Genomic DNA, 450,234 nt, shown 5'->3' with positions numbered 1-450,234 from the left:
CAACATCCAGCGCTTCCTGTGAAGTGTCTACGCTAACGACTTCGCGACAGCCGCCCATCAGTGCGGAGACGGCAAAGCCGCCAGTGTAAGAGAAGCAGTTAAGTACACGTTTGTCGGCTACATAGCGACGTGTCGCCAGGCGGCTGTCGCGTTGGTCAAGGTAATAACCTGTCTTGTGCCCGCCCTGAATATCAACAAACAGCTTCATGCCGTTCTCTTCGATTGGCAGCAGCGGAGGGGGAAGCTCGCCCAGCACCGGGCCTTGTGTTAACTCCAGCCCCTCTTTTTTTCGCACTGCGACATCACTGCGATCGTAAATAGCGCATTCCGGGTAGAGCGTTTGTAATGCCGAAAGGAGCGCGGGACGCTGATATTCCGCACCGGCGCTCAGCAGTTGCAGCACCAGAAAGTTGCCGAAACGGTCGATTGTTACGCCAGGTAAGCCGTCAGACTCGCCTGCAATCAGCCGGTAGCTGTCCAGACCATCGCGTCCGGCGAGCCAGTTACGCCACTGCTGCGCTTGCTGTAAGCGGCGGGTAAAGAAGTCGATATCAACGCTTTCGTCTTTATCAAAGGTCCAGACGCGTGCGCGGATTTGTGAAGCGGGAGAGAGCGCTCCGCGGGCCAGCCATTTACCCTGATGATCGACAATATCCACGGTTTCTCCGAGGCTGGCTTTGCCTTCCATTCGCGCCACGGCGCCGGAAAACACCCAGGGATGACGACGCAACAATGACTTCTCGCGTCCTTTGGCTAACACTAAACGTACACTCATATTTGGCTATTCTGTCGGCTGAAGAAAATGGGCGCTATTGTCACGGGTTCGCCGGGTAAATGCAACGCGCCCGCATTGATGGAGATAAGATATGGCTCAAGTTTGCACAATCGCCTGGGTATATGGCAGCGTACAGGGCGTTGGATTTCGCTACACCACGCAACACGAAGCGCAGCGTCTGGGATTGGTCGGATATGCGCGAAATCTGGATGACGGCAGTGTTGAGGTGGTTGCCTGCGGTGAGGCTGAGAATGTCAACAAACTGATCGAGTGGTTAAAAGCGGGTGGGCCGCGTAGCGCGGGTCGACAAGGTTTTGACCGAGCCTCATCAACCCGACAGAGAGTGGAGCGATTTTGGGATCCGCTACTAGATGCACTTAACCGGTTTAGGCAGGCCCGCAATTTTCGTGGCCTGTTTAGCTGGCCCTTTTGGAAAGAGACGATAGAGATAGCGACTGTTGCCTTTCTCTTCGCCATATTTATTGGCCATTGCCTTTACTAACATGCGAATCGCAGGCGAAGTATTGAACTCCAGATAAAAGTCGCGCACGAAACGCACCACTTCCCAATGCTCCGGGGAGAGAGAAATGCTCTCCTTCTCTGCGATCGCCTCTGCCAGAGCTTCGCTCCACAGCGATGTCTCTTTCAGATAACCTTCGCTATCTGTTTCAATTTCTTTACCTTCAAAGATCAACATAGTTTCCACAACGGCTGTTTATGACGGCGGGAGTGTAACAAAAAACAAGGCCCCGCATAAGCGGGGCCTGATTGAGAAGGGGTCGTCGTTAGTCTCTGCTGGCGAAACCCAGGATGCTAAGCAGGCTGACAAAAATGTTGTACAGCGATACATAGAGGCTCACGGTCGCACGAATATAGTTCGTTTCGCCACCATGAATAATGTTGCTGGTTTCATACAAAATCGCGCCAGTTGAGATCAGGATAAACACTGCGCTAATTGCCAGGTGCAGGGCAGGGAGCTGAAGGAAAATATTCGCAACCATACCGATCAGCACAACCACGATACCCGCCATCAGCATACCGCCAAGGAAGGACATATCCTTGCGGGTTGTCAGCACATAGGCTGAACAGCAGAAAAAGACCAGCGCGGTACCGCCGAGCGCCAGCGCAATGACGTCACCCATCCCGGCAGACAAATACGCGTTCAGCATTGGGCCGAGGATGTACCCAAGGAAGCCGGTAAAAGCAAATGCTGCCAGAATACCGCTTGGCTTATTCGCCAGTTTATAGGTTAAGAACATCAAACCATACATACCCACTAGCGTCAGAATAAGACCCGGTGAAGGGAGCATCAGAACGGTGCTTGCTGTTGCGGTAATCGCAGAAAAAGCCAGTGTCAGACTGAGCAGAAAATAGGTATTACGAAGAACTTTGTGCGTGCTCAGCAGGGATGTGCGGTCACGCGAAGAAGTAATTAGACGATCCATAAGCCACTCTCTTATGACAGATGTAATTAGAAGTGGAGTCTAGGAAAGTCTTGCGTGCTGTAAAAGACGTTTTACCCATCTTTACTCATCGCAGCGGCTGCTGACGCCTGTTTTATCGATAAAAAATGTGGTTAGAAGATTCTGGGAACAAATGTGATGCAGAGCCATATTTATCTCTTATATCGCTCGAAATGTTTTGCCGTCTAATCTTTAGCACGTTAAGAGTGTAATTGCGTCGGTATATAACAAATTTCAAAGGCGAATGGATATGAAACCACAAACACTAAACAACATTACTCACGTTTTATTTGCAGTCGGGATGATGTGCGCAACGACACAGGTTTACGCGGCAAGCGTACCCGCGGGGGTTGAACTGGCGGCAAAACAGGAATTAGTGCGCAACAACGGCAGCGAGCCGGCATCGCTGGATCCGCACAAAGTCGAGAGTGACATTGAGTTTAACATTATTCGCGATATGTTCGACGGGCTGCTGACAGTCAAAAAGGATGGCTCTATCGAGCCGCTTTTAGCCGAAAAATGGGAAAACAAAAATAACACTGTCTGGACATTTCATTTACGCCCGGGGATCACTTGGTCGGATGGTACGGCGATTACTGCAAAGGATGTGGTCTGGAGCTGGCAGCGTCTTGTTGACCCGAAAACGGCTTCTCCTTACGCCAGCTATCCGGGCAATATGCATATCCTCAATGCAGCTGATATCTCACAAGGTAAAAAGCCAGTTGATTCATTGGGTGTCAAAGCAGTGGATGACTCGACTCTCGAGGTTACTCTGACTCAACCGACTGCCTCTTTTTTACCTATGTTGGCGCATCCCTCACTGGTTCCAATCGATCAAGTGCTTGTTAACCGCTTCGGAGATAAGTGGACAAAACCAGAACATATCGTGACCAGCGGGGCTTATAAAGTTACCGACTGGGTAGTCAACGAACGCATTGTGGCGGAACGTAACACGCGCTACTGGAACAATAAGGCGACAGTGATTAATAAAGTTACCTACCTCCCCATTAGCGCGGAAACTGCGGATGTGAACCGCTTCAAGGCCGGGGAAATTGACATTACTTACACAATTCCTGTGAATCAGTTTGCCCAGCTACGTAAAACGTTTGGCGAGCAGGTCAGCGTTGAGCCTCAACTGGCAACCTACTATTACGAGTTCAATACCACTAAACCCCCCTTCAACGATCCACGCCTGCGTCGCGCGCTCAATATGGGGTTAGATAAAGATATTATTGCGGACAAAGTGATGGCGCAGGGCCAAAGGCCGGCATGGGTCATCAGCCAGCCAGAGATCGGCGGAGTGAAGTTATCTCCGCCAGATTATTCAACATGGCCTCGCGAAAAACGCCTCGCAGAGGCGACGAAATTGTTAAACGAGGCAGGCTTTAATGAAGCGCACCCTTTGAGTTTTAACCTTCTCTACAACACGATGGAGACGCATCAACGTATTGCCATTGCTGCCAGCTCAATGTGGAAAAAAAATCTTGGAGTAGAGGCAAAACTGCAGAATCAAGAATGGAAAACAATGCTGGATACGATGCATACCGGCAATTTTGACGCTGTGCGCTATGCATGGATCGCAGATTACGATGATGCAGCAACCTTCCTGAATAACTTCCGTACCGGAAGTAGTGAGAATACAAGCAAGTACAGCAATTCGGCCTATGATGAGGCGCTGGATAATGCAGCGAAGGCGAAAGATGTTGCTGAGCGAGGAAAATATTATCAGCAAGCAGAAGACATTCTGGCGCGTGATGTACCGGCAATACCGGTTTACCACTATGTACGCACACATTTGGTGAAACCATGGGTGGGTGGTTTCAATCCCGATCCGCTGGGTTACTACCTTACTCAGGATATGTACATCAAAAAGCACTAGATCTATATCGTAGCCGCTTCTTTATTGAGCACTATGTTGATGTTTAGAGCGATTAACGTGCGTTTGAACGTTTTTCGCGCAAACGAACATTATCACGCTTTACATGAAGGGCGAGGATGTTTATAGTGCGCCTCACACCGGAAGTGTGGCCGAGCGGTTGAAGGCACCGGTCTTGAAAACCGGCGACCCGAAAGGGTTCCAGAGTTCGAATCTCTGCGCTTCCGCCATATCTGATAAGGGGTTACCGAAAGGTAACCCCTTGTTTTTTTGCTTCGCAAGAAAGCCCCGCTATGCGCCACTTAAAAACTATTAAAGAGCCAGCTTACGGCTTTATCGCCAATCACCTGGTACAGACAAACAAAGGTCGTTTACCGACACTGAATAGAAAACTGCTACTTCCTTGCGGTTGAATTGCATAATTTACCCGCCTGTTAGGGTAGACATAAAAGGCCGGCAGGACAGTAGCGATAACATCTTCAGGTAAACTTTCAACGTTATCGACCTTATTAATATTGGTTGATAAAAGGTGAAAAGTGTTTTTGTTCTCAACCCACGTATAAGCAACATCCCTCCTTATCGTGTCCTCCATATAGTTGGGATGACGGTAACGCCCGCTGACAGAGACGATACCGCTGTGGGTTCGTCTGTTGTACATAAAGTCGAGTGTCAAATTAGCTTGCGCATCCTTGTTAAAAACAACAACAACCGCCGTGCAGGTTTCCGCAGCGCGGGAGTGCGTCGTTACCATGAGATACAGATAGCCGAATCCGAAACCTGCAAACAGAAAAATTATTAATAAGCTAACCCTCTTTTTAGTCATCTCGGTTTATTCCAGTAATATGGAGAGAGATACATCCTGGCGAAGATTCCGTTGTATATTTTTTTTTACAAGCTAGCGCGGTCAAAGTGGGTGAGGTTACGGAAAGGGGGAAATAGACCCAAGGATAGCTTTTGCAACTCAATCCCGTATTCAGAATTAAGGTTTTGTATTTTGAATAGGGATTATTGTTATCATGAATGTCATTCCTGGTGTGAAGATGACAGCCGCTGTCCGTTTCTGTAAGCGTATAAGTGTTAAAGAAGGCAGGTTCAGCATGCTTGTACCAAATGAAGCTCGTGACAATGAAACCAGTGACAAAAGAGATAAGAACAAGCAGGAGAGGTAAAAGTAATTTCTTAATTCTATTGTCATCTTCGCCAGGTAATGGTTGGGAAGCCGGAGGTAACCCAGGCTCGGGTGAAGCATCTACATCCTCTGAAACTACACTCCTTTCGGGCAGAGCAGGGCTCGGGACGTCAAGAGTGGGAAGTTCAATCTTGTTATCTGTCCTGACAATATCATCCTGTTTAATGATTCTGACGCCATCATCAATTTGAAAGCCTTTACGAGGGATGGTGGCGATGAGTTTTTGATCCGTATCGCCCACTGCACGCAGTCCGCGGCGGACAATAGAAATATTCTGATAGAGGGTATTGGCGGGAACCAACATACCTTCCTCTTCCCATACTTTCTTGAAAAAATCTTGCTGTAAGACAATTTCGGGAGAGGCTTCAAGTAATAACAGAAGACACCGACTTGCTGGTGTGGTTAAGATCACACTCACTTCAGGGTTTTTAAGGGAGGTTAATTTCTTTAAAACGGGCCTGAATTCAATATATTCGTTTATAATCCAGTGCATATGCCTATCAACGCAGCCAGAGCTGAGTTCCTTATCAACATTCCATATTTAAGACAGTCATTACTCCATCCGGTAATTTCAACATGATGGGAGAGCAATTTCCATATTTTTTTATGACTTAAATGAATATTGATTAGGTGGCTTTAAGATCTCAAATCATCAATTTTCTTATATGAAAGCTTAACGTGATGAATGCTGAAATGAATTTCTTGTTAAAGTCAGTATCTATTTGCTTATGCGTGGGTGGCTGAACGGATAATAAACATTAAAAATATAAAGTTCAGTGATGAGTTAGGAGCATTTATCATGTACTTTTATAAATGCCTCGTTATAAAGTATGAATATTTCACCTGCCTTTTTAACGTGACCACTGTTGAGTTTCTCTCCTGGCCGGAGATACCATGTTGTACTGGCATCCTCACTGGCTCCACATCCAGGTTTTAATAGTAACTTAAACCAGGTGTTTCCTTTATTAGCTACCTCTCCTTTAGAATGATCCAGAGACCATTTGAAATTTATCTTACGAGGTCTCACGACAAGAATTGTGTCCATTACTATCACCGGCACCATACTTATGATGCTGTCATTAGCGCTCTTTGATGTTCTGTTTTGAGGTGGGATCTCTTCGAATGCAACCCGGTAGTAACGTTCTTTATCATCTGCAGGACCATGATAATAAAACTTGAAGAAATCACTCTCCCCTGATTGCAGCATCATCTGTCGTGGTGCAAACAATAGCTCCCCATCAGCAGGTTGAGAATAAACTTCAGAAGTGCCTGGGCTGTCAATCGCCCTGATACTTATACGATAAAGGCGAGGGGATTTATTATTATTTACCACTAGTTTAGCAAACATAGTACTTTCGGCATCAATCGAAAAGGTTTGATTGCCGACATAAATGGCGTTTGCAAGAAATGGTGCTAGCAAGAAAATAAAGCAGAAATAGTTTATCGCTTTTTTAATTAACATTGCGCCAGGTCGCCTTAATTCTAATTTCTCCCGATGCGCTAACATCCCCGAACCATGTTGAATCATTTAATGTATATAGAGAGCGCTCATCGTTCATGGGAATGGAGAAGCGAACATTTGATTTATTCATCAACCCCATTGCCCCGTTTGAGCTAAACCATGGTGTTGATAACCAAAACGCATCAGTCATATCACGCCATAGCCCATCGCAACCGACATCGTATGTTTTATTAACCCCATTTCTGGTTTTATACGTTAACGATGCGGGAAAAGGAACCTGAGTCAGATTTTTGAATGATTTAAATATACACCAGGAACGCCCATGGATCTTTTGTGTTGGGCCTGTCACGCTAATTAGTACTTCATCAGCGGAAGTTTTACCGTTTGTCGTGACGATATAATCAAAATCAAGTGAAGGGCTGTTTCTACCAATTCTCCCGGAGCGGGAGGGGTGTTGGACATAATCAGTAGAAATTATGCTCACACTAAACTCTCTCGGCTTGATGATAAGCTGACTGGAAGTGGAAAACTCATACCAGCCTGATTCAGGTGCAAGAACGTTATGCATTCTGAAATTAAAAAGATCGTTAGTGTTACTGTCGCTGATACCCAATTTAATCATCTGCTTAAAAAAATTATGGGAAAAGAAAATATAAATATTTTTTTTTCCTTTCATTTCGTTAAATGTGAAGTAATGACTTGTTTTACTCACGGTCTTCCATGTGTTGCTGTCCAGACTAAATTGCATATCCGCGGTATTAATCGCAGATTCGAGTGCAGGTTTGTTTATTGATGGAAAGACTTTTATTGTGGAGTTGCTCATTCCATTGTCACGTAAGGAATAGGTGAGCATTTTGCAGGCCAGACCGGAAAGCTTTCCAATAACCAGGGGATAACAGCCAGAGTTGCCTTCGCCAAGTGTCGGAACACCATCGCTGTTAATGAAGACTTCTGAAATACCGTTAGTGTTCTCAAACTTCAGATGAGCGCCTTTCGTATAAGACACTTTGCGAACGTACCAGTTACCAGAGCCCATATAGCGGCAGCGTTGACCAGATTTAGCGCTATAACTTTCCACAGTAGTACAAGTGTTAATGGTCATGGTGAAGTTACTTCCCACGGAAGCATTATTCAGATAATGATAAAATTGATCGCTCATCATCCCATGCATCCATTTAGCTCCTCCTGATGGTACAGACACGCCATAAAATCCTGCCGCATCTGTAGCTTCTGGCAAAATCAAGCTCGTCGCCATATCGCAGCCTTTGTACCAGTTAATGCAGCGTAACCCAGTAATTAAATGGGATGTCGGCGCGTTTTCCAGCCACATATCGAAACGACGGTTGCTCAATAAAAGCGTATTATAGCCATTGTCAATATAACCAAGACTCTGCTGATAAATAGTTCCGGACCCATTGTATTTTAGCCCCGTCCAGCGGTTGGAGCCCGTCATTCGTGGATCCAGCACACCAGTAGGAGTAACAAAAAAATTATCGTTGTTATTATTTTCTACGAAAACATATTCACGAGTAGGCGCGTCGGAAAAGACTGTTTTGGTAATGGCTCCTGCAATATTAACTTTTAAGAAGACTAAAACAAAAGCTAAGGACCAATATGAATTAACCTTCATTAGTCTCTCCATCAACCATTGTACTGGCGAACGTTTTCAACCCCTGGCAAATAATATCGCCTACCCAAACTGCACCTCGAGCATTACCAATATCAAGATCTGCTTCGCAAAGTTTATTATCGTCGTAGTTGAAATCAACAGTAGGGAATTTCTTATCAATATCCATCACGAACTCGCCATTACTATCAGTGCGTGTTCTCCCTATGTGGTTATTAATGTGGGCATTAGCAAGCAGCGTTCCGTCCTCAGCGCGTATCCGGCCCGAAACGGTTACCATCTGTTTGATTTCTGGCACCATTGTTACAACATTGCCTGGGTAGAGTGTAAATTGACCTTTTCTTCCATTTGCAATGTTATAGCTATCGATAGATTTTTTACTATTAAGAATCTCAATTTCATAACGTGAGTAAGGATCTAAAGGAAGATAGTTACGTTGACCCAGCAATGGGAAAAGACGACCATTAACCCTTGCAGTGAGTTGGCCATCATGTTCAATGTCAGTACGTAATATCACACCAGCGTTACCCTCAGTGCTGCCGCTCATGCCTATCTCACTTCCTTGCCAGCCGATGCTACCATTAGCCGTAAAGTTTGTGCTTAAGTATCCATCAAGGCCGCTATTGACACTTAATGTACCTGTTGAAAAACGATTCTCATATTTCGTCCATGCAGTGGCACTTAAATTCTTATTATTACTATTTTTTCCAGAAATACCGCGGGAAATATCGGCACCAATAGCTTGTATAGCATCACCCTCGTCGAACTGCTTCTGAGCTGAAATGTTTGCCATAGCATAGCCATTCTGTTGTGTTATGCCGGCTCGAAAAGCGCTTCCCAGCGGGAGCAGAACATCAAAAGCAACATATTTTTGCATGCGGACTGCTTGCCGGCTATTGCTGTGCTGGTAGCGTTGCATGCCTGCACGCAGTCCTAATGAACCAAACTGTCCGTTGTAAAGGGTCTGCGTATAATCAGCAGTATAATAATGGCTATTATGTTGGCGATCTTTGTTATAACTTGCACTTAAGGAACCTAGCGGAGCCCAAAGCGCGCTGAGATTTAATGATGCGCCAATTGCGATATTAGTAGCATCGCTGCGCCGAAGGGTATTTCCTATTGATGTTTTTTCTTGGCTTAACCATATAGAACTAAATTTTCCGGGCATAGTTGCATTTAGACTACTAATGGAACTCCAGGACCCATCTGTAGCTAACATATTTTGCATGCTGATCTGTAAAGTTTCGGTAATGGGCCATGAGAGCTGAAGTTCTCCGACAGTCACTGAGTCATAGTTGTATGCTGAAGCCATCCAGGCTAACGCATTAAGCCCACCGGAAGTGGACAAGCCTAGCAGAAGACTATTTTTAGCTTTCTGGACATCCCTTTCGCCGGTCTCCCATCGCTCCATATGTATATTGCCTCCCCAAAATTGCCAGCGGAATGGCATTCCCGCAGATTTACCTCGCGCAAAAAGCTTGTTAACACGTTGAATAGTTTGGCTTATATGTTGACCGTTAACGATCACATCGACTTTGATATCGTAAATTCCATAGGGGAGGCCGCTGGTGTCAACTTCATGACTGCCCATACTGAAGTTCTGTACGCTGAGAAGTTTACCCTCCCGGGAAAGATGAACTTCGCCAGCAGAGGGCAAGAAAACAATGACGGGGATAACGGAGTGCGAATCATTGAAGACCGTTGACTGCGCATGATTGCCCCAGGAAAAACCATAGATTTTTCCAGAAGGAAGCGCAGTGACCGATCCAAGAGACTGTAAATTCCAGGAGTCTAACATGCCACCAGCAAGTCTATAGCCTGAAAAATCACGTTCGTACATGGCACGATAGAGTTGAGCCTGTTGGGAATTCGATCCCAGTCCGTATACAGTGCCATTCATCATTAAATGGTGCTCTTTCAACGCTGTAACAGAATCGAATGAAAGATAATTTGAAGTACTACTGTCTCCCCCCTTCATCTTATTGTTATAAATGCCAAAGTTATAAGTAAGTGTACTGCTCAGATTTGCTGCACTTGAATCACCGATATCCTCGAGTTTAGGGCGAAAAAGGGTTTTAAGTGCTTGCTGAGTGACAATCATTTGCAACGTAAGTTGCTGGAAGTTTAGATACAACCAGGCATTAGCGGTAAGGGGTATTTTAGACTCTTCATTAAATGGAATATCTTTGAGACTATTAATTTTTGACCGTGTGAGATCATTTAAAGACGCATTGCCATTCTGATCTTCAAGCTCGATTAAACGTACTTTTACCATATTATCATCGAGCCAAATGGAAGCAGTGCCGATACGCTGATCATCCTGCGTACCAGAAACCCCATTTAGATGGATGTATAATGGGATACTCATACCATCTTGTAATGCTTTTCTAAAGGCATCAGGAACCATGATGCCGGCGACATGTAAACTCTGAAGAGGAGAAGAATTAACTTCATTCATGCCAGCAAAGAAAATGACTGTATAAGTAACGCAAGCTTGAAGGGTTTTATTCTCGACAATGCGCACAGACAACATCTCCCAAAACTATTTGACTGAAACGAAATGATTCTCTTGCCAAAATGCTACGCGGCCACTTTTATCTGCAACATTTACTCGCGTGAATGTTCGCGATTTTCCGGGCATAAGATAGTAATTTTCTTTGCAAGACTCCCCATCAGTTGGTTTCAAGCATGGGCCATAGGCGATAATACGTAATGTCGCATTTCCTGGATTGGTGATTTTTCCTGCTGAATATTTATATTCGTACTTTGCTTTACGAGGCGCGACAACCAATATAGAACTAATAAGCGCTGACGCTGTCGCAACAGCATGACGCTTTGCGTTGCTTCTTTTACCTTCGCTCAACGATTGATCGGACCAAAGAATCCGGTAATAACGTTCTTTATCGTCAGCGGGTCCTTTATAGAAAAAACGGATAGTCTCATTGCTTTTAGCGGGAAGTAATAAACTTCCTGGTGTCAAAAGAAGTTCGTTTCTACTCTCCATAGGGATGATGCTACCTCCTTCTAGAGGGTTGGTTATTCTTTCAACTCTGATATTAATAAGGCGTCCTGTATCAGTGGAATTTTTTATCTCTTTACTGATAACAGAGCTGTCGCTATACATAAAAGAAGATATATCACCAATGTCTAACGCATAAGCTGGCATCATTACAGTTAAAGAAAGGTTACACGCAAAAAAAATTTTTTTCATAATTCACTCTCCTAAAAAAAAAGGAGCGGTCCCTCGCTCCTCAATTAATGGAATTAGCTAGTCCAGGTTGCATCAAACTGGACGCTAACATCGCCACTCCAGATACCTTCTGGCAATACGCTCAAATCGGTTGCAGGCGTTGTGCCGTCAGTAGTTGCATTTGCAATTGAGAATGTAAATGCATCCTGACCAGCAAAGCGACCTGCTTTATTATAATTAGAAGCAATATTGCTCAGACCACCACTTTTACCTGTAACGGTGTCAACAAGAACTGTATCAGACGTTTTATCGACCGCATTACCGAAGTAATTAACTCCAACATTCAGCGTTGACCCTGATCCATCAAGCTGCGTTAGCGTGTTACTTACTAATCGTGAGGTTAGTTTGAATGCCGTTGCGCTTGAATCTCCTTCAATTGCAACGTCAAAAAGACCTTTTTGAGTATTGAACCCTTTAACGCCCTCAGCGTATTGGAATGAAAGGCTTCCCAGAGGCGTTACAATTAATTTACTGGTAGTATCTTTCTTTGCTGTTGCGGACCATGTCGCCACAGCCTGTGCTGTAGTATCGGCTGCCTGAACTGCACCCATGCTAAAAGAAGACAACAATGCAAGCGCTAAAATTTTACGTTTCATAAATGCACCTTACTCTTAATGGTTTTAACCTTGAAGGTTCCTTGTATTAACAAGGCTTTTTTCTAGTCGGAATTCACTACTATGTAATCCGATTAAAAGAAGCTAAAGGATATAACTTGCATAAGTGTGCTAATAACAAGTCAATACTGTACTTTTACGCTCGATAGCGAACAAGTGAACACTCGAATCAATCGCAATCTCACGTAAAGCCACTGCTTCCGACGAAAATAATAACCTTGACGCAAAATGATTGGGTAGTAATAAATTGTTATCTAACCAATAAATAATATGTGTTAAATTATTGATCTCTTTTTACATGGGGGAATGCGGTTTCCTGCTGCGTTGATAACATTTTCGTAGCGTATAGATGTCACATTGATAAGATCTCTTATCCCTTTTTAAGAACAGCATAAGCATTATTTAAATGATGTATTTATTATTTAAGAAATATATCATGCCATTTCCTTTTAAGAACTCAAGCCCCGATGTTGATTGCACAAAATAATATAAATGTTAAGCATGTGGCTATGTGGAAGAGTTCTTATGCTAACAGTGCAATCTCTATGGGATTATATAGCCAGAGGAAAGCTAAGCACTCATTTTTGCTACTCATGTGAATTTTTTAATATAGGGTGTTTTTGCTAGTGAAAAATCCATGTTAATTATGTGAAAGGTTCTTAAATTCATGAGTGCTATGTTTGTTTTGCATAATGCTTTGAATTAAATGATAAAATAGAAATTCACCTTAAATTTCTCTAGTTAATGCCAGGCTTTTTTTTAAGGATAATTCACTTGTTTTAATGCGTTCTTTAGCAATAATTAAAAAAATCCTATTAGCTCTTCAGGATTTAGAAGGGTGTAAGATAAATACACGTCTGTCGTTACTTAAACTTAGTCAGGAACGTGTATTATTTTTTTGTATGGCTAGTTCAATTTTGCATGCTGAAATTAGCGTTAAGATAAATATCGGAGCTCCAGTGTCAGGATACTTTTAATCTGCATAACGAGTTTAGATGCCTGCATGAAGTACTTAAAAAGTCGATTTAGTAAGCGACTAAACTCATCTTAATAAGTTGCATAAATTATAGGTAGGAAATCAATGAAAGGTGAAAGAAAAACACGGGTTTTGATGAGATTCAATCCAGTAGCGGCTTCTATTCTACTCGCTCTACCGGTTTTTACTCAAGCAGCCGATCTTAATATCAAAAATGGTACTATAGCAAATTCAAATGGCGTACCCGTAATCAATATTGCCAATCCCAATGATAATGGCCTTTCTCATAACGTTTATGATGATTTCAATGTTGGTAAGAACGGCGTAATTTTCAATAATAGCTCTTCTGGTACAAATACTGTAATTGGGGGAGCCATCGCGGGTAATAGCAATCTTACCTCTGGTAGCGCCAAAGTCATCCTTAATGAAGTCACTTCTAATAAGACCAGTATGCTTGAAGGCCTGATGGAAGTTGCAGGAGACAAAGCTCATTTAGTTATTGCTAATCCTAATGGTATCTCCACAAGCATGGGAAGCGGCTTTATCAACACCAGTAAAGCCACTATCACAACCGGTAAACCGGATATTCAGAACGGCTTGTTGAGAGGTTATTCAGTTGGTGGCGGTATTATCACTCTCAAAGGACTAATGAGTTCTTCGCCCACAGAGATTCTTGCTCGCTCTGTTGCAGTTCAAGGGCAAATTGTCACCGATGAACTCACCGTCATCGCCGGTAATAATTATATTAATAAAGATGCAGAGGTCTTGGGACATGTAACGGCAAGCGGTGTCAGAAACACTTACGCCGTGGACGTGTCAGATCTGGGTGGCATGTACGCTAACCGCATCAATCTAATCAGTACTGAAAGCGGAGTAGGTGTAAGAAATACAGGTACTCTTGCAGGTGGTGCTGATAATATCCATATTGACGTAAATGGTAAGTTTATTAACACTGGCGGTGAGGTCCAATCGGTTGGCGGTACTAACATCAAAACTAATGGTGTGCTGGAAAACATCGGTGGGAATATATCGGGTAAAGGCCAGGTATTTATTAATACGACAAATAATTCCTTAAATAATACCAGTGCCGGTAGTATTTCCTCAGAGTCCGATATTTACATAGATAGTGGCGAGTTAGATAATAAAAACGGTAAAATTGCTTCTGGCGGTGTGTTAGGCATCAATACTAATGGCAAAACGTTAATCAACAGTGGTAAGGGCAGTTCTGCAGGTCTGGAAGCAACTGTTGTCGCGCTGAAAACAGGTAAGTTAGATAACCGGACTGGGCAGATCAGGGGGGGCGGCCTTGCATTCGAAACTTCTGAAATAACCAATGTTGGAGGCGAAATTCAATCTGCTGGTAAGATTGATATAATTAGTTCCGGAAATATTGATAACACTAAAGGTCTTATTAGGTCTCAAGCAGGTGGCATTCAGATTGAAACGGCTAAGTATTTTATCAATAAAGACAATATCACGGCTGATGCTACTAGCAACGATTCCTTGGGGTTAATTGCAGGTGACAACGGAATCAAATTAAAAGCAGGCACGATTAATAATTCGACTGGTGGAATAAGTTCATCAGGGGCAATCTCACTGGAAAGTAGTAGTACGATTAACAATCGTAATGGGAAAATAGCCGCTGATAAAGCCGTGTCGCTTTCTGCGATTGGAAATATCGACAACTCAAGTGGAAGGCTGCTATCGAAAGACACCGTCTCGATTATCGGTTCTACAATGGACAATAGTCTTTATGTCGGTCAAATTATGGGAGATAGTGGGGTTAAAATAGATTTGTCTGGGTATTTTAACAACCACATTGGTTTAGTAAGTTCACAATTCGGTAATGTTGACATTAAAGCTAAAAATGTCAAAAACGTTGGTGGGATGATTCTTGGTAAAGATATCTCAATCAAAACCGAAGCAGACGTTGATAACTATCATGGGTTAATGGTTGCAAATAATATTCTCAATATTGATGCTAAGACCAATGTTAATAACACCTATGGTGAAGATTTCGGATCGTGGTATGGTAATTACTTCGGAATACCGGGCCAAATTGGTGGGTTAATTGGCACTAATGGCGTAACAATCAACGCTCAGTCTATTAATAACACGCATAGCCGTATTATTGCTGAGCATGGTCCGTTAAACTTGAATGTCGTAGAAACAATTGATAATTATCGTGCCTTGATAGCCAGTGGCGGTGATGCAAAAATTAATGCAAAGCGCTTGATTAATAATTATGCCACTCTCCACAGTGCCGGCGATCTTAGTATCGATGTTGATTCTCTGTCCAACTACAGCTCTGGTACCATCGAAAACAATGATGCAACAGGGATAATATCATCCGATCGATATCTTTCATTAATTGTTGGGAGTAGTTTTAACAATTATGGATGGGTTAGCAGTAAGCAGAATGCTTTAGTTCGTGTTGCAGGGGCGTTGCATAATTACAATACAATTTCTTCTGATAATACATTGGAAGTTGATACAAGTGGCACCCTTACCAACGAAAAAAATATTGCAGCAGGAACCGTACTTTATGTTGAATCAGATGGCAGTATTGTCAATAGCAGCAAAGGCAATATGGTCGGTAGTTCCGCGTTTATCAAAGCCGCAGTTGATTTAACTAACTATGGTAATGTCGTTGCCTGGGATTATCTCGATGTCAATGCTGCTCGCACGATCTATAATTACAAAAATATTTTTACTGAAGGCAACGCAGTAATTACTTCGAAATTAATACACAACTCTGGATCTAATGCTGTTTTAGGTGGTGAAAGGGGACTTGTACTTACAACCTCACAGTTGACAGGTTCAGGCACTATCGTTGGTTTATGATGTAAAAATTATTAAAGCAGCAGCGCCGCTGCTGCTTTAAATTGAATGAGAGCGATCGTAATAGTGCAACTCTATAAAATTCATTTTCTAATTTTTTTCTTTTGTTTTCATGTGACCGCAGCAGACAATTTAGATAAGTTTGCGAGGGAGCAGCAGCGCAACGACTCCAACCTTTTGCGTGAAAATAAAATTGAGAAGAAAGATGTTTTCTCTGAAAAAAGAGAGTTGATCATTGATAATATCCAGATTCCTAAGGATAAAGTATGTTATCGCATAACCAAAATTACTCTTAATAATGATTTCATAAATGATCTGAATATTAAAGGTATTAAGAATAAATTTACTGGCGAATGTCTTGGTGTTAATGGGATTAGAAGTTTTGTTAATATTATTCAAGACTATTTTATTAATGCCGGCTTTGTCACCACGCGTGTTGACATTCCTAATCAAGATTTAACTACAGGTGCACTTGCCATAACGGTTACTCCTGGCCGGATAGAGCGTATTTTGATTGAAAGCGGTGACGTTAATGCTCATATTCTCCCTTTTAAACAGGGTGATATTCTTAATCTAAGGGGTATAGAGCAAGGCCTTGAAAACTTACAAAGGACGCCGGCAGTTGATGTTAAAATAAATGTCGCGCCCGGAAGTCGAAGCGGTTATAGCGATATCATTATAAATACTCACCGTATGAAGAGTTGGAGCGCCAAAGCGAACTATAGTAACTGGGGGGATAAAAATACAGGGCAAAATATATCTAGTGGCGTATTTTATCTCTTTAATCTTGCTGGTATAAGTGATGTGGGTTATCTTTCGGGAGCGAGTAGCATAACTGGAGGATACAAAAATATAACCGCCTGGTACTCCTTCCCATATGGATTTTGGGACTACGAATTTACCTATAGCGCAAGCGTCTCGGATCAAAATATACCCATTGCTGACTGGAATTATGATTATATTGGCAGGAATAAGTATTACAGCTTTAAAACCTCGCACTTGCTTTTTCGAGATATGTCAAAGAAGATTTCCGCAAGCTTAGAAGTTTTTAAAAGAAAAGCCGATTATAAGTTTGGCGGCATCAAACTGGCCATGCAGAAACGCGATATGAGCAACATTAAGCTGGCGTTCAATTATATTCAGGGGTTTGACGGTGCCTCATTAGACTCAACAATAAGTTGGCAGCGATTTGTCAAATGGCTGGATGGCAAAGAAACACCAGATATGTTATCTGGCGACGTGGACCGTGCCAGTCATATCTATAATTTAAATATGAACTATTTAAAAGCTTTGAAGTTGTCATCTCTGCCTGCCTGGTATGAGATGTCCATCGGTGCGCAATACAGTCCTGCGGCACTAACAATTCAGGATCAGTTTAATATTGGTAATCGCTGGAATGTCAGAGGGTTTGAAAACAGTTCTGGTGTTGATGCGATAAATGGCTTCTACATACAAAATACTCTTAACTTTACGACTGCCTTCAATGGATTAACTACTTTCTTCGGAGTTGATTATGGGCAAGTAGGTGGGAGCCAATCTACGCGGCAAATTTATGGGGGCGACAAACTCATGGGGGCTACTGGAGGAGTAAAAGGAAACGTTCAGTCTTTGGGATATGAGCTATCCCTGTCGCTTCCATTGCTCTCACCATCAAAAATGATTGTCGATGATTTTACGGCAAAATTTAACATCAGTTATCAGCTTTAATTACTATGGAAAAAAAAAGCTTTTACATTGGTACGGACATTGTTGAAGTAAGTAAGATTACGCGGGCAATAAACAATGGAGGGGATGCTTTTCTTCATCGTGTCTTTTCTCTTTCTGAAAGAAAAAAAATTATTTCAGAGGAGATGAATTATGAGAGAGTTTCAGGTTTTTGGGCTGCTAAAGAGTCTCTCGTTAAGGCTTTAGGTTTGGGGTTCCGAGAAGGGATAACCTTTCAGGATATGGAGGTCCAGCATGATCGCTTCGGATGCCCCTATTTTTCCCTTTCCGGCCGGATAGCACAGATAATCAAAGAGCGAGATATCGAACATATCTCTCTCAGTATATCCCACTGTCGAACACATGCTGTTGCAGTAACGATTATCTCCTGATGAAAGACAAAGGAATAAAATGTATACATATAAGGATTTGGATACTAAGAATGTGCTTGTCTCTGGCGCAAGCGGAGACATCGGATTAGCAATATGTGAGAAATATCTGGATCAGGGCTGTAACGTTTATGCCATATTTAAAAGCAGCGCTGATCCCCTTCGTATATTAAGTGAACGACATCAAAACGGCCACCGTTTAACTATTTTGCAGTGCTATCTTACTATTCCTGAGAGTGTAAGTGAGCTGTTTATCACTCTTAGTTCCGCTATCACGCAACTCGACGTTCTCGTTAACAATGCAGGTATCGTCAAAGATAATCTTTTTTCCTCAATGAGTTTTGACGATTTCAATACTGTCATTGAAACCAATATGTTAAGCGCCTTTCATCTTACAAAAGAGATGTTGAAACTCTTACGAAGCGCAGAAGGCGCAACGATTATTAATGTTGCGTCTATAGCTGGAATTATTCCCAGTGTCGGGCAAGCAAATTACAGCGCTTCTAAGGGGGCCTTACTCAGTTTTACCCGGTCACTTGCTGCTGAACTTGCCCCGCGCGGAATTCGTGTAAATGCCGTGGCACCGGGTATGATTGCTTCAAAGATGGTAAAAAAAGTCTCACGAACCGTCGTTCGAGATGTAACAAACTCTATACCACTCAAGCGGCTAGGAAACTGTAATGAAGTCGCTAATACCATTGTTTGGTTATCTTCTTCAGCATCCAGTTATATCGTGGGGCAAACCATCGTGATTGATGGCGGGCTGGTCATGCGGTGATTTATGTCAAAATATACTATTCCTCCAAAACTATTTCTTGAGATGGGTGCCTGGCGCCAGCCTCTTATGATGGTCGATCGTATAGAGGATTATAAATATGGTGATAATGGTTATATTCGGGTAATCAAGCATGTTACCTATAACGATCCTTATCTTGTTGGACATTTCCCAGAAAACCCTATTATGCCGGGTGTCATTGTTGCGGAAATATTCGGCCAGGCGAGTGAGTATTTCTCTTTTATGAGCGATGTTTGCGACATCTTTGCAGAACGTTTCGGTATGTCATTAACCAGTTTACGTGATATTTATAGCTTTATTCACAGGCCAGAATTAACCGAAATTATCCGCGAGCGTCGCGCTCAAGTCCATGGCGTTCTGGCATCTCAGAACTTAAAATTCAAAGATATTGCTTATCCAGGAGATACCATCGAAGTGATAAGCAAGCCCGCTTTCACTGATCCTGCCGGGTTCAAACACTACTCCGTTACGGCAAATGTTGGTAAGAAAAAGATTAGCGATGGCACCATTATCAATTTTCGAGAAACTAAATAACAGGGATGAAAAGCATGACAATAATGCAGAGTAAAATTGAAGAGCGTAAAGAGGTTCTCTTCACCATCAAAACAGAGATCATCCAGCGCTTAAATATTCCTCGTGAACCATCGCAAATTGACGATGATACACCCTTATTTGGCAATGGCCTGAAATTAGATTCGGTCGATGCGACCGAGATTATTGTAATGCTGGACAAGGTTTTTGATATTCAGGTGAGTGAAAGTGACAATCCGTCTTATATGCGCAGCATTAATAGCCTTGCTTCTTTTGTGATAACGAAACGTCAGGCTTAATTTCGGTTAACTATTTTAATAAGGACTACTATGAAATCGCTGCATGACTTACATCTGGCCGGCAAGGCTAAAATGGGCATTTTTAATAACCATCTGATTCCTGCTGCTTATCACGAACCTGCTATTGAGTATAAAGCGGTAAGAGAGAATGCCCTGCTGGTTGATTACTCTCACATGTCGATAGTAAGCGTGATGGGTGATGATGCATGGGCTTTAGTTAACCATCTGGCCTCGGCTGATGTCTCTATTATTCGCGATGAACAAGGCCTTTATTCCCTGGTACTTAATGAGGATGGCACTATCAAAGGTGATATCTATATTTTATGTACCCCTGATGGTTACTACATCTTGTCAGAAAATATTTCGGCCTCAGACATAATCAACTCTTTTAATAACCTCTTGCAACATGCTGAATATCTCGAGATCTCCGAAAGGCCTGCTATCAAGTCAATGACAGAAGAGGCGTGGGGGGCACTGATGGTTGAAGGCCCTTATTCCTGGGAGCTACTGGCTGAAGTTTATGGCTTCGATATTATCGGCTTACCCTACCATGAATATATCAATCAGGACGGCGAGCTAATCATTTTTCGCTGTGGCAAGCATGGTGAGTTTGGTTACCTGTTAATTGGCCCACAACCTACACTCGTTGATGCATGGTCAACGCTTGTTGATAGAGGTGAAAGGTATCATTTAAAAACCGGTGGTCTTGATTATCAGCGCACTGTACGCATTGAGAATATGTGTTGGGATGAAAATATCTATGGTGAGTTCAGCCGTCATCCGGTTGAGTTGCAAATGCAGTGGGCAGTGCAATACGACAAGGAGGGGTTTATCGGCAAAGAGGCTGCTGCCGAACATTCCCTGGAGCCTGCGAAACGTAAAATTGTTGGTATCTGTCCGCTGACTGAGAGCGCCGTGATCTCCTCCAACGACAAAGTGTTGGTCGATGAACAGCAGGTCGGCGTAATCGTTAAGTCTGTCTGTTCTCCCGTGCTGGGAACTTCAATTGCCCTTGCGCTGCTCGATCATGATTACGCCTGGTCAGATATTTCAGGTTTCACTATCGAAACCGCTGCAGCGAAGATCCCGGCGAAAACACAGAATCTTCCCTTTCTTTATAACTTAAGTTTGTTGGTCCGCCCGACAGAGCACAGCTATGTCGATGCCACGAAGGCACGACACGCTTAATCGTCCGCAACGTCAGCCATCAGTAAACGCGCGAGCTGGCGTTGTTACCCGCATCGAACCAGGCAGTCTGTTCTCACTGCCGCTGCAGGGAAGCATGATGAAGATTAATAGAAAAAGAGTCGTTATTACCGGGATGGGCATCCTCTCGTCTCTGGCAGAAAACCTTCAGGATTTTAAATGCGCACTTCTTAATAAGAAGTGCGGCGTGACGGATAGCCAACGTTTTGAAACCTGGTTCGAAAATGCCCGGGCAGCTGAAGTGTTGCACGACATCCAATGCCCTGAGCTGGCAGACGAAATTGTGCAGTCATTAGATAACGCTGCGCTCTGGGCCTATAAAGTGGGCAAGGATGCATTAAATCAGGCGGGCCTCATCGCAAACTCATGTGCTCTTGAAGAGACGGGGTTAATTGTTGGTGTCTCCTCTGCGGGCACGGAAGCCTTCCTGCCGCTATTTGAACAGCGCATTGAAGATTTTTCCCTGCGTAAGGCCGTTTATGCCGGCGGGTTCGCCTCATGCTGCTCAAGTGTATCAACGCTGCTTGGTCTAAAAGGCGGGGTGGAACTGGTGGCGACCGCCTGCACCGCCAGCCCTAATGCCATCGGTATAGCGTTCGATTATCTGCAAAACGGGAAGAGCAAAACCATGCTTGCCGTGGGAACGGAACCGATCTATTTGCCGACCTTCGCCGGTTTCTATGCCCTTAACGTTATGCATCCCGATGTCTGCACACCTTTCTCTGGCCAGCCGGGCATGTCAATCGGCGAAGGCGCAGGGGCGTTAGTGCTGGAAGAGTACGAACATGCCATAGCGCGCGGGGCTACTATCTATGGCGAAATCCTCTCTTATGCCACCTCCTGCGATGCCTACCATGAGACCGGACCTGACCCGCGAGCTAATGGGGCGGTGCAGGTTATGCTCAAAGCGATGGAGAACGCAGGCGTTACCCCTGATCAGATTGATTATGTCAATGCGCACGGTACCGGAACGGAAGCCAACGACCGGATCGAGACTATGGCGATGAACAAGGTCTTCGCTCATCGCAAGGATTTGCTTGTCAGCTCAACAAAATCCTACTTCGGACATAACATCGGCGCAGCCGGCATCGTTGAGTTAATCGCCTGTCTGGTCACGCTACCTGACAATATCGTTTTGCCTACGCTCAACTTCTCTCTCCCGCGTCCGAATTGCGATCTTGATTACGTTGCAAATGAGTTCAGAGAGAAACAGGTTAATCTTTTTTTGAAAAACAACTATGCGTTTGGCGGTAATAACTGCTGCATGGTTATCAGTACCCGACCGGGCACAGTCCCTGTAACTAACTATTCCCCCAAACGTGTTGCGATAACCGGCGCTGGCGCCATTACCGCTATTGGCCACACGGTAAGCGACATTCTGCATAACATCTGGCAGGGCAGCGCCACCGGAATACTGGGCGACGTGATATTCCCACAGGACACATTGGCAGAGGCGCGTGAGCTATTAGCGGTTCTGGAGAAAACCGACCAGTTGAGGAACCTCTTTGGCAGTGAGCACGCCGTGGGAGCGGGAAGGCTGCCGGAAGAGGAGGAACATTTTAAAACATTCCAGGTGAGCAATCTGGAACCCCGCAAATATCTGCGCCGCTTTGATTCTCGTAAAGCCACTCGTGGCGGAACCTTTGCGCTGGTAGCACTCTCTGAGGCGTTGAACAGCGGTAAACGCAAAATTAAGCGCGATGGCGAAAACCTCGGCATGGTGATGGGGATGTCACGCGGACCGCAGGAGACAACCTATAAATATTTGCAAAGCCTGAAACCCGATCCGCGCAAAGTTCGTACTTCGGAATTTCCCGGCTCGCTAATGAACGCAATTGCCACTTTTTGTGGCATCTCCGAAGGGATCAAAGGCTACACCACGACGCTGGCAACCGGTGAAAATGCCGCGCTTGGCGCACTGACCTATGGTTATGAACTCGTGCGGCAGAATCTGCAACCACAGGTCATTGTCGGCGGCGCGGATGAGTTTTTTCCCTCAATGGCGCTCTATATGGATGCCGTTACGCAGAAAATCGCCATGATCGCCGACGCGGCCGATTATCAAATTTATAGCGCGAAGGCAAAAGGGTATGTACCCGGCGAAGGTGCCTGCATGTTATTGCTTGAGGATCCGCAGGCTGCTCGCGAGCGCGGTGTTGAAGTACTGGCCGAAATCATTGGCTACGGCAAATCTTGTGATAACAGCTGGTTTGATCCTGCCCAATCAGGCGAAAAATCCGAAGCCATGGTGCTGGCTATTCAACGTGCCCTTGCCGATGCCGGGATAGGAGCCCACGAGATCGATCTGGTGTGTGGCAGCAGCCATGGCGGGCCTGCGTATTCGCAGGTTGAGATCGACGCCCTTTATGCCGTTTTCCATCAGTCGCACCCGCAGGTGCCGGTTGTTAACTACAACGCTTACTTCGGTTTTGTCGCGTCGTCGGCCGGTCTGTTGAACCTGCTGGTGCTTACCGAGTGCATCAAAACGCAAACCGTACCGGCGATTCCTGGCACCGAGTCCTTCTTCGATAATCGAATGAATTTTGTGCGCCAGCCGCTGACGCTTGCTGTTCGCCATGCGCTGTTGGTCGGCGCAACAGAGGGCGGCAACTACTACGCGATGGTTATAAAAGGATAGCGCCGTGGAAAATGCAGCTTTGATTTCCGGCTACAGCCTTTCATTACCTTATGCTCATCATCCTGCTCAGTTGATGAATAATCTGCGACAGGGCATCCGCGTTAACACCACGCCGTGGTTTGCCAGTGAAGAGGAGGCAATCAAATGCGGGTTTAAACGTAATGTCAGCGTGGCCAGGCTTGATGCAATGAAGGAGTCTGATCTTGACCTGATCTACCGCTTAATCGAAGAGGCACTGGCGCAGGCAGCCTTACCCCCTACCGCGTTGGCAGGGGATTCTGTCCGAGTCTATGTGACTGGCCTCGGGCCGCGAGTCGATGCGATGGATTACAAATCCTTTTACGACAAAAACGATACTGAAGACGTTGCGCTTTCCGCATCGATAAAAAATCTGCATGTCAGAAATATGTCCCAGGATTATCTGGCTTTCAAACTGGCAGAAAAATACCGCCTGCAAATCCTGCCCGCCGCGATGAACTGCACCAGTAATTCCGCGTTGACGGCCCTTCATTTGGGTTGTCATGCAATTGAGAGCGGTGGCCTTGATCTGGTTTGCGTTATTAATTGTTCAAAAATTAATACCCAGGATATCTGGTTTCTGGAAAACCAGTCGATGCTGGCAAGCAGAGTGGTGCAACCGTTTGGTAAAAACAGTCAGGCTGTCTTATTTGCAGAAGGTTTTTCGGTGATGTTACTGGAGCGCCATGGATACCGTGGCGGTCAGAAGCGAAAGAGCGCTGTCCGGTTAAAATCAAATTACATCCAGACCAGTGCCGGGCGTAGCCATGATGCTGGCTGGCTCAGTTCTAATCTATTAAAAGTGATGCGCAGTGTATTGAGTGAAGCAGCGGTGACGCCGGATCAACTCTGCGCCATTATTCCGCACGGCAATGGATCTTCGACCAGCGATAAATCGGAGGCGAAAGCGATTTCAATGCTGGTGGGCGAGCAGACGATACCGGTCCTGGCCTACAAAGGGATGCTGGGGTATACCGCTACTGGCTCCGGTCTTATCGATCTCATTATCGGTGCAGAGGCTTTACGAGAGGGAGAGTTAATTCCGGCAGTGGCGAATGATGAAGTAAGTGATGAAATATCTCATCAGCTATTAATTAATCAGTCCGTGCTGCCTCATCAAAAATCACATCTATTAAAAACCGGTCTCGGCGTGGATGGCTCCATTATCGGCGTTGTCCTCTCTCTCTTCGCGAAAGGGGAGGCAAGGCTATGAGCGATGCAATGTTTCTCAATGCCTTTACGATGACCGAGCCGGAAGATGATTTTTATATTTACTCTCCCGGGTGGTTGAACGTCTGGGAATCCCATCTCTACAACCAGTCTTTGAAAGCAACGGCTAAGCGTGGCTGGGGTTTTAAACGCTTCGGTACCAGCAAAGCGGTCTATGCACGAGAAATGGTGCGTAAACCGGACTATATCCACTATATCGAAGCGCTTGAGCAGGCAGCGGAAAGCGCATTACAGAGCCTGGGCGCAAAAGAGCGGATGCTGTTATTAAAATCACGTACCGCGTTTATCTACGTTGATGCGTGGGGCGAGAGTGCAATTTTTGAAAATATAAGCAGCGCATTGCACACCTCCACCATCGATACCCTGCCGAAAAATCTCCTGAAGAAATTCGCCATCAAAGATGTTAGTTGCAAAATGCGCGGCGAGAAATTATCGCTGATCGCCGCGATGCGCTGGGCGCAGGATTATCTTCGCTGGAATATGTTTGATTTTGTGGTGGTCTGCGCGGCCTGGCGTGCGATACCGCTGCTGGTCTTCTCCGCGGCAACATTAACGGGTGAGGGCGGAAATAAAAGGGCGCAGCAAAAAAGCGGCATTCACCTCTGCGTTGAGCGTGCCGGCTGCTTTATTTTTAGCCGTCGCGCAGGTGGCATCAAAATTCGCTGCGGAAATTACCATAGCTGGCAGGATGGCGCACAAACTCAGCGTGAACTCTACGAGAATGCGAGCGATATCGATCTGTTTGCGCAGGCCGGACCGATGACGAATCCCAGGGCGCCTGAACAGGGGGCAAACGTCATTGATCTCAGAGCGATTTTTGGTGCCAGCGGCTGTTTAACTCCCGCTCTGAGCTGGGAATTCCTGCAACAAAACGCGCCTCGCGGGACAAAAATACGCACTATCGTAAAGGACAGTTTCGGTGGTAGCGCCTGGTTCGACAGCTGGCTCGAAATGGAAAAGGAAGGCGCATGAAAAACAGCGTAAAAGCTCTACCTGCCATTGTTCTCAGCGATATCTCAAAACAATTTGGCACAGGTGAAAGCCAGGTTAGCGCATTAAAAAGCGTGAGCCTTGAGATTGCGAAAGGGGAATTTATCGCGCTGTGCGGCCCTTCCGGCAGTGGCAAAAGTACGCTGCTTAATATCCTCTCTGGGATTGATCAACCGAGCGCAGGACAGGTTATTTTTTTAAATCATCTGCTCAACGGCCTTCCTGAAAAGGAGATGGCCGCGATTCGTGGTCAACATCTCGGCTTTATCTTCCAGTTCTTCAATCTGATCCCGGTACTGAACGTGCTGGATAATATTTTTTATCCGCTGGTTCTCAACGGCTATTGCGATAGAAAAGAGGCGAAAGCGCGTGCACTACATGCGCTCGACAGCGTCGGCCTCGCGCAGCTTGCACGTCGAAAACCCGGTCAATTATCCGGTGGTCAGCAGCAACGTGTGGCGATTGCCCGCGCGCTTGCGCATCAGCCTGGCGTTGTTGTCGCCGATGAACCGACGGGCAATCTGGATTTAGCCACCGGCGAGGCGATCATGGATTTGCTGTTAAACATTAATCAGCAAACACAAACCACCTTTATTGTTTCCACGCATTCCACCCAGCTCAAGGATCGGGCAAAGCGGGTTATTGAAATCACGGATGGAGAATTAACTTATGATTCGGCCCGGTAAACGCGATGGACTTAACGGAGTAATAATCGGCTTATCGCTGGTGGTGAACGCGGCATTTGCCGCGCCAGCGTCTGAAGTTGAGAAGATAATAGCGCAGGGTTTTCCTGCACAGCAGCAGGCTTTGGCCGAAACCACCTCCGCATTATGGAATGAATATCGCCGCGAACACCATGTCGCCTCGCTGATCTTTTACGCCTACGGCGTACTACAACAGGCAAAACACTATGCTGCGATAAATGACTTTATCCACGCCGCAGAGTATGCAAAAACCGGTTTTTTCTTTCTCGATGAAGCGGTGGAGTCAAACGACGATAATCTGCGATTGCACTATTTACGTGCGCGTATCGATGCTTACTTACCTGCAAAAAACGGCCGATGCATCATCGCCCTGCATGACACCGAACGTCTGGGGAATGAAACAGACTTATTTGATGGGAATATGCTCATCCCCATTCGTTATATGCGCTATCGCGCGCTCATGGATTGCGGGCGAACGCACGATGCCGCGATTCTGTTAAACGATTTAAGGAAATTGGGAACGCGCGTGGAGAAATATACTCTCTTAGCGCCTGGCACCGCACCAGAGTGGGATCTGCAAGAGATGACGCAGATAGTTATACCGCTATTAAAAGAGAAGTAAGGGAATACACTATGTTATTCGTTAATCTGGCGATGAGCGCTATCCTGCTTTTTATTGTTTTTTGTTTACTCTTCCGCTTCAAAGATGCGCAGTTTGCTTTATTAAATATTTTTCGCCATCGGCGGCGCACCTTATCAACACTGGTCGCAATAATGCTTGGCGGTGTCGCCATTTTTCTTTATGGCGGTTTTATTCAGTACTCCTTCTGGATTTTGAAAGAGCAAACCATTCGTACCAATATTGGTCATGTGCAAATTTATAATCCAGCCTATTTTGAGAGTGCGAAGAGGAGCCAGAGCTTAATTGAGAATTATGCTGCGTTAAAGCAAACCATTCTTGCCCAGCCAGAGTTATCGGCTGATATTTCGACAATTTCAGGCCAGCTTGAGTTTACTGGCGTGGCCTCACAATATGAAAACGAAACCACCAGTTACTTCTCCGGTCTTGGCGTCGAACCTTTAGCCGCATTAAAGCTTGGCTCATTTGATAAGTTGATCAGCGGTAGCGATTTATCACGTGTAAAAACGGACGAAGTTACCGCTGGAAGCGGTCTGGCCAAAACCCTTAACGCCGCGTATGGCGACTGGCTGGATATTATGGTGGTGAATACCCAGGGAGGCCAGGGAGCTATCTCTTTAAAAGTACGAGGTATTTTTACCTCTGGCATTAAAGACTACGATGATACGGCAATAAAGATGCCGTTAACGACAGCGCAGCGCCTGATGGGAACTGAGGGCGTCAGTAAGGTTTTGATTCTGCTCAATACAGAAAACGTCTCAGGCTTTGCGGTTAAACTTCGGCATTTTATTGCCCAACATCATTTACCGTTGATCGTAAAAGAGTGGAATAGCGTCTCGCCATTTTATCAGCAGGTCGAAGATCTTCTCTCTGGCATTTACTTCTTTATTAAACTTCTTGTTGCAGTAGTCGTTATTTTTATGATCGGTAACTCGCTTACCATGAATATCGTTGAGCGTACCCGGGAAATTACCACCTTACGCGCTATCGGGCTAAAGCCATGGCATGTTACGCGGCTATTTATTCTTGAAGGGATATTTATTGGCATTATTGGCGCAGCAGGAAGTCTGGCGATAGGGTTTGCCCTTGCCTGGCTTATTAATGTGAAAGGTATTGCGATGCCGCCATCACCGGGACAGTCGCAGGGGTATACCGCATTTATTAAAACCACGGATGTGGATACGGTCTGGTTTACCTTTTTCTTACCGGTTATTACCGCGACTTTCGCCTCCCTGCGTCCTTCATTACGCGCAGCGAAACTGAACCTGGCCGATGCTTTTAAATTTTCATAAAACAGGACAGCTTATGAATATTTTCTCTTTATGTTTTATCGCGCTGGCGATAATCCCTGTGATCTGCAATGCGACGCCGGCGCAGGATATTATCCGCCGGGCTGACGAAATACGCTCACCAAATCAACCGTTTCGCTATACCGTCACGGTGCGTGAATATAAAGAAAAGGCCGCTGAGGCGGTCAATACACAGATTTTCGATGTGTCGATGCGCTTTATGAAGCCCAAAAATGGCCAGCCTGCGGATGCAAGATCCCTTGTGCGTTTTATCTATCCTGCCAGAGATAAAGGCAAAATTATGCTCTCGGATTGGTATGACTTATGGTTTTACTCCCCGGAGTTACGTCGTCCAATGCCTGTTTCGCCTGAGCAGCGCTTAGTCGGGCAGATCGCGAATAGCGATGTCATTGTTACCAATTTCGATTACGCCTATAACACTCAACTCACTGGCGAAACGGCTTGTGGAAAGCATCTCTGTTATCGACTCTCCCTTGAACGGAAAACCGCCGCGGCAACCTATCCCAAAATTATCTATCTGGTCGAGAAAGAGAGCTTCCGTCCTTATACCGCCTCCTTTTATTCACAGGATGAGAAGTTACTTAAGGAGGTGAGTTATCTGGATTACCAGACCGTGCTCGGAGAAGCGCGGCCAATGAAAATCATTGTGCATGATGCACGCCACCACAAGGGATTTACCGTTATGGAATATAGCGACGTCAGACTTGAGTCTTTGCCCGAATTTTACTTTACCAGGGAAGCTATCCAGCGGGGTGTCAGGTGAAAACGCTCATTAATACTCTGCTTATTCCTTTGTCATTACTTACCTCTTTCTCACAGGCGTCCTGTCTCTCAGGCGATGAGGTGGCCGTAAATAGCGAAACCGCGCTGATGCTGCAAACCTCTTATATAAAGCGAACCGCTTCGCCGTGGAGCACCGCCGGAGAAAGAGCTTATACACCGACAAATGCTTTTCAGGATGCCGGGATAAAATTCAGCAGCAAGTGTGCGGTCATTGAAAACCGTCTGGATATTGATTTTTCACTCTATGGCCTTGCTTATTATGCATGGCATCTGCCCGGCTCTTTTGAAGAGGATCAGCAGCGATCGCGTGTGCTGCTCAACAGGTTACAACTCAATTACACCCTCTCAGACCGGCTTCGCCTGGAAGCCGGAAAGTTAACGGCAACGCCGGGGCTCTTTTTTCTCAAATCGCCCGCCGCCCTGATGACCAACTATTACGCAGGCTTTAAAAGCACGCGTATTTACGATCCCGCTATGCGGTCGAACTATAGCGAATCGTCATGGGGGGCGCGGTTAGTTGATAACCAACGCGACTTCAGCCTGGCATTTACGGTTGCGCCGCAGTTGGCAACCATTAACCAGCGGTATGAAACATCCAGCCACTGGTCAGCAAACCGGCGCGGCAACGCTCAGGCGCGGTATCTCTTAAGTTATACCGACTATCGCCTGGCGAACCACACGCCTGCTATTAGCCTGTTGCTGGGCGACAAGCGCTCTCTCGCGCTCTCGGACAGCTTCAGTTACACACCAGCGCTCACTTTTAACGGCGAGGTGGCGTTGCACAACGCTCAGCAATGGCGCCATTTTTCGCCTGAACGTGCCGCAGAGGTCGTTGATTATCAATTTCCCTCTTCCCTTTATCGCGCAGAGCGCAAGGCGGGAGTTGAAGTGGCGTTAGGCGCGCAATACACCACCCGCGACTTCGCTGTGCTGGGGCTTGAATACTACTTCCAGAGTGAAGGCTATTCAGAGAATGAATGGCAACAGCAGGTGGAGTTTTCACGTTATCTGAACAGAGCATCGCAGTCGGCGTTATTAGATCAGATCTTTGATGCATACAAATATCTGATGGGAGCGGAAATAGGGAATGCCGCCAACAGAGGAGAGTTGCAGGGAAAACACTATTTGAGCGCTTATGGCAGTTTTCGCAGCGAGAAGGACGTAACGCTCCAGCCCTATATCACGATGAATATGCGTGATAACAGCTCTCTGCTTGGTATACACGTTTCGACGCCTGTAGCGGCCTTTGACGACAGTCTTAATCTCTATGCCGGCGGCTGGGTCGGGCTCGGTAAGCAGGATACGGAATTCGCTTTTTTTGGCAAAACCGTCGGATTTTATCTGGGGCTTAACTATCTCTTATAAGGACATGAAAGATGAGTGAATACAAAACAGACAAACCGCTCGTATTACTGTTCGCCGGGCAGGGAAATCCGGCAATCGGCATGGGGGCGGACTTATGGGATCTCACTTCGGCAACCAGACATATTTGGGATTGCGCCAGCGATGTATCGGGGATTGATATTCGTCGTCTGTGCCTGAAAGGCCCGATGAACCGTCTGATTCAGACTACAGTGCAGCAGCTGGCGGTGACGGCCATTAATGTCTCGCTTTATACCCTATGCCAGCCAAAAATGGATCCCTGTACGATAGTGGGTTCCTGCGGGCATAGCGTCGGTGAATATAGCGCCCTCTATGCCGCAGGTGCGCTCTCACTAGAGAGTCTGTTTGATGCGATCCACTTTCGCGCGAAGGTTATGCATGACATTAGCCGTCTGCATAAAGGCGAGATGGCGGCGGTGAAAGGTATTGATGTTCTGCGCCTGCGAGAACTGATCGACCATACCGGGCTAATTGTTGATATCAGCTGTGATAACAGCCCAAAGCAGCAGGTCATTGGTGGGGCTAGCGCGCCGCTACGTGATTTTTCTCGTCTGTTGCTGGAGAACGGATTCGAATCGGTCAAACTCGGCGTTAGCGGCGCGTGGCATACGCGTTTGATGACAGCGGGCGTTGCCTTGATGCGGGACTATCTCGCCGGGGTAGACGTTACGCCACCGCGCCATGCGGTGGTCATGAATGTTTCCGGCAAGGCAGAGTATGATCCTGAGCAGATCAAAGAAAATCTCGCGCTCCATTTGACTCACACTGTTAAATGGCGTGATGCAATCGATGGGTGGCTTATTCATAAGCCGGGCGTGCAGTTTGTTGAGATCAGCAATAAAGCGTACCTCGCACAGATGCTCACTGACTTTATCGGTTTTACGCCCGCGATGTCCCGGCACTGTAAAACGCTTTTATCAGCGTGAGGACGCCCTCGTGATACCTGATTACCTGACTTTTATTCGCCACCAGGACAAAAAAATCCTGCCGCTGCTCTGCATCATTATCTATCTGCTGCTGGGGCTATACTGGAAAAACGCGGCATTTAACCTGACATCACAGGATACGCTGATGATCAGTGCGATCCTTGGGCTGGTGATGTTTCATTTTATCTGGGAACTACAAGCCTACTGGACGTATAAATGCGTGATTAAAAATATCGATCTCTCCTTCTTCATTCGCAAAAAAGCGGGGCGACTGGAAAGGGCGCTGTCGCGACCGGCGATCGCCAGCCTGCTGAGCGGAGCGCTCTTTTGGCTTATCACGCAGGCGGCGCTTTTGTTTTTTACGCCAGAGCAGGTGCTGCCTCTGCTGGCTGCGCTATCGCCGCTCTTTCTCTATGTTGTGTTTCGTTTTATCCGCAGCACTTATATCAAGCTGATAGGACAAGAGGTGAATGAAACGCTGCGATTTAAGCATCTTCACCGTTATGTTGCCCGCTACCTGATGATTAGCCTGGGCGTAAGCCTGTTAACCATTGTGCCGCTTAAAAAGCAGCCTGAATTCTCCCTCGAACAGGGGCTGTTCTTTGCGCCGCTCATGGTCGCGATGCTGGTGCTCTGCGGGATTGTGCTGGCGATGAATCTGCTTTTTGTACGGCTATCAAGGCGCTACATCTTTCTCGGACGCCTCTTTATGCGCGAAATTGACTTCTATTTCGCCAGCCCGTTACCGCAGTTCATCAATACGGGTACGCCTTTCTGGCTGCGGATTCTGGGCTTACTGTTGATTGAAGTGCTCTGGATCGCCCTGACCAGCTTATTACTCGATTTCTCGGGCCTGGCTATCCTCTTCGAAGCCTATTTTCTGCTGTGTTTATTGCCGTGCCTCGCGTTTATCTTCCTGCATATTTACAGGCTGTGGCACAACGATTTTCTGATGGCGTGTGATATGTGTTTTCGCTGGGATGAGATCAACAAGCAGTCGCAGCTCTGGTAGTGCATGTCCGTCTGTAGTGGTTACACACTGCAGACGGACATTGCCAGTTTAAGGAGAGAGAGTAGGGGATGAAAGGTGGGCATGCTCCAGCAAATTATCTTTGATCAGCAGAAGATCGCTGATCTTTTTTCCGCCCATCTTTTTGCATGCTTTATTTCGGTAGGCATAGACCCGTTTTGGTGAAATAGAGAGCAGCTTGGCAATAAGGTGAATGTTTTTCCCCTTTAGCGATTCATTCAACACGATCCTTTCAATATCGCTGAGGACGTTTTCTTTATGCGTGGCCTCTTTCCTGAGTTTGGCGAGTTTTTTAATCGCGTGGCTAATCTCATTTAGCGAGTCCTGGGCTTTAAGCACAATATCGGCTTCATCGATTAAAATATTTCGCGTTGTGCCAGAAATAACGAGCAGCTTGCACACTTTATTGAGAGGGGAGATGGCTTTAGCATAAGCCATGTTCTTTTTATCGAGGTGGAGAATAACAACGTCGTCCAGAGTAAGTTCGGTGAGTAATTGCGGGTTGAATTGTTGCGCTTCGATTGTCCAGCCTCTTGCATTAGCCAATGAAATCATTCCGTTCTGAAAATATACATCGTCGCTTATTGTATAGATCTTCATATGATTAATTACCATATAGAATAATGCCTGGGAGAGTGTTTCTGATTGTAAATTGCTCCTGCGAGAAGCCGTAATTAAATAGTCTTAAATAAGATCTTAACGCTCAGCCCAGGTTATTATTCCAGGTTGTGATAGCAATTGAACGGGCTATACTCTATTTCGGTACGTTTCTACTATTGCCTTCTTACATGGTTAAAATGAAATCTAACACGCTGTTTTACCATGTAATTTCTAAATCGTGAGCGAGGACCGCCCGGACGCTAACAGAGGGAATATGTGGGCGGTGCCACGATAATTCTGGCCCTGTCGATCTGCGTCGATGGACGTTTGTTTGCAACATCCTGAACGTAAGATGTGTTAACTACCGTAAGGGTCTGAATGATGGAAACTTATCTTAAATCGATGAAGGGCGAATGGCTCACGCTATTAGAAAAGACCGATCAGCATATTCGCCGTCTCACCGCTGAGGTGGCTTACACCCACGCCCACGATCTCAGTGAAACCTTCTACCGCATCGTACTAACCGATCCCCATGCCCGTGAATTTCTCTCTAATGCCCAGGTTGAAATACATCTTAAATCCGCGCTGGAGCGCTGGATAAAAGAAGTGCTAGCCTGCACACCGGATGATATCGAGCGCCTGATTCAGCAGCAGCATACGGTTGCCGAAGTGCATGCGCGTATTGGAATCTCCGTTGAGCTGGTCGAGATGGGCTTTCGCGTGCTTAAGAAGCTCTTCTATCCGGTGATTATTGAAAGTGAGTTTACCGCAGAAGAGAAATTGCAGGTCTATCACCATGCGATTAACAGCATCGACCTGGCAATGGAAGTGATGTCTCGAGCCTTCTCTTTCAGCGAGCATAACTCAGCAAAAGAGGATGAAAATTACCGTATCTTCTCGCTGATGGAGAATGCAGAAGAGGAGAAAGAGCGGCAAACCGCGGCGCTACTCAGCTGGGAGATAGATCTGATTTATAAAATCATTATGGATGCTGATTTAGGCAATACGCTGTCCGTCAGCCAGTCCGATTTTGGTTTATGGTTTAACCACAAAGGACGCCACTATTTTAGTGGGATTGCGGAGGTTGGCCATATTTCCCGTCTTCTGCAAGAGCTTGATGAAATATTTCGCTCTACCCGGGCGACACCCCGCTCATTAAGTAACCGCGCGCTGCGCGTCAGCTTTCTTATTTCCGTAAGAAAAAATGTGGTGCAAATAATCACATTATTGCGCGAGCTCTTTGAAGAGGTTTCGCGTCACGAAGTAGGTATGGATGTCTTAACGAAGTTACTTAACCGTCGATTTATGCCAACCATTTTCAAGCGCGAAATTTCCCATGCGCAAAGAGCCTCTACACCGCTGTCAGTATTAATCATTGATGTCGATAAATTTAAACAAATAAATGATAGCTGGGGACATCCGATGGGGGATGAGATCCTGCGTAAAGTCTCCAGTGCGTTTTATGACAACGTGCGCAGCAGTGATTATGTTTTTCGTTATGGCGGCGATGAATTTGTGATCCTGTTAACTGAAGCGACCGAGTTTGATACCCATCGAATTGCCGAACGTATCCGTTCTCGTGTCGAAAAAACCATCGTTAAAACGCCTGAGGGTGAGCGGGTACCGATTTCCCTCTCCATAGGAGCTGCCATGTTCGATGGACACCCCGATTACGAGCGCTTTATTCAGCGGGCTGATGAAGCGCTCTATATTGCCAAAGAGCGCGGCCGCAACTGTGTCCATATCTGGCAAGGCGCAGAGTAAATTACACAGGAGGAAAGAGCGCGAAGGAGGCTCGCATTTCATTGGCCTCTTCCCGTGGGCTGCGGCCAAACAGGCGGCGAAACTCGCGGTTAAACTGGGAAGGGCTCTCATAACCGACGTGAAAAGCCGCACCCGCAGCGGTTGCGTTATCGCGAATCATCAACAAGCGCGCCTGGTTAAGCCGTACAGACTTGATGTACTGCAGCGGTGAGGTGCTGGTGACGGATTTAAAGTGTTTATGAAACGCAGGCACGCTAAGGCCTGCATCCTTTGCCAGCGTCGGAATATGCAGCGGCTCGGTAAAGTGTGTATGGATACGCTGCAAGACTTTAGCAATCGCTGCAAACTGCCCCTGATTAACCAGCGCCGCACGCAGCGCATCGCCACGTTCGCCCATCAGCACACGGTAATACAGCTCCCGCACCAGCTGCGGCCCCAGTACCTGCGCCTCCTGCTTTGACGAGAGCGCTTTCAGTAATCGCACTGCCGTATCGGCAAGATCCGCTTCGAGCGGCGTTGACATAATGCCTTCCGGTGCTGCTTCTGCGCGACCGGGCGGAAGATCCAGCGACAGCATCAATTCAGAGAGCACCGTCATATCAAGATCCACCGTCAGCGCCAGCAGCGGCTTCTCAGGGCTGGCGTCCGTTTCCGTCGAGAAGGGGAGCGGCACCGATAACACCAGGTAGTGCTGTTTATCGTAGTGATAAACGCGATTCGCCAGATAACCGCGCTTCTGCCCCTGGCAGACGATCACAATAGAGGGTTTATAAACCACCGGCGTGCGCGCCAGCGGGCGGTCTGAGCGCATAAAGCAGACGCTCTCCAGCGCCGAGCGTGTACAGCCTTCGTGCGGTGCAAGCGCCCGCAGCAGCGCCACCATCTCCTCCATCATTGTTCCTCACAAGTATTGATATTTAAGCAAGCATTCTGCCGATTCACGCGCAACAAGTGAACAACGTGAAGAGAAACAGGCAATCATGGGATAAGAATGCGCCTGTTTTGCGAGTCGCGCGCTGGTTAACCTGCTTGCGTCACTTAATACAGGAGAAGAGAGATGAGTAATCGCAAAATTATTCTGCTCACTGGCGCAAGCAGTGGGATCGGTGAAGCGACTGCACGTCGCCTGGTGCAGGCGGGTCATCAGCTGGTTATTGGCGCGCGCCGCATTGAGCGTTTGCAGGCTCTGCGTGATGAACTGGGTAGTATCGACTGTTTAGCCATTGACGTAACCCAGGCGGAAGATCTGGCGCAGATGGCGCAATTTGCGCTGCAACAATATGGCCGCATCGATGTGCTGATCAATAATGCTGGCGTAATGCCGCTCTCACCGCTGGCGGCGTTGAAAATGGAGGAGTGGCGTCAGACTATCGACGTTAACGTTCACGGGGTGCTGAACGGCATCGCGGCGGTGCTGCCGACCATGCAGCAGCAGCGGGCAGGGCAGATCATCAACGTGGCTTCTATTGGCGCGCATGCGGTCTTTCCGCTCTCTGCCGTTTATTGCGCCAGCAAGTTTGCCGTTCGCGCCATTTCCGACGGGCTGCGCCAGGAGAGCGACTGCATTCGCGTCACGGTAGTAAGCCCGGGTGTGGTCGCTTCTGAACTTGCCGATCATATTACCGATCCCAGCGCGAAAGAGTCGATGGAGGGCTTTCGCCGTATCGCGTTACCCGCAGAGGCGATTGCGGATGCCATTGCGTGGTCCATTGATCAGCCGGACAGCGTCGATGTCAGCGAGATCATTGTGCGCCATACCCAAAGCCCTTACTGAGATCTGCACCGTTGCAAGGAGCCGCTCGCGGCTCCTTTTTTTTGTGATCCAGGGCGGCTGATGTGATTAAAGCGGGGTTGCCTGCATCCACCCGCTGCGCGGTTGTGTCACACTTGCCTCATCGTGTTGAGATACAAGGACAAGGGATGAAACGTTTATTCTGGTCAGCCGCCATCGCCGCGGCCGTGGCATTACCCAGCGCGATGGCGCAACAAACGACACCGCAGGGCTACAGCCTGCAACAGGTGGTGATTGTCAGCCGCCACGGTATTCGCGCACCGCTGGCAAATAACGGCAGTGCGCTGGCGCAGGCCACCGCCAAACCGTGGCCAACCTGGAAAGTGGCGGGCGGGGAGTTAACGGATCGCGGTGCGCTGGTGGAGATCTTTTTTGCGCACCAGATGCGTAAGTGGATGACCCACGAAAAAGTGCTCTCTACCGAACAGTGCCCGACAAAGAAACAGTTTTTCGCCTGGGCAAACAGCCTGCCGCGCACCCACGACACCGCGCAATTCTTTGTCAGTAACGTCTTTATTGCCTGCGATGTGCCGATCTTCCATCAGCGCAAAATGGGTGAAATGGACCCGCTGTTTAACCCGGTTATCACTGAAGATAGCGACGATTTTCGCCAGAAAGCGGTTGAAGCAATGGAGGCTAGCCGCCAGGGTGTCGATCTGACTGAGAGCTATAAGCTGCTGGAGCAGATTGTCGATTATCCGGCTTCGCCAACTTGCAAAGCGCAAAGCGACAAACCCTGCACCCTCAGTGATGGAAAGGATACCTTCCGTGCCGATTACCGGCTGGAGCCCTCCGTTAGCGGGCCGCTAAAAACGGCAAATGCGCTGGTGGATGCATTTACCCTGCAATATTACGAAGGCTTCCCGCAGGATGAAGTTGCCTTTGGCGGAATTAAAAGCGACAAGCAGTGGCAACTGCTGGAGAAGCTGAAAAACAGCTATCAGTCCATTCTCTTTACCACGCCAGAGGTGGCGCGCAATGTGGCAAAACCGCTGCTCAATTACCTCGATCAACAGCTGGTGGAGAAGCCCGCCGCTGCGCCGAAAGTGACGTTGCTGGTTGGCCATGACTCCAATATCGCCTCGTTGCTGGCGGCGCTGGATGCCAAACCGTGGCAACTGCCCGGACAGTTTGAGCAGACGCCCATCAGCGGCAAAGTGGTGTTCCAGCGCTGGCATGATGGTAAGAGCAACCGCGATCTGATGAAGATTGAGTATCTCTACTTCACCGCCGAGCAGATGCGTAACGTAGCAAAAATGGGATTTGATTCGCCGGTGCAACGTTACACGCTGGAGTTAACGGGCTGCCCGACCGACAGTAACGGATTCTGTCCGATGGAAAAATTCAGTGAAGTGATGCGCAAAGTTGCACAGTAAAAGCAGGTACGCTCCCCCAAAAAATGGGGGAGCCGAAGCGCTAGACGTTCTGGCGCTCTATGGTCTGTTCACCCCAGAAGAGGGAGTCTTTATCGGTCTTTTCAAAGGCGCGCATCAACACTTCATCGCTGCCTTCTTCCCAAATCTTCTCGGCGAGAACCTCGTCGTAATCAGCCAGTTCGAAGATCGCTTCGGCGATTTCTGGCGATGTATTACGCAGACTGGCCCATTCACCCACGCGATGAGCTTTTGCTTCCTGAGTTGGCATAAGCGCCTCCTGTTAAAGTTAGCCGTTCAGTTTGACTGCCATGCCGGCAATCGTTGTCGCGCCATAAGGCGTGCTGCCGCAAGATGCGAAATATCAGACAGCTCTTTCGCGGCATTGCCGATGGGAACAATCATCATCCCATGATGAGCAAGCGTAGTTCAGGATTAGGAAATTGTATGTTCCTGACTGCGCCAGTGCCGCTATTGGCTGTTCCTCGTGAAACGTTCACTGCGCAGCGATAAGCTGCGTCCCCTATTAAGGGTATGACGTGATAGCGAGAGTGCAAACCGACACGCGTCATTGCTGATAATTAAGACTGTTTCCCCGCGCGATTTTATGGTTACGTTTTGACACATTTTTAACCCTGTTAATTTCCCTATACATAAGAATTATTTATTGGTTTCGCTTAAGTCACTTCTGCCGCTCGGCCCCGAAGCTGTTGCAAAATGTTAATGAGGATTCGCCGATGGGCCGCGTTCCACTAAGCTTATTCTCACGCGGCGCAGTTAAAGGGTTAGCTTTAACGTCGTGAGGTGAAAGAGTTCTCTTTTACTGAATGCAGAAAGATGTCTGATATTTCACTAACACCGACTGGAGGTGAAGAGATGGCAAATCATCGTGGTGGTTCAGGTAACTTCGCTGAAGACCGTGAAAGAGCATCAGCAGCAGGTCGCAAAGGCGGCCAGCAGAGCGGGGGGAACTTTAAAAACGATCCTCAGCGCGCCTCAGAAGCAGGTAAAAAAGGGGGCAAAAACAGTCACGGTAGCCGGAGCAATAACGGCAACAGCTAGCGCGACCTGTCGGTAACCCCGGAGGTTATCGGAAATGCCCGCCGCCGGGGAGACCCGGCGGTTTTTTTTCGCCTCCGATCGCCCACGCCATCTTCAATCTTCCACCGGATAAAGCTGCTCAGAGGGTCGAGCCAGACGGCGACCTTTGCTATGCTGCAGCCAGGTTAGGGTGATGGAGTAGGTATGGCAAAGGAAGTGGGTAAACGTACGCGGGCAGGCAGCGAAAAACGACAGGCTATTCTCAGCGCGGCGCTGGAAGTTTTTTCCCGTCTCGGCTTTCACGGCGCGCGCGTGGAGCAGGTGGCCGATCAGGCTGGTGTCTCGAAAACCAATCTTCTCTACTATTTCCCGTCAAAAGAGGCGCTCTACGTCGCCGTGCTGCGTCAACTGCTGGATGTCTGGCTGGCACCGCTCAGAGCATTTCGTTCAGACTTACAGCCGCTTGCGGCGATCAAAGAGTATATTCGCCTTAAGCTGGAGGTATCGCGCGATCATCCGCAGGCCTCCCGCCTTTTCTGCCATGAAATGTTGCAGGGCGCGCCGCTGCTGAAAGCGGAGCTGACTGGTGATTTGAAAACGCTGGTGGAGGAGAAGTCAGCGATCATTGCCGGCTGGATCGCCAGCGGCAAACTCACTGCCGTCGATCCGCACCATCTGATCTTTATGATCTGGGCGGCCACGCAGCACTACGCCGATTTCGCCACCCAGGTGGAAGCGGTCACCGGCGCGACCCTGCAGGATGAAGCCTTTTTTCAGCGCACCGTCGACAACGTGCAGCGCATGATTATTGAAGGCATCCGCGTGCGTTAATGAGCGGGCGGAAGCGGGCAGCTCATATCGCCCTCTTCGCACTGCAACAGCGAGGCGAGCCACGCTTCGCGTTCACTGGTTTTATCCGCCAGGCACTGGTTTTGCACCATCGGTTGAACGCTGCCGCCCTCTGAGCCGGAACTGACAAACGCGCAGTCGTTGTCGCGTACGGCTATCCAGCTTTTCTGTGCTTTTTTCAGTAACTCAGCCTGCTGCGGCGACGAGCGCTTCAGCGCCTCCTGATAAGTCTGGTTAAGCTTTTTGTCCGCGCTCTGATATTGCGCAGCGGTGCAACTATTGAGTTCCCCCTGCGTTGAGGCGTTATCACACTCATCAGCGTAGAGCGGCTGGCTGAGCAGCAAGGCGCTCAGCATCAACAAGCATCGTTTCATTGTCTTCCCTTCCTTATCAATTCATTCAGCAAATTTATTAACACAGCCTATAAAAAATGTCACTTTGCCATCGGTCATCCTGATGAATGGATTGCTCTATTCGTTTCAGCTCACAAAACTGATATTTTTCTGCTGGCGAGACACGCCAGAATCGGGCACATAAAAACCTCTTAAAAAGGTTTTAGTTAATTAAATGTTAATAAAAAGTTGTAATTTGTTCTTTATTTAACAAACCTCACGCGCAATCAGGGGCAGACATTTCTTCTTTTAACTTTAATTTAACCATAAATTATCTTTAATATAACAATTTTGGGCATGCATCACATTTATGGCATTTTCGCTGTTTTGCCTCTTCCCTTCGTTGTTAATCTCTCACCGCGACTTTCCCTTAAGAAAGGTACAACCATGAAATTCAAACTCGCCCTGATTAGCGCAGCGATGATTTCTGCCAGCATGCTTTCGGGGCAGGCTTTTGCCGCCCAGAAGTATGAGATTGCCGTTGTTGCGAAAGTGACCGGGATCCCGTGGTTTAACCGCATGGAGACCGGCGTCAACGAAGCGGCAAAAAAACTGGATGTTAATGCTTACCAGACCGGGCCTTCCACACCCGATCCGGCACAGCAGGTGAAAGTGATCGAAGATCTGATCGCGAAAAACGTTAACGCCATTATCGTGGTGCCAAATGACGCGAAGGTGCTGGAGCCGGTGCTGAAAAAAGCGCGCGACAAAGGCATTGTGGTACTGACCCACGAATCCCCGGACCAGCAGATCGGCCAGTGGGATATTGAAACCATCGATAGCGAAAAGTATGCGCAGGCTAACGTCGATGAGCTGGCAAAAGATATGGGCGGTAAGGGCGGTTACGCCATTTACGTCGGCTCGCTGACCGTGCCGCTGCACAACGCCTGGGCTGATTACGCCATCAAATACCAGAAAGAGAAGTACCCGGATATGTTTGAAGTCACCTCGCGTTTGCCGGTGGCAGAGAGCATTGATAAATCCTATGCCACCACCCTTGACCTGATGAAAACCTACCCGGATCTGAAAGGGGTAATTGGTTTCGGATCGCTTGGGCCTATTGGCGCAGGGCAGGCCGTTCAGAAGAAACGCGCGAAGGATAAACTGGCGGTTGTTGGCATCGCGATGCCGGCGCAGGCTGCACCTTATCTGATGCGCGGCGACATCAAAAAAGCACTGCTGTGGGACCCGCGTGATGCCGGTTACGCACTGGTGACCGTCGCCGACCAGCTGCTGCAAGGAAAAGAAGTGACGTCCGATCTCTCCATCGAGGGACTGGGCAAAGCCGATGTTGATATGAATAAGAAAGTGATCCGCTTTAATAAGATCCTCGAAGTGACAAAAGAAAACGCTAAAACACTCGGTTTCTGAGCCTCACAGGCCACACCAGGGAACCGGAACGCCGGCCTTTCAGGCCGGCTCTTCCGCCGCAGATTTCATCCTCGCGTCCTTCACGGGCGCTGGCAGAGGTATTGTCGATGACCGACCCCACCGCATTTATCACTCTTGAGAATATCAGCAAGCAATTCCCGGGCGTGCTGGCGCTGGATAAGGTGAATTTAACCCTCAAAAAAGGCGAAGTTCACTGCCTGGCAGGGCAAAACGGCTGCGGGAAAAGCACCATCATCAAAGTGATTTCCGGCGTCTATCACCCGGAAAAAGGCGGCAGCATTGAGCTCGATGGCAAGCTCTTTCATCAGCTGTCGCCGCAGCTCTCCGCCCATTACGGCATTCAGGTGATCTACCAGGATCTCTCCCTGTTTCCCAATTTCAGCGTGGCGGAAAATATCGCCCTGCATCGCTATCTGCCCGGCGGCGACGTCTGGGTACGTCGCGGTGCGATGCGCAAACAGGCGCTGGCCGCGATGGCGCGCATTGGCGTGCGCCTCGACCCGGATAAAAAGGTCGAAAAACTCTCTATCGCCGACCGCCAACTGGTGGCGATCTGCCGCGCGATTGCCGCCGAAGCCCGGCTGGTGATCATGGATGAACCAACCGCGTCTTTAACCCGTCAGGAAGTGAATGGGTTACTGCGCGTGGTCAATGAACTGAAAGCCGCCGGTATCTGCGTAGTGTTTGTTAGCCACCGCCTCGATGAGGTGATGGAAGTGGCGGATCGCATCAGCGTGATGCGCGACGGCAAGCTGGTCGGCACCTGGCCCGCCAGCGAACTCGACAGCCACGAACTGGCCTATCTGATGACCGGGCAGCGTTTCCACTACAGCCCGCTGCCGGAAAAACCGCCGGTTGACCAGCCGCCGATGCTGGAGCTGCGCCACTTAAGCCGCAAAGGGAAATACCGCGATATCAATCTGTCGCTGCGCAGCGGCGAGATCGTCTCGATTGTCGGGCTGCTGGGCTCCGGGCGCACCGAACTCTGCATGAGCCTGTTTGGCATGACGAAGCCTGAAGATGGCGAAATCCGCATTAATGATAAGCCGGTAAAAATGCGTAATAACCATGACGCCATTCGCCACGGTATCGGCTATGTCTCGGAAGATCGTTTAACTCAGGGGCTGATTATGGAGCAGTCGATCTATGACAACACCATTGTCACGGTCTTCGACAAGCTCCACACCCGCAGCGGCTTGCTCGATCACGCCAAAGCCGGACAGCTGGTAAAGGATCTTATCAGTAACCTGAATATCAAAGTCTCCGACCCGCAACTGCCGGTGAAAACCCTCTCCGGCGGCAATGCCCAGCGTATTGCTATCGCAAAATGGGTCGCCACGCAGCCGCGGATTTTGATCCTCGACTCGCCGACCGTAGGCGTCGATATCGCCAACAAAGAGGGCATCTATCAGATCGCCCGCCAGCTGGCAGAGCAGGGAATGGCAGTATTGATGATTTGTGATGAAATCCCGGAAGCCTATTACAACAGCCACCGCGTGCTGGTGATGCGCCGGGGTGAACTGGTGGCGGAGTTCAATCCGCACCGCTGTAGCGAAGAGGAGATCGCGGAGGTGGTCAATGCGTAACTCGCTCGCCCGCTTGATTGGGCAACATGAGTTCTGGCTTGGCGTGCTGGTGGTTGCGCTGGCGGTCGGTCTGACGATCCGCACCGATGAGTTTTTCACCCTCGGCAATTTAACGGATGTCGCCACCAGTTATGCCATCCTCGGCATTCTGGCCTGTGGGCTGTTTGTGGTGCTGATCTCTGGCGGTATCGACATCTCCTTCCCGGCGATGACGGCGATTGCGCAATATGCGATGGCCAGTTGGGTGATTGCCCACGGCGGCAACTTTGTGCTCGCGCTGGCGTTAGCGATGGCTGTGGGGCTACTGCTCGGCTTGATCAACGGCTTTCTGGTCTACTGGCTGCGCGTACCGGCAATCATCATCACCATTGCCACCCTGAACCTCTTTTACGGTCTGCTGGTCTACGCCACCAAAGGCACCTGGCTGTATGGCTTCCCGGACTGGTTTATGAACGGCATCAGCTGGTTCACCTTTACCGGCGCGGACGGCTATGACTATGGCCTGACCCTGCCGCTGATCTGCCTTGGCGCGACGATTATTTTTACCGCCGTGCTGATGAACTACACCCGTCTGGGGCGGCAAATCTATGCCATGGGCGGCAACCGCGATGCGGCGTCGCGTCTTGGGCTGAACCTGTTGAAGCTGCACTTTTATGTTTACGGCTATATGGGCATTCTGGCGGGCGTTGCGGCGGTGGTTCAGGCGCAGATCACCCAATCGGTGGCACCCAACTCGTTGTTTGGTTATGAGCTGACAGTGCTGGCGGCGGTGGTGCTGGGCGGAACCAGCATGTCCGGCGGGCGCGGCACCTTAATCGGTACGCTGCTCGGTGTGATCCTGCTCGCCTTCCTGCAAAACGGCTTAACGCTGCTTGGCGTCTCCTCTTACTGGCACACGGTCTTTAGCGGCGCGATCATTCTGGTCAGTATCAGCGCCACCGCGTGGCATGAAAAACGCAAACTCGCAAGGGAGCTATAAGATGAAATCCATCGTCCGAATCCTGCCCGGTGATGCCATCATCCGCTTGCAGTGCGTGATTATTGTCGTCGTCGCGCTGATCTTCTCTTTCCTGCTCGGCGGGCGCTTTTTCAGCGTCGCTAACTTCCAGTCCATCGGATCGCAGCTGCCGATCCTCGGCATGCTGGCGCTTGGCATGGGGATCACCATGCTGACTGGCGGCATCAACCTGTCGATCATTGCTGGCGCTAACGCCTGTTCGCTGGTGATGGCGGCGGTAATTGTGATGCACCCGGATAATCCACTCTTTCTGGCGTTAGCCCTGTTTGCCGGGCTGCTGACGGCGGTGGCGATTGGCGTGCTGAATGGCACCTTAGTCGCCTGGGTGGGCGTCTCGCCGATCCTCGCGACCCTCGGCACCATGACGCTGATCTCCGGGCTCAATATTCTGCTCTCTAACGGCACGGTGATCTCTGGCTTCCCGGCGGCGATCCAGTACCTCGGTAACGCCACGATTGTTGGTATTCCGGTGGCGCTGCTGCTCTTTTTAGTGGTGGCGTTATTGCTGTGGGTGCTGCTGGAGCACACCACGCTCGGGCGCAGCCTCTATCTGGTGGGCTCGAACGAACAGGCAACGCGCTATAGCGGTGTCAACACCGTGCGCGTGCAGATTGCGGTGTATGTCATTTCCGCGCTGCTCGGCTGGGTTGCCGCCATTTTGATGATGGCGAAATTTAACTCCGCGAAAGCGGGGTATGGCGAATCCTATCTTCTGGTAACCATTCTGGCCTCGGTGCTCGGCGGCATTAATCCGGACGGCGGCTTTGGCCGCGTGCTCGGGCTGGTGCTGGCGCTGGTGGTGCTGCAGATGCTGGAAAGTGGCTTTAATTTATTAGGTATCAGCAGCTATCTGACGATGGCGCTCTGGGGCGCGGTGCTGATCCTCTTTATCGCATTACAGAATCGTAAAGCCTGATTTCGGGAGAAAAAAAATGGCGAGCTACTTTATTGGTGTGGATGTAGGGACCGGCAGCGCCCGCGCGGGCATTTTTGACCTGACGGGCCGGATGGTCAGCCAGGCCAGCAGGAGCATTGAGATCTATCGCCCGCAGGCCGATTTCGTCGAGCAATCCTCCGACAACATCTGGCAGGCGGTGTGTAACGCCGTGCGCGATGCCATCAATCAGGCCGATATCAACCCGATTCAGGTCAAAGGGCTGGGCTTCGACGCCACCTGTTCGCTGGTGGTGCTGGATAAACAGGGCAACCCGCTGACCATCAGCCCCTCCGGGCGCAGCGAGCAGAACATTATCGTGTGGATGGATCACCGCGCCATTGCGCAGGCGGATCGCATCAACGCCACCCATCACCGGGTGCTGGATTATGTCGGCGGCATTATCTCGCCGGAGATGCAGACGCCAAAACTGCTGTGGCTGAAACAGCACATGCCGAATACCTGGGCGAACGCGGGCTTCTTCTTCGATCTGCCCGATTTTCTCACCTGGCGCGCCACTGGCGACGATACCCGTTCGCTCTGCTCGACGGTGTGTAAATGGACCTATATGGGCCATGAAGATAAGTGGGATACCAGCTACTTCCGCCAGATTGGCCTTGAAGATCTGCTTGAACACGACGCAGAGAAGATTGGCCGCTACGTGAAAACGATGGGCGAACCGCTTGGCCGCGGGCTGTCGCAGCGCGCGGCTACCGAGATGGGGCTGATGCCGGGCACGGCGGTCAGCGTATCGATTATCGATGCCCACGCCGGTACGCTGGGTACACTTGGTGCCAGCGGGCCGTCGGGTGAGATGGCGGATTTTGACCGTCGCGTCGCGCTGATTGGCGGCACCTCCACCGGGCATATGGCGATTTCGCCGCAGGCGCGCTTTATCGGCGGCGTCTGGGGGCCTTACTACTCGGCGGTGCTGCCGGGCTACTGGCTGAACGAGGGCGGACAGTCGGCAACCGGGGCGCTGATCGACCACGTCATTCAGTCTCACCCTTGTTACGAAATGCTGCTCGCGCAGGCTAAAACCCAGGGGCAGACCATTTATGAAGTGCTCAATGCGCTGCTGCGCAAAATGGCCGGCGAGCCGGAGAATATCGCCTTTCTGACCCGCGATATTCATATCCTGCCGTACTTCCACGGCAACCGCTCCCCGCGCGCCAACCCGACGCTGACCGGCGTGATTAGCGGGCTGAAACTGTCGCGCACGCCGGAAGATATGGCGCTGCACTACCTGGCGACCATTCAGGCTATCGCCCTCGGTACGCGCCACATTATCGAAACCATGAATCAAAGCGGTTACAGCATTGATACGGTAATGGCGAGCGGCGGCGGCACCAAAAACCCGATCTTTGTGCAGGAGCACGCTAATGCTACCGGCTGCGCGATGCTGCTGCCGGAGGAGAGCGAGGCGATGCTGCTTGGCGGGGCGATGATGGGCACCATTGCGGCCGGTGTGTTCGACAGCTTCCCGGAAGCGATGTCGGCGATGAGCCGCATTGGTAAAACCGTGACGCCGCAGACCAACCGCATCAAGCTCTATTACGACCGCAAATACACTGTCTTCCATGAGATGTACGCGGATCATATGAAGTACCGCGCGTTGATGCAGGAGGAGGCATGAGCGAAAGCTGGCAACAAGCGTGCAATGCCTGGCGCATCTACAGCGAAGAGCTGGCGGCACTGAGCCGCCATCTTGATCCCGCGACCTGGGCGGCGTTGATGGCGGAGCTGCGCGGCTGCAAGGGAAAGATTGTTGTTACCGGCGTGGGCACCTCCGGCATTGCGGCACGTAAAATCGCCCATATGCTGGCCTGCGTCGAGCGCCCGGCCATCTACCTGAACGCCACCGATGCCGCGCACGGCGATCTCGGTTTTGTCGGGCCAGACGATCTGGTGATTATGCTCTCGCGCGGCGGCAATTCTGACGAGTTAACGCGGTTGCTGCCTGGGTTAGCGATGAAAGATACGCCAGTCCTCTGTGTGACGGAAAACCCCTCCTCGGCGATTGCGCTGGCATCAAGACTGGTGATCTCCACCGGCGTGCAGCGCGAGATCGATCCGCTCAATATGCTGGCTACTACCTCCATCGTGCTGGTGCTGGCGATTTTTGATGCCGCCTGCGCCTGCCTGATGAGCGAAAGCGGGTACTCAAAAGAGACATTGCTCGCTGTGCACCCCGGCGGCGACGTCGGTTTAACACTACGAAAAAAAGCGCCGTAAGGCGCTTTTTTATTACAACGATTCTGTCACTCCCGACACGCTGCCGGATGGCGGCTGACGCCTTATCCGGCCTACAAATACGGTTCAAACTCCACACCGTAGGCCCGATAAGCGCAGCGCCATCGGGCATGTAATCAGAGGTCAGGAGAGCTTTGCCTGTTTTTCTATTCCACAGGGATATCTTTATCACCGATTTGAATAATCACACCGCCACTTCGGTTATTTTCAATGCGCATAACAAGATCTTTTTGCAGACATTTATCGCTGTCATTTCTAAAACAGATCATATCCTGTGTTTCTGAACTGAAAACCCGAATGTCACCTTCAGGTCTGTTTTGAAAACCCGAACCATAGTTCCAGATACTTATATACCAGTCGCCATTTTTTGCCGGAGCAGGGATATTGAACTCTTTATGCAATTTACCTTTGTTCTCTTGCCACCACGCTATTTTCCCGTTTTCAGTAAAAGGAATATTTTTCACCGCAACATCAGAGAAATTGAGATTCTGTTTGGTTGCCATGATCTCGGGTTGCCTGAAAAATGCGAAGTTTATGAGAATGCTGATTAACAAAACGGTCACTGAGATAAGCGCTATCAGCGTCTTGAGATGAAGCGGGTTGGTCGAATTTGCTTCTCTGATTCTGAGCATTTGCGTTCCGTCACAAATAAAAAGGCACCCTAAGGGTGCCTTTTTTTGTAGGGCAATAGCAAATTTCAATATGACCGAAGATTTAACCAATCGTCATCAGGCTGGCGTTACCACCGGCTGCTGCGGTGTTGACGCTGAGGGAGCGCTCCAGCCACAGGCGTTCGAGCAGAATATTGGTTTCACCCCGCGCAAAGCCCTGAACGGAGACGATCGCGCCATCGCGTGCTGCAACGCTTTCGCACAGATGCACCAGCTGATCGGAGTCACCGTGGAAGATCACCGCGTCGAACGGCTGCGCCATCAGGCTCTCCGCTTTGGCGAATTTAATCCGCTGGCTGACGGTTTCCGGTAACTGTTTCACCAGATCGCGATGCAGCGTGTCGTCCTGCCACAGCGCCTGGCTTCCCGATGCCAGCACGGCCGCCAGTTGTACCAGCGCATCCTGCTCGTTATCGGCCACGCACAATACGCGATCGCGCGGTGCCAGCGTCCAGCTGTTACGCTCTCCGGTTGGGCCAGGCAGCAGGCGCTGCGTACCCGCCTGCGCCAGCTCGCTGAACTGCTCGCAAACTTTATGTAATTCCGGGCGCTGCGTGGCGGCCCAGGCGGTCAGCGCCGCCAGCGGCTGGGTCAGCACGGTTTTCACCTGTGCATCGAGCGGGCGCTCGGCGTCGTGACGGTTAAGCGTTTTCAGCACCGCATTTTCCGGGCGGCTGCTCAGCAGGCGATAGAGGTAGAGCGGCCCACCGGCTTTTGGCCCGGTGCCCGACAACCCTTCGCCGCCAAATGGCTGCACGCCCACCACTGCGCCGACCATATTGCGGTTCACGTAGAGATTACCCACGTGAGCATTACCGGTGACCTGTGCGATGGTTTCATCAATACGCGTGTGGACACCCAGCGTCAGACCGTAGCCGGAGGCGTTAATCTGCTCCAGCAGTTGATCGAGCTGGTTACGTGAATAACGCACCACGTGCAGCACCGGGCCGAAGATCTCTTTTTTCAGCTCGTCAAAGCTTTCCAGTTCAATGAGCGTTGGCGGCACAAAGGTGCCGGTACGCCATTCGCGGGCATCTTCGCTATTTTCACGTACCGCCTGGTAGACGGTGCGGCCTTTCGCCTGCATCGCCTGGATATGTTTTTCGATATTGGCTTTGGCTTCGGCATCAATCACCGGCCCAATGTCGGTAGAGAGGCGTCCCGGATTGCCCATCCGGCACTCGGCCATCGCGCCGCGCAGCATGGTCAGCGTATGGTCGGCGATATCCTCCTGCAGACAGAGCACGCGCAGCGCCGAGCAGCGCTGGCCCGCGCTGTCAAACGCCGAAGCAACCACATCAATCACTACCTGTTCCGTCAGCGCCGAGGAGTCGACAATCATCGCATTCATACCGCCGGTTTCGGCGATAAGCGGCGTCGGACGACCCTGGGCATCGAGGCGGGTGGCGATGTTACGTTGCAAGAGCGTGGCGACATCGGTCGAGCCGGTAAACATCACGCCGCGTACGCGGGCATCGCCGGTCAACTGTGCGCCCACCGTTTCACCGCGGCCTGGCAGCAGTTGCAGCACGCCCGCCGGTACGCCCGCTTCAAGCAGGATCTTCACGCCCTGGGCGGCAATCAGCGGGGTTTGCTCCGCCGGTTTCGCCAGCACGCTATTACCGGCCGCCAGCGCGGCGGCAATCTGCCCGGTAAAGATCGCCAGCGGGAAATTCCACGGGCTGATACAGACCACCGGCCCGAGCGGGCGATGAGTCTCATTATCGAAATCGCTGCTGACCTGGCCGGCGTAGTAGTGCAGGAAATCGACCGCTTCACGTACTTCCGCAATCGCGTTGCTAAAGGTTTTGCCCGCTTCGCGCACCAGAATACCAATCAGCGTTTGCAGGTTGTCTTCCATCAGCACTGCGGCGCGTTGCAGGATGGCACCGCGCTCCTGCGGAGGCGTAGCAAACCAGATCGGCGCATGGTTAACCGCGTTCTCCAGCGCCTGGTTCACCTGCGCTTCACTCGCTTCCACCACATAGCCGACAACATCTTTCGGCTCTGCCGGGTTGATCACCGCAATCGCCTCGCCTTCCATTACTGCCTCTTCAAGCATCGGATGGGCATACCACTTCTGCGCCGCGCTATTAAGCAGGGCAGAGGAGAGGGAGGCCAGACGGTGTTCGTTCGCCAGATCGAGACCAGCCGAGTTGATACGGCCTTCGCCATAGAGTGCGCGCGGCAGGGCAATTTTCGGATGCGGCAGGCCTACCTGGCCCTCCTGGGCGGCGAGTTTTTCCACTTCCGTAACCGGATCGGCGACCAGCGCATCGAGCGGCAGGGTGTTATCCGCAATACGGTTAACGAACGAGGTGTTAGCGCCGTTTTCCAGCAGACGGCGCACCAGGTACGCCAGCAGAGTTTCATGGGTGCCGACCGGGGCGTAAATACGGCACGGACGGTTAAGTTTGCCATCGGCGACTTTGCCGACCACCTGCTCATAGAGCGGTTCACCCATGCCGTGCAGGCACTGGAACTCATACTGGCCCGGATAGTAGTTCTGCCCGGCCAACTGGTAGATCGCCGCCAACGTGTGGGCGTTATGGGTGGCGAACTGCGGATAGATCAGGTTCGGCACCGCCAGCAGTTTTTTCGCGCAGGCGAGATAAGAGACATCGGTGTAGACCTTGCGGGTATAGACCGGATAGCCCTCGAGGCCTTCCATCTGCGCACGCTTAATTTCGCTGTCCCAGTAGGCGCCTTTCACCAGGCGGATCATCAGGCGGCGACGGCTGCGGGTCGCCAGCTCAATCAGGTAATCAATGACAAACGGGCAGCGCTTCTGATAGGCCTGAATCACAAAGCCAATGCCGTTCCAGCCCGCCAGCTCTGGCTCGAAGCAGAGTTTTTCCAGCAGGTCGAGGGAGATCTCCAGCCGGTCGGCCTCTTCGGCATCAATGTTGATACCGATATCGTACTGACGCGCCAGCAGGGTTAAGGATTTCAGGCGCGGATAGAGTTCGTCCATCACACGGTCATACTGCGCGCGGCTGTAGCGCGGATGCAGAGCGGAGAGCTTGATGGAGATGCCCGGCCCTTCATAGATGCCGCGGCCGTTGGAGGCTTTACCGATGGCGTGGATCGCCTGCTGGTAAGAGACCATGTAGGCCTGCGCATCGGCGGCAGTCAGCGCCGCTTCGCCGAGCATATCGTAGGAGTAACGGAACCCTTTCTCTTCCAGCTTACGGGCGTTGGCCAGCGCTTCGGCGATGGTCTCGCCGGTGACAAACTGCTCGCCCATCAGCCGCATCGCCATATCGACCCCTTTACGGATCAGCGGCTCGCCGCTCTTGCCAATAATGCGGTTCAGCGAACTGGAGAGATTGGCTTCGTTATGGGTAGAGACCAGGCGGCCGGTAAACAGCAGACCCCAGGTGGCGGCGTTCACAAACAGCGAGGCGCTACGGCCAATATGGGATTGCCAGTTACCGTTACTGATTTTGTCGCGGATCAGCGCATCGCGCGTCGCTTTATCAGGAATACGCAGCAGCGCTTCGGCGAGGCACATCAGCGCTACGCCCTCCTGCGAGGAGAGGGAGAACTCTTGCAACAGGCTCTGCACCATGCCCGCGCGGCCGGTCGCGGTTTTTTGATTACGCAATTTTTCTGCCAGCTGGTACGCCAGCTTATGGGCACTCTCGGCCACCGGCTGCGGCAGGCGCGCCTGCTCAAGCAGCATCGGCACGGCATCTGTTTCCGCCCAGCGCCAGGCGCTGGTGATCGCCGCGCGGGAGACCGACTGCGGCAGGATCTGCTCGGCAAAGTCGAGGAACGGCTGCGGGCTTTCGTCAATCACCGCGCTGGCTTCATCTTCCTGCACGCTGTGCGCCTGGGCGCCCGCCAGTTCAGGTAATCCTTCGCTGCTCTCCAGTTTTTCGAGGAAATTAAAAATGGCTTGTTTAATTAACCAGTGCGGCGTGCGGTCAATGGTCGCTGCGGCAGCTTTAATCCTTTCGCGCGTGGCGTCGTCAAGCTTGACCCCCATGGTGGTGGTGCCCATGCGTTGCTCCTGTTTATATGGTGTTTTGCACAATAGGCTGAAATATCCACCATGTTGCAACTTTGTGCAACCTTGTTAATTGTGAGCTGGCTGGCAAGGTGAGAAATGAATGAATTGTTAATTAGCTAAACAGGTAACAGGAACGATGCAATCTGCTGGAAAGCCAGGATTTATGCGGTTGCTAACACTTTTCAAAGGTGCAACCTTTAAAAATGTGATGGAGTGCAACCTATAACAAAATCCTATTCCCCGAGGCATATCTTCGATGTAAATGGTGTGTTAAATCAATTGTGAATAACGGAGGGTTCCGGCAGGATACGGGCGCTTCTAATAATACATACGCACCGTCGCTACGTTCCGGCGATGGATAAAAGCGGCAAAGTGACTTTGTCGACGAAGATCCTGGAGACTATTTTGATGGCAATAAGCACACCGATGATGGTGACCTTTCTTATTTATATCTTTGGCATGATCCTGATCGGTTTTATTGCCTGGCGATCAACAAAAAACTTTGATGACTATATTCTCGGCGGTCGAAGCCTTGGGCCATTAGTGACGGCGTTATCGGCCGGTGCCTCTGATATGAGCGGCTGGCTGCTGATGGGGCTGCCGGGAGCGATCTTTATCTCCGGCATCTCTGAAAGCTGGATTGCGATTGGCCTGACCGTCGGAGCCTGGGTCAACTGGAAGCTGGTGGCGGGGCGTCTGCGCGTTCACACCGAAGCGAACAATAACGCCCTGACGCTGCCGGACTACTTTACCGGCCGCTTTGAAGATAACAGCCGTCTGCTGCGCATTATCTCGGCGGTGGTGATTCTGGTCTTCTTCACCATCTACTGTGCTTCAGGCATTGTGGCGGGTGCGCGTCTGTTCGAAAGCACCTTCGGCATGAGCTACGAAACGGCGCTGTGGGCCGGTGCGGCGGCAACGATTATTTATACCTTTATCGGCGGTTTCCTTGCGATTAGCTGGACCGACACCGTGCAGGCCAGCCTGATGATCTTTGCCCTGATCCTCACCCCGGTGATTGTGATTATCTCCGTCGGTGGTTTTGGTGATTCGCTGGAAGTGATCAAGCAGAAGAGCATCGAAAACGTCGATATGCTGAAAGGCCTCAACTTTGTCGCCATCGTCTCGCTGATGGGCTGGGGGCTGGGCTACTTTGGTCAGCCGCATATTCTGGCGCGCTTTATGGCGGCCGATTCCCACCACACCATTGTGCATGCGCGTCGTATCAGTATGACCTGGATGATCCTCTGCCTCGCGGGCGCGGTAGCGGTCGGTTTCTTCGGCATCGCCTACTTTGATACCAACCCGTCGCTGGCAGGCGCGGTAAACCAGAACGCCGAGCGCGTCTTTATTGAGCTGGCGCAGCTGCTGTTTAACCCGTGGATTGCCGGGATCCTGCTCTCTGCGATCCTCGCGGCGGTGATGTCGACTCTCAGCTGCCAGCTGCTGGTCTGCTCCAGCGCAATTACGGAAGATTTCTACAAAGCGTTCCTGCGTAAAGGGGCAAGCCAGAAAGAGCTGGTGTGGGTTGGACGTGCGATGGTGCTGGTGGTCGCGCTGGTGGCGATTGCGCTGGCGGCAAACCCGGAAAACCGCGTGCTTGGCCTGGTAAGCTACGCGTGGGCCGGTTTCGGTGCGGCGTTTGGCCCGGTGGTGCTGCTCTCGGTGATGTGGTCACGCATGACGCGTAATGGTGCGCTGGCGGGGATGATTATCGGCGCTGTCACCGTTATCGTCTGGAAACACTTCGGCTGGCTGGGCCTGTATGAAATCATCCCTGGTTTCATCTTCGGCAGCCTCGGGATTGTGGTCTTCAGCCTGATCGGTAAAGCGCCGTCTGCCGCTATGCAGCAGCGCTTCGCAGAAGCGGATGCCCATTACCACTCTGCGCCGCCGGTTCGCGCGCAGGCGAAGTAAGTACCCTTGTTAAAAAAACCCGCTGCGGCGGGTTTTTTTGTTGCTAAATCATGAGGATTACGCTGATATTTGCCGACAATTAACCGTGAGGGCAGGGGAATGAAAACAATAAAAGTGGCGATGGCATTGATGGTGGCAGGTCTGCTGGCGGGCTGTAATGCACCCGCGCAAAAGCCGCAACTACTGGCGCAGCAGTGCGCACCGGCAGATCGGATGGAGCAGACGACGCTCTATTTCGGCCTTAATCGCCCGGCAGGTAAAGCGATTACCGCCCAGGAGTGGCAGCAGTTTGTTGATGGCGATGTAACGCCGCGTTTTCGCGAAGGGTTAACGGTGTTTGATGCGCGCGGCCAGTGGCTTGGTAACGATGGCAAAGTGGCGCGGGAGCCGAGTAAAGCCCTGATGCTGATCCACGTTAAGGATGCGCAAAGCGATAAAAAAATTGATGAGCTGCGCGGAGTCTATAAATCGCGTTTCGCCCAGGAGTCAGTGATGCGCGTCGACCAGGCGGTCTGCGTACAGTTCTGACAGAGTCCCTCTCCCGCAACGGGAGAGGGAAATCTCACCTTAGAGCACCACGCCGGCAAACGCTGCGGAGAGCAGGCTCACCAGCGTCGCGCCATACACCAGCCGCAGTCCGAAACGTGAAACCGCATTACCCTGCTGCTCGTTCAGCCCCTTGATCGCACCCGCGACGATGCCGATGGAGGCAAAGTTAGCGAAGGAGACCAGGAAGACGGAAAGAATGCCCAGCCCGCGCGGGCTCATCTGCGCCGCAACCTTCTGCAGTTCAATCATCGCCACAAACTCATTCGCCACCAGCTTGGTTGCCATAATGCTGCCAGCCGGGAGCGCATCACTTAGCGGGATGCCAATCAGCCACGCCAGCGGATAGAAGACGTAGCCGAGCAATTGCTGGAAGCTGATGCCAAACAGCGCTGAGAAGAGGGCGTTAACGGCGCTGATCAGCGCAATAAAGCCAATCAGCATCGCCAGAATAATCATCGCCACTTTGAAACCGGCAAGAATGTATTCACCGAGCATCTCAAAGAAGCTTTGCGATTCATGCAGCTTCTCCAGCTTGATCTCCGCTTCTTCCTGCCCGCGCGACGGGTTAATCACCGACAGAATGATAAAAGTGCTGAACATATTAAGCAGCAGCGCCGCGACCACATATTTGGCGTCGAGCATCGTCATATAGGCACCGACAATCGACAGCGATACTGTCGACATCGCCGTCGCCGCCATGGTGAACATCCGGCGTGAAGAGAGATCCGCCAGAATGCCTTTATAAGCAATAAAGTTCTCCGACTGGCCGAGGATCAGCGAACTGACGGCGTTGAAGGACTCCAGCTTACCCATGCCGTTAAGCTTTGAGAGCAGTGTTCCAATCAGGCGAATAAAGATCGGCAGAATACGCCAGTGCTGCAAAATGCCAATCAGCGCGGAGATAAAGACGATAGGGCAGAGGACGCCGAGGAAGATAAACGCCAGCCCTTTTTCACTCATGCCGCCAAAGACAAAACCGGTCCCTTCGGCGGCGAATTTCAGCAGCACCTCAAAGAAGCCGGAGACATATTTAATCAGCGTTAACCCGCTCTGGGCATGCAAAAAGAACCAGGCCAGCGCCAGTTCGATCACAATCAGTTGCAGGATGAAACGAAACGGAATGCGCTTGCGGTCAAAACTCACCAGCCAGGCCAGTGCGAGGATCACCACCAGCGCCAGCAGAAAATGTAAAAAATTGAGCATAGTTTGGGCGTAGCCAGGTAAACGAAACGGGCGTTTATTTAGCCACAGGCGTGCGGGGCGGTAAACAGAAAGATAATGCTTCGTTAGCTAACTTTTTACTGCTTTTCAACGGCTTCTGCATAAAGCGGACGAGGGAATCATTAGCCTGCTAGCCGGTTACATCCGGTTATCATTCTCAACATATTTTTCGCTTGAGTTTCTTCTTGGCGTAATGATAATCACTATCAATGCAATTTACCTTTCTTTGCAACCATTGACGGTGCATAACACAAAGGCGGTTCTATGTTTGTCCCATTCCTTATTATGTTGCGTGAAGGCCTGGAAGCGGCGCTGATTGTAAGCCTGATTGCCAGTTATCTGAAACGCACCCAACGCGGACGCTGGATCAGCGTGATGTGGGTCGGCGTTTTTCTCGCCGCCGCGCTCTGTCTGGGGCTTGGCATCGCCATTAATGAAACCACCGGCGAGTTCCCGCAAAGAGAGCAGGAGCTATTTGAGGGAATTGTCGCGGCGATTGCGGTAGTGATCCTCACGTGGATGGTGTTCTGGATGCGCCGCGTGTCGCGCAACGTCAAAGTGCAGCTGGAGCAGGCCGTTGATACCGCGCTGGCACGCAGCAATAACCACGGCTGGGCGCTGATCCTGATGGTCTTTTTCGCCGTCGCCCGTGAAGGGCTGGAGTCGGTCTTCTTCCTGCTGGCGGCGTTTCAACAAGATGTCGGCATCTGGCCGCCGCTCGGCGCCGTGCTCGGCCTTGCCACCGCCGTAGTGCTCGGTTTTCTGCTCTACTGGGGCGGTGTACGTCTCAATCTCGGCGCGTTTTTCAAATGGACCAGCCTGTTTATTCTTTTTGTCGCCGCTGGTCTTGCCGCAGGTGCAATCCGCGCTTTCCACGAAGCGGGCTTGTGGAACCATTTCCAGGATGTGGCCTTTGATTTAAGTAACGTGCTGACCACCCATTCGCTGACCGGCACGCTGCTGGAGGGCATTTTTGGTTACCAGGAGACGCCAAGCGTCAGCGAAGTGGCGGTCTACTTCCTCTATTTAATCCCGGCGCTGGTGCTGTTTGTCATGCCGCCGCGTGCCGGTGCGCAGCCCTCCCGCGCTGCGCCGTAAGCCTTTATAACGATTCTTAGTTACAACACACTTATTAAAGGGAAGGGTCATGGCAATTCTTTTTCGACGTAGCGCAGTACAAATCGGGGTCGCCGCGCTGATGGCGTGCGCGTTTGGGGCCCAGGCAGCGGATGTGCCGCAGGTAAAAGTGACGGTGACGGATAAGCAGTGCGAACCGATGAACCTGACGGTTAACGCCGGCAAAACGCAGTTTGTGATCCTCAACCACAGCCAGAAAGCGCTGGAGTGGGAAATCCTCAAAGGCGTGATGGTGGTTGAAGAGCGTGAAAACATCGCGCCGGGCTTCAGCCAGAAGCTCACTGCCAACCTGCAACCGGGCGAGTATGAGATGACCTGCGGCCTGTTAACCAACCCGAAAGGCAAATTAGTGGTCAAAGGTGAAGCGACGGCTGACGCGGCAAAAGGGGATGCACTGCTGAGCCTTGGTGAGGCGATCACCGCCTATAAAGCCTATGTCGTTGGCGAAACCGCGCAACTGGTCTCCGGTACCAAAGCCTTTACCGATGCGGTGAAAGCGGGCGATATCGAAAAAGCGAAAGCGCTCTACGCCCCGACGCGCCAGCACTACGAGCGCATTGAGCCGATTGCTGAACTCTTCTCCGATCTTGATGGCAGCATCGATGCCCGTGAAGATGATTACGAGCAGAAAGCCGCCGACCCGAAATTCACCGGTTTCCACCGCCTTGAGAAGGCGCTGTTTGGCGACAACAGCGTCAAAGGCATGGCGAGCTATGCCGATAAGCTCAATCACGATGTGCTTGAACTGCAAACCCGCATCAACGAGCTGGCATTCCCGCCGTCAAAAGTGGTGGGCGGCGCAGCCGGGCTGATTGAAGAGGTGGCAGCGAGCAAAATCAGCGGGGAAGAGGATCGCTACAGCCATACCGATCTGTGGGATTTCCAGGCCAATATCGAAGGCGCGCAGAAGATTGTCGACCTGCTGCGTCCGCAGCTGCAAAAAGAGAACAGTGCTTTGCTTGCGAAAGTGGACGCCAACTTCAAGAAAGTGAATACCATTTTAGCGAAGTACCGCACCAAAACGGGCTTTGAGACCTATGACAAGCTGACCGATGCCGATCGTAATGCGCTGAAAGGGCCAATCACTACCCTGGCGGAAGATCTGGCGCAGCTGCGCGGCGTACTTGGACTGGATTAATAATGAAGCAGCATGATGAAAACGATGTCAGCGAACCTTCGCGGCGTCGGTTGTTAAAAGGGATGGGCGCGCTGGGTGGCGCGCTTGCTCTCGCCGGTGGTTGTCCGGTCGCGCATGCGGCAAAACCGCAAAGCGCGCCGGGAACGATCTCGCCCGACTCGCGCATGGAAAAGCAGCCGTTTTACGGCGATCACCAGGCGGGCATCTTAACGCCGCAGCAGGCCTCAATGATGCTGGTGGCATTTGATGTGCTGGCGGCGGATAAAGCGGATCTTATCCGCCTGTTTCGCCTGCTCACCGATCGCATTGCCTTCCTGACAACGGGCGGCCCGGCGCCACAGACGCCAAATCCGCGTCTGCCGCCGATGGATTCCGGTATTCTCGGGCCGTTTATCGCCCCGGATAACCTGACGATGACGGTCTCTGTCGGGTCTGCGCTGTTTGATGAGCGCTTTGGTCTCTCGGCGCAGAAACCGAAGAAGCTGCAGAAGATGATGCGTTTTCCTAACGACTCGCTCGATGCCGCGCTCTGTCATGGCGATCTGTTGCTGCAAATTTGCGCGAATACGCAGGACACGGTGATCCACGCGCTGCGCGATGTGATCAAGCACACGCCGGATCTGCTCAGCGTGCGCTGGAAGCGGGAAGGGTTTATCTCCGACCACGCCGCGCGTAGCCGCGGGAAAGAGACGCCGGTAAATCTGCTCGGCTTTAAAGATGGCACCGCTAACCCCGACAGCAGCAATGCGCCGCTGATGGATGAGATCGTCTGGGTAACCAATGATCAGGGCGAGCCGGCATGGGCAGTTGGCGGCAGCTATCAGGCGGTGCGCATTATCCAGTTCCACGTTGAGTTCTGGGATCGCACGCCGCTGAAAGAGCAGCAGACTATTTTCGGGCGCGATAAACAGAGCGGTGCGCCGCTCGGCATGCAGCATGAGCACGATGTGCCCGATTACGCCAGCGATCCCGAGGGCAAGGTTATCGCCCTCGACAGCCATATCCGCCTGGCGAACCCGCGAACGAAAGAGACGCAGGCTAACCTGATGATGCGCCGGGGCTACAGCTACTCCCTCGGCGTCACCAACTCCGGCCAGCTCGATATGGGCCTGCTGTTTGTCTGTTACCAGCACGATCTGGAGAAAGGCTTCCTGACCGTGCAAAAAAGGCTCAATGGCGAAGCGCTGGAGGAGTATATCCGGCCCATCGGCGGCGGTTTCTTCTTCGCCTTACCCGGCGTGAAGTCAACGCAGGGCTATCTTGCCCAGTCTCTTCTCGAAGCGTGAAGATCCTATCCTGCCCGTCCGGGCAGGATATTCTGTTATCTGTAGCAATTTGACATACTTTTTCTGCCATCCACGCATAATTTTAATGTATTAGAAAGTATCTGTTATATTTCTGTAATATTCATCGAAGAGACTCTGTGGAACGACGCAGGGTGTGTAGCTGTTAATGTTTGGTAAAAACATTGTTGCATTGATGCTACGCTTTAGATGAGCAGTTCATTCGGTTATCCCTGCGGTGATGAAGTCTTCTGGAGATCGCGGATGGTAAAGTGCTGTAGTGGACAGACAAAACGACCTCGCAAAACCCGGCCCGGGGAGCACACCTCCGGCAACGACTTTTTCACCCCTGATTTCTCCTCCTCCTGTTTTTTAACTCCTTCTGACGATGTGGCAGACGGTTTTGCTGTTCGTTGCGCCATGTCATTTTCAAAGGCAAGCCATGGCTTACAAGGAAGCCAACCCTCAGACGTTCGTGCGCATAATCGCGTCGATTTCGATGCGTGTGATGTAAACCAACAACTCAAGGTGCTATCCATGGGAAGACAGAAAGCAGTGATCAAAGCTCGTCGTGAAGCGAAACGCGTGCTGAGACGTGATTCACGTAGCCATAAACAGCGTGAAGAAGAGTCGGTCACCTCGCTTGTGCAGATGAGTGGTGTAGAAGCAATTGGCATGGCGCGGGATTGCCGTGATAACTCTCCGATTGCTGCCCGCAATGAGGCTCAGGCGCATTATTTACATGCGATTGAGACTAAGCAGTTGATTTTCGCCACTGGCGAAGCGGGTTGTGGGAAAACGTGGATTAGCGCGGCGAAAGCTGCAGAGGCTCTGATCCATAAGGATGTGGAGCGGATTATCGTGACCCGGCCGGTCCTGCAAGCTGATGAAGATCTCGGCTTCTTACCCGGCGATATCTCGGAGAAGTTCGCACCCTATTTCCGGCCCGTCTATGACGTGCTGCTGAAACGTCTTGGTGCGTCCTTTATGCAATACTGCCTGCGCCCGGAAATTGGCAAGGTGGAGATCGCGCCGTTCGCCTATATGCGCGGACGTACGTTTGAAAATGCGGTGGTCATTCTTGACGAGGCCCAGAACGTCACCGCTGCGCAAATGAAGATGTTTTTGACGCGCCTCGGGGAAAACGTGACCGTGATTGTCAACGGCGATATCACCCAGTGCGATCTGCCCTCCGGTGTTAAATCGGGGCTGAGCGATGCACTGGCACGTTTTGAAGAGGACGAGATGATTGGTGTGGTGCGCTTTAATAAAGACGACTGCGTACGCTCCGCCCTCTGCCAGCGCACGTTGAAAGCCTACGATTAAGCGGTGCGCAAGATACAGTTAGCGTTAAAACCCGGGAAACCGGGTTTTATTTTTTGTGGGGCAGGGGATTTGCGGCTCTGTCAGGCACGATTGCGTAGGCCTGATAAGGCGTAGCCGCCATCAGGCATTTGGAAGTGGCACGGTGTTGGCCCAGGCGCGTAGGCCTGATAAGGCGCAGCCGCCATCAGGCATTTAGACATGGCACGAAAGTTGGCATGGTGAAATGTTTGGTGATGCAAGAGGGATATATGCGCGTAGGCTTGATAAGGCGCAGCCGCCATCAGGCACTGGCTCCGTTGCCGACGCGTGCACCGGGGGGGATTGACTCGCTTTGCTCGCCCTTCGGGCAGCCCTCTCACTGCGTTCGTGGTCTGTCCAACCGGCTGTCGCCGGTTGTCGAACCCCGGTCGGGGATTCTCATCCCCCCTGGCGCGGAGGTACATGCGAAAAAAAAGCCCGCATTTTCATGCGAGCTCTTCTTCGAAGAATGGCGGTGAGGGGGGGATTCGAACCCCCGATACGTTGCCGTATACACACTTTCCAGGCGTGCTCCTTCAGCCACTCGGACACCTCACCACATTGTATTGCCACCCGCCATACAGGAGGGCAACGGGGCGCTACTATAGGGAGTTGCGCTGAAGCGGTCAAGCAGATTTTCAGCCGTGATGATTGTTCGCTTAAGGTGTGAGCAACGGGGTGGATTGATGGTGGAAATGCCGGGATTTGCAGGGATAAAAATGCCGGATGGCGCTCACGCTTATCCGGCCTACGGAGCGGGGCTGGTTTAATGGTTGGGAAGGCAGAATTACGTAGGCCTGATAAGGCGCAGCCGCCATCAGGCATTTGGAAGTGGCACGGTGTTGGCCCAGACGCGTAGGCCTGATAAGGCGAAGCCGCCATCAGGCAATTGGACATGGCACGATGTTGGCCCGGACGCGTAGGCCTGATAAGGCGCAGCCGCCATCAGGCACTGGCTCCGGTGTCAACGCGTGCACCGGGGGGATTGACTCGCTTTGCTCGCCCTGCGGGCAGCCCACTCACTGCGTTCGTGGTCTGTCCAACGTGCTGTCGCCCGTTGTCGAACCCCGGTCGGGGATTCTCATCCCCCCTGGCGCGGAGGTACATGCGAAAAAAAAGCCCGCATTTTCATGCGAGCTCTTCTTCGAATAATGGCGGTGAGGGGGGGATTGACTCGCTTTGCTCGCCCTTCGGGCAGCCCACTCGCTGCGCTCGTGGTCTGTCCAACGGGCTGTCGCCCGTTGTCGAACCCCGGTCGGGGATTCTCATCCCCCCCTGGCGCGGAGGTACATGCGAAAAAAAAGCCCGCATTTTCATGCGAGCTCTTCTTCGAATAATGGCGGTGAGGGGGGGATTGACTCGCTTTGCTCGCCCTTCGGGCAGCCCACTCACTGCGTTCGTGGTCTGTCCAACGGGCTGTCACCCGTTGTCAAACCCCGGTCGGGGATTCTCATCCCCCCCTGGCGCGGAGGTACATGCGAAAAAAAAGCCCGCATTTTCATGCGAGCTCTTCTTCGAAGAATGGCGGTGAGGGGGGGATTCGAACCCCCGATACGTTGCCGTATACACACTTTCCAGGCGTGCTCCTTCAGCCACTCGGACACCTCACCACATTGTTGTCCCGATGTCGTCGGGACGGGCGCTAATGTAGGGAAAACCCGTAACCGCGTCAATCTACTTTTGCAATAAATTAGTGCGTTTAGACAAACTTCAAACAACCTGCTTCTTAAACGTTCTGAAAACGCTTTTTTTCTCGCCTTACGACTTAACCCGCGCGCTGGAGAGGATATTTGTTATGCTTATCAGCCGCATAAAAATGTCCCACCAACCACAGAGACCGGAGTGCCGATGGAGATCCTCTTTTATCACCCCTCATTCGATAACGCCTTTTGGGTGAACGCCCTGCGAGAAGCACTGCCGGATGCCAACATCCGTGTCTGGACGCCGGGCGATAATGCCCCCGCTGATTACGCGCTGGTCTGGCATCCGCCCGTGGAGATGCTGGAAGGGCGGAAACTGAAGGCGGTGTTTGCCCTCGGCGCAGGCGTCGATGCGATCCTCGGGCAACTGAATGCGCATCCGCAGATGCTCGACGCCTCGGTGCCGCTGTTTCGGCTTGAAGACACCGGCATGGCGCAGCAGATGCAGGAGTATGCCGTAAGCCAGGTGCTGCACTGGTTCCGCCGTTTTGATGACTACCAGGCGCTAAAAGGTGAGGCGAAGTGGCAACCGCTCGCAGAGTATGCGCATGAGGAGTTCACCGTCGGCATTCTTGGCGCAGGCGTGCTGGGTGCAAAAGTCGCCGAAGCGCTCCGTCCGTGGGGATTCCCGCTGCGCTGCTGGAGCCGCAGCCGAAAAGATCTGCCGGGCGTCACCAGTTTTGCCGGTGCGCAAGAGTTGGGGGAGTTCCTGCATGGCACGCGAGTGTTAATCAACCTGCTGCCCAACACGCCGGAGACCGCAGGCATCATCAATCACTCTCTGCTCGCGCAGTTAGCAGAGGGGAGTTATCTGCTTAACCTCGCGCGCGGTGTGCATGTGGAAGAGGCCGATCTGTTGCAGGCGCTTGAGAGCGGCAAAGTGAAGGGGGCGATGCTGGATGTCTTCCGTGAAGAGCCACTGCCTGCTGATAACCCGCTGTGGGCGCACCCGCGCGTCGCCATTACGCCGCACATCGCCGCCGTGACCCGCCCGCAGGAAGCGATTGACTATATCTGCCACACTATTCGCCAGCTTGAGCGGGGTGAGGCGGTAAGCGGTCGCGTTGACCGGGCGCGCGGGTATTGAGGTAAGCCCGGCCGCGCCGGGTTTTCATTAAACTGCATAACAATAGCTGCTATTCTTGCGCAATTGACTACAGGAGTGAGCCATGTACCCCGTTGACCTGCATATGCACACCGTCGCCAGCACCCACGCTTACAGCACGCTGCATGACTATATTGCCGAGGCGAAACGCAAAGGCATTAAGCTCTTCGCTATTACCGATCATGGCCCGGACATGGCCGATGCCCCTCACCACTGGCACTTTATCAATATGCGCATCTGGCCGCGGCTGGTTGACGGCGTCGGCATTTTGCGCGGTATTGAAGCCAATATTAAAAACCGCGCGGGCGAAATCGACTGCACCGGGCCGATGCTCGACGCGCTCGATCTGATCGTGGCCGGTTTTCATGAGCCGGTCTTTCCGCCGCAGGATAAAACGAGCCATACCGAGGCGATGATCGCCACCATTGCCAGCGGTAATGTGCATATCATTAGCCATCCTGGTAACCCGAAATTTGAGATTGATATCCCGGCGGTGGCCGCCGCCGCGGCGAAATATGATGTGGCGCTGGAGATTAACAACTCCTCCTTTATCCACTCGCGCAAGGGCAGTGAAGCGAACTGCCGCGCTATTGCCGCTGCCGTGCGCGACGCGGGCGGCTGGGTGGCGCTCGGATCCGACTCGCACACCGCCTTTACGCTGGGCGACTTTGCGGAGTGCCGCAAAGTACTGGATGAGGTCGGCTTCCCGGAAGATCGCATCCTGAACGTATCACCGCGCCGCATGCTGAGCTTCCTTGAGTCACGCGGCATGGCGCCGATTGATGAATTTGCTGAACTTTAAATACTGACTGGAACTACTGAATGAACGAATTTTCTATCCTCTGCCGCGTGTTGGGCTCGCTCTTTTACCGCCAGCCGCAGGATCCGCTGCTGGTGCCGCTCTACACGATGATCCGCGAAGGAAAGCTGGCAGAGAGCTGGCCGCTTGAGCAGGATGCGCTGCTGGAGCGTCTGCAAAAAAGCTGCGATGCCCAGACGCTGGCCGCCGATTATAACGCGCTGTTTGTCGGCGATGAGTGTCGCGTCTCGCCGCTGCGCAGCGCGTGGGTTGAAGGGGCGAGCGAAGCGGAAGTTCGCGAGTTTTTGTCCAGCCGTGGCATGCCGCTGAGCGCCGCGCCGGCCGATCATATTGGTACGCTGCTGCTTGCCGCCTCCTGGCTGGAAGATCACTCCGCGGAAGATGAGAGTGAAGCGCTGGAAACCCTCTTCGCAGAATTCCTGCTGCCGTGGTGCGGTACCTTCTTTGGCAAAGTGGAAGCCCACGCCACCACGCAGTTCTGGCGCACGCTGGCCGAACTCTCCCGTGACGCAATTGCCGCCATGTGGGAGGAGTTGCAGGAAGAGTCAGAGAATGAAGAGTGATCGGAATCACAAATAATTTGCAACGATAAGTTCGTTGTTTAAATTTATGTGGTGAATGTCACTTTGCAGCGGCGCGCTTCTGCTATGATGCGCGCCATGAACAGACTCTTCGCACTCGCATTGACGACAGGTATCCTCTCCGGGCTCTGGGGCTGGGTTGCCGTCGCTTCAGGACTTTTAAGCTGGGCCGGTTTTCTCGGCTGTACGGCCTATTTCGCCTGTCCGCAGGGTGGGCTGAAGGGGCTTATGATCTCTGCCTGCACAGTGATGAGCGGCGTGGTCTGGGCGCTGGTGATTATGTACGGTAGCGCACTGGCTCCCCATCTTGAGATTGTGGGCTACATGATGACCGGCATCGTCGCTTTTCTGATGTGTCTGCAGGCCAAAAACCTGCTGCTCTCCTTTGTTCCCGGCACCTTTATTGGCGCCTGCGCCACCTTTGCCGGGCAGGGCGACTGGAGAGTGGTGATCCCTTCGCTGGCGGTGGGCCTGCTGTTTGGCTATGCCATGAAAAACAGCGGCCTGTGGCTCGCTTCCCGCGGGATAACACCCCGCGCGGCGGCAGCGAAAAAAGCGTAAATCGACATTCGCTTTCTCTCTCTTCCTGACAATATTTCCTGCCGGTTGGCTTGCGGCTCCACCATTTCCGTTGCGCCAGGATACACTTAGTGCATGTTCTCGGTATTGCACCGACAAGGGAGCCATAATGGAATCACGTATGCAGGTTATTCAGGGGGATATTACAACCCTTGAAGTGGATGTTATTGTCAACGCCGCCAACGCGTCTTTACTTGGCGGCGGTGGGGTTGATGGCGCGATCCATCGCGCAGCCGGTCCAGCGCTGCTTGAGGCGTGCAAACAGGTTCGCCAGCAGCAGGGCGAGTGCCCGCCGGGCCATGCGGTGATCACTGCCGCTGGTAACCTTAACGCTAAAGCGGTGATCCACGCGGTCGGGCCGGTCTGGCGCGGCGGGAGTGATAACGAAGCCCATCTGCTGGAAGATGCCTATCGCAACAGCCTGAAACTGGCGGATGCCAACGGCTACGCCTCTATTGCATTTCCTGCTATCAGCACCGGCGTCTATGGTTACCCGAAAGCGGCTGCGGCGGAGATCGCCATCAACACCGTTTCGGATTATCTAACCCGCTATTCTCTGTTACGGCAGATATACTTTGTCTGCTATGACGATGAAACTCTGCGACTCTATCAACGCCTTCTCACCCAACACGGTGCCGACCCTGCACGCTGATTCCCGGCTTGGGCGCGCCGTTGCACCCGTTTGTGAGGCGCACCCCGGCCTTTGCGGTTTGCACATTCTTGATGACAGTATGGACGCCTTTGTCGCCCGCTACCGTTTAGCGGAGCTGGCGGAGCGTACGCTCGATGTGCAGTACTACATCTGGGAAGATGACACCTCCGGCCGCTTGTTGATGCTGGCGCTGCTTGCCGCCGCCGATCGCGGCGTGCAGGTGCGTCTGCTGCTGGATGACAACAACACGCTGGGTATGGATGGCGTGTTGCGCCAGCTTGATAATCACCCCAATATCCAGGTGCGGCTGTTTAATCCCTTCTCCTTTCGCTCCCTGCGCGCGCTCGGCTATTTAACGGATTTCGCACGCCTTAACCGGCGGATGCACAATAAAAGTTTCACCGTTGATGGCGTGGTGACGCTGGTCGGCGGGCGCAATGTTGGCGATGCCTATTTTGGCATTGGCGAAGAGCCGCTGTTTACCGATCTCGATGTGATGGCGATCGGCCCGGTGGTGAAAGAGGTAGAGCGGGATTTTGTGCGCTACTGGAACTCGGCCTCAGTCTCATCGCTGAGCAGCGTGCTCTCGCTGTCGCCGGAAGAGATTGCCGAGCGCATTCGCCTGCCGGAGAGCTGGCGGGAAGATATCACCGCCGTGCGCTACCAGGAGAGACTTGCTTCTACGCATTTCGCCGCCCACCTTGAAAACGGCACGCTGCCGCTGATGTGGGCAAAAACGCGTCTGCTGAGCGACGACCCGCGTAAAGGGGAGGGCAAAGCGCGCGAGCACACGTTATTGCCGCAGCGTTTGCTGAATGTGATGGGCAAGCCGGACCGGCAGATTGATATCATCTCTGCCTATTTTGTGCCGGGGCGCGCGGGCGTTGCGCTGCTGCTACAGCTGGCGCGCAAAGGGGTGAAGATTGCCATTCTGACCAACTCCCTTGCCGCTAACGATGTCACGGTGGTGCACGCAGGCTATGCGCGCTGGCGCAAAAAGCTGCTGCGCCACGGCATTGAGCTTTATGAGCTGAAACCAACGCGCGGGGAAGCGCCCATCCATCCGGTGCATGACCGCGGTTTAACCGGTAACTCCGGCTCCAGCCTGCATGCGAAAACCTTCAGTATCGACGGTGAAAAGGTCTTTATCGGCTCGTTTAACTTCGACCCGCGATCCGCGGTGCTGAATACCGAGATGGGCTTTGTCATTGATAGTGAAACGCTGGCAAAGCAGATCCATCACCGTTTTCTGCGCAGCCAGAAAGATATCACCTGGCAACTACGCCTTGACCGCTTTGGGCGTATCAACTGGATTGAACAGCAGGATGGCGAGGAGATTGTGCTGAAAAAGGAGCCGCATACCCGTCTGTGGCAGCGCATTCTGGTGCGCATGGTCTACTGGCTGCCGGTGGAGTGGCTGCTCTGAGGTCAGAGCAGCCAGCCGTTTTACCCGGCCTGCACCGGTGATTTCGACGTCTTCTCCTGCGGCTTACCGGAGAAGAGGAAGCGCAGCAGTGGAATGCGCAGATGGATCTCATACAGCACGATGGCAATGCCGATCACAAACACCAACCCGGTGAAAAAGCCCACCACGTTTGACTGAATATGCGGCGTAATCCATGCGCCGAACAGCAGCGTCAGTGGGTGATGCACCAGGTAGATAAAGAGCGAGGCGTTAACAAAGTAGCTGACGCGCGCGGACTGGAAGTTGAGCAGCCGGTGGCCAAGTGAAAAGACCACATTCACCATCCAGAAGCCCATCAGCATGGTAATTACCGCTTCTGTTTCATACATCCACCCTTCACCGCTGCCGTAGCGCTGATTGAGCAGATAGGCGACAAACGCCAGCGCTGACCCCACCATGCACCAGGGCGATGGCGTGACAAAAAGGTTCTTCAGGCGCGGGCTGATAAAGGTCAGAGCACCGAGCAGGAAGAAGGGGATATAAAACAGCGTCTGCATAACGGTGAAATTAAACAGCGCGTCGCGCAATATTTCCGGATAGAAGAGGAACACACCGCGACGAAATGCCGCCCAGGCGATGCCCAATAGCAGAAACCAGACAGAAAGCTTGCCGAGAGAAATGTCGTTAAGCAGGCGATCGGCGTTGTTTTTGATGGCGCGGAATAACCACAAGCTGATCGTCGTTAATATAACGAGCACTAACAGGAACCATAAATGGGAGATCAATTCCCATGACAGCGTGTTGAATTTGTCATAAGTCGACAGGGTGTGCCAGTTAGCGGTGTTCTCCTTTACATGTTGCAACATAATAAATTGCGGCAACGTCAGCAGTGGAATAGCCGTCAACATGGGAATGCCTACGCGTTCAACGCGCACTTTCCACCAGCGTTTAAGCGGGTAGCGCAGGTAGAGCATATAGGAGAAGTAACCCGAAATGACGAAAAAGACCTGCATGCGAAAGGCGTGAATGAAGTCGTTAAACAGCGTCAGCCACCATGAAGGGTAGGTGCTGTTGACATGCCACATATGGCTCGAGTAAATGAGTGAAATGTGGAACGGGATCCCAAGCAGCATTAACCACGCGCGGATGGAATCAAGGAAATATTCACGTTGTGCGGGGGATTTAGACATATATCTCCGTGCATTCTCAGACTTTTCGTCTTATCCATAAGACAAATAATGATTACATTCCAAACCAACCCTACACTATGTCAGATAACCTGTCTCCAGGATAAGACTGCAAAAGGAAATGGGTGGCCGGATGCATTTGTTTAATCAATGAACGGTACCTGAGAACAAAGCAGGGATTCGGTTGTCGGATTGCCAGAGTTTCCATTAAAATGGATCGGATCGATTTAAGCACACAAAGGGGGAAGTGCTTAGTTATTATGAAACCTAAATTACGAATGATGAAAATGCATTGGGTAGGGGCAGCAGTACTGTTGTCACTTTATACGTCATCAGGCTGGGCCTTTTCTATCGACGATGTCGCAAAACAGGCGCAATCCCTGGCTGGCAAGAGCTATGAAGCACCCAAAAGCAATCTGCCCTCGCTGTTCCGCGACATGAAGTATGCGGACTATCAACAAATCCAGTTCAACCATGATAAAGCTTACTGGAACAAGACCAACACACCGTTCAAGCTTGAGTTCTATCATCAGGGGATGTACTTCGACACGCCGGTGACGATCAATGAAGTGACCGCGACCGCCGTGCACCAGATTAAGTACAGCCCGGACTACTTCAACTTCGGCAACATTCAGCACGATAAAGATACCGTTAAGGATCTCGGCTTTGCCGGTTTCAAAGTGCTTTACCCCATCAATAGCAAAGATAAAAACGACGAAATCGTCAGCATGCTGGGCGCGAGCTACTTCCGCGTGATTGGCGCGGGCCAGGTCTATGGTCTCTCCGCGCGCGGGCTGGCGATCGATACGGCGCTGCCTTCCGGCGAAGAGTTCCCGCGCTTTAAGGAGTTCTGGATCGAGCGTCCGAAGCCGACCGACAAGCGTCTGACCATCTACGCGCTGCTCGACTCCCCGCGTGCTACCGGCGCCTACCGTTTTGTCATCATTCCGGGCCGCGACAGCGTGGTTGATGTGCAGTCTAAAGTTTACCTGCGTGACAAAGTGGGCAAACTGGGCGTTGCGCCGCTGACCAGTATGTTCCTGTTCGGGCCGTCTCAGCCCTCTCCGGCAATCAACTACCGTCCTGAGCTGCATGACTCCAACGGTCTGTCGATGCTGGCCGGCAACGGCGAGTGGATCTGGCGTCCGCTGAACAACCCGAAACATCTGGCCGTCAGCAGCTACGCGATGGAAAACCCGCAGGGCTTCGGTCTGCTGCAGCGTGGCCGTGAGTTCTCCCGTTTCGAAGATATCGATGACCGCTACGACCAGCGCCCGAGCGCGTGGGTCACGCCGAAAGGCGAGTGGGGCAAAGGGAAAGTCGAGCTGGTCGAAATCCCGACCAATGACGAAACCAACGACAACATCGTTGCCTACTGGACACCGGATCAGCTGCCGGAGCCGGGCAAAGAGATGAACTTCAAGTACACCATCACCTTTAGCCGTGACGAAGATAAACTGCATGCGCCGGATAATGCCTGGGTTAAGCAGACTCGTCGTTCAACGGGTGATGTGAAGCAGTCCAACCTTATCCGCCAGCCGGACGGTACCATCGCGTTCGTGATCGACTTTACCGGCCAGGATATGAAAAAACTGCCGCAGGATACGCCGGTAACGGCGCAGGCGAGCATTGGCGATAACGGTGAGATCGTTGAAAACGCCGTTCGCTATAATCCAGTGACCCAAGGTTGGCGTTTGACGCTGCGCGTGAAGGTCAAAGATCCGAAGAAAACCACGGATATGCGCGCGGCGCTGGTCAACGCCGATCAGCCCCTGAGTGAAACCTGGAGCTATCAGCTACCTGCCAATGAATAAGATAACTGAGTATATCGACGCGCTGCCGCTCCCTGCGGAGCAGAAAGCAGCGCTGCCGACGGATTCAATTCGCGGCGTGCATGAAGCGCTGGACGCGGATCACACGGACTGGAAGCGTGAAGATGACACGCCGCTGGGATCGGTGACCGCGCGGCTGGAAAACAGCTGGCCGGATTCGCTGGCGCAAGGTCAACTGGCTAAGGACGACGAGGGACGCGCGCAGCTGCAGGCGATGCCGAAAGCAAAACGCTCCTCAATGTTCCCGGATCCCTGGCGCACCAACCCCCTTGGTCGCTTCTGGGATCGCCTGCGCGGTCGTGAGGTTCTGCCGCGCTACATGTCGCGTCTGACCAAAGAGGAGCAGGTTCGCGAGGAGAAGTGGCGTACCGTTGGCTCTATCCGTCGCTATATCCTGCTCGTGCTGACGATTGCGCAGACTGTCGTTGCGACCTGGTACATGAAAACCATCCTGCCTTATCAGGGCTGGGCGCTGATCAACCCGGCCGATATGGCAGGCCAGGATCTGTGGGTCTCCTTTATGCAACTGCTGCCTTATGTGTTGCAGACCGGGATCCTGATCCTCTTCGCCGTCCTTTTCTGCTGGGTCTCCGCCGGTTTCTGGACGGCGTTGATGGGCTTCCTGCAACTGCTGATTGGGCGCGATAAATACAGTATTTCCGCCTCAACGGTGGGCGATGAACCGCTGAACCCGGAACATCGCACGGCGCTGATCATGCCTATCTGTAACGAAGACGTCGATCGCGTCTTCGCCGGCCTGCGCGCCACCTGGGAGTCGGTGAAAGCCACCGGGCAGCAGAAGCACTTCGACGTCTATATCCTGAGCGATAGCTACAATCCGGATATCTGCGTCGCGGAGCAAAAAGCCTGGATGGAGCTGATTGCCGAAGTGCAGGGCGAAGGTCAGATCTTCTATCGTCGTCGTCGCCGTCGCGTGAAACGTAAAAGCGGCAACATCGATGACTTCTGCCGTCGCTGGGGCAGCCAGTACAGCTACATGGTGGTGCTGGATGCGGACTCGGTGATGACCGGTGACTGCCTGACCGGGCTGGTGCGCCTGATGGAAGCCAACCCGAACGCCGGTATTATCCAGTCTTCGCCGCGCGCGTCCGGTATGGACACGCTCTATGCGCGCTGCCAGCAGTTTGCTACCCGCGTCTACGGCCCGCTCTTTACCGCCGGTCTGCACTTCTGGCAGTTGGGGGAATCCCACTACTGGGGCCACAACGCGATTATCCGCGTGCAGCCGTTTATCGAGCACTGTGCGCTGGCACCGCTGCCGGGCGAAGGCTCGTTTGCCGGTTCCATTCTCTCCCATGACTTTGTGGAAGCTGCGCTGATGCGCCGCGCCGGTTGGGGTGTGTGGATTGCCTACGATCTGCCTGGCTCCTATGAAGAGCTGCCGCCGAACCTGCTTGATGAGCTGAAACGCGACCGCCGCTGGTGTCACGGGAACCTGATGAACTTCCGTCTTTTCCTGGTCAAAGGGATGCACCCGGTTCACCGCGCGGTGTTCCTCACCGGCGTGATGTCCTATCTCTCGGCACCGCTGTGGTTTATGTTCCTCGCGCTCTCAACGGCGCTGCAGGTGGTGCATGCGCTGACGGAACCGCAGTACTTCCTGCAGCCGCGCCAGCTCTTCCCGGTCTGGCCGCAGTGGCGACCGGAGCTGGCTATCGCGCTGTTTGCCTCGACCATGGTGCTGCTCTTCCTGCCGAAGCTGCTGAGTATCATCCTTGTCTGGTGCAAAGGGCCGAAAGAGTACGGTGGTTTCTTCCGCGTCACGCTGTCGCTGCTGCTGGAGGTGCTCTTCTCCGTGCTGCTGGCACCGGTACGTATGCTGTTCCACACGGTGTTCGTGGTCAGCGCGTTCCTCGGCTGGGAAGTGGTATGGAACTCGCCGCAGCGTGATGATGACTCCACGCCGTGGGGTGAAGCCTTTATGCGTCACGGCTCGCAGCTGCTGCTGGGCCTGGTGTGGGCAGTGGGAATGGCATGGCTGGATCTGCGCTTCCTCTTCTGGCTGGCACCGATTGTCTTCTCGCTGATCCTCTCGCCGTTTGTGTCGGTGATCTCGAGCCGCTCAACGGTCGGTCTGCGCACCAAACGCTGGAAGCTGTTCCTGATCCCGGAAGAGTACTCTCCGCCGCAGGTGCTGGTCGATACCGATCGCTATCTGGAGCTGAACCGCTCGCGCTCGCTGGAAGATGGGTTTATGCATGCCGTATTTAACCCCTCCTTCAACGCGCTGGCGACGGCAATGGCAACGGCTCGTCACCGTGCCAGTAACGTGCTGGAGATTGCCCGCGACCGTCACGTTGAGCAGGCGCTGAATGAAACGCCTGAGAAGCTCAACCGCGATCGTCGTCTGGTGCTGTTAAGCGACCCGGTCACGCTCTCACGCCTGCACTATCGCGTCTGGGAATCACCAGAGCGCTATTTGTCCTGGGTGAAGCACTACGAAACGTTGTCGCTTAATCCACTGGCGTTGAAGGCGAAATAAGCCATCATTAAGAAAATACCGGCATTAGCCGGTATTTTTTTATCTGCATAATCAGAAGGGGGACGCGGTGAGAGTGATGCTGGTGATGGTCATGGTGTGCGTATTAAGCGGCTGCGGCAGCATTGTCAGCCGGACGATCCCAGGCCAGGGCCACGGGAATCAGTACTACCCCGGCGTGCAGTGGGATGTACGTGACTCCTCATGGCGCTTCCTGACCGTGCTGGATCTGCCGCTGTCGCTAGTGTTTGACACACTGCTGCTGCCGATAGACGCCCAGCACGGCCCCTACGAGTAATTAACGCTCGTCCCACTCGTCTGCCGCAGTCTGACCCTCTTCGGTGTCCAGCGGCGGTTCGAGCTGGAATTCGCCCTCGTCCCACTCGTGCAGGGTGTTCTCCTCCAGCCACTCCTGACGGATCTCAATCTCGTCAAAGTCGCCATCAAAGACGCTTTGTGCTGCTTCGCCGCTATACATCGGCAGGCATTCGCCCGGCTGCTCTTCGTCGGCAAAGAATTCTGCCTGCCAGACGATATCGCCATCCTGCAGCACGTACTTCTGGACATTGAACTGTTGCACATTGAGGTCATCTTCATCGACGTCGGGGTTGTTAGCGATAAACGCTTCGCGCGCCGCGTCAATGGCTTCGGCCAGAGTTGTGTAATAGTTCAGTTCAGAATCAGCCATGTAAAACGCTCCTTGATAACGATAGTAGACATGCAGAAATCTATAGTCGCTGGTTATGCCAGCGTCAAACTTCCTCCCTACTTTTATCTTGCCCGAGGCTCGCTGCCACGGCGGCGTTGTACCGCTGCAAATGTTCTGGAGTCTGACAAGGCGGCTGCTTCATCACAAACGCCGTGCGGCGAGCAGAGAAGTGAAGATCGTCCGCGAAGAAGTTGCCACTCATCCTGCTAAGCTCCTCCCGGCGATACTCATCCAGAGGACGCCCGCGGGGCATTGCCTCCTGCGCGCGCGCTTTTGCCTTGAGTGAATCGGGCAGGGCGGCAGGCGCAATCATCGCGCAGGCATGGCTTACCACCGTCTCAAGAAACGCCTCGCGCGGGATATCAAGCACCGAGTCGACGAGGCCGAGTGCCGCCGCCTGCCTGGCACCAATTGGCAGGCAATTTTCACTCAGCGCCACCGCTGCTTCAGCATCCGCGCGCCACGGTAGCGTTAAGGTCCAGAACTCCGACCCGTGTAGCCCCATGGTTTTGTAATGCGGATTAATCACCACACCTGCGCGCATAAAGACGCGATCGGCGGCCAGCATCAGCATCGCGCCGCCTGCGCCGGCATTGGCATTGACCGCGCTTATCACCAGCTTGTCACGACAGGTGAGGATCGCCTCGGCAAAGTCATCGATGGCGTTGATCGACGCCCACCCCGCTTCAGCAGGGTTATCCGCCACATGAATGGAATTAAGCTCAATGCCGTTTGACCAGAAATCATCTCCCCCGGCAAGCACGATGGCATCCACGCTGCAATCTCCGGCTGCGCGCGTAAAGAGCGTGGTGAGGATCTGCGAATCATTAACGGTAAACGCGCCGTTGAGCAGCGGGAAATGGAGAATGGCGACACGCCCGCGCGTCTCAAGCCAGGGCTTGTTGGGGTGCTGGGCATCAAGTACCGGCAGCGAAGCGCGCGCCGCGAGTTCGTCCCGTAGCGCGACGGCGGCGGGAAGTTTGACCTGCGCACAAGCGTGTTTGTCACTGCGGCGCAGGTGACCGATCCACAGCGCGCCATCGAGGGTTGCCACACAGAGCGCATCGCCGTCGCGGGCAAAAATCTCCCCAACGTGGCCCCGTCGGCTGGCGACATTTGCCTTTGCCTGCCAGGCGTTAAACACCCGCACCGGCACGCCTGCTAATTGAGTCGGCGCACCGGGCAGGCTGTCGCTGGCGCGGATTTTACGCAGCAGCAGGTCGGTGGGATCGCACTGCCAGTCAAGAGTGCGCGCGCTTATCGGCAGTGCTGCTCTCTCACGTCCCCGCGTGGTGGCGCGGGCATAATCAAGGGGATCGCCATGCTGCTGGCCCTGCTGCAACTTCGCGATCAGCTCCCACAAACAGGCGACGGCAGCATCAGTAACCAGATGGCGGTAAATCCGGCTTTTTGCCAATGGCGGCAGGGGGAAAGTGCGGGTCGCCCAGATGTCGCCTGCATCCATCACTGCGTTGGCTTCCAGCAGGGTCACCCCCCATTCGTGCCACCCTTCGAGGATCGCCCAGTCAAGGGAACTGGGGCCGCGGTCGCCGACAATACCCGGGTGCAGAATAAAGCATCGGTAACGTTGCCAGACGCGGTCAGGAATGGCCCGTTTCAGAAACGGCGCGATAATAATGTCAGGCGGGTTCGCTGCAAGCCGCTGTTCAAGCGCCTCATCGCCGGTAAAGACCTCAACGGTGACCTGATGACCGGCATCGGTCAGTTCGACAAAAAAACGTTGTGACAGGCCATTAAAGGCGCTGCAAAGCAGAAGAATATGCATGACTTTCCATCCTGGAAGAGGGGTTCCGGTAGGGGGTTGCTCACCCACTATTTTTTTCAGGCCACGGGCTAAAAACAAGCAGAGCGGCGGTGATGTTGCCAGGCAACTTCTTGCCCCGACGTGAAAACTCTTAATCTGGTCTGTTGCATTTAGCTTCCCACGCGGAGCCTGCTCCGCGTGGGAAGAGAGGGGGGTTATGATTTTTTCTGCGCGCTATCGTAGACCTTCTCCCCGGCGAACCAGGTTTCGGCAATTTTCCAGTCACGAATATCCTGCGGCACCGGATCCTTGATTTTGCCGTCAACAATGGCGAAATCCGCCCACTTACCGACGGTAATCGAGCCAATCTCTTTATCCCAGCCGCTGATTTTGGCCGGCGCCATGGTGTAGGCATACAGCGCTTCGTCAAAGGTGAGGGCGTTTTCGCCATACCACACTTTGCCCTCTTTCAGGCGTAGCACGGCATCACCCAGCTGCGTCATCGGGCTCTCTTTTGCCGTCGGCCAGTCGCTACCGAACACCAGGTTTCCACCCGCGGTCAGCAGCGATTGCCAGGCGTAACCGCGCTTCAGGCGCTCATTCCCCAGACGCGTCTCGAGGAAGTTAGGCGCAATGGCATGATCGGGCTGCATCGACGGCACAATGCCGTTCTGGGCGAACTTCTCGATATTGGCGTACTTCGTCAGCTCAATATGTTCGATACGGTTGATTTTATCCTTGCCCTGCGGACTGTTGCGAAACGCTTCCAGCGCCATGGTCACGGCGTTATCACCAATGGCATGAACGGCAACCGGGAAGCCATACTGGTGAGAGCGCTGCACCATCTCGTTCATCTTCTCCTGGGTATAGAGCGGAGTGCCGAAGTAGTGATCGTGGCGATCGGAGTAGTGCTCATGCAGGGCGGCGGTGTGGTTCATCAGGGTGCCGTCCATAAAATATTTATGGTAGCCATAGCGGAACTGCGGCCCTTTACCGATCGCTTTCTCTTTGTCGGCGGCAAAAGCATTCATCTCTTTTTGCTTATCGGCTTGCGCTTTCCACGCCTCTTCACCGCTGTTTTTCTCGCTGGTATCCACCATATAGCCATACCAGATGCGCATCGGGAAGCCGCCTTTTTTCAGCATATCGGTGTAGATGTCACCCGAGTTGGTCCACATATCATGAGCACCGGTGACGCCGAGGCTGTTGAAGTGCGCCATCACTTTGCGCAGGCCCTCGCTTTTATCCCCTTGGGCAGCAATCACTTTTGGTGAGCGGTTGTAGAGATCAAGGGCGTTCTCCAGCAGGATCCCGGTCGCTTTGCCGTTTTTATCCCGCTGGATCGTCCCACCGACCGGATCGGGCGTCTTATCGGTGATCTCAAGCTCTGCCAGCGCTTTGCTGTTCAGCCACATGGTGTGGTAATCGACGTCCACCAGCGCGACCGGGTTATCAGGAGCCACTTTATCGAGCTCGGCTGCCGTGGGTAGCGTCTTCTCTGCGGTTAAGGTGGCGTCCCAGCGGCCGCCGAAGATCCAGCTGCCTTTCGGCTGCGCATCCACTTTTTCCTTGATCATCTTCAGCCACGTCCGTTTGCTGCTGACGCCAAACAGATCGACCCCGTTGATGAGATCGATCCCGGCAATCAGGTGCGTGTGGGCATCAATCAGCCCCGGGATCACCGTTTTACCCTTAGCGTCGATCATTTTCGTCTTATCGCTTTGCAGCAGCTTGATATAGTGCGGGCTGCCCACCGCGATAAATTTGCCATCTTTAATCGCCAGCGCCTGCGCGCGCGGTTTGGCGGCATCGGAAGTGCGGATATCGGCATTCATAATAATGATATCGGCAGGGGTCGGCCGGTCATTGGGATCGTTAGGCACATCCTTTGCCGCTGTAGCGTTAAGTGAGGTGCTAATTAATGCCGATAACAGACTCACTTTGATAATTTTCTGTAGCGTACCCGTAGGTTTAAATAAACCCATATTGCGTTCTCCATTTAAAAGGCGGGAATAATAACGTGCGCCGCGATAATAAGCACAAGCGAATAGCGATACAAATGGGCTACCAAAGAAATAACCGCAATAATGGGGTGCTGTGGCAATAATAAAACTTTCCCCCCGGAAAAAAGTTCTGTTTATGCAACAGATGACATTTATTTAAAGATAAATCACGCGTCCTTTCTTAAGGTGGTTTTTGTTTACTTATAAGTAAGAGCTTAAAAATGTGGTTTATTGACAATTAATAACGTCATTTGACGCTATTTAGTTCTTTGCTTTTCATTTTGTAATTATCTTTATTGGCATGTTAATAGCGCCTTATTAACCCTCTGCAAGAGCGGATTAAAAGTGACCCACATCAATGTGTTGCCATCAGAAAGTGCTTAAACCTGAACCTGTAGGATGAGCAGTGGACCCGCTGGCGTCAGGCTCATCACAATAATGAGAAGAGGTAAGGACGTAAAAGCATGAAAAAAACCGATCTGGTTATTGAGAATAAAGCGCTCTGCGCCTTTGTCGCCGCTGCGGAAACGGGAAGTTTTTTGCAGGCGGGGCAACGGATGAATCGCTCGAAATCAACAATTAGCCGCTGGATAAAAGAGCTGGAAGATATTCTCGGCTACACCTTATTTCACACCCGTGGGAATGGATCGGTGGTCAAAATTAACAGCAACGGCAAGCGACTGTTGCCAAAAGCACAATCAATGGTAAATAGCTGGCAGCGGCTGGAGGCCTTCTCCTTATCATTACAAACACGCCGCGAACCGGAGATAGTGAGGCTGGCCTTTAATGAACTGATCCCGGCAGACGTGGTGTCCGATATTTTGCTCGCCGTGAAGGCAGCCTATCCGCAGATGCTGCTGCACGTTATCCATACGGATTTATATGACACCGAGGCGAGCTTACGCGCTAAGCGCGTCGACTATGTGCTGGGGCTGCATTTACCGGTTATGCCCTGCGGGCTGCAGGGCTGCGTGGTGGGCGATCTGCAAACCATGCTTATTGCCCATCCGCAGCACTGGCTGGCGCAGCAGCGCCATATCGATGCCTTTCAACTGGATGGTGAGACGCTTATCTATCCCGCCTTTCCGGATGAAAATAATGACCATCGCTATCCACTGCACGCGTCGGCAGAGGCGATGCTGGTGACGGATTACACGTTGAGCGCAATGCTGGCAAAAAAGGGGCTTGGCATCGCCTGCGTGCCGGATCATATTGCGCGCCCGGAGCTGTTGGCGAAGCGAGTGGTCGCCCTTGATGTCAATAATGATGAATTTAATAACCTGCACTCGCTGATGTTATTCTGGCGCGAAAACGAGGATGACGCGGCGCTGCGATCGCTGATTGTTGGCAGCTTAAAAGAGTGGTTTGGTTATTGCTAAGTGCGCGGGGGCTATTCTGCCGTCAGGCAGACGATTCTGCGCTAATGTAATTTTGCTTTTGAGATTTGCCTGAAGGTTATGCAAAAAGACGGAAATGTAATGCCAACGTTATATTTTCTGGCGCAGCGGTTTATAATCACCGCTTGCAAAGCTTACCCATAATCTGAGTCGGGTGTGCCACACGCGTCGTTAGCGAATTATTTATCTAAGGGATGGAGACAAGGTGTCAGTGACGATGATTTCGCGCGCAGGAGCAGGGCTGTGAAAGGGATCGCAAAACGTCTGCGCGGGGCCGCGCTCATGCTCTGCTGCTTACTCTCCGGCTGCGGCTTGCCGCCCGCTATCCCGATTCTGGGCGCGTCATTTCCTGCCTGGTTCTTCTGTTTTCTCGCCGCCGCGCTGCTGCTTATCCCGTGTCATCTGCTGATTGTGCGTAAAGGCTGGCAGGCGCGTTTTTCGCCGCTGGTTATAAGCTATCTGGCTCTGCTGTTTCTCTTTGCCGCGCTTTTCTGGTTCTTACTTTTTTAGATATGAAGGCCTATGACTGATTCCAGCTCAACGCTGTTACGGAAAAAGTGGCCGCTGCTGCTCATCGTGATTGGCGCTATCGTGGCGCTGATAGCGGTGATCTGGCATCTGCAGACTTCTCCGCAAACCAACGATGCCTATGTCTACACCGATACGATCGATGTCGTGCCGGAAGTGACGGGGCGCATTGTCGAGATGCCTGTGCGCGACAACCAGCGCGTGAAAAAAGGCGATCTGCTGTTCCGCATCGATCCGCGACCTTACCAGGCGATGCTGGCGGATGCGAAATCGCGGCTGGCGGCGCTCGATGCGCAAATCACCCTGACCGGGCGCACCATCAAAGCGCAGGAGTATAACGCGCAGTCTGTTGCCGCCGCGGTGGCGCGCTCGCAGGCGCTGGTCGATCAGACCCGCTCAACGCGCAGCCGGCTGGAGCCGCTGGTGCCGCAAGGCTTCGCTTCACAGGAGGAGCTGGATCAGGCGCGCACGGCAGAGAAAGCCGCCCGCTCAGAGCTGGCCGCAATTCAGCTTCAGGCCAGCCAGGCAGCTTCAGCCGTGCTCGGCGTCGATGCGATGGTGGCACAGCGGGAAGGGGCGCTGGCGCAGATTGCGCTGGCAGAGCTGCATCTGGAGTTTACCGAGGTGCGCGCGCCCTTTAACGGTGTGGTAGTCGCACTGAAAACCACGGTCGGCCAGTACGCCTCGGCGTTAAAACCGGTCTTCACGCTGATGGATGACGACCGCTGGTATGTGGTGGCCAATTTCCGCGAGACCGATCTGCAAGGCATTCGCGCTGGCACACCGGCGGAGATCACCGTGATGACCGACCACAGCCAGCGCTTTAGCGGCCGCGTCGAGTCGGTCGGCTTTGGCGTGCTGCCGGAGGGCGGAACGGTGATTGGCGGCTTACCGATTGTGCCGAAGAGCATTAACTGGGTGCATGTCTCGCAGCGCTTCCCGGTGAAAATCGCCGTTGAGCACCCCGATCCGGCGCTGTTCCGCATGGGCGCTTCCGCAAGCGTTACCCTCAAACCGCAGTGAGTATCGGGATGGAGAGCGCCTGGGGTTATCTGCAAAAAGAGCTGCGCGCCACGCCGGGGCGGGGCAACTACACCCTGCGTATGACCCTCAGTTGCGGGATCCTCATTGCGCTGTTTATGAGCCTGCAGATCCCCTTTCTGGCGATAGCCCTGATCGTCGTTTTCTATGTCAGCCAGCCCAACGTAGTGATGATCTCGCTGGTCAGCGTCGCCTTTATGCTGGTGGTGACGCTGGTGCTGGGCGGTGTGCTGCTGATTATCAAGTGGACCTATGACTATCCACTGTTGCGCCTTGTCGCCTCGGTGCTGCTCTTCTCCCTTGCCGTCTATCTGATGCGCATTATGGGCAAGCTGGGGCTGGCCTTTTTTGTCGTGGCGCTGGCGGTGATCTATGCGCAAACTTTTCCCTCCATGACCGGGCAGAGCGAGATCCTCGTGCGCCTGCTGCTGTGGCTGTGGGTGGCGATCAACAGCGCCATTGTGGTAACGCTGCTGGTCAATGCCTGTTTTGCGCAGGCGTTTCCTGGCTGGCAGTTCAAAAGCGCGCTCGCCGCGATGCTGCGCCAGACGGCGACCTGCCTGACACAAACCGATGCCTCCTCCCTCGAAAACGCCCGACCCACCTTTAGCGCCATTGCCCGCCAGGTTGCGCAACTGCACACGCTCTACAAGCTGGCGCGGCTCTCCAGCACGGAAATTGCTGACAATCAGCAGAAGTGGCAGAGCGTGATGGCGTTTACCCTGCGCAGCTACCAATTGATTGCGCTGTTGCAACCCGGTGCGCCCGATGCGGCGCGACGGCCGCTTGCTGATGCACTGCTTGCGCTGGCGCAGCAGGTGGAAGAGGGCAAACTGCCGCCTGTGCAGGAGGTCTTCGTTTCCGTTGAAAGTGAGCATGATGTGATTGTGCGCGAGATTGCCGCGCTGCTGGCCTCGCTACAGCGCGGAGAAACCGTTGCCTTGCCGCCCGGCGAGGGAGAGAGAATCGCCTTAATGCCGCCGGATGCGTGGAGTAACCCGGCCTATCTGCACTTCACTTTGAAAACCGTGCTGGCCACGCTGCTCTGCTACGTCTTCTATACCGCAACGGACTGGCAGGGCATTCACACCATTATGCTGAGCTGCGTGATTGTGGCGCAGCCGGGGCTTGGCGCGACGATGCAGAAGATCGCGCTGCGCATTGGCGGCGCGCTGCTGGCAACCCTGCTGGCGCTGCTGCTGATAATCTTTATTCAACCCTGGACGGAGTCGCTGGTTGGCCTGCTGGGGATGGCGCTGCCGGTAATGGCGCTGGCCGCCTGGCTGGCGGGTGGTTCAGAGCGCATTGCCTACGCCGGGATCCAGCTGGGTTTTACCTTTGCGCTGGCCTTTTTAAGCTGGTTTGGCCCGCTCACCAACCTGACCGAGCTGCGCGACCGGGTGATCGGTATTCTGCTCGGCGTGCTGGTCTCGTCGCTTATCCACCTCTATTTATGGCCGGACAGCGAAGCGCCGCAGCTCAAAGCCAGCCTCGCGCGCCTCTACCGGCGTATTGCTGACCTGCTGCGGGCGAAAGATGGCGAGTCCACTACCCCGGCGCTGTTTGCCAGCCTGACCGAGAGCGATGCGCTGCTCAACCGCGTTGCCGCCGAGCCGCTCAACACCTGGGCGCATCCCCATGCAGAAGCGAAAGCCTGGCCGCGCGGCGAGACGTTTGCCAGTGCGCAGGAACTTGTGCGCCTGAGCGAAGGCTATCGGCTCTATGCCGCAGCGGACGATCCCTTTTTGGCCCGCTGCGCGGAGTATGTTGCGGCCTACGCTACGGCGATCGACCAGGCGCAGCCGAAGCCGGAGCTGAAGTCAGTTAGCGCCGATGCAGCAAACCCCTATGGTCCGCCGCTGATGCAGGTCCTCTCCAGCCTGCCGGCGTGGTCATCCCCCTTTTCACTCAGTTCGCGACAGGCAGAGTAAGGTATGCGCGCAAAAATGATCTCTTCGCGTTTTCGCTGCGGCACGCTGGCCGCATTTGGCCTGCTGCTGTTATCCGGCTGCGCGCTGGTGCAGGACGATCCGGGGCAGGTGACCATCGTCAACCCGCAGAAGGCGCAGCTGGCGCAGGCGATTCACCTGGCGAACAGTGGCTGGCCCGCGGCACGCTGGTGGGAAAACTATCACGATCGCCAGTTAACGATGCTGGTTAACCGCGCGTTGCAAAACTCACCCACCATGCAGGCGGCGCGGCTGCGCGTTGGGCAGTCGCAGTCAACGGTGGCGCTGGCGCAGTCGGCAATGGGCGTGCAGGCTGGGGCCGTTGCAGCGCAAAACTACATGCGCGTGTCGGACAGGGAAGCGAAAGCGACCTGGCCCTACGCCTACTCGCTGCCGGTTGATAAACAGGGGCCGTGGTACACGCTGAATACGGTCGGCGTTGGTGCGTCGCTCAATCTCGATCTCTGGGGTTCGGATCGCGCGCGCGTGGCGGCCGCGATTGGTGAGCAGAATGCGAGGCTTGCCGAGACTGCGGCGATAGAGCTTGATATCGCCAGCAGCGTCGCTCAGCTCTACTTTGCGATGCAGGCGACCTTTGCGCGCATTGCATTGCTCAATGAGCAGCAAGAGATTGCCCGCTTCTCCGAGCAGGCGCACCAGCAGCGCGCGGCGCGCGGGCTGGAAGATAGTGTTGATCTCGCCGGTGCGCAGGCTGAACGGCTGGCCGCGCAGCAGCAACTGGTGGAAGCGAACGGCGCGTTAACCCGCTACCGCGAGACCCTGCGGGCGCTGATTGGCGCGGACGCGCAGAGCATGCCTGACATTCATCCGGTGGCGCTGCCGCAACTTCAACAAACGCTGCCTGCAACACTCTCCTTTGAACTGCTGGCGCGCCGCCCCGATCTGCAGGCGCTGCGCGGATATGTCACTGCCACCATGAGCCAGGTGGACTCAGCGAAGGCGGCCTTTTACCCGCACTTCGATATCAAGGCTTTCTGGGGCTACAACGCCTTTGATGTCGGCGATCTCTTCCGCTACTCCTTCCAGCAGCTCAATATTCTGCCTGCGCTCACCTTGCCACTGTTTGACGGCGGGCGGTTAAATGCCCACCTGAAGTCGGTACGCACCGCCAGCAACATCTTAATCAAACAGTACAACCAGGCGGTGCTGGACGCGGTACGCGATGTGGCGATCACCTCCAGCCAGCTTAACGATCTCAACCAGATGGTGGCGATGCAGCAGGAGAAGGTGCGCGCGGCGATGACCGCAACCAACAGCGCGGCGGCTCATTACCAGCGCGGGCTGCTGAGCCGCTTCAGGGCACAGGAGGCGCGCCGCTTAGCGCTGGCGCAACAGCTTCTGCTGCTCGATATGCAGGCGCAGCAGCTCAGCACCGATATCACACTGATTAAAGCGCTGGGCGGCGGTTACCGTAACGAGAACGAAAAGGGTGAAGAGAAGCCGTAACAGAGGCGGCTCCGCCCGTGGTTTACAGGCGGAGCTGGGCGCTTAATAGCGGGAAGGTACGCCCTGCGGGCGGGTTTTGAAGCGGCGATGCAGCCACATATATTGCTCGGGCGCCATCATAATGCAGCGCTCCACCACTTTGTTCATCCACGCGGCGGTGGTTTCGGCGTCGTCCAGCGGCGGTGAGCACTCCGGCTCAAGCATAATCAGCTCATACCCTTTGCCACCGGGTTTGCGGCGTGGCACAAACGGCACCACGCAGGCTTGAGACATGCGCGCCAGCATCCAGGTTCCGGAAGTGGACGCGGCCTGCTCGACGGCGAAGAAGGGGACAAAGACGCTGGCGCGCGGGCCGTAGTCATGATCCGGTGCGTACCACACCACTTCACCCGCTTTCAGTGCGCGGATCATCCCTTTCAGATCTTTACGGTCAATCATGCTCTTATTGGAGCGCATGCGCCCCCAGGTTTGCAGCAGATCGATAACCGGGTTGTCGTTCGGGCGGTAGACGCCGATGCCCGGCTCATTCAGACCAAACATCCGCGCGCCAATCTCCAGCGTCAGGAAGTGGACGCCAATCAGCAGAATGCCGCGCCCCTGCGCCTGTACGTTACGCACATGTTCGAAATGGGAGACATCCATCCAGCGGCGCATGCGGCGATCGGACCAGAACCAGGCCATGCCGGTTTCAATTAGCCCCATGCCGACGGATTCAAAATTCTTCGCCACCATTTTCTGCCGCTCCTCCTCGCTCATCTGCGGGAAGCAGAGGGTCAGGTTGCGGTGCGCAATGTGCGCGCGGCGTTTCATCACGCGCTGTGCAAGGTGGCCGAGCGCGCAGCCTAAGCGGTAAAGGAGCGGGTAGGGAAGTTGAACCACCAACCACAGCACGCCGATCCCGAACCAGGTTGCCCAGTAGCGGGGGTGCAGCAGCGATGCCGAAAATTTGGGTAAATGCGTCATGACTGTCCTGTGTATAGCTACAATGGCCTGTATTCTCGCACTTTTTTTGTAATTCGCAAAAACCAGGGCGTGGAGCCGCGTTCCATAAGCGCAACGCGCATTACAGTGTGAAATGAATGGGTTGAAATGTAGCGCAAAATGTGGGGATGTAAATTAACACTATTTGCTTTATGATGCCGCCCGTTTTTCACTCTCCACTCTGCAGGATACGTACACCATGCCAGTGTTACACAACCGCATCTCCAATGATGAACTGAAAGCCCGCATGCTCGCCGAAACCGAGCCGCGCGTCACCGTCTCGTTTTACAAATACTTCACCATTGTTAACCCGCAGGCGACGCGCGATGCGCTCTACCAGACCCTGTCGCAGCTGAGCGTCTTTGGACGTATCTATCTTGCCCATGAAGGGATCAACGCGCAGATCAGCGTGCCGCAAAGCAAGTTCGAGGCGTTTCGCGAGGCGCTCTATACCTTCGATCCGGCGCTGGATGGGCTGCGTCTGAATATCGCCATTGATGATGACGGTAAATCCTTCTGGGTGCTGCGCATGAAGGTGCGTGACCGCATCGTGGCGGATGGCATTGAGGATGAGACTTTTGATGCCAGCAACGTTGGGGATTACCTGAAAGCGGCGGAAGTGAACGCCATGCTCGACGATCCTGACGCGGTGTTTATCGATATGCGCAACCACTACGAATATGAAGTGGGCCACTTCGACGGTGCGATGGAAATTCCGGCCGACACCTTTCGCGAGCAGCTGCCGAAAGCGGTTGAGATGATGCAGGATCATAAAGACAAAAAGATTGTCATGTACTGCACCGGCGGGATTCGCTGCGAAAAAGCGAGCGCCTGGATGAAGCATAACGGCTTCAACAAAGTGTGGCATATCGAAGGCGGTATTATCGAGTACGCCCGCCGCGCCCGCGAGCAGGGTCTGCCGGTGCGCTTTATCGGCAAAAACTTTGTCTTTGACGAGCGTATGGGCGAGCGCATCTCTGATGATGTGATTGCGCACTGCCATCAGTGCGGTACGCCGTGCGATGCCCATACCAACTGCCTGAATGATGGCTGTCACCTGCTGTTTATTCAGTGCCCGAGTTGTGCCGAGAAGTTCGACGGCTGCTGTAGCGAGTTGTGCAAAGAGGAGCGCGCGCTGCCGGAAGAGGAGCAGCGTAAACGCCGCGCCGGACGGGAGAATGGCAATAAAATCTTCAATAAATCGCGTGGCCGCCTGAACACCAAACTGGGCATTCCGGACCCGGAATAATGCAGAAGGAGAGGGGAACCCCTCTCCTTTTTTTACGCCTGCTTACTTCTGACGCACACCTTCTACCGAGATAATCAGCTCAACATCCTGCGATGCCGGACCGAGATCGGTGGTGATGTTAAAGTCTTTCAGCTTGATCTTGCCGGAGGCTTCAAAGCCTGCGCGCACGCCGCCCCACGGGTCATTGCCCTGGCCCAGCAGCTTCGCTTCCAGCTCAACCGGTTTGGTGACGCCGTTCAGGGTCAGGTTGCCGGTAATATCCAGCTCATCACCATCCTTTTTCACCGACGTTGAGGTGAAGGTCGCTTTCGGGAACTTCGCCACGTTGAGGAACTCTGCACTGCGCAGATGTTTATCACGCTCGGCGTGGTTGGTGTCGACACTGTTGGTATTGATGGTGACATTCACCTTGTCGGCCGCCGGGTTGGCCTCATCAAAGGTAAAGCTACCGTCGAAATCCTTAAACGTACCGTATAACCAGCTGTAACCGAGGTGCTGGATACGGAAGTTAACGAAGGCGTGCTGGCCCTCTTTATCGATCTTGTAGTCTGCCGCTACGGCAGAACCGGTGGTGAACAGCAGCGAGGCGAGAGCGAGTCCCGGCAGGATCTTCTTCATACTTATGCTCCAGAGTCAGGTGACGATTTTCCCAGCATCCGCTTGAGAGTGGCGTCTTTATCAATGAAATGGTGTTTAAAGGCAGCAAGGCCGTGCAGCACGGAGAGAACCACTACGCTCCAGGCCAGCCACAGGTGGATGGTTCCGGCGAGGTCCGCCTGCGAGCCGGCATCGGCAAGCGTGGCAGGGATCTCAAACAGGCCGAAAACGTTGATTGGTTTGCCATCGGCGGTGGAGATGAGATAGCCGCTAAAGACGATGCCAAACAGCAGCAGGTAGAGAACGATATGGGCAACAACCGCGGCGATGCGCGTGGCGGTGGAGTAGCTTTTCAACGGCGGTGGCGGTGGGGAGATAAAGCGCCACAGCAGGCGGATAACCAGGCCAAACATCAGCAGAATACCGATACTTTTATGGATCTCGGGAGCCTGGTGATACCAGCCATCGTAATAGCTGAGGGTGACCATCCATAACCCTAAGGCGAACATGCCATACACCACGATGGCGACCAGCCAGTGAAGCGTCACGGAAATAAAACCGTAGCGCGCCGGAGAGTTGCGTAATTGCATAACGGGTCATCACTGTTAAACAAAAGTTAATTTAAAATGGCGTCAGTGAGAAAATATTGCAACTCAAAAATAACGAATTGGATTGTTATTTTTTCTATAACATAATTTTTGAATAAGTTTGCCGGTTTACATTCAGGCTATTAGAAAGTTGAAACGTTTAAGGCAGGATTAGCAGTAGGTTAAGCCTGTTGTCATACTCCTGAAGTATTCAAAAATATTGTCTGTAAAAGACGAAAAAATCGCTAAGTGTCAGCTTTTGTAAGCATTTTAGCGCGGGTAACCACAAGCAGAATTAATAAAAATCCAACGGCTGAGAATATATGCCGCCACATTTTCACGCAGGTGATTACTTTATTCCGCACAAAGAGCAACGGCCCCGAAATAGGGCCGCCGTAAACTCAACGCGTAAAGCGGGCGAGGGAGAAGGGCTGTAAATCGAACTCCAGCGTTTTTTGCTGCGCGAAGGCGCTGGCAATTTCGCCGAGCACCGGGGCAAATTTGAAGCCGTGGCCGCTCAGGCCGGTTACTACCAGCGTATTCGGCGCGTCTGGCAGGGTATCAATAATAAAGTCTTCATCAGGCGAGTTGTCATAGGTGCAGGAAGCGCCATACAGACAGCCGCCAATGCCAGGCAGATGCTGGCGTAAAAAGGAGAAGCACTCCGAGCCGTCGCCGGCTTCTGCGCCAAACGGCGTGCGCTCGTCGGCCGCGTTAATCACCTGTCCGCCGTTATGACGGCCAATCTTTAACTCATTCTCAACCGCCGGGAAGCCGTAATAGTGCTCGCCGTTCGGCATCTCGCCGGTAAACGCCGGGAAGTTGTTTTTCACGCTGTAACGGCCATCCGCCTGGAACCAGGCAAACACTTTGCGTACCGGCTGGATCGGCAGGTTTGGAATCAGCGTCTTCGCCCAGGTGCCAGCGCTCACCAGCGCTTTCTTGCCGGAGAAGCTCCCTTCCGGGGTATCGATGGTGATGCCATCCTGATGATGGTGCAGGGCGGTGACCGGGCAGTTGAAGAGTTGCGCACAGCCTGCCTGTTCAGCCAGCTGGATCCAGCTTTTAATCGCCAGTTCGCTGTGCAGCACGCCGGAGTCAGCTTCATAAAGAGCGATGTAATCATCAGGAACGCGGATTTCCGGCCAGCGCGCCATCAGCGAGGCGGCATCCAGCTTTTCCAGTGCCAGCTTCCACTGCGCGGCGCTGTCGGCGACGTTGGCGAGGAAGGAAGAATCAGCCGGGCCAAAATTGACGACGCCAGTGCGCTCAAACACCGTTTCGCCGGTGAGCGTATTCAGCTCATCCCATAACTGCTGGGCGCGCAGCACCAGCGGAACATATTTCTCGCCTTCGCCGTAGGCGTGGCGGATCAGGCGCGTATTGCCGTGATGGCTGCCTTCATTGTGCGGCGGCATATGCGCATCGGTCATCAGCACCTTAAGCCCGGCGCGCGTGGCGTAGTAGCCCGCTGCTGCGCCAACGGATCCGCTGCCGATAATAATCAGGTCGTATGTCATGGTTCTCTCCAGGCAAATGCGTGTTCAGGAGGGTAAATAACCTGGGGGGCTTATACAAGGGCAGAAAAAAGAAAGGCACCGCGAGGGTGCCTGATGTTGAGTATGCGCAGATGGTGTTAATGTCTTTTATACTCGTCTTTTTCGTAATCGCCTGATTCAATCTTGGCAATGCCAGCTTCCAGAATCGAAATAAACTGGCGGGCAACATCGGTTGTTAACCATAACGTCTGACCGATTTCAGTCCCTTCCTGAGCGGCTCTGTTCGGGGTCTGGTAGTGCAACCGAAGCATCAGTGCGTCATAGCTATCTACGGTGCTGATGTCCCATCCGACCAGTGGATGGGTCTGGATGACTTCATTATTCTTTACCATCATAACCCCCTGTTTGGCGTGTTTTAATTAGACAACGACGTTCGAGGTTCAATGCGTGTTTTAATTTGAAGCCTTTTCAGTATATCAACAACCCGACCTGATGATCGGGAAAATAAACACTCTGCAACATCTTTTTTGTAGTCATAGATTTTTCTTAAGGGAGTGGCGAAAAGATAAGCGACTCATTTCACTAAGAAAATCAGATGTTACGGTTTTGCTTGAAAATGAAGCAAAAAAAGCCGGGGCGACCCGGCAATAACTTCAACTTCAGAGGGAAATTAATCGGTGATAAACCAATCGTCAGCGCTTTCCCAGGTCTCTTGCAGGATTTCGCTAACGCGGTCTTTATCTTCTTTCGCGCCGCCAAGGACGGAGAGATTATTTGCTGCCGCATAACGGACAGAAATTTTATTTTCGCGATCGGGATAGTGGTCATTCAGACGGCGGGATAACTCACCTGCCAGCGCATCGATAGCGCCCGCGGGTAAAGATGTGGTTCTGGCAATCGTCACTTCAATGCGCATAACAGCCCCCTGTGTAAGATACTGTATGTTTATACAGTTAATCGAAACGCATTACAACAGGGGGCATAAGAATATTTAGCGTTTTACCTGCCAGCGCACGGTTTCACCGGCGAGGAAGGGCACCAGCGTATCGTCCGCCAGCGCAATCGACTCCGGCACCACGCACTCTTCCCGCACCAGTTCAATAAACTCTTCATTCACCGGCAGGCCATAGAAGCGCGGCCCGTTGAGGGAGCAGAAGGCTTCGAAGTGCTGCAACGCGTTCATCTCTTCAAATACCGTGGCGTAGCTGGCCAGCGCCGTTGGCGCATTAAAACAGCCTGCACAGCCGCAGCTCGCCTCTTTGCGATGGCGGGCATGCGGGGCGGAGTCGGTGCCGAGGAAGACGCGATCGAACCCGCTGGCGACCAGCTCACGCAGCGCCTGCTGGTGGATATTACGCTTAAGGATCGGTAAGCAGTAGAGATGCGGACGCACGCCGCCCACCAGCATATGGTTGCGGTTAAACAGCAAATGTTGCGGGGTGATGGTGGCGGCCAGCCGCTCATTGCCGTCGCGCACATAGTCAGCGGCATCTTTGGTGGTGATGTGCTCGAATACCACTTTCAGCTCCGGCAGACGCTTGCGCAGTGGCTCCATCACCGTCTCAATAAAGCGCGCTTCACGATCGAAAATATCGATCTCGGCGTGGGTCACTTCGCCATGCACCAGCAGCGGCATGCCGAGCTTCTCCATACGCTCAAGCACCGGCATGATGGCATCAATACTGGTGACGCCGTGGCTGGAGTTAGTGGTGGCATTTGCCGGGTAGAGCTTAGCCGCCGTAAACACCTTTTCCGCAAAGCCGCGTTCGATCTCATCAGGATCCAGGCTGTCGGTCAGGTAGCAGGTCATCAGCGGTTCGAAGTGCTGACCGGCAGGCACTGCGTCAAGGATGCGCTGGCGATAGGCGATAGCGGCCTCAACGGTGGTCACAGGCGGAGCCAGGTTCGGCATCACAATGGCGCGGGCGTAGGTTTCGCTGGTCCACGGCACCACGGTTTTCAGCATATCGCCGTCGCGCAGATGGAGATGCCAGTCGTCAGGACGGCGGATTTTCAAAACCTGAGGTTGTGTCATTGGAGGGCTCCGGCTAAGTGAGAAAGGGCTGTTTTTGCCGGAGACCAAGCATAAGGGGAAACGTTTTCGTTTGCATCCTTTTCCTGAAAAAAAGGGCGCCAGGCGCCCAGTGATTCAGTCGGTAAGCGGGATGACAATCTCGCCCGGCTTCACCTCAATGCCTTTGGCATATTTCTTCGCCAGCGCTTCGCCTTTGGTGCTGTCTTCTTTCAGCACGTAGGCCGGGCGCTGGTTAAAGTAGTTGCGCAGAGACTGGTTCAGGTAGGGCATCAAGGTTTGCAGCACGCTCTGCATCTTTTCCGGTGTGACCGTCGCGTCCACCACTTCCATCTCATGCAGGTAGATTGCGCCCTGATCTTTATCAAATGTCGGCAGCGCTTTCAGCTTCAGCTTGATCACCGCTTTTTGATTGCCGAACAGCGAGGTCATATCCAGATTAGCATCGCCGGTTAAGGTGATTTTATTTGGCTCTTCGCGGCCAATCGCGCTGGCAAGATTGTTGAGAACAATATGCGCATCAGCCACGCCTGGCACGCCAATATCTTTGGCGAAGTTATTCCGTTTCTCCAGGGCCTGGTTAATCTCCTGCTCGCTGATTGTGTATTGGGTCAGTTGATTGCACCCCACCAGCACGCCGCTCAGCATGAGTGCTGCGGCCAAAATCATCTTCTTCATGAATTCCTCAACGTGGTCCTGATGCCTCGATCGAGGTGTAGCATGCGCGACGCCAGGCGCAAAGGCCAGCAGAAAATACTTAAAGAAGGGGCGGAAGCCGGACGCTTCCGCCATGAATGGCTTAGATAGCCATGGAAGAGAGGAGGTTAACCTGAGTCTGTTTCGCCATGTTGTCGCGGTAATCGGCGACGCGGGTCGGCCAGGTAATGCCGCTGACAATCGTCAGGTTACGCAGCAGCGGGAAGAGGTGAATATCATCTTCCGACAGCTCGCCGTTGACGGCATTCGGCTGCACGATGTGCTTCTCCAGCGCGCGCAGATCGTCGCTGATATTCTTCACCAGCCCGGCAGAGTGGGAGAGGTGATCGGCGAAATCGCCAATCGCCGCCTCTTTTTTGGCGGTGAAGTAGGCGCGCGCCTGCGGGGTGGAAAATTCGTCAAAGGGGGCCTGCGCGAAGCGGGGGATCAGCAGCTTATTGACGTAGCCATTCACCTTACGCAGCCACTCCTCGATCTTCGCATTGCGGGAGCCGGTCAGCAGCGGTTGACCGTCGAGCTTATCAACGTAGTGAACAATATCGAGGCTTTCGGGCAGGTAGCGGCTGTCATCTTTTTGCAGGATCGGCGCCATCTTCTGGCCAATCATGCGGGTCGGTGTCGCTTCGTCATCGCTTTGCAGGACATGGAGTTCAACCGGGAGATTCTTAAGGCCGAAAATCATGCGGGCTTTTACACAGAAAGGGCAGTGATCGTAAATGTAGAGTTTCACGTTTCTCCTCCATACTGGTTTATCCATCACTAATCAGTATGGAAGAGAGGCCGACGCGGCGCAAATCAGGCGCCGGGTTCGAGCATCGGCGGCTGCACGCGGCGGGGGGCAAACTGCCACAGCAGCGCAAGGGAGGTGATAAGCCCAATCACGCCGAGCATCATCCACGGTAACTCCGGCTGGCGAAAGGCTTTCCCGGCGTCAAACAGCCAGCCGCCGCCCGCGTAGCCAAGCGCGCCGCCAAAGGCCAGCCCTAAGCGGCTAAAGCCCATATAGCTACCGCGCGCCCGCGCATCGGCCAGCTGCGCGCTCAGGGTTTCCCGCGCCGGTTCGGCGATAATCGAGCCGATATAGAAGGTGCAGATAAGTGTAAAAAGCTGTTGCAGCGAGCCGACCATGCCCATCGGAAAGAGGCTGAATGACATCACCACCAGGCCGAACATCAGGCGCTGCTCAAGGCGAAAGCGTTTTTCACTCCAGCGAGCAATCGGGTAGAGCAGCGTCAGCGACAGGCAGGCCTCAATGGCGTACATCCATTTGACCGGCGTCGGCGATCCGGCAACGTCGTTGACCATAATCGGCAACATCAGCATCACCTGCACCGCCAGCATGTAGTAGCCGCTGAGCGTTAACACATAGGTGACGAATTTCTTATCACGCAGCACGCGCGCTAAGCCTTCGCGCACCGGTGTTTTTACCGTCGAGAGCTTCCACGCTGGCAGCAGCCAGGCGTTAAAGCCGGCGCAAAGGATAAACATTAGCGCCCCGGCGGCGCACACCAGACGGAAGTCATATTGCAGCAACCAGCTGCCGAGCAGCGCGCCGATAACCGCCCCGGCGCTATCCTGCATCATCAACAGCGAGAAGAAGCGACCGCGCTGGCGCGGGCGCACCAGTTTGACCACCAGCGCCGAACGCGGCGGGTCGAATAGCGTGCCGCCAAGACCGGAAAGAATACAGGAGAGCCACAGCACCCACGGTTCATGCGCCATTCCCATCGCCGCAAAGCCTGCTGCGCGCATCAGCATGCCGGTGACAATCAGCGGTTTTGCGCCAAAGCGGTCGGCGATCGCGCCGCCAAACATGCCTAGCCCCTGCTGAATAAACTGACGCAGGCCGAGCGCGATCCCGACCATCAGCGCGGCCCAGCCAAGTTGATCAACAAAACGAATGGAAATCAGGGGGAAGACAACAAAAAAACCGAGCACCACCAAAAAATTATCGACCAGCAGGAAATATTTACCCAGGCTCCTTGCCTGCGAGATGCGCGCCATTTCCCCTCCGGGAAATCAGAAAAAGGTGACGCCTCTATTCTGCGGCTTCGGCAACCGTTTTCACACATTCACCGCGACAATATTTTTTTATCAAGGCGGGCGTTTGATTGAGACTTTTCATCGAAAAGGGGGCGCGGCGCAGAAAATGCCATGTTGCTGTTTTCACAGAGTCGCAGAGCAAAGGTATAGTAAAGAGAAGGGGTAAAAAAAGCCGCGAAACGAAGGAGTGGTAAACATGTTTGGCTATCGCAGTAATGTGCCGAAAGTACGCTTGGTAACAGACAGATTAGTGGTGCGCCTGGTTCACGAGCGCGATGCGTGGCGGCTTGCGGATTATTACGCGGAAAATCGCCAGTTTTTAAAACCCTGGGAGCCCGTTCGCGATGAGAGCCACTGTTACCCTTCCGGCTGGCAGGCACGTCTGGGGATGATCAATGAGTTCCATAAACAGGGCTCTGCTTTTTACTTCGCCCTGCTCGATCCTGAAGAGAAAGAGATCGTCGGCGTCGCCAATTTCTCCAACGTGGTGCGCGGCTCGTTTCACGCCTGTTATCTTGGTTATTCCATCGGCCAGAAGTGGCAGGGGCAAGGGTTGATGTTTGAAGCCCTGACATCCGCCATTCGCTATATGCAGCGCACGCAACATATGCACCGCATAATGGCCAACTATATGCCGCACAATAAACGCAGCGGCGATTTACTGGCGAGGCTCGGGTTTGAAAAAGAGGGCTATGCCAAATCCTATTTATTGATCGATGGGCAGTGGCGCGACCACGTCCTTACCGCATTAACCGCCCAGGAGTGGACTCCGGGACGCTAAGGAGCAGAGATGAAGTATCAACTCACCGCCATCGAGGCGCGGGTTATCGGCTGCCTGCTGGAGAAGCAGGTCACTACGCCGGAGCAGTATCCGCTCTCCATCAACGGCGTAGTGACGGCCTGTAATCAGAAAACCAACCGCGAGCCGGTGATGAGCCTGAGCGAGCACGAGGTTCAGGATGTGCTTGATGAGCTGGTAAAGCGCCACTACCTGCGCACCGTCAGCGGTTTTGGCAACCGGGTGACCAAATATGAGCAGCGCTTCTGCAACTCTGAATTTGGCGATCTGAAGTTAAGCCCGGCAGAGGTGGCGCTTATCGCCACGCTATTGCTGCGCGGGCCGCAAACGCCGGGCGAACTGCGTGGGCGCGCGGAACGCATGCATCGTTTTGCCGATATGGCCGAGGTGGAAAACGCCCTTGAGCAGCTGGCAAACCGTGAAGATGGCCCTTATGTCGTGCGTCTGCCGCGCGAGCCGGGCAAGCGCGAAAGCCGCTATATGCACCTCTTCAGTGGCGATATGCAGACGCTGATCAATGTGGTCGAAGCCGTCGCACCAACTGAGCAGAGCCTCGAGGCGCGCGTTGAGGCGCTGGAGATCGAAGTCGCGGAACTGAAGCAGCGTCTCGATTCGCTGCTGGCACATTTAGGGGATTAAGCGTGACGACATTACGGATAGGTGTAGTAGGGCTGGGCGGTATCGCGCAGAAAGCGTGGTTGCCGGTGCTCGGCGCGGCAACGGATTGGACGCTGGCGGCGGCCTGGTCGCCGACACGGGACAAAGCCCTGCGGGTATGTGAAACCTGGCGTATCCCTTATGCGGATTCACTGGCGTCGCTGGCGGCGCAGTGCGATGCGGTCTTCGTTCACACCTCAACCGCCTCGCACTATGCGGTGGTGAGCGAGCTGCTCAACCTTGGCGTGCACGTCTGCGTCGATAAGCCGCTGGCGGAAAACCTGAAAGATTCCGAGCGCTTAGTCGAACTGGCGGCGCGCAAAAAACTGACGCTGATGGTCGGCTTTAACCGCCGCTTCTCGCCGCTCTACCGCGAGTTAAAACAGCAGATGCCGCAGGCAGCTTCGCTGCGCATGGATAAACACCGCGCCGACAGCGTCGGGCCGCACGACCTGCGCTTTACGCTGCTTGATGACTACCTGCATGTGGTCGACACCGCGCTATGGCTGGCGGGCGGACGCGTGCAGATCCAGAGCGGCACGCTGCAAACCACCGACGATGGTGCCATGCTCTATGCCGAGCACCACTTCAGCGCCGACACGCTGCAAATCACCACCAGTATGCACCGGCGGGCGGGCAGCCAGCGCGAGTGGGTGCAGGCGGTGACTGACGGCGGGCTGGTGGATATTACCGATATGCGCGAATGGCGCGAAGAGCGCGGGCAGGGGGTTATCGCGCGGCCAATTCCCGGCTGGCAGAGCGTGCTGGAGCAGCGCGGTTTTGCCGGCTGCGCGCGCCACTTTATCGAGTGTGTGCAAAATCAGACGGTTCCGGAAACGGCGGGCGAGCAGGCGATCCTTGCGCAGCGCGTGGTGGAGAAGCTCTGGCGCGAGGCGATGAGTGAATAAGGCGGGGCAACGCGGGCGATAGTAATTCGCTTTTTTCCCTGTAGACTAAGCGCTTCGCTGTATCCCAACGCCTGCATTGCAGGCGTTGTGTCTTATGGAAACCAGAATGAACCTACTCAAATCGCTGGCGGCAGTCAGCTCCATGACAATGTTTTCCCGCGTGCTGGGCTTTGCGCGCGATGCCATTGTGGCACGGGTATTTGGCGCAGGGATGGCGACGGACGCCTTCTTTGTTGCGTTTAAACTGCCCAATCTGTTACGGCGTATTTTTGCCGAGGGTGCGTTTTCCCAGGCCTTTGTGCCGATCCTCGCCGAGTACAAAAGCAAACAGGGTGAAGATGCCACCCGGGTGTTTGTTGCCTATGTTTCGGGCTTGCTGACGATTGCGCTGGCGATTGTCACCGTTGCCGGGATGCTCGCGGCCCCCTGGGTGATCCTCGTTACTGCGCCAGGGTTTGCCGATACGGCGGATAAATTTAACCTCACTTCGCAACTGCTGCGCATCACCTTTCCCTATATTCTGCTGATCTCGCTGGCGTCGCTGGCGGGGGCGATCCTCAACACCTGGAACCGCTTCTCGGTACCGGCGTTTGCGCCCACCTTTCTCAATGTCAGCATGATTGGATTTGCGCTGTTTGCCGCACCTTACTTCCATCCGCCGGTGCTGGCGCTGGCCTGGGCGGTTACCGTTGGCGGCGTGCTGCAACTGGTCTATCAACTGCCGCATCTGAAGAAGATTGGCATGCTGGTGCTGCCGCGCATCAACATGCGCGATGCGGGCGCGATGCGGGTGGTGAAGCAGATGGGGCCGGCGATCCTCGGGGTCTCTGTCAGCCAGATCTCACTTATCATCAACACCATTTTCGCCTCGTTCCTCGTCTCCGGCTCCGTGTCGTGGATGTATTACGCCGACCGTTTAATGGAGTTCCCCTCCGGCGTGCTGGGCGTGGCGCTCGGGACGATCCTGCTGCCGTCGCTGTCGAAAAGCTTCTCCAGCGGCAATCAGGAGGAGTATTGCCGCCTGATGGACTGGGGCCTGCGTCTCTGTTTCCTGCTGGCGCTGCCCAGTGCCGTAGCACTCGGCATTCTCGCCAAGCCGTTGACCGTTTCGCTCTTCCAGTACGGCAAATTCACCGCTTTTGATGCGGCTATGACTCAGCGGGCGCTGATCGCCTACTCGGTTGGATTGATGGGCTTGATCGTGGTGAAGGTGCTGGCGCCAGGTTTCTATTCACGCCAGGACATTAAAACGCCGGTCAAAATCGCCATTGTGACGCTGCTGATGACCCAGGTGATGAACCTGGCCTTTATCGGCCCGCTGAAGCATGCCGGGCTGTCGCTGTCGATTGGTCTGGCGGCCTGTCTCAATGCCAGCCTGCTTTACTGGCAGCTGCGCAAGCAGAAGATCTTTACCCCGCAACCGGGCTGGAGCCGTTTTCTGCTGCGTCTGGTGATCGCTGTAGTGGTGATGGCCGCCGCGCTGGTGGGGATGCTGTATGTGATGCCGGACTGGGCGACAGGAACGATGCCGTACCGCTTGCTGCGCCTGATGCTGGTGGTGGGGGCAGGTATTGTGGCTTACTTTGTTACCCTTGCGCTGCTCGGGTTTAAAGTGAAAGAGTTCGCCCGCCGCACGGTATAAAAAAAAGCAACGCAAAAAGCCAGGGGAGACCCTGGCCTGTTTACGACGGCGTGCTCAAACTGTCGTCGAACTAAATCGCGATCTTCTTGCCGCCGCGATGGGCGGATGAGGCATAGCCATTCGCACCGTAGAGGCTCGGTTCCTGATGCGGTTTCAGGACTTCCAGCGCCTGCTGGTTGCGCGCGATTTGCCCTTCCAGCAGCCAGCCGTTGTGCTGGTTGAGGTCGCGTAAATGCTGCGTTTTCTGCGTGATGATCTGCCAGCGATTAGCAACATCGCCACTGGCGTTTTGTTGCGTTTTCTGTTCGGCACGACGCTGCTGCTCAAGGTAGTCCAGCGTCGCGAGCAAGGAGCTTTTCTCCTCCGTGATGCGCTGTAGCGCGCTGCCATTGAGATGGCCAACGGAAAGCTGTTTTTGCTCAGTATCCATCACGTCTTTCAGAGCGCTCAAGATAACTGTCATTTGATCAAGAATATCTGACAGTCGATTCATACGGTTATTTACTCTGTAAGTAACTCTTCGCTTCGTTAATCAGGGCATCAGCAATTTTGCCGGTGTCCATTTTGAGTTCACCATTACGAATCGCGGTTTTCAGTTTCTCCACGCGTTCCATATTGATGTCGTTAGCGCCCGCCTGCATCAGCTTGGTTTGCGAACCGCTGAGCGTGACGTTGGTGCTGTTTGCCGTCGCGGCAGTTTCCTGGCGCGTTTTCTGCGTCTGGGTTTCGTTAGTCTCACGCTGTTGAACGGTGTTAACCGGCTTCAGGGAAGAGGTACGATCGATGCTCATAGTGTTTCCTCATTGAGGTTCGCGGCGTTTCGGGCCAGATTTCTTCAGTCTTACTAACTTATCGGCAGATAGCATTAGTTCTTTAAGTAATTTATAGGTTAATAAGAATATTCCCATCAGAATTAACCGTACCACTCACTATCTGCCCTGAAGCCATGCGAACCCGCGCATTTTGCGCCACTGCCGCATTGTTCATCGCCTGACCTTCGCTGTTCACACTAAAACCATCTCCGGACGCCACAACCTGGACGCGCTGGCCGGCTTTAATCCGCCATGCCTGACGCACCATTGAGAGCTGAATTGCCTGGCCTGGTGCCAGATCGCGCAGACTTACCGCGTCCTGCGCCATATTAATATCGAGCATGGTTCTTGGCGGCAGCTGATCGAGGCGGCCGCGCTGTAACGCCACGCTCCCGGCCTGCAATGTCGCACCGCGCGCAACAGGCTGCACCGCCACAACATAATTACCCGTCGCCTGGACTTCGACCTGCACAAAGCGTTTCGTGCCCGCGCAGTTCGCCATCACATTCATATTGCCCCACAGCTTCGCGCCGCCCACCACGCTTAGGGTCGGCTGGTCGCACGCCGGTAACTGGCTTTGCGGGGTGCGAATGTTTACCACCACCTCATCGCTAAAGCCAGCCAGACGCTGGGCGAAAAGCGACGTCAGTTGCGCCTGCAGATCCGCTGCCTGAGAAAAGGGGCTTAATAACAATAAGATTGCGGCTACACCGCCTTTCAACGTCTTCATCGCAAAACATGCCTGTTGAACCAGATGAGGAGATTTTAACCGCTTTGCAAATCTATCAACGCAAAAAATAGCGACGCATTTTGCCCTTATTCCAACGATAAGTTTGCAAGGGGCGATTTAAGCTGTTGGCTAAATAATTGTCATCAGTGAGGGAGCCATGCTCGATAAACTTGATGCCGCACTGCGCTTTCAACAGGAAGCGCTAAACCTGAGCGCCCAGCGCCAGGAGATTCTGGCAGCAAATATTGCTAACGCCGACACCCCAGGGTTTCAGGCGCGCGATATGGATTTTTCCAGTGAATTAAAAAAAGTGATGGAGCGCGGTCGGGCTGAAGGCAGCGGTGTCTCGCTGGCACTCACCTCTTCGCGCCACATTCCGGCGCAGGCGATGACCGGCCCGTCTACCGATCTGCTTTATCGCATTCCCGATCAACCATCGCTGGATGGCAACACCGTCGATATGGATCGTGAACGTACCCAGTTCGCCGACAACAGCGTCAAATACCAGACCGGGTTGACCGTGCTGGGCGGGCAGATCAAAAGCATGATGAGTGTTCTGCAACAGGGGAACTAATTAAATGGCATTACTGAATATCTTTGATGTCGCAGGCTCCGCGCTGACCGCACAGTCCAAACGTATGAACGTCGCCGCCAGTAACCTGGCGAACGCCGACAGCGTAACCGGACCCGATGGTCAGCCGTATCGCGCTAAACAGGTTGTCTTTCAGGTCGATGCAGCACCGGGCCAGGCAACGGGCGGCGTAAAAGTGGCGGATGTGATTGAAAGCCAGGCACCGGACAAGCTGGTGTATGAACCCGGTAACCCGCTGGCTGATGCAAGCGGCTACGTAAAAATGCCTAACGTCGATGTCGTGGGCGAAATGGTCAACAGCATGTCCGCGTCGCGCAGCTACCAGGCGAACGTTGAAGTGCTGAACACCGTGAAGAGCATGATGCTCAAAACGCTCACTCTCGGTCAGTAAAGGGGCCCCGTATGTCTATCAGCGTGAATATTAACGACCCGATTAACAACGGCGTCTCGACGACCAGTAAAACGTCCGGTACCACAGCTACCGGCACTAACAGCGCATCCGACCTTCAGGGCAGCTTTTTGACGCTGCTGGTTGCGCAGTTAAAGAACCAGGATCCGACCAACCCGCTGCAGAACAACGAGCTGACCACGCAGCTGGCGCAGATCAGCACCGTAAGCGGGATTGAGAAACTGAATACCACCCTCGGCTCTATCTCCGGACAGCTTGATAACAATCAGTCACTGCAGGCGAGCACCCTGATTGGTCACGGCGTAATGATCCCGGGACAGACCGTGCTGGTGGGCAAAGGAACATCCACGCCGTTTGGCGTAGAACTGACGCAGACTGCCGACAAAGTGACCGCCATCGTGAGCGATAAGAGCGGTACGCCGGTGCGGACTATTGAACTCGGCGGTCTGAAAGCTGGCGTCCACACCTTCAGTTGGGACGGCAAAATGACAGATGGCAGCGTGGCACCGGATAACTCATATACGGTGTCTATCGCGGCCAGCTCCGGCGCAACGCAGCTGGTGGCACAGCCGCTGCAGTTTGCGCTGGTACAGGGTGTGACCCGCGGCGACAAGGGAAGCACACTGGATTTAGGTACTTACGGAAGTACCACACTCGACGAAGTACGACAGATTATTTAAAGCCTTCATACTTATCAGGAGTAAGTCATGGCCTTTTCACAAGCGGTCAGCGGCCTGAATGCTGCGGCCACCAACCTCGATGTCATTGGTAACAACATTGCCAACTCCGCCACCTATGGCTTTAAATCCGGATCTGCGTCCTTCGCCGATATGTTTGCCGGTTCTAAAGTGGGTCTCGGTGTTAAAGTGGCTGGTATTACCCAGGACTTCGCTGACGGCACCACCACCAACACTGGTCGTGGCCTCGACGTCGCGCTGAGCGGCAACGGTTTCTTCCGTGTAGCCGACAACAACGGCTCTGTTTACTACAGCCGTAACGGTCAGTTCAAACTCGACGAAAACCGCAACCTGGTCAACATGCAGGGTATGAAGGTGACCGGTTTCCCGGTAGCCGGCACCCCGCCTGCGGTACAGAGCGGCGCGAACCCGTCTGCCATCACCATCCCGAACACCCTGATGGCGGCGAAAGCTACCACCACGGCGGCGATGCAGATGAACCTGAACTCAACGGACTCCACCCCGACGGTTACGCCGTTCGATCCGACGAACTCAGACTCTTATAACAAAAAAGGCACTGTCACCACCTATGACAGCCTGGGTAACTCCCACGCCGTTGACGTTTATTACGTCAAAAACAGCGCCAACAAATGGGATGTCTACACCCAGGACTCCAGCGTAGCGGGCTCTTCTTACCAGAAAGCCGCGCAGATGACCTTTACCAGCAACGGTACGCTCTCTGCGGTCAACAACTACGCCGAAGTGCTGCCTGCGACCAATCCGCGCACCTGGACCATGAACGCTACCGCGAACACCCAGCCGCAGATCGATATCAATCTGGCCAGCCTGAACGGTTCTGCGCCGGGCACTTTCAGCCTGAGCTTCCTGAACTCAATGCAGCAGAACACCGGCACCAGCGGTGTGGTGGCTATCAACCAGAACGGTTACGCGCCGGGTTCACTGGTGAGCTACGCCATTAACGATGACGGCACCGTGGTCGGTAGCTACTCCAACGAACAGTCGCAGCTGCTGGGTCAGATCGTGCTGGCGAACTTCGCCAACAACGAAGGCCTGCAGTCTCAGGGTGACAACGTCTGGTCTGCTACCAACTCCTCTGGTGTTGCGCTGCTCGGCACCGCCGGTACCGGTAACTTCGGCAAGCTGACTAACGGCGCGCTGGAAGCCTCAAACGTGGATCTGAGTAAAGAACTGGTCAACATGATCGTCGCGCAGCGTAACTATCAGTCGAACGCGCAGACCATCAAAACCCAGGATCAGATCCTTAACACGCTGGTTAACCTGCGTTAATCGACTGACGGGACGGCTTAATGGATCACGCAATATATACCGCGATGGGCGCAGCCAGCCAGACGCTGAATCAGCAGGCTGTCACCGCCAGCAACCTCGCGAATGCTTCCACACCGGGCTTTCGTGCCCAGCTGAACGCGCTGCGCGCGGTGCCGGTAGAAGGGCTTTCCCTGCCTACCCGCACGCTGGTGGTGGCCTCCACACCTGGCGCCGATATGACGCCGGGTCAACTGGACTACACCTCACGCCCGCTTGATGTGGCGTTGCAGCAGGATGGTTGGCTGGCAGTGCAAACGGCGGACGGCTCGGAAGGTTACACCCGTAACGGCAATATCCAGGTGAGCCCGACCGGTCAGTTGACGATTCAGGGCCATCCAGTGATTGGCGAAGGCGGTCCGATCGCTGTACCGGAAGGGGCGCAGGTCACTATCGCCGCTGACGGTACGATTTCAGCGCTCAACCCCGGCGACGCGGCGAATACCATCGCGCCTGTTGGCAAGCTGAAGCTGGTAAAAGCAGAGCCGCGTGAAGTGGTGCGCGGTGATGACGGTCTTTTCCGTCTGAGCCAGAGCGCACAGGCGACCCGTGGCGCAACGTTGCAGCCTGACCCCTCCATCCGCGTGCAGTCTGGCGTACTGGAAGGCAGTAACGTGAAACCAGTCGAGTCGATGACCGATATGATCGCCAGCGCGCGCCGTTTCGAAATGCAGATGAAGATCATCAGCAGCGTCGATGAAAACGAGCAGCGTGCCAACCAATTGCTGTCAATGAGCTAATAAACAGGACTACATATGATCAGTTCATTATGGATCGCGAAAACCGGCCTCGACGCCCAACAAACCAATATGGATGTCATCGCCAACAACCTGGCGAACGTCAGCACCAATGGTTTTAAGCGTCAGCGTGCGGTATTTGAAGATTTGATGTACCAGACGATCCGCCAGCCAGGCGCGCAATCTTCTGAACAGACGACGCTGCCTTCCGGTCTGCAGATCGGTACCGGTGTGCGTCCGGTCGCCACCGAGCGTCTGCACAGCCAGGGCAACCTGTCTCAGACCAACAACAGCAAAGATGTCGCCATTAAAGGCCAGGGCTTCTTCGAAGTTCTGCTGCCGGACGGCACCTCTGCTTACACCCGCGACGGCTCTTTCCAGGTGGATCAGAACGGCCAGCTGGTAACGGCAGGCGGCTTCCAGGTGCAACCGGCTATCACCATCCCGGCGAACAGCCTGGGCATCACCATCGGTCGCGATGGTGTGGTCAGCGTGACGCAGCAGGGCGCGGCAGCACCGGTGCAGGTTGGTCAGTTAAACCTCACCACCTTTATGAACGACACCGGGCTTGAGAGCATTGGTGAAAACCTCTACACCGAAACCCAGTCTTCCGGCGCGCCAAACGGCACCACGCCTGGCCTGAACGGTGCAGGTTTGCTCTACCAGGGATTTGTGGAAACTTCAAACGTAAACGTCGCAGAAGAGCTGGTGAATATGATCCAGGTTCAGCGCGCTTACGAAATTAACAGTAAAGCAGTATCGACCACCGATCAGATGCTGCAAAAACTGACGCAACTCTAAGGCGTTATCCGGTGCGGTAACCGCCGCACCGGAACCCTGATCTCGAAGATGAATGCAATGCAAAAATACGCCGTCCGCAGCTACCCGATAATGGCTTTAGTGGCATTAACCCTGACCGGGTGTGCCTGGGTTCCTTCTACACCGCTGGTGCAGGGGGCAACGACAGCTCAACCGATGCCCGGCCCCATTCCGGTCGTCAATGGCTCGATTTATCAGACCGCGCAGCCGATTAACTACGGCTATCAGCCGCTGTTTGAAGATCGTCGTCCGCGCAACATTGGCGATACGCTGACTATCGTACTGCAGGAAAACGTGAGCGCCAGTAAGAGCTCGTCGGCCAACGCCAGTCGTGATGGCAAAGCCAGTTTTGGCGTAGACACCACACCGCGTTATCTCGAAGGTCTGTTTGGCAATGCACGTGCCGATCTGGGTGCCTCAGGCAGCAACTCCTTCGGGGGTAAAGGCGGCGCCAACGCCAGTAACACCTTTAGCGGCACGTTGACCGTGACCGTCGATCAGGTGCTGATCAATGGCAATTTACATGTTGTGGGTGAAAAACAGATCGCCATCAACCAGGGCACTGAGTTCATCCGCTTCTCCGGTGTCGTGAACCCACGCACCATCAGCGGCAGCAACAGCGTTCCTTCCACCCAGGTGGCGGACGCGCGCATCGAGTACGTCGGCAACGGCTACATCAACGAAGCGCAGAATATGGGCTGGCTGCAGCGTTTCTTCCTTAACTTATCGCCGATGTAACCGGGGTGACCAATGTTTAAATATTTGACTGGTATGGTGTTAGTGCTGATGGCGACCTTCGCCCAGGCTGACCGTATCCGGGATCTCACCAGTGTACAGGGCGTACGTGAAAACTCCTTAATTGGCTACGGGCTGGTGGTTGGCCTGGATGGTACGGGCGACCAGACCACCCAGACGCCGTTTACCACCCAGACGCTGAACAACATGCTGTCGCAGATGGGCATTACCGTCCCGCAGGGCACCAACATGCAGCTGAAAAACGTGGCGGCAGTCATGGTCACGGCGCAGCTCCCGGCCTTTGGTCGCCAGGGGCAGACCATCGATGTGGTGGTCTCCTCAATGGGTAACGCCAAAAGTCTGCGCGGCGGTACGCTGCTGATGACTCCGCTGAAGGGCGTCGACAGCCAGGTTTATGCGCTGGCGCAGGGCAACATCCTTGTTGGCGGCGCGGGCGCATCAGCCGGCGGCAGCAGCGTGCAGGTTAACCAGCTTAACGGCGGGCGCATTACCGGCGGCGCGGTGATTGAGCGTGAGTTGCCGAACCAGTTCGGGGCCACTAACAGCATCAACCTGCAACTGAACCAGGAAGACTTCACCATGGCGCAGCAGATTGCTGACACCATCAACCGCGCACGCGGTTATGGCAGCGCCACCGCGCTGGATGGCCGTACCGTTCAGGTGCGCGTCTCCTCCGGCGGCAGCTCTCAGGTTCGAGCCCTGGCTGATATCCAGAATATGGAAGTCGGCACCACGCAGCAGGATGCGAAAGTGATTGTTAACTCGCGTACCGGCTCGGTGGTCATGAACCGCGAAGTATCGCTGGATAGCTGTGCCATTGCGCAGGGTAACCTTTCGGTCACCGTCAACCAGCAGAACAACGTTAGCCAACCGAATACGCCATTTGGCGGCGGCCAGACCGTGGTAACACCGCAAACGCAGATTGACCTGCGCCAGAGCGGCGGCTCGCTGCAAAGCGTACGCTCCAGCGCCAACCTCAATAGCGTCGTGCGTGCCCTTAACGCCCTTGGTGCCTCGCCAATGGAGCTGATGTCGATTCTGCAGGCAATGCAGAGCGCCGGTTGCCTGCGTGCGAAACTGGAGATCATCTAATGTTGACCGACAGCCGAATGTTGACCAGCGCGGCATGGGACGCGCAATCACTGAATGAACTGAAGTCAAAAGCCGGACAGGATCCGGCTGCCAACCTGCGCCCGGTGGCGCGCCAGGTAGAGGGGATGTTCGTGCAGATGATGCTGAAAAGCATGCGCGAAGCGTTACCGAAAGACGGGATTTTCAGCAGTGATTCAACGCGGCTGTATACCAGCATGTATGACCAGCAGATCGCCCAGCAGATGACCGCCGGTAAAGGTCTCGGTCTCGCCGATATGATGGTGAAACAGATGACCGGCGATCAGGCGCCGGTCGATCCGGCTGACCAGATGCAGCAGGTGCCGATGAAGTTCCCGCTGGAGACCGTCAACACCTATCAAAATCAGGCGCTGACACAGCTGGTGCGCAAAGCGATACCTAAAGTGCCCGATGCCTCTGAAGTGGCTGAGGCGGGTAACGATCAGCCGCTCTCCGGCGACAGCAAAGACTTCCTTGCCCAGCTTTCGCTCCCGGCGCGGCTGGCGAGCCAGCAGAGCGGCGTGCCGCACCACCTGATCCTCGCGCAGGCTGCGCTGGAATCGGGCTGGGGCCAGCGGCAGATCCCGCGTGAGAACGGCGAGCCGAGCTACAACATCTTCGGCGTGAAAGCGACCTCAAGCTGGAAAGGACCGACCACTGAAATCACCACCACCGAGTATGAAAACGGTGAGGCAGTGAAGGTGAAAGCCAAATTCCGTGTCTATAGCTCTTATCTTGAAGCGCTCTCCGACTATGTCGGCATGTTGACGCGCAACAAACGTTACGCGGCGGTAACCACCGCGGCAACGGCGGAGCAGGGTGCACAGGCGTTGCAGAGCGCCGGTTACGCCACCGATCCGCACTATGCCCGTAAGCTGACGTCAATGATCCAGCAGCTTAAATCGATGGGTGAAAAAGTGAGCAAGGCTTACAGCACAGATACACAAAATCTGTTCTAAAACGTCTCAAGTTTCACTCAGGGTTGCCGATAATCTTCAACAGGACTCATGTCTGAAAGTGTATAAGGAACCTCCATGTCCAGTTTGATTAACAGCGCAATGAGCGGGCTTAGCGCAGCCCAGGCCGCGCTCAATACCGCCAGTAATAACATTGCGAGTTATAACGTCGCGGGCTATACCCGTCAGACGACGGTGTTGACCAGTTCGAACAGCACGCTGACCGGTAGCGGCTACGTGGGCAATGGTGTCACCGTGACTGGCGTTCAGCGTGAGTATGACGCCTTTATTACCAACCAGCTGCGCGCGGCGCAAAACCAGAACAGCGGGTTGACCACGCGTTACGAGCAGATGTCAAAAATTGACGATGTGTTGTCGGATACCACTAACTCCCTGTCGAGCAGCCTGCAGAGCTTCTTCTCCAGCATGCAGACGCTGGTGAGTAACGCCTCCGATCCCTCGTCGCGTCAGGCGCTGCTCGGCAAAGCCGACGGTCTGGTAAACCAGTTTAAAGTGGCCGATCAGTATCTGCGTGACCAGGATAAACAGGTCAACTTATCTATCGCCACCAGCGTTGATCAGATCAACAACTACTCGAAGCAGATCGCCAACCTCAACCAGCAGATCTCTAAACTGACTGCGGTAGGCGCAGGCTCATCGCCGAACGACCTGCTCGATCAGCGCGATCAGCTGGTCAGCGAACTGAACAAAGTCGTGGGTGTGGAAGTCAGCACCCAGGATGGCAGCTATAACGTCAGCATGGGTAACGGCATTACTCTGGTGCAGGGTAAAGAGGCGCGTCAGCTTGCTGCGGTGCCTTCCAGCGCCGATCCGGCACGTACCACGCTGGCTTATGTGGATAAGATCGCTGGCAATGTCGAGATCCCGGAAAAGCAGGTGACCACCGGTTCACTTGGCGGTCTGCTCTCATTCCGCACGCAGGATCTGGACCAGGCGCGTAATACGCTGGGCCAGCTGGCGCTCTCTTTCGCCGACTCCTTTAACCAGCAGCATGTTAAAGGGTTTGACGCCGACGGCGATGCGGGCGAGAAGTTCTTCAATATCGGTGGGCCTTCTGCCACGTCGAACAGCAAAAACAGCGGCGACGCCACGCTGACCGCAGCGGTAAGCAACAGCTCTGCGGTACAGGCGACCGACTATAAAGTTGCTTTTGACGGCACCCAGTGGAACGTCACGCGTCTGTCCAATAACACCACCATCCCGGTAACGCCGGATGCGACAGACGGTACGCTCAATTTTGATGGCCTGAAAGTCTCCATCAATAACGGCTCTACCGGTGCGAAAAAAGATGACAGCTTCACCATCCGTCCGGTGAGCAACGCGATTGTGAATATGAGCGTGGCGGTGACCGATGAGTCGAAAATCGCCATGGCGGGCGCGGCCGGTAACGGTGCGAGCGACAACCGCAACGGGCAGGATTTGTTAAAGCTGCAGAGCGCGAAAGTGGTCGGCGGGAACAAAACCTTTAACGATTCGTATGCCACGCTGGTGAGCGATGTCGGGAACAAAACCTCGACGCTGAAAACCAGCAGCGCGACGCAGACTAACGTCGTAACCCAGTTGAGTAACCAGCAGCAGTCTATCTCCGGGGTAAACCTCGATGAAGAGTACGGCAACCTGCAGCGTTTTCAGCAATATTACCTGGCTAACGCCCAGGTGCTGAAGACCGCAAGCTCGTTGTTTGATGCCCTGCTGGCCATTCGTTAAGTAAGAGGTGAGTCATGCGTATTAGCACGCAAATGATGTACGAACAAAATCTGCGCGGCGTAACCAATGCTCAGGGCAAATGGTTAGGATACGGCGAGCAGATGACAACCGGTCAGCGCGTTAACCGCCCGTCTGATGATCCGATCGCCGCCTCGCAGGCGGTGGTGATCTCCCAGGCGCAGGCGCAAAACACGCAGTACGATACGGCGCGCACCTTCGCGAAGCAGAAAGTTTCCCTTGAAGAGAGCGTGTTGCAGCAGGTGACTACTGCCGTCATAGGCGCACAGAGCAGCATTGTGAAAGCGGGCAACGGCTCCTTGAGTGATGATGACCGCGCTTCAGTAGCCGCCGAGTTGCAGGGTTTTCGCGATCAGTTATTAAACCTCGCGAACAGCACCGACGGTAACGGCCGCTACATTTTTGGTGGCTACCGCACTGAAAACAAGCCGTACGATGCCACAGGCAACTACAGCGGCGGTACCGACGCCATTACCCAGCAGGTTGATGCGGCGCGTACGATGGTGATCGCCCATACCGGTGACCAGGTATTCAACACCGTCACCAGTAATGCGACTAAAGAGCCTGTCGATCCGGCTACGGGCGTTGCGCCTGCGCCGGAAACGGATCTGTTCAAAATGCTCGACACGGCAATTGCAGCGCTGAAGACACCGGTAGCAGGCGACGATACGGCGAAAGCCACGGCGCAGGCTGCGGTGGATAAAACCAGCCGTGGTCTGGGCAACTCCCTGAACAACGTGCTGAGCGTGCGTGCTGAACTCGGTACGCAGCTTAACGAACTGGATACCCTCGATGCGCTTGGCGACGATCGTGCACTGTCGTTAAAGCAGCAGAAGAGCGACCTGATCGATGCTGACTGGAGCTCGGTGATCTCCTCTTACACCATGCAGCAAGCGGCGTTGCAGGCTTCTTATAAAGCCTTCTCCGATATGCAGGGTATGTCACTGTTCCAGATGAATCGTTAATAACCTTTTTACTTTGGGCATATCCTGAAACTGGAGTATGTCTGCTATGCCCGCTCTGTCTCTCCAGAGCGGGCCTTTTTTTATCTATGCGTTTTGCTTCGCTTGCTCAAGCTTACGGGCATCGAAGAGACGAATCAGCAGTGCGATAAGCCCCGATACGCTCGCCAGGATCACCACGCCCTGCCATGAGGCGATGGCATAGAGCTTACTTCCCAGCGCGGAACCCAGCGCCATACCGATAAACACCCCCGTAAAGAGCAGCGCATTGAGACGTCCCCGCGCCTGCGGCTCAAGGCTATAAACCAGATTCTGATGCGCGACGAGGCTCGATTGCAGGCCAAGATCGAACCCGACCGCCGAGAGGGCAATCAGCGCCAGCTGACCATGGGGCGGTAGGGCAGGCAACAGGAACATCAGTGCGAAGGAGATTGTTACCAGCCCGGCACCGAGTTGGGTTACACGCTCTGCGCCCACCTTATCCGCAAGGCCTCCCGCCAGCGGTGCGGCTAACGCCCCTGCGGCACCGGCAATGCCGAACGTCCCGGCAACCGCGCTGCCCAGCTGATAGTGCTCAAGCAGCATCAGCGCCAGCGTCGACCAGAAGGCGCTAAAGGCGATGGATAAAAAGCCCTGCGCCATCGCCGCGCGGCGCAGCGTCGGGTAGCGCTGCCAGAGATGCGCCATTGAGCGCATCAGTGCCGGGTAGCTCAGCGTGGAGTGGGTAGCGAAGCGCGGCAATACGGACCACATTAAGAGGCCAATTAGTGCAATGCTGACCGCCGCAAGCTGATACATCACACGCCAGCCAAACGCCGCGCCGACAAAGCCGCTGACCGTACGCGAGAGCAAAATACCGAGCAGCAGACCGGTCATTACCGTGCCGACCATTTTCCCCTGTTTCCCCGCCGGAGCGAGGATCGCCGCAGCCGGTACAATATCCTGCGCCATGGTCGCCGCCATGCCGATTAACAGGCTGACAATAAGCAGTGAGGGCAGGTGGCTGGTCAGGCTGCAGGCCAGCAGTAAGACCGCCAGCGCTGCGCTTTTCACCACAATTAAGCGACGGCGATCGTGACGGTCGCCCAGCGGCAGCAAAAAGAGAATGCCGAGCGCGTAACCGGCCTGGGTGAGCGTCGGTACCAGCCCCATGCCATTGATGGTCAGATGCAGATCGCTGCCCATCAGCGGCAGCAGTGGCTGCGAGTAGTAGATGGCCGCGACGCTGAATCCTGCGCCAAGCGCCAGCGCAAAAAAGATGCCGTTTGCCATACGGGCTGAGAGCGATTGATGGTTCATATGGTGTCCCCGAAGAGATAAAGCTGTGAATGCGTAGTCAGGCTACGGTGTGAGCGCATTTTTACCCATGGCGCGGTAGCGCGGTAGCCAGCGCAGTGGTAAAACGGTTATACGTGAAACGTATAGGCATAAAGATTATGAGGCGACAAGAGCGTATAGATCGGGTGGACTTAATGCGGACCTTTATCCGCATTGTTGAAGCAGGCTCCCTGTCGGCAGCGGCCCGCCAGCTGGAGACAACGCAGGCAACCGTCAGCCGTCGTTTGCAATCGCTGGAGACATTGCTTGGCGTCAAACTGCTGCTGCGCACCACCCATGCCATGAAGCTCACCGATGACGGCGAGCGCTGCTATCAACATGCAAAACGGGTGGCGGATGCCTGGGTGGCGCTGGAGGACGATCTCAGCCAGTCCGACGATGAACCGGTCGGCATGCTGCGGGTGCGCGCCCCGCATGCTTTTGGTCAGCAGCAGCTGCTGGTGCCGCTAACACAATTTCTTGAGCGTCATCCACAGCTGACGGTGGAGTGGATGCTGAATGATAAAACCGTCGACTTTCTTAGCGCCAATATCGATTGCGCCATTCGCGTCGGGGCAGAGGTTGATCCGGCTACCGTATCGGTGCTGCTGGCAGAAGTGCCGCGCAGTCTGGTGGCGTCGCCCGCGTTGCTGGAACGCTTTCCGGCTATTGAGACGCCGCAGCAGCTGAGTAACTTACCGTGGGTAGCGCTGAGCACCTTCTATCAGCATCAAATCACGCTGTACGCGCAGGATGATGAGCAGGCGGTGCAGGTAGCCATCTCGCCACGCTTGTTTACCGACAGTCTTTACGCTGCGCGCAATACGGCACTTGCCGGGCTGGGGGTGACGTTAATCTCCAGTTGGGCGGTGGAAGAGGATATCCGCAGCGGCAAGCTGGTGACGCTTTTACCGCAATGGCAGGCCGCACCGTTGCCGGTCCATCTTGTCTATCCATGGGCGCGCTACTATCCGGCGCGGCTGCGTAAATTTTTGCAGCTGATGCGGGAAGTGATGCCGGGGCTGAGCGGGATGCGCCAGCCGGAAATGCGGACATAAAAAAAGCCGACCCGGAGGTCGGCTTTTTACAGCGTTTAACTTACTCGACTGCTGGCGGTTTGGTCGCCGGCGCGGTGGCGGTATGCGTGGCGCTGTGACCGCCCGCAGAACCTTTACCGTCGAAGTTGAACGCCGGGCGAACCCAGTCACTGTGGCGCGGTGCTTCCTGCACATATGCAGGGGCAGGCGCTTTGGTCATCGGCGCGGTTGCATGGCTGTGAACGACCACCGGTGCGTCGGCTTTCGCCGGCGCAGGGGCTTCAGCTTGCACTGGAGCCGGTGCTTCAACTTTAGCTGGAGTCGGTGCTTCAACTTGCGCCGGAGCAACTTCTTCAACAACCGGTGCAGGCGCAGCCTCTTCTTTCACTGGCTCTGCGTTTTCTGCAACCTGCTCTGCGACAGAGCGATCTTCCTCAGCAATCAGCTGCGGCTGCTCGTCTACCGGGGCAGAGATCGCTTCCGGATGGGTCGTTTCGATCTCGACCGGAGCTGGCTCTGCAACCGCTGCCTGCGGTTCAACCACTTCTGGCTGCTCGCTGACAGGTGCGGTTTCAACCGGTGCCTGCGGCTCAACAACATCAGCCGGCGCGGCGGTAACCTGCTGCGCTTCAGCTACGGCTGGGGCAACTTCATACTCTGGTGCATGCTGCTGCTCGGTTTCCAGCGCGCTGTTCTGCTGGATCTCCTGCTGCTCTTCCTGCGCACGCGGCACCGGATAGCGAACCCACACTTTACCGGAAGCCATCTCCGGCGAGGCGCAGGCGATAGTCAGCGGCATGGCGGACTGTACCGGGTAGCGCTCGTCACGGTAGCGACGGCGGCGCTGACCGCTGACACGCAGGTGACGCGGGGAGCGGCGTGAGCGGCGCGGCATGGTGTTTTCACGCGCTTCACCGTTCTCTTCCTGCTCCAGCACCGGGGCGTTTTCAACCACAGCCGGCAGATCGACTTTCGCAACCTGAGTGTGCTGCTCCTCTGGCGCGGTCTCTGCAACGGTTTCGTCAATAACGGTTTCAGCACGGTTGTCATCGATGCGCACTTTCTGGCTCAGCTGGCGCTGTTTGCGGCGCGGCATTACCTGAACACGCTCTTCCTGTTCCGTTTCCTGAGCCGGCAGCTCTTCGCGGATCGGCTCTTCACGGTTCAGCTCTTTGACTTCCTGCTGCGCCTGACGCTTGTCATCGCCACGGCGACGGTTGCGTTCACGGCGTGACGGCTGCTGCTCGTCGCGGGTTTTCGCTTTATCCGACTCGTCTGTGACGGTGTTCTGGCGCGGCTCGCGATTTTCCGCGTTCTGCTGCGGTTTTTCACGACGGTTGCGGCGGTTATCTTCGCGACCTTCGCGGCTCTCACGACCTTCGCGGTTGTCACGATTGTCGCGGTTGTCACGTCCTTCACGTCCCTCGTTGCCTTCGCTACGGGAATCACGTGAATCGCGGCGATCGTTACGGTCGCGACGGTTGCTTTGACGCGGTTTACGACGCTCCTGCGAACGCTCAGGTTTCGCCTCTTTCTTCTCTTCCTTCACTTCAACCGGTGCAGGCGCTTCTTCGCCAGCAAACAGATTTTTCAGGGCAGAGACGATACGGCCAAACAGACCCGGTGCCGCGGAAGTGGCAGCAGCAGGCTGTGCCTGCGCAGCGGGTGCTTGCTCCTGGGCTTGCGGCGCAGGCGGCACGTCCGGCATCACAAAGGTGGCGAGGGCAGGCTGCTCAGGCAGTTTACGCTCGGCATACTCCTCTTCAGACGGCAGCGCCATCTCCTCTTCATGCAGCTTCGGCAGCAGGTAGCTGAGGGTTGGCGTCTCTTCGCCTTTACGTACGCGCAGCACCGAGTAGTGCGGCGTTTCCATCTGATCGTTCGGCACGATGACGCAGCGCACGCCGCCCTGACGGGCTTCGATGGCGCTTACAGCGGCACGTTTTTCGTTCAGCAGGTAAGAGGCAACCGGCACTGGCACAATCGCATGCACTTCCTGGGTGTTCTCTTTCAGCGCTTCTTCTTCAATCAGACGCAGAATGGAGAGCGACAGGGATTCGTTGTCACGAATGGTACCTGTACCGCTACAGCGCGGGCAGACGTGGTGGCTCGACTCACCCAGCGATGGGCTCAGACGCTGGCGGGACATCTCCAGCAGGCCGAAGCGGGAGATATGGCTAATCTGGATACGCGCACGATCCTGGCGCACCGCTTCACGCAGACGGTTTTCAACCGCGCGCTGGTGGCGTACCGGGGTCATGTCGATAAAGTCGATAACGATCAGGCCGCCGAGGTCGCGCAGACGCAGCTGGCGGGCAATCTCATCTGCCGCTTCGAGGTTGGTGTTGAACGCCGTCTCTTCAATGTCGCCGCCGCGGGTTGCGCGAGCGGAGTTGATGTCGATGGCGGTCAGCGCTTCGGTACTGTCGATAACAATCGAGCCGCCGGAAGGCAGACGCACTTCACGCTGGAAGGCGGATTCGATTTGCGACTCAATCTGATAGTGGCTGAACAGCGGGATTTCACCGGTGTAGAGCTTAATTTTGCTGCTGAAATCCGGACGACCCAGCGCGGCGATATGCTGGCGAGCCAGCTCCAGCACTTTCGGGTTATCAATCAGGATTTCGCCAATGTCCTGGCGCAGATAGTCGCGGAAAGCGCGAACGATAACGTTGCTCTCCTGGTGAATCAGGAACGGAGCCGGGCGGCTCTCTGCAGCTTTCTGGATCGCTTCCCAGTGTTTCAGGCGGAAGCTGAGATCCCACTGCAGCGCTTCGGCAGATTTGCCAACGCCCGCGGTACGTACGATAAGACCCATGCCGTCCGGCAGTTCGAGGCTCGACAGCGCCTCTTTCAGCTCGGTACGGTCATCGCCTTCGATACGGCGAGAGATGCCGCCCGCACGCGGGTTGTTCGGCATCAGAACGAGGTAGCTACCGGCGAGGCTGATAAAGGTGGTCAGCGCCGCGCCTTTGTTGCCGCGCTCTTCTTTGTCGATCTGAACGATAACTTCCTGGCCTTCACGCAGGACATCTTTGATGTTCGGACGGCCATGCGCGTTGTAGTTGGCGGGGAAGTATTCGCGAGCGATCTCTTTGAGGGGGAGGAAACCGTGACGTTCAGCGCCGTAGTCAACGAAGGCAGCTTCAAGGCTCGGTTCAATGCGGGTGATTTTACCTTTGTAGATATTGGCTTTTTTCTGTTCATGCCCGGGGCTTTCGATATCCAGGTCGTACAGACGTTGCCCATCAACAAGTGCGACACGCAACTCTTCTTGCTGAGTTGCGTTGATTAACATTCTTTTCATCGTAACTTACTCATTATTCTTACATTGACGACTAAGCTGCGGGCAAGATTTTGCCTTTCCGGGGAGAACCGATGGCCTCGAGTCTATTACGCGTCGCCAACCTCACGGTTGTCGCTCGCTTAAGAGGCGCAGTGTGTCGGTTGCCTGCATTTCCTGTGGAAAATACAGCGCAATTATCAGGGGAACAGCCTGGGAAAAACTCTCCAGAGAAGATTCCATCTACCGGTAAGGACTGCAACCCGCAGCCCGCTAACTGCCTGAAAGATCAATACGTCTTACGCCATTGCTGCGTGTATGATCGGACAGGCAAAACTGGTCATTCCGCTCATTTACTTGTTTTAGCAAAATTCAACACGGAAAACGGCAACATTATTCCTTGCGAACCCTGTTATAGCAAGCTGACTTTTACCATTTATCACCCGGTTACTCACAGTTTCTTCACCTTTGCCCGGAGATTGGTTTAATAACCACCGAATCAACTGTATGAAACGCTGTTTACCGAATGTAATAGTCAATATAAGCATATAAAAATGAGTGGCGCTATTCAGCGTGGCTATTTAGAATCGCCTCCCATGAAAACTGAGACATTAGCCGTAAAATTTGTTGCTATCACCGCAGACGAAGCGGGGCAACGCATTGATAACTTTTTGCGTACGCAGTTGAAGGGCGTACCGAAGAGCATGATCTACCGTATTTTGCGTAAAGGCGAAGTACGTGTGAATAAAAAGCGCGTAAAACCAGAATATAAACTGGAAGATGGCGATGAAATTCGTATCCCGCCGGTACGCGTAGCCGAAAAAGAAGAAGAGGCGGTTTCGCCGCACCTGCAAAAGGTAGCCCAGCTTAATGACGTCATTCTCTACGAAGATGATCATATTCTGGTGCTGAATAAACCCTCCGGCACCGCGGTACACGGCGGCAGCGGCCTCAGTTTCGGCGTCATCGAAGGGCTGCGTGCGTTGCGCCCGGAAGCGCGCTTCCTCGAACTGGTTCATCGCCTCGATCGCGACACCTCCGGCGTGCTGCTGGTGGCGAAAAAACGCTCGGCGCTGCGTTCGCTCCATGAGCAGCTGCGCGGTAAAGAGATGCAGAAAGATTACCTGGCACTGGTGCGCGGGCAGTGGCAATCCCACGTGAAAACCGTACAGGCACCGCTGCTGAAAAATATTCTGCAGAGCGGCGAGCGCATTGTGCGTGTTAACAGCGAAGGCAAACCGTCGGAAACGCGCTTCAAGGTGGAAGAGCGCTACGCGTTCGCCACGCTGGTACGTTGCAGCCCGGTGACGGGGCGTACGCATCAGATCCGCGTCCATACCCAGCATGCCGGGCATCCGATTGCCTTTGACGATCGCTACGGCGACCGCGAGTTTGATAAGCAGCTTGCCTCAACGGGCTTATCACGCCTCTTCCTGCATGCGGCGGCGCTGAAGTTTACTCACCCGGCAACCGGCGAGACGCTGCGCATCGAAGCGCCCCTCGACAATGCCCTGAAGCACTGCCTGACGACGCTGCGTAACGCAAAATAAGCTCTCTCCCCTCCGTTGCGGAGGGGATCGCTTACGGCTTCAGCCACCTGTCCAGCCACGGAAAGACCTCATCCTGCTGCTGCTGATAAAAAACATGGCCCAGTTCGGGCCAGCTTTTGGTCACCAGTTTCTCATCGGCATGCTGCGACGCCCAGACGCGGTGCACTTTCTCAAAGGCCTCTTCGACCGCTTGCGGCGGGAAGAGCTTATCTTTGCCGCCGCTGAAGATCAGCATCGGCTTTGGTGCCGCGAGACTGGCGATATCGGGAATATCCATCAGCGCCGGCATACCGGGATGCAGCATATAAAAGGCTGACTGCCCGCGCAGCACATTATTCCCGGGCTGCATCAGGCCGTTGTAAGTGCCGAACCACGAAATCACCGCCGTTGCGGCCACCTTGTCACTAAGGGCAGCCAGTTGCCAGGCGCGGAACCCGCCCATGGAGAAGCCCAGCACGCCGACGCGTTTACTGTCGACGCCCGCATGCGCGGCGATAAAATCGACGGTGCGCATATCTTCATACGCCACTTCGCCCGCAAGTGAACGGCCCAGGTTGAAGTAGTTGCTGGCCAGCGCCTGCTGTTGTTCATAGACCATTGGCCCGCGATCGCCCCAGCCGGGGCTGTCGATAGCGATAACCGCATACCCGCGCTGTGCCAGCTCGTCGCCAATAAATTTTCCGCTAAAGAATTTATCCGCCCACGCCTGCGCACTGGCGAGCTTTTTGGCGTCATTCCACGGTCGGATTAATTTCTCTTTGCCAATATCAAACTTCGAACCGTGATCGTGCAGAAGCACCACCGCCGGATGCGGGCCGGGCGTTTTCGGCATCAGCAGCAGGGCTGAAATGCGGTTGTCGTCGGTAATGTTCAGCGCCAGTTTTTCGGCGGTGTAGCTGCCGCGATCCTCTTTGCTTATTGTCTCGGGCGCGAAGATTTTGCTGGCATCGGGGGTGAGCAGGGCGGCGCGAAAGCGTTGACGGCCCTCTGTTTGCCATTGATTAAAATCAGAGTAGTGGCCGGAGAGCCAGGAGTCGGGGTAGGGCATTTGCGCTTTCAGCGCGGGCCAGCTCGCCGGGAGATTGCCTTCGACGACGCCCTCGGTTTGCCACGTCTCTTGCGCGCTGGCCGTAGCGGAAATCAATAACGCGGCGGCCAGCGCCATTTTGCACGACATCTTCATCAGCATCCCTCAAATTAAAACGGTGTTTTAATATTGAGAGAGACTCTACAGGTCGTTTACTAAACAATCTGTGATCGCTTAAGCATTAGCTTAACAACGGGTTGCGCTCCTCACGGCGCAGCATCTGGCACAGCGCAATCAGCGGTAGCCCGACCAGCGTATTCGGATCGCGCCCCTCAAGCCGCTCGAACAGGGCGATGCCCAGCCCTTCGCTTTTAAAACTGCCGGCACAATTAAGCGGGCGCTCTTTGCGCACGTAGTCGTCAATCTCCTGCTCATTTAAATGACGGAAATGGACGTCGAAGGGTTCACACTCCGTTTGCAAATGTCCGGTTGCCGAATTAAACAGCGCAAGTCCCGTATAGAAGGTGAGAATATTTCCGCTCGCTTTCAGCAATTGCTGGCGTGCATTCTCTTCCGTATGCGGTTTGCCGTTAATTTCGCCATTTAATACGCACACCTGATCGGAGCCAATTATCAGGTGATGTGGATATTTTTCCGCCAGCGACTGCGCTTTTTGCTGAGCAAGGCGCAGCACGAGGTGGCGGGGCGTTTCACCGGGATGCGGTGTTTCGTCCGTTTGCGGCGCTGCACACTCAAAGGGGAGGCCGAGTTTTTCCAGCAGCGCGCGACGATAGGGTGAAGTTGAAGCAAGAATAAGAGGAGACATATTTTTTCCACCAAATATGGCTTAACGATGAGAGGCAAATTAAACTGTAGGCCGCAATGTGTGCGAATAATTGGCAAAAGGCAACCGCAGGCTGCCTTTTTCTTTGACTCTATGACGTTACAAAGTTAATATGCGCGCCCTATGCAAAAGGTAAAATTACCCCTGACTCTTGATCCGGTTCGTACCGCTCAAAAACGCCTTGATTATGAGGGTGTCTACACTCTCGATCAGGTCGAGCGCGTCGCCGATTCTGTTGTCAGCGTAGAAACTGATGTGGAGTGCTCCATGTCGTTTGCTATCGATAATCAGCGTCTGGCGGTGTTAACCGGCGATGCGAAGGTTACGGTAGCGCTCGAGTGCCAGCGCTGCGGGAAACCGTTCACCCATCACGTCTACACAACGTATTGTTTTAGTCCTGTGCGTTCAGACGAACAGGCTGAAGCACTGCCGGAAGCGTATGAGCCGATTGAGGTTAACGAATTCGGCGAAATCGATCTGCGGGCGTTGGTTGAGGATGAAATCATTCTCGCCTTGCCTGTAGTTCCGGTGCATGATTCTGAACACTGTGAAGTGTCCGAGGCGGACATGGTCTTTGGGGAATTGCCTGATGAAGCGCAAAAACCCAATCCATTTGCCGTATTAGCCAGCTTAAAGCGTAAGTAATTGAGGAGTAAGGTCCATGGCCGTACAACAGAATAAACCAACCCGTTCCAAACGTGGCATGCGTCGTTCCCATGACGCGCTGACCGCAGTCACCAGCCTGTCTGTAGACAAAACTTCTGGTGAAACCCACCTGCGTCACCACATGACCGCTGACGGTTTCTACCGCGGTCGCAAGGTTATCACTAAGTAATCACGCGCAAGCGTGATGAAGCTTAGTGAGGCTTTCCCCGCTCAGGCGGGGATAAACCGAACCAGGCTCTGACGATACCTTGACACGTCTAACCCTGGCGTTAGATGTCATGGGGGGCGATTTTGGCCCCTCCGTGACAGTGCCTGCAGCTTTGCAGGCACTGAATTCTAATTCGCAACTCACTCTCCTGTTAGTCGGCGATCCCGACGCAATCACGCCATTACTTGCCAAAGCTGATTTCGAGCAGCGCTCTCGCCTGCTTGTTGTTCCTGCACAGTCAGTTGTTGCCAGTGATGCGCGCGCGGCGCAGGCGATCCGTAATAGTCGTGGTACGTCAATGCGTATCGCGCTGGAGCTGGTGAAAGAGGGGCGCGCCCAGGCCTGCGTCAGCGCAGGTAATACCGGGGCGTTGATGGGGCTGGCGAAACTGCTGCTTAAACCCCTCGACGGTATTGAGCGTCCGGCGCTGGTGACGGTATTGCCGCATCAGCAAAAGGGCAGAACCGTGGTGCTCGATCTGGGTGCGAATGTCGATTGCGACAGCACGATGCTGGCACAATTCGCCGTAATGGGTGCCGTCATGGCGGAGGAGATCCTGGAGATCGCCAACCCGCGGGTCGCTCTGCTCAATATTGGTGAAGAGGAGAGCAAAGGCCATGACAATATCCGCGAAGCTGCCGCGTTGTTACGCGAAGCGCCATCCATCAACTACATTGGTTACCTGGAAGCGAACGAATTATTAACCGGCAAGACGGATGTGCTGGTGTGTGACGGTTTCACGGGAAACGTCACGCTAAAAACCATGGAAGGGGTTGTCAGAATGTTTCTTTCGCTGCTGAAATCGCAGGGCGAAGGGAAAAAAAGGGCGTGGTGGCTCATCTTACTCAAACGTTGGTTACAAAAAAGTCTGATAAGTCGATTCAGCCACCTCAACCCCGACCAGTATAATGGTGCCTGTCTGTTAGGATTGCGCGGCACAGTGATTAAAAGTCACGGCGCAGCCAATCAGCGCGCGTTTTGCGTCGCGATTGAGCAGGCAGTGCAGGCGGTGCAGCGGCAAGTCCCACAGCGGATTGCCGCTCGCCTGGAATCTGTGTACATCGCGTCGGCTTCGTCTGCACTGGGCGACGAAAGCAAGAACGTATGTATATTATCCAAGAGTGACTGAGCGCACATGTATACAAAGATTATTGGTACCGGCAGCTATCTGCCAGAACAGGTTCGAACAAACGCCGATTTAGAAAAAATGGTCGATACCTCCGACGAGTGGATTGTCACGCGTACGGGTATCCGTGAGCGTCGTATTGCTGCGGCAAACGAGACTGTATCGACTATGGGCTTTGAGGCCGCTAAACGCGCGCTCGAGATGGCCGGCATCGATAACGATCAGATTGGCTTAATCATTGTCGCAACCACTTCAGCGACCCACGCTTTCCCAAGCGCTGCCTGCCAGATTCAGAATATGCTGGGAATTAAAGGCTGCCCGGCGTTTGACGTTGCCGCCGCCTGCGCAGGTTTTACTTATGCCCTGAGCATTGCCGATCAGTACATTAAATCCGGTGCGGTAAAACATGCGCTGGTGATCGGCTCCGATGCGCTGGCGCGCACGCTCGATCCGGAAGATCGCGGTACGATTATCCTCTTCGGTGACGCTGCGGGCGCTGCCGTGCTGGGCGCTTCAGAAGAGCCGGGCATTATCTCCACGCATATGCACGCTGACGGAAGCTATGGCGAACTGCTGACGCTGCCGAATCTCGATCGCGTAAACCCGGAAAATCCGACCTATTTAACGATGGCGGGTAACGAAGTCTTTAAAGTTGCCGTCACCGAACTGGCGCATATTGTTGACGAAACGTTGGCTGCCAACAACCTTGAGCGCAGCGAGCTGGACTGGCTGGTGCCGCATCAGGCGAACCTGCGTATTATCAGCGCGACGGCGAAAAAACTCGGCATGTCGATGGATAATGTGGTGGTTACACTCGATCGTCATGGCAATACGTCTGCCGCCTCCGTGCCTTGCGCACTGGATGAAGCGGTGCGTGACGGGCGCATCAAAGCTGGCCAGCTGATCCTGCTTGAAGCCTTTGGCGGCGGGTTCACCTGGGGCTCTGCGCTGGTACGTTTCTGAGTATAAGGACAAAAAAATGACGCAATTCGCATTTGTGTTTCCGGGGCAGGGCTCCCAGACTGTCGGCATGCTGGCCGACATGGCTGCCACCTGGCCGGTTATCGAAGAGACTTTCCAGGAAGCTTCAGCGGTGCTGGGCTACGATCTCTGGGCGCTGGTTCAACAAGGCCCGGCGGAAGAGCTGAATAAAACCTGGCAGACGCAGCCTGCGCTGTTGACGGCCTCCGTCGCGCTGTGGCGCGTATGGCAGCAGCAGGGCGGCAAAGCACCTGCGCTGATGGCGGGTCACAGCCTTGGCGAATACTCTGCGCTGGTTTGCGCGGGCGTGATCGCCTTTGCTGACGCGGTTCGCCTGGTTGAACTGCGCGGTAAGTTTATGCAGGATGCCGTTCCGGCAGGTACCGGTGCGATGTCCGCAATTATCGGTCTTGATGACGCCGCAATTGCACAGGCGTGTGAAGCCGCTGCTGAAGGGCAGGTCGTCTCGCCGGTAAACTATAACTCACCGGGTCAGGTGGTGATTGCGGGTCATAAAGAAGCCGTTGAGCGCGCGGGGGCTGCCTGTAAAGCCGCTGGTGCAAAACGTGCGCTGCCGCTGCCGGTAAGCGTTCCTTCCCACTGCGCGTTGATGAAACCTGCGGCGGAGAAACTGGCTGCTGAGCTCAGCAATATTACTTTTAATGCGCCGCAGATCCCTGTCGTGAATAACGTCGACGTGGCGTGTGAAACGACACCGGAAGCGATTCGCGATGCGCTGGTGCGCCAGCTCTACAGCCCGGTTCAATGGACCAAAAGCGTTGAGTTTATGGCGTCGCAGGGCATTGAGCACCTGTATGAAGTGGGCCCGGGTAAAGTCCTCACCGGCCTGACTAAACGTATTGTTGACACCCTGACAGCCTCGGCGTTGAACGAGCCGGCGGCCATGTCAGAGGCTCTTGCGCAATAAAAGAGGAAGACCATGAGTTTTGAAGGAAAAATCGCGCTGGTTACCGGTGCAAGCCGCGGCATTGGCCGCGCAATCGCCGAAACCCTCGTCGCCCGCGGCGCGAAGGTGATTGGTACTGCGACCAGCGAAAGTGGCGCGCAGGCAATCAGCGATTATCTGGGTGCGAACGGTAAAGGTCTGCAGTTAAATGTGACCGACCCTGCATCTATCGAATCTGTGCTGGAAAACATTCGCGCTGAGTTTGGCGAGGTCGATATTCTGGTGAATAACGCCGGGATCACCCGTGACAATCTGCTGATGCGTATGAAAGATGATGAGTGGAACGATATTATCGAGACCAATCTTTCATCTGTTTTCCGTCTGTCAAAAGCGGTAATGCGAGCTATGATGAAAAAGCGTCATGGGCGTATTATCACTATCGGTTCTGTGGTTGGTACCATGGGAAATGCCGGTCAGGCCAACTACGCTGCGGCGAAAGCGGGTCTTATCGGTTTTAGTAAATCGCTGGCGCGTGAAGTTGCGTCCCGCGGTATTACAGTAAACGTTGTTGCTCCGGGTTTTATTGAAACGGACATGACGCGTGCGCTATCTGACGATCAGCGTGCGGGTATTCTGGCGCAAGTGCCTGCAGGCCGCCTCGGCGGTGCGCAGGAAATCGCCAGCGCGGTTGCATTTTTAGCCTCTGACGAGGCGGGTTACATCACTGGTGAAACCCTGCACGTCAACGGCGGAATGTATATGGTTTGACCACGATGAAATTTATTTGCGTTATTGGGGTGAAAGGCCTCAAAATAGCGTAAAATCGTGGTACGAACTGCCGGGATTTAGTTGCAAATTTTTCAACATTTTATACACTACGAAAACCATCGCGAAAGCGAGTTTTGATAGGAAATTTAAGAGTATGAGCACTATCGAAGAACGCGTTAAGAAAATTATCGGCGAGCAGCTGGGCGTTAAGCAGGAAGAAGTTACCAACAATGCTTCCTTCGTTGAGGACCTGGGCGCTGATTCTCTTGACACCGTTGAGCTGGTAATGGCTCTGGAAGAAGAGTTTGATACTGAGATTCCGGACGAAGAAGCTGAGAAGATCACTACCGTTCAGGCTGCCATTGATTACATCAACGGCCACCAGGCGTAAGTGAACATCTCCAGGCGGTCATTCGACCGCCTGAGTTTTATCTAAGCAATCTCACGAATCTCTTTTTTTATCCCTCCCTGGAGGACAAACGTGTCTAAGCGTCGTGTAGTTGTGACCGGACTTGGCATGTTGTCTCCTGTCGGCAATACCGTAGAGTCTACCTGGAAAGCTCTCCTTGCCGGTCAGAGTGGCATCAGCCTGATCGACCATTTCGATACTAGCGCCTATGCAACCAAATTTGCTGGCTTAGTAAAGGATTTTAACTGTGAAGATTACATTTCGCGCAAAGAACAGCGCAAAATGGACGACTTCATTCAATATGGAATTGTCGCTGGTATTCAGGCCATGCAGGATTCCGGCCTGGAAGTAACAGAAGAAAACGCCTCGCGTATTGGCGCGGCGATTGGTTCTGGCATTGGTGGTCTCGGACTGATCGAAGAAAACCACAGCTCCCTCGTTAAGGGTGGGCCGCGTAAAATCAGCCCGTTCTTCGTTCCATCGACCATTGTGAATATGGTGGCTGGCCATTTGACCATTATGTTTGGTCTGCAAGGCCCCAGCATTTCAATTGCGACTGCCTGTACATCAGGCGTGCATAACATTGGTCACGCCGCGCGTATCATTGCCTATGGCGATGCCGATGCGATGCTGGCAGGTGGTGCGGAAAAAGCAAGTACGCCGCTTGGCGTTGGTGGTTTTGGCGCAGCGCGCGCGCTCTCCACGCGTAACGATAATCCGCAGGCCGCAAGCCGCCCGTGGGATAAAGACCGTGATGGTTTTGTCCTCGGCGATGGCGCAGGCATCATCATGCTGGAAGAGTACGAACACGCGAAGAAGCGCGGTGCGAAAATTTATGCTGAAATCATCGGTTTTGGCATGAGCAGCGATGCTTACCACATGACTTCTCCGCCGGAAAACGGCGCGGGTGCGGCGAAAGCGATGATTCATGCGCTTCGCGATGCGGGCATTGAGCCGTCTCAGATTGGCTACGTAAACGCACACGGCACTTCAACACCTGCGGGCGATAAAGCCGAAGCGCAGGCAGTGAAGTCCGTATTCGGCGACGCAGCTTACAGCGTGATGGTCAGCTCGACCAAATCCATGACCGGCCACCTGCTCGGTGCGGCGGGTGCAGTAGAATCTATCTACTCCATCCTGGCACTGCGCGACCAGGCTGTACCGCCAACCATCAACCTCGATAACCCGGATGAGGGTTGCGACCTTGATTTCGTGCCGCATGAGGCGCGTCAGGTTAGCGGTCTGGAGTACACCCTGTGTAACTCCTTCGGCTTCGGTGGTACCAACGGCTCGCTGATCTTCAAAAAAGTGTGATCAACCTGCCGTATAAAGGCCCGCTTGCGGGCCTTTTCTATTCTGATTTATCCCCCTTGTCCTCGGCTTTTCATCCTGCCAAACTGTCTGCCTATGCATACAAGGAGTCGCTATGTTCTTGATTAATGGCACAGAGCAGGCCTCGCTTGCGGCCAATGACCGGGCGACGCAGTTTGGCGACGGCTGTTTTACTACCGCACGTATTATCGACGGGCAGATCCAGTTTGCCGCCGCTCACCAGCAGCGCCTGCGTCAGGGATGCGAGCGCTTAGCGATCCCTTTTGCTGAATGGTCTGCACTTGAGCAGGAGATGACCATGCTGGCGAAAGAGCACGATGAAGGCGTCATCAAAGCGGTGATCTCGCGCGGCGTGGGTGGGCGCGGCTACAGCCCGGCCAACTGTTCTGCGCCGACGCGCATTGTCTCCTTTGCACCGAGGCCCGTGCACTATGCGCGCTGGCAGCAGGAGGGGGTCTCCCTTGCGCTCAGTGAGATCCGTCTGGGGCGCAATCCTGCGCTTGCCGGTATCAAACACCTTAACCGGCTGGAGCAGGTGCTTATTCGCCTCGGGCTTGAACAAACCGATGCCGATGACGCACTGGTGCTCGACAGCGACGGCTGGATCACCGAGTGCAGTGCGGGAAATATCTTCTGGCGACAGGGTAAAACGGTGTTCACCCCCAGGCTCGATCAGGCGGGTGTGGATGGCATTATGCGGCAATACTGCCTGCGCCAGCTGGCATCTTCTACGTTTAACGTTGTCGAAGTGAACGCCGGGCTCGATGCGCTGGCACTGGCAGACGAAGCCATTATTTGTAACGCGCTGATGCCGGTTGTGCCGGTTCGCCAGTGGGCGGACAGGCAGTGGCAGGCGCGCGATCTGTACCATTTTTTAGCCCCTCTTTGTGAGCGCATAAATCCATTATGAAAAAACTCTTTGGCGTTGTACTCATTCTGCTCGCAGTACTGGTTATTGCCGCAGGCGCTGGTGCCTGGAAGGTGCGGCAGCTGGCCGACAGCAAAATATTGATCAAAGACGAAACCATCTTCACCCTGCCGGCTGGCACCGGGCGCACAACGCTGGGCGAGCTGCTCTATCGCGAAAAGGTGATTAATCGCCCGCGCGTGTTCCAGTGGTTACTGCGCCTGGAGCCCGATCTCTCACACTTCAAAGCCGGGACCTACCGCTTCACGCCCAATATGACCGTGCGTGAGATGATGCAGCTGTTGGAAAGCGGTAAAGAGGCGCAATTCCCGCTGCGTTTCGTTGAGGGGATGCGGTTAAGCGATTACCTGAAACAGCTGCGCGACGCGCCATACATCAAACACACGCTGAAAGATGATGACTACGCGACCGTGGCGCAGGCGATAAAAATGGCGCACCCGGAGTGGGTCGAAGGGTGGTTCTGGCCTGACACGTGGATGTACACCGCCAATACCACCGATGTTGCGCTGTTGAAACGTGCGCATCAAAAAATGGTGCAGGCCGTTGCCCGCGCCTGGGAAGGGCGCGCTGAAGGTCTGCCCTATAAAGATGAAAATCAGCTGGTTACCATGGCCTCGATTATTGAGAAAGAGACCGCCGTCGCCGGTGAGCGCGACCGGGTGGCCTCGGTGTTTATTAACCGGCTGCGCATCGGGATGCGTCTGCAGACCGATCCGACGGTAATCTACGGGATGGGGGCGCGATATAGTGGTAAGCTGTCGCGCGCCGATCTGGAGGCACCGACGGATTACAACACCTATGTGATCAACGGCCTGCCGCCGGGGCCAATTGCCACGCCGGGTGAGGCCTCTCTGAAAGCCGCGGCGCATCCGGCAAAAACGCCATATCTCTATTTTGTTGCCGACGGTAAAGGCGGACATACGTTTAACACCAATCTCGCCAGTCATAACCGATCGGTGCAGGAGTACCTGAAAGTACTTAAGGAAAAAAATGGGCAGTAAATACATCGTCATTGAAGGGCTGGAAGGCGCGGGTAAAACCACCGCGCGGGATGTCATTGTTGATACGCTGAAGACGCTCGGCGTTGGCGACATGGTGTTTACCCGCGAGCCGGGCGGCACGCTGCTGGCGGAAAAACTGCGCAGCCTGGTGCTGGATATCCGCTCCGTCGGGGATGAAGTGATCACCGATAAAGCCGAAGTGCTGATGTTTTACGCCGCCCGCGTTCAGCTGGTGGAGACGGTTATCAAACCCGCGCTGGCGCGCGGAAGCTGGGTCATTGGCGATCGCCACGATCTCTCCACCCAGGCCTACCAGGGCGGCGGGCGCGGTATTGATCAAACCCTGCTCACCACGCTGCGCGACGCGGTGCTCGGCGATTTCCGCCCTGATTTAACCCTTTATCTTGATGTAACGCCGGAAGTGGGCCTTAAACGCGCCCGTGCGCGCGGCGAGCTTGACCGCATTGAGCAGGAGTCACTCGATTTCTTCAACCGTACGCGCGCCCGCTATCTGGAACTGGCGGAACAGGATCCGAGTATTCGTACCATTGATGCCACCCAGTCGCTGGAAGAGGTTGTAGCCGATATTCGCCGCACCGTCACCACATGGGTGGAGGAGCAGGGCGCATGAAATGGTATCCGTGGCTACGGCCGGACTTTGAACAACTGGTCGCCAGTTATCAGAGCGGGCGCGGGCACCACGCGTTACTGATCCACGCCCTGGAAGGGATGGGCGACGATGCGCTGATCTACGCCATCAACCGCCTGCTGCTCTGCCAGACGCCGCAAGGAAATAAAAGCTGCGGTCACTGTCGCGGCTGCGAATTAATGCAGGCGGGTACCCACCCCGATTATTACGTGCTTGCGCCGGAGAAAGGGAAGTCGACGCTGGGTATTGATGCGGTGCGTGAAGTGAATGAAAAGTTGTACGAGCACGCCCGGCTCGGCGGCGCAAAAGTCGTCTGTCTGCCGGACGCCGCACAGCTCAGCGACGCCGCCGCCAACGCGTTACTGAAAACGCTGGAAGAGCCGCCGGCGCAGACATGGTTTTTCCTCGCCTGCCGCGAGCCCGTGCGGCTGCTGCCCACTCTGCGTAGCCGCTGTCGTATGCATCACTTAGCGCCGCCCGCAGAGAATTACGCCGCGACGTGGCTTTCGCGTGAAGTGACAATGTCACAAGATGCGATTCTCACCGCGCTGCGCCTCTCGGCCGGCTCGCCAGGCGCTGCCCAAATGTTGTTGCAGGATGATAAGTGGAAGCAGCGCCAGGCGCTGTGCGAGGCGGCAAACGCAGCGCTTACCGGCGGTGACTGGCTGGCAGTGCTGCCCGCGCTTAATCATGACAATGCCCCGGAGCGCCTGCAGTGGCTCGCTTCGCTGATCCTCGATGCGCTGAAGCTGCAGCAAGGCGCAACACTCGTCACCAATGTTGATGCTCCGGCGCTGGTGCAGGGTTTCGCCCACCAGTGGCGCAGCGACACGCTGCATGCGCTTTTACATGCGCTGTTTACCTGCCGCGAGCAGTTGCTGAGCGTTGTTGGCGTTAACCGCGAACTGCTGCTGACCGATTTACTGTTAAACGTGGAGCGTTACCTGCACTCCGGCGTGACGCTTCCTGTATCCCATCTATAAGAGAGACATTATGTTTTTAGTCGACTCGCACTGCCATCTCGATGGCCTTAACTATGAAACGCTGCATAAAAATGTGGACGATGTGCTGGCGAAAGCCGCCGCGCGCGATGTGAAGTTCTGCCTCGCGGTCGCCACGACGCTGCCCGGATACCGGTCAATGCGTGAATTAGTCGGCGAGCGTGAGAATGTGGTCTTCTCCTGCGGCGTACATCCGCTCAACCAGGATGAAGAGTACGAGATGGAAACCCTGCGCCAGCTGGCGGCAGAAGAGGGTGTGGTGGCAATGGGTGAAACCGGCCTCGACTACTTCTATACCCCGGAAACCAAGCCGCGCCAGCAGGACTCTTTCCGCAACCATATCCGCATTGGGCGTGAGCTGAATAAACCGGTGATTGTGCATACGCGTGACGCGCGCGCCGATACGCTGGCGATTTTACAAGAAGAGAAGGTGCAGGATTGCGGCGGCGTACTACACTGCTTTACCGAAGATCGTGAAACGGCCGGTAAGCTGCTGGATATGGGTTTTTATATCTCTTTTTCCGGCATCGTCACTTTCCGTAACGCCGAGCAGTTACGCGACGCCGCGCGCTATGTGCCGCTCGATCGCCTGCTGGTGGAGACCGATTCGCCTTATCTGGCACCGGTGCCGCACCGCGGGAAAGAGAACCAGCCTGCCATGACGCGCGATGTTGCAGAGTATATGGCGGTGCTGAAGGGCGTCTCCATTGAAGAGCTTGCCCAACAGACGACGCAAAACTTTGCCCGCCTGTTCCATATCGCCCCGTCGCGTCTGCATATAGCATGAAAAGCAGCTTATTTTAGTACTCGTAATTAATACCCGATAAGAGTAAAGTTCACCGCCATAAAATGGGCGGTGACGGTTACAATTTGACCTAAAAAGAGCGGCAAATGTAAGCCAATGTGACTTTTCTTATTAGCGCTGGCTGAAACGTGATAGCGGTCAAACAAACCTGAAACGATTTATTTTACTCTGTGTAATAAATAAAGGGCGCTTAGATGCCCTTCCCACGGCGCGGTTCTCCCCCCGTGCCAATGCGCGAAAGCGTAGAAAAAAGCACTAATACTCAGGAGCACTCTCAATTATGTTTAAGAATGCATTTGCTAACCTGCAGAAGGTCGGTAAATCGCTGATGCTGCCAGTATCCGTACTGCCTATCGCAGGTATCCTGCTGGGCGTCGGTTCTGCAAACTTCAGCTGGCTGCCAGAAGTGGTTTCCCATGTTATGGCCGAAGCGGGCGGTTCCGTTTTCGCCAACATGCCGCTGATCTTCGCGATCGGTGTGGCCCTTGGCTTCACCAATAACGACGGCGTTTCAGCGCTTGCCGCCGTTGTCGCCTACGGCATTATGGTTAAAACCATGGCGGTGGTTGCGCCGCTGGTTCTGCATTTACCTGCTGAAGAGATCGCGGCGAAACACCTGGCAGACACCGGTGTACTCGGCGGTATCATCTCTGGTGCGATCGCAGCGTATATGTTTAACCGCTTCTACCGTATCAAGCTGCCTGAGTATCTGGGCTTCTTCGCGGGTAAACGCTTTGTGCCGATCATCTCTGGTCTGGCAGCAATCTTCACCGGCGTGATCCTCTCCTTTATTTGGCCGCCGATCGGTACTGCTATCCAGACCTTTTCTCAGTGGGCTGCTTACCAGAACCCGGTTGTTGCGTTCGGTATTTATGGCTTCATCGAGCGCTGCCTGGTGCCGTTTGGTCTGCACCACATCTGGAACGTACCTTTCCAGATGCAGATTGGTGAATTCACCAACGCCGCAGGCCAGGTGTTCCACGGCGATATCCCGCGTTACATGGCAGGTGACCCGACCGCAGGTAAACTCTCCGGTGGCTTCCTGTTCAAAATGTACGGTCTGCCGGCTGCCGCGATTGCTATCTGGCACTCTGCGAAACCGGAAAACCGCGCGAAAGTGGGCGGTATCATGATCTCCGCCGCGCTGACCTCGTTCCTGACCGGTATCACCGAGCCGATCGAGTTCTCCTTTATGTTCGTGGCGCCGATTCTGTACGTTATCCATGCGATTCTGGCAGGCCTGGCCTTCCCGATCTGTATCCTGCTGGGTATGCGTGACGGTACGTCGTTCTCCCACGGTCTGATCGACTTTGTCGTGCTGAGCGGTAACAGCAGCAAACTGTGGCTGTTCCCGATCATCGGTATCTGCTACGCGGTGGTTTACTACACCGTCTTCCGTGTGCTGATTAAAGCGCTGGATCTGAAGACCCCGGGTCGTGAAGAGACTACCGAAGAGAGCAAAGCTGGCGTCACCAGCGAAATGGCTCCGGCTCTGGTTTCCGCGTTTGGCGGCAAAGAGAACATCACCAACCTCGATGCGTGTATCACGCGTCTGCGTGTCAGCGTGGCTGACGTAGCAAAAGTGGATCAGGCTGGCCTGAAGAAACTGGGCGCTGCGGGTGTGGTTGTTGCCGGTTCCGGCGTTCAGGCGATTTTCGGTACCAAATCCGATAACCTGAAAACCGAGATGGATGAGTACATCCGCAACAGCTAAGCCATAGTCTGGGGAGACTGAGGGAGCCTGATGGCTCCCTTTTTTATTGCCCTGCATTTGTAGGCCGGATAAGCGTTAGCGCCATCCGGCATTGCGGTTTTGCCGGATGGCGGCGTTGCCTTATCCGGCCTACAGGTAGCCAATAAAAAAGGAGCCCGCAGGCTCCTTTTGTTGACTAATGCGATATCAGAAGCGGTAATTGGCGCTCACTGAGAAGTTACGCGGCTCGCCATACACATAGGAGCGGCTGTCGACGTTGGTGTCATATTTCTTATCAAACAGGTTATCGATGTTCGCCTGCACCGAAAGCTGCTTAGTGACCTGGTAACGGGCGAAAAGGTCGACCAGCGCATAGCTGCCCTGTTCAGAGCGGAAGTTGCCGTTCGCAGTGCTGACATTCGCCCAGGTGCTGTTCTGCCAGTTTACGCCGCCGCCGACGGTTAACTCTTGCAGCATCGGCAGGCGATAGCTGGTGAAGGTTTTGATCGACGTACGCGGCAGGTTCGGGTTCACCGCATTGCCATCTTTATCATCGGCAACATAGCGTGTGGCGCCGAAAGTCATCTGCCAGTTGTCAGTCAGCGCGCCGTTAATTTCCAGCTCCACGCCTCTACTCACCGCGCCATCGACCGCTTCATACGCGCTTTCGCCGCTGGTGCCCGGCACCACGCCGCCGGTTGTCTGACCCAGGTTATCCTGCTCGATACGGAACACGGCGAGCGAAGCGGTTAAACGGCTGTTCATCCAGTCAGATTTCACGCCCAGCTCGTAGTTTTTCCCGGTGACCGGCGAGAGATATTTCCCCTGCGCGTCGCGGTACTCCTGCGGTTTAAAGATGGAGGTATAGCTGGCATAGGTCGACCAGGTATCGTTGATGTCGAAGATCAGGCCCGCATAGGGCGAGAGGTTATTCTTCTCCAGATCCTGCGTCAGCGTCTCAAGCTTGTATTTGGTATAACGCGCGCCCGCAATCAGATGCAGCGGATCGGCAAGTGAGATACGCGTTGCGAGGTAGGCTGACTGCTGACGAATAGTATCTTCCTGCGCCAGGCTCAGCGGCGCCCATTGTGTTTCCGGGTAGTTGCCGTTGAAGTTGCTGTAGTTGCCGAGCGAGGTATCGAGGATATTCTCCCACGAGCTAAAGTAGCGGTTATTTTGCTTGCTCAGATTGCCGCCGACCATCAGCTCATGCTGGCGGCCAAGCAGCTCATACGAGCCATTAGCAAAGGTATCCAGCGCATCGACTTTACGCATGCCGGTGTTATATCCGGTACCGCCAACATAGGGGTAAGAGGCACCATAAGGGCTGACCATCAGTCCGGTGGATTTATCGACCGTGCCGTCGACATAGAGCGCTTTACTGTCGAGCTGCGTCTCGGTATGGGTGCCGTTCACCGTCAGCAGCCAGTCACTGCCGAGACCCTGCTTCAGTGTCGCGAAGGTGCGTTTGGAGACTTTATTGTTATAGGCCCAATCCGGCGCGGTGCTGTCGCTGCGGCTCGGGTGGGTTTTTGTGCCGTCGGTATACCAGCGCGGCAAGCCGCCCCACGTTGGGCTATCAACGTCGGTCTCCTGGTAGTCATAGCCAACGGAGAAAGCGGTCGACGCAGTCAGATCGACATCCAGCACGCCGTAGAAGAACTTCTTCTCCTGGCTGTAGCGGTCAAGCCAGCTGTCATTATGCTGGTAACCGGCCACCGCACGGCCACGGATCCTGCCATCTTCCGTCAGCGGCGTGGAGACGTCCGCCACGTAACGCTGTTTATTCCAGCTGCCATATTCGGCCGAAACGTTTGAGGTAAATTCGCGGCTGTCGGCGTGCTTGCGCACCATATTTACCGAGGCGGAAGGGTTGCCCGCTCCGGTCATCAGCCCGGTTGCGCCGCGTACCACTTCAATACGCTCATACATAGCGGTATCGGAGAGCGCATCGCCCAGGTTCCAGCGGGTTTCAAAAATCGTCGGGATGCCATCGACCATATAGTTATCAATCAGGAATCCGCGCGAGTAGTAGGTGCTGCGATCGGAGTCTGCCGCGCTCTCGAACACACCCGTGGTATTTTTCAGCACGTCGCCGAGGGTTTCCAGCTGCTGATCCTTCATCCGCTGTTGGGTGGTAATGCTGATAGATTGAGGAATATCGCGCTGCACCAGCGTCATTTTGGTGCCTGCCGCAGTCGTCTGCGTATTGTAATCCTGTTCGGTCAGAGCACGGGTGTCGGCAGCACTGGTTCCTTCAACTACCACCGTCTCTTCACTGCCGGCGGCAAACGCGGTGGCCGGGGTGAGCGCAAAGGCAATGGCAACAGCCAGCAGGGAAGGGGCGGCCGTACAGGCGTGAGCGCCGAAGCGGCCATTCTGCGGGAAAGACATGATGAACCCTTAATGGTGTGTGAGCAGAACCCGCAGCCAATACGTTGCTGGCTGCGGGAAGTAAATGCGTCAGCGCGAAGCGCGCATGGAAATGCAAATGCGAAATATACGCATTCACTTAAGCGGTGTAAACAGATGTAATTATCGATTATGAAATGCGATTTCATGTGCGCCAGCCAGCGTCTGCGCCTGCCACAATCAGGCCAGGCGTAAAAGGGGAAAGAAAAACAGCGTTATAGTTGAAAGAACAAGAGAATCTCGATCATACTCTAGGGCACATAATTGACGACGACGGCGGGCCTGGCCCGCACTCAGAAAAGGAAAACGTCATGGCCGAAGAGACCATTTTCAGCAAAATCATTCGTCGCGAAATTCCAGCGGACATCGTTTATCAGGACGAACTGGTTACCGCCTTTCGCGATATCTCCCCGCAAGCGCCGACACATGTGCTGATCGTGCCGAACCTGCTTATCCCCACCGTCAACGATGTAACCCAGGCCCACGAGCAGGCGCTGGGGCGCATGATGACCGTTGCCGCGAAAATCGCCCGTGATGAAGGGATTGCCGAAGATGGCTATCGCCTGATCATGAACTGTAATCGTCACGGCGGGCAGGAGGTTTACCATATTCATATGCACCTGCTGGGCGGGCGCGTGCTGGGGCCGATGCTGGCTCATAAAGGTCTTTAAGATGAGCGTCGCGCGTGTTGCGTTACTGCTGACGGCGTTAGCGCTTGTCGGCTGCGGCTCCCGGCCCGCGATCCCGGTCGCCAGCGATCAAACGCTGGTGATGGAGTCCTCCATCCTCGCCGCAGGCATCATCGCGCAGCCGCCGACCATGAGCCGGGAGGCGCTTCAGCCTTCCGCCTCCTCAAAGATCTATAACGAACGCCAGCAGCCCGTCACGCTGCACTATCGCTTTTACTGGTATGACGCCAGAGGTCTGGAGATGCACCCGCTGGAAGCGCCGCGCAGCGTAACGGTTCCCGGTAATGCCACCATGACTCTCTACGGCAGCGCTAACTATCTCGGCGCGCACAGCGTCAGACTCTATCTCTATCTCTAAGAGGTGACACTTGATTAAGACCATTGGACGCTACGCGTTACTGACTACCCTTGCCATGCTGCTTGCAGGCTGTATCACCGACCAGCAACCGGCTCCGGTTGAGCAGGCAGGCGGTGGCGCGACGCAACCGGCGCAACCTCAGCAGCCGCAGCAGCCGATTCCTGGCGTGCCTTCCGTGCCAACGCTGCCACAGCAGCCGGGCCCGATTGAACATCCGGATCAGAACGGCCAGCCAACGCCGCGCGAGCGTCATTACGACTGGAACGGCGCGGTACAGCCGATGGTGGGCAAAATGTTGCAGGCCAGCGGCGCGAATGCCGGCAGCGTTCTGCTGGTAGACAGCGTGAACAACCGCACTAACGGCTCCATTAACACCGGTGAAGCAACAGAAGTGGTGCGCAACGCGCTGGCAAATAACGGTAAATTCACCCTGATCACCGCCCAGCAGCTGGCGGTTGCCAAGCAGCAGCTCGGCCTGTCGCCGCAGGACAGCCTTGGCTCGCGCAGCAAAGCGATGGGCATCGCGCGCAACGTCGGCGCGCAGTATGTGCTCTACTCCAACGCAACCGGCAATGCCAATGCGCCTTCGCTGCAAATGCAGTTAATGCTGGTGCAGACCGGCGAGATTATCTGGTCAGGTAAAGGTGCCGTTCAGCAGCAGTAATCTGACGCGTGACACCATCCTGTCACGCTACTTTCCGCACTACGCTCCCGTCGCCAGCCAGCAAGTTGGGCTGAGCGGCGGGAGCTGTCTGATAAGCGACGGGCAGCGGACGCTGGTGCTTCGCCAGCAGCATCAAGCCGCGCCTGCGTCCTTTCTGCGCCAGTATCGTCTGTTGCGCCATCTTCCTGCCACTGTTGCGCCGCAGCCGCTTTTTTTCGCGGCGGGCTGGATGGCAATCGACTATATTCCCGGCACCATTGACACCGTGCTGCCGCAGGCCGACGCGCTGGCGACATTGCTGTATCATTTGCACCGGCAAAAACGCTTCGGCTGGCGCATTACGCTGCTGCCGCTGCTGGAGCGCGACTGGCAGTGCTGCGCGCCCGCACGGTGCACGCCCTTCTGGCTGCGGCAGCTAAAACGGTTGCGGCGTCAACGGGAGCCATTGCCGCTGCGCCTTGCGCCGCTGCATATGGATGTTCACGCCGGGAATATTGTGCACGGCGAGAAGGGGCTACGGCTTATCGACTGGGAGTATGCCGGCGACGGCGATGTGGCGCTCGAGCTGGCGGGGATCTGGTGTGAAAACGAGGCGCAGCGCGCTGAAATTGCCGCGCACTATGCCAGTCAGGCGAATATCGATCCGCCTCTGCTCTGGCGGCAAGTTAAGCGCTGGCGGCCGTGGGTGTTAATGCTGATGGTCGGCTGGTATGAACGCCGCTGGCAGCAGACCGGCGATCAACAATTTATTATGCTGGCGAATGAAATATGGCGTCAGCTTCAGTCTGAAGGATAAGAGAGGTAAGTGTGGGTCCAGTGATGTTGGATGTTGAAGGGTACGAACTGGATGCAGAGGAGCGCGAGATTCTGGCGCATCCGCTGGTTGGCGGCTTGATCCTCTTTACCCGGAATTACCACGATCCCGAGCAGCTGCGCGAGCTGGTGCGCCAGATCCGTGCAGCTTCCCACCACCGGCTGGTGGTGGCGGTCGATCAGGAGGGCGGGCGCGTGCAGCGTTTTCGCGACGGTTTCACCCGCCTGCCGGCGGCGCAATCTTTCGCAGCGCTGCTTGGTATGGAAGAGGGCGGTCGGCTGGCGCAGGAGGCGGGCTGGCTGATGGCGAGCGAGATGATCGCCATGGATATTGATATCAGCTTCGCACCGGTGCTGGATGTCGGGCATATCAGCGCGGCGATCGGCGAGCGTTCATATCATGCGGATGTGCAGAAAGCGTTAACGCTCGCCACCCGCGTGATTGATGGCATGCACAGCGCAGGCATGAAAAGCACCGGCAAACACTTTCCGGGCCACGGCGCAGTGACCGCAGACTCGCACAAAGAGACGCCGTTCGATCCACGCCCGCTGGCGGAGATCCGCGCGAAAGATATGTCCATTTTTAAGTCGCTGATTGAGCAGAGCAAGCTGGATGCCATTATGCCCGCGCATGTGATCTACACCGATGCCGATCCGCGTCCGGCCAGCGGCTCACCCTGGTGGCTGAAAACCGTGCTGCGCGGTGAGCTGGGTTACGACGGCGTAATTTTTTCCGACGATCTCTCGATGGAGGGGGCAGCGATCATGGGCAGCTACGCTGAACGCGGGCAGGCGTCGCTGGATGCCGGTTGCGATATGATCCTGGTCTGTAATAATCGTAAAGGTGCCGTTGAGGTACTGGATAACCTGTCACCGATCAATGCAGAGCGTGTTACACATTTGTATCATAAAGGTTCATTTTCTCGTCCGGAGTTGATGAATTCGGCGCGCTGGAAAGCGGCTCACAACGAGCTGGAACAGCTGCACGAACGCTGGCAGGCGCATAAAGCTGCGCATTAACCCTACGGACAAACCGTCGAAGTGGTGAGGATACCATGATTATCTATTTACACGGTTTTGACTCGAACAGCCCCGGCAACCACGAAAAGGTGCTGCAACTGCAGTTTATCGATCCCGATGTCCGGCTGATTAGCTACAGCACGCGGCATCCGAAACATGATATGCAGCATCTGCTCAAAGAGGTGGATAAAATGCTGCAGCTCAACGTCGATGAACGCCCGCTGATCTGCGGTGTCGGTCTGGGCGGTTACTGGGCGGAGCGCATCGGTTTTCTTTGCGATATCCGCCAGGTGATCTTCAACCCTAATCTCTTTCCTTATGAAAATATGGAAGGAAAGATCGACCGGCCGGAAGAGTACCGGGATATTGCCACCAAGTGCGTCGCCAACTTTCGCGAAAAGAACCGCGACCGCTGCCTGGTGATCCTCTCCCGTCAGGATGAAGCGCTGGACAGCCAGCGCACTTCAAATGAGCTGCACCACTATTACGAGATTGTCTGGGACGAAGAGCAGTCCCATAAATTCAAAAATATCTCACCGCATCTGCAGCGCATTAAAGCTTTCAAAACCCTCGGTTAATCCCTCTCCTTGCGGCAGGTTTCCCCCTGCCGCAGCTTCCCTTTTTTCATGTCTTTAGCGCGTGATTTGCGCTGCTACGTCTACACTTGCTCATCTTTGCGGCAGCAAAACTTGATGTACATCAATTTTGGTATGACCATTGAACCGTTCGTGATATTCTCGTGGTCAATGCCTGGTTGCCAGCGCGTAAACCATTGTTAATTAAGGGCTATTTTTATAACTTTTAGTTAACAATTGGTTAATATTTTAGGGGGTCACTTTGACTACACCATTGAAAAAAATCGTGATTGTAGGCGGTGGTGCTGGCGGGCTTGAGCTGGCAACGCAGTTAGGCAAGAAGCTGGGGCGCGGTAAAAAAGCGAAAATCACCCTGGTGGATCGCAATCACAGCCATTTATGGAAGCCCCTGCTACATGAAGTGGCGACCGGCTCCCTCGATGAAGGCGTCGATGCCCTGAGCTATCTGGCGCACGCGCGTAATCACCATTTCCAGTTCCAGCTTGGTTCCGTTATCGATATTAACCGCGAAAGCAAAACGCTGACGCTGGCTGAACTGCGTGACGAGAAGGGCGATCTGCTGGTGCCGGAGCGCAAGCTGGCGTATGACACGCTGGTAATGGCGCTGGGCAGCACCTCTAACGACTTCAACACTCCGGGCGTGAAAGAGCACTGCATCTTCCTCGACAACCCGCACCAGGCGCGTCGTTTCCACCAGGAGATGCTCAACCTGTTCCTGAAATACTCTGCCAACCTTGGCGCAAACGGCAAAGTGAATATCGCTATTGTCGGCGGCGGGGCAACGGGCGTTGAGCTGTCGGCCGAACTGCATAACGCGGTTAAACAGCTGCACAGCTACGGCTATAAAGGGCTGACTAACGAGGCGCTGAACGTAACGCTGGTGGAAGCGGGCGAGCGTATTCTGCCTGCGCTGCCGCCGCGTATTTCGGGCGCTGCGCACAATGAGCTGACCAAAATGGGCGTGCGTGTCCTCACGCAGACAATGGTCACCAGCGCCGATGAGGGCGGTCTGCATACCAAAGAGGGTGAGTATATTCAGGCCGATCTGATGGTGTGGGCCGCAGGCATCAAAGCGCCGGACTTTATGAAAGAGATTGGCGGCCTGGAGACGAACCGCATCAATCAGCTGGTGGTGGAGCAGACGCTGCAAACCACGCGCGACCCGGATATCTACGCGATTGGCGACTGCGCCTCCTGCGCGCGTCCGGAAGGTGGTTTTGTGCCGCCGCGCGCCCAGGCTGCGCACCAGATGGCAAGCCTTGCGCTGCATAACATCCTCGCGCAGATGAAAGGCAAATCGCTGAAAGATTATGTCTATAAAGATCACGGCTCGCTGGTGTCGCTCTCCAACTTCTCCACGGTCGGTAGCCTGATGGGTAACCTGATGCGCGGCTCGATGATGGTAGAAGGGCGTATTGCGCGCTTCGTCTATATCTCGCTCTACCGTATGCACCAGGTGGCGCTGCATGGCTACTTTAAAACCGGGCTGATGATGGTGGTGGGCAGTATCAACCGCGTGATCCGCCCGCGCCTCAAGCTCCACTGATCCTTCTGCTGCTCTCCGCCATTTGGCGCGGGAGCAGCATATCCCTCTGCCTGATGTGCCTTTAGCGCTCGGACAACTCTGAATAACTCCGCTTTCACCTGCCGAACCCCTATTTTTGCGCGATTTCTGATTGGCTGCCCTCTTGCACCATTGCAAAATTGTTACCAATAGCCAACCAGGGAGAGAATCCTGTGAATAAATCAATGTTAGCGGGTATCGGTATTGGCGTGGCCGCTGCACTGGGCGTTGCCGCAGTCGCCAGCCTCAATGTTTTCGATCGCGGGCCGCAATATGCGCAGGTGGTTTCAGCCACGCCGATCAAAGAGACGGTGAAAACGCCGCGCGAGGCGTGTCGCAATGTTACGGTAACGCATCGTCGTCCGGTGCAGGATGAGAACCGTATTACCGGTTCCGTGCTGGGTGCGGTAGCGGGCGGTGTGCTCGGCCATCAGTTTGGCGGTGGACGCGGACGCGATGTGGCGACCGTAGTCGGCGCGTTAGGCGGCGGCTATGCCGGCAACCAGATTCAGGGCGGGATGCAGGAGAGAGACACCTACACGACCACTCAGCAGCGTTGCAGCACCGTCTATGACAAATCGGAAAAAATGCTCGGTTATGACGTGACCTATAAAATCGGCGACCAGCAGGGGAAAATCCGCATGGATAAAGATCCTGGCACGCAGATCCCGCTCGATAACAACGGTCAGCTGATCCTGAATAACAAAGCATAAAAAAGCAGTACTCTGCATATTGGCTCCTCATCGCTCAGGCTGAGGAGCCTTTTTTTGCCATAAAAAAGCCTCGCGCGATGCGAGGCTTTTTCTTTATTAAATAAAGTCTTGTTGGCGAACAACCAGCAATCCGGTAATGAGGACAGAGACAAATGCAAACAGTACGGAGCCACCCAGCAAGACCCACAGACCAAATAACAATGTAATTACTATTAACACTTTGATGAATGGTAATAGCAAAATCATTTCCATTTCCTTCTGCATGTGATTAGTCAGTAAAAGACCCTTTATCCTCATAAAAAACGATCGGTACTACGCGTAGAGTGAGAGCAAGGGAAATAGTCACGCCTGTAATAAGATACTTATTGTTTTATATTGCCGCCGACAATGATTAGCGACGCAATAATCACAATTAAGCATAGCAAAGGCAGGGAAATGGCTGATAGATTTTACCTATCGTTGAATTGTGTAATTACTATCACAGAGAGGAAATGAGACGGAAATCCGTCTCATTTTTTTATTACGCTTTGATCAAATCTGGCCACAGGCGCAGGGTGGTGCGGGTAATTTGCAGTAACTTTTCAAGGCTTGCGCCTTCGCGGGCGCTGATGGACATGCCCTGCAATATGCAGCCAAGAAACTGCGCAAGGGAGGCGATATCCACGCCTGCCCGGATCTCGCCTTTCGCCTGCCGCTGCGCGAGGAAGTGCTGCAATGTCTCCTCCTGGCGGGCATGACGCGTTTTAATCGTCTTCGCAATCTCCTGCGACGAGGCGGCAAGCGTCGCGGAAGTGTTAATCATAAAGCAGCCCGCGGGCGTATCGGTGCTGGTAAAACACCTGGCGATGGCAGAGAAATAGTCCAGCAACGCCTCTTCTACCGGCTTCTCCTGGCACTCCAGCAACGCTTCATGCTGCCTGGCAAAACGGGCGATATAGCGATCGAGGACCGCGCGAAACAGCCCCTCTTTATTGGTGAACTCTGCGTAGAGCGTCGGCGCTTTCGCCCCGGTCGCTTCTACCAGATCGGAGAGTGATGTGGCTTCATAGCCATGCTGCCAGAATAGCGTCATGGCTTTATCGAGCGCCGCTTCCCTGTCGAACACTTTCGGTCGGCCACGGCTTTTTTTCGTACAACTGCTGACTTCACTGGTCATATCGCCGCTTCTTTGTTGGTTTGTTGAATACCCATTATAAAAATAATCCTGGTGAATGACCAGCCGCAAAACCGCACATATTAATAAATCATATGCTTATGAAAACTAAGAACTATTTAAATTAATTAATGAGCGTTATAAAAAAATATTGACGGGTGATATAGATCACACTTATGATTTACCTATCGATCGTTAACTTAATGCTTAACGACCTCCGTTCACCTGCATCAGGAAAATCATTATGAAAACCATCAACACGCTGTTTACCGCCGCTGTTTTAAGTACTCTCTCATTCGCCAGCTTTGCCGCCGTTGAGGTGCAGTCTGCACCGGCCGGGCAGCAGGAGCTGACCGCCATTGGCGTGACCGGCAGCACCAACCTCGCATCCGTTGAGAAAAAAGTGGCCGACAAAGCCGAACAGATGGGCGCGTCCTCTTACCGTATTACTTCCGTGACCGGCTCCGATCGCCTGCACGGTACCGCAGTGCTCTACAAATAAGTTCGCCACCCTCGAGCTACGCCACTGCAATAAAAAAGGCCCTGCACACTGTGCAGGGCCTTTTTGTTTATGCGCGGGCGTTACATCGCTTGCATACTCTCTTGCGCATGTTGGGTCACATCCACCGGCATACCCGAACGCAGCTCAATGGCCTGCGCCATCACCGCCGCATCGCTTTCAGCCTGAAACGTCTTCATCGCCGCATTGAGCGGGATCGGCAGCGTTTTCGGATCGTCATCGATCGATTCGGAGAGCGGCTGATGCACCTCCACCAGCCGCGTGCCGTCTGGCTCGACGGAGGCTTTAATCGGCGTGTTGATGATATTGACCGGTGTACCAGGGCTGACCGCAGCAAACAGCGCGGCAATATCGCTATCCCGCAGGCGAATACACCCGGAACTGACGCGCATACCGATGCCAAAATCAGCATTGGTACCGTGCAGCAGGTAAACGCCGCCAAAAGCGGCGAGGCGAATCGCATGATGACCCATCGGGTTATCCGGTCCGGCTGGCATCACCGGCGGTAGATCAATCCCGCGGGCTTTGTAGCGGGCGCGGATATTGGCGGTCGGCGTCCATGTGGGGTTGGCCCGTTTATCAGAAACGGTAGTCACCATCGTTGGCGTCAGCGTATCGCCGCCCAGTTGACCAATGCCAATCGGGTAGATGGTGACCTCATTTTTTCCGGGGGGATAGTAGTAGAGACGTAGCTCGGCGAGGTTAATCACAATCCCTCTGCGCGGAACATCCGGCAGCAGCGTCTGCAATGGGATCGTCACAACGCTCCCCGCGCGCGGCACGAAGGGGTCGATACCCGGGTTGGCCTGTAACAGCGCGAGGAAGCCAACGTCATATTTTTTGGCGATCGCCTCCAGCGAACCGCCATCGTTCTCAACAATATGGAAACGGTTTTCGCCCACCAGCTTGCTGCCCGCAGGCGGCAGCGGCCAGGTATTAGCCCGGGCGGGAAGGGCAAAGATAAGCGTAGCGGCGACGGCGAACAGCGTCATCCAGTGAGCGAAGCGCGACATTTTGCACATGATCATAATCCATGTAAATCATAAGGTTATTTCAATAAGACTACTCAATAGGATTATGCTCATCGGGTTCGTCGGGAAACCCTGGTTATTGCAAAGCATTTGTAAATATTACAAAAAAACACGCGAATGAGGGGAAAAACATCGTGTTCGTAGGCCGGATAAGGCGGTACGCCGCCATCCGGCAAAAGCGGGCGGGGTGTCGAACGTTGGTCCGCGGAAACATGCCTGATGGCGCTACGCTTATCAGGCCTACAAAACCATACTTATAAGGCCTACAAAAGGGCACGAACCCGTAGGCCGGATAAGGCGGTACGCCGCCATCCGGCAAAACTCGGGCAGAATGTTCGACCCTTGCTCCCAAAAACATGCCTGATGGCGCTACGCTTATCAGGCCTACAAAAGGGCACGATCGCGTAGGCCGGATAAGGCAACGCCGCCATCCGGCACAAAGCGCGCAGAGCGCTAACCCGCCGTCAGGCGACGGCGTTCTCCGCCAGCTGCTGCATAAAGTTGCGCACCCACTCCATGCGGTTTTTCCGCTCGCTTAACTCCTGGAAAAACTTCAATCGCGTCGGACCATCGAGGCGGAAATGCTGCGGCTGCTTCTGCAACAAGCCAATCAACCACGCCGGGTTAACGTGGTTCTTCTCGTTAAACTCAATCAGGCCGCCTTTATCATTCCCCTCCAGCTTGCGGATCCCCAGTTTCTGCGCCTGCTGGCGCAACATGGCGATATCAAGCAGATTACGCGCCGCATCCGGCAGCAGGCCAAAGCGGTCAATCAGCTCCACCTTGATCTCCTCCAGCGCATTCTCATCTTTCGCGCTGGCAATGCGTTTATAGAACGACAGGCGCGTATTCACATCAGGAATAAAATCATCCGGCAGCAGGGCAGGCATGCGCAGCTCCACCTCCGTTTGCTGGCTGGTAAGATCCTCCAGCGACGGCTCGCGACCCTCTTTCAGCGCATCGACGGCATTCTCCAGCAGTTCCATATAGAGCGAGAAGCCGATGGTCTCCATCTGCCCGCTCTGATCCTCACCGAGCAGTTCGCCCGCGCCACGGATCTCCAGATCGTGAGTCGCCAGCGCAAAGCCTGCGCCCAGATCCTCCAGCGAGGCAATCGCTTCGAGCCGTTTTTGCGCATCGGTAGTCATCGCCTTCGGATGTGGCGTCAGCAGCCAGGCATAGGCCTGATGGTGCGAACGCCCGACGCGACCGCGCAGCTGGTGCAACTGTGCGAGGCCAAAGTGGTCGGCGCGCTCGATTATGATGGTATTGGCGGTCGGAATATCAATCCCGGTTTCGATAATGGTGGTGCAGACCAGCACGTTAAACCGTTGATGGTGGAAATCATTCATTACCCGCTCCAGCTCGCGCTCGCGCATCTGGCCGTGACCAATGGCGATACGCGCTTCCGGCACCAGCTCCGCCAGCCGGTCGGCCGCTTTCTGGATGTTCTCCACATCGTTATAGAGGTAGTAAACCTGGCCGCCGCGCAGCACTTCACGCAGGATCGCCTCGCGCACCACCAGGTTGTCATATTCGCGAACAAAGGTTTTCACCGCCAGACGGCGCGCGGGAGGCGTCGCAATGATCGACAGATCGCGCATGCCGCTCATCGCCATATTCAGCGTGCGCGGGATCGGCGTTGCGGTGAGCGTCAGGATATCAACGTCGGCGCGCATCGCTTTAATGCGCTCTTTATGCCGCACGCCGAAACGGTGCTCCTCATCGACGATCAGCAGCCCCAAATCCTTCATTTTCACATCGCTTTGCAGCAGTTTATGCGTGCCGATAAGAATATCGATCTTCCCTTCGGCGGCCTGCTCAAGGATCTGCGCCTGCTCTTTGGCGCTGCGAAAACGCGACAGCATCTCGATACGCACCGGCCAGTTGGCAAAGCGGTCGCGGAAATTATCGAAGTGCTGCTGGGCGAGCAGGGTGGTCGGCACAAGCACTGCTACTTGCTTATTGTTCTCGATGGCGAGGAAGGCAGCGCGCATCGCCACTTCGGTTTTACCGAAGCCAACATCGCCGCACACCAGCCGATCCATCGCTAATGGCTGGCACATATCGCTCAGCACGGCATTGATCGCCTGGGCCTGATCCGGGGTGGTTTCGAAGGGGAAACCATCGCAAAAGAGCTGGTATTGTTCGCGATCGTGTTTAAACGCGAAGCCCGACTTCGCCGCGCGCTGGGCGTAAATATCCAGCAGTTCCGCCGCCACGTCGCGCACCTTCTCCGCCGCTTTTTGCCGCGCGCGCGTCCAGGCATCGCTGCCCAGTTTGTGCAGCGGGGCATTATCCTCCGCGCCGCCGGCATAGCGGCTGATAAGGTGTAGCGACGAGACCGGAACGTAGAGTTTGGCGTCGTTGGCATAGGTCAGCATCAGGTACTCTGCGGTGATGCCGCCCGCTTCCAGCGTCGTCATCCCGGCATAGCGACCGACGCCGTGCTCAAAGTGCACCACCGGCTGGCCGTCATGCAGCTCCGCCAGGTTGCGGATCAGCGTATCCGGGTTGATGGTGCGGCGCGTATCCTGGCGGCGGCGCGCAACGCGCTCGCCCAGCAAATCGCCTTCGCAAATCAGCGCCCGGTTACGCAGCGTATCAATAAACCCGCGCTCGGCGGCACCGATCATCAGCCACGCGCCCGGCGCGCTGGCATCATCCAGACGCAGAGCGCGCTTTGGCGCAACTTTGATGCGCGCCAGCAGTTCGAGCAGCGCTTCACGCCTGCCCTCACTCTCTACGGAAAAGACCACCGGGCCGCTGAAGGACTCAAGGAATTTACGCAGATTATCCAAAGGCGATTTCTGCTGCGCCTGCACCGAGAGATCCGGCAGGCTCTGGTAACCAAGGTTAATCTGGCCCGCTTTATCGGCCACCTGCTCGCTTTTAAGCTGAATGCGCGGCCACTTTTTCAGTTCACTAAACAGCGCATCGACCCGCAGCCACAGCGCGTCGGGCGGTAACAGCGGGCGCATCGGGTCAACACCGCGGTTCTCATAGCGCGCCTGCGCATCCTGCTGGAAACGTTCGGCGCTGGCTTCCAGATCGCCGGTATTCACCAGCAGGGTGTTGGCCGGAAAGTAGCTGAACAGCGGCGGCAGCGGCTCGCTGAAAAAGAGTGGTTGCCAGTATTCGATCCCGGCGGGCAGGGTGCCTTTGCTCACCTGCTGATAGATATGCTCCGCGTCGCGCTTCACCTCGAACTTATCGCGCCACTGGCTGCGGAAAAGCTCGATGGCGGTCTTATCGGTCGGAAACTCATGAGCCGGAAGCAGGTTAATCGCCTCCACCTCTTCAAGCGTGCGCTGGGTATCGGCATCAAACAGGCGCAGGCTGTCGATCTCATCATCGAAAAAGTCGAGGCGGTAGGGCTGGCTGCTGCCCATCGGGAATAGATCGAGCAGCGCGCCACGGGTGGCGTATTCGCCGTGCTCCATCACCTGATCAACATGGCGGTAGCCGGCGCTATCAAGCTGCGTGCGCAGTTGATCCCGCGACAGACGCTGCCCCTTTTTCATCACCAGTGCGTGACCGTGCAGATAGCTGTGCGGGCAGACGCGCTGCATCAGCGTATTAACCGGGACGATCAGCACGCCGCGCTGCATTGCGGGCAACTGGTAAAGGGTGGAGAGACGGGAGGAGACAATCTCCTGGTGCGGCGAGAAGCTGTCGTAGGGCAGCGTTTCCCAGTCTGCGAGGTTCATCACCAGGTTGTCGGTAAACTGGCTGATCTCATCATGTAAACGCAGCGCGTTTTGCATATCCGGGGCGATAAGCACAACCGGACCGGCGTGTCGTTCAATAATTTCTGCCACTTCGGTGGCGCAGGCCGCGCCGGTAAGCTCGCCAAACTGGCGCTGGTCACCCGCTTTAGACGGCAGGGAATAACGGTATTGTTCAGGCATGGGGATATGAAGATCTCATTATGGATATACCCCCGTTATGGGGGCATATCCTTGATACGCAATACGAGGATTATGTGTGATTAGGTGAGTTTAGCCAAGAAATCGCCCTGTCAGCGTGCCGTAGCCGCTGAAAGGTGCTTCGTTGGCGGTGTAAAAAAGAGATCGCCAAACAGGGCGGAGGAGAGTTTGCGCACCATCAGCCCGACCAGCGTACAGATCAGCAGCACCGCCGCCGGATAGGCAATCAGCACCGCCAGTTCGACCGCAGGCGGCCAGACACCAGCGTTAAGCGGTTTGATCAGCGCCAGGCTGAACCCCTCGACCAGAATGCGGTGCGTGGTGTAGATCGCCAGCGTATTGGAGCCGACCACATTGAGCAGGCTCTTTTCGCTCGGCGGGAAGCGCTTCTCCATCTCCTGGAAGAGGCGCATGATGCCGACAATCGACAGCAGGCAGAGCGGCAGCGGCATATTAAACATCCACAGCCCAAACGCCACCACTACAGCGACGGCAAACAGCAGGGCGTAGCGGCGCAGGGAGACGGTTTTAACAAACTCCATCACCTGCATACCGTACCAGGCACCGAGGCTGTAGAAGATCATATTGCGCACGACGCTGTTCATCCCCCACCACGGCAGCGGCAGGTAGTTAATCGCCAGGCTCGCTACAATCATCAACGCCAGCATCGGCACTTTCCAGCGGCTAAGCAGTTTACACAGCGTGAAGTAGACCACTAACGCGTAGAGGTACCAGAGGCTGGTGGTGGCGGTCAGCATACCGAATAAAAAGCCGTGCCAGCTGTCGGCGTAAGCGGCGTTGGAGGAGTTGCTGAGATCGCGCTCCGGCGCCAGCCAGTCGTTAAGGTGGCTTAGGCCCACCCACTGCAACACGCCCCACAGCGCCAGCACATAGAAAATGCTCCAGATCCGTTTATCGACCGCGTCTTTCCACGGCACATCATCGATATAACGCCGGATCAAAAAGCCGGAAATGAAAAAGAACACCGGCATGCGGAACGGGGCGAGATAGAGGTTGAAGTAGATCCAGCACTTAGAAAGCGTTTCTGACCAGGGATGCTGGAAGACCGAGAGATGGGGGTAAAAGGTTATAACCGAGTGGTAAATCACCACCAGGCAAATGCAAAGTCCTTTTATCTGGTTTATCCATAATGTTTTCTGTTTCATTCGTTTTGTGCCTGTTATTGCCATAATCCCGGCAAAAGATCCTGGCCATACAAACGCTGAATGTAACGGGAAAGAGTCTGGATATATTCATTTTCGGAATAAGTGGAGGGTGAAAAAATGACAGACTGGTAATTTACCCGCCCATAACACGCGCTCTGGCAAAAGTAGCGATTTGATTTTTCGAAGCTTTTTGACATTAATCCGATGAATTCTTACGGTATCACGCATTTACGCTCTCACCTTTCGCTTATATACTCCTGACTCTGCTCACAGCAACCAGACGGATTTCATGTATCAGCCTGTCACTCTCTTCATAGGTCTACGCTACATGCGTGGACGCGCGGCGGACCGCTTTGGCCGCTTTGTCTCCTGGCTGTCAACCATTGGCATCACCCTGGGCGTTATGGCGCTGGTGACGGTCTTATCGGTGATGAACGGTTTCGAGCGCGAACTGCAAAACAACATCCTCGGGCTGATGCCCCAGGCCACACTGACCAGCCAGAAAGGCTCGCTCAACCCGCAACAGCTTCCGGCCAGCAGCGTCAAACTGCAGGGCGTATCGCGTATTGCGCCGCTGACCACCGGCGATGTGGTGCTGCAAAGCGCGCGCAGCGTTGCGGTTGGCGTGATGCTCGGTATCGATCCGGCGCAGAAAGATCCGCTGACGCCGTTTCTGGTTAACGTGCAGCAAAACCAGCTGCAGGCGGGCAAATACAACATCATTCTCGGCGAACAGTTGGCCAGCCAACTCGGCGTTAACCGCGGCGATCAAATCCGCGTGATGGTCCCCTCCGCCAGCCAGTTCACCCCGATGGGACGTCTGCCGAGCCAGCGCCTCTTCACGGTGGCGGGCACTTTCGCCGCTAACAGCGAAGTGGACGAATACCAGATGCTGGTCAATATCGACGACGCCTCGCGCCTGATGCGCTACCCGGCGGGCAATATCACCGGCTGGCGTTTATGGCTTAATGAGCCGCTGAAAGTGGATGTGCTCAGCCAGCAAACGCTGCCGGAAGGCACCCAGTGGCATGACTGGCGCGATCGCAAAGGCGAGCTCTTCCAGGCCGTGCGCATGGAGAAGAATATGATGGGGCTGCTGCTGAGTCTGATCGTCGCCGTCGCCGCCTTTAACATCATCACCTCGCTTGGTCTGATGGTGATGGAGAAGCAGGGCGAGGTCGCCATTCTGCAAACCCAGGGCTTAACGCCGCGCCAGATCATGGCGGTGTTTATGGTGCAGGGCGCCAGCGCCGGGATTATCGGCGCGCTGCTTGGTGCCGGGCTGGGCGCGCTTTTGGCCAGCCAGTTAAATAATTTGATGCCGATTATCGGCGCGCTGCTTGACGGCGCGGCGCTGCCGGTGGCGATCGATCCGCTACAGGTGGTTGGCATTGCGCTGGTGGCGATGGCCATTGCGCTACTTTCGACGCTTTACCCTTCCTGGCGCGCTGCCGCCACTCAACCCGCTGAGGCTTTACGTTATGAATAAGATCCTGTTGCAATGCGACAACCTGTGCAAACGCTATCAGGAAGGCAGCGTGCAGACCGATGTGCTGCACAATGTCAGCTTCAGCATGGCGGAAGGGGAGCTGATGGCGATTGTCGGCAGCTCCGGCTCCGGTAAAAGTACGCTCCTGCACCTGCTCGGCGGGCTCGATACGCCAACCTCCGGCGACGTCATCTTTGGCGACCGCCCGATGAGCAAACTCTCCTCCACGGCGAAGGCCGAGCTGCGTAACCGCGAGCTGGGCTTTATCTACCAGTTCCACCACCTGCTGCCGGACTTTACCGCGCTGGAAAACGTGGCGATGCCGCTGCTGATTGGCAAGAAAAAACCGGCTGAGATCGACACCCGCGCCCGCGAGATGCTGCGTGCCGTTGGCCTTGAACACCGCGCCAGCCACCGTCCGTCTGAACTCTCTGGCGGTGAGCGTCAGCGCGTCGCCATTGCCCGCGCGCTGGTTAACAATCCGCGTCTGGTGCTGGCCGATGAACCGACCGGCAACCTCGATGCCCGTAACGCCGACAGCATCTTTGAACTGCTCGGTGAGCTGAACCGCGCCCAGGGCACCGCCTTCCTGGTGGTAACCCACGATCTGCAACTGGCGAAGCGCATGAACCGCCAGCTGGAGATGCGCGACGGCCATCTGAAAACCGACCTGACCCTGATGGGGGCTGAGTAATGGCATCCCCGCTGTCATTATTAATCGGCCTGCGCTTTAGCCGCGGCCGTCGCCGTAGCGGCATGGTGTCGCTGATCTCGGTTATCTCCACCGTCGGCATTGCGCTCGGTGTAGCCGTGCTGATTGTTGGCCTGAGCGCAATGAACGGCTTTGAACGTGAGCTGAACAATCGCATTCTGGCGGTGGTGCCGCATGGCGAAATCGAGCCGGTGAATCAGCCGTGGAACGGCTGGGAAACGGTGCTCGGCAAAGTGCAAAAAGTGCCGGGCATCGCCGCTGCCGCGCCCTATATCAACTTTACCGGGCTGGTGGAGAGCGGGGCGAACCTGCGCGCCATTCAGGTCAAAGGCGTCGATCCGGCGCACGAGATGCAGCTCAGCGCGCTGCCGAAGTTTGTGCAGGGCGATGCGTGGAAAGGGTTTAGCGCCGGTTCCCAGCAGATCATCCTTGGTAAAGGGGTGGCAGACGCGCTGAAAGTGAAGCAGGGCGACTGGGTCTCAATCATGATCCCCAACTCTGACGATGCGCATAAATTGTTGCAGCCGAAACGCGTGCGCCTGCATGTCACCGGTATTCTGCAACTGAGCGGCCAGCTCGATCACAACTACGCGATGATCCCGCTGGCAGATGCGCAGCAATATCTTGATATGGGCAGCAGCGTCACCGGCATCGCCATTAAAGTGAACGACGTATTTAACGCTCAAAAGCTGGTGCGCGACGCGGGCGAAGTGACTAACAGCTATGTCTACATCAAAAGCTGGATCGGCAAATATGGCTACATGTACCGCGATATCCAGATGATCCGCGCGATTATGTATCTGGCGATGGTGCTGGTGATTGGCGTCGCCTGCTTCAACATCGTATCGACGCTGGTAATGGCGGTAAAAGATAAGAGCGGCGACATCGCCGTGCTGCGTACGCTGGGCGCGAAAGATGGCTTGATCCGGGCGATTTTCGTCTGGTACGGTCTGCTGGCGGGGCTGTTTGGCAGCCTCTGCGGTGCGGTGATTGGCGTCATTGTCTCGTTGCAACTGACGCCGATTATCAACGGTATTGAGAAGCTTATCGGCCATCAGTTCCTGTCGGGGGATATCTACTTTATCGACTTCCTGCCGTCGGAACTGCATCCGCTGGATGTGGTGTACGTGCTGGTAACGGCGTTGCTGTTGAGCCTGCTGGCGAGCTGGTATCCGGCGCGCCGGGCAAGCAACATCGATCCGGCAAGGGTGCTGAGCGGGCAGTAATCCCGCGGGTCACGGCGCCACAACGAAGGAGTGGCAATGCACTACGGGTTTGATATTGGCGGCAGTAAAATCGCACTCGGTCTCTTTGACGCCGGGCGGCGGTTACAGTGGGAAACGCGTATTGCCACGCCCCACGAAAGTTACGACGCCTTTCTGCAGGCTATCGCCGCGCTGGTGGCGGAAGCCGATCGCCGTAGCGGCGTGAAGGGCAGCGTCGGCATTGGCATTCCGGGGATGCCGGAAACTGCCGATGGCACGCTCTACGCCGCCAATCTGCCCGCCGCCAGCGGGCAGGCGCTGCGCCGCGATCTCAGCCATCTGCTCGATCGCGACGTGCGTATCGATAACGATGCCAACTGTTTTACCCTTTCAGAAGCCTGGGATGAGGAGTTTCGCCGCTATCCGCTGGTGATGGGGTTGATCCTCGGCACCGGCGTCGGCGGCGGGCTGGTATTTAACGGTAAAGCGATCCCCGGGCGGCGCTTTATCACCGGCGAATTTGGCCATATTCGTCTGCCCGTCGATGCACTCTCTCTGATGGGTTTTGACTTTCCCCTTTTGCGCTGCGGCTGCGGCAATATCGGCTGTATTGAGAACTATCTCTCCGGTCGCGGTTTTGCATGGCTCTACCAACACTTCTATCATCAGACTCTGACAGCGCCGGAAATTATCGCGCGCTGGGAGCAGGGCGAGGCAAACGCGCGGGCGCATGTTGAGCGCTACGTCGATTTGCTGGCGGTCTGCCTTGGCAATATTTTGACGATTATCGACCCGGATCTGATAGTGATTGGCGGCGGATTATCCAACTTCAGCGCGCTGACCCGGCTGCTGCCGGATCGCATCGCGCCACACCTGTTACCGGCCGGCGACGTTCCCCGTATCGAACGCGCGCGCCACGGCGACGCGGGCGGTATGCGCGGCGCGGCCTTCCTTCACCTTGCAGACCACTCCTGAGAGGATGCCCATGCAATCGCGACGTTCACATCGTCTCAGCCGTTTTCGCCGCAACAAGCGCCGCCTGCGCGAGCGCTTACGCCAGCGAATCTTTTTCCGCGACATAATGGTGCATGACGTAATGGAAAAACCGAGAGTTGTTGTCTTAACCGGGGCGGGGATCTCCGCTGAATCCGGTATTCGAACCTTCCGCGCTGCGGATGGCCTGTGGGAAGAGCATCATGTGGAGGATGTGGCGACGCCGGAAGGTTTCGCCCGTAATCCGCAGCTGGTGCAGCGCTTCTATAACGATCGCCGCCGCCAGTTACAGCTGCCGGAGATCGCACCGAACGCCGCGCATCTGGCGCTGGCGAAGCTGGAAGAGGCGCTGGGCGATCGCTTTTTGCTGATCACGCAGAATATCGACAACCTGCATGAGCGCGCCGGCAATCAGCACATTATCCATATGCATGGCGAGCTGCTGAAAGTGCGCTGTTCGCAGAGCGGGCAGGTGCTGGAGTGGACCGGCGATGTTTCCGAAGAGGATAAGTGCCACTGCTGCCAGTTCCCCGCGCCGCTGCGCCCGCACGTGGTGTGGTTTGGCGAAATGCCGCTCGGCATGGATGAGATCTACAGCGCGCTGGCGATGGCGGATCTCTTTATCGCGATTGGTACCTCCGGGCATGTCTATCCCGCCGCCGGGTTTGTCCATGAGGCGAAGCTGCACGGCGCGCATACGGTCGAACTCAATCTCGAACCGAGCCAGGTCGGCAGCGAGTTTGAAGAGAAGCAGTATGGGCTGGCAAGCGAGGTTGTTCCGGCATTCGTCGACAAGCTGCTGAAGGGGCTATAAGCGCCTCGCCCGGTCGCGCAAGGTTGACCGGGCGGCTATGTTGTAATAATGTAAAAATTCTTATGAATTCGCTCGTTACGGAGCAAATGTCCCAATCTACGCTACGCTTTGCCAATACGACACCGCAGAGATTAGCGCCCAGGCTGCGCGGAGTTTTTCACGTACTCCGACGAGCGCAGCAGGCTAACCGCTGCCCTCATGCTCTGACTTATTTACCCGGCCATCGCTTTAAGGATAACGAGGGACAGCCACGATGAATCTCAACCACGACGCCCAATTGCAGACCCTACGCGACGCGCTGCAACAACGCCTCGATCACCTGTTACCCGCCGGTGCGCAGCAGGATCAGATCTACAGCGCGATGCGCGAAGGGACCCTGGTGGCGGGCAAGCGTGTCCGCCCGCTGCTGCTGATGCTGGCCGCGCACGATCTTGGCTGCGATGTTGACCAGCGTGGGCTGCTCGATCTCGCCTGTGCCGTCGAAATGGTGCACGCCGCCTCGCTGATGCTGGACGATATCCCCTGCATGGATAACGCCGCGCTGCGCCGTGGACGCCCGACCATTCATCGCCAGTATGGTGAAAACGTCGCCATTCTGGCCGCCGTTGCGCTGCTGAGCCGCGCCTTTGGCGTGGTGGCAGAGGCACAGGGCTTATCGGCGGCCTGCAAAGCGGCATCCGTCGCGGAACTCTCCACCGCTGTGGGGCTTCAGGGCCTGGTGCAGGGTCAGTTTCTCGATCTGCATGAGGGCGACAAGGCGCGCAGCCCGGAAGCTATCCAGTTGACCAATGAGTTAAAAACCAGCCGCTTGTTTGATGCCACGCTGCAAATGGCGGCGATTGCCGCCGAGTCGACGCCGCAGGTGCGCGAGCGGCTGCGCTGTTTTGCCCTCGATCTCGGCCAGGCGTTCCAGCTGATGGACGATCTCACCGATGGGCTGAACGGCACCGGCAAAGATCTCAATAAAGATGATGGCAAATCGACGCTGGTGGCGATGCTGGGCGCGGAGGTTGTGCATCAGCGCCTGAGCGACCATCTGCGTAGCGCCGATGAACACCTTGCCAACGCCTGCCCGCGCGGCGTCTCCACCCGCCGCTTTATGCGCGCCTGGTTCGATAAACAGATGACGCTGTTTGGCGAAAGCCGGGCGACGACGCTGCCGGGGTGCTAGCACATGAAGGATCTGGCGAAACGTAAAAACGATCACCTCGATATCGTCCTTAACAGCCCACACAGCGCCATGAAACGCACCACCGGCTTTGAGCAGTGGCGTTTTGAACACTGCGCGATGCCGGAGCTGCATCTGGATGAGATCGATCTTGGCTGCAGGCTGTTTGGCAAATCCCTGCGCGCACCGCTGCTGATCAGTTCCATGACCGGCGGTGCCAGCCGCGCGGCGATGATCAACCGCCATCTGGCGCAGGCGGCGCAGCAGCTTGGTCTGGCGATGGGGGTTGGCTCACAGCGCGTGGCGCTGGAGAGCAAAGAGAACTCTGGCTTAACCCGTGAACTGCGCCAGCTGGCACCGGATATCGCGCTGCTCTCAAACCTCGGCGCGGCGCAGATTGCCGGGCCTGAGGGCGTCGATTACGCGCGGCGCGCGGTGGAGATGATTGAAGCCGACGCGTTGATTATTCACCTCAATCCACTCCAGGAAGCGCTGCAAAGCGGCGGCGATCGCGACTGGCGTGGCGTGCTGTCAGCGATTGAGAAAACCGTGGCGGCACTTCCCGTCCCGGTGGTAGTTAAAGAGGTGGGGGCCGGTTTATCCGTCAATGTCGCGCGCCAGTTGAGTGAGGCCGGTGTGGCGATGCTTGATGTCGCCGGGGCAGGCGGCACCAGCTGGGCGGCGGTGGAGGGCGAGCGCGCCGCGCAGGCTCATCATCGCGCTGTGGCAATGGCCTTTGCCAACTGGGGTATTCCGACCGCGCAGGCGCTGACCGAACTGCAACAGGCGATGCCGGAGATGCCGCTTATCGCCTCCGGCGGTATTGCTAACGGCATTGATGCGGCGAAAGCGCTGCGGCTGGGTGCGTCGCTGGTGGGCCAGGCTGCGGCCGTGCTCGGCAGCGCCACCGTCTCGTGTGAAACCGTCGCCGCCCACTTCCAGGTGGTGATCGATCAACTTCGTGTCGCCTGTTTCTGCACCGGCAGCGCTAACCTGGAGGCGCTACGCCAGGCGACGCTGGTGCGTGAAGCATGAGCCACTATGCTGTGATCTCACCGCCGCTCTATAGCCATATGCGCGCGCTGGAAGCGCTGGCACAGGCGCTTATCGCGCGCGGACATCGCATCACCTTTGTTAATCAGGCCGGGGCGCAGCAGTTATTGCAGGATCCGCGCATCGGCTTTTGCGCGGTCGGCGAAAAGAGCCATCCGCCCGCCCGCCTGCAACGCACTTTACGCCTGATGGCCCATCCCGCAGGGCCGGGCATCATTCGGCTGATCAAGGATCTGGCAAGCACCACCGATATGCTCTGCCACGCGCTGCCTGCGGTATTGGCGCAGCTTGGCGTCGACGGGGTGATTGTCGATCAGATGGAGCCTGCTGGTGGGCTGGTGGCAGAGGCGCTGGGGTTGCCGTTTGTCTCTGTCGCCTGCGCGCTGCCCGTTAACCGGGATGAAACCATCCCGCTGCCGGTGATGCCTTTTCGCTATGCGCCCGGCGAGCGGCGCAAGAAACTCTACCGTGCCAGCACCCAGGTCTATGACAAAGTGATGGCGCGCCAGAATGCGGTGATCGCCCGGCATGCGCGCCGCTTTGGCATCCCTGAGCGTAACGCGATGCATGAGTGCCTCTCGCCGCTGGCGCAGATCAGCCAGACGCTGGCCTGCTTCGATTTCCCGCGCCAGCTTCCCGCCTGGTTCCACGCGGTCGGGCCGCTGCGCCAGCCGCAGGAGATTACGTCGCATAATCACTCTGGCGCTGAACGCCCGTTGATTTTTGCCTCACTCGGCACCTTGCAGGGGCACCGCTACCGGCTGTTTCGCACCATTGCCCGCGCCTGTCGGCGCATGAATGTTCGCTTATTGATCGCCCACTGTGGTGGGCTGAACGCGCGCCAGGTGGAGAAGCTGATCGCTCGTGGGGCGGAAGTGACCGACTTTGCCGATCAGACGGCGGTGATGCGCGACGCCGATGTGGTGGTCACCCACGGCGGCATGAATACCGTGATGGACGCCATCAATAGCAGCACACCGATTCTGGTGATCCCGCTGGCCTTCGATCAGCCCGGCGTCGCGGCGCGGGTGGAGTACCACCAGATTGGTCGCCGGGTGTCACGCTTTGCCAGCAGTGCGCGGGTGGAGAAAAACCTGCGCGCGCTGCTGGCGGATAATCGTTACGCCATCAAGCTTGCCGAGATGCAGCAACCGCTGCAGGAGGCGGGCGGCGCACCGCGCGCCGCGCAAATCGTTGAACTTGCGCTGACCAGCAGGCAGCCGGTCATGGCGGGTGCGCTATGAGCCCGCGCTGGGATCTGATCCTCGTCGGCGGCGGGCTGGCGAATGGCCTTATCGCCTGGCGTCTGCACCATGCCCGGCCCGATCTGCGCCTGCTGATGGTTGAAGCGGGCGCGCAGCCGGGCGGCAATCACACCTGGTCTTTCCATCAGGCTGATCTGACACAGGCGCAGCACAGCTGGATCGCCCCGCTGGTCAGCCACCGCTGGCCGGGTTACGAAGTGCGTTTTCCGGCGCGCCAGCGCACGCTGGAGGGCGGCTATCTCAGCATCAGCTCAGAGCACTTCGCACAGAAAATTACTGACACTCTTGGCGCTGCGCTGTTAACCGATACGCCGGTGGCGAGCCTGACGCCGCAGAGCGTCACCCTTGAGAGCGGCGAAACGCTGCACGCCGGGGCGGTGATCGACGGGCGCGGCTATCTGCCGGATGCCCATCTGACCCCCGGCTTTCAATCTTTCCTCGGCCAGCACTGGCAGCTTGCCGAGCCGCACCAGCTTCAGCAGCCGATTTTGATGGATGCCACCGTCAGCCAGGCGGACGGGTACCGTTTTGTCTACACCTTGCCACTCTCGGCGCGCGAGGTGCTGATCGAAGATACCCACTATATTGACCGGCCCACTCTCAGCGGCGATGAGGCGCGTCAGCACATCGCGGATTACGCGCGCCAGCAGGGCTGGACGCTGACAACGCTGGTGCGCGAAGAGCAGGGCAACTTGCCGATCACGCTGGATGGTAATATCCGCGCCTTCTGGCAGTCGCGCGCGCCGCAACCCTGTAGCGGCCTGCGCGCCGGGCTGTTTCACGCCACTACCGGTTACTCCCTGCCGCACGCGGTGGCGCTGGCGGATCTTATTGCTGAGCAGCCGGTGCCTGAGGGCGACAAACTCTTTACCCTGATCAAGCACTATGCTGAGCGCGTCTGGCGTCAGCAGCGCTTCTACCGCATGCTCAACCGCATGCTGTTTCTGGCGGGTGACGCCAGCGCACGCTGGCAGGTGATGCAGCGTTTTTATGGCCTCAACCCGGCGCTCATCGCCCGCTTCTACGCCGACAGACTTACCTTTTTTGATAAAGCGCGGATCCTGACAGGAAAACCGCCGGTACCGGTGGGCGAAGCCATGCGCGCCGTACTTAAACACACACCTGGACTGCGAGCCTTCAATCATGAATAAAACCATCGTCATCGGGGCCGGATTCGGCGGGCTGGCATTAGCCATTCGCCTGCAGGCGGCGGGCGTGCCGACCGTGCTGCTGGAGCAGCGCGACAAGCCGGGCGGCCGCGCCTATGTCTATCAGGATCAGGGCTTTACCTTTGACGCCGGGCCAACGGTGATTACCGATCCCAGCGCCATAGAAGAACTCTTTACCCTTGCGGGTAAAAAGATGGCGGATTATGTCGACCTGCTGCCGGTGACGCCGTTCTATCGCCTCTGCTGGGAGCAGGGGAAGGTGTTTGATTACGATAACGATCAGGCTCGTCTGGAGGCGCAGATCCGCCGCTTTAACGAGCGCGACGTCGAGGGCTATCGCCGTTTTCTCGACTACTCAAAAGCGGTATTTAAAGAGGGCTACCTGAAGCTCGGCACCGTCCCGTTCTTATCCTTCCGCGATATGTTGCGCGCCGGCCCGCAGCTGATGCGCTTGCAGGCGTGGCGCAGCGTCTACAGCATGGTCTCCAAATTTATTGAAGATGAGCACCTGCGCCAGGCCTTCTCTTTCCACTCGCTGCTGGTGGGCGGTAACCCCTTTGCCACCTCGTCAATCTATACGCTGATCCACGCCCTTGAGCGGGAGTGGGGCGTCTGGTTTGCCCGCGGCGGCACCGGGGCGCTGGTGCAGGGAATGGTGAAGCTGTTTGAAGATCTCGGCGGCACGCTGGAACTGAATGCCGAAGTGAGCAAGCTGGAGGCGGACGGTAAACGCATCACCGGCGTCGAGTTAAAAGATGGCCGTCGTATTGCCGCCGCCGCGGTGGCGTCGAATGCCGATGTGGTGCACACCTACGAGAAGCTGCTCGGCCACCATCCGACCGGGGCGAAACGCGCCGCTTCGCTGAAGCGTAAGCGCATGAGTAACTCGCTGTTTGTGCTCTACTTTGGTCTCAATCATCACCACGATCAGCTGGCGCACCACACCGTCTGCTTCGGGCCGCGCTATAAAGAGCTGATTGAGGAGATCTTCCACGGCGAAGCGCTGGCGGAGGATTTCTCACTCTACCTGCACGCGCCTTGCGTCACCGACCCCTCGCTGGCACCGCCCGGCTGCGGCAGCTACTACGTCCTTGCGCCGGTGCCGCACCTTGGCACGGCGAAGATCGACTGGGCCGTCGAAGGGCCGCGCCTGCGCGATCGCATCTTTGCCTATCTGGAGCAGCACTATATGCCCGGCCTGCGCGAACAGCTGGTCACCGAGCGCATGTTTACCCCAATCGATTTCCGCGACCAGCTTAGCGCGCACCTGGGTTCCGCCTTCTCCGTGGAGCCGATCCTGCGCCAGAGCGCGTGGTTCCGCCCTCATAACCGCGATAGCGAGATCGACAACCTCTACCTGGTCGGCGCAGGGACTCACCCTGGCGCGGGTATTCCCGGCGTGATTGGTTCGGCGAAAGCGACGGCGGGGCTGATGGTCGAGGCGCTCAGCGGATGAATGATGCGTTGATGAGCCATGCGACGGAAACGATAACCGTCGGCTCGAAAAGTTTTGCCACCGCTTCAAAACTGTTTGATCCCGCCACGCGCCGCAGCGCACTGATGCTCTATGCCTGGTGCCGCTACTGCGATGATGTGATTGATGAGCAGGAGCTTGGCTTTCGCGCTGAAGTGCCGCAGCAGGAGAGCGCGCTGGCGCGCCTTGCGATGCTGCGGCGCGAAACTCAGCGTGCCTTTGACGGCGAAGCGATGAGCGAACCGGCGTTTGCCGCTTTCCAGGAGGTGGTCACGCAGCATGAGATGCCCGCTCACCTGGCTTTTGAGCACCTTGAGGGTTTCGCCATGGACGTACGCGAAACTCACTACCAGACTTTTGACGATACGCTGCGCTACTGTTATCACGTCGCGGGCGTGGTTGGCCTGATGATGGCGTGGATCATGGGCGTGCGCGATGATGCAGTGCTCGATCGCGCCTGCGATTTAGGGCTGGCGTTTCAGTTAACCAATATCGCCCGCGATATCGTTGAAGATGCGGAAAATGGGCGCTGTTATCTTCCTGCGCAGTGGCTGGCGGAGGAGGGGATGACGGCCAGTGAGATTGCCGACCCGGCGAAACGGCAACATATCGCGCGGCTGGCACGCAGGCTGGTGATGGCCGCTGAGCCCTATTACGCGTCGGCGAAAGCCGGATTGCGCGGTCTGCCGCTGCGCTCGGCATGGGCGATTGCCGCCGCGCACGGCGTTTACCGGCAGATTGGCATTAAAGTGATGGCCGCCGGAGCGGCAGCGTGGGAACAGCGGCAGGGCACCAGCAAGGCCGAGAAACTCGGCTTACTGGCGAAAGGGGCGGGGATGGCGCTTACTTCCCGTCTGTCGCGGTCTGCGCCGCGTCCTGCTCACCTGTGGCAGCGTCCTCGCGCGCGCTGACCTTCTCTGCATGTTCCGCCCGTTTACGCTGGCGCAGGGTCTGTTGCAGATCCTCAACCGGCGGGGCATAGAGAAAACCAAACGAGACACAGTCGGCTTTGCCGCGCACCGCGTGGTGCAGGCGGTGAGCCATATAGAGGCGTTTCAGGTAGCCGCGGCGCGGCACGTAGCGAAACGGCCAGCGCTGATGCACCAGCCCGTCGTGCACCATAAAGTAGAGCGCGCCATACAGCGTCATGCCTGCGCCAATCCACTGTAACGGCCAGAAACCGGCGGTACCGAGGGCGATCAGCACAATTGCCAGCAGGGCGAAAACCACGGCGTAGAGATCGTTAACTTCAAACGCGCCGGTTCGCGGTTCGTGGTGCGAGCGGTGCCAGCCCCATCCCCAGCCATGCATGACATATTTATGCGCAAGCGTAGCGATAATCTCCATCGCGGCGACGGTGGCAAGCGTGATCAGCGTGTTCCATAAGACGAGCATCGGTATCCCTTATTAACCGGACATCCATTGACTCTAGTGCAGTCGCGTGGATACACAACGACAGCGGCGGGTTTTTTATCGCCGTCCGCTGCGAAAAATGTCACACCGGACGGCAATAAGCGGGCTTAACGACCGGCTTTTAGCTTCTGATAATACTCTTCATACAGGGCGCTGGCGCTGCCAACGTCATTCTGCCACTCGCCCTTGCTGATGGTTTCCGCATCCGGGTAGAGGGATTTGTCGTTAGCCACCTCTGGCTTGAGCAACTTACGTGCGGCGAGGTTTGGCGTCGGGTAGCCGATGGTTTCCGCCACCTGTTTGGCGATCTCGGGGCGCAGCAGGAAGTTAATCAGCTTCAGCGCGCCGTCGACGTTTTTCGCATTCGCCGGAATAGCAAGGCTGTCCATCCAGAAGATACCGCCCTCTTTAGGCCACACCACCTCTAGCGGCGTGCCCGCTTCGCGCGCAACGAACGCCGAGCCATTCCACACCATCCCGAGATTCACTTCCCCCTCCATATAGGGGTTAGCCGGGTTATCGGAGTTAAAGGCGGCGACGTTCGGCATCAGTTTTTGCAGCTCTTTATAGGCCGCTTCAATCTCTTTCGGGTCGGTGGTGTTGCCAGAGTAACCGAGCTTGCGCAGCGCCATCTGGAACACTTCGCGCGCATCATCCGTCAGCAGCAGGCTGCTTTTATACTCCGGTTTCCACAGATCGGCCCAGCTGGTGACGCTTTTCGGATCGATCGCGTCGCTATTGATGCCAATCGCCGTTGCGCCCCAGATGTAGGGAATCGAGTAGTCATTGCTCGGGTCAAAGGGCTTGTTGAGCATCTGCGGATCGAGGTTGTGGAAGTTGGTCAGCTTCGACTTATCGATCTTCTGAATCATCCCCTCTTTGCGCATTTTGTCGACAAAGTAGGTGGAAGGCACCACCAGATCGTAGGCACCCTCTTTATAGGTTTTCAGCTTGGCGTACATCGTCTCATTCGACTCGTAGGTCGAGTAGATCACTTTGATGCCGGTCTCTTTGGTGAACTGCTCCAGCAGGCCTGGCGGCACATACTCGGTCCAGTTATAGAAGTAGATCGTTTTGTTATCATCCGCGTGGGCGGCGCTGATACCGAAGGCGAGCGCGCCTGCGGCGAGCAGGTGGCGTGACCATTTTTTCATTAAGATGTCCTCTTAGCTTTCGTCGTATCGCGAGCAATCAGCTGGCTGGCGATCACCAGCACCAGCGACAGCACTAACAGAATCGTGGCCAGCGCGTTCACTTCCGGCGAGACGCCCACTTTGACCATCGAATAAATTTTCAGCGGCAGGATCTCATACCCTGGTCCGGTAACAAACGAAGAGACCACGACGTCATCCATCGACAGGGTAAAGCTGAGCAGCCAGCCCGCCGCCACGGCAGGCATCGCCAGTGGCAGGATAATCTTGCGCAAAATGGTGAACTCGCTGGCACCGAGATCTTTCGCTGCCTCCAGCATCCGCACATCAAACCCTTTCAGGCGCGAAAAGACCGTTACCACCACAAAAGGCAGGCAGAAAGTGATATGCGAGAAGAGCAGCGACATAAAGCCGAGCTGCACGCCGAGCAGCATAAACAGCACCAGCAGGGAGATGGCCATCACGATATCCGGCGACATCATCACTACAAACAGCATGCCGCTGACAAACGGCTTGCCGCGAAAGCGATAGCGGTAAAGCGCCACCGCCGTCAGCGCGCCGATAAGCGTCGCGAAGGTGGCGGATAACACCGCCATGGTCAGCGAGTGCTGCGCCGCCTGCAACAGGCTGTCGTTATTCATCAGCAGGCCGTACCACTTGGTGGAGAAGCCCTGCCAGTTGATGCCAAAGCGCGAACTGTTAAACGAATTCACGATCAGAATGATGATCGGAATATAGAGGTAAGCGTAAATGGCGGCCATAAAACCGCCTCTGAAGAGACGACCGATCATTCCAGCTCCACCTTTTTGTTAAGCAGACGCGCGGCGCGCCAGTAAACCAGCAGCATCAGCCCCATCACCAGCGTCAGGGTGATACTGGTCGCGGAGCCGAACGGCCAGTCGCGAATATTGAGGAACTGGCTCTTAATGACGTTGCCGATCAGCAGGTTTTTCGCCCCGCCCATAAGATCCGAGACGTAGAACAGCCCCATTGCCGGCAGCATCACCAGCAGGCAACCGGCGATAATCCCCGGCATGGTCAGCGGAATAATAATGCGCAGAAAGGTTTGCAGCTTGCTGGCACCGAGATCTTTTGCCGCTTCCAGCAGCGGTTTGTCGAGCTTCTCAATGCTGGAGTAGAGCGGCATCACCATAAACGGCAGCAGGATATAGACCAGGCCAATAATCACCGCGCCCGGCGTAAACATGATGCGCACTGGCGTGTCGATCACCCCCAGCCAGAGCAGGAACTCGTTGAGGTAGCCTTTAGTGCTGAGGAAGATCTTCAGCCCGTAGATACGGATCAGCGAGTTAGTCCAGAAGGGGACGATCAGCAAAAAGAGCAGCAGCGGGCGTACGTTCGCCGGAAGCTTTGCCAGAAACCAGGCAAACGGGTAGCCGAGCAGCAGGCAGGCGAAGGTGGCAATCAGCGCCATATTCAGCGAGTGCAGCAGCACATCGAAGTAGAGCGGATCGAGCAGCCGTGCGTAGTTATCCAGCGTGAAGACCAGCTTGACGAAGTTGGCGTCGTCGCGGGTCAAAAAGCTGGTGGCGATGATCATCAGGTTCGGCAGGAAGACAAACAGCACCAGCCAGCCGACGATGGTGGCGATCACCGCTTTCTGGAATTTACTTGTGCTCTTCATCAGCCAGCACGACCTCCCAGCTTTCGACCCAGTTGATGGCCATCTTCTGATCCAGCGAGTGGTCAAAGTCGGGATCGTCTTCGTTGAAGAACTCGCTGACCATCACCATCTTGCCGTTTTCCAGCTCAACCATCGACTCCAGCGTCATGCCTTTATAGTTGCGCTCGCGCACGTAGCCAATCAGCCCTTCGACCTCGGCGATGTCGTTGATCTCTTCGACGCGCAGATCTTCCGGGCGCAGCAGCACATTGAGCTGCTGACCACTCTCTACCGGGAAGTTGACGTAAATATTGCACTCACGCCCTTCAATGTTGGCACGCACGCGGCTCTCGTCGAGACGCTCAATCACCGTGGCGTTGAAGATATTGATTTCGCCGATAAAGCTGGCAACAAAGAGGTTTTTCGGCTCTTCGTAGATCTCGCGCGGCGTGCCGTCCTGCTCGATGCGCCCGTTACGCATCACCACGATGCGATCGGACATCGTCAGCGCTTCTTCCTGATCGTGGGTCACAAAGACGAAGGTGATGCCGAGTTTACGTTGCAGGGCTTTCAGTTCGTTCTGCATCTGCTTGCGCAGCTTGTAATCGAGGGCGGAGAGGGACTCATCCAGCAGCAGTAAACGCGGTTTATTCACCACCGCGCGGGCGATGGCGACGCGCTGCTGCTGGCCGCCGGAGAGCTGGTGCGGTTTACGCTGGGCGAACTCGTCAAGCTGCACCATGCGCAGCGCTTCGGTGACGCGCGGGGTAATCTCGGCCGCTGGCGTCTTTTGCATCCGCAGGCCAAACGCCACGTTTTCAAATACGGTCATGTGCGGGAAGAGGGCGTAACTTTGAAAAACGGTGTTCACGTGGCGATGTTCCGCCGGAACGTCGGTAATATCCTGGTTATCTAACTGGATATGGCCGACATCGACGCTCTCAAGCCCGGCAATCAGGCGCAGAACCGTAGTTTTACCGCAGCCGGAAGGGCCGAGCAGCGTAAGAAATTCGCCGTTATTAATGGTGAGATTGAAATCGGAGATTACCGTTTTGCCATCAAAGCTTTTGCGCAGACCGGCCAGCTCAACCAGCGGCGAACGCGAACGCGATTGTGTATTCAATTTTTGACTCTGTCCCGTGTTTGCGCATCGAAGGGCGTATCAGATGCGGGGTTTGTGATTAACCACCTTCAGGGTTGTGCACGATTTAAGGCCAGGCATTCTACGGCAAAGCGGTTAAATCGCCAATCGTTGATGGCTTTTCGCCGCTCAATCAGTCACTTTCTCAACTACGTTTAATACGACGACCTTTAAAATATTCTCGTTTGCCGGGTAAAAGTGACCTGACGCAATATTTGTCTTTTCACGCTTACTGATAATGTTGTGACATTTTGTTAGGGGGCTTTATGGATAAGTTATTAGAGCGCTTTTTGCAGTACGTAACGCTGGATACGCAATCGAAGCCCGGCGTGCGGCAGGTGCCAAGCACGGATAGTCAATGGAAGCTCCTGCATCTACTGCAAGACCAGCTTAAAGAGATGGGGCTGGTGAACGTGACCTTAAGCGATAAGGGCACGCTGATGGCAAAACTGCCATCCAACGTCGACAAGCCGGTTCCGGCGATTGGTTTTATCTCCCACGTCGACACCTCGCCCGACTTCAGCGGCAAAAACGTTAACCCACAGATCCTCGAAAACTACCGTGGCGGCGATATTGCGCTGGGTGTCGGCGATGAGATCCTCTCACCGGTGATGTTCCCGGTGCTGCACCAGCTGCTTGGCCATACGCTGATCACCACCGACGGCAAAACCCTGCTCGGCGCGGATGATAAAGCGGGCGTGGCGGAGATCATGACCGCGCTGGCGGTGCTGAAGACAAAAAACATTCCCCATGGCGATATCTGCGTGGCGTTCACGCCCGATGAAGAGGTGGGCAAAGGGGCGAAATATTTCGATGTTGAGGCCTTTGGCGCGAAGTGGGCCTACACCATGGATGGCAGCGGCATTGGCGAGCTGGAGTTTGAGAACTTCAACGCCGCGTCGGTGACGGTGAAAATCGTCGGTAATAACGTCCACCCCGGCACCGCAAAAGGGGTGATGGTCAATGCCATGACGCTTGCCAGCAAAATTCATGCGCGCATACCGGAAGAGGAGAGCCCGGAGCAGACCGAAGGGTATGAGGGCTTTTATCATCTCACCAGCATTAAAGGCACGGTGGATCGCGCCGAGATGCACTATATCATCCGCGATTTTGAGCGCTCATCGTTTGAAGCGCGTAAACGTAAGATGATGGAGATCGCCAAAGAGGTGGGCAAAGGGCTGCACCCGGATTGCTATATCGAACTGGTGATTGAAGATAGTTATTACAATATGCGCGAGAAGGTGGCAGAGTTCCCGCACATTATCGACATTGCCCAGCAGGCGATGCGCGATTGTGATATCGAACCGCAGATGAAACCGATCCGCGGCGGCACCGACGGCGCACAGCTCTCCTTTATGGGGCTGCCCTGCCCGAATATCTTTACCGGCGGCTACAACTATCATGGCAAACACGAGTTCGCCACCCTGAACGGCATGGAAAAAGCGGTGCAGGTGATTGTGCGGATCGCGGAGTTAACTGCCGAAAGGCAGACCGCGCAGGGGTGATTCCCGGCGCGGTAGGCATTGCCGGATGGCGGCGTACAGGTTTGCATGTTTTTTGGATTTTGTAGGCCTGATAAGCGTAGCGCCATCAGGCAGTATGTCGGGCGCGGAGCTCATTGCCGGATGGCGGCGCAAGCGCCTTATCCGGCCTACGGGTTCGCATGTTTTTTTGGGTTTTGTAGGCCTGATAAGCGTAGCGCCATCAGGCAGTAAGTCGGGCGCGGAGCTCATTGCCGGATGGCGGCGCAAGCGCCTTATCCGGCCTACGGGTTCGTATGTTTTTTGGGTTTTGTAGGCCTGATAAGCGCAGCGCCATCAGGCAGTATGTCGGGCGCGGTGCGCATTGCCGGATGGCACGTTTTTTTGGTTTTGTAGGCCTGATAAGCGCAGCGCCATCAGGCAGTATGTGGGGCACGGTGCGCATTGCCGGATGGCATGTTTTTTTGAGTTTTGTAGGCCTGATAAGCGCAGCGCCATCAGGCAACAGGCGTTACGAATGGAAAAGGAGTTTCCAGATGTCTGACTATCGTCGTCATTATGTGCCTGGCGGCACGTGGTTTTTCACCGTCAACCTGCGCGACAGGCGCAGCGATCTTCTTACCCGCCATATTGATACTCTGCGTCATGCAACCCTCACGGTGAAACGCCGCCAGCCTTTTCATATCAATGCCTGGGTTATCCTGCCGGAGCATATGCACTGCATCTGGACGTTACCCGAAAACGATGATGATTTTTCCGGGCGCTGGCGCGAGCTTAAGAAAGCCTTTAGCAAGTCGCTCAGGCAGAAAGAGATCTGGCAGCCGCGCTTTTGGGAGCACACCATCCGCGATGAGCGGGATTACCGGCATCATATGGATTATGTGTATATCAACCCGGTTAAACATGGATTTGTGAAATGTACCGCGCAATGGCCCTTTTCCACCTTTCATCGCGATGTCCGCGCCGGAGTGTATCCGAAGGATTGGGCAGGGGAGATAGCCGATATGGAGGCCGGGGAAAGGCGGTAATGCATTGCCGGATGGCGGCGTACCGCCTTATCCGGCCTACGGTTTGGGATGGTTTTGTCGGTCATTGCCGGATGGCGGCGTGAACGCCTTATCCGGCCTACGGTTTGGAGGGGGGTTGTAGGCCTGATAAGCGCAGCGCCATCAGGCATGATGCCCGATGGCGCCACAGGATATTAATCCTCGAAGAACCAATACCCGCTGTTTACCAGGGCGGCAAGCATCGCGAGGAAGGAAGGATCGTCCAGCGCATCGCCAAACATCTCGCCGGATATAACGCTATGGCGAGCCAGCGCTTCGAGCGCCGGGCGGTGCGGGGAGTTGATCTTCTCGCCGTTGGCGTACACATCGTCGCCGATGCGCAGCACGCGCAGGCCGCCGAGACGGGCCAGCTTGTCGCCCTGTTTCAGCGCATCGTAGATCTCATCCGGCTGATAGGGCGGTTCCGGTGGAGCGACATCCAGCTCGTGACGCGACTGGGAGATAAACTCGCCGAGCCACTCGTTAAACTGCGCCTGCTGATTAATCAGCCCGAGCATCATCTCGCGCAGCTTATCCAGTTCCTGAGGCAGGATATCCGCCGGGTGATCGCGCTCCGGCACGTCCGGATCGCTGTAGCGCTGGCTGCCCAGTTCGCGTTGCAGCACGTAATCGGCAAAGCCGCTGATCAGCTCACGCCCGCTCGGTGCGCGGAAACCGACCGAGTAGTTGAGCGAATTCTCCAGCGAATAGCCCTCGTGCGGGAATCCTGGCGGAATATAGAGAATATCGCCCGGCTCCATCTCTTCATCGATGATCGCTTCGAAAGGATCGACCTGCAGCAGATCCGGGTGCGGGCAGTGCTGCTTCAGCGGCACTTTATCCCCGACGCGCCAGCGGCGACGGCCGGTACCCTGAATAATAAACACATCATACTGATCGAGGTGCGGGCCAACGCCGCCGCCCGGCACCGAGAAGGAGATCATCAGATCGTCGGTGCGCCAGTCCGGCAGTACGCGGAAGGGGCTCATCAGCGCCGCGGCAGGCTGATGCCAGTGGTTCACCGCCTGCACCAGCAGCGACCAGTTGTTTTCGCCCATGTGATCGTAACTCTCAAACGGGCCGTGGCTTACCTGCCATTTACCATCAAGATGGCTGACCAGGCGGCTGTCGACTTCATTCTCCATCGCCAGCCCCGCCAGTTCGTCCGGGCTAATCGGGTCGACGAAATCCTTGATTCCGCGTTTCAACACCACCGGACGTTTCTGCCAGTAGCGTTGAATAAAATCTGGCCAGTTTATCTCTACGTGATATTCCATATATATTTCCGGCAATTAATCATGGGCTGAATAATCGATTATAGCTGTGTTAAGGGGGTTCAGTCGCCCGTTATTCCCGTTTGCTGACGACCAAAAATCACTTCCATGCGCGCGCCGCCGAGCAGGCTGTCGCCGGTGAGGATCTGCCCGCCATACTGCTCGACGATCTCCCGCGCCACCGAAAGCCCGACGCCCTGGCCCGGACGCAGCGTGTCGGCGCGCTGACCGCGATCGAACACCAGCTCGCGTTTCGCCAGCGGAATGCCGGGGCCATCATCCTCGACAACAATGTGCAGCATGTCATCGCTCTGGTTAACAGAGACCTCAACAAACTCGAGGCAATATTTGCAGGCGTTATCCAGCACGTTGCCCATCACTTCCATAAAGTCGTTCTGCTCGCCGACAAAACCGACCTCCGGCGAGATATCGAGCGTGATATTAACCCCTTTGCGCTGATAGACCTTATTCAGCGCGGAAGTGAGGTTATCGAGCAGCGCGGCGACCGGATGCAGCTCGCGGCTGAGCATGCTGCTGCCGCGCATGGTGGCGCGGTGCAGGTAGTAGCCAATTTGCTGCGAGATGCGGCTGATCTGCTCAAGCATCACCGGTTCAGCCTCGCTGACGCTCATCTTGTCACTGCGCAGCGAGCGCAACGTGCTTTGCAGCACCGCCAGCGGGGTTTTCAGGCTGTGGGTGAGATCGGTCAAGGTGGTGCGATATTTGTCATAGCGCTCGCGCTCGCTTTTCAGCAAGCGGTTGAGGTTCTGCACCAGGCTGGTCAGCTCGCGGGTGGTTTCCGGGTTAAGCTGCTCGCGGTGGTGCTCCTCCAGCTCGCGCACTTCGCGCGCCAGATCCTCAATCGGCCGCAGGCTCCACCAGGCCGCCAGCCATAGCAGCGGGATCACCAGCAGCAGGTTGGCGGAGAGCACATAGATAAACCAGTTCCACACCATATAGGAGCGTTTAAGCTCGATCGGGATGGTATCGACTACTACGATGGTCAACTGCGGCATACGCGCGGTGGCAGGGTAGAGGTTCACCGCCACCGAGTGGGTCATTTCGGAGTCGCTGTCATCTTCGCGGATCGCTTTGAGTTGCTCCGACGCGGCGTGATCGTCGTTGATCAGCGTGCTGGTGGAGTCAATATCCGCTTCAATTTCGTGAAAACCATCGCTCTTCAGCCACTCCGGCTCAATACGCTTTTGCAACCACGGCACATTCCGCTGGGACCAGATCAGCTTGCCGTTTTTGTCGTAGATAAATGTCATGGTCGGGCTTTGCAGATCGAGGTTTTCCGGCAGGTCGATCTCCAGCTTGTTCTCTTTCCACTGCGCCAGCGTATAGAAGAGGTTGCTCTCGCCGCGCAGCAACCGGAAGGTGGTTTTATCGAAGCTGACGCTGTAGCCGACCAGCGCGACCACGCCATAGGCCAGCGACAGCACCATCACCACCGCGGCGGTGGCGAGTAAAAAGCGCACCCGCAGCGAGAGCGGGAAGAGGTGCCGCAGCAGGCGTTTCATTTTGGCAGTTCGAAAAGATAGCCCTGGCCGCGCACGGTGGTGATCACCTCATCGGGATACTGGGCCTGGATCTTTTTACGCAGGCGACCCATCAGCACGTCGATAGTATGGCTCTCGCGCAGTTCGGCATCGGGGTAGAGTTGCAGCATCAGCGAATCTTTGCTCACCACTTTGCCGCTGTTGCGGATCAGCGTCTCCATAATGGTGTATTCAAAGGCGGTGAGTTTGACCACTTCCTCGTTGACCGAGAGTTCGCGGCGTGAGAGGTCGACCTGGAACGGCGGCATTGAAATTAGCTGCGAGGCGAGGCCGCTGTTACGGCGCATCAGCGCCTGAATACGCGCCACCACTTCTTCAATATGGAACGGTTTGGTGACGTAATCATCGGCACCCGCGCTCAGCACTTCAACCTTATCTTGCCACCCTTCGCGCGCGGTAAGCACCAGCACCGGCAGCGAGACTTCATGGCTGCGCCAGCGGCGGATCAGCGACAGGCCATCTTCATCCGGCAGGCCAAGATCGACAATCGCGATATCCGGCAGGTGTTCGTTCAGAAAGTAATCCGCTTCCTTTGCATCTTCAGCGGCGTCGACCTGATGTCCCAGCTCCTGCAACTGCACTTTTAAGTGGTGGCGCAGCAGAGCATTATCTTCCACAACCAGTACGCGCATCGTCAGACCTCTCCCTTTATTTTTGGAGTGAATAGTTTAACGCTGATTTTGTTACAAGAGGGATAAACATTTACTCAACCGTAACAGGAAGATGCCCTCTTTCCGGCGAAAGAGGGCGGGCAGAGCGGGCGGGGATTATTTCAACTCATCAACCATGGTGATAGCGCGACCAATATAGTTGGCTGGCGTCATCGCTTTCAGGCGCACTTTTTCGTCCTCTGGCAGCGCCAGGCTGTCGATAAACTGCTTCATGCCTTCGGCATCAACGCGCTTACCGCGGGTCAGCTCTTTCAGTTTTTCGTACGGCTTCTCAATGCCGTAACGGCGCATCACCGTCTGAATCGGCTCGGCCAGCACTTCCCAGTTGTGATCCAGCTCATCCAGCAGGCGATCGCGGTTCACTTCCAGTTTGCTGACGCCTTTCAGAGTCGACTGGTAAGCGATCAGCGCATAGCCGACGCCAACGCCGAGGTTACGCAGCACCGTCGAGTCGGTCAGATCGCGCTGCCAGCGCGAGACCGGCAGTTTGCTCGCCAGATGTTGCAGCACGGCATTCGACAGGCCGAGGTTGCCTTCGGAGTTTTCAAAGTCAATCGGGTTCACTTTATGCGGCATGGTCGAGGAGCCGATCTCCCCGGCAATGGTCTTCTGCTTAAAGTGGTTGAGGGCGATATAACCCCAGACGTCGCGGTCGAAGTCGATGAGGATGGTGTTGAAGCGCGCCATGCAGTCAAACAGCTCGGCGATGTAGTCATGGGGCTCAATCTGCGTGGTGTAGGGGTTCCACTCAATGCCTAATGAGGTGACAAACTCTTCGCTGAACTGGTGCCAGTCCACTTCCGGATAGGCGGCGATATGGGCGTTATAGTTTCCAACCGCGCCGTTGATTTTGCCGAGAATTTCCACCTGGTTGAGCTGGCGGTACTGGCGCTCCATACGGTAGGCAACGTTCGCCATCTCTTTCCCGATGGTTGACGGGGTGGCCGGCTGACCGTGGGTGCGCGACAGCAGCGGAATATCACGGTACTCAACGGCCAGCGCTTTCACCGCATCAATCAGCTGACGCCAGTAAGGCAGGATCACCTCATCGCGGGCGCTTTTCAGCATCAGGGCGTGGGAGAGGTTGTTGATATCTTCGGAGGTGCAGGCGAAGTGGATAAACTCAGAGACCGCGTGCAGCTCCGGGACGTCGGCCACTTTCTCTTTCAGAAAGTACTCAACCGCTTTCACGTCGTGGTTGGTGGTGCGCTCAATGGTTTTGATGCGCTGCGCGTCTTCAACGGAGAAGTCCGCAACGATTTTATCGAGGAAACCGTTTGCGTGGTCGGCAAAAGCAGGAACTTCCTTGATCGCCGCGTGCGCCGCCAGTTTTTGCAGCCAGCGTACTTCAACCTGAACGCGAAACTTCAGCAAACCGAATTCGCTGAAGATCCCGCGCAGCGCGCTGACTTTATCGCCGTAGCGTCCATCGACAGGGGAAACGGCGGTCAGTGAGGATAATTCCATAAGTCACAACTCCGGGAGGTTAACAATGAGCGAGAATGTGTTTGGCCTGTGTCGACAGGCGATTACGGGAAAACATTAACTGTAGCCGACCGCCGCCCACCTGGTGCCACAGCACGGCGGCGCGGATGCCTGCCAGCAGGGTGGCGCGCACTTTGGCCTGCACCTGAGCGCTTTGCAAAATGGCAGGGGAGCCGGTGACCTGGATGCGCGGCCCGAGCGGGCTGATGACGTCGACATAGATCGCGGCCATCGCACTCAGCAGGGTGTCGGATTGCAGATCGAAGTGTTCAAGCTGGCGCTGCAGGCCGCCAATGCGGTTGCCGAGCGTCTCCATCGCCGCTTTTTTTGCCGCCAGCTTGCGCTCGAGCACCATCATGCTCAGGGTGTAGCGGGTCACTTCCCCGTTCAGCCCCTGGCGGTTGCTGCCGTTGAGCACGCCAAGCAGCGACTCGAGGCCAATGCGCAGGTTGGCTTCGCTGCCGCCAAACACACCGAGGGTGGAGTCCGGGTTCATATCGATAACGCTATTAAGGGAAACGTGCAGCGCGTCGGCGTCACAGTGGCCCTGGTGCGCAAGCTCCTGCACCAGACGTGCTGACTGACAGATGCCTGCCAGCGCCAGGGTAATGTCGTAATAGTTCTTCGCCACACTTACTCCTTTTTGTGCCCGCGTCTGAGTGCATCTGCGCGGGCGTTAGCCAGTCCGATATCGCTAAAACAGAGTTAAACCGGCAGCGGCAGGCGCTGCTCGATAATACCGCCGCCAAGGCAGACGTCATCCAGATAGAAGACGGCGGATTGACCCGGCGTGACGGCAGCTACCGGCTCGTCGAAACGCACTTCAATGCGATCGTCGTCCAGCGCCGTGACGGTGCAGGGGATATCCTGCTGGCGGTAGCGGGTTTTCACCGTACAGCGCAGCGTGCCGTTGACCGGCTCGCGATCGACCCAGTGCAGTTGCTGGGCAATCAGCCCGACCGACATCAGACGCGGGTGATCGTGGCCCTGGGCGACGATAAGGATATTGTTTTCGACATCTTTGTCGACCACATACCACGGATCTTCGCTGCCCTCTTTGGTGCCGCCGATGCCTAAGCCTTTGCGCTGGCCTAATGTGTGGTACATCAGGCCCTGATGTTCGCCGATCGCTTCGCCATCAACGGTGACGATTTTGCCCGGCTGTGCGGGCAGATAGCGGCCGAGGAACTCGCGGAATTTGCGCTCGCCGATAAAACAGATACCGGTCGAGTCTTTCTTCTTCGCGGTGGCAAGGCCCAGCTCTTCGGCGATTTTACGCACCTGCGGCTTTTCCAGCTCACCGACCGGGAAGAGGCTCTGGGCGATCTGTTCATGGCCCAGCGTATAGAGGAAGTAGCTCTGATCCTTATTGCCGTCGAGACCGCGCAGCAGGCGGCTTTTGCCGTCGACATCGGCGCGGCGCACATAGTGGCCGGTGGCAATATAATCCGCGCCAAGATCTTCGGCGGCGAACTCAAGGAAGGCTTTAAATTTGATCTCTTTGTTGCAGAGAATATCGGGGTTCGGCGTGCGCCCGGCTTTGTACTCCGCAAGGAAGTGCTCAAAGACGTTGTCCCAGTACTCTGCGGCAAAATTGACGGTGTGAAGCTCAATGCCGAGCTTGTCGCAGACGGCCTGCGCGTCGGCCAGATCCGCCGCCGCGGTGCAGTATTCCTCGCCGTCATCCTCTTCCCAGTTCTTCATGAACAGGCCTTCCACCTTATAACCTTGTTGCTGCAACAAGTAGGCGGAAACGGAAGAGTCGACACCGCCGGACATGCCGACGATCACTTTTTTTGGGCTATCAGACATAGAATACTCACAACGAAGAACTTCAGGGCGGCGTATTCTAGCACGCACTGCTCGCTCAGGCATCCCCTGTAAACGGCCAGTTAAATTCTGCGATTGTTGCCAGCGGCAGACGCTGCCCGCTCTGGTAGCAGCGAATACTCTCGGCAACCAGCGGCGAGCGCAGGTTTGACGCGGTGAGGATCTCCTCAGCCGTTACCCACAAACAGCGGTCGATGTCGCTGTCGTGCGGCTCAGTGGCGCACATTTCGTTAAGCTCAATAGCAAACAGGAAGCGCAAAAAGGGCGTGTTGTCGGGCGCAATCCACTGATGCATGCGGATAAAGTGCTGCGGCGCGGCATCGATACCTGTCTCTTCCCATAGCTCGCGCTTCGCGGCCTGCACTAATGTTTCGTCCGCTTCAAGATGACCGGCAGGCTGGTTCCACAATACCTTGTCGCGGATCGTCTCTTCGACAACGAGGAACTTTCCCTGCGCGTGAACCACACAGGCTACGGTGACATGGGGTTTAAACATCGATTTCTCCCTGGCAGTTAAGCGTCACGCCATTCGCCATTGGCGAGGTTTTCCAGCGTGTAGTTTCCCATAGCGTAGCGGATGAGGCGCAAAGTGGGAAAGCCAACGTGGGCGGTCATGCGTCGCACCTGGCGATTGCGGCCTTCATAAAGGGTGATTTTAAGCCAACTGGCCGGGATCGATTTGCGCTCGCGAATCGGCGGGTTACGCGGCCACAGCCAGGCGGGCTCCTCAACACGCTCAACCTCAGCGGGCAGGGTAGGACCATCGTTGAGCGTCACGCCAGTGCGTAACTGTGCAAGCGCCTCTTCAGTGGGTTCACCTTCGACCTGCACATAGTAGATTTTCCCGGTGCGTTTACCCGGCTGGGTCAACCGCGCTTGCAGCGCGCCGTCGTTTGTTAACACCAGTAAACCTTCGCTGTCGCGATCGAGACGGCCTGCGGCATAGACGCCGGGAACGTCGATATACTCTTTAAGGGTGCTGCGCCCGGCTTCGTCGGTGAACTGGGGTAAAACATCGTAGGGTTTATTAAACAAAATCACGCGCGTTGGCGCGCTTTTTTCAGCCGTTCGGGCGGGTTGTCGTGAGCTGAATCGCTCAAGCTTGTGATTTCTATAAGAAGTTTTCTTCATGGTATTTTCACAGGTTATCAATTGCCGCATTATAGCGGAATCATGATTGCCTTTCATGGCGTCGAACTATCGGTTAGTATTGACGGGCTCATTACAATTCATTAACAAAAAACGGTTTGCTCTGTGTGATTCACGTAACAGGTGAGCGGACGCAGTCTGAGCGCCCCGGCATGAAGTCAGCGAGCAAAACAACCAGAAGCGCTCGAAGGAGAGGTGAATGGAAAGCAAAGTAGTTGTTCCGGCGGAAGGTAGTAAGATCACCCTGCAAAATGGCAAGCTCAACGTTCCTGTTAACCCGATTATCCCGTTTATTGAAGGCGACGGTATCGGCGTTGACGTGACCCCGGCAATGCTGAAAGTGGTCGATGCCGCTGTGGAAAAAGCCTACAAAGGTGAGCGTAAAATTTCCTGGATGGAGATTTACACGGGCGAGAAATCGACCCAGGTTTATGGCCAGGATGTCTGGCTGCCGCCTGAAACACTGGATCTGATTCGTGATTACCGCGTAGCGATTAAAGGCCCTCTGACCACCCCGGTTGGCGGCGGTATCCGTTCTCTGAACGTTGCCCTGCGCCAGGAGCTGGATCTCTACGTCTGCCTGCGCCCGGTGCGCTACTACCAGGGCACCCCGAGCCCGGTGAAACAGCCTGAACTGACCGATATGGTCATCTTCCGTGAGAACTCCGAAGATATCTACGCTGGCATTGAGTGGAAAGCTGACTCTGCCGACGCGGAAAAAGTGATCAAATTCCTGCGCGAAGAGATGGGCGTGAAGAAAATTCGCTTCCCGGAACATTGCGGTATCGGCATCAAGCCGTGCTCCGAAGAGGGCACCAAACGCCTGGTTCGCGCAGCGATCGAATATGCCATCACCAACGACCGTGACTCTGTGACGCTGGTTCACAAAGGCAACATCATGAAGTTCACCGAAGGTGCGTTCAAAGATTGGGGTTACCAGCTGGCTCAGCAAGAGTTCGGCGGTGAGCTGATCGACGGCGGCCCGTGGCAGAAAATCAAGAACCCGAAAACCGGCAAAGAGATCATCATTAAAGATGTGATCGCCGATGCGTTCCTGCAGCAGATCCTGCTGCGTCCGGCAGAATATGACGTTATCGCCTGTATGAACCTGAACGGCGACTACATCTCTGACGCCCTGGCTGCACAGGTTGGCGGTATCGGTATCGCACCTGGCGCGAACATCGGCGACGAGTGCGCACTGTTCGAAGCCACCCACGGCACCGCGCCGAAATACGCAGGCCAGGATAAAGTGAACCCGGGCTCCATCATTCTGTCCGCAGAAATGATGCTGCGTCATATGGAATGGTTCGAAGCCGCAGACCTGATCGTGAAAGGTATGGAAGGCGCAATCGCTGCCAAAACCGTGACCTACGATTTCGAACGTCTGATGGATGGCGCTAAGCTGCTGAAATGTTCAGAGTTTGGCGACGCGATTATCGCGAACATGTAATCCGCGCTGCGGGTTGCATAAGAACGGGAACCTATTGGTTCCCGTTCTTATTATTAGTTTTCGAACGGTTATCAAACATTTATCAAAACAATTTATCAAAACCGTGCATATATCATTGTTTTTTTAATTCGTGCTAAATAGTATTGGTTCATGGAATTCTATCTTTGAGCAAGTGACGGATGAGAACTAATTACTTTAAGTATGATTTATACCCGCAAAATGGTAATGCTTTGCATTTACCTATGAATACCGCCTTCTTGGATTTAATTAACAATAACAATCAACTGGCGAATTTAAACGGAACATATTATTCCATTCACCATATTAATGGTGACGTATTTATGTTTTTAAAAGCTAATAACACTGACATAATAAAAACAATTGATAGAGCAAACCATAGATACCAAGATATATCTGCTATTCTCCAAGCCAATGAGGAAATTGCTTTCGCATCTTATGTGGTTATCAAGCCAAGATGCATTGGCTTCGGTAGTACCGTTTACGGCCCGAAGATTGGCGCTTTTTCTACCTATTACGATCATTATTTCTTAAACTTAAATAATAATAATAATCTCAGGTTTGAACCTATTTCCAAAACCGTTACTCCAGCTCAAGCCTTGCAGTTCGCCCATATGGGTAAGATAAATGTTCGGTTGGAGAATAATTCACTTTTTGCTGCACGTCAGTTAACAAATTTTCTGGGAGTCACACCACTACAATTTGATGACGTCGAGAGCTTCGAACTTGTCATCAAACCTAAGCGAAGTAAGAACATCCGTGATACAATTGTACCCACGCTGACGAATTTGCCGCAGGGAGTACGAGACCTGACAATTGCGGCAAAACAAGCTGCGGGTGACCAGGCAGTAGAACTTCATATTGCAGCTTCCGGCTGTATATATGACATGGTAAATGTGAGGGACAATGTTCCAATATATACACAGATGGATACTAACTTTAACAACAATGCGGATTTAAGAAACGCTGGGTACTAAAATGATTAAAGCATTTCCTACAATATTTTTCGTAGCACTCACTAACGGTGTAGGACTTGCTATATACAAATACAGATATAATTTACTTCCTGATGTTAATTTTGTAGAACATCTTGATGGTTTAGGTGCGGCTATGGCCTCATATGCGACAGCAATGATGGCTTTAGTTTTTGCACTAATAGTAATATTGTCTTCTCTAGATAATGATAATATCAGAAGGTTTAGGGCGTACGGTTATTTCAAAGCAACTTACGCCTTTTACTTTATTGTTTTTCTTGAGCTTGGTATTACCCTGTTGTTTTCATTATTGTGCTTATCAAATATAAAATTATATTTCATAGCATCTTTAGCGTTGGTTTTTGGAATAATAACATTCATCCAAATAATTCTTATTGTCTTTCAGATAGTGATGCTATCTATCCGAAATTGAAATATATTTATTTTTCATTAATTTTTATCCAATTTTTACCTCTGTCATCATTATACCTGTCTGTTTGTTTTTGGGATTTATGGCCTAACAATTTACGAGTGTCAATCCCTTGTTCGCTATACAATCTTTCAGATAACGATCTTTGTTCGTGGAAAGTCGCTGGTGTTCCTTCCCCCCAAACTATTTCCGATTTGTCTCGGGCTTTACTGAAATTCATTGTTAATGTGTTCGATTTTACCTTCGCCCCTCGTTCTGCCATTGAGGTAGAACGAAAGAAATGAACTAGGTACGGGCTTATCGCATAGTCGCGGCAGCGCGCAATTACATCCCTCAAACTCCAGTTAATCACGTTCAGTCTTAGGGATAGTGGGATGGCCAGCTTGCTTCCAGTTTTCTCTTGAACAACATGAAGATGGTCATCCCAAATATCGCTGAATTTCATGTTAGAGATATCCCCCAAACGCTGGCCAGTCACAAGGGCTAACAACATAGCGTTACCCATATACTTATGGTTTGCGTCGGCAATATCGAAAATTTTCTGCCACTCTTCCAGATTAAGGCGTTGCCGCGTTATACGTCGGCGCGGCTGTTTTGTTGCAAGGGCAGGGTTGTACCCAGGGGGAACCTCCCCATAATGTTGCGCTTCTTTAAATACATCGATTAAAACTGAGCGTATTACCTGCGCCATTCTCGGTTGACCATCTGAAACATAGATCTCCAGTATTTCAGCTATATCCCGCACATTTACCGACGAGATTAGCTTGGTACCTACACGCTCACGAAGCAAAGCTACTGGTTTTGCTTTTTGCTTAAAGGTATTCAGCTTGATATCGCCACTTTCCAGTCTTTCACTTTGGATCTTCCAGTAACGGTCAAGCCAAGTGTTTGCGGTTATAGCTTTACCTTTGCTTGTCGCGATTTTGTCGCTGATCGCCATGATCTGCCGAGAATGCTGTTCTGCGAGTCGAGTATTAGCCTCAGTAGCAATGGCTATAGCCTCTGCTTCATCGGTACCGAGTGCATGAAATTTACCCGTAATAGGGTGTTTATAACGCCAGTAAACTTTGTTGACCTTCCGGCTATACAGAGGATATAGATTCGGGACGCTTACATTATTTTTACGAGGTCTTGCAGCCATCGTTAAGGATCCTTAATAACTTTGGTGAATCAGAATTCTTGATAATGGGCGAAGCTAATTCCCCAACCAATTCCGCATCTTCACGTACACGCCACAATCTCCCTTGCTTCATCGCTGGTGGCGAAAAAAGGTTTTGTTTTGCATAACGACGAAGAGTGGAAACACTGGGTGGATTGCTGCGATATTTATCTGCTGCCCATTCCTCAAGCGTCAACATCTGAATCATGGTCGGTTCTCCGCTACCGGCTGCAACCGGTTATTTAAGTCTGTAGGCACATGACGAGCACCCATGACAGGTGCCGTCGTTACAGCTGATACAATTCTCCGTTCGCAGGCGGCCGGAGGCACTTGCTTGCTTATCCTGGCCGGTACCAGCAGCGGCATCGGTTCGCGCTAATCTAGCGAGCATGTTTCCCTCCTCGCATCTCGTTCAGCTGCTGACAATCCACGCAGGTCCTGCAACCGGGAATGGCAGTACGGCGCGCTTCAGGAATGTCCACACCACACGCTTCGCACTGCTCAGCGGATATAGCGTTATGGTCGATGCGAATGTGCTGTAAGGCATGCTCCATGGTGAGCTCTACAAGAGCGTTGGCCTGGTCGATGATTTCTGCTGCCATCACCCACGCCCTCCATTGTTGTCCGCCACAAACGAGCTCGAGCTGATGGCAGCTACCAGTCGCTGCCCTGCAGCTTTCTGAGCAGGAACGCTCGCAATGACAGTTGCTCTTTCTTTCTCGGTGCTGGCGCAGATACCTGACCAGTTAGAAATCAGGAAGAAGTTTTCCAGATCAGCCATAGAGGCTTTATCAACTAACTCATCGATCATCAGCACAACCGCATGCACCGGTTTACGTTTAAGCAGTTCCTGAATGGCATAGCCGAACGCGTTGATCATGACTGCATGGAACTGGATGTAATCGCGTTTATATTCCGCCGGCGACACGCCGTGCCTGATACCTTCCATCGCAGTCAGTTTTATCCAGGCTTCCCACAGGTCATAAACATCACCCTCTGAAACGGATGAGTCGCCCGCGCCTTTAAACTTCGCCGTTGCGTCACTCAGGGCTTTGAAACTGATCCACAGTTCGCTTTTAGCGGGCACAACGTTGTGTTCGAAGTCAGTCACCTCAGAAAATATGCTGTGCGTTCTGAGGAAAGTGATCATGCTCTGGGCAATTGTGTCCCTGCTGTTGTATGCCATGTTGATGGCAGCAGACGGCTTAGAGACGTTATTGTTGATATCGGAGAAGAACTGCTGGCGTGTCTTGAGTGGCAGTTGCAGCGTCATCATCAGAGGCACAAACAGTGTCTCGCCGTGCGTACGGCAAAACTGAGAAATGCCCGCCGCGCGATGCTGGCCATCAAACAGCTTGATGATCGCGTCCATGGGGAAACGTGCTATCCCCAGGTTGCTATTCCCAACCTCAGTGAATTCGATATCAGATTCGCAGTTGCCGACCAGGGGAGGAATGATGAACGGTTCTTTTTTCTCATGGGCTGATACCAGGTAGTCGTAAAACTTCTTCACCCGGCCTTTGTTAATTTCGCGCTGCGAGCGTTCCAGCGTGTGCCCGAAGTTGTCGGATGCAAGAATGCGGGTTAGCGTGCGGCCCGGAACGGTCATCAAAAGCACTCGTGTATCGCCCTGCATTCCATAGGACGCAGGGAACTCGAAGTAATATTCCATGCTGGATTTGCTCACGACGGCACCTCCGTTTTGCTACGAAGCTGGTGCGCGTAATATTGCGACAATGCTCCGGATGCAACTGAAACCAGTGTGTCGAAGTCGCAAACCACCGTATCGCCATCAATCTTCTCAGAGTTGGCTATCGTGAGTAATGCTTTGACTAGAGGGCCTTCCACTTCTGCGCGCAGGGCAGCGAGGAATGCATCAGTGGCTGGAGTTTCTTCGAGTGCATAGCAAACATCGTCATTGCTGCAGGGATCATCTTTTCCACAACCCACGCAGAAGTGGACCGATTCGCTGTGAGTCTTAATAGCCGACTTCATCAGAGCATTCTCTCCAGCCAGCTGCTTTGCCTCGTTCCGGGATTCGCACAGCGCCACGAACTGAACATCGAGGCGGTCTGCCATAGCGGTCATTAACTTTGCTGCTGCTGGTGGCAGAGTAGGGGTTGTCACTCTGGCTTCGGCGATCAGCTCTTTGGCATTCATTCGCATATAGGTATCTCCTTTGCACGCTGCAACGCGCGATTTTTGGTTGCACGAATCCCTCGCCGACTGGCGATTAATAAAAATGGGTTCGCTTTAATAAACGCCCGGAGAAGCGAAGGGCGCTTAATGAAGCGGGCGGCTGCAACCGCCCTGGTATCTCCACACAGATGTAAGCGCGCTCCGGAAGGAGTTTGCATTAACGACCAGACACTTGAGGGAGAGTGCCGGAGCGCGCTTACATCTGTGCGAAAAAAGTGCGGCACCCTCACGGGTAAGGATCCGGTGCCGCCAATGACTACACACTGCGTTTTGTTACTTTGTGGTGCCGGGTGCCTCCCGGTGATCGCATCCAGTTACTTGCGATCGGGTACCAAACCACCTGATAAAGACCTGGTTAACTGTCCCGCGCGCGCTGAGCCGCATTCACCACAACGGGGAGAGCACTGCGTAACCTGGCACCGATCTGGCCGCCGGTCGGTTTGTACTGGATTCTTCCCCAGCCACTGGCCCGGACAACGAAGCTTCTATGTGCGTTCCAACCAATGCTCTCTCCTGTTGTGCGATTACTTTATCAATTACGCAGTTGGTGATTGATGAGATGAATCTAAAATAACTTAGATTTAAGGTCAAGAAGAAAACCTAATTAGATTTAGATTTTCTATATAGACGAATGGGCAGAGACTTATTACTTAGAGCGTCGCATCATGCGACGATGCTCAACAACAACACCGATTACTCGAATTTTTTCTTTTTCTGAATTACGGATCGCATAATCTTCATTTAGGGGAACAAGCTCAAAAATTTCTTCACCGTTCTCGCCAATGCCTCTTGCGCGGTATTTTTTGAAGGTGGCTTCATCGCTACCGTTTTTTGCGACAACATAATCACCAGGACCCGGGTTCAGCTCCGGGTCGACGATAATGACATCACCTTCGATGAAGTCTGGCTCCATAGATTTTCCTTTGACCTTAAGAGCGAAGGTTGAATACGAATAGAATTCAGAGGTCAAAATATAATCTACTGTTCCTTCTAGATTTCTTGCGTCACATTCCGGCGACCATGCTCCGGCCTGAACATAGCTAATAATTGGGATTTGTTGCGCAGTCGGCGGTGCAATGCCTACATTTGACTCATCCTCCTGACCATACAAAAGGAAGCCTTCGCTAACACCGAGATACTTCGCTAGTTTAGTCAGCGATTTACCACCCGGCACGTTAAGATCTCTTTCCCAATAACCCACTGTCACATCAGAGACACCAAGGGCCTTTCCAAGCTGGCCCTGGGTTAGCTTTCTCTGCTTCCTTAACGTCCTTAAGCGCGTTCCTAATGTTCCCACATTTCAAACCTTCATCAATGAAACCTAAGTAATCTTAGTTTTTATTGATCTAAAAAAGATTAGGTAATAATATCTAAATATTCTTAGGAGGATGTTATGACTACGACTGATCTGGAACAGTACTTTGGCTCTCCAAATAAGGCTGCCGAGTTCTTCGGGGTCTCACCCGAGGCTTTTTATCAATGGCGTACTCGCCCTGGAAAACTCATCCCGAAAGGGCGAGCGGCGGAAGCAGCTGCTCGCACTAACGGGAAGCTCAAATTCAATGCCTTGCTATATCAAAAGACTAGCGGAACTCCCGCTTTGACTGAACCACAGCAGCAGGGGGCGAACCGTGGGTAATGAACACTGGAAAGTAGAAAAGCAGCCGGCATGGCTTGTGGCCGCCGTTCGCAAAACTATCGCTGCGCTACCTGGTGGGTATAGCGAGGCTGCCGAAATCATCGATGTCACTGAGGACGCTCTGTTTAATCGCCTGCGCGCTGGTGGTGATCAGATCTTCCCGATGGGCTGGGCTATGACTCTGCAAAAAGCGGCTGGTGTCAGCTATGTGGCTGATGCGTTTTCTCGTGAAACAGACAATGGGACCCATGTACCTGGCGCTGCTTACGAAGATGAGAACGAAGAAATTGGCCTGAAGTTGGCCGAACTGGTCGGGCAGTTAGGTAGTCTGGTAAGTGCTTACCGTGAATATATCGATGATGGGGTGGTTACTCGTGGTGAGTGGCAAAGCTTGAATGAAATCGCCTATCAATTCCGCGTCACGCTGATGACGTTCCTGAATCTTATTTCACGCGTCTACTGCCTTCCAGAAAAAGATGACGCCAGCGGGTTGCAGCCCCTGGCGTCGCGGCGTGTCGATCATAGTGGAGATACCAACGCATGAACATCTTAACGGCTAAAAGCCGCTTACCGCAACTGCGGATGAGGCCCGTTCCGGGTACTCCCTTGTTTCGGTATGAGCGCAGGGTACTAAATCGCTGGGTGTCATGTAACCACAGCCGCGCCAGTCGAATCGTGGGTGTTTTTAACCGGAAGGCGAAAAAATTATGCGGGATGTCGACAGGTGGTTCCGTGACAGAAGAGGCATCCCTGTCCGTGTCATTCGGTGGGAGCCAGAATCGCGGCGAGTTATCTATATGCGGGACGGCTACCCCCATGAATGCTTCAGCCCACTCCATATCTTTAAGCGCGATTAAAGAGAGTTTGAGGTAGATTCAGATGAGCATGGAATTAATGGTAAGAGCCATGAAAGCGAAGGTGGGCAATCCACTCCGCAAGCTCGTGCTGATAAAACTTGCCGATAATGCGAGTGACCAGGGCGAGTGCTGGCCCTCCGTTCCCTATATCGCAGATCAGTGCGAAATTTCAGAGCGTTCTGTTCAAAACCATATCAAAAAATTGGTTGAAGATGGTTTCGTGTCCGTCGAGGAGCGTAAATCCTCCAACGGCCTGAACCGTACGAACGTTTACACCCTTAATCTGCGCACTGGTGCAAATGCTGCACCCTCTGGTGCACCTGCTGCGCCAGGGGGTGCAGCAGGTGCACCAGGTGGTGTAAATGCTACACCGGTTAGTGGTGCAGGAGCTGCACCCGGAATCAGTAACTTATCTGAACCAGTCAAAGAATCAGTCACTAATAACTTATTCGAACAGGCCTGGGCGTTATATCCGAAGCGTGCAGGCGGTAATTCAAAAAGTGCGGCTCTGAAAGCGTGGGATGCGCGCGTGCGTGAGGGTGTCGCACCACATGACATGCTGGAAGGCCTAAAACGCTATGCGGCGTTTGTCAGCCAGACAGGGAAGACGGGTACCGAATTCGTTAAACAGGCGAGAACGTTCTTTGGTCCAGATCGTCATTTCGAAGATGCATGGCTAATCCCGGCAGCCAAAGGCTCCCGCCAAGACCCGTTATTCCCGGGTAGTTATGCCGACGCTGATTATTCTCAGCGCCCTGCAGGCTTTCGGGTGGTGAACTGATGCAATGTGAATCTGTAGATACTGGCATTGAAACCAAAAACGTTGCGTCAAACTTATCGCCGCGCGCATGGCAGCGTCCATTCCTGAAATGGGCTGGTGGAAAATATTCCTTGCTGCCTGAACTGGATCTCCTTATCCCGGCGGGTGCCCGGCTGATTGAGCCGTTTGTCGGGGGCGGGTCGGTTTTCCTCAACTCCGATAAGCATGAAAGTTTCCTGCTGGCTGATGCCAATCCGGATCTGATTAACCTCTATCAAATGCTTGCCGTATTGCCAGAGCAGGTAACGGTGCTGGCGCGCCAATTGTTTACAGAAATGGGTGACGAGCGGAGTTACTTCGCTGTTCGCCAGGCATTCAACTCGCAGCAGATGACGGGGCCGGCGCGGGCCGCCGCTTTCCTGTACCTGAACCGCCACTGCTTCAACGGCCTGATCCGCTACAACCGCGCCGGCGAGTTCAACGTCGGTTGGGGTAAAAAAACTGGCCCGTATTTCCCGGATAAAGAGCTGCTGGCTTTTGCTGCTGTGGCACCCAACTGCGTTTTCATGAACGCCGGTTACCGCCGCACGCTGTCGCTGGCGGGCGAGGGCGATGTCGTTTACTGCGATCCACCCTATGAGCCGCTGCCAGGCACGGCGGGTTTCACGAACTATGCCGCTGGCGGTTTCGCATGGGCTGACCAGGTGGCGCTGGCTGAATCCTGTGTTGCGGCACATCAGCGCGGTGCGCGGGTGGTGATCAGCAACTCGACGGCGCCACGGATTATCGAGCTCTACGAACAGCACGGCTTCACGCTGCATCACGTCAGCGCCCGCCGCTCCATTTCCAGCAAAGCCAGCACGCGAGAAAACGCTGCTGACATTGTGGCCATTCTCTGAGGAGGCAGCGTGAAAAAGAATCTTTTAACAGCCCGCCAGCAGCAAATACTCAGTCTGATCGTGGCTTTCCATAAGGAGCATGGCATCCCGCCGACGCAAAAGGAAGTTGCCGAACTGATGGGCGCAGCATCGCCGAACGCGGCAACTGAAGTGCTGCGATCCCTTCAGCGTAAAGGCGCTATCACCCTTTTTCCGGGCGTGTGCCGCGGCATCTCCATAAACAACCTGGGCGCGGAAGATGAAGCGATTTCGTTGTTGCGCTCGCTGGTGGCCGGTGAAGAACATGCGAGAGACCAGGCGATCTCCTTCCTGGAAATGCGCGGGGTACCGGTGTGAAACTCATCCTGCCATTTCCCCCGAGCGTAAACACCTACTGGCGCGCTCCGAATAAGGGGCCGCTCAAGGGACGCCATCTCATCAGTGCTGCTGGTCGTGCATTTCAGAGCGCAGCCTGTGCGGCAATCATCGAGCAGCTGCGCCGCCTGCCCAAGCCGTCGACCGAGCCCGCAGCGGTAGAAATCCTGCTTTTTCCGCCTGACGCGCGCCGCCGGGACATCGACAACTACAACAAGGCGCTTTTCGATGCGCTGACGCATGCAGGAGTGTGGGAGGACGACAGCCAGGTGAAAAAGATGCTGGTGGAGTGGGGGCCGATAGTGAAGGGCGGCAGCGTCGAGATCACAATCAGCATGTTCAAACCGACAACACTGGGAACTGTTAAATGAGGGCGCTGCTGAATCCGGTAGTAGTTAATGAGTTGGGTCTCGTTATTTTTCGACCCGGTGCCAGCCTGCTGATGCACTTCCGCCGCGGGCGCATGCTGCTGGAAAATGAACCGCAACGCCTGGCGGGTATGCCCAGCGGCGAATTGCCACCAGCTGAGCAGCCACTGGCCGAGGATCCTGCGCTCGCCGGTGTTTTTGAAAACGATGCGGTGCTTCGCCGCGCCGGTGGCATCGGTGGGCTGGAAAGCTGGCTGATGGAAAACGGTGGCTGTCAGTGGCCGCATGAAGACTGGCACGCGGAGAACATCACCACGATGCGCCATGCGCCCGGTGCGCTTCGCGTGTGCTGGCACTGCGACAACCTGCTGCGTGAGCAGACTACAGCTCAGCTGGCGCACATGGCGCGGGCGAACTGCGCGGCTTACATCCTCACCACCGCACGCCGCGAACTGGGTTTCGACGATTCGCATACGCTTACGTTGCCGGAGTTCTGCTGGTGGCTCGCGCGTAACGGCCTGGCAGATGCCTTGCCGGAAGATGCCGCACGGCAGTTGCTACGTATGCCTAAGTCGGTGATCCGTTCCGTCACCCGCGAAACAGAGCTGGTACCGGGCGAACGCTTCGGGCGCGAGATAGTGGAGGAGGTGGCTAAGCAGGTGCTGGCGCTGAATGTCGATCCGGAAACGCCGGAATCCTTCATGCTGCGCCCGAAGCGCCGCCGCTGGGAGAATGATAAGTACACCCGCTGGGTTAAAACGCAGCAGTGCATGTGCTGTGGCAACCCGGCAGACGACCCCCACCACCTGATAGGCCACGGGCAGGGTGGAATGGGTACGAAGGCGCACGACCTGTTTGTGATCCCGCTTTGCAGAGCGCATCACGAGGCGTTGCACGCTGACACAGTGGCATTTGAAGAAAAGCACGGCAGCCAGCTGGTACTGCTGTTTAGTTTTATCGATCGCGCACTGGCTATGGGCGTATTAGCGTAATAAAGTGGAGATAAAATGCGAGATATTAAAATTGTTTTAGAAAGTTGGGGCGGATGGGCAGCGAACGATAGGTCTGGAGTTGATTATTCACCTATTGCTGCTGGATTCAAAGGGCTTCTACCTCAAACAAGTAAAAACCGGCTCTCTTGTACTGACAATGACGCACTGATTATTGAAGGTTGCCTAGCCCGCTTGAGGAGAAAGAGGCCATACGAGCATTCCTTGTTAGTAGCCTATTATTTACTTGGCATCTCGAAGCGAAAAATAGCTAAGGCTAGAAAAAAAGATGAAAAGTTAGTAAGGATTGAAATTCAAATGGCTGAGGGTTTTATTGAGGGCTGTTTGTCTATGCTCGATGTTGAATTAGAACTCAATGTATGAAGGGCAGGGGCTGTAAAGCCCCTGCCCTTGAGTTAGCTTAGTGAGAAGACGTTAAATGCATCTTTAATTGTTTGAGTCGTATTCTGGTGAACTATATATTGTTGGTTGATTGATTCATTTAATTTTTTTATTGAATCAATTTCAAATTGATTGACGCCTAATTCTTCATGGCTCATTCCTGCTTCCATAAGCATGTCGTAAAATAGTGAAAAATGTTTAGGTATAAATCTAGAGCCTTTTTTATAATTGTTTGGGTTGTTTATTCCCATCATGGACGCAAAAGAGGCAATTGATTTTGTGGTGGGAAAACTGGCTACTTCTCTTTTGTCGCCAAAGCAATATATGTATATCGCCACCATGTATGTCAAATTTCTAATTAAATTATTCCCATCTGATATTTTATTTTTTGCAACAGTCTGAAAGACACTAAAGTATCGGAAAAATGTTTCTGTTTCTCTTAATGATAAAGCTCGTATGCTCAACAATTCTTCAAACTGTCTCTCCAGATGGCGACAAATATTTTCATGGTCTAGTGAACAGTTAACCAGCGCTTTCCAGTGGCTTAATGATATATGAATTGCCGTTTGTCCATCTGGTTTATATGTTTCAGGTAAGGTTAATGTGTATTTGATAAACTTATCTAAGTAAGATTGCGAGTTAACAGAACCACCATAAATGTGGTTAACAGATGCTTTAAGTTGTTCGAGATTTGTTATTAATATGAAATATAAGTTTTCTATGTCGAATATGTGTTTGATTTTTTCCAGCATTTCAATTGAAAAATTTGGTCTGCATCGGTCTAACTCATCAATAATGATTACAATTTTTTCATCTTGCGTTATTTTTTTTATTTTTGATTTAAGGGCGTTGATTTTTTCCTCAGACTCAATGTGGCCATTTATTAAGTTTTCGATAGCTGCGTCGCTTGTATCTGTAATTGCTTTATGAAATTCACTGGAAAGGTCGTTAGCCTCTTGTTTTAGGACCCAGCTTACAGTTGCTTTCAAGGCCGTGGCTCCAGTGAATTTTATTGCGGGGATGGCTTTTTTTATCAATTCTTTTTTTGTCGGCTCTGGAAGAGCGCCAGCAATTGCAGCAGTTACGGAAAGTAAAGGGTCATTGCAATGATCTTCTTTAAAAGCATCAATATAAATTACTTTTTTTGAAGGGGAAGACTCGATCATGTATGTTTGGAGTTTTAAGCTAAACTCTGTTTTTCCAGTGCCCCAGTTACCGTCAATCACAATAGGAGAAATATCGTTATTGAAATCAATGAGTTTTGACAAGTTCTCTGCTATTGCTTTCCTTTGATATTCATCACGCATTTCAAATGACCAACTCATTAGTACTCTCCCCTTAGAATTTAATAAAATCGCTTACGCGGTCCGCAAAAGTTGTTGTAACGTGTTAAGTGTGGCCACAACGACATGAATCTTACATTCTAAAACTACCGCATTTAAAACAAAAAACATGTTAAGGCTGCCTTTAAGACGGCCTTTTTGATATTCATCACATCATACCCCGGCTAAATCGGAGGTGTGAGAAATGTCCACCACGTGCATATTAGCTTCTGGCGCTGCCTACGGCGCTCAGTTGGGACGGTAGCTGATGATGTACTGACTCGGTTAAGTCGTGATGAATGAAATGCCATATGAGTAATTGCTAGTATTGTTGTGGCGCTTATGACTTTCGGGATGGGCTGGTTTTACAGACCCAAAAACCAAGCTAACGCTTAAAGAGGCTTGCCAGTTCTAGCCTAACCATCAACTTTCGAGGCTGCCATCAGGCGGCCTTTTTTGTTTCCCCTCGTTCTGAGAGGACTCACAGCAAATACGAGGGGGCTTAATGTCCGAACCTGTATCCGGGTCCGCTGCGGCGGCCAGCGCCTTAACTGGTGCCAGTCTTTATGGGCTTCTGACTGGTACCGACTATGGTGTCGTTTTTGGCGCTTTCGCTGGCGCGGTGTTCTACGTGGCAACTGCCGCCGATCTGACTTTGCCGCGGCGAACGGCATATTTCGTCGTCTCGTACTTTGCAGGTGTGTACGGATCCGGGCTGGTGGGCTCGATGCTCGCCAGCATTACTCATTACAGCGACAAGCCTCTGGATGCTCTCGGCGCGGTTCTGCTATCTGCGCTGGCCATTAAGACGCTGACCTTTTTCAGTGAGCAGGATCCTCTGTCACTGCTGCAAAGGTGGCGGGGAGGAAACAATGGTAACGACTGATCCACTGGTGCTGACGAACGTCGCCGCCTGCACGATGATCGTGATCCGGTTGATGATGTTCCGTAAGCCGGGAGGGAAGCACAACGTATGGGCCTCCTGGCTGGCATACGTGATCATCCTGGCGTATGCGTCCGTCCCGTTCCGTTTCATGTTCGATTTCTATTTCCACGTCCACTGGGCGACCGTCATGTTGAATCTCATCATCTGCGCTGCAGTGTTCAAAGCGCGGGGCAACGTGGCGCGCCTGTTTAACGTTCTGAGGCCAGAATAATGCGGATCAGCGATAAAGGCATTTATCTCATCAAGCAGTTTGAAGGCCTGCGGCTCACTGCGTATAAGGATGCTGTTGGCGTTTTGACGATTGGTTATGGCTGGACACAGCCAGTGGACGGCAAACCGATCCGACTCGGTATGACCATCAAAGAAGAAACCGCCGAGCGTCTGCTACGCACCGGGCTGGTGGGCTACGAAAGTGACGTTTCGAAGCTGGTGAAGGTGAAGCTGACGCAGGGTCAGTTTGATGCGCTGGTATCGTTCGCCTACAACCTCGGCCCGCTGCCCCTTTCAACCTCTACGCTGCTGAAAAAGCTCAACACTGGTGATTACGCCGGTGCTGCTGATGAGTTCCCGCGCTGGAATAAGGCTGGTGGCAAAGTACTGCCGGGCCTTACGCGGCGTCGTGAGGCAGAGCGTACGCTGTTTCTCTCGGACAGTAAAAAATGATCTCCAGCTGGAAAGCCGCTGTGGCTTTGCTTTTACTCGCTGGCATTCTGTCCCTCGCCTGGACGATAAACCATTACCGCAATAACGCGATCACCTTCAAAGACCAGCGTGATAGAGCCACTCACAACCTGAAGCTGGCTAACGACACAATCGCCGACATGCAGACGCGCCAGCGCGACGTTGCTGCACTTGATGCCAAATACACGGGAGAACTGGCAGATGCTAAAGCCACTATCGATCAGCTTGAGCGCGATGTTGCTACTGGCAAGCGTCGGTTGCAGCTCAACGCCAGATGTCCAACGAACGGATCGTCCGGCACCGCCAGCATGGATGATGGCACCGGTGCCCGACTTACTGACGCCGCTCAACGGGATTATTTCACCCTCAGAGAGCGGATTAGCACCATCACCCAGCAACTGACTGGGTTGCAGCAATATGTTCGTGAACAGTGCATGAGGTGAGAAGTGGAGATTGTTCCGATCACGTATCGCCGAGCATGTGATTTCGTCCGCGAGTTGCATCGCCACAATAAGCCTCCTGCAGGCCATAAATTCAGTGTTGGCCTGGAAGATAATGGCGTATTGATTGGTGTGGCAATGGCTGGGCGTCCAATATCCCGTCATTTTGATGATGGACTGACGCTTGAAGTAAACCGCACCTGCACCGATGGCACTAAAAATGCCAACTCTATGCTCTATGGCGCCGTCCGTCGTGCCGCCTGGGGCATGGGCTACCAAAGGCTAATTACATACACTCAGGCTGATGAATCGGGCGCATCACTACGCGCCGCTGGTTTCGAACTGGTTAAGACGCTTCCAGCTCGCTCCAGTTGGGCTGGATCGTCAGTGAAGATGAAAGCGACACGCGACCCGGTTGGCAATGGCGGCGTTGATCGCGTCTTGTGGGAAGTGACGCGGTGACCACCACAAGGCTCATTTGCGAGTGCGCATGATGATGATAAAGTCTCATCTTTGCACTCAGTAAGGAGAGTCTTATGCAGCAATACATTGTTTATTTCAAAATGAAAGATAGTGCTCTTCAATGGTCAAAGTTTTACGCACGTGGCAACTCGGAATCTGAAGCTCGTGCGTACTTCAATGAAAAGCACCAGGGTATACAAGTATCTAGTGTGCTAGGGGTGGTTCATCCTCGCGATGAGCGAGATTTCAAAGCTCGCCACGGAATAAATTACTAACCGCCTCTGGGCGGTTTTTTGTTGCCATCACCACGCGGCAGGCATTACAGAAGCCATTCAAGCAGTGGCTTCGATAATGACCAACAGAGGGCAGGTAAATGTCCGACATCTACGAAATCACCAGCACTGCTCAGGACGGCGAAGAGTACGCCGGACGGTATGACGTTCGGGAGCGTTCAACTCAGTGCGCAGTTATACGGGCTGGTGGGGCAGTGCAATATCGATCGCGCTGCCATCCGGCAGATTGAATAGAGCAGACAGAATGTTGCGGGTGGGCTTGAAAAAATGTCCCCTCCGAAATGAAATCCAGCACTTCGGAAGGGAGGGCAAATGCCCTTCATTACAAGTGAGTTGATAATAGTCCTTTAACCCTTTTTGGGTAGAGGCAGTAGTTTATTTTCTTAAACACCATTTAAGTAAATGTAAACTTATATTGAATCGTCGTTTCAATTCGATTTAGGGGGAATTTCAAGGCATCGAAGCCCGAGGTAAGTTGAGGGTTACGAGTTGTTCAGTGGTTGCCAGGTTGGCTGTGCGTCGCGCGAGTATAAAAAAAGCCCTCCAGGAGAGGGCCGCAATAAATACATGCTTGATTTGAACGGTCACGTTTTGAAACTACGACGAGCTCATCCCTGAGCTATCCCCTGGTGTGGGTAGGAGCCACGTTGGGGTGCTTTAAATTTTGCACAATATCCTGATACAGCAAGCTTAAGCGGTAAGCATTAGGAGTAATCCTGGGTTCTTTCATCATCATGTAGTGACTAAATGAGGATCTATGAGCGAAGCAAAACCACAAGACAGCAGCACCGTTAAGTACGGGCGAGACTTAAGCATTGTAGAAAAGCAGGCAATGAACCGACTAAAAGATGCAAGCCGTTCATTCCTGGCTGAGCTTGATCACGTTGGTCGACTGATTCCTGACATTGACCTTCGCTGGGCTGCCATTGCCAGAACAGACATGCAGACCGCGTGTATGGCAGCATGCCGCGCAGTTTCCCGGCCTGACGCAGACTGCTAAGGCATTACAGCAGGCATTTACTGAGTGCCTGTGATAATGCTGAACATCGACAGACTAAAATCCCTACTGATCGCATCTACTTGACCCTTAGAGCGAATTGCCGCAGTGGCAGAGCAGATAGGCTATCTGCATAGCTATATTCGACAACATGATTAAAGTTTCACAGCATAATGCCGATTTATAACATACCAGTCAAAGGAGATGAAAATGGATGTTTTAAAGAATTATGATCTAGGTGATTGGGCGATAATAATTGCTCTATCTATATACATATTACAAACCGTATTTAAATCTGTAGTTGAACAATCTATAAAGAAAAAGTATGAAATAAGATCTAAAGCTGTTTTAGTAGCAGATTTGTTGGCTGAATGGGTTAGCCATCCGCAAGACAAAAGAAAACTTAGGCAGTTGACTAATGAGGCATTTTTATGGCTTCCGCCAGACTTAGCAACTGAGTTGTCAAAGGTTCTCGCAGATAAAGATGATGCCTTAGATTATCGCCAATTGATGAGCTTAGTAAGAACACACCTTTTAGGTAGTTCTGATACGTTTGAATCTCATTATTTCATTACGTATAAACTTACAGATCACGAAATCGCAGAGCTAACTAAAAAGAAAGATGAAGCTGCAAAATATTTATCATCTTTGAATTAAAAGTGAGAGCGAGAGTAAAACATCCAAATATACAAACCCTGTAATAAGTATTCTAACCGCCCCTGGGCGGTTTTTTTATTGCGCTTCGCATGTACACAACAATCTGGATTTTTTCAGTCGTGAGCCTGGGGATAGTTGCTGTCTCGGGCGGCTGTCCCATGCGACAGGCTCACATCTAAAAGGAAGCTTTATGCAGGTCACTATCGATGGTGTCCCGTACGCGCCTGTCTGCACTCCGGCCACCAGCCGTATCGGCATAGCCATTTCCACACATAATCGCGCTGGCGTACTAAGCCAGGCGCTGGAGCACCAGCTCCGGTATTTGCCTGCCGGCGCGCTGGTGGTTGTTGTTGATGACGGCTCACAGCCACCAGCGGCGGTGCCCGCCAGCGTTAATCTGATTCGGCACGATAAATCGCTGGGCATTGTGGCATCGAAGAACGCCAGCCTTACCGCGCTGATGGATGCCGGGTGTGAGCATCTCTTCCTGTGGGACGATGACGCCTGGCCGATCGCTGATGGCTGGTGGCAGCCTTACATCGAATCACCCGAGCCACATCTGGCTTATCAGTTTCTCGATCTGGCTGGCGCCCGCAAGCTTAACGATATCGCGGTGCTGTATCGCGACGATCAGCATATCGCCTACACCGGCCAGCGCGGCGTCATGCTCTACTACCACCGCAGCGCGATTGAGCGTGTCGGCGGCTTCGATCCTGTTTACGGTCGCGGCATGTATGAGCACAGCGATCTCGCCCTGCGCATCCACAATGCCGGGCTAACGTCGTGGGCGTTCGCTGATGTGGTCGGTTCTGAAAAGCTGATTCACTCCCTCGATGAGCATGAGCTGGTGGAGCGCTCGGTACCACGTCCGGACAGGGAAGAGCAGGTTAAGCGCAACGTCAGAATTCACAACGAGCGCCGCGACAGCGGTTATACCGGCTACGCCCCGTATCGACCGCAACGTAATGTTGCGATCACCACGCTGCTGACAAGCGAGCCAGACCCGCAGCGCGGTACCAGAATGACAGCCTCACCTGACCTGCTGGCGAAGTGGGCTGATTCATTGCGCGGCTGCGGCCGGGTAGTGCTGGCTGATGAGCTGGCGACCGCGCCGGCTGATGTTGAACTGTGTCGCGTTCCCGCCGTGAAGATGAACGTTTACTTCCGGCGCTGGCTACATATCTGGCAGCACCTTCGCGATCACCCTGAGTATCATTTCGTCTGGTGTACTGACGGTACCGATGTCGAAATGCTCCGGGAGCCGTGGGCAGATATGGTGCCGGGCAAGGTGTATGTCGGCTCTGAACCCAAGACATATGCCGATGCCTGGGCACGCGAGCACCACCCGGAGCGCATCTATCAGGACTTCCTCGATAAGCATCACCACGATTTGATGCTGAATGCCGGACTGCTTGGCGGCCTGCGCACTGAAGTGATGGAGTTTGCTCACGCCATAGTGCGCCTTTATTACCTGCTGGAGTGTCACCGCTTCTGGAAGACAGAGAAAGCACCGGCCGCGGTCGGCGATATGCTGGCGTTCGGCATAGTGGCTAAACGCTTTGGCGATCGCATCGTGACCGGGCCGCAGGTGCATACCATTTTCAAATCTGAAGGCATCGGTAAAGAGTGCGCCTGGTGGAAACACAAGTGAGGCAAGAATGGGAACGGCAATCAGCTTTATCCTGACAGTGATAGCTCTCTTGATTTTTGTATTCGCCCCTCGCAATCCTCGAAGCCCTTCAGAATGCCATCGCTGCGGAAAGAACATTAAGCCTCCTTTAAAATTCTGTAGTGAGTGCAGGCCAAAGCCAATGGTAAAAACCGATGGAAATTAAGTATGTGGTGGTCGCGCACCACGCCCGGCGAGAGCAGGCCGAAAGGCTGGCTGACTCTCTTGGCGCTCACCTGCTGGTTGACGAGCACGACAGGGGTGCCAACTGGAACCACCGCCGCGCCCTGGAGTGGGCAGCAGCACAAGCCTGCCGTGTGGTCGTTCTGGAAGATGACGCGATGCCAGTTGCGGGGTTTGCGGAAAAGGTGGCTGACTGGCTGGACTGCTTTCCTGACCAGCTCTGTTCTTTCTACCTTGGCACCGGCCGCCCGCCGCAGTACCAGCTTGAGATAGCGACAAAGCTCATTGCTGCTGATCGCATCCGTGCCGATCACATCACTATGCAGCGTCTCATGCATGCTGTCTGCTACAGCGTGCCGCCGGCACTGTTACCTGACCTGCTGTCACGCTGGGACGCGGGTAAGCCTGCTGACTTCGCCGTGGGCGATGCCTGCGGCGGCCCGGTTATCTATCCCTGCTGCTCACTGGTGGACCATGCTGACGGTGATCCCGTTGAGAGGCATCCCGATTGTCAGCCCCGCCACGAGCGGCGACGGGCATGGAGGTTACATGGCTAAGCTAACGACCCTGAAACCCCGGCTTAAGGTCATGGACACCCGACGCATCAAACCTGTTTACGGTGAGCAGCGGCGTATCAGTGGCAGTGTGCGCGTCGGGCTTAAGCGCCGGCTGTGGGTACGCGACGGAGGGCATTGCTGTATGTGCTCACGCGCTGTTGATCTGCATGAGAGTGAGCTTGACCACCGCATCGCGCTGCAGTTCGGCGGCGACAACTCTGAGCGCAACCTCTGGACGCTCTGTAAGGAATGCCACGCCGGAAAATCAGCGCGCGAAGCAGCTACGGCCAGTCCGGATGATGAAGCCCTGAAATATGCCGTGCCCGAAGGGGCTGACGGACAGGGAACAGTCATATTTTGATTTAAATGAAAATGGTTATCATTTAACCTAATAGTTGGTTGCATTTGTAACTACTTCATTTGTAATGATAATTATTCTCGTTACCGGGGGGGGGAGGGCTCAAAAAAAAGGCCGATCACCCTGTACACCGCCCCCTCCCTCACGCAGAGAAAAAATCCCCTTCTGGAGGGTATAAACATGTTAACAGCGCAGAAGCGAAAATTCGCGGTGGCGCTGATGTCCGGCATGTCTCAGAAAGATGCGGCAGTAAAGGCGGGCTACTCGGAGAAATCCGCGCGGTCAAAGGGGTCGCAGCTTGCAAAAGACCCGGAAGTCACCGCTTTTATTGCCCGTAAAAAGCAAGAAACCGTCACCGTGGATGAGGTGCCGGCGTACCGGAAAAATGTTTATACCCCAGCGGTAAACATCCCGGAAAAAATCCCTCAGCCAGAAGTGCCGCCGGCAGCTGGTCAGTATGACGATCCGCTCAAGTTTCTGATGGCAGTGATGAACGACTTCACTGAGGACATTGACACCCGGAAGGATGCGGCAAAGGCCATGCTGCCCTACGTTCACCCTAAAAAAGGGGAGACGGGCAAAAAAGAGGCGCGCAATGCTGCGGCAAAAGTGGCCGCAGGCGCGAGCAAGTTCGGATCCATGGCACCGCCAAAGCTGGTGGTTAACAATAAAGAGGGGTAATCCATGGCGCAGTGGTCCACGGCCTGCACCGACTGGGAAAACCGCCTCATCGACGGCGAGTCCATTATTCCGCCGCCAATATTCGCTGACCAGGCTGAACAGGCGCTGAGTATATTCCGCGAGCTCCGAGTTACCGATCTGCCGGGCAAGCCCACATTCGGTGAGTGCTCCGAGGCATGGGTGTTCGACTTCGTTAAAGCCATCTTCGGCGGGTACGATGCCGAGACCGGTAACCAGCTGATCCGTGAATACGGTCTGCTGATATCGAAGAAGAACACCAAGTCGACGATTGCCGCCGGCATTATGCTGACTGCGCTCATTCTCTGCTGGCGTGAGGATGAGGAGCATCTCATTCTGGCGCCGACAAAAGAGGTGGCCGACAACAGCTTCAAACCCGCTGCCGGCATGATCCGCGCGGATGAAGAACTGACGGATATGTTCCAGATTCAGGATCATATCCGTACCATCACCCACCGGGTTACGCGGAACACCCTGAAAGTGGTGGCCGCTGATACCGACACGGTCTCCGGAAAGAAGTCAGGCCGCATCCTCGTCGACGAACTCTGGCTTTTCGGCAAACGCGCCAACGCAGAGGCGATGTTTATGGAGGCTCTCGGCGGCCAGGTATCGCGTAATGAGGGCTGGGTGATTTACCTCACCACGCAGAGCGATGAACCGCCGGCGGGCGTATTTAAGGAGCGCCTGGATTACTGGCGCGGTGTGAGAGACGGCAAAATCAGCGATCTGAAAACGCTGGGGATCCTCTACGAATTCCCGGACAGCATGCTCCAGACCAGGGCCTATCTTCAGCCTGAGAACTTCTATATTACCAACCCAAATATCGGCCTTTCCGTCAGTCCGGAGTGGATCGCCGATAACCTGCGAAAGAACCAGGCGAAAACTGACGGCACGTTGCAGCAGTTTCTGGCGAAACACCTCAACATCGAAATTGGTCTCAACCTGCGCAGCGACCGCTGGGCGGGCGTCGATTTCTGGGAGCAGCAGGCGCGACGGGTGAGCTTTACCGATTTGCTGCAGCGCGCGGAAGTGATCTCGGTCGGCATTGACGGCGGCGGCCTTGATGACCTGCTGGGATTCAGTGCCATCGGGCGCGATGCCGAGACGCGGGAATGGCTCTGCTGGTGTCATGCCTGGGCACATGAAATAGCAATCCGGCGCCGTAAAAGCGAGGAATCACGGTTTAACGACTTTGTGAAAGCCGGTGACCTGACCATTGTGAAGCGTGTCGGGCAGGACACGGAAGAGGTGGCGGAGTACGTCAGCCGCATCCACACCGCCGAGCTTCTCGACAAGATAGGCATTGACCCCTCCGGTGTGGGGCAGATCCTCGACGCACTTATCGAGGCGGAGATCCCCGCTGATGCCGTGGTGGGCGTCAGTCAGGGCTGGCGTCTTGGCGGTGCGATAAAAACGACCGAACGCAAGCTTGCCGAAGGCGTGCTGGTGCATGCCGGGCAGCCCATGATGGCCTGGTGCGTGGGCAATGCCCGCGTCGAGCCAAAAGGCAATGCGATCCTCATCACCAAGCAGGCCAGCGGCAAGGGCAAGATTGACCCGCTTATGGCGTTGTTTAATGCCGTTTCGCTTATGGCGCTGAACCCTGAGGCGAAGAAGCAGGATTATCAGGTGCATTTCATATGACAGCTATGTCAGTCAACAACCCGCTCCGGCGGGTTTTTTCGTTTCAGGAGGCAGCAAAATGACGCTTAAGCGCGCATGCACCCTCATGACGGTGAAAGCGGTAAACGAGGATGAGCGGATCATTACCGGCATCGCCTCCACGCCATCGCCGGATCGTGACGGGGACATTATGGAGCCGGAGGGCGCGAAGTTTCGCAGCGACACACCGTTTCTCTGGCAGCACGACCGGTCCCAGCCCATTGGTACCTGTACACCCAAAATGGTGAAAGAAGGGCTGCAGATCACCGCAAAACTGGTAAAGCCCACCGCGGATATGCCTTCCCAGCTGGTTGCCCGGCTCGATGAGGCCTGGGCATCCATTAAGGCCGGGCTGGTGCGCGGGCTCTCCATCGGCTTCCGCCCCATTGAATATTCGTTCCTGGACCAGGGCGGGATCCGCTTTCTGTCCTGGGACCTTCTTGAAGTTTCAGCCGTGACCATTCCGGCGAATGCCGAATGCTCCATTAATACCGTGAAGTCTTATGACCGCCAGTTACTCGCCGCGTCCGGCAATGAGAAACCGGTAGTCAAATCGACCCAGCCCGCTGGCGCTACAGCACCCAAAACCAATACCAAAAAAGGAAACAGTTCGATGAATATCGCAGAACAAATCAAAAGCTTTGAAGCGAAGCGTTCGGCGCTGGCGGCGTCTCTCTCTGAGATTATGGCGAAGGCCGCCGAAGATGGCCGTACGCTGGATGCTGAAGAAGAGGAGGGATACGACAACACCTCCGCTGAAATTAAATCTGTCGACTCGCACCTGAAGCGACTGCGCGATATGGAATCCAGCATCGCCCAGACTGCCAAACCGGTCAGCAAAGCCGCCGGTGGCGATGTCAGTACGGTGACGACCAGCGCGCCGGGCATCATTCGTGTAGAGCCGAAGCTGGAAAAAGGTATCGCCTTTGCCCGCTTCGCCAAAGCGCTGGCCGCTGCAAACGGCAGCCGCTCCGAAGCGCTGGAAATTGCCCGTAAGCAGTATCCGGACGATGCGAAGCTGCATCACGTTCTGAAAGCCGCTGTCGGCGCAGGCACGACCACCGACCCGAAATGGGCGGGCGCGCTGGTGGAATACCAGGAATATGCACAGGACTTCGTCGAATTCCTGCGACCGCAGACCATTATTGGTCGTTTCGGGCAGGGTAACATCCCGGCGCTGCGCCAGGTGCCGTTCAACATTCGTATTCCGGCACAGACCTCCGGCGGCTCCGCGAACTGGGTGGGCCAGGGTAAGGCGAAACCGCTGACGAAGTTCGACTTTGAGTCGATCACCTTCAGCTTCGCTAAAGTGGCCGCTATCGCGGTGCTGACCGACGAGCTGATCCGTTTCTCCAACCCGGCAGCCGATGCGCTGGTGCGTAACGCCCTGGCTGAAGCGGTTATTGCCCGCCTCGATACCGACTTTATCAACCCGTCCAAGGCAGAAGTAGCCAATGTCTCGCCTGCTTCCGTCACCAACGGTATCGCCGGCATTCCGTCCACCGGTAATCCGGACGATGACGCAGCGGCGGCTTTTGGCGTGTTTGTCGCGGCTAGCCTGCAGCCGAATGGTGCTGTCTGGCTGATGTCCAGTACCAGTGCGCTGGCGCTCTCCATGCGTAAAAACGCGCTGGGCCAGAAAGAGTATCCGGAAATGACGCTGCTGGGCGGGACCTTCCAGGGGCTCCCGGTCATTGTCTCCCAGTACGTTGGCAACCAGCTGGTGCTCGTCAACGCACCGGATATTTACCTGGCCGACGACGGTGGCGTTGCCGTAGATATGTCCCGCGAAGCCTCGCTCGAAATGCAGAGCGATCCGACCGGGGACAGCGTGAATGGCACGGGAACCGAGCTGGTGTCCATGTTCCAGACCAACAGCGTGGCTATCCGCGCCGAGCGCTGGATCAACTGGAAGCGTCGCCGCACAGCAGCCGTGGCGGTGATTTCCGGTGTGAACTACGGCACGACCCAGACCAGCTAACCGACTCAGGAGGGCGGGGGAAACCCCGCCATATTGCATGGCAAAAATCAGGTATCTGAAACGCACACATGACTCGCGACCCAGTGACGAAAAGACCGTGGACGATCCGTGTGCAAGGGTGCTGGTGCTGCTGGGCATGGCTGAGTACACCGGCGCGAAGCGCGCGGGGGGCGGGAAAAAGAAAAATAATACGGGGAACGGCTGATGTGGAATCCTTTCCGGAGAAGAGAAAAAGCACTTCAGCAGCCATCAGATCGCGGCGGCTGGATGTCCCTTATCAGTGAGCCTTTTGCGGGGGCCTGGCAGCGTAATCTGGAAATTAAACCGACGACAGTGCTTTCCTTTCACGCCGTGTTTTCCTGCATATCGCTGATCGCGAGCGATATCTCAAAGATGCCCCTGCGGCTGATGCGACGGGACTCGAACGGCATCTGGAAAGAAAACAACAGCGGTACACCCGCGAGGATTTACAGACGCCCGAATGCGTTTCAGAACCGGATGCAGTTTTTCGAGTGCTGGCTCAACTCGAAACTTTGCCACGGGAATACGGTCGCCCTGAAGATCCGGAATACCCGCGGGGATATAACCGAACTGCGCATCCTGGACTGGAACAAAGTGACGCCGCTGGTGGCGGATGACGGGTCTGTTTTCTACCAGATTAACCCCGACAACATGACGGGCGTCGAGGCTTCTGTAACGGTCCCCGCCCGCGAGGTGATCCACGATCGCTTCAACTGCCTGTTTCATCCGCTAATCGGGCTTTCACCGATTTACGCGGCTGGCCTGGCTGCGATGCAGGGCCACCATATTCAGGAAAACTCAGCACACTTTTTCCGCAACGGCAGTAAGCCGAGCGGTGTCATTGAAGTGCCCGGTACCATCACAGATGAAAATGCCCGGAAACTGAAAGCGAACTGGGACACGGGCTATACAGGCGAAAACGCAGGCAAAACGGGGCTGCTGAGTAACGGCGCAAAATACAACCCCATTTCTATGTCTGCTGACGATGCGAAGGTCGTTGAGCAACTGCAGATGTCAGAAAAAATTGTCTGCTCAACGTTTCACGTCCCGGCCTATAAAGCCGGTGTCGGTGATCTACCTTCCTACGACAACATCGAGGCGCTGGAGCAGCAGTATTACTCGCAGTGTCTCCAGACGCTAATTGAGTCGATCGAGCTGCTTCTCGATGAGGCGTTTGAACTGGAAGACGACGCCGGTACCGAGTTTGACGTCAGCGCGCTCCTGCGTATGGACAGCGAACGCCGTATCAAAACGCTGGGTGAAGGTGTCAAAAACACTATCCTCACGCCGAATGAGGCGCGGCGCAGTGAAAACCTGCCGCCGGTGACGGGCGGTGATGAACTGTATCTGCAGCAGCAGAATTTCAGCCTGGGTGCGCTGGCGCGCCGCGATGCCTCTGACGATCCGTTCGGCAAAAAGAGCGCAACGCCGCAGCCAGTCAGTGATGAAGGAAAGGCGTTGTCTGACGCAGAGCAGGCGGCGGCAAAAGCCATGCTCAGAGGATTGCTTACCAAATGAATGAACGTGAATTAACTCTCATCAAAGTGCTGGGGGAGGAGTTCGGGCTTGTCCTTGATGAAATGCGCGCAGGATTCAGTAAAAGCCTCGAGGAACAGCGACTGGCCTTCGACGTAAAACTCACCCACCTCGAAGAACGCATCGCAGATATCAAAAGCGCAGAACCGCCGGATCTGTCGGCGATGGTAAGGGACGTCGTCTCTCAGCTGCCTGAGCCAGAGCTGCCGCAGCTGCCGGATATCGCTTCTATGGTCAGTGATGCCGTCGCCGCCATACCCCCTGCGCAGGACGGTAAAAGTCTGACACCAGACGACGTGGCGCCCATGCTGCAGCAGATGGTGGATCGGGCGGTCAGCGCGATGCCCGTGCCCCGCGATGGAAAGGATTACGATCCTGACATGCTGCAACAGGCCGTGAAAGCGGCAGTGGATGACGCCGTAGCGGCAATCCCGGTACCGCAGGACGGCAGGAGCCTGACGCCTGACGATGTGCAGCCGATGCTCCAGGCGCTTGTTTCGGAATCAATGCCGGTTTTGCCTGACGTCAAAGCACTGGTCAGCGAAGCTGTTGCCGCACTACCTGCACCCGAACCGGCCAGAGATGGCGAGGACGGTCGTGACGCGCTGGCGCTGGAACTGCTTCCCTTTATTGATGAGGGAAAAAGTTATCCGCGCGGATCTTATGCTACCCATAACGGCGGGCTGTGGCGCGCCTATGAAAAAACGCATGGCATGCGCGGCTGGGAATGTGTGGTGGATGGCGTGGCGGGCGTTGACATTGAGCGCTCAGATCAGCGGCGTTTCACCCTGACGGTTAACCGCGCGAGCGGTGGCAGCGAAACCAAATCGTTTGACGTTCCGGTCATGATTTACCAGGGCGTTTTCAAATCCGGTCAGGGCTATCTGCCCGGCGATACGGTGACTTGGGGCGGTTCGCTCTGGCACTGCGACGAACCGACGCAGGATAAACCCGGCGAAACGGGCTCGAAAGGCTGGACACTTGCCACCAAGCGCGGGCGTGACGGGAGGGATAAAACGTGATTGAGCTCGTGACTCTCGAACAGGCAAAGGATCACCTGCGCATAGATGCTGATGCCGGTGATGACGATCTTAAGCTGAAAATTCAGGCCGGTAGCGCCGCCATTCTTGCTTATGTCCAGGGCAGCCGTGACCGGATTGTTGCCAGTAATGGTGATCTCATTGAGGGCGAGCCGCTGCGGCGCGCACAGACGGCGCTGCTTATGCTGCTGGGCTGGCTCGACCGCAACCGCGGCGGTGAAGAGGAAGAGAAGCTGCAACAGGGGGAACTGCCGTTCTCAGTAACAATGCTTATCTACGATCTTCGCTGCCCCACCATTCTCTGACCGGAGGCGTTATGCACGCTGGGCGCTTGCGCGACCAAATTACCGTTATGAATTCCGTTCCCGTCCGCACCCCCTCCGGTGATGTTAAACCGGAATGGCAGGAGGGAAAGACTGTCTGGGCTGAGGTGAAAGGCATCAGTGGCCGGGAAATCATCTCTGCCGGCGCTGAAAAAGCCGAAGCGACTGTCCGGGTCTGGGTCAGGTATCGCAGTGACATTTCAGCCGCATCACGTCTGAGTGTTAAAAGTGGTGCCTTTAAAGGCCTGACGCTGGAAGTGGCGGGGCCGCCCATCCCGGACGCCGGGTGCACTCAGCTCGAAATTCTCTGCAAACAAGGGGTAAAACCATGATAGGTACCAGCCTCGATTTCTCCGGCCTGCTCGATTTGTCGGAGGATCTCGCCACGCTAAGCAAAGCAGAAAACCGCAAGGTGATGCGCGATGCCACGCGTGCCGGGGCAACCATTTTCAAAGATGAGGCAGTAAGCCGTGCGCCGGTGAAAACGGGGAAACTCAAAAAGAATATCGTCGTGCTGACGCAGCGTGAGCGCAACGGGGCGATATATTCCGGTGTTCATATCCGTGGTACCAACCCGCGCACCGGCGCCAGCGACAAGAAGATGAAAGCCAGCGATCCGCGTAATGCCTACTACTGGCGCTTTATCGAAATGGGTACCTCGACCATGCCGCCCGTGCCGTTCGTCCGCCCGGCCTACGATGCCCGCGAGGAAGATGCGGTAAACGCCGCTTTTGCCGAAGCCAATGCCGCGATCGACAGGGTGCTGGCGAAATGACCGAGGCCGATGTTTACTCGCTGATCGGCGCGCTGGCCGACGGACAGGTTTACCCCGGCGTGGTGCCGCTTAACACCCAGGGTGAACCGGCAGTTGCGCCGCCGTGGATCACATTCACGCTGGTGGTTCAGACCTATGGCGACACCTTCTGCGGTCCGGCGGAGGAAGACACAGCCCTGCAGGTGGATGTTTACGCGTCTTCAGTGGATGAAGCCCGCGCGTTGCGTGAACAGGCGATCGCCGCATTGACGCCGCTGGGATTCACCCGCATGAGCAAGACCGGCGGTTACGAGCCTGAGACAGGCCTGCGCCGTGCAACAGCAGAAGTCCATGTCCTTCAGTAATCCCAACCACTTAATCCCAGCCGCCGCGAGGCGGTTTTTTTATATCCGGAGACAGCTATGTCCGCACTTTATGAAAAATCGCAGTTAACGAAGATCCTGATTTCTTCGCTGCCGGCAACGAAAGATACGATGGCAAGTGCCGACTATCTTGATCTGAGCTGCACGCTCAAAGAGGTCCAGTTCACCGGTGGCCAGAAACAGGACATCGACGTCACCACCCTGTGCTCGACCGAACAGGAGAATATCAACGGCCTGCCGGCTCCGTCGGAGATTTCGCTGTCCGGGAACTTCTTCAAAAATGCGGCACAGGATGCACTGCGTGACGCATATGACAATGACACGACGTATGCTTTTCAGGTGATCTTCCCGTCCGGTAAAGGCTTCCGTTTTCTGGCTGAAGTGCGTCAGCACACCTGGTCATCCGGTACCAACGGCGTGGTCGCGGCCACCTTCTCCCTGCGCCTGAAAGGCAAACCTGAAAATATCGAACCCGGTTCGTAAGGAAAATCATGTCCATTAAAGAGCTTGCCCTGGCGAAACACTCCGGGTTTCGTCATAAAACCGTCACCGTGCCCGAATGGGGCGGTGTGAATGTTGTTCTGCGCGAGCCATCCGGTGAAGCCTGGCTGCGCTGGCAGGAGATCGCCGGAACCGATATCAGGGCTGAAGAGCTTTCGGTGTCGGAGCGCGCGAACCGCAACCTGCGCGCTGATGTCGCGCTTTTTCTCGATGTGCTCTGCGATGAGGACAAACAGCAGGTTTTTACCCGGGACGATGAAGAGGAAGTGCGTGCCATCTATGGCCCCGTGCATTCCCGTCTGCTTAAACAGGCGCTCGACCTGATCGCATCCGGGGATGATGCCCGGGAAAAGTCGCCACCCCCGGCGTTAAATTCCTGATGTCGCTTGCGCTCCGCATGGGGCGCACGCTTTCAGAACTCAGGCAGAGCATGACGGCAAGTGAAATGCTGATGTGGATTGAATACGACAGGATAAGCCCGGTCGGCGATATCCGTGGCGATATTCAGGCAGCGCAGATTGTCTCTGCCATATATGGCTCTCAGGGTGCAAAAGTGCCGTTAACTGATGCCATTCTGCAGTGGGGGGGAGAAGAGCAGCAAACAGACAAGGATCCGTTTGCCGGGCTTGAGGAGGCGCTTACGGAGGCAACTAAGTGACTTTTTTAACCTCAGAGATTAGGATTGTTACCTCTATTTGAAGGGGGTATCCATGGAGTTTTTTCTTATCGCTGCAGTGTTAGGCGTTATTCCTGCTCTTATTGCTAAAAGCAAAGGGCATTCTTTTTTCGCGTGGTGGATTTATGGAACCTTGCTTTTCATCATTGCATTAGTTCATTCATTGGTTATCCGCAAAGATGCGGAAACCGAAGAAAAGAACCTTATCGCTTTTGAGGGAATGAAAAAGTGCCCTTTTTGTGCCGAATTAATTAAATCTGAAGCAATTAAATGTAAGCATTGTGGAAGTGATTTAACTGACAAAAGCAACCACGAAAATTTAATTAAATCTGATGAAGAATATTTAAGAGAGGCCAGGCAAAAGGCTGGTCTAGAAGAATAAGAAACCGCTCCGGCGGTTTTTTTTCGTCCGGAGAATGGTAATGGCAACGCTTCGCGAACTTATTATAAAAATTTCGGCTGACTCCAGTTCATTCCAGAGTGAAATCACCCGAGCACAGCGCATGGGTGCAGATTACTATCGAACAATGCAAAACGGAGGGCGACAAGCTGCAGCTGCCGCTAAAGAAAGTGAAAGGGCATTATCAGATCTCACTGATGGATTTGCCTCAGCAGGTAAAGCTGCCGCCGCCGCTGCAGCGGCCTTTGCTACCGGTAAGCTGGTGCAAATTGCGGACGAATGGAACTCAGTGAATGCTCGCCTTCAACAGGCTTCGTCTTCGTCTGATGATTTTGCGACATCGCAACGTCAGCTTATGGAGATCAGTCAGCGAACCGGTACAGCGTTCTCTGATAATGCCTCTCTTTTTGCACGGGCCGCGGCATCAATGCGCGAGTATGGCTACAGCTCGGAAGAAGTGCTCAAAATTACCGAAGCCGTTTCAACCGGGCTCAAGCTTTCCGGCGCCAGTACGCAGGAGTCAAGTTCTGTTATTACGCAGTTTAGTCAGGCACTTGCACAGGGCGTATTGCGTGGCGAAGAGTTTAATGCGGTCAACGAGGCGGGTGATCGTGTCATCCGTGCCCTTGCTACAGGCATGGGCGTTGCGCGCAAAGATCTCAAAAGTATGGCCGACCAGGGAAAGCTGACGATCGATAAAGTGGTGCCAGCACTAATGAGCCAGCTCGGGGCGTTACAGGGTGAGTTTGCAACGATGCCGCAGACTGTTTCAGGCTCATTGCAAAAGGTCACTAACTCGTTCATGGGGTGGGTTGGTGGTGTTAACGCAGCAACGGGTGCCACGGATGCGCTGTCCGGTGGCCTTGATGGCGTAGCACAGACACTGGACTCCTTTACTTCATCCGCGGTCAGCGGTGCTCTGAGTGACGTGGCTGACAATATGTCAACCATCACCACAGTCGCAGGCGCGCTGGTGGGGGTTGGTCTGGCTAAATACCTCGGCGGAATTGTTACCAGCGCCACAAGTGCGACAGGTGCTTTGATCTCTGCTGCTAAGTCCGAAGTTGCCCTAGCTGTAGCTCAAGACAAAGCGGCCCAGTCAGCAGTAGCGGCTTCAAGAGCCGATGTTTATCGCGCGCAGCAAGCCTTGCAGAGAGCCAAGGGCGCTGATGTTCAGGCTGCTCAGCAGGAAAAAGTAGCGGCTGCAGAGGCAAGGGTAACAGCAGCTCAGGCCAGGCTCACGACGGCTCTTGCCGGAGGCACAGCAACAGAGAAAGTCAGAGCCAGAGCAGCGCTTGAGCGTGCTCAGGCAGGTCTGGCAGCTGCTAAGAATGCGGATGTTCAGGCAGTTGCTGAACGACGACTGGCACAGGCAGAGGCCGCGCGTGACAGGAACCTGGCTAACCGCGTCTCGACTCAAAGCAATTTAAACAGTGTCACGGCAGTCGGATCGCGACTCATGAATAGCGCATTGGGAATTATCGGCGGCTATCCCGGCCTGCTTATGTTAGTGGCTGGTGGGTGGTATGCGGCGTATCAAAATCAGGAGCAAGCCCGCCGCGCAGCTGTGGAGTACGGCAGAACGATAGATGAGGTAAGCAAAAAGACCAGGGAAATGTCTCTGCCCGAAGCTTCAGATAATGGAGAGAAAGCAAAAAAAGCTCTTGATGAACAGAACAGGCTTATTGATGAGCAAAAAAGCAAAATCGAAAGTCTGAAAGTACAAATTGCCGGATCGCAGTATCTGATCAATAACCCTGGTCCGACAACTAAAGATGGTTTCATGATAAACCACCTTACATCTATGAAGACTGTAACTGATGAACTGTCTACTGCAACTGAGCAGTTGTCAGTTGAACAGGAAAGACTTTCTCAGATGCAGGAGAAAGCAGCCTCCATTCAACAAGCACTCGAGGGATTTCAGTACCGTCGCGTCTCACTGATTCGAGAGGAGGCGGCACACCAGAACGCAGCCTATCAGTCCCTGCTGATGATGAACGGTCAGCATCAACGATTTAACCAGTTGCTCGGGCTTGGCAATCAGTTACTGATGGCCCGTCAGGGAATGACACTGGCACCCCTGCGTGTTCCCCAGGCAGAAGCCTCGCAGAAACAGACCGATGCGCTCGAAAAAAGCCGCCGCGATCTGGCTCTCTCCCGCCTGAAAGGCGAGGCAAAAGAGCGCGCACGCCTTGGCTATGCCGCTGATGAACTCGGTTTTGTTACTACCGATCCGCGCTATCAAACCAACCGGCTTGAGTTTATCAATAACGGGCTTGAAGAGTGGCGCAATAACGAGGCCAACAAAAAGCAGCCCAAAGGGCCAAAGACGGACGAAGAAAAGGCCGCTGATGCTTATAAAAGGATGATCAAGCAGCAGAAGGAGCAGATCGCCCTTCAGGGCCAGAGCACCGAACTTGCCAGGGTGAAGTACCAGGTGGTTGAAGGTGAACTGTCCACCCTGGACAAGGCGCAGAAGGCTGAACTGATGCGCAACGCTGCGTTAATCGATCAGGTCAAACTGCGTGAGCAGTTGCGTAATTACGAGGCGAATCTGGCTGACAGCAACGCCAGCGCCCGTGCGGCCAATGATGCGCAGCTCATTGGTTACGGTCAGGGCACCCGGTTCCGTGAGCGGATGCAGGAGCAGTTTAATATCCGCAAGGAGTTTGAACAGAAGAATACCGATCTGCTCCGGCAGCGGCAGGCCGGGGATATAGATGAAACCTTCTACCAGCAGGGGCTGGCACTCAACAGACGCTATCTGGAAGAGCGACTGCGCGACCAGGAAGGGTATTACACCGCTTCCGATGCGCAGCGCGGTGACTGGTTAACGGGCATGTCTGAGGGCTATGCGAACTGGGTGGACGAGGCGACCGACTATTCCGCGATGGCTGCCGACGGGATGAAACAGGCCATGGGCGGGGCGGTGACCACCATTACCGACATGCTCAACGGCAATCTCGACAGCTGGAAGGACTGGGGCATGAACGTGCTGAAAATCATCGAGACCGTTCTCGTTAATATGATGGTCGCGAATGCCGCAAGTTCTCTCGGTTCGCTTTTCAGCTTTGGAGCCTCCTCAGCGGCAACGGCCAGCAGCGGGACGGCCATTCAGAGCGCCGCCTCAAACTTCACCTTCAACGCCAAAGGTAATGTCTACGACTCACCCTCTCTGAGTGCATACAGCGGTGGTGTCTACCAGACCCCGCAGCTGTTTGCCTTTGCGAAAGGAGCCGGGGTTTTTGGTGAGGCCGGTCCGGAGGCGATTATGCCGCTCACGCGCGCAGCTGACGGTTCGCTCGGCGTTCGCGCAGTTGGCGCGCCGCAGTTTTCCGGCGGCGGCCCGTCCGTGTCGTTCGGCGATATCAACATCAATGGCGGTGCGCAGTCCACGGCAGGGCAGGGGGCTGCCGCAACTGCCGGCAGGCAACTCAAGGATGCAATCGTGACCGTAATTAATGAGCAGGCCAGCATGCCCGGATCGCCATTGTGGCGGCTTTTGAAAGGAGCGTAATCATGGCAGTTGAGACCTTCTCCTGGTGCCCGAAGGTGGCGGCGCAGGCTGATACCAGTTTCCGCACCCGCAAAGCTCAGTTCGGGGATAATTATGCACAGGTGGCCGGGGACGGTATTAACCCGGTCACCCCGCAGTGGAGCGTGAGTTTTACCGGCGATGAAGCCTATGTCCAGGCCATAAAGGCGTTTCTGAAGCGGCACGGCGGCTGGAAGTCCTTCATCTGGAAACCGCCCCTGGAGTCCGCGGGGTTATGGCGATCTGAATCCCTCCAGATAGCCACCCACGGCAACGACAAATACACCCTCAGCACCACATTCATTCAGGCATACCATCCATGAGCATTTCATCTGATGTCCAGAAGCTGGAGCCGGGCAGCCGTGTCCGCCTTATCGAGGTTGACGGCGAGGCGTTCGGCGCAGGCATTCTGCGGTTTCATAACGAAACCCTCCCTCACACAGAGGCCGAGATCATTGCTGCGGGCGGCGATGCGTCGAAGCTCCAGCCGAAATCGGTCTGGTGGCAGGGGCTGGAGTACGGTGCGTGGCCTTTTGAACTGACCGGCCTGTCCGTCAGCAGCGACGGGCAGAGCGCCCGCCCGACACTGACCGTGGCAAATATCAGCGGCACGATAGGCGCGCTCTGTCGTCGCTTTCAGGGGATGGCGAAGGCAAAAGTGATCATCCACGACACATTTGCCCATTACCTTGATGCCCGTAATTTCGCTGACGGTAATCCTGCCGCTAACCCGACAGAGGAGCGCAGGCAGGTCTACTACATCGACCGTAAATCCGGTTCGGACGATGAAAACGTTGAGTTTGAGTTGTCCAGCCCGGCAGATCTGCGCGGGCAGCTTATTCCCACGCGCCAGATCCAGCCCATGTGCACCTGGTGCATGCGAGGATGGTACAAAACCGGGAATGGCTGTACCTATGCCGGGCAGAATGGCTGGTTCGATAAGGACGGCAACCCGGTCGATGATCCGTCTCAGGACGTGTGCTCAGGCCTCCTGTCCACCGGGTGCAAGCCGCGATTCGGGGCCGAAAACGAAGTCGATTTTGGCGGGATGCCAGGCGCATCACTTCTGAGGGGGTAACATGCGGGACAAGACAATCAGCGCGATTCTGGCGCATGCGGCGCAGGCGTATCCGGCTGAATGCTGCGGTGTTGTGATCCAGAAGGGACGGGTTGAGAAGTATGTCGCCTGCCGGAATCTGGCTACCTCCCCGGAGGAGCAGTTTGAACTGTCGCCGGAGGATTACGCGGCAGCCGAAGAGCAGGGCACGGTGGTTGCCGTGGTGCACAGCCACCCCGGCGACGGTGCCACGACGCAGCCGAGCGAGCTCGACATGCTGATGTGCGACGCGACCGAAGTGCCGTGGGTGATCGCTTCATGGCCTGAAGGCGACATCCGCACCATCATGCCGCGCGGCGATCGCCCGCTGACCGGGCGTCAGTTTGTTCTCGGGCATGCTGACTGCTGGTCCCTTATCCGTGATTACTTCCGCACTGAACACGGTATCGCGCTGCCCGACTACAGCGTCGATCGCCACTGGTGGGAGGAGGGCGAAAACCTCTATATGGATAACTGGTACGCATGCGGTTTCAGGGAATTCGACGGTCCCCCGCAGCCCGGCGATATGGTCATTATGCAGGTGCAGGCCAGCGTGCCAAATCATGCCGGCGTCCTGCTGGAGGGCAACATGCTGCTGCACCACCTGTACGGGCAGCTCAGCCAGCGCATTCCGTATGGTGGCTATTACCGTGACCGGACCATTAAAGTTTTACGCTACAAGGACCTGATGTGATGGAAAAACGGACCGTTATTAAACTGAGCGGATCGATGGCGCAGCGTTTCGGGCGCACGCACCGCCGGGCGCTGTCCTCTGCCAGCGAGGTTTTCAGGGCGTTGTCCAGCACGGTGGACGGCTTTGAGGATTATCTCCGCGAGGCGCGTGCCAGGGGGCTTGATTTCGTTATCTTTCGCGATCGCCGGAACATCGGTCAGGAAGAGTTTTCGCTTCTCGGTCCGGGCGATGAGCTGCGCATTATCCCGGTGATCCGCGGCAGCAAGCGTGCCGGCATCTTCCAGGCGGTGCTCGGGGTTGCCCTGATTGCCGGGGGTATCGCCCTTGGCCCTGCCGGGGCCGGGCTTATTGGTAAAGGGGTCGCGCTGAATGTTGCGCTGGTCGGCGCATCGATGGCGCTGGGGGGCGTGGTTCAGTTGCTGTCGCCGCAGGTGGCGGGGATGAGGATGCGTCAGGATCCGGATAACAAGCCTTCCTATGCATTCGGCGGCCCGGTCAACACCACCGCCAGCGGCAACCCGGTACCTCTTCTCTACGGCCAGCGGGAGATCGGGGGCGCTATCATTTCAGCCGGCATTTACGCAGAAGATCAGCAATAATTTAATCGAAAGAAGAAGCTAAGGAGATATTATGACTTTAGAACAACGCGTTGAGACACTTGAAATGAAAAGTGCTCAACTGGAGGAGCCCCATAATTCCTTAAATGACGAGCAATTACACTCCGATAGTGTGTTTGTTAATGATCAGAAAAAAGCGGCCCGACAAAAGACCGCTAAATATAAAGGCACTATGTTAATCGGCGTCAATTAATCGCATGTTTTTAACTATATCTCGCATTTGAGGTGAATCTACTTTTGCAAGATTATTCACAACGTTATTTCTTGTGTCTTGTGGCAACGCTGCTGTTAGCATAAGAATTGCTTGCCTGAGCGCAACTATTTCCAGTGCCACTTCGGTTGGCACTCTCTCACTTAAGGTAAATTCAAAGTTAATAAATTTTTCATCCATCATTGGTATCTCCTGTGATTTGGTAGTTATCAGTCATCTCTCATCTCTCATAGGCTCAGCACAAAAATGGCCCAATACTGATGGCTGAATACTCACCATATCCAGGCTATTGGATATATCACATCATTATATGCCGCCAGCAGGCGGCTTTTTTTATGGGCGCGATATGACGAACACAGCTATTAAAGGGCGGAAAGGTGGTGGTACCAAGACCCGCACGCCAGTGGAAGCCCCGGACAGTATTCAGTCCATAGCCAGAGCCAAAATTCTTGTCGCGCTCGGCGAAGGGGAGTTCGCCGGCGGGCTGGACGGGCGGAGCATTTTTCTCGGCGACGCGTCATCGTATACCCCGCTGCAGAATGCCGACGGCAGTTACAACTTCAACAACGTAAAATATGAGTTCCGCTCCGGCACTCAGGATCAGAGCTATATTCAGGGATTTCCGGGCGTTGAGAATGAGCTGCAGGTCGCCTACGAACTCAAAGCTGCCGTGCCGTATGTCCGCTCTGTCTCCAATACCCAGCTTTCAGCCCTGCGCATCCGCCTGGGCTGGCCCACGCTGCTGAACCAGAAAGACAACGGCGATAAGGTGGGTACGCGCGTTGAGTATGCCATCGACCTGTCTGTCGACGGCGGCGCATATGAGACGGTGGTCGACGGCGCTGTCGATGACAAGACCACCACCCTCTATGAGCGCAGTCACCGTATCGACCTGCCAAAAGCCACCACCGGCTGGCAGCTTCGCGTGCGCCGGATAACGCCTGACTCAACGACGGTGAATGTTGTGGACAGTATGCGGGTCGAGGCAGTCACCGAAATAATCGATGCAAAGCTGCGTTATCCCAATACGGCGTTGCTCTACATTGAATTTGATGCGAAGCAGTTCCCGAACGGCATTCCCCAGGTGGTGTGCAATCCGAAGGGGCGCATTATTCGCGTGCCTGATACCTACGATCCTGACACGCGCACCTATTCCGGCACCTGGGAAGGCGGGTTTAAATGGGCGTGGACCGATAACCCGGCGTGGATTTATTACGACATCGTGCTGAATGAGCGCTTCGGGCTTGGTCAGAGGATTGATGCAACCCAGATTGATAAATGGGAGCTGTACCGCATCGCGCAGTACTGCGATCAGCCGGTACCGGATGGTAAAGGCGGCAGCGGCACGGAACCGCGTTTTCGCTGCAACGTCTACATTCAGGAACGCAATGACGCCTGGACGGTGCTGCGCGACCTTGCCAATATCTTCCGCGGCATGACCTACTGGGGCGACAACAAGCTGTATGTGCTGGCCGATATGCCCCGCGATCTCTGGCACATCTATAACCATGCCAGTGTGGTCGACGGTAAATTTACCTTCGCCGATCCGAGCGAAACCACGCGCAACACTGCCGCGCTGGTGAACTGGTCCGATCCGGCGAATCACTACAAAGACACGCCCGAAGTCGTTTATGACAACGATCTGGCGATGCGCTTCGATTACAGCCAGCTCGAAATGACGGCTATCGGCTGCACCCGACAGTCAGAGGCAAACCGGCGCGGGCGCTGGGCGCTGCTCACGAACGGCATCGGTGAGGTGGTGACGTTCAGCACGGGTATGGATGTTCCCCCTGTCGGTGAGGTGATCGGCGTGGCCGCGAACGAACTGGCTGGCAGGGTGATTGGCGGCAGGGTAAGCGCGGTCAGTGGTCGTAATATCACGCTTGACCGTGCCGCGGATGTCAGCGCCGGCAACCGGCTCTTTCTCAACCTGCCGTCAGGGGTGGCGCAGGCCCGGACCGTGCAGGCGGTTAACGGCAATATCGTCACCGTCACCACGGCCTACAGTGAAACGCCTGAAGCGGAGTGCTGCTGGGGTGTGGATGCTGACGATCTGTTTATCGCACTCTTTCGCGTTACCGGCACCCGCGACAACGATGACGGCACTTTCGAGGTGACAGGCGCGACGTACAGCCCGGATATTTACGCTGCGGTTGATACCGGCGCCCGGCTCGATGAAAGGCCGGTCAGCGTGATCCCGCCCGGCGTGCAGGCGCCGCCGGAAAATATCGTCATCGACAGCTATTCGACGGTCAGCCAGAACATTGCCATCACAACCATGCGCGTAGCATGGGATGCCGTAAAGGGGGCAATTGCCTACGAAGCCGAGTGGCGGCGCGACAGCGGTAACTGGGTGAGCGTGCCCCGCACGTCCTCTCTTGGTTTCGAGGTGCCGGGCATCTACGCCGGGCGTTATCTGGTGCGGGTACGGGCGGTGAACGCCAGCGATGTCTCTTCCATATGGGCGACATCAGCTGAGGTCACGCTCACCGGGAAAGTGGGTAATCCGCCGAAACCGGTAGGCTTCACCGCCTCGGAAACTGTTGTGTTTGGTATCGAGCTGAACTGGGGCTTCCCGGCAAACACGGACGACACGCTGAAAACGGAGATCCAGTACAGCCTGACCGGCACCGACGACGATGCTATGCTGCTGGCCGACGTGCCCTATCCGCTGCGTAAGTATCAGCAGATGGGCCTGAAGGCCGGTCAGGTTTTCTGGTACCGCGCGCAGCTGGTGGACCGGACCGGTAACGAATCCGGGTATACCAACTGGGTACGGGGCCAGTCCAGCTCCGATGTGACGGACATTACTGAGGCTGTGCTCGCGCAGATCAAGGATACCGACCTGTTTAAAGACCTCATCGAGAACGCCGTGGAGGGCAGCCAGGCAGTGGCAGATCTGGCTGAGGCAGTGAAGCAGAACGCCGACGGTCTGGCTGCGGCGGCAGGCGCAAACCGCCAGACGGCAGAAGCTATTATCGGTAATGCTCTGGCCATCGCCGACGTGGTAGTACGACAATCAGCCCAGCAGGGCGCTAACTCCGCAAAATTCGAGCAACTACGCGAGGTTATCGCCACCGAAACCGGGGCGCGCGTTACCGATGTGATCCGTCTGGAGGCAAAGACAGACCAGAACGCCGCCGGTATTACCGAAGTGCGCCAGGCGCTGTCAAACGAGAGCGAGGCCCGCGCTTCAGCGGTAGACGAGCTGACCGCGAAGACGGAGAAAAACGCGGCAAATGTCACCGTGCTGAACCAGGCCGTGACGGATCTGGACTCCTCCACCGCCTCGCGCTTTGAGGAAATTTCGGCAGAGATCGCGGGCATTGATGGCAATGAAATCAGAGGGGGAATACAGAGCAATTCCATCGCGCTGATGACCAACACGCTGGCGCAGGTCAGTCTGTCCAACCGAATGAGTGTGCAGTACGGCGCTAACGCCGCAGGCATCCAGCGCGTTGACACTGTTATGGCAGATGCGAGCCAGGCGGTTGCGGAGTCGCTCAGAACGCTGGATGCCAGCGCAGGTGGCAGTACTGCAACTGCAACCGATTTTGCCAAAACCATGGCCAATTTTTCGCAGGTCTCCGCGACCAGAATCAACTCCCTTTCAGTGACGGTAAACGGTCAGCAGGCGGCGATTGTCCAGAATGCTCAGGTTTCGGCCGACATCAACAATAACCTGAATGCGATGTACAGCATCAAGGTGGGTGTGGATGCCAATGGCCGCCAGTACGCCGCAGGGATTGGGCTGGGCGTGCAGAACACCCCGGCGGGCATGCAGTCGCAGGTGCTCTTTCTGGCGGACCGTTTCGCCGTGATGTCACAGGCCGGCGGGACGGTGAGTCTGCCGTTCCTGGTGCAGAACGGGCAGACCTTCATCAACGAAGCCTTTATCAATTACGCGTCGATCACCCTTGCCAAAGTGGGATCGTGGTATTCCGCCAATTATGTGGCCGGGCAGACCGGGACCATCATGAAGGCGGACGGGACATTTGAGGTCAACGGCGCGGTATCGGGCCAGGGAAGGATGCAGATAACGAATAACCGCATCATTTCATACGATGCGCAAAACCGGCCGGCAGCCGTAATGGGGCAACGCTTATAATGCAGATGTTTATTGCAGGTACCAGCTTTGACGCCATCAACGCCATGGCGGCCAGCTATGTACTGGATGTCATGACCATCACCGGTACCGGGAGTAAAACCTACTCCCTGCCCGGGGTGGAACTGACGTATGCCATCGTGAATGACTTCATGGGAGGGCAGTTAACCGGGGCAACCTACAGCGTCAGTGTCAGCGGATTAACCGTGTCGTGGAACGTCAATAATGCCGTCACCCTGATTGTGTACGGCAGCCCGGTGGCGGGTACGCAGAGTGACTATTTTGGCTTTCAGCTCTTCCAGTACCTGAACGGGGTGAGGACGGTCAAACTGGCGCCCAATTATGTCCCGTTGTGCCTGCGGGAAATCATCGATGTGCCTGCCGGCGCGCGCACTGTGCAGACGCAGGTTCCGGCGGGCAATCCGGTCATGTGCTTTCACCGGCATACCGGGGCGGCAATGGACATCAGCTGGTGGAAGCCCGCCACGGCCAACGGGTATCATGCCCTGCAGTTTCCGACGGACGGCAGCAATCAGAGCGGATGCCGGGTGTATGTGTTTTCGAATATTCTCGCGAACATTCCTGATTACGGGTTCTATCTCTACCGCGACGGACAGATGGTCTGGCACAGCAACTGCCTTCCCCTTCAGGTTAACCCGCTGACGAACGGGGATATCACCAGCGACACGCCGCTGGCGGTATCGTCCAGCGTCACGGCACACATCTTCGTGCCGCAGGACCCGGCTTATCCGACGGGGTACAGCAATTTCATGTGTGCATCAGCGGGAAATGACGGGACCCGTTATAAGGTGCAGGTGGGAAAAGTATTCCAGAGCACCTTTATCAGCAATCCCGACGAGGGCAGGCGAATGCGGGGGTGGGCATGTGGCGGGGTGGGGTATATCGAAACGCAGTTCTATGATCAGTACTACAGATATGCCCTTGGCCTGGCCTGATAGTATCACTCCGTCAGCGGCAGCCTGTCGCAGGACGCGGTATCCGTAAAAGCACTCCGCTCAACCCACTGATAACCGAAGCTGCCGCCGGAGAGATATTCGGTGGTGCTGACCGGTTTTCTTATGCCGAATACCGGTACCGCCACCGGGCTTTTCATTACCACCGCCCCGTTATAGCACAGAGGCGGCGTATTGCTGGCGCAGCCTGTCGCCAGTATCGAAAACAGCACAACCGCCGCAGCGTTAATTATTTTCATCTTTATTCCCTGAACAGTATGGATGTGGATCCATTCTATTGGCCGCCTGGTCAGGTGCTAAATAGATTAAACAGATCAATATTTCCTGATTGATCGACTTTATCGATCGTTCATATACGCGCCTTAATCTGGCGCCATGCCCGGAGAAAACATGATTTACACAACTGGCTCCATCGCGGTCAGCGGCAATACCCTGACCGGCAACGGCACGAATTTCACCGCAGCAGGTTCCCTTATTCGTAACGGCTGCACGGTGCTGGCACTGACCAGCCCGGCGCAGGCATTCCAGATCACCGCCATCAACAGCGCGACCAGCCTCACGGTGACGCCGGCTGCCAGCCCGGCGGTGCCCGCCGGCACGAAGTTCGCCATTCTGCTGAGTGACAGCCTTTCGGTTGACGGTCTGGCGCAGGATATCGCTGAAACTTTCACCATGTACCAGGGCTACATGAGCGGCTTTGCCGATGTTATGAAAGGTGTCGGCGACGTGACAATCACCATCAACGGCGAACCGGTTACCGTACCGGGACAAAAATCGCTGGTGAAGAAGGGGGCTAACTCGGACATAACTTCTCTGAGCGGACTCACTACCGCGCTGAGTATTGAGCAGGGGGGGACTGGCGCAAAGGATGCTGCAGGTGCAAGAAAGGCGCTTCAGCTTGGCGGTGCGGCCACACTTGAGGTTGGTACTGCCGCAGGCACCATTGCAGCGGGGAATGATCCACGACTGACCACCCTGGATGGTAAGTCAGGTGGCTCCATCACCGGTCGGATCTCGATGCCTGCCGGTGCCGTAGGGACTTACCTCAGTGCTTCCCAGAATGCGGGCGTCAGGCAGCGTGTGGTGAACGACACATCAGCGACGAGCGCAGTAGGGGCGCTGACGTGGGGGTATAACAACGGCAGTGGTTTTCAGCTCGATACGACATGGGGTTCGGTGGGCCTTGGCGCGTCGGCGTGGCCTTACACATTTATGATGCAGACCGCTAATGAAACCCAGTTTGGTGCGCGCATCTGGACGTTCTCTATGTCGAGCGGCGACATTATTTGCAGTGGATCAGGTAACCAGGCGGGTACGTTTACTTTTACGAAAGCATCGAACTCTGACCGGGAGATCAAACACGATATCGTGTATACCGACGGGCAGGAATCATACGAGAATGTTAAGAAATACTCACCCACATCATTCGTCTATAACGACGATCCGCAGGGCAGAAAGCGTCGCGGGGTAATTGCACAGGATGTGCAGGAGATCGACCCGGAATATGTACGCGCCATCCTTAATCCTTTTACGATGAAAACCAGCCTTTCCCTCGACACTAACGTCATGCTGCTTGATGTGGCGCTGGCACTGAAAGTTGCTATCTCAAAAATCGAGGCGCTTGAGGAAACGGTACAGCAGCTGCGCTATGGCTCCTGAAGTCAGTAAAAAAGCCCCGGCGACGGGGCAGTTAGATTCCGCGCCTGTCTGGTGCAGGCTACGGGGCTGTATTAATTTTAGTCGAAATATGATTTAGCTTAAGAAAAATTCCAGGCGGCTCAGTCCGTTGACAAATCTTCTTGCCGCTTCGCCTTGATAACGTCGTCTTTTGTGAATGCTGTATATTTAAACAGTGATAAGGCGAGGCACCTATGACACATCCTCTTTTTTCCATCAGTGGCCTGAGCCCCTCGGCGCAGTACGTAGAAATTGGAACAAACATTCTGGCTGTAGAGCAGCGCAAGCAGGCCGGCACCGGTTCTATGCTGCTGATAGCTTTCATGGGCCGCCGGCAGATCGCGCGGTTATGCGGAGCGTCGTTGATCACGGAAGAGGGGGAGGCGATCGAGGGCGACGCCCTGGATGACGTGGAAATGCTGGGCGTGGTTACGCACATCATTCGTCCCGCGGCGTTCGACGACTATCCGGTGATGTGAGATGTTCGCCCTCGTCGATGCCAACTCATTCTATGCTTCGTGCGAACAGGCATTCCGGCCAGAGCTGGATCTCGTGCCTGTTGTTGTGGCTTCGAACAATGACGGCTGCGTGATCGCGCGATCGGCGCTCGCTAAAAATCTTGGTATCAAAACCGGCGATCCGATCTTCAAGAATGCCGAGCTTTTTCGCCGGAGCGGCGTGGTTTGCTTCAGCTCGAATTATGAGTTGTACGGGGATATGAGCCATCGGCTTATGACTACACTGGAAGAAATATGCCCGCGCGTATCGGTTTACAGCATTGACGAGGCTTTCTGCGATCTGACCGGCGTGCGGAACTGTCGCGATCTTACGGACTTCGGTCGTGAGATTAAGCGGACGGTCTACCAGCGAACGCTGTTGCATGTAGGTGTTGGCATCGCTCCCACCAAGACGCTGGCCAAGCTGGCGAACCACGCCGCCAAGACATGGAAGGCAACCGGCGGTGTCGTGGATCTATCAAACATTTCCCGCCAGCGGAAGCTGATGGCGCTGCTGCCCTGTAATGAAGTTTGGGGAATCGGATCGCGGATCAGCAAGAAGCTGGCGGCCATGGGTATAAAAACGGCTCTTCAGCTGGCAGATGCCGATATACGGTTTATCCGCAAACACTTCAGCGTGGTGATGGAAAGAACGGTGCGCGAGCTGCGCGGCGAATCTTGCTTGGAGTTCGACGAGTTTCAGCCGGCAAAGCAGGAGATCTGCTGCAGCCGGTCTTTTGGTCAGCGCGTCACCGACTATACGGAAATGCGCCAGGCTATAGTGAGTTATGCCACGCGCGCGGCGGAGAAGCTACGCGGCGAGCATCAGTTTTGTCGCTATGTGTCTGCCTTCGTTAAAACCTCGCCTTTTGCACTCGATGAACCCTATTACGGCAAGCATGCCGGAACAAAGCTCCTAACCCCTACACAGGACACACGCGACATTGTGGCTGCTGCTGTGCGCTGCCTTGATGCGGTCTGGAAAGATGGTCACCGGTACCAGAAAGGCGGGATCCTTCTGGGAGACTTTTTTAGCCAGGGCGTGGCGCAGCTAAACCTCTTTGACGACACCGCACCGCGGGCAAATGCCACGGCGCTGATGGATATCCTGGATTCAGTTAATCAGCGAAATGGTCGGGGCACGCTGTTTTTTGCGGGGCAGGGGATCGAGAAGAAATGGCAGATGAAAAGGGAGATGCTGTCGCCCCGCTGGACTACCCGACTGACGGATGTGCCGCGGGTGTTTTAGCTGATGAAATCGCCGCTGAAGCGAGGGAGATCATGACAGGGGTTTTACCTTCATTTTACCTTAGTTTTACCTTAGAGAAATTTCAGGCATAAAAAAACCAGCCGTAAAAGGCTGGTTTAATTGGGGAATTTTGGTCGGCACGAGAGGATTTGAACCTCCGACCCCTGACACCCCATGATAGGTCAAGCGTAACATTTTCATTTAATGATCGCTTCTGCGTTAACTATGCATACGTTATAGTCGGGTAATCCCCAATTTTCGTCTTTTAGATGTAGCTACTGTAATAGAACTGGAAAACTAAGTTAAACTCAAGATAAAGTAGGGTGGAAAATTTTACCGTTAACTACTCTGGAAGAGCTCTAATGGACGAAAATAAAATTCCTCTAATATATCTTTTAAATACAAACTTAAATTCTGACAAGGAACTTCAAGCATCCGGCTTTAATGCGAAAAGATACAAGTTGAATGGTGTAGTTGCTCAAGAACAATCTTACTATCGTAGTTCGGTACCTTATCAATATGATATTCCTGTTAATATTCATGAGGCTGAAATTATAGTTATTGATACCGCTGTCAGTATTTTTAGCCACGCTGAAAATAAGAACTCTCCAATTAGTGTATTTTTTGAACATACACCATCTGAAGTGGACTTACTTCCTATAGATATATCAATAATCAGTCATCACATATTTTCGACAAAAAAGAATCAAGCGGTTATAGTTTTTTGTGACAGTAATACTGATTGTTCTTATATTATGGACTATGGTCCCGGTAAGCAACGCCGACAAGTTAAATATAATACTTATGATTTTAATGGTAGTTACTTTCGTGTTGTTAATAGGTCAGGGACTCGTTTTAAGAGGCCGGATAATGTCATTGCCAAGACTTTAACAGATTTGATATTCAAACACTCACGCGAAAGTCATTACAACGTTGTTTTCAAGGGCTTAAATGAGGGGGACGTAGTCTTACTTGAAAATGAGACTGGGGAGGTTATATCCTTTATAAGAAAAATAGATGGAAAAGATTTTGTTTTTCTACCAGTTATATATAATAAAAGTGATTTCTTAAAGGAATTATTCGACAACGTCTTGCCGGATATTCCTCTTTTTAAAGAATATTTTCCAAGCAACCCAAGCTTTAAATGGGTTAACGATGATTTGTATGTTTCTCATGAAGAAAAAATGAAGTCAATAGAGATTGAAAAGTTGAAGGCCGAGTACAGCAAAAGTATTTTAAAACTTCAAAGTGAGTTAAGTGATCTATCTAATAAGGAGGAGAATTTAAAAACAAAAGCTTTACTTACTGCGACTGATAATGATCTTGTTTTTTCTGTAAAGTGGTTTCTTGAATATATCGGCTTTGAGAACGTAATTGCACCTGATGGAGATGTTGACGAAGAAAATGGAGAGTTCTATGAAGAGGATATTAATATTATAACTCCCGCAAGAACATATCTATTTGAAGTGAAAGGTATTGGAGGGACTTCATCTGATGACCAATGTGCTCAAATTTCAAAAATAGTGTACCGACGTGAGGAGGCAAACCCTGAAAACACTTATAAAGGAATTTACATAGTAAATCACCAACGCTATAAAAATCCTAGAGAGCGTAAGAATCCGCCATTTTTCGAACAGCAGGTGCTTGATGCAGCAATAGCTCACAGAGGCATGACTTACACATATGAACTTTTTCAAGTCTATCATATGATTGAGTTGGGAATACTTGATAAATCTGATGTAAGAAATGCATTCAACCAGCGCGGCTTAATAGATTTCCGGAAATCATTAACACCCCTAAGCTGCGATCATACTTTCCGCGAAATCTGTGTATACTCATTTGACCTTACTAAAACACCTAACACAATTATAAGCACTAAAGATAGCGTTGTAGTGAAAGACGAAGATAATCACTGGCATTTGCTCTCTATTTTAGAAATACAGGTGAATAAAAAAACAGTCGATGAAGCGACTTCGGATAGTGGTGGTAGTGCCGGGATAAAAGTCGACAGTCTCGTATTAAGTGCGAGAGAGTTTTATCTTTTGAAAAATAGTGAGAAGAAACTATAATTGGCGCCTTCATGCTTATTACATCCAATTTATTGACTTTCCTATTTTAAACTATGTACCATGCAATGTCCGCTTTGCGTCATGAGTGGACATTCCTGAATAAGTTGTATTAATCTACAAGTAAGAGACATTGGTGTGAACTGCTATATATTTTTATCACTACCTGCTTCCAACCCTTGAACTTTCTGAAGCAGAATAAACCATATAAAATAAGGCCTGATAAACCGCCCTCTCTTTTCATCATTAGATAAAATTAATAACGATACAGGTGCGCTAATGTTTGAAGGTTATAATGAATATGAAACCATTCAGGATAGCATAAGGAAATTTTTTTCAGCCTCCACTCCAGAACGTCAAAGCGAACTAACTGAACGGCAAGCACAACGTTTAATGAATTAATAATGCCACGAGTTCGCTGATTACCGAGACAAAAAATCATCATTGGGATGTAGGGTTTTTCAATCGCGAAAGGATCTCCTTGGAGAAATTCTATCCCGGCTATTAATGCCATTGACCGGAATAGAATTTAGAGAAACTATTACACTCATACAGCATGCGCTAAGGCGGGATTAGCGAGGATCTTTTTATATTTTTCCAGCAAAATTAATGGAATTCCACAAGGTTTTTTTGTTGAACATTTCATTAATATCTTGTGTTTCATCTTCACCAAAAAAATAACTATTAATCGAGTAAGTTAAACTGTTAGGAGTTCTCGCAGAGAAAACAAATTGAGTATCATGAACGGTCAATTCATATGATTTACTTTTATCATCCCTTTTTAGAGAAAAGTAAAAAGTCATTACATAATTTGAAATATCTGAATATGAATCGCCATCTACAGCATAACGCGTTACCAACCTAACTGGAATTGAGGCGGAATGTTCGCCATTCATTATGTTTTTTGGTAGGATACTAATTAATTTCTCTATGACTTGAGGGTTATTCTGATACACTCCGCGTGAATCAATGTGATCTCGCTCCGTTCGAAACTTATCCGGGAAAATAATATCAACTGAAAGTATTTTTTTGTTTTCACCTACAGCAAAAATTTTATTAACGCCTTCAAAATCTTTGTCTTTTTCACTAAAGATGACTATCTTCTGATTGTTTGAATAGGTGGCCTCAACGTAGTCCTGAGCATTCCAAGATACCCACATAGCAATAAATGAAACAAAGAGAGTTAATAGCTCAATCGGTTTGATGTTTTTTAAATTAAAGTTTTTCATTTTCATCCAAATATTAATAGAATAGGTTGATTTGATTAAGTTACAAAAGAACGTATATCAAATACTCTGCCAGCATCCATTGAAATTTCAGAACTTAACGCCATTGTGACGGTCATTCAGGTTTAGGAGTATTTTGTCAATAAGTTGACATGACTAAACTTTATTTAGTATGAATTGCTGAAACGTGCTCATTTTTATATGTTGCCTTCCTCATTGCAGTTGAACTTTTGAATTTTATTAAATTCTCCTGGCTTGGCTACACGATATCAATTGCGCCGTTTAGGTCGAAAAGTGGGCATCGTAGCCTACTGCACTTACCGGTAACAGGCAAGTTCGCTCAAGCTTATAGCGGAAGCTTGAAGGCTTTTATTTAAATATAAACCTTCATAATAAAGATTGAACATTATCGCTAACACTTTGAATTAAAACACCTAGAATTTCAGTAAATGTTATGAAAAACTACATTAAAACCCTGTTTTTGCATAACTACACAACTGATTTAAAATCCCTTGTTCGGTAGACATAAGATACTGATCTTGAGCAGCATACTGTCAAAAGTGGTTATCAAAACTCAAAAACAAATCAGGATAATCATAGGGTTAGAAATCAGGTGAAGTTCGTGAATTCGCGCTGAAAAATCTTATATTAGTGAATTTTATCAATAGTTTGTGACTGATCTTGAAAACTACTGCTGCGTCATATGGAATGGTTCGAAGCCGCAGACCTGATCGTGAAAGGTATGGAAGGCGCAATCGCTGCCAAAACCGTGACCTACGATTTCGAACGTCTGATGGATGGCGCTAAGCTGCTGAAATGTTCAGAGTTTGGCGACGCGATTATCGCGAATATGTAATCCGCGCTGCGGGTTGTATGAGAACGGGAACCGAATGGTTCCCGTTTTTTATTGTTAGCTTTCGAATGATTATCAAAAATTTTATAAAAACAAATTAGCAAAACCCCCTCCTTTACACAGTCATTGTTGTCCACTCTTTGCCTCGGTCATCATTATACCGAGCTGTCTGATTAGGCGATTTATGCCCGGCAGTTTTTTGGTACCGACACCTTGAGCTTCATAAAGATGCCCCCGAAGGATCGTTGTTTATGGAAAGTCGCTAGTGTGCCATCCCCCAAGTTGTCGCGGGCCAACTGCGCGGTTTATATCTTCACGACTGCGCACCGCGAGCTGGGATTCGACGATTCACATACGCTCACGCTGCCGGAGTTCTGCTGGTGGCTCGCGCGTAATGGCCTGGCTGATGCCCTGCCGGAAGATGCCGCACTGCATGTGCCGAGAATGCCAAAGCCGGTGATCCGCTCCGTCACTCGAGAAATAGAGCTCGTACCCCGTGAACTCCTCGGAAGCGAAATAGTGTAGGAAGTGGCAAAGCAGGTGATGGCGCTGAATGTCGATCCGGAAACGCCGGAATCCTTCATGCTGCGCCCGAAGCGCCGCCGCTGGGAGAATGAGAAGTACACCCGCTGGGTTAAAACGCAGCAGTGCATGTGCTGTGGCAACCCCGCAGACGACCCCCACCACCTCATAGGCCACGGGCAGGGTGGAATGGGTACGAAGGCGCACGACCTGTTTGTGATCCCGCTTTGCAGAGCGCATCACGACGCGTTGCACGCTGACACCGTGGCATTTGAAGAAAAGCACGGCAGCCAGCTGGTGCTGCTGTTTCGTTTTATCGATCACGCACTGGCTATCGGCGTGCTGGCGTAAATTGTGGAGACGCTATGAACCTCGAATCATTACCGAAATTTTATTCCCCGAAATCACCGAAGCTTAACGATTAGACGCCAGCGACCGGCGGCGTCGCGCTGACTATAACCGATGTAATGGCAGCCCAGGGCATGGTGCAGTCGAAAGCCAGTCTCGGTTTAACCTCTTCCTGGCGAAAATGGGGATTCAGGATCCGGCACCTGCTATCAATGGGCTGATGCAATATGCGCTGGCGCTGAAAAATCCGGTGCTGGGGAAGCTGAGTGAGAAGGCTCGCGGTGAAGTTCTGCCGGTGCTTGTGCAGTTTGCTTACGCAGATTATTCGCGTTCGGCAGCCAGTAAATCGACCTGCCCACATTGCGAAGGGAAAGGCGTGGTGCGGGAAATGCAGGACGTGGTTAAGCACCCCGGCGTTAATGGCATAGAGGCAACGGTTAAGCACGAAGCCGTAGAAGTGATGCGCCAGCACTGCGCGGGAAAAGGAGAGGTGGGCACGGCCTGCCGCGGCTGTAAAGGTAAGGGGACCGTTCTGGATGAGAAGAGAACCAAACTCCTCGGTGCACCAGTAAGGAAAGTTTGCGGTCGTTGCAACGGCAACCGCTTCAGCCGTTTGCCTACCACACTGGCGCGGGCGCGCATTGAGAAGATTATTCCCGATCTGACGAGCTACCAGTGGTACAAGGGCTACGGCGATATCATCGCGCTACTGGTGACAAAATGCTGGCAGGAAGAAGCTTTTGCCGAGTTGCAGCTGCAAAAAGTCACAAGATAGATGCATATTCGTGATTTTTAGCGACACGATGATTGCAATAATCGAAAAAAGCGTTTAGGGTTCTAACAACGATGGGCATTGTGCGTTCAGCGTTTAAAACCCGACAAAGAGAGGGTTTTCATTTTGTAAATAGCCATACCAATACGGGTAATGCTTCTATGATAAAATACCTTCTAACCCTAACAGCAGGAGTTAGAAATGGTTATTACCCCGCTTCAAAGAGAGATCATGATTCGCATGGCGGATCAAGATCGGAAGGTTTCGGTACAACATACTAGCTTCCTTTCCGAGCCTTCTTACAGAATTGATGAGGCTATAGAGCAGTTATATCTCAATGGATACATTACAGCAAAGAAATCCAGTGCGGAATCCCATTGGATTGCTGATGTAATTACTGCTAAAGGCTATGTTCTATTAGAGGGGATAGGCTTAAAGTAATAATTATTCTTCAAAGGCGGTTGGTTCGATTATTCATCTTTGTTGATTTAGAGCCGAATGCATAGTGATTCGGCTTTTATTTATCTATTATAATTTATTTGGGATTTCCCATTTGCGCTTTATGTACTTAGATACAAACTCTACCTCAGGGAACATAGTTCTAGAGTTTATGTTAAGTACGTCCAGTTGTTCCAGAATTTTCTCTTTTAAGCTTGCTGGTATAACTATGTTGCTTAATGCGAAGCCTTTTCCATTACGCCCTGCCTTTTCATATTTAAGGAGTCCAGCGGCTACGAATGCACCAGATTGGGCTATAACCCTACGATTGTTTTTGGCTGGATGGACAAAATAATATTTTATCAAGTCGAGATGATTTGCAGTATCTGTGAAATAGGGTTTTTCTACTCGAATAAATTGGGTCAAACGCTTCATTGCATCCAACTTTCTAAATTCAGACTTTCCTGCTTCATTCGAAGGTTTTTTTATTTTAATGAACTGACTTATTTCATTTTGTTCAGAATCTGATAACCTGGCCAGATTACATATAAGGCTAACCGTATCACTATCAGCAAATCTAACTCTTTCTTCTGCAAAATCTAATAATTGAACAACGCCATCCTTGTCATGATGGTTTCGCTCATCGCAAGCAAAATAAAGTGCAACTAGAGGGTTTAAAGAAACGTCAAGAAGACGCGTAGGCAGCCCGTAATGTTGGGCTCGGACAAGCTTTTCGAACATCAAACGATCTCCACTGAACTCCCCTGGCGCTTCCGTCATCAATTCACTAAAAATTTGCTTTTCGGCATCTTTACGTAAGCCTCGCATAACTGAAGGCTTTAATATCCAGTCTTTAGATGATTGCCCTCTATAGCACCTTATATGTTTTGGTGAGTTTTGGCTGAATACAAGAGAAAGAAAAGAAGTTACGGAATCAACTTTTGGGCTGGTCTGCATTTTGTTTTCCATGAGGTATTTTGTTTCCTAAATTTTTTACTTTGATTTTTGTTAATAAATTAGTTTCTCGAACTAAATGACCATTGCAGAGCCATTTTAGTATGCAGAAACCAATATCTGCTTGGGCGTGATAAAACGCAACTTGTATGTATCACGTTTTTTACAATAAAACCGCCCCGGTTTACTCGGAGGTGAGAGATATGTCCAATATGAGCAAATTAGCTTCTGGCGCTGCCTATGGCGCATCAGCCGGGACTGTGGCTAATGGCGTACTGACCCGGCTAAGCCCTGATGAATGGAGTGCCGTTGGCGTAATTGCCGGCATTGTTGTGACGCTTCTTACTTTCGGGATCAACTGGTACTACAAACGCAAAACCACGCTGGCGCAGATCGAGGCTTACCAGCGGTGGCCTAACCCGTCAGCCTTTAAGGAGTAGTAATGCCCTTCTCCACTCCGCTTCGCAGAAAGCTGGTAGGCGCTGCCGGTACTGGCGCGCTTGCGATAGCAACCATTTTTATCGGCGGTAAAGACGGCGTTGAAGGCCGGAAATATGAAGCCTACAAAGATGTCGCCGGAGTGTGGACGGTGTGCGACGGTCATACCGGCAGCGATATAATCCGTGGCAAAACCTACACCGACCGTGAATGTGATCTTCTGCTATGGAAAGACATGCAGCCAGCGAAGCGCATTGTCGACAGCTTGGTGAAAGTCCCGTTGGGCGAGTACCAGCGCGCAGCACTTTACAGCTTCGTCTTTAACGTCGGTTCTGATGCCTTCTCCAAATCTACTCTACTGAAAAAGCTGAACAGAGGAGATCAGGAGGGTGCGTGCGAAGAAATGCGCCGCTGGGTTTACGCTGGTGGCATGAAATGGAAGGGATTGCAGAACCGGCGCGAGATAGAACGCTCCATGTGCCTTGCGGAAAGCAAAGATGATCTCTAACTGGAAAACGGTCGCCGCTCTGCTCCTGCTCGCTGGCGTTCTCTCAATCGCCTGGACGATTAACCATTACCGCAATAACGCGATCACCTTTAAAGACCAGCGTGATAAAGCCGCTCACAACCTGAAGCTGGCTAATTACACAATCGCCGCTATGAAAGTGCGCCAGCGCGACGTTGCTGCACTTGATGCCAAATACACGGGAGAACTGGCAGATGCTAAAACCACTATCGATCAGCTTGAGCGTGATGTTGCTACTGGCAAGCGCCGGTTGCAGCTCAACGCCAGATGCCCCGCGAGCGGAGCGCCCGGCATCAGCAGCATGGGCGATGCTTCCCGCCCCCGACTTACAGACTCCGCTCAACGGGATTATTTCTTCCTCAGAGAGCGAATCATCACAGTGACGAAGCAAGTTGGTTATCTTCAGGAATACGTGAAGGAGCAGTGCATAAATTAACCCTCTTGCCGAGCCTCGTTATCCTATGATAAACAAAATGTTTAACATGAAAATCAGGGTGAGGGGGTTTAGATGGCGAATTTCAGGATAAAAGCCGCTGGAAACAATAATTCAGTATTGACCCAAGTGCTAAGTAAAGTAAGCAAAATTTTATCGCAGAATCATAATAAAGATGTGTTGTTCTTGGTCTCGCAAATCAGCATTGCTAAAAATGATGACAGGATTGAGCAAGTTTTGGGAAAAATGTATTTAATCAGTTAGTTAAGAAAAGGACATCTTTTTCTGCTACTAATGGCATGAATTTCGAACTTCAAACTTATGACTATTTGAAAAACAGCAACCATCGTGCACATGGCCGAACTGTAGTTGTTTTAAACCCCAGTACTCAAGATCTGGATGCTATTTTGCAGGATTCTAATTCAGGGATTGATTGGATAGCTGTAGAAATGACGCTGGATGGAGAACTCGATAGCTGGGTGCATACAAACCAGACTACCGATATTTAAACCTATCACTATTCAAGCCGTCTCCGGGCGACTTTTTATTGTCATCACACTGGGTAGGCTCATCTTAATGGCAATATCCCTTCAAACGGATGTTGTGGCTCGTAATGCCCGAAATCTACGAAATCACTGTTACCACTCCGGACGACGAAAAGTACGCCTGGAAGATGATGCACAGTCAGCCTTAATTAGTTAATAGCTTTGTCGCACCGGCACAGTAAACGGATATTGGGTTACTTCGCACCGATGGCAAGTCGATGCTTACAGACGCAGCTGAACCGGGTTGCTCTACCCTCAGAGTGCGTACCAAAATCGCCGGAAAGCAAATAGCCGGGTTGCAGCAGTACATCACTGAGCAGTGTCAAAAGTAGGACAATGTATTTACCTTAAGATTTAATACTATGATTGGCTTTCATCGGATAGGCGTGATGCATCGCTTTGAGCAAGCATTTCCTGAGCTTGAGAGCTAAAGCCTTTAAACTTGATGACTCGTTTAGTAATTCTGCGACCACTGCCATGGGCCCCAATAGAGAAACCGTCACCGTCCTCCTGCTTGAGGCCTAAACCCCCTTTACCAGATGTATCGTAGAACTCTTCTATCTCTACCTCTTCAGCAATAAGTATTCTTCTGGCTATTGAAAGCTCCTGCTCAACTTTTGCCTGTTCCTGAAGAACAGAGGATTGGATATTTGCCTTCGTTGCGTCTTCATTCAATTCTTCAGCTGAAACATCACTGTTGGTAGCTGAAGAGCTAAAAGCATCCATCGTTTTTCTCACAGCCAGCTCAATGAGATATCCCGTGGGGTTCCAAATTGGTGATGTAAACACGGTCATTCCTTTTTTATGCTTCAACATGTAGTGAAATTAACGGCAGATTGTTCAGATACTTTAGATAAAAGCGAGAACTCATGGCACACACCGACAAGAAAAAAATGTTCTGTCGCGTGTACTTCATCTATTCAAACACTATACAAGCGGCTAGCGGGGTACAGCGCAAAGGCAGCTCACCCTTCCGCATCCGTAAAACTGTCAAAACCTAACGTCCAATCCAGAATTGCCGAACTCAAAGATCTGATTGTCATAAATGCGATATATGTCTTGAAACGCCTCAAAGGCGTGAGCCATCATTCTGAAGCCTTCTCGACACCTAGCGTAAAGCGTAAGCGCGGAGCTTTCTAAGATGGTAAATCACTCTGTAGAAGCACAGAAAGCTGCGCGCTGCCTGTCTATCGCCCACACCAAAATGCAGGAAGCTTGCATGTGGGCATGCCGTACTGTTGCACGCCCCGACGCAGACTCCTGAGGCATTACAGCAGTGCCTGCGATACGGCTGAATATTGACATATAGAGCTTGTGCTTCACGTAGTCATTTTACCCTTAGAGCAAATCGCCACAGTGACGAAGCAAGCAAGCTACCTGCAAGACTTCATCAAACAGCAGTGCCTTAAATAGAACAACGCATTATAATGCGCTATTGGTGTTAATTTTCAGGGAAGAATGGGTAATGCTTGGCTACTTTCGTACTTTAAAAGATGCTTTCAACTGGCAGAGAAAACTAGGCCTAAAGCAGCTGATGCTCTTTGCTCTTCATAACGTCCTTGCATACATATTTCTGGTTGGCTTGTATCTTGTTGGATCGAGCCTCGTTATCGCCTTATATACGCCCTTGATGGACTCTCTAACGGCTGACTCATTAAGCGAAATTACGGCTAGCGTGCTTCTGGCATTAAAGATTATTTTGTCGATTCCAGTAATCTTGCATGTTATCAAAAGCATAGTCCGAGGCATTACCACAGGCATTCACTGAGTACCCGTGAACGTGCTACGCATCTAAAGACTGGCATGCCTGCCTAAGGCCTTTAACCCTCTGAGAGTGAATCACAACAGTCACAAGAATGGTGGGTTATTTGCAGGAATACATCAGCCTCAATGGTTGCGGTGACAATACTTACAAAGCCTTAGTGGTAGCAAAACTATGGCTTGATGTAGAGAGTTCACGGGCGGTTCGAGATGAACCATCACTAGGCTCTGATTGGAGAGCAAAGTAAGAAGATATGAGATTCTCTTTCAAAACGACTTTCATTTCACGAGCATTTTAGAGTGCGCCTAAAGAAGATTCCATGGCATAGTTTATGCTCTACTTTAAAGAGGTTGAAGCATGAATACTGAAGAAAAAATAGTTCAATATCTTGTTCTCGGTGGATTGCGTCACAGGGAGGTTTGGCAAGGGCCGCTTCAGCACCTTAAAATTGAGTTGCCTGCAAAACCTGATAAGAGATTAGGTAAGTTTTATAGCCGAGAAACCAAAGCAGAAGTTACGGCTCCACTAAACGACACATACTTTGTTACTGAGTTTTCCTCAAGAAGCGGCAATAGATTTATGATTGCCTCAACAGAACCATTATCTTTTTTTGATATAGAAACAGAAATACAGGCAGTAAATCCGCCGCTACAACCTGTCAAATAAAAATTCGTCTTTTGGGCGATATTAATCAACAAGGCCTTGCAATTGCAGGGCCTTTTTATGTGGAACATATCCATATCGTAATTCCGAAGGAGATTCGATGAATGAAGCAAAGCCATAAGCCTAAAATACAGTAAAGCGTTAAGGCGCTTTAATTAGTAGCAACATTTAGCGTATGAATCCCCTGAAGGGGAAAGCCGCAATTTATGCAGCATTCTCGACAACGAGCATGAAAACGTAAGCGCTGAGCTTTCTGAGATGGCAAACAACTATGTAGTAGTACATGAGGCTGCGCGCTGCCAGGCTATCGCCACTAAACCATTTCGGGCACCACGGCTTTTTAAAACCACCGCTCTGCTCCCATATTAAACTCCCCAAAAGCGTCATCAGCTGGCTGGTAACGCAGCCTCTCCCGGGTACGAATCAGATCGAATCGCTGAACCGGGATATCAATCAAGCGGCGGCAGATCGGTAAGGAGTTTTACGAAGCGTTTTCTTACTTCCTTATATCCGTTATTTTCATAAAATTTGTGCGCTTTAACTCTTTTTTCACTGCTTGATAGTTCAATCTGAGAACATTTCTTGATAGCCGCGATGCGTTCAGAGGCGATAAGGAGTTGCTGCCCCACGCCTTGTCCTCGTGACGACTCATCTATTACCAGCGCTGAGATTAATGCCCATAAGTTATTTTCATGAACAGGCATGATGAAGTTTATGACAATAACGCCACAAACTTCTTTCTCTGATTCGGCAACTAAAGTACACAGCGTGTCATGCTGGTCACGGAGACGTTGTTCTAAGCTCGCGCTCTCTGTCTTATAGCCCAATTGCAGGAAGAGACGTTTTAACGATGGAATGTCTTTAAGTTCCGCTGCCCTGATTGAAATCATTGTGATCGCTTCCTTATTTTGACTTCGATAAAGATATTCAGATTTGACTAATCAATTCAACAAAATTTCTGAGACGAGCATCTGCACTATGCGCAGGGGCAGACATTGTTGGCATTGTGTTATGTTGTTAACCGGATGCCGTTCATGGAGGGCGGAGCTGCCTGACACCATTACCGTTGGAGATGATGAATGACAAGTGATGTGATCGCGTTTTCTGCTATTGGCGTAGCTATCCTGTTTGGCGCAATGAGCCCGGGTGTGAGCTTTCTTCTCGTTGCCCGAACGGCCATGTCCAGTTCGAGAAGGGCGGCTTTAGCTGTTGCTGCAGGGATGGGTTTTGGTGCGTTTGTTTTTGCTGTCATCGCGTTAGCGGGTCTTCACACCCTGCTGACGTTAATCCCGTCACTGTACACAGGGCTGAAGCTTGCAGGTGGTTGCTATCTTTTATGGCTGGCTTTGAAAATGTTTCGTCGTCCTTCAAATCGTTTTAATGATTTGACCGAAACAGAGGAAGTCAGCGCCTCAAAAGCATTTATGACTGGCGTATTTACGCAGATCAGCAATCCCCATACAGCACTGGTATTTGCCAGTATTTTTTCCGCAGTGCTTAGCAAAAATATTCAGCCTGGTATGTACATCATCCTGCCAACAATGGCATTCGTTATCGATGTGCTCTGGTATGCAGTCGTCGCATGCTTATTATCAACTCACGGGCCACGGCAGGCTTACATTAAATACCGTAAGTTTATAGATAAACTAAGCGGAGGCATTATGGCGTTACTTGGAATACGGCTGCTGCTGAAGTAGGTCAGTAAGCCGGGGCGGCTGGGTAGCTTCAGAGCGCGGGGAGAATAAGCATCGTACGTATGGTGAAGAACAAACAGATAGATCGTCCTGAAGGTAAAAGCGCTGCCAGAGCAGCGCTTTTTAGTAATTAATAATCCTGTGTAAAAGTCAAAAATCAGAAACTTTCCCAGTCTGTATTAGTGACTGCACTGCTGCCCGATGCGGGTTTTGTTTGCAGCTGTTGTGTTCTGGCGATCGGCGTACTTGCCGCTTTTCCGACATACCCTGCGTTTTCGCTGAGCGTAAAAGTAGAGACCAGGCTCGACAAGGTTTCAGCCTGCTCCTGCAAGGATTTCGATGCCGAAGAGGCTTCTTCAACCAGTGAGGCGTTTTGCTGGGTCACTTCATCCATTTGCCCGATCGCCAGGTGAACCTGCTCAATGCCTTTACTCTGTTCATTGGTCGCAGCCGCGATTTCGTTAACCAAATCTGCGACCTGGCGGACAGCATTGCTCACATTTTCAGTGTTACTTCCCACATTCGCTGCCTGATTAAGACCCTGTTCAACCTGGGAAACAGAAAGAGAAATGAGATCTTTTATTTCGCGCGCAGCAGAAGAGGAACGTTGTGCCAGGCTGCGCACTTCAGAAGCAACCACCGCAAACCCTCTGCCATGCTCGCCTGCACGCGCAGCCTCTACCGCAGCGTTAAGCGCCAGGATGTTGGTCTGGAAGGCGATACCTTCAATCAGGCCGGTGATATCGGAGATTTTTTCTGAGCTTCCACGAATTTCTGACATCGTTTCCAGCATCTGGCTGACCGCGCCCGCATTCATGCTTGATAAATTGTTAGCGTTATTCGCCAGTTCGCTTGCCTGAACTGCGCCATCGGCATTCTGGCGAACGGTTTCACTCAGGGTAGCCATACTGGCAGAGGTCTGCTCCAGAGACGCTGCCTGCTCTTCGGTTCGTGATGAGAGGTCCTCATTCCCTGCGGCAATTTGCGCGGAGCCTGTGCTGACCGATTGTGCAGCGTGGTTCACCGATAACAGCGTTGTCGAAACTTTCTCCAGCAGGCCATTAAAGGCCGATGCGGTCTGGCCTATTTCATCGTTTCTGTAGACAGTGGCAACCTGGGTCAGATCGAGACTGTTACTCACCTCAGTCATCGTGCTCTTTATGCTGTTAAGGCTGCGCTTGATGCCCTGAATAATAGTGATGGAAAACAGACCAAGCAGAAGGATCACCACTGCTGCGGCGCTGGTCATCATCCACCACGTTTTGGCATAAATTGTCTTGTTTTGTTCTCTCAGGGCCTCACCGATTTTTATATTTAATTCAATCTGATTGGTGAAATCGGCTTCCATTTTACGCGATGCAGCACCCACACCATCTTCACTTTTAAGAAGAGACAGGGATAACGCATTGTCGTGGTTTTTTGAGGCCGCTAAGAAAGCGGGTAACGCTGCACGAACGGCTTCGATATTTCGGTATGCCTGCTCGGTCATCGCTTTATCTTCATCGCTGGAAATATCATTTGCCATGTAATAATCCGTGAGCGATTTCAGCTTGTTCAGCAGGTTGTTTATTCTCTCTTCGGCCGCAGCCTGGCCAGCGCTGTCCAACGCCGTCTGGTGACGGTAAAACGCGATGCCCAGCTGGCTGGTGGTGCTGATTGATTTATTCAAATCCTTGATGCTGGGTATGGCATTGACCTGTACATACTCAAAGCGCGACTGGAAGCCCGAAATCACCGAAAGAGAGACGGCAACAACCGCGAAAAGTGACAGAGCGAGCAAAGAAAATGCCAGCGACAAACGCTGTGTGATAGTCATAAGAACCTTGGTGTTATTAGTAAATGAAGCAAAAAGGGGTTATCGACGCCGCTTTTAAAGGCTTTAATGATATTTAATATATATATTTTTTTGAAAAAAATGGATAGTTCGTGAATTTATGCTAGCCAGCTTTTATCACCGAAATTAATTTCATTATTCTCTTTCATGTTAAATAACTTAATTAATTGCTGTTGCGAAAGTGCCTGATCCATAAATGAATTTTTTAATAAAATAAACTGAACATAGCCGCGATAAAATTTAACCAGACGGCTTTCATGGTTATTAAGTTGGGCAATAATCCCGTTCAGACCGGCGACAGAACGCGCTCAACGTGAACGCTTCGTCCGACAGCCAGCCGTTACCGTTAGTCTCAACGGTAGCGGCTGGCTGCTGGCGTTACCCAGCAGCAGCGGGTCGAATGCGGCCTTCGGGGCCACTTTTATCAGGCAAGCTTGAACACCGCAGCCGAGCGGTTCAGATGAGCCGCCTGATCTTCCAGCGAGGCGGCAGCAGCAGCAGCCTGTTGAACCAGTGCGGCGTTTTGTTGGGTCACTTCATCCATTTGGGTGATAGCGATGCTGACATGCTCGATACCGTTCACCTGCTCGCCGGAGGCGGTGTAGATTTCGGCCATAATTGCAGAGACGTTGTTGATTGCCGTGACTACCCCGGTCATGGTTTTGCCCGCTTGCGCGACCAGGTCGGTGCCTTCCGATATGCGGCTGTTTGAGGCTTCAATTAGTGCCTTAATCTCTTTTGCCGCCGTCGCGCTGCGCTGGGCAAGTGCGCGCACTTCGCTTGCTACTACGGCGAATCCACGGCCTTGCTCACCGGCACGAGCCGCTTCCACCGCAGCATTAAGCGCCAGGATATTGGTCTGGAAAGCGATGCTTTCAATGGTACTGATGATATCGCCGACGCTTTTCGAGCTGTCAAAAATTGCCGCCATGGTGGTGACCACTTTATCCACAACTTTGCCTCCCTGCTGCGCGACGTTGGACGCGTCAGACGCAAGGCTGCTGGCGTTTTGTGCGTTAGAGGCATTTTGCCTTACTGTCGCCGTCAGTTGCTCCATGCTGGCAGAGGTCTCTTCCAGCGAAGCGGCCTGCTGTTCCGTTCGTGAAGAGAGATCGGTATTGCCCATCGCCACTTCTTTAGAGGCGCTGTCGATAGAGGTTGCGGCGGTCTGGATATCAGAGACCACTTTTTTAAGCTGCTCCTGCATGGCGGTAAGGGTGACGATCAGAACACCGGCTTCATCTTTTGAACGAGCGACCAGGCGGGTGGAGAGATCGCCCGAGGCAATCGCCTTCGCTGCGTTTACCGCTTCCCCAAGCGGAAGGGTGATGGAACGGGCGAGGGCATAGCCCAAACCTGAAGCGATAAGTACACCTAACAGCGCGCCAATAAACAACGCCAGCCGGGTCTGCGTTTCAACGGAGTCGACAGAACCCTGACGCTCGCCGAGCAGTTTTTTTTCATTGTTGACGATTTCATCAATGGTGGCGCGCATTTGATCCATCTGCGGCTTGCCCGTGTTAGCTTCGAAGGCGGCAGTGAAATCGGCCTGTGTCATTGACCCGGCATTGAGTGCACGACGATTATTCAGTAACTCAGTAACAAATTTATTCCCCCACTCTTGCTCCTGCTGAAGCAAATTATTCAGGCGATCCTGCTGAGTAGGGTTATCAGAAGTTAAGCTTTTCGTTTCCTGCAAAACTTTAACGAACTCCTCTTTGCCTGAGTTCCACGGAGCCAGCATTTCCTCTTTGCCGTTAATAGCATAGCCGCGTAGGCCGGTTTCCATATTTACCAGGCTTTGGGTTAAGGCTCGGCTTTTATCAATGACGCGCCAGCTATGTATATTCCATTCGTTGGTACTGACAATTCTGGAAAAGTTATTGTAGAAAGTGGCGCAGAGTAATAGCAGCAAAATTAAAACGGCACCAAAGGCAAAAGAAAACTTCTTTTTAATCGGTAAATTTCTGAACATTTCAACCTCGTTCTACAGAGAAAGACAGAGCAGCTCCATGAGCCCTAAAACAGATAAGTTATCGGCATCGATTAATCTGTCTTTAACTAAAACTTGCCGAACTATGGACAACGAAGAATATATCCATTCTGGTTTTTTCCTATGCGCCTGATTTTAAGGAAATCGCGCACTGCAAACGCCAGCGGTGAAGCAGGATATATCGTTTGCGCTGTTGGTGTGGCGCAAGCAGGGCAGTGCAGAACTGTGCCAGCCAGCAAAATGAGGCAGAAATCCTGCGTCTTACACACACAGGATTTCCCCATTTTAACTTTCCCTGACGCGTTATAAGAATGAGACTAACTGCCCGTAATAAGGACTTAGTGACTCAGACCACGGCGTTGTGGTTATTTACTGATAAACAGTGGCTTTCTTCATGGATATAAGTTCGCTGATTACTGCTCTTTTATTAAGGCCTGTTCCAGAAAATGAATCGCGTTATTTAACGCCTGGTCGGCTTCCGGCAGAGTACCGGCCAAAAGGTGCCATACATGAAACATCCCAGGCCACACTTCGAGCGTTGTCCGCACGCGCGCTTCGCCTAAATTTGCAGCCAGCCTGATAGCATCACTCAGCATGACCTCATTCTCACCAATCTGGATGAGGAGAGGCGCAAGCCCCTGGACATTTGCATAAACCGGGGAGGCATCAGGATGGGTGGCAAGCTCCCCCGCCAGAAAGCATCTTGCCAGCCTGTTAAGAAAGTCGACGCTACAAAGGGGATCAATTCCGTCACGGGTCGTCGCAGATGAACCGCTATGGGTAAGATTAGCCCAGGGGGAGAGAGCCACTCCTGCGGCCGGGAGCGGAATACCCGCGTCACGGGCCTTGCGCATTATCGTCACTACCATCGCGCCACCGGCTGAATCGCCTGTTAGCACAAGATTTTCCGGCTGGACGCCGCTATCGAGAAGGGCACGATAAGCTGAAAAAACATCATCTATTGGCGTTGGGAAGGGGAATTCAGGCGCCTGCCGGTAATCTGGCGTGTACACCCTGGCTTTTAATGCCTTAGCGATACGTCCAGTGAGGCCGCGGTATGCTTCGACACCACCGTGGACATAGCCGCCGCCATGAATATAAAGCACCACTCTGTTGCCGGTATGTTCATCTCCCTCACTGATCATCGCGGGCGTATTGCCTAACGCGCTTGTCTTGTAGATGACCCCTTCGATCGCAGGAAAGATTTTTTCAAGCCCCTGCATATAGCGGGCGCGAACCTCAGGCCAGCTGGCTTCTGACGTACCGTATACCTTTTCGACAACCGGCCCAGCTGCACTGATCCATCCATCCAGAGTTTGTTGAGCGTTTTTCGACAACATTATTGAATCCTCACTGATTGAAATTCTACAATGTGAGTATATTTAAATGATTGACGAAATAGGTTCCCCAATGACGGGCAGAAAAATCGCGTCGCCAGAGAGTGCTGGCTCAGCTCTGGAAATTAACGCATTACGTATCTTTGTTGCTGTGGCAGAGGCGGGCAGTTTCATTGCTGGCGGTAAGGCAATGGGGCTGACGCGCTCTGCCGCGGGCAAAGCCATTGCGCGTTTAGAAGCTCACCTTGAGACGCGGCTTTTTCAGCGTACAACCCGCCGTTTGTCGCTTACGACAGAGGGGCACGAATTTTATCATCGTTGCAGCCAGATCCTGGAAGATTTAGACGAAGCTGAATCCAGTATTCGTCAGAACCTACCGCTGCCAAAAGGCATCCTCAGACTGACCGTGTCAGAAGGCTACGGCAAAATGATCGTTCTGCCCTTTATCAGTCAATTTTTGCGGGCCTCGCCAGATGTAAGTATTGAAATCAGCTTCAGCGATCGGGTTGTCGACCTCGTAGAGGAGGGATTCGATCTTGCAATACGCGTAGGAAACGCAACCACCAGTTATCAATACATCACCCAGGTGATCGACAGGACAAGACCTCAACTTTGGGCTTCACCTGATTATCTCCGTCAGGCAGGCGTGCCGGAATCGCTCGCTGAGATTAAAAATCATCGTCGACTCGTTTATGGTCTGGGCGCGGCTTCCACCGCATGGGCTCTTATTGATAAGGCGCAGGGGCAGATAACAGTGAACGGCCGCAATCACGTCAGGTTTGACAGCGGGGATGCCATTCGCACAGCGGCTATAACCGGGCTGGGTATCGGATCTCTACCACCATTTATGGTTGAGAAGGATATTCAGGAAGGACGCCTGGTGCAGGTGCTGCCCGACACGCAAGGCGAAGAAGTGCCTATCCATGCTATCTACCCCAACCGTCGCCATCTTCCTGTCAGGGTGCGGGCTTTTATTGATAGCTTTAAATCTTTCCTGAGTAACAGATTAAGCAGCGGCACATGACGCTCTAGTGTTCGGCAACCCTACGGTGCCAGAAGGGGACATTTTCTTTCCTGCCCATTCCCGGCACCTGGTTTTTAAAACCATCGCCCGAGTACGCTCTGCTATTTGAACAGCTCCGCGCCCGGATTAAATTCCCGAAAAGCATCATCACTCAAAATAAGGCCTTAAAACTTCCTCCGTCCACTGCATAAACGCTCTTACACGCGGCGATAAATTGCGCCGATGCGCGACGACAAACGAGGCGGTGATTGGCTCAGGGCGTAGATCAGGCAGGATCTCAATTAGCGCGCCGCGCTGGATATGCGTTAACAGTGAAGGGTAGCCACCCTGAATCAATCCCAGACCCGCAAGACCCGCATCATGATAAGCCGGAACGCTGTTGACCGTGACCGCACCAGGCAGCATCAGCGACTTATAACCGTGGTCCGACGGATACTCCCATCCGTCAGGTCTGGAACCAAAGTTGCGGATGTAGTGCACCATCCTGTGCCTTTGATTGAGAAGATCCTCGAGAGTCTCTGGTCTACCAAAGCGGCTGAGATAGCGCGGGCTGGCGGCATTTATCATGCGCAAATGGCCCAGCGGCCGGGCAATAAGCGTTTCATCGACAATGGGGTCCAGGCGCACCACGCAGTCAAACCCCTCCTGCACCAGGTCGACGCGGCGATCGGTGCTTGAAAGCTCTATCTCCAGTTCAGGGTGTGCTTCCAGAAACTGAGGCAGGGCAGGGATCACCACACTTTGCGCCAGGATCGCAGGCATATCGACGCGCAATTTCCCCTTTAGCGGCATGCCGGATGTAGTGAACATTGAACGCAGATCGTCGGCTTCAGCGAGAAGATCCCGCGCGCGGGCATAAAAAGCCCGCCCGTCTTCCGTCAGCTGCACGCTTCGTGTTGTGCGGTGAAGAAGCGTAGCGCCCAGTTCCTGTTCAAGCTCGCGCACCACCATAGACGCCCGCCCTTTCTGGATCCCCAGGCTTTCCGCGGCCTTGGTAAAGCTCTTCAGTTCTGCCACGCGGGCAAAAATAACCAGCGGCTCGAGATTCTTCATTGTTCATTCCCGGAGTAACAGTGCGTATTTTCTGGCGCTGTTTATGCAGGTATTAAAACTCAATAGAGTACTTTCACAGCGTGTATTTCGCATCACGTTTTCTGCAGGCAAATGAGGAGTAAACAGAAATGAATAAAGGTTATTTAATCGGTCATGTGACCGTCAAAGACCCCGACGCCTATGCCGAATATGCCCGGGCAGCGGGGGAGGCCATGCAGCCCTTCGCGCCAAAGATCATTGCCTGGTCCGGGCAGTATGAAAACCTTGAGGGCGAGTCGCATCAACGGCATGTCATTTTTGAGTTTGCTTCCTTTGACGAGGCTAAGCGCTTCTATGAGAGCCCTGCGTATCAGGCGGCAAAAAAACTGCGTGCAGGTGCGGCGACCGGCACCTTTGTTTTGGTTGAAGGTAGTAGTCTTTAATCAGGCATAAGCGTGGGCGCTTCTCGCGTATGGCTGGATCCTCAACCACATTCAATAAAGGTCACCGCAGACTAAGAAAAGGGGACATTTGCTCAGGTTGTAACGTTGTAATCAGGGGGGTAAACTTACCGGCACTCGAGTAGACCGTGTCGCCTGAAGGGAAAACCCTATTGAAAACCCCTAATTTCTCTGAGCTGATAAAAATGACAGCTCTGCAACTGTTCAAAGAAAACGGGTTGAATAAGGTTTCAACCCGTGATTTAACGCAAAAACTCAATATTTCACGAAGCCACATCTATCACTATTATCGTGATTGGGAAAGTCTCAAAATAGATGCTATCCAGTACATGCTGGATAAGGATATTAATGAATACCATAACTTTTCACAGGCTTCTGAAGGCTTAAGCGCGACTGAGAACGTTTTCCACTATATTCAATATCTGCTGCCTGACGCACCTTCCGCACACTGGTTGCTGTATCTTGAACTCTGGCCAATGGCCGCCCGCGATAATAATTATGCTCAATTAGTTCACAATCAATACCTCAGGTGGAGGAACATCCTCGAGGAAATTATTAACCTCGGCATTAAGGAAAAAGAGTTCCTCACCCAGGACGCCTCAGCTTCCGCCCGCAAAATAAATGCATTAATAGATGGTTACTCCAGTATGCTGATCCTTGAGTTTACTGCTGAAAAGCGCGCTGTTTATATCAGAGAACTTTCTGAGCTTTCTTTTGAGATAATTAAAGTAAGCTCCCGGTGAAGTATGCAAATGCCTTGCGGGAGTCATTACTTTTTTATGTCAAAATAAGACAAAATTCGCACCATTTTACTCTCCGCAGTCGTGTTGCCTGGCATTGTGGAATCAATCCAGGTCTCATCAGCCTCTGGGTGTGGGCCAGAAAGCAGCACGGTACCTTTACCATATTTATAGCGTGCCATGGCGATATCGCCGTTCTCATAATAGGCAATTGCTTTGAAACCATCGCTTGGATCGCCATTCTCCATATAGGGTCCATCCTGATAATAAAAAGGCTCACGTTTATTATTCCAGTCTATCTGCAGCGTGTAATCACCCTGATCGTAGGCGCGCGATCCCGGCCTGCCTACTTCTGACTCCATTGAAGTATCGACCAACCCAATCCAATCTTTGCCAGCGAGATAAGCGCCCATGCAAAGACCAATAAAGCCTTTGCCGCTTTTTACAAAATTACGGACAGCCTCTGCACCTTCATCGCTGAGTGCCTCATAAGAAGCAGGGATATCCTGTCCTCCTCCAGGCTGAACGTAGATATCAAAACTTCTCAACGTTTGTTCATTCACTTTGAGTTTTTCAGCTTCGCCTACATAGGTAATATCCAGCGGTAACCCTGTTTTCATCAACGATTTGTAGACCATTTCGGAACAGCCAGAGCATCCGGCCTGACCGCGATAAAGGGCGATGTGATAAGTCTTGTGATCCTGGACTCCAGCCGCGGCAGTACCGTAAGAAGGGGTTAAAAAGAACAAAGTTAACAAGGTTAACCTACTTATTGTTGCGGATTTTGTTGCCTGTTTAAGAAAAAACATAAGAATGATCCCCTATCATATAAGTGCAATGTTCTCGACTGATAACCCTTTTCGAATTCTGATCGACGCTATCGCAAAATTAGAGCGACTGCTCAAATTTATGCGTATCGTCATTTAAGTCAAGTTTTTTCGCCTAAGTTTTGTAAAAAATAAAAGAGGCTGAACAGGGTAAAAAAGCCTGCGCTACAACATCAACATGCTGTTTTCGTTGCGATATCTGGAAGGCGGTATAGTGAAATGTCGGGTAAAGATACGGGTGAATGTCTGTAGCGAACCATAACCGTAGCGCAGTGCAATAAGTGAAATTTTTTCATCTGTCTCGCGGATATCTCGTGCAGCGAGTTGGAGTTTTTTATTGCGTATGTAACGCCCGAGACTCTCTCCTTTATAGTGAGTAAATAGCCGTTGCAAATACCATTTAGAATAGCCCGAGTGATGTGCGACTTGCTCAATACACAAGGGAATGTGTAAGTTGTTGTCAATCCAGTCACTTATACTATTTATCACGGTTTCAGAAATTAACATCTTCTGCTCCTGAATATTTTGCACAAACTGAGCGCAGATTTATCACGCTTTTTAGTAGCTTTTTTTAAGGCCACTGCTTAAAAGGCTGATAAGCCTTTCATTATTAATGCCAGTCCAAATTCAAAAAAGCTATCTGGATGCTGTCTTACCGGTAGATCGAGGCCGGTACTCTCTTCAGAACTTTTTGACAGGTTGAGATCTCTGTTTCTGGCGGCGTGAGACTGCTCTTCTATTACGCACCCGAGGGTATATTCGCTAAGCGTAAATAAGATCATTGAGGCTTCAGTCTCTGTGAAACCGACCTGAACCAGGTATGCCACTTTCGGATAAAAGGTATCTCTTCCCACTTTATCGGGGGTAGTACCTGCATGTAATAAGGCGCCATCCCGGTGAGAGAGTAGGGCTCGTCGGAAGCTACGTGTATTTTCTGCCAGCCAATTTCTCCACACAGTTGTATCTGTAGGCGCAGGAAGAGCATGATGGTTTGCCATAATGGCTGAAGCCATTTCATCAAGCAAAACGGATTTATTCTTGAAATGCCAGTACAGCGTTGCTGACTCCACACTGAGTTTCTGTGCCAGCTTACGGGTCGTAAGTGCTTCCAGACCAACTTCATCTAAAAGTTCGAGGGCCGCCTCGATAACCTGCTCTCGCTTAATTTTTGCCATGTGATTGATCCTCAACTTCGTGCATGTAAATAGCAACACTGCGCAAAAAACTGTCTGTCAAAAGCCCGGTGTTGCGCTTCTGTTTAGTTAAAAAATCTATCATTGTTAGATTAATTGATCAATGATAGATTTTTGCTTTCCGCTCTCTGATTGAGGCTTTTCTATGAATATAAATCGTGAAAATTACGTTGAAAAAGCATCTGATTCTGCATCCGCAACTGCCATACCCCCGGTTTTGTGGATACAGGCGTCCATCATTACGCTGGGTGCTTTTTCTACCATGCTCTCATCTACGATGCTCAGCGCGGCACTGCCTGCAATGGCAAAAAGCTTAGGGGTTAACGACGTTTCAATACAATGGATCGCCACAACCTATCTGATGGCGCTTGCAGCCGGGGTTCCTGTAAGTGCATGGGCGGTAAAAAGATTTGGCGCGACACGGCTTTGGCTCTGCACGCTTATGTTGTTCGCTATTTTCTCTGTCGCCTGCGCGCTCGCAGTTAATTTTGAGATGCTTCTCGGCGCGAGAGTGTTGCAGGGGCTGGCCGGGGGACTACTCGTACCCGCAGGGCAAACGATCCTTGGGTTGACAGTCGGACGTGAGCGCCTTGGGCGAATCATCGGGACGATAGGCGTTGCCATCGTCATTGCGCCTTTATTGGGTACCTCGCTTGGTGCCGTTCTGATTCAAAGTTGTGGATGGCGAGGGTTATTCTGGATAACTGTGCCATTGTGCGTATGTGCTTGTCTGGTCGGTTATAAATTACTCCCGCATCCGAAAGCCAAAAATGTTAAGCCACTCTCTTTTGACTGGCTGGGTCTGGCATTCATTTTTTGCAGCTTGCCAATGTTGATGGATGGGATGAAGGGAATAAGTCTTGATACAGGAAAAAACGACCGGGAATTTATCATACTCATGCTGGGTATATTGTTTGCCTGCTTATTTGTCTGGCGATCTTTACGAATCACGTCACCTTTACTTCATCTCGGGCTTTTTAAAAATCGTGGATTCACACTGTCTGCTTTATTAATGACGTTGGGCGGTGCAGTAAATTTTGGCGGACAATTCTTGCTCCCTCTCTATTTCAGAGATGTTGGCCATAAGTCGCTGGCAGAGGTGGGTTTACTTCTCACCCCACAGTTAATTGGCTCTGCGACAGGCTTTCCACTGGCAGGCTACTTTTCTGACAAATTGGGGGCACGTATAGTCCTTATTGCCGGTGGCTTACTCACTGTCGTAGCGACACTCCCTCTGACCATCATTGATGCCAGTTCAGGCTATGCCTTCATCGCAGGTGCGTTAGCTGTCAGAGGATTCGGCTTAGCCCTTGCGACGGTGCCCGCGATGGCGGCAGGGCTTGCGGTGGCAGGTAATCGTCATGTAGCTGACGCAGCACCACTCCTTAATATTTTGCAGCGCATTGGCGCGATGGCCGGGACAGCACTGGTCACTGCTGTCTATGTCAGAAACAGTCAGGGGAGCGGAAGCGTATTTGCATTTCAGCATGGTGCATGGATGCTTACCGCAGGCGCTTTAGGGCTTTTGCTGGCTGCGTTTTTCATGCCGGATGGCGCGGCTTCAACTGCGCAGCGAAAATAACGTTATCTCCAGTGGTGCCGTTGGCCTGCTCACTGGCAGCGTTATGTCAAAGGCGGATGTCAGCAACCTCGCTGCACATCACGTTGCGGGATCTGCCGTTCTCTTTGCGGCAAAATAGTGTGCTGGCGTGCTGCCCATGGTTTTCTTGAACATGGTGATAAAGGCATTAACCGACTCATAGCCCAGATTGGCCGCCACGTTTTGTACCGAGACACCGCTTGCCAGCTCCCGCAGGGCAACGATCAGATGCAGTTGCTGACGCCATCGCCCGAATGTCAGGCCCGTTTCGCGCAGCATCAAACGGGCTAAAGAGCGCTCGCTGAGCGCCAGCCGCTTTGCCCAGCTTTTAAAGGTGCTCCGATCTTGCGGATGGCTGACCAGCGCATCGGCCATGGCGCGGATTTTGGGATGCGCCGACACCGGCAGGCTCAGTTTCTGCTGCGGCATGGTGGCGAGCTCATCAAGCGTCACGCGGGTCAGCCTGCCGGCATGGCTCTGTGCGGCGCAATCCACCTCTTCATGGGTTAAGCGATCCACCAACGCTTTAATTAGCGGTGAAATCGCCAGCGTGCAGCATCTCTCCGGCAGCGCGGCGGCACCCGGTTCAATAAACAGATAGTTGAGATGCGCATTCCAGGTGGCTTTGGCGCTATGCGCGATCCCGCCGGGGATCCACATCGCGCAATCTGGCGGCACGATCCAGAGATCATTCTCCGCCCGACAAATTACTGCGCCGTACAACGCAATGATCAGCTGCCCCTTGCGGTGCGTATGAACCGGCACTTCTGCTGCGTAATCCACGAAATCAATATGGCGTGCAACCGCCGGGCCGGAGGTGCTATCCGGATCAAACAGAGTATGAGCAAGTCGGGGTGTCATCACTTTGGCAACATTTAGGTATTTTTTGACAGAATAGGGTATTTAGTGACCTGCGCAAACCGGAAATAATCTCCGGCATGAGCAAAATAACCTTTCGTCATATACGTCCCGTGAATCTGATAAGCCGCAGGCTTCCATCGACGCTGCTGAGCGACGCCCATGCCATGCTCTACTCCGTCAGGAGCTTTGCCGCGGCGATGCTGGCTTATTACATTGCCCTGTCGATTGGCCTTGAGCGACCCTCCTGGGCGATCATCACCGTCTATATTGTTTCGCAAACCTCGGTGGGCGCGTCGCTAAGCCGCAGCCTCTATCGCCTGGCAGGCACCGTCGTGGGGGCAGGGGCGACGGTGTTGATTGTGCCGACGTTTGTGAACATGCCCATTTTATGTAGCGTGATGCTGACCGGCTGGATCACCTTCTGCCTCTGTTTATCCCTGCTGGAACGCACGCCCCGCGCCTATGCCTTTGTGCTGGCCGGCTACACCGCAAGCCTGATTGGTTTCCCCGCCGTCTCCGATCCTGGATCGGTGTTTAACATCGCCATCATTCGGGTGCAGGAGATCACCATCGGCATTCTTTGCGCTGCGTTGATCCACCGATACGTTTTTCCGCGCCGGATCGCAGGGCTGTTCAACACCACATTAGCGCAGACACTGCATTCGGCGCGCCAGCATATTTCCGACACCTTGTCCGGCAAGCCCGATGCGCAATCTGAGCCGCTGCATCTGGCACTGGCGCTACAATTCCTGCAGGGCATCGGCCACCATATTCCCTATGATTTTGCCCTTTCGGTTCCGGTGCGCCAGGCGAGAAAAGCCCTGCACGACAGGCTGGCGCGGCTGATCATCGTCAATGGTGAATTACGCGATCGCGTGCAGATGATTGCCGATATGCCAGCCGATATTCAGATGCTGCTGGATGACGTTCGGGTCTGGCTTACCTGTGACGATGCCGGGCAGCGTAAAATTGCGGCAGAGGAGCTACAACAACGCAGTGCTCTGTTACTGCAAAGGCGCGCGGAGCAGATCGAGACGTTTGAGGAGGCGCTGGCGGTCAATGTTGTCCGCTACATCGCGGAGTCGATAAGCCTTATAGCGCAGTGTGAGCATCTTTCTGCCGCCATCCATCACGCCAGGCCAATGCCTGCGCCGACAGAAAGCTACGCAGCGAAAGGGTATGTTTTTCATCGCGATCCGCTTACTGCCACGCGCACGGCGCTGGGTGCCTTTGCCATCATCCTGGGCGGCTGTCTGGTATGGATCTATTCTGCCTGGCCAGAGGGCGGCACGGCAGTCTCCATTCTTGGGGTGTGCTGTACGCTGTTTGGCAGCTTCGACACGCCAGCACCCCATCTTGTGAAATACATTATCGGCTCCATCTGGGGCGTTTTGATAAGCCTGGTCTATAGCTTTCTCCTGCTTCCCCAAATCAGCGATTTCGCCGTACTGGTTGCGGTGTTTGCGCCGGTCTATCTGCTTGCCGGGTCACTGCAGGCGCGGCCACCCACCACCTTTATGGCAATGGGCATCACGCTGACGCTGCCGGTGTTATGCGAACTGGGGGCGCACTACAGCGGTGACTTCGCCGCGGCCGCCAACACGGCTATCGCGCTCTTTATAGCGACCGGCTTTGCATTTATCAGCATGAGCCTGCTGCAAACCGTGCAGGCAGATGCTGCGATAAAACGTTTACTGAAGCTCTGCCAGCGCGATATTCGCCGCAGCGTGAGCGGGGTGGTGACCAGTGATGAGATGCACTGGACCAACCTGATGATTGATCGGGCCGCGCTGCTGATCCCGCGCCTGCCGCGCAGCGGGGCGTCATCGGCACGGGCGCTCGATCATCTGTTGCACTTTCTGCGTATCGGTCTTTCTGTCCGCCACCTGCGCCGCGGTGATTCGCCTGTGGCGGGTGAGATCAACGAAGTGCTTTATCGGCTTACCCGCACAACTGAAACCGAAGCCTTGCGTGAGCGCATTGTCGCGATCGCAGGCCGCTGCTTGCCTGCAACAGATGCGCCATCGCGCCAGTTTGTCGACAAGCTGGTTGATCTGCACTGCGCGCTCCGGGCGCAGGGCGAGGAGTCCGCCAATGATTAATGACATCAATATCGGAGGCGTTTATATCCCCGGATTGTTGGTAACGGCGCTTATCGCGCTGGTCTGCACGTTACTCATTGTGCCGCTTCTCTCGTGCAGCAGGCTTTATCGCCGCTTGCCGTTTCGCCCGTTGATCGATCTCTCAAGCTATATCGTTACCTTTTTCCTGCTGTTGCAGGGCCTGACCAACCTGGGGTTATTCGTATGAAATCTCTACTCTCTTTGCTGGGTCGCTACGCGCTGACGCTGAGTGCTGTCGCGGTGGCGACACTTGCGGCGTTTATCCTCTGGAAACATTACGCACAGACGCCGTGGACGCGAGACGGGCGGGTACGTGCAGATGTGGTACAGATTGCGCCGGATGTCTCCGGGCCGGTAAGCCGTGTGATGGTCCGCGATAATCAGTGGGTTAACCGGGGCGATACTCTCTATGTTATCGATCCGCACTGGCTGAAGCTGAGTATGCTCAGCGCGCAGGCTGACGTTGAGGCAAAACGTCATGAGATGCTGATGCGCCAGGATGCGGCGCGCCGACGAGCGCAGATTAAAGAGGTCATTTCCGGCGAGGATATCCAGCAAACACGCAGTGCGGCAAGTGTCGCGGCGGCTAATTATCAGGGCGCGCTGGCTGCGCTGGAGCTGGCGGAGCTGAATTTATCCCATGCCACCGTTCGCTCGCCGGTGGCAGGTTATGTCACGCATCTGCGGCTCCGTCCTGGCGACTATGCCACGGCGGGGGAGACAAAAGTCGCCATTGTCGATGCGCACAGTTTCTGGGTGGTCGGTTATTTCGAAGAGACCCGGCTGCGACATATCCAGGTTGGCAACCGTGCGCAGGTTTCGCTGATGGGGTATGACGCGATGATTAGCGGGCACGTGGAGAGTATCGGGCATGGGATCGGCGACAGCAATGACGAAACCGGTGGCCTGGGGCTGCCGGAGGTTAACCCGACCTTTAACTGGGTGCGACTTGCGCAGCGGGTACCGGTGCGGATCCAGTTAGACAGGATCCCAGAGGGCGTAGTGTTAGTGGCCGGGTTATCCGCCAGCGTCGCCATCGAGCCGTAAACGGCGTTTGCATGCTCGATGCGGGCTGACGATCGACGCCAAATCAGCGGGTACGCTTTTTGCCTGGCGTGACGCAACCATGGCTGAAAAGTTAATTGCCTTAACTTCAGCCTATCCCCGGCAGCGGATGTTGATCATGCTGCATAACCTGCATATAAAACGAGAGGGGAGCCAGGAGAGGGCAGCATTAAAGCTGAAATCCGTACGAGAATATTTCGAAGAGGTCTTTCCTGGGCAAAGCCACTCTGTGGCTCAGCTTGCCCGAAGTGGCAGCGCCTTACACAATGATTTATCCCCCTTTCGTTTTCACATTACCGACCCACACTCCGCAGAGTCTCTGTGCGGTGATGCTGCCTGTACTCTGCTTACCGCGGCAGAAATACCGGCTACCTGCACCGCATGGCACCATGCCTTTGAGCGTGAAACCGTGACGGCTAAACATCAGTACGAGGGCTGTTTTATCTTCAACGCGGTGCGTTCGCCAGTAATAGTTTCTTCGTGAAATCCCCTCATCATCTCTGCCGTATACCAGCAAGCGGACAAGGGCCGCGTCAATCAGACTGATGTTTATCTGCTCTTCTCTTTAAGCAGGATTTCATCGAGCTTTTTCAGCACTTCGTTCATCCCCCTGCTGACAATCCGATCCTCACGCATCACGGTGCCGAGGGTTCGCTGAAGCGGGGGCGTCAGTGGGTATACGCTGAGCCCTTCACACTCTTCAGTGCTGGCAACAGAAATGCGGGGAACGATGCTGTAACCCAGACCGGATCGCACCATCCTTTTAATCGCTTCGATACTGCCAAGCTCCATCACCGGGCTGGCAAGCTGGCCTGCGTGCCGGAACCACTCATCAATCAGCGCGCGCGTTCCGCTTCCTGATTCAAAAATAATCAGCGGCAGCGATAAGAGATCGTCAGGAGAAAGCGCTTTCATCGATCGCGCGGATAAATCCTCCTCCATGATGACCACAAACTCATCCCTGTAGAGCGGATTAACGCTCACGCTTTTGCCCGCGGCTGGCAGTGTGACCAGACCGATATCGATCCGGTTCTCCTCGACGCCGCGGACAATCTCTGAGGTGTTGCCGGTGCGCACATTCACTTTCAGCAGCGGATGCGTCTGGCGCAACTGCTGCAATATCGGCGGCAAAAGATGGATGCAGGCCGTTGCGCCTGTGCCGACGGTCACGGTGCCGGTGATCTCATCTGAATGCAGAGAGACCGCTTCCACCGCGGTTGTTACCACGGCCTCTATTTTCTGGCAGTGCTCACAAAGCGTTATGCCAGCCGCTGTGGGCTTGATTCCCCGGCCCGTTCGCTCAATAAGTCGCACCTGCAGCGCTTGCTCCAGCTGTCTTATTTGCAGGCTGACCGCGGGCTGCGACAGGCCAAGCTCCTCCGCCGCTCTGGAGAAGCTGCCCCGGCTGATGACCAGCCTGAAGGTGGCCAGATGGTCGAGGTTGAGGTTTGTCATGCCAAAGTTTTCCTTATGCTGCTGATAAGCCCGGTGGCCTGTCTGAAATAATCGCCAGGGGATAGTCTCTTTCTCAGACGCAATAAGGAGCCGTACTGATGGAAATAATTGAGGCAGAAGAACGACATATCCCGGCTATACAACAAATTTATGCATACCACGTATTACACGGCTGCGCCACGTTTGAAACCCAACCGCCCGATGAAGCGGAAATGGCATTCCGCCTGAAGCGGTTGCAGGCCTCCGGGCTGCCCTGGTTTGTTGCCGTGGTCGATGGCAATGTGCGCGGTTACTGCTATCTGGCGCGCTACCGCGAAAGGCATGCCTACCGGTTTACTCTCGAAGATTCGGTCTATATCGATGCTAGTTGCCAGGGGCAGGGCATCGGCAAAAAACTGCTCTCGCATGCGGTGGCATGGGCCGAAGCGAGCGGCTTTCGCCAGCTCGTCGCCGTAGTGGGTAACAGCGAAAACGCGGCTTCACTCGCCCTTCATCGCGGGGCAGGCTTCACACTTACCGGCACACTCAGATCGGTAGGATTTAAGCACGGGCGCTGGCTCGATACCGTCATGATGCAACGCACCCTCGGACAGGGGGAGAGAACGCTGCCGGAGATGGCAGAAAGCTCCAGGCATTCTGCCTACTGATGCAGTCGGCTGGAGATCAGCAGAGGGCGTTGTTGCTGGTATGTTAATTCATTGTGGGTGTTTCGTTTTTGGTGATAACGTAGTCACATCATAAAACCCGCATAAGGGGTAACCGTGGCACACCAGCAAGCACCTCATATTGAAACAGAACGCCTGATTTTAAAGCAGTTTACCCTCGATGATTTTCCGGCGCTCCAGGCGTGCTGGTCGACCCCGGAAATGGCAAAAATAAGCGGTGGCGAGATCCCAACGGCAGAGATGGTCTGGGCTCGCTTATTACGTTATATCGGGCACTGGCAGGCGTTAGGGTATGGCTACTGGGCCGTGTTTGAAAAAGCAACGAACCAGTATGCCGGTGCCTTTGGCTTTCAGGATGCGCATCGCGATACCACGCCGAAGCTGGAATACCCCGAAGCGGGATGGACACTGATTCCGGAAGTGCGTGGCAAAGGCTATGCCTCTGAAGCGCTGGCGGCAATTTCATTATGGGCCGACAACACCTTCGCTTCTCCTGTCTGCTGCATTATTGCTGAAGAGAATAAACGCTCGAATTATTTAGCCGAGCGTTTTGGCTTCGAGTTGCAAAATTATGTCAGTTATCGCGGTAAGCAGGTACGGCTGCTTGTACGCAAGTAAATTCTTAAAGCGTATTTATAAAACGTGATCGAAATAACATTTTTTCTGCAGAAATATTTTGTCAGAATAAATGTGCTTCGAAATGAAATAGTGGCGCAGGGTGAATTAAAGCATTTCAACGAAATGTCGATATTAGATCGAATAACAACCCCAACGAGTGCCGCTAATATGACATGGAAAAATACCCAGGGCCGAATAGGCCTGATGCTTGTAAGCTTTTTCGTTATCTTATTGATCGTTACCTATATTGTTATCAAACTATTCGTCTCCCCGCAGATTATTGAAACCGAAACCAAAAATATTCAGGCAACGGTTGAATTACAAAGTAACGCTATTAAAGAGCAGATGAACCGGGTTAAGGCTCAGCAACGCTCAATTACTGAACTGGTTGTCGGTCTGCAAAGCGAGCAAATCGACGCATTATTACCGCATCTGGTTAACCAGTATGGGGATTTAAACGTATTCGGCGGTGGGATTTGGCCTCTGCCTGGTCAGCGCGATCCGGCGCGGGACAAATTCAGTACTTTCTATGCCCGCGACAGCGGCGGCAACCTGCAAGTCAACACCGTCTGGAACCAGCCTGAATCGGCAAAATACTGGGAGCAACCCTGGTATAAAGACGGCATGAACGCGCCGAAAGGTGAGTGTGCGTGGGCAAAAGCCTATCAGGACGCGGCCAGCCCGCAGCCGCGTACTAACTGTGCCATGGCGATCTGGAAGGATGGCAAAGTCTGGGGCGTGGCGACCATCGACGTGACGCTGGGCTTCTTTAACCAGCTGGCCGTTGATATGGGCAAAGCGGTCAATGGCAGCGTACTGATTGTTGAGGCGGACGGCAAAATCGTCGGTAACGGCTCTTCCGTACAGGATAAACCCGCGCTCTCAAACGTCCGCGATCTCGGTATTCCGGCGGCAGCGCCGTTAATGAGCCTGTTAGGCCAGGGTAAAACAACGGAAGTGCGCGGCAGCTATGACGGTGAAGACGGCGCGCATTCCCTGTTCGTTCTGCCCATTAGCGGCAGCCCGTGGTTTATGGCGGTGGATATTCCGAGCAGCCAGCTGGTGAGTATTTCTGACGCCATTATGACCAAGCTCACCATCGTCCAGGCGATTATCGGACTACTTATCGTCGTGATCATGATGATTATTGTGCGCAATATTTTCCACAATGTGACGTTGCTCAACCGTAATATTGAAGCGCTCTCCAGCGGTGGCGCGGATTTAACGCAGCGTCTTGCGCAGAGCAAGAGCCCGGAATTTAACGCCATTATCAATAACTTCAATAAGTTTATTACCTTCCTGAATGAGCTGATGCAGCAGGTCGGGAGCAGCACGCTGGCGATCTCGTCGGCTTCGCGCCAGATTGCCAGTGGTAACCTTAATCTCTCTTCGCGCACCGAAGATCAATCGGCCTCGATCGTGGAAACGGCAGCGTCGATGGAAGAGCTGACCAGCACCGTGCGCCTTAACGCAGAGAATGCGTTGCAGGCCAACAAACTGGCGGAAGAGGTTTCGGCGGCGGCAAAACAGGGGGCCAGCGTGGTCAACAAAGTTGTCTCCACGATGAATAACATCAATGACTCCTCCGCTAAAGTGGTGGACATCATCAGTGTGATTGATGGGATCGCCTTCCAGACCAATATCCTGGCGCTTAACGCCGCTGTAGAGGCAGCAAGGGCGGGCGAGCACGGCCGCGGGTTCGCGGTGGTGGCCGGTGAAGTTCGTTCCCTGGCACAGCGCAGCGCCCGTTCGGCTCAGGAGATCAAAAAACTGATTGAAGAGTCGGTGAGCAGCATTGAGCAGGGCAGCGGGCAGGTTCGTCTGGCGGGAGCAACAATGGATGGCCTGATGGAGAAAGTGGAAGGCGTGGGCGTGCTGATCTCTGAAATCAGCTCTTCCAGCGATGAACAGAGTCGCGGGATTGCCCAGATTAATATCGCCATCAACCAGCTCGATAGCGCCACGCAGCAGAATGCGGCGCTGGTGGAAGAGGTTGCAGCCGCCGCGCAATCGATGGAAGAGCAAACCGTCCAGCTCGAAAACGTGGTTGGCAGCTTTAAGCTCTGATCGACAAAAAAGCCGACTCTATTGGGTCGGCTTTTTTTCTCTTGCGTCTGTCATTTCAATACCTGCATCGCATTACCCTGATTGCAAATATCCCTTCGCACTGCTGTTTTTAATAAATAGTTAAATAACCCTAATATTTTGGGATGTGAAAAGCTTTTTCACAAAACCTTAAAAAATGTTGTCAGCCCTGTAAGGCCGACAAAAAGTAGGTCATCAGAATAATCTTTCAACTCCTTCAGATAGTCATCATCGTTTTTTTTCAGTTTTGCGATAGCCTCTTTAGCGCTTGCAGCGTCGACCTCGAAATGATGCTTTTTATAGCCTTTTCTTTTAAGAAGAGCAGCAGCTTCCTGATTTACACTCTCTTTAGTAAAGACTCTGGCATCTGATTCATTGTAATAAAATACATAAGCTTTCATTTTGTATCCCTTACATTTACTGGAGCAGGCTTAATTCTAAATTAATACATACACGCTCTATTATGCGCGCTATTTATTGTGAAATAACATAACTAATCATTTCATTCAGTTATTACTCATGCTGTTTTCAGCAGTTTTGTGAACGTACGCACGGTGACGCTGCAAGGTTATGTGAATGCTCGCTCTGCGCTCAGTTCTGTCGTGACCTCTCTTCTCATCATAGGCAAAAAGCCTGTGCGATATCGCTTGACCGAGGTAGAACGATCGTTCTACCATCAACCCATGAACAAAAACATACCCAATACACGCGAGAAAATTCTCGCAACCGCTGAAGAGCTTATCTATCAGAACGGTATTCATGCCACCGGGATGGATTTGCTGGTGAAGACGTCCGGCGTGGCGCGAAAAAGTATCTATCGCCATTTCACCAACAAGGATGAGGTGGCTGCCGCGGCGCTTAATGCGCGTGATGTGCGCTGGATGGAGTGGTTCAGGCGCGAGTGCGACAAAGCGGAGACACCGCGCGAGCGCATCCTGAATATCTTTACCGTGCTTAAAAGCTGGTTCGAGTCGGAGGGCTATCGCGGTTGCGCGTTTATCAACACCGCGGGCGAAGTGGGGAACCCGGACGATCCGGTTCGTCAAATCGCCAGGCTGCACAAACAGAAACTGCTCGACTACCTGCTTGAGCTTACCGGGCAGTTAAATACGGATCAGCCATTACCGCTGGCGAGGCAGTTACTGATACTGATTGAAGGTGCTATCACCATGTCGCGCGTGATGGGCGATTACCGCGCCGCCGATGAGGCAAAAGATGTCGCTCAGCTATTACTAAAGCAGATCCCGTAGCCGGGATCTTGCTTCCAAAAATGAAACACTCACCTGTCCACTTATCCTGGAGGCACCACCATGTCCGATTCACACATCCGTCCGCCACTGCCGCCGTTCACCCGCGAGTCAGCGCTTGAGAAAGTCAGGCTTGCTGAAGATGGCTGGAACAGCCGCGACGCCGAAAAAGTGTCGCTTGCTTACTCTCTGGATACCAAATGGCGCAACCGGGCGGAGTTTGCCAATAATCGTGAAGAGGCGAAGGCGTTTCTTGAGCGTAAGTGGAAAAAAGAGCTGGAGTACCGACTGATCAAGGAGTTGTGGGCATTTGACGGTGACCGTATCGCTGTCCGCTACGCCTATGAGTGGCGTGATGACTCCGGTAACTGGTTCCGTTCTTACGGCAATGAGAACTGGGAGTTTGGCGAAGATGGTCTGATGCACCATCGCTACGCCTGTATTAATGATATGCCGATCAAAGAGAGCGAGCGTAAGTTCCACTGGCCGCTGGGACGTCGCCCGGACGATCATCCGGGATTATCCGCGCTGGGCCTGTAAGTTTCCGGGCATCCCTCGCAGGATGCCCGTCCATTATCGGCTGGCAGAAGCCGCAGGCCTGGAGGGTCAGAAAGGTTTGGTAGGAAGGTACTTGCCATCCAGGGTGATCACGGCGCGATGGCCGCCATCCGGATCGTCGACTTTTTTGATATCCAGCTTGAAGTTGATCGCGCTGATCACACCATCGCCGAATTTCTCATGAACCAGCGCCTTCAGGGTCGGCCCGTAGACCGACATCATTTCATAGAAACGGTAGAGGGTCGGATCGCCAGGCACTTCGCCCCCAAAGCTTCCGCGAACCGGCACCGTCTGCAACAACGCGATCTCATCCGCATTAAGATCGAGCTTCTCGCCCACCACGCGCGCAGCACTCTCCGGAAGAGGGTGCTGGCCCAGCAAAGCGGCAACAACAAAGGCTTCAGAGAGTCCCGTGCCGTCAACGATCTCCGCATAGGAGAGGTTTTTGCGCGCCTTAGCCAGAATGATGGTTTCAGTAAGCACCTGGCGGGCGCTCTGGGTAACTTGAGTCTGGATCATTATTTCATCTCTTGTTGATAGGTATTTCAGGCAACACGCCTGGTGTGTTGGGAAACAGCATGAACATCCGGGTTCTCCGCAAGGGCGACGAATTCCCGGCCATTGAAGGCGTCAATGCGTCCGCTGCCGATGTCATATACCCAGCCATGCAGCGTGACGCGGCCCTCTTCAAGCGCGAGGCGAACAGAGGGGTGTGTCTGAATATTGGCCAGCTGCGCAATCACGTTTTCACGCACCATCGCCGCCACTTTCGTCGGCCGATCCGCATGCTGTCGCGATTCGTTCACCACGCGGGCTGAATCAGCGTATCGCAGCCAGCTGGCGACGGCGGGCATATGATCCAGACACTGACAGGTGGCAATCGCCGTCATTGCGCCGCAGTCGGAGTGACCACAGATCACAATGTCGGCGACCCTGAGGGCGGAAACGGCGTATTCAACGGAGGCTGAAACACCGCCTGGCTCCGGGCCATACGACGGCACAATGTTGCCGGCGTTGCGGATCACGAACAGATCGCCTGGCTCACGCTGAGTAACCAGTTCCGGCACCAGCCGGCTGTCGGAGCAGGAAATAAAGAGCGCTCTCGGGCTCTGCTGGGTGGCGAGATCCCGAAACAGTTTGATGCGCTCAGGAAACGCCTCCTGCTGGAATTTCAAAAAACCGTCAATGATCGCTTTCATCGTGCTTTCTCACTGTCGCTGGGTGTGGGACAAAGATTAAGCTCTGCTTTGTATAAGGTAAAAGTCTCATTTATTATGAGGTTTATTAGATAATCTAATGGAGGGGATTATGCTCGCCCGGCATATTCACTATTTTCTTGCAGTTGCAGAGCATCTCAGCTTTACGAAAGCGGCAGCGGAGCTGCACGTATCTCAGCCAGCGCTTTCGCAGCAGGTAAAGTTACTGGAGGAGAGTCTTGGCGCTCAGTTGTTCGATCGCTCAGGGCGCGCGACGCGTCTGACCGATAGCGGAAAGATCTACCTGCAATATGCACGTCGCGCGTCGCAGGAGCTGCGTGAAGCCACCCGCGCCATTCATGACGTAAGCAATCTCAGCCGCGGATCGTTACGCGTGGCGGTGACGCCCACGTTTACGACCTATCTTCTGGGGCCGCTGGTTGAAGCCTTTCACGCCCGCTACCCAAAAATCACCCTCAGCGTGCAGGAGATCGCCCAGGAGCATATGGAGGAGTTGCTTCTGGCAGGGGAGCTGGACGTGGGCATCGCTTTTGCGCCGGTGAGCAGTCCCGATATCGAATCGGTCCCGTTGCTGGATGAGACGCTTGCGCTGGTGGTCAGCCCCAGACACCCCTTGTCGAAAAAGAAACGTGTTGAGTTGCAAAGGCTTGGCGAAGAGTCGCTTGTGTTACTCAGTACCGAGTTCGCGACGCGCGAGCAGATCGATCGTTACTTTCGCAAGCATCACATCACTCCACAGGTGCTGATGGAAGCCAACGCCCTTGGTGCAGTGATTGAGATTGTCCGCTGGACGCCGCTATCAACGTTATTGCCTGCGAAGACGGCGTTTGCCCAGGACGATCTGGTGGCTATCGCGCTTGAGCCCGATCGCCTGCAGCGTACGGCTGTTTTACTGCGGCGAAGAGATGGCTATCAAAGCTTCTCCGCCCGTGCCTTCACTGAACTGGCAATAGATATTTCCGCCGGGCTAACGGCCTGAAACGCAGCTCGTTTATCGCGAACCCGGCGGATAGAATTTCTGCACCGTCATGGCAGATAACGCCAGCCGCCGGGGCGAATATTCATCAGAAGCGATATGTCACAGTCAGGCTTCCGGTGGGAGACGCTTTGCGTTGTACGATTGGGCTGTTGCGCGCATCACCCGCCAGCTGCGTGTAGCCTGCATCGGCGACCACGCTCCAGCTTTCGGTGAAGTTGTGCGTCCAGTCGAGATTGAGTGACCAGGCATAGATCCCCGAACCGGCGTGGTATTGCGTAAACCCCGATGCGGCGGATTGGGCGGCACTCACCCCGTAGTAAGTCTGCATATAATCATTTGTCCCCCAGCTGCTGGTCAGCCCCAGCGTCACGCTATTTTTCGGCGAGTGATAAAGCGGGCTGACGATACCGAAATGCAGCGCCGCACCATTGTCGCGCTGGGAAAAGGGCACCTCAGCCTGCAATTGCGCACTCAGCCAGTTGGTCAACTTATACCCAAGGCCCACCACGCCGAGCGCCGAGCCTTTTACATTGCCCATTCCACGTAAGTGGTCGCTGCCGTCGCTCATGGTATCGCTGTCGACATTGTGATCCTTACGGCCGGTGCGATAGCTCAGCGCCGCGCTGTAATCGAAGTCGCCAAGGCTGTTGCCATAACCGAGGCCGCGCGTGGAGCTGACAAAGAAGCCGTTACGCATTGAGTAATCGAGCACCAGCGCCGTCGAGACGCGGTTTTCATCGGAACCGGAATAGCGCGGCGCAACACCCACACCGCCCCCCAGCGTTAAGGTGGTACCCTGGGGCGGTTCAGCCGCCAGGGTTGGGGTGGAGAGCAGCGCCAGCAGCGCGCCCGGCACGATTTTTTTCAGAATGCTTTTCGGGAATGAAGGGCGGAACTTATGACGCAGTTCGGTGTTTCTCATTAACTAAGTCCTTATGGAGTCAACAGATTACGAGTCACCGCTAGTTTGAATATGCACCCTAAAGTTCTCATGAGCCGAAAATGAAGAAAGCATGAAGCGCGTGCCGGCGAGGCAAACCTGATAGATTTCCTGATACCGTATTTTTCTTCAGACGTTCTTCATTCACCGTTGATAACGTAACTATTGTGAAAATTCTCCTAATTGAAGACGACCTCGATCTCGGCAACGGCGTGCGCATTGCGCTTGCCGATCAAGGGTTAGATGTCATATGGGTTCGCCGCAAAGAGGATGCGCTGCATCAGCTTGATGCCTGCGCACCAGAACTGGTGTTGCTCGATCTCGGGCTGCCGGACGGCGATGGCATGAGCGTGATGGCGTACTTGCGCCAGCGGCTTAAAGGCATCCCGGTCATCATTCTGACTGCGCGAGGCACGCTGCAGGATCGCCTGAGCGGGCTGGATGCCGGAGCTGATGATTATCTGGTCAAACCTTTTGTGCTCGCCGAGCTGCTGGCGCGGGTGCGAGCCCTTGCGCGCCGCAGTTACGGTTTTGACAATGAGGTAATCGACATTCGCGGGTTGTCTCTTCATGTGCCAACGCGGCGTGTGACGGTAAGCGCGCGCAGCATTGAGTTGACGGCAAGTGAATATGCGCTGCTTGAGACGTTACTGCTGCGTCCCGACCGCGTAGTGACGCGCCCCTTTCTGGAGGAGAGGATCTTTGGCGCAAAAGAGAATATGAGCAACACCCTCGATGTGCATATGGGCAATCTGCGGCGCAAAATTGGCGAAGGGTATGTGCGCACGGTGCGCGGCGTAGGCTATGTCATTGATACCGTCCCGATCGAGAAGAGGGAAGGGTGATGGGAAATTTCTGGCGCAGCCTGAAGGCCCCGACGCTGGCTCGGCGAATTATTATCGCCCAGATGCTGCTGCTTACATTGCTGTGGTGCCTCTTTCTCACCTTCATTTTGTGGGAGGACTTGCGCAGCCCGCCGATCCTCACCGGGAGTGAGACTTACGAAACCATCTTTACTATGGTCGATCATATGGACGATCGCCCGCGGGAACGAACCGAAATGCTGGAAGCGTTCAGCCGGGCGTTGCGCGAGGGGTATGGCGGCGGTGACGATCCCGCACTCTCCATCAGCCTTATCGTGCGCAGGGATCACGCGATAATTTACTCCTCAGAAGGCGCGCCAACCGGGGTAACCAACAGCAGCTATGGCAAGCTGCAAAAAAGCGAGAGCGAAGGGCGACGCTGGACCAGCCGTACTCTGAAATCGGCGAATGGCGACACGGAGGTTACTCTGGTCACGCCTGCCGGTAGCTGGAACTTCTTTATCTACCTCAACTCGCGCGGCTACTACATCCTGCCGCTGCTGGTCTGCATCCCGTTTCTGCTCTTTCCCGCCTGGCTGTCGATCCGCATCGCCATGCGCCCCTGGAACAGGGTGGTCAACGAGATTGCTTCACGCACGCCGGAGGATCTCTCCCCCTTAAACGCCGTGCCGAAGCATAAAGAGCTTCGCCAGATGGTGGATGCAATCAATGAATTTCTGGCGCGATTGCGGGAAAGCACGGAGCGGGAGCGGGTGTTTATAGCCGATGCCGCGCACGAGCTGCGCACCCCGCTGGCGGCGATGCGCATCAACGTTGAGGCGTTGCAGGGCTATATCAGCAGCGAGCGTCAACAGGCGTTGCTGGCCGGGATTATTCGTAGCAACAGCCGTGCGGCTCGTCTCGTCAATCAGCTGCTACTGCTGATGCACAGCGAAGCGCGCACCGATACGGTGATGGCCGCCGTGCCGCTGACCTCACTTATCCAGGATCGCATGGCGGTCCTGTCGCCGCTGGCGGCTGAGCGGCGGATCGAGCTGGAGTTTTACGCCGATGATGAGTTCTGCATCGACGGTGTCAGGGAGCGCCTGATGTCGCTGATTGATAACGTTATTGAAAATGCGATCAAATATAGCCCGGAGGGCGGGCGGGTTGAGGTCGCGGTGGGAACGTGCGATGCATTCACGCAGCTTCGCGTCTCTGATGCCGGCCCCGGCATCCCCGTTGAGCTGCGCGAGCGCGTCTTCGACCGGTTTTTCCGCGATCCCAATCAGCTGCAGAGCGGCAGCGGGTTAGGGCTCTCTATCGTCAGGGCGGTGGCGCAGCAACACAACAGCCGCGTCGGCTTAAGCACCTCTGCAGAGGGGGGATTAGTGGTGACCGTTGAGTTTCCCGGGCCCACTGCCGTCTGACAAAAGGGAGCTGCTTCACCACCCGGGGGAAAAGGAAAGCGAGCGATAACATTCCACCGGGTTGCTGTGTCGTAAGGGATTGTTATTGCTTTTGTTTGCTGGTGCAGTTTCAGGCCGGCTAATGGTCCATGTTTGTTAAGATGAAATGGCACGAACGGAAAGATGCCACCCCGCCTCCTCATGTATATCTCCCTTCACAGAGAAAAAAGAGGAGATGAAGATGCTGAAAGGTAAAAGAGCGGTTATTACCGGCGGTGGTGGCGGATTTGGCCAGGCGCTCTGCGTATGGCTGGCGCGCGAGGGTGTTGAGATCGATTTTTCTGCGCGGCGGGCTGAGGATATTCAAAAAACCTGCGGCATCATTACCGCGGAGGGCGGCATCGCCAGAGGGTATCTGTGTGATTTAGCCCAGCCTGAATCCCTCTCTCACTTTTCTACCCAACTGTTAGCCTCAGACAAGCCCATCGACATGTTGATCCTCAATGCTGCGCAGTGGTTGTCAGGCACCTTAGACGAGCAGCCTGCGGCAGACATTATCACGACCCTCAATTCTGGCGTGACAGGGTCGATTCTGCTGACGCAGGCGTTGCTGCCGGGGCTTCGGCGATCGGAGAGTGCGGATATCGTCGCCATCATCTCTTCATGCGGCATCCCGAACTTTACGGACTCCATTGCCCACCCCGCATTTTTCGCCAGCAAACATGGGCTTAGCGGCTTTATCACTAAAGTCTCTCAGCAGCTCAGCGAAGAGAATATTCGGGTTACCGGGCTCTATCCGCCCGATTTCGAAGTGACAGGATTAGACACCCTTGCCGGAAGTCAGGCGAAAATGGGCGAGCGTCTGCTGAACGGGCGTTCGGTCTGGGAGACGATCCGTTTTGTGCTGACGCAGCCGCGGAGTTGCCATATCGGCCAGATTTACTTCCAGGGCCCAACCCGCGAAGCGCTGCAACCGTAGCGCTTTCACACTCAGCAAAAGGGAATCGAATAAAAAACCGGGTTGGCACGTTTATACGCTAAACACCCCAGGGATTATCAAAATGACGCGTATCGTGCCTGCCCTCGCTCTCGGATTTCTGCTCAGCGCCTTTTCGGTATATGCCAGCCCGGCTGACTACCGTATTAATTCGCAAGAGACCACCATTACTCTCTCCTGGCAGGCATTTGGCGATATGTCACAGGCCAGGCTGGGAAATGTCACCGGGGATATTGCCCTCAATGCCAACAACGACAGAGATGACACTGTCCATGTTGCCATTCCGGTGGCAACGCTGAATGCTTCTAATCAGCTGTTAACCTGGCAGATGAAAAGCAGCCTCTTTTTTGACGCTGAACGCTACCCGAATATCACCTTCACCAGCAGCCGCGTGGTGGCTGTGGGGCAGGGCCATTATCGGATTCTGGGCACTCTGGCGGTGAAGGACATCGCGCGCCCGGTGATTCTGGATGCCTTACTGAATGATAAAACCAGCGGGCCAGAGAGCCTTTCCCTGCATGCAACAACCACGATTTCACGCTCGGCGTTCAACATGACCCGTTTCGCGGCGCTAGTTGATGACAACGTAACAATCACTATTGCGATTCAGGCCCGCCTGCACCGGGCCGTCTGAGCGCGCCTTTGACTATGAAAGCGCCGCCTGCAGGGTGAGCGCGTTTTGCTTCAGCTGGGACGTGGGGTTGCGGCCAATCAACACAAACTGGTAACCACCTGAGTGCCACCAGACAAGGTTCATCTGGTGGCGCTGCTCGTGATTCAGCTCCGTGCGCGCGGGCTGGCTGTCCGGGGAGATACAGAGCGCCATCGGGCCATAATCGGCATGCATCCAGGCAATCTGCGCAATGGAGGTGGCGTCATAGCGCAGGATGCGCACCATTTTCAGCTCTGCTCCATGCAGTTCAAGTTGTTGCTCATTCGCCCGTAAACCGATGTCCTGCGCAGTGCGCGCCAGCCCGCGCTGCAATGCCGTGGGCGAGCTGTCTGCATCAAGCAGCGTCTCTGCGCTGTAGAGCGACATATATTGCGCCTCAAGGTCACGGATTTTTTCGCTCTCTCCCAACGCCTTCGTCGCAGGACGCGCCAGATAGCCCAGCCCTGAACCGATCACCAGAAAACTGAGCGAGGCGGCGATTAGCGCCCGTCGGCTGACGCCATTGGCCTTCGGTGCGGTTGCCGCGGGCCCGGCGAGCAGGGGGGCGAGTTGTGCTTCCAGACGTGACTGCGGTGCTTCATTAAGCAGTGGCGCAAAAGCGCTGGCAATCTCTTGCTGGTTAAGCCTTAACGTGTCAGTGCGTGCGGCGAGCTGTGTATCCTCAGCCAGCGCGGCCTCGAAGCGCCGGGCATCGCTTGCCTCCATTTCGCCATCCAGCCAGGCGACGATCGCCTCATCGCTGTAGGGCGCTGTAAATCTAATGGTTTTCACTATCGCTTCTCCTGTACAGGTCGCGGGGCGTGAACAAGCTGGGCGAGTTTCGCCCGCGCCGTTGCCAGCCGGCTCATGATGGTGCCAATCGGCACAGACAAGGTATCTGCCGCTTCCTGATAGGTAAAACCTTCGACATAGACCAAAAAGACCGCGTTGCGCTGCGCTTCCGGCAGGTCGCTCACGTGCTGCATGATTTTTCCATAGTGCAGGCGAGCCTCATCCTGCTCATGGGTATCGGGCGCCAGCAGTTCATCGCTTTCGACGAAGCCCTGCCCGAGGCGCACCCGGCGGGCACGCACATCTGAGATCCAGATGGAGTGCAGAATAGTGAATAACCAGCTGTCGATGCGCGTGCCGGGGGTGAACTGCGCGCTTTTTTCCAGCGCGCGCACACAGGTAGACTGAACCAGCTCCTCGGCAACCTCACGATTGCGCGACAGCACCAGCCCATAGCGCCACAGGCGTGTCAGATGTTCAGCAAGATGCTGGCGGACGTCACTGCTAGTGATTTTTTTATCCTCATACCTTTCCTCAGGATTCAGCATGGCCGTTAATTGCCACCTCGAGATCCCGATACTCTTCGCAACTCTGCCCGCAGAGTGTAGCGATGGCTTTCAATTGCGCTTTCGCCAGGTCAGGACGCCCTTTGATAAGCCACGCTTCACCCAGATATTCGCGCACTTTGGCATAGGTGGGATCGAGGGCGATAGCGCGCTGATAATAGCCGATACCCTCGTCCGTACGCCCCAGTTTGCGCGTGGCGTAGCCGCGATAATTCCACGCTTCAGCCGTATCGGCATTTTTCAGCGTGTTGAGCAAATTCAGCGCGGCCTGATACTCGCCTTTTTTTGCCAGATGATAGGCGTAACGGGTTTTATCTTCATCACTAAGCTGGCTTGTTTTTTCGGGCACGCACTGCTTTGTCGAACTGTCATACACCTGCCCGGTTGGGCAATCGGGCGTTTTGCTGTTGCTGCTATCGTCCCCGGCGGCAAAGACCGGCGCGCTTAACAGAACAAAGGCCACAGGCAGCAGACGTTGAATCACGGCGATAGGTAATTTCATGGTGGACTCCAGGTTAACGAAAAGCACGTCCGGGCAGCATGCGACGCAGTACGCCGTCCCGTAACAGGTAGTGATGGAAAAGCGCGGCGAGCGCATGCACAAGTGCCAGTGAGATCAGCGCCCATGCCACTGTGTCATGCCACTCAGCAAGGGTATGCCGCAGGGTGGGGGTAATTTCGACCCAGCCTGTCAGGTCGAACAGACCAAAAAACTGGAAAGGCTCGTGCTGCGACCAGCGGAAAAGAAAACCGAGCACGATTTGGGTAAAAAGAAGCAGATAGAGCGCGCCGTGCATGCCATGCGCGAGCCCTTTCGCCAGAGTCGAACCTTCGAGCGGCGGCATCGAGAACTGGCGAGAGCGCTGGCTGAAGAGCCGCCAGAGCGGGCGGACAACCATCACTAATGCCAGCAGAATGCCGCAAGAGATATGCACGGCCTGCAACCCTTTTCGCAGCGGCGTCCCGCGCTCCAGCAGCTCCCAGATATGTGCGCTGGCAAAGAGGAAAATGACGCTGGCTGCGGTGATCCAGTGCAGTATCAGGGTAAAACTATCGTAGCGCTGTCGTGTCAGCGCAGGCGTTGTTGCGGTCATAAAGCGATCCCATCAGTGTGTTAATGATGGGTAAACGCCGCACCTTGTGGATCTATTCGATAAAAAAATGTTTTTTGTTTTTTATTCCGGCGAGCGGCGCTAAAAAGAGGCGGCTATCACGCCGCAAAACCGCGAAGCGGCGCAGTTTGTTGTTGTTTAGCGCCAACTTTGCCACCATGTGCCTCCAGATACCTGCTGTTGCAACGCGCTGAGCGGTAATGTCGACCTGTTCTGCTACGAGGACCTCATATGAGCACTTTTCATCAACTTAACGCCACCAGCCTTAGCGGCGAGCCTGTTCCGATGGCCGACTACGCGGGAAAGGTGGTGCTGGTCGTTAATACCGCCAGCCATTGCGGCTTCACGCCACAATATGCCGGCCTCGAAACGCTCTACCAGAAATATGCCGCCCAGGGGCTGGTGGTGCTCGGTTTTCCCTGCAACCAGTTTGGTAAACAGGAGCCCGGCAGCGCGGACGACATCGCGCAGACCTGCCACATTAATTACGGTGTGAGCTTTCCGATGTTTGAGAAAATCGAGGTCAACGGCGCCGCCGCGCATCCGCTGTTTCGTTACCTGAAAAAGGCGCTGCCCGGCGTGCTGGGGGAGCGAATCAAGTGGAACTTCACCAAGTTCCTGATCGGCCGCGACGGACAACCGATCAAGCGCTTTGCGCCGTTTACCAAGCCGGAGAAGATGGAAGCGGCCATAGTTGCTGCGCTTGAAAGCTGAGTTGAGCGCTTAATTGGCGGTGTCATTTAGCGTGCGGGGGCACAGGCGGGGGAGGCAGGCAAGGGGCGAGAAAAGCGTCCGCTATGTGCCAAAAACAGACATTAATAACATTTTTTGGTATAAAAAATTGATATCGTTTTTATTACGTGTTATTAAAAATAACATGTGATTATTACCCACTTTTCGTCTATTTGTGAACGAAATCAAATTTTCGCTAAAACCGTTTGTGAAAAAATAAACTATTTTGTTGAAAGTAAGTTAAGCAGTAATGGCAGAAAAACGGAATTTATTGTTCATTCTTTATTTAATCTAAGCAGAGCCCTACGATAAAGGAAAAAATGAATGGCAAGCAAAGCTAACCTTGTTAATTTGGATGCGATGATTTCAAGAGAAGATTTCTCTGCTCAATCCGACAATGATTTATCTTTCGAATCTATACAAAACATAGCGATGAGAGATATCGGCATGTTATCTGGTTTACTCAGAAAGCCAGATTTTCAGAGGGAAACAAATCACTGGACTCCAGAACAAGTAGTATCATTGCTAAAGAGTTTTGTTACAGGTGATTTAATACCATCCGTGATTTTATGGAAGAGTTCTTTTGTGTTTGTTATAGACGGTGGACATAGGCTTAGTGTCTTAAGAGCATGGAAAGAAAATGACTATGGTGATGGTACTATATCGCAGAAATTCTTTGGGAACAGTATTTCCGGAGAACAAAGAAAGATCGCACAGAAGACAAGAGAATTGGTTGACTCCACAGTTGGTAAATGGTCTGAGATAGAAAGGAAAATGCAGGATTCTAATAATGACCATGATGAGAGTAGAAGGCTTACAAATATTTACGTAAGAGCTTTGCAAGTCCAGTGGGTTAAAGGTGATTCTGATAAGGCAGAAACGTCTTTTTTCAATATAAATAAAAAAGGGACTCCTTTAGATGAGGTTGAGGAAACTTTACTTCGGCATAGGAAGAAACCTATATCCATTGCAGCTAGAGCAATAATACGCGCAGGAAAAGGACATAGATACTGGTCCTCTTTCCCTGAGGATAAAACTAAAAAGATAGAGCAACTTTCCTCAAATATAAACTCCTCTCTTTTCGACCCAGACGTTAAATCTCAAATCAAAACACTCGACCTACCTCTGGGTGGCTCACGCGGCGTGAGGTTGGCTCTTGATATCCTAATAGATCTTATGTCTATTTCCGTGTCCCAGAGCGAAAATTATCAAAAAGAATTGCTTAATCAAGTCGAAGATTCAGATGGAGGTGAAACAGTTATTGTTTTGGAAAAAACCACAAAATTACTAAATTGGATTACTGGAAATGACAAGGGCAGTTTAGGATTACATCCGGCCGTATATTTTTATAGTGCATCAGGAAGACATGTTAACCCTATGTTTTTAGGGACGACTCTGTTGATAGCGAAAAAATTAAAATTTAATGACAAGGATTTCTTCAAAAGATTCACAACCATTAGGTTTAATCTAGAGAAAACACTAATAAATAATAAGCCAATGCTAGCATCGTTAGTGAATAGAGCAGGACATAAGAAAAGAACTGAATATTACTCTAATTTATTTGAGTCAATGATTGATTTTCTTCTTGAGGTGAAAAAGAAACGCAAGGGTATGAGTGATTTCAGCCTTACAGAAAGTGAAATACTCCAGCTTGCTCACTTTGAAGGTAATATACTGTCTGGAACAAGTGTGAGTAATGCAACTAAAATTAGTGAGGAAGCGAAGAATTCTGTATTCATTGATACTGCATTAGCTTCAGCAATTACATGCCCTATCTGTAAAGGATATTTAGATCCTTCAAAATCTGTCTCGTATGATCACATCAAAAGAGTTGCAGATGGTGGTAAAGGTTCGGCAAAAAATACTCAGTTAACTCACCCGTATTGCAATATGTCTGCCAAGAATTAGCAGTGAGTAAAATTTTTATCAAATAAAAGCCTTCTATAGTTGAAGGCTTTTCGCATGATTCTTTCTCCAAGAGGAATGTTGTGTATGATGGAAGAACTCTAATAATAAATTGTTATATAACTCCGTAGGCTTACCGTTCTACACAAAACGTTGTGTCCGATCCTCGCTCATGGCTGACTTTAAACCTTACATGAAAGCTTTCGATGTCCACTGACATCAAATTTTTCATCTGTATGTCTTTCAACCACCTCCAATGCGTCTGGATCGCCATGCCAGGCCATGCAACTTAAACAGTCTCCGCCACAGTCAAAATTCAATGTGTCTGGTGTCTCACTCATTGGCTGATTACAGGTCTGGCAATTGTTTTCTTTCACTGGAAGTGGCATCCGTTTTTAGATCTTCATTTCTATGTTACCTAACATATCATCCTAAAGTCCGTTTCTCGCTCATAGCAGACCTTCAGCTCAAGGAGCATGCCTGCTGGTTGCGCAAAGCGGGCATGACTCCTGCCAATCCGATACGCTACATTCCCTCCCTCACGGTTCGCCTTCCCAGTAATCGACGCCTTTGCCCCTGAAATCGACCACCCTGAAGCCATCATCTTTCTGGTTTGTTGATTTCACTAAATATTTATCCGAATCCGGGTATTCGCACACTTCGGGCAACTCCATGGTGCTGACAGACATATACATCAGCGGCAGGGAGGAGGTATTGATAATCTGATGCGGCCACGCTTTTCCCGGTGGAATGGTGATAACGTCTCCCTCTTCGATGGCAACCATCCGTTCGGCGATCCTCAGCGTGCCGTTACCCTTCAGAATAATAAACATCTCCTCCTGAACATGATGGAAATGGAAGGGCGTCGATCTTTTCCCCGGAGGAAGCGTATCCACAGAAGCACCAAGCTTTTGGGCCAGCGTGCCGGAGGTGAGCGAACCTCCCTCTGAGGCATAAAGTGGCTCTCGCTCAAAACGTACGTCATTTACTTTATTGAAGTTTTTTATGGTCAATGTATCGCTCATAACGTCACTCCATAGTTATCTGAGTTCAGGCTCAGTTTCTTAACGACAATGCCACCTTACCCGATCCGTTAATATCTTTGCCTTATCCGCTTACTTCTGCGAACGATCGGCGCTGTACGCTACCGCTTTCATCTTCTGCAACGCTTCAAGGCGTGTTTCCAGCGCGGCGTTGATATTCTCATAAGCCGTGCTGCCGAGCGGCAGGCGAAGTGGGGGGCTGGCAGCATCCGCCGCCGAAATCATCGCCGCCACGCATTTCTCAGCATCTCCCTTAATCGCAAACTCGCCCGAAAATAGCGCGGAGCGCAGTGCCCCCGCTGGCGTATCACGGTAGGCGGGCAGGGCATCGGCAATATCCAGACCCGCACCGAATTGCGTCGCCGTCGGACCCGGCTCGACCAGCAAGAAGTCAATGCCGAACGCTGCCACTTCCTGGCGAACCGCTTCGACAAAGCCTTCAATTCCCCACTTGGTCGCATGATAGAGACTGAAATTAGGATAGGCGATCTGCCCCCCTTCTGACGAAACTTGCACAATGCGCCCGCCGCCCTGCTGCCGCAACAATGGGATTGCGGCGCGGATCAGCTGAATGGAGCCGGTAAGATTGGTGGCGATCTGCCGCTCAATCTGGGCATCACTCAGCTCCTCGGCGGCACCAAACAGGCCGTAGGCGGCATTGCTGACCACCACATCGATGCGCCCCGCCTGAGAAAATGCCGCCTCGACGGTTGGTTTTATCGTTGCCGACTGGCTCAGATCGAGCACGATGACCTGCAAAAGGTCGCCATACTTCGCCGCCATCTCTTCCAGCACGGTGCTCTTGCGCACACTTGCAACCACGCGATCGCCGCGCGCCAGCAGCGTTTCACACATCAGGCGACCCAGACCGCTGGATGCGCCGGTTATTAGCCAGGTTTTCATTATGCTTATCTCCGTTTGATAAAGTGGAAACAATCATAAAACGAATGATTGATGCCATAATCGCCTTGAACTGGAATGAGCTGGTGTGGAATATTCAACAATGAAGCGTCCCTCCTGGAACGAACTGTTAGCGATAAAAACCGTTGCCGAGCAGCGTAGCTTTAGCCGCGCGGCCGATCTGCTTGGGCTTAAACGCTCGTCACTGAGTCACACGATCAAAGGGCTGGAAAATACGCTCGGCGTGCAGCTCTTCCTGCGCACCACCCGCAGCGTTGCGCTCACCGGGGCAGGGGAAATGCTGATGGCGCGCCTGTCGCCGCTGCTGGCTGAGATGGATGAGTTGCTAAATGATGTGAGCGCTAATGCGCAGCAGCCTTATGGCACGCTGCGCATCAGCGCCAGCGATACGGCGATAAGCCTGCTGCTGGAAACGGTGTTGCCGGACTTTATCCAGCAAAAGCCGGGAATTGAAATTGATCTGGTGGCGCAGGGGCAACTGGTCGATATCGTTGAGCAGGGCTTTGATGCCGGCATTCGTCTGGTTGAAGATGTGCCGGGCGATATGATCGCCATTCCTCTCAGCGGGCCGCTGCGCTTTGTAACGGTGGCCTCGCCCGGTTATCTGGCAGGGCGGCCAACAATCGCGCATCCGCAAGACCTGATGCAACACAGCTGTTTGCGCCAGCGTTTGCCGGGCGGAAAACGCTATCACTGGGAGTATCAGCAGGGTGAAGTGCAGTTCGAGCTGGATGTGCCGGGTAGCCTGACGCTGAATAACAGCGCGTTGATGGTCGAAGCCGCCGTCGCCGGGCTGGGCATTGCCTATATGCCGGAGCGCTATGCCCGCCAGCATCTGGACGCCGGGCGGCTGGTGACGCTGCTTGACGACTGGGCGGTGTCGTCAGCAGGGATTGCGCTCTATTTTCCGCAACATCGCCATATGCCCGTTGCATTGAGGCTTTTTGTCGACAGGGTAAAAGCGATGCAGCGCGGATGAGCGGTAACCGACGTAACGACTACGCTTTGCCACCTGACGTCACCCGCTGGCGGTGACAATCCGCCGGCTCCACTTTTTTCCCCTCTGCGGAACAGACACGTAACGGCTGCAGAGGCTGACCGCTGGTGTTATCCACCAGCACAGAGTGCACCTCTCCCTCGGCAAAGAGGTAGCGCTCACCCCATTGCCGCATCGCCACCACAATCGGAAACACCGCGCGGCCTTTGTCGGTCAGCACATATTCACTGTAGGCGCTGCCATCGGAGGCCGGGCAGATCTCAAAGATGCCGTGCTCAACTAACAGTTTGAGGCGAGCGGCGAGGATGTTTTTCGCCAGCCCCAGATTTTTTTGAAACTCACTGAACCTGCGCACATCGTCAAACGCTTCCCGGATGATCATCAAACACCAGCGCTCGCCAATCGACTCGAGGGTTCGGGCCACGGGGCATTCACTGGTTCTGAGGGATTCCTGTTTTGCCATTTCTGTACTCCTGGCACCTCTTTTGAGGAAGATGAGTATAAGTTCCGCGCAAACTGGTTGCAAAAGAAAACCTCGAATGCTATCTCTGTCGCTCTTGTGGTTTTAAAAAGCAACCAGAATGGGCAGGCGTGATGAGGAATAAATTGAGTGTAGAGGCGGGGATTACGCAGGATGCAGCATCTGGCGCTGCGTTGGTGCTGAAACCGGGCATTGTCTTTTTGTTTTCGCTGGTAAGCGCGCTGTCGGTGGCAAATGTTTACGCGTCACAGCCTTTACTGGAATCCATCGCGCTCACTCTCAATATTCCCCAGGGGGTGATTGGCAGCGTGGTAACAGCAACCCAGGCGGGCTACGCGCTCGGGTTGATTTTTCTTGTGCCGCTCGGGGATGGGATCAACCGAAAAACCCTCACCATCACGCTGCTGTCGTTCTCGGCTACGGCACTGCTGGCAGCCGGATTAGCGCCCAATTTTGTCACTCTGCTTTGTGCGCTGTTCTTTACTGGCCTGCTGGCGGTGGTGGTGCAGCTGGTGGTGGCCTGGGCCGCCATCCTGGCGGCACCGGAGCAACGCGGAAAGATTGTCGGCACGGTGACCAGCGGCATTGTGTCGGGCATTCTGCTCTCCCGCGTAGTCGCCGGCAGTCTGGCGGATTTTGCCGGCTGGCGGGCGGTTTACCTGACTTCAGCCTGCCTGATAGTGCTGATGGCCTGCGTGGTGGCGAAAGCGGCGCCCGCGCCATCCGTTGAGAAGCGCACCGCGACTTATCTCTCTCTGCTGCGCTCGGTTTTCAGGCTCTTTATTACCGAGCCGCAGTTGCGAAGAAGCGGTGCGTTCGCGCTGCTTATCTTCGCTGCGTTCAGCATGTTGTGGAGCGCAATGGTGTTGCCGCTCACCGCGCTGTCGTTATCCCATACTGAGATTGGCTTGTTTGGCCTGGCTGGGGTGGCCGGTGCGCTGGCGGCGGCGAAGGCGGGTGCCTGGGCTGACAGAGGCTGGGGACGCAGCGCCTGCGGGGCCGCGCTGGTCATGCTGACGCTCTCATGGTTGCCCATCGCTGGCATCGAATCTTCTCTGCTGTGGCTGGTTGTCGGCATTATTATGCTGGACTTCGCCGTGCAGACGGTGCACGTAATCAACCAGAGCACACTCATCGCCGCCAGGCCAGAGGCCGCAAGCCGCCTGGTGGGCGCGTATATGTGTTTTTACTCGACGGGCAGCGCAACGGGCGCAATTATTGCCACCCAGCTCTACGCTCACTTTGGCTGGAGCGCGGTCTGCATAGCCGGGGCAGGCGTCAGCGCCTGCGCGTTTCTGCTCTGGTGCAAAAAAAGATAGATAGCTACCCTCATCCGCGCGCGCGAAAAATCGCCGCAAGTTTCAACACAGCGGACTCCATTTCCCGCTCGTTGTAGGCGGCAAAGCCCATCAGAAAACCCGTTGAGGCAGGCTGGCCTGCATATAACGCGGTCAGCCCGAGCATATCGACATCCGCGCGGCGGGCGGCGAGGGCGATCTCAGCTTCTGCGATCCCCTCTCTCAGGTGGCAGGGCATCTGCATGCCACCCGCTGGCGTCACCCAGGTGACGAAATCAGCGAGGTGCTGCTCGATCAGGCTGGCCAGTTTGTCACGCCGCGCAACATAGACGCCGCGCATCATCCGCACATAGGCACCAAAGTGCCCACCCTCGATAAATTTAGCCAGCGTCAACTGGGGAATAGAGGCGGTATGACCATCCATTAACGTGCGCGCCACCGTCAGCGGCTCTACCAGCTCATCGGGAACGATCAGATAGGCGAGGCGCAGCCCCGGAAACAGTGACTTCGTGAAGGTGCCGATATAGATCGTCCGATCAGATCCATCCAGCCCCTGTACGCAGGCCATTGGCTTGCCTTCATAGTGAAATTCACTGTCGTAATCATCCTCAATGATCCACGCCTGGTGCCGGTTTGCCCAGTCGATCACCGCCAGCCGCCGATCGAGTGAGAGCGTGGCGCCGGTAGGGTACTGATGAGAAGGGGTGAGATAGATCGCCTTTGCCGGTTCGCTCAGCGCGTTAAGTTGCTCAATCGACAGGCCGTTCTCATCCAGCGCAACCGGCAGGGTGTTCAGCCCGGCCGCTTTGAAGGCTTTATGCGCTCCCTGATAGGCGGGATCTTCAATCACCACGCCATCGTTGTTGTCCATCAGCACGTTTGCGCAGAGTGCGAGTGCCTGCTGGGAACTGGTGACAATGATGATGCGATCTGGCGTAGCGTGCGCGCCACGCTCCAGGTTGACATACTCAGCGATCGCCCGTCGTAACCGTTCCATACCCTGGGGCGGGCTTTGATCGAGAGCCTGGTGACGATACTCTTTCAGCACCTGGCGCTGCAGGCGCTCCCAGGTAGGGATCGGGAATAACCGTGTTTCAGGAATACCCGGTGCCAGCGGGCGAGGGCGGGAAAATTCGCGCACCCCTCCGCTTTGATAGATGACCTCTCCCCGGGCGCTGAGCGCGGGTTTGCGTACTCCAGCGCTTGAACGGCGCTGCCTGGCCTGCGATTTCAGCAGCCGGGTACGGGGCGAGACGAAGCTCCCTTTTCCGGTGTGCCGTTCAATAAACCCCTCCGCATGCAGGCGGCTATAGGCGGCTTCAATGGTATCCCGCGAGACCGTAAGCGATGCTGCCAGCGCGCGGGAGGCGGGAAGCGCTTTCCCCTCAGACAAGATCCCGTCGAGGATAAGCGTGCGTATCGCCCGCTGGATCCTCTCATGCAGCGGCAATGATCCGTTGGCAGGATCGATCATCCACGCTTTCACCGTTTCCAGTTGTGCATGCTTAAACATCGGCTCTCCCCGCCATGACGCATCTTAGCCGCCAGTCTAAAGCAACAGGGGCAAATGCCGAACCTAAATTGGTCTGCTCTGTACGCCAAAATTGGTGGGGCTAAACGTGCCATTGCCTGCTTATAATCATTTCGCAAGCGTAATGAGTTATTTCCATTCAATGGGTAGGAAATTACCGCCGGGATCGATTTCGGTGCAGCTTATTTACGCCTGCCGGGCACGTAACAGATATAAAAAAGAGAGGTCATGACTATGAGTAATAATATTTTTACTATTGAAGCGGTCATCGAGAGTGATTATGAGGGCTGGTTGCCGCTGTGGGAGAAATATCAGGAGTTTTACAAGGTGGATATTCCCGAGGCGGTGACTCAACGCACGTGGCAACGATTTTTCAGCCCGGTTGAGCCGGTATTTTGCGTGGTGGCGAAATATGACGGCAAGGTGGTGGGGTTTGCTCATTATCTCTTTCACCGCTCAACCTGGGCGGAGAGCGATTATTGCTATCTTGAAGACCTCTATGTTTGCGAATCCTTTCGCGGCCAGCAGGCGGGTAAGCAGCTGATTGAATATGTACAGCGCGAGAGCAGAAAACGTCACGCCAGCCATCTCTACTGGCACACCCACGAAACTAATTATCGCGGGCAGCGTTTATATGACTGGGTGGCGAAGAAAAGCGGCATGATCGAATATCGCATGCAGGTGAGATAACGATATTTTTTTCGCCTTTGGTACCCTTTGAAAAAAAATCAGGGCTTCGAAGCAAGCGACGCGTCGCGACCGTTTTAACCTGAACAGGATGGATAAAATAGTGAAGAAGGTACTTTTATGTGGCCTGATACTGGCCTCTGCGTCATGCGCTGATTTCCAGAAAAGTATGCAAGATCGGATGAACGCGGTGAACGCCGCGCTCACACCGCAAGGCACAAACGCACCGCAGAGCGCCTCTGCCAGCAAGGTGGGCACCCTCACAAACGAGCAGTGCAAAACCAGCATCGGCAAGAGCCGCAGCTATTTCGAACAGCTTATTGGCTTCAGGCTGAATGAGTCCAACTCGTCCAGCTATACCTCTTTTTCGCAAACCTACAATTTGAAAATATCCGACAGGAAAGACCGTCTTGGCGGTAACTATGCCATCTGCGTCATTGCCATCGATCCGCAAACGGATAAAGTCACGACATTCTCTATGCCGGTTTAATACCGTGCAGATAGGGTAATAAAACGGGGCATACACAGGTGCCCCCGTTTTTATACGCATTACGAACCCGGTCAGCTGATATGTCTTAACTGGCGGGTAAAACTATTTACAATAAGGCGCTGAGCGCGATAACTAATTGAAATGAAAGAAGCACTAACGCGACTTTAAACCATGAAAGTTGCCGATGCTTTTTAAAACTGAATTTGCCGAATACGCGGTTAAACTTTGCTTTTTTAAGTAGGAGTTTACCAATCAGGCAAAGCCAGAAAAAATTCAAAAGCGGGATTGCGATATAAAGCAGCGGAAAACCGGGTATGGTGTTGTTCTCTATCAAGGCTGCAAGGATTTTTCCCGGCCAAAAAAATACGAAAGAGACTAATGATAAGAATTTGAACAGTACACTAAGTGAGTGATTCGAGTGCTGAATTGAATACGTCAACCATGTGATCAACCAGCTGCCCACCGTGCTCAGCACCACACCTAAAATTTTGTCCCATGCGCTATCTGATATGCCAGATGATCCCCCTGCGTAGGAGCGGTATGAGGATTGTGAACTGTAATCAGTGTTTTGGTTGCTGTACGAAGATGAAGAATCATAGCTGTTATTATTCTGTTTATAGCTTTGTTCTGCTTCATCTTTATTATGATAAATACCTCCATCCTTTCCTTCATAGATGTCAGCACCAAAAATATTCTTACCCTTATAATCTGAGCTCATACTTGCCCCTGTTTCGCGATGAACTTTGCCATTTTGGCAAAGCAAATTAAACCTATCTTCAGATGTTAATTATAAAAATGACAATACATCATACTGAAAACGTTTCCGGGCCGTTACAAAGCATAAAGGCGATCTGAATAAGGCGTGGGAAAACTGAACTCTGTGAAGCATAGAAAGTAAAAACCCGGCCTTGGCCGGGTAATCATCAGCTGGCGTTTTCACAACCCGGCTGAGCACGGTCAATGACCTGGGTACCTTCAACGAGGTAACCAAATTTGCCAAACAGGAAAGAGTAGTTAAACTGCGTCACGACAATATCCGACAGTGCAACAGAGCAACGATCTTTTTCAATCGCGCGATCAATGGCGGTTTTTACATTAGGAATACCTAACGGGAAAATTACTACCGGCGCAGAATCCTCGGCTTTCACGCGAGCACCTTTTACAAACTTATTGGAGTTAAGGTTATAATTTTTGGTACTTGCTACTGTCAGGTCTGCCACGCGGGAACTGCACCCTGTCACCATCATTACGCCAACGACTAAAGCTAAAAACTTATTCATCTTATATTTCCAATTATTGCAATCAGAAATATCTTAACATCATTGTGACGCAATTAAAGCTACCATAATTGTCACTATTGAACAGAAAATAGACAGACAAAAACTTCAAGGTTTATTTGAGGCCGCATATGTGAATGCGTATTTAATTTCGCACTGACAAGCGCGCAAATAAAACGGGAACCCTAAGGTTCCCGTTTTGCGTACAATGCAGCCGCCTGAATCGAAGGCGAAGCGCAACTTACTGTGTCGACGTGGTTGTCGTCGTTGTGGTGCCAGTATTCGAACCGTTATTGCCGCCAGCCGCCAGCAGTGCGAGGCCGGTTATGGCCGTGGCGACGGTCACCCCTGCAATGGCGGAAGATCCCACTGCAAATTCAGAGGCGTTTGCGCCAGCCGCTTCACCGCTATTGAGCGCCAGGGCAGAGCCCGGCGCGGCAACAGCGTTACCCGCCGCTATCATCAAAACCAGGGCAGCAATTGTCATTTTCATCTTTCTCTTCTCCATTTAGCGTTACTTCCATCAGGGCAATGACACCCACCCATACACTATTTTTATTGCTGCTAAAGCGGGATTTATAACTGTATCTGTTTGTTAAGTATGAACTTTTTATTCATTGACTAGCTATCAAGTGACTGATTTACCGACGCCTCGTTTTTAATCTCAGTGAGTATTTTCAGACGATCCGCATTCATGCCTGCGTGCTGCTGGCGCTTTTAGCGGCGCGGCCTACGCTTAAAAGGTGCGACGCAGCGGCCTGCAACAGGGCTGCGCTATAGCTGTCGTGAATGGAAAAAATGACAAAGGAGCAAGAATGAACATTGCCTGTCTTGGATGGGGATCGCTGATTTGGAAAGCGGATGGTTTACCACTGGCCAGCCGCTGGCATGCCGATGGCCCGCGTTTACCGATTGAGTTTTCCCGCGTCGGTGATGGGGGCGAGCTGGCAACGGCGATCTGCATTAACGCGCCGGCGGTTCCGGTTCACTGGGCATTTCTCAATACCGGCGATCTCGAGCTTGCGACTGCGGCCCTGCGTAAGCGCGAGCAGATCCCGTATTCACGGGAAGATGGCGTCGGCTCGCTGGTGCTGGCGGGCAATATGGACGGTACTCTCGCCACCTGGGCGGCGGCAAGACAGCTTGATGCGGTGATCTGGACCGCGTTGCCACCGCGTTTCAATGGCATTGAAGGGCGGATCCCCTGTGTCGATGATGCGCTCAATTATTTGCGTTCATTATCAGGCGACACCCTGGATCATGCGCAGGACTACCTCTGCCGGGTGCCTGCCGTGTTCGACACGCCCTACCGTAGGGCGATTCGCGAGCAGCTCGGCTGGCCCTGCTAATTCTGACCGTCGCGTAACTAATCACATTTTTGTAACACTTTCATCGCACCCTGGTAGCGCTTCGCCAGGGTAGACTCTGCCTGCTCATTGAATATGGAAAAAGAGAACTTTAAGATGCCATTACGTTCGATTCAGGCGTTGTGTTTACTCAGCTTCTTTATGGCGGATGTGCGGGATGGTCTGGGTCCCTTTCTGGGGATCTTCCTGATTCACTATCACTGGAGCGCGGAAGCGATCGGCTACGCGATGACCGCAGGCGGTATCGCCGGGCTTCTGGCGACGCTGCCTTCCGGGATTGTGGTGGATGCCTCGGCGCGCAAACGGGCGATTATCGCCGTGGCGGCGCTGCTGATCATGGCGGGCACGCTGTTGCTGTGGTTCTTCCCCGGCTCGTTAATGGTTTACGCAAGCCAGGTAGCAACGGGCATATCGGCGGCATTTATCGGCCCGGCAATGGCGGGCCTGACGCTGGGGCTGGTGGGGCAGCAACGCTTTGCCCATCAGCTGGGACGCAATGAAGCTTACAACCACGGCGGCAATATGCTTTCGGCGCTGCTGGCCGGTGTTGCCAGCTGGTACTGGGGCATCGGCGCGGTCTTCCTGCTGATGCTGGTGATGGCCTTTGGCGCGCTGATGGCGGTGCTGGCGATCCGCGAAAAAGATATCGATCACCGCGTTGCGCGCGGGCTCAATCCTGAAGAGACGCTCGGTGAGATCCCGTCGCTCTTTACGCTGCTCAAAATCCCGGCGCTCACCATCACCGGGCTGACCCTGATGCTGTTCCATCTGTCGAATGCCGCACAGCTGCCAATGCTGAGTATGCAGGTAGCTTCAGGCCATAACGCCGCGCTGTTCAATCCTGGCGCGTATGCCGCAATGACGGTGGTGATAGCGCAGGGCGTGATGATCCCGGTGGCGCTGATGGTCTCGCGCTACGCCCAGCGATATGGCTATGAAAAACTGATCCTCATCGCGTTGATTATCCTGCCGGTTCGCGCAATGACCGCCGCGCTATGGCCCTCGCCGTGGGCGGCGATCCCGGTGCAGGTTTTTGATGGGATGAGCGCCGGTATTCTCGGCGTGGCGGTGCCCGGCTTTATTGCCTCGCTGTTAAACGGCACGGGGCACGTTAATGCCGGGCAGGCGCTGGTGATGCTGATGCAGGGCTTCGGGGCCGCCATCAGCCCCTCGCTTGCCGGAACCGTGGCGACGCACTACTCCTGGCGCACGGCTTTTATTACGCTGGCGAGCATTGCGCTGACGGCGCTGCTCATCTGGCTCGGCTTCGCCAAAAAAGGATCAACGCAACCCCTTCGCGAGTGACCTCTCCTGCGGCTGATGCGCTGTTAACGGTTCCCGGCGCATCAGATCGCGGCAGACATAAAAGAGCCCAATCATAAAGGGAAACTCATACAGCTCTTCAATCAAATCCTGATAGTCGCGCTTGTGCAGGAAGAAGTGGGCGATTGCGCGGTGGTGCTCCACGCTGTCAGAAATCAGGAAGGTGACGACCACCAGCGCAAAACTCCAGACAAGCAGGGTTTGATGGCGCAGGCGGTCACTAATCTGCTGGCGTAGCGCATGGGAAAAGAGGGGAAACAGTACCAGCGCGCCAATCAGTAACACCGAGATGGCACGAAAGAGCAGGCGCGGTTCATGCGGAAAATAGTCGCGGCCCCAGCTGACGCTGCGTCCAAGCAATACCAGCCACCACATCGCAGCCCAGAGCCAGAAACGTTTGCGCTCCGGCGTTAGCGGGGTGGTCAGCGCGAAGCGTAAAGTGAAAACAAAAGCAAACAGCAGCCATAGTGCCTGGACATTTTCTATCACTGATACCGACAGCCCGTGATAAAGGGGCAAAGAAAAGTCGGCGAAAAAAGGAATGATGCAGGCGAAAACCGCCAGAATCACGGTGGTGGGCGTCAGGCGTTTATCGAATTTCATAATATTGCCACGTTGATAATAATTAGCGGGCTAACATAGCGGATGAGGGTTTGTGCTGCTTTGCGATTAGTGGCTTATTGACTTATCAGGGTGGGAAACGCACCGGCAAAATAGCCGGTTGCGTTATTTTCAAGCGGCCTGAACGGTATTGATAATCTTATGGATGCGTTGCTTGAAGCGCTTAATTGACCTGTCTATTTTCCGGCGATGAAGAAAGCGGAAATAAGATGAGAGCGGAACAAATTCGGCTTCGCCAATATTATCGATAACGACCAGTTCATACTCTTGCGGCGCGGTTTTACGCACCAGCACATTGTACTCTTTCAGCGTCATGGTCGAGATACCGTACTCAATGAGATTGCTGCGCAACTCAGCGAGTTTCTCCTCGAGCAGAGGCAGAGAAAGACGCTTGTTCTTCAGGTAGAAGGCCAGGCTTTTGGAAATTTTTCCATCGTAATCGGTGACCAGATCGAAAACATGGCCGGTGCCAAAATTGGTCTGAATTTTACCGTAGTAGTTGGGAATGGCCTGGCACGCCTGAATAGAACCTGATTTTTTGCGGTAGTAGCGCGTTTCGCGCTTCACCTCTTTTAACCCACCGTCATCGGGGTTATAGAGGGTTTTGACACATTTTTGACTATCAAACGGGTGCTGGTAACACCGGCGGTGGCGGCCGCTACCTATATTCTCTTTTAGTATCAGCATGGTTTACTCTCCTTGCCGGATACTATGAGATTGCGCGGTTAAATATTTCCTAAACGAGAGAAATGCTTTGATACATTTGCCCGGAAGCCAGGGAATAAGCGCACCACATGTTAAATTTGGTCGCCCGGTGGGGGTAAAGAGCGACCCTGAAACCACGCGCTGCGCCTATCACGTCATTGACGTTTACTCCTGAACCATCCACATATCCGCCTCTTCAAACATCTCTTCCAGCATGCGGTTCAGCTTTTCGCGATCGCTTTTGCTGGCATCGCTGTTCAGGCCGTTAGCCTGCATCGGTTTCACCCGCACATCGGCGTCCGGGAAGATGCGGTGTACGCGCTTTGTCAGTTCAGTGAGGATAATCTCTCTCGCGCCGGGTAAACCTTCAACGTTACGCTTGTCGTAAACCAGTTCAACAAACACAGGGTCGTCCTATTCAGTCTGAATTTTTCGTGCAGCATTTATACTGGATAAAAAATCAGTATTCAAGACTAAAGCGTGTAACAGGGGCGCATTCTGCGTACAAGCCCATAAACCGGGCATATTGGGCGGAGCAGGGAGGCAGGGAGAAGAAATAAAGGATGGCAGTTTCGACATCAAAACTGCCAGCGAAGAGAGTACAAATTGTTAAAGCGTATATCCGTCACTTGTGCACTTTATAACCTGGCGGCCAAAAGTGCACAAACGCAAATTTTTCGCTGGAGGGATTCATAAAATTGATGATCAGTGTATTAATCATCAGCCTTTGTAATTCCCCTGGCGAAAGTGTGCTTATGCCGGGTCGCGCTGAAGTTTGAAGATGCGAACCATCTCCACCAGTTGTTCCGCCTGCTGCTGCATCGCCTGCGCGGCGGCGGAGGACTCTTGTGAGAGCGTGGCGTTCTGCTGCGTTGCGGCGTCCATGTGCGTGATGGCGACATGGACCTGATCGATGCCCACACTCTGCTCGTTGCTGGCCAGCGAAATGGTATCGACAAGTTGGCTTACGCGCTCAACGCTCTGCATGATTTCGGTCATCGCGCTGCCGGCGTTTCTCACCAGTTTATTGCCTTCATCAATGCGATTCACCGAACGCTGGATCAGTTCACTGATCTCTTTCGCCGCCGTGGCGGAGCGCTGGGCGAGGGCGCGCACTTCCGATGCCACCACGGCAAAACCGCGGCCCTCAGTCCCTGCGCGCGCCGCTTCTACCGCCGCATTGAGCGCCAGGATATTGGTCTGAAACGCAATGCTGTCGATCACGCCGATAATGCTGCTGATCTCGGTCGAGAGATGATTGATCTCGCTCATGGTGGTCACGACACGCTCCACGACCTCGCCGCCCTGGTTCGCCACGCGCGTGGCTTCACGGGTGATATCACTGGCGATGCGTGAATTATCGGCATTGTTTTTCACCACCGATGTCAGCTCTTCCATTGAGGCGGCGGTTTGCTCAATTGCGCTGGCCTGCGCTTCATTGCGTGCGGAGAGTTCTCGGCTGCCGCTGGCAATCTGCTGTGAGGCACCGGCGATCGTTTCAGTGCCGGAGCGAACCCCGGAGACGACGCGTGTCAGGTTCCGGTTCATCTCCTGCATGGCGCGCATCAGTTCGGCGGTCTCATCGCGCCCGGAAATGACGAAGGAGGATTGCAGATCGCCCGCGGCGACGGTGCGTGCAACGGAGACGGCCTGTGCCAGCGGACGCGTAATACTGCGAATTAACCACCAGGTGATCAGCATGCCGACAATCAGCGTAAAGGCCATCACCAGTGTCAGCATCAGACGCGTCTCTTCAAACAGGGTGTTATTGTGCGCCTCGGTCTGCTGGCGGATATGCGCCGCTTGTTGCAGCGTGCTCGCCACCACCGTATCGATCATTTTGGTCGGTTCCCGATCGATACCGGTCACCATATGGTCGACCCGCTGTACGCTGCTGGCATCAGCAATATCGTAGTGCTGCAAGGCATCCAGATACTCTCTTTCAAGCTTTGCATGCAAGCCGATGGTTTTGACAACCTCGTTGTTTGCGACACCAATCTTTGGAAGCAGCACGCTCAGGGTTTTTAACAGCACCTGCGTTTTCTGGCTCTGTTCAACAAAGGCGTTTTTGTATTTAACGAAGGTTTCCTGATTTTGCGTGCCGCGCAGCAGCGTGTTTTTCCACTCCTGCACCTGAATTTTGAACTGCACTTGCGCATTACGCGCGGTGTCGATGCTCTGCGCAACTTCGCCTTCGGTTGCCATGATCTGTTTGTTTTGCGCGAGTGCGCCAGCGTTAATGGCGAGGCCGCGGATCCCCATAAACAGCGTTGCCAGTAACAGTAACGTCGCCAACAAACCCAGACGCTGCCCGATAGTAAGATGGTTAATTTTCATGCTGTGTCACTTCCCCTGGTGGTGAGGCGCAAATGGCGCGCACGCCAGCACTATCGACCTATTTAAGCAGGGCTTTAATATCGATCTGAACAGAAACAGAGCATTTTTAGCTTAATATTTTGATATATAAACAGATGGCACTTTTATGACATTTTCTTGACGCTGTATTACTGCTCAACTTACCGCGTGCGCAGAGGGGTCAACCCTTCAAATGATGCCTGGGATCGGCATGGATCTTCGCCAGCAGGCGCCAGGGTTTGCTGTCCAGCAGCCAGGCGGGAATATCTGCCGCCAGAAGCGGGCGGGCAAAAAGATAACCTTGCGCCTCATCGCAGCCATACTCTTCAAGCATGCGCGCGGTTTCCACATCTTCCACCCCTTCCGCCAGCACCTCATAGTTCAACTCTTTCAGCATCATGATCACATTGCGCGCGATGATGCGGCTGTCGTTATCGGTGGCGATCTGGCTGACCAGCGAGCGGTCGAGTTTGATCATGTCAATGGGGATGCGCCGCAGGTAGCTGATATTGCTGTAGCCTGCGCCAAAATCATCAAGCAGGATGGTAAAACCGAGCGCATCAAGCCGGTTGAGCTCGCGCAGAGCGGTATCGCTCTCCAGCACTTTTTCCGTTTCCAGACACTCAATATGAATATCGGCAGGCGTAAGCCCGGCGTCGATAATGTGCTGCGCCAGTTCATCGGCAAAACCGCTGCGCGAGAAATCACTCACCGTGACGTTAATGGAGACAGGAAGATCGATGCCGATCGCCTTCCACGCTTTGACCTGGGCAATCACTGTTTTGATTACCCAGTGGGTGATATCTGCCATCAGGGTGGTTTTTTCCGCCAGCGTGACGATCACCGCTGGCGAAATCGGCCCAAGCTCGGGGTGGGTCCAGCGCAGCAGCGCCTCCACGCCCTCGGTCTTTCCCGTACGCAGAGAGACTTTCGGTTGATAGGCCATATGAAGCTGATCGCCCGTTTTGATCGCCTGGCTCAGATCGTACAGCAGGCGGAAATCGGTATTACGCTGCTCATCAAGCACCTGGTTGAAGTGCAGCACCGGGATATTCTCGCGGATCGCCTCATGCAGGGCGCTGATCGCCTGACGCACCACCTCCTGCACGCTGTCCGTTTGCGGCGTAAAGGGGACATAACCCGCGTGAATAGAGAGATTGATATTAATATCGGCACCGATGGTCGCCTGGAAAGCGTGTACTCTTTTAACCCGCTTAGCCAGCCTGAGCGCCGCGTTACGCCCGGTCAGCACTGCAAAGCGTCCGGTGGCGAAAGCATAAAGCGTTGTTGCCTTGTTAAGCCGCAGGCGCATCTGCAACAGCGGGCCAAAGCTGCGCAGCAGCGTCTCCAGCGCTTCAACGCCGAGATAGCGGGTCAATTCATAGGCACGGGGAATATCAATACAGTCAAAGATGATCAGCGCATAATCACCGCTCACGTTCTGCTTCAGGTGCGCCATCTCTTTAATTAAGCAGGGGCGGTTCGGCAGACCGGTCAGCGCATCGACAAGGCCAATGTTGTAGCAGGATTCAAGGTAGAGCGTGGCGAGCGCGGCGATGCGCTCAAAACTGGCGATTTGCCGGGTATCGGGTTCGTAGAGCTCAGGGTGGGTGACGCACAGCGTGCCGAGCACTGCTCCCTCTTTGGCAATCAGCGGCGCCGAGGCGTAAAAGAGGATATCGCCGCTTTTGACCAGCGGCTGATGGGAAAAGCGCGCGTCGAGGCGGGTATCGACACAAACAATCGTCTGCCGGTCAGCCAGCGTGTACTGGCACATGGTTCGATCGATGGCGATTTTGTCATGCTCAATCGGCACCTTTTCGACGAATTTGATGTACTGAAACTCATCATCAAAGGTGGTAATAAAGCAGCCTGACACCCCCATCACTTCACTGGCCAGACGCGCAAATTCTGCCAGCGCCGCATCGCGGGCCGCGTCGGCCTTACTCAATAAATCAAGCGCGGCCAGCTGTCTGCTTTCACTTTTTTTAAGGCCCGTAAACATGGTGCGCTCCTGCCCAACAAGTTAAAACAGGGTGTCTTAGTCTGAGAACGCCATCAGCGTGACAGGCGTCGGATTACCCGATGCAGCCGCGTATCACTATTTCCACCAGCCAAGCTGGGTGCCGACCACGGCAATAATCGCGACGATCAACATGATGATGGTGGTCTTTTTCATGCAAACTCCTCGGTCAGCGGCACGCGCCGACCCTGTTAAGTGTATATGAAAGCGAGGCCATTAAGATTTGCCTCATGCCAGCAACGGGAAATAACGCTATTAATTGAGCTGCTGGAACGCTTTTTTGGTCTTGCTCTTCTTCACCCGGTACATCATTTCATCGGCCGCGCGCAGGGCGCTGTCCGCATCGTACTGGTCAGGGTTAATTTCAATCACGCCGACGCTGGCACCGGGGTAATAAAGATGAATATCACCAAGCCGATACTCACCGGCAATCTGCTTATCGAGGCGCGTTTTCAGCGCGCTGAGCAGCACGCCCTGCGGCTGGTGGAGCGGGCCGCCGGGGCAGGCGAGTAAAAACTCATCGCCGCCGAGACGACCAATAATGTCATCTTTCCCGCGATCCTGCGTCAGCCGCTTGCCCACTTCAATCAGGAACCGATCGCCAGTCTCATGGCCAAACTGGTCGTTAATCCCTTTGAAATTATCAAGGTCGATAAAGGCGATAATGATGTGGATGTTGAGATGACGGGCGAGTGAGAAGAGCGTCGGCAGCGACTCGAACAGCGAGCGGCGATTTGGCAGGCCGGTCAACACATCGGTATAGGAGTGGGCGATCAGCGCGGCGTTGGCTTCGCGCAGCTGGTCAACCAGATGCTCTTTTTCAATGTATTGCGCGATCAGGCCGGCAAACAGGCGCAACACCTGCTCGCCGCGCACGCTGAGCATCTTTTTCTGATTGCTGGCCGCACACAGCGTGCCATAGAGCGAACCGTCCGCCAGCTGCACCGGCTGGCTGAGATAGGTGGTGATGCCCAGCGCCTGGGCGGCTTCGCAATCGCGCCAGCGGGTTGCTACATCATTGGCAAACAGACAGTTATCATCCAGCGCGCGTTTGCATAGGCTGTCGCCAAAGGGGAGGGAGAACCCTTCCGGGATCTCAAGCTGCTTGCTGTTGCGGGAGTAGACAATGTGCTGCTGGCGGGGGTCATCACTGATTTTGGTCAGATAGGTCGATTCCATATCGGTCACCATCTCCAGCATTTCCAGAAACTGGCGGACTAAGCTTTCCAGCGAGTGCTCTTTCGCCAGGGTTTCCGATACCCGGGCGAGAATGAAATCGGACATGAATATTGGGCTCCGGTGCGTGGGTACCTCGTTGACCCGGCACGTTATTGCTGACTATTTCGACGGCGCGCCATTAAAACATGAACCAAAAGGATTTGATATATCGTGTAATGGACAAAAAAAAGCCCCGCTGATGAAGCGGGGCAAAAACTCATTGATTACGGAATGATGTTCTCTGGTCATGGGTGAGAACGAAGCAAACTATAACGGTGAAAAGTGCATTAAGGATGGAGAAATCATGGAGATATACCGCTTGCGCGGCTATTCTGAAGAGCGTTGTTGACCACTGTAAGGAAAAGAAGATGCGTTATGGGTTACTCGTTTTACCGCTGCTGGTCTCTGCCTGCACCTCATCGCCAGCTAAAAAGCCGGACCATCCGCAGGTCGGCATGGCCAACCCGGCGGCAGTTTACTGTCAACAGCGCGGCGGCGAGCGCGTGCCGGTGCAGAGCCCGCAAGGCGTGCGCACCGAGTGCAAACTGCCGGGCGGCGAAGTGATCGACGAGTGGGCGCTGTGGCGTCGCGATCATCCGACACCAGGATCGTGACAGCGGCAGAAAAGCCCGGTAAACTTCTCTTTCAGAATTATCTCATATTCAGCTTTAACGAGATCACGCGAGAGAAGCATGTTTCAGTTACGACCGGGCAGCCAGGCATTAGTCATCGGCGCCCAGACCGCCAGCGGGCGGAGCAATATTGGTAAATCCGTTGAGTTATTCGGTCTGTGCCAGCCGGGTGAGCGCTTTCTCAATCCGGTGAATGGCGTGGTTACCGAAATGCCGCGCACCGCGGCGCGCGCGCTCTGGCTGGTGACGGGCGATGTGACCGCGTTTGACGGTCAGCACGGTTTCGCCTTTGTGCGCGCCGAGCACCTGATGCCCCTGCAGCCGGACAGCGCGCCGCAGGACGAGCGCTCGCAGGTGATGAGCTAACGCAGCGTGCGCAGCCACTCCGCCAGCACGACGGCGTGGTTTTGCTCCCTATCTTTTGCCGCATATAACAGCGTGACGGTGCCGTTTTTCCCCCGCGCCGCCAGCTCTTTTCCGGCCTCTTTTTGTGCCTCAAGCTCTTCCCGGTAGCTCTTCTTAAAGGCAGCAAAATCGATCGCCTCGCCGTGAAACGCTTTGCGCAGCTCCGTTGACGGAGCCAGCGTTTTGCACCATTCGTCATAAGCCAGATCGACTTTCTTTATGCCGCGCGGCCAGAGCCTGTCGACCAGCACCCGGTAGCCATCCTCTTTACTGGCGGTGTCGTAAACACGTTTACACTGGATCATCGCGTTCTCTCCTTTTCTTAAACTGGCAACTTGTTGTTTCATAATTGTTCGTAATTCGGCCCTGCCGATTTAAGGTGTTGTGATTAACGTTAAAGACGTCTAGTGTGATGCGCCTTATGTTAGCCATTATCTACCACGGCATAGGGGCACTTCTCCATGAACCACATTCCGCCTAAAAAGACACTGCGTATTGCGCTGATCGGCGACTATAACCACGACACTGTTGCGCATCAGGCGATCCCGCTTGCCATTGATGATGCTGCGGCTGTCCTTGAGATCACCGCTGATTATGACTGGCTGGCAACCCGCGAGATCGACAATCCTGAAGATCTGGTCGGTTATGACGCCATCTGGGTCGTGCCAGGCAGCCCGTATGAAAATGCAGAAGGGGCGTTTATCGCCATCAAGTATGCGCGTGAAAACGCCATTCCGTTTCTCGGCACCTGCGGCGGTTTCCAGCATGCGGTGATAGAGTACGCCCGCAATGTGCTGGGCTGGGAAGATGCCGCCCATGCTGAAACCGAAACCGCAGGGCGAATGGTGATTACGCCGTTGACCTGCGCGCTGGTGGATCAAACCGGTGCGATTGAGTTAAGACCCAATACGCTGATTGCCCGCGCCTATGGGCGCAATGAGATTGATGAAGCCTACCGCTGTAGCTTTGGCGTCTCCCCGGAGTTTGCCAGCGAGCTGGAGCGCGGCGATCTGCGGGTGACCGGCTGGGATGAGGAGGGTGAGGTGCGGGCGGTAGAGTTGATCACCCATCCGTTCTTTGTCGCCACGCTGTTCCAGCACGAGCGCGGTGCGCTGGAAGGTCGTCCGGTGCCGCTGGTGCATGCAATGCTGCGCGCCGCAGGCGAATAAGTCCGTGGATTGTGCCGGATGGCGGCTTGCGCCTTATCTGGCCTACAAAAGCGGTACCGGTTCGAGGGTGACATTTACGCTGTGCCGGATGGCGGCTTGCGCCTTATCCGGCCTACAAAAGCGGTACCGATTCGAGGGTGACGCTTACGCTGTGCCGGATGGCGGCTGACGCCTTATCCGGCCTGCAAAAGCGGTACCGGTTCGAGGGTGACATTTACGCTGTGCCGGATGGCGGCTTGCGCCTTATCCGGCCTACAAAAGCGGTACCGGTTCGAGGGTGACGCTTACGCTGTGCCGGATGGCGGCTTACGCCTTATCCGGCCTACAAAAGTGGTACCGTGTTGTTGTAGGCCGGATAAGCGTTTACGCGCCATCCGGCATTTACCCGCAATCCCGCTTTTACCGCCATCTACCCTCTAACCGGAAACGATCTCCCGGTCACGTCCGGCAAACGCGCCGCACAGCGCCATCACCACCGACAGCAGCGCACAGGCGATCAGCGGCAGATGCCAGTCGCCGCTGGCGTCATGCACTTTCCCCATCAACGGCGGTCCGCAGGCGGCGAGCAGATAACCCACTGATTGCGCCATCCCCGATAGCGCGGCGGCCTGATGCGCCGAGCTTGCCCGCAGGCCAATAAAGGTCAGACCGAGGATCATCGTCGCCCCCGAGCCAAATCCGTACACCACCGTCCAGATCGCCGCGTGCCCCGGTTGCAGCCATAGCCCCAGCGCGCCCGCAGCGCACAGCAGTGCGACCAGCGCCGCGATAGCCCGCTGATCGCGAAGGCGGTGCAGCACCAGCGGAACCAGTAGGCCGGGTGCGGCCGTAGCCAGTTGCAGCACACCGTGCAGCGAGCCAGCCTGCGCCTCGCTAAAACCCTGGCTTATCAGAATCGATGGCAGCCAGCCAATCACAATGTAGTAAATCAGCGAGTTGATCCCGAGATAGAGCGTAACCTGCCAGGCCAGCGCCGAGCGCCAGATGCCGCGGCTGTGAAGCGCTCCGCTGGTACTGAGTGCAGCAGGTGCGCCGTGGCGCAGCCGCGGGAGCCAGAGCAGCAGTGCCAGCAGCGGAAAGATCAACAGCGTCAATAACGCGCCGTGCCAGCCCGCGCCGCTCTGCGCAATCGGCACCATCGCCGCGGAGCCGAGCGCCGCCGCCGCGCCCATGGTAAGCGAATAGGCGCCGGTCAGTTTGGCGACATGCTGCGCAAAATCCCGCTTCAGCATGCCGGGCAGCAGCACATTGCCGAGCGCAATGCCGCAGCCAATCACCGCCGTACCGATAAACAGCAGCAGAGAAGAGGGCAGCGAGCGCAGGGCGATGCCCGAGCAGATCAGCAGCAGCGCGGCAAACAAGCTGCGCTCCATGCCAATCCGGCGCGCCACCCCCGCCGCCAGCGGTGAAATAAGCGCGAAGGCCAGTAACGGTAGCGTGGTGAGCATCCCGGTTTGCGCCGTGGTTAAACCATATTCGGCGCGAATGGCATCCAGCAGCGGCGCGGCGCCGGTGAAGGTAACGCGAAGCGTGGTAGCAATCATCAGAATGCCGACAATCAGCAGCACGCGCTGTTTGCCGTCAGAGGAGGGAGTAATCATGGTGTTCTCATCCATAAACAGAGGGCACTACGATAGCGTTTTTCACCGCTGTTTGAATCAAGCTAAAATGACACTTTATCGCTAAATTCGGACAACTTTATGCACGACTTAGCCTTAGCGGGCTTCGATCCCGACAGCCAGCAGGAAGCCGCCGTCGCCTTTCACATCCGCATGGCGGCGCATGAACAGCGCATTCCCGCTCATCATCATCGCAAAGGGCAGCTGATCCTCGCCTTAAAAGGGGCGATCACCTGTGAAGTGGAGAATGCCCGCTGGATGGTGCCGCCGCACCACGCCATGTGGCTACCGGGTTTTGTGCCGCACAGCAATCACGCTACCGCCAATGCGCAACTCTGCTTTCTGTTTATTGAAAGCTGGGCGGTGGTAATGCCGGAGCACTGCTGCACCCTCAAGATCTCACCGCTGGTGCGCGAACTGATCCTGCAACTTGCCGCTCGTTCAGCCACCGAGCGGCGTGAGCCGCAGACCCAACGTCTGATCCAGGTGCTGTTCGATGAGTTACCCCATCAGCCGCAGATGCAGCTCCAGTTGCCGGTCTCCATGCATGCCAGGATCCGCCAGATGGTCGAGACGATGGAGCAGGCCCCGGCGGAGCGGCAGACGTTGGCGCAATGGGCCCAGCGTTTCGCCATGAGCGAGCGCAACCTCGCGCGCTTGGTGGTGAAGGAGACGGGGCTAAGCTTTCGCCGCTGGCGACACCAGTTGCAATTGATCCTCGCCCTGCGCCTGTTGATTGAGGGGCATAGCGTGCAGCACATCGCCCAGACGCTGGGGTATGACTCGACCACGGCGTTTATCACCATGTTTAAAAAGGGGCTAGGGCAGACGCCGGGGCGCTATCTGGCAACGCTTGGCGAGCGGTAATATTTTTTCCTGCCAAATCCGCTTATGTTGTGTGGAATTAAATCGTTTATAGCGCCCGAAACAAAAGGATAAGTCATTAATATCGCGAAACTGTTTTTAATAACTTTTTCAGATATTCAATGCACTTTTTGATATTTGTGTGATGAAAAACCTTATGTGACTTTAACGCGGCAATAACACAATAACCGGGCATAAGGATTAGCATGGCAACCACATTACACACAAAAAAGATCGTTGCGCTCAGCGCGCTGGCGCTGCTTTCGGCGCTCTCCTTCTCCGCGCAGGCAGATAAGCTGGCGGATATCAAAGCCGCAGGCGTCGTCAAAGTCGCCACATTTGATGCAAACCCGCCCTTTGGCGCGATCGATCCTAAAACCCACGATATTGTTGGCTACGACGTCGATTTTGCAAAAGCGCTGGCGAAAAGCCTCGGCGTGAAGCTGCAACTGGTTGCCACCAACCCGGCGAACCGCATCCCGCTGCTGCAATCCGGCAAGGTCGACCTGATTGTTGCAGATATCACCATTACCCCGGAGCGGGCGCAGGTGATTGATTTCTCTACACCTTACTTTGTCACCGGCCAGCAGTTCCTCGTCCCGGCCTCGTCACCGGATAAGCTGGAGGCCTATAGCAAAGCGCGCATCGGCGCGGTGAAAGGCACCACCGGCGAGCAGGCGCTGCATCAGCGTTTCCCGCAATCGCGCGTGCTGGCCTATGACGACATTCCGCTGGCGCTGACCGCGCTGCGTAACGGCAACGTACAGGCGATCACCCAGGACAGCACCATCCTGGCGGGTCTGCTGGCGGGCGCGCCGGACAAAGCGAAATTTAAGATCCTGCCCGACCTGCTGTCGAAAGAGGAGATTGGCGTCGGCGTCAGCAAAGGGGAGAGCGCCCTGCTGAACAAAGTTAACCAAGAGCTGGTGAACCTCGAAAAGAGCGGTGAAGCAGCGAAAATTTACGACACCTGGTTTGGCCCGCAAACCAAAACCCCGGCTCCGCGCAGCTTTACCATAGAAGCGAAATAACGATGTTGGCAGGTCTCTTTTCTCCCTCTGCGGCAGATGCCGCAGGGGCGTTGCCCGTGCAAAAAGGCACGGTAGTGTTTCGCCAGGCGAGCAAACGCTTCGGCGATAATGTGGTGCTGAAAGCGATTGATTTACAGGTTGCGGCGGGAGAAGTGGTGGCGGTGTGCGGCCCTTCCGGCTCCGGGAAATCGACGCTGATCCGCCTGATTAACCAGCTCGAAAATCTCTCCAGCGGCGAAATTTTTGTTGATGGTCAGCCCACCAGCCAGCTCACCGGGCGGAAGTTGCGCGAGTTGCGCCGCCATGTTGGCTTTGTTTTCCAGCAGTTCAACCTCTACGCCCACCTCACCGCGCTTGAGAATATCACCCTCGCGCTGCGCCATATTCACGGCAAAAGTGCTGCCGAGGCGCAGCAGATCGCACTTGCGCTGCTGGCGCGCGTTGGCTTGCAGGAGAAAGCGCAGCACTACCCGGCGCAGCTCTCCGGCGGGCAGCAGCAGCGGGTAGCGATTGCGCGCACGCTGGCGGCCGATCCGCACATTATCCTGTTTGATGAGCCGACCTCGGCGCTCGATCCGGAGATGATTGGCGAAGTGTTGCAGGTGATGAAATCGCTGGCGCACAGCGGCATTACCCTGATTGTGGTCACGCACGAGATGCAGTTCGCGCGCGAGATCGCCGACCGGGTGATTTTTATCGACGGCGGCGAAATTCTTGAGCAGGCCGCGCCCGCTGACTTCTTTACCGCGCCGCAGCATCCGCGCGCGCAGCGTTTTCTGCAAAAGGTGCTTAACCCGCTGCATGCCGATAACAAGGAGTTGTGATGGCACTGCATCTTGACTGGGCGGGCGTGCTCAGCGGCCAGCCCGCAGCGTGGATCCTCTCCGGTTTTCTCACTACCGTGTGGGTCACGCTGGTGGGCATGATCCTCGCCACCCTGCTTACCGTGCTGCTGCTGGCGCTGCGTCTGGCGGGCGGCCGCGTGGGGCGGGGCGCGGTGGCAGCATGGGTATCGCTATTTCGAAACACACCTTTACTGGTGCAACTGCTGTTCTGGTATTTCGCCGCGTGGAACGTTTTGCCGCTGGCGGCTCGCCAGTATGTGAATGACGAGCACGCCTTTAGCATTCTGCCGGGTGATGTCTGGTGGTTTACGCCGGAGTTTCTCTCCTCTGCCTGGGCGCTAGGGCTGTTTACCGCTGCCTTTCTGGTGGAGGAGATCCAGGCCGGGCTGCTCGCCGTGCCGCGCGGTCAGGTGGAAGCGGCGCAGTCGCAGGGCTTCAGCCCGCTTGCGATCTTTCGCTGGGTGCTGTTGCCGCAGGGGCTACAGAATGCCTGGCAGCCGGTGGTGGGGCAGTATCTCAACCTGATGAAACTCTCCTCGCTGGCGACCGGGATTGGGCTGGGCGAGTTGACCTACCAGACCCGGCAGATTGAGAGCTTTAACGCCCACGCGCTGGAAGCCTTTGCCGTGGGCAGCGCGCTCTATCTGCTGCTTGGATTGCTGATGAGCGTGCTGTTTAACCTGCCGCGCCACTGGCGGGCACTGCGCCACGCCACGGAGGTGCCGCGTGCTCGCTAATATCACCGTCATTACCGATAACCTCGACTACCTGCTGTGGGGCAGAGCCGCGCAGGGTGAGCCTGGCGGTGTGCTGCTGTCGCTGTTGATGACTATTGGCGCGGCGGCGCTGGCGTTTCCCGGCGGCATTCTGCTGGCCTGTTGCGCCTAGCGTTTTCGCGGCTGGCCGCGCAAGGTATTGTTTCTGTGGGCGGAGCTGATCCGCGGTATCCCGCTGATTTTCGTTATCTTCTGGCTCTGGTTTTTACTGCCCTGGATAACGGGGGCGGATCTGCCGGGTGCGGTAACTGTGACGCTGGCGCTGGCGTGGTTTACCTCGGCCTCGGTGATGTACTCGACGCTGGCGGCGCTCGGCGCACTTCCGCGCGGGCAGTATGAAGCGGCGCTGAGCAGCGGTTTTTCCAGCGCACAGATCCTGCTTCGCGTGCTGCTGCCGCAGGCATTACGCAATGCGCTCCCGTCGTTTATCGGCTTGCTGATCGCGCTGCTGAAAGATACCTCGCTGGCGTTTATTGTTAACGTCCCGGAACTGACCACCGTTGCCGGCCAGGTGAACAACCGCGTGCAGGTTTACCCGGCGGCGCTGTTTATCTTCACCGGCCTGGTCTACTACCTGCTGTGCAGCGCGCTGGAGTTTGGTGTGAAGCGCTGGCAGCGGCGGATTTCACTGCCGGCCAATTAGCAGCGATACCAGGCCTGCGGCAATCAGTGGCCCGACCGGCACGCCCCGGAACAGGGCCACGCCTAAAACGGTTCCCACCAGCAGCCCCGCGACCAGCGAGGGCTGCGAACTCATCAGCGTAACCCCGCGCCCGCCAAGCCATGAGACGAACACCCCAACGGCAATCGCCACCAGCGATTTCCAGTTGGCAAAGGAGTGCAGCAGCGTCGAGGGCGGCAGCGATCCGCTGGCAATCGGTGCCATCACGCCAATCGTCAGAATGATAATGCCCACCGTCAGCCCCTGCTTTTCGATCCAGGGAAAGAAGGTGTTGAGCGGCGTGACGCGCACAATGATCAGCACCAGTATCGAGACCGCGACGGTGGTGTTATGGCTGACAAAGCCGAGTGCGGCGAGGGCGAGCAGAATAAACAGCGTGGTATCAAACATGCACAGCGTCCTTACTCGCTCTCGCGGCGAAAATCGACCAGCGTCGGTTGGGCGATGCGCAAATAGTCGTGGGTATTCATGATTACCGACTTTTCCAGCAGCCCGGCGTTAAAGGCGATCTCATCGAAGCGCTGGAAAAGCACCGGGTCGGCAACCAGTTCGAGATCAGGGTGAAAAGAGAAGGGGGGAATGGCACCAAAGACGCAGGCGGTGAGGGCATCGACCTCCACCGGGCTTGCCAGCGAGGCTTTCAGGCCGCCAAAGTGTTGCGCTAAGCGGCTGAGATCGGCCTGCAGATCGGCGGCCAGGATCGCCAGCACATGTTTTTTCACACCGTTGCCTTTGATTTTACACACCAGCGCTTTGGCACCCTGGCCGAGGGCGGTACCGCGAATTTCACTCACCGCTTCACACTTGCCGACGGCCTCATGCTCAACCACGTGAAATCGTGCCTGTTGCTCGGTAAGAAGTTGGAGTAGATGCGCGTGGATATCGCGGCTGGCAATCTCAGACATGTTCGCTCCCGGAGAATGTAAAGAAGTTTACATTACCTCACATCGCGGGGGCTGAAAATAAAAATGCCGCCCCGGGGGGCGGCCAAAAAATACAAGCACTACAAACAATTCTTTGTGTGTACGGTTAATGCTTCTGCAAAAGATAGCTGTTTTCGAAACCCGGCACGCTGCCGATGACATCGTAGCCGCTAAAGAAACCGCCTGCGCGCAGCAGGTCGACCGCCGGTCCGACTTCCGGGGAGTACTGATGATCGCGATAATCATCGAACACAACAAATCCACCGCTCACCACCGTCGGGGCATACAGCAGGAAGTCGGCGAGAACGTGCTCTTTCAGGTGACCGCCGTCGATATGCAGTAAAATCGTTTTTGGCTCCAGCGCCAGCACACGTTCAATGCTGCGCTCTGAATAGCCGCGTATCAGCGTAATTTCCGGGAAGATATGCTCGTGATAAAAGCCCAGTTCCAGGTGCTGATTAGCAAGCTCCATCGGATCGATGCTAATAATGCGGCGCTTGCGCTCACACATTACATTCATAAACGCGCTGGATTTACCTTTCCAGACGCCAATCTCAATAATGTCGCCCTCTGAGTTGGCGTTATTCACCAGCCAGCAGAGGTAGCCCAGAAGTTTGACCTGGTCATGAAAAGAGAGCTCGCGTCGCGGCATCGCTTTTTCCGGCGGAAGAGTAGCCTGCGCCTGAATAAACTGCTCACCCAGATCGTTCCACACCTGATCGATCTTCCGGGTCATCTCCGGATCTTCTAAAAATACCTTTAAGTCTTTGAGCTCGATCATGCACGTAGTCCTGAACAATACGGTTGGCATAGCTGACAAAATTTAATGAGGCTACTTTGCCATAAACTTCCTGCGGTTAGAGGCTAAATAACCATGCTTTTAGGCGCTAATTCTCGCTTTTAGCGCCAATTTACTCAGCTATTAGCAGCATAATTCCCGACTAAATGGCGATCTCAGGTGGCTTAACTAGACTTAAAGATTCACTTTATCCACATCGGGAGTGTGACTATGGCTAATGAATATCAGTCATGTATTGATGCCTGCTATCAATGCGCCGAAGCCTGCGATCGCTGTGCGGTCTCCTGTTTGCAGGAGCCGCATCTTGAGATGATGAGAGCGTGCATTAAAACGGATATGGAGTGTGCGGCGCTCTGCCGCGTTACTGCGCAGCTGTTAAGCCTTGAGAGCGAGCAAGCGAAGCAGGTGTGCCGCATTTGCGCGGATGTCTGCCGCGCCTGTGCCGAAGAGTGCTCGAAGCACCAGCACGATCACTGCCAGCAGTGCGCCGCAGAGTGCCGCCGCTGTGCCGAGGTCTGTATGCAGATGACCGCTTAAGACGCCTTGCAGGCAATATGGAACGGGAGGGTGGCGTCAGCAACGCGCCACGCCCTACGCCCCGTGGCTTTGAAGCCTCTCGTTCACCCTGAATAAGTTGTGGTAGAACTCACCCTCTTTTTTAATTTCCGCCAGACGTTCACTGACCATCTGCCTGAAAGAGTCCCCCTGGTGGTTGCGCAGATCCGGGTTAGCCCCCTTATCCAGCAGAAGAGCGATCTTGTCGAACTCGGCACCAAAAAACGCCTCGGCCAGCAGTGTGTTGCCCAGCGAGTCGCGGCTATTTATATCCGCACCGCGTGCCAGCAGTAGCGCCAGCGTGGCGTTGTTTTTCGCCCTGATGGTCGAGAAGATAAGCGGCTCAGCGTAACGCTTATCGCGGGCGTTTGCATCGAGGCCGCCGTCAAGCATCGCTTTCAGCCAGATATCCTTATCGCCCATCGCCACCATTTCGGCGGGGCTCCAGGATTTATCCGGCTGCGGCTGCAACGGGTCTGCCCCCAGGCGCACCAAATCCGTGACGATCTGCAACCGCTCAGGCGGGTTGCCATTATAGAAAGACTCATTGAGGGCAAAAAAGAGGATCGTCAGATCCTCATTTCCCAGCGTGCTAAGGTCCGTCTTTTTTGCCAGACGCAGGATGGTGTAGCGATCTCCGGCCTGAATTGCCTTTGCCAGCACCAGCTGCGCGCCCGAAAAGTGCTTTTCAGGCTCGATCTTTTTCAGGCTCTTGCAGCCGGGCAACAACGTACAGAGCAGAGTGAGCAGGAGCGTGGAGATAAACTTTTTCATGGCGTTTCCCTCTGCGAGCAGGGTTCAGGTCCTCTACGAGTGCTTTTTGGGCTGTAGCAGCGCGATGGCCTGTGCATAAACCGCCTTTGCGGCACCTACCGACTCCTGTTCACACTTAATAAGGTGCGCTATAAGATTCCCCCTGCACAGGGTGCGCCCCGCGCTAAGCAATGCTTGTGCGGCGTTGCCTATCGCGGCATGGACGGCGTCGTTGTCGTCTGAGTGGGAAAATGTCACGCTGTGTTCCTCAGGATGCTAATCCAGTTGATGGCTTATCTACGCGCCGGTGCTGATGGTGCGTAGCCACTGGTCGCCTCGCCTGAGGCACGAAAAAATGTATCAGGGCAGAGCTTTTAAAAGTTTTTCACGCAGCGCGCTAACCCGGGTTGCCAGGTCAGATAGCTCTGCAAACGGCGTGTCCATTACCGAGATCATATCGGCGGGAACACCGGCGGCATCGATCTTTAACTGCTGCCCCTGTTCGGTCAGGGTGATCAGCACCCGCCGCTCGTCACCTTGCGTATCGCGGTTTCTGGCGACCAGACCGGAGGCCTCCAGCCTTTTCAGCAGCTGGCTCAGCGTACCGGAGTCCAGCTGAACGCGGGCGCCCACTTCCGACACCGTCACGTTATCTTTTTCCCACAGCGCCAGCAGCACCAGGTACTGCGGGTAGGTCAGCCCGAGCGGTTTCAGCCGTGACTGGTAAAGCCGGGTCATCGCCAGTGAGGCGGAGTAGAGCGCGAAGCAGAGAAACTGATCCACGGTCACTGGCGCATTGCCCGGAGCCAGCAGGTCATTATTCTCATCGCTGTCGTTATTTGCGTCGATACACATAAGCAATATGGGCCTGTTGGAAAGATGGAATTCTCTCTGAATAGCGGCAACCGATTCAGGGAGGCCGGCACGTTCACGTCGGATTAAAGAGGCGCAGGGGAAGAGGAAAAACGGCCTGCGCGTCGGTTGTCAGAGCGAAGTATTGAGTCTAATTATGTTGACGTCAACATAATTAAGGCTGGTGTATGAATCACAGGCATAACCGCGCCGCCTTTACGCGCTTTTCAGGCGGCGCGCTGTGACAGGTTACAGGCGGAAGGTGTCGACCATGCCGCGCAGCGCGTGCGCCTGGGCAGAGAGCGACTGCGATGCGCTGGAGGACTCCTCTACCAGTGCGGCGTTGTTCTGCGTCACGCCGTCCATCTGGCTGACTGCCAGGCTGACCTGGCTGATACCCTGCATCTGCTCGGAGGAGGAGAGGGAGAGATTATCCATAGCGTCTGCCAGATCGCCCACCATGCCAACCACTTTCAGGATGTTGTCGCCGGTGTCGGCGGCTTCAGCCACGCCATCTTCCACCTGCGCAACCGCCTGTTCGATCAGCGTTTTGATATCCAGTGCCGCACTGGCGCTGCGCTGTGCCAGCGTTCTAACTTCACCGGCTACCACGGCAAAGCCGCGTCCCTGGTCACCGGCGCGGGCCGCTTCCACCGCGGCGTTCAGCGCCAGGATGTTGGTCTGGAAGGCGATGCCTTCTATTACGCTTGTGATCTCGCGCACTTTTACCGCGCTCTGGGAGATGGCGTTCATGGTCTGCGACATGCGCCCCAGCTCCTCGCCGCCGGTGCGGGCAAGGGTAGCGGTGGTACGGGCAGTATCAGCGGTCTGGCGCGCGCCGTCGGCATTACTTTTTACCGTGGCGGTCAACTGCTCCATGCTGGCAGCCGTCTCCTGCAGGGCAGCGGCTTGCTGCTCAGTACGGGATGAGAGTTCAGTATTGCCCTGCGAGATCTCATCTGCCGCCGAGGCCACCGAAACGGAGGCATCGCGGATATCAGAGACCAGGCTGCGCAGATTGGACTGCATACCGGCAAGAGAAGCCAGCAGGCTGCTGGTATCGTTGCGACGCAGTGCTACCGGCGAGCTGAGATCGCCCCCGGCAATCGCCGCCGCAAGGGTCTGCGCCTGGGCGGGTTCGCCGCCGAGCTGGCGCATCAGCACGCGCACCGTAATCATACAGGTTGCCACCGCCAGTAAGATTGACAACACTGCCAGTCCCATCAGGATCAGCGCCGTGCGGGAGATGTTTTCACCGTTTTCAGCCAGCGTATCGCGGCTTAATTTCATCTGCACTTCAGTCAGTTCGTTAAGCGCGTCCAGCAGCGCTTTTTGCGCCGGTCGGGCGGTGTTCATCAAGTAGGTGGTGGTCTCCTCCTGACGGTTCGACAGCCCCAGTTTTCCCGCTTCTATCAGCGTAGAAAGTGCCGCTGGTTCAGCCGCAACGATGTGCTTAAGCGCCGCTTTACCCTCGTCGGAGACGTTTGACGCCATGCTCTGCTCCAGCAGTTCACGGTTATGGATGAAGAGTTCGCGCTGATCATTCAGTCGTTTCCACTCCGGCTGCATCTGAGCCGGGTCCGTCAGCAGGGCAAGGTTACGCACGGCGATAGCCATATCGCGCGCGCTGCCCCGCATATCCAGCACCAGGTCATAGCGCTTCATTTTGGAGTTAACGGTGTCGTTCATACTGTCGCGCGCTTGCCAAAGGCCCTGCAACGCGGTCGCTGCACAAATGATAAATAACAGAATAAGCAGGCCAAAACCCACGCTCAGACGGGTAGAAATTTTCATTGGTTTTCTCATCATATTTATGGTGTTGAGCACTATCGGCAAGGGGTGAGAAACCATTAGAGTGGAAATCAATCAAATTGTGTTCAATTGTGTCGTGCATTAGTTAGTTGTGGGTTTTGTAGATATTGAGGTCGGTTAAGTAAGCTAAGTTACTGCGTAAGCAGGCAGGAAAGCAGCCAGCTATTTTTATGTAACTGGCTGAATGAGAGGCTAATTTGAAGCGTTTTGCTTGTGAAACAGCTCACGGAATACCGGGTAGATATCATCCTGGTCGCGAATATGCTGGATAGCGAAATTATCAAACATCGTTTGCAGATGTTCATACTCGCGCCACAGCGTCTGGTGCGCCCGACGGGTGATCTCGATGTAACTGTAGTAACGCACTACCGGCAGGATCTTCTTCGCCAGAATTTCGTGACACAGCGGTGAGTCATCCGCCCAGTTATCGCCATCGGAGGCCTGCGCGGCGTAGATATTCCACTGCCCCGGGTCGTAGCGCTCCTTCACCACCTCATCCATCAGTTTCAGGGCGCTGGAGACAATGGTGCCACCCGTCTCCTGCGAGTAGAAGAACTCATGTTCATCCACCTCTTTCGCCTGCGTGTGATGGCGGATATAGACCACTTCAACGTTTTTATAGGTCCGGCTCAGGAAGAGATAGAGCAGGATATAGAAGCGTTTGGCCATATCTTTGGTGGCCTGATCCATCGAGCCGGAAACGTCCATCAGGCAGAACATCACCGCCTGGCTGGAGGGTTCCGGGCGTTTTTCGTAGTTCTTGTAGCGTAAGTCGAAGGTGTCGATAAACGGCACGCGCTCGATTTTCGCCCGCAGCTCGGCAATCTCTTTGCGCAGACGCTCCTCCTCCAGCAACTGCGCCGGTTCGCTTTTGGCGACGGTCTCCAGATTGCTCTCCAGCTCGCGCAGTTCGCGACGTTTACCGGCCGTCATCGCCGTGCGGCGGGCAAGGGAGTTTTGCAGGGATCGCACAACGCTGATGTTGGCTGGCACACCGTTGGCGGTATACCCGGCGCGGTGCGTTTTATACTCGTTCATCTGCCGCTGCTGGTTTTTTTGCAGGTTTGGCAGGGCGAGATCTTCAAACAGCAGATCGAGGTACTCATCTTTCGAGATCTGGAAAACAAACTCATCCTGACCTTCACCATCCTGGCTGGCGTCGCCCTGGCCGCTGCCTCCGCCACCGCCGCCTTGCGGGCGCTCAATGCGATCGTTGGGCACAAAATGGTCGTTCCCCGGATGTACGCGATGGCGTAAGCCGCCGCGCCCCTGGTGGAACATCGGTTCGCTAATATCTTCCGTCGGGATTGAGACAGACTCGCCGCTCTCGACATCCGTGACCGATCGTTTATTGATCGCCCCGGAGATGGACTGCTTTATTTGCGCTTTGTAACGGCGTAAGAAGCGCTGGCGGTTCACCGCGCTCTTGTTTTTGCCGTTCAGACGCCGGTCAATGAACCAGGTCATAGTTCCCTCCCGCTGCGTATGCCAACTTTGCAACAGACCGCGCACGGGGCGCGGCCGGGGTGGTGCTGTTATGAGGATTTACGAACCCGCAGATACCATTCGCACAGCAGGCGCACCTGCTTGCGGGTATAACCTTTCTCCATCATGCGGTCGACAAAGTCATCATGCTTTTTCTGCTCGTCGGTCGAGGTTTTGGCGTTAAAGGAGATGACCGGCAGCAACTCTTCGGTATTGGAGAACATTTTCTTCTCTATAACCGTGCGCAGTTTTTCGTAACTGGTCCAGTTCGGGTTGCGGCCGCTATTATTGGCGCGGGCGCGCAGCACAAAGTTGACGATCTCGTTACGGAAATCTTTCGGGTTACTGATCCCGGCCGGTTTCTCAATCTTCTCCAGTTCCGCATTGAGCGATTCACGGTCAAACAGCTGTCCGGTATCGGGATCGCGGTACTCCTGATCCTGAATCCAGAAATCGGCATAGGTGACATAACGGTCGAAAATGTTCTGCCCGTACTCCGAGTAGGATTCGAGATAGGCGGTCTGGATCTCTTTGCCGATAAACTCGGCGTATTTCGGGATCAGGTAGCCTTTGAGGAACTCGAGATAGCGCTCGGCCTGCTCCTGTGGGAACTGTTCGCGCTCAATCTGCTGCTCCAGCACATAGAAGAGGTGTACCGGGTTGGCCGCCACTTCCACATGGTCGAAGTTAAATACCCGCGAGAGGATCTTAAAGGCGAAACGCGTTGAAAGGCCGTTCATCCCTTCATCGACACCGGCGTAATCACGGTACTCCTGATAGGATTTCGCTTTCGGATCGGTATCTTTCAGACTCTCGCCGTCGTAAACGCGCATTTTGGAGTAGATGCTGGAGTTTTCCGGCTCTTTCAGGCGCGACAGGATAGAGAAGCGCGCCAGCGTCTCCAGCGTCCCCGGCGCGCACGGCGCGTGGGAAAGCTCAGAGTGATTAAGCAGTTTTTCGTAAATCTTCATCTCTTCCGAGATGCGCAGGCAGTACGGCACCTTGACGATGTAGACACGGTCGAGGAACGCCTCGTTGTTTTTGTTGTTACGGAACTGCACCCATTCCGATTCGTTGGAGTGGGCAAGAATGATGCCGTTAAACGGCAGGGCGGAGATCCCCTCGGTGCCGTTGTAGTTCCCCTCCTGAGTGGCGGTCAGCAGCGGGTGTAGCACCTTGATCGGCGCTTTAAACATCTCGACGAACTCCATCACCCCCTGGTTGGCGCGGCAGAGCGCGCCGGAGTAACCGTAGGCGTCCGGGTCGTTTTGCGCGTGGTTTTCCAGTTTGCGGATATCGACTTTACCCACCAGCGCGGAGATATCCTGGTTGTTCTCATCGCCCGGTTCGGTTTTGGCGATGGCGATCTGCTCCAGAATCGACGGCCACACTTTGACGACGCGGAATTTGCTGATATCGCCGCCAAACTCATGCAGCCGTTTTGCCGCCCACGGCGACATAATGGTACCGAGATAGCGGCGCGGCACGCTGTACTCTTTTTCGAGGATCTGCGCATCTTCCTGCGGGTTAAACAGGCAGAGCGGATGGTCGTTGACCGGGCTGCGCTCGCCGTTGGCGCTCAGCACGTAGATTGGCACGCGCTGCATTAAGGATTTGAGGCGTTCAGCCAGCGAGGATTTACCGCCCCCGACCGGGCCGAGCAGATAGAGGATCTGTTTCTTCTCCTCAAGCCCCTGCGCGGCGTGCTTGAGGTAGGAGACAATCTGCTCGATAGCTTCTTCCATACCATAGAACTCTTCAAACGCCGGGTAGCGTCCGATAACCCGGTTCGAAAAGAGACGGGAAAGCCGTGGCTCCTGAGCGGTGTCAACCATCACGGGCTCACCAATGGCCATCAATAGCCGTTCTGCCGCGTTAGCATAGGCACTGCGATCTTGCTTACAGATGGCAAGAAACTCCTGCAGTGTGAACTCTTCGTCCTTGGCAGCTTCATAGCGCTGGCGATAGTGATCGAATATATTCATGGCATGCCGTCCTTTCGTTTTTTAGCACAGGTTAAGAGCCGTTCGTATGAGTAATGGAGGCTCCCGGAAGCGTTAGCTGAACGACGCTTTTAGTCACCGAGCAACCCTTGTGCCAGGTTGCATGCCAACAACTGAGCGCGGATCAGGTAAATCATCTTCTTAATTTAAGCGTAGAAGGCTTTGCAAATCTTGCATGCGCCCCAAAACCAATTTCAATGGCATATCAATAACTCATCCTAAAAATCCTGTTTTTGTCATAAGCCGCAGCCAGCGCTTTCATCGTTGTTTCATAACGCTGTAATGGGAGCGTCATAACTCCGCTTCAGAGTAGAAAGTTAATTTTTTGTAATCTTCAGACAAAAAGAGTTGGGCGGGGTGCGCGGGGCGACTACACTTCATCCGCCAATTATTTGACGAACAGGAAAGAAAGGACTGTGACCAAATTCAAACTCCTGGCACTGGGCGTAGTGACGGCGATCTCTGCCTGCGCGGCCAATGCAGAAAGCAATTTTTCTCTCGGTGCGGGTGTGGGCGTGATGGAGTCTCCTTATAAGGAGTACGACACGCGCGTAACGCCGCTTCCGGTTGTGACCTATGAGAGCGATGACTTCTGGTTCCGCGGCATCGGCGGCGGCTACTATTTATGGAATGACGAAGCGGACAAACTGTCGGTGATGGCTTTCTATTCACCGTGGCAGTTCAAGCCGAAAGATAGCGACAACATTCAGCTGCGCCAGCTCGATCGCCGCAAATCGACGGCAATGGCCGGTTTAAGCTATATCCATAACACGCAGTATGGTTTCCTGCGCACCACCCTTGCCGGTGACGTGCTGGATAACAGCAACGGCGTGGTGTGGGATCTGGCCTGGCTTTACAACTACACCAACGGCGGTCTGACCGTGACGCCGGGTATCGGCGTCGAGTGGAGCAGCGATAACCAGAACGAATACTACTACGGCGTATCGCGTTCAGAATCGCGCCGCAGCGGGCTGTCGAGCTACGATCCCGACAGCAGCTGGGATCCGTACCTCGAGCTGACCGTCAGCTACCGTTTCGCGGACAACTGGAGCGTTTACGGCACCGGCCGCTACTCGCACCTATCTGATGAGATCAAAGACAGCCCGATGGTGGATAAATCGTGGTCTGGTCTGCTCTCGACGGGTGTGACCTACCGCTTCTGATTGTGCACGTCTACAGTGCATGTTGTGCAATCCAACAGGGCCTATGGCCCTGTTTTGTTTTATGGTGGTGCGATTAACCCAGGAGGAGAAGATGGCAGAGAAAACGGTACGCCTCGGCGGCACGCTGCTGCCCGCCATCGGGCAGGGCACATGGTATATGGGTGAAAACGCCCACGCCCGGCAGCAGGAGGTTTCTGCACTACGCGCGGGCATCGATCTGGGCCTGACGCTTATCGACACCGCAGAGATGTACGCCGATGGCGCGGCAGAAGAGGTGGTCGGCGAGGCGCTGCGGGGCGGCCTGCGCGATAAGGTGTTTCTGGTCTCCAAAGTCTACCCGTGGAACGCGGGCGGGGAGAAAGCGATTGCCGCCTGCGAAGCGAGCCTGCGACGGCTGAAAACCGACGCGCTCGATCTCTATCTGCTGCACTGGCGCGGGAACTATTCGCTGGCGGAAACCGTTGAGGTGATGGAGAAGCTTATCCAGCAGGGGAAAATTCGCCGCTGGGGCGTCTCCAATCTCGATTACAGCGATATGCAGGAACTGATGCAGGTGAGCGGCGGTGACGCCTGCGCCACCAATCAGGTGCTCTATCATCTTGCTTCGCGCGGTATTGAATACGATCTGCTGCCGTGGTGTCAGCAGCAGGCGATGCCGGTAATGGCCTACTGCCCGCTGGCACAGGCCGGGCGGCTGCGAGATGGTCTGCTGGAAAACAGCGTGGTGCAGCAGATTGCCGACGCGCATCGCGCCAGCGCGGCGCAAATCTTACTGGCGTGGGTGATCCATCATCAGGGCGTGATGGCAATTCCGAAAGCATCGAGCATCAAACACGTTGAAGAGAATGCCGCAGCGCTTGCTATTGTGCTCAGTGATGAGGAAATGCAACAGCTGGACGCGGCGTTTCCGGCACCGAAGGGCAAAACCGCGCTTGATGTGGTGTAAGGCAGGCAATTCCCTCTCCCGGCGGGAGAGGGGAGGCAGGGCGATCAGCGTTTAACGACGCGGATGGTCTGCGCGAGGCGGGAGGGTTTCTCTTCGCTCGCTTTCTGCGCCACGGTCGCATTGACCGACTCGACGCAGACGAAGGTTTTGTAGCCATCATCCGGCATGTCGGCCATGCTGACGGAGAGCGCCGGACCCGGGTTCCAGGCAACGACGTTAGCGTTGTGGTGATGAGTCACTTCGATCGCGCGATTCAGCTTCGCGTCGTGGATCAGGCTGCAACCCTCGGCGTTGAGGTAGACGCGGTCGACGCGATCCGGGAAGGTCTGCACGCCGTCGGCCAGTACATCCTCTTTGGCGTCGTTCACTTTATCGATAAAGCGATCGCCGAGGCCGCTTACTTTGACGTCTGCGATATCGCCAACGTTGAAGTAGGTGTGCAGCGCAGAGGTGGTTTCAAACTCACCGTGTGCTTCCAGCTCCATTTCGCAGGTTGCTGCCAGTTTGAAACGGGCGAAGAGGGTGAAGTCGTGCGGCCAGTGCTGGCGCGACGCGTCGCTGCTTTGCAGTTCGAAGGTCAGCACTACGCTGCTCTCATCTTCGTTATGCGCCTGCAACGCCCACGGCAGGTTGCGGGCAAAACCGTGCGACGGCAGACCCTGCTCTTTCGCCGGGCCAAACCACGGCCAGCAAATCGGCACACCGCCACGGATCGCCACACCCTCTTTAAACGGCGTGTTGCCGCTCAGCCACAGTACCTCTTCTTCACCCTGCGGTTTCCAGCACAGCAGGTGCGCGCCCTGGTAAGCAAACGCGGCTTTTACCTGCGGATGATCGACAACCAGCACGTCGAGTTCATCCAGCGTGCGGCGCGAGAGCGTCGGCGTGATTTGTTCGACTACCGGAAGTGCAAAAATTTTAGTAATCATTAACGCAATCCTCTGTCTTCAAAACAAAAAAAGAGCGACCGAAGTCGCCCTTTCAGAAAGCTTACCATCTCAACTTATTTGGAGATGTGAGCGATCAGATCCAGAACTTTGTTAGAGTAGCCGGTTTCGTTGTCGTACCAGGAGACCAGTTTCACGAAGTTGTCGTTCAGTGCGATACCTGCTTTAGCATCGAACACGGAAGTGCAAACTTCGCCGTTGAAATCGGTAGAAACAACGTCGTCTTCGGTGTAACCCAGAACGCCTTTCATTTCGCCTTCAGAAGCGGCTTTGATGGCTTTCTTGATCTCTTCGTAGGACGCTGCTTTTTCCAGACGAACGGTCAGGTCAACAACGGATACGTTCGGAGTCGGAACGCGGAACGCCATACCGGTCAGTTTGCCATTCAGTTCCGGCAGAACTTTACCTACTGCTTTAGCAGCGCCGGTAGAGGACGGGATGATGTTCTGAGCTGCGCCGCGGCCGCCGCGCCAGTCTTTGTGAGACGGGCCATCAACGGTTTTCTGAGTTGCGGTGGTCGCGTGAACGGTAGTCATCAGACCTTCGATGATGCCGAAGTTGTCGTTGATAACTTTCGCCAGCGGAGCCAGGCAGTTAGTGGTGCAGGAAGCGTTGGAAACGATGTCCTGGCCTGCATATTTCTCGAAGTTAGCGCCACGCACGAACATCGGGGTGTTGTCTTTGGACGGACCGGTCAGAACAACTTTTTTCGCGCCGGCAGTGATGTGCTTACGAGCAGTTTCGTCGGTCAGGAAGATACCGGTAGCTTCAGCAACAACGTCAACGCCGATTTCGTTCCACTTCAGGTTAGCCGGGTCTTTCTCAGCAGTAACACGGATGGTTTTGCCGTTAACAACCAGGTGGCCGTCTTTCACTTCAACGGTGCCGTTGAAACGACCGTGAGTGGAGTCGTACTTCAGCATGTACGCCATGTAATCCGCATCTAACAGATCGTTGATACCAACGATTTCGATGTCAGAACGCTCTTGAGCAGCACGGAAAACAATGCGACCGATACGGCCAAAACCGTTGATACCTACTTTGATAGTCATATATTCCACCAGCTATTTGTTAGTGAATAAAAGGTTGGCTGTAAAATTACAAAAACCTTACGCAGCGTCAAGCGGAATCGTGTCAATCATTGCGACAAATCAATCATCCGCATGTCCGTGGTCAGACTGATTAATCTCACTTTCCCTTTGAGCATCTTCCCCATATGGGGTGCCGCCCAAGATTTTAAAGGTCACTAAAGATAAAAGTGTGAGACTCATCACAATTCCCTGGCTGCTTTATCGCAACTGCTAAGTTTAGAACAAAAGTCGAGCCCTGAGTGTTAATGTTTTGTTAGAATCAGGCTGATAAGTTGTCGAATCATGACCGCGAGATGTAAACAAATGGCGAATAATTCCTCCCAGGACGATCTGAAAAACGATCTGACCGAAATGCAGTTCTACGTAACGCAAAATCATGGCACCGAGCCGCCGTTTAGCGGACGCCTGCTGCACAACAAGCGCGATGGCGTCTACCACTGCCTGGTGTGCGATGCTGCGCTCTTCAGCGCCGAGACCAAGTATGATTCTGGCTGCGGCTGGCCGAGCTTCTACGAGCCGGTGAGCGAAGAGGCGATTCGTTATATCAATGATTACTCCCACGGCATGCAGCGGGTGGAAATCCGCTGCGGTAAGTGCGACGCGCATCTGGGGCACGTTTTCCCGGATGGCCCGCAGCCAACTGGCGAGCGTTATTGCGTCAACTCGGCGTCGTTGAGCTTTACCGATGAAGAGAATGGCGACCAGACTCGCGGTTGAAAAATCGATTCAGCTATTATTCCAGAGAGCAGAGTAAGATGAATATTGATGAGATCGTGAGCAATATGACGCCGGAGATTTACCAGCGTCTGGCGACGGCAGTTGAGCTGGGAAAATGGCCCGACGGCGTGGCGCTGACGCCGGAGCAGAAAGAGAACAGTCTGCAACTGGTGATGTTGTGGCAGGCGCGCAATAACGTGCAGGCGCAGCATATGACCATCGATACCAACGGGCAGATGGTGATGAAGAGCAAACAGCAGTTGAAAGAGGAGTTTGGCATCACGCCCAAACCGATCGCCACCTTCAAATCCTGACGCTCTGCCGGATGGCGGCGTAAACGCCTTATCCGGCCTACGGGCTTGCACGCTTTTGTAGGCCTGATAAGGCGCAGCGTCATCAGGCAGGTTTTCGGACCCGGAGCGGATTGCCGGATGGCGGCGTAAACGCCTTATCCGGCCTACGGAGTGGAACGCTTTTGTAGGCCTGATAAGCGAAGCCGCCATCAGGCAGGTTTTCGGACCCGGCGCGGATTGCCGGATGGCGGCGTAAACGCCTTATCCGGCCTACGGAGTGCCACGCTTTTGTAGGCCTGATAAGGCGCAGCCGCCATCAGGCAGTGCGCGGGAATCAGCAACACTTACCCCTGTGTTTCCAGCCAGTCCGCCAGCGTATAGAGCGTTGCGCCGCCGCTTGCCATCGCCATAAACGCCTGTGCGCTGTCGTCAGCATGCAGGTTTACGCCGCGGCAACCGTCGGTAATCACATTCACCTCATACCCAAGCTGTAGCGCATCCTGCACCGTAAACTTCACGCAATAATCGGTGGCTAAGCCCATCACTACCAGCTCACGAACGCCATGCGCCTGCAACCAGTCGTGAAGCGCCGTCTGCTGACGGTGGCCGTTATCGAAAAAGGCGCTGTAGCTGTCGATACGCGGGTTTTCCCCTTTGTGGAACACCGCATCGATGGCCTGCCGATCGAGCAGCGGATGCAGCGCCGCGCCCTCGCTCCCTTGCACACAGTGATCGGGCCAGAAGGTTTGTGGTAATCCCTCCAGCTCGCCAGTAACGAACGGTTCAACACCATGCTGGCTGGCGAAACTGCCGTGATTCGCCGGATGCCAGTCCATACTGGTCAGCACCGGCTCGCCGCGGCTTTTAAACCACGGTATCAATGTGTTTGCCACATCCACGGTGCTGTCGCCGCCCGCAACGGCCAGCGCGCCACCGGCACAAAAATCGTTTTGCAGATCGACCAGCAGCAGAGCGCGTGCTTTCATCGTTAACTCCTTACTCGTCCGGGGTCAGTTCACCGCGCAGGTTTTGCGTCATCGCGGTGCGGATCGCATTCGCGTCCAGATCCTGACTTAACAGATAGTGCAGTTTAGTCAGCGTCGCCTCGACCGTCATATCCGCGCCGCCAATTACGCCTGCATGGGCGAGGGCGTTACCGGTAGCATAACCGCCCATATTGACCTTACCGGACATGCACTGGGTCAGGTTCACAACCACGATGCCGCGCTCGCTCGCTTCCTGCAGCGCCTTAAGAAACTCGCGGTTTTGCGGCGCATTGCCCACACCATAGGAGCGCAGGATCAGCGCTTTTACCGGCTGCAGCAGGAAGTTGCGCACCACATCGGCAGAAATACCCGGGTAGATAGTCACCACGCCAATCGGTTGCGGGGTGATCGGATGAACGATCAGTTCGCCCACGGTGCTCGGCGCAGGCGGCGTGCCCAGACGGCGAATATGAATACCCGCTTCCAGCAGCGGCGAGAGATTCGGTGAGGCAAAAGCATCAAAACCATCCGCGTGGGCTTTGGTGGTACGGTTGCCACGATAGAGACGGTTGTTGAAAAAGAGGGTCACTTCGTTAATGGGGAAATTCGCCGCTACATAGAGCGCGTTAAGCAGGTTGATCTGCCCGTCGGAGCGCAGTTCCGCCAGCGGAATTTGTGACCCTGTCACAATTACCGGCTTGCCGAGATTTTCCAGCATAAACGACAGCGCGGACGCGGTGTAGGCCATGGTGTCGGTGCCGTGCAGGATCACGAAACCGTCATACTCGTCGTAGTGCGCCTTCACATCATGCGCAATATGCTGCCAGTCTTCCGGCGTCATATCGGAGGAGTCCATCAGCGGGGCATATTCGTGGATGGTGAAGTCGGGCATCTCCGGGCGATGGAACTCAGGCATCAGCGCCAGCTGGCGTTGCAGATGGCCGGAAACCGGCACATAGCCATGCTCTGAACGCTGCATGCCGATGGTGCCGCCCGTGTAGGCTACGTAAATGGATTTTTTTTTCATGGTAAGTAGGTTCTGACTGAATAAAAAAAATCCCCTCCGGCGGAGGGGATGCGTAAGGAAAAATTAGCGAACGGTGGCGCAGTTCAGGCACAGCGCATAACGGTTCTGCGGATCGTTAAACACCGCCAGTTTATCCGTTTCGGCTTTCACTTCCTGCGCTGCGCTGGCCAGCGTTGCAGGCAGATAAGCCTGCAACGCCTGCGGCAGCATGGCACGCACCGAGCCGGTCATGCTGTCCACCACGCGATCCAGTAAACCTGGCTCCTCTTCGTAGTAATCAACATGCCACTGTTTCAGCTTCGCCAGCTCTGCGGCTTTAGCAATCGCGTCATCGAAGTCGCCCAGCGCATCGACCAGACCGTTGTTTTTCGCATCCTGACCGGTCCAGACGTGGCCCTGCGCAATTTTATCCACCTGCTCCGGCGTGCTGTTGCGCGACTTCGCCACCAGCGTGATAAAGCGCTTATAGCCATTCTCAATGCTCAGTTGCATCATCTGCTGAACTTCATCAGGCAGCGCTTTGGTCATGCTCACATCCGCCAGCGGCGAAGTGGCAACGCCATCCGTATGCACACCGATGCTGTCGAGGCTATTCTCCAGCGTATTGATCACGCCGAAGATGCCGATGGAGCCGGTCAGGGTGCTCGGGTTGGCAACAATGTAGTTGGCTGGTGTCGAGATCCAGTACCCACCGGAGGCTGCCATGCCGCCCATCGAAACGACAACCGGTTTGCCTGCCGCACGGGCAGCGGCCAGTTCAGCGCGGATCACCTCGGAGGCGCTGACGCTGCCGCCCGGGCTGTTGACACGCAGGACGATCGCTTTGACCTTATCATCCAGACGCGCATCGCGGATCTGCGCCGCGGTGGTATCACCGCCCACGTTCCCCGGCGTCTCTTCGCCATCCATAATTGCGCCGTTAGCGAAGATCACCGCCACGGTACCGCCGACATCGGCCGGCGTTTTGGTTTGATAGTCATAGAAGCTGATGGCGCGGAAGTTTTTATCTTCCTTGCTCCAGCCAAACTGTTTCACCATCGCTTTTTCTGCGTCGGCGGCAGAGCCCAGCTCATCAACCAGCTTGTTATCCAGCGCATATTTCGCCGTATCGCCGTCCACTTTGCGCAGGCCGTCGAGCATCGCTTGCGCGCCAGGGAAGACCTGCTGGGCGGTAATTTGGCGGTTGGCCGCCACGGTGTTGAGGTAGTTTTGCCACAGCTCGCCGATCCAGCGGCTGTCCGCTTCGCGCGCGGCAGGGGACATATCGTCGCGAATGAACGGCTCAACGGCGGATTTGTAGGTGCCGACGCGGAAGACGTGGGTCGTCACTTTCAGTTTGTCGAGCAGCGCTTTGTAGTAGAGGCCGTTAGTGGCGAAACCATGCAGATCGACCACGCCCTGCGGCGAGAGCCAGATCTTATTGGCAAAGCTTGCAAGGTAGTACTGGCCCTGGCTGTAGTTATCGCCCACCGCATAGACCGGTTTGCCGCTGTCGCGAAATTCGCGCAGCGCTTTACCGATGTACTGCATTGAGGGCTGATCGGCCCCGGCGAAATTCTTCAGATCGAGCACAATGCCGGTAATGTTGCGATCCTGCTGTGCCTGACGGATGGTTTCGACGATATCGAAGAGTGAGTTCTCCTGCAGACGATCGGAGCTGGCGCCAAACAGCTGGCGACCCAGTGCGCCAAGGCGACCGCTGGCGGAGGTTTTATCGACCACCACGCCGGAGATATCCAGCAGCAGCGCGCCGCGCCCGCTGCGCTCTGCTTTGCTGTCGCTCATCTGCATCCATACGCCGACTGCCACTAAGATCAACACGATGAAGATAACGTTCATCACCAGGTTGCGGGTAAAGTTCAGCAGTCGCCAGCACCACTTAAAAAATCCGGCAATAATGCGCCAAAGGGTTTGCATGTATTCTCCCTGCGAGTTAACGGCCACCGCTGCCCGAGCGGCAAAGTGTGGTTATCCTAATTATCCCGCTGCCTCTTGTCAGCAGGAATCGCCTCCGGCGCTGTAACAATTTCTACGCCCATGTTAATTTTATGAACAAATTTCACAACAAGAGGTTAACTAATGGACGCACTTGAACTTCTCGTCAACCGACGCAGTGCTTCTCGCCTGGCAGAACCGGCTCCGGCTGGAGAGCAACTGGATAACATTCTGCGCGCCGGCATGCGTGCGCCAGACCACGGCACGCTGCAACCGTGGCACTTTTTTGTGATTGAAGGGGAAGGGCGCGAACGCTTCAGCCAGACGATGGAGCAGGCGGCGTGTGCTGCAGGCCAGGATGAAAAGGGCATTGAGAAAGCGCGCACCTCGCCGTTTCGTGCCCCGATGATTATCACCGTGGTGGCAAAGTGCCAGGAGCACCACAAAGTGCCGCAGTGGGAGCAGTTGCTCTCCGCCGGGTGTGCGGTGATGGCGATGCAGATGGCGGCGCTGGCGCAGGGCTTTAACGGCATCTGGCGCACCGGCCCGCTGACCAACAGCCCCGAGGTTCGCCAGGCATTTAACTGTGGTGAACTGGATCAGGTTGTTGGCTTCCTCTACCTCGGTACCCCGCAACTGAAAGCCTCTACCACGGTGACCGTGCCGGATCATACGCCGTTCGTTACTCACTTCTGAGTGCCGCTTTTGCCGGATGGCGATAAGCGCTAATCCGGCCTGGGCCACCACGCAGGTTTGCAGGCCGGATTAAACGCTGCCGTCACCCGGCAGCAGGATTACTTATGACTCGCGGCAAACTCTTCTTTGGCTTTCTGCAACTGCTGCTGGAAAGCCGGATTGGTGTGCAGGGTGGCGACAACCGCCGAGCCGACAACGCGCGCGGCGTCCACATCGCTCTGCCAGTGGTAACCACAGATCACCCGGCTTTGGCCCAGGTCGAAGCCGCGCTTGAGGATCTCGTTCTGCCGCTGCGGGTTGATTTCCGCCAGCACCAGTGCCGTGGCCCAGCCAATCGAGGTATGGCCTGACGGGTAGGATCCATTCTTCGACAGCTCATCCTGATCTTTGGTATTGCAGGTTGGCACGTTGTAGAAGGCGAAAGGACGAATGCGCATGTACTTCTGTTTTGCGCCGCGCGTCGCCAGATCGCCCGCATCTTCAATCATATTGGTCAGCAGCTTATGCAACTGCGGCGCATCTTTCTCGGTGATCGGAGAACCGAACGCGCCGGAGAAGGCATTGGCCACGCCGCCGCTGCTCAGGTTGGCGTCTTCTGCGGCAAGCTTGCCGCGCTCGGTATTGCGCAGTAAACGACCCTGCTCATACATTGCCTGATCGTTCAAAAAGGCGATGCTGCCCACTTCCGGCGGCGGTGGCAGCAGCGCGAGGCTATCTATCGCCTGGTCGTTTTTCAGGTAGTAGAGATCCGGTTTGGTGGTGGCATCATTTCCCGTTGGTACAAGAGCAAAGGCGTTGGCAGAAAGTAAACCCGCAAGACAGAGGGTAATAAGGCTTTTTTTCATTAGAGATTCCTTAGATTTTTGACTGCAACAGCCATAAGTGGCTGTTGTCATCTTTTTGTCATAATTCTTAGGAAATGACGTTGCGGTGAATCGCAAAACCGCGCCTGAGTGAGGTTTGGCGGTAGCGATTGCTCAAGATATAACCAGTGGATTCCACTGTTTCGTTCGCTTAATGAGCAACGGGATGCGAAATCGGATAGTCACACTTACCACCTTACGGTTTGGGCGCTACCATAGCGCCATTGCAATGACAGGAGATCTCCATGAGCGAGCAAGCTATTCGTTTAACGCAATACAGCCACGGAGCCGGTTGCGGATGTAAAATTTCCCCCAAAGTGCTGGACACCATTCTGCACAGCGAGCAGGCGAAATTCCTCGATCCCAACCTTCTGGTCGGCAACGAGACGCGTGACGACGCCGCGGTTTACGACCTTGGTAATGGCACCTGTGTAATCAGCACCACTGACTTTTTTATGCCGATCGTCGATAACCCCTTCGACTTTGGCCGCATCGCTGCGACAAATGCTATCAGCGACGTCTTCGCGATGGGCGGCAAACCGATTATGGCGATCGCTATCCTCGGCTGGCCGCTCGATAAGCTGCCCCCTGAGGTTGCCCGCGAAGTGATCGAAGGCGGGCGTTTTGCCTGCCAGCAGGCGGGCATTGCGCTGGCCGGTGGCCACTCGATTGACGCGCCGGAGCCGATTTTTGGCCTCGCCGTTACCGGCGTTGTGCCGACCGAGCGCGTAAAGAAAAACAGCACCGCGCAGGCGGGCTGCAAACTCTTTCTCACCAAACCATTGGGCATTGGCGTGTTGACCACCGCTGAGAAAAAATCGCTGCTTAAGCCGGAGCATGTCGGGCTGGCAACGGAAGTGATGTGCCGGATGAACCTCGCCGGTGCGGCGTTTGCCGATATTGAGGGCGTGAAAGCAATGACTGATGTCACCGGTTTTGGTCTGCTCGGCCACCTGAGCGAGATGTGCCAGGGCGCGGGCGTGCAGGCGCAACTTACCTACGCCGACGTGCCGAAGCTGCCGGGGGTAGAAGAGTATATTGCTCAGGGCGCGGTACCGGGCGGCACGCAGCGTAATTTTGCCAGCTACGGCCATCTGATGGGCGAGATGCCCGACGCGGTGCGCAATCTGCTCTGCGATCCGCAAACCTCCGGCGGCCTGCTGCTGGCGGTGACGCCGGACGCTGAAGCACAGGTGAAAGCCACGGCGGCGGAGTACGGCATTGAACTGAGCGCCATTGGCGAACTGGTCACCGCCCGCGGCGGTCGCCCGATGATTGAGATCCGATAAGTCGATGCGGTTATTTATTGCCGAAAAGCCCAGTCTGGCGCGCGCCATTGCCGATGTGTTGCCCAAGCCGCATCGCAAAGGCGACGGCTACATTGAGTGCGGTAATGGCCAGGTGGTGACCTGGTGCATCGGTCACCTGCTGGAGCAGGCGCAGCCGGACGCCTATGACAGCCGCTATGCGCGCTGGAACCTGGCGGATTTGCCCATTGTGCCGGAGAAGTGGCAGCTGCAGCCGCGCCCCTCGGTGCTGAAGCAGATCAACGTTATTAAGCGTCTGCTTGCCGACGCCGACGAAGTGGTGCATGCCGGTGACCCGGATCGCGAAGGGCAACTGCTGGTGGATGAGGTGATTGACTACCTGCAACTGCCGGCGGAAAAGCGCCAGCATGTGCAGCGCTGCCTGATTAACGATCTCAACCCGCAGGCGGTGGAGAGAGCGATTGGGCGGCTGCGCGCCAATAGCGAGTTTATTCCGCTCTGCGTCTCCGCGCTGGCCCGCGCCCGCGCAGACTGGCTTTACGGCATTAATATGACCCGCGCCTATACGCTTTTAGGCCGCAACGCCGGGTATCAGGGGGTGCTCTCCGTTGGGCGCGTCCAGACCCCGGTGCTGGGGCTGGTGGTGCGGCGCGATGAAGAGATTGAGAACTTCGTTTCGAAAGATTTCTTTGAAGTGAAAGCGCACATTGTGACGCCCGCCGGGGAGCGCTTTACCGCCCTGTGGCAGCCGAGCGATGCCTGTGAGCCTTACCAGGATGAAGAGGGGCGTCTGCTGCATCGCGCGCTCGCGGAGCACGTGGTTAACCGCATCAGCGGTCAACCAGCGATGGTCACCGCTTATAACGATAAACGGGAATCAGAACTGGCACCGCTGCCGTTCTCCCTCTCCTCACTACAGATTGAGACGGCGAAGCGTTTTGGCCTGAGCGCGCAGAACGTGCTCGATATCTGCCAGAAGCTCTATGAAACCCACAAATTAATTACCTATCCGCGCTCCGACAGCCGCTATCTGCCGGAGGAGCACTTCGCCGGTCGCCATGCGGTGCTGAACGCGATTGGCGTGCACGCCGCCGATCTGCTGCCGCAGCCGGTGGTCAACCCCGATACGCGCAACCGCTGCTGGGATGACAAAAAGGTGGATGCTCACCACGCCATCATTCCGACCGCGCGCAGCTCGAAGGTGAGCCTCAGCGATAACGAGTCCAAAGTCTATAACTTGATTGCGCGGCAATATCTGATGCAGTTCTGCCCGGATGCGGTGTTCCGCAAGTGCCAGATTGATCTCGATATCGCCAACGGCAAGTTTATCGCCAAAGCGCGTTTCCTTGCGGAAGCGGGCTGGCGGACGCTGCTTGGCGCGAAAGAGCGCGATGAAGATGATGACGGCACGCCGCTGCCGGTGGTAGCAAAGGGCGATGAGCTATTGTGTGAGAAGGGCGAAGTAGTGGCGCGCCAGACGCAGCCGCCGCGCCATTTCACCGATGCGACGCTGCTCTCTGCGATGACCGGTATTGCGCGCTTTGTGCAGGATAAGGATCTGAAAAAGATCCTGCGCGCCACCGATGGATTAGGCACGGAAGCGACGCGCGCGGGCATTATCGAATTGCTGTTTAAGCGCGGCTTTCTGGTGAAGAAAGGGCGCTATATTCACTCCTCCGACGCAGGAAGGGCACTGATCCACTCGCTGCCGGAGATGGCGGCGCGGCCGGATATGACCGCGCACTGGGAGTCGGTGCTGACGCAGATCAGCGAAAAGGAGTGTCGTTACCAGGACTTTATGCAACCGCTGGTCGGCACGCTGCATGAGCTGATCCACCAGGCGCGCAGCACCCCGGTGCGGCAGTTCCGCGGCCTGGTGGCACCCGGCGGCGATAAGAAAAAATCCTTCGCCAAAGGAAAAAGTAAGAAACGCCCGCCCGCAGCGGAAGCGCCTGCCTCGTAATCCCGTCAGCAATGCCCGATGGCGCTGCGCTTATCGGGCCTACAACAGCGTGACAGCCCGTAGGCCGGATAAGGCGATACGCCGCCATCCGGCAATGCGCTGCGGTTAAATCACGCCCTGGGCGATCATCGCGTCGGCGACTTTAACAAAGCCCGCGATATTCGCGCCGCGCACGTAATGCGTCTGCTTCTCTTCGCCGCCGTACTCTACGCAGGCCTGGTGAATATCCAGCATGATGTGCTGCAAACGGGCATCCACCTCTTCGGCTTTCCAGCTCATGCGGCCCGCATTCTGCGCCATCTCCAGACCGGAAGTTGCCACGCCGCCAGCATTCGCCGCTTTGCCCGGGGCAAACAGCACGCCCGCATCGAGGAAGAGATCCGTCGCTTCGATGGTGGTCGGCATATTAGCCCCTTCGGCCACCGCTTTGACGCCGTTGGCGATAAGCGTCTGCGCGGCCTCAACGTCCAGCTCATTCTGCGTGGCGCAGGGCAGCGCGATGTCGACCGGCACTGACCACGGCTGTTTCCCTTCCAGATAGGTCAGGCCAAACTCGCGCGCATAATCAGCGACCCGGCCGTCGCGGCTCGCCTTGATCTCACACAGGCGCGCCAGTTTTTCTGCCGTGAAGCCTGCTTCGTCCACCACCGTTCCCGCAGAGTCAGAGGCGGTAATCACGCGCGCGCCGAGCGACATCGCTTTCTCAATCGCATACTGGGCAACGTTGCCGGAGCCGGAAACCGCCACGCGCATCCCTTCAAAGCCAAGGCCGTGGCGCTCCAGCATCGCCTCGGTGAAGTAGACCAGGCCGTAGCCGGTCGCTTCCGGGCGGATCAGGCTGCCGCCAAACGAGAGGCCTTTTCCGGTAAAGACGCAGGCCGTGTTGTTGGAGAGCTTTTTCATCATCCCGGCCATAAAGCCCACTTCGCGCCCGCCCACGCCGATATCGCCCGCAGGCACGTCGGTATCCGCGCCGAGGTGGCGATAAAGTTCGGTGATCAGCGCCTGGCAGAAGCGCATCACTTCGCCATCGCTTTTGCCTTTAGGATTGAAATCGCTGCCGCCTTTACCGCCGCCCATCGGGAGCGTGGTGAGGGCATTTTTGAAGGTCTGTTCGAAGCCGAGGAACTTGAGGATCGATAAGTTTACCGAGGGGTGAAAACGCATGCCGCCTTTATAGGGGCCGATGGCGGAGCTGAACTGCACGCGCCACGCGCGGTTAACCTGCACCTGGTTGCGATCGTCTACCCAGGCGACACGGAACTGAATCACGCGCTCCGGCTCAACCAGACGTTCAAGCAGCGAAAGCTGACGGTAGCGCGGGTTGGCTTCGAGAAAGGGCCAGAGGGTGCTCATCACTTCGCGAACGGCCTGGGAGAACTCCGGCTGGTGCGGATCGCGCTGATGAACGGTATCAAGGAATGTTGCAAGAGAGGGGGTCTGATCCATAGATATAAGCGTCTCTTATTATGTTGATGAGTGTTGTTGTGTTTGCAATGCGCAAAAAACGGGCGCTTTTCGACTATAACATCGGCGACAGGCCACGCCGCAAGGGAAAATCTCGCTCATCAGATAAATTAAGAACCTGTTTACGGTCATAATGAAAAACGATGAAGCGGGAAACTAAAGTCCCGGAAAATAGATCCGTTATAGTAATAAGTGCAGTCAATCAAAAAGGAGAGGCTATGAGCCGATTTACAGGCGTTGCCGCCGCGTTGTTGCTGATCGCATCGGGCAGCGCGCTGGCGGATCGCTACCCGTCACCGGGTGTGGAAGTGAATGTCCCGGCCGAAGTATTCAGCAGCGGCGGGCAGACGCAAACGACACAGCCCTGCATGCAGTGCTGCGTCTACGGTAATCAAAATTACAGCGAAGGGTCGGTGATCAAAATGGAAGGCGTGCTGTTGCAGTGCCAGCGCGATGAACGAACGATCTCCACTAATCCGCTGGTGTGGCGGCGCGTAAAACCCTGAACGCCTCCAGCAGGGGGATATCCGCCGGAGCCAGCGCATAGTTGAGCGCCTCGGCGGGTGTCACCCACGCAAGCTGGCTGTGATAATGGCGCGTTGGCTCGCCTGCAAAGGTGCGCACGTGCCAGGCGTGGAGGGTAATCAGCCGCCCGGAAACTTCCCGCTGGTGGCTGGCAACAAAGCACGCCGGAACCGCCTCAATACCCAACTCCTCACGCAGCTCGCGCACCAGCGCCTGCGGCTGCGTTTCACCCGCTTCCACCTTGCCGCCCGCGAACTCCCATAACCCGGGTTGATCCGCGTGCGGCGGGCGCTGCGCCAGCAGAATATGGCCGTCGCGCTCAATGATGGCGGCGACCACGTCGATGCTTTTTAGCGTCTGCGTCATCAGAGTTTGAAGGTCGCCCAGACCGGTGCATGGTCGGAGGGTTTTTCCATGCCGCGGATATCGTAATCGATGCCGGTCTCCATGCAGCGCTCTGCCAGCGGCTGGCTCGCCAGCAGCAGATCGATACGCAGGCCGCGGTTGTCATCAAAGCCTCTTGAGCGGTAATCAAACCACGAGAAGCGATCCGTGGTGTCCGGGTTGGCTTCGCGGTAGGTATCCACCAGCCCCCAGTTTTTCAGGCGTTCCATCCACTCACGCTCTTCCGGCAGGAAGGAGCATTTGCCGGTACGCAGCCAGCGTTTACGGCTCTCTTCCCCGATGCCGATATCCAGATCCGTCGGGCTGATATTCATATCACCCATAATCAGCACCGGGTTCTCGCGCTTCAGTTCGTTATCGAGGAAGTGTTGCAGATCCTGGTAGAACTTCTCTTTTGCCGGGAACTTGGTCGGATGGTCGCGGCTTTCACCCTGCGGGAAGTAGCCATTGATAACAGTGATGTTGCCAAGCGGGGAGGGGATCTCCGCCATGATGATGCGGCGCTGTGCCTCTTCGTCGTCGTCCGGGAAGCCGCGACGCACCATTACAGGCGTCTCTTTGGTCAGCAGCGCCACGCCGTAGTGACCCTTTTGCCCGTGATAGAAGACGTTGTAACCGAGACGTGCCACCTCTTCGAGGGGGAACATATCGTCATGGACTTTCGTCTCCTGCAAACCGATCACATCGGGCTGGTGTTGTTCGACGATTGCCTGAAGCTGGTGGGGTCTGGCGCGCAGGCCGTTGATATTGAACGAGACAAATTTCATAGTCGCAGCCACTTAAGGGAGTGAAAGATGCAGGAATGTTATCAGAGTTTACTTTCAATCACTGCCACTTATTCCGAAGCCCATCGCGCCTGCGCAAAAATCAGGCCAGTTGCCTCTTTTCAGGGCGCGCTGCGCCAAAATGGGGCGTTCTGGCAGAATTAATTTCGAGGAGAGTCACAGTTCCAGAATTAAATTTTATAAATGCATAAACTATCGCTAAATCCCGCCCTGGTTGGCCGCAATATCTAAAATTATTCACTTTTTATGCATGATAAGTGAATGGCGCCGGGTTGTAAGTTATTGAAATAACGTTAATGCACCCCTTTTATGCATTTTTCCCTCTGGCTGGCACGAAGCGTGCAATCTACATTAAGGGCGAAAACGTCATTTTTATTAACATTTATTCAACTATTTATTTACCGGTGAGGTCGCTATGTCTCTGTCTGTTACGCGTGAAAATTTCGATCAATGGATGCTGCCGGTCTATGCGCCTGCGCCGTTTATTCCGGTTCGTGGTGAGGGTTCACGTCTGTGGGATCAGCAGGGTACGGAGTATATCGACTTCGCCGGTGGCATTGCGGTTAACGCGCTGGGCCACGCAAACCCGGTGCTGTGCAAAGCGTTAAGCGAGCAGGCGGCGAAGTTCTGGCATACCGGCAATGGCTACACCAACGAACCAGCGCTGCGGCTGGCAAAACGGCTGATTGATGCCACTTTCGCCGACCGCGTCTTCTTTTGTAACTCCGGGGCGGAAGCCAACGAAGCAGCGCTGAAACTGGCGCGTAAATATGCTCACGACACCTTCGGCGCGCAGAAGAGCGGCATTGTCGCCTTTAAAAATGCCTTCCACGGCCGCACGCTCTTTACCGTCAGCGCCGGTGGTCAGCCCGCCTATTCGCAGGATTTCGCGCCGCTGCCGCCGCAGATCCAGCATGCCACCTTTAACGATCTCGCCTCTGCCAGCGCCCTGATTAACGACGACACCTGCGCGGTCATTGTTGAGCCGATGCAGGGCGAGGGCGGCGTAGTGCCTGCCGATCCGGCCTTTTTACAGGGGCTGCGCGAGATCTGCTCCCGCCACAATGCGCTGCTGATTTTTGATGAGGTACAAACCGGCGTCTGTCGCACCGGGGAACTCTATGCCTATATGCACTATGGCGTGACGCCGGATGTGTTAACCACCGCGAAAGCGCTCGGCGGTGGCTTCCCGATTGGCGCGATGCTCACCACCGAGACCTTCGGCAAGGTGATGAATGTCGGCACTCACGGCACCACCTATGGCGGTAACCCGCTGGCGGGCGCGGTGGCAGGCGCGCTGCTTGATACCGTCAACACTCCGCAGATGCTCAACGGCGTTAAACAGCGCCACGAGTGGTTTACCGAACAACTTACCGCCATCAATGCCCGTCACCTGCTGTTTAGCGATATTCGCGGCCTTGGGCTGTTGATCGGCTGCCAACTGGTGCCCGCCTTTAGCGGTAAAGCGAAGCAGATCTCCCAGCTGGCGGCAGCAGAAGGGGTGATGGTGCTGATTGCCGGTGGCAACGTGCTGCGTTTCGCCCCGGCGCTGAACATCAGCGAAGAGGAGGTGCGCATCGGCCTTGAGCGCTTTGCCCGCGCCTGTGAAAAATTCCTCTCGGAGAGCACAACATGATGGTGATTCGTCCGGTCGCGGCAAGCGATCTCGCAGCCCTGATGAAACTCGCCGGCAAAACCGGCGGCGGTTTAACCTCGCTGCCCGCCGATGAGGCAACCCTGGCGGCACGTATTGAGCGCGCCCGCCAGACCTGGCAAGGCACGCTGCCGAAGGGCGAGCAGGGCTATGTTTTTGTGCTGGAAGATACGCAGAGCGGCGAAGTGGGCGGCATCTGCGCCATTGAGGTCGCCGTCGGGCTTAATGACCCCTGGTACAACTACCGCGTTGGCACTCAGGTGCACGCCTCGAAAGAGCTGAATGTCTATAACGCGCTGCCGACGCTGTTTCTCAGTAACGATCACACCGGTAGCAGCGAGCTCTGCACGCTGTTTCTCGATCCCGCCTGGCGCAAAGCAGGCAACGGCTACCTGCTGTCGAAATCGCGCTTTATGTTTATGGCGGCGTTTCGCGATCGCTTCAATGAAAAAGTGGTTGCCGAAATGCGCGGGGTGATTGATGAGCATGGGTACTCCCCCTTCTGGGAGAGCGTGGGTAAGCGCTTCTTCTCAATGGAGTTCAGTCGCGCGGATTATCTCTGCGGCACCGGGCAGAAAGCGTTTATCGCTGAGCTGATGCCGAAACACCCCATTTATACCCACTTCCTCTCGCAAGAGGCGCAGTCGGTGATCGGTCACGTCCATCCGCAGACCGCGCCTGCGCGAGCTGTGCTGGAGAAAGAGGGGTTCCGCTACCGTAACTATGTCGACATCTTTGATGGCGGGCCAACGCTGGAGTGCGATATCGACCGCGTGCGGGCAATCCGCAAAAGTCGCCTGGTGGCGGTTGGCGAAGGGCAGCGTGCGCCGGGCGAGTGGCCGGCCTGCATGGTGTCGAATGAGCGCTATGACGATTTTCGCGCGATGCTGATCAACGTCGACCCGCAGACCGAACGGCTACTGCTGTCGGCGGGCGAACTGGATGCGCTGAAGTGTCAGCCCGGCGATAGCGTCCGGCTGGTACGCCTGTGTGCGGAAGAGAAGAGTGGTGAGGAGACAGCGCAATGAGTTTATGGATCAACGGTGAGTGGATAAAGGGCCAGGGCGCACGGCGGGAGAAAACCAACCCGGTTAATCATGAGGTGCTGTGGCAGGGCTTTGATGCGGATAGCGCTCAGGTCGAGGCGGCTTACCAGGCCGCGCGCGCGGCTTTCCCCGCCTGGGCGCGCCAGCCCTTTAGCGCCCGCCAGGCGATCGTGGAAAAGTTTGCCGCGCTGCTGGAGAGCGATAAAGAGGAGCTAACGACGATCATCGCCCGCGAAACCGGCAAACCGCGCTGGGAAGCCGCCACCGAAATCACCGCGATGATCAACAAAGCGGCGATCTCGGTGAAGGCGTATCACGCGCGTACCGGCGAGCAGCAGACGGAGATGGCAGACGGTGCAGCGACCCTGCGTCATCGCCCGCACGGCGTGCTGGCGGTGTTTGGCCCCTATAACTTCCCCGGCCACTTACCCAACGGGCATATTATCCCGGCACTGCTGGCGGGCAATACGCTGCTGTTTAAACCGAGCGAACTAACGCCGTGGATCGGCGAGGCGGTGGTGAAATTGTGGCAGCAGGCTGGCTTACCGGCTGGCGTGCTCAACTTGTTGCAGGGCGGGCGCGAGACCGGCCAGGCGCTGAGCGCGCTACCGGGGCTGGACGGGCTGCTGTTTACCGGCAGTGCTAACACCGGCTATCAGCTGCATCGCCAGCTGGCGGGTCAGCCGGAGAAGATCCTCGCGCTGGAGATGGGCGGCAATAACCCGCTGATTGTTGAAGATCCGGACGATATTGATGCCGCGGTGCATCTGGCGATCCAGTCCGCCTTTGTGACCGCTGGTCAGCGCTGCACCTGCGCGCGGCGGCTGCTGGTGAAACGCTCGGCGGCGGGCGACGCCTTCCTGAAAAGGCTGGTGGAGGTTGCCAGCAAGCTGATACCGGCTGCCTGGGACGCCGAGCCGCAGCCCTTTTTCGGCGGGCTGATCTCACCCCAGGCGGCGGAGCAGGTCTATCACGCCTGGCAGGAGCATGAAGCGCGCGGCGGCAAAACGTTACTGGCTCCGCGCCTGCTGGCGGCGGGAACCTCTTTGCTGACGCCGGGTATTATTGAGATGACCGCGGTGGGCAATGTACCCGATGAAGAGGTGTTTGGCCCGCTGCTCTGCGTCTGGCGCTATGACGACTTCGACGATGCCATCACGCTTGCCAATAACACGCGCTATGGCCTGGCTTGCGGCCTGATTTCACCGCAGCGGGAGAAGTTTGATCGCCTGCTGCTGGAGGCGCGCGCCGGGATCGTTAACTGGAACAAGCCGCTAACGGGTGCGGCGAGCACTGCGCCGTTCGGCGGCGTTGGCGCGTCCGGCAACCATCGCGCCAGCGCCTGGTATGCGGCGGATTACTGCGCCTGGCCGATGGCGAGCCTTGAGACGGCGGATCTCACTCTCCCGCAAAGCCTCAGCCCGGGCCTTGGCCATTTGCGTGAGGAGCAGCCATGAGCGCGCGTGAAGTGAACTTTGATGGCCTGGTCGGGCTGACGCACCACTACGCGGGTTTATCCTTCGGTAATGAAGCCTCGACTAAACACCGTTTTCAGCGATCCAACCCAAAGCTGGCGGCAAAGCAGGGGCTTTTAAAGATGAAAGCGCTGGCGGACGCCGGCTTTCCCCAGGCGGTCATTCCCCCTCACGAGCGCCCGAACGTTGCTGCGTTACGCCAGTTAGGTTTTCGCGGTAGCGATGAACAGGTCGTTGAAAAAGCCGCAACCCAGGCGCCGGAACTGCTCTCTGCCGCCAGCTCCGCTTCAGCGATGTGGGTGGCGAATGCCGCCACCGTTTGCCCGTCGGCAGATGCCGAGGATGGCAAAGTCCACCTGACAGTGGCGAACCTGAACAACAAATTCCACCGCTCAATCGAAGCGCCGACCACCGAAGCGCTGCTGCGGGCGATTTTCCGCGATCCACACACCTTCAGCGTACACGGCGCGCTGCCGCAAGTGGCGCGTTTTGGCGACGAGGGGGCCGCTAACCATAACCGCTTCGGCGGCGAGTATGGCGATGCGGGGGTGCAGCTCTTTGTGTATGGCCGCGAGGAGGGCAACGAACTGGCTCCCGGGCGTTATCCGGCGCGCCAGACGCTGGAGGCAAGCCAGGCGGTGGCCCGCCTCAACCAGGTGCGTGCGCATCAGGTGGTCTATGCTCAGCAAAACCCGGAAGTAATCGATCTGGGCGTATTCCATAATGATGTGATTGCGGTCTCCAACCGCCAATTGCTCTTCTGCCACGAGCAGGCGTTTGCCGGGCAGCCTCAGCTGCTGGCTACGCTTGCGGCAAAAGTGCCGGGCTTTATGGCGATCGAAGTGCCGCAACAGGCGGTATCGGTCACAGACGCGGTGGCAACTTACCTGTTTAATAGTCAATTACTGAGCCATGATGATGGCCGCATGACGCTGGTGTTGCCGCAGGAGTCGCAGGAGCATGCAGGCGTCTGGCGTTACCTCAATGACCTGCTGGCGCAGGATAACCCGATTAGCGCCCTTCAGGTCTTCGATCTGCGCGAAAGTATGGCGAACGGCGGCGGGCCAGCCTGTCTGCGTTTGCGGGTAGTGTTGAGCGAGGCGGAGCAGCGGGCGGTAAACCCGGCGGTGATGATGAACGATACGCTGTTTGCCGCGCTTAATGCGTGGGTAGACAAATACTATCGCGACCGTCTTACGCAGGCCGATTTAGCCGATCCTCAGCTGCTGCGCGAAGGGCGTGAAGCACTGGATCGCCTCACTCAACTGTTGGATCTCGGGTCGGTTTATCCTTTTCAGCGTTAAGCGGAGGCGGTATGGAGAACTTTCTGGCAGCAACCATTGCGGGCGATATTCCACGCAAGATGTCCGGTGAAGCGGGCGGGATTCACTGGTTGTGGCATGAGCAGGGGATCCTCGAGCTGGTGCCGCCGCAGCCGGTAGGGCGTTCGCTGGTGATCTCCTGCGCCATTCACGGCAATGAGACGGCGCCGGTGGAGCTTATCGATCAACTGCTGCACAACCTCTTCTCCGGTGAGCAGCCGCTGAGCTGGCGATTGCTGATTATTCTCGGCAATCCGCAGGCGCTGGCGCAGGGTAAGCGCTATATCAAAAGCGATCTCAACCGCATGTTCAGCGGGCGCTGGCAGCAGCTTCCGCCGAGTGATGAAACCATCCGCGCGGCGCAGCTTGAGCGCGCGGTGACGCACTTTTTCTCCGAGGGCGACGAGACGCGCTGGCATCTCGATCTGCATACCGCTATTCGCGGTTCGCATCATGTGCGCTTTGGCGTTCTGCCGCAGCGCGCCACGCCGTGGGATGAATCTTTCCTGACGTGGCTCGGCGCGGCAGGGCTTGAAGCGCTGGTGTTCCACCAGGCACCGGGTGGAACCTTTACCCACTTCAGCTGTGAATCCTTCGACGCGCTCGCCTGCACGCTGGAGCTGGGCAAAGCGCTGCCATTTGGTGCCAACGATCTCAGCCAGTTTCAACGCACCGCCTGGGCGCTGGCGGCGCTGCTTGCCGGCGAACCCGCGCCCGATACCGAGCATCCTCCGCTGCGTTACCGGGTGGTGCAGCAACTCACCCGGCGCAGTGAGGCGTTTACACTCTATATGGACAATGAGACGCTGAACTTTACCCCGTTCAGCGAGGGGACACTGCTGGCGGAGGATCGCGGCGAGCGCTATCTGGTGACGCACCCGCAGGAGTATGTGCTATTTCCCAACCCTAATGTCGAGATTGGATTACGCGCCGGATTAATGCTGGAAAAAATAGCGTAGCGTTAAGCCCTGCCACCGCAGGGCTTATTTTTGCTCTCTGAACTTATTACGGAATTATCTTGTTGAGTGCTGAAAAAAATAGCATACTCAGTTTTTGCTTATCTCCATAAAAAACTTATATTTCAGCGGCTTGTTTATTTTTATTTCCACTCTTCACCGTTTATCCTTATTTCCTTCATATTTGATTAAAATCTCACTTTTACACTTTCACTGTTTTACCATCGCTCTGATTAATTGACGCTTGAAGCGCTAAAGTGATTAGCGTCAACACGGCAACCGCCGTATATAAAACTGAAGTAAGGAAGAATATTATGCGTAAATTGACTGCCCTGTTTGTTGCCTCTACCCTGGCGTTTGGTGCTGCAAGCCTTGCGCACGCTGATGATGCTCCGGCTGCACCGGCTGATGCCAAACCGATGATGCATCATCACAAAGGAAAAGGGCCGCATGAGATGATGTTCCAGGGCCTGAACCTGACCGATGCGCAGAAAGCGCAAATCCGCGACATCATGAAGAGCCAGCGTGAAGAGATGAAGCGTCCGCCTGTGGAAGAACTGCGCGCGATGCATGAGATTGTCGCCAGCGACAGCTTCGATAAAGCCAAAGCTGAAGCGCAAATCAATAAGATGGATGAGCAGCGCAAAGCCGACATGCTCAAACATATGGAAACGCAGAACAAGATTTACAACATTCTGACGCCGGATCAGAAAAAACAGTTCAATGCCAATTTTGAGAAGCGTCTGACAGAACGTCCTGCCGCAGGCGATAAAATGCCTCCTGCACCGGCTGAATAATTTAGTCGACCCTTCTTAAGACCGCCGGTTTTGCCCATCGCCAGTAGCACATGATGGGCAGAACCGGCGGTTTTTTCTCGCCTGCCTCTTGCCAGCCGCTACCGGCGCGGTATCCTCGTTGTTCCTGTGTGCCCGAAGTTGCTACTTATCTGAAGTTTATACTTTTTTACATCTCTGGTTACGTCGTAGCCTAAGGCATCGCTGCCTGGCTGCCGATAACCTGTTTATAGCAATGTGAACAAGAACAAGAATGCACGCTGTTTCAGAAGCAGCGGCGCAGCGTATCGCTGTGCTATTCAGGAGTGATGATGGAATTCTTTGATATTCGCAAAATGCCGGTCAATCTCTGGCGAAATGGCGCAGGCGAAACCCGCGAGATTTGCTGCTTTCCGCCTGCTACCCGCGAATTTAACTGGCGCGCCAGCATTGCCTCGCTGGCCGGAAACGGTGAATTTACGCCTTTCCCCGGCGTCGATCGCGTGATCACGCTGATAGAAGGTGGGGAAGTGACGCTCAACGGCGGCAGTGTGCGCCATACCCTGAAGCGCCACCAGCCTTTTACTTTCGCAGGGGATCAGCCGGTCAAGGCCGAGCTTTGCGAAGGCCGTATGTCGATGGATTTTAATATTATGACCCGCCGCGATCGCTGCCAGGCGAACGTGCGCATCGCCGATCGCACCTTCACCACCTTCGGTTCGCGCGGCGGGGTGGTTTTCGTGCTGAGCGGCGCATGGCAGCTGGGCGATAAACTGCTCACCGCCGATCAGGGCGCGTGCTGGCAGGAGGGGAGGCAGACCCTGCGGCTGCTCCGCGCCGAAGGGCAGTTACTCTTTAGCGAAATCACCTGGCTGGCCGGGCACTAAGCCAGTTCTACAATCTCGTGCTCGCCCGACAGCAGCGGTTTACACAGAATTTTATAGCCATCGTGATCGAAGCCAGCGGGGGTGCGCAGCAACGCTGCCGCCTCGCCTGGCGTATTGACCGAACCCAGCCAGAGCCAGTTATGGATGATGTGATACTGCGTCATCTCACCAAAGCTCTCTTTTAACCCAATCGGCCCCTGCCATGGCCAGCACACCAGTTGCATACGCGCCATCGCGGCGAGAAAACGGCTATTGTGCTCTTCAACGCTCTCTTTTCCGCAGCAGGCACCGGCGCAGCGTTTTAGCGCCGAGCGAAAACAGGGGCGGCCACGGCTGAGCGGCTCAAGCCCGAGCAAGCCGTAACAGAGCTTCTCCTCATCGGCGATGGATTGCAGCGATTGCAGCGCCGTGCGCCGGTTGGCAAACAGACCAAAAAGATGGGGAGAAGAGGAGAAATCCACTTCGCGGGCGTAAACCACCTGCGGCTTACCTTCCTCCACGCGCAGTGAGCAGAGCTGGCGATTACGGCGCAGGCGTTTATTAAACAGCGGCTGCTGCTCTTTGATAAGCCTGGCTTCCAGCAGCAGCGCGCCAATCTCACCGGCGGTGCAGATCCAGCTAACGCGCCGGGACTGACGCAGCATGGAGGCTTCATCCGGGGTGCGGAAATGGGACATCACCCGGCTGCGAATATTGACGCTTTTGCCGATATAGAGCGGCATCGCCTCGCTGTCACCATGAAAAATATAGACGCCAGGGTGCTTAGGCATCGCCTCAAGCCACTGACGCAGATGTTCGGGGTATTCATAGATTGCCGCCGCCTCAAATGAAAGACGCGGGGCGGATTGACGCCTTGCCACACGGAACTCCTGATACTGTTTACTTGTACAGTGTAGCAGGCTACTTCAGGTTAAAAAAGAAACATTTGGAAAGATCAGGCAAGTGCAGGTGGGAGAGAGAAGCTTGTGCCGCTTCGCTTAGCAGGCCTACAGCTTATCTGTAGGCCTGAGCGGGCGTCACGATTTACTGTTTTTTCCAGAAATCATCGAAAATGGTGATCGGCGGACGGCGCTTGTGCTCGGTCTTCACATACCAGCCCTCAATAATGCGGGCGGTTGCTTCATCCAGCGTTTTGCCTTCCAGATAATCGTCGATATTTTCGTAGGTTACGCCGAGTGCAGCTTCATCCGGCAGAGAAGGGCGGTCATCTTCCAGATCGGCGGTCGGTGCTTTTTTGTAGAGATGCTCCGGGCAGCCAAGGTGTGCCAGCAGCTGTTTGCCCTGACGCTTATTGAGGCGGAACAGCGGGTTAATATCGGTGCCGCCATCGCCATACTTGGTGTAGAAGCCGGTGACCGCTTCAGCCGCGTGGTCAGTTCCGACAACAATCCCTTTGCACATCCCGGCGATGCTGTACTGCGCTTTCATACGCTCGCGCGCTTTCTCATTCCCGCGCACAAAGTCGCTCAGTTCAATACCGGTATCGCGCAGCGCCTGCTCGCTTGCCAGCACCGACGCTTTGATATTGACGGTCAACACCCGGTCAGGTTTGATAAACGCAATGGCGTCCTGGCAATCCTGCTCATCCGCCTGCGCGCCGTAGGGCAGACGTACGGCGATAAACTGTAACTCGCTGTCGCCGCTCTCTTCACGCAGTTCCGAGATGGCTAACTGGGAGATTTTCCCCGCCAGCGTCGAGTCCTGGCCACCGCTGATGCCGAGCACCAGTGATTTGATAAAGGGATAGGTTTTCAGATACGTTTTCAGAAAATCCACGCTGCGGCGAACTTCTTCTTCGGCATTGATGGTTGGCTTGACGCCCAGTGCCTGAATAATCTCTTGTTGCAGAGCCATTAACCCCTCCGTTGTTGAATCCTGCTGTGCAGGTTGCAAATTGTTATTCATTAAAGCTAACCCCTTCGTGGGAAAACGACAAGGTTCACAGTTTTACGTGCCGTAATTTGCGCCGATTCAGGTCGTTTACGCACTTTTATTAGATTTTTCTGAAAGATATATCATTTTCTGTCCCGAGTTGAAAAATCCAATATTATATTCCAGGCTTAGTTAACACGCTGATACAGAAGCGGATACTAAAGAGGATGGAATATGAATAAGAATATCGCAGGAATTCTGGGCGCCGCAGCAGTACTGACTATGCTGGCAGGTTGTACCGCTTACGATCGCGCGAAAGATCAGGTTAGTCAGCCGGTCGTTAAAGATGTGAAAAAAGGGATGAGCCGCCAGCAGGTAATGCAGATTGCAGGCCGTCCGTCATCAGAAGTGAGCATGGTTCACGCTCGTGGTACCTGCCAGACCTATATCCTGGGCCAGCGTAACGGCAAAACTGAAACCTACTTCGTTGCACTGGACGAAACCGGTCACGTGCTGAACTCGGGTTATCAGACCTGTTCCGAATACGACACCGACCCGCAGGCACCGCAGCAGCAGTCTCAGCAGAAAAAACCTCTGCAGTAATTTTTTGATTTCGCCTGAGCAAACAAAAAACCGGCCAGCTGGCCGGTTTTTTTATGCCTTATGCCGGCACGTTATCGATCTTGCTGATACGTGACCAGACACGGTGCGCTGAAAGCTGCTCGATAAAATCCTCCACCAGCGCGGTCGAGGCGATATCGCCTTCGATAATGCCCTCTTCACCCTGCGGGTTGACGTGGATCACCCCTTTAAACTGGCGAGCGTCACCGGCAAGACCGATAGTCTTGAGGTGCTTATAGGCTTCCAGCAGGTAATATTTCGCATCGCCATTTTGCAGTAGCGTGCTGATATCGCCGCCGGGCACAAATACCCCATCGACCGTCAGCGACGGCGAACCGGCGAACGTTGCTGCCACCGGCAGGCGCGAGCCATCATCAGCCACTACTTCGCCCATGCGCGAGTAGAGCAGTTTGGCGTGCACGCCTTTATTCTTCAGCCCTTGCAACAGAGTCAGCACATCCTGTGCGCGAACATTGTCATGCAGTAGCACTGCGACCACACGGCCCTTCACATCGCCATCCGGAATGGCATACAGGCTGAGGGAGGGATCTTTCTCCACGCCGTTTACCGCAGGCGGCGGCGTAATGTTGCACTGCTCTTCCGTCAGGGTAATACCCAGGTTTTCCGCAACGGACTGCGCCAGGTTGACATCAATATGCGCCAGCAGGTCGACCACGCGCTCACGGATATAGGGACGCGCCACTTTGCTTAACTCAAAGCTGAAGGCATCGACGATATGGCGTTGTTCAAACGGCGTCTGGCTCAGCCAGAAGAGGCGCGGATGGGCGTAGTACTCACCAAATGAGGGGCTGCGCTCGCGCACTTTATGCCCCTCAACACGCTCCTGATAGCTCTCAAACCCGCCGCGTTTCGGCCCCGGCGGCGTTTCGCGCGGCCAGTTATCGTTGATCGAGTTCGGCTCATAGTTGGCCGGATTGGTGTCGATATCCATCCGGTGCATGCCGTCACGCTGGAAGTTGTGGTACGGGCAGGTCGGGCGGTTAATCGGAATTTCGTGGAAGTTCGGCCCGCCGAGACGGCTGATCTGCGTATCGGTATAGGAGAAGAGACGCCCCTGCAACAGCGGATCGTTGGTGAAATCCAGCCCCGGTACAATATGGCCCGGATGGAAGGCAACCTGTTCGTTTTCCGCAAAGAAGTTATCCGGGTTACGATTGAGCACCATTTTGCCGACCCGCTGCACCGGCACCAGCGCTTCCGGGATCAGTTTAGTCGGGTCGAGCAGGTCGAAATCAAACTTGAATTCGTCCTCTTCCGGGATCAGTTGCAGCCCCAGTTCATATTCCGGGTAGTCGCCCGCTTCAATCGCTTCCCACAGTTCACGGCGGTGGAAGTCCGGATCGCGCCCGGTCAGCTTCTGCGACTCGTCCCACACCAGCGAGGCTTTACCCGCCAGCGGTTTCCAGTGGAAGCGTACAAAGGTCGCTTTTCCTTCGGCGTTAATCAGGCGGAAGGTATGGATACCAAACCCTTCCATAGTGCGATAGCTGCGCGGAATGCCGCGGTCGGACATCGCCCACATCACGTTATGCAGCGTTTCCGGTTGCAGGGAGACGTAATCCCAGAAGGTGTCGTGTGCGCTCTGGCCCTGCGGAATAGCCCAGTGTGGCTCCGGTTTCACCGCATGGACAAAGTCGGGGAATTTGTGCGCATCCTGCAAGAAGAAGATCGGCGTGTTATTGCCGACCAGATCGAAGATACCCTCTTCGGTGTAGAACTTGGTGGCGAAACCGCGAATATCACGCACGGTATCCGCTGAACCGGCACCGCCCTGTACGGTCGAGAAGCGCACAAACACCGGGGTGATCTTCTCCGGGTCGGAGAGGAAATCGGCCTTGGTGACATCTTGCAGGCTGCGATAGGGCTGGAAGTAACCGTGCGCCGCCGAGCCGCGCGCGTGCACGATACGTTCAGGGATGCGCTCATGGTCAAAATGGGTGATCTTCTCGCGCAGGATAAAATCTTCCAGCAGCGTCGGGCCGCGCGAGCCTGCGCGCAACGAGTTCTGATCGTCGCTGATGCGCACGCCCTGGTTGGTAGTCAGCGCGGCATTCTCGCCGCCCTTGCGGAACGGCTCCAGCGCATTCAGTTTCTCATTGGCGGTATCGGGTGATTTCAGGCTGCCTGGTGCGGTGGGCTCTTCACCGGGTGCGGTCGGTTTTGGCGAAGGGCGGTGGGAATTATCGGATGGTGCGAGGGAATCCAGTCCCGGGCGGGCTTCGTTTTCATCATCAACCGGCGCGCGGGAAGGTTGCGTCTCTTTCTCATGCTGCGACATTGAACTCGTCTCCTGTTATCCATGACTAAAAAGGCAGGTTGTTGCCATTAACCCTTCTAACTATAGAACAATGTCCCGGTCGCGCCCGTTTACCGGCCGCGCCTGGAAAACGCGCAGAAGCTCACGCCGGGCGCGACGCGCGGGGTCACAATCGGCTATCATTGGATTTCGTGTGTGTGTGAAATTTGTCTTTAGTGAATGCATCGCTTATGAAAACGCTTCGTCAACAGAATCGAGTCATTATCAGCTATGTCCCGCGCGTCGAACCGGCGCCCCCCGATCATGCGTCAAAGGTCGAAGGTTATCGTGATGTCTGGAGGCTGCGCGCTAAATATGTCGCGTTTGTGTTGATGGGCGAGCATTTTCGCCGCTCGCCGACTTTCACTACGCCGGATGCGGCGCAGCGCTGGGCGACGCAGATGCGCCAGGAAGGCGAGATAGAGGAATAAAAAAACGCCTGCAGTGTGCAGGCGTTTTTGTTTTTATGCGGGAAGCTTAACGATGTGCCAGTTCGGCGTGCTCTTCGCTATCGAGAATGGTTTTATCCGTCTGCTTCAGCCACTGGCTGGTCAGCGTCCCGGCGGTCATTGAGCCGCTGACGTTCAGCGCGGTACGGCCCATATCGATCAGCGGTTCAACGGAGATCAGCAGCGCAACCAGCGTAACCGGCAGGCCAAGCGCCGGCAGCACAATCAGCGCGGCGAACGTTGCACCGCCGCCCACGCCCGCCACACCGGCAGAGCTGATGGTGACGATGCCGACCAGCGTTGCAATCCACATCGGATCCAGCGGGTTGATGCCAACTGTCGGCGCGACCATTACCGCCAGCATTGCCGGGTAGAGACCGGCGCAGCCATTCTGGCCGATAGTCGCGCCAAAGGAGGCGGAGAAGCTGGCGATCGACTCCGGTACGCCAAGGCGACGGGTCTGCGCTTCCACATTCAGCGGAATAGAGGCGGCGCTGGAGCGGCTGGTAAAGGCAAAGGTCAGCACCGGCCATACTTTACGGAAAAACTTCAGCGGGCTGACGCCATTCACGCCCAGCAGCACGCCATGTACCACGAACATAATGCCGAGGCCGAGGTAAGAGGCGATAACAAAGCTGCCCAGCTTGATAATGTCGTGGATGTTGGAGCCTGCGACCACTTTAGTCATCAGCGCCAGCACGCCGTAAGGTGTCAGCTGCATTACCAGACGTACCAGCTTCATCACCCAGCTCTGCAAGGTGTCGATGGCGGTCAGCACGCGCTGGCCCTTCGGCGCATCATCTTTCAGCAGCTTCAGCGCGGCAACGCCGAGGAAAGCGGCAAAGATAACGATACTGATGATCGACGTCGGGCTTGCGCCAGTCAAATCGGCAAACGGATTTTTCGGCACAAACGACAGCAGCAGCTGCGGCACGGTCAGATCGGCCAGTTTACCGACGTAGTTGCTCTGAATGGCGTTCAGACGCGCGGTTTCCGCGCTGCCCTGAACCAGCCCTTCAGCAGTGAGGCCAAACAGATTGGTCACCAGCACACCGACCAGCGCGGCGATAAGGGTGGTGAACAGCAGCGTGCCGATGGTAAGGAAACTGATTTTGCCCAGCTGCGACGCGTTGTGCAGACGCGCAACGGCGCTGAGGATCGAGGCGAAAACCAGCGGCATGACGATCATTTGCAGCAGTTGCACATAGCCGTTACCGACGACATTAAACCACTGAATAGACTCTTTCAGCACCGGATTATCGGCACCGTAAATGGCCTGCAGCGCGAGGCCGAACGCCACGCCAAGCCCGAGACCAACCAGTACTTTTTTTGCGAGGCTCCACTGTTTGTGGCGCGCCTGCGCCAGCAAAAGCAGCAGTGCTGCGAACACGACAACGTTCGCGATTAATGGAAAATTCATCCCCGTTCTCCTGATTTCATTATATTGATGACATCGAGGTCATCCTGTGGCGCAAGGTTAGCAGAAGTGCCCGGGGCGGCTTATATCCAAATGGAATGCTTTATAGCGAAGTGTTCGAAATCGACTATTTATCGTGCAGACTGGCGATCAATAAAGCGATTGAACTCATTTTGCAGGATATTTATCGCTTCAGATGACCAGCGGATTGCACCATTTTCGGGCAGGGTTTGCGGCATCCATACGGCATAGGTGAGCAGGGCCATGCAGAGCACACGCTCCATCTGATTACCTTTTTGCGACGCGAGGATCGGCAGGCGAAAACGCCAGCGGCAGGGCCACAGCAGCGGCACACCGGCGGGTGTGAGCATATCTGCAACGATATGGCTGAGATAGCCGACCACCATCCCCTGCAGCGCATCCGCCGGCAGGATCCAGCTGTCAGGCACTTTTAAGGCAAAGAGGGTAAGCGCAAGAAACACCGCCAGCAGGCTATGGGTGAAACCGCGGTGACCAAAGGCGCGCGCAACGGGTTTTGAGATCCACTTTAGCCGCTGTCCAAGGAAGGATTTCGGGTGATCGATGTCCGGCAGCAGGCAGGTGAGAATGGCTGAAGGCACAATATGCCACCAGTCGCCCTGTGCAAGCACGGGCGTCAATTCGGCATTCTTGGTAAACACCGCGCAGGCTATGGAGAAAAGCAGGTGTCCTTCCGCCGTCATGATCAAACTCGCTAAACTGTCGATGCATACAGTATAGGATGTTTGTACAGTAGGCGGAAGAGGTGACGGTGTAACTCTTTGTCACAATCCTGCTAATTTAACGCGCCAGCCAGCCGCCATCGACCGCCAGCGTGTAACCATTTATGTAGTCAGCCGCTGACGAGGCGAGAAAAACCGCCGCGCCCTGCAAATCCTCCGGCGTACCCCAGCGGCCAGCGGGAATGCGATCGAGGATCTCCTGATTACGTTCTGCATCTTCGCGCAGTTGCTGGGTATTGTTGGTTGCCATATAGCCGGGCGCAATCGCGTTGACGTTGATATTGTGCTTCGCCCACTCGTTGGCCAGCAGACGGGTCAGCCCCATCACGCCGCTTTTTGAGGCGGTGTAAGAGGGAACGCGAATGCCGCCCTGGTATGAAAGCATTGAGGCGATATTGATAATTTTGCCGCCGCTGCGCTGGGCGATAAATTGCCGGGCGACAGCCTGCGAGAGGAAGAAGAGCGATTTGAGGTTGAGATCCATCACCTCATCCCAATCCTTTTCACTGAAATCGATGGCGTCGCAGCGGCGGATCGTTCCGGCGTTATTGATGAGAATATCGAGGTGCCCCATCTTCGCTACCGCTTCATCGACAATCGACGTCAGCTGCTGCTGGTCGCGCAGGTCGGCCTGAATCGCATGAAAACGCCGACCAAGCGCCTCGACGCGTCGTGCCGTTTCATGAGGGATTTTCCGGTTAACACCGACAATATCGCAGCCCGCTTCCGCCAGCCCTGTTGCCATTCCCTGGCCCAGACCGGTATCGCATCCGGTTACAAGAGCCACTTTACCCGTTAGCTTAAAAGCATCCAGTATCATATCTACTCCGGCGTGATGTCATGTCGTGACGGGCGTCAATGCCTGCGGATCAGAATAGAAGGCGGGAGCGCAAAATACAAACAAATGAAATGATGTTTCAATATTTTTGTGATGCAGGAGCGGCTTTGCACCGCTCCTGCACATTTTTAACCGAGCAGATGGGCGGCAGTAAGTTGCTGCAAGCTTTCGAGTTTGACGTTCGCCAGCACATAGCGCGGATCGGCGCGATGCTCCTCATCAGGAACGACAATCGAACGCATACGTGCCGCTTTGCTGGCAATCATCCCGTTAACGGAATCCTCCAGCGCCACGCAGGCTAAGGGATCGACGCCGAGCTTCGCCGCGCAATCAAGATAAACCTGCGGGTGCGGTTTGCTGTAAGGCAGGCTCTCGGCGGAGGCCAGCGCATCGAAGCTGTCACGCAGGTCGAACATCGCCAGCACTTTGTCCAGCATATGCAGCGGCGATGCGGAGGCCAGCCCGACGCGCAGACCGTTCGCTTTGCAAAGCGCCAGCGCTTCACGCACGCCCGGCAGCAGCGGACGCTCTGCTTCTACCAGCGCAATAGCGCGCTCAATAATTTGTGCGGTCACTTGCTGGCGGGACGGGCCGCTCCACGGCTGTTGCGCATACCACAAATCAACCACCATATCGATGCGCAGGCCCAGCGTGTCAGGCAGCTCGCCGCGGCGCGAGATGTCGACGCCGAGGCTTGAGATCACCTCAAGTTCGGCGCGATCCCACAGCGGTTCCGAGTCAATTAATAAACCATCCATATCAAAAATTGCTGCAACTGTTTGGCGCGGGGCAGACATAACACCTCTCCGGTTAGCGAAATAAAACAGGGTGAAGGTAGTGAGTATGGCAATGCGTTCACCCTGGCGTCTTTAAAAATCAGGCGAAAATAGTTATCAGCAGGTAGACTAAGGCACAAACAGTGCGTCAACAACAAGGGGAATCCATGACGTATCAACAAGCTGGACGCATCGCCGTACTGAAACGCGTTCTGGGTTGGGTGATTTTTATTCCGGCCGTTATTTCGACCGTTATTTCGATCCTGAAGTTTATGTATGAGCATAGCGATAAACAGCCTGGTATTAATGCCGTGATGCTTGATTTCGCCCACGTGATGATTGAGATGATGCGGTTCAATACGCCATTCCTCAATCTCTTCTGGTACAACTCGCCGACGCCCCATTTTCAGCAGGGCCTGAACGTTCTCTTCTGGATTATCTTCGCCTTGATCTTTATTGGCCTGGCTTTACAGGCTTCCGGCGCGCGCATGAGCCGCCAGGCGCGCTTTGTGCGCGAAGGGGTGGAAAACCAGCTGATCCTCGAAAACGCCAAAGGCGATGAGGGGCTTAGCCGCGAGCAGATCGAAGCGCGCATTAACGTGCCAAACCACACCATTTTCCTGCAGATTTTCCCGCTCTATGTGCTGCCGGCGATCATTATCGTGGCGGGCTACTTCTTCTTTAAGCTGCTCGGCTTTCTGTAAAGTTACAGCGCCCGATGGCATTCGCGATCGGGCTTGTTAGCCTTTCACTTTTACGCGGCCAATACCCGATCCAGCGCCTTCTGTGCATTCATCAAATGTTCACCGCCGAAGAGAATGGCGCGGTTGAAAAGGGTGTAAAGCTGGTAAATCGGTTGGCGGTCAAGGAAGTCGGGCGGGAGCGGGGAGATGGACTGGTAACCGTCGTAGATCTGCGGCGGCTGATCCGGATGGAGGGGCAGCATCGCCAGATCGCACTCCCTGTCGCCCCAGTAGCAGGCGGGATCGTAAATATAGGGGCCGTCCGGGCCGAGCGCGCAGTTGGCGGACCAGAGATCGCCATGCAGTAAAGAGGCCTGCGGCTGGTGGCCAGCTAACCGCTGCTGAACATGCTCAACAATCGCGTCGATATTGCCGAACTGTAGCCCTTTCTCCGCTGCCAGCTCAAGCTGCCAGCCGATACGCTGCTCGGCAAAAAAGGTTGACCAGCGGCGCTGCCAGGCGTTGGGCTGCGGCGTGGTAGAGAGATCGTTATCGAAGTCGAGACCGAACTGCGGCTGATCGCTCCACTGATGGAGTCGGGCAAGCTGCTGACCCAGTAAAAAGGCGCTATGCACATCAAGCGGGCGGGCGTGAAGATACTCCATCACCAGGAAGCTGTAGTCGCGGTCGCTGCCGACTGCCCACACTTCAGGAACCCGTACCGTATTGCTGCGCGCCAGCAGCGCCAGCTGATCGGCTTCGGCAGTGAAGATGGGAAGCAGGGCGCGTTCATCACATTTAACGAAACAGTCGCGTCCTGCGTAACGTATGCGCCATGCAGCGTGAATTTCACCGCCCGGTAGCTCATCGCGTTGTTCAATTTCGCCTTCACCCAGTTGCTCGCTTAACAGACCACTTATCGCTTGCCACATGATATTTCTCCCATGTAATCAGCCAGATCATTAGGTTAGCGCACTAAAGCTGTGAAAAAATTCGACTTAACGCACACCAGGCGCACGCACGGCGCAGGATGGCACTTATTGCTCTTGTTGCCGCCACGTCTCCCAGGTGGAAACCGTAACGTCTGTTTTTCGCCCGACGGCACTTTCCGCCAGGCCGCTGGCAAGCTCATGAACCTCTTGCTCGTTTAAGGCGCTAATCAGGCCGAAGGTGTTGGTGCCGAGATCGTGCACCTTGCCATCGTCGTCCGCCATGGTGATAAGAAAGCCCGCAAGTGTAAAGTGGTTATTTAGCTCGTTAATGTCCGTTAACGTCTCATCGTGAAATTTCACCGTGACGACGTAGCGGGTGATGCCATCGTTACTCATATTTCACCTCGTTGTTAATGCAAATTTTTTTAGCATAGTCGGCGACAAATATTTGTCGACTGGATGCCAGAGATTCCGCTGCGCTTACGCACCGCGTAAATAGTCGTAGATCTTCTGCGTATCTTCACTGGCACACAGGCGGGTACCTTGATTGATGGTTGCTGCGCTGCCGGCCGCGACGCCGAAACGCACCATATCCTCGAGTGGGGCATCTTCGGCAAGCTTAAGCGTCATGGCACCGACCATGCTGTCGCCCGCGCCAACGGTGCTCTGGCTTTTCATTGGTGGCGGCACAACCTGCACATGGCCCTGTTGATCCACCCCCAGCGCGCCTTGCGGTCCGAGCGAGACCACCACGCGACGCGCTTTGCCGCTGGTAATGATCTCCTGCGCCGCGCGCAACACGTCATGGGGTTGGTTGAGTGGTCGGCCCACCAGCGCGCTGAGCTCTTTCTGGTTGGGTTTGACCAGTTCGATATTGCCAATCTCCAGCGCAGCGGCCAGCGCGTCGCCGGAGCTGTCGATAATGCAGCGGATCCCCTGTTTTTGCGCGACGGTAATCAACTGCGTCAGCTTTTCAAGCTGGACACCCGGCGGAAGACTGCCGCTGATGACCAGAATAGCGCCGCTCTCTATGGTCAGCACTTTCTCTTCAATCTGGCGGAACTCATCTTCGCTGAGGGCGGCACCGGGCATCACAAAGCGATACTGCTCGCCGCTCGCCTCGACGTGCACATGCAGGTTTTGTCGCGTCCAGTCGGCGGTCTGCACGCTGAGGGTCGGGACATGCTCATCGGCGAGCAGGGCAGTGAGGTGTTCGCCGGTTGCGCCGCCCGCCGGAAAAATCGCGGTGGCTTTTCCGCCGAGGTGGGCAATGGCGCGGGCAACATTAATGCCGCCGCCGCCCGGTTCAAATACCGGCGAGGTGCAACGGAGTTTTCCTTCCGGATAAATTTGCGGCGTTATTGTCGCGCTATCGAGGGATGGCGCGAGGGTAAGCGTATAAATCGGTACCATATTTGACCTCCTGTTACGTAGCGTGCAGTAAGCCTGGCACCATTTACAGTGAAGGGAAAGTAAATAACAGTATGATTTTAAATACGATATTATTTTTATAGTGATATTTCGGAATCTATAACAATTATTCTGAGATCTCTCTTATTCAAAAAATCAAATAAGATTTCATTGATATGTTTAAGCGGTCTTTTTATAATTTGTTACCTTTCTGCGGACCGTTGGTCATTGATCCATAAGAAAGTTTCCGGGACCGTGTTGGTCTCATTTACTGTACGGATTTAAAAAAATGAAGCTTTTTAAGACAGTACCCGCGCTGGTTATGGCTGCGGGCGTGCTTGCGTCGATGAATGCTGTCGCAGATGATACCGTTTTTACTGTCATGGATGACCCCGCCTCCGCGAAAAAACCGTTTGAAGGTAATGTCAACGGTGGCTATCTCGGTCAGTCAGGCAACACAAAGAGTTCCTCTTTGACGGCCGACTCTACCCTGACATGGTATGGCGATTCTACGGCCTGGTCCCTGTGGGGCAACGCCAGTAACACCTCGTCTAACGACGAACGTTCTTCCGAGAAGTATGCTGTCGGTGGCCGTAGCCGTTATAACATGACTGACTACGACTACCTGTTCGGCCAGGCGAGCTGGTTGACCGATCGCTACAACGGTTATCATGCCCGTGACATCGCTACCGCCGGTTATGGTCGTCAGTTCCTGAATGGTCCGGTTCACAGCTTCCGTCTCGAATTCGGTCCGGGTGTGCGTTATGACAAGTACACAAACGGCGATACCAAAACGACGGCGCTGGGCTACGCGTCTGGTACATACGCGTGGCAGTTCTCTGACAATGCGAAATTTACCCAGGGCGTTTCGGTATTTGGTGCGGACGATACTACCGTCAACTCCGAAACCGCGCTGAACGTGGCGATTAACTCCCACTTCGCGTTGAAGGTCGCCTACAACGTGACCTGGAACTCTGAGCCGCCGTCATCGGCACCGGATCATACCGATCGCAGAACGTCGATTACCTTAGGCTACAAAATTTAATTGGACGGGCCGGATTATCCGGCCCGTTTTTATTTACGTGAAGTGCGCAGTTCGCCAGTTAATTTTATTTAAGTCCGCTCCTGCATTTCTCTCCACATTTCCTCTTTAAGAAACATATTCAGTTTATTTGACACGAACGGCTAAATAAATTGACTGGGAAAAAGTGTGATCCAGATCTACAATTCTTGCTGTGGGCATTTTGCTGCCCGGCCAGTTAAATCTATTTAAGCAAGAGAATTTGATCATGAAAACAATCAAAACAACCGCAGCCGCGCTGGTTATTTCTGCGCTCTCTTTTAGCGTATTCGCGGCACAGCCTGCACAATCTACTAATCACGTCACCACCATCGAAGCGGGTTCAAACATGATCCCCGGTACGCATGCAGTAAACGGCTCTAACGCCGCTGCTTTTAATGCGCATACGCTGGTAGCCGGTGAGTGGGAATAAAGATTATTCTCAGCCGTTTCATCTGCTTATTTTAAAAACCGGATTATGTGGTACCGGTTTTTAAAGTTGGCAAGAGAGGTTTAGGAATGGGTTCTTTCTGACAGGTTATTTGCAAAAGGTGCGCTAATAACGCTTATTTCTGGTTGCGTTAAATCTCAGACTATCAACTACGCAGGAGCGAGAGAATATTCTCCGCCGCCTGGTTAGCCACTTTTAATACGGCATCCTGACCCTGCTGTAAAAGCTGCGCTTTCGCCATTTTGCTCGCTTCCAGCGCATAATCCGCATCTTCTATCCGGCTTCTTGCCGCCTGCGTGGCGACACTCTGCTGCGCCAGCACCGATTTGTTTGATTCAAAACGATTAATAAAAGCGCCATATTGCGCGCGGTAACCGCTCACTTTTTCCAGCGCCTGGTCGAGTTTGCCCATCGCCTTACCTGCGGTGGTTTCTGACAGCAGATCCGTGCCGGTTAAGCCGAGGGATTTAACATCCGCGGGCGTGGTCGGAATGGTCGTTGATTTGATCTCATCCCCGACAGTGGCACTGGTCACCACTTCCCACGGCCTGCTCTGCTTAGGCGGCTCTTTCGGCGTAATCGTCGGTTTTGGCAGCTCGCCCCAGGTCAGGTTGCTGGTAAAGGAGCCGCTCCCCACGACCATAACAACAAGATCTTCAGTAACATTATCAATCGTTAATCGCTCAAGGCGGTTCGCACCATTGCTGCCGTCATTGTAGGCCGCACCGGACTCATACCGATCGCCATCACCACTGTATTTGATGGTCATGCCATTGTAGGGGAGTGTCGAGCTGCCATTTAATGCCCAGGAAGAGCCTCCTTCAATCAGCAGCGAGTCATCGTAAGTGGCACCACTCTTGAAGCCGTTCGATGCAGTCAATACGCGGCTGGTCGCCTTTGCGGAATCGGTGATGCCGCGGCTTTTCCAGGTGTAATCCGGATCGCTGCCGTTAATCGGCGTGCCCGCCAGATGTTTACCGTCGCGCGTGAAGAGCTGAATGTCGTCATCCAGACCTAATGAGTCGATGGTAATAGCAATATTTTTCGCCCCCGCCGGAATATAGGCCAGCGAGACGATACCGGAACTGAACGAATAGTCCGTTCCGCTCACCGGAAATTTAGTACTCAGCGGCGGAACATCGCCGATAAGCGCTGGTGGAAGCTCCGGGGCGTCCGTTGCCAGGGGATAAGAGCCGAAAATCTCGGTGCCTTCGGAAATCGACTGAATGGTATCGAGAATACTTTTGTATTCGTTCTGGATACTTTGTCTGTCACTTTCAGAAAGCGTACTGTTACCGGCCTGGATAGCCAGACTTTTAGCGCGGATCAGCCGTTCGCTAATGGTGCTCAGGCCGCCATCGGCGGTCTGCGCCATGCTGATGGCGTCATCAAGCCCGCGGGAAACCACGGTGTCTGCGTTACTGTTTGAACGCATACGATTAGCGATGGCCTGGCCTGCCGCATCGTCTTTTGCGCCATTGATTCGTAAGCCTGACGATAAACGCTCAATTGACTCCTGCAGAGTCGATGAGGTTGTTTTGCGAACCGTCAGGTTCAAGCCCGTCATCTCGTTGTAATTGATCGCTTGCATTACCGTCGCTTTATCATTCAAACCACGAATGCTCTATTTATCGGCAACAGTAGCGGGTTTCTTTAAGGTAAATCGATAAGGAAATTTAACTTTGTGCAACTGTATAAAAAACAAGTCCTTTTACATTTTCGCTAAAGATTTGCAGTGTTGTGGCACACTTACAGGCAACTGCAATAAGGGTAGGCTGCGTGTTACTCAAGGCTTTCTAATGAAAAAAAACGGGGAGATGGGGCGGTATGGGCAAGTTAAATGATGCGGCGCTGTATGATGAGATGTGCCGGGTAGTGGGCAAGGTCGTGCTTGAGATGCGTGACCTGGGGCAGGAGCCTAAGCATATTGTTATCGCGGGTGTGGTGAGAACCATGCTGGCTAATCAGAGAATTAAACGTAGCGAACTGACAGAAGCGGCGATGGAAGAGGTGATCCGTGCCCTTGGTTTTGACGCCTGAGCCTGGTTTCAACAGGGCACGCATTGCTGCGTGCCCGGGAGAAGCGAAAGCCCTAGCGTCGTTTTCTCGGTGAAACCGGAAGGGTTTGTGAATATTTCACTTTGCTGTGTTTGTAGAAGGCAAAAATAACAATAGCAATCAACAGAATAATGGCTAAGATATAAACTATTACCATGATTTATCAGTGGGTTAGGGGTTGCTGGGAAGCCAAATAGACTGCTTCTACCCCTGTTGTGTCAAGATGTAAACGAAAAATCAGATAATACCTTCGTTGCGCAACCAGGCTAAATGGCGACTCTGCTCCATAGCGACGGAAAAGGGCGCAAAAATGATCCCCGTCACACTAGCCCTTTCAACGCCGATTGCAAATGTGTACTATTGTCGGGTACTTAACAGCAGCGGGTAAGGGTAAAGTGCGGTCATCACCGTTCGATACATATTCCGCAGAGTGAAGCGAGAAAACTTATCTAAGTTGCTGTTATATCTTTGAAATCTCATTTTGCATGTGCTCTTTCGTGTGGCGCACCACTGCAAATTAAGGAAATGAAATGCCTGTAATTACGCTTCCTGATGGCAGTCAACGCCATTATGACCACGCCGTAAGTCCCCTGGATGTTGCGCTTGATATTGGCCCTGGTCTGGCGAAAGCCTGCATTGCCGGGCGCGTCAATGGTGAACTGGTCGATGCTTCAGATATCATCGACAGTGATGCAAACCTTGCTATCATCACCGCAAAAGATGAGGAAGGGCTGGAGATTATCCGCCACTCCTGTGCGCATCTGTTGGGCCATGCGATCAAGCAGCTGTGGCCGCACACTAAAATGGCGATTGGTCCGGTTATCGACAATGGCTTCTATTATGACGTTGATCTCGACCACACTCTGACTCAGGAAGATATCGACGCGCTCGAAAAACGTATGCACGAGCTCGCCGAATCCAACTATGACGTTATCAAGAAGAAAGTGAGCTGGCAGGAAGCGCGTGAAACGTTTGTCGCACGCGGTGAAAACTACAAAGTCTCCATTCTTGATGAAAACATTGCCCATGATGACAAGCCTGGCTTGTATCATCATGAAGAATACGTCGATATGTGCCGTGGTCCGCACGTACCGAATATGCGTTTCTGCCACCACTTCAAACTGATGAAAACGGCGGGCGCTTACTGGCGCGGCGACAGCAACAACAAGATGCTGCAGCGTATTTACGGTACCGCATGGGCAGATAAAAAAGCGCTTAACGCCTATCTGCTGCGTCTGGAAGAAGCCGCAAAACGCGACCACCGTAAAATCGGTAAGCAGCTTGACCTGTACCATATGCAGGAAGAAGCGCCGGGTATGGTCTTCTGGCACAACGATGGCTGGACCATTTTCCGTGAACTGGAAACGTTCGTACGCTCTAAGCTGAAAGCGTATCAGTACCAGGAAGTGAAAGGCCCGTTTATGATGGACCGTGTGCTGTGGGAAAAAACCGGCCACTGGGACAACTACAAAGATGCTATGTTTACGACCTCGTCAGAGAATCGTGAGTACTGCATCAAACCGATGAACTGCCCGGGACATGTGCAGATTTTCAACCAGGGGTTGAAATCCTACCGCGACCTGCCGCTGCGTATGGCGGAGTTCGGTAGCTGCCACCGTAATGAACCTTCGGGCGCGTTGCACGGTCTGATGCGTGTGCGCGGCTTTACGCAAGATGATGCGCATATTTTCTGTACGGAAGAGCAGGTTCGCGATGAAGTGAACGCCTGCATCCGTATGGTCTACGATATGTACAGCACGTTTGGCTTCGAAAAAATCGTTGTTAAACTCTCCACCCGTCCCGAGAAACGTATCGGTAGTGACGAGATGTGGGATCGTGCTGAGGCGGATCTGGCAGTTGCGCTGGAAGAGAACAATATCCCATTTGAATATCAACTGGGTGAAGGCGCATTCTACGGTCCGAAAATTGAATTTACCCTTTATGACTGCCTCGATCGTGCATGGCAGTGCGGAACGGTACAGCTGGACTTCTCCCTGCCGGCTCGTCTGAACGCCTCTTATGTAGGCGAAAGCAACGAGCGTCAGGTTCCAGTTATGATTCACCGCGCAATTCTTGGGTCACTGGAGCGCTTTATCGGCATCCTGACTGAAGAGTTCGCAGGCTTCTTCCCAACCTGGCTTGCGCCGGTGCAGGTCGTGGTCATGAACATTACTGATTCACAGTCTGAATATGTCAACGAATTGACCCAGAAACTGCAAAATGCGGGCATTCGTGTAAAAGCAGACTTGAGAAACGAGAAGATAGGCTTTAAAATCCGCGAGCACACTTTACGTCGTGTCCCTTATATGCTTGTTTGTGGTGACAAAGAGGTTGAAGCCGGCAAAGTTGCTGTGCGTACCCGTCGCGGTAAAGACCTGGGTAGCCTTGACGTAAATGAAGTTATCGAGAAGCTGCAACAAGAGATTCGCAGCCGCAGTCTTAAACAACTGGAGGAATAAGGTATTAAAGGCGGAAAACGAGTTCAAACGGCGCGTCCCAATCGTATTAATGGCGAGATCCGCGCCCTGGAAGTTCGCTTAACTGGTCTGGAAGGCGAGCAGCTTGGTATTGTGAGTCTGCGAGAAGCTCTGGAAAAAGCTGAAGAAGCCGGGGTTGATTTAGTCGAAATTAGCCCTAACGCCGAGCCGCCCGTTTGCCGTATAATGGACTACGGCAAGTTCCTCTATGAAAAGAGCAAATCTTCTAAGGAACAGAAGAAGAAGCAAAAAGTTATTCAGGTCAAGGAAATCAAATTCCGACCTGGTACAGATGAAGGCGACTATCAGGTAAAACTCCGCAGCCTGATTCGCTTTCTTGAAGAGGGCGATAAGGCCAAGATCACGCTGCGTTTCCGCGGTCGTGAGATGGCCCACCAACAGATCGGTATGGAAGTGCTTAACCGCGTGAAAGAAGATCTGGTCGAACTGGCAGTTGTCGAATCCTTCCCTACGAAGATCGAAGGCCGCCAGATGATTATGGTGCTTGCTCCTAAGAAGAAACAGTAAGGCCATCAAGTAATTAAACCTGTGGGCCTCGTGCTCGCGGGTTTAGTTCGCCTTTGTTTCGTTTATTAACAATGCGAAGTGGAAATTGAAAAATGCCAAAGATCAAAACCGTACGCGGTGCTGCTAAGCGCTTCAAAAAAACCGGTAAAGGTGGTTTTAAGCACAAGCATGCTAACCTGCGTCATATTCTGACCAAAAAAGCTACCAAGCGTAAACGTCACCTGCGTCCGAAAGCCATGGTTTCTAAAGGCGATCTGGGCCTGGTCATCGCGTGCCTGCCGTACGCATAAGTCGTTAACCTTTTAACTTTTTAATTAGAATATACAGGAGAGCATATGGCTCGCGTAAAACGTGGTGTGATTGCACGTGCACGTCATAAGAAAATTTTGAAACAAGCTAAAGGCTACTACGGCGCGCGTTCACGCGTTTACCGTGTTGCCTTCCAGGCTGTTATCAAAGCTGGTCAGTACGCTTATCGTGACCGTCGTCAGAAAAAGCGTCAGTTCCGTCAGCTGTGGATTGCACGTATCAACGCAGCAGCACGTCAGAACGGTATTTCTTACAGCAAGTTCATCAACGGCCTGAAAAAAGCCTCTGTTGAAATTGACCGTAAGATCCTGGCTGACATCGCCGTATTCGACAAAGTGGCATTCTCTGCCCTGGTTGAAAAAGCGAAAGCAGCTCTGGCGTAAGCCAGTTTAAGAGAGGGAGCCTGGCTCCCTCTTTTGCTTTAACAGTATCAATACATTGACTTTTTGCCGTGATGCGTTTTCAATAGCCCATCGTCGCCACGTAGCCGATTAAGGTAATGCAAGCATGAATGCTGCTATTTTCCGCTTCTTTTTTTACTTTAGCACCTGAACCCAGGGGGCTTGCGCGTGAAAGAAGAAACGGAAAACAGCGCCAGAAAGCCTCCCTTGTGGAGGCTTTTTTTGTATCTGCCGCGTGTAAATATCGTCATATAACGAGGAAAACCATGTCACATCTCGCAGAGCTGGTTGCCAGTGCGAAGGCAGCCATTAACGATGCCTCAGATGTCGCCGCGCTGGACAACGTACGCGTCGAATATTTGGGTAAGAAAGGGCATCTGACCCTTCAGATGACCACCCTGCGTGAGCTGCCGCCAGAAGAGCGCCCGGCTGCCGGAGCGGTAATCAATGAAGCGAAAGAGCAGGTTCAGCAAGCGCTGAACGCGCGCAAAAACGATCTCGAAAGCGCTGCGCTGAATGCCCGCCTCGCCGCTGAGACCATCGATGTCTCCCTGCCGGGCCGTCGTATTGAAAATGGCGGTCTGCACCCGGTGACGCGTACCATCGATCGTATCGAGAGCTTCTTCGGTAAGCTGGGCTTTACCGTCGCCACCGGGCCGGAGATCGAAGACGATTACCACAACTTTGACGCGCTGAACATTCCGGGTCACCACCCGGCGCGTGCCGATCACGACACCTTCTGGTTCGACGCTACGCGTCTGCTGCGTACCCAGACTTCAGGCGTACAGATCCGCACCATGGAGCACCAGCAGCCGCCGATTCGCATTATTGCCCCTGGCCGCGTCTACCGTAACGACTACGATCAGACCCACACCCCGATGTTCCATCAGATGGAAGGGCTGATCGTTGATAAAAACATCAGCTTTACCAACCTGAAAGGGACGCTGCACGACTTCCTGCGTAACTTCTTTGAAGAGGATCTGCAAATCCGCTTCCGTCCCTCCTACTTCCCGTTCACCGAACCCTCCGCCGAAGTGGATGTGATGGGTAAAAACGGTAAATGGCTGGAAGTGCTGGGTTGTGGCATGGTCCACCCGAATGTGCTGCGTAACGTTGGCATCGACCCGGAAATCTACTCCGGTTTCGCATTTGGCATGGGGATGGAGCGTCTCACCATGCTGCGCTACGGTGTGACAGATCTGCGCGCATTCTTCGAAAACGATTTGCGTTTCCTCAAACAGTTTAAATAAGGGCAGGCGAAACAATGAAATTCAGTGAACTGTGGTTACGCGAATGGGTGAACCCAGCGGTTGATAGCGAAGCGCTCTCCGGGCAGATCACCATGGCTGGTCTGGAAGTGGACGGCGTTGAACCGGTCGCCGGCGCGTTTCATGGCGTGGTGGTTGGCGAAGTGATGGAGTGCGCTCAGCACCCGAACGCTGACAAACTGCGCGTAACAAAAGTGAATGTGGGCGGCGATCGCCTGCTGGATATCGTCTGCGGCGCGCCGAACTGCCGTCTCGGGCTGAAAGTGGCCGTAGCGACAGTCGGCGCGGTACTGCCAGGCGATTTCAAAATCAAAGCGGCGAAACTGCGCGGCGAACCCTCCGAAGGGATGCTCTGCTCCTTCTCCGAACTCGGTATTTCCGACGATCACAACGGCATCATTGAACTGCCGGCAGATGCGCCGATCGGCACCGATATTCGTGAATACCTGAAGCTTGACGACAACACTATCGAAATCAGCGTTACGCCAAACCGTGCCGATTGCCTGGGCATTATCGGCGTGGCTCGCGACGTTGCGGTGCTGAATAAATCCCCGCTGAACGAGCCAGAAATTGCGCCCGTTGCTGCAACCATTAACGATACGCTGCCGATCGTAGTGGAAGCGAAAGAGGCCTGTCCGCGTTACCTTGGCCGCCTGGTCAAAGGTATCAACGTCAGCGCGCCGACGCCGCTGTGGATGAAAGAGAAGCTGCGTCGCTGCGGCATTCGTTCAATCGATGCGGTAGTCGATGTCACTAACTACGTTCTGCTTGAGCTCGGCCAGCCGATGCACGCCTTCGACAGCGATCGCCTTGAAGGCGGCATCGTGGTGCGTATGGCGAAAGAGGGCGAAACGCTGGTGCTGCTTGATGGCAACGAAGCGAAACTGAGTGCCGACACGCTGGTGATTGCAGACCAGAAAAACGCGCTGGCGATGGGCGGTATCTTCGGCGGTGAACACTCCGGTGTGAACAGCGAAACGCAAAACGTCCTGCTGGAGTGCGCCTTCTTTAACCCGCTCTCCATTACCGGTCGCGCACGTCGTCACGGTCTGCATACCGATGCTTCTCACCGCTACGAGCGCGGCGTCGATCCGCAGCTGCAATACAAAGCGATGGAGCGTGCTACGCGCCTGCTGCTGGATATTTGCGGCGGTGAAGCAGGCCCGGTCATTGACGTTACTGATGAAGCGTCACTGCCGAAACGTGCCGCTATTCGCCTGCGTCGCAGCAAGCTGGATCGTCTGATTGGTCATCACATTGCCGATGAGCAGGTGAGCGATATTCTGACCCGTCTTGGCTGCGAAGTGACCGCAGGCCAGGATGAGTGGCTGGCGGTTGCGCCGAGCTGGCGTTTCGATATGGAGATCGAAGAGGACCTGGTGGAAGAGGTTGCCCGTGTTTACGGTTACAACAATATTCCTGACGAGCCGGTGCAGGCCGGGCTGGTGATGGGCGAACATCGCGAAGCCAACTTGTCCCTTAAGCGAGTGAAAACTATGCTTAACGACAAAGGCTACCAGGAAGTGATCACCTACAGCTTCGTTGATCCGAAACTGCAGCAGTTGATCCACCCGGGCGAAGAAGCGCTGGTGCTGCCAAGCCCAATTTCCAGCGAAATGTCGGTGATGCGTCTCTCACTGTGGACTGGTCTGCTGGGCACCATTGTCTATAACCAGAACCGTCAGCAGAGCCGTGTACGCATTTTCGAAACCGGTCTGCGTTTCGTGCCGGATACCCAGGCGAACCTCGGCATCCGTCAGGACGTGATGCTGGCGGGCGCTATCTGCGGAAACCGTTATGAAGAGCACTGGGACCTGGCGAAAAACAGCGTTGACTTCTTCGACCTGAAAGGCGATCTGGAGTCTGTGCTCGAGCTGACCGGCAAATTAGGCGCTATCGAATTCCGCGCAGAGACCAATCCGGCGCTGCATCCGGGTCAATCTGCCGCGATTTATCTGAAAGATAAACGCATTGGCTTTATCGGCGTGGTGCATCCGGAGCTGGAGCGTAAGCTTGATCTGAACGGCCGTACGCTGGTGTTTGAACTGGAGTGGAATGCCCTCGCAGACCGCGCCGTGCCTCAGGCTCAGGAGATTTCTCGCTTCCCGGCGAACCGCCGCGACATCGCTGTTGTGGTCAATGAAAATGTACCCGCAGCAGATGTTTTGGCTGAATGTAAGAAAGTTGGCGCAAATCAGGTAGTTGGCGTAAACTTGTTTGACGTGTACCGCGGTAAGGGCGTCGTGGAAGGGTCGAAAAGCCTTGCCATCAGTCTGATCCTTCAGGATACCGGCCGTACACTCGAAGAAGAGGAGATTGCCGCTACCGTTGCCAGATGTGTAGAGGCATTAAAAGAGCGATTCCAGGCATCATTGAGGGATTGAACCTATGGCGCTTACAAAAGCTGAAATGTCAGAATATCTGTTTGATAAGCTTGGGCTTAGCAAGCGGGACGCAAAAGAGCTGGTAGAGCTGTTTTTCGAAGAGATCCGTCGCGCTCTGGAAAATGGTGAGCAGGTCAAACTCTCCGGCTTCGGCAACTTTGATTTGCGTGACAAGAATCAACGTCCGGGCCGTAACCCAAAAACCGGCGAAGATATTCCCATTACAGCACGGCGCGTGGTGACCTTCAGACCCGGCCAGAAGTTAAAGAGCCGCGTTGAAAACGCTTCGCCCAAAGCTGAATGATTTTTTTGCACTAACCAAAAAGGCCGCCTCGCGGCCTTTTTTCTTTTCAGCATTCGCTATCCCTCTTAGAATCAGTCACCTGGCTGATGAGTAAACGTGAAACCATGCTGGCATATGCCCATCTTCAACAGCACCACAATCGCCGCTGGCTCGGCGCGCTGGCGCTGCTTTTACTGCTTGCGCTGACCTTGAGCCTTTGCGCAGGCGAGCAGTGGATAGCCCCCGACCGCTGGTTCACCCCTGAGGGTGAGCTTTTTGTCTGGCAGATACGCTTACCGCGCACTCTTGCCGTGCTGCTGGTCGGTGCCGCACTGGCGCTGTGCGGTGCCACCATGCAGGCTTTATTTGAAAACCCGCTGGCAGAGCCAGGGCTGCTTGGCGTCTCGAGCGGCGCGGGCGTAGGCTTGGTTGCGGCGGTATTTCTCGGCGGCGGTATGTTGCCCGGCTGGGCGCTCGGCCTCTGCGCTATTGCCGGTGCGCTGACGGTGACGCTTATCCTGCTGCGTTTTGCGCGCCGCCATCTTTCCACGAGTCGCTTACTGCTTGCCGGTGTGGCGCTCGGCATTATCTGCACCGCTTTAATGACCTGGGCGGTCTACTTCTCCACCTCGCTTGATTTACGCCAGTTGATGTACTGGATGATGGGCGGCTTTAGCGGCGTCGACTGGCAGCAGGGCTGGCTGATGGCAGCACTCCTGCCGGTAATGGTGTGGGTCTGCCTGCAATCCACAGCGCTGAATGTGTTAGCGCTGGGTGAAATCTCTGCCCGTCAGTTGGGGCTGCCGCTCTGGTTATGGCGTAATCTGCTGGTGGCGGCCACCGGCTGGATGGTGGGCGTCAGCGTGGCGATTGCCGGGGCTATCGGCTTTATCGGGCTCGTTATCCCACATATTTTGCGCTTATGTGGCTTAAGCGATCATCGCGTTCTGCTCCCGGGCTGCGCACTGGCGGGCGCGGTCGCGTTGCTGTTTGCGGATATTGTCTCGCGCCTCGCGCTCAGCGCCGCAGAGCTGCCGATAGGCGTTGTAACATCGACACTAGGTGCGCCGGTGTTTATCTGGCTATTATTGAGGGTCGGGCGCTAAGCCCGTCACTCATCACATTCATTAAGGGGATGTTATGCAACAGAATATTCTGGATACCGAAGTCACCACCATTGATGGCGAAAAGAGCTCGCTCAGCGCCTGGCGCGGCAAAGTGCTTTTGGTGGTTAACGTTGCGTCAAAATGTGGCCTGACGCCGCAGTACGAGCAGCTGGAAAACCTGCAGAAAGCGTGGGAAGGGGAAGGTTTTAGCGTGCTGGGCTTCCCGTGCAACCAGTTCCTCGGGCAGGAGCCGGGTTCGGAAGAGGAGATCAAAACCTTCTGTAGCACCACCTATGGCGTCACCTTTCCGCTTTTCAGCAAGATCGACGTCAATGGCGACGCGCGCCATCCTCTCTATGAAAAACTGATTGCTGCCGCGCCGACCGCACTCGCACCGGCAGATAGCGAATTTTATGAGCGCATGGTCAGCAAAGGCCGCGCACCGCAGGCACCGGGCGATATCTTATGGAACTTCGAAAAGTTCCTGATTGGCCGCGACGGCCAGGTCATTCAGCGCTTTTCACCCGATATGACGCCGGACGATCCGCTGCTGGTCAACGCCATTAAGCAGGCCGTCTCGAAGTAATGTCGACGCTGATGCAGCTACAGGAGGTTGCTGAGCCGGGCAGGCTGGAGCCGATGAGCGTGTCACTTCCCCACGGGCAGATCGTGCATCTTGTCGGGCCGAACGGGGCAGGGAAGAGCACGCTTTTGATGCGTATCGCCGGGCTGTCCAGCGGGCCGGGTAAGGTTACCTTTGGCGGACAACTGCTTGAGCAGTGGTCAGCGACGGCGCTGGCCCGGCATCGCGCCTACCTGGCTCAACAGCAGAGTGCACCCTTTGCTATGCCAGTGTGGCACTACCTGTCGCTGCATCAGCCTGACAAAAGCCAGCACGCCCTGCTGACACACATTGCCGGTCAGCTTGGCCTGCACGATAAGCTGGCGCGGGCAACCAACCAGCTCTCCGGCGGCGAGTGGCAACGGGTGCGCCTGGCGGCGGTGATTTTGCAGATTCACCCGCAGGGTAACGAACGCGGGCAGCTGTTGCTGCTGGATGAGCCGATGAACAGCCTCGATGTGGCGCAGCAGGCGGCGCTGGATGGGGTGATTGGTGAGCTGGTCAGCGCTGGTATTTCGGTGGTAATGAGCAGCCACGATCTCAATCATACGCTGCGCCAGGCCCATCAGGTCTGGCTATTACGTGAGGGAAAGTTACTGGCGAGCGGCACAAAAGCGCAGGTGATGACACCTGCGCATCTGGCTGACGCCTACGGCATGGCTTTCCAGCAGGTTGAGGTGGAAGGCCACCGAATGCTGATCCCGGCCATGTGACGCAATGGTGACTTGCCACAGCGCGCGCTCCCACTGTAGATTAATCCGATAAAAAGAGATAACGAGGCGTATTGCAGAATGCGTATCTGGTTTTTACTGGCGACGGCGCTTTTCCTTGCAGGATGTAGTTCTCACCGCGCGCCACCGCCGAACCCAAGGCTGTCGGACTCCATTACGGTGATTGCCAATCTGAACGATCAGCTAAGCGAATGGCGCGGCACGCCCTATCGCTATGGCGGCATGGCGCGCTCAGGCGTCGACTGCTCTGGCTTTGTGATGATGACGTTCCGCGACAAATTCGCGTTGCAGCTGCCGCGCGAAACGCGTCAACAGGCGAAGCTCGGTACCGAGATCGATAAAGAGGATCTGTTGCCTGGCGATCTGGTGTTCTTCAAAACCGGCTCCGGTGAGAGCGGGCTGCATGTTGGCATCTACGACACCGATAACGCCTTTATTCATGCTTCAACCAGCCGGGGCGTGATGCGCTCTTCGCTGGATAATGTCTACTGGCGCAAAAATTTTTGGCAGGCGCGACGTATCTGACGTGACATCGACAGACGGTGCAAAAAAAGGGAGCGCGCGTAATGCAAGCCTCCCTTTTTTGTTTGTGGCGGCGGAACATTTTCATATAAACCAGGACGTTTCCACTAATTCGCTTTTTTTAAATTAATTATGATTGTTCGCGACTCACCGCCAGGGGGCAGGAGAATGCGGGAGCAAACGAATAACAACGGAGGGGAGGGTAGAAAAATAGAACGGGAAAAAAATGAAGCCAATCTCATTAAAATCAGTAAATATGGAATATCGTCAGACAGGTTTGTTAACGCCGGATTTAACCCATAATGCGGGGCTGGCAAAATGATAGTTTCACTCGATTACAGCTATCGCTCTGAGCTTTTATTACTACCGGCAAGAGACGGTAACGGAATGCTTCAGGGTGTCGAAATTATCGTTAACTTTGTTGGAAAGGACAGCACCGTCCGCGCCCCGACAGAGCTGGTCTTGCCACGCCTGACGGTCGCTGAAAAAGTGACGCTGTTTACTGAGCAACTTGCTCTAATTGAAGTCTGCCAGCTCTTTTTAATTCAGCATCATCTTACCGCCTGGATTAATATTTCTCCGGAAATTGCCGAGCAATTACTGACGGATGACACCCTGGCGGCACAGGTAAGAAAATTCCCGTGCCTTGAATTAGCCATCAATGAGAATTATCCAGATCTCAATAGCGGAAAAGAGAACAAAATTCTGTCTCTACTGGCGAAACAATATCCGCTGGTGCTATGGAATTTCGGCGTTGGCGCTGCGTCAACCAGAGCGGTATTTGACGGGCTGTTTAAAAGGGTCATGCTGGATAAAAACTTTATTCACCAACGTTTATCTACGCTTGCCTTCGAACCCTTTATGCGCGCCATCATTTCGCAGGTCGAACCCTATTGCGATGCGGTGATGATTGCCGGCATTGATGATGAGCCGTCGCTGAAGCGCGCAAGGGCGTTTCAGTTCAGCGCTATGCAAGGCGCGCTCTGGCCAGCGGTTAGCCCCGCGCAGCTGACGTCACTGATCCACCCATAGCCCTTGTGTTGCCCGGTGTTTAAACACCGCATTAGGCACTACACTAAAAGGCTGGAGGATCTATGACCCTGACTTTTACCACTCGCTGGCGTGATGAACTGCCAGATTACTACACTGCGTTAACGCCCACCCCGCTCAGCAATGCGCGCCTTATCTGGCGCAATGCCCCGCTGGCAGAAACCCTCGGCGTGCCCGAGGCGCTCTTTCATCCTGAATCCGGCGCTGGCGTCTGGGGCGGTGAAACGTTGCTGCCCGGTATGTCGCCGCTGGCGCAGGTCTACAGCGGGCATCAGTTCGGTGTCTGGGCCGGGCAACTGGGCGATGGGCGCGGCATTCTGCTTGGTGAACAGCAACTGGCGGATGGCTCGACCCGCGACTGGCACCTTAAAGGCGCCGGGCTGACGCCATACTCGCGCATGGGCGATGGCCGCGCGGTGCTGCGTTCGACCATTCGTGAAAGCCTTGCTTCAGAAGCGATGCACTATCTCGGTATTCCCACCACCCGTGCGTTAAGCATTGTCACCAGCGACACGCCGGTGATGCGCGAGACCCGCGAGCAGGGGGCGATGCTGATGCGTATCGCGGAAAGCCATGTCCGTTTCGGCCATTTCGAACACTTCTACTATCGTCGTCAGCCTGAAAAAGTGCGTGAGCTGGCCGATTTTGTCATTCGCCATCACTGGCCCCATTTGCAGGAGGAGCCTGACCGCTACGTGGCATGGTTCCGCGATGTGGTCCGGCGTACCGCCGTGATGATTGCCCGCTGGCAGGCGGTCGGTTTTGCCCACGGCGTGATGAACACCGACAATATGTCGATCCTCGGGTTAACGATGGATTACGGGCCCTATGGATTTCTCGACGACTACAACCCGGCGTTTATCTGTAACCACTCTGACTACCAGGGGCGCTACAGTTTTGAGAATCAGCCGGTGGTCGCGCAGTGGAACCTGCAACGCCTGGCGCAGTCCCTGTCGCCGTTTATTGCCGTCGATGCCCTGAATGCGGCGCTGGATGAGTATCAGACAGAGCTGCTGACCGAGTATGGCAGCCTGATGCGCAGCAAGCTCGGCCTGTTTGTGCCGCAGGAGGGGGATAACGAGATCCTCAACGCGCTGTTTGCGCTGATGGCGCGGGAAGGAAGCGACTATACGCGCACCTTCCGCATGCTAAGCCACACCGAGCAGCAGAGCGCGGCCTCGCCGCTGCGCGATGAGTTTATCGATCGCGGCGCGTTTGATAACTGGTTCGAAACCTATCGCCAGCGTCTGCAGCAGGAGGGGATTGACGATGCGCAACGGCAGCAGCAGATGCAGAGCGTTAACCCGGCGGTGGTGTTGCGCAACTGGCTGGCGCAGCGCGCCATCGATGTGGCGGAGCAGGGCGACATGGCAGAACTGGAAAGGTTGCATGAGATCCTGCGCCAGCCCTTTAGCGATCGCAGCGACGATTATGCCCGCCGTCCGCCGGACTGGGGCAAACGGCTGGAAGTGAGCTGCTCAAGCTAGCTTATTTGGTGAGGATCAGCTTGCCGGCATGGGTTTCGCGCAGCAAATAGCGCTGCCCGTTATGCTCAATCACAACACGGCGCTGTTCGCCGAGCAGCGCCTGGCTGGTGATGTGCCGATCGTCGGGATTAATATGATCCGGTTTTTCGTTCCGGCTGGTGGGCGTGGCGGAGCTGTCCATAGGCAAAGTCGCGCTTAACAGTAAATCAACAATGAGAATTATTATCGATAAACCGCGCAGTGAGGCAAGCGGGTTGCAGGGAGATCGCGCCGATCCCCCTAAAATCTGTAGGTAACCTCTGCCTGGTTCGCAGATGAGCCTGGATCAACCGCGCGTGGCGACGGCGGCGGCCAGTTTCTCCAGCAGCAGCACGCTGTCATCCCAGCCAAGGCATGGGTCGGTGATCGATTGACCATAGACCAGCGGCTGCCCGGCAACAATTTTTTGCGTTCCCTCTTTGAGGAAACTTTCTGCCATCACACCGGCAATGGCCGTTGAACCATTGCGAATTTGTGCACAGATCTCATCACACACCTCAAGCTGGCGGCGATGCTGTTTCTGACAGTTGCCGTGGCTGAAATCGACCACCAGTTGCTCCGGCAGATCAAACTCGCGCAGCGTGTCGCAGGCGTTGGCGATATCCTGCGGGTAAAAGTTTGGCTGCTTGCCGCCGCGCATAATGATATGGCCCCATGGGTTCCCGCTGGTCTGGTAAACGGTCATCTGACCATTTTTGTCCGGTGACAGGAACATATGGCTGGCGCGGGAGGCGCGGATTGCATCCACGGCGATGCGGGTATTGCCATCGGTGCCGTTTTTAAAGCCCACCGGGCAGGAGAGCGCTGAAGCCATCTCTCGGTGGATCTGGCTTTCGGTGGTGCGCGCGCCGATGGCGCCCCAGCTAATCAGATCGGCGATAAACTGGCCGGTCACCATATCAAGAAATTCGGTGGCGGTCGGCACACCCAGTTCGTTGACCTGCAACAGCAGCCTGCGCGCCAGTTCGATACCGTGATTCACGCGATAGCTGCCATTCAAATCGGGATCGGAGATCAACCCCTTCCAGCCAACCACCGTGCGCGGTTTTTCAAAATAGGTGCGCATCACAATCTCTAACTGCGCCTCGTGCTGCGTGCGCAGGGCTTGCAGGCGGCGGGCATACTCCATCGCCGCATCCAGATCGTGAATAGAGCAGGGGCCGATAACCACCAGCAGGCGGCGATCTTCACCATTAAGGATTTTTTCGATACGCCGCCGCGAGGCCGTCACATGGGCGGCGACCTCCGGGCTGACAGGGTAGCGCTGTGCCAGCGCCGCAGGCGTCACCAGGCTATCAATACGCGCGGTGCGAAGTTCATCTGTTTTGTTCATTAACGATCTCGAAATTAGGGGCTTCAGCGGCAAAAGTGCCGGAAGTGATGCGCTCACCATAAACCAATCGCGGCTGAAAACAAGCCTGCTACGGGGCGCAACACATCAGTGGCAAGCATGATAGCGCAGAATGCATTCATGTACTAGCTTATTGGTACATGCGACGGCTTAATCCCATCATATCGAGCATCTTGGTGGCGATCTCCTCCACGGAGTAGTTGGTGCTGTTAAGGCAGGGGATCTGGTGACGGCGGTAAAGCGCTTCCACTTCGGCCACTTCCATACGGCACTGGCGTAATGACGCATAGCGGCTGTTCTCACGGCGCTCTTCGCGGATGGCGGCAAGGCGTTCAGGATTAATGGTCAGACCAAAGAGTTTATGCTGCAACGGCTTCAGCGCGGCAGGCAGCCCGAGGTTGTCCATATCATCCGCAATAAAGGGGTAGTTGGCGGCGCGAATACCAAACTGCATCGCCAGATAGAGGCTGGTGGGTGTTTTACCGCAGCGGGAGACGCCGAGCAGAATCACCTGTGCCTGGTCGAGGTTGCGCAACGAAATACCATCATCGTGCGCCAGCGTGTAATCAATGGCGGCAATACGTGCGTCATACTTGGTCAAATTTCCCGGCGTCAGGCCGTGGGTACGATGGGCAATCGGCGTTGGATCGAGTTTTAATTCCTGCTGCAACGGGGCCACCAGCGCCTGCACGATATCCTGACAAAAGCCCTCGCTTTGCAAAATAATGGCGCGGATTTCCGGCAGCACAATCGAGTAAAAGACCAGCGGGCGGTTACCCGTTTGCTGGTAGAGCGCATCTATCTGCTCTTTGACCGCGCGGGCGCGACTCTCGGTTTCCACGAAGGGCAGAGTGATGCTGCTGACAGCAACCGGAAATTGCGACATCACCGCATGGCCTAATACTTCAGCGGTGATAGCGGTTCCATCGGAAATATAAAACACGTGACGATCGACTGCGTTGTCCATTAATCCCATCCTGAATGTGATGCGCAATTATCTGAAAGCTTAAATTAAAAATCCTGCTGCTGCGTATAACCTTTATCTCATTTTAAAATGAAATAGCGTTTTTATTTTTAATGAACTGTACGGTTCATTTTTTAGCAACGAGCAGTGCGCGAAGCGCCGGGGTAGTGAGAATTAACCTGGTCGCCATTTATTGATGGGTATCTGTCCGAAAAACCGCAAAGGGTAATTGCTTACACGATTCACCGTTTTTTCAACGCAATTTATTATGCCAGGATAAAAAACGCTGTAAGACGTTATGTACCCCTTCATATATCACAAAAGGATTGTCTCGATGTCCAACAATGGCTCGTCACCGCTGGTGCTTTGGTATGACCAACTCGGCATGAATGATGTAGACAGAGTTGGAGGCAAAAATGCCTCCCTGGGTGAAATGATTACTAATCTTTCCGGTATGGGCGTCTCCGTACCGAACGGATTTGCGACCACCGCCGACGCGTTTAATCAGTTCCTCGAACAGAGCGGTTTAAATCAGCGTATTTATGAACTGCTTGATAAAACCGACATCGACGACGTCTCCGAACTGGCGAAAGCCGGGACGCAGATCCGCCAGTGGATTGTGGATACCCCGTTCCCGCCAGCGCTGGAACAGGCGGTACATGAAGCGTATGCCCAACTTTCCGCCGATGACGCAGAGGCCTCGTTTGCCGTGCGCTCCTCAGCTACCGCAGAAGATATGCCGGATGCCTCGTTTGCCGGCCAGCAAGAGACCTTCCTTAATGTGCAGGGCTACGACGCCGTGCTGGTGGCGATTAAGCACGTCTTCGCCTCCCTCTTTAATGACCGCGCCATCTCCTATCGCGTGCATCAGGGTTATGACCACCGCGGCGTGGCGCTCTCGGCGGGCGTGCAGCGCATGGTGCGCTCCGATCTCGCCTCCTCGGGCGTGATGTTCTCCATTGATACCGAATCCGGTTTCGACCAGGTGGTGTTTATCACCTCCGCGTTTGGGCTCGGTGAAATGGTGGTGCAGGGGGCGGTCAACCCGGATGAGTTTTACGTGCATAAGCCGACGCTCGCCAACGATCGCCCGGCAATTGTGCGCCGCACCATGGGCTCGAAAAAAATCCGCATGGTCTACGCAGCGAATCAGGAGCATGGCAAGCAGGTGCAGATTGAAGATGTACCGCAGGCCGAGCGCGATCGCTTCTCGCTGACCGATGAGGAAGTGCAGGCTCTGGCGAAACAGGCGGTGCAGATTGAAAAACATTACGGCCGCCCGATGGATATCGAGTGGGCGAAAGATGGTCACACTGGCAAACTCTTTATCGTGCAGGCGCGCCCGGAAACCGTGCGCTCGCGCGGCCAGGTGATGGAGCGCTACACCCTGCATGCACAGGGCAAAATCATCTCCGAGGGGCGTGCAATCGGCCATCGCATTGGCGCGGGCACGGTGAAAGTGATTCATGATATCAGCGAGATGAACCTGATTGAGCCTGGCGACGTGCTGGTCACCGACATGACCGACCCGGACTGGGAGCCGATCATGAAAAAGGCGGCGGCGATTGTCACCAACCGCGGCGGGCGCACCTGCCATGCGGCGATTATCGCCCGTGAGCTGGGCATTCCGGCGGTGGTCGGCTGCGGCGATGCGACCGAGCGCATCAAAACCGGCGAAAAAGTGACCGTCTCCTGTGCCGAAGGCGACACCGGCTATGTCTATGCCGAACTGCTCGATTTCAGCGTGAAAAGCTCAAGCGTCGACACCATGCCGGATCTGCCGCTGAAGATCATGATGAACGTCGGCAACCCGGATCGCGCTTTTGACTTCGCCTGTCTGCCAAACGAAGGCGTCGGGCTGGCGCGTCTCGAATTTATTATCAACCGCATGATCGGCGTACACCCGCGCGCGCTGCTGGAGTTTGACGACCAGGAGCCGAAGCTGCAGAACGAGATCCGCGAAATGATGAAGGGCTTCGATTCGCCGGTTGAGTTCTATGTCGGCCGCCTGACGGAGGGGATCGCGACGCTCGGCGCAGCCTTCTGGCCGAAGCGCGTTATCGTGCGCCTCTCTGATTTCAAATCTAACGAATACGCTAACCTGGTGGGCGGCGAGCGCTACGAGCCGGAAGAGGAGAACCCGATGCTCGGCTTCCGTGGCGCGGGCCGCTATGTGGCAGAGAGCTTCCGCGACTGCTTTGCGCTGGAGTGTGAAGCGGTAAAACGCGTGCGCAACGAGATGGGGCTGACCAACGTCGAGATCATGATCCCGTTTGTGCGTACCGTTGACCAGGCGAAAGCGGTTGTGGATGAACTGGCGCGCCAGGGGCTGAAGCGCGGCGAGAACGGGCTGAAGATCATTATGATGTGCGAAATTCCGTCGAACGCGCTGCTGGCGGAGCAGTTCCTCGAACACTTCGACGGCTTCTCCATCGGCTCGAACGACATGACCCAGCTGGCACTCGGGCTGGATCGCGACTCCGGTGTAGTGTCGGAGCTGTTTGATGAGCGTAACGAGGCGGTGAAAGCGTTGCTGTCGATGGCAATCCGCGCGGCGAAAAAGCAGGGCAAATATGTCGGCATCTGCGGCCAGGGGCCGTCTGACCATGAGGACTTTGCCGCATGGTTAATGGATGAGGGCATCGACAGTCTGTCGCTCAACCCGGATACAGTGGTGCAAACCTGGCTTAGCCTCGCCGAACTGAAAAAATAACGGCGAAAACAAAATCCCCGGCACAATGTCGGGGATTTTTTTATTTCAGCCGCGAATATGTGGCCGATCACAATAACTAAAAAACGTAAAAAGCCTGGCAATTATTGCAATTGTTCCGATGCTGCCTTCTTCTAATACTTGAGCCTGTAGTGAGCGGTGCGATAAGAAATAACGCACCAGGATGAAATAATTTTTCACCTCACAAGGCTAATAACAATGACAATTTCCTCTGTCCTGCGTACGAAAGACAAAATAGGCTATGGCCTCGGCGATATGGCAAGCGCCCTGGTGTGGCAAACGGCGACGCTATTTCTCGCCTATTTCTATACCGACGTTTTTGGTTTACCCGCCGCCATTATGGGCACCATGTTTTTAGTCGTTCGCGTTATTGATGCGTTTGTCGATCCCTGCATCGGCGCGCTGGTGGATCGCACGCAAACCCGGCACGGCCGTTTTCGCCCGTGGCTGCTCTGGTTTGCCATTCCCTTCGGCGTCAGCTGCGTCATCACCTTCTATGTGCCGGAAGCGGGCGCCACGGCGAAAATTATTTATGCCTGCGTCACTTACGCCATTCTCAGCTTTATCTACTCCGCGATTAACGTCCCTTACTGCGCCATGCCCGGTGCGCTGACCATGGATCCGCACGAGCGCCACTCGCTGCAATCCTGGCGCTTTGGCCTCTCTTTTATCGGCGGGCTGATTGTCACCGTCATTGCCCTGCCGCTGGTGGCGCACCTTGGCGATGGCAACGTGCAGAAGGGCTACTTCTACGCCATGAGCATGATGGGCGTGCTGGGGATTGTGCTCTTCTTTAGCTGTTTCTTTATGACCCGCGAACGCTTTACGCCGCGTAATGACACCTCCGGCTCGATGATAGGCGATCTCAAACTGCTGGCGGCAAATAGCCAGTGGCGCATTGTTTTCCTGTTTAATATTTTGCTGTTGACTGCTGTCGTTACCCGCGGTTCAGCCACCATGTATTACGTCAAATATGTGTTACTGCGCCCGGAAATGGTCTTTACCTTTATTGTCTCCGGCATGATTGCTTCGCTGGCCGGCGCACTATTATCGGCGCGTCTGCTCGGTAAATTCGATCGCGTGCGCGCTTACCAGTGGACGATTATTACTTTCGTCATCTTTGCCGCGCTGATCTTTATCATTCCGCCGTCGCAGGTGTGGCTTATTTTCACCCTCAATATTGTCTTCAGCTTTATTCAGAACCTGACCACGCCGCTGCAATGGACGATGTTCTCCGACGTGGTGGATTATGAAGAGCACCGCAGCGGACGCCGCCTCGACGGGCTGGTCTTCTCCACCGCGCTCTTCGCCATTAAATTTGGTCTGGCCCTCGGCGGCGCAGTGGTTGGCTGGGTGCTCGGTGCGGTTGACTATATTCCGAACCAGGCCCAACAGAGTGCGACCGTGCTCACCACCATCAATGCGCTGTTTACCCTGATTCCCTGCCTGTTATTTATCTGCATGGTGCTGCTGCTGACTCGTTACAAACTGAACAGCAGCGTCGCTGACAGCATCGCACAAGAACTTCTGCGCAAGCGCGGTGGTAGTAATGAAGCCGCCGACGCGCAAACCACCCCGGATCTCAGCAACACAGGAGTGACCCGATGACCGCAATTTACAAAGACGCAAACCGCCCCGTCGCCGAGCGCGTGGCTGACCTTCTTGCCCGTATGACGCCAGAGGAGAAGTTCGCCCAGATGCATGGGCTGTGGCTGGTGCTCTCAGAAGAGGGCGACCACCGCGAGCGGACCGATTTAAGCGATGAATTTGCCGGTGTAAGCGCGCAGGAGGCGCTGGCGGAGCGGCTGAAACTCGGCGTCGGGCAAATCACCCGCCCGCTGGGTACCCATATTGTCGAGGCGAAACAGGGCGTGCGTGCCGCCAACCGGCTGCAAAAAACGCTGATGGAGGAGACGCGCCTCGGCATTCCGGCGCTGTTCCATGAGGAGTGTCTGGTGGGGCTGCTCTGTAAAGATGCCACGCTGTTTCCCTCCTCGCTCAACTACGGCTCAACGTGGGATCCGGAACTGATTAAACGCGCCGCGCAGCACATTGGTGATGAGGCGCGTTCGACCGGCTGTAAACAGGGGCTGGCTCCAGTGCTGGATGTTTCGCGCGATGTGCGCTGGGGCCGCACGGAGGAGACTTTCGGCGAAGACCCTTGGCTGGTCGGCGTGATGGCCTGCGCCTACGTCGAGGGATTGCAGGGCGAGAAGGGCGATATGCTGGCGACGCTCAAACACTATGTCGGCCACTCGTTCAGTGAAGGGGCGCGCAACCACGCGCCGGTGCATCTCGGTTTTTGCGAGCTTAACGACACCTTCCTGCTGCCCTTTGAGATGGCGGTGAAGTGCGCCAATGCCGGATCGGTGATGCCCGCCTATCACGATATCGATAACCAGCCAGGCCACAGCGATAGCTTCCTGCTCACCACCGTGTTGCGTGAACAGTGGGGCTTTGAGGGGATTATCGTTGCGGATTATGGCGGCGTCAGCCTGCTGCACCAGCATCATGGCGTTACCCATGATGTTGCCGAGTCGGCCGCGCTGGCCTTTAACGCCGGGCTCGATGTCGAGTTGCCGAAAGATGACTGCGCGCGTCATCTGGCGCAGGCGGTGGAACGCGGTCTGATCACTATGGAGAAAGTGGATGAGATTGTCGCGCGACTGCTGGCGGTGAAGTTCCGCCTCGGCCTGTTTGAACACCCCTACAGCAATGAGCAGAAGATTGTTCTGCAAGCGGAGGAGACGCGGCAGGTGGCGCGCGAGGTAGCAACCCGATCGCTGACGCTGCTGGAGAATAACGGCGTGCTCCCCCTGAGCGGCGCGCCGAAGGTGGCGGTTATCGGCCCGACCGCCGACGATCCGCTGGCCTTACTGAGCGGCTACAGCTTCCCGGTGCATCTGATTATCAGCGATATGCTGGAGGAGACGTCGCAGGTCACCACACCGCTTGCCGCGCTGCGCCAGACTCTCGGCGAAGCGCAGGTTCGTTATGCTAAAGGTTGCCATATCATTGAAAAACGGATGGCGGGCGCGCCGGTCTTTCCGGGTGACGCCTCAGGAAAACCGATGCAGGCGTCACCGGTCTCAAATGACATGAGCCTGATCCCCGACGCGGTGCGCGCGGCGCAGGAGAGTGAGGTAGTGATTGCCTGCGTGGGCGATCTTGCTGGCCTGTTTCAGAGCGGCACGGTCGGCGAGGGTTCCGACACCGACAGCCTGACCCTGCCCGGCGTCCAGCAGCAGTTGCTGGAGGCGCTGGTGGAAACCGGCAAGCCGGTAGTGGTGGTGATGACCGGCGGGCGTCCCTACAACCTGCAGGGACTGGAAACGCGCGTCGCCGCTCTGCTGATGGCATGGGCACCGGGGCAGGAGGGCGGCTGGGCGATCGCCGATGTGCTTACCGGGCGCGCGGAGCCGCAGGGCAGGCTGGTGGTGAGCGTGCCGAAGAGTGCTGGTGCCATGCCCTATTACTACAACCACAAACTGAAGAGCGGCGGAACGCCTTTCGCCTTCCACTTTGGCTCACGCTACCCCTTCGGGTATGGACAGAGCTGGACGCAGTTTGCCTACGGCGAGCCTGAACTGGCGAGCAGTCAGGTCGATATCGACGGCGAAATTACGCTGCGCGTGAAGGTAAGCAATACCGGAGAGCGCAGCGGCAGCGACGTGGTGCAGCTCTATGTGCGCGATAAGGTCGCCTCAATGGTGCGGCCGGTGCAGGAGTTAAAAGCGTTTCAGCGCGTGGCATTAAGCCCCGGCGAGACGGCGACGCTCACCTTTACGCTGCCGGTCGATATGCTCAACTTTACCCGCCGGGACGGAAAGCGCATTGTCGAGCCAGGAGAGTTTGAGTTGCAGGTCGGTGCGTCTTCGGCCGATATCCGCGGGCGCGCAACCGTAACGGTAACCGGGCAGACAAAAGTGCTGCCGCAACGCTGGCGAATGATGAGTAATTGTGAAGTAAGTCGCTAATTTCAGACGAAACCCGCTATGTAAAGCGGGTTTCTTTTTTATCAACGATATCAATAAAAAAAGGATAAAAAAAAGCCCATCGTGGGAGATGGGCAAAGACTACACACAGCAATTCGTTGTTTCACTCAGGGGATTTCCATGCTTATAAATCAAGGTGTTGATTTATAACCGTGCTCTTATAGTAGGCATGCAGAATTTTTGCGTCGATCAGATTCGTCTCATTAGTTAAACGCAGGTAAAGAATATATGCTGCAAAAGAGGCGATATACCGGAGATTATACAGAGTGAGTGCTACAGCAGGGTTAAAATGATAAGCAATGCTTAATGATTATTAAGGCGGGCTACCCCGCCTTAACGGTATCAGGCAGGCTTGTCTAAATCGTCGACTTGCGCCAGCGCGTCGTCTGAAGGCGTTTTCGGTGCCGGGACTTCATTAACCCAGGCAGAGAAGAGACGCCAGGAGACCGCCAGCAGCACCGGGCCGATAAACAGGCCGATCATGCCAAAGGCCACCAGGCCGCCGATAACGCCAGAGAGGATAAGGATCAGCGGAAGATCGGCTCCGAGGCGAATCAACACCGGGCGGATAAAGTTATCAAGCGTAGCTACCACCGCACTCCACACCAGCAGCACCGTTCCCCACGTAGAATCCCCGCTCCAGTAGAGCCAGATAATCGCTGGCACCAGCACCAGCAGCGGGCCAATCTGAATCAGACAGGTCATCAGCATCAGCACGGTAAAGAGGGTGGCGTAAGGCACGCCGGAGACGGCCAGCCCAATACCGCCCAGCACCGCCTGAACCAGCGCCGTCACCACCACGCCGAGCGCGACAGCGCGGATCGCCTGGCCTGCCAGCAGCACCGCGGCATCGCCGCGCTCAGCTGCCAGCCTGAAAGCGAAGTGGCGAATACCCTCTGCCACCTGCTCACCGCGCCAGTAAAGCAGGGCGCTGAATAGCAGCATCAGGCCGCAGTGCAGCATCAGGCGACCAATATGCGCGGCCTGGCCAACAAACCACGTTGTTGTGGTCCCGACGTAGGGGCGCAGTTTCGCCATAATTGCGCTACCGCCCATATCGAGCAGGCTGTGCCAGGCGGCGTAAAGCTTACCGCCCACCAGCGGAATGCTATTCAGCCATGCCAGATCTGGCGGTGAGGAGACGCCGCTGGTAACGGCGTGGATCACCGTGCCGCTGGAGTCGACAAGACTATTGACCAGCAGGGCAACCGGGATAATAAACAGCAGGATCAGCAGCAGCATCATCGCCAGCACCGCCAGCGAGCGGCGGCCGAAGAGTAATCGCTGCAGGCGCAGCAGCAAAGGCCAGGTGGCAATCACCACGGTTCCCGCCCAGGCGAAGCCGAGAACAAACGGCTGCACCACCCACAGGCAGGCAATGATCATCAGGGCTAAAAACAGTACCGACAGCATTAATTGCGGCACATCCCTGGAGTGACGACTATCAACTTTATCCATTATTCACCTTTCCAGTACTGAAGGGGCGGTGCGGCAGGCAAGCACCCATTATTATGCGAAGCGATATGCGCTGATTTGCACCGCCTGATTCTGCCTGCAATTCTGCTGAGCGCCTAAGAAAAAAATGTGATACAACGATGAGGGCTTAAAGCAAACGATTAACTTTTAACAACATTAACTGTCAGGCAGGGTCAAGCATAATGATCCCACAGATTTCCCAGGCACCAGGCGTCGTTCAACTGGTGCTCAATTTTTTGCAAGCACTGGAGCAGCAAGGTTTTACAGGTGATACCGCCACCAGTTACGCCGACCGGCTAACAATGGCGACAGACAACAGTATTTACCAGCTACTTCCCGACGCCGTTCTCTTCCCACGTTCAACGTCAGACGTTGCCCTGATCACACGCCTCGCCGCGGAAGCGCGTTTTAAGGCGCTGGTCTTTACCCCGCGCGGCGGCGGTACCGGCACCAACGGCCAGGCGCTGAACCAGGGCATCATTGTTGATATGTCCCGCTATATGAACCGCATTATTGAGATTAACCCCGAAGAGGGGTGGGTGCGGGTTGAAGCGGGCGTCATCAAAGATCAGCTTAACCAGTTTCTTAAACCGTACGGTTTCTTCTTCGCGCCGGAGCTCTCTACCAGCAACCGCGCGACCCTTGGCGGCATGATCAACACCGATGCCTCCGGCCAGGGTTCACTGGTTTACGGTAAAACCTCCGATCACGTGCTCGGTCTGCGCGCGGTGCTGCTGGGCGGCGATATCCTTGATACCCAGGCGATGCCGGTTGCGCTGGCCGAGACTCTCGGCAAGGCCAGCACCGCCATCGGGCGTATCTATAAAACCGTGCTCGAGCGCTGTCGCGATAACCGCCAGCTGATTGTCGATAATTTTCCGAAACTCAACCGCTTTCTCACCGGCTACGACTTGCGCCACGTCTTTAATGATGAGATGACCGAGTTTGACCTGACGCGCGTGTTAACCGGCTCGGAAGGCACGCTGGCCTTCATTACCGAAGCGCGGCTCGATATCACCCGCCTGCCGAAAGTGCGCCGGCTGGTGAACATCAAATATGACTCTTTTGACTCTGCGCTGCGTAACGCTCCTTTTATGGTCGAGGCGCGCGCCCTGTCGGTAGAGACCGTCGATTCGAAAGTGCTCAACCTGGCGCGGGAAGATATCGTCTGGCACTCGGTCAAAGAGCTGATTACCGATGTGCCGGACAAAACCCTGCTCGGCCTCAATATCGTCGAGTTTGCCGGGGATGATGAAGCGTTGATCGATACGCAAGTCGCCTCGCTCTGTCAGCGGCTGGATGAGCTGATGGCGCGCGGCGAAGGCGGCGTGATTGGCTGGCAGCGCTGCGATGAGCTGGCGGCGATTGAGCGTATCTATGCGATGCGCAAAAAAGCGGTTGGCCTGCTGGGTAATGCCAAAGGCGCGGCCAAGCCGATCCCGTTTGCGGAAGATACCTGCGTGCCGCCGGAACACCTGGCCGATTATATCGTTGAGTTTCGTGCGCTGCTCGACGGGCACGGACTGAGCTACGGCATGTTTGGTCATGTTGATGCCGGTGTGCTGCACGTGCGCCCGGCGCTGGATATGTGCGATCCGCAGCAGGAAGTGCTGATGAAGACCATCTCTGATGAGGTGGTAGCGCTGACGGCGAAATATGGCGGGTTATTGTGGGGCGAGCACGGTAAAGGTTTTCGCGCCGAGTACAGCCCGGCCTTCTTCGGCGAGGCGCTCTATGGCGAGCTGCGGAAAATCAAAGCGGCGTTTGATCCTGAGAACCGTCTGAACCCGGGGAAAATCTGCCCGCCAGAGGGGCTTGATGCGCCGATGAAGCAGGTTGATGCGGTGAAGCGCGGAACGTTTGACCGGCAGATCCCGACCACCTCGCGCACCGCCTGGCGCGGAGCGATGGAGTGTAACGGTAACGGGCTGTGCTTTAACTTTGATGTCAAAAGCCCAATGTGCCCGTCGATGAAGATCACCGGCAACCGCATTCACTCACCGAAAGGGCGCGCCACGCTGGTGCGCGAATGGCTGCGTCTGCTGGCCGACCGCGGGATCGATCCGCTGAAGCTTGAGAGAGAGCTGCCGGAAAAACGCGCCTCGCTGCGCACCTTGATTGAGCGCACTCGCAACAGCTGGCATGCGCGCCGCGGCGAGTATGACTTCTCTCACGAAGTGAAAGAGGCGATGTCCGGCTGCCTGGCCTGTAAAGCCTGTTCGACCCAGTGCCCGATCAAGATTGATGTCCCGGAGTTCCGCTCCCGTTTTCTGCAAATCTACCATGGTCGCTACCTGCGCCCGCTGCGCGATCATCTGGTAGCCACGGTCGAAAGCTATGCACCGCTCATGGCGCGTGCGCCAAAAACTTTCAACTTCTTTATGAGCCAGCCGTGGGTGCGGGATCTTTCGGCGAAGCATATTGGCATGGTCGATTTACCGCTGCTCTCTGTGCCGTCGTTGCAGCGACAGATGGTCGGCCATCACTCTGCCAATATGACGCTGGAGCAGCTTGAAGCGTTGAGCGAAGAGCAGCGCGCGAAAACGGTGCTGGTGGTGCAGGATCCCTTTACCAGCTACTACGACGCGCAGGTGGTGGCGGATTTTGTCCGCCTGGTCGAGCGCTTAGGTTTCCGGCCGGTAGTGCTGCCCTTTTCACCAAACGGTAAAGCGCAGCACATCAAGGGCTTCCTGAATCGCTTTGCGAAGACAGCGCAGAAGACCGCCGATTTCCTTAACCGCGTTGCGGAGCTGGGGATGCCGATGGTCGGTGTCGATCCGGCGCTGGTGCTCTGTTATCGCGACGAGTACAAGCTGGCGCTGGCGGATAAACGCGGCGACTTCCATGTGCAACTGGTGCATGAGTGGCTGCCGGGCGTGCTGGAAAAGGTTGAGCCACGCACTGTGAGCGGCGAGCCCTGGTATCTTTTCGGCCACTGTACCGAAGTGACCGCCTTGCCCGGTGCGCCTGCGCAGTGGGCGGCTATCTTCGCGCGTTTCGGCGCGCAGTTGGAAAATGTCAGCGTCGGCTGCTGCGGCATGGCTGGCACCTATGGCCATGAAGTGAAGAACCACGCCAATTCGCTCGGTATTTATGAGTTGTCGTGGCATCAGGCGATGCAGCGTCTTCCGCGCAACCGCTGTCTGGCGACGGGCTATTCGTGCCGCAGCCAGGTGAAGCGCATCGAAGGAAACGGTGTGCGCCATCCGTTACAGGCTCTGCTGGAGATGGTGTGATGATCTGGAAACGTGCGGTTACGCTGGAAGCGCTCAACGCCATGGGCGACGGCAATATGGTGGGCCTGCTGGATATCCGTTTTGAGCGCATCAGCGACGATACGCTGGAAGCCTCGATGCCTGTTGATGAGCGCACGCATCAGCCCTTTGGCCTGCTGCACGGCGGTGCGTCGGTGGTGCTGGCCGAAACCCTCGGCTCGGTGGCGGGTTATCTCTGCACGGAAGGGGAGCAAAAGGTGGTCGGGCTGGAGGTCAACGCCAACCACCTGCGCTCGGTACGCAGCGGTCGGGTGCGCGGTGTCTGTAAAGCGCTGCACACCGGCGGCCGTCATCAAGTGTGGCAGATCGATATCTTTGATGAGCAGGCGCGCCTCTGCTGCTCTTCGCGGCTGACCACCGCCGTGGTATGAGAAATTTCGGCGGGTAACCGCCGAAAATATTCACGATTTATTCACTATTCTTAAGATAATCAATTAGCACTCCGTGCTATATTGCGCGCTACGGGATGTAACGCTTGCGCTCTGATGCAAGCGAATGGCTGTAACGCGTAATGACCTGATGAAGTTCTTCATTGTCTCTTTAAGCGCTACTGGATACATGCTTGAAGGATTGATGAATGACGGCATTTAAATTGGCTTTTCTCCACCCGCGTTACTGGCTCACCTGGGCTGGTCTGGGGTTTCTCTGGTTGCTGGTGCAACTCCCTTATCCTTTTCTTTCGCGTCTTGGCGCCGGTCTTGGGCGACAATCACGCCGCTTCCTCAAACGCCGCGAGAAGATCGCAAAGCGTAACCTCGAACTCTGTTTTCCTGATATGAGCGACGAGATACGCGAAACGCTTATCGCCAAAAACTTTGTCTCCCTGGGCATGGGCCTGATTGAAACCGGCATGGCCTGGTTCTGGTCGGATAAACGTGTGCGTCGTTGGTTTGATGTCGACGGCTATCAGCACTTGCAGGCCGCACAGGCAAGCCGACAGGGCGTGATGGTGGTGGGTGTGCACTTTATGTCACTGGAGCTCGGAGGCCGCGTGATGGGGCTCTGCCAGCCGATGATGGCAACCTATCGGCCGCATAACAGCCCGGTGATGGAATGGGTGCAGACCCGTGGACGCATGCGTTCTAATAAATCGATGATCGATCGCCGCAACCTGAAAGGGCTGGTACAGGCGCTGAAGCAGGGCGAAGCCGTCTGGTTTGCGCCGGATCAGGATTATGGTCGTAAGGGCAGCAGCTTCGCGCCATTCTTCTCGGTCAAAGATGCGGCGACCACCAACGGTACTTTCGTGCTTTCCCGTCTCTCCGGCGCAAAAATGTTGACCGTGACGATGGTGCGCAAAGAGGACAGCTCCGGCTACTCGCTGCACATCGGCCAGGCGCTGGATGATTATCCGGCCCATAACGAATTTGCCGCAGCCAGCTATATGAACCGGGTGATTGAGCGTGAAATCCTGCGCGCGCCGGAACAATATCTGTGGATCCACCGGCGTTTCAAGACGCGCCCCATCGGCGAACCTTCGCTTTACAGCTAATCTTTCTTAACGCCCCGTTTCAGGGGCGTTTTGCCGTTTAATTAAAGGGAGTGGTTATGGTCAGGATTATTGCCGCAGGCTGTTTTGCACTTTTCTCTGCCTGCTCATGGTCAGCCGGCATCACGCTGCTCTGCGATGAGTACAGCGTTGAGGTGGAGCCCAACGGGCTTACGGTAAACGGGCGTCACTACAGCGATCCGCAAGAAAAGCCGTATGAGATTGGCGATCAATACACCGGACGTTCGCTTTTTTACAGCGATAAGCAGGATCAGAACGCAGAAACGAACTGGGTTGCGATCCATATCATTACGCAGCTGGGAAGCGGTAAAAAAGCCTTTTTCTATTCAGATAATAACCATACCGATGACAAAGCGATCCTCTGTAGCCAGCAGCAGGAAACGCCGTCACCGTAAAGGCGAGCGCAGGGCTAACTGCTGAGATCTTCCCATAACTGCAGCTGTGAAAGGGTCAGGGCGTGGGGGAGCGCATAGCCTTTAACGGCAGGAAAGAGGCTTTGCCATTCGCTGTCGCGACTCTGCAGAAGGTGCTCTGCGCGATTGTGCAGCCCCAGCATAAAACCGTACGCTTTAATCTCGCGCAAAAAGGGCAGGCTCTGTTGCAGGTCCTCATGCGCGATCCGCTTATCAAGAACGATCTCGATACGCTCCGCGGCGACATCATGGCTGGTGCAGAGATGATGAAGCGTGGCGAGATAATCGCTATCGTTCAGCCGCTGCGGCGGTAACGTAAAGGAGAAGCAGAGCGTCTCTTTCTTTTTCGCCAGTTGGCACAGCGTGGCAAAAATAAAATCGTCCACGCCAGGCGGCTGCGCGCAGGTTATCTCTACCGGACGAGGAAGTGTGGGCTGGTCGCTGTATTCAAAAAAACGCGCGCTCGTCTGGTAACAAAGAATATTTTTTCCCGATAAATCGGTCACCGGCAGAAATTCTGCCGTCACGAGAAGTTTCTTATCAGCAATATCGACTATTATTGATTTCATTTCCCTGATTAAGCTCCCTACTCAAAAGAACAGGACTTTTCCAATATACAAGAGTGCAATTTTACCTACGCAATCATCACATTTGAAAATTGTTTTAAGTGATCGATCTGTTGCTGTTTGATAGCCTCTATCTATTGCTATTACAAAACCGATCGCTTAAATCTATATAATTGGTTAGCGTTATCGACGTAATATTTCAATTAACGGCATATTATTATCTGTAGGTTTGTTTTGGGTTTTTCTTATCTTCTTGTTATCGCTGATAAAACGTGAAAATTTTATTTCTATACTGTCTGAAAAAATCGTCACGAAACGGCCGCGCTATCGCAGGGTTTTGTTTTTTATGCCGCAATAAAAGCATTAATTGTTTAAACAGCCACTCACCGCTGCCAATAAATCACCGGTCATGATGAAAATAGTGCGGGCGCGCCAGAAGAAAAAAGGCGCGCCCGGGAGAAAAAAACGCCAATTAAGCGTGACGGGCCAGGAAGTCGATAATCAGCCGGGTAACAAATTCAGGGTTTTCTCTGTTGCTAATATGGGCAGCGTTGGGGATGAGGCTAAATTCACAGCCCACTTTTTCCGCCATTAATTGCCCTTCCAGCGGCGGGCGCGGTAAATCGAGTTCCCCGGTGGCAATCTGCACCGGGCAGGTGATTTTCTCCAGCACCGCCATGCGATCGGGGCGCCCGAAAATGAGTTTGCCTAGCGGAACAATGCTTTTACGCAGCTGCTCTGCGCTGAGTGCGCCAAGCCGGGCGGTGAGTGCCTGCACGTCAGACGGGTCGGCATTGTGAGAGTAGAACTGCGAAACGACATACTCCAGCAGCGGTGCGGGCAGGGTGCCTGCGGCGTCAATGGCGTTAAGCATGGCGAAATACTTTTCACGCGCCTCATCCGTTTCACTGCCGACAAAGGTATCAATCAGCATCAGCGCTTTAACCCGCTGCGGGGCCATGGCGGCAAGTTCAGCGCCCCACATTCCACCTACCGACAGCCCAACGACCGCAAACTCTTCAATGCCGAGGTCGTCCATAATCTGCAAATGATCGGCGGCGAGATCGGCCATGGTGCTTTTCCCTGCGGGCAGCGCGGGCGACTCGCCATGCCCCCACAGATCCGGCACGATGACGCGAAACTGCTTCGCCAGCGCGGTCATCTGCGGTGACCACATGGTCTTATCAAACAGGTAGCTGTGACCAAGCAGGAGGGGATAGCCGCTGCCGCTATCGATGTATGACAGGGTAGATGGTGTCTGCATCACTCTTTTCCTTATATGAGCGCCCGTTGGCGTGAGCGCGGTAAAAGTGCGCTCATCATATAAAAGATCGATCCCCTCGGGAGCCTGCAAATTCCTATTCTTCAGCGGGCGGTCATCTTTAAGCCCTTCCTATAATAAAAATAGGCATTTCCTATACATTTTTTGCGCTTTTACCGATTTAACGCGTTACGCTTGCTAAAGCCATTATTTATCAATTTATTAATCATTTTTTTAACGTGCTCTATACCCTTTCAACAGGGTCTATGCTTAACAGATACGCTGTAAAAAGGGCCCGTGAGGGAATAACCCTGCGGTAAGAAGGTTGAAGTGAGAATTATTATCACTAACATAGCGTTATGCCCTTCAGCTCAGATGAAGTGAGGTAACACGATGGAATCATTTAATCCCGAAGATTTTGCATGGCGCGGGCTCACCCTGACGCCGGCCGCCGCGGAGCATATCCGTGAGCTAACCGAAAAACAGGCCGGCCTCCTCGGCGTGCGGCTTGGCATTAAACAGACCGGCTGCGCAGGCTTTGGTTATGTGCTTGACACCGTAAGCGAGCCGAACGACGACGACCTGCTGTACGAATCTGATGGCGCTCGCCTCTACGTCCCTTTACAGGCCATGCCGTTTATTGATGGCACCGAAGTGGATTACGTACGCGAAGGCTTGAACCAGATCTTCAAATTTAATAACCCGAAAGCGCAGCACGAGTGCGGCTGCGGCGAAAGCTTTGGGGTATAGGCGGTACTATGTCTCGTAATACTGAAGCAACTGACGATGTCAAAACCTGGACCGGCAATATCAATTATAAAGAGGGCTTTTTCACCCGGCTGAATACGGATGAGCTGGCGAAAGGCATCAACGAAGAGGTCGTGCGCGCCATTTCGGCGAAACGTAATGAGCCTGAGTGGATGCTGGAGTTTCGCCTGAATGCTTTTCACGCCTGGCTGGAGATGGAAGAGCCGCACTGGTTAAAAGCCCATTACGACAAGCTTAACTACCAGGATTACAGCTACTACTCCGCCCCTTCCTGCGGCAACTGCGACGACGCCTGCGCCTCGCAGCCCGGCGCGGTACAGCAAACGAATGGCAATACCTGGCTGACCGAAGAGGTCGAAGAGGCCTTTAACCAGCTTGGCGTGCCGGTGCGTGAAGGCAAAGAGGTGGCGGTTGACGCCATTTTCGACTCGGTATCGGTTGCCACGACCTACCGCGAAAAGCTCTCCGAACAGGGGATTATCTTCTGCTCCTTCGGTGAGGCGATCCACGATCACCCCGAGCTGGTGCAGAAGTATCTCGGCACCGTGGTGCCCTCGAACGATAACTTCTTCGCCGCGCTGAATGCGGCTGTCGCTTCTGACGGCACCTTTATCTACATCCCGAAAGGGGTGCGCTGCCCGATGGAGCTGTCGACCTATTTCCGCATCAACGCGGAGAAGACCGGCCAGTTCGAGCGCACTATTCTGGTGGCAGATGAAGGGAGCTACGTCAGCTATATCGAGGGCTGCTCTGCGCCAGTGCGCGACAGCTACCAGCTGCATGCGGCGGTGGTGGAAGTGATCATCCACAAAGATGCGGAAGTGAAATACTCGACGGTGCAAAACTGGTTCCCGGGCGATAACAACACCGGCGGCATCCTCAACTTCGTCACCAAGCGTGCGCTGTGCGAAGGCGAGAACAGCAAAATGTCGTGGACGCAGTCAGAAACCGGTTCGGCGATCACCTGGAAGTACCCGAGCTGCATCCTGCGCGGTGACAATTCGATTGGCGAGTTCTTCTCGGTGGCGCTGACCAGTGGGCATCAGCAGGCGGATACCGGCACCAAGATGATCCATATCGGGAAGAACACCAAATCGACGATTATCTCGAAAGGGATCTCGGCCGGACACAGCCAGAACAGCTACCGCGGGCTGGTGAAAATCATGCCGACGGCGACCAACGCGCGAAACTTCACCCAGTGTGACTCGATGCTGATTGGCCCCGATAGTGGCGCGCACACCTTCCCGTATGTCGAGTGCCGCAACAACAGCGCGCAGCTGGAGCATGAAGCGACCACCTCGCGTATCGGTGAAGATCAGCTCTTTTACTGTCTGCAGCGCGGCATCAGCGAAGATGACGCCATCTCAATGATTGTTAACGGCTTCTGTAAAGATGTCTTCTCCGAGCTGCCGCTGGAATTTGCCGTCGAAGCGCAAAAACTGCTGGCCATCAGCCTTGAACACAGCGTCGGTTAAGAATTAAAGGATAATAAATGTTAAGTATCAAAGATTTGCAGGTTGGTGTTGAAGATAAGTCGATTCTGCGCGGCCTGAGCCTTGAGGTGCGTCCGGGCGAAGTGCACGCCATTATGGGCCCGAACGGTTCCGGGAAAAGTACGCTCTCCGCGACCCTCGCCGGGCGTGAAGATTACGAAGTGACCGGCGGCAGCGTGGAGTTTAACGGCAAAGATCTGCTGGAACTGTCACCGGAAGATCGCGCGGGCGAAGGCGTCTTTATGGCCTTCCAGTATCCGGTCGAGATCCCGGGCGTCAGCAACCAGTTCTTCCTGCAAACGGCGCTCAACGCGGTGCGTAAGTACCGCGGCGAAGAGGCGCTGGATCGCTTCGATTTTCAGGATTTGATGGAAGAGAAGATCAAACTGCTGAAGATGCCGGAAGATCTGCTGACCCGCTCGGTTAACGTTGGCTTCTCCGGCGGTGAGAAGAAGCGTAACGACATTCTTCAGATGGCGGTGCTGGAGCCGGAGCTTTGCATTCTTGATGAAACCGACTCAGGGCTTGATATCGATGCGCTGAAGATTGTTGCCGAAGGGGTGAACGCGCTGCGCGATGAGAAGCGCGCCTTTATTATCGTCACCCACTACCAGCGCATTCTCGACTACATCAAACCGGACTTTGTGCATGTGCTGTATCAGGGGCGCATCGTGAAATCAGGCGATTTCACGCTGGTTAAGCAACTGGAGGAGCAGGGCTATGGCTGGCTTACAGAACAGCAGTAACGCGCTGCAACAGTGGCACCATCTGTTTGAAACAAAGAGAGGCGCGCACTCCGCCACGGCTGAGCAGCACCTGCAACAGATGCTGCGTCTTGGCCTGCCGACGCGTAAGCATGAGAACTGGAAATATACGCCGCTGGATGGCCTGCTAAATAGCCAGTTTGTCACCAGCAATGGAGCCCTCGACGCGGCGCAGCGTGATGCGCTGGCTCTACCGGTTGATGCGCTGCGTCTGGTCTTCGTTGATGGCCTGTTCAGCGCAGAATTAAGCGACGACATCACCGGCTCCGGGTTTGCGGTGACGGTAAGCGAAGCCGCCGAAAACCTGCCTGCGCCGGTGCAGCCAGAGGTCTTCTTACACCTCACCGAAAGCCTGGCGCAGAACGTCACCCGTATCGAGGTCGCGCGCAACCAGCGCCCTGAAAAGCCGCTGCTGCTGATGCACGTTACGCAAGGGCTGGCCGGGGAGGAGATGAACACGGCGCATTATCGCCACCATATCGAACTGGCGCAGGGCGCAGAAGCGACGGTTTATGAACACTATGTCAGCCTGAACGACGCACGCCATTTTACCGGCTCGCGCTTCACCATGCAGGTCGGCGCGAACGCGCGGTTGCACCATTTCAAGTTGGCTTTCGAGAACCCGCTCAGCTACCACTTTGCCCATAACGATATTGTGCTCGGCGACGATGGCGCAGCGGACAGCCACAGCTTCCTGCTCGGCGGCGCGGTGCTGCGACATAACACCAGTACCCAACTGAACGGTGAAAACACGCAGCTGAATATCAACAGCCTGGCGATGCCGGTGAAGAGCGAAGTGTGCGACACCCGCACCTGGCTTGAGCACAATAAGGGCTACTGCAACAGCCGCCAGCTGCATAAAACCATTGTCAGCGGCAAGGGACGGGCGGTGTTCAACGGTCTGATCAAGGTGGCGCAACACGCCATTAAGACCGACGGTCAAATGACCAACAACAACCTGCTGCTCGGTCGTCTTTCGGAAGTGGATACCAAACCGCAGCTGGAAATTTATGCCGATGACGTGAAATGTAGCCACGGGGCGACCATTGGACGCATCGACGATGAGCAGATGTTTTACCTGCGCTCGCGCGGCATTGATGAGAACGCGGCGCAGCAGATGATCATCCATGCCTTTGCCGCTGAGCTGACCGAAGCCATCAGCGACGAGGCGCTAAAACAGCAGATTCTGGCGCGTATCAGCCAGCGTCTTGCAGGGGGCGAAGCATGAGTTTTCCCGTGAACGAGGTACGTGCCGATTTTCCGGTACTGCAACGTGAAGTGAACGGACTCCCGCTGGCATATCTCGACAGCGCCGCCAGCGCGCAAAAACCGAATGCGGTTATCGATGCCGAAGCGGAGTTTTTCCGCCACGGCTATGCCGCGGTGCATCGCGGCATCCATACGCTCAGCGCGGAAGCGACGCAGAAAATGGAAAATGTGCGCGTACAAGCGGCATCCTTCCTCAACGCACGTCTGCCGGAAGAGATGGTGTTCGTACGCGGCACCACCGAAGGGATCAACCTCGTCGCTAATAGCTGGGGCAACAGCCAGGTAAACGCGGGCGATAACATCATCATTAGCGCCATGGAGCACCATGCCAACATCGTGCCGTGGCAGATGCTCTGTGAGCGGGTTGGTGCCGAACTGCGCGTCATTCCGCTGAATCAGGATGGCACCCTGCAACTTGAGGCGTTACCCGGCCTGCTGGATGCGCGAACAAAGCTGCTGGCGATTACCCATATCTCTAACGTGCTGGGCACCGAAAACCCGGTTGCAGAGATCATCGCGCTGGCGCATCAGCACGGCGCGAAGGTGCTGGTGGACGGTGCGCAGGCGGTAATGCACCATGCCATTGATGTGCAGGCGCTCGATTGCGACTTCTATGTCTTCTCCGCTCATAAGCTCTACGGGCCGACCGGCATTGGCGTGCTTTACGCCAAAGAGGATATTTTGCAGGCGATGCCGCCGTGGGAAGGGGGTGGGGCGATGATCGCCACTGTCAGCCTGACTGAAGGCACAACCTATGCGAAAGCGCCGTGGCGCTTCGAGGCCGGTACGCCGAATACCGGCAGCATCATGGGCTTTGGCGCGGCGATGGAGTATGTGACGTGCCTCGGTCTGGACGCGATTGGCGAGTATGAGCAGACGCTGATGCGCTACGCTCTCGATGCGCTGCGCGAGGTGCCGGATCTGACGCTCTACGGCCCGGCCGACAGAAAAGGGGTGATTGCTTTTAATCTCGGCAAACATCACGCCTATGACGTGGGCAGCTTCCTGGATAACTACGGTATTGCGGTGCGCACCGGTCACCACTGTGCGATGCCGCTGATGGCCTTCTATAATGTCCCGGCAATGTGTCGTGCGTCGTTTGCGATGTACAACACGCATGAAGAGGTGGATCGTCTGGTTACCGGCCTGAAACGTATTCATCAGTTACTGGGCTAACAGGGAGCACACATGGCCGCACTACCCGATAAAGAGAAGCTGGTGCGCAACTTTAACCGTTGCGCCAACTGGGAAGAGAAGTACCTCTACATCATTGAACTGGGCCAGCGCTTACCGGCGCTGAGCGCTGAAGCGCATAACGCAGACAATCTTATTCAGGGCTGTCAGAGCCAGGTGTGGATTGTGATGGAGCGTAATGCAGAGGGCGTGATTGAGCTGACCGGCGACAGCGATGCCGCCATCGTCAAAGGGCTTATTGCGATTGTCTTCGCCCTCTATCAGCAGATGACCCCGCAGGACATCGTGGCCTTCGATGTCCGCCCGTGGTTTGAAAAACTTGCCCTGACGCAGCACTTAACCCCCTCCCGCTCGCAGGGGCTGGAAGCGATGATCCGCGCCATCCGTACCAAAGCTGCCAATCTTAGCTAAACTCAAAAGACCCTTCTATCCTGTTTACGCGGGGCGTTTGCCGCCTCGCTGATTCTTCAGCTTTCTGACAGCCTGTCAGTGATTACAGGAAACACAGCATGAAACGCGCGTCTTTACTTTTTCTTTCTCTTTTTGGTGCATTAAGCACACTTCAGCTGGCCCATGGGGCGGAATACAGCCTGCCTGCGAACGGCGGTCGCCTGATTGGCCAGAACCAGACCTACACCGTACAGGCCAGCGATAAAAACCTGCAAGCCATCGCCCGCCATTTTGATACAGCGGCGATGCTGATCCTTGAGGCGAATAACACCATCGCACCGGTGCCAGCACCGGGTACGACGGTGACGATCCCAACGCAGATGCTGTTGCCGGATACGCCGCGGGAGGGGATTGTCGTCAACCTCGCGGAGCTGCGCCTCTACTTCTACCCGCCGGGTAAGAACAGCGTGCAGGTCTACCCGATTGGCATTGGTCAACAGGGGCTGGAAACGCCGGTGTCGGTGACCCGCATCAGCCAGAAGATCCCTAATCCGACCTGGACGCCGACCGCCGGTATCCGTGCGCGCTCGCTTGAGCGCGGCGTAGAGCTGCCGAAAGTGGTGCCCGCCGGGCCAAATAACCCGCTGGGTCGCTTTGCCATGCGTCTGGGGATTGGCAATGGCGAGTACCTGATTCACGGCACCAATGCCCAGGACAGCGTTGGTTTACGCGTCAGCTCCGGCTGTATTCGTATGAATGCGCCGGATATCGAAGCGCTGTTTGCCCAGGTCGCTGCGGGCACGCGGGTAGCAATCATCAATGAACCGGTGAAGTATGCCGTTGAGCCTGATGGTAAGCACTACATTGAAGTGCACCGCCCGCTGGCGCAGACCGTTGAACAGGACACGCAGACGCAGCCTATCGTCTTCTCACCGGCGCTGGGTGCGATGATTGAGCAGTCAGGCGGCGACCATTTGATGATTCAGAAAGCGCTCTCGCGCCGTGCTGGTTATCCGGTAGTGATTACCGGTGGGAAAGCCACCTCTGCGGCAACTCCGGTATTGTCGGTACAGAACAGCATTAAGCCGACTGGAAGCGTCGAAGGGCAGAGCGAAGTGGTGATGCAGTAGGTTAGAGGGATAGAAGGAAGGCAAAAAAAAATGGCGCACAATGTGCGCCATTTTCATTACAGGAACTCTTACTTACGGTAAGAGTGAGCCTGGTTGTCCAGACGCTGGTTAGCGCGAGCTGCGTCGTCTTTAGCAGCCTGAACGTCAGAACGCACTGCGTTCACGTCGTTGCTCAGCTGGTCAACTTTAGCGTTCAGAGTCTGAACGTCAGAAGACAGCTGATCGATTTTAGCGTTGCTGGAGCAACCAGCCAGCAGAGTAGAACCCAGGATTACCGCGCCCAGTACCAGTTTAGTACGATTCATTATTAATACCCTCTAGATTGAGTTAATCTCCATGTAGCGTTACAAGTATTACACAAAGTTTTTTATGTTGAGAATATTTTTTTGATGAGAATGCACTTAAATTTGCTCGTTCGCTCAAAGAAGCACCGACTTTGATTTAACTTGCTAAAAACGCCTATTAAAACAGCGGATTCTCATCGGATTCATCTTAGATAAAGTGCGATTTAAATAGCAAAATCCGATTGAAACTTTTAATTCAATCCGCAAGCCGAAATATTAAAAAAAAAGCGCCGCAAGGGCGCTTTTTTAATCTGCCGAAAAGTCCGGTAATTATTACAGTACGTGGACAGATGCGGTGTTGGTGGTGCCGCTCGGAACCAGCGCCCCGGAGACCATCACGACAACGTCGCCTTTGCTCGCCAGACCGCTTTCCAGCGCCACTTCTTTACCCAGACGGTAGAAATCATCCGTAGAGGAGATCTCTTTCACCAACTGGGCGACAACGCCTTTGCTCAGCACCAGCTGACGCGCGGTCACTTCGTTGGTGGTCAGCGCCAGGATGGTCGCATCCGGGAAGTATTTGCGCACGGCGCGCGCAGATTTGCCGCCCTGAGTTGCCACAACGATCAGCGGTGCTTCCAGCTTCTCAGCGGTTTCCACTGCGCCACGGCAGACAGCTTCGGTAATACGCAGTTTGCGGCTGTCGTTGTTGTAGTCCAGACGGCTGGTCATCACGCGGTCAGTACGCTCGCAGATGGTCGCCATGATAGAGACGGACTCCAGCGGGTATTTACCTTTTGCGGATTCGCCAGAGAGCATCACGGCGTCGGTGCCGTCGAGGATGGCGTTCGCCACGTCACCGGCTTCTGCGCGGGTCGGACGCGGGTTTTTGATCATCGAATCGAGCATCTGGGTAGCGGTGATCACCACTTTGCGCGCGCGAATACATTTTTCGATCATCATCTTCTGCGCGAAGATCACCTCTTCAACCGGGATCTCAACGCCCAGGTCACCACGGGCAACCATGATGCCGTCGGAGGCTTCAAGGATCTCGTCGAAGTTGTTCAGGCCTTCCTGGTTTTCAATTTTGGAGATGATCTGGATGTTTTCGCCGCCGTGCGCTTTCAGGTGCTCACGGATTTCAACCACGTCAGAACGCTTACGGATAAAGGAAGCGGCAACGAAATCGACGCCTTGCTCGCAGCCGAAGATCAGATCCTGCTTATCTTTTTCCGCCAGCGCCGGCAGGGCGATGGAGACGCCCGGCAGGTTCACGCCTTTGTTTTCGCCGAGATCGCCGTTGTTCAGCACTTTACAAACAACTTTATTCCCTTCGATGGCGGTCACTTCCATCCCGATCAGACCATCGTCGACCAGCACGGTATCGCCGACGCTCAGGTCGTTAGTGAAGCCTTCATAGGTCACGGCAACGGTGTCGCTATTGCCGACAACGGATTTGTCGGTGGTGAAGGTGAAAGTCTGACCCGCTTTCAGCGAAACGTCGTTACCGCCTTCCAGTTTGATGGTGCGGATTTCCGGACCTTTGGTGTCCAGCAGGATGGCCGCTTTCTTACCGGTTTTGCTCATCACGTTGCGCAGGTTCTGGATGCGCTGGCCGTGCTCAGCATAGTCACCGTGAGAGAAGTTCAGACGCATAACGTTCATGCCTGCGTCCAGCATTTTGGTCAACATCTCTTCGGATTCGGTTTTCGGCCCGATGGTGCATACAATTTTGGTCTTTTTCATGACAGTTTCTGGTCTTTAAGTTTGGGTTGAGAAGGAATGGGAATTCACGCTCCGGGATGCGCACGGCGCCGGAGTCAAACCTGTGTTGCGAAAAGAGCGATGCCACAGACTAAGGATAGGTGACATCAAAAAAGCGTGCAGAGGAATGTGTGCCTGAGATTCAGCCAGTCTGGGAAAACATTGATGTGAGTTATCTGCTTTACAGTTCAATCAGCTGAATCCATTCAAATTAGGATTGCGGCATTATAGCGTCCACAGTGACAGAAAGGAATTAAAAACGCTGTTTCAAAATGCGAATTGATGAGCAGCATCGTTTCGTTATGCAACCGTTATCACATAATTGCGCAACCGTTGCACTACCGTATGCGCTCCCTCTGCTGCCCAACACGAAGCTAACAGTAGTGTGAGAATGACCGCATTTTGCGTCAACAATATTGTCCACCTGCGCAAGTGCTTATTTCTCGAGCCACTCTTTTACTCAAAAAATTAGCAATAAGAAAGTTCCATATATCGAGGTTGACTAACCGTACACGCAGGGGGATTAAATAAATAAAAGACAAACTGCTTGCACTCTAATTAATTACCACGATAGCTAATTTTTTAATCGCATTGACCTTTGGCGAAGCGGATATATCGTTCATTACATCATCAATATCGCAGAAATATATTTTATATTTCCGAATCAATATCACGTTTTTGCACGAAATTTAGATTAAGGAAAATCCTAAAATGCTTGCATTTAAGCGTGGCTAACTTTTTGTTTTAGTTAGTTTCTTGTAACGCAGCGTGACAAAGCTAAAAAACTAACTCATTGAAATATATAGATCTTAACTTTTTGAGATAATTTGCAATAAAGCACGGCGTAACTACGCTTAAGCGACTCTTAATGAGACCCAAAAAATTTATAACAACATTCGTTCCGGGGAATCACTCCCGGAGGTCGGCTGGTGCCTGCTCGTTATTTACCGCCAGCCCTATTTAATGCGATGACTCTTGATGAAGGTTAGGCGATGACGACTTCCACAGTTGTTGGTCATGAATATGCTTTTATTTCACCGCCGGAAATTCCGACCCAACAGGGGCCGATGGGTATCCTGTATGATTTTAATGACGGTGCCCGTTTATTGTTGCCAGCGGGTAACTGGCGGGTAGAAATAAGCGATGACGAAACGGGAAATATCCTCTTTGCTGACAATGTCGGGCAGGGGTGGGTCATCAGCACCAAAAAATATTACGTGCCGTTTCGTCTGCGGGTCTGGGACGGGGTGCAGTCGGAGCCCGTGCTGGATCATGCGCTGGATATGCGCGGCAAAAGGGTGCTGATCTCTTTTCCCAGCGGCACGCTCGGCGACCTGGTCGGCTGGGTGCCGTACGCCGAACGCTTTCGGCAAACCTACCAGTGCCACGTTGACTGCACCCTGGCGCAGCCGATTGCCGATCTCTTCTCGCCGGTCTATCCGCAGCTCAATTTTTTCACCCCGGAAAGCTGGCAGGCCGGGCCTGGCGTGAGCGCGCCGCCCTATGCCAGCTGGCGCGTCGGGCTCTTTTTTAATGGCGATCTCGACAAACAGCCCTTTGATTTTCGCTCTGTCGGCCTGCACCGCACCGCCGGGCATATTCTCGGCGTCGACCCGAGCGAAATTATCCCGGATCTGCGCCAGCACACGCCGCGCCGCATCGCTGAGCCCTATGTCTGCATCGCCACCCAGTCCACCAGCCAGGCCAAATTCTGGAACAACGGCACCGGCTGGCATGAGGTCATCGACTATCTACAAGCGCAGGGCTACCGCGTGCTCTGTATCGACAAAGAGCGTGTGGTCGGCCGCGGTTATGTCTGGAACAAAATCCCCCACGGCGCGGAAGATTTCACCGGCAATCTGCCGCTGGCTGAACGCGTGGCGCTGCTGGAGCACGCCGACTTTTTTATCGGCCTCGGCAGCGGCCTCTCCTGGCTTGCCTGGGGCTGCCATATCCCGGTGGTGCTGATCAGCGGTTTCAGCCTGCCAAACAGCGAGTTTTATACCCCCTGGCGCGTCATCAACACCCATGTCTGCAACGGCTGCTGGGATGACGTGCGACTCAATTTTGATCATCAGGACTATTTCTGGTGTCCGCGCCACAAAGGCACGGACCGGCAGTACGAATGCACACGATTTATCACTGGCAAGCAGGTCATCGGCCATTTACGTCGGCTGATGGCCCTGCGAAGCAATCCCTTTGGCATCAAAACAACAGCATTGGCAGACCCCAATCAACACGCCGCATAGCGGATGAGAGACGGGTTTCGAGGACATTGAAATGAAGAAAAGTCTTAACTGCAGTTACCGGCTGGTGTGGAATGACGTTCAGCGGGCGTTCGTGGTGGTTTCAGAACTGACACGGGCAAAAGGCAAGCGCGCAGGTGGCGCGGTATTGATCTCGGCGGCGGTAGGCGGTCTGTTCGCTAGCAGCGGAGCAATGGCATTCACCCCCGATGTCACCGATTCGGTGCGGGATGAGGTAGTGCAGGAGGGCGTACAGAATGTGCGCACCGGCGGATTAACCACTAACCATACTATCGGCAACCGTGGCACCCAGATCGTGGCGGGCGGTCAGACCGTTGACACTCGCGTGCAGGATGGCGGCTCGCAGATTGTGCGCCAGAACGGCCAGACCACCGGGACCGTTGTTACTAACGGTGTACAGATTGTGGAAGTGGATGGCACGGCAACCGGCTCGCAGCTTAACAGCGGCGGCACGCAGGCGGTCTCCGGTAAGGCGAGCGGCACCGTGGTTGGCGCAGGCGGCGTGCAAACCGTGCTGCAAAGCGGGCTGGCTAGCCAGACAGTGATTAACAACGGCGGCGTACAGGCCGTTAGCGGCAAATCGGTCGAGGGCGTGGTCAACGCTGGCGGCACGCAGCTTATCAACAACGGCGGTTTCTCCCAGGATGCGACGGTAAACAGCGGCGGCATCCAGCACGTTAACGTCGGGGGTTCCGCAGCCGACACCGCTATCTTTGGCGGCGGCAACCAGATCGTCGCTGGCACGGTATCCGGTGCCCATCTCAATGACGGCGGCGCGCAGCTGGTTCAGCAAACCGGTAAAGCTATTGGCACTATCGTCAATAATCGCGGCACCCAGACCGTTGACGGCACCGCGATCTCTGCGGTGGTCAACGGCGGCGGTACCCAACTGGTGCATAGCGGCGGTCTGGCGGCGGGCACCACCGTCAACAGCGGCGGCATCCAGCATATCAAACAGGGCGGCGCAGCTTCCGACGGCGTCGTGTTTGGCGGCGGCACCCAGGTTCTTTCGGGCACCGCATCCGGCACCAGCGTCAGCGACGGCGGTGCGCAGTTAGTCCAGGAAACCGGTAAATCCACCGGGACCATCATCAACAATCGCGGCACCCAGACCGTTGACGGCCAGGCGATCGACTCCGTGGTCAGTGCGGGCGGTACGCAGCTGGTTAACCGCGGCGGTCTGTCGACTGGCGGTGTGGTCAACACCGGCGGGCTGCAGCATATCAGCGTAGGCGGTGCGGCATCCGATGCCACTCTGCTCGGCGGCACCCAACTGGTGGAAGGCATGACCTCCGGTACCGTCATCAATAACCGCGGTTTGCAGCAGATCCACGCCAGCGGCATGAGCAAAGACGCGATTGTTAACGCGGGCGGTGAACAGGACGTTGACGGCGTTTCGCTCTCGGCAGAGGTGAATGACGGCGGCCTGCAAAAAGTGCGCAGCGGCGGCAGCGCGACCAGCGCGGTGATCAACACTGGCGGCATCCAGAGCGTGCTTGCGGGCGGTTCAACCGTTGCCACCACGCTGCTGGGCGGTATTCAGCAACTGGCGGGCGTGGCGGCAGACACCATTATCGGTGCGGGCGGCGTACAGCACGTGCAGGTGGGCGGCAGCGCGACGGGATCGCTTATCAACGACGGCGGCCTGCAACGCGTGGATGGCACGGCCACCTCCTCGGTTATCTATGACGGCGGCACCCAACTGGTCAATAACGGCGGTCTGGCGAAGAGCGCGACCGTAAACAGTGGTGGTCTGCAGCACATTAATGAAGGCGGAGCGGCGTCCGACACCACGGTGTTTGGCGGCGGCAAGCAGGTTGTTGCCGGTACGGCGTCCGGAACCAGCATCAATAACGGCGGTCATCAGCTGGTGCAGGCCACCGGTAAAGCCACCGATACCATCATCAATAGCGGCGGCACCCAGGCGGTAGACGGCGCGGCCATTGCTGCCGTAGTCAACGACGGCGGCGTACAGCTGATCCACTCCGGCGCGCTGGCCAGCGGTTCGCAAGTGAACAGCGGCGGTCTGCAACATATCAACGAAGGCGGTGCAGCGTCGGATGCGCTGCTGTTTGGCGGTACCCAGGTTGTTGAAGGGACAGCTTCCAACACCCGTGTCGATGCAGGCGGCGTGCAGCAAGTTCATGTGACCGGCAAAACCACCGACAGCAAAATCTATGACGGCGGTTTCCAGGATGTTGACGGCACGGCGAACGGCACCACCGTCTACAGCGGTGGTAAACAGCTGATCCGCAGCGGCGCTCACGCGAACGATACCCGCGTTGATAAAGATGGCGTGCAGATTGTGCGGGCCAACGGTGCGGCTTCAAAAACGACTCTGCTGGGCGGAACGCAGCAGGTTGCCGGTCTGGCGGGTGATACGGTCATCGGCGACGGCGGCATTCAGCACGTGCAGGTGGGCGGTAGCGCCACGGGATCGCTTATCAACAGCGGCGGTTTGCAGCGTGTTGACGGCTCGGCGACCTCAGCCGTGGTCAACAACGGCGGCGTGCAGCTGGTTAACAGCGGCGGGCTTGCCGCGGGCTCAATCGTTAACAGCGGTGGCCTGCAACACATTAATGTCGGCGGCGCGGCCTCTGACGGCACGATCTTCGGCGGCGGCAAACAGCTGGTGGCGGGTACGGCTTCCGGTACCAGCGTCAGCGATGGCGGTCAGCAGATCGTGCAGGCGAGCGGTAAAACCACCAATACCCAAATCAACAATGGCGGTGTGCAGAGCGTCGACGGTAACGCGACCTCATCGGTCGTGCGCGACGGCGGTACGCAACTGGTGAACCGGGGCGGTCTGGCGGCAGGGACCACCGTGCACAGCGGCGGTTTGCAGCACATCAATGTTGGCGGTGCGGCATCCGACGGCACGGTATTTGGCGGCGGCAAACAGGTGGTTGCAGGCACGGCATCCGGCACCAGCCTGAGCGATGGCGGTCAGCAGATCGTGCAGGCGAGCGGTAAAACCACCGATACCCACATTAATAGCGGCGGCGTGCAGAGCGTAGATGGCACCGCCACCTCGTCAATCGTTAACGACGGCGGTCAGCAGATCGTCAACAACGGCGGTCTGGCTGCCGGTTCAATCGTGAAAAACGGCGGCGTGCAGCATGTCTCAGCCGGTGGCGCGGCCTCCGACGGCACGGTATTCGGCGGCGGTACGCAACTGGTTCAGGGTACGGCTTCCGGTACCAGCATCAGCGACGGCGGGGTACAGCTGGTCACCAAAGGCGGCCAGGCTCGCGGCACGCTGGTTAACAGCGGCGGCGTCCAGCGCGTCGACGGTCAGTCGTTCGAGGCGGTGATCAATAACGGCGGTCAGCAGATCGTTGACCCGTACGGCTGGTCGCGCCAGAGCGTGATTAACGCGGGCGGCAAGCAGATCCTCAGCAACGCGGCGGTGGCAATCTCCACCGTTCTCAACGGCGGTGAGCAGCACGTTAATAACGGCGCGAAATCCTTCGCTGCGCGCGTGCTGGGCGGGACGCAGAATATCGGCAGCGGTGGCCAGGCCTTCGAAGCGAGTATTGAGAAGGGCGGCGTGCAGAACGTTAACGATGGCGGTTACACCTACGGCGGCACTATCTCTGAGGGTGGCAGACAAAACGTTGCCGCTGGCGGCGTCACCGACTTCACCTTCGTCGATGGCGGCCTGCAGGTGGTTGACGGCACGTCGATTGTCAGCATCGTGAAAAACGGCGGGCGTCAGGTAATCAACAAAAATGCCAACGCCGAAGTCTCCATCGTCACTGATGGCGGTATCCAGGAGGTGTTCGGCACTACCACCGGTTCGGAAATCACCCGCGCAGAACAGCGTATCTACAGCGGCGGTTCAGCCATCTCTACCGTGCTGAACGACGATGCGGTACAGGGGATTTACGACGGCGCAGTGGTCACCGATACCCGCAACCGTCACGGCATCCAGAATATTTACAACGGCGGCCGCGCGGAAAATAACCTGATGGATAACTTTGCGGTGCAGAATATCGCCGCCGGTGGCACGGCGGTCAACACCTCGTTGGGCAACGACAGCCAGCAGAATGTGCGCGGCAGCGCGGTGGATACCGATCTCTCCGCAAACAGCGTGCAGAACGTCTATCGCGGCGGTACGGCAACACGCACCACGCTCTACGAGCGCGGCACGCAGAATATCTACAGCGGTGGTTCATCCGATTTTGCTGTTATCAATGTCGGCGGGATCCAGAACGTGCTGACCGGCGGCACCGCCAGCAACACCACCATTAACGGTGGCGGTACGCAGAACGTCAACAGCGGCGGGACGGTGATCTCCACCATCATCCGCGAGGGCGGGATCCAGAACGTCAATGACGGCGCGATCGTCATCGACAACAAGGTGGTTGGCGATCAGGTGGTTAACCAGGGCGGCACTGTCGCATCTTCCACCGTTAGCGAAAACGGCGCCCAGAGTGTCACTTTCGGCGGCAAGGCTATCGCCACCACCGTCAGCAAAGGCGGTGCCCAGTTCGTTCGCGCCGGGGGCGTGGCGGATCTGACGGCAATTGAACGTGGCGGCATGCTGGCGCTGGAAGATGGCGCAACGGTCACCAATATCAATCTCAACAGCGGCGCAGCGCTGATGGCGGGCACCGACACCACCCTTAACGGCACCAACGCCAACGGCAGCTTCTCCATTGCCAATAAGATCGCCGATAGCCTGCTGCTGGAAAGCGGCGGTCTGCTGGCGGTTGCCGCTGACGGCAGCGCCAACAACACCGTGGTCAGCGAAAACGGTACGCTGAGCGTTGCCGAGGGCGGCATGCTGACCGGGGTTACTAAAGTCAATGATGGCGGTACGCTGGCCGGTAATGTGAACAACGACGGCGAACTGCGTATTACCACTGAGAACAGCGCCAGCACCGTTAACGCGGCGATCAACGGCAACGGTACGCTCTATAAAGAGGGTAACAACACCCTGACCCTGAGCGGGGCGCTTAATCAGGCGGGCGGCACCTTCCTGCAGAGCGGTACGCTGGTGTTCAGCGGGCTGGATGCGGTGACCGATATCATCGCCCAGGCCGGGACCTCTTTGCAGTTGAGCAACGGCTCGACGCTGACCGGGATGATTGACCCGACCGACCTGACCGTCGATGCAGGCTCAAACTGGCTGATGACCGACAGCTCCCTGCTCGATAACCTGACGCTGGGCGGCACCATTGATTACCAGGCACCGACCGGGGCGTTCGTACCGAAAACCCTGACCGTCACTAACCTGGTGGGCAATGGCGGCACCATCACCCTCAACACCCTGTTTGCTGGCAACACCGCAGTGAGTGACAGCCTGGTACTGGATGGCGGTACTGCCACCGGTAACACAACACTCGCCATTCGCAGCCAGGGCGGCCTCGGGGCGCGTACCGCCGGTAACGGCATTCAGGTGGTGAACGCCATTAACGGCGCGACCACTACCGATGATGCGTTCCGTCTTGACGGCAGCCTGCAGGCGGGTGCGTATAACTACACCCTGCAACAGGGCAGCGCCGACGAGAGCTGGTATCTGACCACCGCTGAGGCAGGCGGTAACGCAGACGGCCCGCAGAACTACCGTTCGGCGATGTACCTCTATAGCTCCGTCTACGCCCAGGCAATGGACTATGACAGTGCGCTGCTCGGCTCGCTGGATGCCCGTCGCTATGCGGCGCGTACTCCGACCGAAGGCGGCAGCAATATGTGGGCCCGTTTCCAGGCCGGTCAGCTGAGCCACGATCACGGCGGCAGTGACCTGAGCAACGGCAACACGCCGGAAAGCAAAGGCGGCTACACCTTCCTGCAGATCGGTAGCGATCTGTGGCAGGGCTCAGGCTCTGGCATGGAGTGGACCACTGGGATCTACGGTGCGGCAGGTCTCTCTGCCATCGACGTGCAGCGTAACAACAAGTCGAAAGCCGGTACGGTTCGCGATGACGCTTACAGCGGCGGTCTCTACCTCAACGGCGTGCATGAGAGCGGCTGGTGGATGGACGTAGTGGCGCAGGGGACTCGCCACAACTTCGACACCAATCCGCGTGACGGCGACGGCCTGAAAACCCACGGCTGGGGCTACGTTGGCTCCTTCGAAACCGGTCTGCCGTTTGAGATTGGCAGCGGCCTGGTGCTGGAACCGCAGGTGCAGTACCAGTATCGCGGCGTGAACCTGAAAGATGGTAGTGATGATGTGGCCGACGTTCAGTTCGGCGACGGTCACAGCCAGCAGGTGCGTGCCGGTCTGCGTCTGGGCAACAACGCGACGCTGAAAGAGAGTGGCAAACCGGTACCGGTAAGCTGGTTTATCCGTCCGTCCTTTATCCAGACCTTCGACTCGAAGGGCACGCTGAATGTTAGCGCGCCGGGTGTAGCTGGCAGCGAAACGTCGTTCAATCCGGATCAGGATGGCACCGCAGCAGCGCTGGATATCGGCATCGATGGCCAGATCCGCGACAACGTGACCCTCGGGGTGCGCGCGGGCTATACCCGCAGCATTGATGACGCGGGTACCGGCGGCTACGGTGGTCAAATCACGCTGAAAGTCGGCTTCTGATAAGCCTTGCAGTAATATGAAAAGCCGCGCCGCGAGGTGCGGTTTTTTTTGTCTGTTATTTCTTGGGGAAGTTTTTATCACGGCCGGTAACGCGCAAAAGGCGTGCGGGTGATGCTGATGCTGAGATGAAATAAAGGGGATAAAACAGAGAGTAACAACGAATGGTGCGTCCGAGTGGACTCGAACCACCGACCCCCACCATGTCAAGGTGGTGCTCTAACCAACTGAGCTACGGACGCACTGAAGAAGGATGGTGCGTTCAATTGGACTCGAACCAACGACCCCCACCATGTCAAGGTGGTGCTCTAACCAACTGAGCTATGAACGCAATGTTGTGGTTGACAACGGGGACGAATATTAGCGGCAGGCCGCAGATGTGGCAAGTGGAAAATGGCAGATTTCTTACTGAATTCACTCGATTGCGGAACAACTGAGCAAAACGCGCTGAAAGTAGCCGCCCGCAGGCGGCTACAGCAGTTTAGCGTGCCGCGCGCTGCAAAATACGGCTCGAAGGCTGACGCTGCAAATGGCGCATGCGCAGCATCATCATCACCGCCGCCGAGGTCAGCCCAATAATAAAGCCCATCCAGAAGCCTGCCGGCCCCATCGGGGCAACCACCAGATCCGTCAGCGCCAGAATGTAGCCGGTCGGCAGCCCCAGCACCCAGTAGGCGATAAAGGTAATAAAGAAGATCGAGCGCGTATCTTTATAGCCACGCAGGATACCGCTGCCGATTACCTGAATCGAATCAGAGATCTGATAGATTGCCGCCAGCATCATCAGATGCGATGCCAGCGCCACCACTTCCGGGTTGTCGTTATAGAGCAGGGCGATCTGTTCGCGCATCAGCACCGTAAACACCGCGGTAATAGCCGCCATGCAAACGCCGACCATCAACCCGGTACGCGCCGAGGTTTTGGCATCAATCGTTGAGCCCTGGCCGAGGCGGAAGCCGACGCGAATGGTGACCGCCGCCGCCAGCGACATCGGCAACACGAACATCAATGAACTGAAGTTAAGCGCAATCTGGTGCCCGGCAACATCGACAATGCCGAGAGGCGAGACCAGCAGCGCGACCACGGCGAACAGGGTCACTTCGAAGAAGAGCGCCAGCGCAATCGGCAAGCCAAGCTGGGTCAGCCGTTTCAGCACCTCCATATCGGGCCGTGCGAAGCGGGCAGCATGTTTAATGTCGCGCATGGCACCGGCGTGCTTCACGTAGAGGCGCATAAAGATAAACATCACCCAGTAGACCGACGCGGTCGCCACGCCGCAGCCGACGCCGCCCAGTTCCGGCATGCCGAAACGGCCATAGATAAAGGCGTAGTTCACCGGAATATTGACCAGCAGGCCGATAAAGCCCATCACCATCCCGGGTTTGGTGCGCGCCAGCCCTTCGCACTGGTTGCGCAACACCTGGAAGAAGAGGTAACCCGGCGCGCCCCACATCAGCGCGCGTAAAAAGTGGACCGCTTTATCGGCCATCAGCGGGTCGATGTTATGCATGGTGCGAATAATATGCCCGGCGTTCCACAGCACAATCATAATCAGCACTGAAACGGCACCCGCCAGCCAGAACCCCTGGCTAACCTGATGGGCAATGCGATCGCGACGCCCGGAACCATTCAGCTGCGCAATCACCGGCGTCATTGCCAGCAGCAGGCCGTGACCAAAAAGAATCGCGGGAAACCAGATAGAGGTACCGATAGCGACCGCAGCCATATCCGTGGCGCTATAGCCCCCGGCCATCACGGTATCGACGAAGCCCATCGCCGTCTGGGCAACCTGCGCAAAAATCACCGGCAGGGCAAGTGCCAGTAATTGACGCGCCTCTGTTACATACTTCTGCACGCGAACACCTATATATTGTTGTTATAAGAGAGAATGGAAATACTTAAGAGAAAGGAGTTATATCCTTGTGCGACAAAAAATGCCGCACTGCGATAGGTGCGACATCTGCTCAAATAGTACCTGTTAACGTCTCTTTTTGCCACGTTATCCATAAATCAAAATTATCTTTCGCCGCAAAGCGGGCTTCAGGCTGGCAAGGGAATTTTTCACCTGTTATTGTGCGTGAAGCACACGGTAATGCCGTAAGAATGAAACAGGAGTGATGATTATGTTTACGGGTATTGTACAGGGCACGGCAAAAGTGGTGTCGATTGACGAAAAACCGAATTTTCGCACCCACGTTGTTGAACTGCCTGAAACGATGCTGGACGGAATTGAAACCGGGGCGTCCATTGCGCATAACGGCTGCTGTCTGACCGTCACCGAGATTAACGGTAGCCATATCAGCTTCGATTTGATGAAAGAGACGCTGCGTATTACCAACCTTGGCGAACTCGAAGTCGGGGATATCGTTAACGTTGAGCGCGCGGCGAAATTCAGCGATGAGATTGGCGGACATTTAATGTCGGGCCATATTATGTCGACCGCTGAAATCGTCAAAATCCTCGCCTCGGAAAATAACCGCCAGATCTGGTTTAAAGTGCAGGATCCGACGCTGATGAAATACATCCTTTATAAAGGATTTATCGGCATTGACGGTATCAGCCTGACGGTCGGCGAAGTCACCGCCACGCGTTTTTGCGTGCACCTGATCCCGGAAACGCTGCAGCGCACCACGCTGAGTGCCAAAAAGCTGGGCCAGCGCGTCAATATTGAGATCGATCCGCAAACCCAGGCCGTTGTCGACACCGTCGAGCGCGTACTGGCGGCAAAAGAGGCCGCTGTTGTGGTGAATGTCGTCGAGTAACCAGGCGCCACAAACAGCAAAAAGCCGCTGCGTAAACGTTGCGGCTTTTTTGTTGGTCAAACGCAGCGCTAACGCGCGACGCGCAGACCTTTCTCGACGCCGCGGCTAAACACCACCTGCCAGAGCTGAATATCGCGGGCGCGAAAGGCCCCGGCGCAGGCGTTCAGATAGTAACTGAACATGCGTTTAAAGCGCTCGGAGTAGTTGTCGGCGATCTCCGGCCACGCGGCGAGAAAGCGCCCATACCAGGCCATTAGCGTGCGGTCATAATCGGCGCCGAAGTTGTGCCAGTCCTCCATCACAAAGTGCGGCTCACTGGCGGTAGCGATGTGGCGCACCGAGGGCAGGCAGCCGTTCGGGAAGATATAGCGGTTAATCCACGGATCAACATTGTTATCGGTCTTTCTGGAGCCGATGGTGTGGAGTAAAAAGAGGCCGTCCGGCTTCAGGTTTTTGTCGACCACATCAAAGTAGGTGGCGTAGTTTTTCGGCCCGACGTGTTCAAACATGCCGACGGAGACGATGCGGTCAAACTGATCGCGCAGATCGCGATAATCCTGCAACAGAATCTCCACATCCAGCCCGGCGCAGCGCTGTTGCGCCATTTTCTGCTGCTCTGCCGAAATAGTGACGCCGACCACGCGGACACCATAGTGCTGTGCCATAAATTGTGCCAGTCCGCCCCAGCCGCAGCCGATATCCAGCACGCGCATGCCAGGCGTTAACTGCAATTTTTCACAAATAAGTCGCAATTTTGCCTGCTGCGCTTCGGCTAGGGTAGTCGCCTCTTTCCAGTAACCGCAGGAGTACTGCATCGCGGGGTCGAGCATGCGGGTAAAGAGATCGTTGCCGAGATCGTAGTGCTCTTTGCCGACAATCCACGCCCGCTTTTTACTTTGCAGGTTGAAGAGCCGGGCGGCGGCAATGCGCAGGGTATCTTTGAGATGGTGTGGAAGCTGTTTTTCCAGGCCGGCGCGCAGTACCTGGGTAAAGAAGATGTCCAGCCGTTCGCACTCCCACCAGCCGTCCATATAACTTTCGCCGAGTCCGAGCGATCCCTCCTGTAAAACGCGTTTAAAAAAATCAGGATTTTTCACCTGAATATCTGCGGGAGCGGGACCATTAATATGAATGCCTGCGCGGCCCAGCAGTTCGTTTGCTATACGGAACCAGTTGTCATCCCGCACGCTCACTTCTTCTATACACGATGAACTCATACCTTCTCCATCACGAATAGCGATCAGAACTCTACAAGCGTAGACGCTGGCAGAATTTGTGAGAAATCTCACGGTTTGCACCGTGAGGCTGATATCAGACGTAGAACAGAGGAAGGGAGAGACCCTTGCCAGAAAAGGCCCTCCTTGGGGAAACGAGCACGCTCCGGTGCCCGTTACTGCATAATATTTATCGTATTTATGAGATAGCCGAAAATTAGTATAGGCCTCAATATCAGGTGATTCAACTTGTCGCTAATAGTGTGCTAATTACGCCATCAGCGACAGTCCCGTCAGCAACTACCTGCGCGCGGAGGAGGGCTCACGCACCTCATCCTGCTCTTCGTCTGCGCGATGCTGAATGCCATAACCGAGTGCCGCGAGCAGCACCATGGCGAGCATCACGCTGGTGGTGGTCAGCAGCGGGGTAATGATCAGCCACGAGACGACAAGGCTTGCGAGGAAGCAGAGCCCCAGTTGCAGGGTATTCTGCAACGCCGCCGCGCGCCCCGTCGCCTGCGGGAAGGGACGCAGCGCCCGCGCAACCACGATAGGGTAAATAGCCCCGTTCGCCACCGCCATCAGGCAGAAGGGGATCATCAGCGCGGTCAGCGAGACGCCGGGAATAAAGCCGACTGCCCAGGTCGCCAGTACGCTCAGGGCGTAGCCACTCAGTAACCACGGTAACATGCGCGATCCCTGCCATTTTTGCAGCGCGGCGCGACAGCCGTAACCACCCATCAGGAAGGCGAACGTCTGCGGCACATAGCTCAGACCAATCACCGACGGGCCATAGCCCATTTCGTGCAGGATAAACGGCGAGCCGGTAAGCCAGGCAAAGAAGCTGGCGGAGCAGGCGGCGTAGATCATCACGTTGCCGCGATAATCACGGGCGCGCAGCAGATCGAGGAAGGTGAGCGCCTGCTGGTCGTGTGCCACTTTTTTTACCGGCGATTTGAGGCGGAAAGCCGGGATCATCAACACCACGGTGATGGCCAACAGGGTGGCGAAAATTGCCTGCCATTCAATATGGGCCAGCAGCCAGGCACCGAGCAGCGGGGCCAGCGCCGGGGTGAAGCCGACCAGCGGCATAATGGTGGCGAAAATACGGTTAACGCGGTGCGCCGGATAGTGATCCGTCACCAGCGCCTGCCAGCTAACGGTAGCGGCACAGACGCCGACGGCCTGCACGAAACGCAGCACCAGCAGCCAGGTGGCGTCGCGCACCCAGAGGGTGCCAAGACAGCCCAGGGCGAAAATCGACAGCCCAATCAGCAGAATCGGTTTGCGACTATAGCGATCCGACAGCGGCCCCCACAGCAGCTGCGCCACCGCAAACCCGGCGAGGAACAGGCTCAGCGAGGCGCTGATCACGGCGGGAGAGGTGTTTAAATCTTGTTGAATTGCGCTGAAAGCGGGCAGATACATGTCGGTGGCTAAAAAGCCCAGCACGCTTAAGCCCGCGAGCCAGACTAAAAATCCTTTGCCAGGTTGCATTCTCATTTCTCTTTAATTGCAGGTAATCAGGGTGGGGAAGTGTAAGGAGTGCTTTCCTGGTTGTGAAACGCTAATATTTGCACATTGGTTTCAAAAATTTTGCAGGCAGAATATGTGGTCAGAATACTCCCTTGAAGTGGTCGATGCCGTAGCGCGTAACGGCAGCTTTAGCGGCGCGGCGCAGGAGTTGCACCGCGTGCCTTCGGCGGTGAGCTACACCGTGCGCCAGCTGGAGGAGTGGCTGGCGGTGCCGCTGTTTGTGCGCCGCCACCGCGACGTGGAACTCACCCCCGCCGGGGTCTGGTTTTTAAAGGAGGGGCGATCTGTTATCAAAAAAATGCTGATCACCCGCCAGCAGTGTCAGCAAATCGCCAATGGCTGGCGCGGGCAGTTGCCGATTGCCGTCGATAACATCGTGAAACCCGCGCGCACCCGGCAGATGATCGTCGATTTCTACCGTCACTTCAGCGATGTCGAGCTGGTGGTCTACCAGGAGGTGTTCAACGGCGTCTGGGATGCGCTCGCCGATGGCCGTGTTGAACTGGCGATTGGCGCTACGCAGGCGATCCCCGTCGGGGGGCGCTATGCTTTTCGCGATATGGGCACTTTAAGCTGGAAGTGTGTCGTCTCACGTCAGCATCCGCTGGCGCAGCTGAATGGCCCGCTTAGCGATGAGACGTTGCGCAACTGGCCGTCGCTGATTCAGGAGGATACCTCCCGCTCGCTGCCGAAGCGCATTACCTGGCTGCTGGATAACCAGAAAAGGGTAATGGTGCCTGACTGGGCCTCGTCGGAAGCGTGCCTGTCGGCGGGGCTTTGCGTGGGGATGGTACCGGCCCATTTTGCCCGCCCGTGGCTCGATAGCGGTGACTGGGTGGCGCTTGAACTGGAAAACCCGTTTCCGGATGCCGCCTGCTGCCTGACATGGCAACAAAACGAGGCGTCGCCTGCGCTGAACTGGCTGCTCGATTACCTGGGTGACAGTGAAACGTTGAATAAGGAGTGGCTGCGGGAGCCGGAGTAAGGCTCCCGCAGGAGGGGATTAACGGCGGTAATCGCGGAAGGGGCCATCGGCCACCGAGCGGCGCTCCACCAGGCGCGGATGCACTTCAATCGACTGCGACTGTTCGCGCTTATTCACAATGCGATCGAGCAGCATGGTGAATGCCGTTTCGCCCAGTGAGTCTTTCGGCTGATGAATCGTCGTCAAGGCCGGGGTAAAGAAGCGCGAGTTGCGCACGTTGTCATAGCCAATGACGGAGATATCCTGCGGCACGCGCAACCCCATCTCATCGGCGGCGCAGAGTGCGCCCATTGCCATAATGTCGCCGCCGCAGAAGACTGCGGTGGGGCGCGAGGACTGGCCGAGGATCTGCTGCATGGCGCGGTAGCCGGACTCCGGCTCAAAGTCGCCCTGCACAATCCAGTTCTCCGGCACGTTGATCATCGCCTCGTTCATCGCCTTCATAAAACCGGCAAGACGGCCTGCGCCGGTGTTGCGCTCCAGCGGACCCGGGATCACGCCGATGTCGCGATGGCCGCGCTCGATCAGGTAACGGCCGGCCATATAGCCGCCCTGGAAGGCGTTATCGATCACCGAATCGGTGAAGTCCGCCTTCGATTCGCCCCAGTCCATCACCACCATCGGAATATGGCGATACTCCTCGAGCATGGTGAGCACGGTTTCCGGGTACTCAGAGCACATCACCAGCAGGCCATCGACACGCTTTTGCGCCATCATCGACAGATAGGCGCGCTGCTTCTCCTGGCTGTTCCAGGCGTTGCCGAGGATCAGGGTGTAACCCTTCTGGAAACACTTCTTCTCAACTGCTTCGATGATCTCGGCGAAGTAGGCCGCTTCACTGCTGGTTGCCAGCAGACCAATCGATTTGGTGTGATTCACTTTCAGGCTGCGCGCGACGGCGCTTGGCGAATAGTGCAGCTCTTTGATTGCCGCCCAGACGGCGTTGCGCGTCTCTTCGGCGACAAAACGGGTTTTGTTAATTACATGTGATACGGTTGTAGTGGAAACGTTTGCTCGTTTCGCGACATCTTTAATCGTTGCCATCAGATATTACTCCAGACCATATCGTAAGCTCCTGATAATTCTTGAGGTAAACGTTTGCCTTTAATCACCCTGAACCCATCAAAGTGAGTGCGGTACGCCGGGAAAACGACACTGGACGTCAGGAGGGGAGTCAATGGCCGGTACGCTAATAAATTTAGCGTCGAATTTTGTCTGATCTTGAGCAAAAGGGGAAGTATTAAAACGGTTCTGCTGCCAATTCGCGCAAGATTTTTCAGATAATTTGTGCAAAAATGCGCAGGCTCACTTTTTGTGGGGAAATTAAATGGAGAAAAATTGATGAGCACCGATCTTAAGTATTCACTCTTCACCACCGTCATCGTTCTGAGCCTGATCGTTTTCGGCGCGCTGACCGCTGCACTGCATTGATCTGATGCGAGGGAGAGCTCTCTCCCTCGGTTCTTGCGCCACCATTGTTCCCCGTTGCGCAATAAACTTTTCTCCGTACGCTCACTTCTGTTTTTTGTGACTCCTGTCATACTTTTGCCTTTCGCGACCCGGTAGAGGGTCGGCATGTCCATTTCGGAGTCAAAAGATGAAAATAAATTTCCCCCTGCTTGCGCTGGCAATTGGTGCCTTTGGCATTGGCACCACCGAGTTCTCACCGATGGGGTTACTGCCGGTGATTGCGCAGGGCGTCGGGGTCTCTATTCCGGCGGCGGGGATGCTGATCAGCGCCTACGCCATCGGCGTTATGGTGGGTGCGCCGCTGATGACGCTGCTGCTTTCCCATCGTGGCCGTCGTAATGCACTGATTTTCTTAATGGCGATCTTCACCGTCGGCAATGTGCTCTCTGCCATCGCGCCGGATTACGCCACCCTGATGATCGCCCGTATTATCACCAGCCTTAACCACGGCGCGTTCTTTGGCCTTGGCTCGGTAGTCGCCGCAAGCGTTGTCGCGAAAGAGAAGCAGGCCAGCGCGGTGGCGACGATGTTTATGGGGCTGACTATCGCCAATATCGGCGGTGTGCCCGCCGCCACCTGGCTTGGGGAGACCATCGGCTGGCGCATGTCCTTTATGGCAACCGCCGGGCTTGGGGTGATCTCCATGGTTTCGCTCTTCTTCTCATTACCGAAAGGCGGCGCGGGCGCGCGACCCAATGTGCGCAACGAACTGGCGGTACTGATGCGCCCGCAGGTGCTGACGGCGTTGCTGACCACCGTGCTCGGTGCCGGGGCAATGTTTACCCTCTATACCTACATCTCGCCGGTGTTGCGCACGCTGACGGATGCCACGCCGGTGTTTGTCACCGCCATGCTGGTGCTGATTGGCGTTGGTTTCTCGATTGGTAACTTTCTGGGTGGGAAACTGGCGGACCGCTCGGTAACCGGCACGCTGAAAGGCTTTTTACTGCTGCTGATTGCCATCATGCTGGCGATCCCGCTGCTGGCGCGCAGCGAGATCGGTGCGGCGATCGCCATGGTGGTATGGGGCGCGGCAACCTTCGCGGTAGTGCCGCCGTTGCAGATGCGCGTAATGCGTGTTGCCCATGAAGCACCGGGGCTGTCGTCATCGGTCAATATTGGCGCCTTCAACCTCGGTAATGCCCTTGGCGCGGCGGCAGGCGGGGCGGTGATCTCCGGCGGCCTCGGCTACAGCTTCGTTCCGGTGATGGGGGCGATTATTGCCGGGTTGGGGCTGCTGCTGGTGCTTTTCTCCGGGCGTAATTCAGCGTCGCGCGTCTGCGCGGCAGCGGAGTAAGGCGAAGTAACACCTGCCGCGTGAGCGGCAGGTGGGAGAGGGGATTAGCGAATGGTTTTCGGCGTGACCACGCGGCGCGCACCAACATAGTGGCGCTGCCAGTAATCTTCGCTTAATGAAGTGACCTGAATATCCTGGCCGCTGCGCGGTGACTGGATAAATTTGCCATTGCCAACATAGACGCCAACGTGATCGGCGGTGCCGCGACCCTGGGTGCGGAAGAAGACCAGATCGCCGCTCTCCAGCTCACGCAGGTTAACCGGTGAGGCATCACGCAGGTGATACATCTCATTGGCGGTACGCGGAATACGGAATTTCACCAGATCTTTATAGGCGTAATAGACCAGCCCGCTGCAATCAAAACCGGTTTTCGGCGAGGTACCGCCCCAGTGGTAGGGTTTGCCAAGCTGGTTCATCAGCTTCGACATCGCGGTTTTTTGCACTTTTTGCACGCGCAGTTTATGCACGTCTGCCAGCGTGCCCGCCTGGCTGCTTTTCACTTTAATACAGTGCGGCTTGTGGCCTTTGCGCGGCGTACACTTCTCAGTCCAGCTAACGGTTGCGGTTTTCTGTGAACTGGATGCTTTACGACGCGAGGGAGTTTTAGCGGTTTTCTGCGGGGTAGCGCTGTTTTTCTTTTTTATCGATTTGGTCGACGTTTTGGTTTTTGCGGTTTTTTTACTGCTGGCTTTTTCTGCTGGAGTGCCACTGCTTTTCTTTGCTGTTTTTGTAGAACTGTTTTTTTTCTTACGTTCGGATGCTTTCGCCAGATGTGTTTTTTGCACGGCCGAGGCTGGCGCTTGTTCAGAAGCGCTCGCTAATGGCGTGAAAGACAACGTGGTGAACAACAAAGCACAGAGCGTGATTGAAGCTTTTGGTATCCGCGCCACTGAGCAATCCCCTGTTAGGGCAGGCATCTATAATGCTTGCGTATGATTTAAAAAACTCGTCGATTCTAATCTATAAAAAGCCCAAACGTTAATACTGTTTTTGCATCTATAGCGTCGTTTCGTTAACAAGCGCAAAAAAACGAGCAAAACGTTTCGCTAAAAACGGTTTTTCCGCCGCCTGAACCGCGCCGGGTTGGCTTAAGTCACCTTTACCTTATCGTGCCTGTAACACCTTAAATCCGCGCGGTGAATAAAATGTTATTTTCCGAAGCCAGCCTGACCCGCTACAATGTTCGATCTCTGCCGTAGAAGAAGTTGAAGGAAGCAAAGACAATGAGTGAGACTCTTGAGAAAATTCAGCGCCAGATCGCTGAGAACCCGATTCTGCTGTACATGAAAGGCTCGCCGAAACTGCCAAGCTGCGGTTTCTCCGCCCAGGCGGTACAGGCGCTCTCTGCATGCGGCGAGCGTTTTGCCTATGTGGATATTCTGCAAAACCCGGATATCCGTGCCGAACTGCCAAAATACGCAAACTGGCCAACCTTCCCGCAGCTGTGGGTTGAGGGTGAGCTGGTTGGCGGCTGCGATATCATTATCGAAATGTATCAGCGTGGCGAATTGCAGCCGCTGATCAAAGAGGCTGCCGCTAAATATAAAGGCGTACCGGACGCCGAATAACCCGCTGTTATTGGCTCTGCCTGGAAAGGGCTCATGTTTCGACATGAGCCCTTTTTTATTGCCTGTCACCTGCTTACGGCGTGTTGACTTAACCTAAATTATTGGGTATTACTGTGCAAATTTTGAGTGTAACCCTTTGTTAATTATCCTATTTTAAGAATTTTGATAAACCCAGGCATGCTTTTTGTGATGACAAGCTGTGAACAGGATTGCCTTAATTCAGGATGAATGATGAAAAAAATAGACAAGATAATTACGTTGATGACGTTTCTCTTTGCTTTTTCAGTAACGGCGCAGCAGCAGCCGCTGGCAAGCAGGGAAGATGTGGTGACCACTCTCTCACTGGGCACCCTGAGCGGAACGGCGAAGGAGCGGGTTTACGATACCGATGAGGGCGGACGCAAAGTCAGCCAGCTTGACTGGCGTTATCGTCACGCTGTCGTGGTGCAGGGCTCTATCGAGTGGCCGGTGCAGTCATGGCTCACTGTCGGTGCGTCCGGGTGGACAACTGTCGCGCACAGTGGCAGCAAGATGGATGATTACGACTGGCAGCAGGCATCGCAAACCCGATGGATCGACCATAGCTCTCACCCTCATACGTGGCTCAATTTCGCTAACCAGTGGGATCTCCATCTGACGGGCTGGCTCGTTCACCAGCCTGACTGGCGGCTTGGCGTGATGGGCGGTTATCGGCAAAGCCGAACCAGCTTCACGGCGCACGGCGGCACGTTCAGCCGTAATAATGGCGCAAAGGTTGGCCGTTTCGATGATGTGAAAGTTCTCGGATATTCACAGCGCTTCAACATACCCTATGTTGGCCTGACCGGTCGTTATCGCTATGGCAATGTTGAAGCAGGAACCAGTCTGAAATATAGCCGCTGGGTAAGAGCACAAGCGACAGACCAGCACTACTTACGCAGCATCACCTTCAGGGATACTACCCGGCACCAGCATAGCTTTTCCCTTTCGGCTAACGTCGGCTATTACGTCACGCAGCAGGTAAAGCTCTATCTGGAAAGCACGTGGGATCGCACGTTAAACAAAAAAGGGACCAATACCGCCATCTTCTCCAGGGACGGTACCTATGCGCGCGCCTCTTTTAAGGATAGCGCCGGGATAGAACACTCCGCGCTGCTCACCACCGCCGGGCTGGTCTACCACTTTTAATAAAAAACCGGTCAACAGACCGGTTTTTTTCAGGCTTCTGAATCGACTTCTGGCGTCGGCAGCGGCCAGCCGCCAAGCCGCTTCCAGCGGTTAACGATTTCACAAAACAGCCGTGCGGTCTGCTCTGTATCGTATAAGGCCGAGTGCGCCTGGGTAGCGTCAAAGTCGATACCGGCAGCCGCGCAGGCTTTTGACAGCACGGTCTGACCCAGTGCCAGCCCGCTTAATGACGCGGTATCAAAGGTCACAAAGGGGTGAAACGGATTGCGTTTCATCGCCGCGCGCTCGGCGGCGGCCATCATAAAGCTGTGATCGAAGGTCGCGTTGTGCGCCACCATGATCGCGCGGTTGCAGTTCTGCTCTTTCATCCCTTTGCGCACCAGTTTAAAAATGGCGTGCAGGGCGTCGTATTCGCTCACCGCGCCGCGCAGCGGGTTCGTCGGGTCGATCCCATTAAACGCCAGCGCTTCCGGTTGTAAATTAGCTCCTTCGAATGGCTCAACGTGAAAGTGCAGGGTGCTGTCAGGCATCAGCCAGCCTTGCTCATCCATTTTTAACGTAACGGCGGCGACCTCCAGCAGGGCGTCGGTTTTGGCGTTAAACCCGGCGGTTTCAACATCGATTACCACAGGGTAAAAACCGCGAAAACGGTCGCACAGAGCAGTCAGTTGAGCATTATCGGACATCAGGATCTCTTGATAGGAAAAAAGGGCAGCGCATTATGGCAAATTTTACGGAAAGATGTAAAACAGCGGGCGCATTGCGCGCCCGGGGGGATCAGTGACCCAGACCGCGTCCGGCGTCTTTCTCTTCAATCAGTTCGATTTTGTAACCGTCCGGATCTTCAACGAAGGCGATAACCGTGGTGCCGCCTTTAACCGGGCCAGCTTCACGGGTGACGTTGCCGCCGTTTTTGCGGATCGCTTCGCAGGACTCTGCCGCATTTTCCACGCTCAGCGCGATGTGACCATACGCCGTGCCCAGCTCATAGCTGTCGACACCCCAGTTGTAGGTCAGCTCAATCACCGCTTCTTCGCTCTCATCACCGTAACCGACAAAAGCCAGCGAATATTTGTACTCCGGGTTTTCGCTGGTGCGCAGCAGTTTCATGCCCAGCACGTTGGTGTAGAAATTGATTGAGCGTTGCAGGTCGCCGACGCGCAGCATGGTGTGAAGTAAGCGCATAATATCCTCTTTTATGAATGCGTTAACGTTCCGGTTCGAAACACGGTTTTAGTATAGCGGCCGATCCGGGCCGCTATCAAATCTCAATCCGCTTCTCAGAGAGAAGGGTAGTCGGTGTAGCCTTCTGCGCCGCCACCATAGAAGCTTTCCGGGCGCTGCGGGTTGAGTTCCGCTTTCAGCTGCAGGCGTTTTACCAGATCCGGGTTAGCGATATAGGCGCGGCCAAACGCCACGGCATCGATCAGCCCCTTGTTGATCAGGTCTTCGGCTTTCTCAACGCTGTATGCGCCAGCGCCGATAATCGGGCCATGGAAGCGCGCACGCACTTTTTCACGGAACGTTTCGCTGTAGGGCTCACCGCCCGCCCAGTCCGGCTCGGACATGTGCAGATAAGCGATACCGCGTTTACCCAGCTCTTCAATCAGGTAGAGCGCATCAGCTTCTTCGTTCGGGCCATTGTCGGTGTTCTGGAAAGAGCCGATTGGCGAGACGCGAATACCGATGCGATCGGCGCTCCACTCTTCACACACCGCGTCAATCACTTCCAGCACCAGGCGCGCACGGTTTTCAACGCTACCGCCATACTGGTCGGCACGCTGGTTAGCTGAAGGTGAAAGGAACTGGTGCAGCAGGTAGCCGTGGGCAGAGTGTAGCTCAACCAGATCAAAACCAGCTTCGCGCGCGTTGGCGACGGCCTGGCGGAAATCATTAACGATGCCCGGGATCTCATCGGTCTCCAGCGCGCGCGGCATGGAGGTATCTTCACGGGTAGCGTTGCCGTTTTCATCACGCAGTGAGGTACGGGTACCTGCGCTGATCGCAGACGGCGCAACCGGTGCGGCACCGCCCGGCTGTAAGCTGCTGTGAGAGATACGGCCGGTGTGCCACAGCTGAACCGCAATGCGGCCATCATCGGCATGGACTGCATCAGTAATCTTTTTCCATGCGGCGATCTGCTCGTCGCTGTGCAGACCTGGCGCACCCGCATAGCCTTTGGCTTGGGCGGAGATTTGCGTCGCTTCACTGATGATAAGCCCGGCGCTGGCGCGCTGGCGGTAGTACTCCGCCATCAGCGGCGTCGGAACATCGCCCGGTTCAATGCTGCGCAGGCGCGTCAGGGGCGCCATCAACACGCGGTTCGGTACGGTAATGGCACCGACTTTCAACGGCGTAAATAATTTACTGGACATAAACAACTCCTGAATAGACCGGTCGACTAGTGAAAAGTGAAATAAAAAGCCTGATGTTATTCAGGCCGGATAATGATCTGCTGCGCATGCGCCAGCGCGCTTTCCAGCGGCACGGCACTGCGCGAAATTTTTGCCTGCAGGTTTGCGCCGAGCCACAGCGCATATAACACCTGCGCCTGGGAGCGCGCTTCGCCGGCAAAGGCGAGACTCTTATCCTCGCGTCCCTGTTCCAGCGCTTTAGCTAACAGGGCGATAATTCCCCGTGCGCCGCTGTCCATCGCCGTGCGCATATCTTCCGAGAGATCGCACACTTCCGCCGAGAGCTTCACCGTCAGGCAGCCGCTGATGTGACCCTGCTGGCAAAACTGATTCAGCGTCTCCTGATAATAGGCCAGCAATCTGTCGCGCGCCGTGCCCGGGCCGCTGGCAAAATGGTTCGCCAGCCGCTGGTGGTAACCCGCATAGTGGCGCTCAAGCAGCGCCACGCCAAACGCCTCTTTCGAGCGAAAGTAGTGGTAGAAGGAGCCTTTCGGCACTTCCGCCGTTTTCAGTAATTCGCTTAACCCCATGCCGGTAAAGCCGCGGTGCATACAGAGCTGCTCGCCGATTGCCAGTAAGTGTTCGCGTGTGTCGTGTTCAGAATTCTTGCGCATCGACACACTCTAGCGGGCGAACTTTGTGATGGCAATTGGCGAACAATGCGTTTTTAACAGTTGCGCAATATCTCACCGCGGTCTTGAATGTAGAGAAAGCCTGCATCTATGGAGCGTCCATTGCCTGAACAACTGGAGTTTTTCCCGGTCCAGAGTCCGTGTCGCGGCATCTGCCAGTCAGATGAGCGCGGCTTTTGCCGTGGCTGTATGCGCAGCCGCGATGAGCGCTTTAACTGGCAAGCGATGAGCGACGCGCAAAAGCAGGAGGTGCTGCGCCTCTGCCGCCAGCGCTGGCAGCGTAAATTGCGCGCAATGCGTGACCAACCCCCGGAAGAACCTGATCAACCTTCGCTGTTTTAAGGGCAAAAATGGGTATACTCGGTGCAAATTACCTTCGAGGAAACTATGATGGTCCAGCGTATTGCCCTTGCGCCGCAAGGTCCTGAGTTCTCACGTTTTGTGATGGGTTACTGGCGCCTGATGGAGTGGAACTTTACCCCGCGCCAGCTGGTGAGTTTTATTGAAGCCCATCTCGATCTTGGCGTTACCACTGTCGATCATGCCGATATCTATGGCGGCTATCAGTGTGAAGCCGCCTTCGGCGAAGCCCTCAAGCTTGCCCCGCATCTGCGCGCGCGTATGGAGATGGTCACTAAATGCGGTATCGCCACCACCGCGAAGCCGGAACACGCGCTCGGCCACTACATTACCGAACGCGACCATATTATTCACAGCGCCGAGCAGTCGCTGCGCAACCTGGCGACCGATTATCTCGATCTACTGTTGATCCATCGCCCGGATCCGTTGATGGATGCCGACGACGTTGCCGAAGCCTTTTTACAGCTGCACCAGAGCGGTAAAGTGCGCCACTTCGGCGTCTCCAACTTCACACCTGCGCAATTCTCGCTGCTGCAATCGCGGCTGCCGTTTACGCTGGTCACTAATCAGGTGGAGATCTCGCCGGTTCATCAGCCGCTGCTGCTTGATGGCACGCTCGATCAGCTTCAGCAGCTGCGCATCCGCCCGATGGCGTGGTCCTGCCTGGGCGGCGGGCGCATCTTCAGCGATGTCGACTGCCAGCCGCTGCGCGATGAGCTGCACCAGGTGGCAACGGAGCTGAATGCCGAAAATATCGAGCAGGTGATCTATGCCTGGGTGCTGCGTTTACCCTCTTCGCCGCTGCCGATTATCGGCTCCGGTAAAATTGAGCGCGTCCGTTCATCCCTTGGCGCGCTGAATCTTCAGATGTCCCGCCAACAGTGGTTCCGCATCCGCAAAGCGGCGCTCGGCTACGACGTGCCGTAAGCTAACGCTATGACCTCCCGGTGAAATCTGCCGCTCTGGCCTACACTTACAGAGCGAAAACAATCCAACGGAGGTCATATGAAGCGTTTTAGTCTGGCAATGCTGGCTCTGCTCACCTGTGCGGGTGCGCAGGCCGCCAGTGAAGAAGTGCAGATGAACCTCGTTACCGCGCAGGGTGTCGGGCAGTCCGTCGGTAGCGTTAAGATCAGCGAAACCGATAAAGGGCTGGAGTTCGCGCCCGATCTCAATGCGCTGCCGCCCGGCGAGCACGGTTTCCATGTCCATGCCAAAGGCAGCTGTCAGCCAGCAATGAAAGAGGGCAAGCCCTCTGCCGCTGAAGCCGCGGGCGGCCACCTCGATCCCCATAACACGGGCAAACATGCAGGACCAGAGGGGGAAGGCCATTTAGGCGACCTGCCGGTGCTGATGGTCAATAACGATGGCAAAGCGACCGATGCCGTTGTTGCGCCGCGCCTGAAAAAGCTGGATGAGGTGAAAGGCAAGGCGCTGATGATCCATGTCGGTGGCGATAACATGTCCGATCAGCCAAAACCGCTCGGCGGTGGCGGGGCGCGTTATGCCTGCGGCGTAATTAAGTAACCGGCTCGCTGATGGTCCCTGGCGCGGGCGCATTTTCCAGCTGGGCAAGCGCGCAGTAGAGACGCCAGATTAGCGAGGCGAGTTCGCGCGCGGCGGGCTGGTGATGCTGGCCCAGCGCCGCGCAAATCCGCTCTAACTCTGCGAGCGTGGCATTCAGCGATCGTTGCTGAACGCCGCGTTCGCTCATCACATCCCGCAGCAGCCCAATGGCGCGATCGCGCACCCGGCTCAACGGATCAGAACGCGTTTCCCAGTCACGCAGTTGCCACACCACATGCGAGCAGTTGAGCAGCACCACGCCCCAGCGCAACAACCAGCGCCGCGCCTGCGCATCCTGGCTGTTACTAAGCTGGCTAATGTGGTGATAAACAACCGACTCATATTGGTGTTCCTGCAACCTTGGCGCGCGGCTCAGCTGGTCAACAAAATGGCGGCGCAGGGCGCGAATATGGCGACGGCCTTTGCGCGCATCCGACCCCGGTCGCAGCACCGCAAAGGCAAGCCAGGCCAGCGCCACACCGAGGATTTTTGCCAGGTCGGCATTGAGAAAATCGGCAAAATCAAATACCGGCGGGTCGCTTACCGCAATAAACGAACCCATAAAGACAATCAACTGCCCCCACAGCCCAGCGCGCTTTGGCATCTGGAGCTTGAGCAATTGCAGGGTGGTAAGCAGCGGAAAGAGAAACAGCAGAAACAGCGCCAGCGCGTTGATCTGCACCATCAGGCCAAATTTCACCACAAAGCTGAACAACGTCAGCAGGGCAAGTGTCCGCAACAGCAGGGTTAAAGAGTTAAACGGCGCGGGCGAAACGGAGTAGAGCACGCAGCTGATCGCTGCCAGCGTCAGCGCGGCGGAGCCATGCTCCCACTGCGCGCTGAGACTCCATGCTCCGACCATGATCAGCGCGACAAAGGTTCTCAGCCCGCTCCATAACGCCTCGGCATTGTCGATATCGCGCATTAACGCCGGGCTGCGCGGCGGCAGCGCTTCGCTTACCGGCGATGCGTTTTCCAGCTGGCGTAACCAGCGGCTGCTGGCGAGGTATAAACGGCAGAAGTAGCGCAGCCGCTGCCAGAAAGCGTGATGGCGATAGTCAGCCTGCGGCGTCGGCGCCAGCGGGGCAATAATGCGGGCGACCGTTAGCGCATCGGCATCGTGATGTGCCAGCTCTGCCAGCAGTTGCTCAAGCACCGGGCGCAAAGTGGCAGGCGCGTCGGGCCAGTTGAGCATCATTCGCCGCAGGCTGGAGATGACGCTGGTCATGCGTAACTGCTGATGGAGCAACCAGGTGAGCACCCGGTTTTGACGGCGAAAGCGATAGTGGCTCCAGAAGGCCTGGATGCGCAGCAGGTTGGTGGTGAGGATCTGCCCAATCACGCTCTCATGTGCGTTGCGGATCGCGTCGTTTGTTTCCGCCTGCCAGAGCAGGCTGGCGTGCTCCAGTAACCGGGCATGCATCCTTCTGAGCGCGGCGAGCAGCGTCGGGCCATCGGCAGTGCCGGGCAGGATCATCATCATCATGCCGCCACACAGAATGCCGAGGATCACCTCGCAGACGCGCGCCTGGGCGATATCCCACAGTTCGGTAATTTCGGTGATATTGGTCATCGCAAAGGCGATGATGGCGGCGGTGTAACCCGCCAGTTGAAAGGCGTAGGCGACATTGTTCGTGAACTGGGCGCAGGCCCAGGTACAGAAGGCTATCCAGCCCGCCATGGCAAACAGAAACAGCCACGGATCGTTAAGGGTTTGCCCGGCGATAATCAGTGCGGCGCACGCCCCAAGCAGGCTACCGGCAATGCGCCCGAGGCTTTTGCTGATTACGCCGCCGACGGTGGGAAAACTGACCACCGCCGCAGAGGTCATCGCCCAGTAAGGCTCGTCAAGGTTGAGCGCATAGGCAAGCGTCAGCGCCAGGCACATAGCAATGCCGTTACGCAGTGCGTAGCGCCACTGCCCGCCGGTCGCCTTGACCCACGGCAGGTTTTGCCACAGCCGCGCTAGCCTGCTCACGGCTGCTCGCTGATGGTCACGGTGCAGGTGGTGCCGGCCACCAGCGTCATATCCTGCGGCAGGGCGTCAAACTGGATGCGTACCGGCACGCGCTGCGCCAGCCGCACCCACGGAACGGTGGGTTTAATATCGGCCACCAGCCCGCTGTCGGCCTCCACGCTCTGATCGTAAATGGCGCGGCCAATGCTGGCTACGTGACCCTGTAACGTTTTGTTGCTGCTGTAGAGCACAATCTTCACCGCGGCACCCTCACGAATGTGGCGCAGTTTGGTCTCTTCGAAATAGCCGACAACGTAAAACGAGTGGCTGTCGACCAGTGCAAACACCGGTTGACCGGCAGTGGCGTAGTTGCCGGTGCGCGCAGAGAGGTTAGTCACCCAGCCATCGACCGGCGCGGTAACGCGGGTTTGCGCCAGCTGCCATTTCGCCTGATTGAGTTGCGCCGTGGCGACGGCGACATCGGCCTGCGCCGCTTTGACGCCGATATTGGCAGTGTCGAGATCTTCGGCCGAGATGTAGTTATGGGAGAGGTGGCGTCGGCGATTGGCTTCGTTGTTGGCTTTTGCCAGCTCCGTTTGCGCCTTTGCCAGCTGCCCTTCGGCATTCACCACCGCAATGCGATAAGGGGTATCGTCAAGCAGAAACAGCAGATCGCCTTCGTGAACATACTGGTTATCTTTCACCGCCAGCTGGCGAATACTGCCGGAGACCTGCGGCGTGATGCTCACCTGCTCGGCGCGTACTTTGCCATCCCGCGTCCAGGGCGACTGCATATAGATGTTCCACATCCACCAGCCTGCGGCCAGCGCAATCGCCACGACCAATAACGTTGAGAAATACTTCAGTGAGTTAAGCCGCATTGTTACCACACCATCAACAGGCCGAGCGCGAGGCTCAACGCAATCACAAAGAGGGAGAGATCCATCAGCATCGGGTGCCAGATATCGCCCGCGTAGATCCAGTCGCGCAGCAGGCGGTGCGCCATCAGCCAGATGAAAAAGCCCAGCATCACGGCTTTGAAGAGCGGCGGGAAATAGACCGAGGCGCCAAAGATAAGATCCTGGAAGGGTAAATCGGGAGAACTTGAGGTTAACTTCACGCGTCACTGTCCTGTTTAAATAAGTGCGCCAGGGGGGCGGAAAGCGGCACGGCACAAGCCCTGGCGAGGCGACCAATATATTTGTTTTACAAATATAAATGCTGCAAACTATTCTAAAATGAGTATAATAACTTAGCAAACTAATTATAAGGAGATGAAATTGGAATCGCCATTAGGTTCTGATCTGGCACGCTTAGTGCGCATTTGGCGTGCTTTGATTGACCATCGCCTAAAACCTCTGGAATTAACGCAGACACACTGGGTGACGCTGCACAATATTCATCAGTTACCGCCCGATCAGTCGCAAATTCAACTGGCAAAAGCGATCGGCATTGAGCAGCCTTCACTGGTGCGCACGCTCGATCAACTGGAAGAGAAGGGCCTGATTTCTCGCCAGACTTGCGCCAGCGATCGGCGGGCAAAACGCATTAAATTGACCGAGAAAGCGTCGCCTATCATCGATCAGATGGAGACGGTAATTCGTAAGACCCGGGGTGAGATTTTATCCGGGTTCTCTGCGGAGGAGCTGGATATGTTAATTAAGATGATTGCCCGGCTGGAGCACAATATCACTGAGCTCCAGTCGCGAGACTGAAAGCAAAAAGCCTTGCAATCGCAAGGCTTTTTTTATGCCCGTTGAGGGCAGGCTTATGCGGCCATTAGCATGACCGCACACGCTTGTGATTAACGCGGGGAAACGGTAATTTCGCGGCCGTTGCTCGCCATCACGACGCGCTGACCTGCAACGTACTGGGTTTTACCCTGTTTCTGCACCACCATAATGGTGTTGCCGTCATCTTTACGAATTTCCAGCTCCACGCCCTGGGTTTTGTTCATCGCACCCTGCGCGGATTGACCCGCAACGCCACCGGCTACTGCACCTGCGGCGGTTGCCAGCGAACGACCTGCGCCGCCGCCAATGGTGTTGCCCAGGAAACCACCCAGCACGGCACCGCCCAGCGCACCGATAACATTGCTGTCATCACCGCCCTGAATCTGCACCGGACGAACGTTAACCACGGTGCCGTAAGTGACATTTTGCACCTGTTTGGCTTCGGATGCAGAGTAGACGTCGCCGGAGAGCGAGTCGTTATTCACACACCCAGCCAATGTAAAACCAACCAGCGAAACTGCCAGTGCACGTAACATCATTTATGAATCTCCTGTTCACCATGAAACGCCCTTGCGAGCATCCGTCATGGCTAAATTATATGGCATATTCGCAATGCCACTCGAATCTTCAGCCAATTCCCGAAAAAAATGATACACAAAGCGCGATCAACCCGATCTAAACGAAGCGATTATAAGCGTACTTTGCGCCATTTACACTTAAGCAAAAGGGTGAGGATTGTTAAAAAGTGTTTGCAGTCGATGGCGTAAACGGACGCTTTATGGTGGAGTGGAGCCTCTTTGCCATACATGAAAGGAAGGGGTATGAAATCAGGTCGCTATATTGGGGTGATGTCGGGCACCAGCCTGGACGGGGTGGATGTGGTGCTGGCCGCCATCGACGACACCATGGTCGCGCAGCAGGCAAGCCTGACCTTTCCCATTCCGCTGCCGCTGAAAGAGGGGATCCTCGGCATCTGCCAGGGGCAGGAGCTAACCCTCTCGCAGCTCGGTCGCCTCGACACGCAGCTCGGCAAACTCTTTGCCGATGCGGTATTAGCACTGATGGACAGAGAGCAGCTCATTGCCCAGGATATCGTGGCGATTGGCTGTCACGGCCAGACCGTCTGGCACGAACCAACGGGCGTGGCGCCGCACACGCTGCAAATCGGCGATAACAACCAGATCGCCGCGCGTACCGGCGTTACCGTGGTCGGCGATTTTCGCCGCCGGGATATGGCCCTCGGCGGGCAGGGCGCGCCGCTGGTACCCGCTTTTCATCACGCGCTGCTCGCGCACCCGGTTGAGCGGCGTATGGTGCTCAATATCGGCGGTATCGCCAATCTCTCCCTCTTGATCCCTGGCCAGCCGGTCAGAGGTTTCGACACCGGGCCGGGTAATATGCTGCTTGATGCGTGGATCTGGCGTAATCAGGGCAAACCCTATGATGAGAACGCGCAGTGGGCGAGCGAAGGCAAAGTGATCCTGCCGCTGCTGCAAAGAATGCTGAGCGACCCCTATTTTGCCGAGCCGGCACCGAAGAGCACCGGGCGGGAGTATTTCAACGCCGCCTGGCTGGAGCGCCACCTTGTTCACTATCCGGGAGTTGCCGCCAGCGATGTGCAGGCAACGCTGGTGGAGCTGACGGCGGTCACCATCTCCGAACAAGTGTTACTCAGCGGCGGCTGCGAGCGGCTGCTGGTGTGCGGTGGCGGCAGCCACAACCCGCTTTTAATGGCGCGTCTGGCAAGCCAACTGCCGGGTATTGAAGTGGCTCCGACCGATGATGCCGGGATCAGCGGCGACGATATGGAAGCGCTCGCCTTTGCATGGCTGGCCTGGCGCACGCTGGCTGGCTTGCCGGGCAATCTCCCCTCGGTGACCGGGGCTGCCGCGCCAACGGTGCTGGGGGCGATCTTCCCGGCTAACCCACGGCAGAATCAGAGTTAACCGCATTCCACTTCAGGGGTACGCCGCTAGACTGACCGGGTTTAAGGAGGGCGCTTCGCTCTCCGTGACCAGGAGCGTCCCGGAGTATCCTATGAAAAAAATCCTTATCATCTGCCTGCCCGCGCTGCTCGCCGGATGCAGCTATTACAACCAGTTCGTCGAGCGCATGCACACCGACACTCTCGCCTATCAGTGCGATGAAAAGCCGCTTACCGTGAAGATTAACCAGACCCGCCAGCAGGCGAGTTTCGTGCTTGATAACCAGCAGCTAACACTTCAGCAGGGGCTCTCCGCCTCGGGCGCGCGTTACACCGACGGCGTGTACGTATTCTGGTCAAAAGGTGACGGCGCCACCGTCTATAAACGCGACCGCATTGTCTTAAACAACTGTCAGTTAATTCCGCAGCGTTGAGATTTTCACCGGGGGGCGCATAATAGCTCTCCCTGAGGACAACTTTCGCTAACGCCATGACTGATAACGATCAATTGCAGCACATTGCGCACCTGCGCCGTGAGTACACCAAAGGCGGTCTGCGCCGCGCCGATCTTCCCGCTGACCCTTTAACGCTCTTTGAACGCTGGCTTGGCCAGGCGTGTGAAGCGCAGCTCGCTGACCCGACGGCCATGGTGGTCGCCACCGTCGATGAGCAGGGGCAGCCTTATCAGCGCATTGTGCTACTCAAGCACTACGACGAAAAAGGGCTGGTGTTCTATACCAACCTCGGCAGCCGTAAAGCGCAGCATCTGGAACATAATCCGGCCATCAGCCTGCTCTTTCCGTGGCACATGCTGGAGCGCCAGGTGATGGTGACCGGCAAAGCGGAGCGTCTCTCCACCCTTGAAGTGGTGAAATATTTCCACAGCCGCCCGCGCGACAGCCAGATTGGCGCATGGGTCTCGAAGCAATCAAGCCGCATCTCGGCGCGCGGTATCCTCGAAAGCAAATTCCTCGAACTGAAACAGAAATTCCAGCAGGGCGAGGTACCACTGCCCAGTTTCTGGGGCGGCTATCGCATCCCGATTGAGCAGATGGAGTTCTGGCAGGGCGGCGCAAATCGTCTCCACGATCGTTTTTTGTACCAGCGTGAAAATAACGCGTGGAAAATCGACCGTCTGGCACCGTAAAACGCCGAAAATGTTGTGATAAGCGCTGGTGCAACGTAGCCCGGCGCTTTATGCTATCTGCCCCCCTGAAGTATCCTTTCGCATCTGGCGAAAAGTCGTGTACCGGCATAGGTGCAGTCCGTTTTATACATGGAGAATTTGATGGCTAGCAGTAACTTGATTAAACAATTGCAAGAGCGGGGCCTGGTGGCCCAGGTGACGGATGAGGAAGCGTTAGCAGAGCGACTGGCGCAGGGGCCAATCGCGCTCTATTGCGGCTTCGATCCCACCGCAGACAGCTTGCATTTGGGGCATCTGGTTCCTTTGTTATGCCTGAAACGCTTCCAGCAGGCGGGTCACAAACCGGTCGCGCTGGTGGGCGGCGCCACGGGGCTTATCGGCGATCCGAGCTTTAAAGCCTCCGAGCGTAAACTCAATACCGAAGATACCGTGCAGGAGTGGGTCGACAAGATCCGCAACCAGGTGGCACCGTTCCTCGATTTTGACTGCGGCGAGAACGCAGCTATCGCGGCGAACAACTACGACTGGTTCGGCAGCATGAACGTGCTGACCTTCCTGCGCGACATCGGTAAGCACTTCTCTGTTAACCAGATGATTAACAAAGAAGCGGTCAAACAGCGTCTGAACCGCGATGATGTCGGCATCTCCTTCACTGAATTCTCCTACAACCTGCTGCAGGGCTATGACTTTGCCTGCCTGAACGAGCGCTACGGCGTGGCGTTGCAGATTGGCGGCTCCGATCAGTGGGGCAACATCACTTCCGGTATCGACCTGACCCGTCGTCTGCATCAGAACCAGGTCTTCGGCCTGACCGTACCGCTGATCACCAAAGCCGACGGCACCAAGTTTGGTAAAACCGAAGGCGGCGCGGTGTGGCTCGATCCGAAGAAAACCAGCCCGTACAAGTTCTACCAGTTCTGGATCAACACCGCCGATGCCGATGTCTATCGCTTCCTGAAGTTCTTCACCTTTATGGACATCGCCGAAATCAACGCGCTGGAAGAAGAGGATAAGAACAGCGGGAAAGCGCCGCGCGCGCAGTATGTGCTGGCCGAGCAGGTAACGCGTCTGGTTCACGGTGATGAGGGTCTGACCGCCGCGAAACGCATCACTGCAAGCCTGTTCAACGGCACGCTGAGCGATCTCAGCGAAGCCGACTTTGAGCAGCTGGCGCAGGATGGCGTACCGATGGTTGAGATGGAGAAGGGCGCGGATCTGATGCAGGCGCTGGTTGATTCCGAGCTGCAACCGTCTCGCGGTCAGGCGCGCAAAACCATCGCCTCTAATGCGGTCACCATCAACGGTGAAAAGCAGGCCGATCCGGAGTACTTCTTCACCGATGCCGACCGTCTGTTTGGTCGCTACACGCTGCTGCGTCGCGGTAAGAAGAACTACTGCCTGGTGTGCTGGAAGTAATTTTCTCTGGCTTCAGACGATAAAAAAGGCGGGATATTCCCGCCTTTTTCTTTGCCCTGCGTTCAGGCAGGCTGCTGTAAATCAGGCAATGCCTTCCGCAGAGAGCGCCGCAGCCACTGCCGGTCGGGCCGCCACGCGCGCCATGTAGGCTTCAATATTGCCAAAACCACTCATATCGAGTTTTACCGCATGCGCCCAGCGCAGCACGGTGAAGAGATAGCCATCGGCAATGGTGAAGTGCTCGCCACTGATCCAGCCATTACCGCTCAGGGCGTCATTAACGTAGTGCAGCTTCTTCTCAAGCTGTGCGCGCACGGTCGGTTTGTACTCTTCCGGCGTATCCGGGCGGAACAGCGGGGTAAAGCCCTTGTGCAGCTCGGTAGCGATATAGTTCAGCCACTCCAGCGCCTTGTAGCGCGGCAGGGTGCCGACAGCGGGCAGCAGCTGGCTTTGCGGCGCGTTATCCGCAACGTATTGCATAATGGCAACGCCTTCGGTGATCAGCGTATTGTCATCCAGCAGCAGCGCGGGAACCTGGCCTTTCGGGTTAATCGCGAAAAAGTCTTCGCCATCTTCCAGACGTTTTTTCATCAGATCGACGCTAATAAGGGAGATCTCTTTCCCGGCTTCGCGCAGCGCGATATGGGAGGCGAGTGAGCAGGCACCTGGCTTGTAGAACAGTTTCATCGACGTTTCCTTTTATCTGAATTCCGGCATAGAGTAGTACGCCGTTGCATAAAAAAAAAGCCGCTAACTGACGTTAACGGCTTCTTCATTTTTACCCGCTTGCGATTAGGCAGTAGCGGTTTTGGACGCTTCATCCGCGTCGTCACGGCTCTGGGTCATGCGGTTCAGCTTCGGCGCGGTCAGCACCATCAGCACGGCAATCACCGCCGTCGCAATACCAATCTGCAGGAATACGCTACCGTAGATGTTCAGGGACATCAGCGGGTCGGTAACGTTCTCCGGGATCGCCATCTGGTTAGCCACGTAGCCAGCGATGATATTCGCGCCCGCGGTGGTCAGGAACCAGCTACCCATAATAAAGCCCATCAGACGCTGCGGCACCAGCTGCGCGACCATCGCCAGGCCAAGGCCGGAGATCATCAGCTCACCAATACTCTGCAGGCCGTAGCTCGCAATCAGCCAGCTTACGGAAACAATACCGGCATCAGAGGCGAATTTGGTACCCAGCGGCAGCACGAGGAACGCGCCAGAGCAGAGCACCATCCCGATGGCAAACTTGTGCGGCATCGGCAGGGTATCGCCCATTTTGTTATAGATAGCGGCAAGAATCGGGCTGCCGATAATGATCCAGAACGGATTCAGCGCCTGATACTGCTCCGGCTCAAACGCGATGCCGAACAGGGTATGTTCAACGTTACGGATTGCGAAGAAGTTCAGGGAGGTCGGCATCTGGCTATAGAGCACGAAGAAGACGATAGCCTGCACCATCAGGATAAAGGCGACGATCATCTTGCGACGCGCCGCGCCCTGCAGGGTAAAGGTCTCTTTCGCGAAGATGGCGATAATGCCCAGTGCGATCACGCCCAGAACCATACGCGCGATACCCTGGTTATGCAGCAGCCAGGTGGCGATAGCGATCAGCACCGCGATACCGACGATGGTCGCCAGCAGGTAGCCGATACGCAGCGGTTCGAAGTCCGGTTTGGAGCCGTAGTTTTTCACCCAGCGTTTGCAGAAAGCAAAGTTAACGATGGTGATCAGCAGGCCAACGACGCTCAGACCAAACGCGGTGCTCCAGCCAAAGCGGGCAGCAAGCCACGGCGTTGCCAGCATTGAGAAGAAGGAGCCAACGTTCACCGCCATGTAATACATGGTGAACGCGCCGTCGAGACGCGGGTCATCCTTGTCATAGCAGGTGGAGAGCAGCGAAGAGGGGTTGGCTTTAAACAGACCGTTACCGACGGCAATCGCTGCCATGCCCATATAGACGATGCTGGCATCGTGACCTGACCAGGCCACCAGCGCATAACCGAGTGCCAGCACAATCGCGCCCAGCAGGATCACACGTTTGGTGCCGAGCACTTTGTCGCCCAGCCAGCCGCCGATAGCCACCAGGCCATAGACCAGCGCGCTAAAGGAGGAGAAGAGCGTAATGGAGTCTGATTCCGACATTCCCAGTTGCTTAACCAGGTAAACGGCCATAATTCCTTGCAGGCCGTAGTAACCAAAACGTTCCCACAATTCGATCGAGAAGATGAGATAGAACGCTTTCGGTTGTTTGAAAGCGTTCATGCTGACGCTTTCTGTTGGTTTGTTTGCAGTTGACACGTAGACCTCTTTTTTTACATCCCATATTAACGGGGGGTGTTCAGCGCGCGATAACCAGTTTGCATCACGCTTTTAGTTATATTGGGAGGAGAAACGGCGGGTAATGTTCACTATCCTGGCTCATGAGGCAAGTCTTTTGACATATTCTGTTACATAGATCCAACGCATAACTTTGCTCGGCAAACTGAATTGTTATTCAGAGTTTAATTTTATCATTTTGGTAAAAGTGGATTTTTCTACTGGTTCTTAACATGCTGAAACAGCAGTAAGGGATATGTTCGGCTATTTTCGCGCACAGGCAGTGCATCGGGCTGGTTTCTGAGACATATCTGGTTGGATGTCCCGCCAGAGAGGGCGTGGGATGGATATCAGGGACGCGTAAATTTTAACATTTAGCCCTTTATTAACATTACCTTAGCAAATAAGCCTCAAAGCGCCTGGCGTTGGATTTTTTTCTTCTAAAAAAAGGTTTCGACTGTCAGAAAGTGTATAAGCGGATGATTATTTGCTCAAAGCGCCATTCGGCTGCCCGATCGTGTCACCGGGTGACTCTTTTGCAGAGTTGTGAGGCATATCACAATGAGTTATCTCCTAAAATCAGCCACTTTGTGGCGGCATTTTTTGCAAGCGATACACTTAACAGAGAAATAATTAACAATTCTTGCCCGCATAAGCCGGTTGTTCATGACAGCAGGGGGCTGCAGTGGCAGACTTCTGACTTCTTTTTTATGGGAGCAAAGCGATGAATTTTCATCCGTGGATCAATGCAGTACATATTGTCAGCGCAATCGTCTGGATTGGCGGCATGCTGATGAGCGCCATGGTGGCGCAGTGGAGCCTGCGACAGAAAGATAAAAGTACCACCCTGATTCTGCTTAACGATGTACGCAGCTGGAACCGCAGAATGACCAGCCCGGCGATGATCGTGCTGTGGATTGCCGGGATCGCCATGCTGGTGGCCTACGGGCAGATGCCGCACCTGTGGTTAATCGTCAAGATCGTGTTTGTGGTGCTGCTATCGGGCCTGCACGGTTTTCTCTCCGCCACGCTGCGCCGTCTGGCGAACGGTGAAACCCTTAAGCGTACAGGCGCGCTGAACAACGCAACGCGGCTGCTGGTGCTGTTTACGGTGGTGATTACGCTGCTGGCGGTGGTACGCCCCTTCTGAGGCGTTAATCGGTCTTGCTGTCGTATTCGCACAAATCTTCAATGATGCAGGAGCCGCAGCGGGGTTTACGGGCGATGCAGGTGTATCGCCCGTGCAGAATAAGCCAGTGGTGGCAGTCGACTTTAAACTCCGTCGGCACCACTTTCAGCAGCTTCTCCTCCACCTCTTCGACATTCTTCCCCGGCGCAAAGCGCGTACGGTTTGAGACGCGGAAAATGTGGGTATCGACAGCGATAGTCGGCCAGCCAAAGGCGGTATTGAGTACCACATTGGCGGTTTTACGCCCGACGCCCGGCAGCGCTTCCAGCGCGGCGCGATCTTCCGGCACTTCACCGCCATGTTTTTCCAGCAAAATGCGGCAGGTCTTAATGACGTTCTCCGCTTTGCTATTGTAAAGGCCGATGGTTTTGATGTACTGCTTCACGCCATCCACGCCCAGCTCCAGCATCGCCTGCGGCGTATTGGCAACCGGGTAAAGCAGCGCCGTCGCTTTATTGACGCTGACATCCGTCGCCTGGGCTGAGAGCAGCACGGCGATCAGCAGCTCAAACGGCGAGGTGAAGTTCAGTTCGGTGGTCGGGTGCGGGTTGTTCTCCCGCAGCCGTGTGAGGATTTCGAGGCGTTTCGCTTTATTCATTATGCCTTCCCGGGCGAGGTCTCTGGCGCGTCGTTGACCTGCGCGGCGGCGGCGGCTTCACGACGTTTTTTCATTTTCTGATCGATTAAGTATTTCACCGCCAGCATCATACCGAGGCCGATAAACGCGCCCGGCGGCAGCATCGCCAGCAGGAAAGGGGAGTCCGTATGGAACACTTCGATGCGCAGCCCTTTGGCCCAGCTTCCCAGCAGGCCATCCGCGCCGTCAAACAGCGTGCCGTTGCCGAGCATCTCACGCATCGAGCCAAGCACGAACATCGCGCCGGTCGCCCCCATACCGATGGCAAAACCATCCAGCGCCGAGAGCGCAGGCCCTTTTTTCGCCGCAAACGCCTCTGCGCGACCGACCACGATACAGTTGGTGACGATCAGCGGAATAAAGATCCCCAGCGACTGATAGAGGCCGAAAGCATAGGCGTTGATCAGCATCTGCACGGCGCTCACCACCGAGGCGATGATCATCACGTAGATGGGAATACGGATCTCCGACGGCGTCCAGCGACGCAGCAGGGAGATAAACAGGTTGGTCAGGGTCAGCACCAGCGTGGTCGCCAGCCCCAGCCCGAGGGCATTGGTAGCGGTCGACGTTACCGCCAGCAGCGGACACATGCCGAGTAACTGCACCAGCGCGGAGTTGTTTTTCCACAGCCCCTGGACAATAACCTCTTTTACTTCGCTCATCGTTTACTCTCCACACTCTGGCAAACGGGACAGCTGCTCAGGCAGCGTCATAGCGTAAATTCCGGTACGTTTCACTGCATTCACCACCGCGCGCGGGGTGATGGTCGCACCGGTAAACTGATCGAAATCACCGCCATCTTTCTTCACGGCGAAGTGGCTGTCGGCCGGGCCATCGATTCTCTTGCCGGTAAAGTAGGTGATCCAGTTACTGATGCGCAGCTCGATTTTATCGCCCAGGCCCGGCGTTTCATGGTGTTCGGTAACACGCACGCCCAGCACCGTGCCGCTAAAATCCGCGCCGACCAGCAGCTGGATAGCACCGGAGTAGCCATCCGGCGCGGTGGATTCAATCACCGCCGCTACCGGTTTATCGTCCTTCTGCGCAATCCACACGCGATGCGGGCCTTTGCCGAGCGCCGGGTCGCTCACCACATAACAGCTCTGCGCCAGCGCGTTAGTATAGCTCTCGGGCGGCAGCACCTGGTCGAAGAGCGCTTTTTGCTGCAATACCGCCTGGTCGGCGATGGTGCTTTTGGTCATCTGGTTAATGGCGGCGGTCAGTCCGGTGGAGCCAGCGGCAAAAAGAGCCAGCGTGACGCCATGTTTACGCATTGTATCTAGCATGACGGCTCCTTAACGATGTCCGTACACGCGCGGGCGCGTGTAGTAATCAATCAGCGGCACGGTGATATTCGCCAGCAGCACCGCAAAGGCGACGCCATCCGGGTAGCCGCCGAAGCTGCGGATCAGCCACACCAGCAAACCGGCCAGCGCACCGAAGATTAGGCGGCCTTTATTGGTGGTCGAGGCGGTGACCGGATCCGTAAGAATAAAGAATGCGCCGAGCATCGTCGCACCCGAAAGCAGATGCAGCTGCGGGGCTAAGAAGCTCTGCGGGGCGAAGAGCCAGCCGAGGGTGGCGCACAGGGTCAGCGAGAGCAGGAAGCTGACCGGGATATGCCAGCGAATGGTGTTCTGCGACAGCAAAAAGATCCCGCCCGCCAGATAGCCGAGGTTGACCCACTGCCAGCCTGCACCTGCCAGCACGCCGCTGTAGATCGGGTACTGCATTATCTGCTCAACGCTGTGTCCGGCATGCAGCGAGGTTTTAAAGGTGTCGAGCGGCGTCGCCTGGCTGATGCCATCCACGCCCATGCGCAGGGCATCCATCGTCGCGCCGGTGGTGCTGTGACCGGTAAAGATCACCCCAATGGCGTCGAGCAAACCGGGCACCGTGCGCGCAATATCATGGGGCGGCAACCAGCTGGTCATCTGCACCGGGAAGGAGATAAGCAGCACCACATAACCAATCATCGCCGGGTTAAAGGGGTTGTGGCCGAGACCGCCATACAGCTGCTTGGCGATAATCACTGCAAACACAGTGCCCAGCACCACCATCCACCACGGCGCAAAGGAGGGGATACTGATGGCGAGCAGCAGGCCGGTTAACAGGGCCGAGTTATCCGCCAGAATGGTGCTGACGGACTGTTTGCGCAGTTTCAGCACCAGCCCTTCCGCCAGCAGGGCGCTGACGATAGCGAGGATAAGCTGGATCAAGGTTCCCCAGCCGAAGAACCACAGCTGCGCGGCGATGCCCGGTATCGTCGCCAGCGTGACCAGCAGCATAATGCGCGAGGTCTGGCGCTGGTTATGGGTGTAAGGGGAACTTGCGATTCTGAAAACCATTTAATCCTCGTTAACAGCTTGCTGCGCGGCTTTTTTAGCCTGAACTCGGGCAATGGCCGCCGCGACCGCCGCTTTACGCGGATCGTCATTGGCAGCCTGGGTGTGCGTGGAGGCCTCTTCTGCGCTGGATTGCGCGCGGGCCTGCTCTGCTTTACGTGCTTTGGCGCGGGCGATTGCCGCTTCGACGGCGGCTTTACGCGGGTCGACCGGCTCGCTGGCTTCCGGTGCAACAGCAGGAGTCTCTTTCTGCGCCTGAGCCTGCTCCGCTTTACGCGCTTTGGCGCGGGCAATCGCCGCTTCAACGGCGGCTTTACGCGGATCGACCGGCTCGCTGGTTTCTGGCTCGGCAGCAGGAGCCTCTTTCTGCGCCTGCTCCGCTTTACGCGCTTTCGCACGGGCAATCGCCGCTTCAACGGCGGCTTTGCGCGGATCGACCGGCTCGCTGCTTTCCGGCTCGGCGGCAGGCATCTCTTTCTGCGCCTGCTCCGCTTTACGCGCTTTCGCGCGGGCGATTGCCGCTTCAACGGCGGCTTTACGCGGGTCGACCGGCTCGCTGGTTTCTGGCTCGGCAGCAGGAGCTTCTTTCTGCGCCTGCTCCGCTTTACGCGCTTTGGCGCGGGCAATCGCCGCTTCAACGGCGGCTTTGCGCGGGTCGACCAGTTCGGTAGTTTCCGGCTCGGTCGCGGCAGCGACTTTCTGCGCATGCTCGGCTTTACGTGCTTTGGCGCGGGCAATCGCTGCTTCGACAGCGGATTTGCGCGGATCGTCGCCTTCAGCCGTCGCCTGCGCTTTTTCTGCCTGACGCGCACGCGCCTCAGCTTTACGTGCTTCGCGGGCGGCAATCACTTCACGGTTATCAGGCTCGGCACCAGCCTGCACCACCACCGGCTCTGCGGCAGCGGCCTGTTTCTCTTTCACGCGGGAAAGTGCGGCTTCAATCGCCTGCTTATCCTCTTCGCCAGGCTTCGCGGCGGCCTGCTTGTGACGTGCCTGACGCGCCAGTTTCTCGCGCTCAAGGCGCGCCTGACGGGCTTCAAAACGCGCCTTCGCTTCGGCGGTGCGTCGCTCTTCCTCGGCGATCGCGGAGATCTCCGCTTTCTCCTGGCGGAAATATTGCACCAGCGGAATATTGCTCGGGCAGACCCATGCGCAGGCACCGCACTCGATACAGTCAGAGAGATTGTGTGCGATGGCTTTGTCGTGCTGCTGGCCTTTGCTGAACCAGTAGAGCTGCTGCGGCAGCAAGTCCGCCGGGCAGGCGTCAGCGCAGGCGCTGCAACGGATGCAGCCTTTCTCTTCCTGCGTTTCGCCCATTTCACTGGCCGAAGGGGCCAGCAGGCAGTTAGTAATTTTGACCACCGGAACATCCAGCCACGGCAGGGTAAAGCCCATCAGCGGGCCACCCATGATCACCAGCTGTTCTGCTGAAGGCTGGAAGCCCGCGTAATCAAGCAGGTGGCGAACCGGCGTGCCGAGCCGCGCCCAGACGTTGCCCGGCCGGGCAACCGCTTCACCGGTCAGGGTCACCACGCGCTCCGTTAACGGTTCACCGTCAATCACCGCACGCTTCACCGCGTAGGCGGTGCCGACGTTCTGCATCAGCACGCCGATATCGGACGAGCGGCCGCCGTGCGGCACCTGCTTGCCGGTGAGGATCTGCGTCAGCTGTTTTGCGCCGCCGGAGGGGTATTTGGTCGGGATCACTTTCAGCTGAATATCGTGGCTGCCCGCCAGCACCGCACGCATCATCGAGATCGCCTGCGGTTTATTATCTTCGATGCCGATCAGCACCTGGCGCGGTTGAAGGATATGCGCGAGGATGCGCACCCCCTCCATAATCTGCGCGGCGCAATCCTGCATCAGGCGATCGTCGGCGGTGATATAGGGCTCGCACTCGGCGGCATTGATAATCAGCGTATCGACTTTATCGCCTGCACCTTGCAGCTTGGCACCGGTCGGGAAGCCAGCTCCGCCCAGCCCGGCAACGCCGAACTGATGGATACGCTCAATCAGTGCTTCAACGCTCTGGGTGCGATAATCCTGCCACCCTTCGCGCGCAATCCAGCGATCTTCGCCGTCCGCTTCGATAATGACGCTCAGTTCAGGCAGGGCGGAGGGGTGTGCGGTAGCGTGAGGGGCGATCGCCACAACGGTGCCTGAGGTCGGCGCGTGCACCGGCAGCATACGACCACGGCCGCGGGTCAGCGGCTGACCGCGCAAAACGCTATCGCCCACGCTGACGCACAGCTCACCTTCAGCGCCGATATGCTGCTTTAAGGGAATGACAAAACGGTTCGCCAGCGGCAATTGCCGCAGCGGCGTACCGTTAGACTGGGTTTTCATCTCCGGCGGATGAATGCCGCCGTGGAAATCCCACAGTTTCTCTTTTCGGAATGCGGAAAATAACTTAAGCATGGTGCTCCACAGGAATAGTGCGCACCGGAATGGTGTGCAGATCCCATTTCCAGTTCTGCGTGGTTGGCGCAACCGGGCGCAGGTCGATACACTGCGTCGGGCACGGATCCACACAAAGATTACAGCCGGTGCAGAGATCGCTTACCACCGTATGCATGGCGCGGGTTGCGCCCACGATGGCGTCGACCGGGCAGGCCTGAATGCATTTTGTACAGCCGATGCAGTTGCTCTCATCGATGATGGCAAGCATGCGCACCGGTTCCAGCGCGTCGGCATCACCATCAATCGGCTGCGGATCGACGTTTAACAGCGTGGCGATTTTCTGCATTACCGCTTCGCCGCCGGGGGCGCAGCGGTTGATCTTTTCACCCTGGGTGCCCACCGCTTCGGCGTAGGGACGACAGCCGGGGTAGCCGCACTGACCACACTGGCTCTGCGGCAGCAGTTCATCGATACGTTCAACAACCGGATCGTCCTCGACCGCAAACCGGCGCGAGGCGTAACCGAGGATCAGGCCGAACAGCAGCCCAAGTACGCTCAGGACTGCAACGGCGATGGTTATCGCATTCATTACAGTTTTACCAGACCACTAAAGCCCATAAAGGCCAGAGACATTAAGCCGGCGGTAACTAACGCAATCGCGTTACCGCGAAACGGCGCGGGAACATCGGCGACGGCAAGGCGTTCGCGGATTGCGGCGAACAGCACCATCACCAGTGAGAAGCCGACGGCGGCGGCAAAGCCATACAGCGCCGACTGCATAAAGTTGTGCCCAAGATTGATGTTGAGCAGGGCGACGCCAAGCACCGCGCAGTTGGTGGTGATAAGCGGCAGAAAGATGCCGAGCAGGCGATAGAGCGCCGGGCTGGTTTTACGCACCACCATCTCGGTGAACTGCACCACCACGGCAATAATCAGGATAAAGGAGAGGGTGCGCAGATAGACCAGGTTCAACGGGATCAGCACCCAGTTGTCGATAAGCCATGAGCAGATCGAAGCCATGGTCATCACGAAGGTGGTCGCCAGCCCCATACCCATTGCGCTTTCCAGCTTTTTGGAAACGCCCATAAACGGACACAGGCCAAGAAACTTCACCAGTACGAAGTTGTTGACCAGTACCGTTCCGATAAAAAGCAGAAGATAGTCTGTCATTATGTGGCCTGAAATGAAAAAAGCCGCCTATTATCGGGCAAACAGCCCCGGGCGACAACAGGTTAACTGTAAGGTTATTTACGGGTTAATAAAGGTCTTCTTCACGCGCACCGCGCGCTTGAAGTAGGGCACAAACAGCGCCGCTGCCAGCAAAGGGAAGATCAGCTGGCGAACCGCCATCGCATCGGAAACGGGTGAAAATGCAAACGCTTTTATCGCCAGCAGCACGCAGACCAGCAGCCAGATAATGTAGTGCTTCGGCACCAGGCTGCGGCGTTTGAAAAAGGCGATGGTCAGCCAGAGCGTATAGCACCAGAGCGCGGCGGCAAAAATAAAGGATAAGATCAACAGCAGCATCGCTTTCGACGGCTGCGCCAGCAGGGCCGAGAGCGCATGCGGCGTTAACAGGGCGGTGACATACAGCATTAACGCCAGCGAGGTGCTTAATAACGCGACCAGCAACCAGGCCAGAGGGGCAAGTAACCAGCCTCCGATACGTTCTGCGGGTGTTGTTGTCATGCCATTTCCTCTGTTAACACATTCAGTTGCGGCAAACATTGCCGGGCGACGAGTATAAAGCATCGCACGGCGATTGCCAGCGGCCTCAGACCACGTAGCGCCATACCGAGCGCGGAACGCACCCAATGTCAAATAACCGCCCGCCGGAGACCAGCTCAGCGCGGCGGTGATCGGCTGCGCGGTACATATTAATGATCTCACTGCTCTCGGTCAGGGTGTAGTTAAGGTGATCGAAGAGCTTTTCCAGGCTTTCAAGCGAACTGATTTTGCGAAATTTTAATAAATAGTCCTGCACGGTCATGTCGGAGGGTGTCCATATAATGAAGAGGCAAAAAAAGAACGGCTATGCGCGCAAATAACAGACGTTATTATCCGGGCGTAACTAGCGTGAGAATAATCTGCCATTAAATTAAGCATATTCTTTTCAGGTAAAAACCAGGCGCCACAAAGGCGCCGGGCGAAGAAGGTTAACGTCCTTCCTCATGACGGGCAACCCGCTTCTGGCGCGATATGGGCTATCGCAGCAATAGGGAATACCTTTATTTCTTTTGCACTACCACGCTTTGCTCAGGCGGCTGGTAATTATCAATATGGCTGGCAAACACCAACAGAATGGTTGATACGCCGAGCACAATCCAGCCCATTAATTCAACGATCCGATTGAATATTGCGGTCATATTTATACTGCTCCCTGGGATTCACATCACACGCCGGTAGTCATTAACGGGTGTTGGGCGCAGATTTAAGCAGATTTTGTAAGCGGAAACCAGACCAGAATGCGCTGAATTATTCACCTTAAAAATGCGTTACAACAGCGGTTGTCGGCATCAGGCAGATAGTGTGAAATGGAGGTCCACTGAAAAGAGGCCGTGATATGAGTGATATTATTCGGGTTGGCGTGATCGGATATGGCTACGCCAGTAAAACATTTCATGCACCGCTGATCGCAGGCACCGCCGGTATGGCGCTGGCGGCTATTTCCAGCAGTGATGAGTCAAAGGTCAAAGCGGACTGGCCCAACGTCGATGTTGTTGCCGATCCCAAACGTCTGTTTAACGATCCCAATATTGATTTAATTGTCATCCCCACGCCTAACGATACCCACTTTCCGCTGGCGAAAGCGGCGCTGGAAGCGGGCAAACATGTGGTGGTCGATAAACCCTTTACCGTGACACTGTCACAGGCGCGCGAGCTGGACGCGCTGGCCCGCAGCTATGGCCGTCTGTTATCGGTGTTTCATAACCGCCGCTGGGACAGCGACTTCCTGACGCTGAAAGCGCTGCTTGCAGATGGTGCACTGGGTGAAGTGGCCTATTTCGAATCCCATTTCGACCGCTTCCGCCCGCAGGTGCGTGACCGCTGGCGCGAACAGGGCGGCCCGGGGAGCGGCATCTGGTACGATTTAGCCCCGCACTTGCTCGACCAGGCGATCAATCTGTTTGGTCTGCCGGTCTCATTAACTGTCGATCTGGCCCAGTTGCGCCCGGGCGCGCAATCCACCGACTATTTTCACGCGGTATTGACCTATCCCCAGCGCCGCGTGGTGCTGCACGGCACGCTGCTGGCGGCGGCGGAATCCGCGCGCTATATCGTCCACGGCACGCGCGGCAGCTATGTGAAATATGGCCTTGATCCGCAGGAGGAGCGCTTAAAAAGCGGGGCGCGCTTACCGCAGGAGGATTGGGGCTACGACATGCGCGATGGCGTGTTGACCCGCATTGATGGTGAAACGCGTAAAGAGGAGACCTGGCTGACACTGCCGGGCAACTATCCGGCTTATTACGCGGCAATCCGCGATGCGCTGATGGGCGGCGGCGAGAACCCGGTTCCGGCCAGCCAGGCGATCCGCATTATGGAGCTGATTGAGCTTGGTATCGAGTCGGCAAAACACCGCGCAACCCTCAGCCTCACCTGAACGACTGGCTCACGGCAGGCCGTGAGCCATGCTCATCAAGCCTGCGCGACGCGCTCGCGCAGCGCCTGTTTCTCTTCGGCAGTGATAAAGGCCAACTCCAGCCCGTTAATCTGCGCCTGGCGGATCTGCTCTGCGCTCAAACCGGCTGCCGGAGCGGCAACCTCATACTCGTGACCAATGTCGATCCCCTGTACCGCCGGATCGTCCGTATTAATGCTGGCCAGAATGCCGTGATCGAGGAAGGTTTTCAGCGGATGGCGATCGAGAGAGGCCACGGTACTGGTCTGAATGTTAGAGGTGAGGCAGGACTCAATACCAATCCGCTGCTCGGCGAGGAAGTCCATCAGCGCGGCATCTTCAATCGCTTTTACGCCGTGACCGATGCGCACGGCACCCAGTTCACGGATCGCCTGCCAGATGCTCTCGGGACCCGCGGCTTCACCGGCATGCACGGTGATCTGCCAGCCGGCATCGCGGGCGCGGGTAAAGTGGGAAAGGAACAGGCTTCCCGGAAAACCGAGCTCATCGCCCGCCAGATCGAGAGCGGTAATGGCGTCGCGATGAGCGAGCAGGGCGTCCAGCTCCTGTTCGCAGGCTGCTTCGCCGAAGGTGCGGCTCAGAATACCGATTAAGCGCGCCTGCACATTAAAATCGCGGCTTCCTTCGCGTACCCCGGCAATCACCGCTTCCACCACGCCTGCCACCGGCAGGTTGTGGGTCATCGCCATATAGCCCGGCGAGAAGCGCAGTTCCACATAGTGCAGGCCATTTCGCGCCGCATCTTCCATGTTTTCATAAGCTACGCGACGGCAGGCGTCCAGCGAGGCCAGCACCTTCACGCCCCAGTCGAGTTTGGCGAGAAAGCTCACTAAATCGGGTTCGTTAGAGGTCACCTGCACATGCGGGCGCAGCGCGTCGAGGGTTTGCGCGGGGAGGGTTAAATTATACTGGCGGCCAAGATCGAGGATAGTTTGGGCACGGATATTGCCGTCAAGATGACGATGGATATCGGTTAAAGACAGTTTTAAATCAATCATGATCGCACTCATATTTTTGTAAAAGTGCAAAGCATTATACAACACTTCGTTAACTTATTAAAAATAGTAATAAAATTAGCAAGATAGAAAAGGAGGGCGCGCAAAGGTGGTGGATAAGTATGCACCTGCTGATGCCAGCGTAAGCCGGGCTGGCATCGATCACGCCCTCAGAAGAAGAGGTTGAAAATCACTGTGACGAGCAGCAGCCAGCAGGGTACTGAAAAGTAGAGCGTGCCCTTTTTGTCAGGGCTACGTTTAAGCAAAAGGAGAGTGATAAAGGTTACCGCCAGCACGGCGAGATAGAGCATCACCAGCAGACGGCTTTGCAGCACGTTGTGCAGCGCGATGGCTAACAGCAGGCTCGACACCAGCGCATAAAGACGGAACGTGCGGGTAAAAAAGATCCAGCCGAGAACAAAGTAAACCAGCGACACGCCCCAGACCATCATTCACTCCGTTGATAAATTTCGCCACAGGCTAACATGAACGCAGCGCGGCAATCAGCCTTTTTACTCCCTCTTCCAGCTTCACTCGTGGGCAGCCGACGTTGAGGCGAATAAACCCGCGCCCCTGTGGCCCGTAGACATCGCCGCGCATAATCGCCACCTGCTGCTCCTCAATGAGCGTTTTTTGCAGCCTGTCATCATCAATCTCCAGCGCTCGCAAATCGATCCACGCCAGATAGGTCGACTCCGGCGGCTGCCAGCGCAGCTGCGGGAAGGCGTCGTTGAGGGTCGTGGCGAGATAAGCCAGGTTAGCGCGCAGATAGCTGCGCAGGGCTTCAAGCCACGGGGCGCCTTCACGATAGGCGGCAACATGTGCCGCTACTGCCAGCACCGACGGCGAGGACAAGCCGTTAGCGTTTTTTAACGCGTCGAGGTAGCCGTTGCGCGACGCCTTGTCGCCAAACAGACCCCATGCGCCGGTTAATGCCGGGATATTGAAACTTTTAGATGCCGAGGAGAAGAGCGCCCACGGTGAGCGCGCGACATTGCCCCACGGAGTGTGCTGCTGGGCGCTCCAGACCATATCCATATGGATCTCATCGCTGATCACTTTTACCTGGTGACGCTCGCACAGCAGTGCCATCGCGGTCAGCTCTTCATGCGTCCACACTTTGCCGGTCGGGTTATGCGGGCTGCAAAGCAGCAGAACTTTGCTCTCCGGGCGCGCCAGCACCGCTTCGAGCTGCGTCATGTCACACACCCAGCCGCCGTGATACTGATGCAGCGGTACCGTCAGCAGCTTGCGCTGATTGTGGCTTATCATTTTCGGGAAGGCGTCATAGGCGGGCGTGTGAACCACAACGGCATCGCCGGGCTGCGTCCACTGGCGGATGGTCTCGGCAATCATCCAGATAACCGACGGTCCATAGACCAGGGCGTCGCAGTCGATTCGGGTGTCGAAACGGCTGGCGAGCCAGTATTCGATTGCGCCGATGAAGTCATCGTTCTGCCAGCGGCTGTAGCCGAAAACCCCATGCGCAAGGCGCTTTTGCATGGCGTCGAGAATGCAAGGCGCGGTGGCGAAATCCATATCCGAGATGGTAAAGGGCAGCAGGTCGGCGCGGCCAAAACGATCGCTCACGTAGTCCCACTGGGTGCACCAGGTGCCGTGGCGATCGACAGGGGTGGAAAAATCAAAGGAAACGTCGCGCTTCATCTACTTGCCTCTGGGGTTATCTGTGCCTGCGCCGCTGCAATGAGCCGCGCCATTTCATCTTTTACCGACTGCACCTGCGGCCCAATCACCACCTGCAGGTTGTGGTCGTTGACCTTCACCACGCCGAGGGCGCGATGGGCTTTCAGCGCGGCGGCATCAACCTGCGCCATGCTGCCCACCGACAGGCGCAGGCGGGTGATGCAGTTATCAAGGCTCTGCACATTTTGCGCTCCGCCAAGGGCGGCAAGCAAGGCCGGGACATCATAGCCGGAGCGGCCTGTAGCCTCGGGCGTCGTGCTTTGCGCGGTCTCAATTGTCTGCGGTTCGCGGCCGGGTGTTTTCAGATCAAAACGGGTAATGGCAAAGCGGAACAGCGCGTAGTAGACGATAAACCACACTGCGGCGACCAGCGGCACCAGATACCATTTGGTCGCCAGCCCGTGCAGCACGCCGAAGACGATAAAATCAATCACATTGCCGTCGGTGTTGCCAATCGTTACTCCGAGCACCGCCATAACGGTAAAACCGAGGCCGGTAAGGAGGGCGTGGATCAGATAGAGCGCCGGGGCGACAAAAAGAAACAGGAACTCAACCGGCTCGGTAGTGCCGCCAACGACGCAGGCGATAACGCCTGAAATCAGCAGCCCCTTAATCTTATGGCGATTCTCCGGTCGCGCGCAGTGGTACATCGCCAGCGCTGCGCCGGGCAGCCCACCCAGGAACGCAGGCATTTTCCCCTGCGAGAGAAAACGGGTTGCGCTCTCAGAAAAGCCGTGCGTCTGCGGGCAGCCAAGCTGGGCCTGGAAGATGGTCAGCGCGCCGCTCACCTGATGGCCACACACCTCCATGGTCCCGCCTGCGTCGGTAAAGCGGATCAGCGCCACCAGAATATGTTGTAAACCGAAGGGGAGCAGCAGCCGCTCGCCGGTGCCGAATATCATCGGCCCGAAGTCGCCCGCGCGATCGATAAGCTGCCCGAGGCCGCTAATGCCGAGCGCAAACCAGGGCCAGATAAGCGGGATCAGCAGGCCAGCAACGCCCATTACTACGCTTGTGACAATCGGGACGGAACGCGTGCCGCCAAAAAAGGCCAGCGCGTCCGGCAGGCGCAGGGTGTGAAAACGCTCATGCAGCCGCCAGACGATCACCCCCGCAATCACTGCGCCGAGGATACCGGTATCAATTGACTGGATGCCGAGCACGCTCTGAATATTATGTGCCTTGAGCACGGCCGCGTCGCTGGTGGGTAAAATGCCCTGCGCGGTGAGCCAGAAGTTGACCGCCAGGTTCATCACCGCATAGCCGACAAAGCCGGAGAAGGCGGCGACGCCTTTATCTTCCCGCGCAAGACCCAGCGGGATGGCAATACAGAACATCACCGGTAAGAAGGTGAAGGCAAATGCGCCGATTTTGCTCATCCAGATAAAGATCGCCTGCAGTAACGGATGGCCTAATAACGGCAGCAGCGTGATCACGTCGCGGCTGCTCAGCGAGCTGCCAATACCCAGCATAATGCCGCAGAAGGAGAGCAGCGCGACCGGCAGCATAAAGGTGCGTCCTAACTGCTGAAAAAATTCCCATACGGCACTACCCGACCTTTTTTTACCCGTCATAACAACTCCTCAAAAAAGTAAGCGAACGGCAGGCTTCCTGACTATGCGTATAGCGTTGTATCAGGTTTCTGGCGCTGGCGGCAGAGCTAATCATCCTGACGATCTTAATTAGGAATTCAACCAGATAGAGGGGGATTTGCGAGCTGTTTTCCAGCTTTGGCAAATGGCTGAGAAAATTTTATATATCCTGTTGCGAAGGCCAAAAACCACGACTATTTTTAGGGGCGAAATTACACCCTCCGACCCTGATGCGGAGGCCCACTTTTCGTATCGCTATGCAGGATGAGTATGCAGACGACAACCACAGAAGAGCAGTTCAACGCCTTTTTTGGCGTGACCGCGCGTGATGAAGAGGCTGAAAAGCAGGTCATTAGCACCATCCTTTCGAACCTGCGTTTGCAGCAGCGCGACGTCAACGATAAACATCTCATCCTGGCACTGATTGGGCTGCTGGAAACAGAAGATAACCCCGCAATGCTGGAGGTGTATCGCAACGCATTAGAAAGAGTGGTGCAGAAAACGCCGGACCATATCTAAACCGGCATCGATTTATCAACGAAGACGCCTTCATAACAGACGAAGGCGTTTTCACGTTAATCAGGCGGAGTAGGTTATCCTGTCGAGGATAAGCTGCCGGGCGGCATCGAACACGCGCTTCTGTCTGGGATCGGTGGTTATACTGCTCTGCGCACGCAGCACCATAATCAGGTTGCTGGGTTTCACAGGCCGTTGAGAATGCATAAGGTAGGTGGCGGCTAAGCCGATAGCCTCATGGATCTCTGCGGGTTGAACTTGCACATCGTCGTTCAATGATTCTCCCTTATTGCACTGGTGACTTTATCTTCTAAGCCTGCGGGCCAGATCAAATCCACTGTGCATTCGTCGAAACATGCGAAGCAAGTCTGAATAGAAGGGTGAAAATAATGGTCCGGTAGGGAACGCCAGACCTGGTGAAGAGATGTTGCTGGAAAAATCAGTGCTTGCGGGCTTTGTTATCGATGCCCGGGCCTGATAAAGGCAACCGGCTCTTAAGGCGGCTGGCCTGTAAACTGCTTTTGCGCCCGCGCGTGGCCGGCTGGGTTTTATAGTGGTGGATACCGCTGATCGCGGTTTGAAGTGCTTTACGCCGTGTGCTGTCGACTTCACTCATGAGGGACTCTTGCAACTGCCCAATCAGCGCATCGAAAGAGACATCATCATCTGAATCAAGCAGGGCCAGTACTGCCTCGCCCATTACCGTATCTACAAGCTTATCTGACTCATTTTTACTCATTCTGCCTCACACATTTGCTGCACCGTACAAAGGTTTCCCGGTCATGCATCTTAGTAACGTTATGCTGCATGTTATAGCTTATTCATTAAGATTATGGAAATGACGAGCCCATTTTTCTGGTAAAAATCAGCTTCAGCAGATCGCCATAGCGCGCTTCTGTTAACGGGTCGTTGGCGTTATCAAGACGCGTTGCCAGTTTGATACAGAGGCTTTGTCGGCTGACCTGGCCTTTTTCACGCAAAAGCTCGATCACAATCTCACCTAACAGCTCCTCTTGCGAGAGCGTGCAACCCGGCTGGAAGAACGCACTCTCATCCGGACCTTTACCCTGGAAACCTTTCACGACTGTCCTCTCTTCAACGGGCTAAATGCCAAAAGAATGATTTTGCATCAACGGACTGATTCGGTTATCAGCCTCGCGCTACAAAGCATTCAGCAGCCCCGAATTTTGCTCGCTAATAATAACTGAAAGAAATAGATAGGGAAGGGAAAAGGGGCTTACGGAGGATATATCTTCCAGGGGAAAGCAAAAAAATGCCCCTCATGTGAGGGGCGTTTTGCTTACTGCTGCGGGATGGCCGGCGGAGCGGGAGGAACCGCCTCGCCCGGTACGGCTGGCTGCATTGAAGGCAGGCCAAACATGCCGACAAACTGCTCCAGCGGCATCTTCTCGCCGTTCAGTGTCACCTGGCCGTTGGCATACTGCAGGCTGGTGAGAATGGTGTTGTTCTCAAGGGTAGTGATGCGGAACATCTGGCCCATTGCCGCCAGGCCTTTCACCTGCTGGCTAGCCAGCTTTGCCGCATCCTCTTGCTGATACCCTTGCAGCTTCGCTACCTGGGTCATCAGCTCGGTCGCCATATCCACCGGAATGGAGAGCTTGCCGTCGAGAGATTTCACATTGCGATCAACCTGCTGCGCCAGCGTCTGCGGGGCATCAGCGGTTTTTGCCGGATCTTTCAGGAACAGCGAGAGGTTAAAGGTCGATTCGCCTTTCGCATTTTTCCAGCTCAGCGGAGCAACGGTAATCACCGGCTCGCCTTTCAGCAGCAGCGGGACAACACTGAGAAACGCTTCGGTCGCTTTCTGCTGGTACAGCTCAGGATTCTGGGCGATATCAGGCTGCGCCATCAGGGCGCGGATCTGCGCATCATACTGCTGCGTGGCCTGATGCCAGGCGTTGCCATCAACCTGGCCGACTTTCAGCGTCAGTTTGCCGTTGCCGAGATCCTGGCCCTGTACTTTCAGGCTGTTGAGGGTGTAATCGACCTGGCTGTTGATATTTTTCTTATCATCCGCCACGTCCGATTTCGCGGTAAGCTCCATCCCTTCAAGAATTGCCATCTCCTTGTTTTCAATGGAGATAGCAAGTTTATCAAGGCTCATCTTCTGGCTGCCGGTGCGCTCATTGAAAGCACTCATTTCGCTCGAGCCATCGGTCTTGAAGTTATTAAAGGAGAGCTGCACTTTCTGGCCAAACTCGTTAACCGTATCGACCAGGCCGCTTTGCGCTTCGCCGCTTACCGCAACCGCATTGCCCTCTTTATCAGCGCTGACGCGGAAATTGCCGCCGCCGAAAGCGACTTTCTCACCCTCTTTTTCGACATTCAGCGCGCGCAGGTTGATGTCGCTGCGGGTATCACCGGAGTAGCCAATACGCGTTTCGGCGACAAACGGCGATTCGCCTTTAGCCATCTCAAACAGCGCTTTGGTGACATCATTATTGACCAGTTGCGTGTGGACGGAGGCCATCGCCGGCGTCAGGCTGAAGGATTTCAGCTGCGCCAGCGGGAAGGGGCCGTGATCGACATTTTCATGCAGAACCACGCTCTGGCCGGGCTTCAGCCACGGGCTGGTGGTGCCGGCAATCGGTTTGACCTGCAGGGTGAAGGTACTGGAGAAGAGGCTGCGTTTATAATCCTGCGCCGAAAGCTCAACATTGGCGTCCGGCGCGCTGCGTTTGATCTGGGCATTTGCCTGGCTCACCATCTCACCCAGACGTCCTTCCAGCTGTTTGCCGGTATACCAGGCTCCGCCTGCCCAGACGACACCTAATGCAACAATAACCCCGGCGGCAACCAACGTTTTTTTCATAGCGCTTATCCCTGAAAAAGAAACCAGGCGGTGCAAACCGCCTGGACTGTCGAATGAAGTTCGCTAAAGCTTAGCAATAGTTGCTTAAAACTTCAGTAACTTAGTCGATTTTATTAAACACGCGCGCCACCCGTCCGGTGCCACTTGCGGCGACCGGCGACTCATCCGCGCCGATAAACGCCGATTCGCCCGCTTTCAGCACCAGCGTCTGCTCACCTTTGCTGAGCACCGCTTCGCCTTCGACACAGAAGATAATCGCTGCGCTCTGCTGCGCCAGCGGGGTCTCGTGGGTGGAGAGATTGTGCAGCGAGAAGGCGAAGTCAGCGACCGGGATCGGGAAATCGAGGGCGGCATCGTCACGAACCGGCTGTGTCAGCAGATCATCCGCCGCTTTCGGCGTGAATTTGACGTTCGCCACCAGTTCCGGGATATCAATATATTTCGGCGTCAACCCGGCGCGCAGCACGTTATCGGAGTTGGCCATCACCTCCAGCGCCACGCCCTGCAGATAGGCGTGCGGGGTTTCCGCGAACAGGAACATCGCTTCGCCAGGATTAAGTTTGACCACGTTAAGCAGCAGGGGTGAGAAGAGGCCGCTGTCGTCCGGGTAGAATTCGGCGATGGTGCGGATAGTGTTCCACGGCTCGCCATGCTCTTTATCAAGCACCGATTTCAGCACCGCCAGCGCGCGGGACTTCTCCTCATTCTGCATATTGAGCAGCGCGGCAAAAAGCTCGCTCAGGCGCTCGGCACCGGGTGCCTGCAGGAAGTGGGCGATGGCGGGATGCGCACCGGCGACAGGTTGCAGCAGGGAGACGATATCAGAGAACTCGCGGAACGCATTCATCGCCAGGAAAGGGGTGAGGGCAAAGACCAGTTCCGGCTTGTGGTTAGGATCTTTGTAGTTGCGCTCGGCCGCATCCAGCGGGATACCGGCCGCGTTCTCCTTCGCAAAGCCCAGCTCTGAGTTTTTCTTGTTCGGGTGAACCTGGATTGAGAGCGGTTGGTCAGCGCAGAGCACTTTAAACAGGAACGGCAGTTCGCCAAAGCGTTCAGCCACGGCATCGCCGAGCAGGCGGCGCTTATCGGCCTCGATCACCTCGCGCAGCGCGCGGGTTTGCCCCTGTTCGTCCTGCACTTTTGAGCTGCTCTTCGGGTGGGCACCCATCCATAACTCGGCCATTGGCAGATTATCCGGATTGGCGATGCCGTAGAGTTCCGTTAACGCACTTTTACTACCCCAGGCATAGTTCTGCACGGAGTTGATGAGTTTTTGCATTATCAAGCCCTTTTTGATTAGGAAAATTATCGCGTCATTAAAGCAACAAACCCGGCGGAAGTAATCAGTGAGGGTAAAAAGTCGTACTAGTCTCAGTTTTTGTTAAAAATTTGTGTAGGATATGTCGACTCGCTTTAACACAGGCTGAGGGATCTCCTGCCTGAACAATAACCAAATCGTGCCGTAAGTGAGAGAACAATGTCGAACAAACCCTTCTGTTATCAGGATCCTTTCCCCCTCGGAGAGGATGATACCGAATACTATCTGCTAAGCCGCGACCACGTCTCCGTTGCCCAGTTCGAGGGGCAGGATATTCTAAAAGTCGATCCGCAGGCGCTGACGCTGCTGGCGCAGCACGCTTTCCATGACGCTTCGTTTCTCCTGCGCCCGGCGCATCAGCAGCAGGTTGCCGATATTCTGAGCGACCCGGAGGCGAGCGAGAACGATAAATATGTCGCGCTGCAGTTCCTGCGCAACTCGGAAATCGCTGCCAAAGGCATTCTGCCGACCTGCCAGGATACCGGCACGGCGATCATCATTGGTAAAAAAGGGCAGCGCGTCTGGACCGGCGGCGGTGATGAAGCCGCACTGGCGCAGGGCGTTTACAACACTTACACCGAAGATAACCTGCGCTACTCGCAAAACGCGCCGCTGGATATGTATAAAGAGGTCAACACCGGCACCAACCTGCCGGCGCAGATCGATCTCTACAGCGTTGACGGCGAGGCGTATAAGTTCCTGTTTATCGCCAAAGGCGGCGGCTCGGCGAACAAAACCTATCTCTACCAGGAGACAAAAGCGCTGATCACCCCGGCGAAGCTGAAAAACTATCTGGTAGAAAAAATGCGCACCCTCGGCACAGCGGCCTGCCCGCCGTACCACATCGCTTTTGTCATTGGCGGGACCTCTGCGGAAGCGACGCTGAAGACCGTCAAACTGGCGTCGACCAAATATTATGACGCGCTGCCGACCCAGGGTAACGAGCACGGCCAGGCGTTCCGCGATGTGCAGCTTGAGCAGGAGTTACTGCAAGAGGCGCGCAACCTTGGCCTTGGCGCGCAGTTCGGCGGCAAATACTTCGCCCACGATATCCGCGTGATCCGCCTGCCGCGCCACGGCGCATCCTGCCCGGTCGGTATGGGCGTGTCGTGCTCCGCAGACCGCAATATCAAAGGCAAAATCACCCGCGACGGCATCTGGCTGGAGCGCCTTGAGCAGAACCCTGGCAAATACATCCCGGAAGCACTGCGCCAGGCGGGTGAGGGTGAGGCGGTAAAAGTCGATCTCAACCGCCCGATGAGCGAGATCCTGGCTCAGCTGTCGCACTATCCGGTCTCCACGCGCCTGTCGCTGACCGGAACGATTATTGTCGCCCGCGACATTGCCCACGCCAAACTGAAAGAGCTGATGGACAGCGGCGAGCATCTGCCGCAGTACGTAAAAGATCACCCGATCTACTATGCCGGCCCGGCGAAAACCCCGGAAGGGTACGCTTCCGGTTCGCTTGGCCCAACCACCGCCGGGCGTATGGACTCCTACGTCGATCAGCTGCAATCCCAGGGCGGCAGCATGATCATGCTGGCGAAGGGCAACCGCAGCAAACAGGTGACGGATGCCTGCGCGAAACATGGCGGTTTCTACCTCGGCAGCATCGGCGGCCCGGCGGCGATCCTCGCGCAGAACAGCATTAAGCATCTTGAGTGTGTCGCCTACCCGGAATTGGGTATGGAGGCTATCTGGAAAATTGAGGTGGAGGATTTCCCGGCCTTTATCCTCGTCGATGACAAAGGGAATGACTTCTTCCAGCAGATCCAGTCTGGTCAGTGCGCCAGCTGCCTGAAATAGTACCTGCCGCCCTGCGGGGCGGTTTTTTCCCCGTTGCGGCACTTATAAAGCACGAACTTCACAACAACATTCTAAAAAGCATCAATACTTTTACCTGTTTGCAAGTGAGCCAGTCGAAAACCCTATCACTTTGTACCCAAGGAGAGAGTAATGACAACGCATCGCAGTGAGAAAGATTCGATGGGCGCGATTGACGTCCCGGCAGATAAACTGTGGGGCGCGCAGACCCAGCGGTCGCTTGAGCATTTCCGTATCTCAACAGAGAAGATGCCGGTCTCGCTGATCCACGCCCTGGCGCTGACCAAACGCGCGGCGGCGAAAGTGAACCAGGATCTGGGCCTGCTGCCGGAAGAGAAGGCGCGCGCGATTATGGCGGCGGCCGATGAGGTGCTGGCCGGGAAACATCCTGACGAGTTTCCGCTGGCGATCTGGCAGACCGGATCCGGCACCCAGAGCAATATGAATATGAATGAGGTGCTGGCAAACCGCGCCAGCGAGATCCTCGGCGGCGAGCGCGGTATGGCGCGCAAAATCCACCCCAATGATGACGTCAACAAGAGCCAGAGCTCCAACGATGTTTTCCCGACGGCGATGCACGTCGCGGCGGTGATTGGCGTGCGTGAGCAGCTTATCCCGCAGCTTCAGGTACTGAAAAAGACCCTCAGTGAAAAAGCCACCGCCTTTGCCGATATCGTCAAAATTGGCCGTACCCATCTGCAGGATGCAACGCCGCTGACCCTCGGCCAGGAGATCTCCGGCTGGGTGGCAATGCTGGAGCACAATCTTAAACATATCGAACAGAGCCTGCCGCATCTTGGCGAACTGGCGCTCGGCGGCACCGCGGTGGGGACCGGGCTCAACACCCATCCTGAGTATGCCGAACGGGTGGCGAAAGAGCTGGCAAGCTTTACGCAGCAGCCGTTCATTACCGCGCCGAACAAGTTTGAAGCGCTGGCGACCTGCGATGCGCTGGTGCATGCCCACGGCGCGTTAAAGGGGCTTGCCGCGTCGCTGATGAAAATCGCCAACGATGTGCGCTGGCTCGCCTCCGGCCCGCGCTGCGGCATTGGCGAAATTTCGATCCCGGAAAATGAGCCGGGCAGCTCCATCATGCCGGGCAAAGTTAACCCGACCCAGTGCGAAGCGATGACCATGCTCTGCTGCCAGGTACTGGGCAATGACGTGGCGGTGAATATGGGCGGGGCGTCGGGTAACTTTGAGCTCAACGTCTTCCGCCCGATGGTGATCCATAATTTCCTGCAATCAATTCGCCTGCTGGCGGATGGTATGGAGAGCTTTAATGAGCACTGTGCGGTTGGCATTGAGCCGAATCGGGAGCGTATCGACCAGTTGCTGAATGAGTCGCTGATGCTGGTGACCGCCCTCAATACCCATATTGGCTATGACAAAGCGGCGGAGATTGCCAAGAAGGCGCATAAAGAGGGGCTGACGCTGAAAGCCTCGGCGCTGGCGCTCGGCTACCTGACGGAAGCCGAGTTCGACAGCTGGGTACGTCCGGAGTCGATGGTCGGTAGCATGAAGCCAGCCTAATCCGCCACGTAGAGGTGCAGCCGGGGAATGATTGGTGTTAACGGCTGCGCCTGCGGTTTGTAGCGGTGCTGGACGTTATCGGCGTTGTAGTCCAGCAGTTCGCCAACGTCCGGCACCGCGCCGCCATTCTCCTCTGATATCAGCGTGATAATCGGCGTCGGGCAGGCGTGCTGCACCTGCTTTTGCGAGCCGGCGTACCAGACGCGGGCGATAGGTTGCACCTTCACCGGACGTTTGATCTTCAGCCGCGCTTTTTGCGGCAGGGCGGCGACATCGTTGTACTCCTGCTGAACGCGCGCCAGCCACTCATCTCTGCTCCAGCCTGCCACCGCGCGCGGTGATTTCAGGCTCTTCTCCAGCTGTGCCAGCACCTCATCGCGGGTGAAATTTTTAATAATGTGCTTATTGGCCCAGCCGAAACGGATAGTCGCCGGTGCGCGCAGCAGTGTTAACGTGCGGTAGGCATTGAGGGTAATCAGCCCCGGCAGATGGCGATGTACCCACTCGAAGCGGGCAGTGGGCGCCAGCCCGGATTCAACCGTGACGATCTTTTCAAACGCCTGTTTGAGCGAATTGATGGTGTTAATGCGCGCCTCCAGCGCCTGCAACATCGCGTCACTTCCCTGATAGCAGACCACGCCGGGCAGCCGCACGGCGGCTTTACTGCTGCGGTTTTCCGACTGCTGTTGAATAAAGAGGTGGGTGTAGTGGTTGAGCGCGAGGCTGGCCGCCGCCTTGCCGATATGCTGCTTCACCGCGATGGTCGGGAGCGGATCGTGCTCGGCCCCTTTGGCAATCTCCGGCAGGGTAAAGACGCGGGCGACCATCAGGCGGCACTCGCTCAGTTCAGCCTTCAGCGCCGCCAGCTCACGCTCCAACTGGCGAAAGGTGCTGTTCAGGCGGTCAATCAGATCTAACGCGGCCATTTTTCACTCCTGTAGTTACAACATACTAATAGTTTATAGCACAGGAGCCGGGCATTAGCCACTGTGCATAGAAGGGTTAAACAGGCAGCGGAAGGTTATGGTAGATCGGCCACTGGAAAGTAAATTTCGCGCCGCCCAGCTCGCTTTCGTCGCAGCTGACGCTGCCGCCAAAGGCCTGGGCGATAGAGTGCACAATGGCCAGCCCTAAGCCGCAGCCGCCGGTGGCGCGATCGCGGCTCGGGTCGAGGCGCACAAAGGGTTCGAAAATACGTTCCCGTTCAGCCGGGGCGATACCGGGGCCATCATCCTCTACCGTCATGCTGGCAAGCGATCCCTGGCGCTGCAACGTCACCTTAATCGTCCCTTCGCTGTAGCGCAGGGCATTGTTGACCAGATTATCCAGCACGCGCTCCATCAGGCGCATATCGAGCGCGCCATACTCGTCGCCGGCCTGGCAGTCGAGCAGTAAGCTATGTTGCGGGTTCATGCTGCGCGCATCGTCGAGATAACTGTTGAACCAGGCGGGCAGATCCGGCGTCGTCAGCTGCAATTCGGTCTGTGGGCGATCGAGGCGGGCGTAAGTCAGCAACTCTTCAATCAACCCCTCCAGTTGCCCAATATCGCGGTTCAGCGCGGTGTGCTCCGCCTCGCTGAGATTATCGCTCATCTCCAGCCGGTAACGCAGCCTGACCAGCGGCGTACGTAATTCATGAGCGATGCCGTCAATGAGCTGCTTTTTACTGGCGATTAAGGCGTTGATATTGTCCGCCATCTGGTTAAAGGCGATGCCGAGTCGTTCAAAACTGGAGGCGCTGTCAAAGTGAATGCGCTCCTCAAGATGGCCTTCGCCAAAACGCTGGGCGGCGGACTCCAGCCGCAGCATCTCTTGCCAGTGCGGCCGCATCCAGATAAAGACCGGAAAGGCCAGCGAGATGGCAATCAGCGCCATCAGCCCCATATCCAGTAGCCGCGTTTCATGCAGGAAAAAGAGATAGGGCACCGGGCCGACCGCCAGCACATAGTGGCTGCGCGGAATGCGCTGGATAAAGGTGTATTCCGAATCGAGCGCGACGATATCGCCTTCGCGCAGACGCTGGGCAGCGGCAGGATCGAGGGTGAATTTATTCATCGGCTCGACCTGCAGATCAAAAGAGAGATTCAGGTCCAGATCTTTTAAGGTCTTTGCCCACTCGTGGGGTGGGATTTCGCGCAGTTCGCTGCGCATCAGGTAGAGCGAGCTTTTCATCAAATCGTCGAGAGACTGGCGACCGGCGCGCTCGGCGGTAAATTTATAGACCAGACCGACCAGCATCGTCATCACCAGAAAGCAGACGAACAGCAGAAGGTAAAACTGGACGAACAGCTTTTTCATCGTGACACCTGGTTACGGATTTCAGTTGTCCCACGCATGGGGAGCAAACAGATAGCCTTTGTTACGGACGGTTTTAATACGATAGGGCTCAGTGGCGCTGTCGAGCAGCTTTTTGCGCAGGCGCGAAATTGCCACATCAACACTGCGATCCATCCCGTCGTAGCTTACGCCGCGCAGGTTTTTCAGCAGCGCATCACGATCCATAATTTGTCCCGCGTGGGTGGCAAGCTCCCACAGCAGATCGAAGTCAGCGGTTGAAAGCGCCACCTCAACGCCTGCCAGCAGGACCTGGCGGTTAACGGGGTCAATCGACAACGTGCCGAAGGTAATGGTTTTATGCTGTTTCAGCGATGGCACCGCAGGCTCGGCGGCCGCTGCGCTGCGCTGGCGTAGATGGAGCCGCAGCCGCGCCAGCAGCACGGCGGGCGGAGTGGTTTTCAGAATATAGTCGTTGGCGCCCATCTCCAGCGACAGGATATGGTTCATATCGCTGTCGAGCGAGGTCAGCAGCACAATCGGCCCGGTCCACTGTTTGCGCAGATCGCGGCACAGGGTCATACCATCTTTGCCAGGCAGCATAATATCGAGCAGCACCAGCTCCGGGTTCTCCCGCGCGATCACCTCTTCAGCGCGATCGCCTCTCGGCTCGACAATCACATCCATATCGTGTTTGCCAAGGTACGCGGCAATCAGTGCGCCCACATCCGGGTCGTCTTCTACAAAAACGATCTTATTCATAAGCCATTATGATTAACAAAAACGTCAACATACACCGCCTTGATGGAACCTGCCATTACTCTTTTCTAAACGAATGTGCTTCCGTTATGCTGGCGGTCTATGTTGTTGAAGTGTTAACAGGAAAAATGATGGGCTTGCTGATGAAAGCAGCGATTGGCGCGCTGGTGGTGGTGCTGATTGGTTTGCTGGCGAAGACAAAAAACTACTATATAGCCGGGTTGATCCCGCTCTTTCCCACCTTTGCGATGATTGCGCACTATATTGTCGCCACCGAGCGCGGTGTCGAGGCGCTGCGCACCACCATTATCTTTGGCATGTGGGCGATCATCCCTTACTTTCTCTATCTGCTTTCGCTCTGGTACTTCACCGCTTTTATGCGGATAGGGCCGGCGCTGGGCTGTGCGGTGATCTGCTGGAGCCTCAGCGCCTGGCTGTTAATCTACTGCTGGAGTCGCCTGCACTGATCTCAGCGCACCAGCATCCAGGTGGCGGGCAGGGCGGCAACCAGCAGCAGGAAAATCAGCACTTTTTCGCGCTGCATCAGCGAGATGGTTTCGCTATGGGTGCTGCGGGCATAGATAAAGACCAGCAGACCGGGGGCATAGAGCACCACCGAGAGCAGCAGGTGCATCGGGCCGGAGGCATAGAGCAGCCATAAACCGTAGAGACAGGCCCCAACGGCGACCATGCGGTGTAGCGGACGACGCGCGATTTTCAGCAGGAAAGCACCGACCAGCAGGTAGGGCACAAGGATCATCTCTGAGGCAATGGTCAGCAGAGTGTTGTAATCCGAGCCGGTAAGCCAGATCAGCACCAGGCAGATCTGCACGCTGGCGTTGGTCAGCCACAGCGAAGCCGCAGGCGCGTTCTGTTTGTTCTGATGGGCGAAGATACGCGGGAAGGCTTTATGCGTTGCCGCCAGCAGTGGCACTTCCGCCGCCATAATGGTCCAGCTCAGGTAGGCACCGCACACAGAGATAATCAGCCCCGTCGCGATCACCACTTCGCCCCAGCTGCCGAGCAGTTTCACCATCAGCCCGGCCATTGACGGGTTGCGCATCTCCGCTAGTTCCGGACGCGCGACCACGCCGAGAGAGAGCAACGTCACCAGCAGGTAGACCGTCAGCGCCGCCAGCACTGCCAGCAGCGTTGCGCGGCCAACATCCTGTTTATTCCGCGCGCGGGCAGAGACGACCACCGCGCCCTCCACGCCGATAAACACCCACAGGGTGATCAGCATGGTGTTTTTCACCTGCTCCCACACCGGCACGCCAAGCGCCACGCCGCTGAAGTCGAGGGAGAATTTATCGAGGTTGAAGGCCAGCGCCGCCAGCACGACAAACAGCCCCAGCGGTACCAGTTTCGCCAGCGTTGCCGCCAGGTTGATGCTCGCTGCGGTTTGCACACCGCGCAACACCAGCGCATGAACAATCCACAGCAACGCGGAGGCGCCGACGATCGACTGCCAGGTGTTGCCATCGCCAAACAGCCGCAATGACGGGCTGTCGGTGAAGAAACTCAGGGCGGAGAAGACGATCACCAAATAGGAGACATTGGCGATCACCGCGCATAGCCAGTAGCCCCAGGCGGAGCAGAAACCAATCAGCTCGCCAAAGCCTTCGCGGGCGTAGGTGAAGATACCGCCATCGAGATCCGGGCGGATGCGGGTCAGGATCAGCATGGCGAAGGCGAGAAGGATGATGCCGACGCCGGTGATCAGCCAGCCGATAATCAGCGCGGCAGGGCTGGCGACTTCCGCCATATTTTGCGGCAGGCTGAAGACGCCCGCACCAAGCATTGAGCTCAGGACCAGCGCAGTTAAAGCGCTAAGGCCAAGTTTCTTTTCCATTGTTATCCTGTCAAAAAAGCAACTCATCCAGAATAATTATTTTGCCGGAGCGCATAAATATGGTGGATATCACTAAGGCGCGGAATTTTACGGAGAGTCGCCAGGGCATGCAATGAGGGCGAGGGGAATTTTGTGAAAAAGTAGATAAAACTGAAAAAAAAGGCGGCTTTCTGCGCCGCCTTTTCCCTGAGCGTCGCCTTATTTATAGAGGTCGGCGCTGATGGTCATGTTGTTGCCGCTTTCAGACCACTGACGCGTGATGTGATAGTACTTCGCGCCTTTCGCGGCGGCACGTTTGGCGACCTGATAAGAGATTTCAGTCATGTTGCCATAGTTGCCGGTGAACTTAACGCTGTCGAAAGGCACCATCTGCGCGGCGGTGATTTTATTCAGCTCTTCAATCTTTTTACCGTCCGGAAGAGTGACACTGTAACGACCACCGGTAGAAGATTGCGTTTCAAAGAAACGGCCGACGCCGACGCCTGCGGTGGCATCTGACGCTACGCCCGGAATTTCAACGCGCTTCGCCTCTTCACCGCCTTTCGCCAGCGCGGCGCGGCCCGCTTCGGAGTCGCGTGGGATCGCGTCTGCGCTCTGAATCACGCGTTTTTTCGCATTGGCTTTATAGATGAAGGCGGTAATCAGCTGGTTGCCGCCCTGGTTGGCATCAACCTGGCGCACGATATAGAACGCATCAGCGCCCTTAGCTTTCGCCGCTTTGCTGATAGCGTCGTTAACTTCAGGCTGGGTGCGATAGAAACCCTGTACCGTTACGGTATCGTAAGGCTCGAGCGCAATGGCTTTATCTTTTGGATATTCTGTTACGCCATTGATCACGCGATAGGTCGGCTTGTCTGCTTTCGCCGCATCTGCTTTGTAGAGATCGGCGGTGACGCGCTGGTTGCCGCTGTTATTGGCATCAGAGGTGTCGACAACATAAAAAGAGGCTGCGCCTTCTTTATCTGCACGTTTGGAGACGGCGTTAACCGCATCGCCAATCGCGTTAAAACGTCCGGTAATCACGATGCGATCGTAAGGCTTCACCGCAGCGGCTTGCTCCGGTGTTAACTCTGTCGCGGCGTTAGCAGTAAACGCGGTTGCGGACAGAAGTGCTGACGCCAGGAGGGTGTACTTGAGCTTCATAAAAATAATCCTTCGCCTTGCGCAAACCATAAGTTGTTATTGATAAAACGTCGGTGATTATTGCATTTAAACCGCGCGACTGTCTGCGTCATTTTTTACAGAGTGTGCGCGGCTAAGGGAATAAACCATAACCTTTAGTGATATGTTGAAAAAATAGCCCCTTGACCAGCAAAAGCGATAAAGGTTATGAGTTTTTAAAGTTAATGTAATGTTAAAAGGGATGGTGGGGCGGAGATAAATCATGTTTTGCCGCTTCGCTTAAGCGGAATATCAGCCTTTCCACGTTAATTTAAGTCAAATAACCCTGTCAGCCCGCTTCAGCGCTTAATTTTCACGGATTAGTGCAGCATTTCGCTTTTCTGAAGGTGGATCGCAGGCGTTATTTTCAGTAGGTTATAGAAAGTTTGTTACTGTTTTATTTTCCGCACGGCGTTAATAAGCCACCGCGAAAAACGGACAAACCATCAACTAAAACCGATGGAAGGGAAAACTATGCGTATTGGTGTACCTAAAGAGAGGTTGGCCAATGAAACCCGCGTGGCCGCGACGCCGAAAACGGTCGAGCAGCTACTTAAACTGGGTTTCACCGTCGCGATTGAGAGCGGCGCGGGCAAGCTGGCAAGTTTTGACGACGAGGCGTT

Annotated in this window: 440 protein-coding genes, 5 tRNA genes, 3 other RNA genes, 10 pseudogenes and 1 other annotated feature (2 of these 459 running past the window's edge); of the genes and pseudogenes, 273 read left to right on the top strand and 185 right to left on the bottom strand. The window is 54.8% G+C overall.

Translation table 11 applies throughout. From position 1 onward, the window contains the following. Positions 1 to 775, bottom strand: partial view of a 23S rRNA (cytosine(1962)-C(5))-methyltransferase RlmI gene (gene rlmI, locus N7V53_RS02580; protein ID WP_279791911.1) — the 5' portion only. The gene continues 416 nt to the left of window position 1, outside the view; the window shows 775 of its 1,191 coding nt (coding positions 1–775); the start codon lies at positions 773 to 775; its stop codon lies beyond the left edge, outside the window. 91 nt (positions 776 to 866) lie between these two features. On the opposite strand from rlmI, the pseudogene yccX reads away from it, so the two are divergent. After that, a pseudogene (gene yccX, locus N7V53_RS02575) lies at positions 867 to 1,146 on the top strand (acylphosphatase). On the opposite strand, the gene tusE reads toward yccX, so the two are convergent. Next, a complete protein-coding gene (gene tusE, locus N7V53_RS02570; protein WP_124968807.1) occupies positions 1,143 to 1,472 on the bottom strand; it encodes a sulfurtransferase TusE in 330 nt (109 codons plus the stop codon). The pseudogene yccX and the gene tusE overlap by 4 nt on opposite strands. An 88-nt stretch (positions 1,473 to 1,560) precedes the next feature. Next, positions 1,561 to 2,220, bottom strand: coding sequence for an FtsH protease modulator YccA (gene yccA / locus N7V53_RS02565; protein WP_054803117.1), 660 nt, complete (start codon positions 2,218 to 2,220; stop codon positions 1,561 to 1,563). Between the two features lie 268 nt (positions 2,221 to 2,488). On the opposite strand from yccA, the gene N7V53_RS02560 reads away from it, so the two are divergent. Together N7V53_RS02560 and N7V53_RS02555 are read left to right on the top strand one after the other, a co-directional pair. Further along, on the top strand, positions 2,489 to 4,117 hold the full coding sequence (locus N7V53_RS02560) for an ABC transporter substrate-binding protein (RefSeq protein WP_279791908.1): 1,629 nt from the start codon (positions 2,489 to 2,491) through the stop codon (positions 4,115 to 4,117). Between the two features lie 139 nt (positions 4,118 to 4,256). Beyond that, positions 4,257 to 4,344, top strand: a tRNA-Ser gene (locus tag N7V53_RS02555). A 113-nt stretch (positions 4,345 to 4,457) separates the two neighbouring features. Here N7V53_RS02555 and N7V53_RS02550 read toward each other — a convergent pair. The 7 genes from N7V53_RS02550 to N7V53_RS02520 all read right to left on the bottom strand — a co-directional run bounded on the left by N7V53_RS02550 (position 4,458) and on the right by N7V53_RS02520 (position 12,238). Next, positions 4,458 to 4,937 carry a hypothetical protein gene (locus N7V53_RS02550; RefSeq protein ID WP_023481725.1) on the bottom strand — a complete coding sequence of 160 codons (480 nt, stop codon included), beginning with the start codon at positions 4,935 to 4,937 and terminating at the stop codon, positions 4,458 to 4,460. Then, positions 4,930 to 5,796 carry a transcriptional regulator gene (locus N7V53_RS02545; RefSeq protein ID WP_279791906.1) on the bottom strand — a complete coding sequence of 289 codons (867 nt, stop codon included), beginning with the start codon at positions 5,794 to 5,796 and terminating at the stop codon, positions 4,930 to 4,932. The genes N7V53_RS02550 and N7V53_RS02545 overlap by 8 nt, the downstream gene beginning before the upstream one ends. Before the next feature lie 291 nt (positions 5,797 to 6,087). Beyond that, complete coding sequence (locus tag N7V53_RS02540) at positions 6,088 to 6,765, bottom strand: fimbria/pilus periplasmic chaperone (protein WP_279791905.1); 678 nt, start codon at positions 6,763 to 6,765, stop codon at positions 6,088 to 6,090. Further along, complete coding sequence (locus N7V53_RS02535; protein ID WP_279791904.1) at positions 6,755 to 8,395, bottom strand: hypothetical protein; 1,641 nt, start codon at positions 8,393 to 8,395, stop codon at positions 6,755 to 6,757. The genes N7V53_RS02540 and N7V53_RS02535 overlap by 11 nt, the downstream gene beginning before the upstream one ends. Then, the gene (locus N7V53_RS02530; protein ID WP_279791903.1) at positions 8,385 to 10,916 is read right to left on the bottom strand and encodes a CS1-pili formation C-terminal domain-containing protein; all 2,532 of its coding nucleotides are present in this window, start codon (positions 10,914 to 10,916) and stop codon (positions 8,385 to 8,387) included. Before N7V53_RS02530 ends, N7V53_RS02535 begins: the two co-directional genes overlap by 11 nt. 18 nt (positions 10,917 to 10,934) lie before the next feature. Then, entirely contained in the window at positions 10,935 to 11,603 is a 669-nt protein-coding gene (locus tag N7V53_RS02525) for a hypothetical protein (protein ID WP_279791901.1), read from the bottom strand. A gap of 53 nt (positions 11,604 to 11,656) precedes the next feature. Continuing rightward, positions 11,657 to 12,238, bottom strand: coding sequence for a common pilus major fimbrillin subunit EcpA (locus tag N7V53_RS02520; protein ID WP_279791900.1), 582 nt, complete (start codon positions 12,236 to 12,238; stop codon positions 11,657 to 11,659). A gap of 1,099 nt (positions 12,239 to 13,337) precedes the next feature. Between N7V53_RS02520 and N7V53_RS02515 the strand changes: the two genes are divergently transcribed. From N7V53_RS02515 to N7V53_RS02435, 17 genes are all read left to right on the top strand, one after another. Further along, on the top strand, positions 13,338 to 16,076 hold the full coding sequence (locus tag N7V53_RS02515; RefSeq protein ID WP_279791898.1) for a filamentous hemagglutinin N-terminal domain-containing protein: 2,739 nt from the start codon (positions 13,338 to 13,340) through the stop codon (positions 16,074 to 16,076). Positions 16,077 to 16,139: 63 nt separating this feature from the next. Next, on the top strand, positions 16,140 to 17,780 hold the full coding sequence (locus N7V53_RS02510) for a ShlB/FhaC/HecB family hemolysin secretion/activation protein (RefSeq protein WP_023481482.1): 1,641 nt from the start codon (positions 16,140 to 16,142) through the stop codon (positions 17,778 to 17,780). A gap of 5 nt (positions 17,781 to 17,785) precedes the next feature. Then, positions 17,786 to 18,169: a holo-ACP synthase gene (gene acpS / locus N7V53_RS02505; RefSeq protein WP_279791895.1), complete on the top strand. Its 384-nt coding sequence runs from the start codon at positions 17,786 to 17,788 to the stop codon at positions 18,167 to 18,169. Positions 18,170 to 18,188: 19 nt separating this feature from the next. Next, a complete protein-coding gene (locus tag N7V53_RS02500) occupies positions 18,189 to 18,944 on the top strand; it encodes an SDR family NAD(P)-dependent oxidoreductase (RefSeq protein ID WP_023481405.1) in 756 nt (251 codons plus the stop codon). Positions 18,945 to 18,947: 3 nt separating this feature from the next. Beyond that, complete coding sequence (locus tag N7V53_RS02495) at positions 18,948 to 19,496, top strand: 3-hydroxyacyl-ACP dehydratase FabZ family protein (RefSeq protein ID WP_034813949.1); 549 nt, start codon at positions 18,948 to 18,950, stop codon at positions 19,494 to 19,496. Positions 19,497 to 19,510: 14 nt separating this feature from the next. Further along, positions 19,511 to 19,792, top strand: coding sequence for a phosphopantetheine-binding protein (locus tag N7V53_RS02490; protein ID WP_023481422.1), 282 nt, complete (start codon positions 19,511 to 19,513; stop codon positions 19,790 to 19,792). 30 nt (positions 19,793 to 19,822) lie between these two features. Next, positions 19,823 to 20,980 carry an aminomethyltransferase family protein gene (locus N7V53_RS02485; RefSeq protein ID WP_279791894.1) on the top strand — a complete coding sequence of 386 codons (1,158 nt, stop codon included), beginning with the start codon at positions 19,823 to 19,825 and terminating at the stop codon, positions 20,978 to 20,980. A 97-nt stretch (positions 20,981 to 21,077) separates the two neighbouring features. Continuing rightward, the gene (locus tag N7V53_RS02480; protein ID WP_279792711.1) at positions 21,078 to 23,636 is read left to right on the top strand and encodes a beta-ketoacyl-[acyl-carrier-protein] synthase family protein; all 2,559 of its coding nucleotides are present in this window, start codon (positions 21,078 to 21,080) and stop codon (positions 23,634 to 23,636) included. Between the two features lie 4 nt (positions 23,637 to 23,640). After that, positions 23,641 to 24,867, top strand: a complete 1,227-nt coding sequence (locus N7V53_RS02475; protein WP_279791892.1) for a beta-ketoacyl synthase N-terminal-like domain-containing protein — start codon at positions 23,641 to 23,643, stop codon at positions 24,865 to 24,867. After that, positions 24,864 to 25,856: an ATP-binding protein gene (locus tag N7V53_RS02470; protein ID WP_279791890.1), complete on the top strand. Its 993-nt coding sequence runs from the start codon at positions 24,864 to 24,866 to the stop codon at positions 25,854 to 25,856. Before N7V53_RS02475 ends, N7V53_RS02470 begins: the two co-directional genes overlap by 4 nt. After that, positions 25,853 to 26,560 carry an ABC transporter ATP-binding protein gene (locus N7V53_RS02465; RefSeq protein WP_279791888.1) on the top strand — a complete coding sequence of 236 codons (708 nt, stop codon included), beginning with the start codon at positions 25,853 to 25,855 and terminating at the stop codon, positions 26,558 to 26,560. The genes N7V53_RS02470 and N7V53_RS02465 overlap by 4 nt, the downstream gene beginning before the upstream one ends. Beyond that, on the top strand, positions 26,544 to 27,200 hold the full coding sequence (locus N7V53_RS02460; RefSeq protein WP_279791887.1) for a hypothetical protein: 657 nt from the start codon (positions 26,544 to 26,546) through the stop codon (positions 27,198 to 27,200). Before N7V53_RS02465 ends, N7V53_RS02460 begins: the two co-directional genes overlap by 17 nt. An 11-nt stretch (positions 27,201 to 27,211) precedes the next feature. Then, a complete protein-coding gene (locus N7V53_RS02455) occupies positions 27,212 to 28,510 on the top strand; it encodes an ABC transporter permease (protein ID WP_279791886.1) in 1,299 nt (432 codons plus the stop codon). Between the two features lie 13 nt (positions 28,511 to 28,523). After that, the gene (locus tag N7V53_RS02450) at positions 28,524 to 29,291 is read left to right on the top strand and encodes an outer membrane lipoprotein-sorting protein (protein ID WP_279791885.1); all 768 of its coding nucleotides are present in this window, start codon (positions 28,524 to 28,526) and stop codon (positions 29,289 to 29,291) included. Next, positions 29,288 to 30,676 carry a hypothetical protein gene (locus tag N7V53_RS02445; protein ID WP_279791884.1) on the top strand — a complete coding sequence of 463 codons (1,389 nt, stop codon included), beginning with the start codon at positions 29,288 to 29,290 and terminating at the stop codon, positions 30,674 to 30,676. The genes N7V53_RS02450 and N7V53_RS02445 overlap by 4 nt, the downstream gene beginning before the upstream one ends. A gap of 11 nt (positions 30,677 to 30,687) precedes the next feature. Continuing rightward, positions 30,688 to 31,620: an ACP S-malonyltransferase gene (locus N7V53_RS02440; RefSeq protein ID WP_279791883.1), complete on the top strand. Its 933-nt coding sequence runs from the start codon at positions 30,688 to 30,690 to the stop codon at positions 31,618 to 31,620. A gap of 10 nt (positions 31,621 to 31,630) precedes the next feature. Beyond that, positions 31,631 to 32,632 (top strand): hypothetical protein, encoded by a 1,002-nt coding sequence (locus tag N7V53_RS02435; protein WP_279791881.1) that lies wholly within the window; start codon positions 31,631 to 31,633, stop codon positions 32,630 to 32,632. Positions 32,633 to 32,680: 48 nt separating this feature from the next. Here the strand turns inward: N7V53_RS02435 and N7V53_RS02430 are convergent, their stop codons facing one another. Further along, positions 32,681 to 33,250 carry a LuxR C-terminal-related transcriptional regulator gene (locus tag N7V53_RS02430; protein WP_080263019.1) on the bottom strand — a complete coding sequence of 190 codons (570 nt, stop codon included), beginning with the start codon at positions 33,248 to 33,250 and terminating at the stop codon, positions 32,681 to 32,683. Between the two features lie 381 nt (positions 33,251 to 33,631). Here N7V53_RS02430 and N7V53_RS02425 point away from each other — a divergent pair, with 381 nt between their 5' ends. Then, positions 33,632 to 35,014, top strand: a complete 1,383-nt coding sequence (locus N7V53_RS02425) for a diguanylate cyclase (protein WP_279792709.1) — start codon at positions 33,632 to 33,634, stop codon at positions 35,012 to 35,014. Position 35,015: 1 nt separating this feature from the next. On the opposite strand, the gene N7V53_RS02420 is transcribed toward N7V53_RS02425, so the two are convergent. After that, positions 35,016 to 35,909, bottom strand: coding sequence for an AraC family transcriptional regulator (locus tag N7V53_RS02420; protein ID WP_023481663.1), 894 nt, complete (start codon positions 35,907 to 35,909; stop codon positions 35,016 to 35,018). Positions 35,910 to 36,071: 162 nt separating this feature from the next. Here N7V53_RS02420 and N7V53_RS02415 point away from each other — a divergent pair, with 162 nt between their 5' ends. Next, positions 36,072 to 36,788, top strand: a complete 717-nt coding sequence (locus N7V53_RS02415; protein WP_279791879.1) for an SDR family oxidoreductase — start codon at positions 36,072 to 36,074, stop codon at positions 36,786 to 36,788. Positions 36,789 to 36,934: 146 nt separating this feature from the next. Next, positions 36,935 to 38,182: a bifunctional glucose-1-phosphatase/inositol phosphatase gene (gene agp / locus N7V53_RS02410; protein ID WP_279791878.1), complete on the top strand. Its 1,248-nt coding sequence runs from the start codon at positions 36,935 to 36,937 to the stop codon at positions 38,180 to 38,182. 40 nt (positions 38,183 to 38,222) lie between these two features. Here agp and N7V53_RS02405 read toward each other — a convergent pair whose 3' ends face one another. Then, positions 38,223 to 38,450, bottom strand: coding sequence for a YccJ family protein (locus tag N7V53_RS02405; protein ID WP_023481800.1), 228 nt, complete (start codon positions 38,448 to 38,450; stop codon positions 38,223 to 38,225). Positions 38,451 to 38,498: 48 nt separating this feature from the next. Beyond that, a pseudogene (locus N7V53_RS02400) lies at positions 38,499 to 38,635 on the bottom strand (NAD(P)H:quinone oxidoreductase); the annotation flags it as partial. Positions 38,636 to 39,055: 420 nt separating this feature from the next. Here N7V53_RS02400 and N7V53_RS02395 point away from each other — a divergent pair. Together N7V53_RS02395 and rutR are read left to right on the top strand one after the other, a co-directional pair. Further along, positions 39,056 to 39,241 (top strand): general stress protein, encoded by a 186-nt coding sequence (locus N7V53_RS02395; RefSeq protein WP_023481335.1) that lies wholly within the window; start codon positions 39,056 to 39,058, stop codon positions 39,239 to 39,241. A gap of 183 nt (positions 39,242 to 39,424) precedes the next feature. Further along, a complete protein-coding gene (gene rutR / locus N7V53_RS02390; protein ID WP_279791876.1) occupies positions 39,425 to 40,051 on the top strand; it encodes an HTH-type transcriptional regulator RutR in 627 nt (208 codons plus the stop codon). Here rutR and N7V53_RS02385 read toward each other — a convergent pair. Further along, entirely contained in the window at positions 40,048 to 40,443 is a 396-nt protein-coding gene (locus tag N7V53_RS02385) for a lysozyme inhibitor LprI family protein (protein ID WP_023481694.1), read from the bottom strand. The genes rutR and N7V53_RS02385 overlap by 4 nt on opposite strands. Positions 40,444 to 40,848: 405 nt before the next feature. Here N7V53_RS02385 and N7V53_RS02380 point away from each other — a divergent pair, with 405 nt between their 5' ends. The 6 genes from N7V53_RS02380 to N7V53_RS02355 all read left to right on the top strand — a co-directional run bounded on the left by N7V53_RS02380 (position 40,849) and on the right by N7V53_RS02355 (position 47,626). Then, positions 40,849 to 41,832, top strand: coding sequence for an autoinducer 2 ABC transporter substrate-binding protein (locus N7V53_RS02380; RefSeq protein ID WP_023481662.1), 984 nt, complete (start codon positions 40,849 to 40,851; stop codon positions 41,830 to 41,832). A gap of 107 nt (positions 41,833 to 41,939) precedes the next feature. Further along, entirely contained in the window at positions 41,940 to 43,439 is a 1,500-nt protein-coding gene (locus N7V53_RS02375; RefSeq protein WP_279791875.1) for a sugar ABC transporter ATP-binding protein, read from the top strand. Then, on the top strand, positions 43,432 to 44,418 hold the full coding sequence (locus tag N7V53_RS02370; RefSeq protein ID WP_023481635.1) for an ABC transporter permease: 987 nt from the start codon (positions 43,432 to 43,434) through the stop codon (positions 44,416 to 44,418). The genes N7V53_RS02375 and N7V53_RS02370 overlap by 8 nt, the downstream gene beginning before the upstream one ends. A 1-nt stretch (position 44,419) precedes the next feature. Beyond that, complete coding sequence (locus N7V53_RS02365) at positions 44,420 to 45,373, top strand: ABC transporter permease (protein ID WP_023481569.1); 954 nt, start codon at positions 44,420 to 44,422, stop codon at positions 45,371 to 45,373. A 16-nt stretch (positions 45,374 to 45,389) separates the two neighbouring features. Continuing rightward, positions 45,390 to 47,027, top strand: a complete 1,638-nt coding sequence (locus N7V53_RS02360) for an FGGY-family carbohydrate kinase (RefSeq protein WP_279791874.1) — start codon at positions 45,390 to 45,392, stop codon at positions 47,025 to 47,027. Further along, positions 47,024 to 47,626 (top strand): SIS domain-containing protein, encoded by a 603-nt coding sequence (locus N7V53_RS02355; protein WP_023481741.1) that lies wholly within the window; start codon positions 47,024 to 47,026, stop codon positions 47,624 to 47,626. The genes N7V53_RS02360 and N7V53_RS02355 overlap by 4 nt, the downstream gene beginning before the upstream one ends. Before the next feature lie 164 nt (positions 47,627 to 47,790). On the opposite strand, the gene N7V53_RS02350 is transcribed toward N7V53_RS02355, so the two are convergent. Both N7V53_RS02350 and putA read right to left on the bottom strand, forming a co-directional pair. Continuing rightward, the gene (locus N7V53_RS02350) at positions 47,791 to 48,276 is read right to left on the bottom strand and encodes a DUF943 family protein (protein WP_279791873.1); all 486 of its coding nucleotides are present in this window, start codon (positions 48,274 to 48,276) and stop codon (positions 47,791 to 47,793) included. An 82-nt stretch (positions 48,277 to 48,358) separates the two neighbouring features. Then, positions 48,359 to 52,321 (bottom strand): trifunctional transcriptional regulator/proline dehydrogenase/L-glutamate gamma-semialdehyde dehydrogenase, encoded by a 3,963-nt coding sequence (gene putA, locus N7V53_RS02345; protein ID WP_279791871.1) that lies wholly within the window; start codon positions 52,319 to 52,321, stop codon positions 48,359 to 48,361. A 417-nt stretch (positions 52,322 to 52,738) separates the two neighbouring features. Between putA and putP the strand changes: the two genes are divergently transcribed. Further along, positions 52,739 to 54,247, top strand: coding sequence for a sodium/proline symporter PutP (putP, locus tag N7V53_RS02340; RefSeq protein WP_263752716.1), 1,509 nt, complete (start codon positions 52,739 to 52,741; stop codon positions 54,245 to 54,247). 99 nt (positions 54,248 to 54,346) lie between these two features. Continuing rightward, positions 54,347 to 54,775 (top strand): DUF3574 domain-containing protein, encoded by a 429-nt coding sequence (locus N7V53_RS02335; protein ID WP_279791867.1) that lies wholly within the window; start codon positions 54,347 to 54,349, stop codon positions 54,773 to 54,775. A gap of 39 nt (positions 54,776 to 54,814) precedes the next feature. Here N7V53_RS02335 and N7V53_RS02330 read toward each other — a convergent pair whose 3' ends face one another. Further along, positions 54,815 to 55,999, bottom strand: coding sequence for a nucleoside transporter C-terminal domain-containing protein (locus tag N7V53_RS02330; RefSeq protein WP_042713519.1), 1,185 nt, complete (start codon positions 55,997 to 55,999; stop codon positions 54,815 to 54,817). 282 nt (positions 56,000 to 56,281) lie between these two features. Here N7V53_RS02330 and efeU point away from each other — a divergent pair, with 282 nt between their 5' ends. The 4 genes from efeU to phoH all read left to right on the top strand — a co-directional run bounded on the left by efeU (position 56,282) and on the right by phoH (position 60,901). Beyond that, positions 56,282 to 57,115, top strand: coding sequence for an iron uptake transporter permease EfeU (gene efeU / locus N7V53_RS02325; RefSeq protein ID WP_023481492.1), 834 nt, complete (start codon positions 56,282 to 56,284; stop codon positions 57,113 to 57,115). A gap of 49 nt (positions 57,116 to 57,164) precedes the next feature. Beyond that, positions 57,165 to 58,292: an iron uptake system protein EfeO gene (gene efeO / locus N7V53_RS02320; RefSeq protein ID WP_279791865.1), complete on the top strand. Its 1,128-nt coding sequence runs from the start codon at positions 57,165 to 57,167 to the stop codon at positions 58,290 to 58,292. A gap of 2 nt (positions 58,293 to 58,294) precedes the next feature. Next, entirely contained in the window at positions 58,295 to 59,578 is a 1,284-nt protein-coding gene (gene efeB / locus N7V53_RS02315) for an iron uptake transporter deferrochelatase/peroxidase subunit (RefSeq protein ID WP_279791863.1), read from the top strand. A 534-nt stretch (positions 59,579 to 60,112) separates the two neighbouring features. Continuing rightward, positions 60,113 to 60,901 (top strand): phosphate starvation-inducible protein PhoH, encoded by a 789-nt coding sequence (phoH, locus tag N7V53_RS02310; protein ID WP_023481530.1) that lies wholly within the window; start codon positions 60,113 to 60,115, stop codon positions 60,899 to 60,901. Between the two features lie 488 nt (positions 60,902 to 61,389). On the opposite strand, the gene N7V53_RS02305 is transcribed toward phoH, so the two are convergent. The 4 genes from N7V53_RS02305 to N7V53_RS02290 form a co-directional block, all read right to left on the bottom strand. After that, positions 61,390 to 61,477 (bottom strand) — tRNA-Ser (locus tag N7V53_RS02305). A gap of 594 nt (positions 61,478 to 62,071) precedes the next feature. Then, a non-coding RNA gene (locus N7V53_RS02300) (RtT sRNA) lies at positions 62,072 to 62,209 on the bottom strand. A 47-nt stretch (positions 62,210 to 62,256) separates the two neighbouring features. Next, a non-coding RNA gene (locus tag N7V53_RS02295) (RtT sRNA) lies at positions 62,257 to 62,394 on the bottom strand. 47 nt (positions 62,395 to 62,441) lie between these two features. Next, positions 62,442 to 62,529, bottom strand: a tRNA-Ser gene (locus N7V53_RS02290). Between the two features lie 238 nt (positions 62,530 to 62,767). On the opposite strand from N7V53_RS02290, the gene ghrA reads away from it, so the two are divergent. From ghrA to N7V53_RS02260, 6 genes are all read left to right on the top strand, one after another. Then, positions 62,768 to 63,706 (top strand): glyoxylate/hydroxypyruvate reductase GhrA, encoded by a 939-nt coding sequence (ghrA, locus tag N7V53_RS02285; protein WP_279791862.1) that lies wholly within the window; start codon positions 62,768 to 62,770, stop codon positions 63,704 to 63,706. A gap of 82 nt (positions 63,707 to 63,788) precedes the next feature. After that, the gene (locus N7V53_RS02280) at positions 63,789 to 64,526 is read left to right on the top strand and encodes a phosphatase (protein ID WP_279791861.1); all 738 of its coding nucleotides are present in this window, start codon (positions 63,789 to 63,791) and stop codon (positions 64,524 to 64,526) included. 20 nt (positions 64,527 to 64,546) lie between these two features. Then, positions 64,547 to 65,107: a molecular chaperone gene (locus N7V53_RS02275; protein ID WP_279791860.1), complete on the top strand. Its 561-nt coding sequence runs from the start codon at positions 64,547 to 64,549 to the stop codon at positions 65,105 to 65,107. Between the two features lie 84 nt (positions 65,108 to 65,191). Further along, a complete protein-coding gene (locus N7V53_RS02270) occupies positions 65,192 to 65,686 on the top strand; it encodes a DUF1097 domain-containing protein (protein ID WP_279791859.1) in 495 nt (164 codons plus the stop codon). Positions 65,687 to 65,813: 127 nt separating this feature from the next. Then, positions 65,814 to 66,356 (top strand): O-acetyl-ADP-ribose deacetylase, encoded by a 543-nt coding sequence (gene ymdB, locus N7V53_RS02265; protein ID WP_187802069.1) that lies wholly within the window; start codon positions 65,814 to 65,816, stop codon positions 66,354 to 66,356. Continuing rightward, positions 66,295 to 67,782 carry a phospholipase D family protein gene (locus tag N7V53_RS02260; RefSeq protein ID WP_279792708.1) on the top strand — a complete coding sequence of 496 codons (1,488 nt, stop codon included), beginning with the start codon at positions 66,295 to 66,297 and terminating at the stop codon, positions 67,780 to 67,782. The genes ymdB and N7V53_RS02260 overlap by 62 nt, the downstream gene beginning before the upstream one ends. A gap of 20 nt (positions 67,783 to 67,802) precedes the next feature. Here the strand turns inward: N7V53_RS02260 and mdoC are convergent, their stop codons facing one another. Then, positions 67,803 to 68,951, bottom strand: a complete 1,149-nt coding sequence (mdoC, locus tag N7V53_RS02255) for a glucans biosynthesis protein MdoC (protein ID WP_279791857.1) — start codon at positions 68,949 to 68,951, stop codon at positions 67,803 to 67,805. A gap of 275 nt (positions 68,952 to 69,226) precedes the next feature. On the opposite strand from mdoC, the gene mdoG reads away from it, so the two are divergent. From mdoG to N7V53_RS02240, 3 genes are all read left to right on the top strand, one after another. Further along, the gene (gene mdoG / locus N7V53_RS02250) at positions 69,227 to 70,762 is read left to right on the top strand and encodes a glucans biosynthesis protein MdoG (protein ID WP_094420254.1); all 1,536 of its coding nucleotides are present in this window, start codon (positions 69,227 to 69,229) and stop codon (positions 70,760 to 70,762) included. Then, positions 70,755 to 73,283 carry a glucans biosynthesis glucosyltransferase MdoH gene (gene mdoH / locus N7V53_RS02245; protein WP_279791856.1) on the top strand — a complete coding sequence of 843 codons (2,529 nt, stop codon included), beginning with the start codon at positions 70,755 to 70,757 and terminating at the stop codon, positions 73,281 to 73,283. Before mdoG ends, mdoH begins: the two co-directional genes overlap by 8 nt. 67 nt (positions 73,284 to 73,350) lie before the next feature. Next, entirely contained in the window at positions 73,351 to 73,578 is a 228-nt protein-coding gene (locus N7V53_RS02240) for a YceK/YidQ family lipoprotein (RefSeq protein ID WP_124968719.1), read from the top strand. Here the strand turns inward: N7V53_RS02240 and N7V53_RS02235 are convergent, their stop codons facing one another. From N7V53_RS02235 to N7V53_RS02225, 3 genes are all read right to left on the bottom strand, one after another. Next, on the bottom strand, positions 73,579 to 73,968 hold the full coding sequence (locus N7V53_RS02235) for a MysB family protein (protein ID WP_279791855.1): 390 nt from the start codon (positions 73,966 to 73,968) through the stop codon (positions 73,579 to 73,581). A gap of 64 nt (positions 73,969 to 74,032) precedes the next feature. Beyond that, positions 74,033 to 75,775: an enoyl-CoA hydratase-related protein gene (locus N7V53_RS02230; RefSeq protein ID WP_279791854.1), complete on the bottom strand. Its 1,743-nt coding sequence runs from the start codon at positions 75,773 to 75,775 to the stop codon at positions 74,033 to 74,035. 194 nt (positions 75,776 to 75,969) lie between these two features. Continuing rightward, complete coding sequence (locus tag N7V53_RS02225; protein ID WP_279791851.1) at positions 75,970 to 77,739, bottom strand: amidohydrolase; 1,770 nt, start codon at positions 77,737 to 77,739, stop codon at positions 75,970 to 75,972. Between the two features lie 482 nt (positions 77,740 to 78,221). Here N7V53_RS02225 and N7V53_RS02220 point away from each other — a divergent pair, with 482 nt between their 5' ends. From N7V53_RS02220 to N7V53_RS02200, 5 genes are all read left to right on the top strand, one after another. Further along, positions 78,222 to 79,136: a LysR family transcriptional regulator gene (locus tag N7V53_RS02220; RefSeq protein WP_128483208.1), complete on the top strand. Its 915-nt coding sequence runs from the start codon at positions 78,222 to 78,224 to the stop codon at positions 79,134 to 79,136. 300 nt (positions 79,137 to 79,436) lie between these two features. Beyond that, the gene (locus N7V53_RS02215; RefSeq protein WP_083699469.1) at positions 79,437 to 79,664 is read left to right on the top strand and encodes a YtcA family lipoprotein; all 228 of its coding nucleotides are present in this window, start codon (positions 79,437 to 79,439) and stop codon (positions 79,662 to 79,664) included. A gap of 12 nt (positions 79,665 to 79,676) precedes the next feature. Continuing rightward, a complete protein-coding gene (gene mdtN, locus N7V53_RS02210) occupies positions 79,677 to 80,705 on the top strand; it encodes a multidrug transporter subunit MdtN (protein WP_076769674.1) in 1,029 nt (342 codons plus the stop codon). 8 nt (positions 80,706 to 80,713) lie between these two features. Next, the gene (locus tag N7V53_RS02205) at positions 80,714 to 82,654 is read left to right on the top strand and encodes an FUSC family protein (RefSeq protein WP_279791850.1); all 1,941 of its coding nucleotides are present in this window, start codon (positions 80,714 to 80,716) and stop codon (positions 82,652 to 82,654) included. Positions 82,655 to 82,657: 3 nt separating this feature from the next. Further along, positions 82,658 to 84,139, top strand: a complete 1,482-nt coding sequence (locus N7V53_RS02200) for an MdtP family multidrug efflux transporter outer membrane subunit (protein ID WP_279791849.1) — start codon at positions 82,658 to 82,660, stop codon at positions 84,137 to 84,139. A gap of 42 nt (positions 84,140 to 84,181) precedes the next feature. Here the strand turns inward: N7V53_RS02200 and N7V53_RS02195 are convergent, their stop codons facing one another. After that, positions 84,182 to 85,102, bottom strand: a complete 921-nt coding sequence (locus N7V53_RS02195) for a Kdo(2)-lipid IV(A) acyltransferase (RefSeq protein WP_023481328.1) — start codon at positions 85,100 to 85,102, stop codon at positions 84,182 to 84,184. A gap of 217 nt (positions 85,103 to 85,319) precedes the next feature. Between N7V53_RS02195 and N7V53_RS02190 the strand changes: the two genes are divergently transcribed. Beyond that, positions 85,320 to 86,369 (top strand): rhodanese-related sulfurtransferase, encoded by a 1,050-nt coding sequence (locus tag N7V53_RS02190; protein ID WP_270220670.1) that lies wholly within the window; start codon positions 85,320 to 85,322, stop codon positions 86,367 to 86,369. A 42-nt stretch (positions 86,370 to 86,411) separates the two neighbouring features. Here N7V53_RS02190 and N7V53_RS02185 read toward each other — a convergent pair whose 3' ends face one another. The 9 genes from N7V53_RS02185 to mdtH all read right to left on the bottom strand — a co-directional run bounded on the left by N7V53_RS02185 (position 86,412) and on the right by mdtH (position 93,805). After that, entirely contained in the window at positions 86,412 to 86,987 is a 576-nt protein-coding gene (locus N7V53_RS02185) for a YceI family protein (RefSeq protein WP_023481320.1), read from the bottom strand. Between the two features lie 2 nt (positions 86,988 to 86,989). Then, on the bottom strand, positions 86,990 to 87,556 hold the full coding sequence (locus N7V53_RS02180) for a cytochrome b (protein WP_023481494.1): 567 nt from the start codon (positions 87,554 to 87,556) through the stop codon (positions 86,990 to 86,992). A gap of 398 nt (positions 87,557 to 87,954) precedes the next feature. Next, positions 87,955 to 89,073, bottom strand: a complete 1,119-nt coding sequence (gene solA, locus N7V53_RS02175; RefSeq protein WP_279791845.1) for an N-methyl-L-tryptophan oxidase — start codon at positions 89,071 to 89,073, stop codon at positions 87,955 to 87,957. A 116-nt stretch (positions 89,074 to 89,189) separates the two neighbouring features. Further along, entirely contained in the window at positions 89,190 to 89,444 is a 255-nt protein-coding gene (bssS, locus tag N7V53_RS02170) for a biofilm formation regulator BssS (protein WP_023481711.1), read from the bottom strand. 278 nt (positions 89,445 to 89,722) lie between these two features. Then, entirely contained in the window at positions 89,723 to 89,968 is a 246-nt protein-coding gene (dinI, locus tag N7V53_RS02165) for a DNA damage-inducible protein I (RefSeq protein WP_023481401.1), read from the bottom strand. A gap of 75 nt (positions 89,969 to 90,043) precedes the next feature. Beyond that, a complete protein-coding gene (gene pyrC, locus N7V53_RS02160; RefSeq protein ID WP_023481733.1) occupies positions 90,044 to 91,087 on the bottom strand; it encodes a dihydroorotase in 1,044 nt (347 codons plus the stop codon). 114 nt (positions 91,088 to 91,201) lie between these two features. After that, positions 91,202 to 91,762, bottom strand: coding sequence for a lipoprotein (locus tag N7V53_RS02155; RefSeq protein WP_023481707.1), 561 nt, complete (start codon positions 91,760 to 91,762; stop codon positions 91,202 to 91,204). 121 nt (positions 91,763 to 91,883) lie between these two features. Next, the gene (gene grxB / locus N7V53_RS02150; protein WP_279791842.1) at positions 91,884 to 92,531 is read right to left on the bottom strand and encodes a glutaredoxin 2; all 648 of its coding nucleotides are present in this window, start codon (positions 92,529 to 92,531) and stop codon (positions 91,884 to 91,886) included. A 65-nt stretch (positions 92,532 to 92,596) separates the two neighbouring features. After that, complete coding sequence (mdtH, locus tag N7V53_RS02145; RefSeq protein ID WP_076769678.1) at positions 92,597 to 93,805, bottom strand: multidrug efflux MFS transporter MdtH; 1,209 nt, start codon at positions 93,803 to 93,805, stop codon at positions 92,597 to 92,599. A 235-nt stretch (positions 93,806 to 94,040) separates the two neighbouring features. Between mdtH and rimJ the strand changes: the two genes are divergently transcribed. The 4 genes from rimJ (at position 94,041) to murJ (ending at position 97,850) form a co-directional block, all read left to right on the top strand. Further along, entirely contained in the window at positions 94,041 to 94,625 is a 585-nt protein-coding gene (rimJ, locus tag N7V53_RS02140) for a ribosomal protein S5-alanine N-acetyltransferase (RefSeq protein WP_076769679.1), read from the top strand. Between the two features lie 9 nt (positions 94,626 to 94,634). Continuing rightward, positions 94,635 to 95,282, top strand: a complete 648-nt coding sequence (locus N7V53_RS02135; protein ID WP_279791840.1) for a YceH family protein — start codon at positions 94,635 to 94,637, stop codon at positions 95,280 to 95,282. Between the two features lie 2 nt (positions 95,283 to 95,284). After that, positions 95,285 to 96,208 (top strand): Gfo/Idh/MocA family oxidoreductase, encoded by a 924-nt coding sequence (locus N7V53_RS02130; RefSeq protein WP_279791839.1) that lies wholly within the window; start codon positions 95,285 to 95,287, stop codon positions 96,206 to 96,208. A gap of 106 nt (positions 96,209 to 96,314) precedes the next feature. Continuing rightward, a complete protein-coding gene (gene murJ, locus N7V53_RS02125; protein WP_279791838.1) occupies positions 96,315 to 97,850 on the top strand; it encodes a murein biosynthesis integral membrane protein MurJ in 1,536 nt (511 codons plus the stop codon). 70 nt (positions 97,851 to 97,920) lie between these two features. Here the strand turns inward: murJ and flgN are convergent, their stop codons facing one another. From flgN to flgA, 3 genes are all read right to left on the bottom strand, one after another. Then, on the bottom strand, positions 97,921 to 98,343 hold the full coding sequence (gene flgN / locus N7V53_RS02120) for a flagella biosynthesis chaperone FlgN (protein WP_279791837.1): 423 nt from the start codon (positions 98,341 to 98,343) through the stop codon (positions 97,921 to 97,923). A gap of 4 nt (positions 98,344 to 98,347) precedes the next feature. Further along, on the bottom strand, positions 98,348 to 98,641 hold the full coding sequence (gene flgM / locus N7V53_RS02115) for a flagellar biosynthesis anti-sigma factor FlgM (RefSeq protein ID WP_023481467.1): 294 nt from the start codon (positions 98,639 to 98,641) through the stop codon (positions 98,348 to 98,350). 91 nt (positions 98,642 to 98,732) lie between these two features. Next, a complete protein-coding gene (gene flgA, locus N7V53_RS02110; protein ID WP_023481632.1) occupies positions 98,733 to 99,392 on the bottom strand; it encodes a flagellar basal body P-ring formation chaperone FlgA in 660 nt (219 codons plus the stop codon). Between the two features lie 157 nt (positions 99,393 to 99,549). On the opposite strand from flgA, the gene flgB reads away from it, so the two are divergent. The 11 genes from flgB (at position 99,550) to flgL (ending at position 109,503) form a co-directional block, all read left to right on the top strand. Beyond that, complete coding sequence (flgB, locus tag N7V53_RS02105; RefSeq protein WP_023481616.1) at positions 99,550 to 99,966, top strand: flagellar basal body rod protein FlgB; 417 nt, start codon at positions 99,550 to 99,552, stop codon at positions 99,964 to 99,966. Between the two features lie 4 nt (positions 99,967 to 99,970). Further along, a complete protein-coding gene (flgC, locus tag N7V53_RS02100; protein ID WP_023481372.1) occupies positions 99,971 to 100,375 on the top strand; it encodes a flagellar basal body rod protein FlgC in 405 nt (134 codons plus the stop codon). An 11-nt stretch (positions 100,376 to 100,386) separates the two neighbouring features. Beyond that, positions 100,387 to 101,073 carry a flagellar hook assembly protein FlgD gene (gene flgD, locus N7V53_RS02095; RefSeq protein WP_023481389.1) on the top strand — a complete coding sequence of 229 codons (687 nt, stop codon included), beginning with the start codon at positions 100,387 to 100,389 and terminating at the stop codon, positions 101,071 to 101,073. 27 nt (positions 101,074 to 101,100) lie between these two features. Continuing rightward, entirely contained in the window at positions 101,101 to 102,378 is a 1,278-nt protein-coding gene (gene flgE, locus N7V53_RS02090) for a flagellar hook protein FlgE (protein ID WP_023481676.1), read from the top strand. A 20-nt stretch (positions 102,379 to 102,398) separates the two neighbouring features. Next, positions 102,399 to 103,154, top strand: coding sequence for a flagellar basal body rod protein FlgF (locus N7V53_RS02085; protein WP_023481416.1), 756 nt, complete (start codon positions 102,399 to 102,401; stop codon positions 103,152 to 103,154). 15 nt (positions 103,155 to 103,169) lie between these two features. Next, entirely contained in the window at positions 103,170 to 103,952 is a 783-nt protein-coding gene (gene flgG, locus N7V53_RS02080; protein WP_023481502.1) for a flagellar basal-body rod protein FlgG, read from the top strand. Positions 103,953 to 104,009: 57 nt separating this feature from the next. Continuing rightward, the gene (locus N7V53_RS02075) at positions 104,010 to 104,708 is read left to right on the top strand and encodes a flagellar basal body L-ring protein FlgH (RefSeq protein WP_023481882.1); all 699 of its coding nucleotides are present in this window, start codon (positions 104,010 to 104,012) and stop codon (positions 104,706 to 104,708) included. A 12-nt stretch (positions 104,709 to 104,720) separates the two neighbouring features. Then, positions 104,721 to 105,818, top strand: a complete 1,098-nt coding sequence (locus tag N7V53_RS02070; RefSeq protein WP_023481768.1) for a flagellar basal body P-ring protein FlgI — start codon at positions 104,721 to 104,723, stop codon at positions 105,816 to 105,818. Continuing rightward, positions 105,818 to 106,795: a flagellar assembly peptidoglycan hydrolase FlgJ gene (gene flgJ, locus N7V53_RS02065; protein ID WP_279791833.1), complete on the top strand. Its 978-nt coding sequence runs from the start codon at positions 105,818 to 105,820 to the stop codon at positions 106,793 to 106,795. Before N7V53_RS02070 ends, flgJ begins: the two co-directional genes overlap by 1 nt. A 75-nt stretch (positions 106,796 to 106,870) precedes the next feature. After that, positions 106,871 to 108,520, top strand: a complete 1,650-nt coding sequence (flgK, locus tag N7V53_RS02060; RefSeq protein WP_023481637.1) for a flagellar hook-associated protein FlgK — start codon at positions 106,871 to 106,873, stop codon at positions 108,518 to 108,520. Positions 108,521 to 108,534: 14 nt separating this feature from the next. Beyond that, a complete protein-coding gene (gene flgL, locus N7V53_RS02055) occupies positions 108,535 to 109,503 on the top strand; it encodes a flagellar hook-associated protein FlgL (RefSeq protein WP_279791832.1) in 969 nt (322 codons plus the stop codon). A gap of 84 nt (positions 109,504 to 109,587) precedes the next feature. On the opposite strand, the gene N7V53_RS02050 is transcribed toward flgL, so the two are convergent. After that, on the bottom strand, positions 109,588 to 110,799 hold the full coding sequence (locus N7V53_RS02050) for an MFS transporter (RefSeq protein ID WP_279791831.1): 1,212 nt from the start codon (positions 110,797 to 110,799) through the stop codon (positions 109,588 to 109,590). Between the two features lie 137 nt (positions 110,800 to 110,936). On the opposite strand from N7V53_RS02050, the gene N7V53_RS02045 reads away from it, so the two are divergent. Continuing rightward, positions 110,937 to 111,875, top strand: a complete 939-nt coding sequence (locus N7V53_RS02045; RefSeq protein ID WP_279791830.1) for a LysR family transcriptional regulator — start codon at positions 110,937 to 110,939, stop codon at positions 111,873 to 111,875. A 40-nt stretch (positions 111,876 to 111,915) separates the two neighbouring features. On the opposite strand, the gene rne is transcribed toward N7V53_RS02045, so the two are convergent. Beyond that, positions 111,916 to 115,161 carry a ribonuclease E gene (gene rne / locus N7V53_RS02040; RefSeq protein ID WP_279791828.1) on the bottom strand — a complete coding sequence of 1,082 codons (3,246 nt, stop codon included), beginning with the start codon at positions 115,159 to 115,161 and terminating at the stop codon, positions 111,916 to 111,918. Between the two features lie 71 nt (positions 115,162 to 115,232). On the opposite strand from rne, the gene N7V53_RS02035 reads away from it, so the two are divergent. Both N7V53_RS02035 and rluC read left to right on the top strand, forming a co-directional pair. After that, positions 115,233 to 115,625, top strand: a complete 393-nt coding sequence (locus N7V53_RS02035; protein ID WP_023481669.1) for a DUF2655 domain-containing protein — start codon at positions 115,233 to 115,235, stop codon at positions 115,623 to 115,625. A gap of 108 nt (positions 115,626 to 115,733) precedes the next feature. Next, complete coding sequence (gene rluC, locus N7V53_RS02030; protein ID WP_023481636.1) at positions 115,734 to 116,687, top strand: 23S rRNA pseudouridine(955/2504/2580) synthase RluC; 954 nt, start codon at positions 115,734 to 115,736, stop codon at positions 116,685 to 116,687. 31 nt (positions 116,688 to 116,718) lie between these two features. On the opposite strand, the gene N7V53_RS02025 is transcribed toward rluC, so the two are convergent. Together N7V53_RS02025 and N7V53_RS02020 are read right to left on the bottom strand one after the other, a co-directional pair. Further along, entirely contained in the window at positions 116,719 to 117,852 is a 1,134-nt protein-coding gene (locus N7V53_RS02025; protein WP_279792706.1) for an alpha/beta fold hydrolase, read from the bottom strand. Between the two features lie 103 nt (positions 117,853 to 117,955). Beyond that, positions 117,956 to 118,540, bottom strand: a complete 585-nt coding sequence (locus tag N7V53_RS02020) for a Maf family protein (RefSeq protein ID WP_279791826.1) — start codon at positions 118,538 to 118,540, stop codon at positions 117,956 to 117,958. 141 nt (positions 118,541 to 118,681) lie between these two features. Here N7V53_RS02020 and yceD point away from each other — a divergent pair, with 141 nt between their 5' ends. The 14 genes from yceD to ptsG all read left to right on the top strand — a co-directional run bounded on the left by yceD (position 118,682) and on the right by ptsG (position 131,053). Beyond that, positions 118,682 to 119,203 (top strand): 23S rRNA accumulation protein YceD, encoded by a 522-nt coding sequence (gene yceD, locus N7V53_RS02015; protein WP_023481686.1) that lies wholly within the window; start codon positions 118,682 to 118,684, stop codon positions 119,201 to 119,203. Positions 119,204 to 119,219: 16 nt separating this feature from the next. Continuing rightward, a complete protein-coding gene (gene rpmF / locus N7V53_RS02010) occupies positions 119,220 to 119,393 on the top strand; it encodes a 50S ribosomal protein L32 (RefSeq protein WP_006819481.1) in 174 nt (57 codons plus the stop codon). A 79-nt stretch (positions 119,394 to 119,472) separates the two neighbouring features. Beyond that, on the top strand, positions 119,473 to 120,561 hold the full coding sequence (gene plsX / locus N7V53_RS02005; RefSeq protein WP_080263017.1) for a phosphate acyltransferase PlsX: 1,089 nt from the start codon (positions 119,473 to 119,475) through the stop codon (positions 120,559 to 120,561). 6 nt (positions 120,562 to 120,567) lie between these two features. Further along, on the top strand, positions 120,568 to 121,521 hold the full coding sequence (locus N7V53_RS02000; protein ID WP_023481420.1) for a beta-ketoacyl-ACP synthase III: 954 nt from the start codon (positions 120,568 to 120,570) through the stop codon (positions 121,519 to 121,521). Positions 121,522 to 121,537: 16 nt separating this feature from the next. Continuing rightward, positions 121,538 to 122,467, top strand: a complete 930-nt coding sequence (gene fabD, locus N7V53_RS01995; protein WP_023481388.1) for an ACP S-malonyltransferase — start codon at positions 121,538 to 121,540, stop codon at positions 122,465 to 122,467. Positions 122,468 to 122,479: 12 nt separating this feature from the next. Then, positions 122,480 to 123,214, top strand: coding sequence for a 3-oxoacyl-ACP reductase FabG (gene fabG / locus N7V53_RS01990; protein WP_023481790.1), 735 nt, complete (start codon positions 122,480 to 122,482; stop codon positions 123,212 to 123,214). A 154-nt stretch (positions 123,215 to 123,368) separates the two neighbouring features. After that, positions 123,369 to 123,605, top strand: coding sequence for an acyl carrier protein (gene acpP, locus N7V53_RS01985; protein WP_000103754.1), 237 nt, complete (start codon positions 123,369 to 123,371; stop codon positions 123,603 to 123,605). A 90-nt stretch (positions 123,606 to 123,695) separates the two neighbouring features. Further along, positions 123,696 to 124,937, top strand: a complete 1,242-nt coding sequence (gene fabF, locus N7V53_RS01980) for a beta-ketoacyl-ACP synthase II (RefSeq protein WP_279791823.1) — start codon at positions 123,696 to 123,698, stop codon at positions 124,935 to 124,937. A 112-nt stretch (positions 124,938 to 125,049) separates the two neighbouring features. Next, positions 125,050 to 125,865, top strand: a complete 816-nt coding sequence (gene pabC / locus N7V53_RS01975; protein ID WP_279791822.1) for an aminodeoxychorismate lyase — start codon at positions 125,050 to 125,052, stop codon at positions 125,863 to 125,865. Further along, a complete protein-coding gene (gene yceG / locus N7V53_RS01970; protein ID WP_023481822.1) occupies positions 125,862 to 126,884 on the top strand; it encodes a cell division protein YceG in 1,023 nt (340 codons plus the stop codon). Before pabC ends, yceG begins: the two co-directional genes overlap by 4 nt. Continuing rightward, positions 126,874 to 127,515, top strand: coding sequence for a dTMP kinase (gene tmk, locus N7V53_RS01965; RefSeq protein WP_279791821.1), 642 nt, complete (start codon positions 126,874 to 126,876; stop codon positions 127,513 to 127,515). Before yceG ends, tmk begins: the two co-directional genes overlap by 11 nt. Then, entirely contained in the window at positions 127,512 to 128,516 is a 1,005-nt protein-coding gene (holB, locus tag N7V53_RS01960; RefSeq protein WP_279791820.1) for a DNA polymerase III subunit delta', read from the top strand. Before tmk ends, holB begins: the two co-directional genes overlap by 4 nt. A gap of 10 nt (positions 128,517 to 128,526) precedes the next feature. Beyond that, positions 128,527 to 129,321 (top strand): metal-dependent hydrolase, encoded by a 795-nt coding sequence (locus tag N7V53_RS01955; RefSeq protein ID WP_279791819.1) that lies wholly within the window; start codon positions 128,527 to 128,529, stop codon positions 129,319 to 129,321. Between the two features lie 298 nt (positions 129,322 to 129,619). Then, on the top strand, positions 129,620 to 131,053 hold the full coding sequence (ptsG, locus tag N7V53_RS01950; RefSeq protein ID WP_023481473.1) for a PTS glucose transporter subunit IIBC: 1,434 nt from the start codon (positions 129,620 to 129,622) through the stop codon (positions 131,051 to 131,053). Positions 131,054 to 131,239: 186 nt separating this feature from the next. Here ptsG and fhuE read toward each other — a convergent pair whose 3' ends face one another. Continuing rightward, positions 131,240 to 133,426, bottom strand: a complete 2,187-nt coding sequence (gene fhuE, locus N7V53_RS01945) for a ferric-rhodotorulic acid/ferric-coprogen receptor FhuE (protein ID WP_279791817.1) — start codon at positions 133,424 to 133,426, stop codon at positions 131,240 to 131,242. A 329-nt stretch (positions 133,427 to 133,755) separates the two neighbouring features. On the opposite strand from fhuE, the gene hinT reads away from it, so the two are divergent. The 8 genes from hinT to N7V53_RS01905 all read left to right on the top strand — a co-directional run bounded on the left by hinT (position 133,756) and on the right by N7V53_RS01905 (position 139,861). Then, positions 133,756 to 134,115, top strand: coding sequence for a purine nucleoside phosphoramidase (gene hinT, locus N7V53_RS01940; protein WP_023481409.1), 360 nt, complete (start codon positions 133,756 to 133,758; stop codon positions 134,113 to 134,115). A 1-nt stretch (position 134,116) separates the two neighbouring features. Further along, positions 134,117 to 134,491, top strand: a complete 375-nt coding sequence (locus N7V53_RS01935) for a YcfL family protein (RefSeq protein WP_023481573.1) — start codon at positions 134,117 to 134,119, stop codon at positions 134,489 to 134,491. A gap of 10 nt (positions 134,492 to 134,501) precedes the next feature. Next, on the top strand, positions 134,502 to 135,155 hold the full coding sequence (gene lpoB, locus N7V53_RS01930; protein WP_023481498.1) for a penicillin-binding protein activator LpoB: 654 nt from the start codon (positions 134,502 to 134,504) through the stop codon (positions 135,153 to 135,155). After that, complete coding sequence (gene thiK, locus N7V53_RS01925; protein WP_279791815.1) at positions 135,136 to 135,951, top strand: thiamine kinase; 816 nt, start codon at positions 135,136 to 135,138, stop codon at positions 135,949 to 135,951. The genes lpoB and thiK overlap by 20 nt, the downstream gene beginning before the upstream one ends. An 11-nt stretch (positions 135,952 to 135,962) precedes the next feature. Beyond that, positions 135,963 to 136,988 carry a beta-N-acetylhexosaminidase gene (gene nagZ, locus N7V53_RS01920; RefSeq protein WP_279791814.1) on the top strand — a complete coding sequence of 342 codons (1,026 nt, stop codon included), beginning with the start codon at positions 135,963 to 135,965 and terminating at the stop codon, positions 136,986 to 136,988. 35 nt (positions 136,989 to 137,023) lie between these two features. After that, complete coding sequence (gene ycfP / locus N7V53_RS01915) at positions 137,024 to 137,566, top strand: alpha/beta hydrolase YcfP (protein WP_023481572.1); 543 nt, start codon at positions 137,024 to 137,026, stop codon at positions 137,564 to 137,566. Positions 137,567 to 137,825: 259 nt separating this feature from the next. Next, complete coding sequence (locus tag N7V53_RS01910) at positions 137,826 to 139,130, top strand: NAD(P)/FAD-dependent oxidoreductase (RefSeq protein WP_023481780.1); 1,305 nt, start codon at positions 137,826 to 137,828, stop codon at positions 139,128 to 139,130. 191 nt (positions 139,131 to 139,321) lie between these two features. Then, entirely contained in the window at positions 139,322 to 139,861 is a 540-nt protein-coding gene (locus tag N7V53_RS01905) for a glycine zipper 2TM domain-containing protein (RefSeq protein ID WP_023481678.1), read from the top strand. Between the two features lie 520 nt (positions 139,862 to 140,381). On the opposite strand, the gene N7V53_RS01900 is transcribed toward N7V53_RS01905, so the two are convergent. Then, positions 140,382 to 141,017, bottom strand: a complete 636-nt coding sequence (locus N7V53_RS01900) for a TetR/AcrR family transcriptional regulator (protein WP_279791813.1) — start codon at positions 141,015 to 141,017, stop codon at positions 140,382 to 140,384. 241 nt (positions 141,018 to 141,258) lie between these two features. Between N7V53_RS01900 and N7V53_RS01895 the strand changes: the two genes are divergently transcribed. Then, complete coding sequence (locus tag N7V53_RS01895; protein WP_279791812.1) at positions 141,259 to 141,516, top strand: YdgH/BhsA/McbA-like domain containing protein; 258 nt, start codon at positions 141,259 to 141,261, stop codon at positions 141,514 to 141,516. Between the two features lie 80 nt (positions 141,517 to 141,596). On the opposite strand, the gene N7V53_RS01890 is transcribed toward N7V53_RS01895, so the two are convergent. From N7V53_RS01890 to N7V53_RS01880, 3 genes are all read right to left on the bottom strand, one after another. After that, complete coding sequence (locus tag N7V53_RS01890; protein WP_279791811.1) at positions 141,597 to 142,556, bottom strand: L,D-transpeptidase family protein; 960 nt, start codon at positions 142,554 to 142,556, stop codon at positions 141,597 to 141,599. A gap of 473 nt (positions 142,557 to 143,029) precedes the next feature. Beyond that, positions 143,030 to 146,476, bottom strand: a complete 3,447-nt coding sequence (gene mfd / locus N7V53_RS01885; RefSeq protein ID WP_279791810.1) for a transcription-repair coupling factor — start codon at positions 146,474 to 146,476, stop codon at positions 143,030 to 143,032. Positions 146,477 to 146,586: 110 nt separating this feature from the next. Next, the gene (locus tag N7V53_RS01880; protein ID WP_279791809.1) at positions 146,587 to 147,660 is read right to left on the bottom strand and encodes an acyltransferase family protein; all 1,074 of its coding nucleotides are present in this window, start codon (positions 147,658 to 147,660) and stop codon (positions 146,587 to 146,589) included. Positions 147,661 to 147,949: 289 nt separating this feature from the next. Between N7V53_RS01880 and lolC the strand changes: the two genes are divergently transcribed. From lolC to crtB, 11 genes are all read left to right on the top strand, one after another. Next, positions 147,950 to 149,149 (top strand): lipoprotein-releasing ABC transporter permease subunit LolC, encoded by a 1,200-nt coding sequence (gene lolC / locus N7V53_RS01875; RefSeq protein ID WP_279791807.1) that lies wholly within the window; start codon positions 147,950 to 147,952, stop codon positions 149,147 to 149,149. Then, positions 149,142 to 149,843, top strand: coding sequence for a lipoprotein-releasing ABC transporter ATP-binding protein LolD (gene lolD / locus N7V53_RS01870; RefSeq protein ID WP_023481855.1), 702 nt, complete (start codon positions 149,142 to 149,144; stop codon positions 149,841 to 149,843). Before lolC ends, lolD begins: the two co-directional genes overlap by 8 nt. Beyond that, positions 149,843 to 151,087, top strand: coding sequence for a lipoprotein-releasing ABC transporter permease subunit LolE (gene lolE, locus N7V53_RS01865; protein WP_279791806.1), 1,245 nt, complete (start codon positions 149,843 to 149,845; stop codon positions 151,085 to 151,087). Before lolD ends, lolE begins: the two co-directional genes overlap by 1 nt. A gap of 36 nt (positions 151,088 to 151,123) precedes the next feature. Continuing rightward, entirely contained in the window at positions 151,124 to 152,041 is a 918-nt protein-coding gene (nagK, locus tag N7V53_RS01860; RefSeq protein ID WP_279791805.1) for an N-acetylglucosamine kinase, read from the top strand. A gap of 10 nt (positions 152,042 to 152,051) precedes the next feature. After that, a complete protein-coding gene (gene cobB / locus N7V53_RS01855) occupies positions 152,052 to 152,873 on the top strand; it encodes a Sir2 family NAD+-dependent deacetylase (protein WP_279791804.1) in 822 nt (273 codons plus the stop codon). 253 nt (positions 152,874 to 153,126) lie between these two features. Beyond that, a complete protein-coding gene (locus N7V53_RS01850) occupies positions 153,127 to 154,044 on the top strand; it encodes a polyprenyl synthetase family protein (protein WP_023481413.1) in 918 nt (305 codons plus the stop codon). Positions 154,045 to 154,047: 3 nt separating this feature from the next. Next, positions 154,048 to 155,076: a type 2 isopentenyl-diphosphate Delta-isomerase gene (fni, locus tag N7V53_RS01845; RefSeq protein ID WP_279791803.1), complete on the top strand. Its 1,029-nt coding sequence runs from the start codon at positions 154,048 to 154,050 to the stop codon at positions 155,074 to 155,076. Then, entirely contained in the window at positions 155,073 to 156,338 is a 1,266-nt protein-coding gene (locus N7V53_RS01840; RefSeq protein WP_279791802.1) for a glycosyltransferase, read from the top strand. Before fni ends, N7V53_RS01840 begins: the two co-directional genes overlap by 4 nt. After that, positions 156,335 to 157,510 (top strand): lycopene beta-cyclase CrtY, encoded by a 1,176-nt coding sequence (gene crtY, locus N7V53_RS01835; RefSeq protein ID WP_279791801.1) that lies wholly within the window; start codon positions 156,335 to 156,337, stop codon positions 157,508 to 157,510. The genes N7V53_RS01840 and crtY overlap by 4 nt, the downstream gene beginning before the upstream one ends. Next, positions 157,503 to 158,984 (top strand): phytoene desaturase, encoded by a 1,482-nt coding sequence (locus N7V53_RS01830; protein WP_279791799.1) that lies wholly within the window; start codon positions 157,503 to 157,505, stop codon positions 158,982 to 158,984. The genes crtY and N7V53_RS01830 overlap by 8 nt, the downstream gene beginning before the upstream one ends. Continuing rightward, positions 158,981 to 159,913 carry a 15-cis-phytoene synthase CrtB gene (crtB, locus tag N7V53_RS01825; RefSeq protein ID WP_279791798.1) on the top strand — a complete coding sequence of 311 codons (933 nt, stop codon included), beginning with the start codon at positions 158,981 to 158,983 and terminating at the stop codon, positions 159,911 to 159,913. Before N7V53_RS01830 ends, crtB begins: the two co-directional genes overlap by 4 nt. On the opposite strand, the gene N7V53_RS01820 is transcribed toward crtB, so the two are convergent. The 5 genes from N7V53_RS01820 to potA form a co-directional block, all read right to left on the bottom strand. Further along, entirely contained in the window at positions 159,846 to 160,397 is a 552-nt protein-coding gene (locus N7V53_RS01820) for a sterol desaturase family protein (RefSeq protein ID WP_279791797.1), read from the bottom strand. The two genes, crtB and N7V53_RS01820, sit on opposite strands and share 68 nt — an antisense overlap. A 125-nt stretch (positions 160,398 to 160,522) precedes the next feature. Continuing rightward, the gene (gene potD / locus N7V53_RS01815; RefSeq protein ID WP_124968616.1) at positions 160,523 to 161,569 is read right to left on the bottom strand and encodes a spermidine/putrescine ABC transporter substrate-binding protein PotD; all 1,047 of its coding nucleotides are present in this window, start codon (positions 161,567 to 161,569) and stop codon (positions 160,523 to 160,525) included. Then, complete coding sequence (gene potC, locus N7V53_RS01810) at positions 161,569 to 162,357, bottom strand: spermidine/putrescine ABC transporter permease PotC (protein WP_023481287.1); 789 nt, start codon at positions 162,355 to 162,357, stop codon at positions 161,569 to 161,571. Before potC ends, potD begins: the two co-directional genes overlap by 1 nt. Continuing rightward, positions 162,354 to 163,211 (bottom strand): spermidine/putrescine ABC transporter permease PotB, encoded by an 858-nt coding sequence (potB, locus tag N7V53_RS01805; protein ID WP_279791795.1) that lies wholly within the window; start codon positions 163,209 to 163,211, stop codon positions 162,354 to 162,356. Before potB ends, potC begins: the two co-directional genes overlap by 4 nt. Then, entirely contained in the window at positions 163,195 to 164,313 is a 1,119-nt protein-coding gene (gene potA, locus N7V53_RS01800) for a spermidine/putrescine ABC transporter ATP-binding protein PotA (RefSeq protein WP_279791793.1), read from the bottom strand. The genes potB and potA overlap by 17 nt, the downstream gene beginning before the upstream one ends. 284 nt (positions 164,314 to 164,597) lie before the next feature. On the opposite strand from potA, the gene pepT reads away from it, so the two are divergent. Together pepT and N7V53_RS01790 are read left to right on the top strand one after the other, a co-directional pair. Beyond that, on the top strand, positions 164,598 to 165,836 hold the full coding sequence (pepT, locus tag N7V53_RS01795) for a peptidase T (RefSeq protein ID WP_279791792.1): 1,239 nt from the start codon (positions 164,598 to 164,600) through the stop codon (positions 165,834 to 165,836). A gap of 512 nt (positions 165,837 to 166,348) precedes the next feature. After that, positions 166,349 to 166,840 carry a transposase gene (locus tag N7V53_RS01790; protein ID WP_279791791.1) on the top strand — a complete coding sequence of 164 codons (492 nt, stop codon included), beginning with the start codon at positions 166,349 to 166,351 and terminating at the stop codon, positions 166,838 to 166,840. 173 nt (positions 166,841 to 167,013) lie between these two features. Here the strand turns inward: N7V53_RS01790 and N7V53_RS01785 are convergent, their stop codons facing one another. From N7V53_RS01785 to rluE, 8 genes are all read right to left on the bottom strand, one after another. Then, entirely contained in the window at positions 167,014 to 168,135 is a 1,122-nt protein-coding gene (locus tag N7V53_RS01785; protein WP_279791790.1) for a cupin domain-containing protein, read from the bottom strand. Between the two features lie 59 nt (positions 168,136 to 168,194). Beyond that, entirely contained in the window at positions 168,195 to 169,655 is a 1,461-nt protein-coding gene (gene phoQ / locus N7V53_RS01780) for a two-component system sensor histidine kinase PhoQ (RefSeq protein WP_023481557.1), read from the bottom strand. Next, positions 169,652 to 170,326: a two-component system response regulator PhoP gene (phoP, locus tag N7V53_RS01775; protein WP_023481368.1), complete on the bottom strand. Its 675-nt coding sequence runs from the start codon at positions 170,324 to 170,326 to the stop codon at positions 169,652 to 169,654. Before phoP ends, phoQ begins: the two co-directional genes overlap by 4 nt. A gap of 135 nt (positions 170,327 to 170,461) precedes the next feature. Continuing rightward, positions 170,462 to 171,832 carry an adenylosuccinate lyase gene (gene purB, locus N7V53_RS01770; RefSeq protein ID WP_279791789.1) on the bottom strand — a complete coding sequence of 457 codons (1,371 nt, stop codon included), beginning with the start codon at positions 171,830 to 171,832 and terminating at the stop codon, positions 170,462 to 170,464. A gap of 19 nt (positions 171,833 to 171,851) precedes the next feature. Then, positions 171,852 to 172,481 carry a high frequency lysogenization protein HflD gene (hflD, locus tag N7V53_RS01765; protein WP_023481656.1) on the bottom strand — a complete coding sequence of 210 codons (630 nt, stop codon included), beginning with the start codon at positions 172,479 to 172,481 and terminating at the stop codon, positions 171,852 to 171,854. A gap of 74 nt (positions 172,482 to 172,555) precedes the next feature. Beyond that, entirely contained in the window at positions 172,556 to 173,662 is a 1,107-nt protein-coding gene (gene mnmA / locus N7V53_RS01760; RefSeq protein ID WP_042717548.1) for a tRNA 2-thiouridine(34) synthase MnmA, read from the bottom strand. Positions 173,663 to 173,717: 55 nt separating this feature from the next. Next, positions 173,718 to 174,176 carry an NUDIX hydrolase gene (locus N7V53_RS01755; RefSeq protein WP_128483164.1) on the bottom strand — a complete coding sequence of 153 codons (459 nt, stop codon included), beginning with the start codon at positions 174,174 to 174,176 and terminating at the stop codon, positions 173,718 to 173,720. A 17-nt stretch (positions 174,177 to 174,193) separates the two neighbouring features. Continuing rightward, positions 174,194 to 174,841: a 23S rRNA pseudouridine(2457) synthase RluE gene (rluE, locus tag N7V53_RS01750; RefSeq protein ID WP_139567072.1), complete on the bottom strand. Its 648-nt coding sequence runs from the start codon at positions 174,839 to 174,841 to the stop codon at positions 174,194 to 174,196. A 187-nt stretch (positions 174,842 to 175,028) separates the two neighbouring features. Here rluE and icd point away from each other — a divergent pair, with 187 nt between their 5' ends. The 3 genes from icd to N7V53_RS01735 all read left to right on the top strand — a co-directional run bounded on the left by icd (position 175,029) and on the right by N7V53_RS01735 (position 177,704). After that, on the top strand, positions 175,029 to 176,279 hold the full coding sequence (icd, locus tag N7V53_RS01745) for an NADP-dependent isocitrate dehydrogenase (RefSeq protein WP_023481567.1): 1,251 nt from the start codon (positions 175,029 to 175,031) through the stop codon (positions 176,277 to 176,279). 179 nt (positions 176,280 to 176,458) lie between these two features. Beyond that, positions 176,459 to 177,274, top strand: coding sequence for a hypothetical protein (locus tag N7V53_RS01740; RefSeq protein ID WP_279791787.1), 816 nt, complete (start codon positions 176,459 to 176,461; stop codon positions 177,272 to 177,274). Position 177,275: 1 nt separating this feature from the next. Next, the gene (locus N7V53_RS01735) at positions 177,276 to 177,704 is read left to right on the top strand and encodes a hypothetical protein (RefSeq protein ID WP_279791786.1); all 429 of its coding nucleotides are present in this window, start codon (positions 177,276 to 177,278) and stop codon (positions 177,702 to 177,704) included. 7 nt (positions 177,705 to 177,711) lie between these two features. Here the strand turns inward: N7V53_RS01735 and N7V53_RS01730 are convergent, their stop codons facing one another. The 6 genes from N7V53_RS01730 to N7V53_RS01705 form a co-directional block, all read right to left on the bottom strand. Beyond that, entirely contained in the window at positions 177,712 to 178,842 is a 1,131-nt protein-coding gene (locus N7V53_RS01730; protein ID WP_279791784.1) for a site-specific integrase, read from the bottom strand. Next, positions 178,823 to 179,068: an excisionase gene (locus N7V53_RS01725; protein ID WP_279791783.1), complete on the bottom strand. Its 246-nt coding sequence runs from the start codon at positions 179,066 to 179,068 to the stop codon at positions 178,823 to 178,825. The genes N7V53_RS01730 and N7V53_RS01725 overlap by 20 nt, the downstream gene beginning before the upstream one ends. A gap of 172 nt (positions 179,069 to 179,240) precedes the next feature. After that, positions 179,241 to 179,462: a TraR/DksA C4-type zinc finger protein gene (locus N7V53_RS01720; RefSeq protein WP_279791782.1), complete on the bottom strand. Its 222-nt coding sequence runs from the start codon at positions 179,460 to 179,462 to the stop codon at positions 179,241 to 179,243. Then, entirely contained in the window at positions 179,462 to 180,547 is a 1,086-nt protein-coding gene (locus N7V53_RS01715; RefSeq protein WP_279791780.1) for a DGQHR domain-containing protein, read from the bottom strand. Before N7V53_RS01715 ends, N7V53_RS01720 begins: the two co-directional genes overlap by 1 nt. Then, on the bottom strand, positions 180,544 to 181,026 hold the full coding sequence (locus N7V53_RS01710) for a hypothetical protein (RefSeq protein ID WP_279791779.1): 483 nt from the start codon (positions 181,024 to 181,026) through the stop codon (positions 180,544 to 180,546). Before N7V53_RS01710 ends, N7V53_RS01715 begins: the two co-directional genes overlap by 4 nt. 679 nt (positions 181,027 to 181,705) lie before the next feature. Beyond that, on the bottom strand, positions 181,706 to 182,356 hold the full coding sequence (locus tag N7V53_RS01705; RefSeq protein WP_279791778.1) for a S24 family peptidase: 651 nt from the start codon (positions 182,354 to 182,356) through the stop codon (positions 181,706 to 181,708). 96 nt (positions 182,357 to 182,452) lie between these two features. Between N7V53_RS01705 and N7V53_RS01700 the strand changes: the two genes are divergently transcribed. From N7V53_RS01700 to N7V53_RS01660, 9 genes are all read left to right on the top strand, one after another. Further along, positions 182,453 to 182,698, top strand: a complete 246-nt coding sequence (locus N7V53_RS01700) for a Cro/CI family transcriptional regulator (RefSeq protein ID WP_279791776.1) — start codon at positions 182,453 to 182,455, stop codon at positions 182,696 to 182,698. Then, positions 182,691 to 183,242: a YmfL family putative regulatory protein gene (locus tag N7V53_RS01695; protein ID WP_279791774.1), complete on the top strand. Its 552-nt coding sequence runs from the start codon at positions 182,691 to 182,693 to the stop codon at positions 183,240 to 183,242. Before N7V53_RS01700 ends, N7V53_RS01695 begins: the two co-directional genes overlap by 8 nt. Before the next feature lie 163 nt (positions 183,243 to 183,405). After that, a complete protein-coding gene (locus N7V53_RS01690; protein WP_279791772.1) occupies positions 183,406 to 183,555 on the top strand; it encodes a DUF4222 domain-containing protein in 150 nt (49 codons plus the stop codon). 22 nt (positions 183,556 to 183,577) lie between these two features. Further along, positions 183,578 to 184,336, top strand: coding sequence for a helix-turn-helix domain-containing protein (locus tag N7V53_RS01685; protein WP_279791771.1), 759 nt, complete (start codon positions 183,578 to 183,580; stop codon positions 184,334 to 184,336). Further along, the gene (locus tag N7V53_RS01680) at positions 184,336 to 185,214 is read left to right on the top strand and encodes a Dam family site-specific DNA-(adenine-N6)-methyltransferase (protein WP_279791770.1); all 879 of its coding nucleotides are present in this window, start codon (positions 184,336 to 184,338) and stop codon (positions 185,212 to 185,214) included. Before N7V53_RS01685 ends, N7V53_RS01680 begins: the two co-directional genes overlap by 1 nt. Positions 185,215 to 185,223: 9 nt before the next feature. Next, complete coding sequence (locus tag N7V53_RS01675; protein WP_279791769.1) at positions 185,224 to 185,550, top strand: LexA family transcriptional regulator; 327 nt, start codon at positions 185,224 to 185,226, stop codon at positions 185,548 to 185,550. Next, positions 185,547 to 185,939 carry a RusA family crossover junction endodeoxyribonuclease gene (locus tag N7V53_RS01670; protein WP_279791768.1) on the top strand — a complete coding sequence of 131 codons (393 nt, stop codon included), beginning with the start codon at positions 185,547 to 185,549 and terminating at the stop codon, positions 185,937 to 185,939. The genes N7V53_RS01675 and N7V53_RS01670 overlap by 4 nt, the downstream gene beginning before the upstream one ends. Continuing rightward, a complete protein-coding gene (locus N7V53_RS01665) occupies positions 185,936 to 186,928 on the top strand; it encodes a DUF968 domain-containing protein (RefSeq protein ID WP_279791767.1) in 993 nt (330 codons plus the stop codon). The genes N7V53_RS01670 and N7V53_RS01665 overlap by 4 nt, the downstream gene beginning before the upstream one ends. A gap of 15 nt (positions 186,929 to 186,943) precedes the next feature. Then, positions 186,944 to 187,309, top strand: a complete 366-nt coding sequence (locus N7V53_RS01660) for an antiterminator Q family protein (RefSeq protein ID WP_279791765.1) — start codon at positions 186,944 to 186,946, stop codon at positions 187,307 to 187,309. Between the two features lie 32 nt (positions 187,310 to 187,341). Here the strand turns inward: N7V53_RS01660 and N7V53_RS01655 are convergent, their stop codons facing one another. Then, positions 187,342 to 188,652 carry a KAP family NTPase gene (locus N7V53_RS01655; protein ID WP_279791763.1) on the bottom strand — a complete coding sequence of 437 codons (1,311 nt, stop codon included), beginning with the start codon at positions 188,650 to 188,652 and terminating at the stop codon, positions 187,342 to 187,344. 502 nt (positions 188,653 to 189,154) lie between these two features. Here N7V53_RS01655 and N7V53_RS01650 point away from each other — a divergent pair. The 30 genes and pseudogenes from N7V53_RS01650 to N7V53_RS01500 all read left to right on the top strand — a co-directional run bounded on the left by N7V53_RS01650 (position 189,155) and on the right by N7V53_RS01500 (position 212,003). After that, on the top strand, positions 189,155 to 189,535 hold the full coding sequence (locus tag N7V53_RS01650; RefSeq protein WP_128482534.1) for a phage holin family protein: 381 nt from the start codon (positions 189,155 to 189,157) through the stop codon (positions 189,533 to 189,535). After that, a complete protein-coding gene (locus N7V53_RS01645; RefSeq protein WP_128482535.1) occupies positions 189,522 to 189,806 on the top strand; it encodes a phage holin family protein in 285 nt (94 codons plus the stop codon). Before N7V53_RS01650 ends, N7V53_RS01645 begins: the two co-directional genes overlap by 14 nt. After that, on the top strand, positions 189,803 to 190,258 hold the full coding sequence (locus N7V53_RS01640; protein WP_279792705.1) for a lysozyme: 456 nt from the start codon (positions 189,803 to 189,805) through the stop codon (positions 190,256 to 190,258). The genes N7V53_RS01645 and N7V53_RS01640 overlap by 4 nt, the downstream gene beginning before the upstream one ends. After that, positions 190,255 to 190,719, top strand: a complete 465-nt coding sequence (locus tag N7V53_RS01635; protein WP_279791759.1) for a lysis protein — start codon at positions 190,255 to 190,257, stop codon at positions 190,717 to 190,719. The genes N7V53_RS01640 and N7V53_RS01635 overlap by 4 nt, the downstream gene beginning before the upstream one ends. A 3-nt stretch (positions 190,720 to 190,722) precedes the next feature. Next, positions 190,723 to 191,178 (top strand): XF1762 family protein, encoded by a 456-nt coding sequence (locus tag N7V53_RS01630; RefSeq protein WP_279791758.1) that lies wholly within the window; start codon positions 190,723 to 190,725, stop codon positions 191,176 to 191,178. Between the two features lie 74 nt (positions 191,179 to 191,252). Next, positions 191,253 to 191,453, top strand: coding sequence for a hypothetical protein (locus N7V53_RS01625; RefSeq protein WP_094421144.1), 201 nt, complete (start codon positions 191,253 to 191,255; stop codon positions 191,451 to 191,453). A 775-nt stretch (positions 191,454 to 192,228) separates the two neighbouring features. Continuing rightward, positions 192,229 to 192,471 carry a hypothetical protein gene (locus tag N7V53_RS01620; RefSeq protein WP_279791755.1) on the top strand — a complete coding sequence of 81 codons (243 nt, stop codon included), beginning with the start codon at positions 192,229 to 192,231 and terminating at the stop codon, positions 192,469 to 192,471. Positions 192,472 to 192,678: 207 nt separating this feature from the next. After that, a complete protein-coding gene (locus tag N7V53_RS01615; RefSeq protein WP_279791753.1) occupies positions 192,679 to 193,125 on the top strand; it encodes a hypothetical protein in 447 nt (148 codons plus the stop codon). 190 nt (positions 193,126 to 193,315) lie between these two features. Continuing rightward, positions 193,316 to 194,776 (top strand): glycosyltransferase family 2 protein, encoded by a 1,461-nt coding sequence (locus tag N7V53_RS01610; protein ID WP_279791751.1) that lies wholly within the window; start codon positions 193,316 to 193,318, stop codon positions 194,774 to 194,776. A gap of 173 nt (positions 194,777 to 194,949) precedes the next feature. After that, complete coding sequence (locus tag N7V53_RS01605) at positions 194,950 to 195,534, top strand: hypothetical protein (RefSeq protein WP_279791749.1); 585 nt, start codon at positions 194,950 to 194,952, stop codon at positions 195,532 to 195,534. Next, a complete protein-coding gene (locus N7V53_RS01600) occupies positions 195,527 to 195,895 on the top strand; it encodes an HNH endonuclease (RefSeq protein ID WP_279791748.1) in 369 nt (122 codons plus the stop codon). Before N7V53_RS01605 ends, N7V53_RS01600 begins: the two co-directional genes overlap by 8 nt. Before the next feature lie 177 nt (positions 195,896 to 196,072). After that, complete coding sequence (locus tag N7V53_RS01595; protein ID WP_279791747.1) at positions 196,073 to 196,573, top strand: terminase small subunit; 501 nt, start codon at positions 196,073 to 196,075, stop codon at positions 196,571 to 196,573. A 3-nt stretch (positions 196,574 to 196,576) separates the two neighbouring features. Next, positions 196,577 to 198,235: a terminase large subunit gene (locus N7V53_RS01590; RefSeq protein WP_279791745.1), complete on the top strand. Its 1,659-nt coding sequence runs from the start codon at positions 196,577 to 196,579 to the stop codon at positions 198,233 to 198,235. Positions 198,236 to 198,293: 58 nt separating this feature from the next. After that, positions 198,294 to 200,234 carry a phage major capsid protein gene (locus N7V53_RS01585; RefSeq protein ID WP_279791742.1) on the top strand — a complete coding sequence of 647 codons (1,941 nt, stop codon included), beginning with the start codon at positions 198,294 to 198,296 and terminating at the stop codon, positions 200,232 to 200,234. A gap of 204 nt (positions 200,235 to 200,438) precedes the next feature. Continuing rightward, positions 200,439 to 201,773, top strand: a complete 1,335-nt coding sequence (locus tag N7V53_RS01575) for a phage portal protein (protein ID WP_279791739.1) — start codon at positions 200,439 to 200,441, stop codon at positions 201,771 to 201,773. Continuing rightward, positions 201,770 to 202,813 carry a phage gp6-like head-tail connector protein gene (locus N7V53_RS01570; protein ID WP_279791736.1) on the top strand — a complete coding sequence of 348 codons (1,044 nt, stop codon included), beginning with the start codon at positions 201,770 to 201,772 and terminating at the stop codon, positions 202,811 to 202,813. The genes N7V53_RS01575 and N7V53_RS01570 overlap by 4 nt, the downstream gene beginning before the upstream one ends. After that, a complete protein-coding gene (locus tag N7V53_RS01565) occupies positions 202,810 to 203,136 on the top strand; it encodes a head-tail connector protein (protein ID WP_279791733.1) in 327 nt (108 codons plus the stop codon). The genes N7V53_RS01570 and N7V53_RS01565 overlap by 4 nt, the downstream gene beginning before the upstream one ends. Positions 203,137 to 203,147: 11 nt before the next feature. Continuing rightward, positions 203,148 to 203,486: a phage head closure protein gene (locus N7V53_RS01560; RefSeq protein ID WP_279791732.1), complete on the top strand. Its 339-nt coding sequence runs from the start codon at positions 203,148 to 203,150 to the stop codon at positions 203,484 to 203,486. Further along, on the top strand, positions 203,483 to 203,929 hold the full coding sequence (locus N7V53_RS01555) for an HK97-gp10 family putative phage morphogenesis protein (protein ID WP_279791731.1): 447 nt from the start codon (positions 203,483 to 203,485) through the stop codon (positions 203,927 to 203,929). The genes N7V53_RS01560 and N7V53_RS01555 overlap by 4 nt, the downstream gene beginning before the upstream one ends. Beyond that, a complete protein-coding gene (locus N7V53_RS01550) occupies positions 203,926 to 204,273 on the top strand; it encodes a DUF3168 domain-containing protein (protein WP_187801660.1) in 348 nt (115 codons plus the stop codon). The genes N7V53_RS01555 and N7V53_RS01550 overlap by 4 nt, the downstream gene beginning before the upstream one ends. A gap of 57 nt (positions 204,274 to 204,330) precedes the next feature. Further along, positions 204,331 to 204,750: pseudogene (locus tag N7V53_RS01545) on the top strand (hypothetical protein); the annotation flags it as partial. A gap of 32 nt (positions 204,751 to 204,782) precedes the next feature. After that, positions 204,783 to 205,172 carry a phage tail assembly chaperone gene (locus N7V53_RS01540; protein WP_279791730.1) on the top strand — a complete coding sequence of 130 codons (390 nt, stop codon included), beginning with the start codon at positions 204,783 to 204,785 and terminating at the stop codon, positions 205,170 to 205,172. Next, a complete protein-coding gene (locus N7V53_RS01535; RefSeq protein ID WP_279791729.1) occupies positions 205,172 to 205,450 on the top strand; it encodes a DUF4035 domain-containing protein in 279 nt (92 codons plus the stop codon). The genes N7V53_RS01540 and N7V53_RS01535 overlap by 1 nt, the downstream gene beginning before the upstream one ends. A gap of 52 nt (positions 205,451 to 205,502) precedes the next feature. Beyond that, on the top strand, positions 205,503 to 205,850 hold the full coding sequence (locus N7V53_RS01530) for a zinc ribbon domain-containing protein (protein ID WP_279791728.1): 348 nt from the start codon (positions 205,503 to 205,505) through the stop codon (positions 205,848 to 205,850). A gap of 40 nt (positions 205,851 to 205,890) precedes the next feature. Continuing rightward, a complete protein-coding gene (locus N7V53_RS01525; RefSeq protein ID WP_279791727.1) occupies positions 205,891 to 209,385 on the top strand; it encodes a phage tail tape measure protein in 3,495 nt (1,164 codons plus the stop codon). A 2-nt stretch (positions 209,386 to 209,387) separates the two neighbouring features. Continuing rightward, positions 209,388 to 209,726, top strand: a complete 339-nt coding sequence (locus N7V53_RS01520; protein ID WP_279791726.1) for a phage tail protein — start codon at positions 209,388 to 209,390, stop codon at positions 209,724 to 209,726. Further along, on the top strand, positions 209,723 to 210,481 hold the full coding sequence (locus N7V53_RS01515; protein ID WP_279791724.1) for a phage minor tail protein L: 759 nt from the start codon (positions 209,723 to 209,725) through the stop codon (positions 210,479 to 210,481). Before N7V53_RS01520 ends, N7V53_RS01515 begins: the two co-directional genes overlap by 4 nt. Position 210,482: 1 nt before the next feature. Further along, the gene (locus N7V53_RS01510; protein WP_279791723.1) at positions 210,483 to 211,193 is read left to right on the top strand and encodes a C40 family peptidase; all 711 of its coding nucleotides are present in this window, start codon (positions 210,483 to 210,485) and stop codon (positions 211,191 to 211,193) included. After that, the gene (locus N7V53_RS01505; RefSeq protein WP_279791721.1) at positions 211,193 to 211,792 is read left to right on the top strand and encodes a tail assembly protein; all 600 of its coding nucleotides are present in this window, start codon (positions 211,193 to 211,195) and stop codon (positions 211,790 to 211,792) included. Before N7V53_RS01510 ends, N7V53_RS01505 begins: the two co-directional genes overlap by 1 nt. Positions 211,793 to 211,823: 31 nt before the next feature. Further along, positions 211,824 to 212,003: a hypothetical protein gene (locus N7V53_RS01500; RefSeq protein WP_279791719.1), complete on the top strand. Its 180-nt coding sequence runs from the start codon at positions 211,824 to 211,826 to the stop codon at positions 212,001 to 212,003. Here N7V53_RS01500 and N7V53_RS01495 read toward each other — a convergent pair. Then, on the bottom strand, positions 211,986 to 212,204 hold the full coding sequence (locus N7V53_RS01495; RefSeq protein ID WP_279791718.1) for a hypothetical protein: 219 nt from the start codon (positions 212,202 to 212,204) through the stop codon (positions 211,986 to 211,988). The two genes, N7V53_RS01500 and N7V53_RS01495, sit on opposite strands and share 18 nt — an antisense overlap. 163 nt (positions 212,205 to 212,367) lie before the next feature. Between N7V53_RS01495 and N7V53_RS01490 the strand changes: the two genes are divergently transcribed. Together N7V53_RS01490 and N7V53_RS01485 are read left to right on the top strand one after the other, a co-directional pair. Further along, positions 212,368 to 216,129 carry a phage tail protein gene (locus N7V53_RS01490; protein ID WP_279791717.1) on the top strand — a complete coding sequence of 1,254 codons (3,762 nt, stop codon included), beginning with the start codon at positions 212,368 to 212,370 and terminating at the stop codon, positions 216,127 to 216,129. Beyond that, the gene (locus N7V53_RS01485; protein ID WP_279791716.1) at positions 216,129 to 217,082 is read left to right on the top strand and encodes a hypothetical protein; all 954 of its coding nucleotides are present in this window, start codon (positions 216,129 to 216,131) and stop codon (positions 217,080 to 217,082) included. Before N7V53_RS01490 ends, N7V53_RS01485 begins: the two co-directional genes overlap by 1 nt. 5 nt (positions 217,083 to 217,087) lie before the next feature. Here N7V53_RS01485 and N7V53_RS01480 read toward each other — a convergent pair whose 3' ends face one another. Next, a complete protein-coding gene (locus tag N7V53_RS01480) occupies positions 217,088 to 217,339 on the bottom strand; it encodes a hypothetical protein (RefSeq protein WP_279791714.1) in 252 nt (83 codons plus the stop codon). A gap of 151 nt (positions 217,340 to 217,490) precedes the next feature. Here N7V53_RS01480 and N7V53_RS01475 point away from each other — a divergent pair, with 151 nt between their 5' ends. From N7V53_RS01475 to N7V53_RS01455, 5 genes are all read left to right on the top strand, one after another. After that, on the top strand, positions 217,491 to 218,759 hold the full coding sequence (locus tag N7V53_RS01475) for a tail fiber domain-containing protein (protein WP_279791712.1): 1,269 nt from the start codon (positions 217,491 to 217,493) through the stop codon (positions 218,757 to 218,759). A 212-nt stretch (positions 218,760 to 218,971) separates the two neighbouring features. Continuing rightward, on the top strand, positions 218,972 to 219,256 hold the full coding sequence (locus tag N7V53_RS01470; RefSeq protein WP_279791710.1) for a hypothetical protein: 285 nt from the start codon (positions 218,972 to 218,974) through the stop codon (positions 219,254 to 219,256). Between the two features lies 1 nt (position 219,257). Further along, positions 219,258 to 220,523 carry a translesion error-prone DNA polymerase V subunit UmuC gene (gene umuC, locus N7V53_RS01465; protein WP_279791709.1) on the top strand — a complete coding sequence of 422 codons (1,266 nt, stop codon included), beginning with the start codon at positions 219,258 to 219,260 and terminating at the stop codon, positions 220,521 to 220,523. 362 nt (positions 220,524 to 220,885) lie between these two features. Next, positions 220,886 to 222,592 (top strand): hypothetical protein, encoded by a 1,707-nt coding sequence (locus N7V53_RS01460; protein WP_279791707.1) that lies wholly within the window; start codon positions 220,886 to 220,888, stop codon positions 222,590 to 222,592. 276 nt (positions 222,593 to 222,868) lie between these two features. Beyond that, on the top strand, positions 222,869 to 222,991 hold the full coding sequence (locus N7V53_RS01455; RefSeq protein ID WP_279791706.1) for a hypothetical protein: 123 nt from the start codon (positions 222,869 to 222,871) through the stop codon (positions 222,989 to 222,991). 185 nt (positions 222,992 to 223,176) lie between these two features. Here N7V53_RS01455 and N7V53_RS01450 read toward each other — a convergent pair whose 3' ends face one another. Further along, a complete protein-coding gene (locus N7V53_RS01450) occupies positions 223,177 to 223,818 on the bottom strand; it encodes a hypothetical protein (protein ID WP_279791704.1) in 642 nt (213 codons plus the stop codon). 682 nt (positions 223,819 to 224,500) lie between these two features. Between N7V53_RS01450 and N7V53_RS01445 the strand changes: the two are divergent. After that, a pseudogene (locus N7V53_RS01445) lies at positions 224,501 to 224,671 on the top strand (NADP-dependent isocitrate dehydrogenase); the annotation flags it as partial. A 112-nt stretch (positions 224,672 to 224,783) separates the two neighbouring features. Here the strand turns inward: N7V53_RS01445 and N7V53_RS01440 are convergent. After that, a pseudogene (locus N7V53_RS01440) lies at positions 224,784 to 224,952 on the bottom strand (integrase); the annotation flags it as partial. On the opposite strand from N7V53_RS01440, the pseudogene N7V53_RS01435 reads away from it, so the two are divergent. From N7V53_RS01435 to N7V53_RS01425, 3 genes and pseudogenes are all read left to right on the top strand, one after another. Then, positions 224,951 to 225,541 (top strand): annotated as a pseudogene (locus tag N7V53_RS01435) (DUF968 domain-containing protein); the annotation flags it as partial. The pseudogenes N7V53_RS01440 and N7V53_RS01435 sit on opposite strands and share 2 nt — an antisense overlap. Before the next feature lie 14 nt (positions 225,542 to 225,555). Continuing rightward, positions 225,556 to 226,313 (top strand): annotated as a pseudogene (locus N7V53_RS01430) (antitermination protein). Positions 226,314 to 226,511: 198 nt separating this feature from the next. Then, positions 226,512 to 226,751, top strand: a complete 240-nt coding sequence (locus N7V53_RS01425; protein ID WP_279791702.1) for a hypothetical protein — start codon at positions 226,512 to 226,514, stop codon at positions 226,749 to 226,751. A gap of 87 nt (positions 226,752 to 226,838) precedes the next feature. Here N7V53_RS01425 and N7V53_RS01420 read toward each other — a convergent pair whose 3' ends face one another. After that, a complete protein-coding gene (locus N7V53_RS01420; RefSeq protein ID WP_279791700.1) occupies positions 226,839 to 227,717 on the bottom strand; it encodes an FRG domain-containing protein in 879 nt (292 codons plus the stop codon). 188 nt (positions 227,718 to 227,905) lie between these two features. Between N7V53_RS01420 and N7V53_RS01415 the strand changes: the two genes are divergently transcribed. From N7V53_RS01415 to N7V53_RS01400, 4 genes are all read left to right on the top strand, one after another. After that, positions 227,906 to 228,142, top strand: coding sequence for a phage holin (locus N7V53_RS01415; protein ID WP_279791698.1), 237 nt, complete (start codon positions 227,906 to 227,908; stop codon positions 228,140 to 228,142). A 2-nt stretch (positions 228,143 to 228,144) separates the two neighbouring features. Continuing rightward, positions 228,145 to 228,648, top strand: a complete 504-nt coding sequence (locus N7V53_RS01410; RefSeq protein WP_279791697.1) for a lysozyme — start codon at positions 228,145 to 228,147, stop codon at positions 228,646 to 228,648. Continuing rightward, positions 228,638 to 229,102 carry a lysis protein gene (locus N7V53_RS01405; RefSeq protein ID WP_279791696.1) on the top strand — a complete coding sequence of 155 codons (465 nt, stop codon included), beginning with the start codon at positions 228,638 to 228,640 and terminating at the stop codon, positions 229,100 to 229,102. Before N7V53_RS01410 ends, N7V53_RS01405 begins: the two co-directional genes overlap by 11 nt. 296 nt (positions 229,103 to 229,398) lie before the next feature. After that, entirely contained in the window at positions 229,399 to 229,608 is a 210-nt protein-coding gene (locus N7V53_RS01400; protein WP_279791695.1) for a hypothetical protein, read from the top strand. 396 nt (positions 229,609 to 230,004) lie between these two features. Here the strand turns inward: N7V53_RS01400 and N7V53_RS01395 are convergent, their stop codons facing one another. After that, a complete protein-coding gene (locus tag N7V53_RS01395; protein WP_270220707.1) occupies positions 230,005 to 230,433 on the bottom strand; it encodes a hypothetical protein in 429 nt (142 codons plus the stop codon). A gap of 80 nt (positions 230,434 to 230,513) precedes the next feature. On the opposite strand from N7V53_RS01395, the pseudogene N7V53_RS01390 reads away from it, so the two are divergent. Together N7V53_RS01390 and N7V53_RS01385 are read left to right on the top strand one after the other, a co-directional pair. Further along, positions 230,514 to 230,715 (top strand): annotated as a pseudogene (locus N7V53_RS01390) (terminase small subunit); the annotation flags it as partial. 1,048 nt (positions 230,716 to 231,763) lie between these two features. Further along, the gene (locus N7V53_RS01385) at positions 231,764 to 232,072 is read left to right on the top strand and encodes a hypothetical protein (RefSeq protein WP_279791693.1); all 309 of its coding nucleotides are present in this window, start codon (positions 231,764 to 231,766) and stop codon (positions 232,070 to 232,072) included. A 446-nt stretch (positions 232,073 to 232,518) separates the two neighbouring features. Here the strand turns inward: N7V53_RS01385 and N7V53_RS01380 are convergent, their stop codons facing one another. Then, on the bottom strand, positions 232,519 to 232,959 hold the full coding sequence (locus N7V53_RS01380; RefSeq protein WP_279791692.1) for a GNAT family N-acetyltransferase: 441 nt from the start codon (positions 232,957 to 232,959) through the stop codon (positions 232,519 to 232,521). Positions 232,960 to 233,148: 189 nt separating this feature from the next. Between N7V53_RS01380 and N7V53_RS01375 the strand changes: the two genes are divergently transcribed. Continuing rightward, a complete protein-coding gene (locus N7V53_RS01375) occupies positions 233,149 to 233,766 on the top strand; it encodes a LysE family transporter (RefSeq protein WP_279791691.1) in 618 nt (205 codons plus the stop codon). A gap of 154 nt (positions 233,767 to 233,920) precedes the next feature. Here N7V53_RS01375 and N7V53_RS01370 read toward each other — a convergent pair whose 3' ends face one another. The 3 genes from N7V53_RS01370 to N7V53_RS01360 form a co-directional block, all read right to left on the bottom strand. Continuing rightward, positions 233,921 to 235,579: a methyl-accepting chemotaxis protein gene (locus N7V53_RS01370; protein ID WP_279791690.1), complete on the bottom strand. Its 1,659-nt coding sequence runs from the start codon at positions 235,577 to 235,579 to the stop codon at positions 233,921 to 233,923. Between the two features lie 442 nt (positions 235,580 to 236,021). Next, positions 236,022 to 237,572 (bottom strand): methyl-accepting chemotaxis protein, encoded by a 1,551-nt coding sequence (locus N7V53_RS01365; RefSeq protein WP_279791689.1) that lies wholly within the window; start codon positions 237,570 to 237,572, stop codon positions 236,022 to 236,024. Positions 237,573 to 238,003: 431 nt separating this feature from the next. After that, entirely contained in the window at positions 238,004 to 238,930 is a 927-nt protein-coding gene (locus N7V53_RS01360) for an alpha/beta hydrolase (protein ID WP_279791688.1), read from the bottom strand. Between the two features lie 70 nt (positions 238,931 to 239,000). On the opposite strand from N7V53_RS01360, the gene N7V53_RS01355 reads away from it, so the two are divergent. Beyond that, positions 239,001 to 239,951, top strand: a complete 951-nt coding sequence (locus N7V53_RS01355) for a LysR family transcriptional regulator (protein ID WP_279792704.1) — start codon at positions 239,001 to 239,003, stop codon at positions 239,949 to 239,951. A gap of 147 nt (positions 239,952 to 240,098) precedes the next feature. On the opposite strand, the gene N7V53_RS01350 is transcribed toward N7V53_RS01355, so the two are convergent. After that, the gene (locus N7V53_RS01350) at positions 240,099 to 241,004 is read right to left on the bottom strand and encodes a LysR family transcriptional regulator (RefSeq protein ID WP_279791687.1); all 906 of its coding nucleotides are present in this window, start codon (positions 241,002 to 241,004) and stop codon (positions 240,099 to 240,101) included. A gap of 128 nt (positions 241,005 to 241,132) precedes the next feature. Between N7V53_RS01350 and N7V53_RS01345 the strand changes: the two genes are divergently transcribed. Next, positions 241,133 to 241,426, top strand: a complete 294-nt coding sequence (locus N7V53_RS01345) for a DUF1330 domain-containing protein (protein ID WP_279791685.1) — start codon at positions 241,133 to 241,135, stop codon at positions 241,424 to 241,426. A gap of 170 nt (positions 241,427 to 241,596) precedes the next feature. Then, entirely contained in the window at positions 241,597 to 242,187 is a 591-nt protein-coding gene (locus N7V53_RS01340) for a TetR family transcriptional regulator C-terminal domain-containing protein (RefSeq protein WP_279791684.1), read from the top strand. 26 nt (positions 242,188 to 242,213) lie between these two features. On the opposite strand, the gene N7V53_RS01335 is transcribed toward N7V53_RS01340, so the two are convergent. From N7V53_RS01335 to N7V53_RS01325, 3 genes are all read right to left on the bottom strand, one after another. Beyond that, the gene (locus tag N7V53_RS01335; protein WP_347882215.1) at positions 242,214 to 242,993 is read right to left on the bottom strand and encodes a BPL-N domain-containing protein; all 780 of its coding nucleotides are present in this window, start codon (positions 242,991 to 242,993) and stop codon (positions 242,214 to 242,216) included. A 183-nt stretch (positions 242,994 to 243,176) separates the two neighbouring features. Next, positions 243,177 to 243,518: a helix-turn-helix domain-containing protein gene (locus N7V53_RS01330; RefSeq protein WP_279791683.1), complete on the bottom strand. Its 342-nt coding sequence runs from the start codon at positions 243,516 to 243,518 to the stop codon at positions 243,177 to 243,179. 77 nt (positions 243,519 to 243,595) lie between these two features. Then, on the bottom strand, positions 243,596 to 244,186 hold the full coding sequence (locus N7V53_RS01325; RefSeq protein WP_279791681.1) for a TetR/AcrR family transcriptional regulator C-terminal domain-containing protein: 591 nt from the start codon (positions 244,184 to 244,186) through the stop codon (positions 243,596 to 243,598). 163 nt (positions 244,187 to 244,349) lie between these two features. Between N7V53_RS01325 and N7V53_RS01320 the strand changes: the two genes are divergently transcribed. Continuing rightward, positions 244,350 to 245,786 carry a DHA2 family efflux MFS transporter permease subunit gene (locus tag N7V53_RS01320; RefSeq protein ID WP_279791680.1) on the top strand — a complete coding sequence of 479 codons (1,437 nt, stop codon included), beginning with the start codon at positions 244,350 to 244,352 and terminating at the stop codon, positions 245,784 to 245,786. 78 nt (positions 245,787 to 245,864) lie between these two features. Here N7V53_RS01320 and N7V53_RS01315 read toward each other — a convergent pair whose 3' ends face one another. Then, positions 245,865 to 246,665: a helix-turn-helix transcriptional regulator gene (locus N7V53_RS01315; RefSeq protein ID WP_279792699.1), complete on the bottom strand. Its 801-nt coding sequence runs from the start codon at positions 246,663 to 246,665 to the stop codon at positions 245,865 to 245,867. Positions 246,666 to 246,742: 77 nt separating this feature from the next. Between N7V53_RS01315 and N7V53_RS01310 the strand changes: the two genes are divergently transcribed. The 4 genes from N7V53_RS01310 (at position 246,743) to N7V53_RS01295 (ending at position 250,337) form a co-directional block, all read left to right on the top strand. Then, on the top strand, positions 246,743 to 248,767 hold the full coding sequence (locus N7V53_RS01310) for an FUSC family protein (RefSeq protein WP_279791679.1): 2,025 nt from the start codon (positions 246,743 to 246,745) through the stop codon (positions 248,765 to 248,767). Continuing rightward, positions 248,760 to 248,975 (top strand): DUF1656 domain-containing protein, encoded by a 216-nt coding sequence (locus N7V53_RS01305; RefSeq protein WP_279791677.1) that lies wholly within the window; start codon positions 248,760 to 248,762, stop codon positions 248,973 to 248,975. Before N7V53_RS01310 ends, N7V53_RS01305 begins: the two co-directional genes overlap by 8 nt. Continuing rightward, positions 248,972 to 249,835: an HlyD family secretion protein gene (locus tag N7V53_RS01300; RefSeq protein ID WP_279791676.1), complete on the top strand. Its 864-nt coding sequence runs from the start codon at positions 248,972 to 248,974 to the stop codon at positions 249,833 to 249,835. The genes N7V53_RS01305 and N7V53_RS01300 overlap by 4 nt, the downstream gene beginning before the upstream one ends. 79 nt (positions 249,836 to 249,914) lie before the next feature. Beyond that, complete coding sequence (locus tag N7V53_RS01295; protein WP_347882214.1) at positions 249,915 to 250,337, top strand: hypothetical protein; 423 nt, start codon at positions 249,915 to 249,917, stop codon at positions 250,335 to 250,337. Positions 250,338 to 250,402: 65 nt separating this feature from the next. Here N7V53_RS01295 and N7V53_RS01290 read toward each other — a convergent pair whose 3' ends face one another. Continuing rightward, complete coding sequence (locus N7V53_RS01290; RefSeq protein ID WP_279791672.1) at positions 250,403 to 251,308, bottom strand: LysR family transcriptional regulator; 906 nt, start codon at positions 251,306 to 251,308, stop codon at positions 250,403 to 250,405. Between the two features lie 98 nt (positions 251,309 to 251,406). Between N7V53_RS01290 and N7V53_RS01285 the strand changes: the two genes are divergently transcribed. From N7V53_RS01285 to N7V53_RS01275, 3 genes are all read left to right on the top strand, one after another. After that, positions 251,407 to 251,955 carry a GNAT family N-acetyltransferase gene (locus N7V53_RS01285; protein ID WP_279791671.1) on the top strand — a complete coding sequence of 183 codons (549 nt, stop codon included), beginning with the start codon at positions 251,407 to 251,409 and terminating at the stop codon, positions 251,953 to 251,955. 114 nt (positions 251,956 to 252,069) lie between these two features. Next, positions 252,070 to 252,591, top strand: coding sequence for a GNAT family N-acetyltransferase (locus N7V53_RS01280; protein WP_279791670.1), 522 nt, complete (start codon positions 252,070 to 252,072; stop codon positions 252,589 to 252,591). Positions 252,592 to 252,759: 168 nt separating this feature from the next. Then, positions 252,760 to 254,658, top strand: a complete 1,899-nt coding sequence (locus N7V53_RS01275; protein WP_279791668.1) for a methyl-accepting chemotaxis protein — start codon at positions 252,760 to 252,762, stop codon at positions 254,656 to 254,658. A gap of 158 nt (positions 254,659 to 254,816) precedes the next feature. On the opposite strand, the gene N7V53_RS01270 is transcribed toward N7V53_RS01275, so the two are convergent. After that, positions 254,817 to 255,077, bottom strand: a complete 261-nt coding sequence (locus N7V53_RS01270) for a hypothetical protein (protein WP_023481617.1) — start codon at positions 255,075 to 255,077, stop codon at positions 254,817 to 254,819. Positions 255,078 to 255,359: 282 nt separating this feature from the next. Here N7V53_RS01270 and N7V53_RS01265 point away from each other — a divergent pair, with 282 nt between their 5' ends. Continuing rightward, positions 255,360 to 255,926, top strand: coding sequence for a TetR family transcriptional regulator (locus N7V53_RS01265; protein ID WP_279791665.1), 567 nt, complete (start codon positions 255,360 to 255,362; stop codon positions 255,924 to 255,926). Between the two features lie 60 nt (positions 255,927 to 255,986). After that, positions 255,987 to 256,463 (top strand): nuclear transport factor 2 family protein, encoded by a 477-nt coding sequence (locus tag N7V53_RS01260; protein ID WP_023481667.1) that lies wholly within the window; start codon positions 255,987 to 255,989, stop codon positions 256,461 to 256,463. Between the two features lie 66 nt (positions 256,464 to 256,529). On the opposite strand, the gene cynS is transcribed toward N7V53_RS01260, so the two are convergent. Further along, the gene (gene cynS, locus N7V53_RS01255; protein ID WP_279791664.1) at positions 256,530 to 257,000 is read right to left on the bottom strand and encodes a cyanase; all 471 of its coding nucleotides are present in this window, start codon (positions 256,998 to 257,000) and stop codon (positions 256,530 to 256,532) included. Positions 257,001 to 257,026: 26 nt separating this feature from the next. Continuing rightward, positions 257,027 to 257,680 carry a carbonic anhydrase gene (locus tag N7V53_RS01250; protein WP_279791662.1) on the bottom strand — a complete coding sequence of 218 codons (654 nt, stop codon included), beginning with the start codon at positions 257,678 to 257,680 and terminating at the stop codon, positions 257,027 to 257,029. A 109-nt stretch (positions 257,681 to 257,789) separates the two neighbouring features. On the opposite strand from N7V53_RS01250, the gene cynR reads away from it, so the two are divergent. Continuing rightward, positions 257,790 to 258,677 (top strand): transcriptional regulator CynR, encoded by an 888-nt coding sequence (cynR, locus tag N7V53_RS01245; protein WP_279791660.1) that lies wholly within the window; start codon positions 257,790 to 257,792, stop codon positions 258,675 to 258,677. An 85-nt stretch (positions 258,678 to 258,762) separates the two neighbouring features. Here cynR and N7V53_RS01240 read toward each other — a convergent pair whose 3' ends face one another. Next, positions 258,763 to 259,599, bottom strand: coding sequence for a MipA/OmpV family protein (locus N7V53_RS01240; RefSeq protein ID WP_279791659.1), 837 nt, complete (start codon positions 259,597 to 259,599; stop codon positions 258,763 to 258,765). A gap of 185 nt (positions 259,600 to 259,784) precedes the next feature. Between N7V53_RS01240 and N7V53_RS01235 the strand changes: the two genes are divergently transcribed. The 4 genes from N7V53_RS01235 to N7V53_RS01220 all read left to right on the top strand — a co-directional run bounded on the left by N7V53_RS01235 (position 259,785) and on the right by N7V53_RS01220 (position 263,460). Further along, positions 259,785 to 260,462: a response regulator transcription factor gene (locus N7V53_RS01235; protein WP_279791656.1), complete on the top strand. Its 678-nt coding sequence runs from the start codon at positions 259,785 to 259,787 to the stop codon at positions 260,460 to 260,462. Further along, positions 260,462 to 261,850, top strand: coding sequence for an ATP-binding protein (locus N7V53_RS01230; RefSeq protein WP_279791654.1), 1,389 nt, complete (start codon positions 260,462 to 260,464; stop codon positions 261,848 to 261,850). The genes N7V53_RS01235 and N7V53_RS01230 overlap by 1 nt, the downstream gene beginning before the upstream one ends. A gap of 220 nt (positions 261,851 to 262,070) precedes the next feature. Then, on the top strand, positions 262,071 to 262,808 hold the full coding sequence (locus N7V53_RS01225) for an SDR family NAD(P)-dependent oxidoreductase (protein WP_279791653.1): 738 nt from the start codon (positions 262,071 to 262,073) through the stop codon (positions 262,806 to 262,808). An 82-nt stretch (positions 262,809 to 262,890) separates the two neighbouring features. After that, on the top strand, positions 262,891 to 263,460 hold the full coding sequence (locus N7V53_RS01220; protein WP_279791651.1) for a YceI family protein: 570 nt from the start codon (positions 262,891 to 262,893) through the stop codon (positions 263,458 to 263,460). Positions 263,461 to 263,472: 12 nt separating this feature from the next. Here N7V53_RS01220 and N7V53_RS01215 read toward each other — a convergent pair whose 3' ends face one another. From N7V53_RS01215 to N7V53_RS01200, 4 genes are read right to left on the bottom strand one after another with little or no spacing between them, the layout of a single operon-like run. Then, positions 263,473 to 264,270, bottom strand: a complete 798-nt coding sequence (locus N7V53_RS01215; protein WP_279791649.1) for a hypothetical protein — start codon at positions 264,268 to 264,270, stop codon at positions 263,473 to 263,475. Then, positions 264,270 to 264,818: a sigma-70 family RNA polymerase sigma factor gene (locus N7V53_RS01210; protein WP_279791648.1), complete on the bottom strand. Its 549-nt coding sequence runs from the start codon at positions 264,816 to 264,818 to the stop codon at positions 264,270 to 264,272. The genes N7V53_RS01215 and N7V53_RS01210 overlap by 1 nt, the downstream gene beginning before the upstream one ends. Then, complete coding sequence (locus N7V53_RS01205; protein WP_279791646.1) at positions 264,805 to 265,338, bottom strand: tetratricopeptide repeat protein; 534 nt, start codon at positions 265,336 to 265,338, stop codon at positions 264,805 to 264,807. Before N7V53_RS01205 ends, N7V53_RS01210 begins: the two co-directional genes overlap by 14 nt. A 13-nt stretch (positions 265,339 to 265,351) precedes the next feature. Then, positions 265,352 to 265,930, bottom strand: coding sequence for a cytochrome b (locus tag N7V53_RS01200; protein ID WP_270220741.1), 579 nt, complete (start codon positions 265,928 to 265,930; stop codon positions 265,352 to 265,354). 249 nt (positions 265,931 to 266,179) lie between these two features. On the opposite strand from N7V53_RS01200, the gene N7V53_RS01195 reads away from it, so the two are divergent. Further along, entirely contained in the window at positions 266,180 to 266,662 is a 483-nt protein-coding gene (locus N7V53_RS01195) for a glutathione peroxidase (protein WP_279791645.1), read from the top strand. 342 nt (positions 266,663 to 267,004) lie between these two features. Then, positions 267,005 to 268,588 (top strand): DUF262 domain-containing protein, encoded by a 1,584-nt coding sequence (locus N7V53_RS01190; protein ID WP_279791644.1) that lies wholly within the window; start codon positions 267,005 to 267,007, stop codon positions 268,586 to 268,588. A 536-nt stretch (positions 268,589 to 269,124) separates the two neighbouring features. Here N7V53_RS01190 and N7V53_RS01185 read toward each other — a convergent pair. Together N7V53_RS01185 and N7V53_RS01180 are read right to left on the bottom strand one after the other, a co-directional pair. Beyond that, on the bottom strand, positions 269,125 to 269,610 hold the full coding sequence (locus N7V53_RS01185; protein ID WP_279791642.1) for a cupin domain-containing protein: 486 nt from the start codon (positions 269,608 to 269,610) through the stop codon (positions 269,125 to 269,127). A gap of 90 nt (positions 269,611 to 269,700) precedes the next feature. Beyond that, complete coding sequence (locus N7V53_RS01180; protein ID WP_279791640.1) at positions 269,701 to 270,531, bottom strand: SDR family oxidoreductase; 831 nt, start codon at positions 270,529 to 270,531, stop codon at positions 269,701 to 269,703. A gap of 100 nt (positions 270,532 to 270,631) precedes the next feature. On the opposite strand from N7V53_RS01180, the gene N7V53_RS01175 reads away from it, so the two are divergent. Continuing rightward, positions 270,632 to 271,528, top strand: coding sequence for a LysR family transcriptional regulator (locus tag N7V53_RS01175; protein ID WP_279792697.1), 897 nt, complete (start codon positions 270,632 to 270,634; stop codon positions 271,526 to 271,528). 19 nt (positions 271,529 to 271,547) lie between these two features. On the opposite strand, the gene N7V53_RS01170 is transcribed toward N7V53_RS01175, so the two are convergent. Next, a complete protein-coding gene (locus N7V53_RS01170; protein WP_279791638.1) occupies positions 271,548 to 272,009 on the bottom strand; it encodes a helix-turn-helix domain-containing protein in 462 nt (153 codons plus the stop codon). A 194-nt stretch (positions 272,010 to 272,203) separates the two neighbouring features. On the opposite strand from N7V53_RS01170, the gene N7V53_RS01165 reads away from it, so the two are divergent. Beyond that, complete coding sequence (locus N7V53_RS01165) at positions 272,204 to 273,346, top strand: MFS transporter (protein WP_279792695.1); 1,143 nt, start codon at positions 272,204 to 272,206, stop codon at positions 273,344 to 273,346. 10 nt (positions 273,347 to 273,356) lie between these two features. Here the strand turns inward: N7V53_RS01165 and N7V53_RS01160 are convergent, their stop codons facing one another. After that, positions 273,357 to 274,838, bottom strand: coding sequence for a PLP-dependent aminotransferase family protein (locus N7V53_RS01160; RefSeq protein WP_279791637.1), 1,482 nt, complete (start codon positions 274,836 to 274,838; stop codon positions 273,357 to 273,359). A 252-nt stretch (positions 274,839 to 275,090) separates the two neighbouring features. On the opposite strand from N7V53_RS01160, the gene N7V53_RS01155 reads away from it, so the two are divergent. Then, positions 275,091 to 275,546 carry a GNAT family N-acetyltransferase gene (locus tag N7V53_RS01155; RefSeq protein ID WP_279791636.1) on the top strand — a complete coding sequence of 152 codons (456 nt, stop codon included), beginning with the start codon at positions 275,091 to 275,093 and terminating at the stop codon, positions 275,544 to 275,546. Between the two features lie 166 nt (positions 275,547 to 275,712). After that, on the top strand, positions 275,713 to 276,033 hold the full coding sequence (locus N7V53_RS01150; RefSeq protein ID WP_279791635.1) for a hypothetical protein: 321 nt from the start codon (positions 275,713 to 275,715) through the stop codon (positions 276,031 to 276,033). A gap of 106 nt (positions 276,034 to 276,139) precedes the next feature. Here the strand turns inward: N7V53_RS01150 and N7V53_RS01145 are convergent, their stop codons facing one another. The 3 genes from N7V53_RS01145 to yjbE all read right to left on the bottom strand — a co-directional run bounded on the left by N7V53_RS01145 (position 276,140) and on the right by yjbE (position 277,803). Next, a complete protein-coding gene (locus N7V53_RS01145; RefSeq protein ID WP_279791633.1) occupies positions 276,140 to 276,751 on the bottom strand; it encodes a hypothetical protein in 612 nt (203 codons plus the stop codon). Positions 276,752 to 276,956: 205 nt separating this feature from the next. Continuing rightward, positions 276,957 to 277,313, bottom strand: a complete 357-nt coding sequence (locus N7V53_RS01140) for a hypothetical protein (protein ID WP_200133204.1) — start codon at positions 277,311 to 277,313, stop codon at positions 276,957 to 276,959. A 238-nt stretch (positions 277,314 to 277,551) separates the two neighbouring features. Continuing rightward, a complete protein-coding gene (gene yjbE, locus N7V53_RS01135) occupies positions 277,552 to 277,803 on the bottom strand; it encodes an exopolysaccharide production protein YjbE (protein WP_124968549.1) in 252 nt (83 codons plus the stop codon). A 322-nt stretch (positions 277,804 to 278,125) separates the two neighbouring features. On the opposite strand from yjbE, the gene N7V53_RS01130 reads away from it, so the two are divergent. After that, entirely contained in the window at positions 278,126 to 278,659 is a 534-nt protein-coding gene (locus N7V53_RS01130; RefSeq protein WP_279791632.1) for a hypothetical protein, read from the top strand. Positions 278,660 to 278,773: 114 nt separating this feature from the next. Next, positions 278,774 to 279,982 (top strand): MFS transporter, encoded by a 1,209-nt coding sequence (locus N7V53_RS01125; RefSeq protein WP_124968547.1) that lies wholly within the window; start codon positions 278,774 to 278,776, stop codon positions 279,980 to 279,982. Here N7V53_RS01125 and N7V53_RS01120 read toward each other — a convergent pair. The 6 genes from N7V53_RS01120 to N7V53_RS01095 form a co-directional block, all read right to left on the bottom strand. Further along, complete coding sequence (locus tag N7V53_RS01120; protein ID WP_023481668.1) at positions 279,959 to 280,603, bottom strand: hypothetical protein; 645 nt, start codon at positions 280,601 to 280,603, stop codon at positions 279,959 to 279,961. The two genes, N7V53_RS01125 and N7V53_RS01120, sit on opposite strands and share 24 nt — an antisense overlap. A gap of 129 nt (positions 280,604 to 280,732) precedes the next feature. Beyond that, positions 280,733 to 281,308: a YrbL family protein gene (locus tag N7V53_RS01115; protein ID WP_023481439.1), complete on the bottom strand. Its 576-nt coding sequence runs from the start codon at positions 281,306 to 281,308 to the stop codon at positions 280,733 to 280,735. Between the two features lie 183 nt (positions 281,309 to 281,491). Beyond that, the gene (locus tag N7V53_RS01110; protein ID WP_023481865.1) at positions 281,492 to 281,731 is read right to left on the bottom strand and encodes a DinI family protein; all 240 of its coding nucleotides are present in this window, start codon (positions 281,729 to 281,731) and stop codon (positions 281,492 to 281,494) included. 348 nt (positions 281,732 to 282,079) lie between these two features. Next, entirely contained in the window at positions 282,080 to 283,663 is a 1,584-nt protein-coding gene (locus N7V53_RS01105) for a methyl-accepting chemotaxis protein (protein WP_279791628.1), read from the bottom strand. 199 nt (positions 283,664 to 283,862) lie between these two features. Beyond that, positions 283,863 to 285,686, bottom strand: a complete 1,824-nt coding sequence (locus tag N7V53_RS01100) for a sensor domain-containing phosphodiesterase (RefSeq protein ID WP_279791626.1) — start codon at positions 285,684 to 285,686, stop codon at positions 283,863 to 283,865. Between the two features lie 273 nt (positions 285,687 to 285,959). After that, the gene (locus N7V53_RS01095; protein WP_279791624.1) at positions 285,960 to 286,988 is read right to left on the bottom strand and encodes a sensor domain-containing diguanylate cyclase; all 1,029 of its coding nucleotides are present in this window, start codon (positions 286,986 to 286,988) and stop codon (positions 285,960 to 285,962) included. A gap of 302 nt (positions 286,989 to 287,290) precedes the next feature. On the opposite strand from N7V53_RS01095, the gene N7V53_RS01090 reads away from it, so the two are divergent. Together N7V53_RS01090 and N7V53_RS01085 are read left to right on the top strand one after the other, a co-directional pair. Next, positions 287,291 to 287,536 carry a DUF333 domain-containing protein gene (locus N7V53_RS01090; protein WP_023481685.1) on the top strand — a complete coding sequence of 82 codons (246 nt, stop codon included), beginning with the start codon at positions 287,291 to 287,293 and terminating at the stop codon, positions 287,534 to 287,536. Positions 287,537 to 287,614: 78 nt separating this feature from the next. Next, the gene (locus tag N7V53_RS01085; RefSeq protein WP_023481862.1) at positions 287,615 to 287,920 is read left to right on the top strand and encodes a hypothetical protein; all 306 of its coding nucleotides are present in this window, start codon (positions 287,615 to 287,617) and stop codon (positions 287,918 to 287,920) included. Here the strand turns inward: N7V53_RS01085 and N7V53_RS01080 are convergent. Then, positions 287,917 to 288,264, bottom strand: a complete 348-nt coding sequence (locus tag N7V53_RS01080; RefSeq protein WP_279791623.1) for a DUF488 domain-containing protein — start codon at positions 288,262 to 288,264, stop codon at positions 287,917 to 287,919. The genes N7V53_RS01085 and N7V53_RS01080 overlap by 4 nt on opposite strands. A 156-nt stretch (positions 288,265 to 288,420) precedes the next feature. On the opposite strand from N7V53_RS01080, the gene N7V53_RS01075 reads away from it, so the two are divergent. Next, the gene (locus tag N7V53_RS01075) at positions 288,421 to 289,128 is read left to right on the top strand and encodes a CTP synthase (RefSeq protein ID WP_023481333.1); all 708 of its coding nucleotides are present in this window, start codon (positions 288,421 to 288,423) and stop codon (positions 289,126 to 289,128) included. A 416-nt stretch (positions 289,129 to 289,544) separates the two neighbouring features. Here N7V53_RS01075 and N7V53_RS01070 read toward each other — a convergent pair whose 3' ends face one another. Further along, positions 289,545 to 290,729, bottom strand: coding sequence for a CynX/NimT family MFS transporter (locus N7V53_RS01070; RefSeq protein WP_279791622.1), 1,185 nt, complete (start codon positions 290,727 to 290,729; stop codon positions 289,545 to 289,547). 99 nt (positions 290,730 to 290,828) lie between these two features. Here N7V53_RS01070 and N7V53_RS01065 point away from each other — a divergent pair, with 99 nt between their 5' ends. The 5 genes and pseudogenes from N7V53_RS01065 to N7V53_RS01045 all read left to right on the top strand — a co-directional run bounded on the left by N7V53_RS01065 (position 290,829) and on the right by N7V53_RS01045 (position 294,906). Then, the gene (locus N7V53_RS01065; protein ID WP_279791621.1) at positions 290,829 to 291,614 is read left to right on the top strand and encodes a helix-turn-helix transcriptional regulator; all 786 of its coding nucleotides are present in this window, start codon (positions 290,829 to 290,831) and stop codon (positions 291,612 to 291,614) included. 203 nt (positions 291,615 to 291,817) lie between these two features. After that, complete coding sequence (locus N7V53_RS01060; protein WP_279791619.1) at positions 291,818 to 292,642, top strand: ABC transporter substrate-binding protein; 825 nt, start codon at positions 291,818 to 291,820, stop codon at positions 292,640 to 292,642. A 2-nt stretch (positions 292,643 to 292,644) separates the two neighbouring features. Then, positions 292,645 to 293,466, top strand: a complete 822-nt coding sequence (locus tag N7V53_RS01055) for an amino acid ABC transporter ATP-binding protein (protein ID WP_124968536.1) — start codon at positions 292,645 to 292,647, stop codon at positions 293,464 to 293,466. Continuing rightward, positions 293,466 to 294,224 (top strand): ABC transporter permease subunit, encoded by a 759-nt coding sequence (locus N7V53_RS01050; protein WP_279791618.1) that lies wholly within the window; start codon positions 293,466 to 293,468, stop codon positions 294,222 to 294,224. Before N7V53_RS01055 ends, N7V53_RS01050 begins: the two co-directional genes overlap by 1 nt. Continuing rightward, positions 294,214 to 294,906, top strand: a pseudogene (locus tag N7V53_RS01045) (amino acid ABC transporter permease). Before N7V53_RS01050 ends, N7V53_RS01045 begins: the two are co-directional and overlap by 11 nt. On the opposite strand, the gene N7V53_RS01040 reads toward N7V53_RS01045, so the two are convergent. The 3 genes from N7V53_RS01040 to N7V53_RS01030 all read right to left on the bottom strand — a co-directional run bounded on the left by N7V53_RS01040 (position 294,889) and on the right by N7V53_RS01030 (position 296,649). After that, positions 294,889 to 295,335, bottom strand: a complete 447-nt coding sequence (locus tag N7V53_RS01040; protein WP_054802901.1) for a DUF441 domain-containing protein — start codon at positions 295,333 to 295,335, stop codon at positions 294,889 to 294,891. The pseudogene N7V53_RS01045 and the gene N7V53_RS01040 overlap by 18 nt on opposite strands. Positions 295,336 to 295,346: 11 nt before the next feature. Next, positions 295,347 to 295,850, bottom strand: coding sequence for a YbaK/prolyl-tRNA synthetase associated domain-containing protein (locus tag N7V53_RS01035; RefSeq protein ID WP_279791617.1), 504 nt, complete (start codon positions 295,848 to 295,850; stop codon positions 295,347 to 295,349). A gap of 124 nt (positions 295,851 to 295,974) precedes the next feature. Further along, positions 295,975 to 296,649, bottom strand: a complete 675-nt coding sequence (locus N7V53_RS01030; RefSeq protein WP_023481459.1) for a class I SAM-dependent methyltransferase — start codon at positions 296,647 to 296,649, stop codon at positions 295,975 to 295,977. A 228-nt stretch (positions 296,650 to 296,877) separates the two neighbouring features. Between N7V53_RS01030 and N7V53_RS01025 the strand changes: the two genes are divergently transcribed. Further along, positions 296,878 to 297,204: a four-helix bundle copper-binding protein gene (locus N7V53_RS01025; RefSeq protein ID WP_279791615.1), complete on the top strand. Its 327-nt coding sequence runs from the start codon at positions 296,878 to 296,880 to the stop codon at positions 297,202 to 297,204. A gap of 54 nt (positions 297,205 to 297,258) precedes the next feature. Here the strand turns inward: N7V53_RS01025 and N7V53_RS01020 are convergent, their stop codons facing one another. The 5 genes from N7V53_RS01020 to yeaG all read right to left on the bottom strand — a co-directional run bounded on the left by N7V53_RS01020 (position 297,259) and on the right by yeaG (position 304,109). After that, complete coding sequence (locus N7V53_RS01020; RefSeq protein ID WP_279791614.1) at positions 297,259 to 297,996, bottom strand: ankyrin repeat domain-containing protein; 738 nt, start codon at positions 297,994 to 297,996, stop codon at positions 297,259 to 297,261. 339 nt (positions 297,997 to 298,335) lie between these two features. Beyond that, on the bottom strand, positions 298,336 to 298,830 hold the full coding sequence (locus tag N7V53_RS01015; protein ID WP_279791613.1) for a MarR family transcriptional regulator: 495 nt from the start codon (positions 298,828 to 298,830) through the stop codon (positions 298,336 to 298,338). A 246-nt stretch (positions 298,831 to 299,076) separates the two neighbouring features. Continuing rightward, positions 299,077 to 300,621 carry a methyl-accepting chemotaxis protein gene (locus tag N7V53_RS01010; protein ID WP_279791612.1) on the bottom strand — a complete coding sequence of 515 codons (1,545 nt, stop codon included), beginning with the start codon at positions 300,619 to 300,621 and terminating at the stop codon, positions 299,077 to 299,079. A 210-nt stretch (positions 300,622 to 300,831) separates the two neighbouring features. Next, positions 300,832 to 302,106: a YeaH/YhbH family protein gene (locus tag N7V53_RS01005; protein WP_279791611.1), complete on the bottom strand. Its 1,275-nt coding sequence runs from the start codon at positions 302,104 to 302,106 to the stop codon at positions 300,832 to 300,834. Positions 302,107 to 302,174: 68 nt separating this feature from the next. Beyond that, positions 302,175 to 304,109 carry a protein kinase YeaG gene (gene yeaG, locus N7V53_RS01000; protein WP_042714617.1) on the bottom strand — a complete coding sequence of 645 codons (1,935 nt, stop codon included), beginning with the start codon at positions 304,107 to 304,109 and terminating at the stop codon, positions 302,175 to 302,177. Positions 304,110 to 304,543: 434 nt separating this feature from the next. Here yeaG and N7V53_RS00995 point away from each other — a divergent pair, with 434 nt between their 5' ends. Together N7V53_RS00995 and N7V53_RS00990 are read left to right on the top strand one after the other, a co-directional pair. Then, on the top strand, positions 304,544 to 305,290 hold the full coding sequence (locus N7V53_RS00995; RefSeq protein ID WP_023481831.1) for a MipA/OmpV family protein: 747 nt from the start codon (positions 304,544 to 304,546) through the stop codon (positions 305,288 to 305,290). 91 nt (positions 305,291 to 305,381) lie between these two features. Then, the gene (locus tag N7V53_RS00990) at positions 305,382 to 306,236 is read left to right on the top strand and encodes an aldo/keto reductase (protein ID WP_279791606.1); all 855 of its coding nucleotides are present in this window, start codon (positions 305,382 to 305,384) and stop codon (positions 306,234 to 306,236) included. A gap of 44 nt (positions 306,237 to 306,280) precedes the next feature. On the opposite strand, the gene N7V53_RS00985 is transcribed toward N7V53_RS00990, so the two are convergent. Both N7V53_RS00985 and gapA read right to left on the bottom strand, forming a co-directional pair. Beyond that, positions 306,281 to 307,165, bottom strand: a complete 885-nt coding sequence (locus N7V53_RS00985) for a D-hexose-6-phosphate mutarotase (RefSeq protein ID WP_279791604.1) — start codon at positions 307,163 to 307,165, stop codon at positions 306,281 to 306,283. Positions 307,166 to 307,239: 74 nt separating this feature from the next. Continuing rightward, the gene (gapA, locus tag N7V53_RS00980; RefSeq protein WP_023481291.1) at positions 307,240 to 308,235 is read right to left on the bottom strand and encodes a glyceraldehyde-3-phosphate dehydrogenase; all 996 of its coding nucleotides are present in this window, start codon (positions 308,233 to 308,235) and stop codon (positions 307,240 to 307,242) included. 342 nt (positions 308,236 to 308,577) lie between these two features. Between gapA and msrB the strand changes: the two genes are divergently transcribed. Both msrB and N7V53_RS00970 read left to right on the top strand, forming a co-directional pair. After that, positions 308,578 to 308,991 carry a peptide-methionine (R)-S-oxide reductase MsrB gene (msrB, locus tag N7V53_RS00975; protein ID WP_054802950.1) on the top strand — a complete coding sequence of 138 codons (414 nt, stop codon included), beginning with the start codon at positions 308,578 to 308,580 and terminating at the stop codon, positions 308,989 to 308,991. Positions 308,992 to 309,029: 38 nt separating this feature from the next. Further along, positions 309,030 to 309,305 carry a YeaC family protein gene (locus tag N7V53_RS00970; RefSeq protein WP_023481791.1) on the top strand — a complete coding sequence of 92 codons (276 nt, stop codon included), beginning with the start codon at positions 309,030 to 309,032 and terminating at the stop codon, positions 309,303 to 309,305. A 323-nt stretch (positions 309,306 to 309,628) separates the two neighbouring features. Here the strand turns inward: N7V53_RS00970 and pncA are convergent, their stop codons facing one another. The 3 genes from pncA to sppA all read right to left on the bottom strand — a co-directional run bounded on the left by pncA (position 309,629) and on the right by sppA (position 313,214). Then, complete coding sequence (gene pncA, locus N7V53_RS00965; protein WP_023481585.1) at positions 309,629 to 310,270, bottom strand: bifunctional nicotinamidase/pyrazinamidase; 642 nt, start codon at positions 310,268 to 310,270, stop codon at positions 309,629 to 309,631. A gap of 10 nt (positions 310,271 to 310,280) precedes the next feature. Beyond that, positions 310,281 to 311,297 (bottom strand): asparaginase, encoded by a 1,017-nt coding sequence (ansA, locus tag N7V53_RS00960; protein ID WP_279791603.1) that lies wholly within the window; start codon positions 311,295 to 311,297, stop codon positions 310,281 to 310,283. A 63-nt stretch (positions 311,298 to 311,360) separates the two neighbouring features. Next, a complete protein-coding gene (gene sppA / locus N7V53_RS00955) occupies positions 311,361 to 313,214 on the bottom strand; it encodes a signal peptide peptidase SppA (protein ID WP_279791602.1) in 1,854 nt (617 codons plus the stop codon). A 162-nt stretch (positions 313,215 to 313,376) separates the two neighbouring features. Here sppA and N7V53_RS00950 point away from each other — a divergent pair, with 162 nt between their 5' ends. After that, positions 313,377 to 313,928 (top strand): NAD(P)H nitroreductase, encoded by a 552-nt coding sequence (locus N7V53_RS00950; RefSeq protein ID WP_279791601.1) that lies wholly within the window; start codon positions 313,377 to 313,379, stop codon positions 313,926 to 313,928. Between the two features lie 98 nt (positions 313,929 to 314,026). Here N7V53_RS00950 and phoC read toward each other — a convergent pair whose 3' ends face one another. After that, on the bottom strand, positions 314,027 to 314,773 hold the full coding sequence (phoC, locus tag N7V53_RS00945) for an acid phosphatase PhoC (protein WP_270220772.1): 747 nt from the start codon (positions 314,771 to 314,773) through the stop codon (positions 314,027 to 314,029). Positions 314,774 to 315,036: 263 nt separating this feature from the next. On the opposite strand from phoC, the gene selD reads away from it, so the two are divergent. Continuing rightward, positions 315,037 to 316,080 (top strand): selenide, water dikinase SelD, encoded by a 1,044-nt coding sequence (gene selD / locus N7V53_RS00940; protein WP_128483090.1) that lies wholly within the window; start codon positions 315,037 to 315,039, stop codon positions 316,078 to 316,080. A 4-nt stretch (positions 316,081 to 316,084) separates the two neighbouring features. Continuing rightward, positions 316,085 to 318,022, top strand: a complete 1,938-nt coding sequence (locus N7V53_RS00935) for a DNA topoisomerase III (protein WP_279791600.1) — start codon at positions 316,085 to 316,087, stop codon at positions 318,020 to 318,022. Between the two features lie 105 nt (positions 318,023 to 318,127). On the opposite strand, the gene gdhA is transcribed toward N7V53_RS00935, so the two are convergent. Next, positions 318,128 to 319,471, bottom strand: coding sequence for an NADP-specific glutamate dehydrogenase (gdhA, locus tag N7V53_RS00930; protein ID WP_279791598.1), 1,344 nt, complete (start codon positions 319,469 to 319,471; stop codon positions 318,128 to 318,130). A gap of 236 nt (positions 319,472 to 319,707) precedes the next feature. Here gdhA and N7V53_RS00925 point away from each other — a divergent pair, with 236 nt between their 5' ends. Further along, positions 319,708 to 319,995, top strand: a complete 288-nt coding sequence (locus tag N7V53_RS00925) for a DUF1496 domain-containing protein (protein WP_042713116.1) — start codon at positions 319,708 to 319,710, stop codon at positions 319,993 to 319,995. Here N7V53_RS00925 and N7V53_RS00920 read toward each other — a convergent pair. Further along, positions 319,961 to 320,380 (bottom strand): pyrimidine (deoxy)nucleoside triphosphate diphosphatase, encoded by a 420-nt coding sequence (locus N7V53_RS00920; RefSeq protein WP_279791596.1) that lies wholly within the window; start codon positions 320,378 to 320,380, stop codon positions 319,961 to 319,963. The genes N7V53_RS00925 and N7V53_RS00920 overlap by 35 nt on opposite strands. Beyond that, positions 320,380 to 321,186 (bottom strand): exodeoxyribonuclease III, encoded by an 807-nt coding sequence (gene xthA, locus N7V53_RS00915; RefSeq protein ID WP_279791595.1) that lies wholly within the window; start codon positions 321,184 to 321,186, stop codon positions 320,380 to 320,382. Before xthA ends, N7V53_RS00920 begins: the two co-directional genes overlap by 1 nt. A gap of 433 nt (positions 321,187 to 321,619) precedes the next feature. Between xthA and N7V53_RS00910 the strand changes: the two genes are divergently transcribed. From N7V53_RS00910 to ves, 7 genes are all read left to right on the top strand, one after another. After that, positions 321,620 to 322,840, top strand: a complete 1,221-nt coding sequence (locus N7V53_RS00910) for an aspartate aminotransferase family protein (protein WP_279791594.1) — start codon at positions 321,620 to 321,622, stop codon at positions 322,838 to 322,840. Beyond that, on the top strand, positions 322,837 to 323,886 hold the full coding sequence (astA, locus tag N7V53_RS00905; RefSeq protein WP_279791593.1) for an arginine N-succinyltransferase: 1,050 nt from the start codon (positions 322,837 to 322,839) through the stop codon (positions 323,884 to 323,886). The genes N7V53_RS00910 and astA overlap by 4 nt, the downstream gene beginning before the upstream one ends. Continuing rightward, positions 323,883 to 325,361 (top strand): succinylglutamate-semialdehyde dehydrogenase, encoded by a 1,479-nt coding sequence (gene astD / locus N7V53_RS00900; RefSeq protein WP_279791591.1) that lies wholly within the window; start codon positions 323,883 to 323,885, stop codon positions 325,359 to 325,361. The genes astA and astD overlap by 4 nt, the downstream gene beginning before the upstream one ends. Continuing rightward, positions 325,358 to 326,683 (top strand): N-succinylarginine dihydrolase, encoded by a 1,326-nt coding sequence (gene astB, locus N7V53_RS00895; RefSeq protein WP_279791590.1) that lies wholly within the window; start codon positions 325,358 to 325,360, stop codon positions 326,681 to 326,683. Before astD ends, astB begins: the two co-directional genes overlap by 4 nt. An 11-nt stretch (positions 326,684 to 326,694) precedes the next feature. Then, positions 326,695 to 327,660, top strand: a complete 966-nt coding sequence (astE, locus tag N7V53_RS00890; RefSeq protein ID WP_279791589.1) for a succinylglutamate desuccinylase — start codon at positions 326,695 to 326,697, stop codon at positions 327,658 to 327,660. Between the two features lie 311 nt (positions 327,661 to 327,971). After that, positions 327,972 to 328,454, top strand: coding sequence for an ATP-independent periplasmic protein-refolding chaperone Spy (gene spy / locus N7V53_RS00885; protein ID WP_124968499.1), 483 nt, complete (start codon positions 327,972 to 327,974; stop codon positions 328,452 to 328,454). A gap of 308 nt (positions 328,455 to 328,762) precedes the next feature. After that, a complete protein-coding gene (gene ves, locus N7V53_RS00880) occupies positions 328,763 to 329,317 on the top strand; it encodes an environmental stress-induced protein Ves (RefSeq protein ID WP_023481716.1) in 555 nt (184 codons plus the stop codon). On the opposite strand, the gene cho is transcribed toward ves, so the two are convergent. Together cho and nadE are read right to left on the bottom strand one after the other, a co-directional pair. Further along, positions 329,314 to 330,177 (bottom strand): excinuclease Cho, encoded by an 864-nt coding sequence (cho, locus tag N7V53_RS00875; protein WP_023481516.1) that lies wholly within the window; start codon positions 330,175 to 330,177, stop codon positions 329,314 to 329,316. The two genes, ves and cho, sit on opposite strands and share 4 nt — an antisense overlap. Positions 330,178 to 330,340: 163 nt before the next feature. Further along, the gene (gene nadE, locus N7V53_RS00870) at positions 330,341 to 331,171 is read right to left on the bottom strand and encodes an ammonia-dependent NAD(+) synthetase (protein ID WP_023481665.1); all 831 of its coding nucleotides are present in this window, start codon (positions 331,169 to 331,171) and stop codon (positions 330,341 to 330,343) included. A 252-nt stretch (positions 331,172 to 331,423) separates the two neighbouring features. On the opposite strand from nadE, the gene osmE reads away from it, so the two are divergent. Beyond that, positions 331,424 to 331,792, top strand: a complete 369-nt coding sequence (gene osmE / locus N7V53_RS00865) for an osmotically-inducible lipoprotein OsmE (protein ID WP_023481703.1) — start codon at positions 331,424 to 331,426, stop codon at positions 331,790 to 331,792. A 58-nt stretch (positions 331,793 to 331,850) separates the two neighbouring features. On the opposite strand, the gene katE is transcribed toward osmE, so the two are convergent. Then, complete coding sequence (gene katE, locus N7V53_RS00860) at positions 331,851 to 334,109, bottom strand: catalase HPII (protein WP_023481496.1); 2,259 nt, start codon at positions 334,107 to 334,109, stop codon at positions 331,851 to 331,853. A gap of 194 nt (positions 334,110 to 334,303) precedes the next feature. Here katE and cedA point away from each other — a divergent pair, with 194 nt between their 5' ends. Next, positions 334,304 to 334,558, top strand: a complete 255-nt coding sequence (gene cedA, locus N7V53_RS00855) for a cell division activator CedA (RefSeq protein WP_270220779.1) — start codon at positions 334,304 to 334,306, stop codon at positions 334,556 to 334,558. A gap of 46 nt (positions 334,559 to 334,604) precedes the next feature. Here the strand turns inward: cedA and N7V53_RS00850 are convergent, their stop codons facing one another. The 4 genes from N7V53_RS00850 to hxpB form a co-directional block, all read right to left on the bottom strand. Next, positions 334,605 to 335,996, bottom strand: a complete 1,392-nt coding sequence (locus N7V53_RS00850; protein ID WP_023481542.1) for an L-cystine transporter — start codon at positions 335,994 to 335,996, stop codon at positions 334,605 to 334,607. Between the two features lie 128 nt (positions 335,997 to 336,124). After that, positions 336,125 to 336,715 carry a metal-dependent hydrolase gene (locus N7V53_RS00845; RefSeq protein WP_279791583.1) on the bottom strand — a complete coding sequence of 197 codons (591 nt, stop codon included), beginning with the start codon at positions 336,713 to 336,715 and terminating at the stop codon, positions 336,125 to 336,127. Positions 336,716 to 336,812: 97 nt separating this feature from the next. Next, on the bottom strand, positions 336,813 to 337,574 hold the full coding sequence (gene kduD / locus N7V53_RS00840) for a 2-dehydro-3-deoxy-D-gluconate 5-dehydrogenase KduD (RefSeq protein WP_023481745.1): 762 nt from the start codon (positions 337,572 to 337,574) through the stop codon (positions 336,813 to 336,815). A 146-nt stretch (positions 337,575 to 337,720) separates the two neighbouring features. Continuing rightward, complete coding sequence (gene hxpB, locus N7V53_RS00835) at positions 337,721 to 338,389, bottom strand: hexitol phosphatase HxpB (RefSeq protein WP_279791579.1); 669 nt, start codon at positions 338,387 to 338,389, stop codon at positions 337,721 to 337,723. A gap of 146 nt (positions 338,390 to 338,535) precedes the next feature. Here hxpB and N7V53_RS00830 point away from each other — a divergent pair, with 146 nt between their 5' ends. Beyond that, positions 338,536 to 339,072, top strand: coding sequence for a YniB family protein (locus N7V53_RS00830; protein WP_279791577.1), 537 nt, complete (start codon positions 338,536 to 338,538; stop codon positions 339,070 to 339,072). 50 nt (positions 339,073 to 339,122) lie between these two features. Here N7V53_RS00830 and N7V53_RS00825 read toward each other — a convergent pair whose 3' ends face one another. The 3 genes from N7V53_RS00825 to pfkB all read right to left on the bottom strand — a co-directional run bounded on the left by N7V53_RS00825 (position 339,123) and on the right by pfkB (position 341,396). Then, positions 339,123 to 339,983: a fructosamine kinase family protein gene (locus N7V53_RS00825; protein ID WP_124968493.1), complete on the bottom strand. Its 861-nt coding sequence runs from the start codon at positions 339,981 to 339,983 to the stop codon at positions 339,123 to 339,125. Between the two features lie 105 nt (positions 339,984 to 340,088). After that, a complete protein-coding gene (gene ghoS / locus N7V53_RS00820; RefSeq protein ID WP_124968492.1) occupies positions 340,089 to 340,379 on the bottom strand; it encodes a type V toxin-antitoxin system endoribonuclease antitoxin GhoS in 291 nt (96 codons plus the stop codon). An 84-nt stretch (positions 340,380 to 340,463) separates the two neighbouring features. Continuing rightward, entirely contained in the window at positions 340,464 to 341,396 is a 933-nt protein-coding gene (pfkB, locus tag N7V53_RS00815) for a 6-phosphofructokinase II (protein WP_279791574.1), read from the bottom strand. Positions 341,397 to 341,682: 286 nt separating this feature from the next. Here pfkB and N7V53_RS00810 point away from each other — a divergent pair, with 286 nt between their 5' ends. Together N7V53_RS00810 and N7V53_RS00805 are read left to right on the top strand one after the other, a co-directional pair. Continuing rightward, complete coding sequence (locus N7V53_RS00810) at positions 341,683 to 342,438, top strand: DUF481 domain-containing protein (RefSeq protein ID WP_023481849.1); 756 nt, start codon at positions 341,683 to 341,685, stop codon at positions 342,436 to 342,438. A gap of 244 nt (positions 342,439 to 342,682) precedes the next feature. Next, positions 342,683 to 342,886: a hypothetical protein gene (locus N7V53_RS00805; RefSeq protein ID WP_023481611.1), complete on the top strand. Its 204-nt coding sequence runs from the start codon at positions 342,683 to 342,685 to the stop codon at positions 342,884 to 342,886. A 163-nt stretch (positions 342,887 to 343,049) separates the two neighbouring features. Here the strand turns inward: N7V53_RS00805 and N7V53_RS00800 are convergent, their stop codons facing one another. After that, complete coding sequence (locus N7V53_RS00800; RefSeq protein WP_279791572.1) at positions 343,050 to 344,495, bottom strand: flagellin; 1,446 nt, start codon at positions 344,493 to 344,495, stop codon at positions 343,050 to 343,052. 236 nt (positions 344,496 to 344,731) lie between these two features. Between N7V53_RS00800 and fumD the strand changes: the two genes are divergently transcribed. From fumD to selO, 15 genes are all read left to right on the top strand, one after another. Continuing rightward, the gene (gene fumD, locus N7V53_RS00795; protein ID WP_023481640.1) at positions 344,732 to 344,944 is read left to right on the top strand and encodes a fumarate hydratase FumD; all 213 of its coding nucleotides are present in this window, start codon (positions 344,732 to 344,734) and stop codon (positions 344,942 to 344,944) included. A 548-nt stretch (positions 344,945 to 345,492) separates the two neighbouring features. Beyond that, complete coding sequence (gene thrS / locus N7V53_RS00790; RefSeq protein WP_023481648.1) at positions 345,493 to 347,421, top strand: threonine--tRNA ligase; 1,929 nt, start codon at positions 345,493 to 345,495, stop codon at positions 347,419 to 347,421. A 3-nt stretch (positions 347,422 to 347,424) separates the two neighbouring features. Further along, positions 347,425 to 347,967 (top strand): translation initiation factor IF-3, encoded by a 543-nt coding sequence (infC, locus tag N7V53_RS00785; RefSeq protein ID WP_071789579.1) that lies wholly within the window; start codon positions 347,425 to 347,427, stop codon positions 347,965 to 347,967. Positions 347,968 to 348,059: 92 nt separating this feature from the next. Then, the gene (gene rpmI / locus N7V53_RS00780; RefSeq protein ID WP_001124225.1) at positions 348,060 to 348,257 is read left to right on the top strand and encodes a 50S ribosomal protein L35; all 198 of its coding nucleotides are present in this window, start codon (positions 348,060 to 348,062) and stop codon (positions 348,255 to 348,257) included. A 45-nt stretch (positions 348,258 to 348,302) separates the two neighbouring features. Further along, entirely contained in the window at positions 348,303 to 348,659 is a 357-nt protein-coding gene (gene rplT / locus N7V53_RS00775; protein WP_007374646.1) for a 50S ribosomal protein L20, read from the top strand. 119 nt (positions 348,660 to 348,778) lie between these two features. Beyond that, positions 348,779 to 348,903 (top strand) — a sequence feature (Phe leader region). Further along, complete coding sequence (gene pheM, locus N7V53_RS00770) at positions 348,784 to 348,828, top strand: pheST operon leader peptide PheM (RefSeq protein WP_001386830.1); 45 nt, start codon at positions 348,784 to 348,786, stop codon at positions 348,826 to 348,828. (Overlaps the previous feature by 45 nt.) A 40-nt stretch (positions 348,904 to 348,943) precedes the next feature. Continuing rightward, entirely contained in the window at positions 348,944 to 349,927 is a 984-nt protein-coding gene (gene pheS / locus N7V53_RS00765; RefSeq protein ID WP_279791570.1) for a phenylalanine--tRNA ligase subunit alpha, read from the top strand. 14 nt (positions 349,928 to 349,941) lie between these two features. Then, positions 349,942 to 352,329 carry a phenylalanine--tRNA ligase subunit beta gene (pheT, locus tag N7V53_RS00760; protein ID WP_279791569.1) on the top strand — a complete coding sequence of 796 codons (2,388 nt, stop codon included), beginning with the start codon at positions 349,942 to 349,944 and terminating at the stop codon, positions 352,327 to 352,329. Between the two features lie 4 nt (positions 352,330 to 352,333). Beyond that, positions 352,334 to 352,633 carry an integration host factor subunit alpha gene (gene ihfA, locus N7V53_RS00755; RefSeq protein WP_006820203.1) on the top strand — a complete coding sequence of 100 codons (300 nt, stop codon included), beginning with the start codon at positions 352,334 to 352,336 and terminating at the stop codon, positions 352,631 to 352,633. Between the two features lie 104 nt (positions 352,634 to 352,737). Beyond that, positions 352,738 to 353,718, top strand: a complete 981-nt coding sequence (gene btuC / locus N7V53_RS00750; RefSeq protein WP_279792692.1) for a vitamin B12 ABC transporter permease BtuC — start codon at positions 352,738 to 352,740, stop codon at positions 353,716 to 353,718. 34 nt (positions 353,719 to 353,752) lie between these two features. Then, a complete protein-coding gene (locus N7V53_RS00745) occupies positions 353,753 to 354,304 on the top strand; it encodes a glutathione peroxidase (RefSeq protein ID WP_023481448.1) in 552 nt (183 codons plus the stop codon). Then, the gene (btuD, locus tag N7V53_RS00740) at positions 354,304 to 355,053 is read left to right on the top strand and encodes a vitamin B12 ABC transporter ATP-binding protein BtuD (protein WP_279791568.1); all 750 of its coding nucleotides are present in this window, start codon (positions 354,304 to 354,306) and stop codon (positions 355,051 to 355,053) included. Before N7V53_RS00745 ends, btuD begins: the two co-directional genes overlap by 1 nt. A gap of 78 nt (positions 355,054 to 355,131) precedes the next feature. Continuing rightward, positions 355,132 to 355,596, top strand: coding sequence for an NlpC/P60 family protein (locus N7V53_RS00735; protein WP_023481861.1), 465 nt, complete (start codon positions 355,132 to 355,134; stop codon positions 355,594 to 355,596). 315 nt (positions 355,597 to 355,911) lie between these two features. Next, positions 355,912 to 356,625 carry an EAL domain-containing protein gene (locus N7V53_RS00730; protein WP_034814005.1) on the top strand — a complete coding sequence of 238 codons (714 nt, stop codon included), beginning with the start codon at positions 355,912 to 355,914 and terminating at the stop codon, positions 356,623 to 356,625. Positions 356,626 to 356,687: 62 nt separating this feature from the next. Continuing rightward, positions 356,688 to 358,130: a protein adenylyltransferase SelO gene (gene selO, locus N7V53_RS00725; RefSeq protein ID WP_279791567.1), complete on the top strand. Its 1,443-nt coding sequence runs from the start codon at positions 356,688 to 356,690 to the stop codon at positions 358,128 to 358,130. Between the two features lies 1 nt (position 358,131). Here the strand turns inward: selO and hemP are convergent, their stop codons facing one another. The 3 genes from hemP to N7V53_RS00710 form a co-directional block, all read right to left on the bottom strand. Then, a complete protein-coding gene (gene hemP, locus N7V53_RS00720) occupies positions 358,132 to 358,311 on the bottom strand; it encodes a hemin uptake protein HemP (protein ID WP_279791566.1) in 180 nt (59 codons plus the stop codon). A 144-nt stretch (positions 358,312 to 358,455) separates the two neighbouring features. Next, entirely contained in the window at positions 358,456 to 359,502 is a 1,047-nt protein-coding gene (aroH, locus tag N7V53_RS00715) for a 3-deoxy-7-phosphoheptulonate synthase AroH (protein WP_279791565.1), read from the bottom strand. A gap of 148 nt (positions 359,503 to 359,650) precedes the next feature. Beyond that, positions 359,651 to 360,487, bottom strand: a complete 837-nt coding sequence (locus N7V53_RS00710; RefSeq protein WP_279791564.1) for a kinase/pyrophosphorylase — start codon at positions 360,485 to 360,487, stop codon at positions 359,651 to 359,653. 331 nt (positions 360,488 to 360,818) lie between these two features. On the opposite strand from N7V53_RS00710, the gene ppsA reads away from it, so the two are divergent. The 3 genes from ppsA (at position 360,819) to N7V53_RS00695 (ending at position 367,192) form a co-directional block, all read left to right on the top strand. After that, a complete protein-coding gene (ppsA, locus tag N7V53_RS00705; protein ID WP_279791562.1) occupies positions 360,819 to 363,197 on the top strand; it encodes a phosphoenolpyruvate synthase in 2,379 nt (792 codons plus the stop codon). Between the two features lie 216 nt (positions 363,198 to 363,413). Continuing rightward, positions 363,414 to 364,823, top strand: coding sequence for an MFS transporter (locus N7V53_RS00700; protein WP_023481578.1), 1,410 nt, complete (start codon positions 363,414 to 363,416; stop codon positions 364,821 to 364,823). After that, positions 364,820 to 367,192, top strand: a complete 2,373-nt coding sequence (locus N7V53_RS00695) for a glycoside hydrolase family 3 N-terminal domain-containing protein (RefSeq protein WP_279791559.1) — start codon at positions 364,820 to 364,822, stop codon at positions 367,190 to 367,192. Before N7V53_RS00700 ends, N7V53_RS00695 begins: the two co-directional genes overlap by 4 nt. 64 nt (positions 367,193 to 367,256) lie before the next feature. Here the strand turns inward: N7V53_RS00695 and rprA are convergent. Beyond that, an RNA gene (gene rprA, locus N7V53_RS00690) (antisense sRNA RprA) lies at positions 367,257 to 367,364 on the bottom strand. Positions 367,365 to 367,552: 188 nt separating this feature from the next. Further along, on the bottom strand, positions 367,553 to 368,668 hold the full coding sequence (ydiK, locus tag N7V53_RS00685; protein ID WP_279791558.1) for an AI-2E family transporter YdiK: 1,116 nt from the start codon (positions 368,666 to 368,668) through the stop codon (positions 367,553 to 367,555). Positions 368,669 to 368,868: 200 nt separating this feature from the next. Between ydiK and N7V53_RS00680 the strand changes: the two genes are divergently transcribed. The 4 genes from N7V53_RS00680 (at position 368,869) to N7V53_RS00665 (ending at position 373,866) form a co-directional block, all read left to right on the top strand. Beyond that, a complete protein-coding gene (locus N7V53_RS00680; protein WP_279791556.1) occupies positions 368,869 to 371,922 on the top strand; it encodes an FAD-binding and (Fe-S)-binding domain-containing protein in 3,054 nt (1,017 codons plus the stop codon). Next, positions 371,922 to 372,332, top strand: coding sequence for a 1,4-dihydroxy-2-naphthoyl-CoA hydrolase (gene menI / locus N7V53_RS00675; protein ID WP_023481652.1), 411 nt, complete (start codon positions 371,922 to 371,924; stop codon positions 372,330 to 372,332). The genes N7V53_RS00680 and menI overlap by 1 nt, the downstream gene beginning before the upstream one ends. 206 nt (positions 372,333 to 372,538) lie before the next feature. Beyond that, positions 372,539 to 373,453 carry a kdo(2)-lipid IV(A) palmitoleoyltransferase gene (gene lpxP, locus N7V53_RS00670; RefSeq protein WP_023481826.1) on the top strand — a complete coding sequence of 305 codons (915 nt, stop codon included), beginning with the start codon at positions 372,539 to 372,541 and terminating at the stop codon, positions 373,451 to 373,453. Between the two features lie 56 nt (positions 373,454 to 373,509). Further along, positions 373,510 to 373,866, top strand: coding sequence for a hypothetical protein (locus tag N7V53_RS00665; RefSeq protein ID WP_023481460.1), 357 nt, complete (start codon positions 373,510 to 373,512; stop codon positions 373,864 to 373,866). A 14-nt stretch (positions 373,867 to 373,880) separates the two neighbouring features. Here the strand turns inward: N7V53_RS00665 and N7V53_RS00660 are convergent, their stop codons facing one another. Beyond that, entirely contained in the window at positions 373,881 to 374,453 is a 573-nt protein-coding gene (locus tag N7V53_RS00660) for a hypothetical protein (RefSeq protein WP_279791553.1), read from the bottom strand. Positions 374,454 to 374,922: 469 nt separating this feature from the next. Next, positions 374,923 to 375,714 (bottom strand): alpha/beta hydrolase, encoded by a 792-nt coding sequence (locus N7V53_RS00655; protein ID WP_279791552.1) that lies wholly within the window; start codon positions 375,712 to 375,714, stop codon positions 374,923 to 374,925. A 390-nt stretch (positions 375,715 to 376,104) separates the two neighbouring features. Between N7V53_RS00655 and sufA the strand changes: the two genes are divergently transcribed. From sufA to N7V53_RS00620, 7 genes are all read left to right on the top strand, one after another. Continuing rightward, the gene (gene sufA, locus N7V53_RS00650; protein WP_124968472.1) at positions 376,105 to 376,461 is read left to right on the top strand and encodes a Fe-S cluster assembly scaffold SufA; all 357 of its coding nucleotides are present in this window, start codon (positions 376,105 to 376,107) and stop codon (positions 376,459 to 376,461) included. 8 nt (positions 376,462 to 376,469) lie between these two features. Further along, entirely contained in the window at positions 376,470 to 377,954 is a 1,485-nt protein-coding gene (sufB, locus tag N7V53_RS00645; RefSeq protein ID WP_023481479.1) for a Fe-S cluster assembly protein SufB, read from the top strand. A gap of 17 nt (positions 377,955 to 377,971) precedes the next feature. Next, entirely contained in the window at positions 377,972 to 378,718 is a 747-nt protein-coding gene (sufC, locus tag N7V53_RS00640; protein ID WP_023481658.1) for a Fe-S cluster assembly ATPase SufC, read from the top strand. Beyond that, on the top strand, positions 378,693 to 379,964 hold the full coding sequence (gene sufD / locus N7V53_RS00635; protein ID WP_279791549.1) for a Fe-S cluster assembly protein SufD: 1,272 nt from the start codon (positions 378,693 to 378,695) through the stop codon (positions 379,962 to 379,964). The genes sufC and sufD overlap by 26 nt, the downstream gene beginning before the upstream one ends. After that, positions 379,961 to 381,181 carry a cysteine desulfurase SufS gene (gene sufS / locus N7V53_RS00630; RefSeq protein WP_279791547.1) on the top strand — a complete coding sequence of 407 codons (1,221 nt, stop codon included), beginning with the start codon at positions 379,961 to 379,963 and terminating at the stop codon, positions 381,179 to 381,181. The genes sufD and sufS overlap by 4 nt, the downstream gene beginning before the upstream one ends. A gap of 12 nt (positions 381,182 to 381,193) precedes the next feature. Further along, positions 381,194 to 381,610, top strand: a complete 417-nt coding sequence (sufE, locus tag N7V53_RS00625) for a cysteine desulfuration protein SufE (protein WP_279791546.1) — start codon at positions 381,194 to 381,196, stop codon at positions 381,608 to 381,610. Positions 381,611 to 381,708: 98 nt separating this feature from the next. Further along, entirely contained in the window at positions 381,709 to 382,719 is a 1,011-nt protein-coding gene (locus N7V53_RS00620) for a L,D-transpeptidase family protein (RefSeq protein WP_023481599.1), read from the top strand. A gap of 68 nt (positions 382,720 to 382,787) precedes the next feature. Here N7V53_RS00620 and N7V53_RS00615 read toward each other — a convergent pair whose 3' ends face one another. Then, entirely contained in the window at positions 382,788 to 383,024 is a 237-nt protein-coding gene (locus tag N7V53_RS00615) for a major outer membrane lipoprotein (protein ID WP_006118977.1), read from the bottom strand. A 312-nt stretch (positions 383,025 to 383,336) separates the two neighbouring features. After that, positions 383,337 to 384,749, bottom strand: a complete 1,413-nt coding sequence (gene pykF / locus N7V53_RS00610; RefSeq protein ID WP_054802861.1) for a pyruvate kinase PykF — start codon at positions 384,747 to 384,749, stop codon at positions 383,337 to 383,339. A gap of 1,010 nt (positions 384,750 to 385,759) precedes the next feature. Between pykF and N7V53_RS00605 the strand changes: the two genes are divergently transcribed. Beyond that, positions 385,760 to 387,016 (top strand): autotransporter strand-loop-strand O-heptosyltransferase, encoded by a 1,257-nt coding sequence (locus N7V53_RS00605; protein ID WP_279791544.1) that lies wholly within the window; start codon positions 385,760 to 385,762, stop codon positions 387,014 to 387,016. A 31-nt stretch (positions 387,017 to 387,047) separates the two neighbouring features. Further along, positions 387,048 to 393,578 carry an AIDA repeat-containing protein gene (locus N7V53_RS00600; RefSeq protein ID WP_279791543.1) on the top strand — a complete coding sequence of 2,177 codons (6,531 nt, stop codon included), beginning with the start codon at positions 387,048 to 387,050 and terminating at the stop codon, positions 393,576 to 393,578. A gap of 162 nt (positions 393,579 to 393,740) precedes the next feature. On the opposite strand, the gene N7V53_RS00595 is transcribed toward N7V53_RS00600, so the two are convergent. The 3 genes from N7V53_RS00595 to mdtK all read right to left on the bottom strand — a co-directional run bounded on the left by N7V53_RS00595 (position 393,741) and on the right by mdtK (position 395,430). Beyond that, positions 393,741 to 393,817, bottom strand: a tRNA-Val gene (locus N7V53_RS00595). A 12-nt stretch (positions 393,818 to 393,829) separates the two neighbouring features. Next, positions 393,830 to 393,906: transfer RNA gene (locus tag N7V53_RS00590), tRNA-Val, on the bottom strand. A 150-nt stretch (positions 393,907 to 394,056) separates the two neighbouring features. Then, positions 394,057 to 395,430, bottom strand: coding sequence for an MdtK family multidrug efflux MATE transporter (gene mdtK / locus N7V53_RS00585; RefSeq protein WP_124968465.1), 1,374 nt, complete (start codon positions 395,428 to 395,430; stop codon positions 394,057 to 394,059). A gap of 268 nt (positions 395,431 to 395,698) precedes the next feature. Here mdtK and N7V53_RS00580 point away from each other — a divergent pair, with 268 nt between their 5' ends. Next, positions 395,699 to 396,337 carry a riboflavin synthase gene (locus N7V53_RS00580; RefSeq protein ID WP_023481404.1) on the top strand — a complete coding sequence of 213 codons (639 nt, stop codon included), beginning with the start codon at positions 395,699 to 395,701 and terminating at the stop codon, positions 396,335 to 396,337. 68 nt (positions 396,338 to 396,405) lie between these two features. Here the strand turns inward: N7V53_RS00580 and cfa are convergent, their stop codons facing one another. Then, positions 396,406 to 397,554, bottom strand: a complete 1,149-nt coding sequence (cfa, locus tag N7V53_RS00575) for a cyclopropane fatty acyl phospholipid synthase (protein ID WP_279791540.1) — start codon at positions 397,552 to 397,554, stop codon at positions 396,406 to 396,408. Positions 397,555 to 397,851: 297 nt separating this feature from the next. Beyond that, on the bottom strand, positions 397,852 to 399,048 hold the full coding sequence (gene punC, locus N7V53_RS00570; RefSeq protein WP_279791539.1) for a purine nucleoside transporter PunC: 1,197 nt from the start codon (positions 399,046 to 399,048) through the stop codon (positions 397,852 to 397,854). A 112-nt stretch (positions 399,049 to 399,160) separates the two neighbouring features. On the opposite strand from punC, the pseudogene punR reads away from it, so the two are divergent. Then, a pseudogene (punR, locus tag N7V53_RS00565) lies at positions 399,161 to 400,094 on the top strand (DNA-binding transcriptional activator PunR). On the opposite strand, the gene purR reads toward punR, so the two are convergent. After that, on the bottom strand, positions 400,091 to 401,116 hold the full coding sequence (gene purR, locus N7V53_RS00560; RefSeq protein ID WP_023481848.1) for an HTH-type transcriptional repressor PurR: 1,026 nt from the start codon (positions 401,114 to 401,116) through the stop codon (positions 400,091 to 400,093). The pseudogene punR and the gene purR sit on opposite strands and share 4 nt — an antisense overlap. A gap of 297 nt (positions 401,117 to 401,413) precedes the next feature. On the opposite strand from purR, the gene N7V53_RS00555 reads away from it, so the two are divergent. Beyond that, complete coding sequence (locus N7V53_RS00555) at positions 401,414 to 401,503, top strand: YnhF family membrane protein (RefSeq protein ID WP_094192965.1); 90 nt, start codon at positions 401,414 to 401,416, stop codon at positions 401,501 to 401,503. Between the two features lie 166 nt (positions 401,504 to 401,669). After that, complete coding sequence (locus N7V53_RS00550; protein WP_124968461.1) at positions 401,670 to 402,839, top strand: MFS transporter; 1,170 nt, start codon at positions 401,670 to 401,672, stop codon at positions 402,837 to 402,839. A gap of 44 nt (positions 402,840 to 402,883) precedes the next feature. Here N7V53_RS00550 and N7V53_RS00545 read toward each other — a convergent pair whose 3' ends face one another. Continuing rightward, positions 402,884 to 403,729 (bottom strand): C40 family peptidase, encoded by an 846-nt coding sequence (locus tag N7V53_RS00545; RefSeq protein ID WP_023481630.1) that lies wholly within the window; start codon positions 403,727 to 403,729, stop codon positions 402,884 to 402,886. Positions 403,730 to 404,062: 333 nt separating this feature from the next. On the opposite strand from N7V53_RS00545, the gene N7V53_RS00540 reads away from it, so the two are divergent. Both N7V53_RS00540 and N7V53_RS00535 read left to right on the top strand, forming a co-directional pair. Then, positions 404,063 to 404,407 carry a Grx4 family monothiol glutaredoxin gene (locus tag N7V53_RS00540; protein ID WP_023481856.1) on the top strand — a complete coding sequence of 115 codons (345 nt, stop codon included), beginning with the start codon at positions 404,063 to 404,065 and terminating at the stop codon, positions 404,405 to 404,407. Between the two features lie 228 nt (positions 404,408 to 404,635). Continuing rightward, positions 404,636 to 405,574 carry an omptin family outer membrane protease gene (locus tag N7V53_RS00535; RefSeq protein WP_279791531.1) on the top strand — a complete coding sequence of 313 codons (939 nt, stop codon included), beginning with the start codon at positions 404,636 to 404,638 and terminating at the stop codon, positions 405,572 to 405,574. Positions 405,575 to 405,603: 29 nt separating this feature from the next. Here N7V53_RS00535 and rnt read toward each other — a convergent pair whose 3' ends face one another. The 4 genes from rnt to N7V53_RS00515 form a co-directional block, all read right to left on the bottom strand. Then, positions 405,604 to 406,260 carry a ribonuclease T gene (gene rnt / locus N7V53_RS00530; RefSeq protein WP_023481488.1) on the bottom strand — a complete coding sequence of 219 codons (657 nt, stop codon included), beginning with the start codon at positions 406,258 to 406,260 and terminating at the stop codon, positions 405,604 to 405,606. A 91-nt stretch (positions 406,261 to 406,351) separates the two neighbouring features. Next, positions 406,352 to 406,759, bottom strand: a complete 408-nt coding sequence (gene gloA / locus N7V53_RS00525; protein WP_023481879.1) for a lactoylglutathione lyase — start codon at positions 406,757 to 406,759, stop codon at positions 406,352 to 406,354. Between the two features lie 95 nt (positions 406,760 to 406,854). Beyond that, positions 406,855 to 407,949 (bottom strand): alkene reductase, encoded by a 1,095-nt coding sequence (locus N7V53_RS00520; RefSeq protein ID WP_279791529.1) that lies wholly within the window; start codon positions 407,947 to 407,949, stop codon positions 406,855 to 406,857. 56 nt (positions 407,950 to 408,005) lie between these two features. Further along, positions 408,006 to 408,602, bottom strand: coding sequence for a TetR/AcrR family transcriptional regulator (locus N7V53_RS00515; protein WP_279791527.1), 597 nt, complete (start codon positions 408,600 to 408,602; stop codon positions 408,006 to 408,008). Positions 408,603 to 408,722: 120 nt separating this feature from the next. Here N7V53_RS00515 and N7V53_RS00510 point away from each other — a divergent pair, with 120 nt between their 5' ends. The 3 genes from N7V53_RS00510 (at position 408,723) to sodC (ending at position 410,507) form a co-directional block, all read left to right on the top strand. After that, positions 408,723 to 408,962: a DUF1289 domain-containing protein gene (locus N7V53_RS00510; protein ID WP_023481760.1), complete on the top strand. Its 240-nt coding sequence runs from the start codon at positions 408,723 to 408,725 to the stop codon at positions 408,960 to 408,962. Positions 408,963 to 409,010: 48 nt separating this feature from the next. Beyond that, positions 409,011 to 409,907 carry an aldo/keto reductase family oxidoreductase gene (locus tag N7V53_RS00505; protein WP_279792691.1) on the top strand — a complete coding sequence of 299 codons (897 nt, stop codon included), beginning with the start codon at positions 409,011 to 409,013 and terminating at the stop codon, positions 409,905 to 409,907. A 78-nt stretch (positions 409,908 to 409,985) separates the two neighbouring features. Further along, positions 409,986 to 410,507: a superoxide dismutase [Cu-Zn] SodC gene (sodC, locus tag N7V53_RS00500; RefSeq protein WP_279791524.1), complete on the top strand. Its 522-nt coding sequence runs from the start codon at positions 409,986 to 409,988 to the stop codon at positions 410,505 to 410,507. Here sodC and N7V53_RS00495 read toward each other — a convergent pair. Genes N7V53_RS00495 through N7V53_RS00485 form a run of 3 tightly spaced genes read right to left on the bottom strand, consistent with a single transcriptional unit; the run spans position 410,500 to position 413,623 of the window. Then, complete coding sequence (locus N7V53_RS00495) at positions 410,500 to 412,524, bottom strand: FUSC family protein (protein WP_279791522.1); 2,025 nt, start codon at positions 412,522 to 412,524, stop codon at positions 410,500 to 410,502. The two genes, sodC and N7V53_RS00495, sit on opposite strands and share 8 nt — an antisense overlap. Then, the gene (locus tag N7V53_RS00490) at positions 412,521 to 413,384 is read right to left on the bottom strand and encodes an HlyD family secretion protein (RefSeq protein WP_279791520.1); all 864 of its coding nucleotides are present in this window, start codon (positions 413,382 to 413,384) and stop codon (positions 412,521 to 412,523) included. The genes N7V53_RS00495 and N7V53_RS00490 overlap by 4 nt, the downstream gene beginning before the upstream one ends. Before the next feature lie 2 nt (positions 413,385 to 413,386). Continuing rightward, positions 413,387 to 413,623 (bottom strand): DUF1656 domain-containing protein, encoded by a 237-nt coding sequence (locus tag N7V53_RS00485; protein ID WP_023481365.1) that lies wholly within the window; start codon positions 413,621 to 413,623, stop codon positions 413,387 to 413,389. A 154-nt stretch (positions 413,624 to 413,777) separates the two neighbouring features. On the opposite strand from N7V53_RS00485, the gene slyA reads away from it, so the two are divergent. Further along, the gene (slyA, locus tag N7V53_RS00480) at positions 413,778 to 414,218 is read left to right on the top strand and encodes a transcriptional regulator SlyA (protein ID WP_034814017.1); all 441 of its coding nucleotides are present in this window, start codon (positions 413,778 to 413,780) and stop codon (positions 414,216 to 414,218) included. A gap of 89 nt (positions 414,219 to 414,307) precedes the next feature. On the opposite strand, the gene slyB is transcribed toward slyA, so the two are convergent. After that, positions 414,308 to 414,775 (bottom strand): outer membrane lipoprotein SlyB, encoded by a 468-nt coding sequence (slyB, locus tag N7V53_RS00475; protein ID WP_023481629.1) that lies wholly within the window; start codon positions 414,773 to 414,775, stop codon positions 414,308 to 414,310. A gap of 282 nt (positions 414,776 to 415,057) precedes the next feature. On the opposite strand from slyB, the gene anmK reads away from it, so the two are divergent. The 4 genes from anmK to tyrS all read left to right on the top strand — a co-directional run bounded on the left by anmK (position 415,058) and on the right by tyrS (position 418,723). Beyond that, a complete protein-coding gene (gene anmK, locus N7V53_RS00470) occupies positions 415,058 to 416,182 on the top strand; it encodes an anhydro-N-acetylmuramic acid kinase (RefSeq protein ID WP_279791516.1) in 1,125 nt (374 codons plus the stop codon). Positions 416,183 to 416,273: 91 nt separating this feature from the next. Then, the gene (mliC, locus tag N7V53_RS00465; protein ID WP_124968452.1) at positions 416,274 to 416,594 is read left to right on the top strand and encodes a C-type lysozyme inhibitor; all 321 of its coding nucleotides are present in this window, start codon (positions 416,274 to 416,276) and stop codon (positions 416,592 to 416,594) included. A 56-nt stretch (positions 416,595 to 416,650) separates the two neighbouring features. Further along, on the top strand, positions 416,651 to 417,307 hold the full coding sequence (gene pdxH / locus N7V53_RS00460) for a pyridoxamine 5'-phosphate oxidase (RefSeq protein ID WP_270220808.1): 657 nt from the start codon (positions 416,651 to 416,653) through the stop codon (positions 417,305 to 417,307). 141 nt (positions 417,308 to 417,448) lie between these two features. After that, a complete protein-coding gene (gene tyrS, locus N7V53_RS00455) occupies positions 417,449 to 418,723 on the top strand; it encodes a tyrosine--tRNA ligase (protein WP_054802846.1) in 1,275 nt (424 codons plus the stop codon). An 81-nt stretch (positions 418,724 to 418,804) separates the two neighbouring features. On the opposite strand, the gene gstA is transcribed toward tyrS, so the two are convergent. Continuing rightward, entirely contained in the window at positions 418,805 to 419,410 is a 606-nt protein-coding gene (gene gstA / locus N7V53_RS00450) for a glutathione transferase GstA (RefSeq protein ID WP_279791512.1), read from the bottom strand. A 105-nt stretch (positions 419,411 to 419,515) separates the two neighbouring features. After that, positions 419,516 to 421,018, bottom strand: coding sequence for a dipeptide/tripeptide permease DtpA (gene dtpA, locus N7V53_RS00445; protein WP_023481746.1), 1,503 nt, complete (start codon positions 421,016 to 421,018; stop codon positions 419,516 to 419,518). Between the two features lie 742 nt (positions 421,019 to 421,760). Between dtpA and N7V53_RS00440 the strand changes: the two genes are divergently transcribed. Beyond that, positions 421,761 to 422,186, top strand: coding sequence for a CopD family protein (locus N7V53_RS00440; protein ID WP_279791510.1), 426 nt, complete (start codon positions 421,761 to 421,763; stop codon positions 422,184 to 422,186). 4 nt (positions 422,187 to 422,190) lie between these two features. On the opposite strand, the gene nth is transcribed toward N7V53_RS00440, so the two are convergent. The 10 genes from nth to blr all read right to left on the bottom strand — a co-directional run bounded on the left by nth (position 422,191) and on the right by blr (position 429,973). Beyond that, positions 422,191 to 422,823, bottom strand: a complete 633-nt coding sequence (gene nth, locus N7V53_RS00435) for an endonuclease III (protein ID WP_023481795.1) — start codon at positions 422,821 to 422,823, stop codon at positions 422,191 to 422,193. After that, complete coding sequence (locus tag N7V53_RS00430; RefSeq protein WP_076769773.1) at positions 422,823 to 423,524, bottom strand: electron transport complex subunit E; 702 nt, start codon at positions 423,522 to 423,524, stop codon at positions 422,823 to 422,825. Before N7V53_RS00430 ends, nth begins: the two co-directional genes overlap by 1 nt. Positions 423,525 to 423,527: 3 nt before the next feature. Beyond that, on the bottom strand, positions 423,528 to 424,148 hold the full coding sequence (gene rsxG, locus N7V53_RS00425) for an electron transport complex subunit RsxG (protein ID WP_279791507.1): 621 nt from the start codon (positions 424,146 to 424,148) through the stop codon (positions 423,528 to 423,530). A 9-nt stretch (positions 424,149 to 424,157) separates the two neighbouring features. Continuing rightward, complete coding sequence (rsxD, locus tag N7V53_RS00420; RefSeq protein WP_279791506.1) at positions 424,158 to 425,210, bottom strand: electron transport complex subunit RsxD; 1,053 nt, start codon at positions 425,208 to 425,210, stop codon at positions 424,158 to 424,160. Beyond that, positions 425,211 to 427,625 carry an electron transport complex subunit RsxC gene (rsxC, locus tag N7V53_RS00415; protein WP_279791505.1) on the bottom strand — a complete coding sequence of 805 codons (2,415 nt, stop codon included), beginning with the start codon at positions 427,623 to 427,625 and terminating at the stop codon, positions 425,211 to 425,213. Further along, on the bottom strand, positions 427,618 to 428,196 hold the full coding sequence (gene rsxB / locus N7V53_RS00410; protein WP_023481647.1) for an electron transport complex subunit RsxB: 579 nt from the start codon (positions 428,194 to 428,196) through the stop codon (positions 427,618 to 427,620). Before rsxB ends, rsxC begins: the two co-directional genes overlap by 8 nt. Beyond that, positions 428,196 to 428,777: an electron transport complex subunit RsxA gene (gene rsxA, locus N7V53_RS00405; RefSeq protein WP_023481348.1), complete on the bottom strand. Its 582-nt coding sequence runs from the start codon at positions 428,775 to 428,777 to the stop codon at positions 428,196 to 428,198. Before rsxA ends, rsxB begins: the two co-directional genes overlap by 1 nt. Before the next feature lie 78 nt (positions 428,778 to 428,855). Beyond that, positions 428,856 to 429,296 (bottom strand): DUF2569 domain-containing protein, encoded by a 441-nt coding sequence (locus N7V53_RS00400; RefSeq protein ID WP_054803863.1) that lies wholly within the window; start codon positions 429,294 to 429,296, stop codon positions 428,856 to 428,858. An 85-nt stretch (positions 429,297 to 429,381) separates the two neighbouring features. Beyond that, entirely contained in the window at positions 429,382 to 429,597 is a 216-nt protein-coding gene (gene ydgT / locus N7V53_RS00395; RefSeq protein WP_023481783.1) for a transcription modulator YdgT, read from the bottom strand. A gap of 238 nt (positions 429,598 to 429,835) precedes the next feature. Next, entirely contained in the window at positions 429,836 to 429,973 is a 138-nt protein-coding gene (gene blr, locus N7V53_RS00390; RefSeq protein WP_023481427.1) for a division septum protein Blr, read from the bottom strand. A 197-nt stretch (positions 429,974 to 430,170) separates the two neighbouring features. Between blr and N7V53_RS00385 the strand changes: the two genes are divergently transcribed. Then, positions 430,171 to 431,211, top strand: a complete 1,041-nt coding sequence (locus N7V53_RS00385) for an oxidoreductase (protein ID WP_124968441.1) — start codon at positions 430,171 to 430,173, stop codon at positions 431,209 to 431,211. A gap of 35 nt (positions 431,212 to 431,246) precedes the next feature. Here N7V53_RS00385 and add read toward each other — a convergent pair whose 3' ends face one another. The 4 genes from add to malX form a co-directional block, all read right to left on the bottom strand. After that, entirely contained in the window at positions 431,247 to 432,248 is a 1,002-nt protein-coding gene (add, locus tag N7V53_RS00380) for an adenosine deaminase (RefSeq protein ID WP_279791500.1), read from the bottom strand. A 167-nt stretch (positions 432,249 to 432,415) separates the two neighbouring features. Further along, entirely contained in the window at positions 432,416 to 432,697 is a 282-nt protein-coding gene (locus tag N7V53_RS00375; protein ID WP_279791499.1) for a hypothetical protein, read from the bottom strand. 28 nt (positions 432,698 to 432,725) lie between these two features. Beyond that, positions 432,726 to 433,910: a pyridoxal phosphate-dependent aminotransferase gene (locus N7V53_RS00370; RefSeq protein ID WP_279791498.1), complete on the bottom strand. Its 1,185-nt coding sequence runs from the start codon at positions 433,908 to 433,910 to the stop codon at positions 432,726 to 432,728. Then, positions 433,907 to 435,523 carry a maltose/glucose-specific PTS transporter subunit IIBC gene (gene malX, locus N7V53_RS00365; protein WP_279791497.1) on the bottom strand — a complete coding sequence of 539 codons (1,617 nt, stop codon included), beginning with the start codon at positions 435,521 to 435,523 and terminating at the stop codon, positions 433,907 to 433,909. Before malX ends, N7V53_RS00370 begins: the two co-directional genes overlap by 4 nt. A 288-nt stretch (positions 435,524 to 435,811) precedes the next feature. Between malX and N7V53_RS00360 the strand changes: the two genes are divergently transcribed. Further along, positions 435,812 to 436,060 carry a biofilm development regulator YmgB/AriR family protein gene (locus N7V53_RS00360; protein WP_076769779.1) on the top strand — a complete coding sequence of 83 codons (249 nt, stop codon included), beginning with the start codon at positions 435,812 to 435,814 and terminating at the stop codon, positions 436,058 to 436,060. Between the two features lie 60 nt (positions 436,061 to 436,120). Here N7V53_RS00360 and N7V53_RS00355 read toward each other — a convergent pair whose 3' ends face one another. The 5 genes from N7V53_RS00355 to manA form a co-directional block, all read right to left on the bottom strand. Then, the gene (locus N7V53_RS00355) at positions 436,121 to 436,333 is read right to left on the bottom strand and encodes a hypothetical protein (protein ID WP_023481748.1); all 213 of its coding nucleotides are present in this window, start codon (positions 436,331 to 436,333) and stop codon (positions 436,121 to 436,123) included. A gap of 163 nt (positions 436,334 to 436,496) precedes the next feature. Next, positions 436,497 to 436,796: a hypothetical protein gene (locus N7V53_RS00350; protein ID WP_023481550.1), complete on the bottom strand. Its 300-nt coding sequence runs from the start codon at positions 436,794 to 436,796 to the stop codon at positions 436,497 to 436,499. Positions 436,797 to 436,887: 91 nt separating this feature from the next. Continuing rightward, on the bottom strand, positions 436,888 to 437,139 hold the full coding sequence (locus N7V53_RS00345) for a two-component-system connector protein YcgZ (RefSeq protein WP_128483045.1): 252 nt from the start codon (positions 437,137 to 437,139) through the stop codon (positions 436,888 to 436,890). Positions 437,140 to 437,357: 218 nt separating this feature from the next. Beyond that, a complete protein-coding gene (locus N7V53_RS00340) occupies positions 437,358 to 438,890 on the bottom strand; it encodes a YdgA family protein (RefSeq protein WP_279791491.1) in 1,533 nt (510 codons plus the stop codon). Between the two features lie 100 nt (positions 438,891 to 438,990). Continuing rightward, positions 438,991 to 440,169, bottom strand: coding sequence for a mannose-6-phosphate isomerase (gene manA / locus N7V53_RS00335; RefSeq protein WP_279791489.1), 1,179 nt, complete (start codon positions 440,167 to 440,169; stop codon positions 438,991 to 438,993). 198 nt (positions 440,170 to 440,367) lie between these two features. On the opposite strand from manA, the gene fumA reads away from it, so the two are divergent. Continuing rightward, positions 440,368 to 442,014 carry a class I fumarate hydratase FumA gene (gene fumA, locus N7V53_RS00330; protein WP_279791487.1) on the top strand — a complete coding sequence of 549 codons (1,647 nt, stop codon included), beginning with the start codon at positions 440,368 to 440,370 and terminating at the stop codon, positions 442,012 to 442,014. Positions 442,015 to 442,164: 150 nt separating this feature from the next. Continuing rightward, positions 442,165 to 443,565, top strand: a complete 1,401-nt coding sequence (gene fumC / locus N7V53_RS00325; RefSeq protein WP_200579500.1) for a class II fumarate hydratase — start codon at positions 442,165 to 442,167, stop codon at positions 443,563 to 443,565. Here the strand turns inward: fumC and tus are convergent. From tus to rstA, 3 genes are all read right to left on the bottom strand, one after another. Then, a complete protein-coding gene (gene tus, locus N7V53_RS00320) occupies positions 443,562 to 444,491 on the bottom strand; it encodes a DNA replication terminus site-binding protein (RefSeq protein ID WP_279791481.1) in 930 nt (309 codons plus the stop codon). The genes fumC and tus overlap by 4 nt on opposite strands. A gap of 76 nt (positions 444,492 to 444,567) precedes the next feature. Continuing rightward, positions 444,568 to 445,863 (bottom strand): two-component system sensor histidine kinase RstB, encoded by a 1,296-nt coding sequence (gene rstB, locus N7V53_RS00315; protein WP_279791479.1) that lies wholly within the window; start codon positions 445,861 to 445,863, stop codon positions 444,568 to 444,570. A gap of 21 nt (positions 445,864 to 445,884) precedes the next feature. Continuing rightward, positions 445,885 to 446,601, bottom strand: a complete 717-nt coding sequence (rstA, locus tag N7V53_RS00310; protein WP_023481872.1) for a two-component system response regulator RstA — start codon at positions 446,599 to 446,601, stop codon at positions 445,885 to 445,887. A 128-nt stretch (positions 446,602 to 446,729) separates the two neighbouring features. Here rstA and N7V53_RS00305 point away from each other — a divergent pair, with 128 nt between their 5' ends. Beyond that, on the top strand, positions 446,730 to 447,065 hold the full coding sequence (locus tag N7V53_RS00305) for a GlpM family protein (protein WP_279792690.1): 336 nt from the start codon (positions 446,730 to 446,732) through the stop codon (positions 447,063 to 447,065). A 2-nt stretch (positions 447,066 to 447,067) separates the two neighbouring features. Here the strand turns inward: N7V53_RS00305 and N7V53_RS00300 are convergent, their stop codons facing one another. After that, a complete protein-coding gene (locus N7V53_RS00300; RefSeq protein ID WP_279791477.1) occupies positions 447,068 to 448,450 on the bottom strand; it encodes an amino acid permease in 1,383 nt (460 codons plus the stop codon). A gap of 198 nt (positions 448,451 to 448,648) precedes the next feature. Continuing rightward, positions 448,649 to 449,593 (bottom strand): DUF1471 family protein YdgH, encoded by a 945-nt coding sequence (ydgH, locus tag N7V53_RS00295; protein ID WP_023481762.1) that lies wholly within the window; start codon positions 449,591 to 449,593, stop codon positions 448,649 to 448,651. Positions 449,594 to 450,085: 492 nt separating this feature from the next. On the opposite strand from ydgH, the gene pntA reads away from it, so the two are divergent. Continuing rightward, positions 450,086 to 450,234, top strand: the beginning of a protein-coding gene (gene pntA, locus N7V53_RS00290) for a Re/Si-specific NAD(P)(+) transhydrogenase subunit alpha (RefSeq protein WP_279791475.1). It continues 1,384 nt past the right edge of the window; only the first 149 of its 1,533 coding nucleotides appear in the window; its start codon is at positions 450,086 to 450,088; its stop codon lies off the right edge, out of view.

Source organism: Kosakonia sp. HypNH10 (assembly GCF_029850615.1).
Lineage (GTDB): Bacteria > Pseudomonadota > Gammaproteobacteria > Enterobacterales > Enterobacteriaceae > Kosakonia > Kosakonia cowanii.
This window is presented reverse-complemented; position numbering and strand designations above follow the sequence as displayed.

What these genes read in the sequence shown, in the direction of transcription:
- tusE (WP_124968807.1), bottom strand. Translation starts at nt 1,472, where the DNA reads ATGTTGATCTTTGAAGGTAAAGAAATTGAAACAGATAGCGAAGGTTAT.
- yccA (WP_054803117.1), bottom strand. Translation starts at nt 2,220, where the DNA reads ATGGATCGTCTAATTACTTCTTCGCGTGACCGCACATCCCTGCTGAGC.
- N7V53_RS02560 (WP_279791908.1), top strand. Translation starts at nt 2,489, where the DNA reads ATGAAACCACAAACACTAAACAACATTACTCACGTTTTATTTGCAGTC.
- N7V53_RS02550 (WP_023481725.1), bottom strand. Translation starts at nt 4,937, where the DNA reads ATGACTAAAAAGAGGGTTAGCTTATTAATAATTTTTCTGTTTGCAGGT.
- N7V53_RS02545 (WP_279791906.1), bottom strand. Translation starts at nt 5,796, where the DNA reads ATGCACTGGATTATAAACGAATATATTGAATTCAGGCCCGTTTTAAAG.
- N7V53_RS02540 (WP_279791905.1), bottom strand. Translation starts at nt 6,765, where the DNA reads ATGTTAATTAAAAAAGCGATAAACTATTTCTGCTTTATTTTCTTGCTA.
- N7V53_RS02535 (WP_279791904.1), bottom strand. Translation starts at nt 8,395, where the DNA reads ATGAAGGTTAATTCATATTGGTCCTTAGCTTTTGTTTTAGTCTTCTTA.
- N7V53_RS02525 (WP_279791901.1), bottom strand. Translation starts at nt 11,603, where the DNA reads ATGAAAAAAATTTTTTTTGCGTGTAACCTTTCTTTAACTGTAATGATG.
- N7V53_RS02520 (WP_279791900.1), bottom strand. Translation starts at nt 12,238, where the DNA reads ATGAAACGTAAAATTTTAGCGCTTGCATTGTTGTCTTCTTTTAGCATG.
- N7V53_RS02515 (WP_279791898.1), top strand. Translation starts at nt 13,338, where the DNA reads ATGAAAGGTGAAAGAAAAACACGGGTTTTGATGAGATTCAATCCAGTA.
- acpS (WP_279791895.1), top strand. Translation starts at nt 17,786, where the DNA reads ATGGAAAAAAAAAGCTTTTACATTGGTACGGACATTGTTGAAGTAAGT.
- N7V53_RS02500 (WP_023481405.1), top strand. Translation starts at nt 18,189, where the DNA reads ATGTATACATATAAGGATTTGGATACTAAGAATGTGCTTGTCTCTGGC.
- N7V53_RS02495 (WP_034813949.1), top strand. Translation starts at nt 18,948, where the DNA reads ATGTCAAAATATACTATTCCTCCAAAACTATTTCTTGAGATGGGTGCC.
- N7V53_RS02490 (WP_023481422.1), top strand. Translation starts at nt 19,511, where the DNA reads ATGACAATAATGCAGAGTAAAATTGAAGAGCGTAAAGAGGTTCTCTTC.
- N7V53_RS02485 (WP_279791894.1), top strand. Translation starts at nt 19,823, where the DNA reads ATGAAATCGCTGCATGACTTACATCTGGCCGGCAAGGCTAAAATGGGC.
- N7V53_RS02480 (WP_279792711.1), top strand. Translation starts at nt 21,078, where the DNA reads ATGAAGATTAATAGAAAAAGAGTCGTTATTACCGGGATGGGCATCCTC.
- N7V53_RS02470 (WP_279791890.1), top strand. Translation starts at nt 24,864, where the DNA reads ATGAGCGATGCAATGTTTCTCAATGCCTTTACGATGACCGAGCCGGAA.
- N7V53_RS02465 (WP_279791888.1), top strand. Translation starts at nt 25,853, where the DNA reads ATGAAAAACAGCGTAAAAGCTCTACCTGCCATTGTTCTCAGCGATATC.
- N7V53_RS02460 (WP_279791887.1), top strand. Translation starts at nt 26,544, where the DNA reads ATGATTCGGCCCGGTAAACGCGATGGACTTAACGGAGTAATAATCGGC.
- N7V53_RS02455 (WP_279791886.1), top strand. Translation starts at nt 27,212, where the DNA reads ATGTTATTCGTTAATCTGGCGATGAGCGCTATCCTGCTTTTTATTGTT.
- N7V53_RS02450 (WP_279791885.1), top strand. Translation starts at nt 28,524, where the DNA reads ATGAATATTTTCTCTTTATGTTTTATCGCGCTGGCGATAATCCCTGTG.
- N7V53_RS02440 (WP_279791883.1), top strand. Translation starts at nt 30,688, where the DNA reads ATGAGTGAATACAAAACAGACAAACCGCTCGTATTACTGTTCGCCGGG.
- N7V53_RS02430 (WP_080263019.1), bottom strand. Translation starts at nt 33,250, where the DNA reads ATGAAGATCTATACAATAAGCGACGATGTATATTTTCAGAACGGAATG.
- N7V53_RS02425 (WP_279792709.1), top strand. Translation starts at nt 33,632, where the DNA reads ATGGAAACTTATCTTAAATCGATGAAGGGCGAATGGCTCACGCTATTA.
- N7V53_RS02420 (WP_023481663.1), bottom strand. Translation starts at nt 35,909, where the DNA reads ATGATGGAGGAGATGGTGGCGCTGCTGCGGGCGCTTGCACCGCACGAA.
- N7V53_RS02415 (WP_279791879.1), top strand. Translation starts at nt 36,072, where the DNA reads ATGAGTAATCGCAAAATTATTCTGCTCACTGGCGCAAGCAGTGGGATC.
- agp (WP_279791878.1), top strand. Translation starts at nt 36,935, where the DNA reads ATGAAACGTTTATTCTGGTCAGCCGCCATCGCCGCGGCCGTGGCATTA.
- N7V53_RS02405 (WP_023481800.1), bottom strand. Translation starts at nt 38,450, where the DNA reads ATGCCAACTCAGGAAGCAAAAGCTCATCGCGTGGGTGAATGGGCCAGT.
- N7V53_RS02395 (WP_023481335.1), top strand. Translation starts at nt 39,056, where the DNA reads ATGGCAAATCATCGTGGTGGTTCAGGTAACTTCGCTGAAGACCGTGAA.
- rutR (WP_279791876.1), top strand. Translation starts at nt 39,425, where the DNA reads ATGGCAAAGGAAGTGGGTAAACGTACGCGGGCAGGCAGCGAAAAACGA.
- N7V53_RS02385 (WP_023481694.1), bottom strand. Translation starts at nt 40,443, where the DNA reads ATGAAACGATGCTTGTTGATGCTGAGCGCCTTGCTGCTCAGCCAGCCG.
- N7V53_RS02380 (WP_023481662.1), top strand. Translation starts at nt 40,849, where the DNA reads ATGAAATTCAAACTCGCCCTGATTAGCGCAGCGATGATTTCTGCCAGC.
- N7V53_RS02375 (WP_279791875.1), top strand. Translation starts at nt 41,940, where the DNA reads ATGACCGACCCCACCGCATTTATCACTCTTGAGAATATCAGCAAGCAA.
- N7V53_RS02370 (WP_023481635.1), top strand. Translation starts at nt 43,432, where the DNA reads ATGCGTAACTCGCTCGCCCGCTTGATTGGGCAACATGAGTTCTGGCTT.
- N7V53_RS02365 (WP_023481569.1), top strand. Translation starts at nt 44,420, where the DNA reads ATGAAATCCATCGTCCGAATCCTGCCCGGTGATGCCATCATCCGCTTG.
- N7V53_RS02360 (WP_279791874.1), top strand. Translation starts at nt 45,390, where the DNA reads ATGGCGAGCTACTTTATTGGTGTGGATGTAGGGACCGGCAGCGCCCGC.
- N7V53_RS02355 (WP_023481741.1), top strand. Translation starts at nt 47,024, where the DNA reads ATGAGCGAAAGCTGGCAACAAGCGTGCAATGCCTGGCGCATCTACAGC.
- N7V53_RS02350 (WP_279791873.1), bottom strand. Translation starts at nt 48,276, where the DNA reads ATGCTCAGAATCAGAGAAGCAAATTCGACCAACCCGCTTCATCTCAAG.
- putA (WP_279791871.1), bottom strand. Translation starts at nt 52,321, where the DNA reads ATGGGCACCACCACCATGGGGGTCAAGCTTGACGACGCCACGCGCGAA.
- putP (WP_263752716.1), top strand. Translation starts at nt 52,739, where the DNA reads ATGGCAATAAGCACACCGATGATGGTGACCTTTCTTATTTATATCTTT.
- N7V53_RS02335 (WP_279791867.1), top strand. Translation starts at nt 54,347, where the DNA reads ATGAAAACAATAAAAGTGGCGATGGCATTGATGGTGGCAGGTCTGCTG.
- N7V53_RS02330 (WP_042713519.1), bottom strand. Translation starts at nt 55,999, where the DNA reads ATGCTCAATTTTTTACATTTTCTGCTGGCGCTGGTGGTGATCCTCGCA.
- efeU (WP_023481492.1), top strand. Translation starts at nt 56,282, where the DNA reads ATGTTTGTCCCATTCCTTATTATGTTGCGTGAAGGCCTGGAAGCGGCG.
- efeO (WP_279791865.1), top strand. Translation starts at nt 57,165, where the DNA reads ATGGCAATTCTTTTTCGACGTAGCGCAGTACAAATCGGGGTCGCCGCG.
- efeB (WP_279791863.1), top strand. Translation starts at nt 58,295, where the DNA reads ATGAAGCAGCATGATGAAAACGATGTCAGCGAACCTTCGCGGCGTCGG.
- phoH (WP_023481530.1), top strand. Translation starts at nt 60,113, where the DNA reads ATGGGAAGACAGAAAGCAGTGATCAAAGCTCGTCGTGAAGCGAAACGC.
- ghrA (WP_279791862.1), top strand. Translation starts at nt 62,768, where the DNA reads ATGGAGATCCTCTTTTATCACCCCTCATTCGATAACGCCTTTTGGGTG.
- N7V53_RS02280 (WP_279791861.1), top strand. Translation starts at nt 63,789, where the DNA reads ATGTACCCCGTTGACCTGCATATGCACACCGTCGCCAGCACCCACGCT.
- N7V53_RS02275 (WP_279791860.1), top strand. Translation starts at nt 64,547, where the DNA reads ATGAACGAATTTTCTATCCTCTGCCGCGTGTTGGGCTCGCTCTTTTAC.
- N7V53_RS02270 (WP_279791859.1), top strand. Translation starts at nt 65,192, where the DNA reads ATGATGCGCGCCATGAACAGACTCTTCGCACTCGCATTGACGACAGGT.
- ymdB (WP_187802069.1), top strand. Translation starts at nt 65,814, where the DNA reads ATGGAATCACGTATGCAGGTTATTCAGGGGGATATTACAACCCTTGAA.
- N7V53_RS02260 (WP_279792708.1), top strand. Translation starts at nt 66,295, where the DNA reads ATGAAACTCTGCGACTCTATCAACGCCTTCTCACCCAACACGGTGCCG.
- mdoC (WP_279791857.1), bottom strand. Translation starts at nt 68,951, where the DNA reads ATGTCTAAATCCCCCGCACAACGTGAATATTTCCTTGATTCCATCCGC.
- mdoG (WP_094420254.1), top strand. Translation starts at nt 69,227, where the DNA reads ATGATGAAAATGCATTGGGTAGGGGCAGCAGTACTGTTGTCACTTTAT.
- mdoH (WP_279791856.1), top strand. Translation starts at nt 70,755, where the DNA reads ATGAATAAGATAACTGAGTATATCGACGCGCTGCCGCTCCCTGCGGAG.
- N7V53_RS02235 (WP_279791855.1), bottom strand. Translation starts at nt 73,968, where the DNA reads ATGGCTGATTCTGAACTGAACTATTACACAACTCTGGCCGAAGCCATT.
- N7V53_RS02230 (WP_279791854.1), bottom strand. Translation starts at nt 75,775, where the DNA reads ATGCATATTCTTCTGCTTTGCAGCGCCTTTAATGGCCTGTCACAACGT.
- N7V53_RS02225 (WP_279791851.1), bottom strand. Translation starts at nt 77,739, where the DNA reads ATGGGTTTATTTAAACCTACGGGTACGCTACAGAAAATTATCAAAGTG.
- N7V53_RS02220 (WP_128483208.1), top strand. Translation starts at nt 78,222, where the DNA reads ATGAAAAAAACCGATCTGGTTATTGAGAATAAAGCGCTCTGCGCCTTT.
- N7V53_RS02215 (WP_083699469.1), top strand. Translation starts at nt 79,437, where the DNA reads ATGCTCTGCTGCTTACTCTCCGGCTGCGGCTTGCCGCCCGCTATCCCG.
- mdtN (WP_076769674.1), top strand. Translation starts at nt 79,677, where the DNA reads ATGACTGATTCCAGCTCAACGCTGTTACGGAAAAAGTGGCCGCTGCTG.
- N7V53_RS02205 (WP_279791850.1), top strand. Translation starts at nt 80,714, where the DNA reads ATGGAGAGCGCCTGGGGTTATCTGCAAAAAGAGCTGCGCGCCACGCCG.
- N7V53_RS02200 (WP_279791849.1), top strand. Translation starts at nt 82,658, where the DNA reads ATGCGCGCAAAAATGATCTCTTCGCGTTTTCGCTGCGGCACGCTGGCC.
- N7V53_RS02195 (WP_023481328.1), bottom strand. Translation starts at nt 85,102, where the DNA reads ATGACGCATTTACCCAAATTTTCGGCATCGCTGCTGCACCCCCGCTAC.
- N7V53_RS02190 (WP_270220670.1), top strand. Translation starts at nt 85,320, where the DNA reads ATGCCAGTGTTACACAACCGCATCTCCAATGATGAACTGAAAGCCCGC.
- N7V53_RS02185 (WP_023481320.1), bottom strand. Translation starts at nt 86,987, where the DNA reads ATGAAGAAGATCCTGCCGGGACTCGCTCTCGCCTCGCTGCTGTTCACC.
- N7V53_RS02180 (WP_023481494.1), bottom strand. Translation starts at nt 87,556, where the DNA reads ATGCAATTACGCAACTCTCCGGCGCGCTACGGTTTTATTTCCGTGACG.
- solA (WP_279791845.1), bottom strand. Translation starts at nt 89,073, where the DNA reads ATGACATACGACCTGATTATTATCGGCAGCGGATCCGTTGGCGCAGCA.
- bssS (WP_023481711.1), bottom strand. Translation starts at nt 89,444, where the DNA reads ATGGTAAAGAATAATGAAGTCATCCAGACCCATCCACTGGTCGGATGG.
- dinI (WP_023481401.1), bottom strand. Translation starts at nt 89,968, where the DNA reads ATGCGCATTGAAGTGACGATTGCCAGAACCACATCTTTACCCGCGGGC.
- pyrC (WP_023481733.1), bottom strand. Translation starts at nt 91,087, where the DNA reads ATGACACAACCTCAGGTTTTGAAAATCCGCCGTCCTGACGACTGGCAT.
- N7V53_RS02155 (WP_023481707.1), bottom strand. Translation starts at nt 91,762, where the DNA reads ATGAAGAAGATGATTTTGGCCGCAGCACTCATGCTGAGCGGCGTGCTG.
- mdtH (WP_076769678.1), bottom strand. Translation starts at nt 93,805, where the DNA reads ATGGCGCGCATCTCGCAGGCAAGGAGCCTGGGTAAATATTTCCTGCTG.
- rimJ (WP_076769679.1), top strand. Translation starts at nt 94,041, where the DNA reads ATGTTTGGCTATCGCAGTAATGTGCCGAAAGTACGCTTGGTAACAGAC.
- N7V53_RS02135 (WP_279791840.1), top strand. Translation starts at nt 94,635, where the DNA reads ATGAAGTATCAACTCACCGCCATCGAGGCGCGGGTTATCGGCTGCCTG.
- murJ (WP_279791838.1), top strand. Translation starts at nt 96,315, where the DNA reads ATGAACCTACTCAAATCGCTGGCGGCAGTCAGCTCCATGACAATGTTT.
- flgN (WP_279791837.1), bottom strand. Translation starts at nt 98,343, where the DNA reads ATGAATCGACTGTCAGATATTCTTGATCAAATGACAGTTATCTTGAGC.
- flgM (WP_023481467.1), bottom strand. Translation starts at nt 98,641, where the DNA reads ATGAGCATCGATCGTACCTCTTCCCTGAAGCCGGTTAACACCGTTCAA.
- flgA (WP_023481632.1), bottom strand. Translation starts at nt 99,392, where the DNA reads ATGAAGACGTTGAAAGGCGGTGTAGCCGCAATCTTATTGTTATTAAGC.
- flgB (WP_023481616.1), top strand. Translation starts at nt 99,550, where the DNA reads ATGCTCGATAAACTTGATGCCGCACTGCGCTTTCAACAGGAAGCGCTA.
- flgC (WP_023481372.1), top strand. Translation starts at nt 99,971, where the DNA reads ATGGCATTACTGAATATCTTTGATGTCGCAGGCTCCGCGCTGACCGCA.
- flgD (WP_023481389.1), top strand. Translation starts at nt 100,387, where the DNA reads ATGTCTATCAGCGTGAATATTAACGACCCGATTAACAACGGCGTCTCG.
- flgE (WP_023481676.1), top strand. Translation starts at nt 101,101, where the DNA reads ATGGCCTTTTCACAAGCGGTCAGCGGCCTGAATGCTGCGGCCACCAAC.
- N7V53_RS02085 (WP_023481416.1), top strand. Translation starts at nt 102,399, where the DNA reads ATGGATCACGCAATATATACCGCGATGGGCGCAGCCAGCCAGACGCTG.
- flgG (WP_023481502.1), top strand. Translation starts at nt 103,170, where the DNA reads ATGATCAGTTCATTATGGATCGCGAAAACCGGCCTCGACGCCCAACAA.
- N7V53_RS02075 (WP_023481882.1), top strand. Translation starts at nt 104,010, where the DNA reads ATGCAAAAATACGCCGTCCGCAGCTACCCGATAATGGCTTTAGTGGCA.
- N7V53_RS02070 (WP_023481768.1), top strand. Translation starts at nt 104,721, where the DNA reads ATGTTTAAATATTTGACTGGTATGGTGTTAGTGCTGATGGCGACCTTC.
- flgJ (WP_279791833.1), top strand. Translation starts at nt 105,818, where the DNA reads ATGTTGACCGACAGCCGAATGTTGACCAGCGCGGCATGGGACGCGCAA.
- flgK (WP_023481637.1), top strand. Translation starts at nt 106,871, where the DNA reads ATGTCCAGTTTGATTAACAGCGCAATGAGCGGGCTTAGCGCAGCCCAG.
- flgL (WP_279791832.1), top strand. Translation starts at nt 108,535, where the DNA reads ATGCGTATTAGCACGCAAATGATGTACGAACAAAATCTGCGCGGCGTA.
- N7V53_RS02050 (WP_279791831.1), bottom strand. Translation starts at nt 110,799, where the DNA reads ATGAACCATCAATCGCTCTCAGCCCGTATGGCAAACGGCATCTTTTTT.
- N7V53_RS02045 (WP_279791830.1), top strand. Translation starts at nt 110,937, where the DNA reads ATGAGGCGACAAGAGCGTATAGATCGGGTGGACTTAATGCGGACCTTT.
- rne (WP_279791828.1), bottom strand. Translation starts at nt 115,161, where the DNA reads ATGAAAAGAATGTTAATCAACGCAACTCAGCAAGAAGAGTTGCGTGTC.
- N7V53_RS02035 (WP_023481669.1), top strand. Translation starts at nt 115,233, where the DNA reads ATGGCCTCGAGTCTATTACGCGTCGCCAACCTCACGGTTGTCGCTCGC.
- rluC (WP_023481636.1), top strand. Translation starts at nt 115,734, where the DNA reads ATGAAAACTGAGACATTAGCCGTAAAATTTGTTGCTATCACCGCAGAC.
- N7V53_RS02025 (WP_279792706.1), bottom strand. Translation starts at nt 117,852, where the DNA reads ATGGCGCTGGCCGCCGCGTTATTGATTTCCGCTACGGCCAGCGCGCAA.
- N7V53_RS02020 (WP_279791826.1), bottom strand. Translation starts at nt 118,540, where the DNA reads ATGTCTCCTCTTATTCTTGCTTCAACTTCACCCTATCGTCGCGCGCTG.
- yceD (WP_023481686.1), top strand. Translation starts at nt 118,682, where the DNA reads ATGCAAAAGGTAAAATTACCCCTGACTCTTGATCCGGTTCGTACCGCT.
- rpmF (WP_006819481.1), top strand. Translation starts at nt 119,220, where the DNA reads ATGGCCGTACAACAGAATAAACCAACCCGTTCCAAACGTGGCATGCGT.
- N7V53_RS02000 (WP_023481420.1), top strand. Translation starts at nt 120,568, where the DNA reads ATGTATACAAAGATTATTGGTACCGGCAGCTATCTGCCAGAACAGGTT.
- fabD (WP_023481388.1), top strand. Translation starts at nt 121,538, where the DNA reads ATGACGCAATTCGCATTTGTGTTTCCGGGGCAGGGCTCCCAGACTGTC.
- fabG (WP_023481790.1), top strand. Translation starts at nt 122,480, where the DNA reads ATGAGTTTTGAAGGAAAAATCGCGCTGGTTACCGGTGCAAGCCGCGGC.
- acpP (WP_000103754.1), top strand. Translation starts at nt 123,369, where the DNA reads ATGAGCACTATCGAAGAACGCGTTAAGAAAATTATCGGCGAGCAGCTG.
- pabC (WP_279791822.1), top strand. Translation starts at nt 125,050, where the DNA reads ATGTTCTTGATTAATGGCACAGAGCAGGCCTCGCTTGCGGCCAATGAC.
- yceG (WP_023481822.1), top strand. Translation starts at nt 125,862, where the DNA reads ATGAAAAAACTCTTTGGCGTTGTACTCATTCTGCTCGCAGTACTGGTT.
- tmk (WP_279791821.1), top strand. Translation starts at nt 126,874, where the DNA reads ATGGGCAGTAAATACATCGTCATTGAAGGGCTGGAAGGCGCGGGTAAA.
- holB (WP_279791820.1), top strand. Translation starts at nt 127,512, where the DNA reads ATGAAATGGTATCCGTGGCTACGGCCGGACTTTGAACAACTGGTCGCC.
- N7V53_RS01955 (WP_279791819.1), top strand. Translation starts at nt 128,527, where the DNA reads ATGTTTTTAGTCGACTCGCACTGCCATCTCGATGGCCTTAACTATGAA.
- ptsG (WP_023481473.1), top strand. Translation starts at nt 129,620, where the DNA reads ATGTTTAAGAATGCATTTGCTAACCTGCAGAAGGTCGGTAAATCGCTG.
- fhuE (WP_279791817.1), bottom strand. Translation starts at nt 133,426, where the DNA reads ATGTCTTTCCCGCAGAATGGCCGCTTCGGCGCTCACGCCTGTACGGCC.
- hinT (WP_023481409.1), top strand. Translation starts at nt 133,756, where the DNA reads ATGGCCGAAGAGACCATTTTCAGCAAAATCATTCGTCGCGAAATTCCA.
- N7V53_RS01935 (WP_023481573.1), top strand. Translation starts at nt 134,117, where the DNA reads ATGAGCGTCGCGCGTGTTGCGTTACTGCTGACGGCGTTAGCGCTTGTC.
- ycfP (WP_023481572.1), top strand. Translation starts at nt 137,024, where the DNA reads ATGATTATCTATTTACACGGTTTTGACTCGAACAGCCCCGGCAACCAC.
- N7V53_RS01900 (WP_279791813.1), bottom strand. Translation starts at nt 141,017, where the DNA reads ATGACCAGTGAAGTCAGCAGTTGTACGAAAAAAAGCCGTGGCCGACCG.
- N7V53_RS01895 (WP_279791812.1), top strand. Translation starts at nt 141,259, where the DNA reads ATGAAAACCATCAACACGCTGTTTACCGCCGCTGTTTTAAGTACTCTC.
- N7V53_RS01890 (WP_279791811.1), bottom strand. Translation starts at nt 142,556, where the DNA reads ATGTGCAAAATGTCGCGCTTCGCTCACTGGATGACGCTGTTCGCCGTC.
- mfd (WP_279791810.1), bottom strand. Translation starts at nt 146,476, where the DNA reads ATGCCTGAACAATACCGTTATTCCCTGCCGTCTAAAGCGGGTGACCAG.
- N7V53_RS01880 (WP_279791809.1), bottom strand. Translation starts at nt 147,660, where the DNA reads ATGAAACAGAAAACATTATGGATAAACCAGATAAAAGGACTTTGCATT.
- lolC (WP_279791807.1), top strand. Translation starts at nt 147,950, where the DNA reads ATGTATCAGCCTGTCACTCTCTTCATAGGTCTACGCTACATGCGTGGA.
- lolD (WP_023481855.1), top strand. Translation starts at nt 149,142, where the DNA reads ATGAATAAGATCCTGTTGCAATGCGACAACCTGTGCAAACGCTATCAG.
- lolE (WP_279791806.1), top strand. Translation starts at nt 149,843, where the DNA reads ATGGCATCCCCGCTGTCATTATTAATCGGCCTGCGCTTTAGCCGCGGC.
- nagK (WP_279791805.1), top strand. Translation starts at nt 151,124, where the DNA reads ATGCACTACGGGTTTGATATTGGCGGCAGTAAAATCGCACTCGGTCTC.
- cobB (WP_279791804.1), top strand. Translation starts at nt 152,052, where the DNA reads ATGCAATCGCGACGTTCACATCGTCTCAGCCGTTTTCGCCGCAACAAG.
- N7V53_RS01850 (WP_023481413.1), top strand. Translation starts at nt 153,127, where the DNA reads ATGAATCTCAACCACGACGCCCAATTGCAGACCCTACGCGACGCGCTG.
- fni (WP_279791803.1), top strand. Translation starts at nt 154,048, where the DNA reads ATGAAGGATCTGGCGAAACGTAAAAACGATCACCTCGATATCGTCCTT.
- N7V53_RS01840 (WP_279791802.1), top strand. Translation starts at nt 155,073, where the DNA reads ATGAGCCACTATGCTGTGATCTCACCGCCGCTCTATAGCCATATGCGC.
- crtY (WP_279791801.1), top strand. Translation starts at nt 156,335, where the DNA reads ATGAGCCCGCGCTGGGATCTGATCCTCGTCGGCGGCGGGCTGGCGAAT.
- N7V53_RS01830 (WP_279791799.1), top strand. Translation starts at nt 157,503, where the DNA reads ATGAATAAAACCATCGTCATCGGGGCCGGATTCGGCGGGCTGGCATTA.
- crtB (WP_279791798.1), top strand. Translation starts at nt 158,981, where the DNA reads ATGAATGATGCGTTGATGAGCCATGCGACGGAAACGATAACCGTCGGC.
- N7V53_RS01820 (WP_279791797.1), bottom strand. Translation starts at nt 160,397, where the DNA reads ATGCTCGTCTTATGGAACACGCTGATCACGCTTGCCACCGTCGCCGCG.
- potD (WP_124968616.1), bottom strand. Translation starts at nt 161,569, where the DNA reads ATGAAAAAATGGTCACGCCACCTGCTCGCCGCAGGCGCGCTCGCCTTC.
- potC (WP_023481287.1), bottom strand. Translation starts at nt 162,357, where the DNA reads ATGATCGGTCGTCTCTTCAGAGGCGGTTTTATGGCCGCCATTTACGCT.
- potB (WP_279791795.1), bottom strand. Translation starts at nt 163,211, where the DNA reads ATGAAGAGCACAAGTAAATTCCAGAAAGCGGTGATCGCCACCATCGTC.
- pepT (WP_279791792.1), top strand. Translation starts at nt 164,598, where the DNA reads ATGGATAAGTTATTAGAGCGCTTTTTGCAGTACGTAACGCTGGATACG.
- N7V53_RS01790 (WP_279791791.1), top strand. Translation starts at nt 166,349, where the DNA reads ATGTCTGACTATCGTCGTCATTATGTGCCTGGCGGCACGTGGTTTTTC.
- N7V53_RS01785 (WP_279791790.1), bottom strand. Translation starts at nt 168,135, where the DNA reads ATGGAATATCACGTAGAGATAAACTGGCCAGATTTTATTCAACGCTAC.
- phoQ (WP_023481557.1), bottom strand. Translation starts at nt 169,655, where the DNA reads ATGAAACGCCTGCTGCGGCACCTCTTCCCGCTCTCGCTGCGGGTGCGC.
- phoP (WP_023481368.1), bottom strand. Translation starts at nt 170,326, where the DNA reads ATGCGCGTACTGGTTGTGGAAGATAATGCTCTGCTGCGCCACCACTTA.
- purB (WP_279791789.1), bottom strand. Translation starts at nt 171,832, where the DNA reads ATGGAATTATCCTCACTGACCGCCGTTTCCCCTGTCGATGGACGCTAC.
- mnmA (WP_042717548.1), bottom strand. Translation starts at nt 173,662, where the DNA reads ATGTCTGATAGCCCAAAAAAAGTGATCGTCGGCATGTCCGGCGGTGTC.
- N7V53_RS01755 (WP_128483164.1), bottom strand. Translation starts at nt 174,176, where the DNA reads ATGTTTAAACCCCATGTCACCGTAGCCTGTGTGGTTCACGCGCAGGGA.
- rluE (WP_139567072.1), bottom strand. Translation starts at nt 174,841, where the DNA reads ATGCGGCAATTGATAACCTGTGAAAATACCATGAAGAAAACTTCTTAT.
- icd (WP_023481567.1), top strand. Translation starts at nt 175,029, where the DNA reads ATGGAAAGCAAAGTAGTTGTTCCGGCGGAAGGTAGTAAGATCACCCTG.
- N7V53_RS01740 (WP_279791787.1), top strand. Translation starts at nt 176,459, where the DNA reads ATGAGAACTAATTACTTTAAGTATGATTTATACCCGCAAAATGGTAAT.
- N7V53_RS01735 (WP_279791786.1), top strand. Translation starts at nt 177,276, where the DNA reads ATGATTAAAGCATTTCCTACAATATTTTTCGTAGCACTCACTAACGGT.
- N7V53_RS01730 (WP_279791784.1), bottom strand. Translation starts at nt 178,842, where the DNA reads ATGGCTGCAAGACCTCGTAAAAATAATGTAAGCGTCCCGAATCTATAT.
- N7V53_RS01725 (WP_279791783.1), bottom strand. Translation starts at nt 179,068, where the DNA reads ATGATTCAGATGTTGACGCTTGAGGAATGGGCAGCAGATAAATATCGC.
- N7V53_RS01720 (WP_279791782.1), bottom strand. Translation starts at nt 179,462, where the DNA reads ATGGCAGCAGAAATCATCGACCAGGCCAACGCTCTTGTAGAGCTCACC.
- N7V53_RS01710 (WP_279791779.1), bottom strand. Translation starts at nt 181,026, where the DNA reads ATGCGAATGAATGCCAAAGAGCTGATCGCCGAAGCCAGAGTGACAACC.
- N7V53_RS01700 (WP_279791776.1), top strand. Translation starts at nt 182,453, where the DNA reads ATGACTACGACTGATCTGGAACAGTACTTTGGCTCTCCAAATAAGGCT.
- N7V53_RS01690 (WP_279791772.1), top strand. Translation starts at nt 183,406, where the DNA reads ATGCGGGATGTCGACAGGTGGTTCCGTGACAGAAGAGGCATCCCTGTC.
- N7V53_RS01685 (WP_279791771.1), top strand. Translation starts at nt 183,578, where the DNA reads ATGAGCATGGAATTAATGGTAAGAGCCATGAAAGCGAAGGTGGGCAAT.
- N7V53_RS01680 (WP_279791770.1), top strand. Translation starts at nt 184,336, where the DNA reads ATGCAATGTGAATCTGTAGATACTGGCATTGAAACCAAAAACGTTGCG.
- N7V53_RS01665 (WP_279791767.1), top strand. Translation starts at nt 185,936, where the DNA reads ATGAGGGCGCTGCTGAATCCGGTAGTAGTTAATGAGTTGGGTCTCGTT.
- N7V53_RS01660 (WP_279791765.1), top strand. Translation starts at nt 186,944, where the DNA reads ATGCGAGATATTAAAATTGTTTTAGAAAGTTGGGGCGGATGGGCAGCG.
- N7V53_RS01655 (WP_279791763.1), bottom strand. Translation starts at nt 188,652, where the DNA reads ATGAGTTGGTCATTTGAAATGCGTGATGAATATCAAAGGAAAGCAATA.
- N7V53_RS01650 (WP_128482534.1), top strand. Translation starts at nt 189,155, where the DNA reads ATGTCCGAACCTGTATCCGGGTCCGCTGCGGCGGCCAGCGCCTTAACT.
- N7V53_RS01645 (WP_128482535.1), top strand. Translation starts at nt 189,522, where the DNA reads ATGGTAACGACTGATCCACTGGTGCTGACGAACGTCGCCGCCTGCACG.
- N7V53_RS01635 (WP_279791759.1), top strand. Translation starts at nt 190,255, where the DNA reads ATGATCTCCAGCTGGAAAGCCGCTGTGGCTTTGCTTTTACTCGCTGGC.
- N7V53_RS01625 (WP_094421144.1), top strand. Translation starts at nt 191,253, where the DNA reads ATGCAGCAATACATTGTTTATTTCAAAATGAAAGATAGTGCTCTTCAA.
- N7V53_RS01620 (WP_279791755.1), top strand. Translation starts at nt 192,229, where the DNA reads ATGAGCGAAGCAAAACCACAAGACAGCAGCACCGTTAAGTACGGGCGA.
- N7V53_RS01615 (WP_279791753.1), top strand. Translation starts at nt 192,679, where the DNA reads ATGGATGTTTTAAAGAATTATGATCTAGGTGATTGGGCGATAATAATT.
- N7V53_RS01610 (WP_279791751.1), top strand. Translation starts at nt 193,316, where the DNA reads ATGCAGGTCACTATCGATGGTGTCCCGTACGCGCCTGTCTGCACTCCG.
- N7V53_RS01605 (WP_279791749.1), top strand. Translation starts at nt 194,950, where the DNA reads ATGGAAATTAAGTATGTGGTGGTCGCGCACCACGCCCGGCGAGAGCAG.
- N7V53_RS01600 (WP_279791748.1), top strand. Translation starts at nt 195,527, where the DNA reads ATGGCTAAGCTAACGACCCTGAAACCCCGGCTTAAGGTCATGGACACC.
- N7V53_RS01595 (WP_279791747.1), top strand. Translation starts at nt 196,073, where the DNA reads ATGTTAACAGCGCAGAAGCGAAAATTCGCGGTGGCGCTGATGTCCGGC.
- N7V53_RS01590 (WP_279791745.1), top strand. Translation starts at nt 196,577, where the DNA reads ATGGCGCAGTGGTCCACGGCCTGCACCGACTGGGAAAACCGCCTCATC.
- N7V53_RS01585 (WP_279791742.1), top strand. Translation starts at nt 198,294, where the DNA reads ATGACGCTTAAGCGCGCATGCACCCTCATGACGGTGAAAGCGGTAAAC.
- N7V53_RS01575 (WP_279791739.1), top strand. Translation starts at nt 200,439, where the DNA reads ATGTGGAATCCTTTCCGGAGAAGAGAAAAAGCACTTCAGCAGCCATCA.
- N7V53_RS01570 (WP_279791736.1), top strand. Translation starts at nt 201,770, where the DNA reads ATGAATGAACGTGAATTAACTCTCATCAAAGTGCTGGGGGAGGAGTTC.
- N7V53_RS01560 (WP_279791732.1), top strand. Translation starts at nt 203,148, where the DNA reads ATGCACGCTGGGCGCTTGCGCGACCAAATTACCGTTATGAATTCCGTT.
- N7V53_RS01555 (WP_279791731.1), top strand. Translation starts at nt 203,483, where the DNA reads ATGATAGGTACCAGCCTCGATTTCTCCGGCCTGCTCGATTTGTCGGAG.
- N7V53_RS01550 (WP_187801660.1), top strand. Translation starts at nt 203,926, where the DNA reads ATGACCGAGGCCGATGTTTACTCGCTGATCGGCGCGCTGGCCGACGGA.
- N7V53_RS01540 (WP_279791730.1), top strand. Translation starts at nt 204,783, where the DNA reads ATGTCCATTAAAGAGCTTGCCCTGGCGAAACACTCCGGGTTTCGTCAT.
- N7V53_RS01535 (WP_279791729.1), top strand. Translation starts at nt 205,172, where the DNA reads ATGTCGCTTGCGCTCCGCATGGGGCGCACGCTTTCAGAACTCAGGCAG.
- N7V53_RS01530 (WP_279791728.1), top strand. Translation starts at nt 205,503, where the DNA reads ATGGAGTTTTTTCTTATCGCTGCAGTGTTAGGCGTTATTCCTGCTCTT.
- N7V53_RS01525 (WP_279791727.1), top strand. Translation starts at nt 205,891, where the DNA reads ATGGCAACGCTTCGCGAACTTATTATAAAAATTTCGGCTGACTCCAGT.
- N7V53_RS01520 (WP_279791726.1), top strand. Translation starts at nt 209,388, where the DNA reads ATGGCAGTTGAGACCTTCTCCTGGTGCCCGAAGGTGGCGGCGCAGGCT.
- N7V53_RS01515 (WP_279791724.1), top strand. Translation starts at nt 209,723, where the DNA reads ATGAGCATTTCATCTGATGTCCAGAAGCTGGAGCCGGGCAGCCGTGTC.
- N7V53_RS01510 (WP_279791723.1), top strand. Translation starts at nt 210,483, where the DNA reads ATGCGGGACAAGACAATCAGCGCGATTCTGGCGCATGCGGCGCAGGCG.
- N7V53_RS01505 (WP_279791721.1), top strand. Translation starts at nt 211,193, where the DNA reads ATGGAAAAACGGACCGTTATTAAACTGAGCGGATCGATGGCGCAGCGT.
- N7V53_RS01500 (WP_279791719.1), top strand. Translation starts at nt 211,824, where the DNA reads ATGACTTTAGAACAACGCGTTGAGACACTTGAAATGAAAAGTGCTCAA.
- N7V53_RS01495 (WP_279791718.1), bottom strand. Translation starts at nt 212,204, where the DNA reads ATGATGGATGAAAAATTTATTAACTTTGAATTTACCTTAAGTGAGAGA.
- N7V53_RS01490 (WP_279791717.1), top strand. Translation starts at nt 212,368, where the DNA reads ATGACGAACACAGCTATTAAAGGGCGGAAAGGTGGTGGTACCAAGACC.
- N7V53_RS01485 (WP_279791716.1), top strand. Translation starts at nt 216,129, where the DNA reads ATGCAGATGTTTATTGCAGGTACCAGCTTTGACGCCATCAACGCCATG.
- N7V53_RS01480 (WP_279791714.1), bottom strand. Translation starts at nt 217,339, where the DNA reads ATGAAAATAATTAACGCTGCGGCGGTTGTGCTGTTTTCGATACTGGCG.
- N7V53_RS01475 (WP_279791712.1), top strand. Translation starts at nt 217,491, where the DNA reads ATGATTTACACAACTGGCTCCATCGCGGTCAGCGGCAATACCCTGACC.
- N7V53_RS01470 (WP_279791710.1), top strand. Translation starts at nt 218,972, where the DNA reads ATGACACATCCTCTTTTTTCCATCAGTGGCCTGAGCCCCTCGGCGCAG.
- umuC (WP_279791709.1), top strand. Translation starts at nt 219,258, where the DNA reads ATGTTCGCCCTCGTCGATGCCAACTCATTCTATGCTTCGTGCGAACAG.
- N7V53_RS01460 (WP_279791707.1), top strand. Translation starts at nt 220,886, where the DNA reads ATGGACGAAAATAAAATTCCTCTAATATATCTTTTAAATACAAACTTA.
- N7V53_RS01455 (WP_279791706.1), top strand. Translation starts at nt 222,869, where the DNA reads ATGTTTGAAGGTTATAATGAATATGAAACCATTCAGGATAGCATAAGG.
- N7V53_RS01450 (WP_279791704.1), bottom strand. Translation starts at nt 223,818, where the DNA reads ATGAAAAACTTTAATTTAAAAAACATCAAACCGATTGAGCTATTAACT.
- N7V53_RS01425 (WP_279791702.1), top strand. Translation starts at nt 226,512, where the DNA reads ATGGTTATTACCCCGCTTCAAAGAGAGATCATGATTCGCATGGCGGAT.
- N7V53_RS01420 (WP_279791700.1), bottom strand. Translation starts at nt 227,717, where the DNA reads ATGGAAAACAAAATGCAGACCAGCCCAAAAGTTGATTCCGTAACTTCT.
- N7V53_RS01415 (WP_279791698.1), top strand. Translation starts at nt 227,906, where the DNA reads ATGTCCAATATGAGCAAATTAGCTTCTGGCGCTGCCTATGGCGCATCA.
- N7V53_RS01410 (WP_279791697.1), top strand. Translation starts at nt 228,145, where the DNA reads ATGCCCTTCTCCACTCCGCTTCGCAGAAAGCTGGTAGGCGCTGCCGGT.
- N7V53_RS01405 (WP_279791696.1), top strand. Translation starts at nt 228,638, where the DNA reads ATGATCTCTAACTGGAAAACGGTCGCCGCTCTGCTCCTGCTCGCTGGC.
- N7V53_RS01400 (WP_279791695.1), top strand. Translation starts at nt 229,399, where the DNA reads ATGAATTTCGAACTTCAAACTTATGACTATTTGAAAAACAGCAACCAT.
- N7V53_RS01385 (WP_279791693.1), top strand. Translation starts at nt 231,764, where the DNA reads ATGAATACTGAAGAAAAAATAGTTCAATATCTTGTTCTCGGTGGATTG.
- N7V53_RS01380 (WP_279791692.1), bottom strand. Translation starts at nt 232,959, where the DNA reads ATGATTTCAATCAGGGCAGCGGAACTTAAAGACATTCCATCGTTAAAA.
- N7V53_RS01375 (WP_279791691.1), top strand. Translation starts at nt 233,149, where the DNA reads ATGACAAGTGATGTGATCGCGTTTTCTGCTATTGGCGTAGCTATCCTG.
- N7V53_RS01370 (WP_279791690.1), bottom strand. Translation starts at nt 235,579, where the DNA reads ATGACTATCACACAGCGTTTGTCGCTGGCATTTTCTTTGCTCGCTCTG.
- N7V53_RS01365 (WP_279791689.1), bottom strand. Translation starts at nt 237,572, where the DNA reads ATGTTCAGAAATTTACCGATTAAAAAGAAGTTTTCTTTTGCCTTTGGT.
- N7V53_RS01360 (WP_279791688.1), bottom strand. Translation starts at nt 238,930, where the DNA reads ATGTTGTCGAAAAACGCTCAACAAACTCTGGATGGATGGATCAGTGCA.
- N7V53_RS01355 (WP_279792704.1), top strand. Translation starts at nt 239,001, where the DNA reads ATGACGGGCAGAAAAATCGCGTCGCCAGAGAGTGCTGGCTCAGCTCTG.
- N7V53_RS01350 (WP_279791687.1), bottom strand. Translation starts at nt 241,004, where the DNA reads ATGAAGAATCTCGAGCCGCTGGTTATTTTTGCCCGCGTGGCAGAACTG.
- N7V53_RS01345 (WP_279791685.1), top strand. Translation starts at nt 241,133, where the DNA reads ATGAATAAAGGTTATTTAATCGGTCATGTGACCGTCAAAGACCCCGAC.
- N7V53_RS01335 (WP_347882215.1), bottom strand. Translation starts at nt 242,993, where the DNA reads ATGTTTTTTCTTAAACAGGCAACAAAATCCGCAACAATAAGTAGGTTA.
- N7V53_RS01330 (WP_279791683.1), bottom strand. Translation starts at nt 243,518, where the DNA reads ATGTTAATTTCTGAAACCGTGATAAATAGTATAAGTGACTGGATTGAC.
- N7V53_RS01325 (WP_279791681.1), bottom strand. Translation starts at nt 244,186, where the DNA reads ATGGCAAAAATTAAGCGAGAGCAGGTTATCGAGGCGGCCCTCGAACTT.
- N7V53_RS01320 (WP_279791680.1), top strand. Translation starts at nt 244,350, where the DNA reads ATGAATATAAATCGTGAAAATTACGTTGAAAAAGCATCTGATTCTGCA.
- N7V53_RS01315 (WP_279792699.1), bottom strand. Translation starts at nt 246,665, where the DNA reads ATGACACCCCGACTTGCTCATACTCTGTTTGATCCGGATAGCACCTCC.
- N7V53_RS01310 (WP_279791679.1), top strand. Translation starts at nt 246,743, where the DNA reads ATGAGCAAAATAACCTTTCGTCATATACGTCCCGTGAATCTGATAAGC.
- N7V53_RS01305 (WP_279791677.1), top strand. Translation starts at nt 248,760, where the DNA reads ATGATTAATGACATCAATATCGGAGGCGTTTATATCCCCGGATTGTTG.
- N7V53_RS01300 (WP_279791676.1), top strand. Translation starts at nt 248,972, where the DNA reads ATGAAATCTCTACTCTCTTTGCTGGGTCGCTACGCGCTGACGCTGAGT.
- N7V53_RS01295 (WP_347882214.1), top strand. Translation starts at nt 249,915, where the DNA reads ATGGCTGAAAAGTTAATTGCCTTAACTTCAGCCTATCCCCGGCAGCGG.
- N7V53_RS01290 (WP_279791672.1), bottom strand. Translation starts at nt 251,308, where the DNA reads ATGACAAACCTCAACCTCGACCATCTGGCCACCTTCAGGCTGGTCATC.
- N7V53_RS01285 (WP_279791671.1), top strand. Translation starts at nt 251,407, where the DNA reads ATGGAAATAATTGAGGCAGAAGAACGACATATCCCGGCTATACAACAA.
- N7V53_RS01275 (WP_279791668.1), top strand. Translation starts at nt 252,760, where the DNA reads ATGACATGGAAAAATACCCAGGGCCGAATAGGCCTGATGCTTGTAAGC.
- N7V53_RS01270 (WP_023481617.1), bottom strand. Translation starts at nt 255,077, where the DNA reads ATGAAAGCTTATGTATTTTATTACAATGAATCAGATGCCAGAGTCTTT.
- N7V53_RS01265 (WP_279791665.1), top strand. Translation starts at nt 255,360, where the DNA reads ATGAACAAAAACATACCCAATACACGCGAGAAAATTCTCGCAACCGCT.
- N7V53_RS01260 (WP_023481667.1), top strand. Translation starts at nt 255,987, where the DNA reads ATGTCCGATTCACACATCCGTCCGCCACTGCCGCCGTTCACCCGCGAG.
- cynS (WP_279791664.1), bottom strand. Translation starts at nt 257,000, where the DNA reads ATGATCCAGACTCAAGTTACCCAGAGCGCCCGCCAGGTGCTTACTGAA.
- N7V53_RS01250 (WP_279791662.1), bottom strand. Translation starts at nt 257,680, where the DNA reads ATGAAAGCGATCATTGACGGTTTTTTGAAATTCCAGCAGGAGGCGTTT.
- cynR (WP_279791660.1), top strand. Translation starts at nt 257,790, where the DNA reads ATGCTCGCCCGGCATATTCACTATTTTCTTGCAGTTGCAGAGCATCTC.
- N7V53_RS01240 (WP_279791659.1), bottom strand. Translation starts at nt 259,599, where the DNA reads ATGAGAAACACCGAACTGCGTCATAAGTTCCGCCCTTCATTCCCGAAA.
- N7V53_RS01230 (WP_279791654.1), top strand. Translation starts at nt 260,462, where the DNA reads ATGGGAAATTTCTGGCGCAGCCTGAAGGCCCCGACGCTGGCTCGGCGA.
- N7V53_RS01225 (WP_279791653.1), top strand. Translation starts at nt 262,071, where the DNA reads ATGCTGAAAGGTAAAAGAGCGGTTATTACCGGCGGTGGTGGCGGATTT.
- N7V53_RS01220 (WP_279791651.1), top strand. Translation starts at nt 262,891, where the DNA reads ATGACGCGTATCGTGCCTGCCCTCGCTCTCGGATTTCTGCTCAGCGCC.
- N7V53_RS01210 (WP_279791648.1), bottom strand. Translation starts at nt 264,818, where the DNA reads ATGCTGAATCCTGAGGAAAGGTATGAGGATAAAAAAATCACTAGCAGT.
- N7V53_RS01205 (WP_279791646.1), bottom strand. Translation starts at nt 265,338, where the DNA reads ATGAAATTACCTATCGCCGTGATTCAACGTCTGCTGCCTGTGGCCTTT.
- N7V53_RS01200 (WP_270220741.1), bottom strand. Translation starts at nt 265,930, where the DNA reads ATGACCGCAACAACGCCTGCGCTGACACGACAGCGCTACGATAGTTTT.
- N7V53_RS01195 (WP_279791645.1), top strand. Translation starts at nt 266,180, where the DNA reads ATGAGCACTTTTCATCAACTTAACGCCACCAGCCTTAGCGGCGAGCCT.
- N7V53_RS01190 (WP_279791644.1), top strand. Translation starts at nt 267,005, where the DNA reads ATGGCAAGCAAAGCTAACCTTGTTAATTTGGATGCGATGATTTCAAGA.
- N7V53_RS01185 (WP_279791642.1), bottom strand. Translation starts at nt 269,610, where the DNA reads ATGAGCGATACATTGACCATAAAAAACTTCAATAAAGTAAATGACGTA.
- N7V53_RS01180 (WP_279791640.1), bottom strand. Translation starts at nt 270,531, where the DNA reads ATGAAAACCTGGCTAATAACCGGCGCATCCAGCGGTCTGGGTCGCCTG.
- N7V53_RS01175 (WP_279792697.1), top strand. Translation starts at nt 270,632, where the DNA reads ATGAAGCGTCCCTCCTGGAACGAACTGTTAGCGATAAAAACCGTTGCC.
- N7V53_RS01170 (WP_279791638.1), bottom strand. Translation starts at nt 272,009, where the DNA reads ATGGCAAAACAGGAATCCCTCAGAACCAGTGAATGCCCCGTGGCCCGA.
- N7V53_RS01160 (WP_279791637.1), bottom strand. Translation starts at nt 274,838, where the DNA reads ATGTTTAAGCATGCACAACTGGAAACGGTGAAAGCGTGGATGATCGAT.
- N7V53_RS01155 (WP_279791636.1), top strand. Translation starts at nt 275,091, where the DNA reads ATGAGTAATAATATTTTTACTATTGAAGCGGTCATCGAGAGTGATTAT.
- N7V53_RS01150 (WP_279791635.1), top strand. Translation starts at nt 275,713, where the DNA reads ATGCAAGATCGGATGAACGCGGTGAACGCCGCGCTCACACCGCAAGGC.
- N7V53_RS01145 (WP_279791633.1), bottom strand. Translation starts at nt 276,751, where the DNA reads ATGAGCTCAGATTATAAGGGTAAGAATATTTTTGGTGCTGACATCTAT.
- N7V53_RS01140 (WP_200133204.1), bottom strand. Translation starts at nt 277,313, where the DNA reads ATGAATAAGTTTTTAGCTTTAGTCGTTGGCGTAATGATGGTGACAGGG.
- yjbE (WP_124968549.1), bottom strand. Translation starts at nt 277,803, where the DNA reads ATGAAAATGACAATTGCTGCCCTGGTTTTGATGATAGCGGCGGGTAAC.
- N7V53_RS01130 (WP_279791632.1), top strand. Translation starts at nt 278,126, where the DNA reads ATGAACATTGCCTGTCTTGGATGGGGATCGCTGATTTGGAAAGCGGAT.
- N7V53_RS01125 (WP_124968547.1), top strand. Translation starts at nt 278,774, where the DNA reads ATGCCATTACGTTCGATTCAGGCGTTGTGTTTACTCAGCTTCTTTATG.
- N7V53_RS01120 (WP_023481668.1), bottom strand. Translation starts at nt 280,603, where the DNA reads ATGAAATTCGATAAACGCCTGACGCCCACCACCGTGATTCTGGCGGTT.
- N7V53_RS01115 (WP_023481439.1), bottom strand. Translation starts at nt 281,308, where the DNA reads ATGCTGATACTAAAAGAGAATATAGGTAGCGGCCGCCACCGCCGGTGT.
- N7V53_RS01105 (WP_279791628.1), bottom strand. Translation starts at nt 283,663, where the DNA reads ATGAAAATTAACCATCTTACTATCGGGCAGCGTCTGGGTTTGTTGGCG.
- N7V53_RS01100 (WP_279791626.1), bottom strand. Translation starts at nt 285,686, where the DNA reads ATGTTTACGGGCCTTAAAAAAAGTGAAAGCAGACAGCTGGCCGCGCTT.
- N7V53_RS01095 (WP_279791624.1), bottom strand. Translation starts at nt 286,988, where the DNA reads ATGTCCGATTTCATTCTCGCCCGGGTATCGGAAACCCTGGCGAAAGAG.
- N7V53_RS01090 (WP_023481685.1), top strand. Translation starts at nt 287,291, where the DNA reads ATGCGTTATGGGTTACTCGTTTTACCGCTGCTGGTCTCTGCCTGCACC.
- N7V53_RS01085 (WP_023481862.1), top strand. Translation starts at nt 287,615, where the DNA reads ATGTTTCAGTTACGACCGGGCAGCCAGGCATTAGTCATCGGCGCCCAG.
- N7V53_RS01080 (WP_279791623.1), bottom strand. Translation starts at nt 288,264, where the DNA reads ATGATCCAGTGTAAACGTGTTTACGACACCGCCAGTAAAGAGGATGGC.
- N7V53_RS01075 (WP_023481333.1), top strand. Translation starts at nt 288,421, where the DNA reads ATGAACCACATTCCGCCTAAAAAGACACTGCGTATTGCGCTGATCGGC.
- N7V53_RS01070 (WP_279791622.1), bottom strand. Translation starts at nt 290,729, where the DNA reads ATGATTACTCCCTCCTCTGACGGCAAACAGCGCGTGCTGCTGATTGTC.
- N7V53_RS01065 (WP_279791621.1), top strand. Translation starts at nt 290,829, where the DNA reads ATGCACGACTTAGCCTTAGCGGGCTTCGATCCCGACAGCCAGCAGGAA.
- N7V53_RS01060 (WP_279791619.1), top strand. Translation starts at nt 291,818, where the DNA reads ATGGCAACCACATTACACACAAAAAAGATCGTTGCGCTCAGCGCGCTG.
- N7V53_RS01055 (WP_124968536.1), top strand. Translation starts at nt 292,645, where the DNA reads ATGTTGGCAGGTCTCTTTTCTCCCTCTGCGGCAGATGCCGCAGGGGCG.
- N7V53_RS01050 (WP_279791618.1), top strand. Translation starts at nt 293,466, where the DNA reads ATGGCACTGCATCTTGACTGGGCGGGCGTGCTCAGCGGCCAGCCCGCA.
- N7V53_RS01040 (WP_054802901.1), bottom strand. Translation starts at nt 295,335, where the DNA reads ATGTTTGATACCACGCTGTTTATTCTGCTCGCCCTCGCCGCACTCGGC.
- N7V53_RS01035 (WP_279791617.1), bottom strand. Translation starts at nt 295,850, where the DNA reads ATGTCTGAGATTGCCAGCCGCGATATCCACGCGCATCTACTCCAACTT.
- N7V53_RS01030 (WP_023481459.1), bottom strand. Translation starts at nt 296,649, where the DNA reads ATGATCGAGCTCAAAGACTTAAAGGTATTTTTAGAAGATCCGGAGATG.
- N7V53_RS01025 (WP_279791615.1), top strand. Translation starts at nt 296,878, where the DNA reads ATGGCTAATGAATATCAGTCATGTATTGATGCCTGCTATCAATGCGCC.
- N7V53_RS01020 (WP_279791614.1), bottom strand. Translation starts at nt 297,996, where the DNA reads ATGAAAAAGTTTATCTCCACGCTCCTGCTCACTCTGCTCTGTACGTTG.
- N7V53_RS01015 (WP_279791613.1), bottom strand. Translation starts at nt 298,830, where the DNA reads ATGTGTATCGACGCAAATAACGACAGCGATGAGAATAATGACCTGCTG.
- N7V53_RS01010 (WP_279791612.1), bottom strand. Translation starts at nt 300,621, where the DNA reads ATGAAAATTTCTACCCGTCTGAGCGTGGGTTTTGGCCTGCTTATTCTG.
- N7V53_RS01005 (WP_279791611.1), bottom strand. Translation starts at nt 302,106, where the DNA reads ATGACCTGGTTCATTGACCGGCGTCTGAACGGCAAAAACAAGAGCGCG.
- yeaG (WP_042714617.1), bottom strand. Translation starts at nt 304,109, where the DNA reads ATGAATATATTCGATCACTATCGCCAGCGCTATGAAGCTGCCAAGGAC.
- N7V53_RS00990 (WP_279791606.1), top strand. Translation starts at nt 305,382, where the DNA reads ATGGCAGAGAAAACGGTACGCCTCGGCGGCACGCTGCTGCCCGCCATC.
- N7V53_RS00985 (WP_279791604.1), bottom strand. Translation starts at nt 307,165, where the DNA reads ATGATTACTAAAATTTTTGCACTTCCGGTAGTCGAACAAATCACGCCG.
- gapA (WP_023481291.1), bottom strand. Translation starts at nt 308,235, where the DNA reads ATGACTATCAAAGTAGGTATCAACGGTTTTGGCCGTATCGGTCGCATT.
- msrB (WP_054802950.1), top strand. Translation starts at nt 308,578, where the DNA reads ATGGCGAATAATTCCTCCCAGGACGATCTGAAAAACGATCTGACCGAA.
- N7V53_RS00970 (WP_023481791.1), top strand. Translation starts at nt 309,030, where the DNA reads ATGAATATTGATGAGATCGTGAGCAATATGACGCCGGAGATTTACCAG.
- pncA (WP_023481585.1), bottom strand. Translation starts at nt 310,270, where the DNA reads ATGAAAGCACGCGCTCTGCTGCTGGTCGATCTGCAAAACGATTTTTGT.
- ansA (WP_279791603.1), bottom strand. Translation starts at nt 311,297, where the DNA reads ATGAAAAAAAAATCCATTTACGTAGCCTACACGGGCGGCACCATCGGC.
- sppA (WP_279791602.1), bottom strand. Translation starts at nt 313,214, where the DNA reads ATGCAAACCCTTTGGCGCATTATTGCCGGATTTTTTAAGTGGTGCTGG.
- N7V53_RS00950 (WP_279791601.1), top strand. Translation starts at nt 313,377, where the DNA reads ATGGACGCACTTGAACTTCTCGTCAACCGACGCAGTGCTTCTCGCCTG.
- phoC (WP_270220772.1), bottom strand. Translation starts at nt 314,773, where the DNA reads ATGAAAAAAAGCCTTATTACCCTCTGTCTTGCGGGTTTACTTTCTGCC.
- selD (WP_128483090.1), top strand. Translation starts at nt 315,037, where the DNA reads ATGAGCGAGCAAGCTATTCGTTTAACGCAATACAGCCACGGAGCCGGT.
- N7V53_RS00935 (WP_279791600.1), top strand. Translation starts at nt 316,085, where the DNA reads ATGCGGTTATTTATTGCCGAAAAGCCCAGTCTGGCGCGCGCCATTGCC.
- gdhA (WP_279791598.1), bottom strand. Translation starts at nt 319,471, where the DNA reads ATGGATCAGACCCCCTCTCTTGCAACATTCCTTGATACCGTTCATCAG.
- N7V53_RS00925 (WP_042713116.1), top strand. Translation starts at nt 319,708, where the DNA reads ATGAGCCGATTTACAGGCGTTGCCGCCGCGTTGTTGCTGATCGCATCG.
- N7V53_RS00920 (WP_279791596.1), bottom strand. Translation starts at nt 320,380, where the DNA reads ATGACGCAGACGCTAAAAAGCATCGACGTGGTCGCCGCCATCATTGAG.
- xthA (WP_279791595.1), bottom strand. Translation starts at nt 321,186, where the DNA reads ATGAAATTTGTCTCGTTCAATATCAACGGCCTGCGCGCCAGACCCCAC.
- N7V53_RS00910 (WP_279791594.1), top strand. Translation starts at nt 321,620, where the DNA reads ATGTCTCTGTCTGTTACGCGTGAAAATTTCGATCAATGGATGCTGCCG.
- astA (WP_279791593.1), top strand. Translation starts at nt 322,837, where the DNA reads ATGATGGTGATTCGTCCGGTCGCGGCAAGCGATCTCGCAGCCCTGATG.
- astD (WP_279791591.1), top strand. Translation starts at nt 323,883, where the DNA reads ATGAGTTTATGGATCAACGGTGAGTGGATAAAGGGCCAGGGCGCACGG.
- astB (WP_279791590.1), top strand. Translation starts at nt 325,358, where the DNA reads ATGAGCGCGCGTGAAGTGAACTTTGATGGCCTGGTCGGGCTGACGCAC.
- astE (WP_279791589.1), top strand. Translation starts at nt 326,695, where the DNA reads ATGGAGAACTTTCTGGCAGCAACCATTGCGGGCGATATTCCACGCAAG.
- spy (WP_124968499.1), top strand. Translation starts at nt 327,972, where the DNA reads ATGCGTAAATTGACTGCCCTGTTTGTTGCCTCTACCCTGGCGTTTGGT.
- ves (WP_023481716.1), top strand. Translation starts at nt 328,763, where the DNA reads ATGGAATTCTTTGATATTCGCAAAATGCCGGTCAATCTCTGGCGAAAT.
- nadE (WP_023481665.1), bottom strand. Translation starts at nt 331,171, where the DNA reads ATGGCTCTGCAACAAGAGATTATTCAGGCACTGGGCGTCAAGCCAACC.
- osmE (WP_023481703.1), top strand. Translation starts at nt 331,424, where the DNA reads ATGAATAAGAATATCGCAGGAATTCTGGGCGCCGCAGCAGTACTGACT.
- katE (WP_023481496.1), bottom strand. Translation starts at nt 334,109, where the DNA reads ATGTCGCAGCATGAGAAAGAGACGCAACCTTCCCGCGCGCCGGTTGAT.
- N7V53_RS00850 (WP_023481542.1), bottom strand. Translation starts at nt 335,996, where the DNA reads ATGAATTTTCCATTAATCGCGAACGTTGTCGTGTTCGCAGCACTGCTG.
- N7V53_RS00845 (WP_279791583.1), bottom strand. Translation starts at nt 336,715, where the DNA reads ATGACGGCGGAAGGACACCTGCTTTTCTCCATAGCCTGCGCGGTGTTT.
- kduD (WP_023481745.1), bottom strand. Translation starts at nt 337,574, where the DNA reads ATGATACTGGATGCTTTTAAGCTAACGGGTAAAGTGGCTCTTGTAACC.
- hxpB (WP_279791579.1), bottom strand. Translation starts at nt 338,389, where the DNA reads ATGTCTGCCCCGCGCCAAACAGTTGCAGCAATTTTTGATATGGATGGT.
- N7V53_RS00830 (WP_279791577.1), top strand. Translation starts at nt 338,536, where the DNA reads ATGACGTATCAACAAGCTGGACGCATCGCCGTACTGAAACGCGTTCTG.
- N7V53_RS00825 (WP_124968493.1), bottom strand. Translation starts at nt 339,983, where the DNA reads ATGTGGCAAGCGATAAGTGGTCTGTTAAGCGAGCAACTGGGTGAAGGC.
- ghoS (WP_124968492.1), bottom strand. Translation starts at nt 340,379, where the DNA reads ATGAGTAACGATGGCATCACCCGCTACGTCGTCACGGTGAAATTTCAC.
- pfkB (WP_279791574.1), bottom strand. Translation starts at nt 341,396, where the DNA reads ATGGTACCGATTTATACGCTTACCCTCGCGCCATCCCTCGATAGCGCG.
- N7V53_RS00810 (WP_023481849.1), top strand. Translation starts at nt 341,683, where the DNA reads ATGAAGCTTTTTAAGACAGTACCCGCGCTGGTTATGGCTGCGGGCGTG.
- N7V53_RS00805 (WP_023481611.1), top strand. Translation starts at nt 342,683, where the DNA reads ATGAAAACAATCAAAACAACCGCAGCCGCGCTGGTTATTTCTGCGCTC.
- N7V53_RS00800 (WP_279791572.1), bottom strand. Translation starts at nt 344,495, where the DNA reads ATGCAAGCGATCAATTACAACGAGATGACGGGCTTGAACCTGACGGTT.
- fumD (WP_023481640.1), top strand. Translation starts at nt 344,732, where the DNA reads ATGGGCAAGTTAAATGATGCGGCGCTGTATGATGAGATGTGCCGGGTA.
- thrS (WP_023481648.1), top strand. Translation starts at nt 345,493, where the DNA reads ATGCCTGTAATTACGCTTCCTGATGGCAGTCAACGCCATTATGACCAC.
- rpmI (WP_001124225.1), top strand. Translation starts at nt 348,060, where the DNA reads ATGCCAAAGATCAAAACCGTACGCGGTGCTGCTAAGCGCTTCAAAAAA.
- rplT (WP_007374646.1), top strand. Translation starts at nt 348,303, where the DNA reads ATGGCTCGCGTAAAACGTGGTGTGATTGCACGTGCACGTCATAAGAAA.
- pheS (WP_279791570.1), top strand. Translation starts at nt 348,944, where the DNA reads ATGTCACATCTCGCAGAGCTGGTTGCCAGTGCGAAGGCAGCCATTAAC.
- pheT (WP_279791569.1), top strand. Translation starts at nt 349,942, where the DNA reads ATGAAATTCAGTGAACTGTGGTTACGCGAATGGGTGAACCCAGCGGTT.
- ihfA (WP_006820203.1), top strand. Translation starts at nt 352,334, where the DNA reads ATGGCGCTTACAAAAGCTGAAATGTCAGAATATCTGTTTGATAAGCTT.
- btuC (WP_279792692.1), top strand. Translation starts at nt 352,738, where the DNA reads ATGCTGGCATATGCCCATCTTCAACAGCACCACAATCGCCGCTGGCTC.
- N7V53_RS00745 (WP_023481448.1), top strand. Translation starts at nt 353,753, where the DNA reads ATGCAACAGAATATTCTGGATACCGAAGTCACCACCATTGATGGCGAA.
- btuD (WP_279791568.1), top strand. Translation starts at nt 354,304, where the DNA reads ATGTCGACGCTGATGCAGCTACAGGAGGTTGCTGAGCCGGGCAGGCTG.
- N7V53_RS00735 (WP_023481861.1), top strand. Translation starts at nt 355,132, where the DNA reads ATGCGTATCTGGTTTTTACTGGCGACGGCGCTTTTCCTTGCAGGATGT.
- N7V53_RS00730 (WP_034814005.1), top strand. Translation starts at nt 355,912, where the DNA reads ATGATAGTTTCACTCGATTACAGCTATCGCTCTGAGCTTTTATTACTA.
- selO (WP_279791567.1), top strand. Translation starts at nt 356,688, where the DNA reads ATGACCCTGACTTTTACCACTCGCTGGCGTGATGAACTGCCAGATTAC.
- hemP (WP_279791566.1), bottom strand. Translation starts at nt 358,311, where the DNA reads ATGGACAGCTCCGCCACGCCCACCAGCCGGAACGAAAAACCGGATCAT.
- aroH (WP_279791565.1), bottom strand. Translation starts at nt 359,502, where the DNA reads ATGAACAAAACAGATGAACTTCGCACCGCGCGTATTGATAGCCTGGTG.
- N7V53_RS00710 (WP_279791564.1), bottom strand. Translation starts at nt 360,487, where the DNA reads ATGGACAACGCAGTCGATCGTCACGTGTTTTATATTTCCGATGGAACC.
- ppsA (WP_279791562.1), top strand. Translation starts at nt 360,819, where the DNA reads ATGTCCAACAATGGCTCGTCACCGCTGGTGCTTTGGTATGACCAACTC.
- N7V53_RS00700 (WP_023481578.1), top strand. Translation starts at nt 363,414, where the DNA reads ATGACAATTTCCTCTGTCCTGCGTACGAAAGACAAAATAGGCTATGGC.
- N7V53_RS00695 (WP_279791559.1), top strand. Translation starts at nt 364,820, where the DNA reads ATGACCGCAATTTACAAAGACGCAAACCGCCCCGTCGCCGAGCGCGTG.
- ydiK (WP_279791558.1), bottom strand. Translation starts at nt 368,668, where the DNA reads ATGGATAAAGTTGATAGTCGTCACTCCAGGGATGTGCCGCAATTAATG.
- N7V53_RS00680 (WP_279791556.1), top strand. Translation starts at nt 368,869, where the DNA reads ATGATCCCACAGATTTCCCAGGCACCAGGCGTCGTTCAACTGGTGCTC.
- menI (WP_023481652.1), top strand. Translation starts at nt 371,922, where the DNA reads ATGATCTGGAAACGTGCGGTTACGCTGGAAGCGCTCAACGCCATGGGC.
- lpxP (WP_023481826.1), top strand. Translation starts at nt 372,539, where the DNA reads ATGACGGCATTTAAATTGGCTTTTCTCCACCCGCGTTACTGGCTCACC.
- N7V53_RS00665 (WP_023481460.1), top strand. Translation starts at nt 373,510, where the DNA reads ATGGTCAGGATTATTGCCGCAGGCTGTTTTGCACTTTTCTCTGCCTGC.
- N7V53_RS00660 (WP_279791553.1), bottom strand. Translation starts at nt 374,453, where the DNA reads ATGAAATCAATAATAGTCGATATTGCTGATAAGAAACTTCTCGTGACG.
- N7V53_RS00655 (WP_279791552.1), bottom strand. Translation starts at nt 375,714, where the DNA reads ATGCAGACACCATCTACCCTGTCATACATCGATAGCGGCAGCGGCTAT.
- sufA (WP_124968472.1), top strand. Translation starts at nt 376,105, where the DNA reads ATGGAATCATTTAATCCCGAAGATTTTGCATGGCGCGGGCTCACCCTG.
- sufB (WP_023481479.1), top strand. Translation starts at nt 376,470, where the DNA reads ATGTCTCGTAATACTGAAGCAACTGACGATGTCAAAACCTGGACCGGC.
- sufC (WP_023481658.1), top strand. Translation starts at nt 377,972, where the DNA reads ATGTTAAGTATCAAAGATTTGCAGGTTGGTGTTGAAGATAAGTCGATT.
- sufD (WP_279791549.1), top strand. Translation starts at nt 378,693, where the DNA reads ATGGCTGGCTTACAGAACAGCAGTAACGCGCTGCAACAGTGGCACCAT.
- sufS (WP_279791547.1), top strand. Translation starts at nt 379,961, where the DNA reads ATGAGTTTTCCCGTGAACGAGGTACGTGCCGATTTTCCGGTACTGCAA.
- sufE (WP_279791546.1), top strand. Translation starts at nt 381,194, where the DNA reads ATGGCCGCACTACCCGATAAAGAGAAGCTGGTGCGCAACTTTAACCGT.
- N7V53_RS00620 (WP_023481599.1), top strand. Translation starts at nt 381,709, where the DNA reads ATGAAACGCGCGTCTTTACTTTTTCTTTCTCTTTTTGGTGCATTAAGC.
- N7V53_RS00615 (WP_006118977.1), bottom strand. Translation starts at nt 383,024, where the DNA reads ATGAATCGTACTAAACTGGTACTGGGCGCGGTAATCCTGGGTTCTACT.
- pykF (WP_054802861.1), bottom strand. Translation starts at nt 384,749, where the DNA reads ATGAAAAAGACCAAAATTGTATGCACCATCGGGCCGAAAACCGAATCC.
- N7V53_RS00605 (WP_279791544.1), top strand. Translation starts at nt 385,760, where the DNA reads ATGACGACTTCCACAGTTGTTGGTCATGAATATGCTTTTATTTCACCG.
- N7V53_RS00600 (WP_279791543.1), top strand. Translation starts at nt 387,048, where the DNA reads ATGAAGAAAAGTCTTAACTGCAGTTACCGGCTGGTGTGGAATGACGTT.
- N7V53_RS00580 (WP_023481404.1), top strand. Translation starts at nt 395,699, where the DNA reads ATGTTTACGGGTATTGTACAGGGCACGGCAAAAGTGGTGTCGATTGAC.
- cfa (WP_279791540.1), bottom strand. Translation starts at nt 397,554, where the DNA reads ATGAGTTCATCGTGTATAGAAGAAGTGAGCGTGCGGGATGACAACTGG.
- punC (WP_279791539.1), bottom strand. Translation starts at nt 399,048, where the DNA reads ATGCAACCTGGCAAAGGATTTTTAGTCTGGCTCGCGGGCTTAAGCGTG.
- purR (WP_023481848.1), bottom strand. Translation starts at nt 401,116, where the DNA reads ATGGCAACGATTAAAGATGTCGCGAAACGAGCAAACGTTTCCACTACA.
- N7V53_RS00555 (WP_094192965.1), top strand. Translation starts at nt 401,414, where the DNA reads ATGAGCACCGATCTTAAGTATTCACTCTTCACCACCGTCATCGTTCTG.
- N7V53_RS00550 (WP_124968461.1), top strand. Translation starts at nt 401,670, where the DNA reads ATGAAAATAAATTTCCCCCTGCTTGCGCTGGCAATTGGTGCCTTTGGC.
- N7V53_RS00540 (WP_023481856.1), top strand. Translation starts at nt 404,063, where the DNA reads ATGAGTGAGACTCTTGAGAAAATTCAGCGCCAGATCGCTGAGAACCCG.
- N7V53_RS00535 (WP_279791531.1), top strand. Translation starts at nt 404,636, where the DNA reads ATGATGAAAAAAATAGACAAGATAATTACGTTGATGACGTTTCTCTTT.
- rnt (WP_023481488.1), bottom strand. Translation starts at nt 406,260, where the DNA reads ATGTCCGATAATGCTCAACTGACTGCTCTGTGCGACCGTTTTCGCGGT.
- gloA (WP_023481879.1), bottom strand. Translation starts at nt 406,759, where the DNA reads ATGCGCTTACTTCACACCATGCTGCGCGTCGGCGACCTGCAACGCTCA.
- N7V53_RS00520 (WP_279791529.1), bottom strand. Translation starts at nt 407,949, where the DNA reads ATGTCCAGTAAATTATTTACGCCGTTGAAAGTCGGTGCCATTACCGTA.
- N7V53_RS00515 (WP_279791527.1), bottom strand. Translation starts at nt 408,602, where the DNA reads ATGCGCAAGAATTCTGAACACGACACACGCGAACACTTACTGGCAATC.
- N7V53_RS00505 (WP_279792691.1), top strand. Translation starts at nt 409,011, where the DNA reads ATGGTCCAGCGTATTGCCCTTGCGCCGCAAGGTCCTGAGTTCTCACGT.
- sodC (WP_279791524.1), top strand. Translation starts at nt 409,986, where the DNA reads ATGAAGCGTTTTAGTCTGGCAATGCTGGCTCTGCTCACCTGTGCGGGT.
- N7V53_RS00490 (WP_279791520.1), bottom strand. Translation starts at nt 413,384, where the DNA reads ATGCGGCTTAACTCACTGAAGTATTTCTCAACGTTATTGGTCGTGGCG.
- slyA (WP_034814017.1), top strand. Translation starts at nt 413,778, where the DNA reads ATGAAATTGGAATCGCCATTAGGTTCTGATCTGGCACGCTTAGTGCGC.
- slyB (WP_023481629.1), bottom strand. Translation starts at nt 414,775, where the DNA reads ATGATGTTACGTGCACTGGCAGTTTCGCTGGTTGGTTTTACATTGGCT.
- anmK (WP_279791516.1), top strand. Translation starts at nt 415,058, where the DNA reads ATGAAATCAGGTCGCTATATTGGGGTGATGTCGGGCACCAGCCTGGAC.
- mliC (WP_124968452.1), top strand. Translation starts at nt 416,274, where the DNA reads ATGAAAAAAATCCTTATCATCTGCCTGCCCGCGCTGCTCGCCGGATGC.
- pdxH (WP_270220808.1), top strand. Translation starts at nt 416,651, where the DNA reads ATGACTGATAACGATCAATTGCAGCACATTGCGCACCTGCGCCGTGAG.
- tyrS (WP_054802846.1), top strand. Translation starts at nt 417,449, where the DNA reads ATGGCTAGCAGTAACTTGATTAAACAATTGCAAGAGCGGGGCCTGGTG.
- gstA (WP_279791512.1), bottom strand. Translation starts at nt 419,410, where the DNA reads ATGAAACTGTTCTACAAGCCAGGTGCCTGCTCACTCGCCTCCCATATC.
- N7V53_RS00440 (WP_279791510.1), top strand. Translation starts at nt 421,761, where the DNA reads ATGAATTTTCATCCGTGGATCAATGCAGTACATATTGTCAGCGCAATC.
- nth (WP_023481795.1), bottom strand. Translation starts at nt 422,823, where the DNA reads ATGAATAAAGCGAAACGCCTCGAAATCCTCACACGGCTGCGGGAGAAC.
- N7V53_RS00430 (WP_076769773.1), bottom strand. Translation starts at nt 423,524, where the DNA reads ATGAGCGAAGTAAAAGAGGTTATTGTCCAGGGGCTGTGGAAAAACAAC.
- rsxG (WP_279791507.1), bottom strand. Translation starts at nt 424,148, where the DNA reads ATGCTAGATACAATGCGTAAACATGGCGTCACGCTGGCTCTTTTTGCC.
- rsxD (WP_279791506.1), bottom strand. Translation starts at nt 425,210, where the DNA reads ATGGTTTTCAGAATCGCAAGTTCCCCTTACACCCATAACCAGCGCCAG.
- rsxC (WP_279791505.1), bottom strand. Translation starts at nt 427,625, where the DNA reads ATGCTTAAGTTATTTTCCGCATTCCGAAAAGAGAAACTGTGGGATTTC.
- rsxB (WP_023481647.1), bottom strand. Translation starts at nt 428,196, where the DNA reads ATGAATGCGATAACCATCGCCGTTGCAGTCCTGAGCGTACTTGGGCTG.
- rsxA (WP_023481348.1), bottom strand. Translation starts at nt 428,777, where the DNA reads ATGACAGACTATCTTCTGCTTTTTATCGGAACGGTACTGGTCAACAAC.
- N7V53_RS00400 (WP_054803863.1), bottom strand. Translation starts at nt 429,296, where the DNA reads ATGACAACAACACCCGCAGAACGTATCGGAGGCTGGTTACTTGCCCCT.
- ydgT (WP_023481783.1), bottom strand. Translation starts at nt 429,597, where the DNA reads ATGACCGTGCAGGACTATTTATTAAAATTTCGCAAAATCAGTTCGCTT.
- blr (WP_023481427.1), bottom strand. Translation starts at nt 429,973, where the DNA reads ATGACCGCAATATTCAATCGGATCGTTGAATTAATGGGCTGGATTGTG.
- N7V53_RS00385 (WP_124968441.1), top strand. Translation starts at nt 430,171, where the DNA reads ATGAGTGATATTATTCGGGTTGGCGTGATCGGATATGGCTACGCCAGT.
- add (WP_279791500.1), bottom strand. Translation starts at nt 432,248, where the DNA reads ATGATTGATTTAAAACTGTCTTTAACCGATATCCATCGTCATCTTGAC.
- N7V53_RS00375 (WP_279791499.1), bottom strand. Translation starts at nt 432,697, where the DNA reads ATGATGGTCTGGGGCGTGTCGCTGGTTTACTTTGTTCTCGGCTGGATC.
- N7V53_RS00370 (WP_279791498.1), bottom strand. Translation starts at nt 433,910, where the DNA reads ATGAAGCGCGACGTTTCCTTTGATTTTTCCACCCCTGTCGATCGCCAC.
- malX (WP_279791497.1), bottom strand. Translation starts at nt 435,523, where the DNA reads ATGACGGGTAAAAAAAGGTCGGGTAGTGCCGTATGGGAATTTTTTCAG.
- N7V53_RS00360 (WP_076769779.1), top strand. Translation starts at nt 435,812, where the DNA reads ATGCAGACGACAACCACAGAAGAGCAGTTCAACGCCTTTTTTGGCGTG.
- N7V53_RS00350 (WP_023481550.1), bottom strand. Translation starts at nt 436,796, where the DNA reads ATGAGTAAAAATGAGTCAGATAAGCTTGTAGATACGGTAATGGGCGAG.
- N7V53_RS00340 (WP_279791491.1), bottom strand. Translation starts at nt 438,890, where the DNA reads ATGAAAAAAACGTTGGTTGCCGCCGGGGTTATTGTTGCATTAGGTGTC.
- manA (WP_279791489.1), bottom strand. Translation starts at nt 440,169, where the DNA reads ATGCAAAAACTCATCAACTCCGTGCAGAACTATGCCTGGGGTAGTAAA.
- fumA (WP_279791487.1), top strand. Translation starts at nt 440,368, where the DNA reads ATGTCGAACAAACCCTTCTGTTATCAGGATCCTTTCCCCCTCGGAGAG.
- fumC (WP_200579500.1), top strand. Translation starts at nt 442,165, where the DNA reads ATGACAACGCATCGCAGTGAGAAAGATTCGATGGGCGCGATTGACGTC.
- tus (WP_279791481.1), bottom strand. Translation starts at nt 444,491, where the DNA reads ATGGCCGCGTTAGATCTGATTGACCGCCTGAACAGCACCTTTCGCCAG.
- rstB (WP_279791479.1), bottom strand. Translation starts at nt 445,863, where the DNA reads ATGAAAAAGCTGTTCGTCCAGTTTTACCTTCTGCTGTTCGTCTGCTTT.
- rstA (WP_023481872.1), bottom strand. Translation starts at nt 446,601, where the DNA reads ATGAATAAGATCGTTTTTGTAGAAGACGACCCGGATGTGGGCGCACTG.
- N7V53_RS00305 (WP_279792690.1), top strand. Translation starts at nt 446,730, where the DNA reads ATGGGCTTGCTGATGAAAGCAGCGATTGGCGCGCTGGTGGTGGTGCTG.
- N7V53_RS00300 (WP_279791477.1), bottom strand. Translation starts at nt 448,450, where the DNA reads ATGGAAAAGAAACTTGGCCTTAGCGCTTTAACTGCGCTGGTCCTGAGC.
- ydgH (WP_023481762.1), bottom strand. Translation starts at nt 449,593, where the DNA reads ATGAAGCTCAAGTACACCCTCCTGGCGTCAGCACTTCTGTCCGCAACC.